Annotated in this window: 422 protein-coding genes, 5 tRNA genes, 3 rRNA genes and 1 pseudogene (1 of these 431 cut by a window edge); 238 read left to right on the top strand and 193 right to left on the bottom strand. The window is 74.2% G+C overall.

What is annotated here, in order from left to right; genetic code table 11:
* Positions 1-32: 32 nt before the first annotated feature.
* Together AMPC_RS06860 and AMPC_RS06855 are read right to left on the bottom strand one after the other, a co-directional pair.
* Positions 33-905 carry a GIY-YIG nuclease family protein gene (locus AMPC_RS06860; RefSeq protein WP_248345406.1) on the bottom strand — a complete coding sequence of 291 codons (873 nt, stop codon included), beginning with the start codon at positions 903-905 and terminating at the stop codon, positions 33-35.
* A gap of 29 nt (positions 906-934) precedes the next feature.
* Positions 935-1,072, bottom strand: coding sequence for a hypothetical protein (locus AMPC_RS06855; protein WP_248345405.1), 138 nt, complete (start codon positions 1,070-1,072; stop codon positions 935-937).
* Between the two features lie 599 nt (positions 1,073-1,671).
* On the opposite strand from AMPC_RS06855, the gene AMPC_RS06850 reads away from it, so the two are divergent.
* The 3 genes from AMPC_RS06850 to AMPC_RS06840 are packed head-to-tail and all read left to right on the top strand — an operon-like array spanning position 1,672 to position 2,770.
* Positions 1,672-2,166, top strand: coding sequence for a hypothetical protein (locus tag AMPC_RS06850; protein WP_248345404.1), 495 nt, complete (start codon positions 1,672-1,674; stop codon positions 2,164-2,166).
* Positions 2,167-2,168: 2 nt separating this feature from the next.
* Positions 2,169-2,435, top strand: a complete 267-nt coding sequence (locus AMPC_RS06845; RefSeq protein WP_248345403.1) for a hypothetical protein — start codon at positions 2,169-2,171, stop codon at positions 2,433-2,435.
* On the top strand, positions 2,432-2,770 hold the full coding sequence (locus AMPC_RS06840) for a hypothetical protein (RefSeq protein ID WP_248345402.1): 339 nt from the start codon (positions 2,432-2,434) through the stop codon (positions 2,768-2,770). The genes AMPC_RS06845 and AMPC_RS06840 overlap by 4 nt, the downstream gene beginning before the upstream one ends.
* A gap of 5 nt (positions 2,771-2,775) precedes the next feature.
* Here the strand turns inward: AMPC_RS06840 and AMPC_RS06835 are convergent, their stop codons facing one another.
* Positions 2,776-3,057 carry a helix-turn-helix domain-containing protein gene (locus AMPC_RS06835; protein WP_248345401.1) on the bottom strand — a complete coding sequence of 94 codons (282 nt, stop codon included), beginning with the start codon at positions 3,055-3,057 and terminating at the stop codon, positions 2,776-2,778.
* 127 nt (positions 3,058-3,184) lie between these two features.
* On the opposite strand from AMPC_RS06835, the gene AMPC_RS06830 reads away from it, so the two are divergent.
* From AMPC_RS06830 to AMPC_RS06805, 6 genes are all read left to right on the top strand, one after another.
* Positions 3,185-3,574, top strand: a complete 390-nt coding sequence (locus AMPC_RS06830; protein WP_248345400.1) for a zinc ribbon domain-containing protein — start codon at positions 3,185-3,187, stop codon at positions 3,572-3,574.
* A 13-nt stretch (positions 3,575-3,587) separates the two neighbouring features.
* A complete protein-coding gene (locus AMPC_RS06825) occupies positions 3,588-3,734 on the top strand; it encodes a hypothetical protein (protein WP_248345399.1) in 147 nt (48 codons plus the stop codon).
* Between the two features lie 158 nt (positions 3,735-3,892).
* Positions 3,893-4,840: a hypothetical protein gene (locus AMPC_RS06820; protein ID WP_248345398.1), complete on the top strand. Its 948-nt coding sequence runs from the start codon at positions 3,893-3,895 to the stop codon at positions 4,838-4,840.
* A 169-nt stretch (positions 4,841-5,009) separates the two neighbouring features.
* On the top strand, positions 5,010-5,480 hold the full coding sequence (locus tag AMPC_RS06815) for a hypothetical protein (RefSeq protein WP_248345397.1): 471 nt from the start codon (positions 5,010-5,012) through the stop codon (positions 5,478-5,480).
* A 159-nt stretch (positions 5,481-5,639) separates the two neighbouring features.
* Positions 5,640-6,365, top strand: coding sequence for a hypothetical protein (locus tag AMPC_RS06810; protein ID WP_248345396.1), 726 nt, complete (start codon positions 5,640-5,642; stop codon positions 6,363-6,365).
* Positions 6,366-6,517: 152 nt separating this feature from the next.
* Positions 6,518-6,871, top strand: coding sequence for a recombinase family protein (locus AMPC_RS06805; protein WP_248345395.1), 354 nt, complete (start codon positions 6,518-6,520; stop codon positions 6,869-6,871).
* Between the two features lie 45 nt (positions 6,872-6,916).
* Here the strand turns inward: AMPC_RS06805 and AMPC_RS06800 are convergent, their stop codons facing one another.
* Both AMPC_RS06800 and AMPC_RS06795 read right to left on the bottom strand, forming a co-directional pair.
* Positions 6,917-7,303 (bottom strand): hypothetical protein, encoded by a 387-nt coding sequence (locus tag AMPC_RS06800; RefSeq protein ID WP_248345394.1) that lies wholly within the window; start codon positions 7,301-7,303, stop codon positions 6,917-6,919.
* Between the two features lie 3 nt (positions 7,304-7,306).
* Entirely contained in the window at positions 7,307-7,483 is a 177-nt protein-coding gene (locus AMPC_RS06795) for a hypothetical protein (RefSeq protein WP_248345393.1), read from the bottom strand.
* Positions 7,484-7,866: 383 nt separating this feature from the next.
* Here AMPC_RS06795 and AMPC_RS06790 point away from each other — a divergent pair, with 383 nt between their 5' ends.
* On the top strand, positions 7,867-8,730 hold the full coding sequence (locus tag AMPC_RS06790; RefSeq protein WP_248345392.1) for a hypothetical protein: 864 nt from the start codon (positions 7,867-7,869) through the stop codon (positions 8,728-8,730).
* Between the two features lie 14 nt (positions 8,731-8,744).
* On the opposite strand, the gene AMPC_RS06785 is transcribed toward AMPC_RS06790, so the two are convergent.
* On the bottom strand, positions 8,745-9,728 hold the full coding sequence (locus tag AMPC_RS06785) for a hypothetical protein (RefSeq protein WP_248345391.1): 984 nt from the start codon (positions 9,726-9,728) through the stop codon (positions 8,745-8,747).
* A gap of 745 nt (positions 9,729-10,473) precedes the next feature.
* Between AMPC_RS06785 and AMPC_RS20420 the strand changes: the two genes are divergently transcribed.
* From AMPC_RS20420 to AMPC_RS06775, 3 genes are all read left to right on the top strand, one after another.
* Entirely contained in the window at positions 10,474-10,596 is a 123-nt protein-coding gene (locus AMPC_RS20420; RefSeq protein WP_256466120.1) for a hypothetical protein, read from the top strand.
* Positions 10,597-10,672: 76 nt separating this feature from the next.
* Positions 10,673-11,317, top strand: a complete 645-nt coding sequence (locus AMPC_RS06780) for a uracil-DNA glycosylase family protein (RefSeq protein WP_248345390.1) — start codon at positions 10,673-10,675, stop codon at positions 11,315-11,317.
* 11 nt (positions 11,318-11,328) lie between these two features.
* Positions 11,329-11,709 carry a hypothetical protein gene (locus AMPC_RS06775; RefSeq protein ID WP_248345389.1) on the top strand — a complete coding sequence of 127 codons (381 nt, stop codon included), beginning with the start codon at positions 11,329-11,331 and terminating at the stop codon, positions 11,707-11,709.
* A 24-nt stretch (positions 11,710-11,733) separates the two neighbouring features.
* On the opposite strand, the gene AMPC_RS06770 is transcribed toward AMPC_RS06775, so the two are convergent.
* Both AMPC_RS06770 and AMPC_RS06765 read right to left on the bottom strand, forming a co-directional pair.
* Complete coding sequence (locus tag AMPC_RS06770; protein ID WP_248345388.1) at positions 11,734-12,642, bottom strand: hypothetical protein; 909 nt, start codon at positions 12,640-12,642, stop codon at positions 11,734-11,736.
* Positions 12,643-13,070: 428 nt separating this feature from the next.
* Positions 13,071-15,671 (bottom strand): OmcA/MtrC family decaheme c-type cytochrome, encoded by a 2,601-nt coding sequence (locus AMPC_RS06765; RefSeq protein WP_248345387.1) that lies wholly within the window; start codon positions 15,669-15,671, stop codon positions 13,071-13,073.
* A gap of 447 nt (positions 15,672-16,118) precedes the next feature.
* Between AMPC_RS06765 and AMPC_RS06760 the strand changes: the two genes are divergently transcribed.
* Both AMPC_RS06760 and AMPC_RS06755 read left to right on the top strand, forming a co-directional pair.
* Positions 16,119-16,496, top strand: coding sequence for a hypothetical protein (locus tag AMPC_RS06760; protein WP_248345386.1), 378 nt, complete (start codon positions 16,119-16,121; stop codon positions 16,494-16,496).
* A gap of 96 nt (positions 16,497-16,592) precedes the next feature.
* Positions 16,593-16,898, top strand: a complete 306-nt coding sequence (locus tag AMPC_RS06755; protein ID WP_248345385.1) for an STAS domain-containing protein — start codon at positions 16,593-16,595, stop codon at positions 16,896-16,898.
* A gap of 36 nt (positions 16,899-16,934) precedes the next feature.
* Here the strand turns inward: AMPC_RS06755 and AMPC_RS06750 are convergent, their stop codons facing one another.
* Positions 16,935-17,222 carry a hypothetical protein gene (locus tag AMPC_RS06750; protein WP_404800634.1) on the bottom strand — a complete coding sequence of 96 codons (288 nt, stop codon included), beginning with the start codon at positions 17,220-17,222 and terminating at the stop codon, positions 16,935-16,937.
* Positions 17,223-17,311: 89 nt separating this feature from the next.
* Here AMPC_RS06750 and AMPC_RS06745 point away from each other — a divergent pair, with 89 nt between their 5' ends.
* Positions 17,312-18,220, top strand: a complete 909-nt coding sequence (locus AMPC_RS06745; protein ID WP_248345384.1) for an aminotransferase class IV — start codon at positions 17,312-17,314, stop codon at positions 18,218-18,220.
* A 111-nt stretch (positions 18,221-18,331) separates the two neighbouring features.
* Positions 18,332-20,092 (top strand): SpoIID/LytB domain-containing protein, encoded by a 1,761-nt coding sequence (locus AMPC_RS06740; RefSeq protein ID WP_248345383.1) that lies wholly within the window; start codon positions 18,332-18,334, stop codon positions 20,090-20,092.
* Here the strand turns inward: AMPC_RS06740 and AMPC_RS06735 are convergent.
* Complete coding sequence (locus tag AMPC_RS06735; RefSeq protein ID WP_248345382.1) at positions 20,086-20,367, bottom strand: hypothetical protein; 282 nt, start codon at positions 20,365-20,367, stop codon at positions 20,086-20,088. The two genes, AMPC_RS06740 and AMPC_RS06735, sit on opposite strands and share 7 nt — an antisense overlap.
* Positions 20,368-20,630: 263 nt before the next feature.
* On the opposite strand from AMPC_RS06735, the gene AMPC_RS06730 reads away from it, so the two are divergent.
* The gene (locus AMPC_RS06730) at positions 20,631-22,085 is read left to right on the top strand and encodes a sigma-54-dependent transcriptional regulator (RefSeq protein ID WP_248345381.1); all 1,455 of its coding nucleotides are present in this window, start codon (positions 20,631-20,633) and stop codon (positions 22,083-22,085) included.
* Positions 22,086-22,173: 88 nt separating this feature from the next.
* Here AMPC_RS06730 and AMPC_RS06725 read toward each other — a convergent pair whose 3' ends face one another.
* Positions 22,174-22,395: a hypothetical protein gene (locus tag AMPC_RS06725; RefSeq protein WP_248345380.1), complete on the bottom strand. Its 222-nt coding sequence runs from the start codon at positions 22,393-22,395 to the stop codon at positions 22,174-22,176.
* Positions 22,396-22,785: 390 nt separating this feature from the next.
* Between AMPC_RS06725 and AMPC_RS06720 the strand changes: the two genes are divergently transcribed.
* The 13 genes from AMPC_RS06720 to AMPC_RS06660 all read left to right on the top strand — a co-directional run bounded on the left by AMPC_RS06720 (position 22,786) and on the right by AMPC_RS06660 (position 37,574).
* Complete coding sequence (locus tag AMPC_RS06720; RefSeq protein WP_248345379.1) at positions 22,786-23,283, top strand: polysaccharide biosynthesis/export family protein; 498 nt, start codon at positions 22,786-22,788, stop codon at positions 23,281-23,283.
* A gap of 24 nt (positions 23,284-23,307) precedes the next feature.
* Positions 23,308-24,462 carry a hypothetical protein gene (locus AMPC_RS06715; protein WP_248345378.1) on the top strand — a complete coding sequence of 385 codons (1,155 nt, stop codon included), beginning with the start codon at positions 23,308-23,310 and terminating at the stop codon, positions 24,460-24,462.
* Between the two features lie 14 nt (positions 24,463-24,476).
* Positions 24,477-25,847: a Wzz/FepE/Etk N-terminal domain-containing protein gene (locus AMPC_RS06710; protein ID WP_248345377.1), complete on the top strand. Its 1,371-nt coding sequence runs from the start codon at positions 24,477-24,479 to the stop codon at positions 25,845-25,847.
* Between the two features lie 36 nt (positions 25,848-25,883).
* The gene (locus tag AMPC_RS06705; protein ID WP_248345376.1) at positions 25,884-26,594 is read left to right on the top strand and encodes a CpsD/CapB family tyrosine-protein kinase; all 711 of its coding nucleotides are present in this window, start codon (positions 25,884-25,886) and stop codon (positions 26,592-26,594) included.
* A gap of 167 nt (positions 26,595-26,761) precedes the next feature.
* Positions 26,762-28,150: an exopolysaccharide biosynthesis polyprenyl glycosylphosphotransferase gene (locus AMPC_RS06700; RefSeq protein ID WP_248345375.1), complete on the top strand. Its 1,389-nt coding sequence runs from the start codon at positions 26,762-26,764 to the stop codon at positions 28,148-28,150.
* Positions 28,147-29,274 carry a GNAT family N-acetyltransferase gene (locus tag AMPC_RS06695; RefSeq protein ID WP_248345374.1) on the top strand — a complete coding sequence of 376 codons (1,128 nt, stop codon included), beginning with the start codon at positions 28,147-28,149 and terminating at the stop codon, positions 29,272-29,274. Before AMPC_RS06700 ends, AMPC_RS06695 begins: the two co-directional genes overlap by 4 nt.
* Positions 29,265-30,467 (top strand): DegT/DnrJ/EryC1/StrS family aminotransferase, encoded by a 1,203-nt coding sequence (locus AMPC_RS06690; protein ID WP_404800643.1) that lies wholly within the window; start codon positions 29,265-29,267, stop codon positions 30,465-30,467. Before AMPC_RS06695 ends, AMPC_RS06690 begins: the two co-directional genes overlap by 10 nt.
* On the top strand, positions 30,464-31,645 hold the full coding sequence (locus tag AMPC_RS20480) for a GNAT family N-acetyltransferase (protein ID WP_263009637.1): 1,182 nt from the start codon (positions 30,464-30,466) through the stop codon (positions 31,643-31,645). The genes AMPC_RS06690 and AMPC_RS20480 overlap by 4 nt, the downstream gene beginning before the upstream one ends.
* 11 nt (positions 31,646-31,656) lie before the next feature.
* Complete coding sequence (locus tag AMPC_RS06680; RefSeq protein ID WP_248345373.1) at positions 31,657-32,814, top strand: polysaccharide deacetylase family protein; 1,158 nt, start codon at positions 31,657-31,659, stop codon at positions 32,812-32,814.
* Positions 32,811-33,887: a glycosyltransferase family 4 protein gene (locus AMPC_RS06675; RefSeq protein ID WP_248345372.1), complete on the top strand. Its 1,077-nt coding sequence runs from the start codon at positions 32,811-32,813 to the stop codon at positions 33,885-33,887. The genes AMPC_RS06680 and AMPC_RS06675 overlap by 4 nt, the downstream gene beginning before the upstream one ends.
* A 2-nt stretch (positions 33,888-33,889) precedes the next feature.
* Positions 33,890-35,047 (top strand): glycosyltransferase, encoded by a 1,158-nt coding sequence (locus AMPC_RS06670; RefSeq protein ID WP_248345371.1) that lies wholly within the window; start codon positions 33,890-33,892, stop codon positions 35,045-35,047.
* A 29-nt stretch (positions 35,048-35,076) separates the two neighbouring features.
* Positions 35,077-36,366: an O-antigen ligase family protein gene (locus AMPC_RS06665; RefSeq protein WP_248345370.1), complete on the top strand. Its 1,290-nt coding sequence runs from the start codon at positions 35,077-35,079 to the stop codon at positions 36,364-36,366.
* On the top strand, positions 36,363-37,574 hold the full coding sequence (locus AMPC_RS06660) for a glycosyltransferase (RefSeq protein WP_248345369.1): 1,212 nt from the start codon (positions 36,363-36,365) through the stop codon (positions 37,572-37,574). Before AMPC_RS06665 ends, AMPC_RS06660 begins: the two co-directional genes overlap by 4 nt.
* 58 nt (positions 37,575-37,632) lie before the next feature.
* Here AMPC_RS06660 and AMPC_RS06655 read toward each other — a convergent pair whose 3' ends face one another.
* The 3 genes from AMPC_RS06655 to AMPC_RS06645 are packed head-to-tail and all read right to left on the bottom strand — an operon-like array spanning position 37,633 to position 41,052.
* A complete protein-coding gene (locus AMPC_RS06655; RefSeq protein WP_248345368.1) occupies positions 37,633-38,424 on the bottom strand; it encodes a succinate dehydrogenase/fumarate reductase iron-sulfur subunit in 792 nt (263 codons plus the stop codon).
* Positions 38,421-40,337 (bottom strand): fumarate reductase/succinate dehydrogenase flavoprotein subunit, encoded by a 1,917-nt coding sequence (locus AMPC_RS06650; RefSeq protein WP_248345367.1) that lies wholly within the window; start codon positions 40,335-40,337, stop codon positions 38,421-38,423. Before AMPC_RS06650 ends, AMPC_RS06655 begins: the two co-directional genes overlap by 4 nt.
* A 7-nt stretch (positions 40,338-40,344) precedes the next feature.
* Positions 40,345-41,052 (bottom strand): succinate dehydrogenase cytochrome b subunit, encoded by a 708-nt coding sequence (locus AMPC_RS06645; protein ID WP_248345366.1) that lies wholly within the window; start codon positions 41,050-41,052, stop codon positions 40,345-40,347.
* 154 nt (positions 41,053-41,206) lie between these two features.
* Between AMPC_RS06645 and AMPC_RS06640 the strand changes: the two genes are divergently transcribed.
* From AMPC_RS06640 to AMPC_RS06585, 12 genes and pseudogenes are all read left to right on the top strand, one after another.
* The gene (locus AMPC_RS06640) at positions 41,207-41,797 is read left to right on the top strand and encodes an LOG family protein (RefSeq protein WP_248345365.1); all 591 of its coding nucleotides are present in this window, start codon (positions 41,207-41,209) and stop codon (positions 41,795-41,797) included.
* Between the two features lie 112 nt (positions 41,798-41,909).
* On the top strand, positions 41,910-42,251 hold the full coding sequence (locus tag AMPC_RS06635; protein WP_248345364.1) for a hypothetical protein: 342 nt from the start codon (positions 41,910-41,912) through the stop codon (positions 42,249-42,251).
* On the top strand, positions 42,248-44,161 hold the full coding sequence (locus AMPC_RS06630; RefSeq protein ID WP_248345363.1) for a V-type ATP synthase subunit I: 1,914 nt from the start codon (positions 42,248-42,250) through the stop codon (positions 44,159-44,161). Before AMPC_RS06635 ends, AMPC_RS06630 begins: the two co-directional genes overlap by 4 nt.
* Before the next feature lie 16 nt (positions 44,162-44,177).
* Positions 44,178-44,396 carry an ATPase gene (locus tag AMPC_RS06625; RefSeq protein ID WP_248345362.1) on the top strand — a complete coding sequence of 73 codons (219 nt, stop codon included), beginning with the start codon at positions 44,178-44,180 and terminating at the stop codon, positions 44,394-44,396.
* A gap of 4 nt (positions 44,397-44,400) precedes the next feature.
* Positions 44,401-44,994 (top strand): hypothetical protein, encoded by a 594-nt coding sequence (locus tag AMPC_RS06620; RefSeq protein ID WP_248345361.1) that lies wholly within the window; start codon positions 44,401-44,403, stop codon positions 44,992-44,994.
* Positions 44,981-46,042, top strand: coding sequence for a hypothetical protein (locus tag AMPC_RS06615; RefSeq protein ID WP_248345360.1), 1,062 nt, complete (start codon positions 44,981-44,983; stop codon positions 46,040-46,042). The genes AMPC_RS06620 and AMPC_RS06615 overlap by 14 nt, the downstream gene beginning before the upstream one ends.
* Positions 46,035-46,427: a V-type ATP synthase subunit F gene (locus AMPC_RS06610; protein ID WP_248345359.1), complete on the top strand. Its 393-nt coding sequence runs from the start codon at positions 46,035-46,037 to the stop codon at positions 46,425-46,427. The genes AMPC_RS06615 and AMPC_RS06610 overlap by 8 nt, the downstream gene beginning before the upstream one ends.
* Complete coding sequence (locus AMPC_RS06605; protein ID WP_248345358.1) at positions 46,424-48,163, top strand: V-type ATP synthase subunit A; 1,740 nt, start codon at positions 46,424-46,426, stop codon at positions 48,161-48,163. Before AMPC_RS06610 ends, AMPC_RS06605 begins: the two co-directional genes overlap by 4 nt.
* Before the next feature lie 2 nt (positions 48,164-48,165).
* Positions 48,166-49,504, top strand: a pseudogene (locus AMPC_RS06600) (V-type ATP synthase subunit B); the annotation flags it as partial.
* A gap of 45 nt (positions 49,505-49,549) precedes the next feature.
* The gene (locus tag AMPC_RS06595) at positions 49,550-50,161 is read left to right on the top strand and encodes a V-type ATP synthase subunit D (RefSeq protein ID WP_248345357.1); all 612 of its coding nucleotides are present in this window, start codon (positions 49,550-49,552) and stop codon (positions 50,159-50,161) included.
* Between the two features lie 171 nt (positions 50,162-50,332).
* Positions 50,333-50,629, top strand: a complete 297-nt coding sequence (locus AMPC_RS06590; protein ID WP_248345356.1) for a hypothetical protein — start codon at positions 50,333-50,335, stop codon at positions 50,627-50,629.
* A gap of 71 nt (positions 50,630-50,700) precedes the next feature.
* A complete protein-coding gene (locus AMPC_RS06585) occupies positions 50,701-51,795 on the top strand; it encodes an alpha/beta fold hydrolase (protein WP_248345355.1) in 1,095 nt (364 codons plus the stop codon).
* A gap of 30 nt (positions 51,796-51,825) precedes the next feature.
* Here the strand turns inward: AMPC_RS06585 and AMPC_RS06580 are convergent, their stop codons facing one another.
* The 4 genes from AMPC_RS06580 to AMPC_RS06565 form a co-directional block, all read right to left on the bottom strand.
* A complete protein-coding gene (locus AMPC_RS06580) occupies positions 51,826-54,348 on the bottom strand; it encodes a heavy metal translocating P-type ATPase (protein ID WP_318654319.1) in 2,523 nt (840 codons plus the stop codon).
* Between the two features lie 226 nt (positions 54,349-54,574).
* On the bottom strand, positions 54,575-54,967 hold the full coding sequence (locus AMPC_RS06575; RefSeq protein WP_248345354.1) for a response regulator: 393 nt from the start codon (positions 54,965-54,967) through the stop codon (positions 54,575-54,577).
* The gene (locus tag AMPC_RS06570; protein ID WP_248345353.1) at positions 54,964-56,220 is read right to left on the bottom strand and encodes a sensor histidine kinase; all 1,257 of its coding nucleotides are present in this window, start codon (positions 56,218-56,220) and stop codon (positions 54,964-54,966) included. Before AMPC_RS06570 ends, AMPC_RS06575 begins: the two co-directional genes overlap by 4 nt.
* Positions 56,221-56,426: 206 nt before the next feature.
* Entirely contained in the window at positions 56,427-57,038 is a 612-nt protein-coding gene (locus AMPC_RS06565; RefSeq protein ID WP_248345352.1) for a hypothetical protein, read from the bottom strand.
* Positions 57,039-57,183: 145 nt separating this feature from the next.
* On the opposite strand from AMPC_RS06565, the gene lpxB reads away from it, so the two are divergent.
* The 24 genes from lpxB to mtnP all read left to right on the top strand — a co-directional run bounded on the left by lpxB (position 57,184) and on the right by mtnP (position 82,502).
* Positions 57,184-58,320 (top strand): lipid-A-disaccharide synthase, encoded by a 1,137-nt coding sequence (lpxB, locus tag AMPC_RS06560; RefSeq protein WP_248345351.1) that lies wholly within the window; start codon positions 57,184-57,186, stop codon positions 58,318-58,320.
* The gene (locus tag AMPC_RS06555; protein WP_248345350.1) at positions 58,317-59,045 is read left to right on the top strand and encodes a polyprenol monophosphomannose synthase; all 729 of its coding nucleotides are present in this window, start codon (positions 58,317-58,319) and stop codon (positions 59,043-59,045) included. Before lpxB ends, AMPC_RS06555 begins: the two co-directional genes overlap by 4 nt.
* Before the next feature lie 24 nt (positions 59,046-59,069).
* The gene (locus AMPC_RS06550) at positions 59,070-59,711 is read left to right on the top strand and encodes a MarC family protein (RefSeq protein ID WP_318654326.1); all 642 of its coding nucleotides are present in this window, start codon (positions 59,070-59,072) and stop codon (positions 59,709-59,711) included.
* Positions 59,712-59,867: 156 nt separating this feature from the next.
* Positions 59,868-61,940, top strand: coding sequence for an elongation factor G (locus AMPC_RS06545; protein ID WP_248345348.1), 2,073 nt, complete (start codon positions 59,868-59,870; stop codon positions 61,938-61,940).
* A 50-nt stretch (positions 61,941-61,990) separates the two neighbouring features.
* A complete protein-coding gene (locus AMPC_RS06540) occupies positions 61,991-63,835 on the top strand; it encodes an ABC transporter ATP-binding protein (protein ID WP_248345347.1) in 1,845 nt (614 codons plus the stop codon).
* The gene (locus AMPC_RS06535; protein ID WP_248345346.1) at positions 63,832-64,899 is read left to right on the top strand and encodes a PHP domain-containing protein; all 1,068 of its coding nucleotides are present in this window, start codon (positions 63,832-63,834) and stop codon (positions 64,897-64,899) included. The genes AMPC_RS06540 and AMPC_RS06535 overlap by 4 nt, the downstream gene beginning before the upstream one ends.
* A gap of 12 nt (positions 64,900-64,911) precedes the next feature.
* Positions 64,912-66,204: a 3-deoxy-D-manno-octulosonic acid transferase gene (locus AMPC_RS06530; protein ID WP_248345345.1), complete on the top strand. Its 1,293-nt coding sequence runs from the start codon at positions 64,912-64,914 to the stop codon at positions 66,202-66,204.
* Positions 66,201-67,202 carry a lipopolysaccharide heptosyltransferase II gene (waaF, locus tag AMPC_RS06525; RefSeq protein ID WP_248345344.1) on the top strand — a complete coding sequence of 334 codons (1,002 nt, stop codon included), beginning with the start codon at positions 66,201-66,203 and terminating at the stop codon, positions 67,200-67,202. The genes AMPC_RS06530 and waaF overlap by 4 nt, the downstream gene beginning before the upstream one ends.
* Positions 67,199-68,302, top strand: a complete 1,104-nt coding sequence (gene lpxK / locus AMPC_RS06520; protein WP_248345343.1) for a tetraacyldisaccharide 4'-kinase — start codon at positions 67,199-67,201, stop codon at positions 68,300-68,302. The genes waaF and lpxK overlap by 4 nt, the downstream gene beginning before the upstream one ends.
* On the top strand, positions 68,299-69,192 hold the full coding sequence (locus AMPC_RS06515; protein WP_248345342.1) for a lysophospholipid acyltransferase family protein: 894 nt from the start codon (positions 68,299-68,301) through the stop codon (positions 69,190-69,192). The genes lpxK and AMPC_RS06515 overlap by 4 nt, the downstream gene beginning before the upstream one ends.
* A gap of 11 nt (positions 69,193-69,203) precedes the next feature.
* On the top strand, positions 69,204-70,208 hold the full coding sequence (locus AMPC_RS06510; protein ID WP_248345341.1) for a bifunctional heptose 7-phosphate kinase/heptose 1-phosphate adenyltransferase: 1,005 nt from the start codon (positions 69,204-69,206) through the stop codon (positions 70,206-70,208).
* Between the two features lie 20 nt (positions 70,209-70,228).
* Complete coding sequence (locus AMPC_RS06505) at positions 70,229-70,705, top strand: adenylyltransferase/cytidyltransferase family protein (RefSeq protein ID WP_248345340.1); 477 nt, start codon at positions 70,229-70,231, stop codon at positions 70,703-70,705.
* Positions 70,702-71,547 (top strand): glycosyltransferase family 2 protein, encoded by an 846-nt coding sequence (locus AMPC_RS06500; protein WP_318654318.1) that lies wholly within the window; start codon positions 70,702-70,704, stop codon positions 71,545-71,547. Before AMPC_RS06505 ends, AMPC_RS06500 begins: the two co-directional genes overlap by 4 nt.
* Entirely contained in the window at positions 71,544-72,473 is a 930-nt protein-coding gene (locus tag AMPC_RS06495) for a glycosyltransferase family protein (RefSeq protein WP_248345339.1), read from the top strand. The genes AMPC_RS06500 and AMPC_RS06495 overlap by 4 nt, the downstream gene beginning before the upstream one ends.
* Entirely contained in the window at positions 72,470-73,600 is a 1,131-nt protein-coding gene (locus AMPC_RS06490; protein ID WP_248345338.1) for a glycosyltransferase family 4 protein, read from the top strand. Before AMPC_RS06495 ends, AMPC_RS06490 begins: the two co-directional genes overlap by 4 nt.
* 21 nt (positions 73,601-73,621) lie before the next feature.
* Positions 73,622-73,792 carry a Trm112 family protein gene (locus AMPC_RS06485; protein WP_248345337.1) on the top strand — a complete coding sequence of 57 codons (171 nt, stop codon included), beginning with the start codon at positions 73,622-73,624 and terminating at the stop codon, positions 73,790-73,792.
* A 10-nt stretch (positions 73,793-73,802) separates the two neighbouring features.
* Positions 73,803-74,678, top strand: coding sequence for a YicC/YloC family endoribonuclease (locus AMPC_RS06480; RefSeq protein WP_248345336.1), 876 nt, complete (start codon positions 73,803-73,805; stop codon positions 74,676-74,678).
* Complete coding sequence (gene gmk / locus AMPC_RS06475; protein WP_248345335.1) at positions 74,668-75,324, top strand: guanylate kinase; 657 nt, start codon at positions 74,668-74,670, stop codon at positions 75,322-75,324. The genes AMPC_RS06480 and gmk overlap by 11 nt, the downstream gene beginning before the upstream one ends.
* A gap of 671 nt (positions 75,325-75,995) precedes the next feature.
* Positions 75,996-77,552, top strand: a 16S ribosomal RNA gene (locus tag AMPC_RS06470).
* Positions 77,553-77,785: 233 nt separating this feature from the next.
* A tRNA-Ile gene (locus tag AMPC_RS06465) sits at positions 77,786-77,860 on the top strand.
* 18 nt (positions 77,861-77,878) lie between these two features.
* Positions 77,879-77,954 (top strand) — tRNA-Ala (locus AMPC_RS06460).
* 198 nt (positions 77,955-78,152) lie between these two features.
* Positions 78,153-81,150 (top strand): 23S ribosomal RNA (locus AMPC_RS06455).
* Positions 81,151-81,295: 145 nt separating this feature from the next.
* A 5S ribosomal RNA gene (gene rrf / locus AMPC_RS06450) occupies positions 81,296-81,412 on the top strand.
* Together the 16S, 23S and 5S rRNA genes with 2 tRNA genes alongside form the textbook arrangement of a ribosomal RNA operon.
* 208 nt (positions 81,413-81,620) lie before the next feature.
* Entirely contained in the window at positions 81,621-82,502 is an 882-nt protein-coding gene (gene mtnP, locus AMPC_RS06445) for an S-methyl-5'-thioadenosine phosphorylase (protein ID WP_248345334.1), read from the top strand.
* A gap of 9 nt (positions 82,503-82,511) precedes the next feature.
* Here mtnP and AMPC_RS06440 read toward each other — a convergent pair whose 3' ends face one another.
* From AMPC_RS06440 to AMPC_RS06415, 6 genes are all read right to left on the bottom strand, one after another.
* Positions 82,512-83,174, bottom strand: coding sequence for a UdgX family uracil-DNA binding protein (locus tag AMPC_RS06440; RefSeq protein ID WP_248345333.1), 663 nt, complete (start codon positions 83,172-83,174; stop codon positions 82,512-82,514).
* Between the two features lie 277 nt (positions 83,175-83,451).
* Positions 83,452-83,868 (bottom strand): NUDIX domain-containing protein, encoded by a 417-nt coding sequence (locus tag AMPC_RS06435; protein WP_248345332.1) that lies wholly within the window; start codon positions 83,866-83,868, stop codon positions 83,452-83,454.
* Between the two features lie 25 nt (positions 83,869-83,893).
* Positions 83,894-85,174 carry an Nramp family divalent metal transporter gene (locus tag AMPC_RS06430; protein ID WP_248345331.1) on the bottom strand — a complete coding sequence of 427 codons (1,281 nt, stop codon included), beginning with the start codon at positions 85,172-85,174 and terminating at the stop codon, positions 83,894-83,896.
* A complete protein-coding gene (locus AMPC_RS06425) occupies positions 85,164-86,432 on the bottom strand; it encodes a magnesium transporter MgtE N-terminal domain-containing protein (RefSeq protein ID WP_248345330.1) in 1,269 nt (422 codons plus the stop codon). The genes AMPC_RS06430 and AMPC_RS06425 overlap by 11 nt, the downstream gene beginning before the upstream one ends.
* Positions 86,433-86,649: 217 nt before the next feature.
* The gene (locus AMPC_RS06420) at positions 86,650-87,063 is read right to left on the bottom strand and encodes a response regulator (protein WP_248345329.1); all 414 of its coding nucleotides are present in this window, start codon (positions 87,061-87,063) and stop codon (positions 86,650-86,652) included.
* A gap of 207 nt (positions 87,064-87,270) precedes the next feature.
* Positions 87,271-87,346, bottom strand: a tRNA-Asn gene (locus AMPC_RS06415).
* A 108-nt stretch (positions 87,347-87,454) separates the two neighbouring features.
* On the opposite strand from AMPC_RS06415, the gene AMPC_RS20475 reads away from it, so the two are divergent.
* Positions 87,455-88,291: a SirB1 family protein gene (locus AMPC_RS20475; protein ID WP_263009636.1), complete on the top strand. Its 837-nt coding sequence runs from the start codon at positions 87,455-87,457 to the stop codon at positions 88,289-88,291.
* A 26-nt stretch (positions 88,292-88,317) separates the two neighbouring features.
* Here AMPC_RS20475 and AMPC_RS06400 read toward each other — a convergent pair whose 3' ends face one another.
* A complete protein-coding gene (locus tag AMPC_RS06400; RefSeq protein WP_248345328.1) occupies positions 88,318-88,671 on the bottom strand; it encodes a (2Fe-2S) ferredoxin domain-containing protein in 354 nt (117 codons plus the stop codon).
* Positions 88,672-88,803: 132 nt separating this feature from the next.
* Here AMPC_RS06400 and AMPC_RS06395 point away from each other — a divergent pair, with 132 nt between their 5' ends.
* Both AMPC_RS06395 and AMPC_RS06390 read left to right on the top strand, forming a co-directional pair.
* Positions 88,804-89,619: a TlpA family protein disulfide reductase gene (locus AMPC_RS06395; protein ID WP_248346417.1), complete on the top strand. Its 816-nt coding sequence runs from the start codon at positions 88,804-88,806 to the stop codon at positions 89,617-89,619.
* 60 nt (positions 89,620-89,679) lie between these two features.
* Positions 89,680-90,585 (top strand): HAD family hydrolase, encoded by a 906-nt coding sequence (locus tag AMPC_RS06390; protein ID WP_248345327.1) that lies wholly within the window; start codon positions 89,680-89,682, stop codon positions 90,583-90,585.
* Positions 90,586-90,732: 147 nt separating this feature from the next.
* On the opposite strand, the gene AMPC_RS06385 is transcribed toward AMPC_RS06390, so the two are convergent.
* The 3 genes from AMPC_RS06385 to AMPC_RS06375 form a co-directional block, all read right to left on the bottom strand.
* Entirely contained in the window at positions 90,733-91,218 is a 486-nt protein-coding gene (locus tag AMPC_RS06385) for an FKBP-type peptidyl-prolyl cis-trans isomerase (protein WP_248345326.1), read from the bottom strand.
* A gap of 115 nt (positions 91,219-91,333) precedes the next feature.
* A complete protein-coding gene (locus AMPC_RS06380) occupies positions 91,334-93,661 on the bottom strand; it encodes a glutamine amidotransferase (RefSeq protein ID WP_248345325.1) in 2,328 nt (775 codons plus the stop codon).
* Positions 93,658-94,407, bottom strand: a complete 750-nt coding sequence (locus AMPC_RS06375) for a DUF4159 domain-containing protein (RefSeq protein ID WP_248345324.1) — start codon at positions 94,405-94,407, stop codon at positions 93,658-93,660. Before AMPC_RS06375 ends, AMPC_RS06380 begins: the two co-directional genes overlap by 4 nt.
* Before the next feature lie 106 nt (positions 94,408-94,513).
* Here AMPC_RS06375 and AMPC_RS06370 point away from each other — a divergent pair, with 106 nt between their 5' ends.
* Entirely contained in the window at positions 94,514-95,233 is a 720-nt protein-coding gene (locus AMPC_RS06370) for a hypothetical protein (protein ID WP_248345323.1), read from the top strand.
* 33 nt (positions 95,234-95,266) lie between these two features.
* Here the strand turns inward: AMPC_RS06370 and AMPC_RS06365 are convergent, their stop codons facing one another.
* The 3 genes from AMPC_RS06365 to AMPC_RS06355 all read right to left on the bottom strand — a co-directional run bounded on the left by AMPC_RS06365 (position 95,267) and on the right by AMPC_RS06355 (position 99,934).
* The gene (locus AMPC_RS06365; RefSeq protein ID WP_248345322.1) at positions 95,267-98,017 is read right to left on the bottom strand and encodes a methyl-accepting chemotaxis protein; all 2,751 of its coding nucleotides are present in this window, start codon (positions 98,015-98,017) and stop codon (positions 95,267-95,269) included.
* 262 nt (positions 98,018-98,279) lie between these two features.
* A complete protein-coding gene (locus tag AMPC_RS06360; RefSeq protein WP_248345321.1) occupies positions 98,280-98,987 on the bottom strand; it encodes a DUF6250 domain-containing protein in 708 nt (235 codons plus the stop codon).
* Positions 98,984-99,934, bottom strand: a complete 951-nt coding sequence (locus AMPC_RS06355) for a sigma-70 family RNA polymerase sigma factor (protein ID WP_248345320.1) — start codon at positions 99,932-99,934, stop codon at positions 98,984-98,986. The genes AMPC_RS06360 and AMPC_RS06355 overlap by 4 nt, the downstream gene beginning before the upstream one ends.
* Positions 99,935-100,119: 185 nt before the next feature.
* On the opposite strand from AMPC_RS06355, the gene AMPC_RS06350 reads away from it, so the two are divergent.
* Entirely contained in the window at positions 100,120-102,060 is a 1,941-nt protein-coding gene (locus tag AMPC_RS06350; RefSeq protein WP_248345319.1) for a DEAD/DEAH box helicase, read from the top strand.
* An 87-nt stretch (positions 102,061-102,147) separates the two neighbouring features.
* Here the strand turns inward: AMPC_RS06350 and AMPC_RS06345 are convergent, their stop codons facing one another.
* The 6 genes from AMPC_RS06345 to ruvX form a co-directional block, all read right to left on the bottom strand.
* Positions 102,148-103,539, bottom strand: coding sequence for a M23 family metallopeptidase (locus tag AMPC_RS06345; protein WP_248345318.1), 1,392 nt, complete (start codon positions 103,537-103,539; stop codon positions 102,148-102,150).
* 91 nt (positions 103,540-103,630) lie between these two features.
* Positions 103,631-105,091 carry a SpoVR family protein gene (locus AMPC_RS06340; RefSeq protein WP_404800668.1) on the bottom strand — a complete coding sequence of 487 codons (1,461 nt, stop codon included), beginning with the start codon at positions 105,089-105,091 and terminating at the stop codon, positions 103,631-103,633.
* A gap of 44 nt (positions 105,092-105,135) precedes the next feature.
* The gene (locus AMPC_RS06335) at positions 105,136-106,239 is read right to left on the bottom strand and encodes a DUF444 family protein (RefSeq protein ID WP_248345316.1); all 1,104 of its coding nucleotides are present in this window, start codon (positions 106,237-106,239) and stop codon (positions 105,136-105,138) included.
* Between the two features lie 23 nt (positions 106,240-106,262).
* A complete protein-coding gene (locus AMPC_RS06330) occupies positions 106,263-108,338 on the bottom strand; it encodes a PrkA family serine protein kinase (protein WP_248345315.1) in 2,076 nt (691 codons plus the stop codon).
* A 114-nt stretch (positions 108,339-108,452) separates the two neighbouring features.
* Positions 108,453-109,526 (bottom strand): endolytic transglycosylase MltG, encoded by a 1,074-nt coding sequence (gene mltG / locus AMPC_RS06325; protein ID WP_248345314.1) that lies wholly within the window; start codon positions 109,524-109,526, stop codon positions 108,453-108,455.
* Positions 109,523-109,936: a Holliday junction resolvase RuvX gene (ruvX, locus tag AMPC_RS06320; RefSeq protein ID WP_248345313.1), complete on the bottom strand. Its 414-nt coding sequence runs from the start codon at positions 109,934-109,936 to the stop codon at positions 109,523-109,525. Before ruvX ends, mltG begins: the two co-directional genes overlap by 4 nt.
* Positions 109,937-110,129: 193 nt before the next feature.
* Here ruvX and AMPC_RS06315 point away from each other — a divergent pair, with 193 nt between their 5' ends.
* The 6 genes from AMPC_RS06315 (at position 110,130) to AMPC_RS06290 (ending at position 114,040) form a co-directional block, all read left to right on the top strand.
* Positions 110,130-111,269 (top strand): hypothetical protein, encoded by a 1,140-nt coding sequence (locus AMPC_RS06315; RefSeq protein ID WP_248345312.1) that lies wholly within the window; start codon positions 110,130-110,132, stop codon positions 111,267-111,269.
* Positions 111,270-111,281: 12 nt separating this feature from the next.
* On the top strand, positions 111,282-111,731 hold the full coding sequence (locus tag AMPC_RS06310; RefSeq protein WP_248345311.1) for a hypothetical protein: 450 nt from the start codon (positions 111,282-111,284) through the stop codon (positions 111,729-111,731).
* 113 nt (positions 111,732-111,844) lie between these two features.
* On the top strand, positions 111,845-112,228 hold the full coding sequence (locus AMPC_RS06305) for a CrcB family protein (protein ID WP_248345310.1): 384 nt from the start codon (positions 111,845-111,847) through the stop codon (positions 112,226-112,228).
* Between the two features lie 181 nt (positions 112,229-112,409).
* Positions 112,410-112,610 (top strand): cold-shock protein, encoded by a 201-nt coding sequence (locus AMPC_RS06300; protein WP_248345309.1) that lies wholly within the window; start codon positions 112,410-112,412, stop codon positions 112,608-112,610.
* Between the two features lie 92 nt (positions 112,611-112,702).
* Positions 112,703-112,924 carry a translation initiation factor IF-1 gene (infA, locus tag AMPC_RS06295; RefSeq protein WP_011420293.1) on the top strand — a complete coding sequence of 74 codons (222 nt, stop codon included), beginning with the start codon at positions 112,703-112,705 and terminating at the stop codon, positions 112,922-112,924.
* Between the two features lie 51 nt (positions 112,925-112,975).
* Positions 112,976-114,040, top strand: coding sequence for a heparan-alpha-glucosaminide N-acetyltransferase domain-containing protein (locus tag AMPC_RS06290; RefSeq protein WP_248345308.1), 1,065 nt, complete (start codon positions 112,976-112,978; stop codon positions 114,038-114,040).
* Between the two features lie 63 nt (positions 114,041-114,103).
* Here the strand turns inward: AMPC_RS06290 and AMPC_RS06285 are convergent, their stop codons facing one another.
* Complete coding sequence (locus tag AMPC_RS06285) at positions 114,104-116,005, bottom strand: biosynthetic peptidoglycan transglycosylase (protein ID WP_248345307.1); 1,902 nt, start codon at positions 116,003-116,005, stop codon at positions 114,104-114,106.
* Between the two features lie 139 nt (positions 116,006-116,144).
* Here AMPC_RS06285 and AMPC_RS06280 point away from each other — a divergent pair, with 139 nt between their 5' ends.
* The gene (locus AMPC_RS06280; RefSeq protein WP_248345306.1) at positions 116,145-117,395 is read left to right on the top strand and encodes an energy transducer TonB family protein; all 1,251 of its coding nucleotides are present in this window, start codon (positions 116,145-116,147) and stop codon (positions 117,393-117,395) included.
* 2 nt (positions 117,396-117,397) lie between these two features.
* On the opposite strand, the gene AMPC_RS06275 is transcribed toward AMPC_RS06280, so the two are convergent.
* The 5 genes from AMPC_RS06275 to gcvT form a co-directional block, all read right to left on the bottom strand.
* Positions 117,398-118,045, bottom strand: coding sequence for a hypothetical protein (locus tag AMPC_RS06275; RefSeq protein ID WP_248345304.1), 648 nt, complete (start codon positions 118,043-118,045; stop codon positions 117,398-117,400).
* 70 nt (positions 118,046-118,115) lie between these two features.
* Positions 118,116-119,681: an aminomethyl-transferring glycine dehydrogenase subunit GcvPB gene (gcvPB, locus tag AMPC_RS06270; protein ID WP_248345302.1), complete on the bottom strand. Its 1,566-nt coding sequence runs from the start codon at positions 119,679-119,681 to the stop codon at positions 118,116-118,118.
* Positions 119,682-121,019 carry an aminomethyl-transferring glycine dehydrogenase subunit GcvPA gene (gene gcvPA / locus AMPC_RS06265; RefSeq protein WP_248345300.1) on the bottom strand — a complete coding sequence of 446 codons (1,338 nt, stop codon included), beginning with the start codon at positions 121,017-121,019 and terminating at the stop codon, positions 119,682-119,684. It lies immediately after the preceding gene.
* A 4-nt stretch (positions 121,020-121,023) separates the two neighbouring features.
* The gene (gene gcvH / locus AMPC_RS06260) at positions 121,024-121,413 is read right to left on the bottom strand and encodes a glycine cleavage system protein GcvH (protein WP_248345298.1); all 390 of its coding nucleotides are present in this window, start codon (positions 121,411-121,413) and stop codon (positions 121,024-121,026) included.
* Positions 121,410-122,501 carry a glycine cleavage system aminomethyltransferase GcvT gene (gcvT, locus tag AMPC_RS06255; protein ID WP_248345296.1) on the bottom strand — a complete coding sequence of 364 codons (1,092 nt, stop codon included), beginning with the start codon at positions 122,499-122,501 and terminating at the stop codon, positions 121,410-121,412. The genes gcvH and gcvT overlap by 4 nt, the downstream gene beginning before the upstream one ends.
* Positions 122,502-122,653: 152 nt before the next feature.
* On the opposite strand from gcvT, the gene AMPC_RS06250 reads away from it, so the two are divergent.
* Positions 122,654-123,667: an SDR family NAD(P)-dependent oxidoreductase gene (locus AMPC_RS06250; RefSeq protein ID WP_248345294.1), complete on the top strand. Its 1,014-nt coding sequence runs from the start codon at positions 122,654-122,656 to the stop codon at positions 123,665-123,667.
* Positions 123,668-123,678: 11 nt separating this feature from the next.
* Here AMPC_RS06250 and AMPC_RS06245 read toward each other — a convergent pair whose 3' ends face one another.
* Both AMPC_RS06245 and folD read right to left on the bottom strand, forming a co-directional pair.
* A complete protein-coding gene (locus AMPC_RS06245) occupies positions 123,679-124,821 on the bottom strand; it encodes a metallophosphoesterase (protein ID WP_248345292.1) in 1,143 nt (380 codons plus the stop codon).
* Positions 124,818-125,657, bottom strand: a complete 840-nt coding sequence (gene folD, locus AMPC_RS06240; RefSeq protein WP_248345290.1) for a bifunctional methylenetetrahydrofolate dehydrogenase/methenyltetrahydrofolate cyclohydrolase FolD — start codon at positions 125,655-125,657, stop codon at positions 124,818-124,820. The genes AMPC_RS06245 and folD overlap by 4 nt, the downstream gene beginning before the upstream one ends.
* Before the next feature lie 101 nt (positions 125,658-125,758).
* Here folD and AMPC_RS06235 point away from each other — a divergent pair, with 101 nt between their 5' ends.
* Positions 125,759-126,235: a hydrogenase maturation nickel metallochaperone HypA gene (locus AMPC_RS06235; RefSeq protein WP_248345288.1), complete on the top strand. Its 477-nt coding sequence runs from the start codon at positions 125,759-125,761 to the stop codon at positions 126,233-126,235.
* Here the strand turns inward: AMPC_RS06235 and AMPC_RS06230 are convergent.
* The 7 genes from AMPC_RS06230 to purM form a co-directional block, all read right to left on the bottom strand.
* Positions 126,232-127,851, bottom strand: coding sequence for a DUF6178 family protein (locus AMPC_RS06230; RefSeq protein ID WP_248345286.1), 1,620 nt, complete (start codon positions 127,849-127,851; stop codon positions 126,232-126,234). The genes AMPC_RS06235 and AMPC_RS06230 overlap by 4 nt on opposite strands.
* A complete protein-coding gene (locus tag AMPC_RS06225; protein WP_248346416.1) occupies positions 127,848-128,609 on the bottom strand; it encodes an N-acetylmuramic acid 6-phosphate etherase in 762 nt (253 codons plus the stop codon). Before AMPC_RS06225 ends, AMPC_RS06230 begins: the two co-directional genes overlap by 4 nt.
* Before the next feature lie 73 nt (positions 128,610-128,682).
* Complete coding sequence (gene rpmB / locus AMPC_RS06220) at positions 128,683-128,904, bottom strand: 50S ribosomal protein L28 (protein ID WP_248345284.1); 222 nt, start codon at positions 128,902-128,904, stop codon at positions 128,683-128,685.
* 57 nt (positions 128,905-128,961) lie between these two features.
* Positions 128,962-130,494 carry a phytoene desaturase family protein gene (locus tag AMPC_RS06215; RefSeq protein WP_248345282.1) on the bottom strand — a complete coding sequence of 511 codons (1,533 nt, stop codon included), beginning with the start codon at positions 130,492-130,494 and terminating at the stop codon, positions 128,962-128,964.
* 15 nt (positions 130,495-130,509) lie between these two features.
* On the bottom strand, positions 130,510-130,938 hold the full coding sequence (locus tag AMPC_RS06210) for a DUF523 domain-containing protein (protein ID WP_248345279.1): 429 nt from the start codon (positions 130,936-130,938) through the stop codon (positions 130,510-130,512).
* 40 nt (positions 130,939-130,978) lie between these two features.
* Positions 130,979-131,644: a phosphoribosylglycinamide formyltransferase gene (gene purN, locus AMPC_RS06205; RefSeq protein ID WP_248345277.1), complete on the bottom strand. Its 666-nt coding sequence runs from the start codon at positions 131,642-131,644 to the stop codon at positions 130,979-130,981.
* Positions 131,641-132,675 carry a phosphoribosylformylglycinamidine cyclo-ligase gene (gene purM, locus AMPC_RS06200; RefSeq protein WP_248345275.1) on the bottom strand — a complete coding sequence of 345 codons (1,035 nt, stop codon included), beginning with the start codon at positions 132,673-132,675 and terminating at the stop codon, positions 131,641-131,643. The genes purN and purM overlap by 4 nt, the downstream gene beginning before the upstream one ends.
* A 137-nt stretch (positions 132,676-132,812) precedes the next feature.
* On the opposite strand from purM, the gene AMPC_RS06195 reads away from it, so the two are divergent.
* From AMPC_RS06195 to AMPC_RS06135, 13 genes are all read left to right on the top strand, one after another.
* Positions 132,813-133,466, top strand: a complete 654-nt coding sequence (locus AMPC_RS06195; protein WP_248345273.1) for a Crp/Fnr family transcriptional regulator — start codon at positions 132,813-132,815, stop codon at positions 133,464-133,466.
* A complete protein-coding gene (locus AMPC_RS06190; protein WP_248345270.1) occupies positions 133,463-134,227 on the top strand; it encodes an MBL fold metallo-hydrolase in 765 nt (254 codons plus the stop codon). The genes AMPC_RS06195 and AMPC_RS06190 overlap by 4 nt, the downstream gene beginning before the upstream one ends.
* Before the next feature lie 6 nt (positions 134,228-134,233).
* A complete protein-coding gene (accD, locus tag AMPC_RS06185) occupies positions 134,234-135,076 on the top strand; it encodes an acetyl-CoA carboxylase, carboxyltransferase subunit beta (RefSeq protein ID WP_248345268.1) in 843 nt (280 codons plus the stop codon).
* Positions 135,077-135,095: 19 nt separating this feature from the next.
* On the top strand, positions 135,096-136,301 hold the full coding sequence (locus AMPC_RS06180; RefSeq protein ID WP_248345266.1) for a bifunctional folylpolyglutamate synthase/dihydrofolate synthase: 1,206 nt from the start codon (positions 135,096-135,098) through the stop codon (positions 136,299-136,301).
* Positions 136,302-136,389: 88 nt separating this feature from the next.
* Positions 136,390-137,643: an alpha/beta hydrolase gene (locus AMPC_RS06175; RefSeq protein ID WP_248345264.1), complete on the top strand. Its 1,254-nt coding sequence runs from the start codon at positions 136,390-136,392 to the stop codon at positions 137,641-137,643.
* 44 nt (positions 137,644-137,687) lie between these two features.
* Positions 137,688-139,643, top strand: a complete 1,956-nt coding sequence (locus AMPC_RS06170) for an AMIN domain-containing protein (protein ID WP_248345261.1) — start codon at positions 137,688-137,690, stop codon at positions 139,641-139,643.
* A 151-nt stretch (positions 139,644-139,794) separates the two neighbouring features.
* On the top strand, positions 139,795-142,422 hold the full coding sequence (locus AMPC_RS06165) for an LPS-assembly protein LptD (protein WP_248345258.1): 2,628 nt from the start codon (positions 139,795-139,797) through the stop codon (positions 142,420-142,422).
* Positions 142,423-142,519: 97 nt separating this feature from the next.
* On the top strand, positions 142,520-143,182 hold the full coding sequence (locus tag AMPC_RS06160; RefSeq protein WP_248345256.1) for a TetR/AcrR family transcriptional regulator: 663 nt from the start codon (positions 142,520-142,522) through the stop codon (positions 143,180-143,182).
* Positions 143,183-143,290: 108 nt separating this feature from the next.
* Positions 143,291-144,436, top strand: coding sequence for a pyridoxal-phosphate-dependent aminotransferase family protein (locus AMPC_RS06155; protein ID WP_248345253.1), 1,146 nt, complete (start codon positions 143,291-143,293; stop codon positions 144,434-144,436).
* Between the two features lie 13 nt (positions 144,437-144,449).
* Complete coding sequence (gene serA / locus AMPC_RS06150; protein ID WP_248345251.1) at positions 144,450-146,042, top strand: phosphoglycerate dehydrogenase; 1,593 nt, start codon at positions 144,450-144,452, stop codon at positions 146,040-146,042.
* Positions 146,043-146,194: 152 nt separating this feature from the next.
* Complete coding sequence (locus AMPC_RS06145; protein WP_248345249.1) at positions 146,195-146,923, top strand: hypothetical protein; 729 nt, start codon at positions 146,195-146,197, stop codon at positions 146,921-146,923.
* A gap of 50 nt (positions 146,924-146,973) precedes the next feature.
* Positions 146,974-148,014: an ATP phosphoribosyltransferase regulatory subunit gene (gene hisZ, locus AMPC_RS06140; RefSeq protein ID WP_248345247.1), complete on the top strand. Its 1,041-nt coding sequence runs from the start codon at positions 146,974-146,976 to the stop codon at positions 148,012-148,014.
* Between the two features lie 82 nt (positions 148,015-148,096).
* A complete protein-coding gene (locus tag AMPC_RS06135; protein WP_248345245.1) occupies positions 148,097-149,392 on the top strand; it encodes an adenylosuccinate synthase in 1,296 nt (431 codons plus the stop codon).
* Here AMPC_RS06135 and AMPC_RS06130 read toward each other — a convergent pair.
* The 3 genes from AMPC_RS06130 to AMPC_RS06120 form a co-directional block, all read right to left on the bottom strand.
* Complete coding sequence (locus AMPC_RS06130) at positions 149,389-149,889, bottom strand: FHA domain-containing protein (protein ID WP_248345243.1); 501 nt, start codon at positions 149,887-149,889, stop codon at positions 149,389-149,391. The genes AMPC_RS06135 and AMPC_RS06130 overlap by 4 nt on opposite strands.
* Before the next feature lie 70 nt (positions 149,890-149,959).
* Entirely contained in the window at positions 149,960-150,220 is a 261-nt protein-coding gene (locus tag AMPC_RS06125) for a hypothetical protein (protein WP_248345241.1), read from the bottom strand.
* Between the two features lie 9 nt (positions 150,221-150,229).
* The gene (locus AMPC_RS06120; RefSeq protein ID WP_248345239.1) at positions 150,230-152,542 is read right to left on the bottom strand and encodes a DNA internalization-related competence protein ComEC/Rec2; all 2,313 of its coding nucleotides are present in this window, start codon (positions 152,540-152,542) and stop codon (positions 150,230-150,232) included.
* Positions 152,543-152,676: 134 nt separating this feature from the next.
* On the opposite strand from AMPC_RS06120, the gene AMPC_RS06115 reads away from it, so the two are divergent.
* The 5 genes from AMPC_RS06115 (at position 152,677) to AMPC_RS06095 (ending at position 158,836) form a co-directional block, all read left to right on the top strand.
* Positions 152,677-153,186, top strand: a complete 510-nt coding sequence (locus AMPC_RS06115) for a CarD family transcriptional regulator (RefSeq protein WP_248345237.1) — start codon at positions 152,677-152,679, stop codon at positions 153,184-153,186.
* 163 nt (positions 153,187-153,349) lie between these two features.
* A complete protein-coding gene (gene ispF, locus AMPC_RS06110; protein ID WP_248345235.1) occupies positions 153,350-154,510 on the top strand; it encodes a 2-C-methyl-D-erythritol 2,4-cyclodiphosphate synthase in 1,161 nt (386 codons plus the stop codon).
* Between the two features lie 41 nt (positions 154,511-154,551).
* A complete protein-coding gene (cysS, locus tag AMPC_RS06105) occupies positions 154,552-155,997 on the top strand; it encodes a cysteine--tRNA ligase (protein ID WP_248345233.1) in 1,446 nt (481 codons plus the stop codon).
* A gap of 20 nt (positions 155,998-156,017) precedes the next feature.
* On the top strand, positions 156,018-158,108 hold the full coding sequence (gene uvrB, locus AMPC_RS06100) for an excinuclease ABC subunit UvrB (protein WP_248345231.1): 2,091 nt from the start codon (positions 156,018-156,020) through the stop codon (positions 158,106-158,108).
* A gap of 110 nt (positions 158,109-158,218) precedes the next feature.
* Positions 158,219-158,836 (top strand): hypothetical protein, encoded by a 618-nt coding sequence (locus tag AMPC_RS06095; protein WP_248345229.1) that lies wholly within the window; start codon positions 158,219-158,221, stop codon positions 158,834-158,836.
* A 6-nt stretch (positions 158,837-158,842) separates the two neighbouring features.
* Here AMPC_RS06095 and AMPC_RS06090 read toward each other — a convergent pair whose 3' ends face one another.
* The gene (locus AMPC_RS06090; RefSeq protein ID WP_248345227.1) at positions 158,843-160,585 is read right to left on the bottom strand and encodes a S8 family serine peptidase; all 1,743 of its coding nucleotides are present in this window, start codon (positions 160,583-160,585) and stop codon (positions 158,843-158,845) included.
* A 151-nt stretch (positions 160,586-160,736) separates the two neighbouring features.
* On the opposite strand from AMPC_RS06090, the gene uvrC reads away from it, so the two are divergent.
* Positions 160,737-162,884 carry an excinuclease ABC subunit UvrC gene (gene uvrC, locus AMPC_RS06085; protein ID WP_318654317.1) on the top strand — a complete coding sequence of 716 codons (2,148 nt, stop codon included), beginning with the start codon at positions 160,737-160,739 and terminating at the stop codon, positions 162,882-162,884.
* Here uvrC and AMPC_RS06080 read toward each other — a convergent pair.
* The 5 genes from AMPC_RS06080 to AMPC_RS06060 are packed head-to-tail and all read right to left on the bottom strand — an operon-like array spanning position 162,881 to position 167,209.
* A complete protein-coding gene (locus AMPC_RS06080; protein WP_248345225.1) occupies positions 162,881-163,561 on the bottom strand; it encodes an OmpA/MotB family protein in 681 nt (226 codons plus the stop codon). The genes uvrC and AMPC_RS06080 overlap by 4 nt on opposite strands.
* Entirely contained in the window at positions 163,562-164,194 is a 633-nt protein-coding gene (locus AMPC_RS06075) for an OmpA/MotB family protein (RefSeq protein ID WP_248345223.1), read from the bottom strand. It abuts the gene before it with no gap.
* Positions 164,191-164,943 (bottom strand): motility protein A, encoded by a 753-nt coding sequence (locus AMPC_RS06070; RefSeq protein ID WP_248345221.1) that lies wholly within the window; start codon positions 164,941-164,943, stop codon positions 164,191-164,193. The genes AMPC_RS06075 and AMPC_RS06070 overlap by 4 nt, the downstream gene beginning before the upstream one ends.
* A gap of 19 nt (positions 164,944-164,962) precedes the next feature.
* On the bottom strand, positions 164,963-165,721 hold the full coding sequence (locus AMPC_RS06065) for a hypothetical protein (protein WP_248345219.1): 759 nt from the start codon (positions 165,719-165,721) through the stop codon (positions 164,963-164,965).
* 12 nt (positions 165,722-165,733) lie between these two features.
* Positions 165,734-167,209: a FliG C-terminal domain-containing protein gene (locus AMPC_RS06060; protein ID WP_248345217.1), complete on the bottom strand. Its 1,476-nt coding sequence runs from the start codon at positions 167,207-167,209 to the stop codon at positions 165,734-165,736.
* Between the two features lie 165 nt (positions 167,210-167,374).
* Here AMPC_RS06060 and epsC point away from each other — a divergent pair, with 165 nt between their 5' ends.
* Positions 167,375-168,292 (top strand): serine O-acetyltransferase EpsC, encoded by a 918-nt coding sequence (gene epsC, locus AMPC_RS06055; protein ID WP_248345216.1) that lies wholly within the window; start codon positions 167,375-167,377, stop codon positions 168,290-168,292.
* Between the two features lie 10 nt (positions 168,293-168,302).
* Here the strand turns inward: epsC and AMPC_RS06050 are convergent, their stop codons facing one another.
* Together AMPC_RS06050 and AMPC_RS06045 are read right to left on the bottom strand one after the other, a co-directional pair.
* Complete coding sequence (locus AMPC_RS06050; RefSeq protein ID WP_248345214.1) at positions 168,303-168,635, bottom strand: SaoD/DsrE family protein; 333 nt, start codon at positions 168,633-168,635, stop codon at positions 168,303-168,305.
* Positions 168,632-168,997 carry a hypothetical protein gene (locus AMPC_RS06045; protein ID WP_248345212.1) on the bottom strand — a complete coding sequence of 122 codons (366 nt, stop codon included), beginning with the start codon at positions 168,995-168,997 and terminating at the stop codon, positions 168,632-168,634. The genes AMPC_RS06050 and AMPC_RS06045 overlap by 4 nt, the downstream gene beginning before the upstream one ends.
* A 113-nt stretch (positions 168,998-169,110) precedes the next feature.
* Between AMPC_RS06045 and AMPC_RS06040 the strand changes: the two genes are divergently transcribed.
* The 4 genes from AMPC_RS06040 to AMPC_RS06025 all read left to right on the top strand — a co-directional run bounded on the left by AMPC_RS06040 (position 169,111) and on the right by AMPC_RS06025 (position 173,731).
* Positions 169,111-169,752, top strand: a complete 642-nt coding sequence (locus AMPC_RS06040) for an inorganic diphosphatase (protein ID WP_248345210.1) — start codon at positions 169,111-169,113, stop codon at positions 169,750-169,752.
* Between the two features lie 88 nt (positions 169,753-169,840).
* A complete protein-coding gene (locus AMPC_RS06035) occupies positions 169,841-170,338 on the top strand; it encodes a DUF2721 domain-containing protein (RefSeq protein WP_248345208.1) in 498 nt (165 codons plus the stop codon).
* A 73-nt stretch (positions 170,339-170,411) separates the two neighbouring features.
* Positions 170,412-172,244: a GspE/PulE family protein gene (locus AMPC_RS06030; RefSeq protein ID WP_248345207.1), complete on the top strand. Its 1,833-nt coding sequence runs from the start codon at positions 170,412-170,414 to the stop codon at positions 172,242-172,244.
* Positions 172,241-173,731 (top strand): AAA family ATPase, encoded by a 1,491-nt coding sequence (locus tag AMPC_RS06025; RefSeq protein ID WP_248345204.1) that lies wholly within the window; start codon positions 172,241-172,243, stop codon positions 173,729-173,731. The genes AMPC_RS06030 and AMPC_RS06025 overlap by 4 nt, the downstream gene beginning before the upstream one ends.
* Before the next feature lie 12 nt (positions 173,732-173,743).
* Here AMPC_RS06025 and AMPC_RS06020 read toward each other — a convergent pair whose 3' ends face one another.
* The 6 genes from AMPC_RS06020 to AMPC_RS05995 all read right to left on the bottom strand — a co-directional run bounded on the left by AMPC_RS06020 (position 173,744) and on the right by AMPC_RS05995 (position 181,810).
* Positions 173,744-174,706 (bottom strand): EXORDIUM family protein, encoded by a 963-nt coding sequence (locus tag AMPC_RS06020; RefSeq protein WP_248345202.1) that lies wholly within the window; start codon positions 174,704-174,706, stop codon positions 173,744-173,746.
* A gap of 103 nt (positions 174,707-174,809) precedes the next feature.
* Positions 174,810-175,616 carry an inositol monophosphatase family protein gene (locus tag AMPC_RS06015; protein WP_248345200.1) on the bottom strand — a complete coding sequence of 269 codons (807 nt, stop codon included), beginning with the start codon at positions 175,614-175,616 and terminating at the stop codon, positions 174,810-174,812.
* Positions 175,617-175,718: 102 nt separating this feature from the next.
* A complete protein-coding gene (locus tag AMPC_RS06010; RefSeq protein ID WP_248345198.1) occupies positions 175,719-177,245 on the bottom strand; it encodes an acetyl-CoA hydrolase/transferase family protein in 1,527 nt (508 codons plus the stop codon).
* Between the two features lie 158 nt (positions 177,246-177,403).
* Positions 177,404-179,986: a 1-acyl-sn-glycerol-3-phosphate acyltransferase gene (locus AMPC_RS06005; protein ID WP_248345196.1), complete on the bottom strand. Its 2,583-nt coding sequence runs from the start codon at positions 179,984-179,986 to the stop codon at positions 177,404-177,406.
* A 69-nt stretch (positions 179,987-180,055) separates the two neighbouring features.
* Positions 180,056-180,814, bottom strand: coding sequence for a HEAT repeat domain-containing protein (locus tag AMPC_RS06000; RefSeq protein WP_248345194.1), 759 nt, complete (start codon positions 180,812-180,814; stop codon positions 180,056-180,058).
* Between the two features lie 39 nt (positions 180,815-180,853).
* Positions 180,854-181,810, bottom strand: coding sequence for a DnaJ C-terminal domain-containing protein (locus AMPC_RS05995; protein ID WP_248345193.1), 957 nt, complete (start codon positions 181,808-181,810; stop codon positions 180,854-180,856).
* A gap of 69 nt (positions 181,811-181,879) precedes the next feature.
* On the opposite strand from AMPC_RS05995, the gene AMPC_RS05990 reads away from it, so the two are divergent.
* The 24 genes from AMPC_RS05990 to AMPC_RS05875 all read left to right on the top strand — a co-directional run bounded on the left by AMPC_RS05990 (position 181,880) and on the right by AMPC_RS05875 (position 209,815).
* Complete coding sequence (locus AMPC_RS05990; protein WP_248345191.1) at positions 181,880-182,578, top strand: SurA N-terminal domain-containing protein; 699 nt, start codon at positions 181,880-181,882, stop codon at positions 182,576-182,578.
* Entirely contained in the window at positions 182,571-183,068 is a 498-nt protein-coding gene (rimI, locus tag AMPC_RS05985; protein WP_248345189.1) for a ribosomal protein S18-alanine N-acetyltransferase, read from the top strand. Before AMPC_RS05990 ends, rimI begins: the two co-directional genes overlap by 8 nt.
* Before the next feature lie 22 nt (positions 183,069-183,090).
* The gene (locus tag AMPC_RS05980) at positions 183,091-185,274 is read left to right on the top strand and encodes a S9 family peptidase (RefSeq protein WP_248345187.1); all 2,184 of its coding nucleotides are present in this window, start codon (positions 183,091-183,093) and stop codon (positions 185,272-185,274) included.
* Positions 185,275-185,356: 82 nt separating this feature from the next.
* Positions 185,357-186,433, top strand: a complete 1,077-nt coding sequence (locus AMPC_RS05975; protein ID WP_248345185.1) for a quinone-dependent dihydroorotate dehydrogenase — start codon at positions 185,357-185,359, stop codon at positions 186,431-186,433.
* A gap of 120 nt (positions 186,434-186,553) precedes the next feature.
* Complete coding sequence (locus tag AMPC_RS05970) at positions 186,554-187,006, top strand: hypothetical protein (RefSeq protein ID WP_248345183.1); 453 nt, start codon at positions 186,554-186,556, stop codon at positions 187,004-187,006.
* Positions 187,007-187,009: 3 nt separating this feature from the next.
* Positions 187,010-187,357 (top strand): phasin family protein, encoded by a 348-nt coding sequence (locus AMPC_RS05965; RefSeq protein WP_248345181.1) that lies wholly within the window; start codon positions 187,010-187,012, stop codon positions 187,355-187,357.
* A complete protein-coding gene (locus AMPC_RS05960) occupies positions 187,354-188,112 on the top strand; it encodes a lytic transglycosylase domain-containing protein (protein WP_248345178.1) in 759 nt (252 codons plus the stop codon). Before AMPC_RS05965 ends, AMPC_RS05960 begins: the two co-directional genes overlap by 4 nt.
* 9 nt (positions 188,113-188,121) lie before the next feature.
* Positions 188,122-188,754 (top strand): radical SAM protein, encoded by a 633-nt coding sequence (locus AMPC_RS05955; RefSeq protein WP_248345177.1) that lies wholly within the window; start codon positions 188,122-188,124, stop codon positions 188,752-188,754.
* Positions 188,755-188,807: 53 nt separating this feature from the next.
* A complete protein-coding gene (locus tag AMPC_RS05950; protein ID WP_248345175.1) occupies positions 188,808-189,257 on the top strand; it encodes a hypothetical protein in 450 nt (149 codons plus the stop codon).
* A 15-nt stretch (positions 189,258-189,272) separates the two neighbouring features.
* Positions 189,273-189,722 carry a hypothetical protein gene (locus tag AMPC_RS05945; RefSeq protein WP_248345173.1) on the top strand — a complete coding sequence of 150 codons (450 nt, stop codon included), beginning with the start codon at positions 189,273-189,275 and terminating at the stop codon, positions 189,720-189,722.
* A gap of 10 nt (positions 189,723-189,732) precedes the next feature.
* Positions 189,733-190,482 carry a tetratricopeptide repeat protein gene (locus tag AMPC_RS05940; protein WP_248345171.1) on the top strand — a complete coding sequence of 250 codons (750 nt, stop codon included), beginning with the start codon at positions 189,733-189,735 and terminating at the stop codon, positions 190,480-190,482.
* Positions 190,483-190,497: 15 nt separating this feature from the next.
* A complete protein-coding gene (locus AMPC_RS05935) occupies positions 190,498-191,016 on the top strand; it encodes a helix-turn-helix domain-containing protein (RefSeq protein ID WP_248345170.1) in 519 nt (172 codons plus the stop codon).
* The gene (gene recO, locus AMPC_RS05930) at positions 191,013-191,783 is read left to right on the top strand and encodes a DNA repair protein RecO (protein WP_248345168.1); all 771 of its coding nucleotides are present in this window, start codon (positions 191,013-191,015) and stop codon (positions 191,781-191,783) included. The genes AMPC_RS05935 and recO overlap by 4 nt, the downstream gene beginning before the upstream one ends.
* Positions 191,784-191,925: 142 nt before the next feature.
* Entirely contained in the window at positions 191,926-192,855 is a 930-nt protein-coding gene (gene glyQ, locus AMPC_RS05925) for a glycine--tRNA ligase subunit alpha (protein WP_248346414.1), read from the top strand.
* Between the two features lie 23 nt (positions 192,856-192,878).
* Positions 192,879-194,996, top strand: coding sequence for a glycine--tRNA ligase subunit beta (gene glyS, locus AMPC_RS05920; RefSeq protein WP_248345166.1), 2,118 nt, complete (start codon positions 192,879-192,881; stop codon positions 194,994-194,996).
* A 95-nt stretch (positions 194,997-195,091) separates the two neighbouring features.
* A complete protein-coding gene (locus AMPC_RS05915; RefSeq protein WP_248345164.1) occupies positions 195,092-196,444 on the top strand; it encodes a YncE family protein in 1,353 nt (450 codons plus the stop codon).
* Positions 196,441-198,837, top strand: coding sequence for a hypothetical protein (locus AMPC_RS05910; protein ID WP_248345162.1), 2,397 nt, complete (start codon positions 196,441-196,443; stop codon positions 198,835-198,837). The genes AMPC_RS05915 and AMPC_RS05910 overlap by 4 nt, the downstream gene beginning before the upstream one ends.
* 12 nt (positions 198,838-198,849) lie before the next feature.
* On the top strand, positions 198,850-201,546 hold the full coding sequence (gene polA / locus AMPC_RS05905) for a DNA polymerase I (RefSeq protein ID WP_248345160.1): 2,697 nt from the start codon (positions 198,850-198,852) through the stop codon (positions 201,544-201,546).
* Positions 201,547-201,596: 50 nt separating this feature from the next.
* Positions 201,597-201,776 (top strand): hypothetical protein, encoded by a 180-nt coding sequence (locus AMPC_RS05900; protein ID WP_248345157.1) that lies wholly within the window; start codon positions 201,597-201,599, stop codon positions 201,774-201,776.
* 194 nt (positions 201,777-201,970) lie between these two features.
* Positions 201,971-204,448 (top strand): hybrid sensor histidine kinase/response regulator, encoded by a 2,478-nt coding sequence (locus AMPC_RS05895; protein WP_248345155.1) that lies wholly within the window; start codon positions 201,971-201,973, stop codon positions 204,446-204,448.
* A 103-nt stretch (positions 204,449-204,551) separates the two neighbouring features.
* Positions 204,552-205,586, top strand: coding sequence for a DNA polymerase III subunit delta' (holB, locus tag AMPC_RS05890; RefSeq protein ID WP_248345153.1), 1,035 nt, complete (start codon positions 204,552-204,554; stop codon positions 205,584-205,586).
* On the top strand, positions 205,579-206,967 hold the full coding sequence (locus AMPC_RS05885) for a DNA polymerase III subunit delta (protein WP_248345151.1): 1,389 nt from the start codon (positions 205,579-205,581) through the stop codon (positions 206,965-206,967). Before holB ends, AMPC_RS05885 begins: the two co-directional genes overlap by 8 nt.
* Positions 206,964-209,033 (top strand): methionine--tRNA ligase, encoded by a 2,070-nt coding sequence (gene metG / locus AMPC_RS05880; RefSeq protein ID WP_248345149.1) that lies wholly within the window; start codon positions 206,964-206,966, stop codon positions 209,031-209,033. The genes AMPC_RS05885 and metG overlap by 4 nt, the downstream gene beginning before the upstream one ends.
* A complete protein-coding gene (locus tag AMPC_RS05875; protein WP_248345147.1) occupies positions 209,033-209,815 on the top strand; it encodes a TatD family hydrolase in 783 nt (260 codons plus the stop codon). Before metG ends, AMPC_RS05875 begins: the two co-directional genes overlap by 1 nt.
* Here AMPC_RS05875 and AMPC_RS05870 read toward each other — a convergent pair.
* Together AMPC_RS05870 and AMPC_RS05865 are read right to left on the bottom strand one after the other, a co-directional pair.
* Entirely contained in the window at positions 209,812-210,537 is a 726-nt protein-coding gene (locus tag AMPC_RS05870) for an HAD family hydrolase (protein WP_248345145.1), read from the bottom strand. The two genes, AMPC_RS05875 and AMPC_RS05870, sit on opposite strands and share 4 nt — an antisense overlap.
* Before the next feature lie 18 nt (positions 210,538-210,555).
* Positions 210,556-212,136 carry a 3'-5' exoribonuclease YhaM family protein gene (locus AMPC_RS05865; RefSeq protein WP_248345143.1) on the bottom strand — a complete coding sequence of 527 codons (1,581 nt, stop codon included), beginning with the start codon at positions 212,134-212,136 and terminating at the stop codon, positions 210,556-210,558.
* 140 nt (positions 212,137-212,276) lie between these two features.
* Between AMPC_RS05865 and AMPC_RS05860 the strand changes: the two genes are divergently transcribed.
* The 4 genes from AMPC_RS05860 (at position 212,277) to AMPC_RS05845 (ending at position 215,414) form a co-directional block, all read left to right on the top strand.
* The gene (locus AMPC_RS05860; protein WP_248345141.1) at positions 212,277-212,717 is read left to right on the top strand and encodes a CBS domain-containing protein; all 441 of its coding nucleotides are present in this window, start codon (positions 212,277-212,279) and stop codon (positions 212,715-212,717) included.
* Positions 212,718-212,875: 158 nt separating this feature from the next.
* Entirely contained in the window at positions 212,876-213,187 is a 312-nt protein-coding gene (locus AMPC_RS05855; RefSeq protein ID WP_248345140.1) for a TraR/DksA C4-type zinc finger protein, read from the top strand.
* Positions 213,162-213,848 carry a TatD family nuclease-associated radical SAM protein gene (locus AMPC_RS05850; RefSeq protein ID WP_248345138.1) on the top strand — a complete coding sequence of 229 codons (687 nt, stop codon included), beginning with the start codon at positions 213,162-213,164 and terminating at the stop codon, positions 213,846-213,848. The genes AMPC_RS05855 and AMPC_RS05850 overlap by 26 nt, the downstream gene beginning before the upstream one ends.
* Before the next feature lie 126 nt (positions 213,849-213,974).
* Complete coding sequence (locus AMPC_RS05845; RefSeq protein ID WP_248345136.1) at positions 213,975-215,414, top strand: sigma-54-dependent transcriptional regulator; 1,440 nt, start codon at positions 213,975-213,977, stop codon at positions 215,412-215,414.
* Positions 215,415-215,462: 48 nt separating this feature from the next.
* Here the strand turns inward: AMPC_RS05845 and AMPC_RS05840 are convergent, their stop codons facing one another.
* The 4 genes from AMPC_RS05840 to AMPC_RS05825 form a co-directional block, all read right to left on the bottom strand.
* Positions 215,463-216,575 (bottom strand): sensor histidine kinase, encoded by a 1,113-nt coding sequence (locus tag AMPC_RS05840; RefSeq protein ID WP_248345134.1) that lies wholly within the window; start codon positions 216,573-216,575, stop codon positions 215,463-215,465.
* Positions 216,572-217,279, bottom strand: a complete 708-nt coding sequence (locus tag AMPC_RS05835) for a response regulator (RefSeq protein WP_248345132.1) — start codon at positions 217,277-217,279, stop codon at positions 216,572-216,574. The genes AMPC_RS05840 and AMPC_RS05835 overlap by 4 nt, the downstream gene beginning before the upstream one ends.
* Positions 217,280-217,283: 4 nt before the next feature.
* On the bottom strand, positions 217,284-218,426 hold the full coding sequence (locus tag AMPC_RS05830; protein WP_248345130.1) for a sensor histidine kinase: 1,143 nt from the start codon (positions 218,424-218,426) through the stop codon (positions 217,284-217,286).
* 268 nt (positions 218,427-218,694) lie between these two features.
* Positions 218,695-219,117, bottom strand: coding sequence for a universal stress protein (locus tag AMPC_RS05825; RefSeq protein ID WP_248345128.1), 423 nt, complete (start codon positions 219,115-219,117; stop codon positions 218,695-218,697).
* A 207-nt stretch (positions 219,118-219,324) separates the two neighbouring features.
* On the opposite strand from AMPC_RS05825, the gene AMPC_RS05820 reads away from it, so the two are divergent.
* Positions 219,325-220,011, top strand: a complete 687-nt coding sequence (locus tag AMPC_RS05820) for a CBS domain-containing protein (protein ID WP_248345126.1) — start codon at positions 219,325-219,327, stop codon at positions 220,009-220,011.
* Positions 220,012-220,168: 157 nt separating this feature from the next.
* Here the strand turns inward: AMPC_RS05820 and AMPC_RS05815 are convergent, their stop codons facing one another.
* On the bottom strand, positions 220,169-220,357 hold the full coding sequence (locus AMPC_RS05815) for a Sec-independent protein translocase subunit TatA/TatB (RefSeq protein WP_248345125.1): 189 nt from the start codon (positions 220,355-220,357) through the stop codon (positions 220,169-220,171).
* 37 nt (positions 220,358-220,394) lie between these two features.
* A complete protein-coding gene (locus AMPC_RS05810; RefSeq protein WP_248345123.1) occupies positions 220,395-221,051 on the bottom strand; it encodes a Crp/Fnr family transcriptional regulator in 657 nt (218 codons plus the stop codon).
* A gap of 205 nt (positions 221,052-221,256) precedes the next feature.
* Here AMPC_RS05810 and AMPC_RS05805 point away from each other — a divergent pair, with 205 nt between their 5' ends.
* The 3 genes from AMPC_RS05805 to AMPC_RS05795 are packed head-to-tail and all read left to right on the top strand — an operon-like array spanning position 221,257 to position 224,725.
* Positions 221,257-222,423, top strand: coding sequence for a molybdopterin molybdotransferase MoeA (locus AMPC_RS05805; RefSeq protein WP_248345120.1), 1,167 nt, complete (start codon positions 221,257-221,259; stop codon positions 222,421-222,423).
* Positions 222,420-223,118 carry a molybdopterin-guanine dinucleotide biosynthesis protein B gene (gene mobB / locus AMPC_RS05800; RefSeq protein ID WP_248345118.1) on the top strand — a complete coding sequence of 233 codons (699 nt, stop codon included), beginning with the start codon at positions 222,420-222,422 and terminating at the stop codon, positions 223,116-223,118. Before AMPC_RS05805 ends, mobB begins: the two co-directional genes overlap by 4 nt.
* Positions 223,115-224,725, top strand: coding sequence for a glycosyltransferase family protein (locus tag AMPC_RS05795; protein WP_248345116.1), 1,611 nt, complete (start codon positions 223,115-223,117; stop codon positions 224,723-224,725). Before mobB ends, AMPC_RS05795 begins: the two co-directional genes overlap by 4 nt.
* On the opposite strand, the gene AMPC_RS05790 is transcribed toward AMPC_RS05795, so the two are convergent.
* From AMPC_RS05790 to AMPC_RS05715, 16 genes are all read right to left on the bottom strand, one after another.
* A complete protein-coding gene (locus tag AMPC_RS05790; RefSeq protein ID WP_248345114.1) occupies positions 224,722-226,467 on the bottom strand; it encodes an O-linked N-acetylglucosamine transferase, SPINDLY family protein in 1,746 nt (581 codons plus the stop codon). The two genes, AMPC_RS05795 and AMPC_RS05790, sit on opposite strands and share 4 nt — an antisense overlap.
* 9 nt (positions 226,468-226,476) lie before the next feature.
* Entirely contained in the window at positions 226,477-226,758 is a 282-nt protein-coding gene (locus AMPC_RS05785) for a hypothetical protein (protein WP_248345112.1), read from the bottom strand.
* Positions 226,755-227,144 (bottom strand): flagellar export chaperone FliS, encoded by a 390-nt coding sequence (locus AMPC_RS05780; RefSeq protein WP_248345110.1) that lies wholly within the window; start codon positions 227,142-227,144, stop codon positions 226,755-226,757. Before AMPC_RS05780 ends, AMPC_RS05785 begins: the two co-directional genes overlap by 4 nt.
* Positions 227,145-227,160: 16 nt before the next feature.
* On the bottom strand, positions 227,161-228,507 hold the full coding sequence (gene fliD, locus AMPC_RS05775; RefSeq protein ID WP_248345108.1) for a flagellar filament capping protein FliD: 1,347 nt from the start codon (positions 228,505-228,507) through the stop codon (positions 227,161-227,163).
* An 83-nt stretch (positions 228,508-228,590) separates the two neighbouring features.
* Positions 228,591-229,433 carry a flagellin N-terminal helical domain-containing protein gene (locus tag AMPC_RS05770; RefSeq protein ID WP_248345106.1) on the bottom strand — a complete coding sequence of 281 codons (843 nt, stop codon included), beginning with the start codon at positions 229,431-229,433 and terminating at the stop codon, positions 228,591-228,593.
* Between the two features lie 37 nt (positions 229,434-229,470).
* Positions 229,471-231,714, bottom strand: coding sequence for a hypothetical protein (locus tag AMPC_RS05765; RefSeq protein ID WP_248345104.1), 2,244 nt, complete (start codon positions 231,712-231,714; stop codon positions 229,471-229,473).
* Positions 231,715-232,599: a flagellin N-terminal helical domain-containing protein gene (locus tag AMPC_RS05760; protein ID WP_248345102.1), complete on the bottom strand. Its 885-nt coding sequence runs from the start codon at positions 232,597-232,599 to the stop codon at positions 231,715-231,717.
* Between the two features lie 9 nt (positions 232,600-232,608).
* A complete protein-coding gene (gene flgK / locus AMPC_RS05755; protein WP_248345100.1) occupies positions 232,609-234,021 on the bottom strand; it encodes a flagellar hook-associated protein FlgK in 1,413 nt (470 codons plus the stop codon).
* An 8-nt stretch (positions 234,022-234,029) separates the two neighbouring features.
* Positions 234,030-234,509, bottom strand: coding sequence for a flagellar export chaperone FlgN (flgN, locus tag AMPC_RS05750; RefSeq protein ID WP_248345098.1), 480 nt, complete (start codon positions 234,507-234,509; stop codon positions 234,030-234,032).
* A 13-nt stretch (positions 234,510-234,522) separates the two neighbouring features.
* Complete coding sequence (locus AMPC_RS05745; protein WP_248345097.1) at positions 234,523-234,834, bottom strand: flagellar biosynthesis anti-sigma factor FlgM; 312 nt, start codon at positions 234,832-234,834, stop codon at positions 234,523-234,525.
* Positions 234,831-235,793: a peptidoglycan DD-metalloendopeptidase family protein gene (locus AMPC_RS20470; RefSeq protein WP_263009635.1), complete on the bottom strand. Its 963-nt coding sequence runs from the start codon at positions 235,791-235,793 to the stop codon at positions 234,831-234,833. The genes AMPC_RS05745 and AMPC_RS20470 overlap by 4 nt, the downstream gene beginning before the upstream one ends.
* A gap of 34 nt (positions 235,794-235,827) precedes the next feature.
* Positions 235,828-236,916: a flagellar basal body P-ring protein FlgI gene (locus AMPC_RS05735; protein ID WP_248345095.1), complete on the bottom strand. Its 1,089-nt coding sequence runs from the start codon at positions 236,914-236,916 to the stop codon at positions 235,828-235,830.
* Positions 236,917-236,929: 13 nt separating this feature from the next.
* The gene (locus AMPC_RS05730) at positions 236,930-237,604 is read right to left on the bottom strand and encodes a flagellar basal body L-ring protein FlgH (protein ID WP_318654316.1); all 675 of its coding nucleotides are present in this window, start codon (positions 237,602-237,604) and stop codon (positions 236,930-236,932) included.
* Positions 237,601-238,236: a hypothetical protein gene (locus AMPC_RS05725; RefSeq protein WP_248345094.1), complete on the bottom strand. Its 636-nt coding sequence runs from the start codon at positions 238,234-238,236 to the stop codon at positions 237,601-237,603. The genes AMPC_RS05730 and AMPC_RS05725 overlap by 4 nt, the downstream gene beginning before the upstream one ends.
* On the bottom strand, positions 238,233-239,021 hold the full coding sequence (flgG, locus tag AMPC_RS05720; RefSeq protein WP_248345092.1) for a flagellar basal-body rod protein FlgG: 789 nt from the start codon (positions 239,019-239,021) through the stop codon (positions 238,233-238,235). Before flgG ends, AMPC_RS05725 begins: the two co-directional genes overlap by 4 nt.
* A 15-nt stretch (positions 239,022-239,036) precedes the next feature.
* Positions 239,037-239,744, bottom strand: a complete 708-nt coding sequence (locus AMPC_RS05715; protein ID WP_248345090.1) for a flagellar hook-basal body complex protein — start codon at positions 239,742-239,744, stop codon at positions 239,037-239,039.
* 185 nt (positions 239,745-239,929) lie between these two features.
* On the opposite strand from AMPC_RS05715, the gene AMPC_RS05710 reads away from it, so the two are divergent.
* Positions 239,930-240,364, top strand: coding sequence for a flagellar export protein FliJ (locus AMPC_RS05710; protein ID WP_248345088.1), 435 nt, complete (start codon positions 239,930-239,932; stop codon positions 240,362-240,364).
* Between the two features lie 77 nt (positions 240,365-240,441).
* Here the strand turns inward: AMPC_RS05710 and AMPC_RS05705 are convergent, their stop codons facing one another.
* From AMPC_RS05705 to AMPC_RS05630, 16 genes are all read right to left on the bottom strand, one after another.
* Positions 240,442-242,010 carry a glycosyltransferase family 2 protein gene (locus AMPC_RS05705; protein ID WP_248345086.1) on the bottom strand — a complete coding sequence of 523 codons (1,569 nt, stop codon included), beginning with the start codon at positions 242,008-242,010 and terminating at the stop codon, positions 240,442-240,444.
* Positions 242,007-242,711, bottom strand: coding sequence for a sigma-70 family RNA polymerase sigma factor (locus tag AMPC_RS05700; protein WP_248345084.1), 705 nt, complete (start codon positions 242,709-242,711; stop codon positions 242,007-242,009). Before AMPC_RS05700 ends, AMPC_RS05705 begins: the two co-directional genes overlap by 4 nt.
* 16 nt (positions 242,712-242,727) lie before the next feature.
* Positions 242,728-243,603: a MinD/ParA family protein gene (locus AMPC_RS05695; protein ID WP_248345082.1), complete on the bottom strand. Its 876-nt coding sequence runs from the start codon at positions 243,601-243,603 to the stop codon at positions 242,728-242,730.
* A 20-nt stretch (positions 243,604-243,623) separates the two neighbouring features.
* Positions 243,624-244,970: a flagellar biosynthesis protein FlhF gene (gene flhF / locus AMPC_RS05690; protein WP_263009634.1), complete on the bottom strand. Its 1,347-nt coding sequence runs from the start codon at positions 244,968-244,970 to the stop codon at positions 243,624-243,626.
* A 13-nt stretch (positions 244,971-244,983) separates the two neighbouring features.
* Positions 244,984-247,062 carry a flagellar biosynthesis protein FlhA gene (flhA, locus tag AMPC_RS05685; protein ID WP_248345080.1) on the bottom strand — a complete coding sequence of 693 codons (2,079 nt, stop codon included), beginning with the start codon at positions 247,060-247,062 and terminating at the stop codon, positions 244,984-244,986.
* The gene (locus AMPC_RS05680; protein WP_248345078.1) at positions 247,059-248,120 is read right to left on the bottom strand and encodes an EscU/YscU/HrcU family type III secretion system export apparatus switch protein; all 1,062 of its coding nucleotides are present in this window, start codon (positions 248,118-248,120) and stop codon (positions 247,059-247,061) included. Before AMPC_RS05680 ends, flhA begins: the two co-directional genes overlap by 4 nt.
* A 3-nt stretch (positions 248,121-248,123) precedes the next feature.
* Positions 248,124-248,867, bottom strand: a complete 744-nt coding sequence (locus tag AMPC_RS05675) for a flagellar biosynthetic protein FliR (RefSeq protein ID WP_248345076.1) — start codon at positions 248,865-248,867, stop codon at positions 248,124-248,126.
* A complete protein-coding gene (locus AMPC_RS05670) occupies positions 248,867-249,130 on the bottom strand; it encodes a flagellar biosynthetic protein FliQ (RefSeq protein WP_248345074.1) in 264 nt (87 codons plus the stop codon). Before AMPC_RS05670 ends, AMPC_RS05675 begins: the two co-directional genes overlap by 1 nt.
* A gap of 1 nt (position 249,131) precedes the next feature.
* A complete protein-coding gene (fliP, locus tag AMPC_RS05665; RefSeq protein ID WP_248345072.1) occupies positions 249,132-249,836 on the bottom strand; it encodes a flagellar type III secretion system pore protein FliP in 705 nt (234 codons plus the stop codon).
* Positions 249,833-250,516: a flagellar biosynthetic protein FliO gene (locus AMPC_RS05660; RefSeq protein ID WP_248345071.1), complete on the bottom strand. Its 684-nt coding sequence runs from the start codon at positions 250,514-250,516 to the stop codon at positions 249,833-249,835. The genes fliP and AMPC_RS05660 overlap by 4 nt, the downstream gene beginning before the upstream one ends.
* Positions 250,517-250,525: 9 nt before the next feature.
* Positions 250,526-250,813, bottom strand: coding sequence for a flagellar motor switch protein FliN (gene fliN / locus AMPC_RS05655; protein ID WP_248345069.1), 288 nt, complete (start codon positions 250,811-250,813; stop codon positions 250,526-250,528).
* Between the two features lie 12 nt (positions 250,814-250,825).
* Complete coding sequence (locus tag AMPC_RS05650; protein ID WP_248345067.1) at positions 250,826-251,875, bottom strand: flagellar motor switch protein FliM; 1,050 nt, start codon at positions 251,873-251,875, stop codon at positions 250,826-250,828.
* 16 nt (positions 251,876-251,891) lie between these two features.
* Positions 251,892-252,404: a flagellar basal body-associated FliL family protein gene (locus AMPC_RS05645; RefSeq protein ID WP_248345065.1), complete on the bottom strand. Its 513-nt coding sequence runs from the start codon at positions 252,402-252,404 to the stop codon at positions 251,892-251,894.
* A gap of 127 nt (positions 252,405-252,531) precedes the next feature.
* A complete protein-coding gene (locus AMPC_RS05640) occupies positions 252,532-253,386 on the bottom strand; it encodes an HDOD domain-containing protein (RefSeq protein ID WP_248345064.1) in 855 nt (284 codons plus the stop codon).
* Between the two features lie 15 nt (positions 253,387-253,401).
* Positions 253,402-254,592, bottom strand: coding sequence for a response regulator (locus AMPC_RS05635; protein WP_248345062.1), 1,191 nt, complete (start codon positions 254,590-254,592; stop codon positions 253,402-253,404).
* A gap of 18 nt (positions 254,593-254,610) precedes the next feature.
* Positions 254,611-255,018: a chemotaxis protein CheX gene (locus AMPC_RS05630; protein WP_248345060.1), complete on the bottom strand. Its 408-nt coding sequence runs from the start codon at positions 255,016-255,018 to the stop codon at positions 254,611-254,613.
* A gap of 371 nt (positions 255,019-255,389) precedes the next feature.
* Here AMPC_RS05630 and AMPC_RS05625 point away from each other — a divergent pair, with 371 nt between their 5' ends.
* Positions 255,390-256,196, top strand: a complete 807-nt coding sequence (locus AMPC_RS05625; RefSeq protein WP_248345058.1) for a CheR family methyltransferase — start codon at positions 255,390-255,392, stop codon at positions 256,194-256,196.
* Between the two features lie 31 nt (positions 256,197-256,227).
* Here the strand turns inward: AMPC_RS05625 and AMPC_RS05620 are convergent, their stop codons facing one another.
* The 24 genes from AMPC_RS05620 to AMPC_RS05505 form a co-directional block, all read right to left on the bottom strand.
* Positions 256,228-257,262: a protein-glutamate methylesterase/protein-glutamine glutaminase gene (locus AMPC_RS05620; RefSeq protein ID WP_248345056.1), complete on the bottom strand. Its 1,035-nt coding sequence runs from the start codon at positions 257,260-257,262 to the stop codon at positions 256,228-256,230.
* The gene (locus AMPC_RS05615; RefSeq protein WP_248345054.1) at positions 257,259-257,723 is read right to left on the bottom strand and encodes a chemotaxis protein CheX; all 465 of its coding nucleotides are present in this window, start codon (positions 257,721-257,723) and stop codon (positions 257,259-257,261) included. Before AMPC_RS05615 ends, AMPC_RS05620 begins: the two co-directional genes overlap by 4 nt.
* Positions 257,716-258,114 (bottom strand): response regulator, encoded by a 399-nt coding sequence (locus tag AMPC_RS05610; RefSeq protein ID WP_248345052.1) that lies wholly within the window; start codon positions 258,112-258,114, stop codon positions 257,716-257,718. The genes AMPC_RS05615 and AMPC_RS05610 overlap by 8 nt, the downstream gene beginning before the upstream one ends.
* Positions 258,111-258,974, bottom strand: coding sequence for an HDOD domain-containing protein (locus tag AMPC_RS05605; protein ID WP_248345050.1), 864 nt, complete (start codon positions 258,972-258,974; stop codon positions 258,111-258,113). The genes AMPC_RS05610 and AMPC_RS05605 overlap by 4 nt, the downstream gene beginning before the upstream one ends.
* Positions 258,971-259,450 (bottom strand): chemotaxis protein CheD, encoded by a 480-nt coding sequence (locus tag AMPC_RS05600; RefSeq protein WP_248345048.1) that lies wholly within the window; start codon positions 259,448-259,450, stop codon positions 258,971-258,973. The genes AMPC_RS05605 and AMPC_RS05600 overlap by 4 nt, the downstream gene beginning before the upstream one ends.
* 25 nt (positions 259,451-259,475) lie before the next feature.
* Positions 259,476-260,006, bottom strand: a complete 531-nt coding sequence (locus AMPC_RS05595; RefSeq protein ID WP_248345046.1) for a chemotaxis protein CheW — start codon at positions 260,004-260,006, stop codon at positions 259,476-259,478.
* A gap of 29 nt (positions 260,007-260,035) precedes the next feature.
* On the bottom strand, positions 260,036-262,291 hold the full coding sequence (locus AMPC_RS05590; protein WP_248345044.1) for a chemotaxis protein CheA: 2,256 nt from the start codon (positions 262,289-262,291) through the stop codon (positions 260,036-260,038).
* 154 nt (positions 262,292-262,445) lie between these two features.
* A complete protein-coding gene (locus AMPC_RS05585) occupies positions 262,446-263,417 on the bottom strand; it encodes an OmpA/MotB family protein (RefSeq protein WP_248345042.1) in 972 nt (323 codons plus the stop codon).
* 18 nt (positions 263,418-263,435) lie between these two features.
* Positions 263,436-264,212 (bottom strand): flagellar motor protein, encoded by a 777-nt coding sequence (locus tag AMPC_RS05580; protein WP_248345041.1) that lies wholly within the window; start codon positions 264,210-264,212, stop codon positions 263,436-263,438.
* A 3-nt stretch (positions 264,213-264,215) separates the two neighbouring features.
* A complete protein-coding gene (locus AMPC_RS05575; RefSeq protein WP_248345039.1) occupies positions 264,216-264,458 on the bottom strand; it encodes a flagellar FlbD family protein in 243 nt (80 codons plus the stop codon).
* 139 nt (positions 264,459-264,597) lie between these two features.
* Positions 264,598-265,878, bottom strand: a complete 1,281-nt coding sequence (locus tag AMPC_RS05570) for a flagellar hook protein FlgE (protein WP_248345037.1) — start codon at positions 265,876-265,878, stop codon at positions 264,598-264,600.
* Positions 265,879-265,912: 34 nt separating this feature from the next.
* Positions 265,913-266,605: a flagellar hook assembly protein FlgD gene (locus AMPC_RS05565; protein ID WP_248345035.1), complete on the bottom strand. Its 693-nt coding sequence runs from the start codon at positions 266,603-266,605 to the stop codon at positions 265,913-265,915.
* Between the two features lie 9 nt (positions 266,606-266,614).
* Positions 266,615-267,976: a flagellar hook-length control protein FliK gene (locus AMPC_RS05560; RefSeq protein WP_248345033.1), complete on the bottom strand. Its 1,362-nt coding sequence runs from the start codon at positions 267,974-267,976 to the stop codon at positions 266,615-266,617.
* Complete coding sequence (locus tag AMPC_RS05555; RefSeq protein ID WP_248345031.1) at positions 267,973-268,632, bottom strand: magnesium transporter MgtE N-terminal domain-containing protein; 660 nt, start codon at positions 268,630-268,632, stop codon at positions 267,973-267,975. Before AMPC_RS05555 ends, AMPC_RS05560 begins: the two co-directional genes overlap by 4 nt.
* On the bottom strand, positions 268,629-269,957 hold the full coding sequence (locus tag AMPC_RS05550; RefSeq protein ID WP_248345029.1) for a FliI/YscN family ATPase: 1,329 nt from the start codon (positions 269,955-269,957) through the stop codon (positions 268,629-268,631). Before AMPC_RS05550 ends, AMPC_RS05555 begins: the two co-directional genes overlap by 4 nt.
* Complete coding sequence (locus AMPC_RS05545; protein WP_248345027.1) at positions 269,954-270,598, bottom strand: FliH/SctL family protein; 645 nt, start codon at positions 270,596-270,598, stop codon at positions 269,954-269,956. The genes AMPC_RS05550 and AMPC_RS05545 overlap by 4 nt, the downstream gene beginning before the upstream one ends.
* 10 nt (positions 270,599-270,608) lie before the next feature.
* Complete coding sequence (locus AMPC_RS05540; protein WP_248345025.1) at positions 270,609-271,664, bottom strand: flagellar motor switch protein FliG; 1,056 nt, start codon at positions 271,662-271,664, stop codon at positions 270,609-270,611.
* Entirely contained in the window at positions 271,651-273,213 is a 1,563-nt protein-coding gene (fliF, locus tag AMPC_RS05535; RefSeq protein ID WP_248345023.1) for a flagellar basal-body MS-ring/collar protein FliF, read from the bottom strand. Before fliF ends, AMPC_RS05540 begins: the two co-directional genes overlap by 14 nt.
* A 13-nt stretch (positions 273,214-273,226) precedes the next feature.
* Positions 273,227-273,526, bottom strand: a complete 300-nt coding sequence (fliE, locus tag AMPC_RS05530; protein ID WP_248345021.1) for a flagellar hook-basal body complex protein FliE — start codon at positions 273,524-273,526, stop codon at positions 273,227-273,229.
* 5 nt (positions 273,527-273,531) lie between these two features.
* Positions 273,532-273,966 carry a flagellar basal body rod protein FlgC gene (flgC, locus tag AMPC_RS05525; RefSeq protein ID WP_248345019.1) on the bottom strand — a complete coding sequence of 145 codons (435 nt, stop codon included), beginning with the start codon at positions 273,964-273,966 and terminating at the stop codon, positions 273,532-273,534.
* An 8-nt stretch (positions 273,967-273,974) separates the two neighbouring features.
* A complete protein-coding gene (flgB, locus tag AMPC_RS05520; protein WP_248345018.1) occupies positions 273,975-274,373 on the bottom strand; it encodes a flagellar basal body rod protein FlgB in 399 nt (132 codons plus the stop codon).
* Positions 274,370-275,491: a sigma-54 interaction domain-containing protein gene (locus AMPC_RS05515; protein WP_248345016.1), complete on the bottom strand. Its 1,122-nt coding sequence runs from the start codon at positions 275,489-275,491 to the stop codon at positions 274,370-274,372. The genes flgB and AMPC_RS05515 overlap by 4 nt, the downstream gene beginning before the upstream one ends.
* Entirely contained in the window at positions 275,488-276,837 is a 1,350-nt protein-coding gene (locus AMPC_RS05510; protein ID WP_248345014.1) for a hypothetical protein, read from the bottom strand. Before AMPC_RS05510 ends, AMPC_RS05515 begins: the two co-directional genes overlap by 4 nt.
* A gap of 203 nt (positions 276,838-277,040) precedes the next feature.
* Positions 277,041-278,114 carry a sigma-54 interaction domain-containing protein gene (locus tag AMPC_RS05505; protein WP_248345012.1) on the bottom strand — a complete coding sequence of 358 codons (1,074 nt, stop codon included), beginning with the start codon at positions 278,112-278,114 and terminating at the stop codon, positions 277,041-277,043.
* A gap of 386 nt (positions 278,115-278,500) precedes the next feature.
* On the opposite strand from AMPC_RS05505, the gene AMPC_RS05500 reads away from it, so the two are divergent.
* From AMPC_RS05500 to bfr, 4 genes are all read left to right on the top strand, one after another.
* Positions 278,501-280,126, top strand: coding sequence for a sensor histidine kinase (locus AMPC_RS05500; protein WP_248345010.1), 1,626 nt, complete (start codon positions 278,501-278,503; stop codon positions 280,124-280,126).
* Positions 280,127-280,185: 59 nt separating this feature from the next.
* Positions 280,186-282,402 (top strand): homoserine O-acetyltransferase MetX, encoded by a 2,217-nt coding sequence (metX, locus tag AMPC_RS05495; RefSeq protein WP_248345008.1) that lies wholly within the window; start codon positions 280,186-280,188, stop codon positions 282,400-282,402.
* Positions 282,403-282,493: 91 nt separating this feature from the next.
* Entirely contained in the window at positions 282,494-282,709 is a 216-nt protein-coding gene (locus AMPC_RS05490) for a (2Fe-2S)-binding protein (protein WP_248345006.1), read from the top strand.
* 79 nt (positions 282,710-282,788) lie between these two features.
* The gene (bfr, locus tag AMPC_RS05485) at positions 282,789-283,268 is read left to right on the top strand and encodes a bacterioferritin (RefSeq protein ID WP_248345004.1); all 480 of its coding nucleotides are present in this window, start codon (positions 282,789-282,791) and stop codon (positions 283,266-283,268) included.
* Positions 283,269-283,287: 19 nt separating this feature from the next.
* On the opposite strand, the gene AMPC_RS05480 is transcribed toward bfr, so the two are convergent.
* Entirely contained in the window at positions 283,288-284,853 is a 1,566-nt protein-coding gene (locus AMPC_RS05480; RefSeq protein ID WP_248345002.1) for a sigma 54-interacting transcriptional regulator, read from the bottom strand.
* Between the two features lie 191 nt (positions 284,854-285,044).
* Here AMPC_RS05480 and AMPC_RS05475 point away from each other — a divergent pair, with 191 nt between their 5' ends.
* The 5 genes from AMPC_RS05475 to map all read left to right on the top strand — a co-directional run bounded on the left by AMPC_RS05475 (position 285,045) and on the right by map (position 291,395).
* On the top strand, positions 285,045-285,671 hold the full coding sequence (locus AMPC_RS05475; protein ID WP_248344999.1) for a hemerythrin domain-containing protein: 627 nt from the start codon (positions 285,045-285,047) through the stop codon (positions 285,669-285,671).
* Between the two features lie 146 nt (positions 285,672-285,817).
* Positions 285,818-288,106, top strand: a complete 2,289-nt coding sequence (locus AMPC_RS05470; protein ID WP_248344997.1) for a nitric-oxide reductase large subunit — start codon at positions 285,818-285,820, stop codon at positions 288,104-288,106.
* Between the two features lie 37 nt (positions 288,107-288,143).
* A complete protein-coding gene (locus AMPC_RS05465) occupies positions 288,144-289,799 on the top strand; it encodes a multiheme c-type cytochrome (RefSeq protein ID WP_248344996.1) in 1,656 nt (551 codons plus the stop codon).
* A 99-nt stretch (positions 289,800-289,898) separates the two neighbouring features.
* Positions 289,899-290,390, top strand: a complete 492-nt coding sequence (locus AMPC_RS05460) for a hemerythrin domain-containing protein (RefSeq protein WP_248344994.1) — start codon at positions 289,899-289,901, stop codon at positions 290,388-290,390.
* A gap of 15 nt (positions 290,391-290,405) precedes the next feature.
* Positions 290,406-291,395, top strand: coding sequence for a type I methionyl aminopeptidase (map, locus tag AMPC_RS05455; protein ID WP_248344992.1), 990 nt, complete (start codon positions 290,406-290,408; stop codon positions 291,393-291,395).
* Positions 291,396-291,422: 27 nt separating this feature from the next.
* Here map and AMPC_RS05450 read toward each other — a convergent pair whose 3' ends face one another.
* The 8 genes from AMPC_RS05450 to AMPC_RS05415 are packed head-to-tail and all read right to left on the bottom strand — an operon-like array spanning position 291,423 to position 297,730.
* Entirely contained in the window at positions 291,423-291,566 is a 144-nt protein-coding gene (locus AMPC_RS05450; RefSeq protein ID WP_248344990.1) for a hypothetical protein, read from the bottom strand.
* A complete protein-coding gene (locus AMPC_RS05445) occupies positions 291,563-292,054 on the bottom strand; it encodes a hydrogenase maturation protease (protein WP_248344988.1) in 492 nt (163 codons plus the stop codon). Before AMPC_RS05445 ends, AMPC_RS05450 begins: the two co-directional genes overlap by 4 nt.
* Positions 292,051-293,349, bottom strand: a complete 1,299-nt coding sequence (locus AMPC_RS05440) for a hypothetical protein (RefSeq protein WP_248344985.1) — start codon at positions 293,347-293,349, stop codon at positions 292,051-292,053. The genes AMPC_RS05445 and AMPC_RS05440 overlap by 4 nt, the downstream gene beginning before the upstream one ends.
* Positions 293,346-293,999 carry a DUF5947 family protein gene (locus AMPC_RS05435; protein WP_248344983.1) on the bottom strand — a complete coding sequence of 218 codons (654 nt, stop codon included), beginning with the start codon at positions 293,997-293,999 and terminating at the stop codon, positions 293,346-293,348. The genes AMPC_RS05440 and AMPC_RS05435 overlap by 4 nt, the downstream gene beginning before the upstream one ends.
* Positions 294,000-294,002: 3 nt before the next feature.
* Positions 294,003-294,566 carry a NifU family protein gene (locus AMPC_RS05430; protein WP_248344981.1) on the bottom strand — a complete coding sequence of 188 codons (564 nt, stop codon included), beginning with the start codon at positions 294,564-294,566 and terminating at the stop codon, positions 294,003-294,005.
* Positions 294,567-294,584: 18 nt separating this feature from the next.
* Complete coding sequence (locus AMPC_RS05425) at positions 294,585-294,830, bottom strand: hypothetical protein (protein ID WP_248344979.1); 246 nt, start codon at positions 294,828-294,830, stop codon at positions 294,585-294,587.
* Positions 294,831-294,833: 3 nt separating this feature from the next.
* Entirely contained in the window at positions 294,834-296,624 is a 1,791-nt protein-coding gene (locus tag AMPC_RS05420) for a nickel-dependent hydrogenase large subunit (RefSeq protein ID WP_248344977.1), read from the bottom strand.
* A gap of 35 nt (positions 296,625-296,659) precedes the next feature.
* On the bottom strand, positions 296,660-297,730 hold the full coding sequence (locus AMPC_RS05415; RefSeq protein ID WP_248344975.1) for an NADH-quinone oxidoreductase subunit B family protein: 1,071 nt from the start codon (positions 297,728-297,730) through the stop codon (positions 296,660-296,662).
* A gap of 125 nt (positions 297,731-297,855) precedes the next feature.
* Here AMPC_RS05415 and AMPC_RS05410 point away from each other — a divergent pair, with 125 nt between their 5' ends.
* From AMPC_RS05410 to AMPC_RS05390, 5 genes are all read left to right on the top strand, one after another.
* The gene (locus tag AMPC_RS05410) at positions 297,856-298,203 is read left to right on the top strand and encodes a HypC/HybG/HupF family hydrogenase formation chaperone (RefSeq protein ID WP_248344973.1); all 348 of its coding nucleotides are present in this window, start codon (positions 297,856-297,858) and stop codon (positions 298,201-298,203) included.
* The gene (hypD, locus tag AMPC_RS05405; RefSeq protein WP_248344971.1) at positions 298,200-299,330 is read left to right on the top strand and encodes a hydrogenase formation protein HypD; all 1,131 of its coding nucleotides are present in this window, start codon (positions 298,200-298,202) and stop codon (positions 299,328-299,330) included. Before AMPC_RS05410 ends, hypD begins: the two co-directional genes overlap by 4 nt.
* Entirely contained in the window at positions 299,327-299,908 is a 582-nt protein-coding gene (locus AMPC_RS05400) for a D-sedoheptulose-7-phosphate isomerase (protein ID WP_248344969.1), read from the top strand. Before hypD ends, AMPC_RS05400 begins: the two co-directional genes overlap by 4 nt.
* Complete coding sequence (hypE, locus tag AMPC_RS05395) at positions 299,898-300,959, top strand: hydrogenase expression/formation protein HypE (RefSeq protein ID WP_248344967.1); 1,062 nt, start codon at positions 299,898-299,900, stop codon at positions 300,957-300,959. The genes AMPC_RS05400 and hypE overlap by 11 nt, the downstream gene beginning before the upstream one ends.
* A 98-nt stretch (positions 300,960-301,057) precedes the next feature.
* Positions 301,058-301,363: a hypothetical protein gene (locus tag AMPC_RS05390; protein ID WP_248344965.1), complete on the top strand. Its 306-nt coding sequence runs from the start codon at positions 301,058-301,060 to the stop codon at positions 301,361-301,363.
* A 33-nt stretch (positions 301,364-301,396) separates the two neighbouring features.
* Here the strand turns inward: AMPC_RS05390 and AMPC_RS05385 are convergent, their stop codons facing one another.
* From AMPC_RS05385 to AMPC_RS05370, 4 genes are read right to left on the bottom strand one after another with little or no spacing between them, the layout of a single operon-like run.
* Positions 301,397-303,202 carry a MutS-related protein gene (locus AMPC_RS05385; RefSeq protein WP_248344963.1) on the bottom strand — a complete coding sequence of 602 codons (1,806 nt, stop codon included), beginning with the start codon at positions 303,200-303,202 and terminating at the stop codon, positions 301,397-301,399.
* 40 nt (positions 303,203-303,242) lie between these two features.
* Complete coding sequence (locus AMPC_RS05380; RefSeq protein ID WP_248344961.1) at positions 303,243-304,259, bottom strand: alpha/beta fold hydrolase; 1,017 nt, start codon at positions 304,257-304,259, stop codon at positions 303,243-303,245.
* 11 nt (positions 304,260-304,270) lie between these two features.
* On the bottom strand, positions 304,271-305,905 hold the full coding sequence (locus AMPC_RS05375) for a cryptochrome/DNA photolyase family protein (protein WP_248344959.1): 1,635 nt from the start codon (positions 305,903-305,905) through the stop codon (positions 304,271-304,273).
* Positions 305,902-307,371, bottom strand: coding sequence for a DUF2867 domain-containing protein (locus AMPC_RS05370; protein WP_248344957.1), 1,470 nt, complete (start codon positions 307,369-307,371; stop codon positions 305,902-305,904). The genes AMPC_RS05375 and AMPC_RS05370 overlap by 4 nt, the downstream gene beginning before the upstream one ends.
* Before the next feature lie 70 nt (positions 307,372-307,441).
* Between AMPC_RS05370 and egtB the strand changes: the two genes are divergently transcribed.
* Both egtB and egtD read left to right on the top strand, forming a co-directional pair.
* Entirely contained in the window at positions 307,442-308,782 is a 1,341-nt protein-coding gene (gene egtB, locus AMPC_RS05365; RefSeq protein ID WP_248344955.1) for an ergothioneine biosynthesis protein EgtB, read from the top strand.
* Entirely contained in the window at positions 308,779-309,738 is a 960-nt protein-coding gene (gene egtD / locus AMPC_RS05360; protein WP_248344953.1) for an L-histidine N(alpha)-methyltransferase, read from the top strand. The genes egtB and egtD overlap by 4 nt, the downstream gene beginning before the upstream one ends.
* A 69-nt stretch (positions 309,739-309,807) precedes the next feature.
* Here the strand turns inward: egtD and AMPC_RS05355 are convergent, their stop codons facing one another.
* The gene (locus AMPC_RS05355) at positions 309,808-312,018 is read right to left on the bottom strand and encodes a hypothetical protein (RefSeq protein ID WP_248344951.1); all 2,211 of its coding nucleotides are present in this window, start codon (positions 312,016-312,018) and stop codon (positions 309,808-309,810) included.
* A gap of 107 nt (positions 312,019-312,125) precedes the next feature.
* Here AMPC_RS05355 and AMPC_RS05350 point away from each other — a divergent pair, with 107 nt between their 5' ends.
* The 5 genes from AMPC_RS05350 (at position 312,126) to AMPC_RS05330 (ending at position 322,133) form a co-directional block, all read left to right on the top strand.
* Entirely contained in the window at positions 312,126-313,286 is a 1,161-nt protein-coding gene (locus AMPC_RS05350) for an exonuclease SbcCD subunit D (RefSeq protein WP_248344950.1), read from the top strand.
* Positions 313,283-316,297: an AAA family ATPase gene (locus AMPC_RS05345; RefSeq protein WP_248344948.1), complete on the top strand. Its 3,015-nt coding sequence runs from the start codon at positions 313,283-313,285 to the stop codon at positions 316,295-316,297. Before AMPC_RS05350 ends, AMPC_RS05345 begins: the two co-directional genes overlap by 4 nt.
* Positions 316,298-316,317: 20 nt before the next feature.
* Positions 316,318-318,873, top strand: a complete 2,556-nt coding sequence (locus AMPC_RS05340; protein ID WP_248344946.1) for a M1 family metallopeptidase — start codon at positions 316,318-316,320, stop codon at positions 318,871-318,873.
* 78 nt (positions 318,874-318,951) lie between these two features.
* On the top strand, positions 318,952-320,208 hold the full coding sequence (locus tag AMPC_RS05335; protein WP_248344944.1) for an MFS transporter: 1,257 nt from the start codon (positions 318,952-318,954) through the stop codon (positions 320,206-320,208).
* Between the two features lie 134 nt (positions 320,209-320,342).
* Complete coding sequence (locus AMPC_RS05330) at positions 320,343-322,133, top strand: chloride channel protein (protein WP_248344942.1); 1,791 nt, start codon at positions 320,343-320,345, stop codon at positions 322,131-322,133.
* Positions 322,134-322,166: 33 nt separating this feature from the next.
* Here the strand turns inward: AMPC_RS05330 and AMPC_RS05325 are convergent, their stop codons facing one another.
* Positions 322,167-322,829 carry a response regulator gene (locus tag AMPC_RS05325; RefSeq protein WP_248344941.1) on the bottom strand — a complete coding sequence of 221 codons (663 nt, stop codon included), beginning with the start codon at positions 322,827-322,829 and terminating at the stop codon, positions 322,167-322,169.
* 254 nt (positions 322,830-323,083) lie between these two features.
* Here AMPC_RS05325 and AMPC_RS05320 point away from each other — a divergent pair, with 254 nt between their 5' ends.
* Entirely contained in the window at positions 323,084-324,103 is a 1,020-nt protein-coding gene (locus AMPC_RS05320) for a synaptic vesicle VAT-1 family membrane protein (RefSeq protein ID WP_248344939.1), read from the top strand.
* Positions 324,104-324,168: 65 nt separating this feature from the next.
* Here the strand turns inward: AMPC_RS05320 and AMPC_RS05315 are convergent, their stop codons facing one another.
* The 3 genes from AMPC_RS05315 to AMPC_RS05305 are packed head-to-tail and all read right to left on the bottom strand — an operon-like array spanning position 324,169 to position 326,303.
* Entirely contained in the window at positions 324,169-324,690 is a 522-nt protein-coding gene (locus tag AMPC_RS05315) for a ribonuclease H family protein (protein WP_248344937.1), read from the bottom strand.
* Complete coding sequence (locus AMPC_RS05310; RefSeq protein ID WP_248344935.1) at positions 324,687-325,670, bottom strand: YheT family hydrolase; 984 nt, start codon at positions 325,668-325,670, stop codon at positions 324,687-324,689. Before AMPC_RS05310 ends, AMPC_RS05315 begins: the two co-directional genes overlap by 4 nt.
* A 30-nt stretch (positions 325,671-325,700) precedes the next feature.
* Complete coding sequence (locus tag AMPC_RS05305) at positions 325,701-326,303, bottom strand: DTW domain-containing protein (RefSeq protein ID WP_248344934.1); 603 nt, start codon at positions 326,301-326,303, stop codon at positions 325,701-325,703.
* Positions 326,304-326,360: 57 nt separating this feature from the next.
* Here AMPC_RS05305 and AMPC_RS05300 point away from each other — a divergent pair, with 57 nt between their 5' ends.
* The 4 genes from AMPC_RS05300 (at position 326,361) to trhA (ending at position 331,143) form a co-directional block, all read left to right on the top strand.
* Entirely contained in the window at positions 326,361-328,241 is a 1,881-nt protein-coding gene (locus tag AMPC_RS05300) for a DEAD/DEAH box helicase (protein ID WP_248344933.1), read from the top strand.
* Positions 328,242-328,253: 12 nt separating this feature from the next.
* Complete coding sequence (locus AMPC_RS05295; protein ID WP_248344932.1) at positions 328,254-329,456, top strand: aminotransferase class V-fold PLP-dependent enzyme; 1,203 nt, start codon at positions 328,254-328,256, stop codon at positions 329,454-329,456.
* A 99-nt stretch (positions 329,457-329,555) separates the two neighbouring features.
* Positions 329,556-330,413 carry a pirin family protein gene (locus tag AMPC_RS05290; RefSeq protein WP_248344929.1) on the top strand — a complete coding sequence of 286 codons (858 nt, stop codon included), beginning with the start codon at positions 329,556-329,558 and terminating at the stop codon, positions 330,411-330,413.
* A gap of 64 nt (positions 330,414-330,477) precedes the next feature.
* Positions 330,478-331,143: a PAQR family membrane homeostasis protein TrhA gene (gene trhA, locus AMPC_RS05285; protein ID WP_248344927.1), complete on the top strand. Its 666-nt coding sequence runs from the start codon at positions 330,478-330,480 to the stop codon at positions 331,141-331,143.
* Positions 331,144-331,177: 34 nt separating this feature from the next.
* On the opposite strand, the gene AMPC_RS05280 is transcribed toward trhA, so the two are convergent.
* The 4 genes from AMPC_RS05280 to tpx all read right to left on the bottom strand — a co-directional run bounded on the left by AMPC_RS05280 (position 331,178) and on the right by tpx (position 335,020).
* Entirely contained in the window at positions 331,178-331,768 is a 591-nt protein-coding gene (locus AMPC_RS05280) for a helix-turn-helix transcriptional regulator (protein WP_248344925.1), read from the bottom strand.
* A gap of 54 nt (positions 331,769-331,822) precedes the next feature.
* Positions 331,823-333,901 carry a cation:proton antiporter domain-containing protein gene (locus tag AMPC_RS05275; RefSeq protein WP_248344923.1) on the bottom strand — a complete coding sequence of 693 codons (2,079 nt, stop codon included), beginning with the start codon at positions 333,899-333,901 and terminating at the stop codon, positions 331,823-331,825.
* A 129-nt stretch (positions 333,902-334,030) separates the two neighbouring features.
* Entirely contained in the window at positions 334,031-334,330 is a 300-nt protein-coding gene (locus tag AMPC_RS05270; RefSeq protein WP_248344921.1) for a c-type cytochrome, read from the bottom strand.
* Between the two features lie 186 nt (positions 334,331-334,516).
* Positions 334,517-335,020: a thiol peroxidase gene (gene tpx / locus AMPC_RS05265; protein WP_248344919.1), complete on the bottom strand. Its 504-nt coding sequence runs from the start codon at positions 335,018-335,020 to the stop codon at positions 334,517-334,519.
* A gap of 238 nt (positions 335,021-335,258) precedes the next feature.
* On the opposite strand from tpx, the gene AMPC_RS05260 reads away from it, so the two are divergent.
* On the top strand, positions 335,259-335,675 hold the full coding sequence (locus AMPC_RS05260) for a cupredoxin domain-containing protein (protein ID WP_248344917.1): 417 nt from the start codon (positions 335,259-335,261) through the stop codon (positions 335,673-335,675).
* A gap of 256 nt (positions 335,676-335,931) precedes the next feature.
* On the opposite strand, the gene AMPC_RS05255 is transcribed toward AMPC_RS05260, so the two are convergent.
* The 4 genes from AMPC_RS05255 to AMPC_RS05240 form a co-directional block, all read right to left on the bottom strand.
* Complete coding sequence (locus tag AMPC_RS05255; protein ID WP_248344915.1) at positions 335,932-336,357, bottom strand: cupredoxin domain-containing protein; 426 nt, start codon at positions 336,355-336,357, stop codon at positions 335,932-335,934.
* Positions 336,358-336,438: 81 nt separating this feature from the next.
* Complete coding sequence (locus tag AMPC_RS05250) at positions 336,439-339,738, bottom strand: efflux RND transporter permease subunit (protein WP_248344913.1); 3,300 nt, start codon at positions 339,736-339,738, stop codon at positions 336,439-336,441.
* 4 nt (positions 339,739-339,742) lie between these two features.
* On the bottom strand, positions 339,743-341,194 hold the full coding sequence (locus AMPC_RS05245; protein WP_248344911.1) for an efflux RND transporter periplasmic adaptor subunit: 1,452 nt from the start codon (positions 341,192-341,194) through the stop codon (positions 339,743-339,745).
* A 20-nt stretch (positions 341,195-341,214) separates the two neighbouring features.
* Positions 341,215-342,636, bottom strand: a complete 1,422-nt coding sequence (locus AMPC_RS05240) for a TolC family protein (RefSeq protein ID WP_248344909.1) — start codon at positions 342,634-342,636, stop codon at positions 341,215-341,217.
* A 224-nt stretch (positions 342,637-342,860) separates the two neighbouring features.
* On the opposite strand from AMPC_RS05240, the gene AMPC_RS05235 reads away from it, so the two are divergent.
* Positions 342,861-343,847 (top strand): aldo/keto reductase, encoded by a 987-nt coding sequence (locus AMPC_RS05235; protein WP_248344907.1) that lies wholly within the window; start codon positions 342,861-342,863, stop codon positions 343,845-343,847.
* Between the two features lie 12 nt (positions 343,848-343,859).
* Here the strand turns inward: AMPC_RS05235 and dsrP are convergent, their stop codons facing one another.
* From dsrP to AMPC_RS05190, 9 genes are all read right to left on the bottom strand, one after another.
* A complete protein-coding gene (gene dsrP, locus AMPC_RS05230; RefSeq protein WP_248344905.1) occupies positions 343,860-345,113 on the bottom strand; it encodes a sulfate reduction electron transfer complex DsrMKJOP subunit DsrP in 1,254 nt (417 codons plus the stop codon).
* A 13-nt stretch (positions 345,114-345,126) separates the two neighbouring features.
* Positions 345,127-346,026, bottom strand: coding sequence for a 4Fe-4S dicluster domain-containing protein (locus AMPC_RS05225; protein WP_248344903.1), 900 nt, complete (start codon positions 346,024-346,026; stop codon positions 345,127-345,129).
* Positions 346,023-346,544, bottom strand: coding sequence for a hypothetical protein (locus AMPC_RS05220; protein ID WP_248344901.1), 522 nt, complete (start codon positions 346,542-346,544; stop codon positions 346,023-346,025). The genes AMPC_RS05225 and AMPC_RS05220 overlap by 4 nt, the downstream gene beginning before the upstream one ends.
* Before the next feature lie 77 nt (positions 346,545-346,621).
* Entirely contained in the window at positions 346,622-347,398 is a 777-nt protein-coding gene (locus AMPC_RS05215; protein ID WP_248344899.1) for a 3-hydroxybutyrate dehydrogenase, read from the bottom strand.
* 12 nt (positions 347,399-347,410) lie between these two features.
* Positions 347,411-348,340 (bottom strand): branched-chain amino acid ABC transporter permease, encoded by a 930-nt coding sequence (locus tag AMPC_RS05210; protein ID WP_248344897.1) that lies wholly within the window; start codon positions 348,338-348,340, stop codon positions 347,411-347,413.
* Positions 348,337-349,203, bottom strand: a complete 867-nt coding sequence (locus tag AMPC_RS05205) for a branched-chain amino acid ABC transporter permease (RefSeq protein WP_248344895.1) — start codon at positions 349,201-349,203, stop codon at positions 348,337-348,339. The genes AMPC_RS05210 and AMPC_RS05205 overlap by 4 nt, the downstream gene beginning before the upstream one ends.
* 6 nt (positions 349,204-349,209) lie before the next feature.
* On the bottom strand, positions 349,210-350,412 hold the full coding sequence (locus tag AMPC_RS05200) for an ABC transporter substrate-binding protein (RefSeq protein WP_248344893.1): 1,203 nt from the start codon (positions 350,410-350,412) through the stop codon (positions 349,210-349,212).
* Positions 350,413-350,435: 23 nt separating this feature from the next.
* Entirely contained in the window at positions 350,436-351,152 is a 717-nt protein-coding gene (locus AMPC_RS05195; protein WP_248344890.1) for an ABC transporter ATP-binding protein, read from the bottom strand.
* A complete protein-coding gene (locus tag AMPC_RS05190) occupies positions 351,149-351,901 on the bottom strand; it encodes an ABC transporter ATP-binding protein (RefSeq protein ID WP_248344888.1) in 753 nt (250 codons plus the stop codon). Before AMPC_RS05190 ends, AMPC_RS05195 begins: the two co-directional genes overlap by 4 nt.
* A 272-nt stretch (positions 351,902-352,173) precedes the next feature.
* Between AMPC_RS05190 and AMPC_RS05185 the strand changes: the two genes are divergently transcribed.
* Positions 352,174-353,541: a 2-isopropylmalate synthase gene (locus AMPC_RS05185; protein ID WP_248344886.1), complete on the top strand. Its 1,368-nt coding sequence runs from the start codon at positions 352,174-352,176 to the stop codon at positions 353,539-353,541.
* On the opposite strand, the gene AMPC_RS05180 is transcribed toward AMPC_RS05185, so the two are convergent.
* The 5 genes from AMPC_RS05180 to AMPC_RS05160 form a co-directional block, all read right to left on the bottom strand.
* Complete coding sequence (locus tag AMPC_RS05180; protein ID WP_248344884.1) at positions 353,538-354,593, bottom strand: pectinacetylesterase family protein; 1,056 nt, start codon at positions 354,591-354,593, stop codon at positions 353,538-353,540. The two genes, AMPC_RS05185 and AMPC_RS05180, sit on opposite strands and share 4 nt — an antisense overlap.
* Positions 354,594-354,671: 78 nt before the next feature.
* Positions 354,672-357,776 (bottom strand): multidrug efflux RND transporter permease subunit, encoded by a 3,105-nt coding sequence (locus AMPC_RS05175; RefSeq protein ID WP_248344882.1) that lies wholly within the window; start codon positions 357,774-357,776, stop codon positions 354,672-354,674.
* Positions 357,773-360,883, bottom strand: a complete 3,111-nt coding sequence (locus AMPC_RS05170) for a multidrug efflux RND transporter permease subunit (RefSeq protein ID WP_248344879.1) — start codon at positions 360,881-360,883, stop codon at positions 357,773-357,775. Before AMPC_RS05170 ends, AMPC_RS05175 begins: the two co-directional genes overlap by 4 nt.
* Positions 360,880-362,202 (bottom strand): efflux RND transporter periplasmic adaptor subunit, encoded by a 1,323-nt coding sequence (locus AMPC_RS05165; protein ID WP_248346410.1) that lies wholly within the window; start codon positions 362,200-362,202, stop codon positions 360,880-360,882. The genes AMPC_RS05170 and AMPC_RS05165 overlap by 4 nt, the downstream gene beginning before the upstream one ends.
* Before the next feature lie 2 nt (positions 362,203-362,204).
* A complete protein-coding gene (locus tag AMPC_RS05160; RefSeq protein ID WP_248344877.1) occupies positions 362,205-363,527 on the bottom strand; it encodes a TolC family protein in 1,323 nt (440 codons plus the stop codon).
* Between the two features lie 146 nt (positions 363,528-363,673).
* Between AMPC_RS05160 and AMPC_RS05155 the strand changes: the two genes are divergently transcribed.
* Positions 363,674-364,102 carry a CBS domain-containing protein gene (locus tag AMPC_RS05155; RefSeq protein ID WP_248344875.1) on the top strand — a complete coding sequence of 143 codons (429 nt, stop codon included), beginning with the start codon at positions 363,674-363,676 and terminating at the stop codon, positions 364,100-364,102.
* Between the two features lie 15 nt (positions 364,103-364,117).
* Here the strand turns inward: AMPC_RS05155 and AMPC_RS05150 are convergent, their stop codons facing one another.
* The 4 genes from AMPC_RS05150 to AMPC_RS05135 form a co-directional block, all read right to left on the bottom strand.
* Positions 364,118-365,269, bottom strand: coding sequence for an EAL domain-containing response regulator (locus tag AMPC_RS05150; protein WP_248344874.1), 1,152 nt, complete (start codon positions 365,267-365,269; stop codon positions 364,118-364,120).
* Between the two features lie 17 nt (positions 365,270-365,286).
* A complete protein-coding gene (locus AMPC_RS05145) occupies positions 365,287-365,832 on the bottom strand; it encodes a ferritin-like domain-containing protein (RefSeq protein ID WP_248344872.1) in 546 nt (181 codons plus the stop codon).
* An 81-nt stretch (positions 365,833-365,913) separates the two neighbouring features.
* Positions 365,914-367,704, bottom strand: coding sequence for an AMP-dependent synthetase/ligase (locus tag AMPC_RS05140; RefSeq protein ID WP_248344871.1), 1,791 nt, complete (start codon positions 367,702-367,704; stop codon positions 365,914-365,916).
* 113 nt (positions 367,705-367,817) lie between these two features.
* Complete coding sequence (locus tag AMPC_RS05135) at positions 367,818-368,102, bottom strand: hypothetical protein (protein ID WP_248344870.1); 285 nt, start codon at positions 368,100-368,102, stop codon at positions 367,818-367,820.
* A 220-nt stretch (positions 368,103-368,322) separates the two neighbouring features.
* On the opposite strand from AMPC_RS05135, the gene moeB reads away from it, so the two are divergent.
* The 4 genes from moeB to AMPC_RS05115 all read left to right on the top strand — a co-directional run bounded on the left by moeB (position 368,323) and on the right by AMPC_RS05115 (position 371,670).
* Positions 368,323-369,480 (top strand): molybdopterin-synthase adenylyltransferase MoeB, encoded by a 1,158-nt coding sequence (gene moeB, locus AMPC_RS05130; RefSeq protein WP_248344869.1) that lies wholly within the window; start codon positions 368,323-368,325, stop codon positions 369,478-369,480.
* Positions 369,481-369,483: 3 nt separating this feature from the next.
* Positions 369,484-369,936, top strand: a complete 453-nt coding sequence (locus AMPC_RS05125; protein WP_248344867.1) for a Mov34/MPN/PAD-1 family protein — start codon at positions 369,484-369,486, stop codon at positions 369,934-369,936.
* Positions 369,937-370,018: 82 nt separating this feature from the next.
* Positions 370,019-371,422: a YeiH family protein gene (locus AMPC_RS05120; protein WP_248344865.1), complete on the top strand. Its 1,404-nt coding sequence runs from the start codon at positions 370,019-370,021 to the stop codon at positions 371,420-371,422.
* Positions 371,422-371,670, top strand: coding sequence for a hypothetical protein (locus tag AMPC_RS05115; RefSeq protein ID WP_248344864.1), 249 nt, complete (start codon positions 371,422-371,424; stop codon positions 371,668-371,670). Before AMPC_RS05120 ends, AMPC_RS05115 begins: the two co-directional genes overlap by 1 nt.
* 8 nt (positions 371,671-371,678) lie before the next feature.
* Here AMPC_RS05115 and AMPC_RS05110 read toward each other — a convergent pair whose 3' ends face one another.
* A complete protein-coding gene (locus tag AMPC_RS05110; RefSeq protein WP_248344862.1) occupies positions 371,679-372,029 on the bottom strand; it encodes a hypothetical protein in 351 nt (116 codons plus the stop codon).
* Between the two features lie 153 nt (positions 372,030-372,182).
* On the opposite strand from AMPC_RS05110, the gene senB reads away from it, so the two are divergent.
* From senB to AMPC_RS05090, 4 genes are all read left to right on the top strand, one after another.
* On the top strand, positions 372,183-373,169 hold the full coding sequence (senB, locus tag AMPC_RS05105) for a selenoneine biosynthesis selenosugar synthase SenB (RefSeq protein WP_248344860.1): 987 nt from the start codon (positions 372,183-372,185) through the stop codon (positions 373,167-373,169).
* 2 nt (positions 373,170-373,171) lie between these two features.
* On the top strand, positions 373,172-374,155 hold the full coding sequence (locus AMPC_RS05100; protein WP_248344858.1) for an aldo/keto reductase: 984 nt from the start codon (positions 373,172-373,174) through the stop codon (positions 374,153-374,155).
* 86 nt (positions 374,156-374,241) lie between these two features.
* Positions 374,242-374,811 carry a hypothetical protein gene (locus tag AMPC_RS05095; protein WP_248344856.1) on the top strand — a complete coding sequence of 190 codons (570 nt, stop codon included), beginning with the start codon at positions 374,242-374,244 and terminating at the stop codon, positions 374,809-374,811.
* A gap of 98 nt (positions 374,812-374,909) precedes the next feature.
* Positions 374,910-374,983 (top strand) — tRNA-Arg (locus AMPC_RS05090).
* Between the two features lie 22 nt (positions 374,984-375,005).
* Here AMPC_RS05090 and AMPC_RS20560 read toward each other — a convergent pair.
* Positions 375,006-375,215, bottom strand: coding sequence for a site-specific integrase (locus AMPC_RS20560; RefSeq protein WP_404800665.1), 210 nt, complete (start codon positions 375,213-375,215; stop codon positions 375,006-375,008).
* A 26-nt stretch (positions 375,216-375,241) separates the two neighbouring features.
* On the opposite strand from AMPC_RS20560, the gene AMPC_RS05080 reads away from it, so the two are divergent.
* Positions 375,242-375,517, top strand: a complete 276-nt coding sequence (locus tag AMPC_RS05080) for a transposase (RefSeq protein WP_248344851.1) — start codon at positions 375,242-375,244, stop codon at positions 375,515-375,517.
* Between the two features lie 539 nt (positions 375,518-376,056).
* Here AMPC_RS05080 and AMPC_RS05075 read toward each other — a convergent pair.
* Entirely contained in the window at positions 376,057-376,473 is a 417-nt protein-coding gene (locus AMPC_RS05075; protein ID WP_248344849.1) for a VOC family protein, read from the bottom strand.
* A 164-nt stretch (positions 376,474-376,637) separates the two neighbouring features.
* On the opposite strand from AMPC_RS05075, the gene AMPC_RS05070 reads away from it, so the two are divergent.
* The 3 genes from AMPC_RS05070 to AMPC_RS05060 all read left to right on the top strand — a co-directional run bounded on the left by AMPC_RS05070 (position 376,638) and on the right by AMPC_RS05060 (position 388,035).
* Positions 376,638-376,994: a response regulator transcription factor gene (locus AMPC_RS05070; RefSeq protein WP_248344847.1), complete on the top strand. Its 357-nt coding sequence runs from the start codon at positions 376,638-376,640 to the stop codon at positions 376,992-376,994.
* 85 nt (positions 376,995-377,079) lie between these two features.
* On the top strand, positions 377,080-378,060 hold the full coding sequence (locus AMPC_RS05065; protein ID WP_248344845.1) for a glycoside hydrolase family 16 protein: 981 nt from the start codon (positions 377,080-377,082) through the stop codon (positions 378,058-378,060).
* A gap of 132 nt (positions 378,061-378,192) precedes the next feature.
* Positions 378,193-388,035: a cytochrome c3 family protein gene (locus AMPC_RS05060; protein WP_248344843.1), complete on the top strand. Its 9,843-nt coding sequence runs from the start codon at positions 378,193-378,195 to the stop codon at positions 388,033-388,035.
* A 60-nt stretch (positions 388,036-388,095) separates the two neighbouring features.
* Here the strand turns inward: AMPC_RS05060 and AMPC_RS05055 are convergent, their stop codons facing one another.
* Positions 388,096-388,749 (bottom strand): hypothetical protein, encoded by a 654-nt coding sequence (locus tag AMPC_RS05055; RefSeq protein ID WP_248344841.1) that lies wholly within the window; start codon positions 388,747-388,749, stop codon positions 388,096-388,098.
* Between the two features lie 261 nt (positions 388,750-389,010).
* On the opposite strand from AMPC_RS05055, the gene AMPC_RS05050 reads away from it, so the two are divergent.
* The 13 genes from AMPC_RS05050 (at position 389,011) to AMPC_RS04990 (ending at position 399,800) form a co-directional block, all read left to right on the top strand.
* A complete protein-coding gene (locus AMPC_RS05050; RefSeq protein WP_248344839.1) occupies positions 389,011-389,346 on the top strand; it encodes a hypothetical protein in 336 nt (111 codons plus the stop codon).
* Between the two features lie 101 nt (positions 389,347-389,447).
* Positions 389,448-389,753 carry a hypothetical protein gene (locus AMPC_RS05045; protein ID WP_248344837.1) on the top strand — a complete coding sequence of 102 codons (306 nt, stop codon included), beginning with the start codon at positions 389,448-389,450 and terminating at the stop codon, positions 389,751-389,753.
* Between the two features lie 6 nt (positions 389,754-389,759).
* Positions 389,760-391,166: a CCA tRNA nucleotidyltransferase gene (locus AMPC_RS05040; protein WP_248344835.1), complete on the top strand. Its 1,407-nt coding sequence runs from the start codon at positions 389,760-389,762 to the stop codon at positions 391,164-391,166.
* A 27-nt stretch (positions 391,167-391,193) separates the two neighbouring features.
* The gene (locus AMPC_RS05035) at positions 391,194-392,435 is read left to right on the top strand and encodes an ATP-binding response regulator (protein ID WP_248344834.1); all 1,242 of its coding nucleotides are present in this window, start codon (positions 391,194-391,196) and stop codon (positions 392,433-392,435) included.
* 56 nt (positions 392,436-392,491) lie between these two features.
* Positions 392,492-393,547 carry a tRNA 2-thiouridine(34) synthase MnmA gene (mnmA, locus tag AMPC_RS05030; RefSeq protein WP_248344832.1) on the top strand — a complete coding sequence of 352 codons (1,056 nt, stop codon included), beginning with the start codon at positions 392,492-392,494 and terminating at the stop codon, positions 393,545-393,547.
* Positions 393,525-394,805, top strand: coding sequence for a MiaB/RimO family radical SAM methylthiotransferase (locus tag AMPC_RS05025; protein WP_248344830.1), 1,281 nt, complete (start codon positions 393,525-393,527; stop codon positions 394,803-394,805). Before mnmA ends, AMPC_RS05025 begins: the two co-directional genes overlap by 23 nt.
* 40 nt (positions 394,806-394,845) lie before the next feature.
* The gene (gene kamD, locus AMPC_RS05020) at positions 394,846-396,420 is read left to right on the top strand and encodes a lysine 5,6-aminomutase subunit alpha (RefSeq protein WP_248344828.1); all 1,575 of its coding nucleotides are present in this window, start codon (positions 394,846-394,848) and stop codon (positions 396,418-396,420) included.
* Positions 396,417-396,926 (top strand): hypothetical protein, encoded by a 510-nt coding sequence (locus AMPC_RS05015; protein ID WP_248344826.1) that lies wholly within the window; start codon positions 396,417-396,419, stop codon positions 396,924-396,926. The genes kamD and AMPC_RS05015 overlap by 4 nt, the downstream gene beginning before the upstream one ends.
* Positions 396,923-397,681, top strand: a complete 759-nt coding sequence (gene kamE, locus AMPC_RS05010) for a lysine 5,6-aminomutase subunit beta (protein WP_248344824.1) — start codon at positions 396,923-396,925, stop codon at positions 397,679-397,681. Before AMPC_RS05015 ends, kamE begins: the two co-directional genes overlap by 4 nt.
* Entirely contained in the window at positions 397,678-398,106 is a 429-nt protein-coding gene (kal, locus tag AMPC_RS05005) for a 3-aminobutyryl-CoA ammonia lyase (protein ID WP_248344822.1), read from the top strand. The genes kamE and kal overlap by 4 nt, the downstream gene beginning before the upstream one ends.
* A complete protein-coding gene (locus AMPC_RS05000; protein WP_248344821.1) occupies positions 398,103-398,927 on the top strand; it encodes a BKACE family enzyme in 825 nt (274 codons plus the stop codon). Before kal ends, AMPC_RS05000 begins: the two co-directional genes overlap by 4 nt.
* 55 nt (positions 398,928-398,982) lie before the next feature.
* On the top strand, positions 398,983-399,255 hold the full coding sequence (locus AMPC_RS04995) for an HU family DNA-binding protein (protein WP_248344820.1): 273 nt from the start codon (positions 398,983-398,985) through the stop codon (positions 399,253-399,255).
* A gap of 56 nt (positions 399,256-399,311) precedes the next feature.
* On the top strand, positions 399,312-399,800 hold the full coding sequence (locus AMPC_RS04990; protein ID WP_248344818.1) for a PilZ domain-containing protein: 489 nt from the start codon (positions 399,312-399,314) through the stop codon (positions 399,798-399,800).
* A 270-nt stretch (positions 399,801-400,070) separates the two neighbouring features.
* On the opposite strand, the gene AMPC_RS04985 is transcribed toward AMPC_RS04990, so the two are convergent.
* Positions 400,071-400,874, bottom strand: a complete 804-nt coding sequence (locus AMPC_RS04985) for a hypothetical protein (RefSeq protein ID WP_248344816.1) — start codon at positions 400,872-400,874, stop codon at positions 400,071-400,073.
* 163 nt (positions 400,875-401,037) lie between these two features.
* Complete coding sequence (locus tag AMPC_RS04980) at positions 401,038-402,417, bottom strand: ammonium transporter (protein WP_248344814.1); 1,380 nt, start codon at positions 402,415-402,417, stop codon at positions 401,038-401,040.
* A 280-nt stretch (positions 402,418-402,697) separates the two neighbouring features.
* On the opposite strand from AMPC_RS04980, the gene AMPC_RS04975 reads away from it, so the two are divergent.
* Positions 402,698-402,901, top strand: coding sequence for a cold-shock protein (locus AMPC_RS04975; RefSeq protein ID WP_248344812.1), 204 nt, complete (start codon positions 402,698-402,700; stop codon positions 402,899-402,901).
* A gap of 160 nt (positions 402,902-403,061) precedes the next feature.
* On the opposite strand, the gene AMPC_RS04970 is transcribed toward AMPC_RS04975, so the two are convergent.
* Both AMPC_RS04970 and AMPC_RS04965 read right to left on the bottom strand, forming a co-directional pair.
* Positions 403,062-404,501: a hypothetical protein gene (locus AMPC_RS04970; protein WP_248344810.1), complete on the bottom strand. Its 1,440-nt coding sequence runs from the start codon at positions 404,499-404,501 to the stop codon at positions 403,062-403,064.
* Between the two features lie 84 nt (positions 404,502-404,585).
* Complete coding sequence (locus AMPC_RS04965) at positions 404,586-404,801, bottom strand: TIGR04563 family protein (RefSeq protein WP_248344808.1); 216 nt, start codon at positions 404,799-404,801, stop codon at positions 404,586-404,588.
* 365 nt (positions 404,802-405,166) lie between these two features.
* On the opposite strand from AMPC_RS04965, the gene tilS reads away from it, so the two are divergent.
* The 10 genes from tilS (at position 405,167) to tsaE (ending at position 415,038) form a co-directional block, all read left to right on the top strand.
* Positions 405,167-406,144, top strand: a complete 978-nt coding sequence (gene tilS / locus AMPC_RS04960) for a tRNA lysidine(34) synthetase TilS (RefSeq protein WP_248344806.1) — start codon at positions 405,167-405,169, stop codon at positions 406,142-406,144.
* 156 nt (positions 406,145-406,300) lie between these two features.
* The gene (gene ftsH, locus AMPC_RS04955) at positions 406,301-408,229 is read left to right on the top strand and encodes an ATP-dependent zinc metalloprotease FtsH (RefSeq protein WP_248344804.1); all 1,929 of its coding nucleotides are present in this window, start codon (positions 406,301-406,303) and stop codon (positions 408,227-408,229) included.
* Positions 408,229-409,083 (top strand): dihydropteroate synthase, encoded by an 855-nt coding sequence (gene folP, locus AMPC_RS04950; RefSeq protein ID WP_248344802.1) that lies wholly within the window; start codon positions 408,229-408,231, stop codon positions 409,081-409,083. Before ftsH ends, folP begins: the two co-directional genes overlap by 1 nt.
* 19 nt (positions 409,084-409,102) lie before the next feature.
* The gene (gene cdaA, locus AMPC_RS04945) at positions 409,103-409,963 is read left to right on the top strand and encodes a diadenylate cyclase CdaA (RefSeq protein ID WP_248344800.1); all 861 of its coding nucleotides are present in this window, start codon (positions 409,103-409,105) and stop codon (positions 409,961-409,963) included.
* Entirely contained in the window at positions 409,950-410,321 is a 372-nt protein-coding gene (locus tag AMPC_RS04940) for a hypothetical protein (RefSeq protein ID WP_248344798.1), read from the top strand. Before cdaA ends, AMPC_RS04940 begins: the two co-directional genes overlap by 14 nt.
* Before the next feature lie 181 nt (positions 410,322-410,502).
* On the top strand, positions 410,503-411,822 hold the full coding sequence (gene glmM / locus AMPC_RS04935; RefSeq protein ID WP_248346408.1) for a phosphoglucosamine mutase: 1,320 nt from the start codon (positions 410,503-410,505) through the stop codon (positions 411,820-411,822).
* A gap of 27 nt (positions 411,823-411,849) precedes the next feature.
* Positions 411,850-412,584 carry a pyridoxine 5'-phosphate synthase gene (locus AMPC_RS04930; protein ID WP_248344796.1) on the top strand — a complete coding sequence of 245 codons (735 nt, stop codon included), beginning with the start codon at positions 411,850-411,852 and terminating at the stop codon, positions 412,582-412,584.
* 26 nt (positions 412,585-412,610) lie between these two features.
* Positions 412,611-413,000 carry a holo-ACP synthase gene (locus tag AMPC_RS04925; RefSeq protein ID WP_248344794.1) on the top strand — a complete coding sequence of 130 codons (390 nt, stop codon included), beginning with the start codon at positions 412,611-412,613 and terminating at the stop codon, positions 412,998-413,000.
* The gene (locus AMPC_RS04920; protein ID WP_248344792.1) at positions 412,997-414,529 is read left to right on the top strand and encodes an NAD(P)H-hydrate dehydratase; all 1,533 of its coding nucleotides are present in this window, start codon (positions 412,997-412,999) and stop codon (positions 414,527-414,529) included. The genes AMPC_RS04925 and AMPC_RS04920 overlap by 4 nt, the downstream gene beginning before the upstream one ends.
* Positions 414,517-415,038 carry a tRNA (adenosine(37)-N6)-threonylcarbamoyltransferase complex ATPase subunit type 1 TsaE gene (tsaE, locus tag AMPC_RS04915; RefSeq protein WP_404800632.1) on the top strand — a complete coding sequence of 174 codons (522 nt, stop codon included), beginning with the start codon at positions 414,517-414,519 and terminating at the stop codon, positions 415,036-415,038. Before AMPC_RS04920 ends, tsaE begins: the two co-directional genes overlap by 13 nt.
* Here tsaE and AMPC_RS04910 read toward each other — a convergent pair.
* Both AMPC_RS04910 and AMPC_RS04905 read right to left on the bottom strand, forming a co-directional pair.
* Positions 415,035-415,829: a class II glutamine amidotransferase gene (locus AMPC_RS04910; protein WP_248344788.1), complete on the bottom strand. Its 795-nt coding sequence runs from the start codon at positions 415,827-415,829 to the stop codon at positions 415,035-415,037. The genes tsaE and AMPC_RS04910 overlap by 4 nt on opposite strands.
* 116 nt (positions 415,830-415,945) lie before the next feature.
* Positions 415,946-416,467, bottom strand: a complete 522-nt coding sequence (locus AMPC_RS04905) for a metallophosphoesterase family protein (protein WP_248344786.1) — start codon at positions 416,465-416,467, stop codon at positions 415,946-415,948.
* 88 nt (positions 416,468-416,555) lie between these two features.
* Here AMPC_RS04905 and asd point away from each other — a divergent pair, with 88 nt between their 5' ends.
* The 16 genes from asd (at position 416,556) to AMPC_RS04825 (ending at position 433,640) form a co-directional block, all read left to right on the top strand.
* A complete protein-coding gene (gene asd, locus AMPC_RS04900; protein ID WP_248344784.1) occupies positions 416,556-417,410 on the top strand; it encodes an archaetidylserine decarboxylase in 855 nt (284 codons plus the stop codon).
* A complete protein-coding gene (locus AMPC_RS04895; RefSeq protein ID WP_248344782.1) occupies positions 417,407-418,987 on the top strand; it encodes a hypothetical protein in 1,581 nt (526 codons plus the stop codon). Before asd ends, AMPC_RS04895 begins: the two co-directional genes overlap by 4 nt.
* Positions 418,988-419,014: 27 nt before the next feature.
* Positions 419,015-420,259, top strand: a complete 1,245-nt coding sequence (gene hisS, locus AMPC_RS04890) for a histidine--tRNA ligase (RefSeq protein WP_248344781.1) — start codon at positions 419,015-419,017, stop codon at positions 420,257-420,259.
* 121 nt (positions 420,260-420,380) lie between these two features.
* On the top strand, positions 420,381-421,313 hold the full coding sequence (gene miaA / locus AMPC_RS04885; RefSeq protein WP_248344779.1) for a tRNA (adenosine(37)-N6)-dimethylallyltransferase MiaA: 933 nt from the start codon (positions 420,381-420,383) through the stop codon (positions 421,311-421,313).
* A 78-nt stretch (positions 421,314-421,391) separates the two neighbouring features.
* Positions 421,392-422,360, top strand: coding sequence for an acetyl-CoA carboxylase carboxyltransferase subunit alpha (locus tag AMPC_RS04880; protein WP_248344777.1), 969 nt, complete (start codon positions 421,392-421,394; stop codon positions 422,358-422,360).
* 18 nt (positions 422,361-422,378) lie between these two features.
* Positions 422,379-423,470 carry a histidinol-phosphate transaminase gene (gene hisC, locus AMPC_RS04875; protein ID WP_248344775.1) on the top strand — a complete coding sequence of 364 codons (1,092 nt, stop codon included), beginning with the start codon at positions 422,379-422,381 and terminating at the stop codon, positions 423,468-423,470.
* On the top strand, positions 423,467-424,177 hold the full coding sequence (gene cmk, locus AMPC_RS04870; RefSeq protein ID WP_248344773.1) for a (d)CMP kinase: 711 nt from the start codon (positions 423,467-423,469) through the stop codon (positions 424,175-424,177). Before hisC ends, cmk begins: the two co-directional genes overlap by 4 nt.
* Before the next feature lie 14 nt (positions 424,178-424,191).
* Positions 424,192-424,854, top strand: a complete 663-nt coding sequence (locus tag AMPC_RS04865) for a hypothetical protein (protein ID WP_248344771.1) — start codon at positions 424,192-424,194, stop codon at positions 424,852-424,854.
* A gap of 45 nt (positions 424,855-424,899) precedes the next feature.
* Complete coding sequence (gene ispH / locus AMPC_RS04860) at positions 424,900-425,736, top strand: 4-hydroxy-3-methylbut-2-enyl diphosphate reductase (protein WP_248344769.1); 837 nt, start codon at positions 424,900-424,902, stop codon at positions 425,734-425,736.
* A 194-nt stretch (positions 425,737-425,930) separates the two neighbouring features.
* Positions 425,931-427,640, top strand: a complete 1,710-nt coding sequence (locus tag AMPC_RS04855) for a 30S ribosomal protein S1 (protein WP_248344767.1) — start codon at positions 425,931-425,933, stop codon at positions 427,638-427,640.
* A gap of 153 nt (positions 427,641-427,793) precedes the next feature.
* Positions 427,794-428,849, top strand: a complete 1,056-nt coding sequence (sppA, locus tag AMPC_RS04850; protein ID WP_248344766.1) for a signal peptide peptidase SppA — start codon at positions 427,794-427,796, stop codon at positions 428,847-428,849.
* Positions 428,850-428,869: 20 nt separating this feature from the next.
* Entirely contained in the window at positions 428,870-429,364 is a 495-nt protein-coding gene (locus tag AMPC_RS04845) for an HIT family protein (protein WP_248344765.1), read from the top strand.
* A gap of 2 nt (positions 429,365-429,366) precedes the next feature.
* Complete coding sequence (locus AMPC_RS04840) at positions 429,367-430,455, top strand: hypothetical protein (protein WP_248344764.1); 1,089 nt, start codon at positions 429,367-429,369, stop codon at positions 430,453-430,455.
* Between the two features lie 105 nt (positions 430,456-430,560).
* Complete coding sequence (locus tag AMPC_RS04835; protein ID WP_248344762.1) at positions 430,561-432,345, top strand: arginine--tRNA ligase; 1,785 nt, start codon at positions 430,561-430,563, stop codon at positions 432,343-432,345.
* 48 nt (positions 432,346-432,393) lie between these two features.
* Positions 432,394-433,269 (top strand): SPOR domain-containing protein, encoded by an 876-nt coding sequence (locus AMPC_RS20465; protein ID WP_263009633.1) that lies wholly within the window; start codon positions 432,394-432,396, stop codon positions 433,267-433,269.
* Positions 433,270-433,286: 17 nt separating this feature from the next.
* The gene (locus AMPC_RS04825) at positions 433,287-433,640 is read left to right on the top strand and encodes a cupin domain-containing protein (protein WP_248344760.1); all 354 of its coding nucleotides are present in this window, start codon (positions 433,287-433,289) and stop codon (positions 433,638-433,640) included.
* Positions 433,641-433,658: 18 nt separating this feature from the next.
* Here AMPC_RS04825 and AMPC_RS04820 read toward each other — a convergent pair whose 3' ends face one another.
* Entirely contained in the window at positions 433,659-435,251 is a 1,593-nt protein-coding gene (locus AMPC_RS04820; RefSeq protein ID WP_248344758.1) for an NAD(P)/FAD-dependent oxidoreductase, read from the bottom strand.
* 244 nt (positions 435,252-435,495) lie between these two features.
* On the opposite strand from AMPC_RS04820, the gene AMPC_RS04815 reads away from it, so the two are divergent.
* From AMPC_RS04815 to secG, 5 genes are all read left to right on the top strand, one after another.
* Positions 435,496-435,684 carry a hypothetical protein gene (locus AMPC_RS04815; RefSeq protein WP_248344757.1) on the top strand — a complete coding sequence of 63 codons (189 nt, stop codon included), beginning with the start codon at positions 435,496-435,498 and terminating at the stop codon, positions 435,682-435,684.
* A gap of 177 nt (positions 435,685-435,861) precedes the next feature.
* On the top strand, positions 435,862-436,863 hold the full coding sequence (gap, locus tag AMPC_RS04810) for a type I glyceraldehyde-3-phosphate dehydrogenase (RefSeq protein WP_248344756.1): 1,002 nt from the start codon (positions 435,862-435,864) through the stop codon (positions 436,861-436,863).
* 21 nt (positions 436,864-436,884) lie between these two features.
* Positions 436,885-438,078, top strand: a complete 1,194-nt coding sequence (locus AMPC_RS04805) for a phosphoglycerate kinase (RefSeq protein WP_248344755.1) — start codon at positions 436,885-436,887, stop codon at positions 438,076-438,078.
* A gap of 4 nt (positions 438,079-438,082) precedes the next feature.
* On the top strand, positions 438,083-438,847 hold the full coding sequence (tpiA, locus tag AMPC_RS04800) for a triose-phosphate isomerase (RefSeq protein WP_248344754.1): 765 nt from the start codon (positions 438,083-438,085) through the stop codon (positions 438,845-438,847).
* On the top strand, positions 438,844-439,260 hold the full coding sequence (secG, locus tag AMPC_RS04795) for a preprotein translocase subunit SecG (RefSeq protein ID WP_248344753.1): 417 nt from the start codon (positions 438,844-438,846) through the stop codon (positions 439,258-439,260). The genes tpiA and secG overlap by 4 nt, the downstream gene beginning before the upstream one ends.
* A 160-nt stretch (positions 439,261-439,420) precedes the next feature.
* On the opposite strand, the gene AMPC_RS04790 is transcribed toward secG, so the two are convergent.
* Positions 439,421-439,502: transfer RNA gene (locus AMPC_RS04790), tRNA-Leu, on the bottom strand.
* Between the two features lie 108 nt (positions 439,503-439,610).
* Between AMPC_RS04790 and AMPC_RS04785 the strand changes: the two genes are divergently transcribed.
* Positions 439,611-439,817, top strand: a complete 207-nt coding sequence (locus AMPC_RS04785) for a hypothetical protein (protein WP_248344752.1) — start codon at positions 439,611-439,613, stop codon at positions 439,815-439,817.
* A 99-nt stretch (positions 439,818-439,916) separates the two neighbouring features.
* On the opposite strand, the gene fdxA is transcribed toward AMPC_RS04785, so the two are convergent.
* Both fdxA and AMPC_RS04775 read right to left on the bottom strand, forming a co-directional pair.
* Positions 439,917-440,246, bottom strand: a complete 330-nt coding sequence (gene fdxA, locus AMPC_RS04780) for a ferredoxin FdxA (protein ID WP_248344751.1) — start codon at positions 440,244-440,246, stop codon at positions 439,917-439,919.
* Positions 440,247-440,261: 15 nt separating this feature from the next.
* Positions 440,262-441,593, bottom strand: a complete 1,332-nt coding sequence (locus tag AMPC_RS04775) for an inositol-3-phosphate synthase (protein ID WP_248344750.1) — start codon at positions 441,591-441,593, stop codon at positions 440,262-440,264.
* A 127-nt stretch (positions 441,594-441,720) separates the two neighbouring features.
* On the opposite strand from AMPC_RS04775, the gene AMPC_RS04770 reads away from it, so the two are divergent.
* Entirely contained in the window at positions 441,721-443,958 is a 2,238-nt protein-coding gene (locus AMPC_RS04770) for a TIGR02266 family protein (RefSeq protein WP_248344749.1), read from the top strand.
* Complete coding sequence (locus tag AMPC_RS04765; protein ID WP_248344748.1) at positions 443,958-444,332, top strand: hypothetical protein; 375 nt, start codon at positions 443,958-443,960, stop codon at positions 444,330-444,332. Before AMPC_RS04770 ends, AMPC_RS04765 begins: the two co-directional genes overlap by 1 nt.
* Before the next feature lie 21 nt (positions 444,333-444,353).
* Here AMPC_RS04765 and AMPC_RS04760 read toward each other — a convergent pair whose 3' ends face one another.
* Positions 444,354-445,220 (bottom strand): hypothetical protein, encoded by an 867-nt coding sequence (locus AMPC_RS04760; RefSeq protein WP_248344747.1) that lies wholly within the window; start codon positions 445,218-445,220, stop codon positions 444,354-444,356.
* A gap of 67 nt (positions 445,221-445,287) precedes the next feature.
* Here AMPC_RS04760 and AMPC_RS04755 point away from each other — a divergent pair, with 67 nt between their 5' ends.
* The 7 genes from AMPC_RS04755 (at position 445,288) to AMPC_RS04725 (ending at position 449,397) form a co-directional block, all read left to right on the top strand.
* Positions 445,288-446,016 (top strand): HesA/MoeB/ThiF family protein, encoded by a 729-nt coding sequence (locus AMPC_RS04755; RefSeq protein ID WP_248344746.1) that lies wholly within the window; start codon positions 445,288-445,290, stop codon positions 446,014-446,016.
* Positions 446,013-446,264 carry a sulfurtransferase TusA family protein gene (locus AMPC_RS04750; RefSeq protein WP_404800631.1) on the top strand — a complete coding sequence of 84 codons (252 nt, stop codon included), beginning with the start codon at positions 446,013-446,015 and terminating at the stop codon, positions 446,262-446,264. The genes AMPC_RS04755 and AMPC_RS04750 overlap by 4 nt, the downstream gene beginning before the upstream one ends.
* Positions 446,265-446,282: 18 nt before the next feature.
* Positions 446,283-446,972 (top strand): HesA/MoeB/ThiF family protein, encoded by a 690-nt coding sequence (locus AMPC_RS04745; RefSeq protein ID WP_248344745.1) that lies wholly within the window; start codon positions 446,283-446,285, stop codon positions 446,970-446,972.
* A 241-nt stretch (positions 446,973-447,213) separates the two neighbouring features.
* Complete coding sequence (gene cysC, locus AMPC_RS04740; RefSeq protein WP_248344744.1) at positions 447,214-447,912, top strand: adenylyl-sulfate kinase; 699 nt, start codon at positions 447,214-447,216, stop codon at positions 447,910-447,912.
* Between the two features lie 116 nt (positions 447,913-448,028).
* Complete coding sequence (gene larE, locus AMPC_RS04735) at positions 448,029-448,883, top strand: ATP-dependent sacrificial sulfur transferase LarE (RefSeq protein ID WP_248344743.1); 855 nt, start codon at positions 448,029-448,031, stop codon at positions 448,881-448,883.
* Positions 448,884-449,014: 131 nt separating this feature from the next.
* A complete protein-coding gene (locus tag AMPC_RS04730) occupies positions 449,015-449,218 on the top strand; it encodes a ribbon-helix-helix domain-containing protein (protein ID WP_404800630.1) in 204 nt (67 codons plus the stop codon).
* Entirely contained in the window at positions 449,215-449,397 is a 183-nt protein-coding gene (locus AMPC_RS04725) for a hypothetical protein (protein WP_248344742.1), read from the top strand. The genes AMPC_RS04730 and AMPC_RS04725 overlap by 4 nt, the downstream gene beginning before the upstream one ends.
* Here the strand turns inward: AMPC_RS04725 and truA are convergent.
* Positions 449,376-450,173, bottom strand: a complete 798-nt coding sequence (truA, locus tag AMPC_RS04720) for a tRNA pseudouridine(38-40) synthase TruA (RefSeq protein ID WP_248344741.1) — start codon at positions 450,171-450,173, stop codon at positions 449,376-449,378. The two genes, AMPC_RS04725 and truA, sit on opposite strands and share 22 nt — an antisense overlap.
* A gap of 64 nt (positions 450,174-450,237) precedes the next feature.
* Here truA and AMPC_RS04715 point away from each other — a divergent pair, with 64 nt between their 5' ends.
* Both AMPC_RS04715 and clpX read left to right on the top strand, forming a co-directional pair.
* Positions 450,238-450,852: a hypothetical protein gene (locus AMPC_RS04715; protein WP_248344739.1), complete on the top strand. Its 615-nt coding sequence runs from the start codon at positions 450,238-450,240 to the stop codon at positions 450,850-450,852.
* Between the two features lie 127 nt (positions 450,853-450,979).
* On the top strand, positions 450,980-451,291 hold the start of the coding sequence (clpX, locus tag AMPC_RS04710; RefSeq protein WP_248344738.1) for an ATP-dependent Clp protease ATP-binding subunit ClpX. 969 nt of this gene lie beyond the right edge of the window; the window shows 312 of its 1,281 coding nt (coding positions 1-312); its start codon is at positions 450,980-450,982; the stop codon falls past the right edge of the window.

Genomic DNA, 451,291 nt, shown 5'->3' with positions numbered 1-451,291 from the left:
CTTGTGCAGGTGCGGGCGCGCCTGTCCGAGCCTTACCTGCCCAACTGCCCGGGTTCAGCCGCAACGTCGACCTGCTGCTCCTGCCATTCCTTGTACGAGATGCCCTGGCCCTTCACCTTCCAGTGCGCTCGGCCGTTCAGCCCAGTCCCGGTGACCACAGCAGCCGCTGCCGAAGGGGAGTCGAAGGTGTAGTCACTGGTGAAGAGGAGGAGTCCGTCAACGCCGGCCTGGAGCACCCCGACATGCTTCAGCCTCTGCCGAAGTGCACGGTAGCTGTCTCCGAGCGAGCCCACTTCCTTCGTCCGCGCCGTCGAGCCTTTCTTCACGATGAACTGGCCGTCCCGGACGATGCACTCCGCTGCGGCGCCGTCCCACGCCAACTCCAACGTCAGCCCACTTGCGCCTGAGCCGTGGAGGTCGGGGGCCAGCACGTCGATGCCGAGGACCGGCAGGAGGAGGCGCACGTTGTCCAGGAAGCTCTCCATGTCAGCAGCATCGGCTTCCGGGAGGTGCCCGCCGCCGGGCTCGACCCCGTTCTCGACGTCGGCGCGCTTCGCTGCCTTCGCTTCCTGCACGAGCTTGGCTTCCAGCCACCGGACGTGAGCCTTGGTCAGGTTCAGGTCCTTTGAGACGAACAAGACCACCCAGTTCCAGAAGTCCTTCTTGCTGTCGTGAGACTGCAACCGGGCCCAGACATCGTCGGCCTCCCCCACGTACACCCTCCATCGCGAGCCGATGGCTTCTGACGGTCCGACCAGGATGTACACACCGGCACGACGCACCTCATCGCGCTTGCCGAGTGCGACCAAGTCGGTCCGGGGGCAGAAAAGCGCAAGACCGGTCCAGTTCCCCACCTCGGCGGTACGCATCCCCTGCGGCGTGCCATCAACGAGGAACAGCCTCACAGAACGACCCGGCATGCTTGGTCACCTCCTCAACCCGCCATCCGGGCGGCTCCGCACCAACGCCTGACTGCGTCGGCCTTGAACGACATCGCCATGTCGAGTGCGGCCAGCGTGGTCAGCACCTCCTCCACGTCGGCCCCCTTGGCCCCCTTGAACGTCTTGGCCACCTCGATGGTGGCGAAGGACGAAGTGCCCTGAACCAGCGCGGAGGGACCATGTCCATCGGTGGGTGATACTACCCGTATCGGACCTCCCGGAGCGACTTGGCCTTCGCCGGGATGAAGTCCAGGGCTGGTCCTCGGCCGCTGATGGCCGTCAACGACGCTGAGGCCAGAACTTGGTAGACGTTGCTCAACCATCGAGACGGGGCGAGCGGAGCGGCGCCATGACCCCCACCAACAGCCACGAGCACCGTGGCGATGTGGTTCAGCCGCTAGCGATGGAGACGCCGATGACCCCCAGCACCAGCAGCAGACCGTAGTCCCGGGCCACCAGGCTCGGTGCTCGTCAACGTCCAACGCTCGGGCCTTGGTCCGGGCACGGGGTGGTGCATGGCCGTGTGGAGAATCCAGACCGATTCGGAGCAGGACCTCGTCCGGTTGACGTACCTGGTGCAGGGTCAGCCGCCGCAAGAGTGCGGCCGTGGTGGCCTCGCGCTGCTCCGGGACCTGGAAGCCTGGGTCTGTGAGCAGGCGGCGACCTGGGACCAGGTCGAGACCGGGAGTGGTCTCTTCGTCCGGCAGTCCAACCCGACAAGGAGGTCAGGATGGAATGGCTGCTGCTGACCAGCGGGCCGCATCAGGGCAAGAGCTTGCCCGAGGTGTTCTTGCAGGACGCAGGCTACGTGGTGCAGGCTGTCGAGCGCGGCGAGCTTCAGGGCGCGCTGCTCGACCAGGCTCGCGAGGTCTGCCGCCTGGCGGCCCGGGTGCGCGCCCCGGTCCAGGACGGCGAGGACGTGGACGTGGTGGTCTTCTACCGGCTCCTTCCGGACGGTCAGTACGGCGGCCACTCGGTGGTCCGGAAGAGTGACCGCAAGCTGTCCAGCCACCGCCGCTTCTCCCAGGCTGAGACCGACTGCTGCTTCGACCTGCTCATGCCGATGCGCATCGCGCCGGCCGACCCGGATGCCCCGATGGCGATGGTCCGGGTGCTGAAGTGGCTGGTGCTGGGGAACCCGCACGCGGTCGTGAGTCGACGGGACTGCGAAGGCTTCTTCGACAACCCTGACAACTTCCTGGTCGAAGCCGAGAGGGGCGCCTGACCATGGACGGACCGAACGCCGAGGCAAGCCGGCTCAGGAAGCCGGCCGTGGTCTTCGACCTGGCTGCCTACCGGAACGCTCTGCTTGGTTGCGACTTCGTCACCAGCACGCTAGGTGGCGCGCCCTGGGTGCTGGGCGTGGTCGTGCGGTGGATGGCAGACGGCTCGCCGCGCCTGGTCATCCGCACCAAGCCGCTCAGCGTACTCCAGCGCAGGTGTTTGCCAACTTCCGTCTGCGAGGTGGAGACAGTCGTCGAGGAGTGTGGATGAAGCAGCCACGGGCCGTGTCGAGAGGTGACCAGAAGGCCATCTCGGTGGGCTACGAACTGCTGACTCTTCAGCACGCCGTCGAAGCCGCCGCCGCACTGGTCGAAGCCGGGTCGGCTGACCTGGATGGCAGGGCGGAGCATCAGGTCTTGGCCGTGCTGGCGCTGGTCGGCTGCCGGCTACGTGACCTGGGCCGTGCCGTGGGCGGCCACCTCGACCCTGCTGTTCTCTGGGCACCTCACAACGCGGCCCTGGACGGCATCAGGGGAGGGGAGGACCGAGACGTCGTGCTGCCACCATCCCCCGACCGCGCCAGGGGCTCGGCACGTCAGAAGTGAGGCCGCTACCTGGTCGTGGGGCGCGGCCGCCGAGGCCGCCCGGGCTTGGCGGGCGCAACCTTGACCCGCCGAAGCAGCACCCCAGGTTCAACGTCCAGAGCGACGGCCAGCCGGACGAAGGTGTCGAACCGCAGCATCACCGAGCCGCGCTCCACCCGCCGCAGGAAGCGAACGTCCAAGTCGGCCGCCTCGGCCATCTTTTCTTGAGTGAGACCCTTGCGCGCCCGGAGCCGCTGCACGTTGGAGCCGATGAACTGGAGGTAGGTGAGGACCGGGGCGCCGACCATCCTGACGCCGGTAGCTGACCGGGACGAACAATAACCGGGCTGTAAGTAGCCCGGTTGCTTGACTGACTACATTTCCAGCCGGTACACACTCAGGTACACGTACACTGCGTCGTGGGAGGGGACAGTCATGCTGGAGGTCGATGGGGGGTTGCTATGGGTCTGGTTCGGCCCGGTGCTTGTCGTCGGGCTCTACTGGTGGTTCGCTCGTGGTCGCCTACTCGGGTTCGTCTACTGCTGGGCGGCCACGCTGGGGACGGCGAGCCTCGTCGGACTGTTGTTTCCTGACAGCGAACGTTCGCTCAGGGCTGCGGTTTCGCTTTTGGCCACTTTGCCGGTCTCCATCGCCATGCTGTACTTGGGGACCCGCCTCTCGCCCAAGGGTAGCAAGGTCTGTCCAGCGTGCGCTGAACACGTGAAGAGGAAGGCCACGGCCTGCAAGCACTGCGGCCACACGTTCCAGCCTGGTGAAGGCATGGAACAGAAATCGGCAACGCACAGAATCTGGCCACAGTGGTGAGCACCACGCGACCTTGGTCGCCATGCTCCACGCCGCTCGCGACATGGTCGGCGCTGGGTTGCCGGTGGCCGAGACCAAAGCCAGCGCGATGCTGTCGCTGCGGCGCGTGACGCTGCCGTCCGGGGTGCGCCCAATCACGCCATCGCGCCGGCGGCTCTGAAGGTTGCCCGGGTAGCTCGGACGAAAGAGGCACCAGGCTGCGATGTAACCTACGTGGTTGACTTGGTTCAGGTGAAGGGGCGCCGATGGCGTTACCGGCGTTGAAACCGGACGGTACTTCCAGAAGAGCGCCTCGTGTCCAACGGAGGAGTAAGTCAGATGCGATTCGGTGTGCTGTCAATCGTAATGCTTGGCGTCATCATGGCGTGCAAGAAGCCACAGCAATCGGCGGGACAGGGCCCGGCACTCTGTTCCCTGGAGGGACTGACTCGCCTGAAGGAAGCCGGTGCAGGCCAGGATGTGCTCGCGAAGACCTGCCCGCAGTCGGGGTCCCCCGAGGCAAAGAGCGACCCCGGAGCACAGCCAACGCCCCCGCAGCCGACGACATGGAAGGTGCAGCCGACAGAGCTGTCAGTCATCAAGGCTGACCCCCCCAGCTACCTTGAGAAGCCAACGCTGGTGTTCGTGGCCGTGAAGCCAAGTGACTACTTCAATTATGGTTATCGTGATACCCGAAATTCACACTTCGCGTTTGAAATGCGGCCCGCCCTCGATGACGGACGAGTTGGTTCGGACCAACTGTATGGATATGCAGCGAGGTCGTGGGCGCGCCCGTTCTTTGAGGCTGTAAACAACCAACTCGAAGGAGGAAAGTACCGGTACGCGACGGCAACTTTAATCGTGGCCTACTCAAAAAGGCGTTACGACGGGCAATCTGCCGACCATGTCGAGATTCTCGCTGCCGAGGTGGGCCAGAAATTCGACATGGACCCCGGGCCGCTGATGGAGAAGTACGCTCAGGCGGCGGGCACAGAAGCAAAGGTCAAGGCCGCGAAGGACAAGGCGCGGCAGCAGGCTCGTGCGAAATGCCCGGATGAGAAGATGAGACGCATTTTCGCACAGAATTGCGCAGGGCTGTACGTCGGGAACCGGATATTTGGTGGGAAGGCGCCGGAGTTCGACGTTGACTACTTCTGTCGTTGCGCCGCGAACAGGGTAGACTTGGACTGGGCCCGGCAGATTCACGAGGGCTGTGCGATTCCAGACACTGCTGCGCTCGTCGACTTTTTGGATTCGGACAGCGTCGTGCTGGCTTGCCGGCGGTGAGCATCATCGCTTGCGTGGGAGGCGCATCGCCGCCGACATCGAAGCCAGGGTCGGGACCTGAAGGTCGGGGCGGGCAGGTGAGAAGGTCGCTTCGGGAGCATGCAGTCATCGGAGCCCTGTTGGGCGGACTCGACCAGTTACGAACGGCGCTAAGGGAGGGGAGGTCGCCATGAAGCGGAAGGGCTGGGCAGTCTTGCTGCTTTGCACCGGTGTAGTACTGCTGCCGAGAGCAGCGCGCGCGGCACTCAGCGAGAGGGAGCAGCAGTTCATCTCGCAGACTACAGAAGCCATGGATCGGATAAGCGCTGCTGCTGTAGACGTCACCAGTTGCATGCAGCAATCAAAAAGCCCCTGGCTCGACTGCATGTCGCAGGCCGCAGAATTCAAGTCGGTTGCTGAGGCAAATCTCGAAGTTTTCGGGAATGCGCGAGCGCCACGCGGGCTTGAGCCGTTTCGTTTGAAGGTGGTGGCGGCGTTTCGGTCGTCTTCGCGCGCTGGCCAACTCATGCTGGATGGCTTGCGCAAGCAATCGGCGAGCAACCTTGTTGCATTTCAGGAGGAGAACAAGGAGAGCGCGCGACTGTTCATGGATTCGCAGAAAGAGTTGCAGAGGGTGTTAAATAAAGATTCGCGCCGCTAGCGAAAGTCTTCGGTGAATAGTGTGAACACGAATATGTGGCGTGTCCTTCTTGCTCTGCTGCTGGTTGCATGTCGCTCGGGAGAAAGTGGCCCGAACAAGAGCGAGGCGGCAACGCCTGTCTCGCAACAACATGGTCCCTCGGCGGAGGAACAGGCCCGGTTGGAAGAGGAACGCCTGCTTCAACAGCATGCTGCGTACGTGGCGTCTCTTGCCGCAGTGGACTTCAGGAGCCTCCGAACCTTCGACCAAAAAACCGCGCCCTTGGGCCTTACGGTCGAGCAGTTGAAGGCCAGACGTTTCAAGTGCCGTGTCAGGCGAGAGGGCGGGGAGCATATGGCCATTGCTCTGACCGGGTATAGTCCGCCGTGGGAAGCGCTGTTCCCTGTTGAGGCGGGAGCCTATGTGGGTCTGCGCCGGAAGGACTTAGTCTTCCACTCGCTGGACCAGCGAGTTGCTACAGCGTACACGCTCGACTGCTCGCGGTCGTGGGATGACTTTGGGCACACCGCCTATGCGATGGCGCTCAAGTCGACGGGAGAAATATTCGCCGTTGCTAAGACAGTGGACGTGAATGCGGCTGACCGGGCCGCGGCGTTCGATATCGTGGCGGGTGCGCTGAAGGAACAGTGCACCGGAACGATGGGCTCAGTGCATGAAGCGACGAGCGCATCGCTTGAACGGAAGATGCCAGTGCGAGCGACCTACTGTGACCAGGGGTCGGTTCGTATCGTCATTTCAAACGGGTCTGCTCCAATCGCGCCTGAACTGAATTGCGAAGTGGCCTACGTGGACCGCCTGTTGTGGGACAAGTACTTGAAGGCCTCTCGGGAGGCCATCAAGGCGGAGAATGAAGCCCAGGCAAAGTCCTTAAAGAAGGCGCTGTAGCTGCCGGGGAAACCGCTCGATGGCCAGCGCCATCCAGACTGGGTCCTGGAACTCGGCCGGCTGGGGGAACTGGTGCTGTCGTTCCTGAGAGCTGTCTCGACACCAACCGCTCCGTCCGCCGCTGCTGGTGGCTCGACCGGCTTCACCGCTCCATGGTCAGCGCCATCCAGACCGTGCTGGAACTCGACCGCCTCGGCGTGCCGGTGCTGTCGGTCCGCGAGGGCTGGCTGGACACGAGCGGTCCGGCCCGGCCGCTTCTGGTGGCCATCTTCGGCTGGGTGGCCGAGCAGGAGCGGACCCGCCTCATCGAGCGGACCAAGGCTGGACTGGAACGGGCCCGCCGGCAAGGCAAGCGGCTTGGCCGCCCTCCAGCGTCGCAGGTCCTGCTGCACGCCGCCCGCGACCTCGTACTTGCCGGTGTCCCCGTCGCGGAGGCGGCACGGCGCAAGGGCGTGTCGCGCGCGACGTTGCAGCGGTTCCTGCACGCCGCTCGCGCATCGGCATGATGCTGCCAGGTGAGCGAGCTTGCGCGGTCTGGCAAGCCTTAGTCGCTACCTGGGCTTGACTACCCAGAGCAGCTCGATGGCCTGCCCGGGGACACCAGGGGTCGTGGTGAGCCGATAAGCGTTCTCGGCGCCGCAGTGCCGGCACACCAGGATGCGGTCACGGTCGCGGTATCGGTTGAGGTCGAAGTCCTCGCCCTTCGTCCGCATGTCCTTCCCGCAGGCCATGCAGTAGGCGGGCGTCTCGAAGTCCTTTGGCGGGCACTTCGTGCAGCGACCGTCCGGGCCAATGAGCGAGATGTCCGACTGCTTCTTGATGTGCTCGCAGGGCTTCACGCGCAGGCAGCCGGCGAACGTGTGGAACGTGACGGTGCCGTCTGAGTGGCGCTCGGAGTTCCCCTCGACCGACCGCTCACAATCGCACTTGGCGGGCATGGCCTACGCCCCGCCCGCGCGCACGTGTAGCTCTGCTTTGTGCCCCAAGGGAATCCACACCACCCGCACCACCTCGTAACGCTCCCCGTGACTGTCCGTTTCCACGATGTCTCCGACCCGAGGCACCGAGGCCATCGGCACGTCGAGGAGCAGCTCCTGGCGCTCATCCACGTCGTACACGGACACGCTCGTGAGGAGCGGGCCGCTGATGACTTGCCTACCAGTAGCTACTTGTGTCGCCATGATGTTCCTCCGTTCTCGCAGGCTCCGGGGCGTCGGGGCATCATGCCCGAGGGGTCCGACACTGAGCGCAAGTCGCGCAGCCGCCCGGCGGGTGGCGCAGGGGACCCCTGCTCAAAAACCCCCACCCGCCGCCCTCCGCAAGAGCACCGAGTTAAAGCCCGTGTTCGCCGGCCGGTTCTCGATGCTCAGAATCGGTCGATTCTGGGCTAGGCGTACCTGGGTGAGCATGGTGTACATGGGGAAGTCCGCCCGGAGCCTCCATGCCTGAGTGGTCTTCCTACAAAGCAAGCACCTACAGACCGGCGGAGCCGCTGAATTGGGTGTCCCACGTCACCCACCTAGACACTGCGGCGCTGCTGCTGAGGGACTGGCAGCTTCGGGCAGGCCCGGTCTACGACCACAGCAAGCTGAACACCAGGCGAATTCATGTCGTCTGGGTGTCTCCGAACGACTGGGCGGGCGCCGGGGGGTTCCGGTACGGAAACGTCCGCTTCCGCTTCGACTGGGCAACGCTTGTCGCCGGGGCGAAGTACTACTGGGTTGAGGCCGTCACAAGTTACAAGCCGACCGCGACACGCATCCTTGTCACCACTCACGACCGGGACGGGGACCCGACGCTCATCCCGTACAACCCGGCGGCGGGCGACGGTCCGTGGGTGACGGACGCGGCGGGGAAGCACTTCTGGAACCCAGAAGTCTGTCTAGAAGTGATGGTGGAGCGGAGCATCCCCCTCACGTCCGCGACGCGCATCGACTTCGTGCGCCACCACGAGAACCGGTGCTGCATCGCTCCGAAGGTCTGCCCGGACTCCGGGGTGGAGGCTGACCGAGCGAGTGCGCGGTTCTTGGCGGCGGCGACCCTGGCGAGCACGAAGCCATTCGAGCCGCATCCCCTCGTCGGCGACTTCGGAGGCGAGCCGACGAGAACGGTGCGGGACGCCTGGGACAACCTGCTGCGCTACCTCTCTTCTCGGAGGCTCGTCGCGGCCGGGACCATCACGGCCGAGGCACCGGCAGCAGGAGCCCTCGCACGCGGCGTTCTGGCTGCCTTCGCTCGCGGCGACGATGAGTGGCGCGTGCTCGGGGCCTTGTTCGCTTCCAAGCCAGACCTTGTCAGCGCGGTGCGAGCGGCTGTCGCTCGAGGACTCAGCATCTCGTCTGAGTCCGCGCTGCCGCTCGACTGACATCCGGTCACGCCTCAAGCCATGGGAGGCAGGAAGCAAGTGTTGAATCCCTCCATCGCGGCGGCAAGGTCGAGGCGCTCACCCCACTTCGCGATGCGCTCGTCCTCAGGCTTATTCCAGAACGCGGTGACCTGGTCGTCTGCAAGCGTCCCCCAGAGGTCTGGGCGGTCCAGGACGCGAGTGACCGCGTAGCGCGCCAGCGCCTCCGATTCGTGGGCTCGACGGAACAGGCGGTGCAGGTCCTCGCGAGGTGGTAGCTGCGGCTCAAGGTCGGCAGACCAGTGGCGGAAGTGCTCAGTGGCGTTCCGAATCAGGTAAAGCTCGCGGCAGACATCCGTGTCCCCTGTCATGAGAGTGCGGCAGCGATCCCGGAACTCCCGGTTGCCTGACGACCGGATGATGCCATCTACAGCCCGCACGAACTGATGGATGCGCTCGTCCAAGACCCGCTCTGTGAGCGCCTTGAAGAACGTCGCGAGGGTGCGCGAGAGAAGGAAGCGGTTGGTTGGTGGCTGGGTGTGGAACGCTTCGATGCGGAGGGCCAGTTCAGCAGCCCGCCGCAGTTCCCCCTCGTGGATGTGCGCCCACCCGAACCCGTCCGGGCGCACGACTCTGACGGTCTCGCCGAGGCTACGCACATCGATGGTTCCATCGACGTTCGCTCCGGAGATGCGCGAACCCGTTCCCTCGAAGCTCGGCCGAGCAGCGATGAGCAGGCCGGAGAAGAGGGCGTCCACGCGACTTGTAAGCGTCTCGTTCTCGCGGTCCAGTACCTTAGGGCGCTCGCTCGCCCCGACCGCAACGAGCAACAGACTCGCCTCTTGGATTTCGTCCGTGCGGAGGGTTCCCAACCACTTCCGCCAGTAGTCAGGCAGGTCCAACGCATTGCCCGGGACTGCTAAGAACCCGTTTCCGAGGTCGAGTGGAGCCTTGACGTTCGTTGTTGCGTTGAGCCCGATGAGTCCGTACTTGGCACCGCGTTCTAGAGGGAGCTTCATGCTCCTAGCGTACCCTCAACCTTTGCCGTGGTCCTGCCGCTGGCCACCCACGGGCGGCATCGTGGCTTCCGCCTCCACGCCGCCTCCACGGGTCGTCGCTCATCGGCTGCGGTGACGAGCGAGGCACGGCCGAGGTCAAGGTCCAGCGGATGCCAGCCGTCGAGCGGGCTCCTGTTGTGGCCGCTCACGCTCGTTGATGGAGAGGCGGACTGCCTGGCCGCTATCCATCTGCGGGGTGAGCGGTGCGCTCTCCGGGGCTGTCGGATGTCGGAGAGAAGATGGTCGGATGTCTGATTCGACATCGTGTGAGGTAGCTCCGATGCCCACGGCCAAGTGCCCCACCTGCGGATGGGCCCTGAGGGCCGGGAGGTGCCGGAACAAGCACTCAACGACCAAGCCATGGCAGCTTGTCGCCTGGCGCCGGCGTCGAGCCGAAATCATCTCCCGGACACCAGTCTGCGAGTGGTGCGGCATCTCCTTCGACCCGCCACGCCGACCTGCCGCCGTGCACCATGAAAAAGAACGCTACGCGCTACCAGAAGGCTTCCCCGACTGGACCTCGTACATGGCGATGCACGCTGATGAGGTGGTCGTCATTTGCAAGCCTTGTCATCTGAGGTGGCACAGGAGCCACCGGAGACCCGGCGACGCAAGAGATGTTGGCGAGCCCTGCCGAGTCTGCGGCGGGCCCAAGAATGCTCGGTATGCCATCTGCTACCGGTGCCACCTCCGCAGGGAGGAGTTGATGGACAAGGACTGCATGGCCATGGAGGGTGGACTGCCGCTGGCGCCGGCCGAGGAGGCGGAACTGGCCTTGTTGAGGGGGGACGCGGCGCCAGAAAGGCAGGTCGCCTGGAACGAAGACTGAGAGGTAGAACCTGGCGTAGTAGCGGGGTCTGTCACCACGCTGGCCAGAGTCCGAGCCAGAGGAGGATGATGCGCCCATGCCGAACCCCATCGAACTCCTCCAGGACGAGGCGCTTGCTGCCTGCAAGGCGGCCACCGGACCTTGCGCGACCTGCCAGGCAGAGCGGCTGCTCCACGGTGAGGGCCAGGACCGCGCCTACCCCGTGGTCCAGCGGGCACCGCCCTGGCCGGTCAAGGTGATGGCCGTCATGGAGGCGCCGAATCGGTCCGATACGTTCGACGAGGGCAAGAGAAGACTGACTGTCGAGGCTGACACCGACCCTACGGGCTCGTTCATGTGGGAACTGCTCGACTCAGTCGGGCTCGGCACTGACCAGGTGCTGTTCACCAACTCAGTTCTGTGCCTGCCGGCCAAGAGGCAGGGAGGGAAGTACCCCGTCTCGGCGCGACAGCAGGACCTGTGCTCCAAGTGGCTCGGCCGGTTCATCGAGGTGGCTGACCCAGCCGTCATCATCACCTTCGGGGGTGTGGCGCTTCAGGCGATGGCTCGGCTGGAGCATCACCGGCTTGCCCTGCGGGACGCCGGCAAGCTCCACCCCTGGGGCGGCCGGCAACTGCTACCGCTGTATCATCCTGGTCTGCTGGGTCGCGTTTCGCGGCCGGCGGAGAAGCAGAAGCAGGACATCCTAGTGCTGCGGGAGTTCCTGGGGAGGGGCCAGTGATAGACGCCTCCTTGGTGCAGGAGGTCATGCGTCAGCATCCAGAGGGCGCACGGCTGGTGCTGCGAGCAGGCGGGGACGAGGGCTGGTCCGTTGTGGCCTGCTCCATCGGATTCCAGTGGGGCCGCACGCCCGTCTTCGCCTACTTGGTGCCGGTACCTGACGGGCCTCCGTTCTGGGAGGAGGGCCGGGTCTACGTCGAGCACCTGACCAGGCGCGGCACCTGCTGGCTCATCGGCTGCCGGGACGAGCGCGGCACGACTGAAGTCGAGGTCCAGGCGCTGCGCGGGGACGAAGCGGTTGCTGTGCGCTGCTGGCGTGATGCCCTGCCGGAGGAGGTCCTGGACGACATGGACACCGCCATGCGGTCGATGCTGGACCCGAGGGCGCTGTAGGGCCGTAGCAAGCGAGAGGGGCAGCTACAGCGAGACCCCAAGCGCCTTGACAAGGAGCGGCGCGACCCGAGCCATGAACCACGGCTCCGGGTTTAGCGGCTGCGGGGAGAAAAAGTCCCACTTCTCGCCGCGCGTCTTGGGCTCGAACCCGAGGTGTTCGGGGACCACAACGTGTGGCAGGTCTTCCAGCCACACGGCGCCTGCGCCGAAGGCCTGCTTCAGTCCAGCCTCGTACGTCTTGTCCACGCCCTCCGCCTCGTGTTGCCGGACGAGGTGCTGGAATCCAACCACCAAGACGCGGCCTGCGCCCGGCTCGCGAGGCATGTTGAGGACGGCGTTCCGGACCTCCGCGATGACCCTGGAGACCCGCTTCTCAGACGTGTCGGTCAAGCCCGCCTGGTACGACCGGTCCTTGCGTTCGACGAGCACCGTGTCTCCGAATTTGGTCACCCAGCGGATGTCGTGGCCGCGTACTCCCTTGCCGTTGATGGACACGATGCGACCGCCGCCCGCCTGTACGAGCCGGCCTGCGAAGACCAACGTGCCGATGCCTCCGGGGAGCTTCCGCTCGACGTTGGTCTCCTTGGTGTCCTCGCCCAGCACCTCGTCGTCGATGAAGCTCCCGTCCACCCAGTCGATGGCATGACTCCCGTGCAGTGCGCGGATGGCCCAGGCGAGGCGAAACAGCACCGCGCTAGCGTGGAGGTGATGCCGAGCGACTTCGCTGTCGAGGCTCTCGACGGACTTGGCGGGGCTATGCAGGTCGAGCTTCTCGGATGTGGCCAGTAGCTGGCCCAGCGTCGAGTTGGGCTTCGTGCGCCGGCCCCACCGGTCTTCGAGGAACCAGCGGACGATGCGGACGTCACGCTGGAGTAGTTCCTGGAGGTCCCCGGCCCCTGTCTGTGGGGTGACCTCGCCCTCCGGCTGAAGCATGCGCGGTGCTGGACGCGAGTGCGCTGCTGGGGCCGGCTGGCGGTGGGAGCGCCCGGGCGAGCGAGCGCTCGGCGTTACTAAAGTGTTACCAATGTTCCGCCAAAGGGGACGAAGGGCGGCTAAGGGGGTCGAAGCCGAGGTCCAGAACCCCCTCTATTTACTGGGTTCCGGGTCTCCGGGGTCGCCTGGGTTGGCCCCTTCCGGAGAATTAAAAGGCCGATGCTCTACCATTGAGCTAGCGCCCCGGGCTGCGCGCCACCTCCGCCGCAGGGTGGCCGGAGGCTAGATATCACGCCCCGGGGGGACTGTTGCAGCCGACGACGCGCCGGGTGGCCCTGGCGGGGAGCGCCGGAAATGGAAAGGGGCGGGCCCCGGAGGGCCCGCCCCGAACCTCGACCAGGAGCCGTCAGGCTCCGGGCCTCACGTCGCTAGAACCCGTGCACGTCGCCGATGGGGGCCATCGCGCCGGGGCCGTGGCAGAGCAGGCACTGCTCGACCGAGGTGGCGCCCGTCGTGGTGAACGAGGCGGCGCCGCTCGGGGTGAGCGAGGCGCGCGACGCGTAGAACGAGCCGCCGTTGGCCTTCATGTGCGCCTTGTCCTGGGTGCTGTCGTGGCAGGCCACGCAGGCGGCGGTGACGGGAGAGGTGACGAGCGAGGCGGCGGCGGCCTGGGTCGGGACGCCGGCCGCGCTCACGCTGTAGCCCGTGCCGTAGCTGGTGACGCCGTCGGTCGTGACGTACGGCGAGAACTCGAAGTTGATCGTCGTGTCGGCGCCGTTGAAGGTGCCCGTCGCGGCGGTGCTCCAGAGCAGGTTCGCCATGAGCGAGTCGGTGTAGACCTGCTTGTTGGACGCCACAGCGCTGAAGTCGTACGTGCCGGGGTAGTGGCAGGCCTGGCAGTTGTTCAGCGCGCTCGGGAAGCCGACGTCACCGTAGTTGTCGGTGGGCGAGCTGGCGTGCCAGTTGAACGCGACCGAGCGGACGCGCCCGCCGTGGATGGCGTGGATGAAGTCCTTGGAGTTGGCGGCCCAGCCGTAGCTCGTCTTGTTCGGCGTGTGGCAGAACGCGCAGGTGGGGCCGTCGTTGCGCTGGCCGGCGTGGAACGTCGGGGCGACGCCGAGGAACGAGTGGCAGTTGTTGCAGGCCGCGTTGTTGACGATGGAGCGGCGGCCGGTGAAGCCGGTGGCCACCTTCGTCACGTCCGGCGCCGGCACGAGCAGGCCGCCCACGCGGGTGGTGGAGTTGTACGGGTAGGCCGACAGGTCGATCTCGGTGAGCGGCTGGGTGTCCTTGGTGAGATCGGTCTTGTTGAGGCCGTAGGTGTAGCCGACGCCGCCGGTCAGGAGGGTGGTGCCGGCCGGGATGGTGGTGCCGGTCAGGGTCACGGTGTAGTAGCCGCTGCTGTCCGGGCCGGTCAGGGTGGCGGTGGTGGCGGCGTAGGTGCCGTTCCAGATCCGCTTGATGTAGGCGCTCGCGGCCGCGTTGAAGTCGGCCGGGGCGGTGACGCCGTCCTGCGGCTCGCCGTAGGCGAAGTAGACGCTCGGGGAGCCGACGAACCCGTTGATGAGCTCGGTGGTCACGCCCGCGGCGTAGGTGTTGAACACCACGTCCGTGGTGGTCCCGCCGACCGTCGACTTGAGCTTGAAGACGATGTAGGGGTTGAGCTTGCCGTCGGTGGTCACGCCCACGCTCTTGACGTCATAGGTGATCTGGGCGGCGCCGGTCGGGACCGCGTTGGCGGCCGCGACGAAGGCGGCGTTGGTGTTGGCGTTGGTGCCGCCGAGGAGCACGACGTTCGGGTCGGGGTTGACCACCGGGACGTGGTAGGCCTGCACCTTGTTCGGGAAGTGGCAGGCGGTGCAGCTGGTGTCGTCCGAGTAGGTGCCGCCCTGGTGGTTGCACTTGCTCGTGCCGCCCATGGTGTTGCCGGCGGTGGTGACGCCAGTGGTCACGTTGAACCCGCTCACCTGGCAGGTGGCGGTGCCGGCGCCGGTGAAGTCCACCGCGTCATGGCAGGAGCCGCAGGCCGCGCGGGACGGGCGGCTGTACGCCTGGCCGCCCTGGGCGGCGCCCTTGTGGCAGGCGTCGCAGTTGCGGAGATCCTGCGGGTAGGTGGCGGCGATGCCGTGGAACTGGTTCGCGGTCTGGATGTTCTTGCCGTTGTGGATCCGGTGCACGAAGACCGAGGCGTCGGCCGCGGGGTTCGAGGTGCGGCCCGGGTTGTGGCAGATGTCGCAGTACGCGGCCTGGTTGCGGCCGCCGCCGTGGAACGGCGCGTTCGCGGCGCCGGGGTAGAGGCCGCCGCCCTCGGGCTTGAAGCCGGCGTGGCAGGCGTTGCAGGCGGTGGTCGAGGCGACCTCGCGCTTCACGACCGTGCCGCTGCCGGCCGGGATGAAGTCGTACTCCTGGTTCACGGTGGTGAACGTCGCCGAGTCGTACGGGTTGTTGGTGTCGGTCTGGCGGGAGGCCTGGATCCAGACGACGTGGGTGTTGCTCGCCTTGGTCGAGTCGAGCGCGGCGGAGGCCGGGAAGGTGTAGGTGTAGTCGCCGGCGCTGGTGCCGTTCTCCACCAGGGTGCCGGAGCTGGCGGCGGTCGGGTCGAACGCCGTGGGCTGGGCCGGGGTGCCGCTCTTCGAGAGGACCGTGTACGGCAGGACGTTGCCGTTCGAGTCCTGGCTCACGTAGGCGATCGAGAAGCGCGGCTTGATCTGGGTGTTGACCGAGTAGGTGGTGCCGGAGAGATCGACCGGGTAGCCCCGGTCGTCCTTGGCGGTGAAGCGGACGGAGACGGTGCCGTCGGCGTTGACCGTCGCGCCGCTCACCGCGATCTTGAGACCGGTGGAGGCGCCGGCGACGCCGTTCTGGCCGTTCGTCCCGTTGGTGCCGTTGGTCCCGTTCGTGCCGGCGGCGCCCGGCGTACCAGCGGCGCCGTCGCTGCCCTTGGCGCCGTCCTTCCCCGCGCAGGCGGTCGTCGCGACGGCGACGAACGCAGCGAGGGCAAGCGCGCGATGCTTGTGCGTTTGCGTCATTACCTTGAACTCCGACTAGAGGTGTCTTCCCGTGCCTCGCCGGCCGGGGGTGACCGGCGAATGCGAGCCCCGCGTCTGCGACTTCCGCGCCACTGCGAGGGAGCCCTCGGCCTCCTCCGTCCGAGCGCTTTCGCGCTTCACTCCGTGCGTACTCGAGCGATCCGGTCGGTCGGTCCTTCGCCGGTCCGCGGCGAGGAATTCCCCCGAAGTGGTCACTCGATTTTGGAGTCGCTCCATCCCGAGATCGGTTTGCAGGATTTTGGCGGTCCGCGGGCCGGGGACACACACCGTGAACGACCGCTGAAGGAGGCGACATGGGTCGCCGCAAACCCTGAGCGTGCAGGACCTGCGGAATATCGTCAGGTCGCTCCACGGGTGCGCAAAAATTGCCTCGGCTGCGCGTTTCGGCCTCCGTGTGAGTTCAGGTGGGGGTAAGGTGTCATCTCCATGACTCAGAAATCCGCCCGCCTCGCCGCGCTCCTCGTGATCGCCTCCGGCTGCGCCCACCGGGTGCTGGAGCGCCCACCCCCGCTCGACCTCCGGGACCGGCAGCGGGCGGAGGCGGCGGCCTGCTGGAGCGGGAAGCTGCCCTACTGGCTCGACGACGCGGCGCTCGCCGACGCGGCGCAGCGGGACGGCCGCGAGGGCGACGCCAGCCGCGCCAACGAGAGCTTCGAGCCCGGCACGGCCATGCGGGCGGCCAGTCCGCCGCCGCTGGGGCGCGCCGGCACCGGCGGCCGGCACCAGTCCGCCTTGCTGTCGGAGCGCCGCGAGTTCCAGGACCGTTGCGCGCTGCTCCGCGCAGAGCAGCCCCGGTTGCGCTGATCTTCCCGGTCCCGGGGGTCGGCCACGCCGGGGGCCCTCGCGCGCGGCGCGCTTCTTCGGCGGAAGCGCCGTGCCTACCTTCGAATTCAGCAGAAGGTGGAAAAGCCCATGGCCGACACGATTCGTACCGAGCGGCGCGACGGCATCGTGCTGCTGCGCCTCCGCTGCCAGACGTTCGACGCCTCCGCCGCCGCCTCGCTCATCGAGGCGCTGCGCCGGAGCGAGCGCCTGCCGCTGCTCGTGGACTTCAGCGCGGTCCGCGACTTCGACGACCACAGCGTGGCGCGGTTCTGCGCCGCCGCGCGGGCGCACGCCGGGCCCATCCGGTTCCACGGGCTGCGGGAGCACCAGGTCCGGATGCTCCGCTACCTGGGGCTGGATCCGGCGCGCGCCCGGGCCTGAGCGGCGGTGACGGGAGCCCCGGTCGCAGCGGGCCGGTCAGCGGCCGCGGGCGGCGACGGCGGCGACCGCCTCGGCCGAGAGTCGCCGAGGCGCCGCGGGCGCGGTGCGCCCCTCGCGCTCGAGCCGCTCGAACCAGCGCGCCGCGCGGTCCTTGAGCTGCGGCCAGCGCACCTCCGCGGTGGCGGCCGGGGCGGGCGCGCGGGCGCTCGAGAAGGTCCTCCGGCAGTGGGGGCACTGCCAGCACCGGACGCTCCGCCCGGGGGCCGTGAAGGCCGTCATCGCGACGCCGCACCACGTGCACTCGACGGCGGGATCCATGTCCACGAGCGATATCTCCGCCGTGGTGGGCGGTCAAGAAAGCTGCTATCCAGGCGATTGGCGACGCAATCGGGGGCGCAATCATGCCGGCAGTCGTGAGCATCGACGGCGAGCGGGTCCCGCCGGAGCGGGCGGTGGTCTCGGTCTTCGACCGGGGGTTCCTCTACGGCGACAGCGTGTACGAGGTGCTCCGCACCTACGGCGGGCGCGCCTTCGAGGGGGAGGAGCACCTGTCGCGCCTGGCCCGCTCGGCGGAGCGCATCGGCCTCGCGCTGCCCTGGCCGCGGGAGCGGCTGTCGGCCGAGGTGGCCCGGGTGGTCGCGGCGTCGCGCCCCGCCGGGCCCGACGAGGAGCCGCCGGCGCCGGACGCGGCGCCCTGGAACGTGGGCGAGCGCACGGTGCGGCTGGTGGTGACGCGCGGCTCGGGCGAGCTCGGCCTCGATCCGGCGCTCGCGGCCGACCCCAAGGTGATCCTGCTCGCGCTGCCGCTGCAGGCGCCGCCGCTCGCCGCCTACCGCCAGGGCGTCGGCGCGGTGATCGTGGGCGAGACCGCCGTGGGCCGCCCCCGGGAGCCGAGCGCCAAGACCGGCGCGCACCTCGCGCACGTCCTCGCGCTCCGGCAGGCGCGCGCGGCGGGGGCGCACGAGGCGCTCACCGTCGATCGCGACGGCTTCGTCACCGAGGGCGCCTCCTCGAACGTCTTCCTGGTGCAGGGCGGCGCGGTGACCACCCCGCCGCTCGACGCGGGGCTCCTGCCCGGGGTGACGCGCGCGGTGGTGCTCGCGCTCGCCCGCGAGGCGGGGCTGACGGTGCGCGAGGCGCGGCCGCGCCCGGAGGCGCTCGCGGGCGCCGACGAGCTGTTCCTCACCTCGACCGCCCGCGAGATCCTCCCGGTGACGCGGCTCGGGGACCGGCCGGTGGGGAGCGGCGCGCCCGGCGAGGTGACCCGCCTCCTGCACCGGCGCTTCCGCGCGCGGGCCGACGCCTTCGCGCGCGGCGGCTGAGCGCCGTCGAAGAGCTCGCCGCCCGTCACCGGTCGCGGCCCGGAAATTCCCGACGGGCTCGGAGCCGCGGGCTCGCCCCGGATCCCCACGCGCGCTAAGCTGCGCCGGCCGATGAACGCCCGCCCGCGTCCGCTCCTCGTCGCCGCCCTGACCGCGGCCCTGCTGTCCGCGCCGGCGCCGCGCGAGGCCCGGGCCGCCGAGGCGGAGCCCGCCGCCGCGCCCGCGCCGCCGGTCGGGGGGCAGGACGCGCCGCCCGCGCCGATCCCTCCGCCCTTGCCGCCGCCCGGCTCGATCCTCCCGCCGCTCGGCCCGGGAGACGACCCGCTCGATCTCCTCTGGGCGCACCGGCTCAACTTCGCCGCCGGGGGGGCGCCGCTCGTCACCATCCGGCTCCTCGAGGGGCAGGACCGGGTGGAGTTCCGCCCGCGCGACCACGCCAGCCTGGCGGTGCGGGGCGGCTCCCCGCTCCACCTCGCCGCCGGCCACCGCTTCGAGGTCCGCGTGGTGGAGGCGCTGCCGGCCGCGGTGGTGCACCACCCGCTGCTCGGCGAGGTGGCGCTCGGGGACCGCGCCGGGCTCGAGCGCGCCCGGGCGCTCTGGGCGTCGCGCGGCGTGAAGCTCCGCGAGCGGCTGGTGGGCAGCGTCTTCGGCATCGCCGGGCGCGTCATCGACAACCGGCGCACGCTCCTGCTGGCCGAGGGGGACGGGAGCGAGCGCTGGGCCCGCGAGTTCGCCGAGCGGGCCTTCGCCGAGCAGGGCGTGAGGCCGGCCATCCTGGACGACGTCGTCACCCGCCCGAGCGGCACGCTCGAGGTCCTCGACGAGGCCGGGCAGCGGCTCGCGCTCGCCGACCAGCTCGTCGAGCTCGAGGTGGAGGGCGACCGCGGGTTCGTGCTCTCGCGGGTGGAGCAGGAGCGGGGCAAGGGGCCGGGCCGCGAGGACCGGGCCTACCGGGGCCGGCTCTTCGTCACCGTGGACGCGTCGGGGCGGCTCGCGGCGGTCCACGGGGTGGCGCTCGAGGAGCTGCTGCGCGGCCTCGTGCCGTCGGAGATGCCGGCCGGGTCGCCGCTCGAGGCGCTCAAGGCCCAGGCGGTGACGGCGCGCTCGAACGTGCTCGCGCAGATCGGCACCCGGCACCTCACCGATCCCTGGGTGCTCTGCAGCGAGGTGCACTGCCAGGCCTACCGCGGCGAGGCCGCCCAGACCGCCCGCACCGACGAGGCGGTGCGGGCCACCCACGGGGAGGCGCTCTTCGGGCGCGCCGACAGGGCGCTCGTGGACGCGGTCTACTCCGCCGTCTGCGGCGGGCACGGCGAGGACAACGACGCCGTCTGGGGCAACCTGCCGAGCGCCAGCCTGCGCGGCCGGCCCGACCTCCCGGCGGCCGAGGCCGATCGCTGGCGCGGCGGGCTCCGCGACGAGGCGCGGCTGCGCGCCTTCCTCGACGGCGCCCCGCGGGGCTGGTGCGCCCGGGCGCGCGGGATCTCGCAGAAGCGCTACCGCTGGGAGCGCCGCTTCACCCGCGCCGAGCTCGACCGGCTCGCGGCGCCGCTCGGGGTGGGGCCGGTCCGCGCCCTCGAGGTGGGCGCGCGCGGCGTCTCCGGCCGGGCCCTCTCGCTCCGGATCGAGGGGGAGCGCGGGGCCGCGACGGTCCAGGGGGAGCTCAAGATCCGGCGCCTCCTGGGCAACCTCATGAGCGCCATGTTCACCGTCGGCTGGAGCGGCGGGGAGTGGGTCTTCCGCGGCGGCGGCTGGGGGCACGGCGCCGGGATGTGCCAGTGGGGCGCGGTGGGGCGGGCCGAGGCCGGCCAGGGATACCGCGAGATCCTGCGGGCGTACTACTCCGGCGCCGAGGTCGCGCGGATCTACTGACGGGCGTGGCGGTCGGGGGCCGGCCCCTCGCCGCCGAGCCGCAGGAGCTTCCTCGGGCGCCGCCGCCGCAGGGACAGCGCCACCGCCGCGCCGGTGAGCAGCGCGAGCGCGCCGACCAGCGCCTCGACGAGCGCGATGCGCTGGAGCAGCGTCGCCTCGGCGCCGCCCAGCAGCCGCGCCGCCCGCCGCGCCTCGGCGGCGCGCCAGAGCATGAACGCGCCCCCCGCGCAGAGCAGGGCCACCCGGAGCAGCACGCGCTGGAGCGTCATCCGCATGCGGCGCCTTATCGCACGCCGGCCCCGGGCTCGCCAGCGCCGCGGCCGTGGACGGCGGCGCGGCCGCGATGGCGATGGCGATGGCCGCCGGAGGGCCGCGCCCCGGACCCGCCGCGCCCGCCCTCGGGCGTGTCCGGAGCGCCTGCCCGCTCGGACACCCGCTGCGGGAGCACTTGAACGGGCCGGTGCCAGGGAGTTCGAGAGAACCCACTTTCGCCCTGTCGGAAAGCCGCTGGGCGCGCGTGGGAACGGAGATGGGCGCGATGGATACGGATTGCACCGTCCTGGTCATCGACGACGACGAGGGCACCCGCGGCGCGCTCTGCGAGTACCTCGGCCTGGCCGGGTACCGGGCCCGGGCGGTGGGCTCCGGCCAGGAGGGCGTGGACGCCCTCCTCGCGAGCCGGGACGTCGGCGCGGTGCTCCTCGATCTCGTGATGCCCGGGCTCGACGGCTTCGAGGTGCTCCGGCGCTACCGGGCGCAGGACGGCCGCGCGCCGGTGGTGGTGCTCTCGGCGCTCTCCGACGCCGAGGACGTGGTGAAGGCGATGAAGTGCGGGGCCACCGACTACCTCCCCAAGCCCTTCGACGTGAACGAGCTCGACCTCGTGCTGCGACGGGCGCTGGAGGGGCGCGCCGGCGCCGGCCACGCGCCGACCGCGGCGCCACCGCGCCAGCCGGTCGAGGTGGACGGCGGCGCGCCGGGCCAGGTCTCGGTCTCGGCGGCCATGGACCGGGTGTGGGGGCTCGTGCAGCGCGTGGCCGACACCGACGTCCCGGTGCTGCTCGTCGGCGAGAGCGGGGTCGGCAAGGACGTGGTGGCGCGCCGGATCCACGCCGCGAGCCACCGCGCCGGGCGCGCCTTCGTGAAGATCAACTGCGCCGCGCTGCCGGGCGAGCTGCTCGAGAGCGAGCTCTTCGGCCACGAGAAGGGCGCCTTCACCGGCGCCCACGCCGAGAAGCCCGGCAAGTTCGAGCTGGCGCACCAGGGCACCATCTTCCTCGACGAGATCGGCGAGATGGACCCGCGGCTCCAGGCCAAGCTCCTTCAGGTCTTGCAGGACGAGGAGTACTACCGGGTCGGCGGCAAGCGCTCCATCCGGGTGGACGCGCGCGTGGTGGTCGCCACCAACCGCGACCTCGAGACCGCCATCGAGAGCGGCGCGTTCCGCGAGGACCTGTTCTACCGGCTCAACGTGGTGACCATCCGCGTGCCGCCGCTGCGGGAGCGCAAGGAGGACATCGCCCCGCTGGTGCGCCACTTCGTCGAGAAGTACCGGCGGCGCTACCAGGGCGGGCTGCAGGAGGTGCCGCCGGAGGTGATGGAGCGGTTCCTGGCCCACGACTGGCCCGGCAACGTCCGCGAGCTCGAGAACCTGGTCCGGCGGCTCGTCGTGCTGAAGGACCCGGCCATGGTGCTGGGCGAGCTCGGCCCGGCGCCGGCGGCCGAGCGGACCGCGCCGGGCGCCGCCCGCGAGCCGGGCCGGGCGCCGCCGGAGGAGGTGCCGCTCAAGGAGGTGGGCCGCCGCGCCGCGCGGCTGGCGGAGCGCGAGGCGATCCTGCGCGCCCTCATGCGCACCGGCTGGAACAAGCGGCGGGCGGCGCAGCGGCTGCAGATCAGCTACAAGGCGCTGCTCTACAAGATCAAGGACTGCGAGATCGTCGACCCGCGGGCCGCCGCCTCGCTCGCCGAGGATCGCGTCGACCAGCTGAGCTGAGAGGTGGCGCGCGCCGGACCGCGCGCGCGGCCTCCGCCGTCACGCCCGCCCCGGCCCCGTCACCTCGCGAGCGCGGCGCCGCGCCCCCTCACTGCGCCGCGCGGCTCCCCGCCGTCTCCAGCTCGCTCGCCGCGACCGCGCCCGGCGCCGGGGCGCGCCGCCGGCCGGCGGCACCGCGCCCGCTCACGACGAGCAAGGTGACGCCCAGTCCCAGCAGCACCATCGGCTCCACCCACGGAGCCGGGAAGAGGTGACAGATCGCGCTCCCCAGCGCGAAGAGGCCGCCCGTCCACGCCGTCGCTCTCATCATCGAGGTGATCCCCGCCCGCCGTCCCTGGGTGAACCGTCCGCTTCGCCGCCTCAAAAGCTGAGCTCCGGTCGATCCGCGCGCAACGGCCGCGCCGCTGGGCCGAGTGGGGAAAAAGAGTGACCTGCGATGGAAGCGCGCTTCCGCAGGAAACGCGCGGACGCCCCGGCTGCGGGGACTCGGGCGGGCGCTCACAGAGGCCGGGATCCTTGAAGCGCGCACTCCCCGACCGCGCGCCGGCGGCGTGGCATGCCGCGTGCTCCTGTCCGGCGCAGCCCGGGGCGACTCACGCCCCGGTCGCGGCTCGACGGAGGTTCACGGATGCGCGGAAAGGGGCTGTTCCTCTTGGCTCTCCTCGGGGGCGCGGGGTGCGCGACCAGCCGGAGCTCCGAAGTGCCCGCGCCTCGCCAGGAGGCGGAGTACCGGATCGGGCGTGAGGACGTGCTCGAGATCGTCGTCTACCACGAGCCGGAGCTCACCCGGGTCATGCCGGTCCGGCCGGACGGCAAGATCGCCATGCCGCTCGCGGGCGAGCTGGAGGCGGCCGGCAAGACCGCGCCGGAGCTGAAGGCGGAGCTCACCCGCGCCCTCGCGCCCTACGTGCGGGACGCGGCGGTCTCGGTCCTCGTCCGCGAGGTGAACGGGCCCAAGGTCTTCGTGATGGGCGAGGTCAACAAGCCGGGCGGGTTCCCGCTGCGCGGCTCGATGTCGGTGGTGCAGGCCATCGCGCTCGCCGGGGGCACGGGCGAGTTCGCCGGCAACGAGGTGGTGCTGCTCCGGCAGTCCGGCGCCGAGGGCGTGGAGCGGGTGAAGCTGTCGTACCGGGAGCTGGTGCGGGGGGAGGGGAAGCCGCTGTGGCTCTCGCCGGGGGACGTGGTCTACGTCCCGTAGTCCGGGCGAGCGAGGCGCGGCCGGATGCAGGGGATCCCCGAGAGCGTGAGGCGGGCGGCGGGCCTGGGTCGGGCCGGGGCGGCGATGGTCCTCGCCGCGTGGCTCGGCGTGCCGGCCGGTCCGGCGCGGGCGGCCACCGTGGTGGAGCCCGCCGCTCGCCTCGTGCTCGAGGGCGGCTACGACTCGAACGTCTACCTCGACGGGCGCGGCGGGGACCGGATGGGCCGGGTCTCGCCCGACGTCGGCGTGCTGGTGAAGGACCACCTCTACCGGCTCGGCCTCGGCTACGGGGCCGACCTGCTGCTCTACCCGACGCTCGTGAGCCACGCCGTCACCAACCACCGCGGGGAGCTGCGCCTCGACTGGCGCCCGGCCCGCCGATGGACGGCGGAGCTCGACGCCAAGGGGACCTACACCCTCGATCCGGTGGGGCTCGCGCAGGTCGGCGTGCTCGCCAAGGGCGGCCAGGCGCTGCTGCTCCGCGGCGGCGCGCGGGTCGCCTGGCGGGCCGAGAAGCCGCTCCGGCTCGCGCTCACGTTCCAGGAGCGCGCCGTCCGCTTCGACGACGGGACCGGCGCGGCCGCCCACGTGCCCGGCGTCGAGGCGGCCTGGATCCTCTCCGAGCGGGACGAGCTCGCGGCGGCCTACCGGCTCGACCTGTTCCGCCCCATCGGCGCGACCGCGTTCCAGGGGGCCGAGGCGCACGAGGCCAAGGCCATCTACCGGCGCAAGCTCGACCGCCGCTACGCGCTCGAGCTCGAGGGCGGGCCGGCGCTCTGGACGCGCGGCGGCCAGGTCTCGGTCGTGCCCGAGGGCGCGGCGACGCTGCTCTACAACCACCGCTGGGTGGACCTGCGCTTCACCGCCCAGCACGGGCTCGCCCTCGGGGCGCTCGCCCACCCCGGCCTCTACGACGCGGTGGAGGCGGGGGTGGCCTGGCGCGCCGGCCGCACCTGGCGGCTGGCGGCCGACTCGGGCGTCTGGCGCGGCGGGGACGTGCCCACCGGCGACAACGCCGTGACCGGGTACCTGCTGGGCGGCGAGCTCACCTACCTGTTCGGCAACGGCCTCTCGATGGGCGTCGCGGCGAGCCGGTTCGCGCGCTTCGACGATCCCTCGCCGGCCCACGCCCGCAACCTCGTGGGACTTCGCGTCGGGTGGGAACTGAAGCCGAGATGACGGGAGAGGAACGCATGGAACGCACCTACACGCTGCAAGAGCTCCTCGCCGCGCTGAAGCGGCGGCGCTGGCTGGCGCTGGCCGTCTTCGCCGGGGCCTTCGCGGCCGCGGCCGCGATCATCCTGCTCCTGCCGAGCGAGTACCGGGCCGAGTCGGTGGTCCAGGTCGAGCCGCACCGGCTCGCGCCGGAGTACTTCCCGGCGAACCCCGCGACCGGCTTCGACGACCGGATGCGCACCCTCAAGCACGGCATCCTGGCCCGGCCGGTGCTGGAGCGGGTCCTCCGCGGAACCGACCTCTACCCGAAGCTCGCGGGCGACATGGACGAGGCGGTCGCCCAGCTCCGCAAGCACGTCGAGGTCCGGCTCGAGGGCGAGGTCGCCGCCGGCCCGCCGGCCCTGCTCTTCGTGGTCGAGGTGCGGGGCCGCGACCGGGAGAAGGTGGCCAAGGCCGCCGGGCTCCTGCCGCGCTACTACGCCGAGATGACGTTCCAGGTGCTCGCCGATCAGTCGAAGGCGCTGCACCGGACGCTCTCCCAGCAGGCCGCCGACATGGGCCGGCAGCTCACGGCCGAGGAGGCGAAGCTCCTCGCCTTCAAGGCCGCCCACGCCGCCGAGCTGCCCGAGTCGGCCGAGGCGAACATGCGCGCCGCCGCCCGGACCGAGTCGGAGATCGAGCAGCGGCTCGCCAACCTCGCCGACGCCCAGCGGCGGAGGCTCGCCGTGCTGGCGTCGATCCCGGAGGCGGAGAGCGACACCGGCCGCGCCCAGATCGGCGCCGAGGACGTGCTGCGCCGGCTCCAGACCGCCCGCGCCAGCTACGGCGACGAGAACCCCGAGGTGAAGCGGCTCGCCCGCCAGTACCAGGAGGCGAGGCAGCGCGGTCAGGACGAGGTGACGCGCTACCAGAAGGAGCGGATCCAGGCGCAGCTCGGCCGCATCGACGGCGAGGTGGCCGAGCACCGCGCCGCCCTGGAGCGGCTGCGCGCCGACCAGGCCCGGTTCCAGCAGCGGCTCGACGTCGCCCCGCGCTGGGGCGCCGAGCTCGCGAACCTCTCGCGCGACTACGAGGTCCTGCGGGCCAAGTACGCCACCACCGTCGCCAAGGCGGCCGACGCGGCCGCCGCGCAGGACCTGCTCCAGGCCGACGGGCTCGCGAGCCTGTTCCGGTTCGTCCAGCCGGCCGTCGCGCCGGAGCGCCCCGCCGGCCCGGCGCGCCTCTCGCTCCTCCTCGTGGCGCTCCTGGGCTCGGCCGCGCTCGGGCTCGTGACCGCCGGCGCGGCGGAGCTCCTCGACAGCTCGCTGCGCGGCCCCGAGGACGCGGCCGACTTCGGCGTCCCCGTCCTCGCCGCCATCCCGCGCATCGGCCCGCGCAAGACCGCCTGACCTCACCCGGAGCACGCAGCCAGAAAGGAATCGACCATGTCCATTCCCGCCGAGACCCTGGGCATCCGCCCCGCCGTCCGCCCCGACGCCGTGGGCGGCGTGACCACCCTGGCGCCGTCCGACTCCGCGGCCGCCGAGCAGTACCGGGCGCTGCAGCACCGCCTGGAGCGGCTCGCGGCCCGCCGCCCGATGCGGGTGGTGGCGATCACCTCCTCCGCTCGCGGGGAGGGGCGCACCACCACCGCGCTCAACCTGGCCCTCACCGCGGCCGAGGACGGGCGCGAGGTGGCGCTCGTCGAGTGCGACCTGCGCAAGCCGTGCCTGGCGCAGCGGCTCGACCTCGCCCCGCGCGCCGGGCTCGCCGAGGTGGCGCTCGGCACGGCCGAGCTCTCGCAGGCGCTCTGCCGCGTCGGCGGCCTTTCGGTGCTCTGCGCCGGGGAGGTGAAGGACCCGGGGGCCGTGCTGCGCAGCCCGCGGCTGCGGGCGGTGATCGACGCGCTCCGGCAGAGCTGCGGGCTCGTGATCCTCGACGCGCCCCCCGCGCTCGCCTTCGCCGACGCCGAGCGGCTCGCCTCGGCCGCCGACGGCGCGGTGCTGGTGGTGCGCGCGCAGGAGACGCCGCGCGAGGTGGTCCGGCTCGCCCTCGACACGCTCGGCGACCGGGCGGTCGGCATCGTGCTCAACCGCGTCAACGCGGGGGCGCTCCCGCACGGCAAGTACCTCTACGCCGACCCGACGGCGGCGTGAGGCCGGCGGTACCGGACTCGGCGCAGGAGGATCCAAGAGGCGGCGGAGGGCGCCGCGCCAGTGCGAGGAAGACGAGCGGAGCGGCCAACGGGAGGGGTCCCGCCGCAGGCGGGGAGGGGAGGGGGCGCAGCCCCCTTGGGATCGAGCGAGGTCAGCAGCGGCTCATCATGGTGCGCGTCTTCAACCACTGGCTTTCTCCGCGCAAGGCGGCCTTCTTCGTCGCCGAGGAGACGGTCCTCGTGCTGGCGCTGCTCGCCGGGGCCGCGCTCGGCCCGGTGGCGGCGCCGCACCCGGTGGACGCGCGCCCGGACGTGGCGCCGGCGGTCCTGCGGGCCACGCTCGCGGCGATGGCCTTCGCCGGCTCGCTCTACTTCGGCGACCTCTACGACCTGCACGTGGCCGCGCGCGACCGCGCCGAGGGACGCCGGCTCCTGCGGGCGCTGGGCGCCGCGGTGGCGGCGCTCGCGGCCGCCTACATCGTGCTGCCCCACCTGGTCCCGATGGGCTGGCTGCCGCGCGGCTCGCTCACGCTCGCGGCGGCCGGCGGGGCGCTCGCGGTGATCGCGGTCCGCGCCGCCATGCCGGCGGTGCTCGGCGCGCCCATCCGGATCCTCCTCCTCGGCGCGGGGGACCGCGCCCGCCGGCTGGCGCGCGCCATCGAGGAGGAGGGCGATCAGCTCTTCGAGGTGGTCGGCTTCCTCGCCACCGGCGCAGGCGAGGGGGGCGCCTCGCCGCTCCTCTTCATCGGCCCGCTCGGCCCGGTGGTGGCGCGGACGCGGGCCCAGATCGTCGTCGTGGCGGTGGAGGATCGGCGCGCCGGGCTGCCGGTGGACGAGCTCCTCGCCTGCCGCACCCGGGGCGTGCAGGTCACCAACGACGTGAGCTTCGCCGAGGCCACCCTGAAGCGGCTCCCGCTCGAGCTGGTGCGCCCGTCGGCGCTGATCTTCGACGAGGGCTTCCGGGTCAGCCGCACCCGGCGGGCGGTGAAGCGGGCGCTCGACCTCGCCGCGGCGACGGCGCTGCTCGTGCTGGCCGGGCCGGCCATGGCGGCCACCGCCCTCGCCATCTGGGTCTGCGACGGGCGGCCCATCTTCTACTCCCAGGAGCGCACCGGCGCGCTCGGCCGCGGCTACCGGATCTGGAAGTTCCGCACCATGCGGCGCGACGCCGAGAAGATGGGGGCGGCCTGGGCGGCCGACCGGGACCCGCGCGTCCTCCCCATCGGGCGCTTCCTGCGCCGCAGCCGGCTCGACGAGCTGCCCCAGCTCTGGAACGTGCTCCGGGGCGAGATGAGCCTCGTCGGCCCCCGGCCGGAGCGGCCGATCTTCCTCGCCGAGCTGAAGCGGCACTACCCGCTGTTCGCCATGCGCGAGCTGGTGAAGCCCGGGCTCACCGGCTGGGCGCAGCTCCGGTACGGCTACGGCGCGAGCGTCGCCGAGATGGGGCGCAAGCTCGAGTACGACCTCTACTACATCAAGAACTGCTCGCTGTTCCTCGACCTCGTCTGCCTGTTCCACACCGCCAAGACCGTCCTCTCCGGCCGGGGGGCGCGGTGATCGGCACGGCCCCAGCCACCGCGCCGGCCGCCGGCGCCGCCCTCTACGCCACCGAGCTCCTGCGCGGGCGGGCCGCCTTCGACGCGCTCGCGCCGGAGTGGAACGCGCTCCTCGCGCGCGGCCCCTGCGATCTCCCCTTCGCCCGCCACGAGTGGCTCTCGGCGTGGCTCGACGCCTTCGCCCCGGAGGCGCAGCCGCTCGTGGTGACGGCGCGGGACGCGGCGGGGCGGCTCGCCGGCGCGGCGCCGTTCCTGCGGGAGCGGCGGCTCGGGGTGCGGCGGCTCGTGGCCCCGGCGAACGATCACTCCTGCCGCTTCGAGTGGGCCCTCGGCCCCGACGCGGTCGGCGCGGCCGCGGCCCTCTGGGCGCACCTGCGCGATCGGGTCGGCTGGGACCTGCTCCTGCTGCGCGACCTCCCGCGCGACGGCCCCACCGGGACCCTCGTACCGGCGCTGGCCGCCGCCGACGGCCACCTCACCGGCCGCTGGGAGTCGATGCGCTCGCCCTGGATCGCGCTCGGCGGCGCGGCGGTGGAGGAGCGGCTCTCGGCCAAGTTCCGGGCCAACCTGCGCCGGCGGCTCAAGAAGCTCTCCGAGCTGGGGGCGGTCTCGGTGCGGCGGGCAGGGGCCGGCGAGGAGGCCCGGGTGATGCTCGGCGAGTTCCTCGCCCTCGAGGCCGCCGGCTGGAAGGGCGAGCGCGGCACCGCCATCGCCCGCGATCCCCGCACGCGCCGCTTCTACGAGCGGCTCGCCGAGGTGGCCGCCGCGCGCGGCTGGCTGGCGCTCCGCGCGCTCGACCTCGACGGCCGGCCGGTGGCGATGCACTTCGGCCTCGTCTACGGCGGCGCCTACTACCTGCCGAAGCCGACCTACGACGAGGGGCTCGGGCCGTGCTCGCCCGGCCAGCTCCTCTTCCGGGAGGTGGTGGCCGAGTGCGCGGCGCGGGGCCTCGCGGCGCTCGACTTCCTCGGCCCCGACATGCCCTGGAAGCGCGACTGGGAGCCCGCGCACCGGCCGCACGACTGGGTCTACGTCTACCGGCCGGGCCTGGCCGGCCGCACCATCTACACGATGAAGCACTGCGTGAAGCCGCTCGCGAAGGAGGTGCTGCGGTGGTGGCGATGACGGTGGCGGAGCCCCTCGCCGGCCCGGCCGCGGCTCCCCCGCGCTCGGCCGCCTGGCGGGCCGGGCGGCGCTGGCTCCCCTGCCTGCCGACCCTCTGGCCCGAGATGCTGGTGCCCCGGCGCCGCCCCGAGGCGCCGCCGTTCCCGTTCTCCGCGGGCCGGGCGCGCCCGTACTACTTCGCGCGAAACGCCGTCTTCCACGGCGCGCGGCTGCTCGGCCTCGCCGGCGCCGAGGTGCTCGTGCCGGCCTACCACCACGGCGTCGAGGTGGAGGCGCTGGAGGCGGCGGGGTGCCAGCCCGCCTTCGTGCGGGTGAACGCGCGCATGGAGCTCGACCTCGAGGACCTCGAGGCCCGCGTCGGGCCGCGCACGCGCGCCCTCTACGTCATCCACTACGCCGGCTTCCCCCAGCCCATGCGCGAGATCCGGGAGATCGCCCGGCGCGCCGGGCTGCCGGTGGTCGAGGACTGCGCGCTCGCCCTCTACTCCTGCGACGGCCCGGTACCCCTCGGCCTGCTGGGCGACCTCGGCGTCTTCTGCCTCTACAAGACCATCCCGGTCCCGAACGGCGGGCTGCTGGTCGTGAACGGCGAGCTCGCGGGCGAGCCGCCCCCCGTCCTCCCCGCGCCGCTCGCGAGCACCGCCTCGCACGCGGGCGGCGCGATGCTGGCGAACGCCGCCTTCCGGCTCGGCGACGCCGGGCAGGCGCTCCGGCAGGGCGGCCGCCGCCTGGCCCGCGCCGTGCGCGGCGCCGCCCGGGTCGAGCACGTCTCGACCGGCACCATGCACTTCGATCCGGGCGCCGTGGACCTCGGGATGAGCCGCCTCTCCGCCGCCATCGCCGCCAACCTCGACCACCGGGAGATCGTGGCGGCGCGGCGGCGCAACTACCGCCTCGCGCAGGCCCGGCTCGAGACGCTCTCGCCGCCCGTGCACCCCGAGCTCCCTCCCGGCGTCTGCCCGCTCTTCTACCCCTTCCTCTGCGACGACAAGGACCGGCTGAAGCGGCGGCTCGCGGCGCGCGGCGTGGAGACGGTGGACTTCTGGCGGACCGGCCACCCGGCCTGCCCGGCCGAGCGCTTCCCCGAGGTGGCGATGCTCCGGCGCCGGGTGCTGGAGCTGCCCATCCACCAGGACCTCTCCCCGGAGGACGTGGCCTACCTGTGCGACGCCGTCGAGGAGAGCCTCGCGTGAGCCTCTACCTGCGCGTGTCGGAGAGCGCGGAGGCGGGGCGGCTCGCCTCGCTCCGGGCCGAGTGGACCGAGCTCTTCGACGCCGCCGGGCAGCCCACGCCGTTCCTCTCCTGGGAGTGGCTCTTCACCTTCTGGCGCGCCTTCGGGCAGCGGCGGGACGTGCGCATCCTCGAGGCCCGCGGCCGGACCGGGCGGCTCGAGGGGCTCCTCGTGCTGCAGGGGCGGCGGCCGGCGCTGGGGCCGCGCCGCTGGTCGCTCCTGGGCAACGGCCTCGCCGGCGCCGACGCGCTCGACGTCCTGGCGCGGCCGGGGGCGGAGCCGCAGGTCCGCTCGGCCATCGCCTCGCACCTCCTGCGCACCCTGCCGGAGTGGGACGCGCTCGACCTCGAGGATCTCCCGGCCGGCAGCCCGACGGTCGAGGCGCTGACGCGGGCGCTCGCGCCGCACGGGGTCGAGGTGGAGGTGGCGCCGCGCTTCACCTGCCCGGGGTTCGCGCTCCGCGGCGGCTTCGCCGAGCACCTCCGCCGCATCGCCCGGCGCGAGACCTACGGCCGGCGCTGCCGCTGGCTGGCGCGCCAGCCGGGCTTCCGGATCGAGGTGGCCACCTCGGTGGGCGAGATGGCCGAGGCGATGGAGGACTTCCTGCGCCTGCACCGGCTCCGCTGGGCGCCCGAGGGCGGGTCCTACGGGATCCCGCCGGGGAGGGTGGAGGAGTTCCACCGGGCCGTGGCGCCGCTCCTCGCCGCGCGCGGGTTCATGCGGCTCTACCGGCTCTTCGTCCAGGGCCGCTCGGTGGCCGCGGTCTACGGCCTCGAGCTGGGCGGCCGCTTCTACTACTACCAGTCCGGGATGGATCCGGCCTGGTCGCCGCGCAGCCCGGGCATGGTGCTGACCGGCCGGACCGTCGAGGACGCCTACGCCCGCGGCCTCGGCTACTACGACTTCCTGCGCGGCACCGAGGCCTACAAGCGGGACTGGGCGGACGGCGGGCAGGAGACGGTGGCGCTCCGGCTCCGCTCGCCGGGGCTCCGCGCCGAGGCGCTGCAGGCGGCCGAGGGGGCCTTCCGGGCGGCGCGCGACGTGGCGCGGCGGGTGGCGCCGGAGCGGATCTGGCTCGCGCTGCGGCGGGCGCGGCGGAACCTCGGCCTGGGCGCGATGGGCGCCTTCGAGGGGCGCTAGGAGGGGCGGGCATGGCGGAGCGGGCCGACGACAGTCCGAGGTGGATCCTGCAGCGGACCGCGAAGGCGGCGCTGGCGGGCGCGCTCTGCTCCGCCGGGGCGCGCTGGGCGGTGAACGCCTGGCGCCGGCGGCTCGCCGGGGGCGGCCGGGTGATCATCCTCTCCTACCACCGCGTCACGCTCGACTTCCGGGCCGACGCCCAGCAGTCGCTCCCGTCGCTGCTCATCTCGGCGCAGACGCTGAAGCGGCAGCTCGAGCAGCTCGCCCGCGAGCGGGACCTGGTCTCGCTCGGGGACGCGTGCCGGCTCCTGCGGGAGCGGGCGCCGCGCCGCGCGGCGCGGGACGCCGTGGCGATCACCTTCGACGACGGCTACCAGGGCTGTCACGACTTCGGCCTGCCGGTGCTGGAGGCGCTCCGGGTCCCGGCGACGATGTTCGTGCCGACGGGCTACCTCGGCACCGCGCGGCGGCTCCCGCACGACCGGCTGCTGGCGAGCCTCCGCGAGCTGCGGCGGCGGGGGCTCACGCCGGGCCAGGCGGGGCTCGCGCCGCCGCTCCAGGCCGCGCTCGACCGCTGCGCCGGCCCGGGGCCCACGACCACCATGGAGCGGCTCATCGCGGCCCTGCCGCACGACGCGCTCGAGGCGGTGGCGGCCGCGCTCGAGGCGCGGCTCGGGATGGCGGAGGAGGAGCTGGAGCCGGGCACCCGGATCATGGGCTGGCCGGAGGCCCGGGCGCTGGAGGCGGCCGGCGTGGAGCTCGGCGGCCACACCGTGAGCCACGCGGTCCTCGCCAACCTGCCGCCGGCCCGGGCCCGCGCCGAGATCGAGGGCTCGTTCCGCGACCTGGCGGAGCGGCTCGGCCACCGGCCGCGCCACTTCGCCTACCCGAACGGCTACCACACCCCGGCCGTGCGCCGGATGGTGGCCGAGGCGGGCTACGAGGCCGCGGTGACCACCGAGGACGTCGAGAACCGCCGCGGGGGCGATCCGCTCCGGCTGAAGCGCAAGGTGCTCTGGGAGAACAGCACGCTCGGCGCCGCCGGCTACAGCGAGGCCCTCGCGAGCTGCAACCTGGAGGGCGTCTTCGGGACCATCGGGCTGCAGCGGCCGGTGAGCGGCGAGCGGCCGGACGCGCCCGACGCGGCGGAGGGGAGGGTGGCCGGTTGAAGATCGCGCTGGTCGGCAACTGGCCGCCGCCGCACGGCGGGATCGCGGTCCACGTGGCCGGGCTGGCGCGCGCGCTCAGGCAGCGCGGCGCGCGGGTGCGCGTCCTCGACATCGGGGAGGGGGATCACGCCGGCCCGGAGCTGGTGCGGGCCCGCGGCCCGGCGGCCTTCGGCGCCGCGCTGGCGCAGGCCGCCGTGGAGGGCTGGCTCCTGCACGTCCACACCAACGGCGCCAACGTGAAGAGCTGGCTCGTCGCCCTCTCCGCCGGGCGGGCGCGGCGGCCGTTCGGCCCGCGCGGCGTCCTCACCATCCACTCCGGCCACTGCCCGCCCTGGCTCGCCGCCGCCGCGGACCGGCGGCTCCTCGCCCGGGCCGCCTGCGCCGGCTACGGGAAGGTGGTGGCGGTGAGCGAGGCCATCGCCGCCGGTCTGGCCGGCGCCGGGGTGCCGCGCCGGGTCCTGACGGTGCTCTCGCCCTTCTCGCCCTCCCTCGCCGAGCCGGGCGCGCCGCCGCCGGAGCTCGCCGCGATCCGGGCGCGCCACGCGCCGCTCTACTGCGCCGCGCTGGCGCCGGGGCCCACCTACGGCGAGGACCTGCTCGTGCCCGCGTTCGAGCAGGTCCGGGCCGGCGCGCCCCGCGCCGGGCTGGTGGTGTTCGGGCCGGGCACCCGCGCCGGGCTCGCCGCGCGCCGCGGCGCCTCGGCCGGGATCCACGCCCTCGGCGAGCTCGAGCACCCCGCCGCCGTGGCGACGGTGCGCGGCTGCGACGTCTTCGTCCGCCCGAGCCGCACCGACGGGGACTCGGTCAGCGTGCGCGAGGCGCTCGCGCTCGGGCGGGTGGTGGTGGCGAGCGACGTCGGCCACCGGCCCCCCGGGTGCCTCCTGTTCCCGTCCGGAGACGTGGCCGCCCTGGCGGCGCTGCTGGCCGAGGCCGGGCGGTCGCCGGCCCCGCGCGCCGGCGTCGCCCCGCTGCGCGACCCGGTGGACGACCTGTGGGCCATCTACGCGGCCCTGCAGGGCGGTCCCCCCCTTCCGAGCGGTGGCCGCGTCGGAGCGCGAGCGCCCACCTTGTAGCCGTGCGAGCACTCCGGGGCCGGGACATCGTCTGCTTCTCGAACGACTGGGACGGGGATCCGCTCTCCAAGACCCACATCATGCGGATCCTGGCGCGCGACAACCGGGTGCTCTGGGTGAACTCCCTAGGCAACCGGGCGCCGCGGGCCAGCGCCCACGACGTCCGGCGCGCCTGGGAGAAGCTGCGCGACGCGGCCCGCGGCGTGCGCGAGGTGGAGCCGAACCTGCACGTGCTGCCGCCGCTCTACGTCCCGGCCTACGGCTCGGAGGCGATCCAGGCCTTCAACAGGGTCGCGCTGCGGCTCCAGGTGCTCGGCGCGATGCGGCGCCTGCGCATGCGCCGCCCCATCAGCTGGTCCTACCTGCCGACGGCGGCGGCGGTGGCGGGCACGCTCGGCGAGGAGCTGGTCGTCTACCACGTGGTGGACCAGTTCTCGGCCTTCAGCGACGCCTCGCCGGCGGTGGCGGCGCTCGAGGAGCGGCTGCTCCGGCGCGCCGACCTCGTCATCGCGAGCGCCGAGCCCCTGCGCGAGGCCAAGGCCCGGGTGAACCCGCGCACCGTGCTCGTGCGCCACGGCGTGGACTTCGAGCACTTCCGCAAGGCGCTCCTGCCCGAGACCCGCGTCCCCGAGGACCTGGCGCGCCTGCCGGGGCCGGTGATCGGGTTCCACGGCCTCGTCGCCGACTGGATCGACCTCGAGCTCGTCCGGGCGGTGGCCGACGCCTTCCCGCGGGCGTCGGTGGCGCTGGTGGGCCGGTGCGTCACCTCCACCGACCCGCTCGCGGGCGCGCGCAACGTCCACCTCCTCGGCCGCCGTCCCTACGCCGACCTCCCCGGCTACTGCAAGGGGATGGCGGTGGCGATCACCCCCTTCCGGCAGAACGAGCTCGCGCTGCACGCCAACCCGCTCAAGGCGCGCGAGTACGTCGCCGCCGGCCTCCCGAACGTCTGCACCGACCTCCCCGAGCTCCGGGCCATCGCCGGCTGCACGGTGACGCGCACCCGCGCGGAGTTCCTGGAGGCGGTGGGGCGAGCCCTCGCCGAGGGCGGGCCGCGGGCGGCGCAGTCGGAGCGGATGCGCGCCGAGAGCTGGGAGGCGAGGGTGGACGAGCTGCGCGGCCACGTGGCGGCGCTCCTCGACGGCCGCAGGGCCGCGTGACGCGGCGGGAGAGCGAGGCGAGCATGGCGATGGCGCAGGTGGGAGCGGCCGGGCTCGGCTGGGCGGCGCCGCGGGACGGCGGGGCCGCCGCGCGGGCCGCGGCGCGCTGGGGCGCCCTGGCGCAGGCCGGCGCGCTGCTCTTCGTGGCGCAGCTCTACGCCAGCCCCGCTTACTGGTTCCCGACCGTCGAGGTGCTGCGGCTCGGGCTCGCGGCGACGCTCCTCGGCGGCGGCGCGGTCCTGGCCCGGCGGCTGGTCTCGGGCGAGCGGCTCCGGCTCGGCGGCCCGGCGGCGCTGCTCCTCTTCGGCTACGCCGCCATCGCGTGGCTCTCCGTGCTCTGGTCGATCGACCCCGCCGCCTCGCGCGCGGCGGGCCTCGAGATCGCGAAGCTCCTCGTGGTCTACGTGGCGGTGCTGAACGCGCTCGACACGCCGGCGCGGATCCGGACCTTCCTGGCCGTGGGCGCGGTGGCGTCGCTCGCCCCCGCGGTCGGCGGCGTGCGGACCTGGCTCGCCGGCGACCACCTCGTCGAGGGGACGCGCACCCACTGGGCCGGCATCTACGCCGACCCGAACCGGCTCGCCATGGGGCTCGTGGTCGCGCTCCCGTTCGCGATCGCCGCCTTCGGCGCGACCCGCCGCCGCTGGCTGCGGGCGCTGCTCGGCGCGGCCGTCGCGGCGCAGCTCGCCGCCATCGTCCTCACCGGCTCGCGCTCCGGCATCGTCGCCGCGGCGCTGGCGCTCGGGCTCACCCTCCTGCGCGGCCGGCTCTCCTCGGTGCTGAAGGGGATGGTGGTGACGGCGGGCCTGGTGGCGGCGGTGCTCGCCTTCGCGCCGCGGACCTTCTGGGAGCGCTCGAGCACCTTCTCCGACCTCTCCGCCGACGCCTCGGTGGAGGGGCGCGAGAACGCGTGGAAGGTGCTGGGCTCGATCGTCGATCAGCGCCCGCTCAACGGCGTGGGCGCCGGCGGCTTCATCCACGCCTGGGACCGGTACGCGCCGCTCTCGGCGGGCGGCCACCACCTCGTGGCCCACAACATCTTCATGGAGATCCTGGGCGAGCTGGGCGTCTTCGCCCTGCTCGCGTTCTTCGGCTGGGTCGGCGTGGTGCTCTGGCGGACCTGGCGCGCCGGCGCCGACCCGGTGCTCGGCCGCGAGGCGCGGGCCGTCTTCGCCGCGCTCGCGGGCTACCTCCTCTGCGAGCTCGTGAACGGCTACTCCTACTCCTACTCGCTCTACTTCCTGTTCGCGGTGGGGCTCGCCACCTCCCGGCTGGCGGCGCTGCACGGCCGGATGGCGGCGGCGGAGCGCGCCGCGTGACCGGCCCGCGCAAGGTCCTCGTCTTCCAGAACCGCTTCCTCTACGGCGGCCAGGAGCGGCAGACGCTGCTGCACCTCCGCACGCTCGACCGGCGCCGCTGGGAGCCGCTCGTGGCCTGCTTCAAGGCCGAGGGGGAGCACCTCGCCGAGCTGCGCGCGCTCGAGGTGCCGGTGGTGGAGATCCCCATCCGCTCGCTCGCCTCCGCCGGGACGGCGCTCGAGATCCGGCGGCTCGCGGCGCGCATCCGCCGGGAGCGGATCGCCCTCGTCCACGCGCAGGACTTCTTCACCAACGTGGTGGGCACCTTCGCGGCCCGGCTCGCGGGCGTCCCCTCCGTCGTGACGCGGGTGGACCTCGCGCACGCGCTCGACCCGGTCCGCTACCAGCTCCTCCGGGCCGCCTCGCACCTCGCGACGCGGGTGCTCGTGAACGCGCTCTGCATCCGCGACCTCTGCCTGCGCGACGGCGTGGATCCGTCGAAGCTGGTGGTGCTCCGGAACGGGCTCGACCTCGCCGCCTTCGACGCGGCCGCCGCCGCGCCGCCCGGGCCCGGCGCCCCGGAGCCCGGCGGGCCGCTCGTGGTCAACGTCGCCAACATGCACCACCCGGTGAAGGGGCAGCCCGACCTGCTCCAGGCCATGCGGCTCGTGCTCCGCGAGCTCCCCGAGGCGCGGCTCGCGCTCATCGGCGGGGGGGCGCGCCGGCCGGCCCTGGAGGCCCAGGCGGCCCGGCTCGGCATCGCCGGGCGGGTGAGCTTCCTCGGTCACCGCGCCGACGTGCCGGCGCTCGTGGCGCGGTCGGCGGTGGTGGTCTCGGCGAGCTACGCCGAGGGGATCTCGAACGCGGTCCTGGAGGGGATGGCGGCGCGCCGGGCGGTGGTGGCGACCGCGGTCGGCGGGACGCCGGAGCTGGTGCGCGACGGCGTCACCGGCTGGCTCGCCCCCCCCGGCGCCCCGGCCGCGCTGGCGGCCCGGATCCGAGGCGCCCTGCGCGATCCGATCGCCGCCCGCCGCGTAGGCCAGGCGGCGCGCCGCCTCGTGGCCGCCGAGTTCGGCGTGGAGGAGATGCGCGCCGCCTACGACGCGCTCTACGAGTCCCTCGCCGGCGCCGACGCCGCGCCCCCGTCGCGCTGGGTGGCGGCACCGCGGCGCCCGCCGGCCGCGCCGCGTCGGGCGGAGGCACTGCCTGCGGACGGCATCTCGCCCTAGAAAAACGCCCGGGCCGCTCGGCCCGGGCGCTCACTGGTGGCCTGGACGGCTCTCGGCCCTAGGCGTACGGCGACGTCGTCTTCGAGATGGTGAGCGGCGGGGCGTTCTCGCGCCGCTTCAGGCTCGCGCGGATGAAATCCTTGTTCATCTGCGCGATGGTCTCGAGCTTGATGCCGGCGGGGCAGACCGCCGCGCACTCGCCGATGCTGGTGCAGTGGCCGAAGCCCTCGGCCTCGATCTGGCCCGCCATGTTGATCACGCGGACGTAGCGCTCGGGCTGGCCCTGGGGCAGGAGCGCGAGCTGCGTGACCTTGGCGCCGGTGAAGAGGGCCGCCGAGGCGTTGGGGCAGGCCGCGACGCAGGCGCCGCAGCCGATGCAGGCCGCCGCCTCCATGGCCCGGTCGGAGTCGACCTTGTTCACCAGGATCGAGTTCGCCTCCGGCGCGGAGCCGGTGCGGACCGAGTTGTACCCGCCGGCCGCGATGATGCGGTCGAGGGCGCTGCGGTTCACGACCAGGTCCTTCACGATCGGGAAGGCCGCGGCGCGCCAGGGCTCGAGCCGGAGCTTCTGCCCGTCATGGAAGAACCGCATGTGCAGCTGGCAGACCGTGCCCGGGTGGTTCGGGCCGTGCGCCTGGCCGTCGATGAGGAAGCCGCACATGCCGCAGATGCCCTCGCGGCAGTCGTTGTCGAAGGCGACCGGCTCCTCGCCCCGGGTGATGAGGTCCTGGTTGAGGACGTCGAGCATCTCCAGGAACGACATGTGCTCGTTGGCCTCGACCTCGTAGTTCACGAAGCGGCCGGGGTCGGACCCGTTCTTCTGGCGCCAGATCTCGAGTGTCAGTCTCACTTGTAGCTCCGGGTGGCGAGCTGGATGTTCTCGTAGACGAGGGGTTCCTTGTGCAGCACCGGGGTCTCGTTGGGCCCCTTCCACTCCCAGGCGGACACGTAGGCGAACTCCGCGTCGTTGCGCTTCGCCTCGCCGTCCGGCGTCTGGTGCTCGACGCGGAAGTGGCCGCCGCACGACTCCTCGCGCTTGAGGGCGTCGTAGCACATGAGCTGCGCCAGCTCGAAGAAGTCGGCCACGCGGCCGGCCTTCTCCAGCTCCTGGTTCAGCTCGGAGCCGGTGCCGGTGACGCGCAGGTCGCTCCAGAACTGCTGCTCGAGCTTCGGGATCTCCTCGAGCGCCCGCTCCAGGCTCTCCTTGCTGCGGGCCATGCCGCAGTCCTCCCACAGGACGTTGCCGAGCGCCTTGTGGAAGTGATCGACGCTGTGCTTGCCGCCGATGGCGAGGAACTTGTCCATGCGGCCCTGGACCTCGCGCTCGGCGTCCTTCACCGCCGCGTGGTTGGTGTCCACCTTGGAGAGCCCGCCGGAGGCGATGTAGTCGCTCACCGTGTAGGGGAGGACGAAGTAGCCGTCGGCGAGCCCCTGCATGAGCGCGCTCGCCCCGAGCCGGTTGGCGCCGTGGTCGGAGAAGTTGGCCTCGCCGCCCACGAAGAGCCCCGGGATGGAGCTCATGAGGTTGTAGTCCACCCAGAGGCCGCCCATCGTGTAGTGGACCGCCGGGTAGATGCGCATCGGGACGACGTGCGGGTCCTCACCGGTGATCCGCTCGTACATCTCGAACAGGTTGCCGTAGCGCTCGTCGATGACGCGCTTGCCGAGCCGCTTGATGCCGTCCCCGAAGTCCAGGTAGACGCCGAGGCCGCCCGGGCCCACGCCGCGCCCCTCGTCGCAGGCGTACTTGGCCTGCCGGCTGGAGACGTCGCGCGGGGCGAGGTTGCCGAAGGACGGGTAGACGCGCTCGAGGTAGTAGTCGCGCTCGTCCTCGGGGATCTCGTTGGGCGGGCGGTGGTCGCCCTTCTTCTTCGGCACCCAGACGCGCCCGTCGTTGCGGAGCGACTCGCTCATCAGCGTGAGCTTCGACTGGTAGTCGCCCGACTTCGGGATGCAGGTGGGGTGGATCTGCGTGTAGCAGGGGTTCCCGAAGAAGGCGCCCTTGCGGTGGGCCCGCCAGATCGCCGTGCCGTTGCAGCCCTTGGCGTTGGTCGAGAGGTAGAAGACGTTGCCGTAGCCGCCGGTGCAGAGCACCACCGCGTCGGCGACGTGCGACTCGATCTTCCCGGTGACGAGGTTGCGGGTGACGATGCCGCGGGCGCGGCCGTCGATCACCACCAGCTCCAGCATCTCGCGCCGCGAGTGGTGCACCACCGTGCCCGCCTGCACCTGCTTCATGAGCGCCTGGTAGGCGCCGAGGAGCAGCTGCTGGCCGGTCTGGCCGCGGGCGTAGAAGGTGCGCGACACCTGCGCGCCGCCGAAGGAGCGGTTGCCGAGCGTGCCGCTGTACTCGCGGCCGAACGGCACGCCCTGCGCGACGCACTGGTCGATGATGTTCACCGACACCTGCGCGAGCCGGTAGACGTTCGCCTCGCGGGCGCGGAAGTCGCCGCCCTTGATGGTGTCGTAGAACAGCCGGTAGATGCTGTCGCCGTCGTTCTGGTAGTTCTTGGCGGCGTTGATGCCGCCCTGCGCGGCGATCGAGTGGGCGCGGCGCGGGCTGTCCTGGAAGCAGAAGGACAGGACCTTGTAGCCCATCTCGCCGAGCGAGGCGGCCGCGGAGGCCCCGGCGAGGCCGGTGCCGACCACGATGACGGTGTGCTTCCGCTTGTTGGCCGGGTTGACGAGCTTGAGGTGCGCCTTGTGCTCGTCCCACTTCTTCTCGAGGGGACCAGCCGGGATCTTCGAGTTGAGTTCGGTCATGTCGTCCTTACCTGAGCAGCCCGGTGAGCACCGCGATCGGGACGGAGATGTTGGCGAGGGCGATGAGCGTCGCGAGGATCGCGGCGCCCTTCTGGATCATCGGCGTGTAGCGCGGGTGCGACATGCCGAGCGACTGGAAGAGGCTGTAGAGCCCGTGCCAGAGGTGGAACCCGATGCCGACCATGGCGACGACGTAGGCGACCACCGCGAGGGGATAGGTGAAGCCGCTCGTGACGTTCTGGAAGGGCCGCACCTCCTCGTACTGGCCGAGGTGGGCCACGCCGACCGTGAGGTCGAGCACGTGGTAGATGACGAACGCGAAGATGAGGATGCCGCTCCAGATCATCGTCCGCGACGCGGTCGTGGAGACCACGTTCACCCGCTGCGCGTAGGCGATCGGCCGGGTGCTCGCCTTGCTGAGGTAGAGCTGGACGCCGGCGATGGCGTGCACCCCCACGGCGACGAGCAGGACCACCCGGGCCGTCCAGAGCAGGCCGGCGTTGGTGTGGAGCAGCTCGGCGTAGCGGTTGATGACGTCCGAGCCCATGTAGATTTGCATGTTGCCCAGCAGGTGGGCGAGGACGTACAGGGACAGGATGATCCCCGTCAGCGACATCAGCGCTTTCTTGCCGATGGGGTTGTTCCAGAAGGCGAGCAACGCGCCCGTCGGCTTCGGGGCCGACGTCTCGATGCTCTTGGTACCAGCCACGCTCATCGCCAACTCCACGTGAGAGGGAAGGAAAACGGCCTGCGTACCTCAGCAGGAACTGCCGTGACCGTCGAGTGCCTCAATCGGGGGCACCTGCCGGCCCTTTTCGTCCAAGGCTCGCCATCCTACACGCTTCGATCCGCACTGAGAGGAAAAACGAATGTCGCCGAAATCGATTTGCGTCTTCTGCGGTTCGGCGCCTGGGAAGCGGCCGGCGTACGTTGACGCGGCGCGCAACCTCGGCGCGCTCCTCGCCCGGCGCGGCATCACCCTCGTCTACGGCGGCTCGAGCGTGGGGCTCATGGGCGCCCTCGCCGATTCCGCGCTCGCGGCCGGCGGCCGCGTGATGGGCGTCATCCCGAACGCCCTCGAGGAGAAGGAGATCGGGCACAAGGGGCTGACGCAGCTCGAGGTCGTCCCCTCGATGCACGCGCGCAAGGCCCGCATGGCCGAGCTGGCGGAGGCGTTCGTGGCCCTGCCGGGCGGCTTCGGCACGCTCGAGGAGTTCGCCGAGATCCTCACCTGGGCCCAGCTCGGCCTGCACCAGAAGCCGTTCGGGCTCCTCGACGTCGAGGGCTACTACCGGCCGCTCACCTCGTTCTTCGACCACGCCGTGGAGGAGGGCTTCGTCGGCCGGGCGCAGCGCGATCGGGTCGCGGTGGCGGCCGACCCGGCGGCCCTGCTCGACCTGCTGGAGCGGGCCGCGCCGCCCCTGCCGGGTCCGGCGTGGATCCGGCCCGAGCAGACCTGAAATCCCGGACCGCGCCCCCCGAGAGCCGGAGCCTGCCGCGCCCGGGGGTGTAGACTGTCGGTCACGCGGGCCGGTCGTTTCCCGCGCTGCGTCGCTGCTTCGGGGGAGCGCGATGACCACCGTGGTCCCGGCGGACGAGCTGGAAGCCCTGACGCGGCTGCGCCAGCGCGAGGAGGCGCTCGACCAGGCGCTCGCCCAGGCGCGCGCCGAGGCCTCGGCGCGGGTGGAGCGCGGGCGGGCCGAGGCGGCGCAGCTGCGGGCGGCGGCGCGCGACGCCCTCGCCCGCGAGCTGGCCGAGCTCGAGGCCGAGCTCGTCCGGACCCTCGCGCGCGACGCCGAGACGGTGCGCGCCCGCGCCGCCGGCGAGGTGGTGGCGCTGCGGGACCGCGCGGCGCGCCGCCGCGACGAGGTCGCCGACTGGCTCGCCGGGCTGGTGGCCGGAGGCGCTCCGTGATCCTCCCGATGGTCAAGGTGCAGGTCATTGGGCCCAGGCGCCTCCTCTCCGAGGCGCTCCGGTTCCTCCACGGCCAGGGCGTGCTCCACCTGCGCCGCCCCGGGCCTGGCGCCGCCGCCTTCCTGCGCCCCGTGCCCCTCGGCGGGGAGGAGGCCGCGCGCGTCCGCTCGCTCGAGGCCTCGCTGCGCCGCATCGAGGCCGCCCTGGCGCTCCTGCCGGCCCGGGAGGCGAGGGCGGCGGCGCGCGCCGAGGGGGCGGCGCCGCGCGGCGCCGCGGGGGCGCCGGAGCCCGAGGCCGACTCGGCCGAGGTGACGCGGCGGATCGAGGCGGTGGAGGGGACGCTCGCCCAAGCGGCGTCCCGCAAGGCGGCGCTCGCCGAGGAGTCGCGGGCGATCGCCCAGGCGCGCCGGGCCCTGACCGCTTTGTCGCCGCTCTGGAAGCTCATGACCGACGCGCCGGGGACGCGGAGCTTCGGCCTGCTGCTGAAGCGCGGGGGCGAGGAGGCGCTGCCGCTCCTCGAGCGCGAGATCGCCCGGCTCACCGACGGGGCCTACGACCTGCACGCCCGCGCCATCGCGGGCGGCGAGACGGCGCTCCTCCTGGCGGTGCCGCGCTGGCGCGCCGCGCAGGTCTCGGGCCTCCTCTTCGAGCGCGGGGTGGAGGAGCTGAAGCTCCCGCCGGCCTTCGCGGGCCGGCCGCCGGCGGAGGTCCTGCTCGCGCTCGCCGACCGCGAGCACGTGGGGATCCCCCGCGAGCGCGCGGCGCTCGACGCCGGCCTCGCCACCCTGGCGCGCGCCGAGGCCGCGGCGCTGGAGGCGGCCGCGGGGCGCGCGCGGGAGCGGCTCGACGCGCTGCGCGCCATGGGCGACTGCGCCGAGACCGGCCACGCCTTCGTGGTCACCGGGTACCTCCCGCGCGAGCGGCTGGCGGCCCTGGCGGAGGGGATCCGGGGCGCCTGCGGCGGTCGGCTCACGCTCTTCGAGTATCCGGTCTCCCGGCGGGAGCTCGAGGAGGTGCCGGTGGTGCTGCGGAACCCGGCCTGGCTGCGCCCCTTCGAGCGGCTCCTCGCCCTCGTGCCGCCGCCGCGCTACGGCTCCATCGACCCGACGCCCTGGCTCGCCTTCACCTTCCCGTTCTTCCTCGGGCTGGTCCTCGGCGACGTCGCCATCGGGCTCTTCGTCGGGACCGCCTCGGCCTGGGCCTTCTGGCGCTTCCGCCGCGGCGGGGTGGGGCGCGACGTCGCCGTGGTGGGGCTCGCCTGCGCCCTCTCGACCGTGGCCTTCGGCTTCCTCTTCGGCGAGGTGCTGGGCGACGCCGGCGCCCGGGCCGGGCTCCACCCGATCTGGATCGAGCGGCGGGGCGCCATCCTCACCCTGCTCGCCGCCACCGTCGGGGTGGGGCTCGCCCACGTCGCGCTCGGCCTGGCGCTCGGGGTGGCCGAGGTGCTGCACGGCGGGGAGCGGCGCGAGATCCTGGGCCGGCTGGCGCGGCTCGGGCTGCTCGCCGGGGCGGTGCTCGCGCTCGGCGGCGGCACGGGCTTCCTGCCCTCCTGGGCCGCCCGCGCCGGCTACGCCGTGCTGGCGGTCTCGGCGGTGACCGGGATCGCGGCGGACGGGTTCCTCGCCCCGCTCGAGCTCGTCATGTTCCTCGGCAACGTCCTGAGCTACGCGCGGCTCATGGCGCTCGGGCTCGCCTCGGTGCTCCTGGCCGAGGCCGCCAACCTCATCGCCGCCACGCTCGATCCGGCGGTGCTCGGGATCTGCATCGCCGTGCTGCTCCACGCCGTGAACGCCACGCTCGGGCTGCTCTCGCCGGCCGTGGCCTCGCTGCGCCTCCACTACGTCGAGTTCTTCGAGAAGTTCTACGAGTCGGGCGGCACCCCGTACCGCCCCCTCGGCGGCACCGCCTGACGGGGAGGGGGTCCCCATGGACAAGATCTTCATCGTCTGCTCCGCCGCGGCCACGGTCGGCATCTGCGCGCTCGCCACCGCCTGGGTGCAGTCGCGCATCGGCTCGGCCGGCGCCGGCGCGCTCTCCGAGAAGCCCGAGCTGCGCGGCGCCATCCTGGTGATGCTCGCCATCCCGGAGACGCTCGTCATCCTCGGGTTCGTGGTGGCGGTCCTGATGCTCACCGCGAAGGCGTGACCCCATGGGCGCGCCGGAGCTGGTCCGCGCCCTCGAGGAGGAGGTGCGCCGGCAGTCCTCCGAGCTCGTCGCCGCGGCGGAGCGCGAGGCGGCGCGGCTCCAGGAGGAGGCGCGGCGCGCCGCCGCCGCGGAGCGCGCGCAGGCGCTCGCCCGGGCCCGCGCCCTCGCCGACCGGCGCCGGGCCGCGGAGCGGGCGCGGGCCGAGGCGGCCGCCCGCCGCGAGCGGCTGACGGAGCAGCGGCGGCTCCTCGACGAGGCCCGCCGGGCCTGCGCCGAGGCCCTGCCGCGGCGGGCCACCCGCGAGTCGGCCATCCGGGTCGCGGAGGAGCTCCTGGCGGCCGCGCCCGAGGGGCCGCTCACGCTCCACGTCGATCCGGGCGCCGTCCCGGCCGTCACCCTGTTCGTCTCCCGGGCCCACCCGGAGCTCGCCTCCCGCTGCGCCGTGCGGGCCTGGCCCGAGCCGCGCGGGGGCGCGGTGCTCGAGGCGGAGCGCGCCACCCTGGACGGCAGCTTCGCCGCCCGGCTGGAGCGGGCCTTCGCGCTGCGCGAGGTGGAGATCGCGGACCGGCTCCTGGGAGGGCGCGATGGCCCGGCTTGACTTCGCGAACGCGAAGCTGGGCGCGCTCCGGAGCCGCCTCTGGGGCCGCGGCGAGCTCCGCGAGCTCGCCGTGGAGCGCGGGCGCGAGCGCGTGGAGGCGGCGACGGCGCTCCTGGCGCGGGCGGCCGACGAGCCGCGGCGGATCCTCTCGTGGGTGGAGGGGCGGCGGCAGAAGGCGCTGCTCCTCGCCTGGCTCGCCCTCGACGACTCGCGCGCGCTCCGGGCCGCGCTGCGCGCCATCTCGCGCGGCCTGACCGAGGCGGAGGTGCGCGCCGCCGCCGGGGCGCCGCTCACCTGCGCGGCGCGCGAGCTCGAGCCGCTGCTGCGGGCGCACGACCTGCCGGCCGCGGCGGCCGCGCTGCGCGAGCTCTCCGGCTTCGCCGGCCGGGCGACGCGCCCGCTCAAGCTCCCCGGCAAGCGGGCCGAGCACCTCCTCCCGCTCGAGCGGGCCCTCTCGCAGCGCGCCTTCGCGGAGGCCGCCCTCGCGGCGCGGCGCGCCGGGGGCGAGGACGGGCGGGTGCTGGCGGCCGCCGTGGCCGACGAGGCGGACCTCGCCAACCTGGCGGTGCTCACGGAGGCCGTGGTGGCCCCGGCCGCGGCGGCCCCGTCGTCGATCGCCCTCGCGCCCCGGTTCTCGCGGCCGCTGCGGGTGGAGCGGCGCCACGCCCGGCGCGCCGGGGCGGGCGGGCCGGTGGCCGACCTCGTCCCCGGCGGCGACCTGCCCGTCGAGCGGCTCGACTCGCTGGCCGAGCTGCCGCTCGCGAAGCGGCTCCCGCTGCTCGCGGCCCTCGCCGAGCGGCGGTTCGGGGCGGGCGCCGGGGCGGTCGTGAGCGGCGAGCCGGGCGAGCGGGATCGGCTCCGCCAGGAGCTGCCCTTGCGCCGCCTGCACCGGGCGGCCCGCGCCGCGCCGTCCTCGCTGGCGGTGCCGCTCGCCTACCTCGCCGCCGCGCGCGCGGAGCGGGGGCGCGTGCGGCTGGCGCTGGCCGGACCGGGGCCGGGGCTCCCGGCGGCGCGGCTCGCCGACCTGCTCGAGGGGGCGCATGGCTGAGCTCGGACAGGGCGCCGCGGGCGCGACGGCCGCGCCGCGGCGGGCCGACCGGATCGTGGCGGTCGCGGTCAGGCCCGGCGAGGGGCTCGGCTTCCGGCTCGCGGGGGTCGAGGTGGTGGAGGTCGGTCCGGGCGAGGAGGCGGCGAAGCTGCGGGCCTTCCTGTCCCGGCCGGAGATGGGCGTGGTGGCGGTGGAGGAGCGGGTGGTGGCGGAGGTCCCCGAGCCGGTGCTGAAGCGGCTCTCGGAGCGGCCGGTCCCGGTGCTGCTCCCCTTCTCGCTGCCGCGCGGCGGCGCGGGGGAGGGGCCGGGCCAGGCCTACGCGGCGGCGCTGGTCCGCCGCGCCATCGGGTACCAGGTGAAGCTGTCGGGGAGGGCGAGGCCGTGACCGGAACCTTGGTGCGCATCGCCGGACCGGCCGCCGTGGCGCGCGGCCTCGGCGCGGTCGGGCTCAACGAGATCGTGCTCGTGGGGCGGGAGCGGCTGATCGGCGAGGTGATCCGGATCGAGGGCGAGGACGCGACGCTCCAGGTCTACGAGGACACCACCGGGCTCGAGCTGGGAGAGCCGGCCGAGCCGACCGGCGAGCCGCTCACGGTGGAGCTCGGGCCGGGGCTGCTCGGGCAGGTCTACGACGGCGTGCAGCGCCCGCTCGCGCAGCTCGCCGCCCGGGCCGGCGACCTCCTCGCGCGCGGCCTCACCGCCCCGGCCGTGGACCGCGCCCGCCGCTGGCGCTTCGAGCCCGCGGTGCGCCCCGGCGAGCGGATCGCGGGCGGCCAGGAGATCGGCACCGCGCGCGAGCCGGGCGGGGCGGCCGAGCCGGTGCTCGCCCCGCCCGACGCCGGCGGCGTGGTGCTCGAGGTGGGGCCGCGCGACGCCGGCCCGGACGACCCGGTGCTGCAGATCGAGGGGGGCCGCCTCCTCGCCCTCACGCACCGCTGGCCGGTGCGCCGCCCGCGCCCCGCGCGCCGGCGGCTCGACCCGGGCGTCCCGTTCCTCACCGGGCAGCGGGTCCTCGACTGCTTCTTCCCGCTCGCGCGCGGCAGCGCCGCCATCGTCCCGGGCGGCTTCGGGACCGGCAAGACGGTGCTCGAGCAGAGCCTCGCCAAGTTCGCCGCCGCCGACGTGGTGGTCTACGTCGGCTGCGGCGAGCGCGGCAACGAGATGGCCGAGGTGCTGGACGAGTTCCCGCGCCTCGAGGACCCGCGCACCGGCGGGCCGCTCATGAACCGGACGGTGCTGGTGGTCAACACGAGCAACATGCCGGTCGCGGCGCGCGAGGCCTCCATCTACACCGGCGTCACCATCGCCGAGTACTACCGCGACCAGGGCCGCTCGGTGGCGCTCATGATCGACAGCACCTCGCGCTGGGCCGAGGCCCTGCGCGAGATCTCGTCGCGGCTCGAGGAGATGCCGGGCGAGGAGGGCTACCCCACCTACCTCGCCTCGCGCCTCGCGCAGTTCTACGAGCGGGCCGGGCGCGTGGAGACCCTCGGCGGCGCGGAGGGGTCGGTCACGCTGGTGGGCGCCGTGTCGCCGCCGGGCGGCGACTTCTCCGAGCCGGTGACCCAGGCCTCGCTGCGGGTGGCGAGCGCGCTCTGGGCGCTCTCGGCCGACCTGGCGCACCGGCGCCACTTCCCGGCCATCGACTGGACCCGCAGCTTCACCCTCGACGCCCCGGCGCTGGCCGGCTGGTTCGAGCAGAAGGCGGGCGAGCGCTGGCGCGGGCTGCGCGACGAGGCGATGGCGCTCCTGCAGCGCGAGCGCGAGCTGCAGGAGGTGGCGCAGCTCGTCGGGCTCGAGTCGCTGCAGGACGAGGAGCGGCTCTGCATCGAGTCGGCGCGGCTCCTGCGGGAGGGCTTCCTGCGCCAGAACGCCTACCACGAGGTCGACCAGACCTGCTCCCCGCGCAAGGCGGCCTGGATGCTCGACCTCACGCTCTCGTTCCACCGCACCGCCGCGAAGGCGGTGAAGGACGGGGTGCCGCTGCGCTCGATCCTCGAGGCGCGGCTCGACGAGCGGTTCCTCCGGCTCGGGGAGACCCCCGACGACGACCTCGACGCGGTGGGGCCGGCGCTGCGGGGCGAGGTGGACGCGGCGCTGTCGCGCCTTTCGGCGGAGTGACCATGGATCTCGTGACCCGCAGGCTCCGCTCGGCATCCGGCATCGCCGGCCCGCTGCTCTTCCTCGAGGAGGCGCGGCGGGCGCGGCTCGGCGAGCTGGTCCGCATCCGCTTCCCGCAGGGGGAGCGGCGCGGGCAGGTCATCGAGCTCGACCGGGGCCGGGCGGTGATCCAGGTGCTCGAGGAGACCCGCGGCATCGCCCCCGCCTCCTCGGAGGTGGAGCTCGCCGGCGAGGTGGCCTCGCTCGGGGTGGGGCAGGACCTGCTCGGGCGCGCCTTCGACGGCGCCGGGCGGCCGGTGGACGGGCTGCCGCCGCCGGTCCCCGAGGCGCGGGTCGGCATCCAGGGCTCGGCCATCAACGTGGTGCGGCGCGCCAAGCCCGAGGAGTTCATCGAGACCGGGCTCTCCACCATCGACGGGCTCGAGACCCTGGTGCGCGGGCAGAAGCTCCCCATCTTCTCCGGCGCCGGGCTCCCGGCGGCCCGGCTCGCCTCGCAGATCGCGCGGCAGGCGCGGGTGCACGGGGGCGAGCCGTTCTCGGTGGTGTTCGCCGCCATCGGCGCGCCGCACCGCGACTGCGCCGCCTACCTCGAGTCGTTCACCGAGTCGGGGGCGCTCGACCGGACCGTGCTCTTCCTCAACCGGGCCGACGACCCGCCCATCGAGCGGCTCATGACGCCGCGCTGCGCGCTCACCGCGGCGGAGCACCTCGCCTTCGTCCACGGCATGCACGTGCTCGTGGTGCTCACCGACATGACGAGCTACTGCGAGGCGCTGCGGGAGGTGGCGCTCGCGCGCGAGGAGATCCCGGGCCGGCGCGGCTACCCGGGCTACATGTACACCGACCTCGCCACCCTCTACGAGCGGGCGGGGCGGGTGGCGGGCAAGCCGGGATCGGTGACGCAGCTCCCGGTGCTCACCATGCCCGACGACGACATCACCCACCCCATCCCCGACCTCACCGGCTACATCACCGAGGGGCAGCTCGTGCTCTCGCGCGACCTCGACCGGGCCGGCGTCTACCCGCCCATCGACCCCTTGCCCTCGCTCGCCCGGCTCATGAACGCCGGCATCGGCAAGGGGCGCACCCGCGAGGACCACCGCGGGCTCGCCGACCAGCTCTACGCGGCGTACGCGCGCGGCCGCGACGTGCGGCGCATGGCGGCCATCGTGGGCCGGGGCAACCTCGGCCAGGACGAGAAGCGCCACCTCGAGTTCGCCGACCGCTTCGAGCGCGAGTTCCTGAACCAGGGGGACACCTTCCGGACCATCGAGGAGACCCTCGATCTCGGGTGGCGGATGCTCGACGGCTTCCCCGACGACGCGCTCACCCGCGTGAAGCGGGAGCTGGTCGAGCGGTACCGGCGGCGCCTGGAGGGAGGGTCGCATGGAGCGGATCGCGACGACGCGCATGGGGCTCATGGAGGTGCGGGCGCGGCTCTCGATCGCCCGCCAGGGCGCGAAGCTGCTGCGCGGCAAGCGTGAGGTGCTCGCGGCCGAGTTCTTCCGGCTCATGAACGAGGTGGTGGAGGCCCGCACCCGGCTCGACGAGCGGCTCGCCGCCGCCGCGGGGGCGCTCACCCTGGCCCGCTGCGCCGACGGCCCCGCCTGGCTCGAGTCGCTCGCGCTCCCGGCGCGCCGCGACGTCGCGGTGGCGGTGGAGGAGGGGCAGGTCTGGGGCGTGGCGGTGCCCAAGGTGACCGCGCCGCCGGTGACCCGCGCGCCCGAGACGCGCGGCACCCCGCTCGGCGACTGGAGCGCCATGGCGATCGAGGCCGCCCGGCTGCACGAGGAGGCGCTCGAGGTGCTGCTCGGCTTCGCCACCCGCGAGCTGCACCTCAAGCGGCTCGGCGAGGAGATCCAGGAGACGAGCCGGCGCATCAACGCCCTCGAGCAGCTGGTGCTGCCGCGGCTCGGCTCGGAGGCCGCCCGCATCGCGCTCGCCCTCGAGGAGCAGGGGCGCGAGGACGTGGTGCGGCTCCGGAGGGGGAGGGGTTAGCGCCCCGGCGAGGGGCGGCCCGGCCCGGCCCGTCGCCGCCTCCCGCCACGCCGTCCGGAAATCCCGACACGGGCCGGCTCAAGCGCGCGGAACGACGGGCGTCTTCCCCTGGCAGGCCCGATGCACTCCCTCTCGCCAACCAGCCACCACGCAGCACCGAAGGAGAACGCCATGACCCGCAAGACCTCGACCCTCGTTGGCGCCGGCGCCGGCCTCGTCCTCTTCCTCTTCGCCGGCCTCCTTCCCGCGATGTACTACGGCGGCTTCGCGGGCGTGCTCCTGGCGGGCGGCATCTTCGGCACGCCGCTGCACCCCACCTTCCTGGTCCGCGCCCTCATCTACTTCAGCACCGCGATGGGCGTGGTCGGCGTCGGCTCGCTGTTCGCCATCGGCGGCGCGGCCGCCGGCGCGGCGGTCGGGGCGCTCGTGAACGCCCCCGCGAAGGCGGCCAAGGCCGAGGCGAAGTAGCCCCCCAAGCATGACGTGCCGCCGCCCCGCGCCCCGCCCATCCTCGCTTCTCCACCGGGAGGAGGCCGAGGATGGGCGAGCGACGTCGCGCGATCGGGGCGCTGGCCGCCCTGTCTCTCTGGGTCGCCGCCGGTCCGGCCGAGGCGGAAGGGACCGCGCCGAGCTACCCGGGCCAGAAGGAAGGCGACTGGGAAGCGCGCGACTTCCGCTTCCAGGGCGGCGAGACCCTGGCGACGGTCCGGCTCCACTACGTCACCCTCGGCACGCCTCGGCGAGACGCCGCCGGGCGGGTGACCAACGCGGTCCTGCTCCTGCATGGAACGAGCGGCACCAGCCGCAGCCTGCTCGTCCCGACCATCGCCGGCGAGCTCTTCGGGCCGGGCCAGCCGCTCGACGCCTCGCGCTGGTACGTGATCCTGCCGGACGGGCTGGGCCGGGGCGGCTCGACCAAGCCGAGCGACGGACTGCGGGCGCGCTTTCCGAGGTACGGCTACGGCGACGTGGTGGCGCTGCAGTACCTGCTCGTGACGCAGGGGCTGGGCGTGGACCGGCTGCGGCTCGTCGCCGGCACCTCGATGGGCGGGATGCAGACGTGGATGTGGGCGGAGCGCTACCCGGACAGGGTGGACGCCGCCATGCCGATCGCCTGCCAGCCCATCGCCATCTCGGGGCGCAACCTGCTCTTCCGGCACATCCTGACGCAGGCGATCCGCGCCGACCCGGAGTGGCGCGGGGGCGACTACTCCTCCCAGCCGAAGGGATGGCTCGCCACCGCGCCGCTCTGGCCCATGATGCTCGACAGCCCCGCGCGCCTGCAGTCCCGCGGCCCCACCCGCAAGGCGGCGCTGGCGCTCTACGACGAGCTCCGCGCCGGGATGGAGAGGCACGACACCAACGACTTCCTCTACTGGGTGGAGTCGTCGTGGGACTACGATCCGGAGCCGGGGCTCACCGCCATCCGCGCCCGCGTCCTGGCGCTGAACTTCGCCGACGACGCGATCAACCCGGCCGAGATCCCGGTGGAGCCCCTCGTGAAGCGGGTGCCGCGCGGCCGGTTCGTCCTCGTCCCCGCGAGCGAGCGGACGCGGGGGCACAACACGCTCGCGCTGGCCGCCGTCTGGAAGCCCTACCTCCTGGAGCTGCTGCGCGAGCTGGACGGCCGCTGACGCCGCTCGAGCCCGACGCCGGGTCTGGCGCTACCCCAGCCGCACCCGCCGCAGCCGCAGCGCGTTCCCGATGACCGTCACGCTCGAGAAGCTCATCGCGGCGCTGGCGATCATCGGGCTGAGGAGCACGCCGAACCAGGGGTAGAGCACCCCCGCCGCGAGCGGCACCCCGGCCACGTTGTAGGCGAAGGCCCAGAAGAGGTTCTGGCGGATGTTGCGCATCACCGCCCGCGAGAGCCGGCGGGCGCGCACGATGCCCCCGAGGTCCCCCTTCACGAGCGTGAGCCCGGCGCTCTCCATCGCCACGTCGGTCCCGGTGCCCATGGCCACCCCGACGTCGGCGGCGGCGAGCGCCGGGGCGTCGTTGATGCCGTCGCCGGCCATGGCCACCCGCTGCCCCGCGCCCTTGTGGCGCGCCACCACCGCCGCCTTCTCCTGCGGCAGCACCTCCGCCTCCACCTCGTCGATCCCGACCGCGGCGGCCACCGCGAGCGCGGTGGCGCGGCTGTCGCCGGTGACCATCACCACCCGCAGCCCCTCCTCGCGCAGCGCCTTCACCGCGCCGGCGGCCGACGGCTTCACCGGATCCTCCACCGCGAGCAGCCCCGCGAGCCGCCCGCCGACCGCCAGGAACACCACCGTGGCGCCCCGGGCGCGGAGCCCGTCGGCGCGGGAGTGGAGCGGGGAGGTGTCGGCGCCGAGCCCGGCGAGGAAGGTGGCGCTCCCGAGCGCGGCGGGCCGCCCGGCCACCTGGGCCTCGATCCCCTTCCCGGGCACGGCGCGGAAGTCCTGGACCTCGAGCGCGCCCGTCGCGCCGCCGAGCCGCTCCCGCTCCCCCGCGAGGATGGCCGCCGCGAGCGGGTGCTCGCTCCCGCGCTCGAGCGCCCCCGCCACCCGCAGCACCTCCTCTTCTTCGACCCCCTCGGCGGCCGCCACCTCCGTGAGGCGCGGCTTGCCCTCGGTGAGCGTGCCGGTCTTGTCCACGAGGAGCACGTCCACCTTCTCGAACCGCTCCAGCGCCTCGGCGTTCTTCACCAGCACGCCCGCGGCGGCGCCGCGGCCGGTCCCCACCATGATGGCCATCGGCGTCGCCAGCCCGAGCGCGCACGGGCAGGCGATGATGAGGACCGCCACGGCGGCCACCAGCGCGTGGGCGAGCCGCGGGTCCGGGCCGAGGAGCGCCCAGGCCGCGAAGGCGAGCACCGACGCCGTCACCACCGCCGGCACGAACCAGCCGGCCACCTCGTCCGCGAGCCGCTGGATGGGGGCCCGGCTCCGCTGGGCGTCGCCGACCATCCGGACGATCTGCGCGAGCAGGGTGTCCTTGCCCACCCGCTCGGCCTCCATCACGAAGCCGCCGTTTCCGTTCACCGTCGCGCCGGTCACCGGATCGCCGGGCCGCTTCTCCACCGGGATCGGCTCGCCCGAGACCATCGACTCGTCCACCGACGAGCCGCCGGAGAGCACCCGCCCGTCCACCGGGACCTTCTCGCCGGGGCGGACGCGCAGCCGGTCTCCCGGCCGCACCTCCTCGACCGGCAGGTCCACCTCCTCGCCGGAGGGGCGCACCAGGCGCGCCGTCTTGGGGGCGAGCCCGAGCAGCGCCCGGAGCGCGCCCGACACGCGGCTGCGGGCCTTGAGCTCGAGCACCTGCCCGAGCAGGACCAGCTCCACGATGACCGCCGCCGACTCGAAGTAGACCGGCACCGCGCCGCCGTGGCCGCGGAACGCCTCCGGGAACGCCTCGGCCGGGAGCAGGGCCGCCGCCGCGCTGAAGGTGTAGGCGGCGCCGGTCCCGAGGCCGATGAGCGTGAACATGTTGAAGCGGCGGCTGCGGAGCGAGACCCAGGCCCGCTCGAAGAACGGCCAGCCCGCCCAGAGCACCACCGGAGAGGAGAGGGCGAGCTGGACGAGGGCGAACGGCCGCGCCCCGAGGCCGTGGGTGAGCGGCATCCCGAGCAGCATGTCGCCCATCGCGAGGAGCAGGACCAGGGCGGTCGGCCCGAGGCCCCACCAGAAGCGGCGGCTCATGTTCTCGAGCTCGGGGTTGCGCTCGTCGGCGAGCGGCATCCCGCCCACCACCATCGGCTCGAGCGCCATGCCGCAGATCGGGCACGGGACCGGCTCCTTCTCGCGGACCTCGGGATCCATCGGGCAGACCCAGACCACCTCGCCGCCGGGAGGCGCGGCCGGCGCCGGGCCGGCCATCGAGCCGGGCCCGCGGGCGAGGAAGCCCTCCGGATCGGCCGCGAACTTCGCGAGGCACTTGGGGCTGCAGAAGCCGTAGGCCCGGCCGGCGTGCTCCAGGCGGCCGCCCTTGGGCGCCTTCGGGTTCACCTCCATGCCGCAGACCGGGTCCTTCCAGAGGAAGTCCTCGGGCGCGGCCTCGAACCGCTCGCGGCAGCGCGCGCCGCAGAACGGCAGCACGAGCTTGCCGCGGGTGACGGTGCCGCCCGGGGCGGTGGCGGGATCGACCTCCATCCCGCAGACCGGGTCGTGGGGCGCGGGAGGCGTGGCGGCGGCGGCGAGGGAGGTGGGCGCGTTCTCGGTCATGGGGGTCCGGGATCCTAGTCGTTGCACGGCGCGGGCCGCACGCATTCCGCGCCGGGGCCGCCGAAGCGCGCCGGCGACGGTGACGCCGCCGGCCACGGCGTGACCGCCGGGGTGACGGTCCGGGCCGCCTGCGTGGGAGCCGGTCGCCGCCCGGGCGGTTCACGAAGGGGCGCGGGCTGCCCCGGGGCCGGGCCGCGCGACGGGACGGGGGTCCCGGCCGGCGCCCTCAGATCCCCGGCGCGGGGCGGGCCGGGGCCGGCGGGACGTAGCGGCTCACCGCCGCGATGACGTCGTCGAGGTCGAACGGCTTCTCGAGCCAGCCCTCGGCCCCGATCTCGGTGGCGCGCGCCTTGGCGTTCTCGGCCGCCGTGATGACGAGGATGGGCGCGCCGCGGTCCCAGCGCCGCCGGAACTCGCGGGCGAACTCCCAGCCGTTCATGCGCGGCATCCGCATGTCGAGCAGGATCACCCCCGGCATCGCCGCCTCGACCTGCTCGAGCGCCTCCAGCCCGTCGGCGGCGCGGCGCACCGTGAAGCCCGCGTCGAGGAGCACCATCTCCATGAGCGCCGACAGGTCGGCGTCGTCCTCGACCACCAGCACGTCGCGTCGGCCCGTCATGTGGTCTCCTCGGCGAGCGGGAGGCTGAAGGAGAAGGTGGACCCCTCGCCCGGCTCGCTCTCGAACCAGATCCGGCCGCCGTGGCGGGCGACGATCTCCCGGCTCATCTCGAGCCCGACGCCTAGCCCGCCGTAGTCCTCGGAGGTGCCCGCGTGGGCGCGGTAGAAGCGCTCGAAGACGTGCGGCTGCCGGTCCGCCGGGATGCCGAGGCCGCGGTCCCGGATCGAGACCACCGCCTGGCCCTCGGTGACGCGCACCGTCGCGTCCACGTCGCCGCCCTCCGGGGAGAAGCGGACCGCGTTGTCGATGAGGTTCACGAGCACCTGCTCCACGCGCTCCCGGTCGGCGTTCACCGGGGCGGCGGGGCAGGGGTGGAAGCGGAGCCGGTGCCCCGAGGCCACGGCCTGCATCCGCTGCACCACCTCGTCCGCCAGCGGCACGAGGTCGAAGGCGGTCCGGCGCAGCTCGGCGTTGCCGAGCCGGAAGCGCGAGACCTCGAGCAGGTGCTGCACCAGGCGGTTGAGCCGCTCCACCTGCCGGATGACGGTCTGCAGGGCGGGCCGCTCGCTCTCCTGCCGCTTGGAGATGAGCTGCGCGTAGGCCTTCACCACCGCGAGCGGCGTCTTGAACTCGTGCGCCGCGGTCGAGAAGAACTCCTCGCGCAGGTCCTCGAACCGCTTCTCCTCGGTCCGGTCGCGCAGCACCGCCACCGTGAGCCGGACCGGCCCCTGCTCCTCGCCCCGCACGGGCGCCGTCGAGACCCGCAGGAACACCTCGCGCCCGTCCGGCCGCAGGTAGCGCGCCTCGTAGTGGACCGACTCGCCGGCGAGGGCGCGGCGGGTCGAGAGGCGCTCGAGCGGGATGGGCTTCCCGTCCTCGTCGCGGAGCCGGCCGCCGCCGGCGAGCTCCGACAGGTTCCGGAGCAGGTCCTGCGGAGGATGGCCGAGCAGCTCGGCCGCCGCGGGGTTGGCCGCCACGACGCGCAGGTCCCGGTCCACCACCAGCACGCCGTCGCTCATGCTGTCCACCACCGCCCGCATCTGCCGCTCGATGCGGCGCAGGCCGGCCGAGCCGTGGCGGATGAGGGCGTAGAGCAGGACCGCGGTGACGAAGACGTACCCCCAGCCCTTGGCGGTGGCGTAGTAGCCCCGCTGGACCGGATCCTCCACCAGCGCCTCCATCAGCCGGTCGGAGAAGAGGATCCAGATGGCGCCGATGAGGGCGTACAGCGTGGCGATGCGCAGCGGGGTCACTCCGGGAACCGGGAGCGGCGACGTCGGCGGGTGGGCTCCCGACGGCTCCGGCGGCGGCAGGCCGTGGATGGGGCCCGGCGGCCCGGGTGGCTGTGGCGTGGCAGGCACGGATCGCGCAGACGGCTCCCGGCCCATCATCGCAGCGTGCGCGGTTCTTCGCGCCTGCCCAATACGGGGCAGGTGGCGATTTCACCCCGGGGCGGAGGTCAGGTGCCCTGGGGCAGCGCTCGCCGGGCCGGGAAGGCAGGCAGGGACGCGGCGGCCGCCGGGGCGCGGCTCGCCGGGACCCGCATGATCGGGGTGGCCTGGTACCGGACGTCGATGACCACCACCTCGTCGCCGTCGCTCCGGGCCTCTCGCCGGGAGAGGCCCGCCTCGTCGAGCTGGACGCCCCCGCCGTACCGCGCCAGCAGGGGGGCGAGGTAGCGGCGCATCACCTCCCGCCCGCCGGCGCGGTCGAAGGCGACGTAGTGCCAGCCGCACTCCGGGTGGTCGTGCCAGCGCCCCGGGGAGAGCGGGCGCGAAACGTGGTCGTACAGGAGCTCGATGACGTCGAAGAGCTCGGGCTCGCCGTAGCCGCGCCAGCGCGCCTCGACCGGGAAGAGCCCGGCGCGCCCGGCGAGCAGCTCGAGCTGCTGCCGCGGCTCGGGGCCGAGCCGGCCGGGCGTGAAGCCCGACGGGCACTCCACCCCCATCCACTCCTGGAAGAAGCCCTCGCGCCGGAGGTGGCGCAGGACGGCGACCACCTGGGGCTTCAGCTCCTCGAACGACAGCGGCGCCGCGCCGGTCCGGGCCGAGTAGTACAGGTGTGGGGTCATCGGCGCGCCTCCCCCGAGCGCGGGATCATCTTACACATCGGGCGCGGAACGCGTCAGGAATCTGACGGGGGCGCGGCGGCGCCGTGGCGACGCGGCCCGCCGGGCACGCCCCGATGGCCGGAACGGGCGTGCTATAAGCCGCGCCGTGTCCGGCCCGGAGATCCTCGTCGTCGCTGGGGAAGCGAGCGCAGACCTGCACGCGGCGCGCGTGCTGGAGGAGCTGCGCCAGCTCCGCCCGGACGTGCGGGCCTTCGGCGTCGGCGGGCCGCGGCTCCGGGCGGCCGGGCTGGAGGCCCTCCACCCGGCCGAGGCCATCTCGGTGATGGGGTTCGCCGAGGTGCTCCCCGCCATCCCGCGCATCCTCGGCATCCTGCGCGACGTCGCCCGGGCGGCCGAGGCGCGCCGGCCCCGCGTGGCGCTCCTCGTGGACCTGCCCGACTTCAACCTGCGGCTCGCGAAGCGGCTCAAGCGGCTCGGGGTGACGGTCGTCTACTACGTCTCCCCCATGATCTGGGCCTGGCGCCGCGGCCGGGCCCGCCAGATCGCCCGGGTGGTGGATCGGATGCTCTGCATCCTCCCCTTCGAGGAGCGCTTCTACGAGGGGACCGGCGTCTCGGCCCGCTTCGTCGGCCACCCGCTCGCGGAGCGGCCCGCCCCGGCGGCCCCGGCCGCGTACCGGGCCGCCCTCGGCCTCGAGGCCTCCCGGACCACGGTGGCCCTCGTCCCCGGCAGCCGGCCGAGCGAGCTGGCGCGCATCTTCCCGCCCATGCTCGAGGCCGCCGAGCGGATCCGCGCCGGCCACCCCGACGCGCAGTTCGTCGTGCCGGTCGCCCCGACGCTGGCCGCGGCCGCCCTCGCGCCCTACCTCACGCGCCACCCGGCGCTCCCGGTGAAGCTCGTGGACGGCCGGGCCGACGAGGCGGTCGGCGCGAGCGACGCGGCGCTGGTGAAGAGCGGCACCTCCACCCTCGAGACCGCCCTGATGCTGCGGCCGATGGTGGTGGTCTACCGGCTCTCCTGGCTCTCCTATTTCATCGGGCGCGCGTTCGTCCGGCTCGCCCACTTCGCCCTGGTGAACATCCTCGCCGGGCGCCGCCTCGTGCCGGAGCTGCTCCAGCGCGAGGCGAGCCCGGAGCGGATGGCGCGAGAGATCACCCACCTGCTCGACGACCCGGCCGCCCGGGCGGCGCAGCTCGCCGGCCTCGCCGAGGTGCGCAGCTCCCTCGGCGGCCCGGGGGCGGCGCGCCGCGTGGCCGAGGAGATCGCGGGAGCACTCCGATGACCCACCCCGACAACGACCGCCGGCCGGCGCTGGTCTGCCTGCCCACCTACAACGAGCGCGACAACCTCGCCCCCATCGTGGAGGCCATCCTGGCGGCGACGCCGGAGGTGGACGTCCTCGTCATCGACGACAACTCGCCCGACGGCACCGGGGCGCTGGCCGACGGGCTGGCCGCGCGGACCGGCCGCGTCCACGTGCTGCACCGGGCCGGCAAGGAGGGGCTGGGCAAGGCCTACCTCGCCGGCTTCGCCTGGGCGCTCGCGCGCGGGTACGAGCGCGTGCTCGAGATGGACGCCGACTTCTCCCACGACCCGAAGTACCTGCCGGCCATGCTCGCGCTCTCGAAGGACGCCGACCTCGTGCTCGGCTCGCGCAACGTGCCGGGCGGCGGGACGGTGAACTGGGGCCTCGGCCGGCGGCTGCTCTCGAAGGGCGGGAGCCTGTACGCCCGCACCATCCTCGGGCTCGAGGTGCGCGACCTCACCGGCGGCTTCAAGTGCTTCCGGCGCGAGGTGCTCGAGGCCATCGACCTGCCGACGGTGCAGTGCTCGGGCTACGCCTTCCAGATCGAGCTCACCTTCCGCGCGGCGCGCAAGGGCTTCCGCATCCGCGAGCTCCCCATCACCTTCGTGGACCGGCGGGTTGGCCAGTCCAAGATGTCGCGGCGGATCGTGCTGGAAGCGATCGCGAAGGTGTGGTCCATTCGCCTGAGCGGGTTCCACTAGGCGGAAGGGTCGGCGTTGCGGCAGGTGCTCTACAACGGGTTCGTCGCGCTCTCGGCCGTCTTCGTGGTGGTCGATCCGGTCGCGGCCGTGCCCTTCTTCCTCGCCATGACGAGCGAGGTGGACCCGGTGCGCCGGCGCGGGGTGGCGCGCCGCGCCGCCTTCGTCACCTGGCTCGTGCTCACCGGCTTCGCCGTCGCCGGCGCCGCGCTCTTCCGGGCGCTCGGCATCAGCCTGCCGGCCTTCAAGATCGCGGGCGGCGTGCTGCTGCTCATCATGGCGGTGGACATGCTGCAGACCCGCGCCTCGGAGGCCCGCATCACCGAGGGCGAGGTCCAGGCCGGCGCGCGCAAGGAGGACATCGCCATCGTCCCCCTGGCGATGCCGCTCCTCGCCGGTCCGGGCTCCATCGCCACGGTCGTGGTGCTCATGACCCGCGCCCGCTCCGGGCCGTGGTGGGGGACCCTCCCGGTGCTCTTCGCGGTGCTGGTCACCTCGGTGGCCGCCTACCTCGTGCTCGCGGGCGCCTCGCAGGTGGATCGGGTGCTCGGCCACACCGGGATGAACATCCTCCAGCGCGTGGCCGGCCTGCTGCTCGCCGCCATCGCCATCCAGTTCATGCTGGACGGGCTCGGCGACGTCCTCCCGCAGCTCATCCGGCGCGCCTGACGGCCCGTGGAGCAGGCCCTGGGCGCCCGGCCCGCCGGCCGCCGCGCAGGTTCCCGAATTTCCTGGGAGTGCATGCCGGGCGGTCCCGAAAAGGGGCAGCCCGCTCCTCCCTTTCGGTGGTAAATGGAGGTGAGGCACAACGGACAAGGGGCATACATGCCGAACGACCGTGTGATCCGAACCTTCGCCATCGTGGGTGCCGACGGGTCTGGAAAGACCGCCCTCGTGGAGAACCTGCTGCGCTTCGCCGATCCAAAGCGCGCCTCCGCCGAGGGCTCGACCTCCCGCCTCGACGCCGAGCCGGAGGAGAAGAAGCGGAACTTCACCCTCAGCATCCACCCGGAGAGCTTCGAGCACGAGGGGCGGACCTTCCACGCCCTCGACTGCCCCGGCTTCGCCGCCTTCCTCACCGAGGTCGAGTGGGCGCTCCAGGTCACCGACGGGGCCGTGCTCGCTCTCTCCGCCGCCGAGGGGGCCCACAACCACGCCGAGCGCGCCTTCGACGTGCTCTCCGAGTCGGGGCGCCCCACCATCGGCCTCATCGGCCGGCTCGACCACGAGCAGGCCGACTTCCTCAAGACCCTCACCGACATCGAGAGCTCGCTCAAGGTGAAGGCGGTCCCGCTCGTGCTCCCCATCGGGCAGGGGACCCGGCTGAAGGGGCTCGTGGACCTCGTCACCATGCGGGCCGAGCTGGTGGACAAGACCTTCGGCAAGGAGACCGAGGTCGAGATCCCGCCGGAGCTGAAGGCGGAGGCGGAGGCCTACCGGACCACGCTGCTCGAGGCCGCCGCCGAGGCCGACGACGCGCTGCTCGGCAAGTACCTCGACGGCGAGCCGCTCACGCCCGAGGAGATCTACCGCGGCGTCGCGGCCGGGGCGGCGGCGCAGCGGTTCCTGCCGGTCACCTGCTCGGCGGCCAAGCTGGGCGTCGGCCTGCGCGAGCTGCTCGACATCGTGGTGAAGGTGCTGCCCGGCCCCGAGTCCCGGATCGTGAAGGGGAAGGACCTCGGCGGCCACGAGGTCACCGTGCCGGCCACGCCCGAGGCGCCCTTCGCGGCCCAGGTCTTCCGCACCTCCATCGACCACTTCGCGGGCCGGGTGGACTACGCCCGCATCCTCTCGGGCACGCTGCGCCACGACGCCCTCCTCATGAACCCGCGGACGCGGGTCGAGGAGCGCGTCGGCCACTTCTACCGGACCGACGGCGCGCAGACCTCCGAGGTCGCCGAGGCCGGACCGGGCGACATCGTGGTGCTCCTCAAGCTCAAGGACGCGCGCACCGGCGACACGCTCTGCGACCGCGACCACCCGCTGGCGCTCCCCGAGTTCCGCCCGCCCAACCGGCCGGTCGCCTACGCCATGCACTCGAAGGGCGGCGACGACAAGGCGGCGGCCGCGCTCCACAAGCTCGTGGAGGAGGACCCGTCGCTCGAGCTGGTGCGCTCGCCCGAGACCGGCGAGATGCTGCTCAAGGGGATGGGCCAGGCGCACATCGAGGTGACCGTCGAGCGGCTCAAGCGGAAGCACCAGGTCGAGGTCACGCTGGCCACGCCCACGCCGGCCTACCTCGAGACCATCACCGCGCCCGCCAAGGCGCAGGGCAAGTTCAAGCGGCAGACCGGCGGGCACGGCCAGTACGGCGACGCCCACGTCGAGCTCTCGCCCAAGCCGCGCGGCGAGGGCTTCGAGTTCGAGGACGCCATCGTCGGCGGCGTCATCCCCCGCCAGTTCATCCCCTCGGTCGAGAAGGGCATCCGCAACTCGATCGGCTCGGGCCCGCTCGCGGGGTACCCGGTGGTGGACTTCAAGGCCAAGCTCACCTTCGGCAGCTACCACGACGTGGACAGCTCGGACATGGCGTTCCAGGTGGCGGGCTCGATGGCCTTCAAGAAGGCCGTCCACGAGGCCCGCCCCATCCTGCTCGAGCCGATCATGCGGCTCGAGATCCGGGTGCCGGAGGAGTACGTCGGCGCGGTGATGGGCGACCTCAACAGCCGCCGCGCCCGCGTCCAGGGCATGGAGCCCGTCGCCCGCGGCGTGCTGGTCCGGGCGCTCTGCCCGCACGCGGAGGCGATGAGCTACGACGCCGACCTGCGCTCGCTGACGCAGGGGGCGGGCTACTTCACGATGGAGCCCTCCCACTACGACCCGGTGCCGCCGCACATCGCGCAGAAGATCATCGAGAAGCGGCGCGCCGAGGGGAAGGTCAAAGGGGTCGAGGAGTAGGGCAGGGCGAGGGTGCCAACGGGGCCGGTCTGCTCTAGGATGGCGCCGCCTTGAGCGCCTACCTCCGCCTGCTCGGCTTCACCCGCCCGTACCGCTGGCGCTTCGCCGGCGCGCTCGGCTGCATGCTCGTGCTGGCCGCGGCCACCGCGGCCTACGTGAACCTGCTCGGGCCGGTGCTCGAGTTCCTCTTCACGGGGCGCACCGGCGCGGTGGCGAGCCTGGGCCGCTTCCTGCCGTCGTCGCTCGACTTCCCGGGGTGGCTGGCGCGCGCCGATCGCGAGCAGCTCCTCGGCTGGCTCCCGCCCATCATCGTGGGCGTCGCCCTGGTGAAGGGGGCCGCCTACTTCGGCCAGTTCTACCTCATGGGCATGGTGTCGCAGCGGGTGGTGGCCGACCTGCGCACGGCCCTCTTCGACCACCTGCTCCGGCTCTCGCCCGCCTTCTTCTCGCGCCGCCACTCGGGCGACCTCATGAGCCGCTTCTCCGCCGACGTGCAGGCGGTGGACACGGCGGTCTCCTACGCGCTCGCGAGCTACATCCGCGACGGGCTCACCATCCTGGTGATGCTCGTGAACTGCTTCGTGCTCGACTGGCGGCTCTCCCTCATGGCCTTCGTGGCCGTGCCGGCCACGCTCCTGCCCATCGCCCGCTTCGCGCGCCGCCTCAAGAAGGTGACCGCGCAGTCGCAGGGCGCGCTCGGCCACATCGCCGAGATGGTGCAGGAGGCGATCTCCGGCATCCGGGTGGTGCAGGCCTTCGGCATGGAGGGGTGGGAGTCGCGCCGCTTCAAGGAGGAGAACCAGCGCTGGATCCGGATCATGCGCCGCAGCTTCTTCGTGCGGGCGCTCTCCTCGCCGCTCATGGAGGCCATCGCCGCGGTGGGGCTCTCGCTCGCCATCTGGTGGGTGGGCGGCCGGATCCTCCACGGCGAGCTCGACGCGGGGAAGTTCTTCTCCTTCGTCGCCGCGGTGCTGCTCCTCTACACGCCGGTGAAGCAGCTCGGGAAGGTGGGCCAGATCGCGCTGCAGGGCGCCGCCGCCGCCGAGCGGATCTTCGAGGTGCTCGACGCCCGGAGCGGCGTGCCCGACGCCGGCACCCGCGCGCTGCCGCCGTTCCAGGGCGCCATCCGCTACGAGGAGGTCGGCTTCTCCTACGGCGACCGGCCGGTGCTGCGCGGCGTGAGCTTCGAGGTGCGCCGCGGCGAGGTGGTGGCGCTCGTCGGCGCCTCCGGCGGCGGCAAGACCACCGTCGCGAACCTCTTGCCGCGCTTCTGGGACGTGCAGCAGGGGCGGGTGACGGTGGACGGGCTCGACGTCCGCGAGGTCCCGCTCGCCGCCCTGCGCGCGCAGGTGGCCCTGGTCACGCAGGACACCGTGCTCTTCAACGACAGCGTCCGGGCCAACATCGCCTACGGCCGGCCGGACATCTCGGCGGACGAGGTGGAGCGGGCGGCGCGGATGGCGCACGCGCACGACTTCATCGCCGCGCTGCCGGCCGGCTACGACACCGTGATCGGAGAGAAGGGGGTGCTCCTCTCCGGCGGGCAGCGCCAGCGCATCGCCATCGCCCGCGCCTTCCTCAAGGACGCGCCCATCCTGGTGCTCGACGAAGCCACGAGCGCCCTCGACGCCGAGAGCGAGCGCGAGGTGCAGCGGGCGCTCGAGGGGCTCATGGGGCTGTCGGGCGAGGGCGGGCAGCGGACCACCCTCGTCATCGCCCACCGGCTCTCCACCATCCGCGGCGCCGACCGGATCGTGGTCCTCGCGGGCGGGCGGGTCGTCGAGACCGGCCGCCACGACGAGCTGGTCGCGCGCGGCGGCGAGTACGCCCGGCTCTACCGGATCTACGAGGGCGGGCACGGGGAGGCCGCGCCGGTGGTGCGGGCCGCGCCGTGAGCGGGCGCCGCGCCCTCGGCGCGCTCGCGCTGCTCCTGCTCGCCTGGGCCGGGTTCGGGCTCTGGATCCGCTCGCGCCGGGCGCCCGAGCTGCCGCGGCCGGCGGGCGAGGTCCGGGGCGCGTACCACGTCCACACCCGCAAGAGCGACGGGCGCGGGACGCTCGACGAGGTGGTGGCGGCCGCGCGCCAGGCCGGGCTCCAGTTCGTGGTGATCTCGGATCACAACGTGCTCGCGCCCGAGGACGCGGGCTGGCGCGGCGGGGTGCTGGTCATCGAGGCGAGCGAGGTCTCCTCGCCCTACGGGCACATCGTGGGGCTCGGGCTCCCGCGCGCGCTCACGAAGGAGGAGCGGCTCCGGGACACCCTCGGCAGCATCTCCGCGCTGGGCGGGGCGGCCGCGCTGGCCCACCCGCTCCACCCGAAGCGCCCCTTCGCCCGCTGGAGCCGGCACGACTGGGTCGGCTTCGAGGTGATCTCGAACGACAGCTTCTGGGGCAACACGCTCCACGGCCGCCACCTCCTGCGCGCGCTCGCGGCGGTGCTGGCGTTCCCCTGGGACGACGCGCAGTCGCCCCTCGCGCTCTACCGACGGCCCGACGCCGAGCTCGCCCGCTACGACGCCCTCGACCCGGCCGAGCGCCACCCGCTCCTCTGCTCCGCCGACGCGCACGGCTGGCCGAGCTACCGCGCCGCCTTCCGCGCGTTCTCGATGCACGTCCCGGTCCGGCTCACCGGCGACGCCCCCGAGGACTCCGCCCGGGTGATCTCGGCCCTGCTCGAGGGGAACGCCGCCTGCGTCTTCGACGGCGTGGCGCCGGCCTGGGGCGCCGACCTCCGGCTCGACCCGGCGCGCGACGCCTTCACCTTCACGGCCGAGCAGGCCGCGCCCTCGCGGGCGAGCTACGTTCTCCTCCGCGACGGCCAGCCCTTCGGGGCGGCCCGTCCGGTGCCCGGCGGCGCCCGCTTCGAGTGCGGCGGCCCGTGCCCGCGCGGCGCCTACCGGGTCGAGGCGCGCTGGGGCGGCCGGCCCTGGATCTTCACCAACCCGGCGTACATCGAGTAGAAGCGGGGGGCCGTGCACTTCGTCTACGCCGTCGCGAGCTACGTGCTCTTCCTGGCGCTCCTGCCGGCGCTGCTCTTCCACCCGAAGCTGCGCCACGGCATCCCCTTCCGGCTCGGGCTGTACCGGCGCTCCATCCGCCGCACCCTGCGCCGCGCGCGGGGCGGCCCCCGCATCTGGCTCCACGGCGCCTCGGCGGGCGACCTGCTCTCGCTGCAGCCCATGATGGAGGAGCTCAAGGCCCGCGAGCCCTCCTGCCGCATCCTGGTCACCACCATGACCAACAGCGGCCTCGCCATGGCGCGCAAGAAGCTCTCCTCGGCCGACATCGTGCTCTACGCGCCCTACGACCTCCCCGGCGCCACGCGGCGCGCCGTGGCGCGGCTCCAGCCCGACCTGCTCGTGCTCGAGTACACCGAGATCTGGCCCAACCTCATCCGGGCGGCGCGCCGGGGCGGCGCCCGGATCGCCCTCACCAACGGCCGCTTCAACCCGCGCAAGCTGCCCCGTTACCGCGCGCTCTTCCGGGCCATCGGCAACCCGCTCGCGTCGATCGACCTCTTCCTCATGCGCTCCGACGAGGAGGCGAAGCGGGTCCTCGGGCTGGGCGCGGCCCCCGACCGCGTCTGGGTGACCGGGAACACCAAGTTCGACGCCCTGGTGCTCGACCCGGGCGCGGGGCGCGACGAGGCGCTGCGCGGCGAGATGGGGCTCCCCGAGGGCAGCCTGGTCTTCATGGCCGGCTCCACGCACGAGGGGGAGGAGGAGCGGGTGCTCGAGGTCTACCGCGGGCTGCGCCAGCGCCACCCGGCGCTCCGGCTGGTGGTGGCGCCCCGCTACGTCGAGCGGGCCGGGCGGATCGTGGCGCTCGCCCACGAGCGGGGGCTCAGCGCCCGGCTCCGCAGCGCCGGCGCGGCCGGGGGCAGCGCCGACGTGACCGTGCTCGACACCATCGGCGAGCTCGCCACCGCCTACGGCCTCGCCACCCTGGTCTTCGTCGGCGGGAGCTTCGTCTCCCGCGGCGGGCAGAACGTGCTCGAGCCGGCGGCGCGCGGCAAGCCGGTGCTCTTCGGGCCGCACATGGAGAACTTCCAGGACAGCGTCACCGTGCTCGTCGGCCGCGGCGGCATCCAGGTGGCGTCGCCGGCGCACCTGCAGCAGGTCGCCGCCGAGCTCCTCGACCGGCCCGACACCGTGGCCGAGCTCGGCCGGCTGGCGCGGGCCGCCGTCACCAGCACGCGCGGGGCGAGCGCGCGCAACGTGGATCACATGCTGAAGCTCCTGCGGCGGGGGAGGGCGGCGGCGTGAGCGCCCCGAGCCCCCGCGCCATCCTCCTCGTGCGCTACAGCGCGCTCGGCGACGTGGTCCTCGCCACGAGCCTGCTCGCGCCGCTCAAGGAGCGCTTCCCCGAGGCGCGCCTGGAGTGGGTCACCGATCCGGCCTTCGTCCCGCTGCTGCACGGGCTCCCGGAGCTCGCGGCCGTCCACGCGCTCCACCGCGACGTCCCGGAGCGGGCGCTGCAGCTCCGCGACCAGCTCAAGGGCCGGTTCGACGTGGTGGTGGACCTGCAGAACAAGGTCCGCAGCGCCGTGGTGGCCCGCGCCGCCGCCCCGGTGCGGCTCGTGTTCCGCCGCCGGTCGCCCGGGCAGGCGGTGCTCTCGCTCGTGGGCAAGGATCAGATCCTGCAGCGGGCGCACGCCACGCGGCTCTACGCCGAGGTGCTGGCGCCGCTCGGGGTCACCGGCCCCGGGCCGCTCCGGATCCACCTCTCCCCGCGCGCCCGGGCGCTCGCCGCCGACGCCCTCGGGAAGGCGCGCGCGCCGCTCGTCGCCATCGCGCCCGGCGCCCGCTGGGCCACCAAGCGCTGGCCGGCGCAGGCCTTCGCCCGCGTGGCGGACGCCCTCGCCGCGGAGGGCGCCGCGATCGTCCTCGCCGGCGGGCCGGGCGACCGCGAGGCGCTCGAGGCGGTGCGCGCCGCGATGCGGGCGCCGGTGGCGGCCGACCTCTCGCCCTTGCCGCTCGACGCCCTGGCGGCGGCGCTCGCGCGGGTGGACCTGCTCGTCGCCAACGACTCCGGCCCGGTGCACCTCGCCGCCGCCGTGGGCACGCCCTCGGTGGCGGTCTTCGGGCCGACCTCGCCGGTGCGGTGGGGCCCGCCCGCGCCGAGCCGCGTGGTGGCCCTCGGCATCTCCTGCGCGCCCTGCTCCAACCACGGCGGGCACGTCTGCCCGCGCGGCCACCACCGCTGCCTCGCCGACCTGGAGCCGCGGGCCGTCCTCGAGGCCGCGCGCGAGCTCCTCGCGTGAGCCGGCTCGAGCGGTACTGGTGGCGCGACGGCCCGCCCCCGGGAGGGCGCGCCGCGGCCCTGCCGCTCGCGGCCGGAGAGGCGCTCTTCCGCGCCGGCGGCGCCCTCCGGCGCGCCCTCTACGACCGGGCGCTGCTCCCGTCCTTCCGCGCGGCCGTCCCGGTGGTCTCGGTGGGCAACCTGGTCGTGGGCGGCGCCGGGAAGACCCCGGTGGCGCTCGCCATCGGCGCCCGGCTCCTCGCGCGCGGGGAGCGGCTCGCGGTGCTCTCGCGGGGCTACGGCGCCGAGCGCTCCGGCCCGCGCGTGGTCTCCGACGGCGAGCGGCTGCTGCTCGACGTGCGCGGCGCGGGGGACGAGCCGACCCTCATCGCCCGCCGGCTCCCCGCGGCGCGGGTGCTCTGCGGCCCCCGGCGCGCCGAGCTGGCCCGGCGGGCGGTCGCGGACCTGGGCGCGAGCGCGCTCCTGCTCGACGACGGCTTCCAGCACCGGGCGCTGGCGCGGGACCTCGACGTGGTGGTGCTCGACGCCGCCGATCCCTTCGGCAACGGCCGGCTCCTGCCGCGGGGCCCGAACCGCGAGCCGCCCTCGGCGCTCGGGCGCGCCGGCCTGCTCTGGCTCACGCGCGTGGACGCCGGCCACCCGGAGGTGCTCGAGGGGCTGCGCGAGCTCGCCCGGCGCCTCACCGGGCGCGGGCCGGTCGAGTCGGTCCACGCCCCCGTGGCGATCCTCGACGGGGCGCTCGAGCACGCCGCCGACCTGGGTGCGCTCCGCGGCTGCCGGGTGCTGCTCCTCACGGCCATGGCCCGCCCGGAGCGCTTCCGCGCCACCGTGGAGCAGCTCGGCGCCGAGGTGACCGCCGAGCGCTCCTACCGCGACCACCACTTCTTCTCGGACGCCGAGGTGGAGGCGGCGCTCGACGACGCCGCCAGGGAGCGCTGCCACTTCACGCTCGTGACCGAGAAGGACGCGGTGCGCCTCTCGCCCGCCGCGGCCCGCCACCCCCGCCTGCGCGCCCTCCGCATCCAGGCGCAGGTGGCGGCCGGGGAGGGGGAGCTCTCGGCGGCGCTCGACGCGGCGCTCGCCGCCGGGAGGGGCGCGTGACCCCGCTCCTCTCGCGGCTGCCGCGACGGCTCCTCCTGGCCGTCTTCGGCGCGCTCGCGTGGCTCGCCTGGGCGCTCCGGATCCGGCGCCGGGTGGTGCTCGAGAACCTGCGGCTCGCCTTCCCGGAGAAGGGGGAGGCGGAGCGGCGCGCCATCGCCCGGGCCACCTACCTCCACCTCGGCGAGGTCGCGGCCGACTTCCTGCGGGTCCCGGCGCTCTCCCGGGACGAGCTGGCGGGCATCTTCGAGTACCAGGGCTGGGAGGCCTTCGAGGCCGCCCGGGCGCGCGGGAAGGGGGTCATCGCCTGCACCGCCCACTTCGGCAACTTCGAGGTGCTCGCCGCCGCCCACACCCTGCGCGGCGTGCCCATCACCATGATCAGCCGGAAGATGGGCCGCTCCGGCGCCAACGACCTGTGGCGGGGCGTGCGCGCCCGCGCCGGCGTGGAGGATCTCGTGGCGAGGCGCGGCGAGACGCTCCGGGCCGCGCGCGCGGCCCTCGCCCGGGGGCGGACCCTCGGCTACGTCATCGACCAGAACCAGCCGGCGCGGCGGGCCGTCTTCCCCACCTTCTTCGGCGTGCCGGCCGCCACCGCGCCGACGCCGGCGCTCCTCGCCCTCCGGACCGGCGCCGCGGTGATCTTCATCCTGAGCGTGCCGCTCGGAGGCGGCCGTCACCGGGTGGTGATCGAGGGTCCGCTGGAGGTCCGGCGCACCGGAGCGCTCGACCGGGACGTGCTCGCGTTCATGCAGGATCTGAACGACCGGCTGGAGCGGCACGTCCGCGCCCACCCCGACCGGTGGTACTGGCTGCACCGTCGCTGGAAGACGCGCCCGCCGGTCGAGGCGGCCGCCCCCGCGTCGATTGACCCCTCCGAAGGGGCGCGGTAGAGACTCGCCCCATGCGCCGCCCTGCCGAGGTCACCCTGGCCGCCCTCGCCCCCGTCGTCCGGCGGCTGGGCGAGGCCGAGGCGGTGGTGGCGGGCGACCTCGTCGCCGACGAGTACGTCTACGGCGAGACCGAGCGGATCAGCCGCGAGGCCCCGGTGCTCATCGTCCGCTACGAGCGGAGCGAGCTGCGGGCCGGCGCCGCCGCCAACGCCGCCGCCAACCTGGCCGCGCTCGGGGTCCGGGTGCGGCTGGTGGGCGTGGTCGGCGAGGACGCGGTCGGCGCCGCCCTCCTCGAGGTGCTCGAGGGGGCCGGCGTGGACGTCTCCGGGGTGCTGCGGCTCGCGGGCCGGCCCACCGAGGTGAAGACCCGCATCCTCGCCGGCGGGCGGTCCACGCGCCGCCAGCAGATGCTGCGGGTGGACCGGGCGCCGCCGCCCTTGCCGGCCGCCGCCGAGCGGGCGCTGGCGCGCGAGGTCGCCCGGGCCGGCCGCGGCGCCCGGGCCGCGCTCGCGAGCGACTACGGCTCGGGGACGCTCGCGCCGCCGGTGGTCGAGGCGCTGCGCAAGCTGCGCGCGCGCGGCGCGTCGGTCTGCGTGGACTCGCGCTACCAGCTCGCCAGCTTCGCCGGCCTCACCACCGCCAAGCCGAACGAGCCGGAGCTCGAGGCGGTGAGCGGCGTGCGGCTCGACGGGCCGGCCTCCTTCGACCGCGCCGCGCGCGCCCTCCTGCGCAAGCTCGGCTGCGAGGAGGTGCTCGTCACCCGCGGCCGGCTCGGCATGTCCCTCTACGCCAAGGGCGAGCCGCCGGTGCACCTGCGGGCCCACGGCGAGCGCGAGGCGGTGGACGTCACCGGCGCCGGCGACACCGTGGGCGCCGCGTTCACCGCCGCGCGCGCCGCCGGGGCGAGCGCCCTGGACGCCGCCCGGCTCGCCAACGTGGCGGGGGCCCTGGTGGTCGCGAAGCCCGGCACCGCCACCGTCTCGGGCGCGGAGCTCCTGCGGGAGCTGGAGGGTTGAGTGCCGGGGGCGAGGCACTGATGTCCAAGCGGCTCCGGCTCGACGAGCTCCCCGCGCTGCGCGCCGAGGCGACCCGCGCCGGCCGCCGCGTCGCGCTCGCCAACGGGATCTTCGACCTCTTCCACGTGGGCCACCTGCGCTACCTCGAGGGCGCGCGGGCCCTCGCCGACCTCCTCGTGGTCGCGGTCAACTCCGACGCCTCCGCCCGCGCCAACAAGGGCCCCGGCCGCCCGGTGGTCCCGGAGGACGAGCGGGCCGAGATCGTCGCCGCGCTCGGCTGCGTGGATCACGTGGTGGTCTTCGACGCGAAGGACGTCGTGCCGGTGATCCGGGCGCTGCGCCCCGACGTGCAGGTGAAGGGGACCGACTACACGCCCGAGACCATCCCCGAGGCGGCCGAGGTGCGGGCCTACGGCGGGACGGTGGCGGTGGCCGGCGATCCCAAGGACCACTCGACCACCGCGCTCCTCGCCCGCCTGGGGGAGCTCGGCCGGTGAGCGCCGCGCCGGTGCGCCTCGGCGGCTTCGTCATCCACGGCGACGCCGCGTCCACGCTCGGGGACTGCCTCGACGCCCTCCGCGCGACCTGCGACGAGGTGGTGGCGGTGGACTCCGGCTCGACCGACGGCTCCGCGGCGCTGGTGGAATCCCGCGGCGCCCGCCGGGTGGCGCTCCCCTGGCGCGGCTACGGCGCCGCCCGCGCCGCCGCGGCCGCGGCGCTGCCCGGCTGCGACTACCTCTTCTTCCTCGACTCCGACGAGTACCTCGAGCCGGCGGCGGTCGAGGCGATCCGGGCCTGGAAGCGGGAGGGGGCGCGCACGCCGCACGTGCGGCTCGTCCGGCGCGACTGGGCGGAGCTGCCCGGCCACCGCTTCCTCTTCCGCGAGGAGCGGCACGTCCGGCTGGTCCAGGCGGGCGCGGCGCGCTGGGAGCCGCGCATGGTGGTGCACGAGGCGCTCGCCCGCGCCGAGGCGGCCGACCTCCCGGCCCACGTCGAGCACCGGTTCGTCTCCGCGCCCGAGCTCCGGCAGGAGAAGGAGGACCGCTACGCGCTCCTCTGGGCGCTCCGGGCGCGGCTCGAGGGGCGCCGCCGCAAGCCGGCCTTCCCGCAGCGGCTCGCGCACGCGCTCCGGAACGCCGTCCTCAAGGGGGCCGCCCTGCGCGGCGGCCTCGACGGGCTCGCGCTCTCCTGGCGCGTGGCCCGCTACCACGCCGAGAAGTACCGGCGCCTCGCCGAGATCGAGCGCGGCGAGTGGGCGGAGGAGCTCGCCGCCCTGCGCGAGGGCCGGCTCGAGGAGCTCTTCGCCCGGGTCGCCCGCCTGGAGTCCCGCCACCCATGACCGTCTCCGGCTTCACCTTCGTCCGCAACGCCGTCCGGCTCCGCTACCCGGTGGAGGCCGCCATCCGCTCCATCCTCCCGCTCTGCGACGAGCTGGTGGTGAACGTGGGCGTCTCCGACGACGGCACGCTCGAGCTCGTCCGCGGCATCGACGACCCGCGGCTCGTGATCTTCGAGACCCGCTGGGACGAGACCCAGCTCGCGCACGGCCGGGTCCTGGCCGAGCAGACCGACCTCGCGCTCGAGCGCTGCCGCGGCGACGTCTGCCTCTACGTGCAGGGCGACGAGGCGGTCCACGAGGACGACCATCCGGCCCTCCGCGCCGCGCTCGAGCGGCTCGCCCGCGAGCCGGGGCTGGAGGGGCTCCTCTTCGACTACGTCCACTTCTACGGCTCGCTCCACAGCACCGGCATCTCGCGCAAGTGGTACCGGCGCGAGGTGCGGGCGGTGAGGAACGGCATCGGCGTCCGCTCCTGGCGCGACGCCCAGGGCTTCCGGGTCTGGGACCCGCCGGCCGGCTTCCAGGGCGAGCGGCCGCGCACCCTCAAGCCGGGCGACCCGGCCCGCAAGCTGCGCGTCGCCTCCTCCGGCGCGCGCATCTTCCACTACGGCTGGGCGCGGCCCCCCGCGGCGCAGGCCCAGAAGCTGGCCGAGCTGGAGCGGCTCTACCACGGCGAGGAGGCGCGCCGGCGCCGGCTCGAGACCGGCTTCGCCTACGACCCCGGCGAGAAGGTGCGCCCGTTCACCGGCACCCACCCCGGGCCCATGCGCGCGTTCGTCGCCGAGAACGACTGGCCCTTCGAGCCGCGGCCGCGGGTGCTCCGCTTCAACAAGCTCGACAACCTCCGGGAGGACCTGCTGGACCTCTTCGAGGCCGCCACCGGCGTCCGGATCGGCGAGTACCGCAACTACCGGCTCGTGAAGTGAGGATCCTCGAGCTCCTCTCCTCGCCGTACTGGACCGGCCCCGCCGAGCCGATGGCCTCGGTGGCGCGCGAGCTCGTCCGGCGCGGGCACGAGGTGCAGCTCGCCGTGGAGGGGCGGCGGCAGGGCGACCTGCGCGACCGGCTGCGCGGGCTCGGGCTCGACGTGCGGGAGGGGCTCACCCTGAGCACCCGCTCCGGCCCCCTCGCCACGTGGCGCGACGTCCGCGCGCTCCGGCGGGCCGCCCGCGAGTACGACGTCCTCCACGCGCACTTCTCGCACGACCACGCCCTGGCGCTCCTCGCCGGCGCGGGGACCGGCCGCCACCGCGTGGTGCGCACCGTGCACTCGAGCCGCTCCCTCTCCCGGCGGCCCCTGCAGCGGCTGGCCCACCGGCGCTCCGATGGGCTCGTGGCGGTCTGCCCGGCGCACGGTCGCGAGCTGGTCGAGGGGTTCGGCCTCCCGCCGGAGCGGGTCCTCGTCACTCGCGGCGCCGTGGACGGGGCGCGGTTCGCGCCGGACGGGCCGGATCTCCGCGCCGAGCTCGGCCTCGCCCCCGGGCAGCCGGTGGCCGGCATCGTGGCGCGCGTGAAGCCGGATCGCCGCCACGGCGAGCTGGTCGAGGCGTTCCGCGGGGTGGTCGAGCGGCTCCCGGAGGCGCGGCTCCTGGTCGTCGGGCGGGGGGAGGGGCTGGCGGCGGTCCGGGCCCGGGTGGCGGCCCTCGGCCTCGAGCGGGCCGTGATCTTCGCCGGCTACCGCACCGGCGCCGAGCTGCCGGCCGCCTACCGGACCTTCGACGTGAACGTGCTGCTCGCCGAGGGGAACGACGGCACCTGCCGCGCGCTCCTCGAGGGGATGGCCTGCGGCCGGCCCGGGATCGCCTACCGCTTCGGCGCCCCCGAGGACGCGATCCTCGACGGCGGCACCGGCCTGCTCGCGCCGGACGGCGACCTCCCGGCCCTCACGGCCGCCCTGACCGCGCTCCTGTCGGACCCGGCCCGGGCCCGCGCCCTGGGGCGGGCAGCGCGGGCGCGCATGACCACCCTGTTCACGGAAGAGGCGCGAGGGGCGGCCGTCGAGGCGTTCCTGCGCCGGATCCTCTCCTTGCCGCCCGCCCGTGCTCGGGGGTAGTTTCGCCCACCGGAGGAACGCATGGCGCTCGCGCCGGAGCTGAAGGAAATCCTGGCCTGCCCCCGCTGCAAGGGGGAGCTCGCCTTCCACGAGGAGCAGGGAGAGATCCACTGCGAGCGCTGCCGCCTCGTCTACCCCATCCGCGACGACATCCCGGTGATGCTGATCGAGGAGGCGCGGCCCCTGCCGTAGGGAGACTCCGATGATTCGCAGCATGACCGGCTTCGGGGCGGGACACGGCGCCAGCGGAGGCGAGGAGATCGACCTCGAGATCCGCTCCGTGAACCACAAGTTCTGCGAGGTGAAGGCGCGGCTGCCGCGCGAGCTGGCGGTGCTCGAGCTCGAGGTGATCCGCGCCGTCAAGGACCGGCTGGCCCGCGGCGGGGTCGAGGTCTCGATCCGGCGCGGCGCCGGGCGGGCCGCGCTGACGCCGCGCGTGGACGCCGGGCTCGCCGCCGAGTACCTGCGGGCCTTCCGCGACGTCGGGGCCCGGCTCGGGCTCCCCGGCGAGGTCCGGCTCGAGGACGTGCTCCGCGCCGACGGCGTGGTGAGCCTCGAGGAGCGGACGCTCGACGTCGAGGCGGCCCGCGCCGCCGTCGCCGCGGCGCTCGGCGGGGCCATCGACTCGCTCACCCGGATGCGCGAGCGGGAGGGGGAGGCGCTCGAGAAGGACATCTCCAGCCGGCTCGCGCTCGTGGAGTCCTTCGCGGCGCGGGTGGAGCAGCTCGCCCCGCGCAGCGTCGAGTACCACCGCGACCGGATCGCCGAGCGCGTCTCCGAGCTCACCCGCGGCTTCAACCTCGATCCGGCCCGCCTGGCGCAGGAGATCGCGCTCTTCGCCGACCGGATCGACGTCGCCGAGGAGGTCACGCGGCTGCGCAGCCACGTGGCCCAGATGCGCGGGCTCATGGCGGGCGGCGACCCGGCCGGCCGCAAGATGGAGTTCCTCGTCCAGGAGATGCACCGCGAGGTGAACACCATCGGCTCCAAGTCCCAGAGCGCCGAGATCGCCGCCGCCGTGGTGGTGGTGAAGGCGGAGATCGAGCGGATGCGGGAGCAGGTCGCCAATGTCGAGTGAGCCCGGGCTGCTGCTCGTGCTCTCGGCGCCCTCGGGCGCCGGCAAGACCACGCTGGCCCGCCGCTTCGTGGCCGAGCACCCGGAGGCGGCCTTCTCCGTCTCCGCCACCACGCGCGCGCCCCGCGGGGCGGAGCGGGACGGGGTGGACTACCACTTCGTCACCCCGGAGCGCTTCTCCGGGCTGGTGGAGGAGGGCGCCTTCGCCGAGTGGGCGGAGGTGCACGGCCAGCGCTACGGGACCCTCCGTCGCACCGTGGACGAGACGCTGTCGCTCGGGCGTATCGCCGTGTTCGACATCGACGTGCAGGGCGGCGCGCAGCTCAAGGCCCTCTGGCCGGCGCAGGCGCTCACCGTCTTCGTGCTGCCCCCGAGCCCGGCCGAGCTGGAGCGGCGGCTGCGCGGGCGCTCCACCGACGCCGACGAGGTGATCGCGCGCCGGCTGAGGGCGGCGCGCGCGGAGGTGGAGCGCGGGCTGGCCTGGTACCAGTACGTGGTCGTGAACGACGCGCTCGACGACGCCTACCGGGCGCTCGAGGCCATCGTCCGGGCGGCGCGGGCGGAGCTCGGCGGCGCGCCCGATCCGGCCGCCACCGCCGAGGCGGAGCGTCACCGGCTGGCCCGGCTCGACCTGGCCGCCTGGCGCTGAGCGCCGGATCCAGAGGGGCCGAGGGGGCCGAAGCACCGGGCGAGAGCTGGCGCGCGGGCTGGCGCAAGGGGCGGGCGCAAGGGGCGGGCGGCCGTTTCGTAGAAAGGCGCGGCTCGTCGCGAGGAGCCCTTGACGGCGGCGGGCGACCCCGCTAAAAGCTGCCTCCCCACGACGGAACCGGGCGCGGAAGCGCTCCGGGGAAGCCGCCGGGCAGGCCGCCGATAGGAGGCCTGGGAGTCAGCCGGGAAGGTTCTCGGAAGTTCGAGAAAAAGTCGGTTGACGGAGCGAGGCGGAAGGATGTACAAGCCGCCTCCACTTCACGGAAGGGGCTGCGGTCCAGGGCGCTTGACGGGAAGCAAGGGCCGCGTAAGATGAGCGGCTCGCCGGTGAAGAAAAGAAGTCGGGCAGGTGACGACTTCGGCTTGACCGGGAAAACGGAGCGGCGTATAAGCCCGGCTCCGCTGACGAACGGAGCGATGTCTTCGTGACACCGTGAAGGTCGTTGACCCGGCGAGGGAGGATCTCGGCGGGTGAAGAAGCTCGGTCTTTGAAAACTAAATAGTATGCCTACGACGGAATGCGGACCCGCATTCCCTTTGAGTTGCAACTATAAGAAGTACACCAACGTCAGCCTGCTCCTACGGGAGCGGGGGCGATGGATCAAAAACTCTTAATTGGAGAGTTTGATCCTGGCTCAGAACGAACGCTGGCGGCGTGCCTAACACATGCAAGTCGAGCGAGAAAGCCCGCAAGGGTGAGTAAAGCGGCGCACGGGTGCGTAACACGTGGGTAATCTGCCCAGAAGCCCGGGATAACTCCCCGAAAGGGGTGCTAATACCGGATGAGACCACGGGGACTTTGGTTCCTGAGGGAAAAGGCGGCCTCTGTACACAAGCTGTCACTTCTGGATGAGCCCGCGGCCCATCAGCTCGTTGGCGGGGTAATGGCCCACCAAGGCTACGACGGGTAGCTGGTCTGAGAGGACGATCAGCCACACTGGAACTGAGACACGGTCCAGACTCCTACGGGAGGCAGCAGTGGGGAATCTTGCGCAATGGGCGAAAGCCTGACGCAGCAACGCCGCGTGTGTGATGAAGGTCTTCGGATCGTAAAGCACTGTCGGGAGGGACGAATAAGGTTACGGCTAACATCCGTAGCTGATGACGGTACCTCCAAAGGAAGCACCGGCTAACTCTGTGCCAGCAGCCGCGGTAATACAGAGGGTGCAAGCGTTGTTCGGAATTATTGGGCGTAAAGCGCGTGTAGGCGGCCTAGTAAGTTGGGTGTGAAAGCCCTCGGCTTAACCGAGGAAGTGCGCCCAAAACTGCCTGGCTTGAGTACCGGAGAGGATGGTGGAATTCCCGGTGTAGAGGTGAAATTCGTAGATATCGGGAGGAACACCAGTGGCGAAGGCGACCATCTGGACGGATACTGACGCTGAGACGCGAAAGCGTGGGTAGCAAACAGGATTAGATACCCTGGTAGTCCACGCTGTAAACGATGAGCGCTAGGTGTTGCGGGTGTTGACCCCTGCAGTGCCGCAGCTAACGCATTAAGCGCTCCGCCTGGGAAGTACGGCCGCAAGGCTAAAACTCAAAGGAATTGACGGGGGCCCGCACAAGCGGTGGAGCATGTGGTTTAATTCGACGCAACGCGCAGAACCTTACCTGGTCTTGACATCCTAGGAAGCTGCCAGAGATGGTGGTGTGCCCGCAAGGGAGCCTAGAGACAGGTGCTGCATGGCTGTCGTCAGCTCGTGTCGTGAGATGTTGGGTTAAGTCCCGCAACGAGCGCAACCCCCGCCGTTAGTTGCCATCATTCAGTTGGGCACTCTAACGGGACTGCCGGCGTCAAGCCGGAGGAAGGTGGGGATGACGTCAAGTCCTCATGGCCTTTATGACCAGGGCTACACACGTGCTACAATGGCCGGTACAAAGGGTTGCCAAGTCGCGAGACGGAGCTAATCCCAAAAAACCGGTCTCAGTTCGGATTGGAGTCTGCAACTCGACTCCATGAAGTCGGAATCGCTAGTAATCGCGGATCAGCACGCCGCGGTGAATACGTTCCCGGGCCTTGTACACACCGCCCGTCACACCATGGGAGTCAGTTGCTCCAGAAGTGGCTGAGCCAACCCGCAAGGGAGGCAGGCCCCTAAGGAGTGGCTGGTAACTGGGGTGAAGTCGTAACAAGGTAGCCGTAGGGGAACCTGCGGCTGGATCACCTCCTTTCTAAGGAGCAATGGAAGGCGCTTTCGGGCGTCGAGCCATTCAATCCTAGGTCAGCCCCGAGCTTCGGCTCAGGGAGGCTGCTCGAGGGGAGCGAAGTCTGCAGACCGCGTAGGGCATACTATTTAGTTTCCAGGGACCGAGGTGTCGGCGAGGCCGGCGCAGCAGGTTCTTTGAAAAGCTCTGTGGAGAGTCGGAAACGAGGAAGTGAGGGCGGTGCGCCCGAGAGCGAACTGGGGCCTATAGCTCAGTTGGTTTAGAGCGCACGCCTGATAAGCGTGAGGTCGGTGGTTCAAATCCACCTAGGCCCACTCCGACATCCCAAGCTTGGGGCTGTAGCTCAGATGGTAGAGCGCCAGCTTTGCAAGCTGGATGTCGCCGGTTCGATTCCGACCAGCTCCACCAGTGATTCAGCCGGGACTTTGGGTCCCGGGGGTCCGCCGAGGCAGGCGGGCCGTCGAAGCACTCTGACAACCGAATACGAAGGGTAGCAATGCATCGACCAGCTGGTCTTTGCGGAGTCCGGACGCCGGTAGGGGTTTGGACCTCGACCTTGACGCACAGGTCGCTCGAGCGAGAGCTCGAGAGGCATGAGTTGAGGGTGACCAAGCTACTAAGGGCATGCGGTGGATGCCTTGGCTCTAGGAAGCGACGAAGGACGTGGGTAGCTGCGATAAGCTACGGGGAGCCGCTAACCAGGCTTTGATCCGTAGATTTCCGAATGGGGCAACCCGGCACGGGTAATGCCGTGTCAGCCTGCGATGAATTCATAGTTGCAGGCAGCGAACCCGGGGAAGTGAAACATCTCAGTACCCGGAGGAAAAGAAAGTAAACAACGATTCCGTGAGTAGTGGCGAGCGAAAGCGGAACAGCCCAAACCGGTCGGACGCGAGTCCGGCTGGGGTTGCGGGGCGCAGTGGGGATGACCCGGAGAAGGCGGCGTAATGAGTCGTCTACGCGATAGGTGAACCGTCTGGAAAGGCGGGCCACAGAAGGTGACAGTCCTGTAACCGAAATTGCGTGTAATTCTCTGACTGCGTACCCAAGTAAGGCGGGACACGTGAAATCCTGCCTGAATCTGCGAGGACCATCTCGTAAGGCTAAATATTCCCTAGAGACCGATAGTGAACTAGTACCGCGAGGGAAAGGTGAAAAGAACCCCTGTTAGGGGAGTCAAAAGAACCTGAAACCGCCTGCCTACAAGCAGTTCGAGGGCTATGCCGCGCAAGCGGAATGCCTGAGAGCGTACCTTTTGCATCATGAATCGGCGACTTAATGGTTGTGGCGAGCTTAAGGCGATAGCCGGAGGCGCAGCGAAAGCGAGTCCGAAATGGGCGCTGAGTCGCAATCATTATAACCCGAAGCCAGGTGATCTACTCATGGCCAGGTTGAAGCGCGGGTAAAACCGCGTGGAGGACCGAACTCATGGAGGTTGAAAACTTCTGGGATGAGCTGTGAGTAGGGGTGAAAGGCCAATCAAACTTGGTGATAGCTGGTTCTCCCCGAAAGATATTTAGGTATCGGCTCGAGGAATTCAGTTCAGGAGGTAGAGCACTGGAACGGCTAGGGGTCCTACCAGATTACCAAACCGTACCAAACTCCGAATGCCTGAAACTGTTACCTCGGGACGCAGTCAGTGGGTGATAACATTCATTGGCAAGAGGGGAATAACCCAGATCGTCGGCTAAGGTCCCAAAGTTCATGCTAAGTGATCACAAAAAGGATGTGACAGCGCTTTGACAATCAGGAGGTTGGCTTAGAAGCAGCCATCCTTTAAAGATAGCGTAATAGCTCACTGATCAAGCGAGGTTGCGCCGAAAATGTATCGGGTCTCAAGCATGGCACCGAAGCCACGGGATCGCGCGCAAGCGTGATCGGTAGGGGAGCGTAGAACCGACAGCGAAGCTGGATCGCAAGAACCGGTGGAGTCTGTTCTAGAGCTGATGCCGATATGAGTAGCGACAAAACGAGTGAGAAACTCGTTCGCCGTAAGCCCAAGGTTTCCTGGGGAAGGTTAATCCGCCCAGGGTTAGTCGGAACCTAAGTCGAGGCCGAAAGGCGTAGATGATGGATGACAGGTTAATATTCCTGTACCACCCCGTAGGCGATGAAGCGAGGGGGGACGGAGAAGGGTAGCGCAGCCACCTGCCGGTCGTGGTGGTTCAAGCCCGTAGGCGGGGTTCCTAGGATGACAACGGGGGCCCGATAACGCCGAGAGGTGACGACGTGGCCGCAAGGCCTGAAGTGCGTGATCCCATGCTTCCAAGAAAATCCCCGCGTGGAGCCTGCGAGGTGTCCGTACCGCAAACCGACTCAGGTGGGCGAGGAGAAAATCCTAAGGCGCTTGAGAGAACTCTGGTCAAGGAACTCTGCAATTTACCACCGTAACTTCGGAAGAAGGTGGGCCTGGTTTGGTGAAGGGACTTGCTCCTGGAGCTGAGCTGGGTCGCAGCGAAATGGCGGTAGCGACTGTTTAACAAAAACACAGGACTCTGCAAACACGTCAAGTGGATGTATAGGGTCTGACTCCTGCCCGGTGCCGGAAGGTTAAGGTGATTCGTCAGGCCGCAAGGCCAAAGCGATGAACCGAAGCCCCGGTAAACGGCGGCCGTAACTATAACGGTCCTAAGGTAGCGAAATTCCTTGTCGGGTAAGTTCCGACCTGCACGAATGGAGTAACGACTTCCGCGCTGTCTCGACCAGGGACTCAGCGAAATTGAAATAGCTGTGCCGATGCAGTTTACCCGCGGCAAGACGGAAAGACCCCATGAACCTTTACTACAACTTGCCACTGACACTAGGAATTGCTTGTGTAGGATAGGTGGGAGCCTATGAACCCCGGGCGCTAGCTTGGGGGGAGGCAACGGTGAAATACCACCCTGGCGATTTCTGGTGTCTAACCTGGACCCCTCAACGGGGTTGGGGACAATGGCTGGTGGGTAGTTTGACTGGGGCGGTCGCCTCCCAAAGAGTAACGGAGGCGCGCTATGGTCCCCTCAGCCTGATTGGAAACCAGGCGACGAGTGCAATGGCATAAGGGGGCTTGACTGCGAGACCGACAGGTCGAGCAGGTGGGAAACCAGGTCATAGTGATCCGGTGGTTCTGTATGGAAGGGCCATCGCTCAACGGATAAAAGGTACTCTGGGGATAACAGGCTTATCGCGTCCAAGAGTTCACATCGACGACGCGGTTTGGCACCTCGATGTCGGCTCATCGCATCCTGGGGCTGGAGCAGGTCCCAAGGGTTTGGCTGTTCGCCAATTAAAGCGGTACGCGAGCTGGGTTCAAAACGTCGTGAGACAGTTTGGTCCCTATCTGCCGTGGGCGTAGGAGAAGTGAGAGGATCTGTCCTTAGTACGAGAGGACCGGGATGGACGCACCGCTGGTGTACCAGTTGTCTCGCCAGAGGCATCGCTGGGTAGCTATGTGCGGAACGGATAACCGCTGAAAGCATCTAAGCGGGAAGCCAACCTCGAGACGACTTCTCCCGGGCGAAAGCCCCTGAAGCCCCCTCGAAGACGACGAGGTTGATAGGCCGGAGGTGTAAGCGCTGTGAGGCGCTCAGCTGACCGGTACTAATCGGGCGTGAGGCTTGGTCTCTCTTTTTTCAGGCCGAAGACGCTGAGGCGTCGAGGTCGAGGTCGAAGCTCCTCTTAGGAGTGAGCCGGCCAGCAGGACCCGCTGGAAGAGCATTACTACCCTTCGTATGGTTGTCAGACGGCTTCGGCCGACAATTTAATAGCTTTGCGGTGGCTATATCGGTGGGGTCACACCCGTTCCCATCCCGAACACGGAAGTTAAGCCCACCAGAGCCGATGGTACTGCACGGGAAGCCGTGTGGGAGAGTAGGTCGCTGCCGCATCTTTTCTCGAAGGGCCCGCCTCAACCGGCGGGCCCTTTTTTTATGCCCGCGCGCGGGGGAACGGGGCGGGGTAGACTGCCGCGCTCCGCGGCACGGCCCGGGTAGACTGCCGGGCGACGGGGCTGGGCGGGCTGCGCGCGACGCGCAGCGGGGCTGGGCAGACTGCTGCGCGCTGCGGCACGGTGCGGGAACTGGAAGGAGCTGGCGTATGGCGAACATGACCCTCGGCATCATCGGCGGGACCGGCCTGGGCGAGGCGCTCGGCGCCCTCGGCGCGGGGCAGGAGCACCGGCTCGAGACCCCCTTCGGGCCGACCTCCGGGCCCATCGTCACCACCGAGGTGGGCGGGGTGCCGGTGGCGCTCCTCTCGCGCCACGGCCCGGGCCACGCGCTCAACCCCTCGCGCGTGCCGTACCGCGCCAACATCTGGGCGCTCAAGTCGCTCGGGGTCACCCACATCCTCGCGAGCGGCGCGGTCGGCAGCCTGCGCGAGGAGCTGCAGCCCCGGCAGCTGGTGATCCCGGACCAGGTCATCGACAAGACCTTCCGGCGCGCCGGGACCTTCTTCGACGACCTCGCGGTCCACGTGGAGTTCGCCGCGCCGTTCTGCAACGGCCTGCGGAGCGCGCTCGTGAAGGCCTCGACCGGGCTCCCGACCCGCGTGCACCAGGGCGGCACCTACGTCTGCATGGAGGGGCCGCAGTTCTCGACGCGCGCCGAGAGCGAGCTCCACCGCTCCTGGGGCGCCTCGCTCATCGGCATGACGGTGATGCCGGAGGCGCGCCTCGCCCGCGAGGCGGAGATCTGCTACGCGCTGGTGGCGCTGCCCACCGACTACGACTGCTGGCGGCCGCACCCGGCCCACGTGGACCAGGCGAAGCTCATCGAGGAGATCCTGGGCAACGTGAAGGTCGCCACCCAGAACGCCATCGAGCTCATCCGTCGCGCCATCCCGCACGTCGTCGCCGCGGCGGAGAAGCCCTGCCCGTGCCAGTCGGCTCTGGCGCTCGGCATCTGGACCGACCGGAGCCTCGTCTCGACCGAGACCCGCCGGCAGCTCGAGCCGATCCTGGGCAAGTACCTGCGGTAGGACCGCGCGCTAGGGCGGGGAGGCGCCGGCGCCCTCGTCCCGCAGCGCCCGCGTCACCACGCCCAGGTCCGCGACGAAGCGAGCCCGCTCCCGGCGGCGCGCCTCCGGGTCGGGCGCCCGCAGGATGGCGCTCGGGTGGAGGGTGGCCAGCACGATGGGCGCGAGCGGGGAGGGGAGGAGCTCTCCGCGGTGCTGCGTGACCCGGAAGGCGCGGCCGAGGACCGACTGCGCCGCGGTGGCGCCGAGGAGCACGAGCGCCCGCGGTCGCACGGCCGCGAGCTCCGCCTCGAACCAGGGCCGGCAGGCGCGGATCTCCCCCGCGTCGGGCTTCTGGTGGATGCGCTTCTTGCCGCGCGCCTCCCACTTGAAGTGCTTCACCGCGTTGGTCACGTAGACCCGGCGCCGGTCGAGCCCGGCCTCCGCGAGCGCCTCGTCCAGCAGCCGCCCGGCCGGGCCCACGAAGGGGCGACCGGAGAGATCCTCGGCGTCTCCGGGCTGCTCGCCCACCAGCATCACCGCCGCGTCCCGGGGGCCCTCGCCGAAGACCGTCTGGGTCGCGCGCGCGCCGAGGTCACAGGCCCGGCAGCCGGCCGCCGCCGCGCGGAGCGCCGGCAGCGTGCGCTGCGCCGGGACGAGCGGCGCGGCCGTCTTCTCGTCGGGAGCCCGGGCCACGCCCGAATGCTAGTGACCGCGGCGACCCACCGCCGCTCCGGGCAAGGTGAGCGGCCGAATGGCAACGCGCCAGGTCGCGGCCGCCGCCGAGCCGAGCGACGACGAAGCCACGCCGCCGACGCCGAGGCCGGAGCCAATTCGCCGAGGCCGGAGCCAATTCGCCGAGGCCGGAGCCGATCCGCCGAAGCCAGCGCCAAGCCGCCGGCCGCCGGCCGCCGAAGCCCGCGGCCCCAGGAGCCGGCGCCGGGCATCCGCCGGCGCGCGCAGGGCCAGCCCGCTACGAGGCCGCCGGCGCGCGCAGCGCGAGCGCGGCCAGCTGCTTCACGTTCTCCGGGCAGTCCACCCCGGCCGCGTCCGCCACCCACTGGACCTCCCCGTACTCGTCGCACGCGGCGAGCGAGCGCGAGGCGACGTCGGCCACGAAGGCGAAGTTGAGGTGGAGCCCCTTCGCGCCGGCGGGGTGCTCCTCGTAGCCGATGAGCCCCGGCGGCGTCCCCGCCACCCCGAGCCCCTCGGGGAACCGGCCCTCGAGCCCGGTCTCCTCGCGGAGCTCGCGCACCGCCGCCTCGAGCGGCGTCTCGCCCGGCTCCACCTCGCCGCCCACCGGCAGCCAGGTGCCGAGCCGGCGGTGGCGCACCAGCAGCACGGCGCCGGCGTTCCGGCAGAAGATCGAGACCGAGAAGGCCTTGCGCACGGCGGCTCCGGGGAGAGGGGGCGCGTCAGGCGCCGGTGACGAGGTCCCGCAGCCCGGTGACCACCAGCCAGGCGGTGAGGACGATCATGACGACGGTGGTGAGCCACGCGACGCCATTGAACCAGGGGCCGTTGCGGTGCGGCCCCATCAGCTTCTCCTTGTTGATGAGGAGGAGCATGAAGATGAGGATGAACGGCAGGAGCATGCCGTTCACGACCTGCGACAGCAGCATGATCCGGAGGAGCGGCAGGTGGGGGATGAGCACCACCGCCGCGCCCAGCGCCACGATGAGCGTGTAGAGCGAGTAGAACTGCTTCGCCTCGCCCCACTTCCGGTCGATCCCCGACTCCCAGCCGAACGCCTCGCAGATGTAGTAGCTCGTCGCCAGCGGCAGGATGGTCGCGGCGAAGAAGGAGGCGTTGAAGAGGCCGAAGGCGAAGAGCCAGCTCGCGTACTTCCCGGCCAGCGGCCCGAGCGCCATGGCGGCCTGGTCCGCCGTCTCCACCCGCACCCCGGCCTTGAAGACGGTCGCGGCGCAGGCCGCGATGATGAAGAAGGCCACCACGTCGGTGATGATGCAGCCGACGATCACGTCGAGGCGGGAGTGGCCGTAGTGCTCGGGCTTGATGCCCTTCTCCACCACGGCGGACTGCAGGTAGAACTGCATCCAGGGCGCGATGGTGGTCCCGACCACGCCCACCAGCATGGCGACGTACCCGCCGCTGGCCTGGAAGGAGGGGGTGACGGTCGCCCGGAGCACCGTGCCCCAGTCCGGGTGGGCCAGGATCGCGCTCACCGGGTAGGCGACGTAGAACAGGCAGGCGACGAGGAACACCTTCTCGACCTGCCGGTAGGTCCCCTTGAGCACCAGGATCCAGACCGCGACGGCCGTGATGGGCACCGAGATCCAGGGCGGAACGCCGAAGATCTGGATGCTGGCGGCGACGCCGGAGAACTCGGCGATGGTGTTGCCGACGTCGGCGACGAGCAGGGCCACCATGATCCAGAAGGTGACCTTGACGCCGTAGTTCTCGCGGATGAGGTCGGCGAGCCCCTTGCCCGTCATGACCCCCATGCGCGCGCTCATCTCCTGCACGACCACGAGCGCGATGGTGATGGGGACGAGCGTCCAGAGCAGGGCGTGGCCGTACTGCGCGCCGGCGAGCGAGTAGGTGGTGATCCCGCCCGCGTCGTTGTCCACGTTGGCGGTGATGATCCCCGGCCCGACCACCGCCAGGAAGACCATCAGGTTGCGCCAGGGCTGACGCCTGGGGCGGGCGGCGCCGCCGGCCAGCTCAGCGCTCACCCAGGACCTCGGACAGGATGTCGTCCACGGTGACGATCCCCTTCAGTTCGCCGGCCTCGTCCACCACCGGGACCGAGACCATGTTGTACTTGGACGCGGCCTCGGCGAGATCGCGCAGCTCGGCCTCGGGCACCACGGTGGCCGGGACCTCGCGCATGAGCTTCCCGACCAGGTCCGCCGGCTCGGCCGAGACCAGGTCCTTGAGCGTGCAGATCCCCTCCAGCCGCCCGGCGCCGGTGGTGACGAAGATCTCGTGCAGGATGGGGAGCTCGTCGGCGCGCCGCCGCACCTCGGCCAGCGCCTCGGCGGCGGTGGTGTCGCGCCGCAGCTCCACCAGGTCGGTGGTCATGAGGCCGCCCGCCGAGCGCGGGTGGTACTCGAGCAGCTGCCGGACCTCGTGCGCCTCGGGCCGCTCCATGGCCTCGAGCAGCTCGCGCCGGGTCTCGCCTGGCAGCTCGGCCAGGACGTCGGCCGCCTCGTCGGGCGCCATCTCCTCGAGGATGTCGGCCGCCTTCTCCGGGGAGACCCCCTCGAGCAGCTGGGTCGTCACCTCCGGCGACGCCTCCTCCAGGGCCTCGGCGGCGGTCTCGACGTCCAGGCGGTCGAACAGCACCGTGCGCTGCTGGCGGTCGAGGTCCTCCATGATCTCGGCGAGGTCGGAGGGGTGCAGGTCGGCGAGCATCCGCTGCGCCACGTCGATCCGCACCTTGCCCGGCGCGCTCGAGAGCGGCTGCACCAGCTTCCAGGAGAGCAGCTGATCGGCCTCGAGGTAGCGGGCCTGGGGGCGCACCAGCCGGACGGCGCCGTCCACGGCGCGCTCCCAGCCCATGCGGCGGACGAGGCCGCGGAAGCCGACGTCCACGTGGACCAGCCGGAGGGCGCCCTTGACCGACAGGAAGTGCAGGTCGTTCACCCGCACCACCTTCGCGCCCTCGACGTCCACGATCTGCTGGTCGAGGATCTCCTCGACGAGCCGGATGCGATCGGCGGCCGACGCGGGCTGGAACGCCTGGGCGGCCGTGGCGTCCACCTCGAGCTGCCCGGCGCGCCGGGCGCGGATGGCGGTCCAGGGGAGCTGCACCCGCTCGCCGCCGCGCCGGACCACGATCGCCTCGACGGGCGGGTAGGTCTCGCTGGTGGCGACCACGGCGTCGCTCACGCGCCCGAGCGGCCGGCCCGCGGCGTCCCGGACCTTCGCGCCCAGCAGCTCGGAGAGGTAGAGGAAGCGGGGCTCCTGGCTGGCTTGCTTCTGGGGCACGGGGCACCTCGCTGCGTGGAGCGGAGCCGGGGATCGGCGCGGTCGGCGGAGGCGCTGCTCGAAGCTCCTCGGCGCGGCCGCCCTGCGAGCGGGGCTCGAGCGGAACGGGGCTCATTAAGCCATGCCGGAGCAAGCTGTCAACGCCGGGCGACGGCGCCGCGGCGGAAGTTCGCGCGCGAGGCGGGAGGGCCGCCGGAGGGCGCGAATCCGCGCGCCCTCAGGCGTGGGCGGGCGCGGCGCCGAGCGGCTCCGCGATCGGGCGGGGCCGGGTGCGCGCCTCGACGACCTCGAGCAGCAGCCGCAGCTCGATCGGCTTCTCGAAGTAGCCGTCCAGCGCGAGCGCGCGGACCCGCTCGCGCGCGTGCGGGTCGGCCGTCAGCATGACCACGGGGATGCGGCGCAGGGCCGGGTCGCTCAGCATGGCGGCGCGGGTCTGCGCGCCGTCCATGTACGGCATCATGCAGTCCATCAGCACCAGCGAGGGGGCGCGGTGCGTGTGGAGCCAGGCGAGCGCCTCGATGCCGTTGGAGACCGTGGCGACGTCGTAGCCGGCCTCGCGCAGGCAGTCGCGGAGCGCCTCCTGGATGTCGCGGTCGTCGTCCACGACCAGGATCGTGACCTTGGCGGCCATGACGCCGTACCCCTCGGACCCCGGCGACCGCGCGGCGGCGCGGCCCTGACCGGGTCATCCGGTCGTGGTCCACGCGCGTACGGTAGGCACCGCCTGGTTGGCTGGCAAGCTCACGTCCAGACTTCCAGCGGCGTGTTGGGTCCGCCTGCACGGGGGGGCCCGAAAAGGGAGAGGGGCGCGGGATCGACTCCCGCGCCCCTCTCAAGATGGCTCCCCAGGCATGACTCGAACATGCGACCCGGTGATTAACAGTCACCTGCTCTGCCGACTGAGCTACTGGGGAACGGCAGGTGCGCGAATCTAGAGTGCACCCGGCTGGTTGTCAACGCCCGAGCGACATCCGGCGCGCGGTTGCCATCGGGCCCGCCACCGCTGCTATGCTCGGCTCCGGATGCTGCCGGATTTCTCCGAGAGCCCCTCGCGCGCCCACTTCGCCGCCCTCATCGGCCGGAGCGACATCCCCCTCGCCGAGGCGGCGCTGGCGGTCGCCGAGGAGGAGTACCCGCGGCTCCAGCCGGAGCGGTACCTGGCCCGCATCGACGAGCTGGCTGGGAAGCTGGCCGACCGGCTCCCGGCGCGCCGGTCCGCCGCGGGCACGCTCCGGGCGCTGCGCCAGATCCTGTTCGAGGAGGGCGGCTTCCGCGGCAACGAGGGCGCCTACTACGACCCGCGCAACTCCTTCCTGAACGAGGTCCTCGACCGGAAGCTCGGGATCCCGATCACCCTCTCCATCCTCACCATCGAGGTGGCGGGGCGGGTCGGCCTCGAGCTGCAGGGCGTCGGGCTCCCCGGCCACTTCCTCGTGAAGTACGTCTCGAGCCGGCGCGAGGTCTACGTGGACGCCTACCGCGGGGGCGAGATCCTCTCCGCCGACGAGTGCGAGGCCCGCTTCCGCGCCCACCACCGCGAGGACTGGGAGCCGAGCTACCTCGACGCCGTCTCGCCGCGCCAGATCCTGGGGCGGATGCTCCACAACCTGAAGCGGATCTACGTGGAGGCGGGCGACGACGTCCGCGCGCTCTGGGTCATCGACCGGCTCCTCCTGCTCGCGCCCAACGACCTCTCGGAGCGCCGGGACCGGGGCCTGCTCGCGGCCCGCCTCGGCGTCGTCGGCGCGGCCCGCCAGGACCTCTCCGCCTACCTCGACCGCGCGCCGGGCGCGGCCGACGCCTCCGACATCCAGGCGCTGCTCACGCAGCTGGAGCACCGGAAGAGCTTCCTCAACTAGCGGCGCCCCGCCGGGCGGCTTCTCGGTCAGCGCCCGCCCGGCTCCTCGTGCCGGGGCGGCTGCAGGTAGGCCCGGATGAGGAGCCGCTCGACCGGCTCGCCGCCGACGAGGTGCCGCTCCACGATCTCGGGCACGTCGGCCGGCGTGACGCCGCCGTACCACACGCCCTCCGGGTAGACCACCATCGCCGGCCCGTGCGCGCACGCGTCGAGGCAGCCGGAGGCGTTGGCGCGGACGCCGCCCTTGAGCCCGCGGCGCTTCAGCTCCGCCTTGAGCGCCGCCCGCACCTCGAGGCTGCCGCGGCAGGCGCAGCAGCCGCGGGGGTCGTCGTCGGGGCGCCGGTTCTCGCAGACGAAGACGTGGTGGCGGAACCGGCCCATGCCCATCCTCATACCTCCGGGCGGCGCCGGGCGCCACGCTCGCTCCGACGTCCGCTGGCGGGGCGCGCGCCGGGGCGGCCGCCCGGGCCGCGCGCGGGCACGGGCCTTAACCTGAGGCGAGGAGGGGAAGCCATGGGCGTCGCGAAGGGAGGGTTCATGGGCTACCGCAACGCCCACTTCACCCGCGAGCAGTTGATCGAGGACCTCTCCTTCGGCGCCGGGCGCGACCCGGGGTGGGAGCTGCCCGACTTCGACCTGCCGGCGACCGACGGCGCGCGGGTCGCGAAGCGCGACCTGGCGGGCCGGCCGGCCCTCCTCACGTTCGCCTCGATCACCGACCCGATGTCGGCCTCCGCGGCGCCGGTGCTGAAGAAGCTCCACCGCCGCTTCGGCCGCGACGTCCGCTTCCTCACCGTCTACGTGCGCGAGGCGCACCCCGGCGACCGGATCCGCCAGCCGGCCACGGCGGAGTGGAAGCTGCGCCACGCCCGCATGCTCCGGGACCGCGACGGCCTGCCCTGGCAGGTGCTGGTGGACGACCTCGAGGGCGGGTTCCACCGCGCGCTCGGCGGGAACAGCAACGCTGCCTTCCTCGTGGACCCGAACGGGCGGGTGGCGTTCCGCTCGCTCTGGTCGAACGACGAGCGGGTCCTCGGGGGCGCCCTGCGGGCCATGGTGGAGGGGCGCTCGGGGGCGCCGTTCGAGCGCGAGCGCCGGGTCGTGCCGATGGCGCGCGGGCTCGCGCGGGTGGACGAGGTGGTCCGGGCGGCCGGGCCGGCGGCCGTCGAGGACCTCCGCCGGGAGACCCCGCTGGTGTTCGCCGCGGCGGAGCTGGCCTGGTTCTTCCGCGCGCTGACGCCGCTCGGGCGGGCGGTGGTGCTCGGAGGCGCGGCGCTGCTGGCGGGCGCGGCGCTGGGCGGGGTCCGGCTGGCCCGGCGGGGCGCCTAGCGGCGCGGACCTCGGCAAAGGCTCGTTGGCGCGGAGCGCGCCAGCCGCTACCATGCCGCCGTGCCCGGCTTTCGCGCGGTGGTCACCGACCTCGACAACACCCTCTACCCGTGGGTGGACTACATCGTCCCGAGCCTCGAGGCGATGGTCGCGTCGCTCGAGGCCACCACCGGCCTGCCGCGCATCCGGATCGTCCAGTCGCTCAAGGCGGTCTACACGAAGTACGAGTCGAACGAGTACCCGTTCGCCATCCAGGAGTCGGACATCTTCCAGCCGTACGAGTCCGACTTCGACTCCTTCAACCAGCTCGTGGTCGATCCGGCCCGGCGCGCCTTCAAGGCGGCGCGCGAGCGCTACCTGCGCCCGTACCCGGGCGTGCCGGAGGCGCTCGCCGCCATCCGCGCCCGGGGGCTCCTGCTCGTGGCGCTCACCGACGCGCCGCGGAACGCCGCGGAGCTCCGGCTCAAGTGGCTCGGCATGGACCGCCTCTTCGACGCGGTCTACACGCTCCCCGGCTACTCGCTGCCGGAGAACGTGGACCCCGCCATCCGCCGGCGGCAGGCGCTCGGGCACTACCGCTCGGCGACCCGCGTCTGCGAGCTGCCGCGCGAGGCCGAGAAGCCCTCGCCGGAGGGGCTGCGCCGGATCCTGGACGACTTCGACCTCCCGGCGCGGGAGGTGCTCTACGTCGGGGACAACGTGCTCAAGGACATGCCGATCGCGCGGGACCTCGGCGCGACCGGCGTCTGGGCCGAGTACGGCACCTACGTCTCGAACGAGTACCGGGAGCGGCTCGCCATCATCTCGGCCAAGGCGGTCACCCGCCGGCACGTCGCCGAGGAGGGGCCGGCCCGCTGGCCGCTCGCCATCTCGAGCTTCAGCCAGGTGGTGGAGGTGCTCGACGGCGCGCGCTGGTCCACGCCGGCGGCGCGCCCCTCGCCGGCCGCGAAGCGGCGCCGGCGCTGAGCGGCAGGCCGGGAACGAGCGCGGGAGCCGGCGTCGCCGCCGGCCCCCGCCGAAGCTCCGATCTGCCCGAGCCCCTGCTCGGCCGCCGGGCCTGAGCCCGAGCCTGCCGCGCTCAGCGCCCGGGGGCGCGAAGCGGCCCGCCTTCGATCAGTGCTCGTGCCCGCCGGCGCCGTGGACGTGGCCGTGCTGCAGCTCGTCCGGCGTGGCGGCGCGGACGCCGCGGACGGTGATGTCGAAGTGGAGCGTCTTGCCCGCGAGCGGGTGGTTCATGTCGATCGTCACCGTGTCGGCGGTGACGCCGGTGATGACGAAGTTGATCTGCTCGCCGTCGGGCCCCTGCGCCTGGGCCTCCATGCCGACCTCGGGCGTGAAGTCGGGCGGGAAGGCGTTGCGCGGGACCTGCTGCACGCCGCGGGCGTCGTGCTCGCCGTAACCCTCGCCGGGGGCCACCACCACCTGCTTCGAGTCGCCCACGCCCATGCCGGACAGGGCGTTCTCGAGGCCGGGGACGATGTTCCCCTCGCCGTGGATGTAGGCGAGCGGCTCGCCGGGCTCCGACTGGTCGACGACCTTTCCGTCCCCGAGGTGCAGCCGGTAATCGATCTCCACCACGCTGCCCTTGCCGATCTGCATGAAGCCTCCAGAAGAGTGAAGGCCGAGTCATACCGGAGGCGCTGGGCGGGTGCACGCACGTTCCGCCCCGGGGAGGCCGTTTGGGAGCCGGCTGACGGGGGGACGGGCGGACCGCCTACCACCAGCCGAAGCGCCGGCGCAGGATCCACTCCGCCCCGAGGGTCAGGCAGAGGGCGGCCAGGAACCACCCGCGATCCCAGATCGGCACGTCCTTGCGCCGCCCCACCTCGACCACCTCGGGATCCGCGAGCGGGAGGTCGGGGAGCGAGCGGGAGGGCAGGGCGAGGAAGGCCCCGCCGGTCGCGTCCGACACCGCGCGGAGCAGCTCGGGCCGGGGCGCCGCGTCGGCGTCCTCCGGCCCGGAGGTGCGCACCGCGGCGGCGCCCGACGCGCTCTCGGCCGGAGCGTCGGCCGGGCAGGGCGTGCCCTCGCGGCAGCGGGTGCGCGCCCGCGCGACCACCCGGTAGGCGCCGGGGCCCGGCGGCGCGAGCTCGAGGTGGGCCGCGCCGTCGGCGCCGGCCTTCCCCTCGGCCCGGGCGACCACCTTGCCGTCCTCCGAGACGAGCTCGGCCGAGACCGGGGCCCCGGCGGCGGGCCCGTAGTCGGCGCCCCGTGCGGTCACGGTGACGCCGAGCGGCTCGCCCGGCTCGACCTGCGGCCGGTCGGGCTCCACCTTCACCGGCGTGAGCTCCGGGTCCCGCACCAGCCAGCGGAGGGCGTTCGACCAGAACCGCTGGTAGGCGCGGGACGAGCCGGTCGCCTCGGCGGCGAGGAAGCCCCAGTACCAGCTGCTGTCGGTGGTGACGGCGAGCGCGCGCCCCTGCCCCGCCTCTCGCACCGCCACCACCGGCGCCGGGCGGCCGAGGACCTGGGCCGCCGGCGCCTCGAGCAGCACCTGCGCGCCGGACTCCGGGGGCAGGGCGCGGGTCAGGTTGAGCCCCGGCAGCGGCGGGAGCGCCGCCCAGGCGGCCTCGTTCGGGCCCTCGCCGGGGACGAGGCTCGTGAGCGGGTGGCGGCGGCCTTCGGGGGTGAGGCGCGGCCGGACCGCCTCCGCGGTCACGCCCAGCCCGGCGGCGGCGTCCACCGGCAGCACCTCGGCGAGCGGGGTCTCGCCGTAGCGCCCCTCCCCGAAGCTCTGCTCGCCGCCCAGCATGGCGAACCCGCCGCCGCCGAGCACGTAGTCGCGCAGGCCGGGCAGGAGCCGCTCGATGTCGAGCGCGCGGTAGGGCTGGTAGGCGAAGTCCACGAAGAGGACGGCGTCGAACGTCTTGAGCTGCGTCCCGAAGATCTCGTTGACCGGGAACGGGATGAGGGAGAGGTCCTCCTGCGGGCCGGCGTTGTCGCCGGCGGTCCGGAGGATGAAGAAGCTCACCAGATCGACGTTGGGATCCTGCTTCAGGAGCCCGCGAAGGAACCGCTCGTCCCAGCTCGGGCGGCCGGCCACCAGCAGCACCCGCACCCGATCCCGGATGACGCGCAGCACGAAGGAGCGGGCGTTGTTCTCGGCCACCGCCTCGCCCGGGAAGACCGGGGCCGCGACGGTGAAGACGAAGGTCCCGGTGGTGTCGGGCGCGAAGGAGAGGGGGAGGGTGTAGCGCTCCTTGCCCGGCTCGAGCCGGACGGTCCCGGCGGCCACCACCGCCCCCTCCCGCCGCAGCACCACCCGCACCTCCTCGCGCGAGAAGCCGCGGGCGGTGAGGGTCACCTCGGCGGTCACGGTGTTCCGCACGAAGGCGAAGTCGTCCACCGCGACCCGCTCGATGGCGAGGTCCTTGGGAGCGCCAGACCCGGCCGCGGCGGCGGTGACCGGGAACCCGAGCGCGCGCAGCTCGGCGCGCGCCGCCGGGGAGAGCCCCTGGGCGAGCGCGGCGTTGTCGGCGCCGTCCGAGACGACGAGCGCGCCGGCGAGCCGGCGGCCGGAGCCGGCCGCGCCCTGCGAGAGCGACTTGAGCGCGCCGAGGAGGTCGGTGCGCCCGCCCTGCGGCGGCCGCGGCGCGCCCAGCGACGCCGGGTCGGACGCGGCGAGCTCCCGGTCGAAGGCGTACCACTCGAGGTTCACGCGGTCGGAGAGCCGCTCGAGGTCCGCCCGGTGGGCCCGGACGAAGGCGGCGGCCGCGGCGGCCCGGCTCTCGCCCCCGGGCTCGACGGGGAAGGCCATCGAGCGCGAGGTGTCCACCAGGATCGCGAGCCGGTTCTTCACGCGGGCGGTCTGGAGGAGCTGCACCGCGGGCTCGGCGAGCAGGAAGAGCGCCAGGAGCGCCGAAGCGGCCCGGAGCGCGACCAGCAGGGCGCGCCGCCCCGGCCGCGCCTCGGACCGCAGCCCGCGCCAGGCGAGCGCGACGGCGAGCACCGCGGCCGCGGCGAAGAGCGCGAGCGCCCAGCGGGGGAACGGAGAGAGCAGCGTCAGCCGCCAGGCGTTGTAGGCGGTGGTCGCGCCGCTCAACTGCGCCTCCGGAGGATGAAGGGCAGGTGGACGGCGTCGTCCTTGTAGTCGGTGCAGAGGGCGTACATCGCGAGGTTGACGCCGAGGCGGAAGGCGGTCTCGCGCTGGGGCTCGCCGCCCGGGGTGCACTCGTACTCCCAGTCGCCGAAGGCGCCGCGGGCCCAGGCGCCCGCGAGGTCGTTCTGGGAGTAGACGACCGCGAGCCGGCCGTTCAGCACCTGCGCCTCCAGCCACGGCTTCGCGAGCACCCGGCCGCCCTGGTGGTCGAGCAGGTAGAAGGACTTGTAGAGCACGTGCTCCCGGGCGACCCGGGTGAGCGGCGAGGCCGGGAGCAGCCGCGCGAGCTCGCGCCGGACGGAGGCGTCGAACCCGGCCCCGTCGGAGCCGTCGGCCGCGTCCACCAGCAGGAACCCGCCCTGCTGCAGGTGCCGCCGCAGGGCGGCCAGCTCGGGCTCGGGGAAGGGCGGCAGGGCCCCGTCGCCCGAGAGGTAGAGCATCGGGGTGCGGTGGAGGCCGGGCTGCCCGAGCCGGACCGGCGCGGCGTCCTCGCCGGCCTCGATGCTGGTGCGCTGCACGAGCTCCCAGCAGAGCCGGCGCAGCCCGGTGGGGCGCGGGTTCCAGCGCCCGCCGTGCTGGATCTGGCCGATCACCAGGCGGGCGGTGTCCCCGAAGGCGCGCGCCCGGCGCGGCAGGGCGAGGGCGGCGGCGCCGCCGAGGGCGGCTCCCAGGAAGGTTCGTCGGCGCATCGCGAGGGGTAGATACTACGTCGCCGGGGGCGGCGGCGCTCGCTGCGAGAGGGCCCGCCGGCCCGAAAGGTGAGGGGCCCGGGACCCTCTGCTAGGATCGCCGGGCATGGTCGATCTACCCGGAATCGGCGCCTCCCTCCTCGACGGCGTGACCACCCTGTCGCAGCACGCCGCCGCCCTGCGGGAGCTCCCCTGGCCCGCCGCGGCGGCGCTGGTCGCGATCGGCGCCGGCGCCCTCGCCGCGGGCGCCCGGCACAGACGCGCGGTGGCGGCGCTGGGCGGGGCCGTGTGCGGCTTCGCGGCCGCCCACTTCCTCGCCCGCTTCGTGGTGCCGCTCGACCTCGCGCCGGAGGTGGCCGGCTACGGCGGCGCCCTCCTGCTCCTCGCCGGTTGCGCCGCCTTCCCGCCCGCGTTCGTCGCGCTCGCGGGGGCGCTCCCGGGCGCGCTCGTGGGCGAGCACTTCCGCCTCGCCGGCCACGCCTGGTGGGGCATGGCCGCCGGCGCCGCCCTGGGGGCCGCGCTCGCCTTCCTCGTGCCCCGGCTCCTCGCCGCCTGCACCGCCGCGGCGGTGGGGGCCGCGCTCGCCTGCACCGGGCTCGTGGCGCTCTCTGGCGCGCTCGAGCCGCTCGAGATCCTCTCCCGGCGGCCGTTCCTCACCGCCGGCCTCTGGGGCGCGCTCGCGGTGGCGGGCGCCGCCTTCCAGCTGCAGACGGCCTGGGGCGGGGGCGAGGGGACGGCCGCGCCCGGCGGCCGCAAGCCGGGCAAGGCGGGCAGGCGGCCCAAGGGGAAGGCGCCGCGGGCCCGCGCCGCGGAGGGCGCGGGGTAGGGCCGCCCGGGAGTCCCGGACGGCCCTCCCGGGCTAGAACGACCCGAGATCCTCCCGCTCGAGCGGGATCAGCTCCGCCGGCGTGAGCGGGATGCCGGCCGCCGGCCGCCGCGCGGCGGGAGCCGCGGGCGCGCGGAGGGGGAGCCGGGGGGCGGGCGCGCGCCGCGGCGCGCGGGGCGCGGCGGCCGCGCGGACGGCGCCGCTGAGCTCGAACGCGCCGACCATCGCCGCGAGCTCCTCGGCCTGGCTCGAGAGCTCGCCCGCCGCGGAGGAGGACTCCTCCGAGCTGGCGGCGTTCTGCTGCGTCACCTTGTCCATCTGCGAGATGGCCTCGTTGAGCTGCTGGAGCCCGTTCGACTGCTCGCGCGCGGCCGCGGTGATCTCGGCGACGATGTCGGTCACCTTCCCGATCGAGCCCACGATCTGGGAGAGCTTGTCCGAGACCTGCCGCGAGGTCTGCGCGCCCTCGCCGGCCTGCTTCACGGAGTCGCGGATGAGCTCCTCGGTCTTCTGGGCCGCCTCCTTGGACCGCATGGCGAGCGAGCGCACCTCCTCGGCCACCACCGCGAAGCCGCGCCCCGCCTCGCCGGCGCGGGCCGCCTCGACGGCCGCGTTGAGGGCGAGGAGGTTGGTCTGGAAGGCGATCTCGTTGATGTCCTTGATGATCTGCGAGGTGCCCTCGGCGGAGGCGCGGATCTTGGCCATGGCGCCCTGCATCTGCTCCATCGACGCGGCGCCCTCGAGCGCCGCGCCCTTCGCGCCCTGCGCCAGGGCGTTCGCCTGCCCCGCGTTCTCGGCGCTCGACTTCGCCATGCCCGCGACCGACTCGAGGCTGGCCGTCGTCTGCTGCAGCGAGGCGGCCTGCTCGGAGGCGCCGCTCGCGACCGCCTGGCTGGACGAGGCGATCTGGCCGGCCGCCGAGGAGACCTGGCCGACCGCCGCGCTCACCTGCGACAGCGCGCCGTCGAGCGCCTCGGCGGTGGCGTTGACCGCGTCCTTGAGCCGGGCGTGCTCCCCCTGGTAAGCGCCCTCGACCCGGGCGCGCAGGTCGCGTCGGGCGAGCCGCTCCAGGGTCGCCGTGGTCTCGTTCATCGGCGCCACGACGGCGTCGAGCGTCCGGTTCATGCCGTCCACGATCTTCCGGAACTCGCCCTGGTGCCGCGCCGCCTCGGCGCGCCGCTGCAGCTCGCCCTCGACGGCCGCGTCGGCGAGGAGGTTCACGTCGCCGAAGACCGCGTCGAGCGCCTGCTTCACCCCGGCGAGGTCCTTCCCGATGCGGGCGAAGTTCCCGCGCATCTCGGTGGTGTGCGCGTCGCCCTCGCTCACCGCGAGGTCGAAGGCGAGGTCGCCCGAGGCGAGCCGCGCCAGGTTCCCGGTGAGCCGCTGCACCTCCTGCTTCGTGTAGTCCCGCACCCGGATGAGCGGGGTGAGATCGGTCACCACCTCGACGAAGCCGACGCGCTCCCCCTTGCGGTTCACGAGGAACGAGGTGTCCTGCTTGCAGCCCATGCCGCACCAGTCGAAGAAGCTCTCGGCCTTGCCCTTCTTGAGCTGCACGATGCCGCAGGCGTCGGTGTTGCAGATGTTGGCGGAGGCGTTGCTGCAGGCCTTGCCGACCGCGTCCTTGCGGTCCTTCACCTTGCCGGCCTCCACCATCAGCTTCTCGAACGGCTTGTTCATGAAGGTCCACTTCATGTCGGCGTCGGTGACGTGCACCGGGAACGGCACCGCGTCGATGATCGCCTCGTACCAGGCCGCCCGGTCCGCCATGCTGTCGAGGGTGGCGTTGATCCCCTCCACGATCTTGCGGAAGTCGCCCTGGTGGCCGGCCGCGTCGGCCCGCCGCTCGAGGTCGCCCGCCACCGCCGCCCGCGAGAGCGTCCCGACGTCGGCGAAGACCTTCTCCATCGCCTGCCTCACCTGGCCGAGGTTGCCGTCGATCCGGCTGAAGTAGGCGTGGGCCTCGGCGGTGTGCGGGTCGGCCTTCTGCGACTGGAGGTCGAAGCGGAGATCGCCCTGGGCCAGGCGGGCGAGGTTCCCGGCGAGCCGCTCCACCCCGACGCGCGTGAAGTCGCGCTGCCGGATCATGGGGGTGAGATCCTGCACCACCTCGACGTAGCCGATGGTCCGGCCCTTCCGGTCGAGCAGGCGGGAGGTGTCCTGCTTGCAGCCCATGCCGCACCAGTCGAAGAAGCTCTCGGCCTTGCCCTTCTTGAGCTGCACGATGCCGCAGGCGTCGGTGTTGCAGATGTTGGCGGAGGCGTTGCTGCAGGCCTTGCCGACCGCGTCCTTGCGGTCCTTCACCTTGCCGGCCTCCACCATCAGCTTCTCGAACGGCTTGTTCATGAAGGTCCACTTCATGTCGGCGTCGGTGACGTGGATCGGGAAGGGGACCGCGTCCACGATCGCCTCGTACCAGGCGGCCTTGTCGGCGAGGACCTCGACGGCCGCGTTGAGCGCCTCGACCACCCGCCCGAGCTCGCCGGGGTGCCGCGAGGGCTCGGCGCGCGCCTCGAGCCGCCCGGCGGCGAGGGCCTCCCGCAGCCCCTCGATCTCCGCCAGCAGCGCCGCGCCCGCGCGGGCGCTGGCCCGGGCGTGCGCGACCCCGGCCCCGAGCGCCGCGACGAGGCTGGCGGCGAGCAGCGTCCAGAGCGCCACCTCGAGGGCGGCGGGGCCGCCGCCGAAGCGCAGCGCCGCGACCGCCAGCGTGAGGACCAGGGCAGCGCCGAGCGCGCCCAGGGACGCGCGCGCGAGGCGCGGGGGGAAGCGGGTGGGGCCGGGCATGCGGGAGCTCCTGTGAGCGGGCCGCGGAGGACGGCCCGTGGCGCTGTGCCTGTGCAGCCCGCGTGCCGGGTTCCCCCGGACTCGACCCCGCGGGCGCGTGACCCGAGAATCGGCCCGTCCCCGCGCGCGATTTCCCGCGAGCCGGGGCCGCTCGCGCCCGCGCCTCGGCCCGGCGGCGCCGGGTCCGGCCTGACCCGAGCGGCGACCCGGCGACCCCCGCGCCGGACCGGCCCGGCCGGACGTCGGCGCCTCGCGACGGCCGCTACAGCGGCGCGATCCGCAGGTCGTCGAAGTAGACGTCGGCCTCCCAGCCGGAGAAGCCGAAGCGGTCGTGCCCCGGGCCTTCGAGCGGCGCCGCGTCGTCGAACGAGAGGAACGGCGCGCCGTCCACGAGCCAGCGCAGGGTCCGGCCACGGCGCTCCAGCCGCATGTGGTAGGTCCGGCCGATCTGGACCTTGCGATCGCTCCGCTCCACGCGGTCGCGGCCGTGCTCGTCGAGCCTCGCGATGGCGGAGATCTGGTTCCCCCAGCCCCCGAAGATGCAGACGTAGCCGGAGGCGTGGTTCCGCCCGTCGCCGAAGACCTCGAACTTGATGTCGCCGGCGCGATCGCCGGTGCCGGTCTCGCTCCGGGCGTCGAACTCGATCGCCACGTCGCGCGGCAGCCGCAGCTCGAGCCAGAGCGGGTTGTTCTTCGGCCCGGGGGAGAGGAGCTCGCCCTTCACGATGCGCCAGTGCCCGCCGGTGGTGAACCAGCCGGGCCCGAGGCGGGCGCGATCGAAGCGGTCCTGGTAACGCGGCCCCGGGACGGTCGCGGCGGCGGGGCCGCGCAGGGCGAGGTGGAGGAGGGCGGCGTTGGCGGCGAGCACGCAGGCGGCGACGGCGACCCAGCCCCGCCAGCCGAGGCGGCGGTCCGGGCTCGCCGCGGGGAGCGGCGGGGGGAGGCCGGCGCTGGCCGAGGGCTCCATCATTCCGGCGGCCCGAGCAGCTCGAAGTCGGGGATCTCGGCCTTCAGGTACTCGCGCAGCCTGCGGGTCAGCTTCGACTCGATCTGGCGCGCCCGCTCGCGGGTGAGGCGGTACCGGTCGCCCACCTCCTGCAGCGTGAGCGGCTCCTTGCCGTCGGGCGGGAGGAGCCGGTGCTCGAAGATGTAGCGCTCCTTCTCGTCCTCGATGGTCCCGGCGAAGGCCTGCAGCTTCTCCCGGAAGAGCCGCTTCAGCTGCTCGCCGGCGAGCTGCTCGTCGGGCGATCCGGACTCGCCGGGGAGCCGGTCGAGCCGCGTCCCGCGCTGCTCGTCCTCGTCCCCCACCGGCGCGTCGAGCGAGAGGTCCTCGCTGCCCATGCGGGCGCTCATCTCCTCGACGTCCTTCTCCTCGACCTGGAGGTTGCGGGCGAGCAGGCGCGGCGTGGGCTCGACCCCGCGCGCGATGAGCTTCTGCCGCTCCTTTGCGAGGTTGAAGAAGAGCTTGCGCTGGGCCTGGGTGGTCCCGAGCTTCACCATCCGCCAGTTGTCCATGAGGTAGCGGATGATGTAGGCGCGGATCCACCAGGCGGCGTAGGAGGAGAGCTTCACCCCCTTGAACGGATCGTACTTCTTCACCGCCTGCATGAGCCCCATGTTCCCTTCCTGGACCAGGTCCAGGAGGTTGAAGGCGGTGCGGTGGTACTCGTGGGCGATCTTCACCACCAGGCGCAGGTTGGCGGCCACCAGCCGGTAGGCGGCGTCCACGTCGCCGGTCCGGGAGTAGCGGACCGCGAGCTCGTGCTCCTCCTCGCGCGAGAGCACGGGGTGGCGGGCGACCTCGGCCATGTACGCCCGGAGGGGATCGTAGCGGGCGAGCCCCGCGTCGCCGCGCGGGACGGGTGCCGGGAGCGCCGGGCGGGAAGGCTCGGCAGGCTTCTCTGGACGATCGGTCATGGTGCGCGGCGCGCCCCCGCGGGAACTTTCGGCCGCCTGGAATCGTTGTGATATAGAGGTGACGCCTTGCTTGCAAGGCCACACTGGCGCATGGCGTTTCGCAGGGTGGCGCGGGCCCCGGTCCCCTCGACCGGGGCCGACGCAGTCCAGCGAGCCGCCATGCGCCCCTGACTCAGAGAGTGCGCATGGAAGACCAGAATATCCCCGCGGGCGCCGAGGCGCCCGCGTCCGAGTACGTTTCGCAGGCCTCCTTCGACGACCTCGGGCTGTCCGAGGAGCTCCGCCGCGCCATCGCGGAGAAGGGCTACGTCCAGCCCACGCCGGTGCAGGCCCGCACCGCCCGCCCCATCCTCGACGGCAAGGACGTCATCGTCCGGTCCAAGACCGGCACGGGCAAGACCGCCGCGTTCGGCATCCCCATCCTGGAGAAGGTGCCGGGCGGCCGGCGGCAGCCCTCCGCGCTCGTGATGTGCCCCACGCGCGAGCTGGCGCTCCAGGTCGCCGAGGAGCTGGCCGGCCTCGCGAAGCACAAGGACCTCACCGTCCTCGCGGTCTACGGTGGCACCGGCATGGGCGAGCAGCTCGACAAGCTCCGGGCCGGCGCCGAGATCATCGTCGGCACCCCGGGCCGGATCCAGGACCACATCCAGCGCGGCACGCTCAAGCTCGACCACGTGCTCGTCTCCTGCCTCGACGAGGCCGACGAGATGCTCGACATGGGCTTCTACGAGGACGTGACGCGCATCCTCGATCGGCTGCCCGACGACTGCCAGCAGCTGCTCTTCTCGGCCACCGTCCCGGCCGACATCGAGCAGATCATCCAGAAGTACCTGACGAGCCCGGAGACCATCCTCCTCTCGGGCGACGAGTACCGGGTGGACAACATCCGGAACGTCATCTACCCCACCGTGGACGCCTACCCGAAGCCGCGCAACCTCCTCTACATGATCGAGGCGGAGGAGCCGGAGTCGGCCATCGTGTTCTGCAACACCCGCAGCGACACCTCGCTGGTCACGGCGGTGCTGAACCGGAACGGCTACGACGCCGAGCTCCTGAACGGGGACCTGCCGCAGAAGGAGCGCGAGCGGGTGATGGCCAAGGTGAAGAAGGGCGAGCTGCGCTTCATGGTGGCGACCGACATCGCCGCCCGCGGCATCGACATCTCCGACCTCACCCACGTCATCAACTACTCGCTCCCGGAGGACCCGGCCGTCTACCTGCACCGGGTCGGCCGGACCGGGCGCATCGGCAAGAAGGGCACCGCCGTGTCGCTGGTCTCGGGCGGGGAGATGATGACCCTCAAGGCGCTCAAGTCGAAGTACGCCATCGACTTCGAGGAGAAGGCGCTGCCCACCCCCGAGGAGGCGCGGCGCACCTGGCTCGACCGCCACGTGGCCCAGCTCAAGGACGGCATGAGCGCCTCGATCTTCGAGGCCTTCATCCCCCTCGCGCAGGAGCTCAAGTCGCGGCAGGACGGCGAGTGGCTCATGGCCTACGCCCTCAAGTCCTTCTTCTCGCACCTGCACATGGAGAAGGTGCAGGCGCTCCAGAAGGCGGAGCACAAGAAGGAGGAGCACGAGCGCAAGGCGTCGGGCGAGGAGCCGCCGCACGAGGCGCGCGAGCGCGGCCCGCGCCGGGAGCGCAGGGACGGCGAGCGCGGCGGGCGCGAGCGGCGCGAGGGCCGCGGGCGGGGTGAGCGCGGCGAGCGGAAGGGGCGCGAGCACCGCGAGGATCGCGAGCGGCGCGAGCGGGCGCCGAGCGTGCCGGGCACCGCGGCGGCCGCGACTCCCGACCGGGACGCGGCGGCGCCGGAGCCCGGCGTGCGCGAGGTGTCCATCGCGGCGGGGGAGGGCGCCCCGGTCGCGGCGGAGCCGCGCCAGCCCGCCCGCGGGAAGGTCTTCCTGAAGCTCGGCGAGAAGGACGGCGCCGACGAGGCCAAGGTCCGCGCGGCGGTGGGCGCGCTGGCGCCGGACCTCCAGCTCCTCGGAGTCGAGGTCCGCGGCAGCCACAGCTACCTCCTCGTGCAGCCCGAGGCGGTCGAGGGAGCCGTGGCGGCGCTCGACGGCAAGGAGTTCGAGGGCGTCAAGCTCGGCGCCGAGAAGGCGCGGCGGCGGCGGAGCAGGTAGGCCCCCGCGGCAGGGCCGGCGCGGCGCGCCGCGCCTCTCCCCCTCTCCCGCGCAGCGGGGAGGGGCAGGGAGGCGGCGCCCGCGACCTCAGACGACCGGCTGCGCCTCGAGCTTCTGCACGAGCGGCGCGACCTTCTTCTTGAAGTCGGCCCGGTACTCGTTGGGCAGCGGCGCCTCGCGCGGCAGCTTGATGCCGAGCGGGTTCAGGAAGGCGCCGTCGCGCTTCACCGCGAAGTGGAGGTGCGGGCCCGAGGCGAGGCCGGTCTGGCCGACCGCGCCGATGACCTGCTTCTGCGAGACGTGCGTGCCCGCCCGCACCGCGATGGCGGAGAGGTGGCAGTAGACGGTGTCGAGCCCGTTCCGGTGGTGCAGGGTGACGGCCTTGCCGCACCCGCCCTGCCAGCCGGCGGTCTTCACCGTGCCGTCCGACACCGCCCAGACCGGCGTGCCGGTCGGCGCGCCGTAGTCCACGCCCTGGTGCGCCCGCATGTACTGGAGCACCGGGTGGAAGCGCATCCCGAAGCCGCTCGTGACGTGGGCGTACTTGAGCGGCGACTTGAGGAAGCCGCGGCGCGCGCTGTTGCCCTGGTCGTCGTAGTAGGCGACCTGCCCGGAGGGATCGACGTAGCGGAAGAGCCGCTTGCGGCCCACCGTGGAGCCGACGTACTCGGCGGCCTGGATCTCGCCGTAGCGGAGCAGCTTGCCGTCGGCGTAGACCTTCTCGACCAGCATCTTCATCCGGTCGCCGCGCTGGATGTCCCGGTAGAAGTCGACGTCGAACGCGAGGACGTCGGCGGCGGCCACCGCGAGCGACGGGTCCTCCCCGGCCTTCACCAGCGACTCGTAGAGGGAGGACTCGAGGGTGACGTCCACCCGCGCGAGCTCGGTCTTGAGCTCCACCGGCCGCTTCTCGGCGGCGAGCTGCCCGTCGGCGGCCCGCTGCACCATCCACTCCTGCGCCGGGCCCTGGCGGTAGGTGATGCGCTGGATCCCGCTCTGCCCCTCGACCCGCTCGAGCCGGATCTGATCGCCCGGCCTGGCGCGCCGGAAGGGGAAGACGCCCCCGAGCACCTTCACCACCGACCGGACCTCGGCGGCGTCGAGCGCGAGCCCGTACAGCGCCTGGGCCAGGGTCTGGTTGCGGCCGAGCCGCACGATCTCGACGGTGAGCCGCTTCACCGGCCCGGCGTGGGCCGCCACCGCCTGGGCCACCGCCCGGGCGCCGGGGGGCGCGGCGGGGAGGGGGAGCGGGAGCGACCCGACCTCGACCGGCGTCGCCGCGCCGAAGGGCGCCACGGCGGCCGCGATCTCCGGCGGCAGCGGGGCCTGGGGCGCGGCGGTCGTCGCGGCGGACGGGCCGGAGGGGGCGGCGGGGCGGTGGAGCCACCGGGGCGCGGCGCAGAGGAGCGCGACGAGCGCGCCGAGGGCGGCGGCCGCCAGGGCGAGGCGGCGGAGGGGGTCGGAGGGGAGCCGGGTCACGCGGCCGCCATGGTAGCCGATCGCCTCACCGGATCCAGGCACAAACGGACGGCGATGTGCGTCCCGGGGCGAGCGGCGCCCACAGGCGCGCTCACAGCTCGATCTTGCGGTCGGAGTGCTCGCGGCCGTCGAAGCGCATCAGCGTCCCGCGCCCGTCCACCCGGGTCACCAGGTTGACCGGGCGGCGCCAGATCCGCTCCACGTGGGCGAGGGTGTCGCGCGCGTAGTCGAGCTTCAGGTCCACGCCGTCGTGCTTGTGGATGAGGAGGAGCTCGCCCCGATTCTCGAAGTTGCCGTCCTCGACCGCGATGGTGGGCTGGCCGAAGTTGGTGAGCATGTGGAGGAGCTTCTCCTTCACCTTCTTGAAGTCGCGCTCCAGCACCTCCCAGCGCTGGTGCTTCTCGCTGTAGCCGTAGGTGAAGAGCCGCTGCGCCAGGCAGAACTCGAGGGTGAGGAACTCGTCGATGAAGGTGACGTCGTTGTAGTGCTTGCGGACCTCGAAGATCTTCTCGCGCCCGAGCCCGAGCTTGCGGTCCCAGCCGCGCCGCTCCTCGTACGAGTCGCAGTCCTCGTAGTCCTTGCCGAAGCGCCCCTTGTTCCAGCGGTCCTCGATGTCGCGCCAGAGCTCCACCCCGAGCTTGTAGGGGTTGAGCTGGCCCGGGCTGGTGGCGAGCGTGCCCGAGTGGTGGTCGGCGTAGTCGATGAGCTCGGCGGCGGTGAGCGCCTTCTGGGTCATGATCGTGGAGTGCCAGTAGGTGGCCCAGCCCTCGTTCATGATCTTGGTCTGGCCCTGCGGCGCGAAGTAGTAGGCCTCGTCGCGCAGGATGGCGAGCACGTCGCGCTCCCAGTCCTCGAGCGGCGCGTGCTCGAGCAGGAAGAGCAGCACGTCGCGCTCGGGCCGCTCCGGCACCTTGCGCGCCCGCTGCGCCGCCTCGTCGAGCCGGCGCTGCTGCTCCTCCAGGAACTCGGGCGGGTTGATGTAGTCCTGCATGTACTCGCGGTCGGTCTTGAGCCCGCGCGCGAGCTGCGGCTCGTCGGCCCGGTCCCCGCGCTCGGCGCGCCGCTTCACGTAGGGCGACTGGTAGTCGATGAGGTTCTCGAGCGACAGCCCCCGGTCGATGAACTCCTCGACCTTCTCCACCCCGAGCCGGTCCTGGTAGCGGCGCACGCGGGTGGCGTGGTTCGCCATCTGGTCCATCATCTTCCGGTTGGTGTGCCGGAACATGAAGTTGTTCTTGAAGAAGTCCACGTGGCCGTAGACGTGGGCCATGACGAGCTTCTGGTCCACGTCCATGTTCGACTCGAGCAGGTAGGCGTACGAGGGGTCGTTGTTGATGACCATCTCGTAGATCTTGGAGAGCCCGTACTCGTAGCCCTTGGAGAGCCGGTCGTACTCCATGCCGAACCGCCAGTGCGGGTAGCGGTTCGGGAAGCCGCCGTAGGCGGCCACCATGTTGATCTCGTCGAAGCCGAGCACCTCGAAGACGGTCTCGAAGAAGTCGAGCCCGTACTCGCGGGCGTACCGCTCCACCTGCACGCGGATGTCGTGCAGGTGCGCGGGGAGGTGGGTCTGCTTCTGGCTCACGCGGCGCTCCTCTACTTGCCCTTCCCGAGGAACTGCTTGATGGAGCCGTAGATGGCCTCCTTGTCGGCGATCTCGGACAGGGCGACGTTCTCCTGCGGCCCCACCGTCTCCCGCAGGTCCTTGATGAACTGGCCCGAGCCGTACGGGCTCTCCACCTGGCCGTAGCAGAAGAGGTTCACGTTCGGCAGGATGCCGGTGCGCAGGAGGTCCACGCAGAGCCGCGTGTCGTCGGCGCTCCAGTTGTCGCCGTCGGAGAAGTGGAACGGGTAGACGTTCCAGGCCGCGGCGCCGTAGTCGGTGTCGATGATCTCCCGGCAGAGCTTGTAGGCGGAGGAGATCATCGTCCCGCCCGACTCGCGGGTGTGGAAGAAGGTCTCCCGGTCCACCTCGCGCGCCACCGCGTCGTGGATCACGTAGCGGGTCTCGAGCCCCTTGTAGTGCCTCCTGAGCCAGGTATCGATCCAGAAGGACTCGATGCGGACGACCTCCTTCTGCTCGTCGCCCATCGAGCCCGACACGTCCATCATGTAGATGACGACGGCGTTGGTCTCGGGGAGCGGGACCTGCTTCCAGGTGCGGTAGCGCCGGTCCTCGCGCATCGGCACGATGACCGGCTTCTTCCAGCTGTAGGCGCCGCTCGCGATCTGCCGCCGCAGGGCCTGCTTGTAGGTCCGCTTGAAGTGGCGCAGCGACTCCGGCCCGGACGGCGAGATCCCGGTGTACTTGAGCTTGGTGGTGACGATCCGGTCCCGGCCGCGCGGCTCGATCCGGGGGAGCTGCAGCTCCTCGCCCAGGATCTCGGCCAGCTCGTCGAGCGAGACGTCCACCTCGAGCAGGTGGTGCCCCTCGCCCTGGCCGGCCTGGCCGGTGCCGTCCCCCTGGCCCGCCGAGAGCGGGTCGCCGGGCTGTCCGTCGCCCTGCGCGACCCCGCCCTGCTGCTTCTCGCCGAAGCGGAAGTGCGGGATGTCGATGGTCGGCACGGGGATGGTGATGAAGTCCTTCCCCTTGCGGCCGATCATCTCCCCCTTCTGCACGTACTTGCGCAGGTTGTTCTTGATGCGGCCGCGGACGATGTCGCGGAAGCGGGCGTGGTCCTGCTTGATCTTCAAAGACATGCGGGCCCCGGGAATGCCCCGCGCTAGTCCTTCGCGTCGCCGCGCGCGAAGATCGAGGCGACGAAGTTGAGGACGTCGGTGGAGCAGATCTCGCAGTAGCCGTAGTTCTTGATGAGCCGCTGCTTCACCACGTCGATCTTCTCCTGGGTGTCGCGGTCCACCACCGAGGCCACCAGGTTCTTGAGCTTGATCGAGTCCTTCTGGTCCTCGAAGAGCTTGAGCTCCAGCGCCTTGTGGAGCCGCTCGTTGGTCCGGTAGTTGAAGGTCTTCCCCTCGATGGCCAGCGCGCCGATGTAGTTCATGATCTCGCGCCGGAAGTCGTCCTTGCGGCTCTCGGCGATGTCGATCTTCTCCTCGATCGAGCGCATGAGCCGCTCGTCCGGCTCCTCGTACTGGCCGGTGTACTTGTTCCGGACCTTCTCCTTCTGCGTGTACGCCTTGATGTTGTCGATGTAGTTGGCGCACAGCTTGGTGATGGCGTCCTCGTCGGCGCTGATGGCGCGCTGGACCTCGTTCTTCACGAGATCCTCGTACTCGCGCTTCACGTCGGTGAGGAGGTCGCGGAACTTCTTCCGCTGCTCCTCCGAGCTGATGAGCGAGTGCTGCCGCAGGCCGGCCTCGAGCTCGTTCAGGACCATGAACGGGTTGACGCAGCCCTCGCCCTTGTCGGAGACGAGCGCGTTCGAGATCTTGTCCTGCACGTAGCGCGGGCTGATGCCCTCCATGCCCTCGCGCGCCGCCTCCTTGCGCAGCTCCTTGATGTTGTCCTCGGTGAAGCTGGGCAGGCTCTTGCCGTTGTAGAGCTTGAGCTTCTGCAGCAGCGTGAGGTTGTGCTTCTTCGGCTCCTCGAGCCGCGTCAGCACCGCCCACATCGCGCCCATCTCGAGCGTGTGCGGCGCGATGTGCTTGCCGCGGATCCGGCGCGAGTTGTAGTCGCGCTCGTAGATCTTCACCTCCTCGGCGAGGCGGGTGATGTACGGGATGTCGATCTTGACGGTGCGATCCCGCAGCGCCTCCATGAACTCGTTGTTCTGGAGCTTGCGGTACTCGGGCTCGTTGGTGTGGCCGAGGATCACCTCGTCGATGTCGGTCTGGGGGAACTTCTTCGGCTTGACCTTGTGCTCCTGCGTCGCGCCGAGCAGGTCGTAGAGGAACGCCACGTCGAGCTTCAGGATCTCGACGAACTCGATGATGCCGCGGTTGGCGATGTTGAACTCGCCGTCGAAGTTGAAGGCCCGCGGGTCGGAGTCGGAGCCGTACTCGGCGATCTTGCGGTAGTTGATGTCGCCGGTGAGCTCCGTGGAGTCCTGGTTCTTCTCGTCCTTGGGCTGGAAGGTGCCGATGCCCACCCGGTCCTTCTCGGAGAGCACGAGCCGGCGGACCTTGATGTGGCCCATCACCTTGGACCAGTCGCCCTTGTACTCCGTCATCAGCTCCTTGTAGACGAAGCGGCAGGCGGGGCAGAGGTCGCCCGTGTCCGGGATGGTGAAGCCGCTCTCCGGGGGCGCGATCTCCCCGTACACCTGCGCGCGCCACTCCTGCGGCACGAGGTGGAGCGGCTCCTCGTTCATCGGGCAGGGCATGACCTCGCGCCGCTTCTGGCCGTCGAGGTTCACCCGCTCGATGTCCCAGGCGAAGCTGTACAGCGCGCCCTCGGCGGTCTTGGAGTAGGCCTCGAGCCCCTTCTTGAGCAGGCGGGCGATGGTGGACTTGGAGGAGCCGACCGGCCCGTGGAGGAGGATGACGCGCTTCTCGGTGCCGTACCCCTGCGCGGCGCTCTTGAACACGTTCACCAGCTTCATCAGCGGGACGTCGAGCCCGTAGATGGCGTCCCGGCCGCCGAAGTCCGGGTCGGTGAAGAAGTTGTACCGGATGAGCTTCTTCTTGTTGTCGAGGTACTCCGTCTTCCCGTGCGAGAGGATCATCTCGTAGACGCGCTGGAAGGCGGTGCGCGTCACCTTGGGATTCCGCCGCACCAGGTCGAGGTACTCCTCGAACGAGCCCTCCCAGTGCTGCTCGGAGTAGCTCTGCCGGTCCTGCATCGAGGCGATGCGGGACACCCAGCTGCCGGTCGTCGTCAGATCTCGCGCTTCGCGCATCCAATCTCCCGAATCGGCGGGCTGCCAGCCGATGAAGGGGAGGATAAGAAGCGCTCGCCACGGATGCGAGCGGACGCGCCCCTGCGGCCTGCATGGGGCGATCCGGCGCGCTGCCTACTCGGCGCCACCCCCGGCGGGACGGTGCGCGGCCCGTCGCCGGAAGAACTCCACCTGCCACTTGCGCACCGCCGCGTTGTGGCAGGCGAGGTCCGGGCAGAAGACGTGCGTGCCGTCGTTGCGCGAGACGAAGTAGAGGTCGTCGCACGCCGACGGGTGGAGCGCCGCCACCAGCGCCGCCTCGCCGGGGCTCGCGATGGGCCCGGGCGGCAGGCCGTCGCTCGTGTAGGTGTTGTACGGGTGCGCCGCCAGCAGGTCGGCGCGCGTGATGTTCTGCGACCAGCGGCCGCCGCGGCGGAGCATGGTCGCGTACATTACGGTGGGGTCCGTCTGCAGCCGCATGCCGCGCCGGAGCCGGTTGTGGAACACGCAGGAGATGTGCGGCCGCTCCTCCGGCCGCCCGGTCTCCTTCTCGACGATCGAGGCGAGCGTGACCGCCTCCTTCTCCGAGAGCCGGACGCCCGGCAGGCGCTGCGCCTCGGCCTCGCGCAGGGCCGCGCGGAACCGCGCCACCATCGCGTCCACCACGGCGCGCGGCTTCGGGTTCCTCGTGAACGCGTAGGTGTCGGGGAAGAGGTAGCCCTCGAGGTTGGGGAAGGGGACGCCGAGCTCGCGCGCCACCGCGGGGTCGCGCATGGTCGCGAGGAGGTCGCGGGCCTTGCCGAGCCCGGCGTCCTCGACGATGGCCGCGATCTCGTCCATCCGGAGCCCCTCGGGCACGGTGAACTTGTAGGTCTTCACCTCGCCCCGGTAGACGCGCTCCAGCACCTGGTCCGGCGTGAGCGGCCCGGCGAACGCGTACTCGCCGGCCCGCAGCGCGCGCTTGTCCCGCTTCAGCCAGCGGACGTAGCGCCAGGCGATCCGCTCGTCCGACAGGACGCCGCTCCGGGCCAGGATGCGGACCACCGCGTGCGCCGAGGAGCCCGCCGGGACGTCGACCAGCTTCTCCTCGGCCGAGCCGAAGGGAGTCGCGGCGAAGGAGAGGAGCGCGGCGCGCTCGTACAGGAGCCAGCCGGCCAGGAGGGCCGCGCCGGCGAGGCCGGCGAGGAGGAGCGCGCGGAGCGGCCTCACGCGGACCTCCCGTCGAGCCAGCCCTGGAGGATCACCGCGGCCGCCTCGGCGTCGATCACCGCCCGCTGGTCGCGCGCGGAGAGGCCGCGCTCGCGCAGCCGCGTCTCCGCCTCGAAGGTGGAGAGCCGCTCGTCGAACAGCGCGACCGGCACCCCGAGGGCCGCCTCGAGCCGCGGCGCGAAGCGGCGCGCCAGCTTCGCCGAGGGCCCCTCGGTGCCGTCCATGTTGAGCGGCAGGCCGAGGACGGCCTGGGTGACCTCGTAGTCGTCGGCCACCTGCTTCACGGCGGCCAGGTCGGCCTCCTCCCGCGTGCGACGGACGGTGTGCAGGGCGCGGGCCGTGCGCAGCACGTCGTCGGCGAGGGCGAGGCCGATGGTGGCGCGGCCGAGATCGAGGCCGAGGTAGCGCATTCGGCGCGCAATGTAGGCGGCGCTCCGGGGCCAGTCAAACGTCCGCGTCGCGGCCGGGAAGCCGCCGCGCGGCCGGCGCCGGGCGCGGCGGCCTCTCGAAAACCCGCGCAGCTGGCTCCTTCCCGCGCGGCCGGCGCTTGGCACGCCGCGCGCTAGGTGCCCTCCACGTCACGCACTTCCGCCAGGAGGCCACATGAACGTCAGCCCGGGTTCGCCGCCGTCCGTCGCACCGCCCTCCACTTCACCGGCGGAGGCGGGCGGCCTCCTCGCGCCGGGCAGCCTCTCCCGCGGCGCCGCCGCGGCGGCCGCGGCCGGCGTCGCCGCGGCGGCGGAGGCCTTCCGGGCCGTGCTCGTCGCCGACCCGCCCCGGGCAGGGACCGCCGGCGCGTCGCGCCCGGCCGGCAGCGGCTGGACCGTGGCGCCGGACGCAGCGGCCGGCGCGGAGCTTCCGGGATACGCGAGCGCCGGGGCGGGAGCGGAGGAGGGCGCCACGCCGCGGGCGACGACCGGCGCCGCGCCAGGGACGGCGGCAGGGGCGCCCCCGACGCTCTCGGCGAAGTCCGGTGCCACTGCGAAGGCCTCTACCGCGAGCCGGTCGAGCACGGCGGCGAAGACGGGCAGCGCGAGCAAGAGCGCCGCCGCGAAGACGACCACGACCAAGAAGACGAGCACGACGACCAGCAGCCGCGGCGAGTACGCCTTCCTCGACGACAAGAAGCTCAGCATCGAGGAGAAGCTCTTCCGCTTCATGAAGCTCACCCAGCAGAAGGGGGACGCCGAGCTCGTGGCGCTCATGAAGAACTACCGCGAGCTGCACGGCACGAGCGCGCGGACCAGCGGCGCGAGCTCGAGCGGCGCCGGCGGCGGGGGGACGGCCGCGCCGAAGCAGGACGGCGGCGGCGGGCTGTTCGGCTTCCTCGGCGACGTCGCCGGGTTCGTCGGGGACGCCGTCGGCGCGGTGGGGGGAGCCGCGGCCAAGCTGGCCGGCCAGGCCGGCGGGCCGCTCCTGGCCGCGGCCGCGACCGCGCTCGGTCAGCCGGAGCTCGCGCCGCTCGCGCTCGCGGTGGGGGGCGACGTCGGCGAGGCCGTCGGAGGGGTCCTCACCGGTGTGCTCGGGTCCGGAAGGAAGTCGAGCGGCGGCTCCAGCTCGGCCTCGACCTCGAGCGCGTCGAGCAGCTCCGGCGCGAGCGACGCCGGCTCGCCCGACGAGAAGCTCGACATGCTCGAGATCCAGCGCGCGGTCGAGAAGCAGAACCAGATGTTCACCCTCATCTCGAACATCCTCCGGAGCATGCACGAGACCGGGATGGCCGAGATCAACAACATCCGCTAGCGGAGGAAGCTCATGGACGACGCGAAGGTGGTGGCGAGGCCCACGCTGGCCGAGCTGCAGGGGATGACCGCGGAGCTGGGGCGAGGGATCGCCGGGCTGGCCCGGACCGAGCTCGAGGAGGGGCGCCTGGAGGCGGCCCACGACCTCCTCGAAGGGCTCGCGATCACCAACCCGAAGGACCCGATCCCGTGGGCCATGCTCTCGCAGGTGGAGCGGCGCCGCGGGCGGCTCGTCGCGGCCCGGCTCTGCGCCGAGGTGGCCGTCCGGCTCGCGCCGGACGACGAGCAGGTCCGGCTGGTCCGGGCGGAGGCGCTGCTCGCCGATCCGCGCGAGGCGGGCCGGGGGCGGGGAGAGCTCCGGGCGCTGGCGGAGGCGCCGGGGGCGCCGGGCGAGCGGGCGCGGGCGCTGCTCCGGGCGATGGGGGAGCTGCCGCTCGAGGGCGCGGCGCTCGCGGCAGGGTAGCGCGCCCGCGGCGCGGAGGTGTGGCCGGTGGGCGGGCGTCCCGGCCGGCCACCGGCCGCTTGCCCCCGCCCCGGGCGGACCGTATGCTCCGGCGCCTTGAGGGTGCCCCGGAGATGATCCGCTTCTTACTGGTCTGCGCCGCGGGCGCCGCGGGGACCGGCGCGCGCTACCTCGTGTCGCTGGGCGCCGCCCGCTGGCTCGGCACCCGGTTCCCGTTCGGAACCCTCACCGTCAACGTGGCCGGCTCCTTCCTCCTGGCCGTCATCACGGTCCTGGGGCTCGAGGCCGGCGCGCTCTCGCCCGACGTCCGGGTGGTGCTCGCGGTGGGGGTGATGGGGGGCTTCACGACCTACTCCTCCTTCAATCAGGAGACCCTCGGGTTCCTGCAGCGGGGCGCGCTCCTCCAGGCCCTCGCGTACCTGGGGCTCACGGCCACGAGCTGCCTGGTCGCGGGCGTGCTCGGGACGGCGCTCGCGAGGTGGGCGACCGGGGCGTGACCACGATCAAATTCCCTGGTGCCTTCGGGCACTTTGGGCGGTCGGAGGGACGCACACAGAGTGCGCGAATGCTTGACGCTCCGTGCCCATATCAGGGATAGTCCGCCACCGGGCTGGGGCGCGATCCCTCGGCTGTCGGGCCGCTCTGGTCCGACCACACCACGACCAAGGAAGCGGAAGCATGGCGAACGGCACCGTGAAGTGGTTCAATGACGCGAAGGGGTACGGTTTCATCTCGCAGGAGGGGGGCGAGGATGTGTTCGTCCACCACACCGCGATCAACATGGACGGTTTCCGTACCCTGAAGGAGGGGGAGCGGGTCGAGTTCGAGGTCGTGCAGGGCCCCAAGGGACTGCAGGCCGCCAACGTGCGCCGTTCCTAGGTATCCGCACCGCAGCCACACGCGAGCGGCCCTCCGGAATCCGCGAGGGCCGCTCGCCCGTTATGAGACGTGAGTTCGAGAGAAGGGGTTAGATGAGCGAGAAGGAAGCGGGCATCGAAGTCCAGGGTACGGTCGAGGAGGCCCTCGCCGGTGGCATGTACCGAGTGAAGGTGGATCAGGGCCCGGTCGTCCTGGCCTACGCGTCGGGGAAGATGAAGAAGTTCCACATCCGCATCATCCCCGGCGACCGCGTGAAGCTGGAGCTCTCCCCGTACGACCTCTCCCGCGGGCGGATCACCTACCGCGACAAGTAGCGCCGCCGAAGTGCGCCGCGGGTCCGCCGCACGCTTCGGGGCGGAGCCCGGATGGCCTCACCACGCAGAAACTGGCTCGACTGGGAGCGCGGCCTCGCCGTGCTGTTCATGGTCGAGGTGCACACGCTCGACGCGTGGCTCGCGCCCGGGGTGGGGCAGGGGCTGCTGCGCGACGTGCTGCTCATGATGGGCGGGTTCGCGGCGCCGTCCTTCCTCTTCATGTCCGGCCTCTCGCAGCAGCTCGCCGACGCCTCGGCGGCGCGGCGCGGGGTCGCGCCCGGCCCCAGGCTCCGGGGCGCCCTCTCGCGGGCGCTCTGGCTGCTGGGCGTGGCGTACGCCTTCCGGTTCGCCGAGTTCGTGCTGGGCGGGGCCTTCCGCGTCTCGGGCGGCTGGCGCGACATCCTGCGGGTCGACATCCTCAACGTCATCGCGCTCTCGCTCGCGCTCGCCGCGCTGCTCGGGTGGGCCGCGCGGGGCCGGGCCGCCTTCCCGGCGTTCGCGCTCGCCACCGCCGCGATCGCCGCCGCCGCGCCGCTGGCGGCCGCGTGGCAGCACCCGGAGAGCCGGCTCCTCGACTACGTCTACGCCACCTTCCCGCGGGCCAACTTCTCGCTCGTGAACTGGTCGGCCTTCCTGCTCGCCGGGAGCGCCGTCGGGCGGCTCCTGCGGGATCGCGACCGGCCCGCGCTCCTGCTCGCGCTCGGCGCGGCCCTCTTCGCGGGGGGCTGGCTCGGCGACCTCCTCCCCGCCGTCTACCGCCACCAGGACTTCTGGCACACCTCCCCGGCCTGGTTCGCCATGCGGCTCGGCGGCGTCCTCGCGCTCACCGCGCTCTGCCAGCTCGTCCCGGCCACCGCCGCCCCGGCGCTCTCCGCCCTGCGCACGCTGGGGCGCCACTCGCTGCTCGGGTACATCGCCTCGATCGAGCTCACGTACGGGTTCTGGTCGCACCCCGTCCACCGCGCGCTCTCCCTGACCGGCACGCTCCTCGGCATCGCCGCCATGGTCGCGGTCACCTGGGCGGCCTCCGCGGTCGCGGAGCGCTGGGCCGCGTGGCGCGAGGGCCGGCGCCCCGCCGCGCCGCCCCCGCCGCCGACCCCCGCCGTCGCGGCCTGAGCCCGCCTCCGCGGCGCGGCTCCCGCCGTCGCGGCGCAACCCTCGCCGCCCCGCCGGCCGACCTCACCCGCGCGCGAAGGCGAGCGGCGCGTCCAGCGCCTCCTGGAGCTGCGCGTCGTCGATGGCGTCCACCGCGCGCAGCTTGAGGAGCAGCTCGCGCACGCGGGCCTCCCAGGCGTCGGTGAGGGCGCCGCGCGCGTAGTACATGTGGTAGCGCACCGGGTTGGGGATGATGCTCGCGAGGAAGGCCGCCTCCTTGGGCGTGAGCTCCCGCGGGTCCTTGTCGAAGTAGTGCCGGGCCGCCTCGCCGATGCCGAAGACGCCGGGGCCCCACTCGACCACGTTGAAGTAGATCTCGAGCAGCCGCGCCTTCGGCACCGAGGCCTCGAGCGCCACCGTGAGCAGGGCCTCGCGGGCCTTGCGCGAGAGCGTGCGCTCCGGCGTGAGGAAGAGGTTCTTCGCGAGCTGCTGGCTGATGGTCGAGGCGCCGCGGACGAGCCGCCCGGCGTCCACCCCCTCCGCGAAGGCGTTCCGCAGCTCGTCGAAGTCGAAGCCGTGGTGGCCCCAGAACGCGGCGTCCTCGGAGGTGGTGACGGCGCGGACGAGGTGCGGCGGCAGCGCCGCGAGCGGCACGAAGCGCGGGTTCTCGGGGCCGATGACGAGCTCGCGCGGAGGCCCGTCCTGGACGTTGGGCCGGTAGCGGAAGCTGCGCGACAGGAACGACCGCGGGTCGCCCGAGAGGCGCGAGAGGTCGAGGGCGGCGTCGAGCTTCCAGGCCTCGGCGCGCCGCAGCGGACCGGCGAGCGCGAGGTGCCCGGAGAGCGCGCCCGTGACCCGGGGCGCCTCGTCGCCGGGGCGGAGCGCGGGCGGGAGCGCCGCCAGCAGCGCGTCCCAGGGGAGCCGGTCCGCCGAGAGGTCCACCGCGAACCGCGGCTCGGTCCCGAGCGCGAGGTCGGCGTCCACCGCGATCCGCGCCCGGCCCGCGTCGCCGAGCGTGAGCTCGCCCTCGCGCAGCAGCACGGCGCGGTCGCGGGACGCCCAGGCCACGACGCCCTGGAGCCCGGCGGTGAGCGGGCCGAGCGGCTCCGGCCCGAGCGCCGCCCCCGCCAGCAGCGCCTGCCTCACGTGGACCGAGAGCCGCGCCTGCCCGTGCTCGGCCTGCAGGCCATCGGCCCGAAGCTCGAGCGAGAGGAAGCCGCCGCGCGGCTCGACGGGGAGGCGCCGCGCCAGCGGGGCGGGGAGCTGCGAGAGCGCCACGCCCGCCACGTGCAGCCGGAGCGTCCGGGGGGACGCCAGCCCGACCTCGGCGTCGGCGAGCCCGCCGCCGCTCCAGCTGGCGCGCGCGACGGCGGTCCGCGCCGCGCCGGCGCCTTGCACGCGCACCGTGGCGTCGAGGGGGCCGAGCTCGAGCTGCTCGAGGCCCGTGCCCTCCCCGGGGAGCAGCAGCCGGACCCGCGCCTGCCGCACCCGGAGCAGGGGGAGCCGTCCCTCCGAGCGCTCGGCGGGGGCACGGGCGCGGGACCGGAGCCGCTCGGGCAGGCGCGCCAGCTCCTCTCCGCGCGGGCCGCCCTCGAGCGCCACGCCGTCGAGCAGGATCGAGGCGGGCTCCGGGTGGCCGGCGAGGAGCCGGGCCCAGGCGGGGCGGATGGCCACCCGATCCACGACGAGCACGGGCGGCCGGCCGGGCGCGCTCGCCGGGAGGGAGAGGCCGCGGATCACGAGCCGCAGCCGCCAGTCGATCCCGACCTGGCCGAGCCGCGCGTCCGGCAACCGCGCCCGGAGGCGCGCGACCACCTCGCGCTCCAGCCGGTCCTCGCCCGCGCGCACCGCGCCCGCCAGCGCCAGCGCGGCGAGCGCGGCGAGGGCGACGGCGGCGCGGAGGTGTCGGCGCCCCGGCGCGCGGCGCGGCGCGTCGGGAGCCGGCCCGGGTGAGGGCTGGGGCGACGCCGGGTCCGTGGCGGGCATGCGCCGGAGCTTATGCCGCCGTCCGCCCGGTGGGTCAATGGCGCGGAGGGAGGCCGAAATTTCCGATCGCGAGGCGGGAAGCGACGGTCCCCCGTGCGTTAGAATCTGGTAAGCCGTCCCTCGCTCGGGCGATCTCTTCGTGGCCTTCCTCGGTCCCATGCTCCGCCGCCGGCGGCTCCCGTCCCGCCCCTGGCGGCGACTGCTCCTCGCGCTCGCGGTGTCGCTGCTCGCGAACGCCCTCGTGCTGTCCGAGGTGCACCTCGACTGGCTGGGGAAGGACGCCGGGGCCGCGGCCCCGCGCCCGGTGGCGCTCGCGCCGCTCTCGGCCGCGCAGTGGCAGGCGAACCGGAGCGTGGGCGCGAGGCCGCCGAGCTCCTCCGCCCGCCCGCCGCTGGCGCCGCTCGTCCCCGCCCCGCCGGTCCCGCCCCGGGTGACGCCCGAGGCGCCGGGGCAGGTGGTGGACGTGGAGCCGTCGAAGAACGACGCCGCGCCCAAGGACAACCGGTTCGTCTCCGAGCGGAACAACACCGTCGAGAAGGAGACCCGGTCGCGCGACGCCCGCGCCGGCTACAAGAACACGCTCGCGAAGCCCTCGGCCCCCGACGCGCCCCAGGTCGCGCGCCCCCTGGAGCGGCTGCGCGAGCAGCTCGAGAAGTCGCCGCCGCGGGTGGCCGGCCAGCAGGGCAACCCGAAGGCGGGCGGGCGCGCGGGCGGCGGCGGCCCGGCGGGCGCGGCCGCGGAGCCCCCGCAGCGGAAGCTCGCGCTCGGCGAGGATCCCAACGGCATGTTCCGGCTCCGCCCGCCGAAGCCCGGCCTCGAGGGCCGCCCCGGCGGTCAGGGCGGGGCAACCGGCGCCGCGGGCGCGGCCGGCGAGGCGGGCGCGCAGAAGGAGGGCGAGCCCGGCCGGCCCGGGAAGCTCGACCTGCACCCCAGCGCCTCGACCTACGACAAGCTCGCCGGCGGCCCGGCGCCGGATCGGCTCGACGGGGTGGAGGAGGGGGAGGGCACCTACCTCAACACCCGCGAGTGGAAGTACGCCGGGTACCTGAACCGCATCAAGCAGGCGGTCGCGAACGAGTGGCACCCCGGCGACGCGCTCTCGGTGCGGGACCCGACCGGCCGGATGTACGCCTACAAGGACCGCATCACGCTCGTGGACGTCACGCTCGATCGCTCCGGCGCGCTCAAGGACGTGCAGGTGCACAAGTCGAGCGGGGTGGACTTCCTCGATCGCGTGGCGCTGGACGCCTTCCGCAAGGCCTCGCCCTTCGTGAACCCGCCGCCGGGCATGGTGGACCAGCACGGCGAGATCCGCTTCGGGTTCGGCTTCTACCTGGAGGTGGGGTCGGCCGGGCTGCGGGTCTTCCGCCAGCCGCTCCCGGGGGAGTAGGCCTAGAGGTTGAAGGTGCCCTTCAGCCCGAGCTGGAGCCAGTCGTGGATCGCCTTGTCGGCGATGTCGGTCCCGCTCCGGCTCGAGAACTGGCCCACGGTGAAGGCGGCGTACGGCCCGTAGGACAGGCTCTTCCCCCACTGGTAGTCGAGGCCGAGCTGCACATTCGCGAACTCGAAGCCTCGGGCCGTGACGTCGCCGGCGCCGCCGCCGAGCGTCGCCGTGGCCCACTCGTACCCCGCGCCGAGCCCGGCCCAGGGGACCCACTTCGCGTCGGGCAGGATCCGGTAGAGCACCTCGGCGCCGAGCCGGAGGTCGCGCGCCGAGCAGTCGGCGCCGGCCGGGCAGTTCGAGCCCATCCAGGCGAAGCCGTACTGGAAGAACGCCGCCACCGTCCAGCGCGGGTCGAAGCGCCAGCCGACGTCGAGCTGGACCGGGACGGCGCCCTTGTAGACGTCGGAGAGCCCGGCGCCGCTGGCGTAGTCGCCGAGCGGGATGGCGTAGGCCACCCGCAGGGCCAGCGTGAGGCCGCTGTCGTGCGAGGAGATGAGGAGCGGCAGATCCTCGATGTCGTCCGCCGCGCGGGCGGCCGGGCTGGCGAGGAGGGCGGAGGCGGCGAGGCAGGCGAGGAGGCGGCTGGGCGCGCGCATGGCCGAAGCCTAGCGCCGCCCCGCCGCCTCGCGGGCCCCTCGCGCGGGGTCGCCCCGTCCGGGAGGCCGGCTACTCGACCTTCATGCCGGGGGTCCAGCGGAGGACCGGCTTGCGCGCGGCGCGCGTCTCGTCGAGGCGCGCCCGCACCGGCTTCGTCGGGGCGGCCTTCACCGCCTCCGGCGAGGTCGCGGCCTCCTCGGCGATGGCGCGCATCGCGGCGCAGAACCGCTCCAGCGTCTCCTTCGACTCGGTCTCGGTCGGCTCGATCATGAGCGCGCCGTGCACGACCAGCGGGAAGTAGACGGTGGGCGGGTGGAAGCCGTGGTCGATGAGCCGCTTGGCGACGTCCATGGTGGTGACGCCGGTCGGCTTGAGGTTCTTGTCGGTGAAGACCACCTCGTGCAGCGAGTCGGTCCCGTACGGCAGGTCGTAGGCGTCCGCGAGGAGCGCCCGGACGTAGTTGGCGTTCAGCACCGCGAGGTGCGCGGTGCTCCGCAGGCCGTCGGGGCCGAGCTCCCGGATGAGCGCCCAGGCGCGCACGAACATCCCGAAGTTGCCCCAGAACTCGCGCAGCTTGCCGATGGTCTGCGGCCGCTCGGCGGGGTCGGTCACGAGCCGGTAGCGCTCGCCCTCCCGCGCCACCACGGGGAGCGGCAGGAAGGGGACCAGCGCCGCCTTCACCGCCACCGGGCCCGAGCCCGGACCGCCGCCGCCGTGCGGCGTGGCGAAGGTCTTGTGCAGGTTGAACTGCATCACGTCGAAGCCCATGTCGCCCGGGCGCGCCACGCCGAGCAGGGCGTTCATGTTGGCGCCGTCCCCGTACACGAGCCCGCCCTTGGCGTGGACGATCTCGGCGATCTCCGCGATGTGGGTCTCGAAGATGCCGAGCGTGTTGGGGTTGGTGATCATGATGGCGGCGACGTCCTCGTCCATCACCGCCCGCACCGCGTCGGGGTGGAGCCGCCCGTCCTCGCCGCTCTTCACCGGGACCACCTCGTAGCCGTTCAGGGCGGACGAGGCGGGGTTGGTGCCGTGCGCGGTGTCGGGGATCAGCACCTTCTTGCGCGGGTTGCCGCGCGCCGTGTGCCAGGCGCGGATGACCATCATCCCGCAGAGCTCGCCCTGCGCCCCGGCCGCGGGGGAGAGCGAGGTGGCGTCGAAGCCCGAGATCTCGGAGAGCGCCCGCTCGAGCCGGTACATGAGCTCGAGCGCGCCCTGGGCCATCGACGGGTGGGCGAGCGGGTGCGCGCCGGCGAAGCCGGGCAGGCGCGCCAGCGCCTCGCTCGACTTGGGGTTGTACTTCATGGTGCAGGAGCCGAGCGGGTAGAACCCGGTGTCGATGCCCCAGTTCCAGGTCGAGAGGCGGGTGAAGTGGCGGACCACCTCGAGCTCGCCCACCTCGGGGAGCCCGTCCACCTCGGGGCGGAGCAGCTCCGCCGGGAGCTCGCGCGCCGGGTCGGCCTCGCTGCCGCGCTTCGGCAGCGAGACGCCGGTGCGCCCGCGCGAGCCGCGCTCGAACAGGAGCCCCTCCTCGAAGGCGAGGCCGCGGGTGGCGTGCCCGAGCCCCACCTCGTCGCGGGCCGCGGAGGCGGCGCCCTTCTCCATGTCGGGCTTCCAGCCGGTCGGGTTGGCCATCTAGCTCCTCACCGCCTTCGCGAACAGGTCGATGAGCTCCGGGTCGTGGAGCTCGGTGGCGACGCAGAGGAGCGCGCCCTTCAGCCGGGGGTCGTCGGGGTAGAAGCGGGCCAGCGGGGCGCCGGCGGCGATGCCGCGCGCCGCGAGCCGCTCCACCACCGCCTCGGCGTCGCCCACCTCGAAGGCCCGCTCGTTGAACGCCGGCCCGGAGAACACGGACGGGCAGCCCTGCCGCTCCATCGCCTCGGCGAGGAGCCGGCCGCGGGCGTAGTTCACGCGCGCGAGCTCGGCCAGCCCCTTCTTCCCGAGCAGGGCGAGGTGGATGGTCGAGGCGAGCGCGCAGAGCCCGGCGTTGGTGCAGATGTTGGACGTGGCGCGCTCGCGCCGGATGTGCTGCTCGCGGGTGGACAGCGTGAGCACGAAGCCGCGCCGCCCCTGCTTGTCCACCGTGGCGCCGCAGATCCGGCCCGGCATCTGGCGCAGGTGCTCCTCGCGGAGCGCGAAGAAGCCCGGCGCCGGCCCGCCGAAGGAGACCGGGTTGCCGAAGCTCTGGAACGTGCCCACCGCCACGTCGGCGCCGAGCGCCCCGGGGCCCTGGAGGAGCCCCAGCGCCACCGCCTCGCAGGTGACCGAGACGCAGAGCGCGCCCTGGGCGTGCGCCACGGCGGCCGCCTCCGGGAGCGCGTCCACCACCCCGAAGAAGTTCGGGTAGCCCACGAGGACCGCCGCGGTCTCCTGGTCCACCGCCGCCTTCAGCGCGGCGAGGTCGGTGCGGCCGTCCGCGCCGTAGGGCACGGTGACGATCCGGTCGCCCGAGGAGCGCAGGTAGGTCGCGAGCACCTTGCGGTACTCGGGGTGCACCGCCGCGCTCACCACCACCTTGCTCCGGCCGGTCACGCGCGTCGCCATCAGCGCCGCCTCGGCCATGGCCGTGGCGCCGTCGTACATCGAGGCGTTGGCCACCTCGAGCCCGGTGAGGAGGCAGACGAAGGTCTGCCACTCGAAGAGCGCCTGCAGCGTGCCCTGCGAGATCTCCGGCTGGTACGGCGTGTAGGCGGTGAAGAACTCGCCCCGGAGCAGGAGCTGATCCACCGCCGGCGGGACGTGGTGCGGGTAGGCGCCGGCCCCCACGAAGGGCGGGTGCTCCACGTCGTTCCGCGCGGCCAGCCGGCGCAGCTCGGCGAGGAGCGTCACCTCGTCGGCGGCCGGGGGGAGCTCGAGCGGCCGCGAGAGCCGCAGGGGAGCGGGGATGGAGCGGAAGAGGTCGTCGAGGCTCTTCGCCCCGGCGGCCTCCAGCATCTCCCGGACGTCGCCCTCGGTGTGGGGATGGTAGCGCACGCGCCTAGGCCTGCTCTTCCTCGACGAACTTGCCGTAGCTGGCGGCGTCGAGGAGCTCGGCGAGCTCCTTCTCGTCGGAGATCTCGACCTGGATCATCCAGCCTTCCTCGTAGGGATCCTCGTTGATGGTCTCGGGCGCGTCGGCGAGGGGGTCGTTCACCTCGACCACCTTGCCGGAGACCGGCGCGAAGAGCTCCGAGACGGCCTTGGTGGACTCGACCACGCCGAACGATTCGCCCTTCTTCACGGCGTCGCCGACGTCGGGGAGCTCCACGTACACGATGTCGCCCAGCGAGCTCTGGGCGTGGTCGGTGATGCCGATGATGGCGCGGTTGCCCTTCACGCGGCACCACTCGTGCTCCTTCGTGTACTTCAGGTCATCGGGGAGGGTCACGGCTTGCTCCTCTCGTAGAACGGGGTTTTCACGACCTTGGCCGCGGCCGGGCGGCCGCGGATCTCGACGGCGAAGCTGGAGCCCTCGGCGGCGAGGGCGGGGGGCACGTAGGCGAGGCCGATCGAGGTGCCCAGGCTGGGGGAGCGGGTGCCGCTCGTCACGGTCCCGACCGGCCGGCCGTCCTGCAGCACCGGGTAGCCGTGGCGGGCGATGCCGGCGTCGGTGAGGACGAAGCCGACCAGCTTGCGCGAGAGCCCCTGCTCCTTCTGCCGCCGGAGCGCGTCGCGCCCGATGAACTCGCCCTTGTCGAGCTTCACGACCCAGGCGAGCCCCGCCTCGAGGGGAGTGGTCTCGTCGTCCATGTCGCTGCCGTACAGCCGGTACGCCATCTCGAGCCGGAGCGAGTCGCGCGCGCCGAGCCCGCAGGGCGCGATGCCGGCCGGGGTCCCGGCCTGGAGGAGCGCCTCCCAGAGCCGCGGGGCCTGGTCGGGCCGGCAGAAGAGCTCGAACCCGTCCTCGCCCGTGTAGCCGGTGCGGGCGACGGTGCAGGGCACGCCCGCCACCTCGGCGTCGGCGAAGCGGAAGGTGCCGATGGCCGAGAGGCGCGCGCCGGTGAGCGGCTGCAGCACCTCGGCCGCCTTGGGCCCCTGGAGCGCGAGCTGCGCCCAGGCGTCGGACTCGTTCTCGACCGCGGCCCCCTCGCCGGCGTGGTCGCGCAGCCACTCGAAGTCCTTCTGGCGGTTGCCGGCGTTCACGCAGACGAGCAGGTCCACGGCGGAGCGGCGGTAGACGACCACGTCGTCCACGATCCCGCCGCTCTCGCGGCAGAGGCAGCCGTACTGCGCCTGGCCGTCGGCGATGCGGGAGAGGTCGTTCGTGAAGAGCCGCTGGAGCGCCGCGAGCGCGCCCGGGCCGCGGAAGACGACCTCGCCCATGTGGGAGACGTCGAAGAGCCCGACCCGCGCGCGGACCGCCTCGTGCTCGGCCAGGATCCCTGCGTACTGGACCGGCATCTCCCAGCCGGCGAACTCGACCATGCGCCCGCCCTGCTGGACGTGCTGGTCGTAGAGCGGTGTGCGGAGCGGCATGGATGGCCTTGGAAAGGGGGCGGCGCGGATTCTAGCGGCGGAGGCGGGGGGGTCAAGCGAAGCCGGGCGGGGGGCGCCTTTTCTCGGGGTGCGGGCCGCCTTGCGAGGGACGAGGCCGGCCGCATCTTCCCCGGAGGGGGTCGAACGTGCGCGTGGCGAGGACGATGGGATGGCTGGCGGGCGCCGCCGGAGCGGTCGCCCTGGCGAGGGTGCGCCGGCACCGGGTGGCGGGGAAGGCGGTGCTGGTCTCGGGCGGCTCGCGCGGGCTCGGGCTCTGCATCGCCCGCGAGCTCGCCCGGCGCGGCGCGCGGCTGGCGATCGCGGCGCGCGACGTGAGGGAGCTCGAGGCGGCGCGCGTCGAGCTCGCGGCGCTGGGCGCGGAGGTGGTCCCGATCGCCTGCGACGTCGCCAGCGAGGAGGACGCGGCCCGCATGGTGCGCGAGGCCGAGGCGCGCCTCGGCCGGGTGGACGCGCTCGTGAACGTCGCCGGGATCATCCAGGTCGCCCCCGCGGAGGGGCTGCGGCTGCAGGACTACCGGGACGCCGTGGGCGTGAACTTCTGGGGCACCGTGCACGCCACCCTGGCGGCGCTGCCGGCGATGCGGGCGCGCGGCGACGGCGCCGTGCTGAACGTCACCTCGATCGGCGGCGCGGTGGCGGTGCCGCATCTCCTCCCGTACACCGCCGGCAAGTTCGCGCAGGTCGGCTTCTCGGAGGGGATCGCCGCCGAGGCGGCCAAGGACGGCGTCCGGGTGACGACGGTGGTCCCCGGCCTGATGCGGACCGGCTCCTTCCTGCGGGCCCTCTTCAAGGGGCGGCGCGAGGCGGAGGTGGGCTGGTTCGCGGTGGCCTCCTCGCTCCCCTTGCTCACGGTGGGCGCCGGCCGCGCCGCGCGCCGCATGGTGGACGCGCTCGAGCGCGGGGAGCGCTACGTCGTGGTGGGCTGGCCGGCGCGGGCGCTCCGGCTCCTCCACGCGCTCCTCCCGGGCGCCACCATCCGCGCCATGGCGCTCGCCAACCGGCTCCTGCCCTCGCAGGGCGGCGTCTCGGCCGACGAGCCGGCGCGCGAGGGGCACGCGCACCGGCCGCGGGTGGCGCGCTCCTTCCTCACCGCGCTGGGCGACGCCGCGGCGGCGCGCAACCGGGAGCGGCCCCGCGAGGCGTAGCGCTCACCGTCTCAACGCCAGCAGCCGACCGGCTCGCAGCGGCCGGCGCCGCGGGCGCGGCAGCAGTGGAGGCTCACGCCGCCCGCGTCCTCGAAGCGCACGCCCCAGCCGTCCTCGAAGAGCTCGAGCGCGGCGAAGCCCCAGCTCGTGGAGGCGAAGAGGAGGCGGGCCTCCGGCGGCCGCACCGCCTCGAAGCGCTCGCGGGGGCGCTGGCGGGAGCCGTTGCCGGAGACGAAGACGTCGTAGCCTCCCGGCGCCCGGAGCTGCTGCAGGTCGTGGTCGTGGCCGGACAGCCAGGCGGCCACCGGACCCTCGAAGGCCTCCTGCAGCCGACGGACCCGCTCCCGGTAGCTGCCGTCCTTCCAGTCCGAGACGTGCTCGCCGGCGGTCGCGGCCGGCTGGTGCGAGACCACGAAGCAGCGCCGCGCGCCGCAGCCGCGCGTCGCCTCGCGCACGAAGGCCACCTCGCCGTCGAGCGTGAAGCCGCCGTAGTCGCGCACCAGCAGGTTGCCGTCGATGGCGACGAAGCGGGCCGGCCCCCGGTCGAGGACGTAGTGCCGCCCGGGCATCCGCCAGAGCGGCCCCTCGTGCGCCACCTCCAGGCAGGCCTTGGTCCGGCTCGCCGCGGCCGGGTCGCCGGACAGGACGCGGCAGGCGCCGGTGGCGGCGACGTCATGGTTGCCGAGCACGGCGTAGAAGGGGAGGGGCTTCGCGCCCTCGGCGAGCGGCGCGAGCGGCGCCTCGAGGAGCCTGCGGAACCGGTCGTCCGCCGGTGGCCGGAAGCCCGGCGCGACGGTGTTCCCGTCGGGCGCGAAGGCGCAGCGGTCGGCCCCCGGGAGCGCGGCGTCGGGGCCGCACTCGTACAGGTTGTCGCCGAGGTGGAAGGCGAGGTCGAACGGCTCGCGACGGTGCGCCGCGACCACCGCCGCGGCCAGCGACCGCTGCTGGCAGGTCGCGTCCCCGAAGTCGCCGAGGAGCAGCACGCGCAGGAGCGGCCGCGGGATCGACCGCGCCACCTCGTCCTCCGAGAGGGCGGAGGGAGGCGCCGGCGGCAGCGGGGCGCGGACGGTGTAGCCGCCGCCCCCGGCGCAGCCGCAGCAGCCCGACTGGAGCAGGCCGACCGCGAGGAGGAGGCGCGCCGCGCCCCGGATCACGTCCGGGTCCGGGCCAGCTCCACCGTGTTCACGAGCAGCATGGCGATGGTCATGGGACCCACGCCGCCGGGCACCGGGGTGATGGCGGCGGCCCGCTCGGCGGCGGCGGCGTACTCCACGTCGCCACAGAGCTTGCCGTCCGGCTTGCGGTTCATGCCGACGTCGATCACCACGGCGCCGGGCTTCACCCACTCGCCGCGGATCATCTCGGCCTTGCCGATGGCGGCGACGACGATGTCGGCCCGCGCGACCTCGGCCGCGAGGTCGGCCGTGCGCGAGTGGGCGATGGTCACGGTGGCGTGCTTCTCGAGGAGCATGAGCGCCATCGGCTTCCCGACGATGTGGGAGCGGCCGATGACGAGGGCGCGCTTGCCCTTGGGGTCGCAGCCGGCCTCCGCGAGGAGGCGCATGACGCCGTGCGGGGTGCAGGGGCGGGGGGCCGGCTTCCCGAGGCAGAGGGCGCCGACGTTGAGGGGGTGGAAGCCGTCCACGTCCTTGCCGGGGTCGATGGCGTCCAGGATCTCCGACTCGTCGAGCCCCTTCGGGAGCGGGAGCTGGACCAGGATGCCGTCCACGGACGGGTCGGCGTTGAGCTGGCGGACGAGGGCGAGCAGCTCCGCCTGGGACGTGGTGGCCGGGAGGTGGTGCTCGACCGACCGGATCCCCACCTCCTCGCAAGCCTTCCGCTTCCCGCGCACGTAGACCGCCGAGGCCGGGTCGTCCCCGACGCGGACCACGGTCAGGCCCGGCGTCCTGCCGCGCGCCTCGAGCTCCTTCACCGCCGCCGCCACCTCGGCCCGGACCTGGGCCGCCACCTGCTTGCCGTCGATGATCATGGGACGCGCAGTATAGCTTCGGGGGTCCTCAAAGAGGAATGCGCTCGCTCCCGCCCTGCGCCTAGAATGGCCCGGAAGGCCAGTGACCCGACGGAGGCACCATGGACGTCCAGGTGTGCAAGGTCTGCAACACCCCGCTCGACGCGCAGGGCGCCTGCGTGACCTGCGACGCGACCGCCGAGGGGCTCGCGCTCCTGCTCCGGTCCGGCTACGCCTCGGTCAAGGAGATGATGGAGCTGCTCGAGGAGCAGGGGTTCGCGCCCGAGGTGGAGCAGGTGCCGGCCCGCCGCCCGGAGGAGCGGCTGCATCCCCTCTGGAACCTCTACGTGCCGAAGGATCAGTCGGAGGGGGCGCTGGGGTTCCTGCGCCGGGACTGGGCCGATCTGCTCAAGGATCCCGAGGCGGCCGCGGCGGCCGAGCGCGGGCTGCGGGGAGTGGATCTCGACCAGGGGGGCGAGGTGGAGTGCCCCGCCTGCGGCCACCGGTTCGTCCTCGACCCCGCCCAGCCGGAGTGCCCGGACTGCGGGCTCTCGCTCGGCGCGCCGGCGGAGGCCGCGCCGGACGAGGCCGAGGGCTAGCCGACCAGCACCGCCGCCTGGTGCGCCGCGGGGACCTCGCCGCCCTCGCGCAGAGGCGCGAGCTCCTCCGCGCGGTGGCGGGCGAGGTCGAGGAGGAGCTGGCCGGCCTCTCCGCGATCGGCGAGCCGCGGGTCCTCGACGGTCGCGAGCAGGGCGGCGGCGCGGGGCAGCTCGGCGGCGGCGAGCGGCGTCGGGGCGAAGGCGCGTCCCAGCCGCTCGTTGGCGAGCGCCGTCAGGTAGAGCGCGGAGAGCCGGGGCGGCTCGCGGTCGGAGCGCTCCGGCGGCGCGAGCGCGAGCTCGCGGGCGATGGCCGCGAGCCCCTCGCAGAGGTCGAGGGCGGCGGCGGTCCGGGCCAGCTCCTCGGCCGAGAGGAAGTGGCGCGGCACGAAGGCGCGCGCGGCGAGATCGCCCCACTCCTCGCGCGGGAGGTCCAGGCCGGGGAAGAACGCCGGCCGGCGGCGCGTCAGGGCGGCCATCGCCTCGCCGAGCGGGGCGTCGAGGAGCGGGAGCGCCGGGGTCCCGGCGCCGCCCGCCTGGAACAGCCGCTCGGCGCGCCAGCGCAGCTCGAGCGTGCGCAGGAACCCGTGCTGGAAGACCCGCTTCAGCGGCGTCTCCTCGAGCACGGCCGCCGCCCGCGCCTCGTCCCCGCCGCTCAGCGCCTCGAGGCCGAGCTCGAGCTTGGCGCGGGCCGCCTCCACCGCGGCGCGGACCGCGTCGGGATCGCCGGGGTCCACCGCGTCGGCCACCAGCACCGCGTTGGCGGCGGCCACGAGCTCCACCTCGAAGGCGTCGCGCGCCTGCGGGCCGAGCCGGTCGGCGGCCCGGTCGAGGAGCGCGCCGCGCCGGAACGTCGCCAGCCAGAAGCCGGGCGGGCGGGCCGGGGACCCGGCCGGCGCCGCCGGCTCGCGCGGCGGGCGCGCGAACCACGAGAGCGCCTCCTCCGGGCTCGGGTAGCCGAGATCCGCGAGCCGCCCGTCGCGCCAGCGCCGCTCGGTCTCCTCGAGCTCGGAGGGGAGATCCCAGGCGAGCGCCGAGAAGAGGCGGGTGGCGGTGAACGGGTCGTCGGCGATGAGGTCGTCCACGATGCCGCGGACGGCGAGGTACTCCGTGCCCTCCACCAGGAACTCGAGCACGTACTTGCCCTCGGCGGTCCGCATGAAGCGGCTCGAGGTGAGCACCGGGTCGGGCTCGGCCTCGAGGTCGTGGACCCGGAGCGCGCCGCGCAGCACGAGGTGGAGGAGCTCGCGGTCGAGCAGGCGGAGCTTGGCGGCCCAGCGGCGGGCCGCCTGGGGCGACTGGTTCGAGCCGGCGCGCGCGGCGCGGAGCCAGGGCAGGGCGCGGCCGGGGACGAGCGCGCCCCCCTTCCAGGCGTCGAGGTCGAGGAAGGTGCGGAACTGCTCCGCCGAGGCGAGCTGGACGAGCGAGGCCGCGTCGCCGAGCCCCAGCTCGCGGACGGTCAGGTAGAGCTCGTCGGCGGGGAGGGCGCGCACCAGGGCCTGCGGGTCGGGCGCGTCGAGGATGAGATCGAGGCGCCGCTTCCCGGTGACCTGGGAGAGGCCGGCGCGGGCCGTCGCGAGGGCGGCCGGGTCGATGGGCTTCCGTTCCTTGTGGCTCACGTTCTGCCTCCGAGGTCCGCGATGGCGGCCCGCACGACGTAGCCGTGCCGGCCGAGCGCGCGCGACGCCCGCGCCGGGGTGACGCCGGTGGCCTCCACCACGAGGCGGACGGCCCGCGCCCGGAGCTTGGCGCTCGTCGGGACGAGGTCGAGCATGCGCCCGCCCGGCGCCCGCCCGGCCCGGATCATCGCGGCCGAGGAGAGCAGGGTGAGCGCCATCCGGGCGGCGGCGCCGGCCTTCATGCGGGTCGAGCCCGCGATCCGCTCCGGGCCGGTGTCGAGGAGGACGAGGTGGTCCACCCGCGCCCGCGCGCCGCGCCCGCTGGTGAGGAGCGCGGTCGCGGCGCCGCGGCGGCGCGCCTCGGCCAGCCCGGCGAGGACGAACGGCGTGCGGCCCGAGGCGGACACCCCGACCACGACGTCCCGCTCCCCGGCGCGCGCGGCGCGGATCGCGGCGGCGCCGGCGGCCCGGTCGTCCTCGGCCCCCTCGACGGCGCGCGAGAGCGCCCTCGCGCCGCCGGCCACGAGCGCCACCGCGCGCGAGGGCGCGGTGCCGAAGGTCGGCGGCCACTCGGCCGCGTCGGCGGCGGCGAGCCGTCCGGAGGTGCCTGCCCCGAGGTAGAGGAGGCGCCCGCCCGCGGCGATCGCGCGAGCGACCGCGTCCACGAGCGGGGCCAGCGCCGGGAGCGCCTCGCCCACCGCGCGGACCGCCTCCTCGTCCCCGGCGTGGAGCCGGGTGAGGAGCGACCGCGCCGGCAGGCCGTCGAGGCGGCGTCCGGCGGGGTGCAGCGCTTCGGTGACCGGGAGACGAGCCGTACCGCGCTCGCGGCGCCTACGCGCCGGCGACGGACTGGGTGCGACCGCGCCCAGCCTTCACCACGCGCCCCGCCTTGAGGCAGCGGGTGCAGACGCGGATGTGCGACACGGTCCCGTCCTTGACGGCGCGGACCGAGCGCAGGTTCGGGAGGGAGCGGGTCTTGGTCTTGTTGTTCGCGTGGGAGACGTTGTTGCCGACGAGCGGCCCCTTCCCACAGATTTCGCAGCGGCGTGCCATGGCGTGTTACCCCTGAAAGAGCGCGGACTTCTAAGCTACTTCGGCGGGAAGATCAAGCTACTTCCGGCCGAGGACCTTGCCGAGGAGACCGGTGACCGCCTGGGCGGCCTGCACGCCGGCGTGGAACTCGCCCTCGAGGCCGAGCCCCGGGACCACCTCGCGGCCCGCGAAGAAGAGGTTCTTGTAGGGCGTGCGGGGCTGCAGCCCGGTCACCCCGAAGGCCTGCTCGCCCTCCACCCGGTAGAGCGGGTGGGGGAGCAGGCGCGAGCCCCGCCGGTCGTGCGCGGCCAGCGCCGGGACCGACTGGCGCACCAGGTGGCGCTCGAAGAAGGGGACGGCGTCGGAGATGGCCGCGAGGACCTGCTCGCCCACCTCGCGGAGGAACGGCTCGCCGCGCTCCCGCGCGTCGGCCGGGACGAACCCGGCCGCGCAGACCACCCGCTCGTCCGGGACCACCTCGCCCTGGCCTCGCCGGGTGTCCTTGCGGGCGGGGAGGACCTGGAGGAGCACGGCGTTGCCGAGGTCGTCGGGGCCGCGCGCGTCCCGGAGCGCCAGCACGGTCGAGCCGAGCGCCGGGGGCAGGGCGGCCTTCTTCACCACCAGGTTGACCGTGAGGAGCTGCCGCTCCGGGCGCACCGGCTCGAGGAGCGGCGCGAGGCGCGACTCTCCCTGCGGCAGGAGCCGCCGGACGGCGGGCGCGTCGGTCGCGAGCACGAAGGCCTTGGCGACGAAGTGGTCCTTGTGATCGACGAGCCGCAGCGAGGCCACCTTCTGGCCGTCGAGCTCGAGCGCCTCGGCCACCGCGGCCGGCCCCTCGCCGCCCCCGAGCAGCTCCCCCCGGTGCTCGCCGATGCGCTTGCGGATGAGCTCGCGCAGCCCCTCGTAGCCCCCCGGCATGCGGAAGGTGCCGTGCAGGGCGCACCCGAGGAGCCGGTTCAGCGAGAAGGGGGAGGGCGCGCCGTCGAGGTAGGTGAGGAAGCGCTGGGCGGTGAGGAGCGCGGCGGCGAACGGGTGGTTCTCGAGGCCGGCGAAGGGGCGGGCCTCGTCCACGTGCCCCTCGGGGCCCGCGGCCACGGCGCGCAGCGCCTTCGAGAGGGCGCGCCGCTCGCCGAACCCCTCGGGCGGCAGCGGCGGGAGCTCCTTCAGGAAGGGGGTGGCGGCGGCGAAGAGCTTCTCCACCGCGCCGAGCGCCTCGGTCAGCCGGGCGGCGTCGGCCGGCCACTCCCGGGCGAGCTCGCGGGCGCGGAGCGCCGGGTCGCGCGGGACGTCCACCCGGTGTCGGGGCAGGAGGAGCTGCAGGTCGGGGGCGGACGGCTCGAGCAGCCGGGCCACGTCGGTGTGGAGCCCGAGCTCGACCAGCGCCGCCTCGGAGGCGGGCGTCTGGCGCGGACCGAACAGCACCGCCGGCGCGTAGGGGAGGAGGTAGCCGCCGTCGAGGTAGGTCGCGCCGACGCCGTCGTGATCCACGTGCAGCACCCGGTAGCCGCGCTTCGCGAGCAGGGCGCCCGCGACCGCGCCGCCGAGCTGCGAGCCGACGACGCACACGTCGTAGACGCGCTGGGTGGAGGGGGGCTTCAGGATCTGGGCCATGGCGGTCCTTCGAGTCTAGGCGAGGTCGCCCTCGTGCAGGACGCGCAGCCCCAGCCGGGCGAGCCGGGCGGCGCAGACCCCCTCTCGCCCGCAGGAGGGGGAGCCCTCCTTGAGGATGGCGAGGCGGGCCCCCGCGCGGAGCGCGGCCTCGGCCGCGATCCCGGCGCCGCGCACGAACGCGGCGGTGGCGTCGTCGCCGGAGCGCGTGACCACGCGCGCCCGCCCGTCGAGCACCGCGGCGCCGTCGCCGCCCGCGAGGTCGCACGGGGGCCGTGGCGTGCCGAGGCCGCCCGCCTCCTCGGGGCAGACCGGCACCACCTCGCGGCCTGCGACCGCCGCGAGCACGCGCGGATCTCGCCGGTCGCCGCCGTCGTAGCGGCAGCGGGCGCCGAGGAGGCAGGCGCTCACGAGGACCGGGCCGGGGAGGTCGAGCGGGGTCGCCACGGTCCGCTCAGGGGCTGTGAGGGGAGCTCGTCACGGGCGCTCAGTCGTGCGGGCTCGAGAGGCCGCGCGCCGGCACGGCGGCGCCCGCCACCCGGACGCGCCGCCCCTCCACCGAGAGCCGGCCCGCGGCGAACCAGCCCACCGCCTGCGGGTAGATCCGGTGCTCCTCGGCCAGGATCCGGGCGGTGAGGGCCGCCTCGTCGTCCTCCGGGAGCACCGGCACCACCGCCTGCGCGATGATGGGGCCGGTGTCCACGCCCTGGTCCACGAAGTGGACGGTGCACCCCGCGAAGCGGGCGCCGTAGGCGAGGCACTGCGCCTGGGCCTTGAGCCCGGGGAAGGAGGGGAGGAGCCCGGGGTGCACGTTCATCACCCGGGGACAGCCGCGGCTCTGCGCGGTGGGCCCGAAGGCCTCGATGAAGCCGGGCGAGAGCAGCCGCATGAACCCGGCGAGGCAGACGAGGTCCACCCCGGCCCCGGCGAGCCGCTCCGCGAGCCGCGCGTCGTACTCGGCCCGCTCCACGCCCTTCGACGGCAGGAGGAGCGAGGGGACGCCGGCGGCCTCGGCGCGGGCCAGCGCCCCGGCGCCGGGCACGTTCGCCACCACCAGCGCCACCTCGGCGTCGACGCGGCGGGCGGCGCAGGCGTCGAGCAGGGCCTGGAGGTTGGTGCCGCCGCCGGAGGCGAGCACCCCGAGCCGGATCACCGCACGACCTCGCAGGTGGCCTCGCCCTCGCCCTTCTCGATGCCGCCCACCACCCAGGCCTCCAGCCCCTCGGCCCGGAGCGCCGCGATGGCCGCGTCCGCGTCGGCGGGCGCGGTCACGATCGTGAGCCCGAGCCCCATGTTGAAGGTCCGGAGCATCTCGTCGTGCGGCACGCCGCCCACGCGCTCGATGAGGTCGAAGATGGGCGCCCGGGTCCAGCGCCGCTCGTCGAGCACCGCCCGGGTGCCGTCGGGCAGGTTGCGCGGCACGTTGCCGGGGAGCCCGCCGCCGGTGATGTGGCCCACCGACTTCACCGCCACCCGGTCGAGCACGGCCAGGAGCTGCTTCGCGTAGATCCGGGTCGGCTCGAGGAGGACGTCGGCCACCGAGCGGCCGGCCAGCTCCGCCGGGCAGGCGTCGAGCGGGTAGGCCTCGAGCAGCGCCCGGCGCGCCAGCGAGTAGCCGTTCGAGTGGAGGCCGGAGGAGGCCACGCCGAGGACCGCGTCGCCGGGGGCGACCGAGCGGCCGTCGAGGATCCGCGACCGCTCCACGCAGCCGACGGCGAAGCCGGCGAGGTCGTACTCGCCGCGCTCGTAGAAGCCGGGGAGCTCGGCGGTCTCGCCGCCGATGAGGGCGCAGCCGGCCTGCCGGCAGCCCTCGGCGATGCCCTTCACCACCAGGGCGCCCTGCTCGGCGGAGAGCTTGCCGGTCGCGAAGTAGTCGAGGAAGAAGAGCGGCTCGGCGCCCACCACGGCGATGTCGTTCACGCACATGGCGACGAGGTCGATGCCGATGGTGTCGTGGCGCGCCGCGGCGAAGGCCACCTTGAGCTTGGTGCCGACGCCGTCGGTGCCGGAGACCAGCACCGGCTCCTTGTACTTCTTCACGTCGAGGGCGAAGAGCCCGCCGAACCCCCCGATGCCGGCCAGCACCTCGGGGCGCAGGGTGGGGCGGGCGTGCGGCTTGATGAGCTCGACCAGCCGGTCGCCCTCGTCGATGTCCACGCCTGCGTCGCGATAGGTGAGCGCCATGCGCCCCGCTTACCAAGCGCGAGCGTTCCGGCGCAAGGGATTCCGGGGGCTTCCGCCGCCTTTCCGCGCCGCATCGCGCGTTGACAGTCGGAAGAGAGGTCGGCTAACACCGCCCCCACGGCCAGGAGGGGCCGCCCATGAGCGCCGTCGAAGAGCAGCTCTTCCAGAGGTTCGGCAGGGAGTTCCCCAAGGGCTCGATCCTCTTCCGCGAGGGCGAGCCCGGCCGCGACATGTTCGTCATCCAGTCCGGCAAGGTCCACATCGCGAAGACGGTCGGGGACGTGGAGAAGATCCTGACCACCCTCGGGGGCGGCGAGTTCTTCGGGGAGATGTCGATCCTGAACAACCGGCCCCGCTCGGCCACCGCCGTCTGCGCGGAGGACTGCCGGCTCATCGTCATCGATCCGCGCACCTTCGAGACCATGATCCGGTCCTCGGCCGAGATCGCGCTGCGGATGATCAAGAAGCTCGCCACCCGGCTGCAGGCGGCGGACGACCAGATCGAGAACCTGCTCCTGCGGGACGGCTCGGCCCGCGTGGTCCACTTCCTCCTCAAGGAGGCGGAGCGGGGCGAGAGCGCGGCGGGGGGCCGCCGGGTCGAGGTGCCGCCGGCCGACCTGCCGGCGCGGGTGGGGGTGGAGCCGGCCACGGTGGACGAGGTGGTCGGCAAGCTCGTGAAGGCGCAGCTCGCCGTGGCCGGACCGAGCGGCTTCACCGTCCCCGACCTCGGGCGCCTCGCCCACTTCCTCGAGTTCCTGCGGATGAAGGCGCAGTTCGGGGACATCGCGTGATCGTGGACGTCCTCGGCGCGTCGGGCGGGGAGCTGCCCGGCCACCGGACCACCTCGTTCCTCCTGGACGGGGTGCTGGCCGTGGACGCGGGCGCGCTCACCGCGAGCCTGCCGCTCGAGGCGCTGCTCCGGGTCGAGGACGTGGTCCTCACCCACTCCCACCTCGACCACGTGAAGGACGTGCCGCTGCTCGCCGACCTGCTCACGGGGCGGCGCGATCGGCCGCTGCGGGTCCACGCCTCCACGGCCTGCGCGGCGACGCTGCGCGACAGCGTCTTCAACGACCGGCTCTGGCCCGACTTCACCCGCATCCCCAGCCCCGACCGGCCCACCGTCGAGCTCCGCCCGTTCGAGCCCTCCCGGCCGTTCCAGGTCGGGCGCTACCGGGTGGAGCCGGTGCCGGTCACGCACAGCGTGGACTGCGTCGGGCTCATCGTCTCGGACGGGGCGGCGGCGCTGGCGGTCTCCGGGGACACCGGCCCGACCGAGCGCTTCTGGGAGCGGGTGAGCGCGGCGGAGCGGCTCTCGGCGCTCTTCGTGGAGCTGAGCTTCCCGAGCGCGCTGCAGTGGCTGGCCGACCTCTCGGGCCACCTCACGCCGCGCACCCTGCAGGCGGAGCTGCGCAAGATCTCGCGCCCCGCCGTCCCGGTCTACCTCTACCACCTCAAGCCGGCCCATCAGGCCGAGCTCGAGCGCGAGCTCCAAACCCTCGGCCTCGACGGCGTGACGATCCTGCGCGCCGGCGACCGGCTCAACCTCTAGGTGAACATGGCCTGGTTCCAGAAGACTGCCAACAAGGTGAAGGCGAAGACCCCCCCGGTGCCCACCAAGGGCGAGGGGCTCTTCCACAAGTGCGACGCCTGCAGCGAGGTGGTCTACAAGCAGGAGTTCGAGGCGCACTTCAACGTGTGCCGCAGCTGCGGCCACCACGAGGCGCTGCCGGTGCGGCGCCGGCTCGAGATGGTGCTCGACCCGGGCAGCTTCGAGGAGCTCGACACCGAGCTCGCGCCGGCCGACCCGCTCGGCTTCAGCGACGCCAAGAAGTACAAGGACCGGGTCAGGAGCACCTTCAAGAACACCGGCCTGCGCGACGCCTTCCTCTCCGGGGTGGGCGCCATCGACGGGACGCCGGTCTCGATCGGCACCTTCGCCTTCGAGTTCATGGGCGGCTCGATGGGCTCGGTGGTCGGCGAGAAGGTGACGCGGGTGTTCGACCGGGCCTACGAGATGAAGGCCCCGGCCATCGTGTTCAGCTCCACCGGCGGCGCCCGCATGCAGGAGGGCATCTTCTCCCTCATGCAGATGGCCAAGACCTCGGCGGCGCTCCACCGCTTCCGCTCGGTGCGCAAGCCGTACGTCTCGGTCATGCTCCACCCGACCACCGGCGGCGTGGCGGCCAGCTTCGCCTGGCTCGGCGACGTGGTGATCGCGGAGCCCAAGGCGCTCATCGGCTTCGCCGGCCCGCGCGTCATCGAGCAGACCATCCGCGAGAAGCTGCCCGAGGGGTTCCAGCGCAGCGAGTTCCTCCTCGAGCACGGCATGATCGACGCCATCGTCCCGCGCCCGGAGCTGCGCCAGAAGCTGTCCCAGCTCCTCTCCCTGCTCGGCTAGGCCGCGGTCCGGCACCACCTTGGATCCCCGCACCTACCTCTCCTCGCTGAAGCCGCTCGCCATCCGGCTGGGGCTCGGCAGGATGGAGCGCGCCGTCGCGGCGCTCGGCCACCCCGAGCGCGCCTTCCCGGTCCTGCACGTGGCCGGCACCAACGGCAAGGGCAGCACCTGCGCCATGTCGGCCGAGGCGCTGCGCCGGGCCGGGCACCTCGTCGGCCTCTACACCTCGCCCCACCTCGTCCGCTTCGGCGAGCGGATCCAGGTGGACGGGCAGCTCATCTCGGACGAGGAGCTCGGGCGCGCCGTGGCGGCGGTCCGCGCCGCCTGCCCGTGGCACGACGCCGGGAGCGAGGACGACCGGCTCACCTTCTTCGAGTTCGCGACGCTGCTCGCCTTCGTGCACTTCGCCGAGCGGCGGGTGGACGTGGCGGTGGTCGAGGTCGGCCTCGGCGGCCGCTTCGACGCGACCAACGTGGTGCGGCCGGCGGTCACCGCCGTCTCGCGGATCGGCCTCGACCACGAGGAGCTCCTCGGGGGCACGCTCTCGGCGATCGCGGGGGAGAAGGCCGGCATCTTCAAGCCGGGGGTGCCGGCGGTGGTCGCGGCGGCCCAGCCCCCGGAGGCGATGGCGCGGCTCCGCTCCGAGGCCGCCTCGCGCGGCGCGCCGTTCCACGTCGCCGCCGAGGGCTGGGACGGGCTCGTCGCGCTGCGCGGCCCGCACCAGTCCGGGAACGCCGCGCTCGCCGCGGCGGCGCTCCGGCTCCTCGCGGCGGGCGGCGTGGCCGTGCCCGAGGAGGCGATCACGGCCGGCATCGCCACCGCCCGCTGGCCGGGGCGGCTGGAGGAGGTCGGCGGGGTCCTGCTCGACGGGGCCCACAACCCCGACGGCGCGGCCGCCCTCGCCGCCGCCCTGCGCGCGCTCCACCCCGGCCGTGCGGTCGAGCTCGTGTTCGGCGTGCTCGCCGACAAGGACCACCGCCGCATCCTGGCCGCGCTCGCGCCGCTGGCGCGGGGGCTCCACCTGGTCGCGCCGGCCTCGCCCCGCGCCCGCCCGCCGGAGGACTACGCGACGCTGGCGCGCGCCTTCGGCCCCCGCGTGGACGTGCACGCGAGCTGCCGCGAGGCGCTCGACTGCGCCCGGGCGGCGGCGGCCGACGGCGCCCTGGTGTGCGCGGCGGGCTCGCTCTACCTCGTGGGTGAGGCGCGCCAGCTGCTCGGCGGGTAGCCGGGCCAGCGCGGGCAGGGCAGGGGACGAGGCGGGCGCCGGGCGCGCCCCCTTGTCGGATTTTGGGGCTCTGCCCAGCTTTGCACCGGTGCGACAGCCCTTCTTCCACCCCGACGCCTTCGGCCCGCCGACCCCCCGCATCGACGAGGTGGACCTGCGGACGCTCCACCGCCGGAGCCGCTACGAGGTCCGGACGGAGGACGGCTGGAACCTCGCGGTGACCCGCTACCAGCCGATCCGCCAGCTCTTCCCGCAGCCGATCTTCGGCGAGCCGATGCTGCTCGTGCACGGCTTCTCGCAGAACCGGCACGCCTGGACCTGCGGCGAGTTCGTGAAGCACATGCTGTTCTACGGGGCGGACATCCACATCCTCGAGCTCCGCGGACACGGCCTCTCGTCGGTGGAGCGGCAGCGCGAGAGGGCGCGCGAGGAGGGGACGGCCCTGCCGGCGGACCTCGACTACGGCTGGGACGTGGACAGCTACTTCCTCCACGACGTGCCGGCCGCGGTGCGGGCGGTGAAGCGGGTCACGCGGCGCGAGAAGATCTTCTACTGCGGCCACTCGCTGGGGGGGATGCTCGGGTACGGGTACGCCGGGATGTCCGATGACCTCGCCGGGCTGGTCACGGTCGGCGCGCCGTGCGACCCCGGCAAGGGGTTCCTGCCGGTGCGGCTGCTCTCGTTCCTCGGCCCGCCGTTCGAGCAGCTCGTGGACGCCGCGCTGGCGGCCGCGTGGGGGCAGGCGGCGCTCGCCTTCGCCTTGCGCCGGAGCTTGCGCCGCGCCGCGGCCGGGCTCCCGATGCTGGGCGAGCGGCTCGCGCTCCTGCTCGGCGAGCAGGGGGAGGCGCCGGCCCGGCGGCGCTTCCGCTACTACCCGACCGACGCCGCGCTCCACCTCCTCGAGCGGGCCCTCACCTCTCCCGCCGCGTGGGAGGCCTGGGCCCGCGTGGCGCGCCACTACGCCTTCATCGCCAACCCGGGCCGCTTCACGCCGCGCGAGATCCGCTCGATCCTGCGCGAGGGGGCGGAGCGCGAGCCCCGCGGCGTGGTGGCGCAGATGGCGCGCTGGTTCCGGCGCGGCGAGCTCGTCTGCTACCGGACCCGGTACGACTTCAAGGCCCACTACGACCGGATCACCATCCCCATGGCGATCATCTTCGGCGACCTCGACCCGCTCGCCGGCATCCGCTCCACCCGCGCCATCTTCGCGGCGGCGCGCAGCGAGTACCTGCTCTGGCGGCCGGTGAAGGGGAACAGCCACCTGGAACTGACGATGGGGCGGGACATCCGGCAGATCTGCTTCGACGTGAAGAACCTCGTCGAGTACGCGCGCAAGGCTTGAGATGGTATCCTCCCGGGGCGCCCCCACACCCCAGGAGCATCCCGATGCGCCTTCACCCGCTCGCCCTCGCCGCCGCCCTGTCCGCTGCCGGAGTGGCGCGCGCCGAGAGCCAGGGACTCAACGCCATCCGCCGCATCGAGGTGCGCGAGTCCGAGGGCGCGGTGGCCATCCGGGTCGAGGGGTCCCGGCCGCCCAGCTTCACCACCTTCGCGCTGCAGTCGCCCGCCCGGTTCGTGGTGGACTTCGCCGAGTCCCGGCTCGACGGCGCACCGCGCGCGCTCGGCGTGGAGGACGGCGTGGTGGCCGCCGTGAGCAGCGCCGCCTACCCGGAGCGCTCCAGCGCCCGCGTGATGATCTCGTTCGCGCGCGACACCGAGCCGCCGCGGGTCCGGACGGAGGGGAACGCCCTCCTCGTCGAGGTGACGAAGCCGCCGGCGCCGAAGCCGCTGCGGGTCGCCTCGGCGGCGACGCCGAAGGAGACCGCCGTCTCCGCGCCGGCCGGTGCTCCCCCGGCCGCCCCGGCGCCGGCCCCCGCCGCGAAGCCGGCCCTCCTCGCGTCGGCGGCTCCCGTGAAGGAAGCCCCGCCGGCTCCGGCCGCGGCCCCTGCCCGGGTCGCGCCGGCTGCCGTGGCCGCCGCCGCCACTCCGGCGGTCGACCCGGCTCCGGTCGTCGCCGCGGCTCCGGTCGCTGCCCCGCCTGCGGTGATTGCAGCGGCTCCGGCCGCTCCGCCCACGCCGGTCGCCCCCCCGGTTCCGGTCGCTGCCCCGGCTGCGGTGGCTGCCGCGACTCCGGCGGCTCCGGTGGCTGCCCCTGCTCCAGCGGCTCCCGCCCCGGTCCTCCTCGCGCAGGCCGCGCCCGCGGCGACCGAGGCGGCTCCGGCCGCCATCGTCGCCCCCCGCCTCGTCAGCGACGAGGATCTGAAGAAGGAGGCGGAGTCCCGCGCCGAGCGGATCCGGGCCCGGGTCCGCGCCGAGGAGGAGGCCCGCGAGCACGCCCTCGCGGAGGAGCGCGCGCGCAAGCAGGCCGACGTCGAGGCGGCGCGCATGGCCGAGCTGGCGCGCGCGGAGGCCGCGCGAGCCGAGCTCGAGGAGAAGGAGCGGGCGCGCCTCGCCGAGGAGTCCGCCGCCCGCGCGCGGGCGGAGTCGGATCGCCGGGTCAAGGCCGAGCAGGCGGCCCGGGCGGAGGCGCTCGCCAGGGCGGACGCCGCTGCGAAGGCCGAGGCGGCCGCGAAGGTCGAAGCCGCCGCGAAGGCGCAGGCGGCCGCCAGGGCCCAGGCGGCTGCGGACGCCGAGGCCACCGCGAGGGCGAAGGCCGCTGCCGACGCGGCCGCGAGGTCGGAGGCCCTCGCCAGGGCGGAGGCCGTCGCCAAGGTCGACGCCGCGGCGAAGGCGCAGGCGGCCGCCCAGGTCGAGGCGGCCAGGGCCCAGGCCCAGGCCAAGGCCCAGGCCGAGCTCGCCGCGAGGGCGTCGGCCGAGCAGGCCGCGCGCGCCGAGGCGAAGGCCCACGCCGACGCCGCCGCGGCGCCGGTCGCGCCGGCCCCCGTCCGCCTCGCCGCCGCGGCGGCGGGGCCGGCGCCGAAGGCTCGCCGGGAACCCCCCGCGCGGCCCCAGCTGGTGGAGGAGGTCGGGTTCCGCCAGCTCCCGGAAGGCTCGCGCGTCTACGTCCGGACCCGCGGCGCGCCCCGCTTCACCGTGGTGGACGGCGGGGAGAAGGTGGTGCAGCTCCGCTTCGAGAACGCGCAGCTGAAGAGTCGCAGCGACGTGCGGCTCCTCGACACCTCCTTCTTCCGCTCGGCGGTGGTGGCGGTCGCCCCGAAGCGCCAGGGCGCGAGCTACGTGGTCGAGATCCGGCTTCGCGAGAAGGTGGCGTACCAGCAGAAGATCGAGGGCGATCTCCTCGCCGTCGACTTCGCGCCGCCGTCCGCGGCCCCCGCCGCGCCCGTCCAGAAGGTCTCCGCGCCGGAGCCGGCGCCGGAGCTGCCGATCCCGCTCGGGAACTAGCGGGTCGAGCCGGATGCGCATCCTGCCGCTCCGGCGAGCGGATCGCGGGGGCTCGCGCCGGTGTGCCCCCGGCCGGGCCCCACGCGCGGCGCGCCCCGACTTCAACGCGGTCCGCGCGCCGGGTCCGGCTCCGGGTATCCTGGGCGGCGCCGTGAGCCCGAGCACCCGCCCTCCACGAAGGCGCTCCGCCGCCCCGATCCTGCTGGCCGTCGCCCTCCAGGCGCTCGGCGGTCCGGCGCTCGCCGCCCCGCCGGCCGACGCGCCCGGGCCCGTGGACGTCGAGGCCCCCGAGGCGAGCTTCGATCAGCAGACCGGCCGGTACTCCCTCACCGGCGGCGCCGTGGTCCGGCGCGGGGCGCTGACCCTCCGGTGCGAGCGCGCCGGCTACGACCCCGAGACCGGCGAGGTGGACGCCTCCGGGAACGTCCTCCTGCTCGAGCCGGGCCGGGCGCTCGGCGCGAGCACCGCCCACCTCGTGCTCGACGGCCCCTTCTCCGCGACCGACGTCACCGGCTTCCTCAAGCCCGGCACGCTCGACCTCTCCTCCGCCCGCACCCTCGCCGAGGCGCGGGATCGCGGCCTCAACCGCTTCACCCTCCGCGGGGAGCGCGCGAGCGGGGAGGGGGATCGCTTCGACGTGGAGCGCGGCCGCTTCACGCTCTGTGACTGCGGCGGCGACGCCCCGCCGTCCTGGGAGATCCGCTCCAGCCACGCCGACGTCATCCCGGGCCAGCGCGCCATCCTCTCCTGGCCGGTCTTCTACCTCACGCCCCGCTTCCTCTTCGTCGAGCGGCCCGTCCCGTTCTTCGCGCTCCCCTGGTTCTACCTGCCGCTCGGCGACCGGCAGAGCGGGCTCCTCTTCCCGGAGTTCGCCATGGGGGGCACCGTGGGCTACTCGCTCGCGGAGCCGATCTTCGTGACCCTGGGGGAGAGCGCCGACGTGACCTTCACGCCCCAGTGGATCTGGGGGATCGGGGACGCCGCCGCCCGCGCCGGCACGCGCGGCGTGAAGGGCGGCGGCGGCGCGATCGAGCTGCGCGCCGTGCCCGCCGCCGGCACCGACGCGCGGCTCCGGCTCTTCTACCTGGACGACACCCAGCGCGACTACTACGGCGGGACCCCCTCGCCGGCGCATGGGGGGCGCCTCGACCTGGCCGCGCAGCTCGACAGCCGGCTCGGGCCGCGCGAGCGGCTCCGGCTCGACGCCGAGCTCTTCGCCGACCCGCTCCACCCGGCCGACTTCACCAACGACGTCTTCCTCCGCCAGAACCCGTACCGCCGCTCGGCGCTCGCCTTCACCGAGCGCGGCGACGATCTCCTGCTCTCGGCCGAGGCGGCCTACTACCAGCCCTTCGCCGGGGTCGGTAACAACTGGTTCTTCCCGGTGGACCCGGCGAGCGGGATCGCCCGCCCGGCCTACGGCGGCTTCGGGAGCCGCATCCCGGTGTTCCACCGGCTGCCCTCCCTCACCGCCACCCTCCTGCCGGTCGAGCTGCGCGGTCCCTGGACCTTCTCGGGCACCGCCAGCCTGACGCGCTTCGCGCCCATCCACGGCGCGACGGGCGACGAGGGCGCGAGCGGCGTCGGGCCCGGCGATCGCGAGTGGCCGGCCCGGACCAGCCTCGACGCGTCGCAGGGCGACGGCCGCTGGGAGACCGGAGAGCGGCTCGCCGCGACCCGGCTCGCGGCCCGCGGGGAGCTGCGCGCCGACTACCTGCTCGGGCGCTGGCTGCGCCTCGAGCCCTACCTGCGCGCCACCGGGCTCGGCTACGCCTTCTCCGAGGCCAAGGCGGCGCAGGCCAACGGCTGGCTCGCGGCGGGGCTCGTGGCCGAGACCGAGCTCTCGCGCCGCTACGGGGAGGGTGCCTCGGCGCGCCGCCACTCCATCGTGCCGAGGCTCGAGTGGCGCGCCGGGACCGCGCCGCTCGGCCCGGCGCTCCCGGCCTACGCCTACGACGAGCTCGACGACGCGCCGCCCCGGCCGGGCGAGCCGCTCGTCACCTACGCCGCGACGCCGACCCAGGCCGCCCTCGTCCTGCCGGTCCGCACGCTCACCGCCATGCCCTACGGCGGCTTCAACCAGCTGCGCGCCTCGGTGCGGTCGCGGCTCGTCGGGCCGCCCGGCGCGTTCCCGTTCAACGCCGAGGTCGAGGCGGGGCAGGACGTGGACCTCTCGCGCCTGGCGCGCTCGGAGACCTACGGGCGCCTCGGGCTCACCATCGGCCCCGCCACCGCGAGCCTGCTCGCGAAGGGGTACGCCTTCGGCGCGCCGAAGCCCGACCTCGCGCCCGGGCTCACGGCGACCAGCGCGCCGCCCTCCACCTGGCTCGACCCGTTCACCGCCTTCGCGGCCGGCCTCACCGTGGCGGACGGGCGGGGCGAGGACGTCCACGTCGGGCTGAGCTCCGTCGGGGCCGGCGGGTCGCCGCAGTCGGCGGCCGGAATCGAGCCCCTCTTCGACCAGCGGCCCTACACGCAGTCCACCAACACCGCCAGCGCCGGCGCGCGGGCCAGGTACTCGGGGCTCTCGGCGGCCTACGAGGCCTGGTTCAACCCGACCACCATCCCCGAGACCGCCATCTGCGGCGCCGGCAAGAAGACCAGCACCTCGCCCCACGTCTGGCAGCACCAGGCGAGCCTGACCTGGGACTCGCCCTGCCACTGCTGGAAGGCGGCGGTGGTCTTCGCCGCCAACGAGTGCGTCGGGCTCGACAAGCCGACCTACACCTTCCTGTTCGACTTCTCGCAGTTCTTCGCCCAGGCGAGCGCGCTGCGCTGAGCCGGCGAGCGGCAGCCGCCCTTTGCGGGACGGGCCGTGACCTTCCGTTGACATCGGGCGCGCTCCGCCGCTATCGACCGACGGTAAGGAGCGGACCTTGCCCGGCGCCCGCAACGGAAAGCGCAGCCCTCCACGCCCCGAGCCGGCTCCGTCCGCGGAGGAGCCGGAGAAGCGGCGCGCCATCCTGCACGCGGCGGTGCGGGTCTTCGCGGAGAAGGGTTACCACGGCTGCCGGATCGCCGACGTCGCCAAGCAGGCCGGGGTGGCCTACGGCCTCGTCTACCACTACTTCCGGAACAAGGACGAGCTGCTCGAGAGCGTCTTCGCGGAGCAGTGGACCATCTTCATCAACGCCATCCGGGCGATCGCCGAGGGGCCGGGCTCGGCCTCCGAGCACCTGGCCTCGATCTGCCGCTTCGCCGTGGACGTCTACAAGACCTCCCCCTCGGCGGTCCGGGTGCTGCTGCTCGAGGTGGCGCGCACCCCCAACGTGCTGCGCGCCGGCTCCACGGCCCAGACCTTCCAGACCGCGGTGGCCCTCGTGGCCGGCATCGTCCGCCGCGGCCAGCGCGAGGGCGACCTCCGCGGGGACGCCGACCCGACCGTCGCCGCCGCCTCGCTCCTCGGCGCGCTCGAGCTCACCCTCACCGCCGCCGTGGTCGGCCTCGTCGAGGGCGCGCGCGAGGAGGACGCCGAGCGGCTCAAGGCGGAGGTGGTCGGCTTCGCCCTCCACGGGCTCTCGGTGCGGCCGCGCGGGTAGCCTCCGGCCCCGCCCCCCGCCCGTGGCAGCCTGCCGGTTCCGTTGACCCGGGTCAGGTCGGCTGCTACCTCTAGCACCCCCCTTCCCACATCCCTGCTGGAGGCCCCCATGGCGCTCAAGAGCTACCTGTTGACTCCCGGTCCGACCCCCGTCCCGGAGCGCATCGCGCTCGCCATGGCGCAGCCCATCCTGCACCACCGCGCGCCGGCCTTCGAGAAGCTCTTCGCCCAGGTCCGCGAGGACCTGAAGTGGCTCTTCCAGACCAAGCAGGACGTGCTCGTGTTCCTGTCGTCCGGCACCGGCGCCATGGAGGGCGCCGTCACCAACTTCCTCCGCCGCGGCGACAAGGCCATCGTGGTGAACGGCGGCAAGTTCGGCGAGCGCTGGGGCAAGATCCTGAAGGCGTACGGGGTCGAGCCGATCGAGCTCAAGGTGGAGTGGGGCAGGGCGGTGGAGCCGGCCCAGGTGGCGAAGGCGCTCGAGCAGCACCCCGACGCCAAGGCGGTCTACGTCCAGGCGAGCGAGTCGTCCACCGGCGTGGCCCACCCGGTGAAGGAGATCTGCGCCCTCACCCGCGACCGCCCCAACACCCTCACCGTGGTGGACGCCATCAGCGCGCTCGGGGCCTTCGACCTGCCGATGGACGCCTGGGGCATGGACGTCCTCCTCTCCGGCTCGCAGAAGGCGCTCATGCTCCCGCCGGGCCTGGCGTTCGCCGCCGCCAGCGAGAAGGCCTGGAAGATGGCCGAGACCTCCGACCTGCCGCGCTTCTACTTCAACTGGAAGAAGGAGCGGGAGATGCAGGCGAAGAACCAGACCAACTACACGCCGGCGGTCTCGCTCATCGTCGGGCTCGCCGAGGTGCTGCGCTGGCTCAAGGAGGACGGCCTCGAGAAGACCTTCCGCCGGCACGAGCGCATGAGCCTCGCCGCCCGCGCCGCGGTGACCGCGCTCGGGATGAAGCTCTACACCGACAGCCCCTCGATGGCCCTCACCACGGTGATCGCGCCCGAGGGCATCGACACCGACAAGCTCGTGAAGGTGCTGCGCGACCGGTACGGGGTGACCCTCGTCGGCGGGCAGGACCAGGCCAAGGGGAAGATCTTCCGCATCGCCCACCTCGGCTACTTCGACGAGTTCGACATCTGCACCGCCATCACCGCCATCGAGCGCGCCCTCGCCGACATGGGCGCCAAGGTGGAGCTGGGCAAGGGCGTGGGCGCGGCGATGCGGAGCTTCGCCGAAACGGCCTAGCGAGAGGAGCCACATGCCGAACCGGGTGCTGGTCGCCGACGACCTGTCCGCGGAGGGGATCCGCATCCTCCGCGAGGCCGGCCTCGAGGTGGACGTGAAGGTCGGGCTCCCGCCCGACGCGCTCGCCGATCTCATCGGCGACTACGACGCGCTCGCGGTGCGGAGCGCCACCAAGGTCACGGCGAAGCTCCTCGAGCGCGCCGCCCGGCTCAAGGTGGTGGGACGGGCCGGGGTCGGCGTGGACAACGTGGACCTCGACGCCGCCACCCGGCGCGGCGTGGTGGTGATGAACACCCCCGGCGGCTCCTCGGTCACGGTGGCCGAGCTGACGGTCGCGCACATCCTGGCGCTGGCCCGCCACGTGGCCCAGGCCACCGCCAGCGTCAAGGGCGGCAAGTGGGAGAAGAAGCGGTTCCAGGGGCGCGAGCTCGCCGGCAAGACGCTCGGCGTGGTCGGCATCGGCAACATCGGCTCCATCGTGGTGAACCGCTGCCGCGCCTTCGGCATGCGCGCCGTCGCCTACGACCCGTTCATCTCGGCGGACGCCGCCGCGCGCCTCGGCGTCACCCCCGTCACGCTCGACGAGCTCTGGGCGCAGGCCGACGTCGTCTCGCTCCACGTGCCGCTCACCGAGCAGACCCGCAACCTCGTGTCGGCCGACGTGCTCCGCCGGCTCAGGCCGGGCGCGCTGCTCGTGAACTGCGCGCGGGGAGGGCTCGTGGACGAGGCGGCGCTGGCCGAGGCGCTCGCCGAGGGGCGGCTCGGCGGGGCGGCCTTCGACGTGTTCGAGAAGGAGCCGCCCGCCCCGGACCACCCGCTCCTCCGGAGCGAGCGGTTCATCTGCACGCCGCACATCGGGGCCTCCACCGAGGAGGCCCAGGCGGCGGTCGCGGTCGGCATCGCCGAGCAGCTCGCGGCCTACCTCGCCCGCGGCGAGGTGAAGAACGCGGTGAACCTCCCGGCCGTCTCCCCCGAGGCGCTGGAGCGGGTCGGGCCGTACCTCGAGCTCGCGCTCCGGCTCGGGTCGCTCGCCGCCCAGCTCGGGCTCGGCCTCGGGGGCGTGGAGGAGGTGAAGGTGGAGTTCGCGGGCGAGCTCGCCTCGGCGCCGCAGCGGCCCCTCACCGCGCGCGTCCTGCGCGGCCTCTTCCAGCACTTCCTCGAGGAGCCGGTGAACGAGGTGAGCGCGCCGGCGGTCGCCAGGGACCGCGGGATCGCCGTGCGCGAGGAGCGGAGCGCCGACGCAGAGGACTACGTGAGCCTCCTCACCGTCCGCCTGCGCGGCCAGGCGCGCGAGGTGGTGGTCTCGGGCACCGTCTTCGGACGCAAGGAGCCGCGGGTGGTGCGGGTGAACCAGTTCCGGCTCGCCGCCGAGCCCGAGGGCGACCTCGTCATCTGCGAGAACGACGACGCGCCGGGCGTGGTGGGGAACCTGGGCGTCGCCCTCGGCGAGGCGGGGGTGAACATCGCCCGCATCGCCCTCGCCCGGGCCGACGACCGGTCGGCGGCCTTCTGCCTGCTCAACGTGGACTCGCCGCCCGGCCCCGAGCTCCTCGAGCGGCTGCGGCGCCTGCCTCACGTGCGCTCGGTCCGGGTCGCGCGCATCTAGCGGGCGCACGCGGCTCCCGCGCCCGGACGCCCGCCGCCCGCGCCGCCCGTCTCCCCGCCCGGCGTCCGCCGATCCTCTCGCCGGCGCTCCCCGGGAGGCTTGTGCCCCCGATCCAGGCTGCGCACCATGGGTGTACTCAGGAGGTCACTCCCATGGCAGCGGAAACTCTCTCTCGCGGCGGGTTGCCGCGCGTGAACTGGGCGCCGGTGATCGCGGGCGTGCTCTGCGCGCTCGCGGCGCACGTGGTGCTCGGGCTGTTCGGCGCCGCCTTCGGCTTCGCGGCGCGCCCGGCCGACTCCTCGGCGCTCGGCGTCCTCGCCGGGATCTGGGGGATCCTGGTCCCCCTGGTCGCCAGCTTCATCGGCGCCTGGGTGGCGGTCCGGATCGCGCACGACGCCCAGCCGGCCAGCGCCTACCTCGACGGCGCGATGGTCTGGTGCATCGGCATCATCGCCGGCGCGGTCTTCCTCGCCTCGGCGCTGGGCACGGGCGCGCTCACCGCCGGCAGCGCGGCGAGCGGGAACGCCCCCCTCCAGGCGCTGTCGCGGCGCGACACCCCGGCCAACCGGGCCCGCGCGAGCGAGACCGCGGACGACGCCGCCAGGGGCGCGGCGGCGGGCGCGGGCGCGGCGGGCATCGCGGCGCTCTTCGGGCTGGGCGGCGCCATCGCCGGCGCCGCGGTGGGCCGGCGGATGCTGACGGGGGAGGGGCTGCGGCGCGGGCACGCCCGGGGCGACCGGACGCGCGAGGCGACCGCGGCGGACGAGCGGGCCTACCGCGAGCAGCTGCTCGGCTCCGACGTGCCGCGCGAGGGGAGCGTCTTCACCACCACCTCGCGCCACACCGAGGTCCGGCCCGACGACCCGACCGTCCACCACTGACGTCGCGCGGAGTTCCCTGGCGGGCGCCGAGAGGCTAGAGTCGCGCCGCGATGCTCGACCTCTCCCTGCCCGCAGGCCTCCGGGACCTGCTCCCCGACCACTCGGCGCACCTCGCGGAGCTCTCCGGCAGGCTGCACGACGTCTTCTCCTCGTTCGGCTATCGCCGGGTCTTCCTGCCGACCCTCGAGCGGCTCGAGGTGGTGGAGCGGGGGCTCTCGCCGGCCGCCCTCGCCGGCGTGCTCAAGTTCGTCGAGCCCGGCTCCGGCGAGGTGGTCGCCATCCGGCCCGACATCACCCCGCAGATCGCCCGGCTCTACGCGACCCGCGCCGACGCGCTCCCGTCGCCCGCCCGGCTCTGCTACGACGGGCCCGTGCTGCGCGCCCGCGAGGCGCGCGCCGGCCGGCCGCGCGAGGTCTACCAGGCCGGCGTCGAGCTCCTCGGGGCCGGCGGCCCCAGGGCGGACGCCGAGGCGCTGCTGCTCCTGGCGCGCTCGCTCGAGACGGTCGGCCTCTCCGGCACGGTGATCGAGGTGGGCCACGCCCGCTTCGCGGCCGAGGTGCTCGCCGCGGCCCGGCTCGGGCCGGCGGCGCTGGCGGTGGCGCACGAGGCGCTCGCCCGCAAGGACGCGGACGGGCTCGCGGCCGCGGCGCGGCGCGCGCGGGGCCCGGCCGGGGCCCGCGAGGCGATGCCGCTCCTGGTCTCGCTCTACGGGGAGGGGGCGCTCACCCGCGCCCGCGCCCTGGCGAAGGGGCTCCCCGGCGCGGCCTCCGCGCTGCGGGAGGTGGAGTCGGCGCTCCGGCTGGCGCGCCGGCGCGGCCTGCCCGAGGTCACGGTGGATCTCGGCGAGGTGCGCGGGCTCGGTTACTACACCGGGATCGTCTTCGCCGGGTACGCGCCCGGGGCGGGCAGCGCCGTGGCCGCCGGGGGCCGCTACGACGGGCTCCTGGCCCGCTTCGGGCGACCCGACCCGGCCATCGGCTTCGCCGTGGACCTGGAGTTCGCCACGCAGGCGCTGGAGCGCCAGGCGGGCCGCGGTCGCCGGCCGCCTCGACGCGCCGCGTCCAGGGCGGGGCGCCGCGCGTCCCCCTAGGTGGCGGGACCCGCGGCCCCCTGGTATGGTCCGCCCGCGCTCGCCGGGCGGGCGCCACCTTTCATCTCTCTCGAGGAACGACATGCCGAACGTGGTGGTCATCGGAGCGCAGTGGGGTGACGAGGGCAAGGGCAAGTTCGTGGACCTGCTCACCCTCAGGGCCGACGTCGTCGTCCGCTTCCAGGGCGGCAACAACGCCGGGCACACGCTCGTGGTCGGCGGGCAGAAGACCGTCCTCCACCTCATCCCGGCCGGCATCCTCCACCCGGGCAAGTCCTGCGTCATCGGCAACGGCGTGGTGGTCGATCCCGAGGTCTTCGTCGAGGAGATCGACGCGCTCAAGCAGCGCGGCTTCCTGAAGGACGAGGGGCAGCTCGTCCTCTCCCTCGACGCCCACGTGATCATGCCGTGGCACAAGGCGATCGACGTGGCCCGGGAGCAGCGCGCGGGCGCCGGCAAGATCGGCACCACCGGCCGCGGCATCGGCCCGACCTACGAGGACAAGGTGGCCCGGCGCGGCATCCGGGTCCGCGACCTCCTCGACGAGGCGCGGCTCGCGCGCAAGGTGAAGGACCGGCTCGCCTCCGCGAACGAGGAGCTCTCGCGCCTCGGCGCCCAGGTCGCGCTCGACGAGGCGGCCATCGTGAAGAGCCACGCCGCGCTCGGCCGGCGCCTCGCCACCTACGCCCGCGACGCCTCGCTCTGGCTGCACCGCGCCATCCAGCAGGGGCGCTCGGTGCTGTTCGAGGGCGCGCAGGGGACGCTCCTCGACGTGGATCACGGCACCTACCCGTTCGTCACGAGCTCGAACACCGTCGCCGGCAACGCGGTGGTCGGCTCGGGCGTCGGCCCCACGGCCATCGACCGCGTCATCGGCATCACCAAGGCCTACTCGACCCGCGTCGGCAGCGGCCCGTACCCGTCGGAGCTGCTCGACGCGACCGGCGAGAAGCTGCGGCAGCTGGGCGGCGAGTTCGGCGCCACCACCGGCCGCCCCCGGCGCACCGGCTGGGTGGACGCCCTCGCGCTCCGCTACGCCGCCCGCGTGAACGGGCTCGACGGGCTCGCGCTCATGAAGCTCGACGTGCTCACCGGCTTCGAGCAGCTCCAGATCGCGGTCGCCTACGAGCTCGACGGCAAGCGCGTGGACGAGATGCCGAGCGACCTCGAGGACCTCGAGCGCGCGAAGCCGATCTACGAGGCGCTCCCGGGCTGGACCGAGGACCTCAAGGGCGCCCGCCGCTGGAGCGACCTGCCGGTCAACGCGCAGCGGTACGTGGAGCGCGTGGCGGAGCTCGTGGGCGTCAAGGTCATCGCGGTCTCGGTGGGGCCGGACCGGGACGAGACCATCGTCCTCGAGAACCCGTTCGACGCCTAGCGCGGGACGGCGAGCCAGCCCGCGGCGAGCGCGAGGAGCCCGGCCGCGGCGAGGAGCCGCAGCCGGAGGCGCCGGGGGTGGCTCGCGCCGGCGGAGGCGGGCGCGGGGCCGGCGCGGGGAGGCGCGGGGCGCACCACCTGGAGCTCCGTGCGGCCGATCCGGATCCGGTCGCCGTGGCGCAGCGGCCGCGGGCGGCGGAGCCTGCGGCCGTTCACGCGGACGCCGTTCTTGCTCCCGAGGTCCACCAGGACTTCCCCGGCGGCGCGCGCCTCGACGCGCGCGTGGCGGCGCGAGGCGGCCGGATCGGCGAGGCGGCAGTCGGCGTCCAGGGCCCGCCCCAGCGTCACCCCGTCCGCGAGGGGCACCGTCTCGCCGGCGCCGGGGCCCGCGACGACGCGCAGGTGCGGGAGCTCGGCGGGGAGGGGCTCGCCTCGCAGGATGCGTCCGGCCAGGGTGCGGGTGCCCTCGGGTCGCCCGCCGGGTTCGTTCGCGCGCATGGCCGGGGACGATTCACGTCCCGTGCCGCGGTGGACGCTCGCCCGGCCGGCGCTCCGGGGGCTCACCCGCTCAAGGCACGTGCGGCAGGATCGACCAGCGGCTCTCGGCCTCCGAGCGCATCGAGGGGTCGCCCAGGAAGCGCAGGTAGCCGTTCGCCTCGAGCGTGTCCACGAGCTGCTCGGCCTCCATCTCGGAGCAGCGGAGCTCGTGCGAGATGACGTCGCGGAAGTAGCTGCGGCCCCGCAGGTAGCCGACGGGGGGCTCGTTGGGCGGGATGTGGCGCTGGATGGACGCCGCGAGCTCGGCGAGGTCGATGTCGTCGATGTCCATCCCTGGAACCTAAAGGCGGGGAGGGGACCAGGCCAGCGCATCCAGCCAGCGCGACACCTCCATTCGGGTGACGCTCCGTCCGTCGGAGGCGAACGCCACGGCCCCCTCGTCGGTCCGCAGGAACCGCGCGCCGGCGCCGGTCCAGGTGGAGACCGCCTCCGGGTGGGGGAAGCCGAACCGGTTGGAGAGCCCGACCGAGGCGACCGCCCAGCCGGGCCGCACGGCCGCGGCGAGCGCCGGGCTGACGGCGGTGCGGCTCCCGTGGTGCGGGACCTTCACCACCTCGGCCCGGAGGTCCTGCCCCGACGCCGCCAGCGCCGCCTCCCCCTCCTGCTCGACGTCGCCGGGGAACAGGAACGCGGTCGCGCCGTAGCGGACCCGGAGCACGAGCGAGGCGTCGTTCTCGGTCCAGGCGCCGGCGTCCGGGGGCGGTCCGAGCACCTCGAAGCGGACGCCGGCCCGCTCCCAGGCGTCGCCGCGCCGGAGGACCGTCGCCGCCGGGAGCCGGGCCAGGTAGGGCGCCGCGGCGTCGTCGCCCGGCCGGCCGTTCGAGAAGAGCCGCTCCACCGGCATCCCCCCGGCCACCCCGGCGAGGCCGAAGAGGTGATCGGGGTGGGGGTGGGAGAGGAACGCGGCGGTCACCCGCCGGGCGCCGGCGTCGCGGAGGAAGGGGAGCACCTCGCGCGCGCCGGGGTCGTAGCGGCCGCGCGCCTCCCCGCCCGCGTCCACCAGCACCACGGCGCCGTCGGGGAGCCGCAGCGCGGCCCCGTCCCCCTGGCCCACCGAGAGGAAGATCACCTCGAGGCCGCCGCGCTGGCGCGCCGCGAGGGCGCGCAGCGGGCCCGGGGCGAGGAGGGCCGCGACGAACAGCGCGGCGCACGCGGCGCGCGCCCGCCCCCGGAGCGCGAGCGCGCCGAGCCCGCCGGCGGCGCAGAGCGCGAGCCCCAGGCGCCCGGGGGAGGCGATCCCTACCACCGCCCAGTCCGGCCGCGCGAAGGCGTCGTCGACGGCGAGGAGGGCGGTCGCGAGCGGCCGGGAGAGCCAGAGGAACGGGGCCGCGAGCGGCGCGGCGCAGGCGCTCGCCAGCGCGGCGAGCGCGGCGGTCACGGTGAGCGCCGAGCCGAGGGGGATGCCGGCGAGGTTGGCGGCGGGGGCGAGCAGGGACAGCCGCCGGAAGTGGAAGGCGACGAGCGGCGCGGTGGCGAGGGTCGCGGCGACGCTGGCGCAGGTGCCGGCGACGAGCGCCTCGGCGGCCCGGCCTCGCCAGCCGGGCGGCGGCGAGAAGGGCAGGGCGCGGCGGAGCGGGCCGGAGAGCAGGGCGAGCCCGGCCACCGAGGCGAAGGAGAGCTGGAAGGAGACGTCGCGCAGCGCGCCCGGGTCGCTCGCCAGGACGGCGAGGCCGGCGAGGGAGAGGGTGTTGAGCGCGTCCGGCTCCCGGTCGAGGACCACCGCGACGAGCGCGGCGCCGGCCGCCACCGCCGAGCGGACCACCGGGACGTCGCCCCCGGTCGCCGCCGCGTACAGGGCCGCGCCGGGGAGCGCCAGCGCCGCGGCCAGCCGGCGCGGGTCGAGCCGCGCGGCGAGGGCGTCCCAGCGCGCGAGGAGCCTCCGGAGGAGGGCGTACAGGCCCGAGACGACCACCGCGAGGTGGAGCCCCGACACGGAGAGGAGGTGCGCGAGCCCGCTCCGCGCGAAGGCCTCGTTGGTCGCCGGATCGACGGCGGAGCGGTCCCCCGCGCCGATGGCGCGCACCAGGGCCGCCTCGCGCGGCGGGAGCCGCGCGGCCGCCGCGGCGCCGAAGCGGAGGCGGGCCGCGTCCACCGCCGCGAGCGGGGAGGGCGGCGCGAACCGGACCGGCGGCTCCCAGGCCAGGGCGAGCAGGGAGACGCCCCGGGCCCAGGCGCGGGCCGCGTCGTCCCGGCCGCCCGGGTTGAGGGGCGGCGGGAAAGGGCGGAGGCGCGCGAAGAGGGCCACCTGGTCCCCCGGGGCGAGCGGCCAGTCCGGCTCCGGGGAGAGCACCTCGAGGAGGCGGCCGGAGCGCTCGCGCAGCCGGTAGCGGGCCCGGTCCTCGGAGCGGTCCGGCAGGGACGCGACGGTCCCCTCGAGGCGGACCTCGCCCTCGGCCGGGGGAGCGCCGGGGCGCGGCCGGGCGGCCGCGGCCACCTCGGCGCCGAGGACCGCGTAGCCGACAGGCGCGAGCGGCGGGAACAGGAGGGCGAGCCCGCCGGTTGCCATGCCAGCAGCGAGCGGGATCGGCCCGGGGAAGGAGAGCCCGGCGGCGAAACCGATCGCGAGCGGGACCAGCGGGCGCGCTCGCCTCATGCCCGCAACCACTTGAAAAAACTGCACCGATTGACGGGTCGGACACTTTGTGCTAGCGTGCCCCGACTCAGCGCTCTGTCCGGTTCCCCCAAAAGTTGGTAGAGCCCGGCCCGCGCAGCGGTACGGAGGAATGAATGGCGCCCATCCAGCCTAACCACAACTTCAAGGTCGGTGACAAGGCAGTCTATCCCGGCCAGGGAGTGGGTGAGGTCATGGGGATCGAGCACAAGGAGGTCGCCGGCCAGCGGCAGTCCTTCTACGTCCTCAAGATCCTCGACAACGGCATGAAGATCATGATCCCCATGAACAAGGTCGGCTCGGTCGGCCTGCGGGAGATCATCGGGGAGAAGGACGTTCGCAAGGTCTACAGCATCCTCAAGGAGAAGGAGGTCTCGGTCGACTCCACGACCTGGAACCGCCGCTACCGCGAGTACATGGACAAGATCAAGACCGGCTCGGTCTTCGAGATCGCCGAGGTGCTGCGCGACCTGTACCTGCTCCGCTCCGACAAGGACCTCTCCTTCGGCGAGCGCAAGATGCTCGACACCGCCCGCTCCCTGCTCATCAAGGAGCTCGCGATCGCCAAGGATTGCGACGAGCAGGACGTCGAGAGCGACCTCAAGAAGATCTTCAACATCAACTGACCCCACCCGCCCCGCGCCCGGGGCGAGGCCGGAAGCTCCGCCGCGCGGCCTCAGGTCCGCGCGGCGGTCGTTTTTGGGGTAGGACTGGGCCGGTGCGGCGCTCACGCGGGCCGGTGGAGCACGGGGAGTGCCAGCCGGCCTCCGCGCCGGAGAGGAGACACCGATGATCGGCGGCGAGCGGGTGGGGGCGATCCTGGCGGCGGGCGGCTCCGGGCAGCGGGCCGGCGTGGCGAAGCAGTGGCTCGTGCTCGGCGGCGAGACGGTCCTCCGCCGCAGCGCGCGCGCCCTCGCCGCCTGCGAGCTGGTGGACGAGCTGGTGGCGGTGGTGCCGCCGGGCGACGAGCCGCGCGCCCTCGCCGACCTCGCCGGGCTCGGCAAGCCGGTGAAGGCGGTGGCGGGCGGGCCGGCCCGGGCCGACTCGGTCCGCAACGGCCTCGCCGCGCTGCCGGAGTGCGCCCTCGTGCTGATCCACGACGCGGCCCGCCCGTTCGCGACGCCGGCGCTGGCGCGCGAGGTCGCGCAGGCGGCCGCCGAGGCCGGCGCCGCGCTCGCCGCGCTCGCCGCCACCGACACGGTGAAGCGGGCCGGGCCGGGCGAGCGGCGCGTGGCCGGGACCATCGACCGGCGCGAGGTCTGGCTCGCCCAGACGCCGCAGGGCTTCCGGGCCGACGTGCTCCGGCGCGCCTTCGAGGCCGCCGGACCCGACGCCGCGCTCGCCACCGACGAGTGCGCCCTGGTGGAGCGGGCGGGCGGCGAGGTGCGGCTCGTCCCCGGGGAGCCCGGCAACTTCAAGATCACGAGCCCGGCCGACGTGGAGCGGGCGCGGGCGCGGCTCGAGGCCCCGGTGGCGATGGGGATCGGCTACGACGTCCACCCCTTCGCGCCGGGGCGCAAGCTCATCCTCGGCGGCGTGGAGTTCGAGGGAGAGGGCGACGGCCTCCTCGGTCACTCCGACGCGGACATCTGCGCCCACGCCATCGGCGACGCCATCCTCGGCGCCGCCGGCCTCGGCGACCTGGGCCGCCACTTCCCCGACACCGATCCGCGCTGGAAGGGCGTCTCCTCGCTGCTCCTGCTGCGCCACATCGCCGGCCTGGCGGCAGAGCGGGGCTGGCGGGTGGGGAACTGCGACGTGACGCTCGCCGCCCGCCGGCCCAAGGTGGCCCCGCGGGCCGACGAGATGCGCGCGCGGCTCGCCGAGGCGCTCGGCGTCTCGCCCGCCCAGGTGAACGTCAAGGCCACCACCGGGGAGAAGCTCGGGTTCGTGGGGCGCGCCGAGGGGATCGCGGCGCACGCCGTGGCCCTCCTGGTGCGCGCCGTTTGAGCCCGCTGGCGCCCGGGCGTCGGCTACACTGACCGCTGATCATGGCCATCCAGCTCTACGACACGCTCGCCGGCAAGAAGCGCACCTTCGTCCCGCTCGAGGACGGGAAGGTCCGGCTCTACGTCTGCGGCCCCACGGTCTACGACTTCGCCCACCTGGGGCACGCGCGCTGCTACGTGGTCTGGGACGTGGTGCTGCGCCACCTGCGCGCCCGCGGCTACGAGGTGAAGTACGTCCGCAACTTCACCGACGTGGACGACAAGATCATCCGCCGGGGCGCCGAGCGCGGCGAGGATCCGACGGCGCTGGCCGCCCGCTTCGCCGACGCCTTCGACGAGGACATGGACGCGCTCGCCTGCCTGCGGCCGGACGCGGCGCCCCGCGTCACCGGCCACATGCCGGAGATCGTCGCCCTCATCGAGCAGCTGGTGGCGAGCGGCTTCGCCTACGCGCCCGGCAACGGCGACGTCTACTTCTCGGTCCGCAAGTTCCCGGAGTACACCCGGCTCTCGAAGCGGAACCTCGACGACCTGGTGGCCGGGGCGCGGGTGGAGCCGGGCGAGGCGAAGCGGGACCCGCTCGACTTCGCGCTCTGGAAGGGGGCGAAGCCGGGCGAGCCGCGCTGGCCGTCGCCGTGGGGCGAGGGGCGCCCGGGCTGGCACATCGAGTGCTCGGCGATGACGCTCGCCCACCTCGGCGCGCCCATCGACATCCACGCCGGCGGCAAGGACCTCGTCTTCCCGCACCACACCAACGAGATCGCGCAGTCGGTGGCGGCGCAGGGCGACGGGCTCGAGGCCGAGCGCTACAGCCGGTACTGGATGCACAACGGCTTCGTGCAGATCGACGACGAGAAGATGTCGAAGTCGCTCGGCAACTTCTTCACGGTCCGCCAGGTGCTCGAGAAGGCCGACGGCGAGGCGCTGCGCTTCTTCCTGCTCGGCACCCATTACCGGAACGACTTCAACTTCTCCGACACGGTGCTCGGCGAGGCCGAGCGGCGGCTCGTCTACCTCTACGAGACGGTGGAGAAGGCCGAGCGGGTGGCGGCCGGCGCCGCGCCCGGGCCGGCCACCCCGCTCCTCGCGCGGGTGCGCGAGGCGCTCGACGACGACTTCAACACCGCCGCGGTGCTCGGGATCCTGGCCGAGGCCTTCACGGCGGCCAACGCCCTCGCCGACAGGAAGGGCAAGAAGTCGCCCGAGGAGAAGGCCGCGCTCGCCCGCTTCGCCGAGGAGGCCCGCGAGGTGGGGCGCGCGCTCGGGATCCTGGAGCGGGCGCCGGCCGCGGCGCTCGTCGCCATCCGCGACCGAGCGGCGGCGCGCCGGGGGATCGATCCCGCCGCGGTGGAGGCCCGGCTCGCGGCCCGGGCCGAGGCGCGCCGGGCGAAGGACTTCGCCCGCTCGGACGCCCTGCGCGACGAGCTCGCCGCGATGGGCGTCGCCATCATGGACGGGCCCTCCGGCACCACGTGGAAGGTGGAGTGACCCGGCGTTAGGACCACGTCGTGTCCTTCCACATCCAGAGCCCGCACGAGCCGACCGGCGACCAGCCGCGCGCCATCCGCGAGCTGGTCGAGGGGCTCGCGCGCGGCGACCGCCACCAGGTGCTCCTGGGCGTCACCGGCTCGGGCAAGACCTTCACCGTCGCCAACGTGGTGTCGCGCGTCGAGCGCCCCACGCTGGTCATCGCCCACAACAAGACCCTCGCGGCCCAGCTCTACGCCGAGTTCAAGGAGCTCTTCCCCGAGGCGGCGGTCCACTACTTCGTCAGCTACTACGACTACTACCAGCCCGAGGCCTACGTCCCCTCGAGCGACACGTACATCGAGAAGGACTCGTCCATCAACGACGAGATCGACCGGATGCGCCACGCGGCGACGCACGCGCTGCTCACGCGCAACGACGTGCTCATCGTGGCCTCGGTCTCCTGCATCTACGGCCTCGGCACCGCGGAGGCCTACTACGGGCTCCTGCAGCACGTCGAGAAGGGGCAGGAGTTCCTGCGCGACCGCTTCATCCGCTCGCTCATCGACATCCAGTACGAGCGGAACGACGCCGACTTCCACCGCGGCACCTTCCGGGTGCGCGGCGACACCATCGAGGTGTTCCCGCCCTACGAGGAGGAGCGGGCCATCCGCATCGAGTTCTTCGGCGACGTGGTGGAGCGGATCCAGGAGTTCGACCCGCTGCGCGGGGTGGCGCTCGCCGAGCTCGACAAGGCCGCCATCTTCCCCAACAGCCACTACGTGTCGGCGCCCGAGACCCGCGCCCGCGCCATCTCCGGCATCCGCGGCGAGCTCCTGGAGCGGCTGCAGGAGCTGCGCGGGCAGGACAAGCTCGTCGAGGCGCAGCGGCTCGAGCAGCGGACGATGTTCGACCTCGAGATGCTGGAGCAGATGGGCTTCTGCAACGGCATCGAGAACTACTCGCGCTGGCTCTCGGGCCGGAAGGCCGGGGATCCGCCGCCGTGCCTCCTCGACTACTTCCCCGACGACTTCCTCCTCGTCATCGACGAGTCGCACCAGACCGTCTCGCAGATCGGGGCCATGTACAAGGGCGACCGGTCGCGCAAGGAGACGCTCGTCGAGTACGGCTTCCGGCTCCCCTCGGCGCTCGACAACCGGCCGCTCAAGTTCGAGGAGTTCGAGGGGATGGTGCGGCAGGCCATCTACGTTTCGGCCACCCCCGCCGCCTACGAGCTGGAGAAGGCGGGCGGGGTGGTGGTGGAGCAGATCATCCGCCCCACCGGCCTCGTGGATCCCGAGGTCGAGGTCCGGCCGGTGGGCTCGCAGGTGGACGACCTGCTCGGGGAGGTCCGCGCCCGGGCCGCCGCCGGCGAGCGGATCCTGGTCACCACGCTCACCAAGCGCATGGCCGAGGATCTCACCGAGTACTACACCGACGTGGGCGTGAAGTGCCGCTACCTGCACTCGGACATCGACACCCTCGAGCGCAGCGCGCTCATCCGCGACCTGCGCCGGGGCGAGTTCGACGTGCTCATCGGGATCAACCTCCTCCGCGAGGGGCTCGACATCCCCGAGGTGTCGCTGGTCGCCGTGCTCGACGCAGACAAGGAGGGCTTCCTCCGCTCCGAGGTGTCGCTCATCCAGACCATCGGGCGCGCCGCCCGCAACCTGAACGGCAAGGTGCTGCTCTACGCCGATCACGTGACCGAGTCGATGAAGCGGGCGATGGACGAGACCGACCGCCGCCGCGAGATCCAGCGCGCCTACAACCGGGAGCACGGCATCACGCCCCAGAGCGTGAAGCGGAACATCAGCGACCTCGGCATGGCGGTCTACGAGGCGGACTACCTCACCGTCCCGGTGGCGGCCGACGGCGCCGAGTACCTGCCGGAGCAGATCCCGGCCATCGTCGCGGAGCTGGAGAAGGAGATGCGGCGCGCCTCGGAGGAGCTGGAGTTCGAGAAGGCGGCGTCGCTGCGCGACCGCATCCTGGCCCTCAAGGACCTGCAGCTCGGGGTGAAGCGGGCGGGCGCCGGGGCCGGCATGAAGGGGCTCCTCGGGAGCGGGGCCATGGCGGGGGCGGGCGCGAAGGTGGGCCGGCGGCGCCCCCAGGCGCGCCGGCGGCGCTAGCCAGGGCTCGCGCGGAGCGGGACCCTTCGCGGGAGCGGCCCCGGGCGCCGCCGCTGCGCACCGTGCTCGGCGCGCCCACGCGCGCCCGACCCGAAGCCTGGAGCCCACCCATGAACAGATCCGCGGCCCTCGCCTGCACCGCCCTCCTGGCGGCCTGCGGCGGCAGCAGCTCGAGCAGCAGCAGCGCCGTCCCCTCCGGGAAGGTGGCGAACGCCAACTTCACTCCCACGAGCGCCAACGCCGCGGTGCTCTCGTCCGCCGCCTGCAACGCCGGCGGCTTCACCGTGAACCTCTCCGCCGTCGCCCTCGGGTTCTCGAGCACCGCGAACCTGTGCGGGCGGCTCGGCCAGACCTGCACCGACAAGGCGAACGAGGTGCTCGTCACCGTCGCCATCGTCAACGCCGGCGTGACGGCGCAGCCGCCGGTGGCCGCCGGCAGCTACCAGGTGACCTCGGCGGTCCCCTCGACCCTCTCCGGGCCGTTCGCGCTCGCGTTCGTGAAGAAGAACGACGCGCAGTGCAACGACAGCCAGAGCGCCACCAGCGTCACCGGCAGCGTCAACCTCGCCACGGTGAGCGCGACGCACGTCACCGGGAGCGTCAACCTGACCCTCTCGGACGGCGGCAACCTCACCGGCAACTTCGACGTGCCGGTCTGCTCGACCCAGGGCCTGGACGTCTGCCAGGCGCTCTCGAGCTGCAGCGGCCAGGTGACCTGCCAGCCCTGACCGGACCTACCGGAGCACCTCGACCGACGCGTCGTCGAGGACGAAGCTGGTCCGCCGGCTCTCGTCCTCGTCGCCGGTGAAGCGCAGGGTGATGGTCTGCCCGCGGAACGCGGCCAGGCTCACCACCTGCTCCACCCAGCCCTGGCCGCGGTCGAGGTTCGACCAGGCGCCGAGCGGGGTGGCCCCGCCGGCCGAGACGGCCTGGAGCGCGAGCCGGTCGTAGGCGGTGCTGCCCCCCGTCTCCTCCGACTCGACGCGGAGCCAGAACCGGAGGACCGCGGCGCAGGCGTCGGCCGGCACCGAGACCTCCTGCGCGAGCGAGTCGGAGTGGTCCCGGCCGTACCCGTCGAGCCAGGCCTTGCCCGCGCCGGTCCGCGCCGGGGTCCCGGGGCTGCGGTCGAGCACGCCCGGCGTGGCCAGCCAGCCGGCGCCGTCCTCGAACCCGCCGTCCTGGAGCAGCTCCTGCGACCGGCTGCAGGCCGACACGCTCGCGCCGCCCCCCGACAGGAACCCGGCGTAGAGCAGCCGGTCGGGCGAGCCCGCCGGGAGCGCCCGCAGCGCCCCGCGCGTCGCCTCGTCGTCCAGCGCCTGCGCCACCTGCGCCGGGCTCGCCAGGGGAGCCGTCTGGAGGTACAGGGCGGCCGCGCCGGCGGCGTGGGGGGCCGCCATCGAGGTCCCGGAGAGGATCGCCGTGCCGCCGCCGAGCCAGTCGGAGGTGACGCTGGAGCCGGGCGCGAAGAGGCGCACGCAGGGCCCGCGCGCCGAGTAGCCGGCGACGGCGTCGTCCGGGTCGGTCGCCCCGATCGCGAGCGCCTCCGGGACCCGCGCCGGCGACTGCTGGCAGGCGTCGATGCCGCCGTTCCCGGCGGAGACCACCACCGTGACCCCGCTCGCGACCGCGGCGCGCACCGCGGCGTCGAGGACCGCCGAGGGCTCGCCGCCGAGCGAGAGGTTGGCCACCGCCGGGCTCTCGTGGCTCCGGGCCACGTAGTCGAGGCCGGCGACGGCGGCCGAGATCGAGCCGTTCCCCTCGCAGTCGAGCACGCGGACGGAGTGGATCCACGCGCCGGGCGCGACGCCGTAGCGCGCGCCGGCGACGATCCCGGCCACGTGGGTGCCGTGCCCGCTGCAGTCGAGGGCGCCGCGGCCGTCGTCCACGGCGGAGAAGTCGGCGCTGGCGCGGCCGGCGAGGTCGGGGTGGCTCACGTCCACGCCGCCGTCCACGACGTACACGTGCACCCCGCCGCCGTTCGGGCCGACCGCGTAGACGCCGTCGAGGGGGAGGGCGCGCTGATCGAGCCGGTCGAGCCCCCAGTCCGCGGCGGGCGCGGCGGCCAGGCCGGCGGCCGCGATCGCGGTGGCGCCGGCCGGGGAGGGCGCCGCGGCGGCGGGCGGCGCCGGGAGCGCGCCGTCCTCCTCCACCGACGCGACCTCCGGCTCGGCGGAGAGCGCCGTGGCGCCCTGCTCCGAGAAGGAGCCGGTGAAGCCGGGCAGAGAGGGCAAGGGCGCCAGGACCGACCCGCCGTGGCGCGCGGCCAGCGCCGCCGCGCCGTCGAGCGAGGCCGCGGCGCGCAGGGTCACGAGGTAGCGGCCGCCGATGGGACGGCTCGCCCGCAGGAGGCCGCGCGCCTCGCCGAGCGGCGCGCGCGCGACCGCGGTGGCCGAGGGCGGGCCGCCGGCACCGCCGCAGCCGAGCAGGCCGGCGAGGGCGAGGGCGAGCAGGCCGGGCGGGAGGAGGCGGGTGCGCATGCGGCTCCACGGCCGGAGCCGGGGCGGGGGTCCGCCAGCACCTGTACCCTCCGGCCCCGGGTGCGAGTCCATGCGCCGGGGTGGGCGGCGCCGGGCGCCCGGCGCAGGCCGGGAGGGCTTTCGGGGGAGAGGGCGTTTACACTAGGCCGCGATGGACGCCGCCCTGCGCAAGAAGCTCGACCAGCTGCCGCCCGACCCCGGCTGCTACCTCATGAAGGACCGGCAGGGCGAGGTGGTCTACGTCGGGAAGGCGTCGAGCCTCCGCTCGCGCGTCCGCTCGTACTTCGACGCCGGGCGAGGCGACGACCGGGCGTTCGTCTCGCTGCTCGACGACCTGCTGGGCGACCTCGACGTGATCGTCACCCGCTCCGAGAAGGAGGCGGTGCTCCTCGAGAACGAGCTCATCAAGCGGCACCAGCCCCGCTTCAACGTGCGGCTGCGCGACGACAAGGACTTCATCGTCCTCAAGCTCGACGAGCGGCACGCCTACCCGCGCCTCGAGGTCCGCCGCGCCCGCGAGGCCCGCGACGCCGGGGCGCGCTACTTCGGGCCCTACTCGAGCGCGAGCTCCATCCGCGAGACGCTGCGGGTGGTGAACCGGCACTTCCAGCTGCGCACCTGCTCGGACCACGTCTTCCAGCACCGCAAGCGGCCGTGCATCCTGTACCAGATCCACCGCTGCCCGGCGCCGTGCGTGTACGAGGTGCCGGCGGACGAGTACCGGCAGTCGGTGGAGGACGCGGTGGAGCTGCTCGAGGGGCGCGAGTCCGAGCTCGTGCCGAGGCTGCGCGCGCGCATGGCCGACCTCGCCGGCGAGCTGCGCTTCGAGGACGCCGCCCGGCTGCGGGACCAGCTGCAGGCGGTGGAGCGCAGCCTGGAGAAGCAGCGCGTGCTCATGGGCGACGCCGCCGATCGGGACGCCTTCGGCCTCTACCGCGAGGGGCCGGACCTCGTCATCCAGGTGCTCTCGATGCGCCAGGGGAAGCTGCAGGACAGCCGCGCCTACCCGTTCCAGGGACAGGAGTTCCCGGCCGAGGAGCTGCTCTCGTCCTTCGTGTCGCTCTACTACGACCAGAACCCGCCGCCGGAGGAGGTGCTCCTCCCGGTCGAGATCGAGGACGTGGTCGCGCTCGACGAGGTGCTGACCGACCGGCGCGGCCGGCGGGTGCGGGTGCTCTCGCCGCAGCGGGGCGCCAAGGCCGACCTGCTCGAGGTCGCCTCGCGCAACGCCGCCCAGAGCTTCCGGAGCTGGCACGAGAAGGACGAGCGGCGGGAGCAGGCGCTCGACGCGCTGACGCGCCACCTGCACCTCACCCGGCCGCCCCGCTGGATGGAGTGCTACGACATCTCCACCTTCCAGGGCGCGCTCGCCGTGGGCTCCGGCGTGTCGATGAAGGACGGCGAGCCCGACAAGGCCAACTACCGCCGGTACAAGGTGAAGGGGGTGGCCGGGCAGGACGACTTCGCCATGCTGCACGAGGTCATCACCCGCCGCCTGCGGCGCTGCCTGGCGGAGGGGTCGTTCCCCGATCTCCTCGTCATCGACGGCGGCAAGGGGCAGCTCAACGCGGCGCTGGCCGCCGCCCGCGACCTCGGGGTGCCGGTGAAGCCGACCGGGGTGCCCGGGGCGCCGTACGTCGAGATGGTCGGCCTCGCGAAGAGCCGCCTCATCGACGCCGCCACCATGGGCACGAGCCGCGTCATCGGGCGGCGGCGGGAGCGGCGCGCCGCCGTCCCCGAGGCGGCCGCCCTGGCCGACGCCGCGGAGGCCGCCGAGCGCGGCTTCGTGCCCGAGGCGCCGCGCAGCCCGGAGCGGGTCTTCCTGCCGAACCGGAAGGACCCGCTCGTGCTGCGGCAGAACTCGGCCGAGCTCTTCCTCCTCACCCGGCTGCGCGACGAGGCCCACCGGTTCGCCATCACCTTCCACCGCAAGCTGCGGCGCTCCCGCAACTTCCAGAGCGTGCTCGAGGAGATCCCGGGGGTGGGCGCCGGGCGCAAGAAGGCGCTCCTGCGCCACTTCGGCTCGCTCCGGAAGGTGAAGGAGGCGCGCGAGGAGGAGCTCGCGCGGGTGGAGGGCTTCGGGGCGAAGGCGGCGCGCGCGGTCCACGAGTTCTTCCACCCGCCGGGCGGCGCGCCGGAGCCGGAGGTGCCGGGCGACGTGGCCTCCGAGGAGGAGATCGACGCCGCCCTGGCCGCGGAGGCGGCGGGAGCGGACGGCGACGCCGGCGCGCCCGAGCCCGAGCCCGAGCCCGGCGACGCCGGCGCCGGCGCCGGCGCGGCGCCGCGCGGGACGGCCTAGCGGGGCGCCGCCGGCTTCCCGCGCGACTCGGACCGGACCAGCTTGAGCTCGATGCGGCGGTTGGCGGCCCGACCCTCCGGCGTGGCGTTCGGCTGCCGGGGCCGGGTCTCGCCGTAGCCGACCACCTCGAGGCGCCGCGCGTCCACGCCGGCCTCGACGAGGAGCTGCACCACGCTCTGGGCCCGGCCGGCCGAGAGGTGCCAGTTGCTCGGGAACTCGGCCGACTTCATGGGGACGTCGTCGGTGTGCCCCTCGACGCGGACGGCGTTGGGCAGCCGCGCCAGGATGGCGCCGGCCTTGAGGAGCGCCGCGCGGCCGGCGTCGGTGAGCGCCGCCTCGCCGCTCGCGAAGGTCACGTTGGACGAGAGGCCTACCGTGACCTCGGTCTCGGTCGCGTCCACGAAGGTGTGCTCGTCCTTGAACTGGGCCGCGATCTCGCGGGCGGCCCGCTCCAGGTCCTCGCGCGGCGGCTCCTGGCGCACCACCTTGCCGTTCGCCGAGACGACGTTCAGCGCCTGCACGAGCTCCTCCTGGTGGCTGCCGGTGAGCAGCGTGAAGGAGAACATGAGCAGGAAGAACGCCAGCAGCAGCGTCGTCATGTCGGAGTAGGTGATGAGCCAGAACGAGGTGATGTCCTCGTCCTCCTCCCGCTCCGGCCTCGACAGCTTGATCGCCACTCAGCCTCCGATGACGACGATCTCGACGCGCCGGTTGAGGGCCCGGTGCTCGGCGCTGTCGTTCGCGATGATGGGGTGGAACTCGCCGAAGCCGGAGGCGGAGAGCCGCTCCTTGGCGACGCCCTGGTCCTCCAGGTACTCGACCACCGAGATGGCGCGGGCGGTGGAGAGCTCCCAGTTGGAGGGGAAGCGGGCGGACTGGATGGGCACGTCGTCGGTGTGCCCCTCGACCCGGAGCGGGGAGGGGACCTTCGAGAGGACGGCCACGAGCCCGCCCAGCACCTCCTCCGCCGCCGGGGTGAGCTTCGCCTGGCCGGGGTCGAAGAGGATGGCGCTCTTCATCCGGATGACGAGCCGGTCGGCGGCCCGGTCCACCGCGAGCGCGTCGCGGAACTTGCTCTCGGCCACGTACTTCTCGACGTCGCGCACGGTGCGCTCGAGCTGCGCCTGGCGCGGGTCGGCGCGGGCCTCCGCCGGCGACTCCTTGAGCCCCACCACCGTCACCATGAGGATGGAGAAGATGAGGAGCTGCGTCATGAGGTCGGCGTAGCTGTAGAGCCAGGTGGCGTCGTGGAGGGGGTTGTCCGCGTCCCCCTCCTCGACGTCGCGCCGCCGCGGCGGGCGCAGGCTCACGCGCGCGCCTCTTGCGAGAAGACCTCCAGGGTCTCCCGCACGTTCTCCGGGTTCTCACCGAGCCGGATGGCGATGAGGCCGGCGACGATCTGGTCGCGCACGAGCCGCTCGTCGAGGTCCATGGTCCGGACCTTGCCGGCGAGGGGCAGGAAGAACAGGCCGGCGAGCAGCACGCCGTAGAAGGTGGCCATGAGGGCCACCGACATGCCCTGGCCGATGGCCCGCGGGTCGGTGAGCCCCTTCAGCATCTGGATGAGGCCGATGAGCGTGCCGACGAGGCCGAACATCGGGGAGTAGGTGCCCATGAGGCGGAACATGCGCTCGGCGGCGCGCCGCTTCTCCGAGAGGATGTCGGACTCGAGCCGCATGAGCTCCTCGATCCGCTGCGGCTCGACGCCGTCCACCACCAGCTGCAGCCCCTTCACGAGGAAGGGGTCGCGCAGCCGGAGCTGGGTGAGGTCGATGGAGGAGGCGCCGTGCGCCTTGGCCTGGCGGGCGAGCTGCACCATCTCCTCGGCCACCCGGCGCGGCGGCACCGAGCCGGCGACGAACATCTTGCTCACCGCCGACATGCCGTGGCCGATGGTGGTCCGCGACGAGGAGAGCGTGGTGGCGGCGAAGGTGCCGCCGACCGCGATCATCAGGGCCACGTAGTTCGTGAAGATGGTGTAGTTGCCGCCCTTGAAGACCACGGCCAGGTAGACGACGGCGATGCCGAGCACGAGCCCGAGGTAGGTGGTGGTGCGCACGCTGGGGGGTCCCTTCCGTTTACTTGAACTCCGCGGCGTGGTCCTTGAGGGCCGCCGCCACGGCGGTGTTCCTGGGGTCGAGCTCGAGGGCCTTGCGCCACTCCGCGGCGGCGTAGGCGGGCTGCTGGAACAGGTAGTACAGGGAGCCGAGGTAGGCGTGGGCCAGCGAGACCTCGGGGGTGTCGCGGGTGGCCGCCTTCATCTTCTCGAGCGCGGAGAGGGCGTCGCCGTCGATGTAGGCGACGAGCCCGGAGGCGAGGCTGCGGTAGCCGCGCACCCGCTGCTCCACCAGCTCGGCCCCCTTGCCGGCCTGGAGCGCGGCGGCGCGCCGGCCCACGAGGTCGCGATCGACGCCCTGCAGCGGCTGCTCGGTGTCGGCGAGGTCGAGCGCGCGCTGCACCCAGGTGATCCGCTTCTGCTCGAGCTGCACCGCCGTGAGGAGGCTCTCGCGCACCTCGTCGAGCGACGGCCCCGCGAGCCGGACGAGCCGCTGGCGCACCTGGGCCTTCTCGCCGCCGCCCTCGAAGAAGGCGCGCACCGTCTGCATGAGCGCCTGCGTGAGCATCTCCGCGTTGGAGATGGCCTCGTTCCGCTCCTTGAGGAGCCCGAGGGAGAGGCGCAGCTGGGCCTGCCCGGCCCCCTCGGCCTGCCACTCCAGCGGGGCGCTGCCGTCGCGCGGGCTGGTGGCGTGGCCCGGGGAGAGGAACTCGAAGACGTCGGCCTGCGGCGCCGGGCCGGCGCCGAGGGCGAGGGTGAGGGCGAGGGCGAGCGGGCTCATGTCGCTCCCGGGCTACGCGGCGGCGCGGGGGCGGATCTCCCCCGCGGCCTGGAGCTTGCGGATGGCGCTCTCGACGGCCTTGCGGGCGGCCTGGACGTCGGTCGCGGGCTTGCCCTCGACCGCCTGCGCCTCGGCCTCGAGGATGGCGGCGAAGCGCTTCGAGACGGAGCGCATCACTGCGTCGCGGACCGGCTCCGGGGCCCCGACGAGCGCGGTGGCCACGGTGGCCGGCGCGACCGCCGTCACCACCCGGCGCACGACGGCGTCCTCGAGCCGGGCCAGATCCTCGAAGAGGATCATGTGCTGCCGCACCGCCCGGGCGAGGTCCGGCGCGCTCCGGCCCAGCGCGTCGAGCAGATCGCGCTGCGCCTCCTCGGGCGCCTGCGCGAGGAGGTCGGCGAGCCGGAGGTCGCCGCCGAGCGCCACCCGGCTGCGGACCCGCTCCAGCTCCGCCTGCACCCGGATCTCCATCTCCTGGAGCGCCGTCCGGGGGATCACGCGGGCCCGGCCCAGCGCCAGCGCGAGCTGTACCTGCCGCTCGGCGGGGAGCCGCTGGAAGAGGCGCGACACCGCTTCCTGATCGAGGCCGACCTGGTCGAGGACCGCCGCGGCCACGTCCGGCTCGAGGGCGCCCACCAGCTCCGCGATCTCCTCGGCCCGGGCGCCGCGCAGGAACGCGAAGGCGCGCGTGCCGTCCTCGTCGAGCACCGCCGCCTGCGCGAGCGACACCGCCCCGGGCTCCTCGCCCGCGGCCGCGTCGGCGGGGGAGGGCTCGTCCGCGCCCCGCTTGTCCTCCATGGTGATCCGGTTCTGGCCGGCCTGGGCGGCCCGGCCCGCGACGAGGCCGAACGAGAGGATGATCGTGGCGAGCACCACGGTCCCGCAGATGAGGAGCAGGCTGCCCGGCAGGCTCGAGCCGCCGCCCTGCGCGGGGCGCGAGGCGGCGGCCTTGGGCGGGAGCTCGCTGATGGTGAGGGCGTCGCCGCGCGAGGCGTCGAGCCCGGCGAGCTCGGTGGCCACCTCCTTCAGCTTCTCCCGCTGCCCGGCCGGCATGTCCTTGTCCACGAACAGCGTCACGCCGATCCGCTCGACCTGCGTCTCGAGCTGCCGGCGCACGTCCACGCTCTTGCGCCCGGGGAGCTTCACCGAGATGTCCGGGGCGGCCACGCCGGTGAGCGGCTTGTCGATGGTGCCGAGCCCCGGAAGGGTCATCGCCTTGTGCGAGCCGATCTTCATCTCGCCGTCCGGCTCGCCGTCCTTCTGGACGATCTGCCGGACCTCGCCGCGCAGCTCGACCTGCACCGCCGCATACACCTCATGCGGGACGGCCATGGGCTGGAGCCGCTCCTCCATCCAGTTGGAGAGCTGCTTCTGGAGCTGCACGCGGGCGGCGTACACCTCGGCGATGCGATCGCCTTGACCGGCGGCGGCCGGTAAAGCAAGAAGCGCCGCAACGGCGAGGGCAACGGTTCGAGCGAGTCGGTGCATGTGATCGTCTGGGCGGCGAGGCCCACCCCTCCAATGGCTGACGGTCTCCTCTCGTACCACAGCCGGGGACGAGAACTACAGAGCATCGACCGCCAATAACTCCTGGAATTGCTCGGGATCTGGTAAAAGCTGGACTCCGTCACTCCACGAAAGGCAGGACCACCGATGCGATCGACCCGGAGCGCCATCGAGCCCATCGTCGAGGAGCTCTGCGCTCCGCTCCCCGGGCTGCCGCTGCAGCCGGGCAACGGCGGCCGGCGGGTGCTGCCGTCCCGCGACGCCGTGGTGCAGTCGGTGGAGGCGCTGCGCGCCGTCTTCTTCCCCGGCTACTTCGGTCGGCCCGACCTGCACGACGAGAGCCTGCACTTCTACGTCGGCGCCACGCTCGACCGCGCGCTCCGCGAGCTGCAGGAGCAGGTGCGGCGAGGCATCGCCTTCGCCGAGCGGCACGACTTCGAGACCTGCGAGCACTGCACCCACCGCGCCGACGCGGTGACGCGCGCCTTCATGAGCCGGCTGCCCGAGGTGCGCCGGCGGGTGGCCTCCGACGTCGAGGCCGCCTACGAGGGCGACCCGGCGCTCAAGAGCCGCGACGAGGCGATCTTCAGCTACCCGGGCATCTTCGCGGTGACGAACCAGCGCATCGCGCACGAGCTCCACGTGCTCGGCGTGCCGCTCATCCCGCGCATGATCACCGAGCACGCCCACAGCCTCACCGGGATCGACATCCACCCCGGCGCCAGCATCGGCGAGCGGTTCTTCATCGACCACGGGACGGGCGTGGTGATCGGCGAGACCAGCCGGATCGGGGCCCGGGTGCGGCTCTACCAGGGGGTGACGCTCGGCGCGAAGAGCTTCCCGCTCGACGAGCACGGCAACCCGATCAAGGGGATCGACCGGCACCCCATCGTCGAGGACGACGTGGTGATCTACTCGGGCGCGACCATCCTCGGGCGCATCACCATCGGCAAGGGCTCCTCGATCGGCGGCAACGTCTGGGTGACCCAGAGCGTGCCGCCGGGGAGCCGGGTGACGCAGGCGGAGAACCGGGAGTCGCGCTTCGAGTACGGCGCCGGGATCTGAGCCGCCGCCGCTACAGCGTGATGACCTGGTCCACCTGGGCGCCGGCGAGCGCCTGGTAGAGATCGGGGAAGCAGCCGATGGGGATCCCCTCGAAGAGCCGGTCGGCGATCTCGCGCTGGTAGCAGCACTGGTCGCAGCCCATGAGCAGCATCCCCCGCTGCTTCGCGAGCGCGTGGAGCCGCTCGCCGGTGGGGTTGCCGCGCACCAGCAGGTAGTTGTTGTCGAAGAAGAAGAACATCCCGACCACGTTCGCGCCGTGCCGCCCCTCCTCGAGCTGCGGGACGATCATCTTCTCGAGGATGAAGGAGGCGCCAGGGGTGGTGAAGACGTAGGCGACGTTCATGGCTCTGCTCCGGGCTGGGGTGGGGCGGCGAGGTCGGCGAGGGCGCGGGCGACGAGCTCGGCGCGGGCGCGGTGGGCCGGGTGGACGCCGCGCACCGCGTCGCGGAGCGCCTCCGCCGGCAGCTCGCGGGGGTGGCGCCCGCGCTCGAGGAGCTGGCAGGCCCGCTCCGCGTAGGCGATGAGGGCGGCGCACGAAGTGGACTGGAACCCGGCCCGGGAGACTCCCCCGCGACCGTCGAGCCAGACCCCGAGGCGGACCTGGCGGCCGTCGCCGGCCGCGGCGGCCACCCGGGAGGCCCCTTCGAGGCGGGCGCCATGGGTCGCGCCCTCGACGAGCTCGGAGACGGTGGGGGCGGCGGTCACGGCCCGTCTTCTGCGCCGTGGCCGCGTCCGGCGCAAGCGGAAGCGCCCCGGCGCGGAGCTCCCCGGGCGAAAGCTCGACCCGGCCCGCGGGGTTGGAGTAGAAGGGGCCGCTTATGGCAACCCATCCCTGGCACGACGTCGAGCTGCCCCGCTACATCGAGGACCCCATCCCCGCGGTCATCGAGATCGCGCGCGGGTCCAAGGTGAAGTTCGAGCTCGACAAGACGTCCGGCCTGCTCAAGGTCGATCGCATTCTCTTCTCGGCCGTGCACTACCCGGCCAACTACGGCTTCGTCCCGCGCACCTACTGCGACGACGGCGACCCGCTCGACATCCTGGTGTTCTGCCAGGAGCCCATCGCCGGCCTCGCCATCATGCGCGCCAAGGTCATCGGCGTGATGCGGATGCGCGACGACAAGGGCGAGGACGACAAGCTCGTCGCGGTGCACGCCGACGACCCCGAGTACGCCGACTACTCCGACGTCTCCGAGCTGCCGGCCCACCGCATGCGCGAGCTCAAGCGCTTCTTCGAGGACTACAAGGCCCTCGAGAACAAGCGCGTGCTGGTGCGCGAGCCGCAGGGCCGCAAGGAGGCGCTCAAGGTGCTCCGCGACGCCATCCGGCTCTACGACACGGAGCGCGACCGGCTGCTCGGCCTGGGCGGCAGCCCGGACCCGCGCGCCGGCCGGCTCGCCTCCGAGCCGAAGAAGGCGACGCGCGCCCGCGCCGCCCGGCCGTCGAGGAAGGCGAAGTAGCGGGCGGGCGCGCGAGCGCCCGTCCCGAGCCCGTCCCACCCCCGCCGCCCGGCTTCTCGAAGAGGCCGGGCGGCCCTAGTTTCGGGCCATGACGGGCGACGCCCTGCAGCGCATCGCGGCGGCCGTGACGCCGGCGGTGATGGTCTCGGCCTGCGGGCTCATCGCCCTCGGCCTCGACAACCAGGCCTCCCGCATGGCGATGCGGCTGCGCGAGCTCGCCGGCGAGCACCGGCGCGAGGAGGGGGCCGATCGCCGGCCGCACCTGCGGGAGCAGGTGGCGATCCTGGGGCGCCGCCACCGGCTCATCGCCCGGGCGCTGCTCCTCGACTACGCGGCGCTGCTCGCCTTCGTCGCCACCTCGCTCCTCTCGCTGGCGCAGGGGCTCGTCCCCATCCCGGCCGAGGTGCCGTTCCTCACCTTCCTCGCCGGCGTGCTCGGGCTGGGGGCGATGGCGGTGTTCGCCATCCTGGCGGTGAACCTCGCCGGCGCGGCGCTGCGGCTCGAGCAGCGGGAGGTGCTGCGGGACGGGGAGGGCGAGGCTCCCCTCGCCGCCGGGCTGCGCCGCCCGGCGCCGACGCGGACCTGAGCCGCGGCCTCGCCCCGGCCGCGAGCTCCCTTGTTGGGTGTTCGGGGCGGGTCGCGCTAGACTCGCGGTCGCCGTGAGAAAACCCCAGCGCGCCTCCGACTACACCTTCGCCTACGTCGCCGAGCTCCTCGCGCGGCAGGGGCTCCTCACCGAGGACGCCCGCCGCACCGCGGTCGCCCGCGAGAACGTCCAGCGCGCGCGCCTCCTGCGCGACCAGGCGAGCCGCACCGGCGGGCGGGCCCTCCGGCGGGCCGAGCTCTCGCCGGTGGAGATCATCGCCTCGTTCGGGTTCGACGACGCCCACCGCGAGTCGGAGAAGGTGGACGAGGACAAGGCGACGCGGGCGGTGGCCGACGCGGCGGGGCTCCCCTACCGCAAGATCGACCCCATCAAGCTCGACGCCCAGCTCATCACCCGGACGCTCTCGCGCCCCTTCGCCCGCAAGCACGGCGTCATCCCGATGGAGCGCCACGACGGCCGGCTGGTGGTGGCCACCGCCAACCCCTTCGACCAGGAGCTCTTCGAGAACCTGCGCGGCCTGACGGGGGCGGAGATCGAGCCGGTGCTGTCGGCGCCCTCCGACATCCACCGGGCCATCGCCGAGGTCTACGGCTTCCGGCAGCAGATCAAGGAGGCCCAGACCCAGCTCGAGGGGCCGACCGGCCCCGACGTGGGGAACCTCGAGCAGTTCGTGGATCTCTCCGGCCTCGAGGCGCTCGAGGCCTCGAGCGAGCCGGTGGTGGCCGCGGTGGAGTACCTCCTCCACTACGCCTTCGAGCAGCGCGCGAGCGACATCCACCTCGAGCCGCGCCGGGACGAGTCGGTGATCCGGATGCGGATCGACGGCGTGCTCCACCCGGTCTACCGCATCCCCAAGGGCGTGCACGGCGCCATCGCCAACCGGTTCAAGATCATGAGCCGGCTCGACATCTCGCTGCGCAAGCCGCAGGACGGGCGCATCCGCACCGCCCGCGGCGAGGCCGAGATGGAGCTGCGCGTCAGCACCATCCCCACCGCCTTCGGCGACAAGATCGTCATCCGCGTGCTCGACCCGACGGTGCTGGTGCGCGACCTCTCCGAGCTCGGGTTCCTGCCGGACGAGCGCGGGTCGTTCGAGCGCTGGCTGATGCGGCCGCACGGCCTCGTCGTCGTCACCGGCCCCACCGGCTCGGGCAAGACCACCACGCTCTACTCGGCGCTCCAGGCCCTCGCCTCGCCGGAGGTGAACGTCGTCACCATCGAGGATCCCATCGAGATGGTGCACGACCAGTTCAACCAGATCGCCGCCAACGCCAAGACCGGCACCGGCTTCGCCGAGGCGCTCCGGCACGTGCTCCGGCAGGACCCCGACGTGATCATGGTCGGCGAGGTCCGCGACGCCGAGACGGCCAGCCAGGCGGTCCAGGCGGCGCTCACCGGTCACCTCGTGCTCACCACGCTCCACACCAGCGACTCGGTCGGCGCGGTGGCGCGCCTGCGCGACCTCGGCGTCCCCTCCTTCCTCATCGGCGCCACGCTCACCGGGGTGGTGGCGCAGCGGCTCGTCCGGCAGGTCTGCCCCTCCTGCGCCCAGGACGTCCCGCTCACCGCCGACGAGGTGGCCGACCTGGGCGTGACCCACCCGGAGGACTACGCCGGGAAGCTCATCGCCCGCCGCGGCGAGGGCTGCGCCCGCTGCCGCTTCACCGGCTACTACGGCCGCACCGGGCTCTTCGAGGTCCTCCCCATGAACGCCCGCCTGCGCCACCTCGTGGCCTCCGGCGCCACCCCCGAGGTGCTGCTCCGCACCGCGCGCCAGGACGGCCTGCGCGGCCTGCGCCAGCACGCGGTGCGCAAGGTGGCGGCCGGCGTCACCTCCTTCGAGGAGGCGATGCACAACACCGCCGACGCGGAGGGCGACCGGTGAGCCTGGCGCGCGAGATCGCCGAGATCTGGTCGGCGGGTACCCCCATCGTCTACCTCGTCACCGCGGAGGAGGAGCGGGCGGTCGCCGCCTGCCGCGCCGCGGCCCGGGCCTTCGAGGCCGGCTTCGCGGTCTGGTCGAGCGCCCGCGGCCTCGACCCGCTCGACCCGGAGGCGCGCGATCCGGCCCGCCTGCTCGAGGCGGTGGCGCGCGCGCCGGCGCCGCTCGTGGCGGTGCTGCTCGACTTCCACGAGGCGCTCTCGGACCACCTCGTCAGCCGGCGCCTGCGCGACCTCGTCCCCAAGCTCGCCGCCGAGGGGCGCTGCCTCGCGGTGGTGGCCCCGCGGCTGGTCCTCGACGAGGGGCTGGCGCAGCACGCCGCCGTGCTCCGCGTGCCCATCCCCGACGAGGGCGAGCTCGCCGCCGTCCTCGACGACGTCCTCGCCCGTCACGCCGGCGGGCGGAAGCTCGACGAGGAGCCGCGGCACCGCGCCCTCACCGCGGCGCGCGGGATGTTCGCGACCCAGGCCCGCCGGGCCTTCCGCCGCGCGCTCCGCGCCGATCCCGCGCTCGGCGACAAGGGGGCGGAGGTGCTGCTGGCCGAGAAGAAGCGGTCGCTGGCGCGCGACCTCGGCCTCGAGCTCGTGGACACCGCCGGCGGCGCCGAGCAGATCGGCGGCCTCGACAGCTTCAAGGCCTGGCTGGCCGAGCGGACCCTGGCGTTCAGCCCCGGCGCGGCCCGCTTCGGCCTCGAGGCCCCGCGCGGCGTGCTCCTCGTCGGCGTCCAGGGGTGCGGGAAGTCGCTCGCGGCGAAGTCGGTGGCGGCGCAGCTCCGCGTCCCCTTGCTCCGGCTCGACCTCCCGCGGGTGCTCGGCGCCGGCGCCGGGGCCGAGGAGAGCCTGGCGAGGGCGCTCGAGGCGGCCGAGTCGATCGCGCCGGTGGCGCTCTGGGTGGACGAGATCGAGAAGGGGTTCGCCGGCAGCGCGCCGGGCGAGGGCGGCGACCCGCGCGCGGCGCGGGTCCTGGGCAGCTTCTCCACCTGGCTGCAGGAGCGGCGGGGCTCGGTCTTCGTGGTGGCCACCGCCAACGACGTGACCCGGCTCCCGCCGGAGCTCCTGCGCCGCGGCCGCTTCGACGAGCTCTTCTTCGTGGACCTGCCCGACCTCGAGGCGCGCCGCGAGATCCTCTCGCTGCACCTCGCGCGGCGGGGGCGCGATCCCGCCGCCTACGAGCTCCCCCGCATCGCCGAGCTCTGCGCCGACTTCTCCGGGGCCGAGCTCGAGCAGGTGGTGGTGGGCGCGCTCCACCGGGCCTTCTCGTTCCAGCGCGAGCTCGAGACCTCCGACCTGCGGCGCCTCGCCCAGGAGCTGGTCCCGCTCTTCGTGACCTACGAGGAGCAGATCAAGGCGCTGCGGGAGTGGGCCCGCGGCCGGGCCCGCACCGCCGGGCGCGAGGGGGCCGTGGTGGACCTGTTCCGCCGGGCCGAGTGAGCCTCCGCTGCCTCAGGGATACTGCAGGGCGCAGTAGCCGCCGGCGGCGTTCACCCAGTTCCGCTGGATGAGGTACTCCCGCCCGCCCAGCGTCAGGTTGTAGAGCGCGCCGTTGGGCGCGGTCGAGGTCGTCCCGAAGGTCCAGGCGCACTTGTCCGCGTTCTCCCGCCCGCGCCGGTCGTACCAGGCGTTCAGGTCGGGGTCGGTCACCGCCTCCTCGAGCTCGTGGGCCACGACGCTCGCCATCCCGTCGGCGCCGGCGTCCCCGTTCGGCCCGATCGTCTGCTCCATGCAGGCGCTCGGGCACTGCGTCGCGGCGTCCCCGACGAAGGCGTACTTCACGTCGAGGCCCTGCAGCGTGGCGTGCGTGTGCCAGCCGCAGTAGCTCGTGCAGAAGCCGCTCTTGGTGACCTCCGGCGAGGTGAGGACGAAGTAGACGCCGTTCGGGTCGGGGGTCTTGAGCGCGCCCGACGCGAGGGCGCCCGCGACGACGGCCTGGATGGCCGAGTCGGAGAGGTTGCTCGCTCCCTGCCAGCAGGCGCCGCTCGCCGCGGAGGTGCAGAAGCTCTCGCCCGCGAGCGCCACCGCGTTCGAGACGGGGTGCGAGGCGCCGCTCGCGTCGAGGGAGTAGTAGGTGCCGTTGATGCCGAAGTAGGGGCTGCCGCCGATCCCCTGCGCGAAGGCGTCGAGGATGGTGCGCGCGGCGGTGTCGGTCCAGGCGCCGTACCAGATGTAGTAGACGTTGGTCTGGCCCAGGATCACCGGCCCGCCGTGGTAGCCGATCCCGTTCGCGCTCGTGCCCGAGACCGAGGCCGGGCCCGGGACCTGGCCCTGGTGCGACTGCCCTCGCGGCACGGCGCCCTTCCCGTCGGGGCGCAGCTCGGGCGCGGGGTCGGGGTCGGGCTGGCCCGCCGACGCCCCCACCGGAGAGAGCAGGAGGGAGAGCAGCAGCGAGGCGCGTCCGAGCGGGGGCATGGGGTCACTCCTGGCGAGCGGTGCCGCCAAAAGCTGCGGCCGCCCGGCCCGCCGCGCGCCTGCCTGCCCCAACTGGACGCGCCGCCTCGCCCGGGAGCGCGCGCTACGTCAGCTTGTCGTAGCCCTGCCGCAGCGCGGCGAGGACGTGGTCGTGCACCTTGCCGTTCGAGGCGACGCAGTGGCCGCTCGCGACCGTCGCCTTCCCGGAGAAGTCGGTGAACCGGCCCCCGGCCTCCTCCACCAGGATCTGCAGGGGCGCGAGGTCCCAGATCTTCACCCCGGCCTCGATCCAGGCCTCGGCGCGGCCGGTGAGCACCATGGCGCAGCCGGCGAGGTCGCCGTAGCAGCGGGCCTGGGCGGCGCTGGTGGTGAGCCGGACGATGGGCGGGGAGAGGTTGGCCCCGAGCAGGAAGTGCAGCTCGCCCAGGCTCACGGTGGCGTCGCCCCAGGCCGGGATGCCGGAGACCTGGAGCCGCACCGGCGGCTCGGCGCCGCGCTGGAGGAAGCAGCCCATCCCCTTCGCCGCCCAGTAGACCTCGCCGAGCGCCGGCATCGCCATCGCGCCGGCCACGATCCGCCCCCGGTGCTCGCAGGCGACGAGCGGGCCCCAGAAGCTGCCGCCGCGCGTGAAGCCGCGCGTGCCGTCGATGGGGTCCACGATCCAGCGGGTCTCGCCGTCGCCGGGGTGCTCGCCGGTCTCCTCGCCGAGGACGCCGTGCTCCGGGAAGGCCGGGCGGATCACCTTGAGGATGGCCGCCTCCGAGTCGCGGTCGGCGGCGGTGACCGGGGTCCGGTCGGGCTTCACCTCCACCTTCACGCCGGCGCGGAAGTGCGCCAGCGCGGCGGCCGAGGCGGCCTCCACGGCGCGGCGAGCGGTGTCGAGGGCCCGGGCGAGATCGAGGTCGGACATGGCGGGGAGCTTAACCCGGCGTGCGGCGGAGCCAAGCAACGAAGCGGCGGCCCCCCGGGAGGGAGGCCGCCGCGGCACGTCGGGGAGGCGCTCGCCGCCCGGCTACTTCTTCGGGCGCATGTCGCCGGTCTTGAGCAGGCGGCTGTGCCAGGAGAACGCCTCCTCGAAGAGGTGCGGGCTCTGGCGGCCGGCGCTGGGGCTCGCGAAGGCGCGCTTCATGTAGTCGTTGAGCAGCGGCTTGTACTCGGGGGCCGCGCACTTCTCGACGATCTCCTTGGCGCGCTGCTTGGGGCTCTTGCCGCGGAGGTCGGCGAGGCCGTGCTCGGTCACGATCACCGAGACGTCGTGCTCGGTGTGGTCGATGTGCGTCGCGAACGGCACGATGCAGGAGATCTTGCCGTCCTTGGCGGTGGCCGGCGTCATGAAGATCGAGATGGCCGCGTTGCGGGCGAAGTCGCCCGAGCCGCCGATGCCGTTCTCGATGCCCTTGCCGGCGATGTGCGTCGAGTTCACGTGGCCGTAGATGTCGGCCTCGACGAGCCCGTTCATCGCGATGCAGCCGAGGCGGCGGATGACCTCGGGGTGGTTCGAGATCTCCTGCGGGCGCAGGATGATCTGCTTGCGGTAGCGCTCGATGTTGTTGTTGAAGCGCACCTGCCCCTCGGGGGAGACCGAGAAGGCGGTGGCGCTCGCCACCGTGAGCTTGCCCGAGTCGAGCATGTCGAGCATGCCGTCCTGGATGACCTCGGTGTAGCTCGTCATCTTCTCGAACGGGCCCTCGTTGAGGCCGACGAGCACGGCGTTCGCGATGTTGCCCACGCCCGACTGCAGCGGGGTGAGGTTCTTCGGCAGGCGGCCCTGCTTCACCTCGTTGGCGAGGAAGTCGAGGATGTGGCCGGCGATGGCCTTGTGCACCGCCTCGGGCGCCTTGAAGGGCGCGTTCCGGTCGGCGCAGTCGGTCTCGACGATCGCCACCACCTTGGAGACGTCGATGGTCTGGTAGGGGGAGCCGTTGCGCGAGTCGGCGGCCCAGACGTCGATGGGCTTCCGGTCGCCGTAGGGCTGGTTGATGGAGATGATGTCGTGCATCCCCTCCAGCCGCTCGTCCTGCCAGGAGTTGACCTCGAGGATGATCTTCTCGGCCTGCTCCAGGTAGATGTTGTTGGCGCCGACCGACGACGAGTACACGAGCGACCCGTCCTCGCGGATCTTGGTCACCTCGATGACGGCGAAGTTCACCTTGCCGTAGAAGCCGTTCCGCACGTGGGTGCCCGCGTGCGAGAGGTGCATGTCCTGGTACTCGACGATGCCGGCGTTGATCTTCTCGCGCATCACCGCGTCGCCCTGGTAGGGGAAGCGGAAGGCGACGGCCTCGGTGAGGCCCATGGCCTGGTCGAGCTCCGGGCCGGTGGAGGCGCCCGACAGCACGTTGATCTTGAACTTGGCCCCCTTGAGCCGCTCGTCCACGGCCCGCTTCGCGAGCGCGACCGGCACCGCCTTCGGGTAGCCCGCGCCGGTGAAGCCGCTCATGCCCACGACGGCGCCGTTCGGGATGAGGCTGGCGGCTTCCTCCGCCGACATGACCTTGCTCTGGAGAGATTTGTTCAGGATCCGGGACTTATCCGCCATTCGAGTAGGACCTCCGCTCGAGTTCACTGCGAAGAGGGGCGAGGACTGCCTTCGGAACTGGGACGCTCGGGCGTGCTGTGGGGGGTGCTGACAGGTACCGAGACGTGGGCGGCACAGTACCCCGAAAAACACCGCGGGTGGAAGTGGCGCGCCCCGGATTACCCGCCGAGGTGACGTCCGATCTCGTGAAGAAGACTGGGCAACTCCACTTCGCGCCACTGCGGATCGAGCGCCAGGCGGCCGTTCTCGGCCTCCGCCAGCGCGCCGCGCTGCGTCAGCCACTCCACCGCGTTCTCGAGCGTCGCCTTCGAGAGCGCCTCGCGCAGCGCGACGTGCCCGGAGAGGAAGCCGGCGCGCCCGCGCTCCATGGCCTCGCGCACGAGCGCCCTGCGGTCGAGCGCGACCGGCGCGCCCTCGCCCGGCGCGCTCCGGCCCGGGCCGCTGAACGCCGCCAGCACCGCCTCGCCCGCCACGCGGTAGGCCTCGAGGTACGGGCGGATCATCTCGGAGAGGAACTCCAGGACCGCGGCGTCCCTTCCCGGCGCGATCCGGCCGCCCTCCGCGGCGACCGCGCCGAGCCGGGACAGGCGGTCCACGCTCGCCTCGAAGGCCTCGTCGAAGGAGAGGCCCGACTGGTACATGAACTCGAGCTTGAGGAGCCGCGAGAGGAAGCGGGCCCGCTCCCGGACCTGGCCGGCCTCGTCCCCGCCGAGCGCGCGCACCGCGGCGGCCGCCAGGGCGAGCGACACGTACCGGTGGATGACGTTGTTCCGGTAGAAGTCGAGGACCGGCCGCTTCTCCTCCACCACCCGGTAGATGACCTCGCCCGCCGCCTCGTGCACCTCGACCAGCCGCTCGCGGGAGAGCCGGACGAGCGCGTCGGCCATCGGCCCCGGGCGGCAGGGGTCGCTCGGCGCGCCCTGCAGGTCGGGCGCGAACGGGGCGCCGTCCTGGGCGGCGACGGCGCGCAGGAGGTCCACCCGCGCCGCCAGCTCGCGCGCGGAGAGCCCGCGGCGCCGGTGCGAGAGCAGGGCGGTGGCGGCGAGCCCGACCGGCGTGAGCGTGATGGCCTGCGCGATCCCGAACGCCACCCGGTTGGCGAGGGCCTGCACCAGCTCGCGCTTGTCGCCGGTGGTGGAGGGGAGGGCGGACCGGGCCGCGGCGCTCGCCGGGGCGGCCCCCTCCTCGTCGGGCGCGAGCGCGCCGGCCCTGGCCCCGAGCCGCTCCTGCGCCAGCGCCCGCAGCGACACCGGCGCCGAGAAGCGGACGTAGACGCGCCCGTAGCGCCGGCGCAGCACCTTCCAGGTCCCGAGCAGCCCCCGGAGGCTCTCCTTCTGCTTCTCGCCCCCGGCGAGCTCGCGGGCGTAGCTGCCGCCCTCCATGAGCCGCTCGTAGTCCACCGCGACCGGCACGAAGAGCACGTCCTGGGCGGCCCCCTCGACCCAGGCGTCCACCTCCATGGAGAAGAGGCCGGTCTTGGGGAAGAGGAGCTTGCCGGTCCGGCTGCGCCCGCCCTCCAGGTAGAACTCCTGCGGGAAGCCGTCGCGCAGGAGCTGCTTCACGTAGGCGCGCAGGGTGGCGGTGTAGATCCGGTCGCCCTTCATGCTGCGGCGGATGAAGAAGGCGCCGCCGCGCCGGGCGATGGCGCCGAAGGGCCAGAAGGAGAGGTTGATCCCGGCGGCGATGTGCGGCGGCGTGATGCCGTTCACGTAGAAGAGCCAGGAGAGCATCAGGTAGTCGACGTGGCTCTTGTGGCTCGGGCAGAGCACGATGGGCGACTCGGCCGCCGCGCGCTTGACCCGCGCCAGCCCCGCCGCGTCCACCTCCACCCGGTCGTACAGCCGCGCGAAGATCCGCGACAGGATCGGCCGCAGGAGCTCGATGAACGCCGGACTGTAGCGGCTCGCGATCTCGGCGAGGTCCTTCTCGGCCTCGGCCTCCACGCTCGCGGCCGGCCGGCCCGCCTCCTGCGCGACCCGCGCCATGGTGGCCCGCAGCGAGCGGTCGCGCAGGATCTTGTCCCGCATCCGGCGGGGGCTCTTGAGCGCCGGGCCGACCACGGCCCGGGTCTGCCGCGCGAGGTGGTGGTGGAGGGCGCCGCGGACCTTGCGGCCGAGCAGCGCGTCCGGCTCGCCGCCCCGCTCGGCGATCAGCGCCGAGAGGTCGAGCGGCGCCCCGAGCCGGAGCAGCGCGCGCTTGTAGTTGAGGACGAAGGCGGCGAGCGTGGCGAAGCGCGAGGGGCGCTCGGCGGAGCCGTAGAGGATGTCCCAGAAGCTCCCCTCGAGCCGCTTCGCGCGCCGGCTCCAGAGGAGGAGGGCGGGGACGAGGAAGACCGCGCCGGCGTGCCGCCGCTGGACGTCGAGGAGCCAGGGGAAGGGATCGGCCCCGTTCTCGAGGAAGACCAGGGTGGACTGCCGGCCGCGGAGCGCCGCCTCGACGGAGGCGCGGCTGGAGCGGATGCGCAGGAGCCAGGGGAGGGGGCCGCGCAGGCCGAGCGCCGCCCGGAGCGGCGGGAGGTTCCACCGCCGCAGCAGCCAGGCCAGGTAGAGGAAGTTGAGGAGGCCCGCCGCCCGCGTCACGAAGACCAGGCTGCCCCGCGCGGCGAGGTCGGCGAGCGTGCCCGCCGCCTCCTCGGGCACCTGCACCGGCCGGAACCAGCGGTCGAGGAGCCCCCCGCGTCCGCGCGAGGTCTCGGCCCCCGCGGCGCGCGCGGTGGAGGGTGAACCGGAGGCGTCGTCCACGCGCGGCAGTCTAGCGCCGAACGGCCGCAGGGGGTCGGTTCCCGTCCGGTCTTCGCCCGACGCGACGCGTCAAGGGCGCTTCTTCACCTGGCCCTCGCGGTCGAGGTACCAGGGCTCGACGAGCAGCGGCTCGACCGCGGGGCGGTGCCCCTTCACGTCGGCCCCGAGGTCGGTCAGGGCCGAGAGCACCTCGCCGCGCACGCGGGCGTTGTCCTTGTCCCGCAGCAGGAGCGCGATGAGCGCCTCCCGCACCTTCTCGGTGAGCGGCTGGCGGGAGAGGACCCGGGTGGCGCTGATGCGCACGTCGTCGGAGAAGTCCTCGAGGAGCGGCACCAGCGCGTCCTCGATGGCCGAGGGCCGGCCGGAGCCGCCCTGGGCGGGGTGCTCGGAGAGCCAGGAGAGGAGGACCAGCTTCTTCTCGGGATCCCGGGTGTACTCGCGCCCGAGCTTGACGAGCAGGGCGAGCACGGTGGTCTCGACCTCGGCGGGCCCGGAGAGCTCGGAGAGGACGCGCAGCCCCCAGGCCACCCCGGACTCCTGCTGCAGGAGGAACTCCTTCACCGGTCCCACCGCGCCGTCGCCGGCCTCGACCAGCGCCCGGCGGACCATCTCCTTCTCCTCGTCGTCGGTGACGCCGTTCTCGGCCCGGATGGTGAAGCGCAGGCAGAGCGTCGCGAGGGCGGCGGGCGTCCCCTGGCCGGCGAGCCGCTCGATTACCTGCTGCCGGTTCTCGGCAGGGCCGTACTTCTCGGTGAGCTTCTGGGCCGCCTTGCGGAGCGCGTTCTTCTCGCGCTCCTCCTTGGAGCCGAACAGGCCGAACAGTCCCACGTGACACTCCTCCTGGCGCGAGCGCCGCCGGGCGACCTTCTACAACGACAGGCCCGCCCGCGGGTCGCCTTTGTACAGCGGCTGGAGCGGCTGCACCGCCTGCTGGAGGCGGTCGCTCGCCTCCGGGAGCACGATGCGCACGACGGCGTAGAGGTCGCCGCGGGCGCCGCCCTTGAGGTCCGGCAGCCCCTTGCCCCGCAGCCTGAGCCGCGTGCCGCTCTGGGCGCCGGCGGGGACCCGGAGCTTCACGGGGCCCTCGAAGGTGGGCATGGTCACCTCGGCCCCGAGGGCCGCCTCGGGCACCGTGACCGGCAGGTCGAGGGTGAGGTCGCGGCCGTCCCGGCGGACGAGCGGGTGCTCGCGCAGCCGGATCCGGAGGTAGAGGTCGCCCGCCGCCCCGCCGTTCGCGCCCGGCCCACCCTGGCCCGCGAGCCGGATCTGCGCGCCGTCGGAGACGCCGGCCGGGATCTTCACGCGCAGGGTGCGCCCCTCGATCCGGACGTCCCGCTCCGCGCCGGTCACGGCGTCGCGCAGGTCGATGGCGAGCTCGGCCTCCGCGTTGGCCCCCTGCGTCGGGCCCCGGCGCGCCCGGGCCCGGCCGGCCCGGCCGCCGCCGAAGATCTGGCCGAAGAGGTCGCCGAAGTCGAAGTCGCCGAAGTCGCCGACGTGCACCCGCTCGTAGTCGCCGAAGTCGAAGGGCATCCCGCCCGCCGGCGCCCCCTGCCGCTTCCACTGCCGGTAGGCCTCGGCCTTCTTCTCGTCGAAGCCGCTCCGGAGGGAGTCCGGGCCGAACTCGTCGTAGAGGGCCCGCTTCTTCTGGTCCGAGAGCACCTCGAAGGCGGCGGTGACCTCCTTGAACTTCTCCTCCGCCGCCTTGTTCCCCGGGTTCACGTCGGGGTGGTACTTCTTCGCCAGCCGCCGGTAGGCCTTCTTGATCTCGTCGGCGGAAGCGGCGCGCGCCACCCCCAGGATGTCGTACAGGTCGTGCTCGGGCACGGCAGGAAGGTAACGCGGCGGGGGGCTGCGTCAACGAACGAACCTCGGCATGGATAGAATGGCTCCCGGATGAAGCGCCCCTTCGGTATCTCGACGGCCCTGTTCCTGGCCCTCGCCGCCGGGCCGGCCCCCGCCCGCCCCGCGGATCCGCCCGCCGCCCCGCTCCCGGCCGACGAGGTGGTGGCCGTGATCCGCACCTCGACCGGCGCCCCGCCCACCGTGGTGACGCTGTCGCGCCTCGGCGAGGAGGCCCGGATCGCGCTGGTCTCGCGAGGCGCGCTCGGGGCCGCCGCGGCCGCCCTCGACCGGCCGGCGCTCCGGGCCGCGCTCGACTGGCTCGTGGACCAGACGCTGCTCTCCGACGAGGCGGCCCGGCTCGACGTCTTCCGGGTGGAGCCGGCCGAGGCCGCCGCGGAGGTGCGCCGGTTCCAGGAGCGGTTCCCGAGCCTGGCGGAGTACCGGGCCTTCCTCGCCCGCAACGACCTCGCCGAGGAGGAGCTCGCGGCGGTGCTGCGGCGGACGCTGCGGGTGGAGCGGTACGTCCAGGGGCGCCTCTCGCGCGCCGCCCGGGTGACCGACGCCGAGGTCGAGGCCGCCTGGCGCGAGCGCCCGGAGCTGGCGCGCCGCCCCCTCGACCAGCAGCGGGCCGCCATCCGCGCCCGCCTCGCCGAGGACCGGACCCGCGCCGAGCTGCGCGCGCTGCTCGGCGAGCTGCGCGCCCGGGCCGAGGTGCGGCTCCTCGATCCGCTCGGAGGGCCCGATGCGTAGGCCCGCGCCGCCCGGCGTCCAGGAGTCGCCCTTCCTCTTCCGGCGCATGGTGGAGGACGACCTCGACCGGGTGATGGAGATCGAGCTGCAGGCCTTCAGCCACCCGTGGTCGGCCGAGCTGTTCCGGCGCGAGCTCACCCACCCCTGGTCCACCGTGCTCCTCGCCACCGAGCCGCGGCCGGCCCCCGAGGGCCGCCGGGAGCAGCTGCTCGGCTTCGTCATCTACTGGCTGGTGCACGACGAGCTGCACGTGCTCAACGTGGCGGTGGCGGGGGAGGAGCGGCGGCGGGGCGTGGCCCGCGCGCTCCTCGAGGAGATGTCGGCGCGGGGGCGGCTCGCCGGCGCGGTGCTGGCCACGCTCGAGGTCCGGCGCAGCAACCGGCCCGCGATCGCCCTCTACGAGAGCCTGGGCTACCGGCGCGTCGGCCTGCGCCCCAACTACTACGTGGACGAGGGCGAGGACGCGATCGTCATGAACGCCGACCTCTAGCCGGGCTATCCTCCCCGGCCCGATGGTCGCCACGATCTGCGCGCTGCTCCTCGCCACCTCGCCGGAGGCCCGCGTGGCCGAGTCCTTCCTCCACCAGTACGCCGAGACGCGCCGCTTCGCCGCGGGGCGCCCGGCCTCGGCCCGGCTCACGCCCGACGGCGCCGCGGCCCTCTTCCTCCGCTCCGGCCCGCGCTCGCCGGTCCAGTCGCTGTTCGAGACCGACCTCGCCACCGGCCAGACCCGCGAGCTCCTCTCGGCCGCGACCCTCCTCGCCGGGGCCGCCCAGGTGCTCTCGCCCGCGGAGAAGGCGCGGCTCGAGCGGGAGCGGATCAGCGCCCGCGGCCTGACCCACTTCGAGCTGTCGCGGGACGGCCGGCGCGTGGTGGTCGCCGTCGGCGGCCGGCTCTGGCTCTACGAGCGCGGCACGGGCGCCGTCCGGCCGCTCGGGACGGGGTCGGGCGCGGTGGACCCGAAGCTCTCGCCCGACGGCGCCCGGCTCGCCTTCGTGCGGGCACACGACCTCTGGGTGGTGGACGTCGAGACCGGCGCGGAGCGCCAGCTCACGACCGGCGGCACCGCCGAGGTGAGCCACGGGCTCGCCGAGTTCGTGGCGCAGGAGGAGCTCGACCGCCGCTCCGGGTTCTGGTGGTCGCCGGACGGGCAGGCCCTCGCCTACGCGGAGGCCGACACCCGCGGCGTCGAGAAGCTCGCGCTGGCCGACCCCGTCCACCCGGAGCGCGGGGCGGAGCCCGTCCCCTATCCGCGGGCCGGCCGCGCCAACGCCCGGGTCCGGGTCGGCGTCGTCCCGGCGCGCGGCGGCGAGACCACCTGGCTCGCCTGGGACGCGGAGCGCCACCCGTACCTCGCCGCCGTGGCCTGGGAGGAGGGCGCGCCGCTCTCGCTGGTGGTGCTCGACCGGGCCCAGCGCGAGGCCCTGCTGCTCGCCGCCGAGCCCGGCGGCCGGGTGCGGACCCTCCTCGCCGAGCGCGATCCGGCCTGGGTGAACGCCCGGCCCGGCTTCCCGCGCTGGCTCCCGGGCGGCGCCGGGTTCCTCTGGGTGACCGAGCGGCGCGGCGCGCCGGAGCTCGAGCTGCGGCGGCCCGACGGCGCCCTGGACCAGGTGCTCGTCCCCGCGAGCGGGCGCTTCGAGGCGCTCGCCGGCGTGGACCCCGCGACCAGGACCGTCTGGTTCACCGGCTCCCCCGACCCGACCGCCACCCGGCTCTACCGCGTCCGGCCCGGGAGCGCGGTCGAGCCGGTGGACTTCGCCGGCGAGGGCGCCGCCTGGCGCTCCGCGACCCTGGCGCGCGGCGGCGGCGCGCTCCTGGTCTCGACCGCGAGCTCGCGCCAGCAGCCGCGCCAGGTCGCCTTCCGCACCGACGGGACGCGCCTCGCCGAGCTGCCCTCGGTGGCCGAGGCGCCGCCGCTCCAGCCCACCACCGAGCTCCGGAGGGTGGGGGCCGGGCCGGGCTTCTACGCCGCCGTGACCCGGCCGCGCGACTTCCGTCCCGGCCAGAAGCTCCCGGTGGTGGTCCAGGTGTACGGCGGCCCGCACCACCGCGAGGTCCAGCAGGTCCCGAAGCTCCTCGACCAGTGGCTCGCCGACCAGGGGTTCCTGGTGGTGAGCTTCGACGGCCGGGGCACGCCCGGCCGCGGGCGGGACTTCGAGCGGGCCATCCAGGGGGACTTCGCCGGCCCGGCGCTCGACGATCAGGTCGCGGCCCTGAAGGCGCTCGCCGCCGAGCTGCCCGAGCTCGACCTGGCGCGGGTCGGCGCGACCGGCTGGAGCTTCGGCGGGTACCTGGCGGCGCTCGCCGTGCTGCGCCGCCCCGACGTCTTCCGGGCCGCGGTGGCCGGCGCGCCGGTGGCCGACTGGCGCGACTACGACACCTGCTACACCGAGCGGTACCTGGGGCTCCTGCCGGAGGCCGCCGCCGCCTACGACCGCAGCTCGCTCCTGACCTACGCCCCCGCCCTGGCGCGGCCGCTCCTGCTCGTGCACGGGACGGTGGACGACAACGTCTGGCTGTCGCACACCCTGAAGCTCTCCGACGCGCTCTTCCGGGCGGGGAAGCGCCACGAGGTGCTGCCGCTCTCGGGGCTCACGCACATGGTGCCCGACCCGGTGGTGACCGAGCGGCTGCAGGAGCGGATCGCCGGGTTCTTCCGGGAGCACCTCGAGGCGGGTGCGCGGCCGATCCACTGAATGGCGGGGTGTGGGTGAAGGTGGACGCTGCCCTCGCTTGACCCGCGACAGATGGCGCGGCGTGTTGTAGAACGCGCCCCCCATGCTCTGGCCCGCCGCCCGCAGCCTCCTCTTCCGCCTCGACCCGGAGCGCGTCCACGGACTCGCCATCCCGGTGCTGCGCGCGCTCGGGCGGCCGGCCGTGGCGGGCGTGGTCCGGCCGGCGGCGCGGCCCGCCCTCCGGACGCGCTGCCTCGGCCTCGACTTCCCGAACCCGCTCGGCATGGCCGCCGGCTTCGACAAGGGCGAGGTGATCGCCCCCGGGCTGTTCGCGCTCGGCTTCGGCGCGGTCGAGATCGGGACCATCACCCCGCGGCCGCAGCCCGGCAACCCCCGGCCGCGCCTGTTCCGGCTGCCCCAGCACCGGGCCATCCTCAACCGGATGGGCTTCAACAACGACGGCGCCGAGACCTGCGCCGCCCGGCTCGCCGCCTTGCGGCCCGAGGACCGGCCCGGGGTGCTCGGCGTCAACATCGGCAAGAACAAGGTGACGCCCAACGAGGAGGCCGAGAAGGACTACCTCGCCTGCATCGACCGGCTCCACCCGTTCGCCGACTACCTCGTCGTGAACCTCTCGTCCCCCAACACGCCGGGGCTGCGGGAGCTGCAGGGCCGGGCGCACCTCGAGCGGCTCCTCGGCGCCTGCATGAACCGGCTCGGCCAGCTTCCCCGGCCGCCGCCGCTCCTGGTGAAGCTCGCGCCCGACCTGACCCCCGAGGCGCTCGACGAGGCGGTGGACGTCGCCCTCGAGAGCGGGGTCCAGGGCATCGTCGCCACCAACACCACCATCCAGCGGCCCGGGCCGGTCGCCTCCCACCGGCGCGCCGGGGAGGCGGGGGGGCTGTCGGGGGCACCCCTGGAGGCCCTGGCGACCGCCGCCGTGAAGCGCATCTATGTCCGCGTGGGGACTCGTCTTCCGGTCATCGGGGTGGGGGGGGTGATGACGGCCGCCTCCGCCTATGCGAAGATCCGGGCCGGTTCGTCGCTGGTGCAGGCGTATACCGGGTTCATCTACGGAGGCCCGCGTTTCGTTCCCGAGGTGCTGTCCGGCCTCGAGGCGCTGCTGAAGCGGGACGGATTCGCTCGACTGGAGGACGCGGTCGGCGCCGATTGTCGTTGATCAACCAAGCGGGCGTTCCCCTTGGGTTTCAGCCTGAGAGGGAGGAACACGAGAATCTTTTTCCCTGTTAGCCTTGACGCGATGCGTCGCAAGCGCACATCAACTCACAGGAGGCCCACCATGGCTGAGGTCAAGGCGAACGTGAAGGTCCCGGAGTTCCTCCGGGAGCCCATCGAGGCGGCGCAGGCGCGCCTGGAGGTGTTCGAGGAGGAGGCGCAGAAGGTGCTCAAGGATCTCGTCCAGAAGGGCCGCGAGAGCCGCAAGGAGCTGAAGGGGCTCGTGACCCGCATCTCGGGCGACGGCCACCTGAAGACCCGGTTCGACCGGCTGCGGGCCCAGGGCATCGAGGAGCTGCGCGGGCGGGCCGAGAGCTTCCGCGTCGAGGCGCTGGAGCGGCTCGAGGAGCTGCAGGCGAAGGCCGTGGCCTTCCTGGGCGCCGCCACCCGCGAGCAGGTGGTCGAGCTCTCGAAGGAGCTCGACCGGCTCTCCCGCCGCCTGGAGAAGACCGAGCGGAAGCCGGCCAAGAAGGCCAAGGCCGTGAAGCGCGCCAGCCGCGCGGCGGCGGAGGGCTAGGGGATGGCCGACCTGCAGGAGATGTTCAAGGAAGCCTGGTCGCAGGCGCTCGTCGGCGTGAACCGCGCCGAGGCCGAGGCCGAGAAGGTCCTCCAGAAGCTCGTGGACGCCGCCGGCATCTCGCCCGAGGAGATGAAGAAGCACGCCCGCGAGTTCGGCGAGCGGCTCGGCGCGCAGCGCCAGGAGCTCGAGCGGACCATCGACGAGGCGGTGCGCCGCGCGGCCCAGCGCTTCAAGGTGCCCACGCGCGAGGACATCGAGCAGCTGAAGCAGCGGCTCGACGCCGTGAACCAGCGGCTCGACGCCATGGCCAGGGAGAAGGACGCCGCGGCCGGGGAGAAGCAGGCTTGAGGACCTCCTGGGCGAGGGGGGTCTTCTCGGCGCTCGTGGCCCTGGCCGCCTTCGCGGGCCTGCTGGTCGTGTCGCGCCCCCTCGCCGAGTCGGTCGATCTCTCCCGGCTGTCCCGGGAGCAGTCGGCGAGCGAGCAGCCGGCCGCCGCGCCGGCCGCCTCGCCGCCCGCGCCGGTCAACTGGCTCGGCCGGATCAAGGCCCAGCTCAAGCGCCGGCTGCCGCACCTGCCCGAGTCGGATCGGTCGCACCTCGCGCAGGTGATCGTCGACGAGGCGAAGCTCGCCGAGCTCGACCCGCTCATGGTCCTCGCGATCATCGCGGTGGAGTCGGGCTTCAACTCGGACGCCACCAGCGAGCGCGGCGCCCTCGGGCTCATGCAGCTCAAGCCCGAGACCTTCGCCCACGAGGCGGAGCGGTCCGGGCTCGACGAGGACCCGAACGACCCCGACTCCAACATCCGGGCGGGCGTCCGCTACTACCGCCGGCTCTTCCGGGCCTTCAACCGGAGCCACGAGCTCGCGCTCATGGCCTACAACGCCGGCCCGGCGCGCATCCGCGAGTACCTCGACTCCGGCGAGGTGCCGGAGCGGTTCTGGATCTACCCGCAGCGGGTCCGCTCCGAGCTCAAGCGCATGAAGGGCGACGGCACGCTGCAGTCGCACCCCACGCCCGTCCCCGTGCCGCCCGCGCAGGCGCCCACGGTCGCGGAGCCGCCGGCGCTCTCCGGCAAGGCCCCGCTCGCGGTTTCGCGCTAGAACGTCCTCGTGCGCGTCACCGAGATCTTCTTCAGCATCCAGGGGGAGGGGACGCGGGCCGGGAGGCCCTGCGTCTTCGTGCGGTTCACCGGCTGCGACCTGCGCTGCGTCTACTGCGACACCGCCTACGCCTTCCAGGGCGGGCGCGACCTGTCGCGCGCCGAGATCCTGGCCGAGGTGCGCCGTCACCCCTGCAAGCTCGTGCTCCTCACCGGCGGCGAGCCGCTGCTCCAGAAGGAGCTGCCGGAGCTCGCCCGCGAGCTGCTCGCGGAGGGCTACGAGGTCACCGTGGAGACCCACGGCCAGCGCCCCATGGACGCCCTCCCGCCCGAGGTGGTCCGCATCGCCGACGTGAAGACCCCCGGCTCGGGCGAGGTGGCGAAGGACTTCGGCTGGCTCGCGTCGCTGCGTCCCCACGACGAGGTGAAGTTCGTGGTCGCGAGCGAGGACGACTGGCGCTGGTCGCTCGAGGTGATGCGGCGCCACGCGCTGCCGGGGCGGGTGGCGGTGCTGGTCTCGCCGGTGCACGGCGCCGTGGACTCGAAGGACCTGGCGCGCTGGATCCTGGAGAGCGGCGTCGAGGCCCGGCTCAACCTCCAGATCCACAAGATCGTCTGGGGCGCCACGGCCCGCGGCGTCTGACGCGCCGCGCCGCTTGACCCTGCCGCCGCGGGGCGGCTACAAGCCCGGAGAGCATGCCGTCCCTCGCGCCACTGCTCGCCGCGACCCTCCTCGCCGCGGGCGCGCCCGCCGCGCCGGCGGCCCCCGCGAGCGGCGCCGACGCGCCCGCGCCGCCCACCCGCCGCTACTTCCTCGTCGCCGAGCAGAGCCGGCCCGAGGCGGCGCAGTACGACGTGAGCGTCTTCGTCAACTCCCAGTGGATCCGCGAGGTCCGCGCGGGGGACGCGCGGCTCGTCATGGAGGTCACGAAGTTCCTCCACGCCGGCGAGAACCGGGTCACCCTGGAGGCCCGCAAGCGCCCCGACGACGGCCCCGGCCCGGCCGACGCCACGCTGCGCGTGGTGCTGGGCGAGGGGACGCCGCACGGCACCGAGGTGGCCATCGACGCCCCCGCCGTGGAGATGCGCCGCACCGCCGCCGAGACGGCGTCCTTCACGGAGGAGTATCCTCTCGTCGCCCGCTAGCCCGCGAGGTCACCCGTGTTCCAGCCCGATCCGAGCCTGCGCTTCATCCCCGCCACCCGGGAGCGGGTGGTGGCGATCGTGGAGAGCATCAACCAGCCCCAGATCTCGGTGCCCGGCCGGCCGGCGCAGGCGGTTCAGGGCTACCTCGTCGGCCTCCGCAACCCGGGCGGCAGCTTCTCCGTCTTCGTGGTCCTGTCCCTGCCCGCGAGCGGCGAGAACGTGGTCTACTTGCACGACCGCCGCGAGGTGGGCATCGAGGACTACCGCGGCACCGAGGTGGAGGGGCTGCAGTTCCTCGAGTCCATGGGCTTCATGCTCGACAACCTCAACTTCCGGAACCTCGCGCCGGAGCTGCAGGAGCGGACCCTGAAGCGGATCACCGCCTTCGGCGTCCCTCCGCCGCCCGCCGCGGCGGCGCCCCGCGATCCCCGCCAGGCGCTCGGGCGCCTGCTCTCCAGCTTCTGACCGAACCCCCATGAATCGACTGCGCCGCCCGCTGCTCCTCGCCCTCCTCGCCGCCGCCTGCTCCCACGCCCCCAGCAAGCAGGAGCGGGACTCCTCCGAGATCCACAACGGGCTCGGCCTGGAGGCCCTCCGCAACCACCGCCCGCAGGACGCCATGCGCGAGTTCGACGCCGCGCTCGCCGCCAACGAGGCGCTCCCGGAGGCGCACCTCGGCCGCGGGGTGGCCTTCGAGCTCTTCGGGCGGACCGCCGAGGCCGAGAAGGAGTACCGCCGGGCCGCCGAGCTGCGGCCGGACTACTCGGAGGCGCACAACGACCTCGGGCAGCTGCTGGCGCGCACCGGCCGGCCCAAGGAGGCGCTGGCCGAGTTCGACGCCGCGCTCGGCAACATGTACTACGAGACTCCCATCTACGCCCGGAAGAACCGCGCGCTCGTGCTGTACTACCAGCTCGATCGCAAGGACGAGGGCTTCGCCGAGATCCGGGCCGCGGTGGCGCAGAACCCGCGCAGCTGCGAGGCGCTCGAGGCGCTCGGGGGCATGCAGCTCGACCAGGGCCGGACCGGCGACGCGCTCGAGACCTTCGAGCGCTGGGCCCGGACCTGCGAGCGCGACCCGGGGGCCTGGCGGGAGATGGGGCTCGTCCACCTCCGGCGCGGCGACGCCGAGAAGGCGCGGAACGCCTTCGAGCGCTGCGTGGAGCTGGGCGGCGAGGGCGAGATGGCGAACGACTGCCGCCACCGGCACGATCTCCTCCAGTGAGCGACGGGAGGGCACATGGCTGAGCGCGAGGGACCGGTCGCGCCGTCTCCGTTCGAGGAGGGCGCCGAGGCGCCGCCCGACGTGGCCTCCTTCGGCCGCTGGCTGGAGCGTGAGCGCGAGCTGCGCGGCCTCGATCGCGAGGAGGTGGGGCGCCGCGCCAAGCTCGGCACCGGCATCGTCGAGGCCCTCGAGTCGGGGGAGCTCGCCCGCATGCCGCCCCGCGCCTACCTGCTCGGCTACCTGCGCGCCTGGGCCGGCGCGGCGGGGCTCGATCCGGACGAGGTGGTGCTCCGCTGGCAGGAGGTGGAGGGCGGGCTCGGCGCGGCCGAGGCCGAGGCGCCCGCGCGGCCCCGGCCGCGGCGCTCCCTCGACCCGCGGTTGCTGGTCGCCGTCCTCCTCGCCGCCGCGGCGCTGGCGCTGGTGCTCTTCGCCTCGACCCGCCGCCCCGCCCCGCTCAAGCTCGACCCGACCCGGACCCCGGGCGAGCGCGGCTCCTACTACCAGCCGGAGGCGGCGCCCCCGGTGACCCGGTGACCCGGCTCGAGCTCCTCGCCGTGGTCCTGCGCACCACCGACTACGGCGAGTCGGACCGGGTGGTCTCGCTCTTCACCGAGGAGCGGGGCAAGCTCTCCGCCTTCGCGCGGGGCGCCCGCGCCTCCCGCAAGCGCTTCGGCGGCGCCCTCGAGCCGTTCACGGTCCTCGTCGCCTCGCTCAAGGAGCGCCCCTCCGGCGATCTCTACGGGCTCGAGACGGTCTCGGTCCGGGCGGCCTTCGGCGGCATCCGCGGCGACCTCACCCGCATCGCCTGCGCCGGCTACGCCTGCGACCTCGCGCGCGAGCTCACCCGCGACGCCGAGCCGCACCCCGAGCTCTTCCAGCTGCTCTGCGACTACCTCGCGCTGCTCGACCGCGCCCCCGCGCGCCCGGCCGCGCTGCGGGCCTTCGAGCTCGGCGCGCTGCGCGAGGCCGGGTTCGCCCCCCGCCTCGACGCCTGCGCCCGCTGCGGCGCGCCAGTGACGGCCGGCGACGCCCCGCGCCACGCCTTCGACCTCTCCCACGGGGGGGCGCTCTGCCCGCCCTGCGCCGGGAGCGGGGCGGGGGGCACGCCGGTCTCGGCCGAGGCGCTCGACGCCCTGCTGCGGCTCTCCCGCGCCGGCCTGGAGGAGGCCGCCCTGGCCCCGCTCACCCCGGCCGCGGGGGCCGAGGCGCAGCGGCTCCTGGCCCGCTTCGTGGAGCACCTCGTGGGCCACCGGCTGGCGAGCCGGAAGTTCCTCGACGAGCTCGGGCCCATGCTGGGCTGAGGGGGGCCGCGCGCACATTCCGGCACGCGCCCCGCGGCCCGGAACCCCCCGGTCCTCTTCTCGTTTGACAGGCGTGGCGGGGGGTCCTACCGTGCCCGGTCCGGCGCCGGTCCGGCCGGTCGAATCGACGATGGAGGCGGTCGTGAACTTCCAGGAACTGATCCTCACCCTGCAGGGCTACTGGGCGAGCCGCGGGTGCATCCTCGCCCAGGGCTACGACCTCGAGGTCGGCGCGGGCACCATGAACCCGTCCACCTTCCTGCGCGTCCTCGGCCCCGAGCCGTGGAACGTGGCCTACGTCGAGCCCTCGCGCCGCCCCTCCGACGGCCGCTTCGGCGAGAACCCGAACCGGCTCCACCAGCACCACCAGTTCCAGGTGATCCTGAAGCCCTCGCCCCCGGACGTGCAGGAGCTCTACCTCGGGTCGCTCAAGGCCATCGGCATCGACCCCAAGGAGCACGACATCCGCTTCGTCGAGGACGACTGGGAGAGCCCCACGCTGGGCGCCTGGGGCCTCGGCTGGGAGGTCTGGTGCGACGGGATGGAGATCACCCAGTTCACCTACTTCCAGCAGGCCGGCGGCTTCGAGGTGAAGCCGGTGGCCGCCGAGCTCACCTACGGGCTCGAGCGGATCGCGATGTACCTGCAGGACGTCGAGAACGTGTACGACGTCGAGTGGGTGAAGGGGATCAAGTACCGCGAGGTCTTCCACCGCTCCGAGGTGGAGTTCAGCGAGTACAGCTTCCGCGAGAGCGATCCGAAGATGCTGTTCGAGCTCTTCGGCGTGTACGAGGCGGAGTGCAAGCGGCTCCTGGAGCGGAAGCTCCCGCTGCCCGCCTACGACTACTGCCTCAAGTGCTCGCACGCGTTCAACCTGCTCGACGCCCGGGGCGCCATCAGCGTGACCGAGCGGGCCGCCTACATCGGCCGGGTGCGGGCGCTCGCCCGCGGCTGCGCCGAGGGGTACCTCCGGATGCGCGAGGAGCTCGGGTTCCCGCTGCTCCGGGCGGCGCAGGCGGCGGCGAAGGGCGCGGCGCGCAAGCCCGCGAAGAAGAAGGGCAAGGCGGCCTAGCGGCCCCCCACAGGACAACGGACATGGCAGACCTTCTCTTTGAAATCGGCACCGAGGAGCTCCCGGCGGGCATGGTCCCGTCGGCGCTGCGACAGCTCGAGGAGGACCTCGGCAAGGCGCTCGACGAGGCGCGGCTCGCGCACGGCGCGGTGAGGGCGGTCGGCACCCCGCGGCGGCTCGCGGTGGTGGCCGAGGGCGTCGCGGCGAAGCAGCCCGACGCGCGCACCGAGGCCCTCGGACCGTCGGTCCAGGCCGCCTTCGACGCGGCCGGCAAGCCCACCCCGGCGGCGCTCGGCTTCGCGAGGAGCCAGGGGGTGGAGGTCGCCGCGCTGAAGCGCGCGCAGACCCCCAAGGGCGAGCGGCTCGCCGTCGAGAAGCTCGAGAAGGGGCAGAAGGCGGAGAAGGTGCTGCCGGGCCTGCTCGAGGCGCTCCTCCCCCGCATCCGCTTCCGGAAGGCGATGCGCTGGGGCGACGAGACCGTCACCTTCGCGCGGCCGGTGCGCTGGCTCGTGGCCCTCTACGGCGGCAAGGTGCTGCCGGTGCGCTACGGCGACGTCGCCTCCGGCGCCGAGACCCGCGGCCACCGCTTCGTCGCGCCCCGGCCGGTGAAGCTCAAGGGCACCTACGCCGACTACGTCGCGAAGCTGCGGCAGGCCGGCGTGATCGTGGACCCGGTCGAGCGCAAGGCGCTCGTGGAGAAGCAGCTCGCCCAGGCCGCGAGGAAGGCGGGCGGCGCCGTCCGGCCCGACCCGGCCCTGGTGGACCAGGTCACCTTCCTCGTCGAGTCCCCCACCGCCATCGCCGGCACCTTCGAGGAGTCGAACCTCTCGCTCCCGGCCGAGGTGGTGGTCTCCGAGATGCGCAACCACCAGCGCTACTTCGCGGTGGTGGACGGGAAGGGGCGGCTGCAGAACCGGTTCATCGCCGTGTCCGGCACCCCGGTGAAGGACCCGAAGGTCGCCCGCCACGGCTACGAGCGCGTGCTCCGCGCCCGCCTCGCCGACGCCCGCTTCTTCTTCGAGGAGGACCGCAAGCGCTCGCTCGAGAGCCGCGTCGGCGACCTGGGCCGCCGCACCTACCAGGCGAAGCTCGGCAGCGAGCTCGAGCGGGTGGAGCGGATCGGCCAGATCGCGCTGGCGCTGGCGGGCCAGCTCGGGCTGGGCGGCCGCGCCCCCGAGCTCGACCGCGCCGCCCGGCTCTGCAAGGCCGACCTCGGCACCGGCATGGTGGGCGAGTTCCCCGAGCTGCAGGGGATCATGGGCGCCCACTACGCCCGGCTCGAGGGGATCGACCCCGAGGTGGCCGCGGCCATCGAGGACCACTACCGGCCCATCGGCGCCGCCGAGGAGATGCCGCGCGGCGATCTCGGCGCGCTCGTCGGGCTCGCCGACCGGCTCCACCAGCTGGCCGGCATCATCGGCGTCGGCGAGAAGGCGACCGGCGCCGCCGATCCCTTCGGCCTGCGCCGCGCCGCCATCGGCCTGGTGCGCATCCTCGTGGACCGGGGCTACCACCTCTCCCTCGCCGCCGCCGTGGACGGGGCCCTGGCGGCCGTGGGCCCGAAGCTCGTGCTCCCCCGCGAGCAGGTGAAGGCGCAGGTGCTCGACTTCGTGCGCGGCCGGCTCAAGGCCCTCTGGAGCGAGGGCGCCGACGGCGATCTCGTCGAGGCGGTGCTCTCGGCCGGCTTCGACGACGTGGTGGACGCCCGGGAGCGGCTCGCCGCCCTCGCCGAGGTGAAGCGCCGGCCGGACTTCGTGCCGCTGGCGGTCGCCTTCAAGCGCGTCGCCAACATCCAGGAGAAGGCGCAGGGGGAGGGGACGGGCCGCGTGGACCCCGGGCTGCTGCGGGACGACGCGGAGCGCGCGCTCGAGGCCGAGGTGGGTCGGGTGGAGGAGGAGGTGGTGCGGCTGCGCGAGCGCCGCGACTACCCGGCCGTCCTCCGGGCCGTGGCCGCCCTCAAGCCGGCGGTGGACCGCTTCTTCGACGAGGTGATGGTGATGGTGGACGACCCCGCGGTGCGCGGGAACCGGCTCGCCCTCATGAAGCGCGTGGCGGCGCTCTTCGCCGACGTCGCCGACTTCCGGCGGATCCAGGCGGAGCTGCCGCCGGCCGAGCCCGCCCAGGCCGCGGGGGGCCGGTGAACCCGCTCTCCGGGATGCGGCGAATCGCCTTGACCCGTTTCTCCTCCCGACTAAGGTGCGGCGCCCGCGTGCGCGAATTCTTTGGTGGATGTGCGGTGCTGGGGCTGTTGCTCGCCGCCGGCTGCGGCGAGTCGGTCCGGGCGGTGGCGCCCCCGACGAGCCAGTTCTACTTCCCGACCGGCCTCTCGCTCGCGAAGCTCTCGAACGGGAAGACCGCGCTCCTCGTCGTCTCGTCCAACTTCGACCTCAACTACGACCTGAACGAGGGCGGCACGCTCATCGCCGTCGATCCGGACGCCTCGGGCGACACCCGGGCCGATCCGAACGCCGCGCTCGCGATCCTGGGGAGCGCGCGGATCGGCAGCATGGGCGGCGAGGTGGTGGTGGCCGACGCCCAGTCCTGCCCCGGCTGGACGCCGCCGTCCGGCGTCCCCCCCGCGCAGGTGCTCGTCCCCTCGCGCAACCAGAACGCGCTCTACCGGGTGACGCTCGACGAGGACACGGGGGCGCTGGCCTGCGGCGAGGGCTGCAAGGTGGCGCTCGACGTCGCCCCCGACGCGAACCAGATCGCGCTCGCGGACCCGTACGGCGTGACGCTCGCCTGCCGCGTCGTGGACGGGGTGACGCAGCAGTCGGCCTTCGTCAGCTTCCTGCGGGCCTCCGCCTACGACGGCTACCTCACCGAGGTGGCGCTCGAGAGCCCGACCACGCAGACCCGGATCTCGCTCGGGACCTCGTTCACCTTCTCCTCCACCTACGACGCGGTGATGGGCCGGCTCTACGTCACCTCGGGCTTCGCCGCGGTGGGGGACGCCCCCATCCGCTGGGTGGATCTCTACTCCGACGACGCGGTGTCGGCGGTGAACCTCTACGATCTCGTGCGCGGCGCCGAGACGCGCGGCATCGCGCTCTCGAACCCCCGCGCCGGCGCGAGCCGCCTCGCCTACGTCGCGCTCCGCCTCTACGACGCCGACACCGCCTCCTCCACCGGCGCCCGGCCCACCGACGACGTGGCCGGCGCGCTCGCCGTGGTGGAGCTCACCGAGCAGCCCTACGGCGACCCGAGCGCCCGCGTCACGCGCGTCGTCCCCCTCGACCGCGGCTCGACGCAGGTGAAGGTCCTGCCGGCGCGCGCCGGGAAGGGCGACCTCGTGGCCGTGACCAGCCCCGACGACGACAGCATGACCCTCTACGACGACGACACCGGCACGGTGGTCCGCACCTTCGCCCTCTCCTCCACCGGCACGCCCGAGCTCGGCAAGCAGCCCTTCGGCATGGCCGTCGAGCAGCGCCCGAACGTGGCCTGCGCCGGCGGCAGCGCGCCCGTCGCCGCCTGCGACCGGATCTACGTCGGCTCCTTCGACCGCGGCTACGTGAGCGTGGTGGAGCTCGATCCCGATCACCCCGGCGCCGCGCGGGTGGTGAAGCGGATCGGGAGGGAGCGATGAGCCGCCTCGCCCGGCTCGCGGCGCTCGGCGCCGCGGGCCTCCTGGCCCTCTCCGGCTGCGGCAGCAGCTCCGTCACCGTGGGGGCCCGCTTCTCCGGCCCGGCCGCGGTGGTCGCCTTCCAGGGCGTCACCCGCGCGCACCCGGGGACGCTGCAGACCTACTTCGCGGTGGCCTCCTCCCGCGGGGACGAGCTGCAGATCATCGACCCGGTCACCGAGTCGGCGGTCGTCGGCCCCGGCGTGGTCTTCCCGCTGGTCATCGCCACCGCGCCCCGGCCCACCTTCCTCGCCTCCACCTCGCTGCAGGACGGCGGCTCGGACCTGCTCGTCGCGGCCGGCGCCGGCTCGACCCTGGTGCAGCTCGTCACCACCTGGGACGAGGAGAACCGGATCTCCGGCGACGCCTCGGTGGCCTACCCCGGCGTGGACCTCTCCGACGCGGTCGCCCCGGGCAGCGTGATCCTCTCCATGGTGGCCATCCCGGCGCTCGGCCCCGACGCCACCGGCATCACCTCCGCCCAGCCCGGCAAGGCCTGGGTGGTGGTGGCGCTCACCGGCGGCCAGCTCGCCGTCGTCGAGTACCAGCGCGACCCGGGGAAGGCGTCGCTCTCCCGCTCGGCGCGGCCGGTCTGGGTCCAGCACCTCGGCTTCGAGGTGAGCCAGATGTCGGCGCTCCTCGCCAACGACGCCACCTGGCGGATCTTCTGCGCCACCTCCGACGCGCTCACCACCGCGAGCGGGGCGACGGTGCAGGGGGTGGCCGAGGTGGTCGCCGGTCCGCCCGGCCTCGGCTGGCGCGTCATCCCGCTCGACGCCCGCGCCCCGACGCGCCTGGTCGCCGCCGCCTACGTCCGGGAGCGGCTCCCGTCGGCGCCCGACACCTTCGGCGCCGATCCGAAGCTGCGGGTCTACGCGGTCCTCGACGAGGGCGCCTGCGGGGCGGATCGCGAGATCGACTGCGGCCTCGTCACCCTGGACGAGGCCGCCCGCGCGCTCGCCTCCGACCCCGCCGCGAGCGCCGTGCCTTCGCGGAACCCGGTCCCGGCGCAGCCGTTCCGGGCCCCGGTGCACGTCCCCGGCTACCCGCTCGGCATCTCCATCGCCCTGCCGCCCGCCTCGGCCGGCAACGGCATCTACGCGATGCTCGACACGAACCAGGGCTTCCCGCTCCAGCGCATCGCGCCGGGGTCCGGCGAGCGTTACACCTCCGCCGTGGCCGCGGTCCCGAGCTCGGACGGCAAGGTCTACATGGTGGACCTCGGCCGCTGGGACATGCCGAGCGACGTCTCCCTCCTCGTGAACGACTCGACCCGGGTGCGCGCCTACACCGTCACCTCGGCCGTCCCCTCGAGCGCGATCACCGGAGAGGCGCTCGGCCTCGGCGATCCCGAGGACGAGACCGTGGCGCTCACCCTGGACTCGACCCTGCTGCCGAAGCGGGTGGAGGTCACCCCGGGCTTCACCCGGGCCGAGCAGTTCCAGGTGGTCTGGCAGGGCGTGCTGCCCTCCCTGGCGTACCGGCCGGGCGTGCTCTTCCAGCTCGCCGACGGCACGCCGGCCGTCGCGCTCCAGGAGCAGCTCGGGACCGCCTGGCGGGTCACCGCGGCGCTCTCGGATCCCTTCCTCGGCGTGGGCGACGACGCGGCGAACGGCCGGCAGGATCTGGCCGTGGTCACCCCGGCCAGCGGCCAGAACGTCTCGACCTGCCCGCTCGACTCGGCCGGGAACGCCGTGCTGCCGATCTCCGCCGTGCTCCCCCCCGACCCGGTCAACTACCCGGGCGGCGCGGTGGCGCTCTCCGACCTGAACGCGAGCGGCACCCACTGCCTCTCCGCGCTGCCCCGGTTCGACGCCACCGCGGGCGTCATCGGCAGCCAGGTGCACCTGACCGTGCGCAGCGGCGGGCTCGTGCTGATCGGCTCGGTCACCGGCTACGCCGGCCGGCCCCAGCTCGGGCAGCGGTACGCGCTCGCCTGGTCCACCGCCGACTACGACGCGACCCCCTCGAGCGCCCGCGCGCTGGCCCGGAAGGCCCGCCGGATCTACTACCCGGCCGAGGCGCGCTGCCCGGGCCAGTCGGCCTACTGCGCGGTCTACACGTGGTGGACCGACCCGCTCGCCCCGGGGCCGGCGATCGCGTTCCGCGCCGACTTCATGGGGACCGGCACGCGGCTGCAGGACACCGCGCTCATCATCACCACCCACTCCGGCCTGAGCCCGATGTACCGCAAGCCGACGACCTCCGGCGCGCTCCCGCACGCCGGCGTCGCCTTCGACCGGGGGCTGGTGAACCGGGCCGACCAGGGCGTGCGCTTCTACGTGCCGTTCGCGGACGACCAGGTCCTCGCGACCAGCCCGGGCGAGTCGCAGGGCGACATCGTGGACATCCGCTAGGAGGCGAGGCCGGTGCCGACGCTCACGCTCATCGACGGCTCCGGCTTCGTCTTCCGCGCCTACCACGCGCTCCCGCCCCTCACCACGACGAAGGGCGTCCCCACCCACGCCGTCTACGGCTTCACCACCATGCTGCTGAAGGCGCTCCGGGAGCACGCGCCGACGCACGTGGCGCTGGTGCTCGACAAGGGCCGGAGGAGCTTCCGGCACGACCTCGACCCGGGCTACAAGGCGAGCCGGCCCGAGGCGCCCGACGACCTGCAGCGCCAGTTCCCGCTGGTGCGCGAGGTGGCGAAGGCCCTCGCCGTCCCGGCGGTGGAGCTCGAGAACTTCGAGGCCGACGACGTCATCGGCACGCTCGCCTGCCGCGCCCGCGCCCAGGGCTTCGAGGTGGTGGTCGTCACCGGCGACAAGGACTTCGCGCAGCTGGTGGACGAGCGGCTCTCGCTCTACGACCCGATGGCCGAGGCGAGCGGGCGGGGCGGGTGGACCGGGCCGGCCGAGGTGGAGAAGAAGCTCGGGGTGACCCCGTCGCAGGTGATCGAGTACATGGCGATCCTGGGCGACAAGATCGACGACGTCCCGGGCATCCCCGGGGTCGGCGAGGTCACCGCCGCCGCGCTGGTGCGCCACTTCGGCACCGTCGAGGCGATGCTGGCCCGCCCGGAGGAGATCCCGCAGGCGGTGAGCCGCGGCGGCAAGAAGCTCCAGGAGAAGATCGTCGCCAGCGCCGATCGGATCCGGCTCAACCGCAAGCTCGTCGAGATCAAGTGCGACGTGGAGGTGCCGCAGGGGCCGGAGGCGTTCGCCCGGCGCGTCCCCGACGACGGCGAGGTGCGCGCCCTCTTCAGCGAGCTCGAGTTCTCGCGGCTCCTCAAGGACCTCCCGGCGCCGCCGCCGACCCGGCGCGACGAGGCGGTCGAGGTGCTCCTCGATCGGCCCGCGCTCGAGGCCGCGGTGGCCCACCTCCTCGACTCGAAGGAGATCGGCCTGCGCGCCCTGCGCGACGGGGAGGCGCCCCGCGCGGCGCCGGTGGCGGGGCTGGCCCTCGCCGGCGGGGGGCGCGGCTTCTACCTGCCGCTCGGCCACCGCTACCTGGGCGCCCCGGCGCAGCTCGCGCCGGCGGTGGCCGCCGAGGCGCTCGCGCCGCTCTTCGCGCCGGGCGGGCCGCGCCTCGTCGCCCACGACCTCAAGCCGGAGCTCCACGCCCTCCGCCGGCTCGGGCTCGCGCCCGCCGCGGCCGCCGCCTTCGACACCGAGCTCGCGAGCCGGCTGCTCCTGCCCACCCGGCGCGAGCACGCCCTCGCCGACGTGGCGCGGGAGCGGCTCTCCTGCGAGCTGCCGCCGCTCGAGGGGGCGGGGAGCGGGCGCCGCGGGGCGGCCCTCCCGGGCGAGCTCCCGGTGGACCGGGTCGCGGCCCACGCCGTCCCGTGCGCGGCGGCGCTGGTGGATCTCGCCGCGCGGCTCCGGCAGGCGCTCTCCGACGAGGGGCTCACCGCCCTGTACGAAGGGGTGGAGGGGCCGCTCGTGCCGGTCCTCGCCGCCATGGAGGAGGCCGGGGTGGCGGTGGACCGCGGCGCCATGGAGTCGATGAGCGCCGAGTTCGGCAAGGCGATCCGCGACCTCGAGGCCCGCATCCACGCCGCGGCCGGCCACGCCTTCAACATCGCCTCGACGCGCGAGCTCGCCCAGGTGCTGTTCGAGGAGCTGAAGCTCCCGGTGCTGAAGCGGCTCAAGACCGGCCCCTCCACCGATCAGGAGGTGCTGGAGAAGCTCTCCGAGCAGCACGGCCTCCCGGCGCTGGTGCTCGAGCACCGCTCGCTCGCCAAGCTCAAGGGCACCTACGTGGACGCCCTGCCGCAGCTGGTCGAGGCCGACGGGCGGATCCACACCACCTACCACCAGGGCGGGGCCGCCACCGGCCGGCTCAGCTCCTCGGACCCGAACCTCCAGAACATCCCGGTCCGCACCGAGCTCTCGCGCCGCATCCGGGCCGCCTTCGTGGCGCCCCCCGGGCACCTGCTGGTCTCGGCCGACTACTCGCAGATCGAGCTGCGCATCCTGGCCCACTACGCCGCCGACCCGGCGCTCCTGGAGAGCTTCCGCACCGGCGAGGACGTGCACGCCCGCACCGCGGCCGAGACCTTCGGCGTGGCGCCCGGCGACGTCACCGCGGATCAGCGCCGGGTGGCGAAGGTGCTCAACTTCGGCATCGCCTACGGGCTCTCCGCCTTCGGCCTCTCGCAGCGGCTGGACCTCCCGCCGGCGGAGGCGCAGGGGATCATCGACCGCTACTTCGCCCGCTACGCCGCGGTGAAGCGCTGGCTCGACGGGATCATCGCCGAGACGCGGCGGACCGGCGAGGTGCGGACCCTCTTCGGGCGCAAGCGGGCGCTCCCGGAGATCACCGCGCGCAACCCGGCGCTGCGCCAGTCGGCGGAGCGGATGGCGGTCAACACGCCGATCCAGGGGACCGCGGCGGACGTCATCAAGATCGCCATGCTGGGCGTGGACCGGGTGCTGCGCGAGCGCGGGCTCTCGGCGCGCCTGTTGCTGCAGGTCCACGACGAGCTGGTGGTCGAGGCGCCGGAGGCGGAGCAGGCCGAGGTGACCGCGATCCTGCGCGAGGAGATGGGCGGGGCCGCCGAGCTGGCGGTGCCGCTCGAGGTCGAGGTGGGCGCGGGCCACAGCTGGGCCGAGGCCCACTGACCCTCCCGGTCCGCCGAACCCTTCCGCGCGGCTCCGGCCTCCCACCTCCGATGGCTCTCCCGGACCCCTCCGCGCCGCCTCCGTCCCCCACCGCGGGTGGGAACCCTCCCGCGCGCCCGGCGCCAGCTCCGGCGGCGCGGCGGCTCGCCGCCGTGCTCAAGGGCGTGGCCGCCGGCGCCGCGCTCGGCCTCGGGTACAGCTTCCTCTCCCGGGCCCTCGGCTCGACCTGAAGCATCGCCTGCAACCCGGCGGTCGCCGGGGGGATGGGCGCGCTCCTCGGGGCGGTCACCTTCGGCCGGGAGGGGTGAGCCCGCGGCGTCGCCGCGGCCGGCCCGGTCCGCTCTCCGGCCTGCCCGGCAGGGGCCGGCCGCTTCCCTTTTCGGCCCGTTGAGGCGACACTTCCGCCACCCCCCGGTTCGAGCCAGTGGACAGCGACCAGGCGAGCTTCGGCGTCTCCTTCCGGCACTTCGGCCGCGCCCTCGGCGCCGCGGTGGCGCTCGCCGGCGCCCTCGTGCTCTGCGGCTGGCTGTTCCACCTCCAGGCGCTCAAGACCCTCGCGCCCGGCCACGCCAGCATGAAGGCCAACGCCGCCCTGGGCATGCTCCTGGGCGGGCTCGCGGTCTGGATCCTGGCGCCCGAGCCCCGGTCGCGCGGGGCGCGGCGGCTGGGGATGGCGCTCGGCCTCGCGGTGGCGCTGCTCGGGCTCGGCACCACCGCCGAGTACGTCGCGGTCGCCGACCTCCACCTCGACCAGTTCCTCTTCCAGGATCCGGTGGGGGACGTGCACCCCGGGCGCATGGCCCCGTCGAGCGCGCTCACGCTGCTCCTCGTCGGCTGCGCGCTGGTCCTGCTCGACTGGGAGACCCGGCGCGGGCACCGGCCGGCCCAGATGCTGGCGCTCACGGCGGCCCTGCTCCCGCTCCAGTCGATCGTGGGCTACACGTACGGGGTCGAGCCGCCCCTCGTCCGCGGCGAGACCGGCTCGCTCACCCTCCACTCGGGCATCGGGTTCGCGCTCCTCTGCACGGCGGTGCTGCTCTGCCGGCCCGAGTCGGGCTTCATGCGGGTGGTCTCCTCGGCCTCGCCGGTCGGGTTCGTGGCGCGCCGGCTGCTCCTCGCGGTGGTGCTCCTGCCGCTCGTGCTCGGCTGGCTCCTGCTCGTGGCAGGCGTCGGCTCCGGGCACGAGACGCTGCTCGGCGCCTCGTTCATGGTCGTCTCCGGCATCGTCGCCGGCGGCGTGGTGGTCTGGTGGAACGCGAGCACGCTGCTCCGGATGGAGGACGATCGCGGCCACGTCGAGGAGACCCTCCGCGAGCAGCGCGAGTGGTTCCGCACCACCATCGGCAGCATCGCCGACGCGGTGATCGCCTGCGACATGCGCGGGCGGGTCACCCTCATGAACGCCGTGGCGGAGGGGCTCACCGGCTGCTCCGAGGCGGGCGCCGCCGGCCGGCCGCTGGCGGAGGTCTTCCGGCTGCACGGCCCCGAGGGCGAGCGGCTGCCGCACCCCGCGGAGCGGGCGCTCGTGGACGGGGTGGTGAAGCTCCCGCCGCGCGCCGCCATCGACGGCGCCGCCGGGGAGATCCCGATCGAGGGGACCGCCGCGCCCATCCGCGACCGCCGCGGCCGCACCGCCGGCGTGGTGCTGGTCTTCCGCGACATGTCGGAGCGCCGGCGCGTGGAGGAGGCCCGCGCGGCGGTGCTCGCCCGCGAGAAGGCGGCGCGCTCCGAGCTCGAGCGGGCCAACCGGGCCAAGGACGAGTTCATCGCCACGCTCTCCCACGAGCTGCGCACCCCGCTCAACTCGGTGCTCGGCTGGGCCCGGCTCCTGCGGCTGGGGAAGCTGGACGCCCCCTCCACCGCCCGGGCGGTGGAGGCCATCGAGCGCGGGGCGACCACCCAGGCGCAGATCGTGGACGACCTGCTCGACGTCTCGCGCATCGTCCGCGGCGAGCTGCGGCTCGACGTCCGCCCGCTCGAGATCGTGCCCATCCTGGAGGCGGCCATCGACACCGTCCGCCCGGCGGCGGCGGCGCGCGACATCCTCATCACTGCCGTCTTCGCGGCGCAGGGCTGCGCGGTCTCCGGCGACGCCGGCCGGCTCCAGCAGGTGTTCTGGAACCTGCTCACCAACGCGGTGAAGTTCACGCCGGACGGGGGGCGGGTGGAGGTGCGGCTGCGCGGCGCCGACGGGCGCGTCCTCGTCGAGGTCCAGGACACCGGCAAGGGGATCGACGCGGAGTTCCTGCCGCACGTCTTCGAGCGGTTCCGCCAGGCCGACTCGAGCACCACCCGCGTCCACGGGGGCATGGGGCTCGGGCTCGCCATCGTCCGGCACCTGGTCGAGGCGCACGGGGGCACGGTGCAGGGCGAGAGCCCGGGGCAGGGGCTCGGGGCCACCTTCACGGTGAGCCTCCCGAACGTGCAGCTCCGCCCGCGGCCGCGCGCCGAGGCGGCCCGCCCGGCGCTGCGGGCGGCGCCGGAGCCGGGGGTCCCGGCGGCGCTCGGGGGGCTCCGGGTCCTCATCGTGGACGACGACCCGGACACGCTCGAGGTGGTGCGGCAGCTGCTCGAGCAGGCCGGCGCGGTGGTGTCGGCCGCCCGCGACGTCGAGGGGGCGCTCCGGCTGCTAGCGCAGGACCGGCCCGACGTGCTCGTGAGCGACATCGGCATGCCCGGCGAGGACGGCTACAGCCTCATCCGCCGCGTGCGCGCCCTGCCGCCCGAGCGCGGCGGCGCCATCCCCGCGGCGGCGCTCACCGCCTTCACCCAGACCGAGCACCGGCAGGAGGCGCTCGGCGCCGGGTACCAGCTCTACCTCGCGAAGCCCATCGGCCCCGCCGAGCTGGCGGACGCGGTGGCCCGCCTCGCCGGGCGCGAGGCGGCCGCGCGCAGCGCCTGACCCGGGCGCCGGCCGCCGCGAGAGGCGCTGCGCGCCCGCGCCCGCGCCCGCGCGTTCCGGCGGCGCGCCGTCCGGTCCCTTATGCTATTTTCGCGCTCCTCCCATGCCCTTCGCGGAGATCATCGGCCAGGACCGGGCCGTCGGTTCGCTGCGCGCCGCGCTCGCCCGGGGCGCGCTCCACCACGCCTACCTGTTCGGCGGGCCGGCCGGGGTGGGGAAGGGCGCCGCGGCGCGGCTGCTCGCCCAGGCGGCCAACTGCGAGGGGCCCGCGGCGGCCGGCGCCGACGCGTGCGGGGCGTGCGGCCCGTGCACCCGCATCGCCCGCGGCCTCCACCCCGACGTCCTCTTCCTCGCCGAGGAGCGCGAGATGGCGAAGGCCGGCCGCTGGGAGCCGAAGGGCGGGCGGACCCCCTCGAAGGAGATCGTCGTCGATCAGATCCGCGAGCTGGTGGACCGGCGGCTCGGGATGAAGCGCTTCGAGGGGCGCCGCCGGTTCGTGGTCGTCGACCCGGCCGACGCCATGAACGTGCAGGCGCAGAACGCGCTCCTGAAGACGCTGGAGGAGCCGCCCGACGACACCACCCTGGTGCTCGTCTCGTCCTCGCCCGACGGGCTCCTCGCCACCATCAAGTCGCGCTGCCTGCGCGTGCCGTTCGCGCCCCTGCCGGACGAGCTGGTCTCGGCGCGGCTCCTGGCGGAGGGCTGGGAGCCCGCGGCCGCCCGCGTGGCCGCCGCGCTCGCCGGCGGCTCGCTGGGGCGGGCGCTCGGGCTCGACGCCGAGGCCCTGGAGGAGCGGCGGCAGGCGGTCGAGGAGGCGGCCTCGCTCGACCCGGCCGACGCCGGCGCCTGGCTCGGCTACGCGGCCCGCGCCGGCAAGGATCGCGACCTGGCGCGCGAGACCTGCGAGCTGCTCCTGGTCTGGCTCCGCGACGTGCTCGCGGTGGGGGTGGCCGGCGACGGCGCGACGCTGGCGCTGCCGGATCTCGCGCCCCTGTCGCGCCGCGCGGCGGAGGCGCTCCCCCCGCCCGCGGTGCTGCGCCGCCGCGACCGGGTGCAGCAGGCCCTGCGGGCGCTCCGGCAGAATGGCGCCCCGGCCCTCGCGCTGGAGCGCATGCTCATCGGGTGGTTCCATGGCTAGCCCCGGTCCCCGCCGGCCGCGCGCCGCCGCCTCCCACACGCTCGAGGGCTGCCTCGCGGAGGCGCGCGCCGGTTCGCCCGCGCCGGTCTACCTCCTCGACGGCGACGCCTTCCTCGCCGCCCGGGCCGCCGCCGAGCTCTGCGGCGCGCTGGTGCCGGAGGCGCGGCGCGCGCTCGACCTCGTCGAGCTCGACCCGGCGGCCTCGCCGGCCGAGGTGGCGGCCGAGCTCGCCACCCGGGGCCTCTTCGGGAGCGGCAAGGTGGTGCTCCTGCGCGAGCCCGCCTTCCTCGCCTCGAAGGAGGACGCCCAGGGCGCCTTCGACCGCGCCCGCGAGATGTGGGAGAAGGGGCGGCAGCGCGAGGCGGCCCGGCGGCTGCTCGCCCTCGCCGCCAAGGCCGGCTGGAGCGCCGACGACCTCGCCGCCGCGCCCGGCGCGAAGAAGGGGAAGGGGGACCTCCCGGCGCTCGAGCGCGACCTCGGGCTCGACCTGGGGGAGGAGGGGCGCGCCTTCGTCGCCGCCGCGTCCGCCTTCGCCCGGGAGCGGGAGATGAAGGCCGCCCGCGACGACGCCTCCGCGCTCGACGCGCTCCTCGGGGACGGGCTGCCGAAGGGGCACGTGCTGGTGGTCGCCGCCGGCAAGGTGGACGGCCGGCTGCCGCTCGTGAAGAAGCTCGTCGCGGCGGGGCGCAGGGTCTCGCTGGCCATCGAGGTGGAGGGGCCGTTCGGGCAGGAGCGGCCGGTGCTCGGGCCGGTGCTCGAGGCGCTCCTCGCCGGGACCGGCAAGAGCGTGGACCGGGGCGCCGAGGCGCGCCTCGCCGAGCTCGTCGGCGACGACGCCCGGCAGCTCGCGAGCGAGGTGGCGAAGCTGGCGGCGTTCGTCGGCGACCGGAAGGTCATCCGGGCCGCCGACGTGGACGAGCTCGTCACGCGGGTCGCCGCCGATCCGTTCTTCGCCCTTGGCAACGCCGTCGAGGCCCGCGACCTGCCGCGCGCCCTGGGCGTGCTCTCGCGCAGCCTCGCCGACGGCGCGAGCCCGCACATGCTCCTCGGCTCGCTCGCGGCCACGGTGCGCCGGCTGGTGGTCGAGCGCGAGCGGGCGCGGGCGGCGGCGGGGGAGCGGCGGCTGCGCTCGGTCTCGGAGTGGGAGGCGCTGGTGCTGCCCTCCATCTCCCGGGAGGAGCTCGGCCAGAAGAAGCCCTACGGGTTCTGGATGAAGTACCAGGCCTCGCTCCGCTACGGGCGGGGCGAGCTGCTCGACTTCCTCTCGGCGCTGGCCGAGAGCGACGTCGCCATGAAGACCGGAGGCGAGGGGCGGGTGCTGCTCGAGCGCGCCCTGCTCCGCTTCCTTTCCAGCGAACCGACGACGAGAGGCGAAGCGTGAGCGAGAGACTCCTGGTGACCAGCGCCCTGCCGTACGCCAACGGCTCCATCCACCTCGGGCACCTAGTCGAGTACATCCAGACCGACGTGTACGTGCGCTGCCGGCGCATGCTCGGCGACGACGTGACCTACGTCTGCGCCGCCGACTCCCACGGCACGCCCATCGAGGTGAACGCGGCCAAGGCCGGCATGAGCCCCAAGGCCTTCGTGGAGAAGTACCGGGCCGAGCAGCACGCCGACTTCTCCCGCTTCGGCGTCGAGTTCTCGACCTACTACACCACCGACTCGCCGGAGAACGCCCGCTGGGCGCACCGCATCTACCGGGCGCTCAAGGCGAAGGGGCTCATCTACAAGAAGTCGGTCGAGCAGCTCTACTGCGAGCACGACCAGCGCTTCCTGCCCGACCGCTTCGTCAAGGGCACCTGCCCGAAGTGCGGCGCGCCCGACCAGTACGGCGACGGCTGCGAGCGGTGCAACGCCATCTACGATCCGCGCGAGCTCGTGGAACCGCGCTGCGTGCTCTGCGGCAACGCCCCGGTGGTCCGCTCCAGCGACCACGCCTACGTGAACCTGCGCAAGGTGGAGCCGGAGATCCGGGCCTGGGTGGAGGCGCCGGGCCACCTCGAGCCGGCGGTGCGCGAGCAGGTGAAGGGCTGGCTCGCCGACCTGCAGGACTGGTGCATCACCCGCGACGCGCCGTACTTCGGCTTCCCGCTCGACGACCCCGAGTTCCCGGGCAAGTACCTCTACGTCTGGCTCGACGCGCCCATCGGCTACATCGCCTCGGCCGAGCACCACTTCGCCGAGGAGGCCCGGGAGCGGCTCTCGCCCGAGGCGTTCGAGGCCCGCTACCTCGCCGCCGCCGCCCCGGCGCGGCTCGAGCACTTCATCGGCAAGGACATCCTCCGCTTCCACGCCGTCTTCTGGCCGGCCATGCTCCAGGCGGCGGGCTTGAAGACGCCCGACCGCGAGGCGGTCCACGGCCACCTCACCGTCAACGGCGAGAAGATGTCCAAGTCGCGCGGCACGTTCATCACCGCCCGCACCTACCTCGAGACCGGCCTCGACCCCGAGCTGCTCCGCTACTTCTACGCCGCGAACCTCGGGCCCGGCATCTCCGACCTCGACCTCTCGCTCGAGGAGTTCCGCAACCGGATCAACGCCGACCTCGCCAACAACGTGGCCAACCTCGCCTCGCGCGTGGCGGCGCTCGTGCCCCGCGCCGGCGAGCCGCTCTCCGAGACGCCGGAGCCGGCCATCGCCGAGGCCACCCGGGCGGCGCTCGATCAGGGGCGCAAGGCCTATCTGGCCCTCGAGCTGCGCGAGGTGGTGCGGCTCGCGAGCCAGGTGGCCGGGCTCTGCAACAAGCGGCTCCAGGAGCAGAAGCCCTGGGAGGATCCGGCCTCGCCGGCCTCGCGCGCGCTGCTCTTCTCGGCCGCCAAGGCGCTCGCCGGCGTCGCCGTGCTGCTCGGCCCGGTGATGCCCGGCTTCACCGCGAAGCTCCTCGCCGCCTTCGGCCAGGAGCGGCCGAGGACCTGGGACGAGGGCTTCGACCCGTTCGCCGGCGCGCCCGTCCGGATCGCCGAGAAGCCGCCGCAGATCGCGCGCGTGGACGCGAAGCTGGTCGAGAAGCTCATCGTCCCGGCGGAGCCTCCGAAGGTCGTGAAGGCGGCGAGCCCGGCGGAGGGGGCCGCCAAGGCCTCGGCCCGCGCCCCGGCCGCCCCGCCGCCGCCCCCCGGGGTCATCGGCTACGACGACTTCGCCCGGGTCGAGCTCAAGGTGGCGCAGGTGAAGGCGGCCGAGAAGGTGGAGAAGGCCGACAAGCTCCTCAAGCTCACCGTGGACGCGGGCGAGCCCGAGCCGCGCACCATCGTCGCCGGCATCGCGCTCGCCTACCCGGATCCGGCGGCGCTCGTCGGCAAGAAGATCGTGGTGGTGGCGAACCTGGCCCCGCGGGCGCTCCGCGGGATCACCTCGCAGGGGATGCTCCTCGCCGCCGGCGAGCCGCCGAACCTCACCGTGGTGCAGGTGGGCGACGCGATCGCCCCGGGCACGCGGGTGAAGTGATGCCGCGCCTGCTCGACTCGCACGCCCACCTCGACCGCGAGGACTACGCCGGCGACCGGGACGAGGTGATCGCGCGGGCGGTGGCGGCCGGCCTCTCGCGGATGGTGCTGGTCGGGCTCTGGCGCGCGCCGGGGTCGTTCGGCGACGCGCTCGAGCTCGCCACCGCGCGCCCCGACCTCTTCAGCGCCACCGTCGGCGTCCACCCCCACGAGTCGGTGGACGTGCCCGAGGCGGACTGGGCCGCCCTCGAGGCGCTCGCCGCCGATCGGCGCGTGGTCGGGGTGGGGGAGACCGGCCTCGACTTCCACTACGACCACTCCCCGCGCGCGGTGCAGGAGGCGGCCTTCCGCCGGAGCTTGCAGCTCGCGCGCGCCGTGGAGAAGCCGGTGGTCATCCACCTGCGCGAGGCCGACGACGTCTGCGCCCGGGTGCTGGCGGAGGAAGGGCTCCCGGCGGCGGGCGGGGTGATGCACTGCTTCACCGGCGGCTGGGAGCGGGCGAAGGCCTGGCTCGACGCCGGGCTCCACCTCTCGATCGCCGGCGTGGTCACCTTCAAGAGCGCCGACGACCTGCGCGAGGCGGTGCGCCGCGCGCCGCGCGATCGCGTGCTCGTCGAGACCGACTGCCCCTTCCTCTCGCCGGTCCCGTTCCGCGGGAAGCGCAACGAGCCGGCCTTCGTGGCGAAGACCGCCGAGAAGGTGGCGGAGCTCTGGGGCGTGAGCGTGGACGAGGTGGGGGAGCGCACCACCGAGAACGCGCGGCGGCTGTTCCGGCTGCCCTAGCCGCCCCAGCTGCCCCACTCGTCGGCGGTGTCGGGGGGCTCCGCCCCCTTGTTCCGCTCCTTCCACTCCACCACCGGCCAGCCGCGCCGCTCGGCGACGGCCCGGAACGGCGCCTTGGGGTTGACCACCACCGGGTGGCCGACCGACTCGAACAGCGGCTCGTCGGCGAGCGCGTCGGAGTAGAGGAAGCTCTTCGCGAGGTCGAGGTCGTAGCGCTCGGCGAGCCGCTCCACCGCGGCCCGCTTCCCGTCGCGGAACACGACCGGGGGGATGATCTGGTCGGTGGCCCGCCCGTCCACGATGCGGGTGCGGGTGCCGAGGGCGGCGTGCACGCGCAGGTGCCGCGCCACCTCCTCGATGATGTACTGCGGCGAGCCGGAGGCCACGACCACGAAGTGGCCCGAGAGCAGGTGCTTGCGCACCTGGCGCACGGCGCCGGCGGTGATGCGCTTCTTCAGGTGGCGCTGGAAGCAGGCGTGGGCGTGGGCCTTGAGGTCGTCGGCCCGGAGCCCGAGGTGGCACTTCGAGCCGACCTCGACCATGTCCTGCTCGGTGAGCCGGTGCCGCGCGTACTCGTAGATGACGCGCGGCACCCTGGCCCGCACCTCCGGCAGCATCAGCTTCTCGCTGTAGAGGTACCAGGTGAAGATGGTCCCGGCGTTCCCGTCGAGGAGCGAGTCGTCGACGTCGAAGATCGCCGCCACGCGGCCGAAGGGGACCACGCTCCACCTCCTCGAGGGCTACTGGCCGGTCGGCTCCCCGCCGCCCTGGGGCTGCTCGGGGGTGGCCGGCGCCTCGGCCTGGGCCGCGGGGGGCGGCTCGGGCGGCGGCGCCGCGGAGGTGGCCTCCGCCGGGGCGGCCGGCTCCTGCGGCTCGGCCTGGGCCGGCTCGCCGGACTCGACCTTCTGCGCCAGCGCGGCGAACGGGTTGTGCGTCAGGCCGGCCGCCTTGGCGGGCCGGGCCTGCGGGCCCTTGTCGCCCGGGAGCCGCGGACCGGTGTAGCCGCGCCGCCGGTCGCCCGGGCCGCCGGCCCCGCCCGGACCGCCGTGGCCGCCGGGGCCGTGGCCGCCCGGACCGGCGCGGTGCTCGCGGCGATCGGGTCGCTCGGGCCGGTGCGCGGGGGCGCCCTCGGGGCGCGCCTCGGCCGGCTGCGCGGCCTCGCCGGCGGGCGCCGCCGCGGCCTTCTCGCGGGCGGGCTGCTCGCGCCGCTCCTTCTGCGGCTGCTTCTTCTTCGGCGGCTGGGCGCCGCGCCGCGGCTCGTGGGCGCGCCCCTCGCGCGGCACGTAGATGACCGGGGTCATCACCTCCGCGGGCGGCCCCTTCTTCTCGGCCTGCACGGTGGGGAGGGTGCCCCGCCAGATGTGCTGCTCGTAGACGTTGTTGGAGTCGGTCCAGCGGCGCGTGCCGCCCTCGCCGCCCATGAGGTTGAGCCAGGAGTTCACCCGGCTGTCGAGCTCGTCGAGGTAGTGCGTGAGCAGCGCCTCGAGGGTCATGGGGAGCTTCGGCGAGCCGTACTCGTACCGGCCGTGGTGCCCGAGCACGAGGTGGACGAGGTGCTGCTCGAGGTCGCGGGGGATGCCGACCCGGCGCGCCTTGTCGTGGATCCACTGGGCCGTCATCACCAGGTGGCCGATGAGCCGCCCCTCGTCGCTGTACTCGATCTGCCGCTCGAAGGAGAGCTCGCGGATCTTGCCGAGGTCGTGGAGGAAGGCGCCGGCGACCAGCAGGTCGCGATCGACCTGCGGGTAGTGGTCGGCGAGCCGGTGCGCGAGCTTGAGGCAGGAGACGGTGTGCTCGAGCAGGCCGCCCGGGTAGGCGTGGTGGATGCTCTTCGCGGCCGGGGCTCGCCGCAGCCGCTGGGCCACGTCCTCGTCCTCGAGGAAGGCCGCGAGCAGCTTCTTCACGTTGGGATCGACCACCGCCTCGACGATGGCGGCGAGCTCCCTCCAGAGCGCGTCCTCGGCCTCGGTGAAGCCCGACTTCTCCGGCTTCTTGGGCTCGGGCGGCGGCGCCCAGGCGAACTCCGCGGGATCCACGCCGGCGGGGTCGGCCTTCTCGACGGCCTCGAGCCGGAGCTGCGGCTTCCCCTGGAACAGGCCGACGGTGCCCTCCACGTCCACGTAGTCCTTGTCCTCGAAGCGCGCGGCGAGCTCCTCGATCCCCTCGAACGCGCGGGCCTCGAGCTCCCCCGTCTTGTCGTGGAAGGTGACCGCCAGGTAGGTCTTGCCGCTCTTCGCGGTGGGGATGGCCTTGCGGGCGACCAGGAAGCGGCTCTTGATGCGCTCCCCTTCCTTGACGTCCTTGACCCAGATCTTGTCCATGGTCCGCGGAAGCTAACTGATGGCGCGGGCAGAGACAACCGGAATGGCTCCCCTGCGGGCCTGCGAGAGACCCCCTCGCCGGCGCCGCGCCGGCTCCTCCTGGCATCCACCTTGCGGCTGGGGGGGAGGGGGGATCCGCCGTGTCCAGACAGACCGTTCAGCGGTTCATGACCGTCAGCCCTTACGTGATCTCGAGCAGCGCGACGCTGGCGCACGCGCACCGCGTCATGCGGGAGCGGAACATCCGCCACCTGCCGGTGGTGGACGAGGACCGGCTGGTGGGGCTCGTCTCGCAGCGGGACATCTACATGCTCGAGACGCTCCGGGGCGTGGACCCGCTCACCGAGACGGTGGCGGAGGCCATGACCGCCGATCCCTTCGCGGTGCCGCCGGAGGCGCCCCTCGACGAGGTCGCGCTGGCCATGGCGCGCCGGAAGTTCGGGTCGGCGGTGGTGGTGGACGGCGGCGTGGTGGTCGGGCTCTTCACGACGGTGGACGCCCTGCGCGCGCTCGCCGCGGTGATGCGCCGCGGCCGCCGTCCCGCGCCGCCGGCCGAGGAGGAGCAGGCCGCTCGACCCTGACCTGGGGTGCGAGGAAGAGACGCAAGCTGTGCGCTGTTCGCGGGCTCCAGCGCAAGTTCCGCATCGCAATATGGCGTGAAGTCGCGCCCTTGTGCGCGGGCACGGCTCGTGAAAAGCGGTCCGCCCGGAGGGTGGGCCGCGGTCGCGGCTCCATTGTGATGAGCCGGATCGACATCGACGCCAGGACGCTGCTCCAGGAACGCCGCCAGGCGCTGCGCCACCCGCGCCGCGCCCTGGCGCGCGCGCAGGGCGGGGGGGCCTGGGAGGAGTGGGGCGGGGACGCCGAGCCGCTGGCCGCCGAGGCCCGGCGCGAGCTGCACGAGATCGAGGCGGCGCTCTCTCGCATCGAGGAGGGGCGCTACGGCATCTGCCAGGCGTGCGGCGGGCCGATGGGGCTCCAGCGCTTGCGCGCCATCCCGGAGGCGCGGTATTGCCTCGCCTGCAGTGGAAACCACCACGCCGACGACTGACCCGACCCCGGTTCACGCCTACGTCCTCGGCGACGCGCTCTACCTCAACCTGACGAGCGCCTGCACCCTGGCCTGCACCTTCTGCCCCAAGATCCGGGACGGCAGCTTCACCGTCGGCGGCTTCGACCTCCGCCTCTCCCGGGCCCCCGGCGTGGAGGAGGTCTGGGCGGCGGCCCTCGCGGCCGGGCTCGCGGGGCGGTCCGAGGTGGTCTTCACCGGCTTCGGCGAGCCGACCCGCCGCCTGCCCGTGCTGCTCGAGCTGGCGCGCCGGCTCAAGGCCGCCGGCGTGGCCCGCGTCCGGGTGGACACCGACGGGCTCGCCAGCCTGCGGGAAGGGCGGGACGTGGTGCCGGAGCTCCGCGCGGCGGGCGTGGACGCGCTCAGCGTGTCCCTCAACGCGCCGGATCCGGCGACCTACGTCCGGCTCTGCCCCAACGCCTTCGGCGAGCGGGCCTTCGGGGCCGCCTGCGACTTCATCCGGGAGGCCGCCCGCGCCTTCCCCGACGTGGCGGCGAGCTGCGTGGGGGTCCCGGGGCTCTCGCGGGAGGCCTGCGAGGCGCTGGTCCACTCGCTCGGAGCCCGCTTCCGCTGGCGCCCGTACGACCGGCTCGGCCGCCTCGAGACGACCCCCGCCGCCGGCTCGCCCCCGCGCGCCGGCTGAGGGGCAACCCCGCGGCCGCCCGACACGGGGCCGGGCGCCGGTATTGCTGGAATGCTGCCCGCTCTCCGTGCATTCTATGCGTAGCTTCCGCAGCCTTTGCGTGCGGAGGTGCGACAAGGGGAGCGCATGGCAGACCTGGTGGGAGGGACCTTCCCGGATCGGAGCTCCGGCAAGGAGCGGATCCTGATCGTGGACGACGAGCCCAACGCTCGGAAGGGGCTCGCCGACATCCTCCGCGAGGAGGGCTACGACATCCGGGAGGCGACCGACGGCGAGGAGGCGCTCGCGCAGCTCGTCGAGTTCGCGCCGGCGGCGGTGCTGACCGACGTCCGCATGCCGCGGATGGACGGCATCACCCTGCTCAAGCGCGCCCGCGAGCTCGGCTCGGAGGCGGTCTTCGTGATGATGACCGCCTTCGCGAGCATCGAGACCGCCGTGGAGGCGATGCGGGCCGGCGCCGAGAACTACCTGGTGAAGCCGCTCGACGACAAGGCGGTGCTGGTGGTCCTCGAGAAGGCGCTCGAGAAGCTGCGCCTGAAGCGCGACACCGCCAGCCTGCGCGAGCGGGTGCGCGAGCGCTACCGGTTCCACAACATCGTCGGGGACGCGCCGGAGCTGCAGGCGGTCTACGAGGTGGTGAAGCGGGCCGCGCCGACGCGGGCCACCGTCCTCATCCTCGGCGAGTCGGGCACCGGCAAGGAGCTCATCGCCCAGGCGCTCCACGAGGAGTCGGAGCGCAAGGACAAGCCGTTCATCAAGGTGAACTGCGCCGCGCTCTCCGAGACCCTGCTCGAGAGCGAGCTCTTCGGCCACGAGAAGGGCTCCTTCACCGGCGCCATCGGCCGCAAGGAGGGGCGGTTCGAGCTCGCCGACGGGGGCACGCTCTTCCTCGACGAGATCGGCGACATCTCGCCGGCCCTCCAGATCAAGCTCCTGCGCGTGCTGCAGCAGAAGGAGTTCGAGCGGGTCGGCGGCGTGCAGACCATCAAGGTGGACGTGCGCGTGGTGGCGGCGACCAACCGCGACCTCGCCGCCGAGGTGAAGACCGGCAAGTTCCGCGAGGACCTCTACTACCGGCTCAACGTGGTGGCGGTGACGCTGCCGCCGCTCCGGCAGCGCAAGGGCGACATCCCGGCCCTCGTCACCCACTTCGTGGAGAAGTACGCGAAGGCCTACGGCAAGGACATCCGCGACCTCGCCCCGGGCACGCTCAACGCGCTGCTCTCCCACGACTGGCCCGGGAACGTCCGCGAGCTCGAGAACGTGGTGGAGCGGGCCGTGGTCCTCTGCAAGAGCAGCCAGCTCACCGCCGACGACCTCCCGCCCACCCTGCGCGGGCCGCGGCCGAGCGACCGCAGCGCCGGGGCCCTCATCCCGGGCGCCACGCTCTACGACATCGAGCGCGAGGCCATCCTGCGCACGCTCGAGATCGTGGGCGGCAGCACCTCCCGCGCGGCCGAGATCCTCGGCATCAGCGTCCGCAAGATCCAGTACCGCCTGAAGGAGTACGGCTCGGGCGGGCGGCGCGGCGGCGGCGAGGACGAGGGCGAGGAGCAGGCCGGCTGACCGGGCGCGGGGAGGGCGGCGCCGGCCCTCCCGCGGGTCGCCCTGGCGTCAGTCGGCCCGCGGCAGCGCCAGCGTGAACCGCGCGCCGCCCTCGGGCGACTCGCCGGCGGAGATGGTCCCGCCGTGCTGGGTCACGATGGCGTGCACGATCGACAGGCCGAGGCCGGAGCCGGCCGCCTTGGTGGTGAAGAAGGGCTCGAAGATCCGCTCGCGCAGCTCGGCCGGGATGCCCGGGCCGTTGTCGTCCACGTGGATGAGGACGTCGGCGCCGTCGGGCGCCTCGAGCACGCTCGTGAGCCGGACGAAGCCGCCGGGCGGGAGGGCCTCGACCGCGTTGAGGGCGAGGTTCATCACCACCTGGCGCAGCCGCTCCTCGTCCCCGCGCACCGGGGGCACCGGCTGGAAGTCGCGGATCACCTGGACCCCGCGCCGCTCCGCCTGCCCCTCCACGAGGTCCAGCACCTTCTTCAGCACCGTCTCCACGTCCACGGTGTGCGCCACGAACTCCCGCGGCCGGGCGAACTGGAGGAAGTCCTCGAGGATGTGGTCGAGCCTGCGGATCTCGTCGCGCACCAGCGAGAGCGGCTCGAGGAGCGCCGGCTGCTGCCCCTCCGCGGGCAGCTTGTGGATGCGCCGCTCCAGCACCGTGAGCTGCAGGGCGGCGGCGTTGAGCGGGTTGCGGATCTCGTGCGAGAGGCCGGCGGTCATGGTGCCGATGGCGGCCAGCTTCTCGGCCGTCTGGGCGCGGCGGGCGAGCTCGTGCTTCTCGGCGTGCAGCCGCACCTGCCGCATCGCCTGCTCCACGGTGACGAGGAGCTCCTGGGTGGCGCAGGGCTTCACGAGGTAGGCGCAGGCGCCGGCGCGGACCGCGGCCATGGCCGACTCGAGCGTGGCGAAGCCGGTGAGGAGCACCACCTCGCCGTCCGGCGACGCCTCCTTGAGCTGCGGCGCCAGGGCGGTGCCGTCGCCGTCGGGCAGCCGCAGGTCCACGAGGGCGACGTCGAAGCCCTCGGTGCCGGCGACGTCGAGCGCGGCCGCGCAGCTGGCGGCGCCGGTGACGTGGTACCCGGCGTCCTCCAGGATCTCCCGGAGGTTGTCCACGAGGTCGCCGTTGTCGTCGACGATCAGCAGGCGGGGGCGGCGGGGCGTCTGGGGGGTCATGGCGCGGGCGGGCGGGCGGCGTGGAGCCGCTCCAGGGCGGCGAGCAGGGCGGCGGTGTCGAACGGCTTTTCGAAGCGCCCGGCGCAGGCGAGCGGGGGATCGGCGGGGACGCCGCTCACCACGATCACCGGGAGCCCGGGGAAGCGGGCCACGAGCCGGCGCATCGCCTCGCCGTCGGGTCCGCCGGGGAGCCGCAGGTCGCAGAGCGCGGCGAAGGGGCGCACCGGGCCGAGCCGCTCGGTCTCGGTCACCGACGCGGCGGTCACGGCGGCGAAGCCGCGGGTGCGCAGCGCCTCGGTCAGGTTGTCGGACTGGTGGGGGTCGTCCTCGACCACCGCCACCAGGCCGTCGCGGCGCGCGCCGGCGAGGAGCTCGAGGAGCCGCCCGACCGGCACCGGCTTCGGGAGCACCGCCAGCAGCCCCTCGCGGCGGGCGGCGGCGAGGTCGTCGTCGGCGGCGTGGGCGGTGACCACCATGGCCGGGAGCCCGGGATCGACGCGCCGCAGGTGGTGCACCACCTCGGCCCCGCCCATGAACGGCATGCGCATGTCGGTGAGCAGCGCGTCGAACCGGCGCGAGCGCGCGAGGACGAGCGCCTCGGCGCCGCCCTCGGCCACCGAGACCTCGTCCCCGGCGTCGCGGACGATCTCGGCGAGGTTCTCGGCGAAGTCCCGGTTGTCGTCGACGACGAGGTAGTGGCGCATGGCGTCAGCGGGTGGGGAGGGTGACGACGAAGCGGGCCCCCGCGCCGTCCCGGGGAGCGTACGCGATCGTGCCGGCGTGGCGCTCGACGATCCGCTTCACCAGCGCGAGGCCGAGCCCGTTGCCCTTCTCGCGGGTGGTGATGAGCGGCTCGAAGAGGCGGCGGCGGACGTTCGGGTCCACCCCCGGCCCGCTGTCCTCGACCGCCACCTCGACCGCGCCGTCCGCGGCGCGCGCCTCCACCCGCACGCTCCCCGCCGGCGCCGCCGCCTGGACCGCGTTGTCGAGCAGGTTCACGAACACCTGCCGGAGCTGGAGGGCGTCCCCGAGCGCGTCCGGAAGCCCCTCGAGCCCGTCGAGCCGCACCTCCACCCCGGGCGGCCGCTTCACCGACTCCTCGGCCGCGCGGAGCACCGGCTCGAGCGCGACGCGGGCCCGCGCCAGCGGCCGGTTGCGGATCATGTCGAGCAGGTTGCCGATGATGCCGTTCGCGACGCCGAGCTGGTCGCCGATCCGGTCGAGGTGCTTCTTCGCCCGCTCGTCCTCGCCCATCCGCCCGCGGAGGATGTAGAGCGAGGTCTCGATGACGCCGAGCGGGTTGCGCAGGTCGTGGCCGATCGAGCCGACGAGCTGGCCGAAGGTGCTGAGCCGCTCCGCCCGCGCCGCCTGGGCGAGGAGGTCCTCGCGGTAGGTGTGGAGCATGATCGCGAGCTCGAGATCGAGCACCTTGCCGGCGGCCTGCCGGGCCGCCGCGAGCGAGGGCGGGTCGTGCAGGTAGCGCCGGTCGATGACGTCGTTGAGCTCGCGCCGGATGACGTTCATGGCGCCGAACATGTAGTGCTGGGGCAGGGCGATGTGGACGTGGTAGCGCCCGATCCGGCAGCGGAGCTCGAAGTAGGCCTCGTCCCAGGGGCCGGCGAGCAGCCGATCGAGCCAGGCCTGCAAGGTGATCTTGAGGTGGCCGACCTGCGACTCGCCGCCGGTCAGCGACTGGCGCGCGCCCGCGTGCGAGAGGATGCGGTCGTAGAAGACCTCCGAGATCCGGCCGAACTCGGGCACGGCCACGGCGTGCAGCCGGCGCAGGGCCTCCTCGTCGTCCGGGCCCCACTCGACGTAGCGCTTGAGCTCCCCGAACAGGGTCTCGTCCATGCACTCCGGTTCTATCCGGGTGCTTGACTGGAATCAATCGGAGCAAGCGGGCGCCCGCCCGCGACGAACGATGCGGCAGGAGAGGAGCACGAGCGCAGGCGAACCTCGCTCTGCGACCGGGGAGGGGCCCCAGCGCAGCTGGGGAGGGGCAACGCCCCTCCAGCCGGGCGAGCCCGCGCGCCCAGGCGCGAGGGCGTAAGGGCCCCGGCGAGCAGGGGTGGGGCCCCGGCGAGCTTCGCTCGGCGGGGCGGGGGCGCAGCCCCCGTTACTAATGACTCACCAGCACCGGCTTCGGGCTGATGTGGACCATCCGATCGCAGACGCTGCCGAGGAACATGCGGGCGACCGCTCCGCGGCCCCGGCTGCCCACGACGACCAGGTCCACGTCCGGCGCCACCGCGGCCTCGGCGAGGGACTCGGCGGGCGCGCCGTACATGACGAGCGAGTCCACGTCGAGCCCGGGCTCGTCGAGCTTCACCACCGCGTCGCCGAGCAGCTTCTCCGCGTAGGCGCGGTGCTCCTTCTCCACCTCCGCGATGGTGAGCCCGTAGGCGTCGGGCGGCAGGAGCATCCGCGGGACCACGTAGACCAGCGTGAGCCGGGCTCCGAACCGGACCGCGATGTCGGCCGCCAGCCGGGCCGCCTTCGCCGAAGCCTCGGACCCGTCCACCCCCACCAGGATGCGCTTCATGGCGAACCTCCTTTCCTGATCCTTTCAAGGGGGATGCCCGCCGTAAAGCGCTCGCCGAGGGGCTACCCGGTGCAGAAGGTGCCGCGCCGCCGGGCGCGAGCGCAGAATTCGCGCCCCAAAACCGTTGAATATCCGGATCTTGCCCAGATTCGCCCCGGCCCGAACCGGCACGGCTCCTGAATGACGTTCCGCCCCGGAGGACACCCGATGACCGCCTCGTCCCAGCCGCACCTTCGCGCTCGCGCCCTCGAGATCCACGCGCTCCAGATCCTGTCGGCCGGAGGGCGCTGGACCACCGTGTCGAGCGTGCGCTGCCCCGACCGCCGGCAGTCGATGGCGCTCGACCTCTGCCTCTCCTGCGACCGGAGCGGCGGGATCACCGGCGCCCCGGCGGGCGCGGACCGCTTCGTGGACTGCCACGGCGCCGGCCCCGACCTCCGCCCGGCGGCGCGCGACGCGGCCGATCCGGAGCCCTCGGCCGCCGACCGGACCGCGGTCGGCGCGCTCTGCGCCCGGGGCGTGGTCGCCGTGCGGAGCGATCTGCCGCTCGCCGAGGTGGCGCCGCTGCTGCTGGAGCGCGACCTCGACGCGCTCCCGGTGGTGGACGCCGAGGGCCGGCCCCTCGGCATCGTCTCCAAGACCGACCTGCTCCGGCCGGGCGCCGGCGACGCCACCGTCTTCGACGGCATGACGCACGCCGCGCTCACCGTGCCCGAGGGCGCGCCCGTCTCCGAGGCCGCGTCGCTGATGGCGGCGAACGGCGTGCACCAGCTGCCGGTGGTGGACGGGGAGGGGAAGGTCGTCGGCCTCCTCGGTTCGCTCGAGGTGCTGCGCTGGCTGGTGCAGCAGGACGGCGCGCTCCTGCCGAGCGCGGGCAACCTGCAGGGACGCTAGCCGCGCCCGAGGCCGGGGAGCGCGCTCGCGAGCCGTCCTCGCGGGCGCCGCTGCCGTCGCGCGCGGCTCGCTCCCGGCCCCGGACGCAAGAACGCCCGCGAGCGCAGCGCGCCGCGGGCGTCCTCGTCTCCGGCGGTGGAGCGCCGCTCGGGCCGAGCTAGCTGGCCTTCTGCGACTTGGTGGCCGGCTCCTCGTCGTCGTCCGCGCGCGCTTCCTTCATCGCCTTCCGGAAGCTCTTCATCCCCTCGCCGAGCCCCTTCCCCAGCTCGGGCAGCTTGCTGCCGCCGAACAGCACGACGACGACGCCCAGGATGATGAGCAGCTCCGGCATTCTCAGACCGAACATGGATTCACCTCAAGTGGGTTCTCTAGACGGAACAGCGTCAGGCGGCCACATCTTCCATCGCGATGGCGGCGAGCCGCCGGGCGTCGAGCACCCGCACGCCTCGCGAGGCGTCTACCACGCCGTCCTTCTCGAGGCGAGTGAGGCAGCGCGACAGGGTCTCGGGGCGCATCCCCAGCAGGCGCGCCACCACCTGCTTGCGGACCGCGTTGGGCCGGTCGGCCAGGAAGCGGGCGTGGGCGAGCGCGAACCGGGCCACCCGGGAGAGGCAGTCCCCCTGGCGGAAGTTCACCTCGTCCCGCTGCTGGCGGGACTCGGACAGGAGCAGGTCGAGGACCACGCGCGCCGGGCTCCGCTCGGGGCCGACCCAGGTGCTCATCGCGTCCCCGGAGATGCCGCAGAGCTTCACCCGGGAGAGGGCGCGCACCTCGCACGGGGAGGGCTCGCCGTGGAGCGCCTCGGTGCAGAGGAGCGCCGTCGGGCCGCGCAGGGTGAGCTGGAGCTCGGCGCCCTTGGGGCTCACGGCGGAGAGGCTCACGAACCCCTCCTTGATGAAGTAGACGGTCCGGGGCCGCTCGCCCTGGGCGCAGAGCGTGGCGCCGGCTTCGCGGGTGGTGGGGGAGAGCTTGCAGCGGCCGGCCGAGGCGATGCCCAGCGAGCAGGCGTTGCAGTCGTTGACGGGTGAGATGGAAAGCAAGGGGTCCTCCCGGGCCGCGCTCGAACGAAATCTTGATCGCGGTCTGTTTGCACAACCCAGGCCCGGAATTTACGAGCATTTTGATGCAGAGCTTGCGCCTGGACCGGGATCAAGGTCCACCGTGCGCAAAGTTTTCAGCGCGGGTCCGGAGGACGGCGGAGTTCGGGCTGGATGGGTAGGGGCGCGACGGGAGAGTATCGGCGGGATGGACAAGCTCGGTCGGTATCAGGACGCGGTGGTGCAGGCCGTGGCGCCGCTCGCCCCAGAGCGCGTGCGGCTCTCGCTCGCGTCCGGCCGCCGGCTGGCCGAGCCGGTTCACGCCCTCCGGCCCGCGCCGCCCCTCACCTGCTCCGCCATGGACGGCTTCGCGGTCCGCGCCGCGGACGTCACCGGCCCGGCGCGGCTGCAGGTGGTCCGCGCCATCTTCGCGGGCGATCTCCCCGGCGCGCCCCTCGGGCCGGGGCAGGCGGCCCGCATCTACACCGGCGCGCCGCTGCCGCCGGGGGCCGACGCGGTGGTCCGCGAGGAGGCGGCGCGCGAGGAGGGCGCATGGGTGAGCTTCCGCGCGCCGGTCCGCGAGGGCGAGCACGTGCGTCCCCAGGGCGAGGACGTGCCGGCGGGCGGGCTCGCGCTCGAGGCCGGCGCGCGCCTCGGTCCGCGGCAGCTCGGGCTGTGCGTCGCGGTCGGGGTGCAGGAGGTGGTGGCGGTGCGCCGGCCGCGGGCGGTCGTGCTCGCCACCGGCGACGAGGTGGTGCGCGGCCGGACCCCCGACTCGAACGGCCCGGTGCTCGAGGCCGCCCTGGCGGCGCTCGGGGCCGAGGTGGAGCTCCGGCGCGTGCCCGACGACCTCGACGCGCTGACCGGCGAGCTGCGGGGCGCGCTCGCCGCGGCGGACGCGGTGCTCACCGTCGGCGGGGTCTCGGTGGGGGCCCGGGACCACGTGCGCGCGGCGCTCGAGCGGCTCGGGGCCGAGGTGCGCGTCCACGGGGTCCCGATGAAGCCCGGCAAGCCGTTCCTCTTCGCGCTGTCCGGCGGCAAGCCGGTGTTCGGTCTCCCGGGCAGCCCCTCCGCCTGCCTCGTCGCCTTCGAGGTCTTCGTCCGCCCGGCGCTCCTGCGGCTCGCGGGCGCGGCGCGCCCCTTCCGCCGCCGGCTGGAGCTCCGCCTCGCGGCGCCGCTCCGCGGCAAGCCCGGGCGCGCGCGCCTGATCTGGGCGCGGCTCGACGACGACGGGCGGGTCCGGCCCATCGGCCGCGACGCCGCGCAGATCCGCGGGCCCGCCCTGGCCGACGCGCTCGTGGTGGCGCCGTCCGAGGCCGGGGAGCTGGCCGAGGGGACGCCGGTCGAGACCTGGCTGCTCGAGGAGGGCCGGTGACCCCGCTCCTCGGCTTCAGCGGCCCGAGCGGCGCCGGCAAGACCCGGATCCTCTCGCTGCTCCTGCCGGAGCTCTCCCGGCGCGGCCTCACCGTGGCGGTGCTCAAGCACACCGGTCACCCGCACGAGTTCGACGCGCCCGGCAAGGACACGGAGGTGCTGCGCCGCGCCGGGGCGATCGCCGCGGCCATCTCCGGCCCGTCCGGCGTGGCCTACTTCGGGCCGCCCATCCAGGGCGCGCGCGCGCTCGGGGCCCTGCTCCCGCCGGCCGACCTCGTCCTGGCCGAGGGCTTCAAGTCCGAGCCCATGCCGCGGGTCGAGGTGCACCGGCGCGCCGTGAGCCGCGCCTTCCTCTGCGAGCGCGACCGCGGCGTGGTGGCCCTGGTCACCGACGAGCCGCCGCCGCGCGCGCTCCCCTGCTTCGGCCCGGACGACGTCGCCGGGCTGGCCGCCTTCGTCGAGCGCTGGCTGGCGGCGCAGCGGGGAGGCGACGACGCCGCGCTCACCGTCCGCGAGGCGGGGCGGCGGGGCGGCGAGCGGACCCGCGCGACGCGCGGCGAGGGGTACTACGCCGAGATCGGCCGGGAAGGCGGGAAGAAGGGCGGGCCGCGCGGCGGCAAGAAGGGCGGCGCGAAGGTGCGGCAGCTGGTCGCCGCCGGGAAGAAGCGCGCCGCCCGGGAGAAGGACCGGCGTTGACGCTCGAGAAGAACCTGCTCGCGCTGGCGGAGCGCGACCCGGAGCTGGTGGTCCGCCTCTCCTGGCCGGCCGGCAGCGACCACGTGGTCGAGGGGGCCGAGGGTCCGGAGTACGTCCTCGGCATGCAGCGCTTCCCGCTCCGCGTCGGGCCGGAGGCCGCCGCCGGGCTCGCGCGGCAGGCTGGCGACGAGGCCTTCCTCTTCGGGCTCGGGCTCGGGGAGCTCGCCGCCGCGCTCCTCGCCGGGGGGCGGCTCGTGGTCGCCTGGGAGCGCGACCCGTGGCTAATGCGGCTGGCGCTCTCGCGTCACGATCTCTCCGGGGCCCTGCGGGCGGGGACGCTCCGGCTCCTGCTCGGCTCGGATCTGGTCGAGGAGCGCCGGCGGGGGCTGCGCGGGGGGCTCGTGCTCCACCCGCTGCTCGGGCAGGTGTACGGGGTCGAGCGACGCCTGCTGGAGGGGCGCCACGACCGGCCGGTCGCGGCGCTCGCGAGCGGCGGGCTCTTCGTGCAGGACCTCGCCGCCGGCCTGGAGCGCGCCGGGCTCGCCCCCTTCACGCTCGACCTCGGGCGGCTCTCGCGCGAGGAGCTCTCCCGGTCGCTCGGACGGCTCCGCCCGGCGCTGCTCGCGGCCGTGAACTACGTGGACGGGCTGGCCGAGTTCTGCGCGGCCCACGGCGTGACGCTCGTCTGCTGGGAGATCGACCCGGCCACGAGCGACCTCCAACCCTGCGGCGAGCCGGGCCGGTCGTTCATCTTCACCTACCGCCGCGGCGCGGTCGCCGAGTACCGCGCCGCCGGCTTCCCGCACGTGGAGCACCTGCCGCTGGCGGCCGATCCGGCGCGGCGCCGCCCCGTGGACGTCTCGGGGCCGGAGTCGGCGCGCCACCGCGCCGCCGTCTCGGTGGTCGGCTCGAGCATGGTCCCCGACGTCGCCCGGCACGAGCGGGCCTTCCTCGAGGCCTGGGAGGCGGCGCACGGGCCCGGCGCGCGCGGGACGGGCCTCGCGGCGCTCTCGTGGGTGCTCGAGGCGCAGAGCCGGGACCTCTCGGCGCACCGGGTGCCGGCGCTCCTGGCGGGCCGCTGGCCGGCGCTCGCCGCCGCCCACCCCGAGGCCGTCCGCGCGGCGTCGGAGATCGCCGCCGCGCTGAAGCGGCTCGCGGCGGTGCGGCGGCTGGCGCGCTTCGCGCCGCGGGTCTGGGGCGACGAGGGCTGGCGGGAGGCGGAGGGGGGCGGCGTCGCTTACATGGGCCCGGCCGGCCACGGCGACGAGCTCGACCGGATCTACTGCGGGTCGGCCGTGAACGTGGACCTGGGCCGGCTCTACCAGATGGACATCGTGACCATGCGCGTCTTCGACGTGCTCGCCTGCGGCGGCTTCGTGCTCGCGGAGCGCTCCGACGACCTGGCGGCGCTCTTCGAGGTCGGCGTCGAGGTGGACTGCTACGGCAGCCTGGAGGAGCTCGAGCGGAAGGTGGCGCACTACCTCGCGCACCCGGACCGCGCGGCGGCCCTGGCGGCGCGGGGCCGCGAGGCGGTCCTCGGGCGGCACACCGTGCAGTCGCGGGTGGATCACATGCTCGCGGTCGCGGGCTGCGCGCCGCCCGGCTAGGCCACGCGGGCGCGCGGATCGCGGGCCCGCTCGGCCCAGAAGGCGCGGAGCCCGCGCTCGAGCTCGTCGAGGAGCCGGCCGCCGTCGAGGAGGGGCGAGGCCCGCAGGCGCGCGCGCAGCGAGCCGCGCAGCCCGGCGAGCCGCTCCGGCGAGGCCGCCAGCGCCGCGGCCGCGCGGACGTGGTCCTCCGGCCGCCGCACGGCGAGCTCCCCGAGCCCCACCGCCGCGAGCAGGCTCGCGCCGACGCGGGAGGCGTGGGTCTCGCCGCCGAGCGAGAGCACCGGGACGCCCATCCAGAGCGCCTCGCAGGTGGTCGTGGTGCCGTTGTAGGGGAAGGTGTCGAGCGCCACGTGCACCTGCCCGTAGGCGGCGAGGTGCGCCCGCGCCCCCGGCGCGTGGCCGGCCAGCCGCAGCCGCTCGGGCGGGAGGCCGGCCGCGGACGCCAGCCGCCGGAAGCCCTCGCGGGTGGCGTCGTCGGAGAGCGCCGGGCTCTTCACCAGGAGCTCGCTCCCGGGGACGGCGGCGAGCGCCGCGCGCCAGAGCGCGAGCGTGGCGGGGCTCACCTTCGCGAGCGAGTTGAAGCTCCCGAAGGTGAACGGCCCCGCGGGCGGCGGGACCACCGGCGGCGCGTCGGCGGGGGGCCGCCAGGCGAGGAACCCGCCCGCGAGCCGGAGCGGGCGCTCCGGCACCTCGGGCCAGGGCGCCGAGGGAGGGTCGCAGCGCGGATCGGTGATCCGCAGGTCCACCTCCGGGCAGCCGGTGACGTCGGGGTAGCCGATCCAGGTCCCCTGGAGCGGGGCGGCGCGGTGCGCCAGCACGCCGAGGCGGCTCCCGGCGGTGTGCCCGCCGAGCTCGAGCAGGACGTCCACGCCGTCGGCGCGCACCCGCGCCGCGGCCGCCTCGTCCGAGAGGCCCGCCACGTCGCACCAGCGCGGCGCGAGCTCCCGCAGCCGCGCGGTGACCTCGTCCGGCCGCGCCACCGAGGCATAGCAGCAGAGGTCCCACCCGCGCGCCCGGGCCGCCTCCAGCAGCGGCTCGACGAAGGAGGGGACCGGGTGCTGGCGCAGGTCGGCGGAGAGGAGCCCGAGCCGCAGCGGCCGGTCGGGCGGGGGCGGGAGCTCGCGGGCGCGGGGCGGCCCGCCCGCGGCCCGGTGCGCGGCGGCGAGCTCGCCGAACCCGACCTCGTCCGAGTAGTGCAGGGCGAGGAGCAGGCTCGAGCGGGTCGCCGCGTCCTCCGGGGCGAGCGCCACGGCGCGGCGGAGCGCGCCGAGCCCCTCCGCGACCCGGGCCGAGAGCACCAGCGTGAGGCCGAGGTGGGCGTGGGCCGGGCCGCTCTCCGGGGCCGCCTCGACCGCCAGCCGCAGCAGGGCCTCGGCGTCGCCCAGCCGGCCGAGCTCGCGCAGGAGCGCGCCGAGGTTCACGGCCAGCGCCGGATCCTGGAGCCCGCCCTGCGCGGCGCGGAGCAGGTGCTCGAGCGCGCGGCCGCGCTCCCCGAGCTGCAGCCAGAGCGCGCCGAGGTTGGCGTGGATCGCGGCGGGGTGCGGCACGTGGGGCAGGGCGCGCTCGTACAGCGCCACCGCCTCGGCGGGCCGGCCGGTCCGATCGGCGATCACCGCGAGCCGCTCCCAGGCGCCGCCGCAGCCGGGGTCGCGCGCGACCAGCTCCTCGCAGAGCGCCTGCGACTCGGCGAGGCGGCCCGCCCGGTAGAGCGCGAGGGCGGTGCCCAGGGACGGTGCGTCCACGAGCGGACCTCAGCGGCGGCGGTAGGCGGCCTGGGCGAGGCGGCCGGCGGCGGCGCCGTCCAGGGCCGCCTGCAGCTTCGCCTGGGCGGCTCGCGCCAGCCCCTCGCAGCGGCCCTGGAGCAAGCGGAAGGTGTCGAGGCTCTGGGCGTCGAGCAGCGTGCCCGCGGCCTGGAGCGCGCGGCAGGACTCGGCGGCGCGGCCGAGGGCGGCCGAGGCGCCGGGCGCGTCGCCGGCCTCGAGCCGCCGCGCCCCCTCGGCGAGGGCCTCGAGGAGCTGCCGGGTGGCGCTCACCGGGCGCCCTGGGCCTGCGTGGTGAGCGAGGCGACGGCGTTCTCGAAGCCGTCGACGATGGGGGCGAAGGCGCGCTCGGCCTCCCGGGCCAGGCGCGCGTCCTGCCGGAGGTTGGCGAGGGTGATGCGCCCGGTCACGAAGCGGTAGATCTCGCCGAGCTGCTGGCAGAGCTCCGGCGCCCGCCGGGTGTCGAGGGTGGCGTGGAGCTCGGACACGATCTCCCCGGCGCGGGTGAGGGCGCGGTTGGCCTCGGCGCGCTGGCGGGCCTCGATGGCGGCGGCGCCGGCGCGGATCTCGCGGAGGGCCCGCTGGAAGAGCAGGACCATGAGCCGCTCGGCGGACGCGGTCTCGCGCTGGGCCTGGAGGTATCGGCTGGCGTGGGTCACGGTCGTTCCCCTGGGATCACTTGCTGCTGGACTGGTTGGACTGCTGGGTGAGGAAGCTGCTGGTCGCCTTGAGGCCGCTGATGATCGACTCCATCGCGGTGAACTGGTCCTGGAGCGTCTGGCGGTAGGCGTCGATGCGGACCTGCATCTGCGTGGTCTGGCTGTCGATGCTCGAGACCTGGTCGGTCTTCGCCTGGGAGTCGAGGGTGAGGATGCCGCTCCCGGGCGCGACGTAGGAGTCCACCAGGTCGGAGAACTTCTTCGCCATCCCGTTCACGGGGTCGGCGAAGATCGCGTTGGCGGCCCCGGGGTTGATCGAGAGCGCGCTCTGCAGCGTCGTCGTGTCGATGGTGAGGCTGCCGTCCTTCTGGGTCTTGATCCCGAGGTCGGCCAGGGTGCGCACGCCGACGAGCCCCGCCACGGGCGTCGAGGTGAGCGACTGGAGCTGCATCTGGAGCATCCGGACCGAGCTGTCGCCGGTGAGGTTCCGCTCGCGGTCGGTGACGTCGCTGGCGTCGAGGTTCGACTGCAGCACGCCCATCACCGTGTTGTAGGCGGTGACGAACTTCTGGAGGTTCGCCTGGGTGGCGGTGGCGTCGTTGTTGAGGACGAGGTCGTCGGTGGTCCCGGGCGTCTGCGCGGTGAGGTTGAGCGTCACCCCGGGGAGCGCGTCGCTGATGGTGTTGCTCTGCCGGGTGAACTTGAGCTTGTCCACCGTCACGACCGCGTTCTGCGCGCCCTGGACGCTGGCGAGCCCGAGCGCCTGGCCCTGGCTGCCGGTGTAGCTCTCGGTCCACTTGAGCGCGTCGGCGGCGGCGCCCGTGAGCGGGTAGCCGGTGTCGCGGTTGTTGAGGGAGAGGTAGCTGTTCGTCCCGTCGTTCACCACCACCGCCGAGACCGGGGCCCCGAGCTGGTTGATGGAGTAGGCGACGTCGGCCAGGCTCTCGCCGTCGGTGAGGGTGATGGGATCGTAGGCCTTGCCCTGCACGCTGAGGGTGAGCGAGCCGCCGGTGACGCCGGCGCTGCCCGAGGCGAAGCCCTGCGAGCGCGCCTTGGCGGCCTGCGCGAGCTGGTTCACCTCCACCGAGTAGCGCCCGGCGGTGGCCCCGCTGCCGGCGGTCGCGCTGAAGCTGGTCGAGCTGGTGGTGGCGGTGAGGCCGAGGACGCCGCCGGTCTTCAGGGCGCCGGCCGCGCTCTCGAGGTCCGACAGCTTGGAGGAGAGGTCCCCGAGCTTGGAGATCTGCGCGTTGAGCGCCGACTTCTTGTTCGCGAGGAGCGTGAGCGGCTGGGACTCGATCTGGACCATCGAGTCGATGATCGAGCTCCAGTCCATACCCGAGGCGAGGCCGCTGGCGGAGAACACGGAAGCCACATCCACCTCCCGAACGAAATGGCCGCCCCGCAGCGGGTCTCACCGCGGGGCGGCCGGCTAGACGACTGCGAGGGTTACCCGAGCAGCTTGAGGGCGAGCTGCGGGGACTGGTTGGCCTGGGCGAGGACGGAGACGCCGGCCTGCGACAGGATGTTGAGGCGGCTCATCTTCGCCGACTCCTCGGCCACGTCCACGTCCTTGATGCGGCTGTTGGCGGCCGAGAAGTTCTCGACCGTGGACTGGATGTTGGAGATGACGCTCTGGAACCGGTTGGCGATCGCGCCGAGGGCGGAGCGGTTCGACGAGATGGTCTGGATGGCGGCGTCGATCTTGGCGAGCGCGGCCTGGGCGCCGGTCGCGGTCGAGAGGTCCACGCTCGAGCTGTTCACGGCGAGGCTGGTCGAGTCGATCGACATCTTCGACGTGTCCACCGAGATGCGGTCGTTGCTGGTGCCGTCGATGCCGACCTGGAAGTTCAGCACCGAGGAGGAGCCGGAGGCGCCGAACAGCTGCGAGCCGTTGTACTTCGCCGTCTGCTGCATGCGGTCGAGCTCGTTGGCGAGCTGCGTCTGCTCGGTGTTGATGTAGGCGCGCTGCGAGTTGCCGACGCCGTCCGAGGACGACTCCATGGCGAGCTCGCGCATGCGGGTGAGGATGTTGGTCACCGCGTTCATCGAGCCTTCCGCCGTCTGCACCAGCGACACGCCGTCGTTGGCGTTGCGGGAGGCCTGGTTGAAGCTGCTGATCTGCGCCTCGAGGCTCACGCTGACGCCCAGGCCGGCGGCGTCGTCCGACGCCTTGGTGATGCGGTAGCCGGAGGAGAGCTTCGAGAGGGTGGAGTCGAGCTGGCTCGTGGTGGCGGAGAGGTTCCGCTGGGCGTCGAGCGAGCTGACGTTGGTGCGAATCGAGAGTGACATGACTTCTCCTTGGGTTGGGCGACCGTTCGCGTTCGCCTCACCATGCTCTTCGGCCCGCGAGCGAATCCCGATAAGAGCGGAACGCGCGATCGACGCCGGCGCGCAGCCGGCGCAGCGCCACCGACCTGACGTGCAGCGCGAGGAGCCCGCGGACGGGCTCTCCGGCGAGGGTGGCCGTCACCGCCGTGACGGCGATGCGGCCGGGCTGCTCGATGGGCCAGGCGGACATGGCCGCCTGTGCGGCGTCCTCCCACCGGTGCGGGCCGGAGAACCGCTCCGCGCCGACCGTGAGCGCCAGCCCGAAGGGCGCCGCGCCGGAGACGTCGACCTCGACCGCGCGGGGGGCGGGCGGGAGCCGGCGCAGCACCGGCTCGAGGTCCTCCGACAGCCGCATCGCCAGCACCGCCCCGCGGTCGGCGGCGAGCAGCGTGAGGCGCGCCTCCCGCAGGTGCTCCTCCAGCTCCGGGAGCGGGACCTCCTCGCGCAGCTGGCGGCCGTCGCCGTCGCCGTAGAGCACCACCGCGCGGCCCGGGTCGAGCAGGGAGACGCGCGCCTCGACGACCCCCGGCACGCGCCAGCGCTGGGTGGCGCGGCTGCCGTAGGAGAGCGACAGGTCGGGCGCGTCCGGGTCCGGGGAGACGAAGCGGGGCCGGCGGAGGTAGCGCCGGAGCGCGTACCGCATCACCCGCCCGCCCACCGGGACCAGCACCTCGCCGGCCACCTCGGCGGCGACGGGCCGCCCCTGCTCCGGGTCCCGCAGCAGCGCGGCGATCCCGGCGAGCCGCGCCGCGGCCGCGCGCGCCTCGGTCCGCGCCGCCGTGACCTGGGCCTCGACGCCGGCGCTGGCGGTCGCGAGGAGCAGCCGGACCGCCTCGCCGGCCGGCAGCTCGCGGGCGGTGGGGCGGCGGCCCGGGGCCACGCGGACCGCCAGGGCGGCGTCGAAGCCGAGGCTCCGGTCCGGCCCGCGGTTCAGGGGGTCGAGGGGGGCGCCGGGCGCGGCGGGCGCGCCCGGGCCGTCGAGGGAGAGGAGCAGCGCCGGCCGGGGCGCGGGCCGGCACAGCGGGCCGGCCAGCGGGAGCCAGGCGCGGTCGAGCGCGCCGGCGACGCGCTCCGGACCGAGGGCCGCCGCCGCGAGGGAGAGCGCGCGCACGCGGGCCTGCGCCGCCGTGGCGCCGCGGGAGAGGGGGGCGCCGTCCGGCAGCCGCACCTCGAAGCAGGCGCCGCTCGGGGTGGCGCGGAGCGGCACCGGGCCCGGCCCGCCGCGCTCCAGCGCCGTCCGGAGCGCCGGCAGGAGCGCTACCGGGAAGCCGGCGGCGAAGGCGCCGCGCCAGGCGTCGCGGGCCGCCCGGGCGAGCGGCGGGTGGCGGCGGGCGCCGCGGGCGCAGGCGATGGCGAGGCGGCGCCCCGTCGAGAGGACCGGCCCGGCCGCGCCGCGGGCGGGCGGGGAGGACGCGAGCGCGCGGGCGGCGAGCGCCGGGTCGGCGTGGGCGAGCGCCTCCTCGAGGAGGGCGCCGTCGAGGCCCGCCAGCGCGGCCCAGCGGCAGAGGAAGATCGAGGGATCGGCGAGGTGGCGGGCCGGCCCGCGGCGGGCCAGCGCGGAGAGGGCGGTGAGCGGGGCGGGGGCCGCTCCGCCGCTCATCACCGAGAGCGCCAGCCGCACGAAGCCGGTGGGGGCCGCGGCCGCGAGGGCCCAGAGCGCGTCGCCGTCGAGCGGCGCCTCCGCGGCCGCCTCGAGCGCGCGCCAGGACTCGGGGGGGAGCGCCCCGGCGAGCAGCGCGCCGAAGGCGGAGAGCTCGTGACAGAGGCCGCGCTGCCGGGCCAGCCGGGCCGGGTCGAGGAGGCGGGCGGAGATGGGCCGGTCGGCGGCGGTCAGCGCGCGGCGCGCGGCCTCCATCCGCTCCTCGAGCTCGCCGTACTCGGCGGGGAGGAGGCCGCCGCGAGCGAGCACCACCAGCTCGAGCCGGTCGGTGGCCTGCCGCGCCAGCACGGCGTCCACCGCGCAGGCGCCGCGCTGCACGCGGTGCGGCGGGGGGAGGCCGAAGCGGCGCGCCAGCGCTCCCCAGCTCGGGCGGTAGCGCAGCCCCGCCACGCCCGGCGCGAGCTCGCGCAGCCCCGCCTGCTCGAAGCTGGCGTGGAGCAGCACCGGGAAGAGCCGGGCCGCGGCCGCGAGCGGGGGCGCCGCCCTCCGCGAGAGCCAGCGGGCCCGCCAGCGGAGCACCGCGGGGGCGCCCGGCGCGTCGGGCTCCGGCACGGCCCGCGAGAGCGGCAGCGCGGGCGGCATCTACCGGAGGTAGTCGAGCAGCGTCAGCTTGAAGCCCTGCGCGGTGGCGGTCAGGGAGGCCTCGAGCGCGTGCTGCGTGGAGGCGAGCTGGCTCGCGGCCTTGATCGGGTCGGCGTCGCCGAGCTGCGAGGTGCGCGCGGTGGCGTCGTCCCGGGCCTGCTTGGCCGCCGCCACCGCCGAGTCGAAGCTGTTCATCGACACCCCGGCCTGGCTGCGGGCGGCGCCGACCTGCGAGATCCCGGCGGAGAGCCCGGCGAGCGTGGCCGCGACCGCGTCGGGGTCGTTGGCCTTGAGCGCCGTGGAGAGCGCCTGGATCGTGGCGAGGACGTCGGTGCCGCCGCCGGCGCCCTTCACCGCCACGTCGGCCCGGACCGAGCTCTTCACCGTCACGCCGGGGGCGATCTCTACCTGCCGCTGCGCGGCGTCGCCGTGGTACGCGCCGCTGGCGTCGAAGGGGGGGGCGGAGTCCACGTTGCCGCCGAGGATGTAGCGGTCGCCCACCCGGACGTTGAGCGCGGCGACCGAGGACTGGAGCAGGCCGTCCACCTCGGTGGCGGCGGAGGCCCGATCCGAGGCGCTGTAGTTGCCGTTCGAGAACTGCACGGCCAGCTGCTGGGCGCGGGTGAGGAAGTTCTGGAGCGAGCCGAAGGCCGAGTCGGCGCTGGCGAGCTCGTCGCTGGCGAGCTGGGCGACCGACTGGATCGAGTCGTAGTGCTTCTGGTCCGCCTGGGTGGTGACCATCAGGGCGGCGGCCGCCGGGTCGTCGCCGGGCTGGCCGACGCGCAGGCCGGTGGTGGCGAGGCGCATCGCCTCCTCGTTGCGGGAGCGGGCCTCGAGGACCCCGGTGCGGGCGATGTCGTAGGTGAGGCTGTCGCTCACGCGCATGGCGGCTCCTTAGGACCCGAGCTTCATGAGGACGTCGAGCATGTCGCTCGAGGTCTGGAGCACCCGGGCGATGGCCTCGTAGGCGCGCTGGGTCTTCTGCATGTTCACGAGCTCCTCGTCCACCGACACGCCCGACGCGCTCTCGCGCAGCGCCTTGACGTTGTCGCGCAGGGCGGCGTCCTGCTTGGAGAGCGAGGTGGCCTGCGCGGAGGCGATCCCGAAGCTCGAGGTGATCGAGGAGAGGGTCCGGGTGGCGTCGAGCCCGCTGGTGGGGAGGGCCTGCTGCTCGGTCGCGAGCAGCGCCTGCACGTTGTCCGCGTCGCCGCTCGCCGCGGTGGCGGCGCCGGCCGCCGCGAGCGCGCCGGCGTTGGTGCCGACCGCGGCGGAGATGGCGATGGTGCTGGCGGCGCCGGCGCTGGTGGCGCCGACGGCGAAGAGCGGCCGGCCGGTGACCCCGTCGGCGCCGTAGCCCGCCTGGTGGACCGCGTTCACCTGGTTCGCGAGGTCGAACGCGAGCGTGTCGAGCTGGGTGGAGGCCTTCCCGAGGGCGCCGTCCCGGGCGGCGAGGGTGCCGCCGAGCTGCCCGCCCGCGACCGAGTTGGCGAGGGGGGCGGCCGGGGTGCCGAGCGGCGAGGCGTAGAGGAGCTGCAGGTGGCCGCGGTTGTTCGGGTCGGGCTGGCTGCTGAAGACGCCCGGCACGCCGCCCGAGACGAGCGCCACGCCGCCGCCCATCATCACGTTCACGTCGCCGCCGGTGCTGGTCACCGGCTGGCCGCCGACGAGCGAGGCGAGCTGGTCCAGCACCTGCTGGCGGGCGTCGAGCAGGTCGTTCGGCTCGCCGCCGCTGGCGCGCGCCTGCCGCACCTGCGTGTTGAGGTCCGCCATCTGCTTCGCGAGCGCGTTGATCTGGCCGGTGAGGTTCACCGCCTGGTCGTCGAGGCCGGTGCGCGCGGTCTCGACGTCGCGCGAGGCCTGGTTGAAGGCCGCGGCGAGGCTCTGCGAGGCGCCCAGCGCCGCCTCGCGCAGGCCGCTGTCGCCCGGGTTCTGCGACAGGGCGCGGAGCGCGGAGTAGAAGCCGGAGATGGCGTCGCCGACGCCGCCCGACTGGGCGGGGTCGAAGGTGTGGATGGCGGAGAGGGCGGTGGCCTCGGCGTCGGAGCTCGCCGCGTTGGCGATGCTGGCCGGGACCTGCGACTCGATGAACTGGTCGCGCACCTGGGTGACGGCGCCGAGCGTCACGCCGCGGCCCACCCACGCGCCGCCGGAGACGAGCTCCGCCGGCCGGGTCAGGAGCTCGGCGCGCTGGCGCGCGTAGCCGGGGGTGGCGGCGTTCTGGAGGTTGTTGCTCGTGACCGCCATCGCCGCCTGCTGGGCGGCGAGGCTCGAGCTGGCGTTGGAGAGGATCGAGAACAGGTCTGCCATGGTCGGTGCTAGCCCTTGCTGGAGATCATCGCCGCGGCGCCGCGCGACTCGGGCCGCGCGCCGCGCCGGTCGTAGGCGGCGGGGGCGGGGCGGACGGCGCGCACGTAGCCGCGGACGCAGGTGAGGGCGCGCTCGCAGAGCGTCCGGTTGAGCGCGTCGATCTCGCCCAGGGCCTCGGCCAGGGCGCGGATCTCGCCGAGGGTGGTGGAGAGCCGCTCGGTCTCCGCGGGGGCGCGCTCGCGCAGCCGCTCCAGGGTGACCTCCGGGGCGCCGAGGGCGCCGGCGGCGAGGGACAGGGACCGGGCCAGCTCGCCCTCGATCCGCCCCACCTCGCCGTTGAAGGCGCTCCGGGCCGCCGCGCGGGCGAACAGCCCGTCGGCGTCGAGGGACCGCATCAGCTCGCGCTCGCCCCGCGCCCGCTCGATCTCGGCCGCCAGGAGGGCCCGGAGGGCCTCGGCCTTGTGGGCTGCGTCGTCGAGCTTGCTCACGGCGGGGCTCCGTTCACTTGAGGCGCTTCAGCATCCCCTGCAGCGACGCGGTCAGCTCGGCGTCGTCGAGGATCTCTTGCGCGATCTGGTTCGGGTCGGGCTGGTAGGTGCCCTGCTTCACCGCCGCGGCGATGCTCTGCAGCTTGGCGGCCCGGGTCGCGCCGAGGTGCTGCCGGGCGGCGTCCACGGCCGCGGCGAACTTGGTGCTATCGGGGGTGCTGACGCGCTCGGGCGGGGCCGAGGGGTCGGCGCCGGACGCCTTCCTGGCCTCGGTCGTCCGGCTGCCGTCGATGGGGGTGGTCTCGCTGGTGTTCTTGACCTTCATGGCTCACTCCGCGGTGGAAGACCGCGCTTCGCCATTCCATCGTCACGAATTCCGTAGGCCTTAAGGAACCGCGACGGATCGACCGCCCGGCCCCCCTGCCTCGCCTCGAAGTGGAGGTGCGCCCCCGTGGCGCGGCCGGTGTGACCCACCCTGGCTATCGGCTGGCCGGCCTCGACCCGGGCGCCGGCCGAGACGAGCAGCTCCGAGGCGTGGGCGTAGAGGGTGGTGACCCCGTCGGGGCTCTCGATCTCCACGGTATTTCCGTAGCCATTGCGAGGGCCTGCACGCTTCACGGTGCCGGCCAGGGCGGCCTGGACCGTGCTCCCCTCCGCCGCCGCGAGATCGACCCCATGGTGCGGTCGGACGACGCCGGTGAAGGGGTCGGCGCGGAGGCCGTAGGGGCTCGTGACCCTGGTGGGTCCGACCAGGGTCGCGGCGAGCTCCCTCGGACCCGCCGCGGAAGGGGCGGGCGGGGTCGCGCCGGCGGGGCCGGTCGCACCCGTCACGTCGCTGGCGTCCCCGTCGTCCGGGACGTCGAGGTCGGGCGCGAGCAGGCTCACCGCCGCGTCGGAGGCGGCGGCGGCCGCCCCGACCGTCGCCGGGGAGCGGGCGGCCGGGAGCGCCCGCGCCGCCGCGGCCACGCCCCCCGCGCGCGCCGGGGCGGCGCTCGGGGCGGCCGGGGATCGGGCGGCGGAGGGGGAGGGGGAGGGCGAGCCGGCGCGGGCGCCCAGCGAGCGCTCCAGCTCGGCGGCGAGGCCGAGGCCTCCCGCCTTCGCCACCGCCTCGGCGAGCGCGTCCGAGAACAGGTCGGCCCGGATCGACGAGCCGGCCACGCCGTTGCCCTTGAACGCGCCGCTCGAGGAGATGATCTGCTTCAGCATCATCGCCTCGAGCGCCTGCGCGGCGTCGTGGAGGCGGGCGGCGTCGCTCGCGCCGGCGCTGGCGGCGGAGAGCTTCAACGATGCCTCGCCCCGGGCAGGGTGACGTGCGGCATCACAGGACCTCCAGCTCGGCGTCGAGCGCGCCCGCGGCCTTCATGGCCTCGAGGATGGCGACGAGGTCGCGCGGCGTGGCGCCGAGCAGGTTCATCGCCTTGACCAGGTCCTCGACGGTGCTGGTGGCCGGGAGCGCCACCGCGCCGCGGTGCTCCTCGGTGGCGGCCGCGGTCCCGGCGCGCTCGGTGACCGTCGTCCCCTGGCCGAAGGCGTTGGGCTGCGAGACCACCGGCCGCGAGGTGATCGACACCTGGAGGCCGCCGTGGGCCACCGCCACCGGGCGGATGCGGACCCGCTCGCCGGCGACGACGGTGCCGGTGCGCTCGCTCACCACCACCCGCGCCCGCTGGTCGGCGTCGATCTCGAGCGCCTCGAGCCTGGCGACGAGCCCCACCGGATCGGCCTTGAAGCTCTCCGGCACCGTCACCTCCACCGCGGCGGGGTCGAGCGCCCGGGCGGCGCCGGCGCCGAGCGCCCCGTTCACGGCGGCGGCGATCCGGCTCGCGGTGGTGAAGTCGGGCCGGCGGAGCCCGAGCGTGAGGGGGCCCGCCCCGAGCGCCGGGGCGACGGCCCGCTCCACGGTGGCGCCGCCGACCACGCGCCCCGAGGTCGGGGTGTTCTTCCGCTGGGTGTTGCCGAAGCCGCTCGCGTCGTAGCCGCCCACCTGCACCGCCCCCTGCGCGGCCGCGTAGACCTGGCCGTCCGCCGCGGTGAGGGGCGTGAGGAGGAGCACGCCGCCGGCGATGGAGCGGGCGTTGCCCATCGAGGCGACGGCGACGTCGAGGTGGACGCCGGGGCGCGTGAAGCCCGGCAGCCGGGCGGTCACCATCACCGCGGCGACGTTGCGCGCCCGGATGTCGTTGGGGTTGATGCGCACCCCGAGCCGGCCCAGCATGCCGGCGATCGACTGCTTGGTGTAGAGCACCTGCTCGGTGTCGCCGGTGCCGGCGAGGCCGACGACGAGGCCGTAGCCGTACAGCTCGTTGTCGCGGGCGCCCTGCACCTCGGTGAGCTCCTTCACCCGCACCGCGGCGCGGGCGGGCAGGGCGAGGAAGAGGGCGAGGGCGGCGAGGAGGAGGCGTCGCATGGCGTGTGAGGGCTCAGAAGGGCCAGATCCAGCCGAACCACCTCTGGAACCACCCCTGCTTCTGGTTGTCGGTGAGGATCCCGCGGCCGGTGAACTCGATCTCGGCGTCGGCCACCATCGAGCTCTTCACGCTGTTGTCGCCGTCGATGTCGATGGGGCGGACCACGCCCGAGATGTAGAAGTGGTGCTCCTCCGCGTTGACCAGGATGACCCGGTGCCCCTCGACGAAGAGGTTGCCGTTCGGGAGCACCTTGCGGACGATGGCGGGGACCGTGGCCACGAACCGCTCGGTGCGGCCGGTGCTGCCGTCGCCGGTGAAGCCGTTCTGGACGCTGCTCTCGATGGAGAGCTGCGGGGTGGTGGTGGCGACCCCCTGCGCCTTCATCAGCGCGGCGAAGGCGGCGATCTGGGAGTTGTGGGTGAGCTCGGTGTCGGCGCTCCGCTTGGCGTCGGCGATCTCCTCCACCTTGACCACCACGAGGTCGTTCTCGCGCAGCGCGCGGGCGTCGGTGAAGAGGAGCGAGGCGGAGCGGCCGTCGCGCCAGAGGCTGCCGGGCGAGGCCTCCTTGTCGCTGGCGGCGGCCGGCGGCGACTCGTACTCGCGCCGCTTGGGCTTGTACTCGCCGATGTGGGTCTGCGCGGCGCAGCCCGCCGCGAGGGCGAGGAGGAGGGGCGCGAGGCGCTTCACGGGACCTCCAGGAGGAGCTTGCCGCCGACGATGGGCCCCTCGACCCGCCGCCCCGAGGGGAGGAGGGCGCAGGCGCGCCCGGGGGCGCACGGGACGGCGCGCCCGGGCTGCTCGAGCGCCAGGGCGCCGAGCCGCACCACCACCGTGAGCGGCTCGCCCGGCGCCGGGCCGAGCCGGACCAGGGCGGCCTCGACCGGCGCGCCCGCGGCGGCGGGCCCGGCGGCGGTCGCGCCCTCCGGGAGGGCCGCCAGCGGCCGGCGGCCGGGCAGGACCTCCTGCTCGCGCAGCCGGGTCGCGCCGGCGAGCGGCTCGCCCGCCCGGACGTCGCGCGTGAGCTCCAGCGCCGGCGCGTAGACGCGCGCCTCGGCCCAGCTCCAGGCGTCGCAGCCCGGGCCCCGGAAGTGGAGCGCCACGCGGCCCGAGGCCGCCAGCGGGTGCGGGGGCTCGGGCGCGACCTCGGCGCAGGCGGCGGGCGGCGGCGGCGAGAGCCCGACCACCTCGGCCCGCGCGGAGGGCTGCACCAGGGCCGCCGACACCGCGGCCGCGACGGCGGGCGGGATCGGGTCCGGCGGCGGGGCGGCGCCGAGGAGCAGCAGCGCGAGCGCGGGGAGGGCGGCGGCCACGGCGATCACCGGACCTGGCTGAGGCGCTGCAGCATCTGGTCGGCGGTCTGGATCACCTTCGAGTTGAGCTCGTAGGCGCGCTGGGTGGAGATCATGTCGATCATCTCCTCCACCGCCTTTACGTTGGCGGACTCGAGGTAGCCCTGCGACAGCGTCCCGAGCCCCTGCTCGCCGGGGCGGGCGCCGGTGGCCTCGCCGGAGGCGGCGGTGGACTTGAGCAGGTTGCCGCCGAGCGCCTCGAGGCCGCCCGGGTTGGGGAAGCTGTAGAGCTCGAGCTGGCCGACCTCGGAGGGCGCGGTCTGGTTCGGGAGCGTCGCGAGCACCGTCCCGTCGGCCTTGATGGTGACGGCGGTGGTCTCCGGCGGCACGGTGATGCCCGGCTCGATCTGCTGGCCGTTGGGCGTGACCAGCTTGCCCGACGCGTCCACCCGGAAGTTGCCGGCGCGGGTGTAGGCCGGCTCGCCGCCCGCCTGCTGCACGCGGAAGAAGCCGTTGCCCTGGATCGCCACGTCGAGCGGGTTCCCGGTCTGGACCAGGTCGCCCTGCGAGAGCGAGCGGGAGGTGCTGCCGGCCCGGACGCCGAGGCCCACCTGCAGCGGCGACGGCGAGGAGGTGCCGCCGCGGGCGTCGGTGGGCGAGGCGACCCGCAGCGTCTCCGAGAGCAGGTCCTCGAACTGCGCCGACACCTTCTTGAAGCCGGTGGTGTTCGCGTTGGCGAGGTTGTGGGCGATGGTGTCCATCTTGAGCTGCTGGGCGTCCATGCCGGTGGCGGCGGTGTAGAGGGAGCGGAGCATCGGGATCCTTTCGGGCTAGCGGACGCGGCCCACGTCGGTGGAGCGCTGGTCGAGCTGGCGGTAGGTCTGGAGGGCCTGCATGGACGAGTCGAACTGCCGCTGCGCCGAGATGAGCTCGACCATCCCCTCGAGCGCGCTGCCGGTGCCGAGCTCGACCTCGCCGCCGCGGAGCGGGGCGCTCACGGGGCTCGCGGTTCCGCCGGGCGCGGGGACGACGACGGAGGGGCCGAGCCGGTCCGCCGGCCCCTGCAGCTGCACGCGGGCGACCTCGCCCAGCTCGAGGTCGCCGGCCCGCACCACCCCGTCCCGATCCACGGTGGCGGTGCGCTCGGGCGGCACGGTGATGGGCTCGCCGCGGGTGGAGAGCACGAGCCGGCCGCCGGCGGTGAGGCGCCGCTCGGCGTCGAGCGTCATCCGGCCGTCGCGGGTGTAGGCGGTGGCGCCGTCGGCGCCGCGGACCGCCAGGAAGGCGCCGTCCTCGGGGTAGACGTCGAGCGGGTTGCCGGTGCGCACCGCCGGGCCGGGCTTCAGGCTCACGCCCGTCCCGACCGCGGCCGCGTAGACCTTGTCGGGCGCGCCGCCGGCCGGCAGGAACGACTCGAACGCCGGGCGCGAGGGGCGGAACCCCGGCGTCTGGGCGTTGGCGAGGTTGTCGGCGATCGCGTCGAGCTGATCCGACCGCGCCGTCGCGCCGCACATGCTCACGTAGAGACCGTCAGACATCTGGCGTTGCTCCTCCGGAGCGCCTCTACAGCAAGGCCGGTGCCAAGGAGCGGCCGCGTCCCGCCGCCGCGGGGCGCCGTGCCCGCCGGCCGGGGCGGCCGGGCAGGAGCTGCCGCCGAGGTGGGCAATTTCCGCCTCTCGCGCGCCCCTTAAGGGAAGGTTATCGTCGTGCCGAGAGAAGAGGCATGGCGGCGCCCAAGACGCGACTCGACAAGCTGGTGAAGCTCCGCGATCGCTCGGAGGAGACCGCGCTCGCGCACCTCGCGCGCGCGCAGGCCAGCCTGAGCCGCGCCCGCGAGAACCTGGAGGGCGCGCTCACGCGGGCCCGCTCCGACGAGCGGAGCGCGGGCCAGGCGGCGCTCTGGATGCTCGTCGAGGCCGCGCACACGCGGGACCTCCACGGCGTGCGGATCGCCGAGCAGGCGGTGGCCTCGGCCGCCGACGGCGAGGCGCGCGCCCGGGCGAGCTACGGCGACGCGCGGCAGCAGGCCGAGGTGGTGCGGCGCATCGCCGACCGGAAGCGGGCCGAGCTCGTGAAGGAGGAGGAGCGGCGCGAGCGCAAGGTGCTCGACGAGCTCGCCACCATCCGCTTCGGGACCGCGCGCGCGGGGCGGAGCTAGGAGCCGCCGGAGCGGCCCCGGCTCCACGGATCGCCTCGGAGCCCCGCGCGGCGCGGCGCCGGCCGCGATGCCCTCGCTCAGCGGACCGCGGCGGCGAACCAGGGGAACGGCTCCGCCACCGCCTCGGCCCGGAGCGCGAGCGCGGCTCGCACCGGCGCCGGGGCGAGCCGGGAGACCGCGGCCCAGCCGCGCAGCGCCGCCTCCGCCTCCGCCGGCCCGAGCTCCACCTCGAGCGCGCTGTCGCGCCCGAGCGCGAGATCGCAGGTCAGGATCCCGAGCGCCGCCTCGGGCAGCTCGGCGAGCACCGCCGCGCAGGCCTCGCGGGCGCGCGCGACCTCGCCCGCCGCGAAGAGCGCCTGGGCCAGGCGGAGCGCGCCGCGGCCGCGAGGGGGATCCCCCGCCACCCGCGCCAGCGGCGCGCACGCGCCCGCCGCGTCCCCGGCGAGGAGGGCCGCCTCGCCGAGCGCCTGCAGGAGCTCCTCCGACTCGCCGTGCCGGGCGGCGTGCTCCTCCGCGAAGCGGGCGGCCGCCGGCGCGCCGCCGGCGATCCGGGCCAGGCTCGCCGCGGCGACGAGGGCCTCGGGGTCGTGCGGCGCGGCCGAGGCGGCGGCGTCCACCCGGCGGCGGGCCGCCGGGAGGTCGCCGCGCCCGAGCGCGAGGCGCGCCAGCCCGAGCGTCGGCCGCACCGTCGCGAGCTGCACCTGCTCGGTCTCGGGGGCGAGGGCGAGGCAGGCCTCGAAGCGCCGGGCGGCCTCGGCGGCGCGGCCGAGCCGCTCCTCGAGCTCGCCGAGCCGCAGCAGCAGCGGGGCGGCGCGCGGGACGGCGCGCTCGCGGAGGGCGAGGAAGCGGTGCTGCGCGGCCGGGTCGCCGGGGTGGAGCCCCTCGGAGAGGAGCACCAGCCACTCGCCGCCGAAGTGCGCCCGGGCGAGCGCGGCGGGGTCGCGCTCGGCGGCGGCGAGCCCCGGCGCGGCGCGGGCGTGCCAGAGCGCCCGATCGCCCCAGAAGCGCGCCTGCTCGAGCAGCTTGAACCAGGCGTACAGGTCGCCCGGGTCCCGCGCCACGCAGGCGTCGAGGATGGCGACGTCGCGCGCCTTCTTGTCCTTGGCGGCGGCGCGGGCGCGCACGTAGCCGAGGTGCTCGACCGCCCCCTCGAGGTCCACCCGGCGGCGCCCGGTGCGCGCCAGCATGGCGGCCACGTCGGGGCCCACGTCCTCGTGGATGGCGTGCCGGAAGCGGATGGCCGGGTCGGCGCGGAAGAGGCGCAGCAGCCGGGCCTCGCGCACGTGCCCGTGCGGGAGGTGGTTGCGCATGCGCAGGGAGGCGGCCCCGGCGGCGGGATCGGCGAGCGCGCGCCGCGCCTCCGCCACCAGCGCCGGCGAGACCAGCTCGTCGGGGTCGAGCCAGGCGATCCACTCTCCGCGCGCCACCTCGAGCCCGGCGTTGCGGCCGGCGGCGAAGTCGCCGGTCCAGGGCCGCCGCAGCACCCGCGCGCCGGCCGCGGCGAGGAGGGCGGGGGTGGCGTCGGAGGAGCCGGTGTCCACGGCCACGAGCTCGTCCCAGAGCCCGCGCGCCGCGGCGAGGAAGCGGGGCAGGAGCTCCGCCTCGTCCCGGACCAGCAGGCAGAGCGAGAGGCGCGGCCGGCTCACGGCCCCTCGTCGCCGTCCTCGCCCGCGAGGAGCCCGCGCACCTTGCGCACCGCCTCGGAGTGGAGCTGGCAGACCCGCGGCTCGCTCACCTCGAGCACCTGCGCGATCTCGCGGTAGGTGAGCCCCTCGACGTAGTGGAGCGAGAGCACGAGCTGGAGCCGCTCCGGGAGCTGCCCGACGGCGCACGCCAGCCGGCCGCGCAGCTGCGCCCGGTCCACGAGGTCGTCGGCCCGCTCCTCGCTCACGCCCTCGAGCTCGTAGGTCATGGGGAGCACCGGCTGCTCCAGCCCGGCGAGCCCGTCGGCCTCGTCCACCGCGAGCCCCAGCGCGGCGGCGACCTCGTCGGAGGTCGGCTCGCGCTGCAGGTCCTTCGTGAGCTGCGCCCGGGCCCGCCCGAGCTCCTCGGTCCGGGCGCGCAGGCGCCGGGGCAGGTGGTCCATGCGGCGCATCTCGTCGCGCATGGCGCCGCGGATCCGGTGCTCGGCGAAGCTCTCGAAGCGGACGTTCTGGGCCGGGTCGAAGCGCCGGGCCGCCTCGAGCAGGCCGAGCGCGCCCACGCTCCAGAGGTCGTCGGCGCTCACGGCCCCGCCGGTGCGGGCGGCGAGCCGCCGCGCTGCGCGGTCGATGAGCGCCGCGTGGCGCGCGATGAGCGCCCCCTCCTCGGCGCCGGCGGCGGCGTAGCGTGCGTGGGCGAGGTGCATGCGTCCCCCGCGGCCGTCAGCCGGCCGCCGGCCCCCCCGACTCGCGCAGCAGCCGCTGCCAGAGGAACTTGAGGCCGCCCTGGAGCTGCGCCTGGGGACGGGAGGCGAGGAGCCGGTCGCAGATCGCCTCGAGGGCGCGGCTGGCCGGGGAGCGGGGGTAGAGGTCCACCACCGGCCGCTGCGCCATGAGCGCCCGCTGGAGGTTCTCGTCCCGCGGGATGTGGCCGAGGAACGACAGCCGCGCCTGCAGGAAGCGGTCGGTGACGCGGGAGAGCTTGGAGAAGATCTCGCGGCCGTGCGCCTCGGTGGGCATGGGGTTGACGAGCACCTGGAAGTGGTCCACGCCCGCCCGCTGCGAGAGCACCTTCACCGTGGCGTACGCGTCGGTGAGCGAGGTCGGCTCCGGCGAGACCACCAGGATGGCCTCCTGGGCCGCGCCCGCGAAGAAGAGCACGTTGTCGCCGATGCCGGCGCCGCAGTCGATGAGCACGAGGTCGAACTTGCTGTCGAGCGGGTCGAGCGCCGAGAGCAGCCGGAGCTTCTGCGCGTCGTCGAGGACCGTCAGCTCCTGGACGCCGCTCGAGGCGCCGAGCACCCGGATCCCGTGCGGCCCCTCGGCCAGGACGTGCTCGGCGTCGATGGTGCCGTCGAGCAGGTGGCCGAGGTGGTACTGCGTGGTCATCCCGAGCACGATGTCCGAGTTGGCGAGGCCGAGGTCGCCGTCGAGCAGGAGCACCCGCCGCCCCATCCGCGCGGCCAGCACCGCCAGGTTCGCGACGATGTGCGTCTTGCCGACGCCGCCCTTGCCGCTCGTCACGGCGATGACGCGCAGCGGGTTGGCTCCCTGGGGGGAGCGCTCCACCAGCTCGCGCAGCGTATTGGCTTGATCCACGGACGTCTCTCCAGTCTCCGTCATCGGAGCGCTCCCTCGGGCGAGGTCAGCACCAGCTCCACCAGCTTCGCCGAGTCGAAGGCGTGCAGGTCCTCGGGGACCCGCTGACCGTCGGCGATGCACGCCACGGGCCGGTCCACCCGCGCGGCGAGCGCGAGGATACCGCCAGGGCCCGCCGCCTCGTCGAGTTTCGTGAACACCAGCCGGTCCGGCTGGATGGCGCGGTAGCGGTCGCCCACGGCGGCGAGCTGCCGGCCCCCGGCGGCGGCGCTCGCCACCAGGTGGAGCTCGATCCCGGGCACGCTCCGGACCAGGTCGGTCTGGCGCTCCACGTCCTCGATGGAGGAGCGGCCGGCCGTGTCCACCAGCACCATGTCGGCCTGGCCGACCCGCTCCATGGCGCGGGCGAGCTCGGTGCGGTCGCGGGCCACGAGCACCGGGACCCCCATGATCTCGCCGTACCGGGCGAGCTGGTCGCAGGCGCCGATGCGGTAGGTGTCCACGGTGAGGAGCGCGATCCGCTTGCGCGACTCGAGCAGCGCCCGGGCCGCCACCTTGGCGAGGGTGGTGGTCTTGCCGACGCCGGTCGGGCCGACGAAGGCGATGACCTGGCGCCCGGGGGCGAGCCAGGGGGCGGGCGCGACCGGCAGCCGGCCCTCGAGCGCCGTCCGCACGCGGGCGAGCACCGCCGCCTTGCGGCCGCCGCCGGCGGCCACCGCCGCGGTCACGAGCTCCTCGGCGAGCGCCGGGTCCACGCCGCAGTCCAGGAGGTGCTTCTCGACCGACTGGGCGCCGGGGGGGAGGCGCGGCTTGCCGGAGGCGCGGGCGCGCCGGGCCATGAGGGCGAGGGCGCGGCGGGCCTCCTCGAAGGAGCGGCGGAGCCCGTCGGCCATCTCGTCCTCGCCGAGCTCCTCGGCGCCGGCCGGCGGCTCCTCGGGGAAGGGCTCGTCGGCGCCGAACCCGCGCAGGGCGGGACGGGGCGGGCGGGCGGCGGGGACCGGCGCGGGCGCGGGCGGGAAGGCGGGGGCCGGCCGCACCTCGACGGGAGCGGGGAGCTCGGCGGCGGGGCGCGCGAGCGGCGCCGGCGCGTCGGCGGCCGGGGCGAGCACGGCCGGCGACGGGCGCTGCGGGAGGGCGGGGGCGGCCGGGACGGCGGAGAGGCCGGCCTCGGGCAGCTCGAGCCCGGCGGTCACCTCGACCTCGGGGCGGCGGAACAGCCCGCGGTCCACGCTGCGCGTGTCGAGGATCACCGCGTCCGGGCCGAGCGCGGCCTTGACGGCGGCGAGCGCCGAGGCGGTGTCGGCGGCGCGGAAGGTCCGCACGGTGGCGTTCGGGGGCGGGGCGGTGCGGCGGCTCGGCTGGTACACGGTGGGCGTCCTTTCAGGCGGCGCTCAGCTGCAGGGCGGACTGGATGGTCCCGGCGGGCTGCACGGTGGTGCCGGGGACGAGCTCGCGGGCGGTCACCACCCAGAGGTCGGGGACGAAGCGGGCGGCGAAGTCGAAGAGCGGACGGCGCAGGTCGGCGGGGGCGAGGACCACCACCGGCTGGCCGGCGGCGTTGAGCCGGGAGGCCTGCGCCTCGAGCGAGGCCACCAGGCGGCGCGCGGTCTCGAGGTCGGGCGCGAGCGCCGCCTCCCCGTCGGCGGCGCCGAGGCTCTGCCGCAGCACCTCCTCGGTGCCGCGGTCGAGGGTGAGGGCGTGCACCACGCCGTCCGGGCCGGCGAGCCGGCCGGTGATCTGGCGCGAGAGCCGGCGGCGCGCCTGCTCCACCAGGAAGGCGGTCTCCTTGCTGCGCGGGGCGGCGTCGCCCACCGCCTCGAGGATGGTGCGCAGGTCGCGGACCGACAGCCCCTCGCGCAGGAGCCCGCGGAGGACCCGCACCAGCTCGCCCAGGGTGACGACGCCGGGCACCGTGTCCTCCACCAGCTTCGGCGCCTCCTTGCCGCAGACCGCCAGGAGCTCCTGGACCTCCTGCCGGCCGACCAGCTCGTGGGCGTTGCGCCGGAGCAGCTCGGTGAGGTGGGTGGTGATGACCGAGGCGGCGTCCACCAGGGTGAGGCCCATCGACTCGGCGCGGGCGCGGTCGCTCGGGAGGATCCAGATGGCCGGGAGCCCGAAGGCCGGGTCCTGGCCGGGGAGGCCGTCGATGGGCGGCGTGCCGCCCTGCGGGTCGAGGGCCATGAGCCGGTCGGCGTGGGCCACGCCGCGCCCGATCTCGAGGCCGCGCAGCATCACGCGGTAGGCGCTGGCGTCGAGGCGCAGGTTGTCGCGCAGGTGCACCGAGGGCAGCACGATCCCGAGGTCGCTCGCCGTCTGGCGGCGCAGGGCGGTCACGCGCCCTGGCAGCTCACCGCCCTTGGCGAGGTCGATGAGCGAGAGCAGGCCGTATCCGACCTCGAGCTCGAGGGTCTCCATCGCGAGCAGGTCCTGGAGCCGGTCGGTGGCCTTGGCCGCCTCGGGGCGGGGCCGGGCGGCGCCGGCGGCGGCCTCGGCGGCGGCCCCCTGGGCGCGGCGGGAGAGGAGGTAGAGCACTCCGCCCACGGTGCCGAAGGCCGCGAGCGGCATGCCGGGGAGCAGGCCGATGAGGCCGAGCACGCCGGCGGCGATGGCGAGCACCCGGGGCTTCCCGAGGAGCTGCGACCCCATCTGCGAGGAGAGGTTGGCGCCGGCGGCGCGGGTGACGAGGATGCCGGCGCCGGTGGAGACGAGCAGCGCCGGGATCTGGGAGACGAGGCCGTCGCCCACGGTGAGGAGGGTGTAGGTCTCGGCGGCCTGCGCCAGCGGGATGTGGTCGCGCAGCAGGCCGGCCACGAGGCCGCCGACGATGTTGATGCCGGTGATGGCGAGGCCGGCCATGGCGTCGCCGCGGACGAACTTGCTCGCGCCGTCCATGGCGCCGAAGAACTCGGACTCGGCGGCGAGCTGCTCGCGGCGGGTGCGCGCCTCCCGGTCGTCGATGATGCCGGCGGCGAGGTCGGCGTCGATCGACATCTGCTTGCCGGGCATGGCGTCGAGGGTGAAGCGGGCCGCGACCTCCGAGACGCGCCCCGCGCCCTTGGTGATGACGGCGAAGTTCACCACCAGCAGGATGAGGAAGATGACGAGCCCGACCACCAGGCTGCCGCCGACCGCGAAGCGGCCGAAGGTCTCGATGAGGTGGCCCGCCGCGCTCGGCCCCTCGCCGCCGTGGAGCAGGATGAGCCGGGTGGTGGCGACGTTCAGCGCCAGCCGGAACAGCGTGACGATGAGGAGCAGCGACGGGAAGACCGAGAAGTCGAGCGCCCGGGTGAGGCCGAGGGCGATGAGCAGCATCAGCACGGCGAGGCCGATGCTGAGGGCGAGGAAGAGGTCGAGGAAGACCGGCGGGACCGGGACGATGAGGATCCCGACCACGGCCAGGACGGCGCCGGCGAGCAGGATCTCGCCGCGGGCGCTCGGGGCGGGGGCGGCGGCGCTCACGGGCGGGCCCCCGCGCCGGTCCTGCCGGTGAGCCGGTAGACGAAGGCCAGCACCGCCGCGACCGCCTTGTAGGTCTGGGCCGGGATCTCGGCGCCGACCTTCACCTTGCGGTAGAGGAGCCGGGCGAGCGGGATGTCCTGGACGATGGGGATGCCGTTCTCGCGGGCCAGCTCGCGCATGTACTCGGCGAGCTTCCCCTTGCCCTTGGCGGTCACGCGCGGCGCCCCGCCCTCGTCCCGGCGGTAGCGGAGGGCGATGGCGATGTGGGTCGGGTTCACGAGGAGCGCGTCGGCGCGGGGCACCTCGACGCGGGCCCGGCCGCGGGCGAGCTCGCGATGGCGCTTCTTGCGCTTCCCCTTGATGTGGGGATCGCCGTCCTCCTCGCGCGCCTCCTGCTTGACCTCTTCCTTGGTCATCTTGAGCCGATCCGTGAACCGGTAGCGAGTGACTGCAACATCCAGGCCGCCGATGACCACGAGCACGGCGAGGACCCGGATCGCGGCCGAGGACAGGAAACCGAACGCTTGGGCCAGCTGCTCCCCCGGGCCGAGCCCCAGAAGCCGGTCGATCGTCAGGAAGTGGGCGCGGAGCGCGCCGTACACCGAGCCGGCGAGCGCCACCACCTTGACGGCGGCGATCCCGAGCTCGATGAGGAAGTCCTTCCCGAACATCCGGGTGAGCTTCCCGGCCTGGAAGACCTTGGAGAGATCGGGCAGGGCGAGGTCGGGCCAGAAGCCGCCCCGGGTCTGCACCAGCAGGCCGGTGGCGGTGGCGAGGGCGCAGGCGGCGGAGACCGCGAGGGTGGCGAGGATGGGGCCCACCGCCATGCGGGGCAGGGCGGAGAACGGGGTGGTGGGGAGCGAGCGGAGCGCCTCGGCGAAGAGCGAGGTGAGGCCGTTCCGGAGCGGGGCCGCCATCGCCCCGAGCGCGGCCGTCCCGGCGGCGATGCCGGCCACCATGGCGGCGTCGCGGCTGATCGGGATCTGCCCCTCGCCCCAGGCCTGCTGGAGCTTCCTGCCCGTCGGTTTCTCTGTGCGGCCGTCCGATTCACCCGACACGGGTCACCTCTGGAAGGCCGCCAGGGCCGCGCGGGCCGCCAGCTCCGCCGCCGCGGGGGCGACGAGGTAGAGGGCGCCGCCGCCGGCCAGGATGGCCACCGAGAAGCCGATGGACGAGAGGCTGAGCTGCGGCGCGCTGCGCCCGAGGATGCCGATGGTGGCGTGGCCGACCAGCACCGCGCCCATCACCGGGAAGGCGAGCCGCACCGCCAGCGCCGCCGAGACCGAGGCGCTCCCGATGGCGCGCACGGCGAGGTCGCCGAGGGAGCGCGGGGCGCCCGGGGGCCAGGCGGCGGTCGATCGCGCCAGCCAGCCGATGGCCTCGCGGTGGATCCCGAAGGCGATGGCGACCGCCTGGGCGGTCTGGTAGACGGCCTCGCCGACCGCCCCCGAGGCGTCGCCGGTGGTCGGGTCCATGAGCTGCGACATGCCGATGCCGGCGGCGAGCCCCATCGCCTGACCGGCCGCGCGGGCCGCCTCCAGGATCCAGCGGGCGGAGAGCCCGCCCAGCAGCCCGAGCGCGGTCTCGCCGGCGGCGGCGACGGCGAGGCCGTCGATCCCGCCGGGCGGCTCGATCCGCGGCCCGCCGGCCCCCGACCAGACGGCGAAGGCGACGAGCAGGCCGAGCCCGAGCCGCGCCCGCATCGGGACCACGCGGGCGGAGAGCACCGGCGCGCTGACGAACATGCCCAGGGTGCGCAGCAGCACCAGGGCGTAGCCGTAGGCGGCGGCGAGTGGCAGGTCCATCAGTGGCCGGCCATGCGGGTCAGCGCCGTGGCGAGGAAGCCCGAGAGCCGCTCCATCATCCAGCCTCCCGCGAACCAGCAGAGGAGCAGGGCCCCGCCGACGCGCGGCAGGAAGCCGACGGCGGGGTCGTTGATCTGGGTGGCCGCCTGCAGCACGCCCATGAGCAGCCCCATCCCGAAGAGCACCCCGAACAGCGGGCCGCCGACGTTGACGAGCAGGAGGAAGCCCTCCTTGAGCAGCGCGGCCGGGAGCGCGGCGTCCATGCTAGGCGAAGCTCCGCGCCAGCGAGGCGACGACGAGCCGCCACCCGTCCGCCATGACGAAGATGCCGAGCTTGAGCGGCAGCGTGATCATCGTGGGGGGCACCATCATCATGCCCATCGACATGAGCATCGCCGAGACGAGCAGGTCCACGAGCAGCAGCGGGATGTAGACGAAGAGCCCCATGCGGAAGGCGGTGGTGAGCTCCGAGACCATGAAGGCGGGCATCACGATGGTCATCGGGATGGCCTCCCCGCGGGCGGGGCGGGGCTTGCCCGAGATCTCGTAGAAGAGCTGCAGGTCCTGGTCGCGCGTCTGCCGCAGCATGAACTCCCGCAAGGGGACGCTGGCGCGGTCGAGCGCGTCGCCGGGCGCCACCCGGTCCTCGAGGTAGGGGCCGAGCGCCTCCGACCAGACCCGGTTGCCGGTGGGGGCCATCACGAACGCCGAGAGCACCAGCGCGAGCCCCACCACCACCTGGTTCGGCGGGAGCTGCGGGGTCCCGAGCGCCTGGCGCAGGAAGGAGAGGACGATGACGATGCGGGTGAAGCAGGTGACCGAGACGAGCAGCCCGCTCGCGAAGGAGAGCGCGGTGAGCAGCAGGAACAGCTTGACCGGCGCCGAGCCGCCGCCCGCCACGGTGATCGACACGCCGGGGTCGGCGGCCGCCGCGGCGAGCGCGCCGAGGGCGCTGCCCGGGGGGATCATCGCACCTGGCCCCGCTGGCCGGTCGCGAGCTTGCGGCGCAGCTCCTCGTCCTCGGCGCTCTCGGCGAGCAGGGCGGCGAAGTCGGGGGGCGGCGGCGGGGGGGCGCCGGCGCGGTGGGCCGAGAGCTTCTCGAAGAGGCCGCGGACGCTGCCGGCCACCTCGGAGAGCTTCTCGCGGGGCGCCGCCGACCAGGCCGGGGCGGCGGCCGCGCCGGGGGCCGCGAGCGGCGGCGGCGCGGCGAGCGGCGCGAGCGCCGGATCGCAGGGGCGGGACGAGAGCAGCTGGATGCCGCGCTCGGAGCTGCCGAGCACGAGGAGCTCGTCGCCCACGCGGGCGACCACGATGGAGCGGCGCGGCCCGAGGCTGGCGGTCTCGAGCACCTGCACGAGCCCGCCGGCGCGGGCCTTCTTGCGGGCGAGCAGGAGCGCCGCGGCGGCGAGCGCGAGGAGCAGCAGCGCCGGCACCGCCACCGACCCGAGCCCGCCGGAGGAGGCCGGCAGCTCGAGGGGCCGGGCGAGCTCGCGGGCCGGCTCGGCGGCGGGCGCCGCGGCGGCGGGCAGCGGCGGGGCGAGGGCGGGCGCGGGGACGGCGGCCGGGGCCGGGGCGGGCCGCGGCGCCGGCTGGGCCGGCGAGGCGAGGAGCGCGAGCGGGAGGGCGGCGGCGGCGAGGGCGGAGAGCATGGGCGGCCCCTAGCGCAGGCGCTGGATTCGCTCCTGCGGGCTCACGATGTCGGTGATGCGGATGCCGAACTTGTCGTTCACCACCACCGCCTCGCCGCGGGCCACGAGCCGGTCGTTCACGAGGATGTCGAGCGCCTCGCCGGCGACCTTGTCGAGCTCGATCACCGAGCCCGGCCCGAGCGCGAGCAGATCCTGGATGGTCATGCGGGCGCGCCCGAGCTCCACGTCCACCTCGAGGGGGACGTCGAGGAGCATGTCGAGCCGGCGGGTGGAGCCTTCGTTCTGGGGGGTGTCCATGGGCGGGGGCCTCTAGGGCAGCGCGACGGCCGGGCGGGGCGCGGGGGCGGCGGAGGGGGCGGGGAGGGGGGGCGTGAGGGAGGGCGGGAGCGGCGGCCGCAGCTGGTCCTCCACCACCAGGGCCAGGCTGCCGCCCTGCACGGTGGGGCTGCCGCTGAGCTTCTCGCGCCCCTCCACCAGGATCGAGAGCGGGCTGCCCTCGTCGCTGTCGAGCAGGAGCACGTCGCCGACCTGCAGGTCGAGCAGCCGCGAGAACGGGATGGTGGTGCGGCCGAGCAGCCCCTTCACGTCCACCCGCACCTGCTCCATCTCGCGGGCGAGGGCGTCGGCGAAGCGGTCGTCGCCGCGCTGCGACAGGCGGCGCGGCGAGCAGAGCTTGCTCTTGGCCGGCTCGACCGAGGCGTAGGGGATGACGAGCTGCAGGCGCCCCTCGATGCCGCCCTTGATCTCGAAGGCGGTGATGATGCCCACGTCGGTGGGCGGGGCGATGGCCGCCATGCGCGGGTCGGCCTCGAAGCGGAGCACCTCGGGGTCGAACGGCAGCACGGGGTGCCAGGCGGTCCGCATCGCGTCGGTGAGGATCACGAGCAGCCGCCGGAGCACCATCTGCTCGATGGCGGTGAACTCGCGGCGCGCGTCGGCCTGCTCGCGCTTGCCGCGGCGATCGCCCAGGGCGGCCGAGAGGAGCGCCTCCCCGAGCCCCGGCTCGAGCACCGCCAGGGCGAAGCCGTAGGCCGACCCGAGCCCGAGCACGCACACCGACGCGGGCGGCGCGGTGACCGGGACGAGGTCGGAGAACTTGAGCAGGGTGGCCGGCGCCGAGGTTACGGCGAGGGTGAGGCGGGTGCGGCCGGCGAGCCCGATCCCGAGCATCGAGGCCACCTGCTCGTTGATGGCGTCGAGCGTCGGCATCTGGCCGCGGATGATCCGGTCCTGGCTCGTCAGATCGTACGGCACGACGGTGTTGTCGTGCTGATCCAGGGTGGCCTCGGGCTGGACCCGGCCGTCCTGGACGGCGCTCATGAGCGCCTTGATCTCCTCTGGTGTCAGCGTGGCGGGCATGGGCGCGGGCTCCTCGCTACTGCACGACGAAGTCGGTGATGTAGAGCGCGCGCACCGGCGCCCCGACCTGCTTCAGGATGTCCACCAGCGCCGTCTTGACGCGGTTCAGCCCCTCGCTGCCGCGGAGCTCCTCGAGCGAGCGGTCCGAGAGGTAGGCGATGAAGGCGTCGCGGATCTGCGGCAGCCGCGCGTTCACCTTCTCCTTGTCGAGCTCCATCCCCACCTCCACCTCGAACGAGATGCGGGCGTAGCGGTCGGCCTCGGGGTTGCGCAGGTGGATGGTGAAGTCGGGGAGCTTGACGCTCGGGCCCGGCCCGGCGCCCTCCTTGCCGTGCTCGCCCTCCTTGCCGGCCTGCTCGCCGGCGGGCTCCTTGCCGTGCTCGCCGTCGGCGGCCTTGGCCGGGTGGCCGCCGCGCAGCATCACGAAGGCGAGCACGCCCACGATGAGGAGCGTGTTCACGCCCGCGAGGATGAGCGGGAGCTTGGAGGTGCCTGGGGCGGGGGGTGAGCCAGTCTCGGGGTCGGCCATGGAATCTCCTGGCCGGCCTGAGAGCAAGGGGCGTGCCTCTCGGATGCGCCCGTGATTCCGGTGACTTGCGCCTTCGAGGGCGTCACCCCGCTGACGTCGGCGACCCGGCGTCAGCGGGGTGACGGGCTCAGTCGAAGAGGCCCGAGACCCGCTCGCGCAGGCCCATCGTGAGCGACTTCAGGACGTCGTCGCTCACGCCGATGAGGGAGCGCCCGATCATCACCAGCGCGTCCACGTCGTCGGCGTCCACCGGCCCGGAGTAGAGGGTCGCCTTCTTGGCGAGGGCGTTCCCGAAGCAGACGGCGTTCACCAGCGCCGAGCGATCCGAGTTGTCGTACTCCGAGGAGTCGCGGATGCACTTCGCGATGGCGTCGGGGAGCTGCCAGCGCTCCGCCAGGGCCATGCCGACGGCGCGGTGGGTGCGCCCGACCACGTCGATCCACTCCTCGAACTCGATCCAGGGCTGGTTGTAGAGCTCGGTCATCTGGCGCTCGAGCTCCAGCAGCACCGCCATGACCACGTACTTGCCGAGGTCGTGCAGCAGCCCGGCCACGTATGCGCCGGGGGAGTCCGGATAGCCGGAGAGCGCCGAGACGTCGCGGGCCATGTTGCCCACCGCCACCGAGTGCTCCCAGAGCTTCCGCGCCGCCCCGGCGATCTTGGCGTCGCGCGAGACGAACATCTTGAGCCCGGCGGCGTCCGCCAGCAGCGCCCGGACCGCGCGCGGCCCCATGCGCCCGAGGGCCTCGGGCACGGTGGCCTTCTTGCCGGGCCCGGTGCCGCCGGCGCGCAGCGCGCGCGCCGCCAGGACCGGGTCCTGCTCGATCACCTCGGCCGCGCGGCGCAGGTTCACCTCCGGCTCCTGGAGGATCTCGTTGATGCGCTTCACCACCGACGGCAGGGTGGGGAGCACCAGCGAGTCCTCCTGGATCCGCTTGCGGACGATCTGCTCCAGCTGGGCGGCGAGCTTCTCTGCGCTCATCCGGTTCGCGCTCCGCTAGCTGCCGCTGGCGGCGCGGGCCTCCTCCAGCGTCGGGTAGAACTTGAGGCTCTTCGTCTCGTCGAACCCGGAGAGCGTCTTGCGGGCCTCGTCGGAGCCGACCAGGGAGACCTCGATGCCCATGCTCGACGCCTGGGTCACGAGCCCCATGACGAGCCGGGGCAGCCGGTCTCCGTCGCTCGGGACCTGGCCCACCTGGAAGATCATGTCGGCGTAGCAGGCGTTGGCGAGCTGGTTCAGGGCCTCGGGGAGCATCGTGGTGAGGCGGCCGTAGAACTTCTCGAGCCGCTCCGGCTTGCCGCTGAACGAGGCCATCGAGACCACGTTGTCCTGGATCGAGAGCGCGTCGCTGCTGCTCTCGAAGTACTGCGCCACGAGGTCGTCGATGTTCTCCGGCTTGAACGGCTTGTAGAAGACGTCGTCGAAGCCCTGCTGCTTGACCTCCTTGACCACGTCGTTGGTGGTCCGGAGCGCGAGCGCCACGAAGGCGGCGTTCGGCTGCAGCACGCGCAGCTGGCCCATGAGGACCACGCTGTTGACGTCGGGGATCTCGGTGTCGAGCAGCACCACCTTGAAGGACGCCTCGCGGCAGGCCTGCAGGGCCTGCGCCGCGTTCACCGCGCCGTGCAGCGAGAGCTGCTGCGGCAGGAGCTGGCGGAGGCGCTTCGCCACGTTCTCCATGTCGTCGATGACGAGGAGGTCCATCGCCCCCTTCGCGCCGGCGGCCGGCTGGGCGGCGGACGGGGCGGCCGCGGCCGGGGCGGCGGGCGCGGCCCCCGCGGGCGCGCCGACGGCGGCGTTCATGGCGGCGAGGGCGTCGGCCGGGGCGGCGGCCTGGAGGACCGAGAGGATCTTGCTCCGCAGCTCCTCCGGCTTGAACGGCTTGAGGATGTAGTCGGTGATGCCCTGCTTCAGCGCGCTCGCCACCACGGAGCGCTTCGACTCCGAGGTCAGCATGATGACGGGGGTCTTGTCCCCGCGCTCGCGCAGGGTCTGGAGCATGGTCGGCCCGTCCATGTTGGGCATGGTGACGTCGAGCAGCACCAGGTCGAACCTGGCCTCCTGGAGCCGGGCGAGCCCCTGCACTCCGTCCTCCGCCTCGCCGACGTCGAAGCCGAGCTCGCGGACCTGCTTCGCCACGATGGTTCGAACCGCGCGGCTGTCGTCGACCGTCAGAATCGTTGCCATGGGTGCGTCTTCCTCCTGCTACGCGATGCCTTCGATGATCCAGAGAACGAGCCCCACCTGCTGCGCGCGGAGCACGACCGCGTGCTGGCCGTCGGTGGGGGGGACTGCCGGGACCCCGTCTCCGCCGTCCACGATCTTGGGGAGGCCGAGGGCCTGGTCGAGCGCCATCAGGCTCTTGAGCAGGCCGGCCGTCATGTTGACGAGCTCGCAGAGCGAGTCGTTCATCATCGACTGATCGACCGTCTCGGGCGCGCAGCCGAACATGGCGGCGCTGAGCGTGGTGCAGCCGTGGGTGTCCGAGGACAGGCCCACCGTGATGGGCCTGGAGCCCGGGATCGGCAGCACCGCCGTGCGCCAGACCAGGTTCGAGAGCTCGGAGGAGCCGCCGTCGGGGACGAACGACAGCCCGAGCATGGTCTGGGTCACGCCTGAAACGACTGCCGCCATCTTGTCGGAAGAAGGGAGAGCGTTCATAGGGTCGTTGGTGTCTGCGACGGGTGTTTGCAAGCGCCACGCCCCGCCTTCGAGGCGGGCGGCCGGCGGCGCCGGGAACCTCCGCCGCCGCGCGCGCCCGGGGCGGCCGGGCGAGGATTCCGCCCGTGAGGTCGGCAGGTTGCGCGGAGGCCGCCCCGCCCCGCCGGGCGGGCCCGGGCGCCGCGACCCCGGGGTCGGGCGGCCCCGCGGCCCCGCTCCGGCGGGTGGTTCCCCTGGACCCTGGGGGCGGAATGACCCGGCGCGCCGTCAAGGCGCGTCAGCGCCGCGGTCCGGGCACGGCGGGTGCACGGCGCAGAGGGCACATGGATCGAGAGAGCTTCCAGGGGTTCCAGGACGTCGCCTACAAGCACGCCGGCATCTTCCTGCGCGACGGGAAGGAGGCGCTCGTCCAGGCCCGCATCGCCAAGCGCATCCGCGAGCTCGGCCTGCCGGGCGAGCGGGACTACCTCGACCTCCTGCGCGGCGAGGGCGCGGAGGAGGAGATCGTCCGCTTCCTCGACGCCATCTCGACCAACTACACCACCTTCTTCCGCGAGCCCGACCACATCGAGGAGCTGGTGCGGGACGTCACCCGCCTGCGCGACGGCGGGCAGCGGAAGTTCCGCATCTGGAGCGCCGCGTCCTCCACCGGCGAGGAGCCGTACTCGATCGCCATGGCGCTGGCCGGGGCGCTCGAGGGCTGCGACTGGCTCATCCTCGCCACCGACATCTCGACCCGCGTGCTGGCCCGCGCCAAGGCCGGCGTGTACGGCGAGAACGAGGTCGCGGCCATCCCCGAGCCGCTCCGCCGCCGCTGGCTCGAGCCGGCCGGGGCCGCGGTGGCGGGCGAGCCGGCCTGGGCGGTGCGCGCCGAGCTGAAGGAGCGGGTGGTCTACCGCCGGCTCAACCTCGCCACCCCGCCGTTCCCGATGAAGGGGCCGCTCGACGGGATCCTCTGCCGGAACGTGATGATCTACTTCGACCAGCACGTGCGCCAGGGGCTGGTGTCGGAGGCCGCGCGGCTGCTGCGGCCCGGGTGCCTGTTCATGGTGGGCCACTCCGAGACGCTGAACGGGCTCAAGACGCCGCTGAAGGCGCTGCGCCCGAGCGTCTACCGGCTGCCGGGGTAGGCGCGCGCGGCCTTCGCCGGCGCGCCCGGCCTCAGGCCTGGTTCTGCTCCACCGCCCGCAGGATCTCGGCGGGGAGGGCGGTGAGCGGCAGCACCCGATCCACGCCGCCCAGCTCGATGGCCACCTTCGGCATGCCGAAGACCACGCAAGAGGCCTCGTCCTGCGCCAGGTTGAGCGCCCCGGCCTTGTGCATCTCGAGCATGCCCTCGGCGCCGTCGCCGCCCATGCCGGTGAGGATCACCCCCACCGCGTTCTTGCCGGCGCACCGCGCCACCGAGCGGAACATCACGTCCACGCTCGGCCGGTGGCGGTTGACGCGCGGGCCGTCCTTCACCTGCACGTAGTAGCGGGCGCCGGAGCGGGCGAGGAGCATGTGCTTGTTGCCGGGGGCGATGAGCACCACGCCCGGCACCACCGAGTCCCCCTCCGAGGCCTCGCGCACGTCGAGCTTGGTGAGCTGCTTCAGCCGGTCGGCGAAGTACTTGGTGAAGAGCTCCGGCATGTGCTGCGTGATCACCGTGCCGGGCGAGTTGGCCGGCATGCGGGTGAGGATCGACTCGATGGCCACCGTGCCGCCGGTGGAGGCGCCGATGGCGAGGACCTGGTTGGTGGTGCGCGAGAGGGCGGCGGCGGGCGTGGTGGGCGCGGGCGGCGCCGCCAGCGCGCGCCGCTTCACGTCCACGAACGCGGCCACCTTCACCTTCTCGGCGAGCTGCGTGGTCATGTCGCCGACCGTGAAGGAGGCGCCCGGCTTGCACATCACGTCCACGGCCCCGGCGGCGAGCGCCTCCATCGCCAGCTCGCCGCCGGCGGCGGTCAGGGACGAGACGACGATCACCGGGATCGGGTGGTAATGCATCAGCTTGCGCAGGAAGGTGAGCCCGTCCATGCGCGGCATCTCGAGATCGAGGGTGACGACGTCGGGCTGCCGCTCGACGATGAGGTCGCGGGCGACGAACGGGTCGGGCGCGGTCCCGACCACCTCGATCCCCTCCACCTTGGCGAGCTGCGCCGAGAAGATCTGCCGGACCACCGCCGAGTCGTCCACCACGAGGACCTTGATCACGGGCGGCCTCCCACCCGCGCGGCGGCGTCGAGCCGCCGGCGCTCCTCGGAGACGAGGCTCACGCGCACCGGCTCGCCCTCGAGCCGCGCCTGGCAGGCCGCGGCGGCGAGCCGCTCCACCCGGGGCAGGCCCAGCACCGCCGGGGTCCCGGCGCCGCAGAGCTCGCCCAGCAGGGCCCCCGCGAGCATGTTGAGCAGCTCGCCCACCGCCTCGTCGGCGCGGCCGGCGGCGGCCTCGGCGTCCTCCTCCCCGAGCAGGTTGGCGGCCAGCTCGGCCGCGAGCGCCGGCGCCGCCGCCAGGGTCAGCTCGCCGTCGCCGGCCCCGGTCCAGGAGAGCCGGGCCACGACCACCTCGTCGGTCCAGGCCGGGGGGCGGTCGTCGGGCTCGAGGAAGACGAAGGCGGCCTCCTCCAGCACGCGGGCGGTCTGGTCGGCCAGGAGGCCGGCGTCGAGCTCAGCCATGGGATCCCCCTTCGCCGGCGCCGAGCAGGGCGCCGAGCACCTCCCGGAACTGCTCCGGGCGGAACGGCTTCTTGATGTACGCGCGCGCCCCGCGCTGCTTCAGCTCGGCGATGCGGGCCTCGGCGTGCTCGGAGGAGACGATCACCACCGGCACGGTCTCGAGCAGCCGGTCCTCGGCCATGTGGCGCACCAGCTCGAGGCCGCCCATCACCGGCATGTTGAGGTCGGCGAAGACGATGTCCACCCACTCGCGGCGCAGGACGGCCAGCGCCTCCTCGCCGTTCCCGGCCTCGTGGATCACCTTCACGTCGAGCCCGGCCATGGCGAGGGACTTCTTGACCATGGCGCGGACGATGGACGAGTCGTCCACCACCAGCACGCTGTAGCTCATCGGGGACCTCCAGCCGGGGCGAACAGGGCGCCCATCTCCCGGATCGGTTCGAGGCAGTCGCCGGCGGCGCGCTCGAGCTGCTGCACCTTCAGGCCGAGCCGCTGGCGGGTGCCGCGGTCGATCTCGCGCGCGAGCTCGCCCACGTCGTTCCCGAAGCCGACCAGCTGCGCCAGGCCGTCGGCCACGTGCACGAGGTCCACCAGGGCGCGATCGACCGAGTCCGGGGCGCGGCCCGGGTCGTGGTGCCAGGCGGCGACGTCCGCCACCTGCGGGGGCAGGTTCCAGGCGCGGGCGACCGCGGCGCCGATCTCCGCGTGGTCGAGCCCGAGCACGCGCCGCTCGGCCGAGACGAAGGAGAGCCCCTCGCGCAGGCCGCTCAGGATCTCGTCCGACTGGTCGGCGACGAAGCTGCAGATGGCGAGCTTGCCGATGTCGTGCAGGAGCCCGGCCGTGAAGGTGAGGTCGGGCGGGCGCAGCCCGAGCTCGCCCGAGAGCCGCTCCGAGAGGACGGCCACGGCCACGCAGTGCTGCCAGAAGCCGAGGGCGTCCAAGCCGTAGCCCGGGAGCCGCGGCGGGACCACGCGCGCGGCCGCGGCGAGGGTCGCCACCTCGCACACCCGCTTCACCCCGAGGAGGACCACCGCCTGGCGCACCGACTCGGCGCGGGAGCGCGGCGCGAACCAGGCGGAGTTGGCGTAGCGGAGCAGGTTGGCGGTCAGGGCCGGGTCGGGCCGGATCACCGCCTCGAAGTCGGCCACGCTGGAGCGCTCGTCGCGGGTGAGCGACCAGAGCCGGGTGGCGACGGTGGAGAGGGTGGGCAGCTGGGCGATCGCGCCGGCGATGCGGTCGGGGGTGATCACAGCGCGAGCTCCTCGCCCTGGGACTGCACGGTGCAGCGTCCGGAGAGCACCTCGAGCCGGACGGTGCGCGACCGGGCGCCGCCCACGTCCTCGGCCGCGATGATGATGCCGTTCTTCCAGAACAGCTTCCGCAGCACGGTGTAGTTGCGCTTGCCGATCGAGAAGAGCCCCTGGTCGTCGTAGAGGGCGCCGCCCCCGGCCACCTTGACCACGAGGTCCTTCTTCTCGCAGCCGTAGCCGTACATGGTCTTGAACAGCAGGGGGATGCCGGTGTCGGCGAACATGGCCGGCCGCTCCGCGGCCTTCTGGGCCGAGGTCTCGGAGAGCGGCAGCATGTAGTGGATCATCCCGGCGACCTTGCGCAGCGGGTCGTGCACCATGACGGCGATGCACGACCCGAGCGCGTAGGTCACCAGGGTGGAGTCCTGGTCGGCGCTGACCCGCAGGTCGCTGATCTCGACGGTGATGAGCGCCATCCCGGACCCCGCGCCCGCGCCGTGCTCAGGCGACCTGCGCCTGGGCGACCGCCTTGGCCTCCTCGGTGGAGAGCACCTTGTCGATGTCCAGGAGGAAGATGACGCGCTTCTCGGCCTTGCCCACGCCGAGGATGAACTCGGTGTCCACGGCCGAGGTGCCGAAGGAGGGCGGCGGCTCGATCTGCGGCCCGTCGATGGAGAGCACCTCGAGGACCTGGTCCACCAGGATGCCCATGGTGAGCTGCTTGTCGCCGAGCTGGCACTGGACCACGATGATGACCGTCTGGTCGGTGGCCTCGGTGCGCGGCATGGCGAACTTGAGGCGCAGGTCGATCACCGGGATGACCTTGCCGCGCAGGTTGATCACGCCGCGGATGAACTCCGGCGTGCGCGGCACCCGCGTCACCTCCATGAAGCCGATGATCTCGCGGACCTTCAGGATCTCGAGGCCGTACTCCTCCTCGGCGAGCTTGAAGGTCATGTACTTCCCGCCGAGCTGCGCCATGCCGGCGTTGACGGGGCCCTGGTCGGGGGTGACTTCGGTGGCGGTGCTCATGCGTTCTCCTGAGGCGTCGGGGTGCTGCGCTACGCCGCGCTCTTCGAGCCGGCGGGTGAGGTCTGCTGCTGGCGCGCGTACAGCTCGCGGTGGCCCTTCTCGTGGATGCCGCCGGCGATCTCGTCCACGTTGAGGATGAGCCCCACGTGCCCGTCGGCGAGGATCGCGGCCCCGGAGACGAACGGCGTCTCGGAGAGCCCCGACCCCATGCTCTTGATGACCACCTGCTGCTGCGTGACCACCTCGTCCACGAGCAGCCCGAGCCGCCGCCCGACGCCCTCGAGGACCACCACCAGCGCCTCGGTGGGCTCGCTCTTGGCGTTGGAGATGCCGAACAGCCGGTCGAGCCGGACCAGCGGCAGGATCTCGCCGCGCAGGTTGATCATCTCGTTCGCGCCGGCCAGCGACACCAGCATCGAGGGCTCGGGCTGCACCGACTCCACGATGGAGAGGGTGGGGACGATGTAGCGCTCCTCGCCGCAGGCCACGAGCATGCCGTCGATGATGGCGAGCGTGAGCGGCAGGATGATCTTGAAGGTGGTCCCCTGGCCCTTCACGGTCGAGATGACGACGCGGCCGCGCATGGCCTCCACGTTCCGCTTCACCACGTCCATGCCCACCCCGCGGCCGGAGATCTCGGTGACCTTCTTGGCGGTGGAGAAGCCGGGGGCGAAGATGAGCGCGTGGATCCGCTCGTCGGGGAGCTCCTCGCCCTCCTTGACGAGCCCCTGCGCCCTGGCCTTGCGGAGGATGGCGTCCTTGTCCAGGCCTCGGCCGTCGTCGGCCACCTCGATGCAGATGTGGCCGCCCTCGTGGTAGGCGCTGAGGCGGATGACGCACTCGGCCGGCTTGCCGGCCTTCGCGCGGTCCTCCGGCGACTCGATGCCGTGGTCGATCCCGTTGCGGATCATGTGGACGAGCGGGTCGGCGATCTGCTCGACCATGCTCCGGTCCATCTCGGTCTGCTCGCCGGTGAGGACCATGCGCACCTGCTTGCCGGCCCGCTTGCCGAGGTCGCGGACCATGCGCGCCATCTTCTGGAAGACGCCGGAGACCGGGACCATGCGCATCCGCATGCCAACGTCCTGCAGGTCGCGCGTCACCTTGGCGAGCTGGGCCAGGCAGTTGCGCACCCGCACCGACTCCACGGCGGAGATCTCGGGGGCGTTCACCACCATCGACTCGACGACCACCAGCTCGCCGATCATCTCCACCAGGCTGTCCACGCGCTCGAGATCGACCTTGATGGTCTCCTTGATGCGCACCGGCTCGGAGGACCCGCCGGCCGAGACCGGCGTGAGCGTGGGGGCGGGGGGCGGCGGGGCGACGGCCGGGGCGGGCGCCGGCGCGGCGGCGACCGGCGTCGGGGCGACCGGCGTGGGCGCGGCGACGGGCGCCGGGGCCGCGATCGGGGTCGGCACGGGGGCCGGCGTGGGGGTCGGCGCGGGCGCGGGTGCCGCGACGGGCGCCGGGGAGGGGGCCGCGGCCGGCGGCCCGTCCTCGCCGGGCGCGGCGGTCGCGGTCACGGCCTCGATCTTGGCGAGCAGGCCGGTGAGCTCCCCCGGCCGGCCGAAGGGCAGCCCCTTCTCGATGGCGGTCTGGACGTCCTCGATCATCCGGCGCATGAGCGCCGTGGCGTCGAAGACCACGTCCACCACCGGGCCCGACAGCGCCAGCGTGTGCTGCCGGCAGCAGTTGAGCATCGTCTCGGTGGTGTGGGCGAGGGCCACCACCGCCTCGAGCTCGAGGAAGCCGGCGGTGCCCTTGATGGTGTGGAACACGCGGAAGAGGGCGTTCACCGACTCGGCGTCGGCCTGCGCCTGCTCCACCTTCATGAGGATGCCGTCCACCCGGGTGAGCCCGTCCCCGCTCTCCTGCAGGAACTCGCCGAAGAGCATGACGGTCTCCTCGTCGCGCTCCACCTTCTCCACCGGGCCCGCGGCCGCGGCCGCGGCGGGCTCGGCGGGCCATTCGCCGCCCGCGAGCGCCTGCTGCAAGAGGCTGGTGGCGTCGCCGACCACGCCGAGCGCGCTGGCCCGGTCCGCGTCCTCTGCGGCGGCGGCGGCCCGGGTGAGGAGCTCGGCGCACTCCCCGGCGCGGGCGGCGATCCGGGGCTCCGGCGCGGCCACCTCGAGCTCCTGGAAGCGCGCGGCGAGCTGGGTCAGGGACTCGGGATCCATCGAGTCGGCCAGCACCACCGCCGCGGCGATCTCCTCGAGGATGACGGCCGGCGAGCGCCCACGCTCCCCCCCCTGGTTCCCGTTCTCGCCTGCGCGCGCGCTCATCTCGGCCTCTCGTGAGGGGTTCGGACGTCCGCCGGGCTGGAGAGCACGCACCGTGCCACCCTCGCGTGGCGGGGCTTGCGCGGAGGGGTGGGGGGTTGCGGCGCGGGGAGGGCGAGGCGATGCGGACCCATGAGTCGGGACCGCGCCCCAGCGCTCACGGCGCGGCGGGCGCCGGGGCGGAGGCCGGGGCCGGCGCGGCGGCCTCGGGGGAGGCCGGCGGCGCGGCGGGGCTCGCCGCCGGGGGCGGCGCCGCGGCGGGGCTCGGCGCCGGGGCGGCCGCGGGGGCCGGCGCCGGCGCGGGCGCCTCGGGGCGGCCCGAGCCCGCGGGCGGCGCCGCCGGCCCGTGCGCCGCCGGCTGGAGCCGGGCGTCGGGCGGCAGCTCCACCACCAGCTCCACCCGCCGGTTCAGCTCGCGGGCCTCGGGCGAGCCGCTCGTGTCGATGGGGTGCGTCGAGCCGAGGCCGACCGCCGACAGGAGCTCGGGCGGGACGCGGTGCGCCTCCTCGAGGTAGCCGACCACCGTCGCCGCGCGCGCGGCGGAGAGCTCCCAGTTGGTGCGGAAGCGGCCGCCCTGGGTCGGCTGGTCGTCGGTGTGCCCCTCCACGCGCAGCGGCTGGCCGAGCGGCACCAGCTCGGCGGCGATGCCGTCGAGCACCGGCAGGATCTGCGGCCGCAGCGCGGCCATCCCCGAGTCGAAGAACTCCGAGGCGGCGAGCCGGACCATGAGCCGGCGCCCGTCCACCGCCACGGTGACGTAGAGCTTCTGCCCCGGGCGCTCCATCACGTAGGCCTTGACCCGGGACTCGATGCGCCGGCGCAGGGTCTCGATGGCGCGCATCTGGTCCTGCCCGACGGCCAGCGCGCCCGCGCCGATGTTGGCCGGGCCGCCCATCGACTCGCTGGTGGCGGGGCCCTCGAAGATGGGCAGCTGCCCGACGCCGCCGGTGCCGGAGAAGTGGAGGGCCCACTGGATCGCCTTGGCGGTCTGGGCCAGCTTCTTGTTGTCCACGCGGCTCACCGAGTACATGACCACGAAGAACGCCATCAGCAGCGTCATGAAGTCGGCGTAGGAGACGAGCCAGCGCTCGTGGTTCTCGTGCTCCTCCTCGTGGTGCTTCTTCGCCATCTGGGGCTCCCGGGCCGGCTAGGCGGCCTTCTTCTCCGCCTCGCCGCCCTCGGCCTCGCCGGTGAACGCGCGGAGCTTCTCTTCGAGGACGCGGGGGTTGATGCCCTCCTGGATGGCCAGCACGCCCTCGGCGATGAGCGTCTTGCGCTCCTTCTCGACGCCGAGCTTGCGCTTGATCTTGGTGGACATGGGCAGGAAGAAGATGTTCGCGAAGCCCACGCCGTAGACGGTCGCCACGAAGGCGGTGGCGATGCCGCCGCCCAGCTTCGACGGGTCGGAGAGGTTCTCCATCACGTGGATGAGGCCGAGCACCGCGCCCAGGATGCCGATGGTCGGCGCGAAGCCGCCGGCCGACTCCCAGACCTTGGCGCCGATCGCCTCCTCGGAGAAGGCGGCCTCGATCGCGGTCTCGAGCGAGGAGCGGGTGACGTTCGGGTCGACGCCGTCCACCACGAACTGGAGCCCCTTGCGCAGGAACGGGTCCTCGACCTTGGCGAGGCGGCCCTCGAGCGCGAGCACGCCCTCCTTGCGGGCCACGCCGGCGTACTCGAGGATCTCGCGGGTCACCGCGGTGAGGTCCACCTTCTTGTCCGTGAAGGCCGCCTTGGCGAGCTTCATCCCCTTGAGGAAGTCCTTCAGCGGGAACGCGATCATCACCGCGCCGACGGTGCCGCCCATGATGATGAGGAAGGCGGTGCCCTGGACGATGGAGCCGATGTGGCCGCCCTCCAGCGCCTGGCCGCCGAGGATGCCGCCGAAGGCGATGACGATGCCGAGGATGGTCGAGAGGTCCATGGCTCAGGGCTCCGCCGGCGCGCGGCGGCCGAAGGGGAGCACGGCGGCGTCGTGCACCAGCGGCCCCCGGGCGATGGTCCGGCGGTACTCCACCGTGCGCGACACCACGTCCTCCACGGTCTCGCGCACCATGAGCCGCAGGCCAGTGGTGAGCAGCATCATGGTGTCGGGGGTGCGCTCGACGGTGAGGATGTGGTCGGCGTTGACCACGAGCTCCTGCCCGTCCAGTCGCGTGAGACAGATCATCGCGGCTCCTCTCCGGGCTCTTCGGCACGCACGGGGGAAATGCTAAGGGCCAACCCGGGTCCCCCGCGACACGGCCGGAGCCGGATCGAGGGGGGCCGGATCGGCCCTCATGCAAGCCGCTCGCCGAGGCGGCGCGCGCCTAGCGCTTCGACTGGATGAGCTCGGAGAGGAGCTGGTCGGTGGTGGTGATGGTCTTCGAGTTGGCCTCGAAGGCGCGCTGCGCCGAGATCATCCGCACGAACTGGTCGGCGAGGTCCACGTTCGACTGCTCGAGCGCGCCGGAGGTGATGGTGGCGCGTCCGCCCTGACCCGGGGTGCCGATGACCGGGGTGCCGGCCGCGAGCGTGCCGGTGAAGAGGTTGCCGCCCACGCGCGCCAGCTGGTCCTGGGCGGTGAAGCTCGCCACCGCCACCTGGCCGAGCGGCCGCGACTGGCCGTTCGAGAAGACGCCGGTGACCGTGCCGGTCGCGTCCACCTGGATCGAGGCGAGCTGGCCCGAGGCGTAGCCGTCCTGGCCGAGGAAGGTGGTGGCCGAGGCGGCCGAGAACTGGGTGATGCCGGCGAGGCCGGTGCCGCCCGCGCCGGTGGGGTCGCCGAAGTTGAAGGAGAGCGCCTGCGGGCCCGACGCGCCGGCCGGGTTGAACGAGCTCGTCTGCGTCACCGCCGTGAGCTTGCCGCTCGTGTCGAAGGAGAGCGTGCCGCTCGCGATCTCGCTCGCCGTGCCGGCGGTGCCGCCGGCCACGCCGGAGCCGTCGGTGAGGGCGTGCCAGTCCCAGGCCCCGGTGCCGGTCTTGCGGAAGAAGGCCTGCACCTGGTGGGCGGTGCCGAGCGAGTCGTACACGGTGAGGCTGGTGGAGAAGTTGGAGGTGCTGCTCGGGTCGGTCGGGTCCCAGGCGGCGGCCGGGGTGGTCGCGTCGGCCTGGAGGTTGGCCTTCACGGTGATGGCCGAGGTGGCCTTGGGGGTGGCCGAGGCGTTGCCGACGAGCAGGTCGGAGGAGCTGGAGGTGATCTGCCCGCTCTGGTCGGCCAGGAAGCCCTGCACCTTCAGGCCCTGGAGGTTCACCATGTAGCCGTCCTTGTCCACGGTGAACTGGCCGGCGCGCGAGTAGAACGTGCCGGTCTGGCCGCCCTGCGAGCCCTTCAGCACGAACATGCCGTTGCCCTGGAGCGCGAGGTCGGTCGAGACCCCGGTGCTGGTGAGGGCGCCCTGCATGAACATCTTCTGGATGCCGGAGAGGCGCGAGCCGAGGCCGGTCTCGGTGCCGCCGACGCTGCTCGAGAGCACGTCCTCGAAGGCGGCCCGGCCGGCCTTGAAGCCGACGGTGTTGGAGTTGGCGATGTTGTCGCTCACCACCGAGAGCTCGGCGGAGGCCGACTGCATCCCGCTGGTCCCGGCGTTCATGGAGGAGAGGAGGCTCATGGGGTTGCCCTTTCTTTCGCGTCGGAGTTCCGGGCTAGGCGCCCGCGTTCGTGGAGGTTGCCTGGTGCTGATCGATCTCGAGGACGTCGGAGAGCGGCACCTTGCGGCCGCCCACGAGGAGCAGCGCCGCGCCGTTCTCGTAGCGGACGCCGGTGACCGTCCCGGTGGACCGCTCCGTCACGCCCACCTTGTCGCCGTTGGCCTTGTAGGCGCTCACCGCGATCTTGTAGTCGCCGGCCGGGAGGGCCTGGGCGTCGTCGTCCCGCCCGTCCCAGCTCACGGCGAGGTCGCCGGCCTGGCGCGCCCCGAGCTGGATGGTCCGCACCACCTTGCCGCTGGCGTTGGTGATGACCGCCGAGACCTTGTCGGCCGAGTCGGCGAGCGAGGCCTGGACCTGCGCCGCCTGGCCGGGGACGAGCGTCACGCCGTCGGTGTTGAAGAGGACGTCCTTGCCCACCATCGAGGCGAAGGACATCTGGTTCCCGGAGTTCTGGGCGAGCAGCAGGTTGCCGAGCTGGTCGTTCACGTTCTGCAGCTGCTCCACGCTCGAGAACTGCGCCATCTGCGCGACGAAGGCCTGGTTGTCCACCGGCTGCGTCGGGTCCTGGTTCTGGAGCTGCGCCAGCATGAGCTTCAGGAAGTCGTCCTTCCCGAGGGTGCTCTTGCCGGTGGTCGTCGCGGTGGTGCCCGCGATGTTGGCGGTCGAGTTGACGGCGGAGGTGTCCATCGGGGCTCCTTAAGCCTTCACGTGCAGCGTGCCGAGAGAGGAGGTGGAGGGCGCGGCGGCGGGACCGGCCGGGACGGAGGCGGGCTGCGGCGCCGGGCGGCGCGGCTCCGGGCGCTCCTCCGGATCCGGGGCCTGGCGGCCGCCCCGATCCGCGCTCGCGAAGGCGTCGGAGCCGCCCTGGGGCGCGGCGCGCGGCGCCTCGGAGACGGCGTGCGTCACGTCCACGCGGCCGAGGGAGAGCCCCTCGGCGGCGAGGGCGCGGGAGAGCTCGGGGGCGCGGTCGGCCATCGCGCGCGCGGCCTCGCCGTCGAGCCGGAGGTGGGCCACGCCGTCGCGCACCCGCAGGTGGAGCGAGACGTCGCCGAGGTCGGGCGACTCGATGCGGAGGTGGGCGGCGTTCTTCAGCACGGCGCCCTGCACCTGGTCCTCCGCCGGCGCCTCGACGGGGCGGGGCGGCGCCGCCGCGGCCGGCGCGGCGGCGCGGGTGGCGCGCTCGGGCTCCGGGACCGGCGCGGGGAGCGCGGCCGTCGCCGGCGCCGCGGCGGCGGCGGCGCTCGCCGGGGCCTCGCGCCGCTTCTCGCCGGGCTCCCGCTCCGCCGGCTTGTCCCCCGCGGCCTGGGGGTGGGCCGGCGGGGCCGCGAGCCGGGTCGGCTGCGGGACGGGCACGCCCGGGGCGGCCGCGGCCGGCGACGACGCCTCGGCGCTGGCGGCGGCCTTGCGGGCCGGGGCGGGCGCGCCCCTCCGGGCGTCCTCCGGGCGCGCCGCGTCGAAGGCGCGCGGTCCGGCCTCGGGATCGTCGGCGCGCTGGCCGCGCGCGGGCGCGGCGCGCGCCGCCCCGGCCGCCTTCGGCCCCTCGGCGGCTCCCGCCGCGGCCTCGCGCGCGCCGGCGGCGGCCGCGGCGACCTCGGTCGCGCTGCCGGTCCCAGGGGCCGCCGGGCGACGGGCCGCCGGGGCCGGGCCCGGGGCGGCGGGGCGGGGCGCGGCGGCGAGCGCGGCGGCCTGCGCCGCCGCCGTCGACGAGGCGAGCGGGTCCGGCGCGGCGGCGCCGGCGGTGTCGGGCGAACGGCGGCGCTCGGCGTCGGCGGCCCGGCGGGGGCCGGGGCCGCTCGCGGCGGGGGCGTCGGCGCGACGCTCGGCGAGCGCGCCGGGGCGGGCGGAGGGGAGGGCCCGCGTCGCCTGGCCGGCCTGGGCCGCGAGGGCGGCGGCCGCCCCGGTCGCGGTCGCGGCGGCGGCGGCCGGCTTCCCCGCTGCGGCGAGGAGGGCCGCGAAGCCGGTCGCGGCGGCGTGCCCGGCCTTGGCGCCGGGGGCGCGGCCGCGGGCGGCCTGGGCGGCGGCGCCGCCGGGCAGGAGCGGGGAAGGGGTGACGCTCATCTCGTGGCTCCGGGCTGGTTGGCGGCCATGGAGCGGATGAGCTCCGCGGCGCGCTCGGTGCTCATCCGATCGAGGACGGGGCCGGCCTCGGCCGGCTTCATGTGGCGCAGGAGCTCGACCGCGAGGGGGCGGTCGAGCTTGGCGATGACCCCGGCCGCCTGCTCCGGCTTCATCACCTTGAGGGTCTTCGCGAGCACCTCGGGCGGGACGGTCGGGGCGGCGGCGGCGCAGGTGGCGCCGTGGCCGACCAGGGTCTCGAGCCGCGCGGTCTCGTCGCGGAGGGCCGCGCGGGCCTGCGCGATCTCGGCGGCGGTCCGGTCGAGGCGGGCGCGCTCCGCGGCGAGCGCCTCGCGCTCGGCCCCGGCCCTGGCCTGCCCGGCGCGCGTCTGGCGGAGCTCGTCGAGCAGCGCCCGGGCGGTGAGGGAGTAGGGGATGTCCTGCTCGGCGGCGCGGGCGGCCGCCTCGCGCGCGATGGCCGCGTCGGTCCCGAACCGCTTCTGGGCGTCGCCGCCCTTGGCGGCGGCGGCCGCCGAGGGGGCCACGACGGGCGCGACGGGGGGCGGCGCCGCCGGGCCGTGCCCCTCCGCGAGGGCGAGCCGGGCGGGGGCCGCCGGGAGCAGCGCCAGGAGCGCGAAGGCGAGCGCGCGGCCGGTCACGCGGCCTCCGGGGCGATCCCGAGCGCGGCGCGGAGCTGCGCGCGGGCGTCGTCGATGGCGGTCCGCTCCGCCGGGGCCTGCTTCAGGAAGGCCTCGATGGCCGGCAGGCAGCGGAGCGCGCGGTCCACCCGCGGGTTCGAGCCCGCGACGTAGGCGCCCACCTCGACGAGGTCGGCCGACTCGCGCCAGGCCGAGAGCACCTCGCGGGCCTGCCGCGCCAGCTCGCGGTGGCGCTCGTCCACGACGTCGTTCATGACGCGCGAGATGCTCGCGAGGACGTCCACGGCCGGGAAGTGGCCCGCCTCGGCGAGCTTGCGCGAGAGGACCACGTGGCCGTCGAGCGTCGCCTTGGCGGCGTCCACGATCGGATCGGCCTGGTCGTCGCCCTCGGCGAGCACCGAGTAGAAGGCGGTGATGCTCCCCGCGCCGCCGTCGTTCCCGGCGCGCTCCACCAGCCGCGGCAGGAGCGCGAAGGCGGAGGGCGGGTAGCCCTTGGTGGTCGGCGGCTCCCCGGCCGCGAGCCCGATCTCGCGCTGCGCCTGGCAGATGCGCGAGAGCGAGTCCACGAGCAGGAGCACCTTCTGGCCCCGCGCCCGGAAGTGCTCGGCGACCGCGGTCGCGACCATGCCGGCCCGGAGCCGCCGGAGCGGCGACTCGTCGCTCGTCGCCACCACCACCACCGAGCGGGCGAGCCCGGTGCCGAGGTCTCGCTCGATGAAGTCCCGCACCTCGCGCCCGCGCTCGCCCACCAGCCCGACCACCACCACGTCGGCGGAGGCGGAGCGGGCCAGCATGCCCAGCAGCACGCTCTTGCCCACGCCCGGACCGGCGAGCACCGCGAGCCGCTGCCCCTCGCCGACGGTGAGGAAGGCGTCGATGGAGCGGATGCCGAGCGGCAGCGGGTCGAGGACCCGGCGCCGCTCCATGGAGGAGGGCGGGCTGCGGTGGAGCTTCACCCGGCCGCGCAGGATGGGGACCGGGCCGCCGTCGATGGGGTGCAGCGCGCTGTCCACCACCCGGCCGAGGAGCGCCTCGCCCACCGGGATCTCGCCGGCGCTGGCGCGCGGCGTCACCACGCAGCCCTCGCCGATGCCCTGGATGTCGCCGAGCGGCATGAGCCGCGCGGTCTGGCCGGCGAAGCCCACCACCTCGGCCTGCACCAGCGCGCCGTCGGCCGCCCGGATCTCGCAGCCGGTGCCGACCGGGACGCGCGGCAGCGAGGCCTCGATGACGAGGCCGGTGGCCCGCACCACCGTGCCGGTGAGCGGCAGCGGGTCGGCGTCGGCGAGGGCCCGGCGGAGGGCGTCGAGGTCGTGGAGGCTCACGCGGCGCCGCCTCCCTCGAGCGCGCCGTCCACCGCCCGCCGCACCTCGGCGAGCCGCGTGGCGAGCCGCCCGTCCACCCGGCCGTAGTCGGTCTCGACGACGCAGTCGCCGCGGGCGAGCTCCGGGTCGGGCACGATCTCGACCCGCGCCGTGGCGACGCCCATCGCCTCGCGCCCGGCCTCCGACTGGAGCAGGGCGGCGTCCTCGGGGCAGGCGCGCAGGGCGATCTGGCGGGAGTCGCCGGCGCGCCGGAGGGCCGAGCGGACCAGCGCGAACAGGGGCTCCGGGCTCTGGCGCACCTCGGCCTCGAGGATGCGGGCCGCCACCTGGAAGCCGATCTCCAGCGCGTCGGCGCGGGCCTGCTCGGCGAGCCGCTCCGACTGGAGCTTCAGGAGCTGGACGGCCTGCGCCACCCGCTCCATCGCCTCGCGCCGGATCTCGGCGAGGTCGGCGGCGGAGGGGCCTGGCGGCGGCGGGGGCGGGGGCGGCGGCTCCTGCGGCTCCTGCAGCCGGGCCTGGCGGAGCGGCAGCGGCGCGCGGGCGAGGTGGGCGACGAACGGCGCGGGCTCGACCGCGCGCTCCTCGGGGACCGAGGAGAGGAAGCCGGGACGGCGGAGCGCGCCTGGAGGGGGAGGGGCCATGGCGTGAGCCTCAGAGCATCTTCTCGCCGGCGCCGACGATGGTGATCCGGTTCTGGGCGGCGAGGTCCTGCGCCAGCTTGGCGATCTCCGACTGCGCCGCCTCCACCGTGGCCAGCTTGACCGGGCCCATCGCGGCGAGGTCGTCCTGGAACATCTCGGCCGCGCGCGAGGAGAGGTTGCCCATGAACTTCTGCTTGATCTCGGGGGTGGCCCCCTTGAGCGCCACGGCCAGCTTCTTCATGTCGATCTCCCGCAGCAGCGTCTGGAGATCCCGGTCGGCGAGGTTGCGCAGGTCCTCGAAGGTGAAGAGGCTGCCGCGCAGCTCGCCGGCGAGCCCGCCGTCGTCGCGCTCGATCTCGGCGAGCACCGCGCCCTGCTGCGAGACGGGGACGAAGCGCAGGATCTCGAGGGCGGTCTTCTTGCCGTCCACCTTGCGCATGCCGCCGGCCACCAGCGCCTTGAGCTCGGCCGAGAGGGCCTGGCCCACCTCGCGCAGCACCTCGGGCGCCACCGACTCGATGGTCGCCATGCGCCGGAGCACCTCGGGCCGCTTCTTCTCGGGCAGCCGCTCCAGCACGCCGGCGGCGCGCCAGGGCTCGAGCGAGGAGAGGACGAGCGCCATGGTCTGGGCGCCCTCGCGCTGCAGCACCATCGCGAGCGCCTCGGGGTCGGCCTGCGACACCGGGCCGAGCACCTCGTCGGGCGGGGGCGGCGGCATGATGCCGTCGAAGGCCCGCCGGGCGGCGTCCGCGCCCACCGCGCGCGTCGCCACCTCGCGCAGCACGTCGTCGCCGGCGGCCGCCTCGCCGCCCACCTTCTCCATGGACTGGCAGAAGCTGCCGAGCGCGTCGGGCACCGCCTCGTCGCCGCGCTTGCGCAGCTCCTTGGCGCCGAGCGCGATGCGGCGCAGCTCCGCCTCCGTGAACTGCCGGAAGAGGGTGATGGCGATGTCGGGCCCGAGCCCGAGGAGCACCGCGGCGGCCTTGACCCACTGCGGCGAGACCACCTCGACCGGCGCGGGGGGCGGGCCGGGGCGGCCGCGGGGCGCGCTCTCAGCTTCTGGCATTGTTGCTGCCCTCGTTCTGGATCCAGGCGCGCAGGATGAGCGCCGCCTTGGCCGGGTCCTGCGTCACGAGCGCCTTGGCCCGATCCCGCATGCCGCTCGCCGGGTCGGGGAGGCGCGGCATGCCGGCGGCGCCGGCGTCCATCAGCGCGGCGTCGGCGGCGAGCGCCGCCTCGAGCTGCGCCACGGTGGCGCCCGGCGGGAAGGCCGGGGCCGCCGGCCCCTTCTTGCGCAGCGCCAGGAGGAGGACCGCCGCGAGGACCACGGCCGCGGCCACGGCGCCCCCGGCGAGGAGCACGCCGCGCTTCGCCTCCGCCGGCGCGCCCGCCGCGGCGCCGGCCTGCTCGTCGGCGCGGGTGAACGGGGAGGAGGAGATGTCGAGCTCGTCGCCGCGGGCGGCGTCGAAGCCGACCGCCCGCTTGGCGAGCTCTCCGAGCCGCTGCACCTCGGCGTCCGGGCGGGGCTTGCCGCCGACCCCGTCGAGCAGCACCGCGACCGAGATGCGCTTCACGCGCGGAGCGCGGGTGACGGTGGTGGTGCTGGTGCGCGAGACGTCGTAGTTCTTCACGTCGTCCTGCATGGTCGAGCTGCCGTTCTGGCCGGTGGCGGTCGCCGCCGGGGCGCCGGGCTGGTTGCCGGCCGCGCCGGCCACCCCGCCGGGCGTGGCGCTCGACTGGCTCTGGCTCTGCAGCACGTGCCGCTCGTTGCGCAGCGCGGTGGCGTCGGGGTCCACCTTCTCGGCGCTGGTCTGGACCTCGGAGGCGTCCACCGAGGCGGTCACGCGGGCCACCACGGCGCCCGGGCCCACCGCCTGCTCGAGGAGCTCCGTCACCCGCTGCTGCAGGTCGTGCTCGACGCGGCGCTGGAAGCCGTCGGCCTCGCCCCAGGCGCCCTCGCTCGAGAGGACGTTGCCGCGGCCGTCGATGACCGAGACGCTCCCCGGCGCGAGCCCCGGCACCGCCGAGGCGGTGAGGTGGCGGATCCCGGCCACCTCGCGCTCCTCCAGCGCCCGGCCCGGCTGCAGCGTGAGCACCACCGCGGCGGAGGCCTTGCGGTCCTCGTCGCGGAAGAGCCCCTTCTCCGGCAGGGTGATGTGCACGCGGGCGGCGCGCACCGAGCCGAGCTTGCCGATGGTGCGGGCGAGCTCGCCCTCGATGGCGCGGCGCAGGTTCACCTTCTGGGTGAACTCGGAGACGCCGAGGTCGCCCTTGTCGAAGATCTCGAAGCCCACCCCGCCGCCGCGCGGCAGCCCCTGCGCGGCGAGCAGGAGGCGCGCGTCGTAGACCTTGGCGGCCGGGACCGCCAGCGCGCTGCCGCCGGCCTCGAGCCGGTAGGGGACGCCGGCGGTCTTGAGGAGCGCGGCGGCGTCGCCGGAGTCCTCGGCGGTGAGGTTGGTGAAGGCGTACTGCCAGGTCTCGCCCTGGGCCACGCTGTAGGCCACCGCGCCCAGGATGGCCGCGGCGAGCCCCACGATGACGAGCGCGCGGAACGCGCCCGGCAGGGCGGCGAACCGCTGGGGCAGCTGGCGGAGGGAGGAGAGGAGCTGGTCCATGGACGGAGGGCCCCTACACGCTCATCCGCATGACTTCCTGGTAGGCCTCGACCACCTTGGTGCGCACCTTGGTGAGGACGCGCATGCCGATGTCGGCCTTCTCCAGCGAGAGGGCGAGCTCGTGCAGGTTGCCCTCGCCCATGGCCGCCTTGCGGGCCTGCTCGTCGGCCTCGACCTGCAGGGCGTCCACCTTCCCGACCGCCTGGCCGAGGGCGTCGGCGAACGAGGCGCCCTTCGCGGCCGGGGCGGCGGAGGCGGCCCCGGGCTCGAGGATCTGGAGGTCGGCGGTGACGGGGCGGATGGGCGTGGACATGTCGCTCACCGGGTGATGTCGAGGGCGCGCTGCGCCATCGTCTTGAGGGTGTCGATGGCGGTGGCGTTGGCGTCGTAGGTGCGCGACGCCGACATGAGGTTCACCACCTCGTGGATCGGGTTCACGTTGGGCAGCGTCACGAAGCCCTGCGGGTCGGCGTCCGGGTGCGACGGACTGTAGACGCGCTTGCCGGGCGTCGGGTCGGCGGCGACGCGCGCCACGCGGACGCCGGCCGGGGCCGCGCCCGCCGCCTGGTCGGCCTGCCCGAGGGCGGCCTCGAACGGCACCGACTCCATCACCGGGTCGAGGCGGCGGTAGGGCTTGCCGTCGGGCCCGCGCGTCGTCTCGGCGTTGGCGAGGTTCGACGCCGCGAGGTTGACGCGGGTGCGCTCGGCCGCCAGGCCCGAGCCGCTGATCTTGAGCGCGGAGAGGAAGTCCATGGGTGTCCCTAGGCGGCGCCGTCGGAGGCGGCGTAGCGGAGGATGGCGAGCTTCTTCTGGGCGGCCTTGGCCGCCGCGCCGTACTGGATGGCGTTCTCGGCCACGGCGGCGAGCGTGCGGTCCACGTCCACCGAGTTGCCGTCGAGGCCGGCCCCGGCCTGGTCCGGCGCGGCCACGAGCGGCGCTGGGCCGCCGAGGCTCGAGGCGGTGAGGGGCAGGTCGCCCTCGCGCGTCGCGCCGGCCGGCTGCGCCAGGGCGCCCTCCATCATCTTGGCGAAGTCCACGTCCTTCGGCGCGAAGCCGGGCGTGTCGGCGTTGGCGAGGTTCGAGGCGAGGACGTTCTGACGCACGAGGCGCGCGTCGAGGGCGCGCTCCAGCGTCATCAAAGTGGCGTCGAACAGCTTCATGCCCGCTCTCCATGCGAGCCGCGTGCCCGCGCCGAAGCGAGCAGGTGCGCCGGCTGGAGCGCGGCGCGGCACGGCGCGCCCGGCACGATCGGCCGGGCGGCCGGGACGGCCTCGTCCGGGAGCGGCTCCCCGGCGAGCCGCCAGGCCCGCAGCTTGTTCCGCAGCGTGCGGAGCCCGATGCCGAGGAGGCGGGCGGCGTGGGTGCGGTTCCCACCGGTGCGGCGGAGCGCCTCGGTGATGGCGAGCCGCTCCAGGGCGGCGAGCTCGAGCGGCAGCCCCGCCGGCACGCCGGCCGCGGCGGGCTCGGCGGGCAGGGGGCGCGGCGCCGCCGGGCGCGCCGGGCCGAGGCCGAGGTGGGCGCGCTCGAGGAGCGGCCCGCGGCAGCGCACCAGGGCGCGCTCGAGCAGGTTCTTGAGCTCGCGGACGTTCCCGGGCAGCCCGGTCGCCGAGAGCGCCGCGAGGGCGTCGGGCGAGAGCAGCGGCGCGGGCCGGCCGAGCGCGGCCGCGCCCTCGGCGACGAGCGCCACGGCGAGCGGGGAGAGGTCCTCGGGCCGCTCGCGGAGCGGCGGGATGACCACCGGGAAGACGTTGAGCCGGTAGTAGAGGTCGGACCGGAACCGGCCCGCCGCGACCATCTCGGCGAGATCGCGGTTGCTGGTGGCGATGATCCGGACGTCCACCGGGACCGGCCGCGCGCCGCCCACCCGGTCGATCTCGCGCTCCTGGATGGCCCGCAGGAGCTTCGCCTGCAGCCCGAGCGGCAGCTCGGAGATCTCGTCGAGGAGCAGGGTGCCGCCGCTGGCCTGCTCGAAGCGGCCGGCGCGGCGCTGCTCGGCGCCGGTGAAGGCGCCGCGCTCGTGGCCGAAGAGCTCGCTCTCGAGCAGCTCGGCCGGGAGCGCCGCGCAGTTGACGGCAACCCAGGGGCCGGCGGCGCGCGACGAGAGCGCGTGGACGTGCCGCGCGAGCACCTCCTTGCCGGTGCCGCTCTCGCCCAGCAGGAGCACGGTGGTGGGCGTGGGGGCCACGTCGGCCAGGGCGGCCAGCACCTCGCGCATGGCGGGGCCGCGGGCGATGGGGGCCGCGGCGGCGGCGCGGGCCGGGAGGGGGGAGGGGGTCATCGGCGATCTCCGTTCAGCTTCAGCGCGCGGGCCTTCGAGGCGGTGGCGGCGGCGGTGGCGAGCTCCGGGGCGACGCCGGCGGCCGGGTCGCGGAGCTGCGTGGGCAGGACCCCGGGGCGCTGCTCGATCCCCTCGACCACCTTCGCCCAGCGCGGGTCGGGGTGGAGCTTGCCCTTGTTGTGGGCCCGCACGAACTCGACGACCACCGAGGCCCGGGCGCGGTCGTTGCCCTGCAGGTAGAGCTCGGCCTGCCGAAGCAGGTGGGCCGGGAGCTGCGCCGCGGGCACCTGCTCCGAGATCGAGCCGAGCACGCTCGCGCCGAAGACCGGGGCGCCGGAGTCGGCCGCGCGCTCGGCCGCGGCCCGGGCGAGGTCGAGGGCCAGCGGCCCGTGCCGCCGGTCGGGCAGCTCCATCCAGAGCGAGAGCGCCTCGGAGCCGGCCGGGAGCGGGAGCCGGAGGGCGCTGAGGAGCGTCTCCCGGCAGAAGGCCGGCGAGCGCCGGCAGGCGCCGTGCGCGTCCACGATCTCCGGGGAGAGCTGGCGCGCCGCGCCCAGGGGATCGCCCAGGATCGCGCGGAGCCGCGCGCCGCGCAGCAGCACGTCGGCGTGGGCCGAGGACGGCAGCCCGTCGGAGCGCTGGAAGTCCTGCATGATGGGGCTCCCGAAGCAGTCGGGGTCGAGCTCGCAGAGCCGCGAGCCGGCCAGCCGGCCCACCACCGGGTGGGCGCGCGCGGCCTGCCAGTGCCGCACCGCCTCGGCCGGGCGGTTCGCCTCGAGCTCGAGGTCCCCGAGCCGGAGCTCGGCCAGGCTGGCTTCCGGGGTGCCGAGCGCGGCGCGGAACGCGGCGAGCGCCTTGTCGTCGGCGCCGCGCGCGAAGGCGCACTCGCCGCGGCCGGCGGGGGTGGAGCCGGGGCAGGGAGCGCCCATCCCGAGCTCGGCGGGGTCGAGCGCGACGCGCGGCGGCCGGGCCCGGCCGTCCCACGGCAGGACCCGCAGCTCGCGCAGGTCGAGCGTCTCGGCCTGCCGCGGACCGGAGATCGCGGCGGAGACGAGGTGGGTGCGGCAGCGCAGGACCACGGCGGCCGGCTCCTCGGTCAGGGAGGGGCAGGCGATGCGCGACGTGGCCCGGAGCGCGGCGGCGACCCGCGCCACCTCGGCCGGCGCCACCTCGAGCCGCACCGTCGCGCTCGAGGCGTCCACGTCGAGGGTGGGGCGCCGCTTCAGCGCCGGCAGCCGCAGCCGCTCGATGGAGGAGACGCTGTCGAGCTGGAACGGCGGCTCGGCCGTGGACGGGAAGCGCCCCGGCGCCGCGGCGAGGAGCGTCAGGATTGCGACGAAGGGAGCCACGCCGCCCCACGACTGCAACCGCCGTGCTCACGCGCCGGAGCGGGGGCTTGTCCAGGCGCGACGCGGGGAATCCCGCGCCCGGCCGGAGCCGGGACGCGCGAGCGCACCCCCGCGGCAGGGAAGGGAGCGCTCCGGCGCGCCGGGGGCCGCTCCGGTTCCCCGGGGCGCCCCCGCGGCGAGCGGACGGCGTCGGGGCGGGCCCCTCAGACCGGGCGGTTGCGCCGGCGGAGCTTCTCGACGAGCGTGGTGCGCTGCAGGCCGAGCAGATCGGCGGCGGCCTTCTTGTTTCCGCCGGTTCGGGCGAGCGCGGCCTCGATGTAGCCGTCCTCGATCCGGCGCAGCATCGCCGGGAGATCGACCGGCCCGTCCTCGAGGTTCGGCGCGCCGCCCAGGGCCGCGGCCGCCGGCTCCTCCCGCTCGCAGAAGACCCGCCGGAGCTCCTCGTTGACCTCCGCGGGCTCGAGCGCCACCGGCTCCCGGCGCGCTGGGACCGCGACGGCGCCCGCGGGCCGGAGGTGGTGCGGAAGATCCGCGACCCGGATCGACGACCCCTCGGAGCAGACCGCGAGCCGCTCGACCAGGTTCTCGAGCTCGCGGACGTTCCCGGGCCAGTCGTGGCCCTGGAGGAGTTGCAGCACCGCCGGCTCGACCGGGCGGGTCTCGCCGCGCGCCGACCAGAAGTGGGCGAACAGGTGCGGGATGTCGCCGCGGCGCTCGCGGAGCGGCAGCACCTCCACCGGGCAGACCAGGAGCCGGTAGTAGAGGTCGCGGCGGAAGTGGCCCGCCTCCACCTCGGCGGCGAGGTCGCGGTTGGTCGCGGCGACGAGCCGGAAGTTGGCGGGCACCGACTCGGCGCTGCCGACCGGCTCGTAGCTGCGCTCCTGGAGGACCCGCAGGAGCTTGACCTGCAGCGAGAGCGGCAGCTCGCCGATCTCGTCGAGGAACAGGGTGCCGCCGTCGGCGGCGGCGACGCGGCCGCGCCGGTTGCCGATGGCGCCGGTGAAGGCGCCCTTCACGTGGCCGAAGAGCTCGCTCTCGAGGAGGGCCTCGGGGATGGCGCCGCAGTTCACCGGGATGAGCGGCTTGGCGGCGCGCGCGCTGCCCTCGTGGATGAGCCGCGCGATGACCTCCTTGCCGGTGCCGGTCTCGCCGGTGATGAGGACCGTGGCCTCGCTCGCGGCGATCCGGGCGCAGGCCCGGAACAGCTCGACCATCGGAGAATCGGGCGCGTGGACGAGCTGGGTGCGGGCGTGCTGGGCGAGCTGCGAAGCGGCCATGGTCTCCCTCCGGCGCGCGGGATGTCCCCGCGACGTCCCCCCCCTTTAGCAAAGAGGGAGCCAATCCGTCACAGGAGTGACGTTCAGGAACTCCGAGGGGTTGTTGACGCCGTTCGCGTGACGCGAGGCGAGTCCCATGCGACCCGGGGTCGCCAGATCCGGTCCGAAGGACGTCAGCCAAGTCCGCGATGTACCTGGAGTTTGGGACGCACGGATGTGCGGCGGAGTGGTCGCGCTGGCGCTCTGTCGGGGGCGCTGCCGGATTCCTGGCGACAGGGGCCGCGATCCTCGCCCGAAGGGAGCAGCTCCGGGGCGCAGGAAACTGGCGCGTGACTCGACTGGGGGGTAGTTCTGCTCGGCAGGAACCTTGCACCCTTTCGAGGATCGTGACCCGAGACCCGTCCATCCCCTGGCTCGAACCGTCCGGCTCCTCGAGCGCCCTGGTGGACGAGCTGCCGGTGGGGCTGTTCCGGCTCGACGCCGCCGGCGCCGTGAGCTGGTCGAACCTGGCGGCGCGCGACCTCCTGCGCGGCCCGGGGGGCGACGAGGTCGCGGCGTCGCTGCCGGCGGTGGCGCGCCGCGCGGCCGAGCTCGGGCGCACCGCGGAGCATCGCCTGGCCACCGCGGCGGGCGAGCTCAGGCTCCTCGTCGCTCCCGAGGAGGACGGCTTCACCGCCGTGCTCTCGCGCGACGCCATGGAGCGCGCGCGCGAGCAGGCCCGGGCGCTCCGCGCCATGCTCGCGGGCGTGGCCTCGGGGCCGGGGCCGCTCGAGGCGGCCACGCGCGGCCTCGAGGCGCTCGGCCACGCGCTGCCCGACACCCAGTTCGTCCTCTACGGCCGCGAGGGGGGCCGGCTCGTGGTCCTCGCCCGGGCCGCGCGCCCGGCGCCGCCCCAGCTCGCCGGCGAGGGCGTCTCCCCGGAGGAGCTGGCCGAGCGCGCCATCCAGGCGCGGCAGCCCATCCACGTGGCGCGGATCGTCCGCGCGCCGGGGCGGGGAGCGCCGGGCCGCCGCGGCCAGGTGGCCGGCTCCCTGGCGCTGCCGGTGCTGGCCGGGCGGGAGCTGGTCGGGGCCATCTACGCCCACGGGCCGATGCTGGCCGAGGGCGACCTGCGGCTCGTGCAGGGGTTCGCCGACGCGGCCGGCTCGCTCCTGGGGCGGGCTCGCGGCGAGCTCGCGCTCGAGGCCGAGCGGAGCGCCCGCGCCGCCTCGGAGGCGGCGGCCCGGCGCGCCCGCGAGGTGGCGGTCCAGCGCGAGGGGCTCGCCACCCTGGGCCAGCTCGTCGCCTGCATCGCCCACGAGATCAACAACCCGCTCGCCGCGCTCCGCTCCAACCTGCGCGGGCTGGCGTCCGGCTTCGAGATCCTCTGCGGCCTCGCGGCGGAGAAGGAGGCCCGGCTGGCGGGGGAGGGCGCGCGCCCGGGGCCCGACCTCACCGAGCTCGCGGGCGAGCTGCGCGAGATGATGGACGACAGCCTCGCCGGCCTGGACCGCATGTCGGGCATCATCCAGACGCTCAAGAGCATGGCCCGCCGCAGCCCGGGGCAGCCGACCGCTTTCGATCCCGGCGTGCCGGTGCAGGAGGCGGTCGCCGTCTTCCGTGGCGCGCGCGGCAGCGACGTCCTGCTCGAGCTCGAGCTCGAGCCCCGGCTCCCGGAGGTGCTCGGTCTGCCCGGCGCGCTCGCGCAGGTGACCATCAACCTGCTCGAGAACGCGGTGGACGCGATGCAGGGGCGCGGGCGCGTCGAGGTGCGGGCCCGGGTCGAGGGGCCCGCGGTGCGGGTCGAGGTCGCCGACGAGGGGCACGGGATCCCGGCCGACGCGGCGCCGCAGATCTTCGACCCCTGGTTCACCACCAAGCCGGTGGGGAAGGGGACCGGGCTCGGGCTCTACATCTGCAAGGAGATCGTGGAGCAGATGGGCGGCCGGATCGGCTTCGACACCGGCCCCGGCGGCACCACCTTCCGCGTGGACCTGCCGATCGCCCCCGGCGCGCGTCCGCGCCAACCTTGACAGTCGTTCCGGGCGGCGGCTATGCAGGTGCCTCCGCCATGGTCGATCGTTCGCTCAATATGACGGATGCCCGGGCCGCGGCGCGCGCGGCCTTCGTGGCGCCCGAGACGAAGGTCCTGACCCTGCCGGGGGAGCTCCCCCTGGAGATGGGCGGAACGCTCCCCGAGGTCCAGGTGGCCTACCGGACCTGGGGGACCCTCGACCGCGACGGCGCCAACGCGGTGGTCGTCTGCCACGCCCTCACCGGCTCGGCCGACGCCGACCGCTGGTGGACGAAGATGTTCGGTCCCGGCCGCGCCTTCGACCCCGAGCGCGACTTCGTGCTCTGCTCCAACATCCTCGGGAGCTGCTACGGCACCACCGGGCCGGCCTCGATCGACCCCCGGACCGGCGCGCCCTACCTCGGCGACTTCCCCCTCGTCAGCATCCGCGACATGGTGCGCGTCCAGCGCGAGCTCTGCCGCGCGCTCGGCGTCACCCGGGTGAGGCTGGTGGTGGGCGGCTCGCTCGGCGGCATGCAGACGCTGGAGTGGGCGCTCTCGTACCCCGAGCTCGTGGACGCCTTCGCCTTCATCGCCAGCTCGGCGCGCCACTCCGCCTGGTGCATCGGCCTCTCGGAGGCGCAGCGCCAGGCGATCTACGCCGACCCGCGCTGGCGCGGCGGGCGCTACGACCCGGCCGATCCGCCCCTCGCCGGCCTCGCGGCGGCGCGCATGATGGCGATGTGCACCTACCGGAGCCGCGACAGCTTCGAGCAGCGCTTCGCGCGCCGGCCGCAGACCGCCGGCACCTACGCGGTCGAGAGCTACCTGCGCTACCAGGGCCAGCAGCTCGTGGATCGCTTCGACGCCGCGAGCTACGTGGCGCTCACGCGGGCCATGGACACGCACGACGTGTCGCGCGGCCGGGGCGAGTACGAGGAGGTGCTGCGCGGGCTGCGCAAGCCGGCGCTCGTGGTCTCGATCGACACCGACGTGCTCTACCTGCCCGAGGAGCAGCGGGAGGTGGCGGAGCTGGTGCCGGGCGCGCGGTTCGAGCGGATCGAGTCGCCCCACGGCCACGACGCCTTCCTCATCGACGTGGAGCGGCTCGACCGGATGGTGGCCGACTTCCGGGGCCGCGCGCCGCGCGCCGAGGCCTCCGCGGCGCGCCGGGGCGGGGCCGACGGCGCGGCCGCCGCCGGGCGCGAGGAGGTGAGCCTCTTCGTCCTCGGGAAGGGCAAGGTGGGCTCGCAGCTCCTCGCGCAGCTGGCCGAGCAGCGCGCCGGCTTCGAGCGCGACTACGACGTGACGCTCCGGGTCGTCGGCCTGGCCGACAGCCGCCGCACCCTGTTCGAGCCCGAGGGAGTGGGGCTCGAGGGCTGGCGGGCGGCGCTCGCGGCCGAGCCCGAGGCGGGCCCGTTCGACCTCGCCCGCGGCGCCCCGCTGCTCGAGCGGCTCGGCCGGCTGCCGCACCCCGTGCTCGTGGACCTCACCGCCGCCGACGGCATGGAGGCGGTCTACGCCGAGGCCTTCCGGCGCGGCGTGGACGTGGTCTCGGCCAACAAGCGGCCGCTGGCCACCCGGCAGCCCGCGCGCGACGAGCTCCTCGCGGTGCAGCGGCGGCACCACCGGCGCTGGTCGCACGAGGCGACCGTGGGCGCGAGCCTGCCGCTCATCGGGACCCTCGCCGGGCTGCGCCACGCCGGCGATCGGCTCCTCTCGCTGGAGGGCGCGCTCTCCGGGACGCTCGGCCACGTCTGCGGCGAGCTCATGAAGGGGGCGCCGCTCTCGCTCGCGGTCCGCTGGGCCCGCGAGCTCGGGTACACCGAGGCCGACCCGCGGGACGACCTCTCCGGCCTCGATGCCGCCCGCAAGGCGGTGATCCTGGCCCGCGAGCTGGGGCTCGCCGCCGAGCTCGACGAGGTGGAGCGCGAGCCGCTCGTCCCCGCGGACCTCCTCTCCCGGCCCGGCGACCTCCTGCAGGCGCTGCGCTGGTACGACCCCTTCATGGAGGAGCGGGTCGCGGCGCTCCGGGGCGAGCGCCGGGCGCTGCGCTACCTCGCCCGCATCGACGTCGAGGGCGGGCGCGCGCGCATCCGGGTGGGGCCGGCGGCCGTCGGGCCGGAGCACCTCGCGAGCCGCCTGCGCGGCGTGGAGGCGTACGTGGCCTGCCACACCGAGCGCTACCAGGAGCATCCGCTCCTGGTGCAGGGGGCGGGCGTCGGCGCGGTAAGCACGGCGGGCGGCGTGCTGGCCGAGCTGTTCCGGCTGTCGCAGGGGCACGGGGCGCGGTGACGGGGGGCAGGTTGCGTCGAGCCGGGTAACGTGATAACGGTTCTCATTATCGCGTCCGCTCCGAGGCCGGGGCGCGCGGGGAAGAGAACCGATGATCGTCTGCGTCTGCCGCGCCGTCTCCGACCGCCTGATCCACGAGCTCGCCGCCCAGGGGCTGTCACCCGAGCAGGTGATGGCCCGGACCGGCGCCGGGAGCTGCTGCGGGGCCTGCCGCCCGACGGTGAGCCGGCTCGTGCAGCTGGCGCGTCCGGCGGCCCACGCCGAGCGGGCCCGGCCCGAGCAGGTCCGGCCCCTCGACGCCGCGTGAGGGTGCGGCGCGCCGCCGGTCGCCCGGCTAGGTGAGGACGGCCGGCCCGGCGCCGGCGCTCTCGCCACCCGGAGGCCGCATGAAGGGCGATCCCCGCGTCATCGACCTGCTGAACCAGGTCCTCACGAACGAGCTCACCGCCATCAACCAGTACTTCCTGCACGCGCGCATGTGCGAGAACTGGGGCTACGAGCGGCTCTGGAAGAAGATCCGCCACGAGTCGATCGACGAGATGAAGCACGCCGACGCGCTCATCGAGCGGCTCCTCTTCCTCGAGGGGCTGCCCAACCTGCAGCGGCTCGAGAAGATCAACGTCGGCGAGACGGTGCCGGAGCAGCTCAAGCTCGACCTCGAGCTCGAGCGGACCGCCATCCCGGTGCTGAACCACGGCATCGAGCTCTGCCGGCAGGTGGGGGACAACGGCACCGCCGACCTGCTCGAGGACCTGCTCGAGAGCGAGGAGGAGCACGCCAACTGGCTCGAGGCGCAGCTCACGCTCATCGACCAGGTGGGCGCGCAGAACTACCTCGCCCAGCAGGTGAAGGAGGACGAGGACTGAGGCCGGGCCGCGCCGCTCGCTACCCCGCCGCGACGCCGTACTTCTTGAGCTTGCCCTGCAGCGTGGTGGGCTTGAGGTCGAGCAGCGCGGCCGCCCCCCCGGGCCCGTAGACCCGCCCGCCGCAGGCGGCGAGGGCGCGGCCGAGCAGGACCCGCATCTCGTCCTCGAAGCGGCCGGGCGCGGACGGCTCCGGCGCGGCCGGGGCCGCGGGGGGCGCGCCGAGCCTTCGCCCGGTGAGCTCGGGCAGGGTGAGCGCGTTGCCGGGCGACAGGATGAGCGCCCGCTGCAGCGTGTTCTCGAGCTCGCGCACGTTGCCGGGCCAGTCGTGCGCCTCGAGCGCCCGCCAGACCGCCTCCGGCACCTCCGGCGCCCGCCGGTGCATGAGCGCCGCCTGCCGCTCGAGGAAGTAGCGCGAGAGCGCGCGCAGCTCCTCGCGCCGCGCCCGCAGGGGCGGCAGCTCCACCGGGAAGACCGCGAGCCGGTAGTAGAGGTCCTGGCGGAACGCGCCCTCGGCCACCATCCCCTCGAGGTCGCGGTTGGTGGCGGCGACCACCCGGACGTCCACCTTCACCGGGTCCCCGCCGCCGACGCGCTGCACCTCGCGCTCCTGGAGCACGCGCAGGAGCCGCACCTGCACCGACGGCGGGGCGTCGCCCACCTCGTCGAGGAAGATGGTGCCGCCCTCGGCCTGCTCGAACTTGCCCGCCTTCCGCCGCACCGCGCCGGTGAAGGCCCCCTTCTCGTGGCCGAAGAGCTCGCTCTCGATCAGGTTCTCCGGGACGGCGCCCAGGTTCACCACCACGAACGGCGCGTTGAACCGCGGCGAGAGGTCGTGGACCAGCCGCGCGAGCCCCTCCTTGCCGGTGCCGGTCTCGCCGCGCACGAGCACGGTGGTGTCGGAGGGCGCGGCGAGGCGGACGCGCTCCACCACGGCGCGCATGGGCGCGCTCTCGGCGATGTAGCGGGTGTCGCGCTTGATCTGCCGGATCTCCTCCTTGAGGAGGGCGTTCTCGCGCCCCAGCAGCCGGTTGAGCCGCTGCACCTCCTCCACCATCAGGCTGTTGTGCAGCGCGATGGCGACGAGGTGCGCCACCTGCCGCGCGACCTGGAAGCAGCAGGCGAGCAGCCCCTCCGCCGGCGGGTGCGCGATGTCGAGCGTGCCGAGGAGCTGGTCCTCGAACACCAGCGGGAACGAGACGAGCGAGCCGTAGCCGAGCCGGGCCAGCTCCGGCTCCTCGCGGTAGCGGGGGCGCGCGGCGTCGATGGGATCGACGACGAGCGGGCGGCGGTCGGCGAGGGCGCGCCCCGAGGCGGAGCCCGCGAGCTCGAACACGGTCCCGGGCTGCCCGGGGTGGCGCGGATCGCTCACCAGCGCCACCTGGGCGAGGTGCTCCTGCGGGCCGATCCGGTTGATCGAGACGCGGGTCTGGCCGAAGTGGCGGTTGAGGAGGGCGCCGGTCCGCTCGAGGACCGAGGCGAGGTCCACCGTCGAGAGCACCGCCTCGATCGCCTCCTCCACGATCTGCTGGTGGGGGTCGTGGGCGGGGGCGGCCGGGACGGGGGAGGGCAGGACGGGCAGGGGCATCGGATCGGGACTAACGAAATGCGGGTGGCCTTGTCAAAACATCGCGATCCGCACCGGAATTTCGGTGTCGCACCCGAATGTCGGTGCGCCTTCCACCGAAAAGGCGGTGGGGCGATCGCGCGCACGCAGGTCAACGACTGGAATTCCGGGAGGTTGGCTGCTTGGCAAGCGAGTTGCTCTAGGGCAAGGGCATGGACGCCATCGAGACCCTGATGCAGGAGCACCGACTCATCGAGAGCGCGATCGACGCCCTCGCCGCCTACGCCGACGAGCTCCGCCGGCGCCAGGCCGTGGGGACCGCCGAGGACCGGGCCGAGCTCGGCCGCTTCGTCGCGTTCGTCCGCGAGTTCGCCGACGCCCATCACCACGGCAAGGAGGAGGACATCCTCTTCGCCGCGATGGTCGAGGCCGGCTTCCCGCGCCACGCCGGCCCCATCGCCGTGATGCTGATGGAGCACGACGAGGGGCGCCGCCAGATCGCCGTCCTGAAGGGGCTCGTCGAGCAGCAGGCCCCCTGGACGGACCTCGACCGGGCCCGCCTCGTCGAGGCCGCCGGCGGGTACGCCCAGCTCCTGCACAACCACATCCACAAGGAGGACGCCATCCTCTACCCCATGGCCGAGCAGCGGCTCGCCCCGGCCGCCCTGGACGCCGTCTCCGCCGCCTGCGAGCGCTACGAGGTCGAGAAGGGCGCCTCCGGCCGCCCCGCCGAGCTCGCGAAGAGCGCCGAGGCGCTCGTGGCCCGCCACGCCCCGGCCCGCGCCGCCTGCGGCGCTGGCGCCGGTCCCCGGTTCCCCGTGTCCGGCGGCTGCTGCTAGCCCGCCGTCCCGCCCACCCCCTCCCTCCTCCCTCCCACGCGGCGCTGCCTCGCTCCTCCGACGGCGAGGTGGCGCCCCGACGGGAGGGATCCGTCCCCAGCCCGCCTCACCGTCGCCTCACCGCAGCCGTCTCGAGAGGAAGCACCATGCCCAGTCACCGCACCCGAGCCGTACTCCTCTTCGTCGTCGTGGCCGCCTTCAGCGTGCTCATCTTCGGCGGAGCCCAGATCAGCCGCTACAAGCCGCCCATCCCGGGCCGCGTGGTGGACGCCCAAGGCCAGGTGATCTTCACCGCCGAGGACGTCGTCGCCGGCCAGAAGTACTATCTGTCGCGCGGCGGGCAGCACGTGGGCTCCATCCTGGGCCACGGCGCGTACCTCGCGCCCGACTGGACGGCGGACAGCCTCCACCGCACCGCGCTCGTGACCGCCGGCCTGGCGCACGGGCTCGACGCCGGCGCGGCGCGCGCCTTCACGCAGGCCGACCTCGAGGCGCTCGACGCCGGCGAGCGGGGGCGCGTGCAGGCCCTCGTGAAGGACGAGCTGCACCGGAACCGCTACGACGCGGCGACCGACACGCTCACCCTCTCGCGCGGCCAGGCCACCGCCTTCCCGACCCTGGTCGCCTACTACGACCAGCTCTTCCAGAAGGGCTCGGACGCGATGTCGATCCCGCCCGGGTTCGTGGACTCGCCCGAGCGCGCCCGCCAGGTGACCGCGTTCTACTTCTGGACCGCCTGGAGCGGGATGACCGACCGCCCCGGCGAGACCTTCACCTACACCGCCAACTGGCCCTTCGACCCGCTCGCCGGCAACGGCCCGCTCCCGTCGGCCCTGATCTGGTCCATCGCCAGCGTGCTCCTGCTCATCGCCGGCACCGGCCTCGCCATCTACTTCTACATGCGCAACGGCGAGGACGAGCACCGGCCCGAGCTCGCGCCGCTCGCCGAGCCGAACCCGACCCCGAGCCAGCGCGCCACGCTGCCCTTCTTCCTCATCGCCCTCGTGCTCTTCGTGCTCCAGGCCGCGCTCGGCTCGCTCACCGGTCACTACGCGGTCGAGGGCAACAAGTTCTTCGGCATGGACCTCGGCGGCATCCTGCCGTACGCGGCCAGCCGCACCTGGCACCTGCAGCTCGCGGTGTTCTGGATCGCCACCTGCTGGCTCGCCACCGGCCTCTTCATCGGCCCGGCGGTGGGCGGCGTGGAGCCGAAGGCCCAGAAGGCGCTCGTGCTGACCCTCCTCGGCGCGCTGGTGGTGGTCGTCGTCGGCTCGCTGGTCGGCACCTGGGCCGGCATCCAGGGCAAGCTCTCCGGCGAGAACGGCTGGCTCATCGGCCACCAGGGCTACGAGTACATCGAGCTCGGCCGCGTCTGGCAGGTGGCGCTCATCGCCGGCATGCTGCTCTGGCTCGTCCTCGTCTACCGCGCCATCAAGCCGGCCCTGCAGAAGGAGCAGGACAAGGGCGGCCTCACCCACCTCCTCCTCTACGCCTCGGTCTCCATCCCGCTCTTCTACTCGGTGGGGCTCTTCTACACGCCGGGCACCCACATCGCGATGGCCGACTACTGGCGCTGGTGGGTGGTGCACCTCTGGGTGGAGAACTTCTTCGAGGTGTTCGCGACCGTCGCGCTCGCCTTCGTGCTCACCCAGATCGGCGCGGTGAAGTCCTCGAGCGCCCTCAAGGCCACCTACTTCAGCATCCTGCTCTACCTCGGCTCCGGCATCATCGGCACCTTCCACCACCTCTACTTCACCGGCTCGCCGCTCATGATCACGGCGCTCGGCGCGACCTTCTCGGCGCTCGAGGTGGTGCCGCTCACGCTGCTCGGCTTCGAGGTCTACCAGAACCTCAAGGTCGCGAAGCTCGCGGGCAACCAGTCGCCCTACCGCTGGCCGCTCTACTTCTTCACGGCGGTGGCCTTCTGGAACATGATCGGGGCCGGCGTCTTCGGGTTCCTCATCAACCCGCCGATCGTCCTCTACTACGCGCAGGGGCTCAACACGACGCCCATCCACTCGCACGGCGCGCTGTTCGGCGTGTACGGCTTCCTCGCCATCGCGCTCATGCTCTTCTCGATGCGCCACACCGTCCGCAAGGCCGCCTGGGACGATCGCCTGCTCGGGTTCGCCTTCTGGGCGCTCAACCTCGGCCTCGCCGGGATGATCGTCCTCTCGCTCCTCCCGGCCGGCTTCTACCAGTTCGCCATCGCCATCAAGCACGGCATCTGGTACGCGCGCAGCCCGGAGGTGACCGGCTCGTCCTTCATCCACACCGCCACCTGGCTGCGCGTCTTCCCCGACGTGGTGTTCGACGCGGGCGCGCTCGCCCTGGTCGCCTTCGTCGCGAAGGCCATCTTTGGGGACTTGGCGCTGCGGCGGAAGGAGCGCGACGATTCCAGCACCCGCAACGGCTCCCTGAAGCGCGCCGCCTGAGCGGGGCGCGGGAGCGCGGAGGCGGGCTGGAGGTCACGTGAGGCCCGCTTCCGCGCTCCGAGCAGCGTCCGTCGCCGTCGCCCTCGCCGTCCTCGCCCCGGCCGCCTCCCTGGCGGCGGGCGAGGGCGGAGCCAGGAAGACCCCCAAGGCCCCCAAGGCCGCGGGGGTCGTCGTCTCGAAGGGGTCGCAGGCCTGCCTCGACTGCCACGCCTCGACCAACCCCGGCATCGTGCAGCAGTGGCGGGAGAGCGGGCACGCGCGGAAGGGCGTGGGCTGCCTCGAGTGCCACCGCGCCGAGCGGGGCGACGCCGATGCCTTCGAGCACAACGGCGCGCTCGTCGCGACCGTGGTCACGCCCCGCGACTGCGCCCGCTGCCACCAGCGCGAGGACAGGGAGTTCGAGGCGAGCCACCACGCCAAGGCGGGGAACATCCTCGCCTCGCTCGACAACTTCATGGCCGAGACGGTGGAGGGGGCGCGCGAGCGCTTCAACCCGCACGCGCCGGCCGGCGCCCCGGCCCTCGAGAGCGTGAACGGGATGGCGAGCGCCGAGTCGGGCTGCCAGAACTGCCACGGCACCAAGGTGGCGCTCCAGTCCAAGGACGGCGGGCGGATCACCGTGGACGACCTCGCGCCCGGGCCGGACGGGAAGCCGACCCGCCCCGAGGCGCTCGCCCGGGTGGCGCGGGACGCCGACGGCCGGCCGCTCTTCGTCGCCGCCACCTGGCCCAACACCGGCATCGGCCGCATGAACCTCGACGGCTCGCTCGGCAGCTGCACCGCCTGCCACGCCCGCCACGACTTCTCGCCGCGCCGGGCGCGGCAGCCGGAGAACTGCGGCAAGTGCCACCTCGGGCCCGACCACCCGCAGAAGGAGATCTTCGAGGAGTCGAAGCACGGCATCGCCTACCGCGACCGGAAGGACGAGATGGCGCTCGGCGCGAAGAGCTGGGTGCTCGGCAAGGACTACACCGCCGCGCCCACCTGCGCCTCGTGCCACATGTCGGCCAACGTGAACGGCGGGAAGGTGACCCACGATCCGGGCGAGCGGATCAGCTGGACCAACCGGCCGCCCATCTCGCAGCGGATGGACACCGACGCGCAGCACAAGGTGGTCACGGAGACCGACCCGGCGAAGCGCAAGGCGGCGGTGGTGGACACCGCGGAGCAGAAGCGCGACCGCATGAAGCAGGCCTGCAACGTCTGTCACGCGCAGAGCTACGTGAACGACTTCTACGTCCAGTACGACGACTTCGAGCGGCTCTACAACGAGAAGTTCGCCAGGCCGGGCAAGGCGATCATGGACGAGCTCAAGAAGCAGGGGCTCATCACGCCGAAGGAGTTCGACGAGAAGATCGAGTGGGACTGGTTCTACCTGTGGCACCACGAGGGACGCCGGGCGCGGCACGGCGTCTCGATGAACGCGCCCGACTACGCCCACTGGCACGGCATGTTCGAGGTGGCGGAGCGCTTCTACCACGCGCTCGTCCCCGAGGCGCGCGAGCTCGCCCGGGCGGCGGCCGAGCACGGGAAGAGGGCGCAGGCCGACGCGGTGAACGGCGTCATCGACGGCATCCTGCGCCGCCCGGAGCACGCCTGGTACCTGCAGGAGACGAGCTCCACGCGGCAGGTGGCGCCGCCCAATGCGGCGGTGGCTCCCCAGCCGCCCACGCCCCAGACGCTCGGGAAATAGCGGCCGCCCCCCGCGCCCGGCGCCGTGGGCGCGGGCAGGCGTCCCCCCGGGCTGGACGCGGCGGGCGCCGTGCCTACCCTTCGCGGTAAGGGAGGCCGCATGAACGCCATCGCGCTGTTGAAGCAGCAGCACCGGGAGGTGGAGGCGCTGTTCGAGAGGTTCGAGAAGCTGGGGGCGGGGGCCAGGAAGACCCGGACCAGCCTCTGCCAGCAGATCTCGGACCAGCTCGCCATCCACGACGAGATCGAGGAGAAGATCTTCTACCCGGCCACCAAGGACGCCCGGACCGAGGAGCTGCTCCTGGAGGCGGTCGAGGAGCACCTGGCCGGCAAGCGGATCATCGCCGACATCGTCGAGCAGGAGCCCGACGGCGAGGAGCTCGACGCCAAGATGAAGGTCCTGAAGGAGCAGGTGCTGCACCACGTGGAGGAGGAGGAGTCGGAGCTCTTCCCCAAGGTGGAGAAGGCGCTCGACGACGACCTGCTCGATCGGCTCGGGTCGCAGATGGAGGACCTCATGAAGCAGCTCGAGGCCCAGGGCGACGCGCGCCTGGACGTGCCGAACCAGACCGACGCGCCGGCCCGCATTTGACGTTATAAGTGGCGGGTGACCACCGAGCTCCCGCAGATCTCCCCGCCGCGCGCCCCCGGGCGCAACGATCCCTGCTGGTGCGGCAGCGGCAAGAAGTACAAGCGCTGCCACCTCGACGCCGACCAGGCGCTCCAGCCAGCCGAGCCGCGCCGCGCGCCGGCCGGGCTGGAGCCCGGGCGCGTGTCGCCGGCCCTGCCGGTGCCGCCCGAGATCCCGCGCCCCGACTACGCGGCCTCCGGCCGGCCCAAGCGGACCGGCGGCGGGGACGTGAAGACGGCGGAGGAGCTCGCGCGGCTGCGGCGGGCCTGCAAGGACGCCGCGCGGGTGCTGCAGGTGGCGGGCGCCGCGGTGCGGCCCGGCGTCACCACCGACGCCCTCGACGCGGTGGCCCACGCCGAGATCGTCCGGCTGGGCTGCTACCCGAGCCCGCTCAACTACGGCGGGTTCCCGAAGTCGATCTGCACCTCGGTGAACGAGGTGATCTGCCACGGCATCCCCGACAGCCGCCCCCTCGCCGACGGCGACATCGTGAACCTCGACATCACCGTCTACAAGGACGGGATGCACGGCGACTGCTCGGCGACCTTCCTCGTGGGGCAGGTGGACGCCGAGTCGCAGCGGCTGGTGCGGGTCGCGAAGGAGTGCCTCGACGTCGGGATCGCCGCGGTGAAGCCCGGGCTGCCGGTCCGCGCCATCGGGAGGGCCGTCGAGGCGCACGCGAGCCGCCACGGCTTCGGCGTTGTGCGGGCCTACTGCGGCCACGGCATCGGCGCGAGCTTCCACACCCAGCTCCAGATCCCGCACCACGACTCGCCGGGCGCGCGGACCATCATGGTCCCCGGCATGACCTTCACCGTGGAGCCCATGATCACCGCCGGCTCCTGGGAGGCGCTGGTCTGGCGCGACGGGTGGACGGCGGTCACCGCGGACGGGAAGCGGTCGGCCCAGTTCGAGCACACCCTGGTCGTGACCGAGGACGGGGCCGAGATCCTGACCGTGGTCTGAGGTGAGCCGCGCCGGCGGCTGCGAGCGCTACATCCGCGTCATGCGCAGGTAGCGGCGCAGGCCGGGGACGACGCCGAAGGAGACCATCGCCGTCCCGACGGCGGCCCCGAGCGCGCCGAGGATCAGCAGGTTCCGCGTCCGGTGCGACCGCTCGATCTTCCGCTTCTTCATGGCCCGGCCTCCCGCACAGGTTCCGGCGCGGGCTCGCCCGCCCTCGCCGCCAGCTCCAGCACCAGCTCGGCCGCCGCGTCGAGCGCGCCGGCCACCGGCTCGCTCAGCCCGAGCCCCTCGCACGCGGACGGCTCGCAGCCGACGAGGAGCAGCCGCGGCGGCGTGCCCCCCATGGCCCGGAGCGCGGCGAAGACGGCGGGCAGGGCCATGGCGTGGCCGTCGGCGGCCCCCGGGAGCTCTTCCAGCTCCGGGGCGAGGAGGTAGAGCTCGCCGGGCGGGCCGCCGCGCCGTACGGCGTCGGCCACCACCAGCAGGTCGAGCGGCTCGAGCAGCTCGTAGGCGAGGTGGAGCCCGCGGATGCCGAAGTCGGCGGCGCGCACTCCCGGCGGCAGCGGCCGGGCGGCGAGCCGGCGCGCCAGCTCCGGCCCGAAGCCGTCGTCCCCGAAGAAGACGTTGCCGACCCCGGCCACCAGCACCCGCGGCGTCACGGCCGGTCCTCCGCCGGCAGGAGGTCCACCTCGTCGAGCCGGTAGTAGTGGAAGCGCCCCTTCCAGCGGTGCAGCTCGGCGGCCGGGTCGCCGTCGATGGTGACCGCGAGGAGCGGCTCGCCGGAGAGGTCGTGCACCACCTTCTCCACCGTCGCCGTGCGCCCGGCGTAGAGCAGGTCCTGCGCGTCGGTGCGCCGGTCCCCGGGCGCCTTGAGGCGGACCCGGCGGCCGGGGGTGAGCCCGGGCGCCCCGTCCCCGGCGGGCGGCGCGCGCGGGACCATCTCCGCCCCGGCCAGCCCGCGCGCGGCGCCGTGCAGCCGGCGCATCAGCTCCGGCGGGAGCCCCTCCACCCTCGCCAGCACCTCGGCGGCACGCGGGTCGGTGGCGCGGACCTGCCGCTTCTCGTCCTCGGTGAGGGTGGCGGTGCGCAGGGCGAGCAGCTCGTCGATCTCGGTGGCGTCGAAGAAGTCGCCACCGCTCTCGGGCGCGACCTGGGGGTGGTCGTAGAGGATGATGGGCGCCGCCAGCGCGAGGTCGCGCCGCCCGGGCTCGCCGGCCAGCACCGGCCAGAGCCGCGTGCTGCGGCAGGCCGCCGCGGCGGCCCGGGCCCAGGGGGGCGGGTCGAGGAGCGAGACCAGCGCGCCGCCCTCGACGGCGAGGAGGAGGTGCGCCGAGAGGCAGGAGGCCCGCATGGCGCGCTCCCGCGGCGCACGGGGCTCCTCCCAGGCGGTGAGGTTCTCCACCCGGATCCGGACCCGGAGCAGCGGCCGCTCGGCCGGGACCCGCTCGCAGGAGAGGAGGACGCGCCCCTGCACCGGCCACCGCTCCTGCACGACCCGGCCGGCGAGCGCGCCGTCCTCGCCCCGGAGCGCCTCCTCGCGGCGGTCGCCCTCGAGCGCGAAGGGGACCTCAAGCCCGGCGCCGGGGACGAGCGCGACGCCGAGCGCCACCTCGCGCAGGTCCCCCTCCTCGAAGGGGACGAGGAGCCGTCCCGGCAGCTCGAGCCGGTCCACTGGCGCGAGCCCGCCGTCGCGTGCCGCCTCCACCCCGCGCCGCCGCAGCTGCAGGAAGCGGAGCCGGCCGTCGAGCGCCGGGGCCTCCCGTCCCGGCTCGACGAGCACCTGCGCCTCCATCCACCAGGCCTCGCAGCCGCCCGCCTCGCTCCACGCGCGCGGCGCGAGCACGCCGAAGGTCCAGCGGTAGCGGTTCTTGGGCGCCGAGGCGCGGTAGGGGTAGAGGACGTAGCCCTCCAGGAGGACGGCGTCGGCGACGGCGCGGAGCGACTCGAAGCTCATGGGCGCGGCTCCTTCCGCTCCGAGGGGCGGAGCGGGCGGGCCCGGGCGCGCAGCGCCGCGAGCGCGTCGGCCACCTCGCGCCAGACCTCGGGTCCGCCGTCGAGCCCGCGCCAGCGCCGCCGGACGAGGCCGGCGAGCGCGTAGCAGGCCGAGACCGGCACGAGCAGGAGCGCGATCCCGGGCTCGCCGCGCTCCCCCCAGGCGAGGAGCGCCTCGACGTCCGGCTCGGCCGCGGCCACGAGCGGGGTCCTCGTCGCGAGCGCCGCCCAGGCCGCCGGGTCGAGCGCCCCCTCGACGGCGCCGGCCGATCCGGGGAAGGTGGCGAACCAGCGGCCGTCGCGGCCGCCGCGCGCGAAGAAGACGAGCCGCACCGGGACGCCGAGCGCGGCCAGGTCGGCGTCGGTGAGCGCCAGCCCGGGATCGGAGCGGACGCGGTCGGGCACGGTCCGGAACCGGGCGCCGGCGCCCGGCTGCACGAAGAGCCGGGAGCAGGTGGGGCAAGCGCAGCACAGGGCGCGCCGCTCCAGATCGACCACGTGCGGGTGGGCCTCGCCGACCGGGGCCGCGCAGAGCTCGCAGGCCTCCCCGGCGGCGGGCCTTGGCCGGGCGGCGGGGCGGGCGAACCGCTCGAGGGCGCGCAGGGGGAGCAACGGTCACCTCCGCCCGCGCGGCCCGCCGAGCGTGACGAGCCGCGCCGGCTCGGCGGCGGCCGCGTCCTCGACGTCCACCTGCGAGACCTCGGGCGCGGCCTCCTGGATCGCCTCGCGGACGGCCTGCAGGAGCCGGGCGCGCGTGGAGGGGCAGCCGCCCGGCGCGGCGCCGAGCCGGAGCCGGACCCGCCCGTCGTCCGAGAGCCCGAGGAGCTCGAGCCGCGCGCCGCCGCCGAGCCGCGCGCCGGCGGCGGCCACGGCTCGCTCCACGCGCGCCCGGGTCGGGAGCGGGTGGAGCCCGTGCAGGAGCAGCAGGCTCGAGACCAGCTCGTCGTCCGAGAGGCGGCGGTCGAGCTCCGCCGCCGGCGCGCCGGCCTCGGCGGCGTGGCCGAGGAGCCGCTCCAGCCCGGCGCCGTACAGCTCGACCAGGAGGCGCACCAGCTCCTCCACCCGCGCGAACGCCGAGGGGCCGGCGAGGCCGCGCAGCTCCTCGAGGAGCCGCTCCACCCGCTCGCCGTGGCGCGAGAGGTCGCGCCCCGCGGTCTCCGCCGTCTCCGCCGAGGCCATGGCCGCCGCTCCCGGGGGCTACGACGGCGAGAGGTTCGGGCTCGCCGGGTCGATGGGGTTCCGCGCGCGGGCGTTGATGCCGGTGGAGCGCTCCGCCGTGCCGGTGGCGAAGCGCGCGTCGGTCGGGTGGGGGTGCAGCCCGCTCATCCGGTCGATCGCGCCGGGCTGGTTCCCCTCCCGCACGCCGCGCACGTGGGAGGGCGCCGAGGGGGACACGTCGGCCCGCCCCACCTTCAGGTTCCCGAGCAGCTTCTTCTTGCGCATGGCTCACCTCAGGGCGCCGAGCCCCAGCATCGGCGAGTGCCGCTGCTCGAGCAGCCGGCCCGGGCCCAGGTACATGTGGACGCCGCAGGGGAGGCAGGGGTCGAAGCTGCGCACGGTGCGCATGACGTCGATCCCCTTGAACGACGCGGGGCCGTTCTCCTCGAACAGGCGCAGCCCCTGCACCGCGTCCTCGTACGGCCCGGGGGTGCCGAAGCTGTCGCGCGGGCTCGCGTTCCAGGGGGTGGGCGGGTAGGGGTGGTAGTTGGCGATCTTGCCGTCGCGGATGACGAGGTGGTGCGAGAGCACCCCGCGGACCGCCTCGTGGAAGCCGCAGCCGATCCCGTCCTCCGGCACCTCGAAGTCCTGGAAGACCTTCACGTCCCCCTGCCGGATGAGCTTCATCGCCTCCTCGATGAAGAACACCGCCATCGCGCCGGCGTAGGCGATGAAGTAGGCGCGCGCCCGGTCCCGCTCGATGGTGTTCGACCACTGCGGGATCTTCCACTCGTAGTCCATCGCCGGGAACGAGGCGGTGCGCGGGAGCGAGATGCGGACGCTCGAGCCGGTGGACTTCACGTAGGGCGTGTCCACCAGGCCGGCGAGCGCCGTGGCCCAGAGCCGCGCCAGGGGGCCGCCGCCGGTGTCGAGCGCGAGGTGGTCGCCGGTCCGCTCGTCGTGCCAGCGCGGGCTCATGACCCAGCTGTACCGGCCACCCTCGAGGTCGCGCTTCTGCGGCCTCGGCAGCGTGGTCTGGTTCCAGGGGTGGCGCTTGTCCACGGCGTTGCCGAGCGGGTCCTCCTGGACGAAGGTCTCCTCCTGCTCCCAGTCGTCGTAGTACGAGCTGCCGAGGAGGATCCGGATCCCGAGGTTGATCTCGACGAGGTCGGTGGTGACGAGCTTGCCGTCCACCACGATGCCCGGGGTGACGTACATGGCCCGGCCCCACTTCGTCATGTTGGCGTAGCGGTAGTCGCAGACCCACGGGTTCTGGAAGGAGCCCCAGCAGCCGAGCAGGACGCGGCGGTTCCCCACCTGCTCGTAGCCGGGGAGCGCCTGGTAGAAGAAGTCGAGCAGGTCGTCGTTGAGCGGCACGAGCCGCTTCACGAAGTCGAGGAACTTCATCAGCCGCGAGAGGTAGTCGGTGAAGACCTGCGGCGTGGCCACCGTGCCCGTGCCCCCGGGGTAGAGCGTGGAGGGGTGCACGTGGCGCCCCTCCATGAGGCAGAACATCTCGCGGGTGAGGCGGCTCATGGCGAGCGCCTCCAGGTACATCTTCCCGGTGAAGGGGTCGTACGAGCGCATGATGTCGCCGATGGTCCGGTGGCCGTGGACGTCGGCGTGGGGCGCGTCGGTGCGGTCGGCGCGCTCGAGGAGGCCGGGGTTGGTCTCCTTCACCATCTGCGCGCAGAAGTCCACGAACACCAGGTTGTCCTGGAAGATGGCGTGGTCGAACATGTACTCGGCCGCCTCGCCGAGGTTGTAGATCCACTCCGCCAGCGGCGGCATCTTGATGCCGTACGCCATGTTCTGCGCGTAGACGGAGCAGGTGGTGTGGTTGTCGCCGCAGATCCCGCAGATGCGGCTGGTGATGAAGCCGGCGTCGCGCGGGTCCTTCCCCTTCATGAACACGCTGTAGCCGCGGAAGAGCGAGGAGGTGCTCCGGCACTCGGCCACCTCGCGGTTCTCGAAGTCGATCTTGGTGTAGATGCCGAGGTTGCCGATGATCCGGGTGACCGGGTCCCAGGCCATCTCGACGAGCTTGCGCTGCGGCTGTACCTCGGTTCCGCCGGGCATCCCCTGCCTCCCTCTCCTGCCTGCTGCGGGTGGTGCTAGTGGTGCGCCGGCGCGGGGGACCGCTCGGAGCGGTGCGGCCAGCGCGGCTCGTACCCGGTGGTGAGCTCGGGCCGGCGGTGGTGCCAGCGCGGCTCCTCGTTCACGGTGGCGTTGGTGAGCGCCCGCAGGCTGCGGATGAGCTTGCCGTAGGCGGTCACGAGGCCGGTGGAGGCGGTGGAGCCGGGCGGCTGGTCCATGAACGGCATGAACTTGTCGGGGAACCCCGGCATGGTGCAGCCGATGCAGATCCCGCCGACGTTGGGGCAGCCGCCGACGCCGGCCATCCAGCCGCGCTTCGGCACGTTGCAGTTCACCACCGGCCCCCAGCAGCCGATCTTCACCTGGCACTTGGGCGAGTTGTAGTCGAGGCCGAAGTCGGCCTGCTCGTAGTAGCCGGCCCGGTCGCAGCCCTCGTGCACCGTCTTCCCGAAGAGCCAGGTGGGGCGGAGCTGCTCGTCGAGCGGGATCATCGGGTTCTCGCCCGCGGCCTGGTAGAGGAGCCAGGTCAGGGTCTCCATGAAGTTGTCGGGCTGGACCGGGCACCCGGGCACGTTCACGATCGGGATCCCGGCGCGCGAGCGGAAGTTCCAGCCGAGGTAGTCGGCGAGCCCCATGCTGCCGGTGGGGTTCCCGGCCATGGCGTGGATCCCGCCGTAGGTGGCGCAGGTGCCGATGGCCACCACCGCCCAGGCCTTGGGGGCGAGCTGGTCGAGCCACGCGTTGATCGTGATCGGCTCGCCGGTCTCGAGGTCGTTGCCGAAGGAGGTCCAGTAGCCCTCGCCGTTGATCTGCTCGTTCGGGATCGAGCCCTCCACCACCAGCACGAAGGGGCCGAGCTCGCCGCGCGCCGCCTGGCGGAAGGCGGCCAGGTACGGCTCGCCGCCGAGCTCGAAGGCGAGGACCTTGTTGTGCAGGTGCACCTTGGGCAGCCCGGGGATGAGCCCGCGGACCACGTCCTCGATCGCGGGCTGCGTGGCGGCCGTGATGGACACGGTGTCCCCGTCGCAGCTCATCCCCTCCGAGATCCAGAGGATGTGGACCTCGTCCACGCCCGACTTGGTGGCCATGCGGGAAGCCCTCCGGGTGGAGAACGTGGACGCCCCGCCGCCGCGCCGCAACCGGGCGGGGCGCGCGCGGTGCGCTCCCGAGGCGGCGGCGCGGCGGGGCGCTCCCTCCCGACCGGCGCCGACCCGTGAAGAGAGCTTGTGACGCCGCCCCGGCCCGCCACGTTCTAAGGGCCATGTGCCTCGGCATCCCCGGCGAGATCCTGACGGTCCGGACGGACGGGCCGGTGCGGTTCGCCGACGTGCGCTTCGCCGGCATCGTCCGCGAGGTCTGCCTGGAGTGCCTGCCCGACGCCGTCCCCGGCGAGTTCGTGCTGGTGCACGTGGGCTTCGCCATCTCGCGCATCGACCGGGAGGAGGCGGAGCGGGCCTACCGGGCCCTCGACGTCATGGGGCACACCGCCGAGCTGACGGCCGACCGGGCGGACCGGGAGCGGAGCGGGGCGCCGGCGGACGCCGGGGGGAAGCCGCCGTGAGGTTCGTGGACGAGTACCGCGATCCCGAGCGCGCCGCGGGGCTCGCCCGGCGCATCGCCGCCGCGGTCACCCGGCCCTGGGTGATCATGGAGGTCTGCGGCGGGCAGACCCACTCCATCGTGCGCTACGGCATCGACCGGATGCTGCCGCCCGGGATCGAGCTCGTGCACGGGCCCGGCTGCCCGGTCTGCGTCACCTCCCTGGAGATGATCGACAAGGCGCACGCCATCGCGAGCCGCCCCGGCGTGATCTTCACCTCCTTCGGCGACATGCTGCGCGTCCCCGGCTCGCGCGGCGACCTGCTCACGCTCCGCAGCCGCGGCGCCGACGTCCGGGTGGTCTACGCGCCGCTCGACGCGGTCCGGATCGCGAAGGAGAACCCCTCGAAGCAGGTGGTCTTCTTCGCCATCGGCTTCGAGACCACCGCCCCGGCCAACGCGATGGCGGTCTGGCGCGCCCGGCAGGACCGGGTGGAGAACTTCTCGGTGCTGGTCTCGCACGTGCTCGTGCCGCCGATGATCGCAGCCATCCTGCAGTCGGCCGGGAACCGGGTGCAGGCCTTCCTCGGGCCGGGGCACGTCTGCGCGGTGATGGGCTGCCGCGAGTACGAGGCGCTCGCCGCGCGCTACCGGGTGCCCATCGTCGTCACCGGCTTCGAGCCGCTCGACCTCATCGAGGGGATCTGGATGACGGTGCGCCAGCTCGAGGCCGGGCGGGCCGAGGTGGAGAACCAGTACGCGCGCGCCGTCGCCTGGGACGGGAACCGGGCGGCGCGCGACCTGGTGAACGAGGTGTTCGAGGTGGGGGACCGCAAGTGGCGGGGGGTGGGGGCGATCCCGAAGAGCGGCTACCGGCTCGCCTGGGAGTACCGGGCTTACGACGCCGAGCGCCGCTTCGAGGTGGAGGCCATCGACACCCGCGAGTCGCCGCTCTGCATCAGCGGCCAGATCCTGCGCGGCCTGAAGAAGCCCTGCGACTGCCCCGCCTTCGGGCGGGAGTGCACGCCGCAGCGCCCGCTCGGCGCCACCATGGTCTCGGCCGAGGGGGCCTGCGCCGCCTATCACCAGTACGGCCGGTACCTCGAGGCCGCGCCGGAGGGGCGCGCCGCCGCGCCGGCCGGGCCGTGAGGGACGCCATCCTGCGCAAGGCGCGCGAGAGCGCCGAGGTGAAGCTCCGCTTCTTCGAGGAGCAGGCGGAGCCGCTCGCCGCCTGCGCCCGCGCGCTGGCCGGGCGCTTCCGCGCCGGCGGGCGGCTCCTCGCCTTCGGGAACGGCGGCTCGGCCTGCGACGCCGAGCACGCCGCGGTCGAGTTCGTCCACCCCATCGTGGAGAAGCGCCGACCCTTGCCGGCGCTGGCGCTCACCTCGTCCACCCCGGCCCTCACCGCCATCGGCAACGACGCCGACTTCTCGCAGATCTTCGTGGACCAGCTCGCCATCCAGGCGCGGCCCGGCGACGCCGCCCTCGGGATCTCGACCTCCGGCGCCTCGTCCAACGTCAACCGGGCGCTGCGGCGCGCCCGCGAGCTCGGGCTCCTCACCATCGGCTTCGCCGGGCGCGACGGCGGGCGGATGCCGGACCTCTGCGACCACCTCTTCGTGGTGAGGACCTGGTCCATCCACCGCGTGCAGGAGACGCACACGCTGCTCCTGCACCTGCTCTGGGACGAGGTCCACCTCGCCCTCGGGGAGGACGATGTCCTCTAGCGACGCCGCCGCGCCGTTCGGCGCCTGCCCGGTCCCGCTCACCGAGGTCCGGGAGATCCTGATGGGGCACGGGAGCGGGGGGAAGCTGACCGCCCGGCTGGTGGAGCAGCTCCTCCTGCCCGCCTTCCGCAACCCCATGCTCGAGCCGCTCGACGATCAGGCCTGGGTGGACGCCGGCGGGGCGCGGCTCGCCTTCACCACCGACTCCTACGTGGTCACGCCGCTCTTCTTCCCCGGCGGCGACATCGGCGAGCCGGCGGTGAACGGCACCGTCAACGACCTCGCCATGGGCGGCGCCCGGCCGCTCTTCCTCTCGCTGGCGCTCATCCTGGAGGAGGGGCTCGCCCTCTCCGAGCTGGAGCGGGTGATCGCGTCGATCCGGCGCGCCGCGGAGGCGGCCGGCGTGCAGGTGGTGACCGGGGACACGAAGGTGGTGGACCGGGGCAAGGGAGACAAGGTCTTCGTCAACACCGCCGGGATCGGGGTCGCGCTGCCGGGCGCCGAGCTCTCCTCGCGCCGGGTGGCGGCGGGGGACGCCATCCTGCTCTCCGGGGCCGTCGGCGATCACGGCGTGACCATCCTCTCGCAGCGCGAGGGGCTCGCCTTCGGGGGCGAGGTGCGGAGCGACACCGCGCCGCTGCACGGGCTGGTGGCGGCGCTGCTCGAGGCCTTCCCGGGCGTGCACGCCATGCGCGACCCGACCCGCGGCGGCCTCGCCTCGGCGCTCTGCGAGATCGCCGGCCGGCGGCGGCTGGGCGTCGAGGTGGACGAGCGGGCCGTGCCGGTCCACGACGGGGTGCGCGGCGCCTGCGAGCTCCTCGGGCTCGATCCGTTCGTGGTGGCGAACGAGGGGAAGCTCGTGGCCTTCGTGCCGGAGGCGGGCGCGGAGCGGGCCCTCGCCGCCTTGCGGTCGCACCCGCTGGGGCGGGAGGCGGCGCGGATCGGGCGGGTGGTTGCCGAGCACCCGGGCTTCGTGACCCTCCGTACCCCCATCGGCGGGCAGCGAATCCTCGACCTGCCCTACGGGGAGTCGCTGCCGCGGATCTGCTGAGGACCGCCGTGATCACCAGATGGGGCGGGCCTGGCGCTCCGCCTTGCGCGGCCCCGCGGCCCGGCCAGATCCCTCGCGCAGCCGGACGCGAGGCGGGCATGGAGATCACCGGGCGAGGATCGGACGCGGCGCACGCCGCCGGGTGGGGGCTGCTCACCGCCTTCCTGGTGGTGCTCGGCATCGTCGTCGGCAGCCGGGGGCTGAAGGACTTCGACACCGCCCTCGTGCCGTACGCCGGCGCGACCGTGTTCGCGGCCGGCGCGCTGACGCGGCCGGGGTACCTCGCGCTCATCGAGCTGGCGGTGGCCCTGCTGGTGCTCCAGGCCATCGCCATCAACCGGCTCGCCGGGCTCGACTACCCGCTCTGGGCGCGCGCCCGGGCGCCGTCGAGGGCCCCGCCCTGAGGGCGGCCGGCCGGCGGCGAGCGCCCGCGAGGCTCAGACCTCGAGGCCGACCGCCCGCATCAGCGCGAGGGCGTTCGAGCGCTCCACCACGCCCGGGCGCAGCCGGTAGTCGAACGCGATCCGGCCGTCCCGCAGCTGATCCTCGAAGTGGGCGTTCTCCGCCCCGGCGAGCGTCCGGCCGAGCTCGGTGAGGGTGAGGTCGTGCGTGGTGACGAGGCCGAGCGCGCCGCGATCGGCGAGGGCGCGGACCACCGCCTCGGCGCCGATGCGCCGGTCGTGCGAGTTGGTGCCGTTCAGGATCTCGTCGAGGAGGAACAGGAGCGGACGCTCGCCGCGGGCGAGGTCCATGAGCTCCTTCAGGCGCGTGATCTCCGCGTAGAAGCGGGACCGCCCGGCCTGGAGCGAGTCCTGGATCCGCAGCGTGGCCCCGACCGCGAGGGGCGTGAGCGCCAGCGACCGGGCGCGGACCGGGGCGCCGGCCTGCGCGAGCACCGCGCTCGCGCCGACGGTCCGGAGCAGCGTGCTCTTCCCCGACATGTTGGAGCCGGAGACGAGCAGGACGCGCCTGGGGGCCTCGCCCCCGCGCTCCGGCGCGGCGACCCCCAGGGCGACGTCGTTCGGCACCGCGCCGGGCAGGAGCGGGTGGGCGAGCCCCTCGGCCCGGAACGCGGCGGGCCCGGGCGCGAGCGACGGGAAGGTGAGCTCGGGGTGCTCGCGGGCGAAGCCCGCCAGGGAGCAGAGCGCCTCGAGGTCCGCGACGGCCTCCAGCCAGCCGCGCAGGTGGCGCCCGTCCCGCCGGCGCCAGCGCTCGACGCGCGCCGCGACGAGCGGCTTCCAGAGCACGAAGAACCCGAGCAGCGCGAAGAGCTCGTTGTGCGTCCACTCGAAGAGCTCGGCGGCGCGGGAGAGCCGGGCGATGCGCCGCGAGGCCGGGGCCGGGCGGAGGAGCCGCTCGCGCAGGCCGGCGAGGAGGGGGGCACGGAAGGGCTCCGCCTCGAGCCGCGCCAGCAGGAGCCCCAGCACCCGCAGCTCGGCGGCCGGGCGGTCCACCGCGTCGCGCACCGCGGCGACCCGGTCGCGGAGCCACCGCTGGAGCGCCCAGGTCGCGAGGAGCGAGAGCCCGCCCGCGAGCGGCAGGAACGGCACCCGCTCCCAGAGCGCTGCGAGCAGCGCGTTGACGGCGGCGAGCGCCGCGGCGGCCGGCGCCGCCCAGGCGGGCAGGGCGGGCGGGGCCTCGCCCCAGGCGGCGAGGCGGGCCGGGTCCACCTCGGCCCGCACGTCCTCGCCCAGCACCGAGAGCTCCTCGGCGAGGTCGAGGCCCGGCGTGAGCTCGCGGACCGCCTCCTGGCGGAGCGCCACCTCGTCCGGGCCGGCGGGCGCGAGCAGCCACCCCGCCAGGCGCTCCTCCCCGGCGCGCGTCCGCGCGGTGCAGAGCAGCTCGAAGAGCGAGCCCTGGCCGAAGAGGTCGAGGTCGAGCGCGTAGGGGTGCTCCGGGGAGGCGAACCGCTCGCCGGCGTTGCCGCGCCCCGCCCAGCGCCCCTCCACGCGCGCCAGCGCCGCCTCGTGGAAGGCGACGGCGCGCCCGAGCCGCGCCCGGGCCCGCAGCGCCCGATCGTGGAGCAGGGCGAGCCCGCCGTAGGCGAGCGCGGGGGCGAGGGACCAGGCGAAGGAGAGCCGGTGGCCGAAGGCGAGCCAGCCCGCCGCGACCAGGGCGGCGAAGGCGGCGAGCCGGGCAGCGGCCCAGCGCGCGTCGTGGGCGTCGAGCGCGGCCAGCCGGGCCCGGCGCGCGGCGAGCCGCTCGCGGAGTCGCGCGGCGATCTCGGCGGGCGCGGTCGTCACCCCACGGTCATACCGCGTCCGGGCCGGCGCCGGGGGCCCGTTACTCGGGGCGGGCGAGGAAGCCGAGCAGGGCCTTCTCGAAGGCCGGGAAGGCCTCCACCTGCGGCACGTGGCCGACGCCCGGGATCTCGACCAGCCGGGCGCCGGGGATCCGCTGCTGCGTCAGCTTCCCGAGGCTCGCGTAGTCGCCCATGGTCTTCTGCACCTCCGGCGGCGCGAAGGGCCTCCCGAGCGCGGTCCGGTCGCGCGTGCCGATGATGAGCAGCGTGGGGACCCGGATGCGCGGGAGCTTGGGGACGAGCGGCTGGGTGAAGATCATGTCGTAGGTGAGCGCGCTGTCCCAGGCGATCCGCGGCCAGTCGGGCGAGCGGGTCCAGCCGGCGAGGAGGCGCGTGTGGACCTCGTACTCGGGCTTCCACGCCCCGGCGTAGTAGGCGTTCCGCTGGTACTCCCGCACCGACTCGGGCGTGGCCGAGAGCTCGCCGCGGTACCAGTCGTCCACGGTGCGCGGGGGCACGAGCGCGGCGTAGTCCTCGAGGCCGATGGGGTTCACGAGCACGAGCCGGGCGGTGGCCGCCGGGTACTCGACGGCGTAGGTGCCGGCGAGCATCCCGCCCATCGAGTGGCCCACCACCACCGTGCGCTCGAGGCCGAGCGAGGCGAGGAGCGCGCGGGTGTTGGCGGCGAGCTGGGTGAAGCTGAACTGGTAGCTGGCCGGCTTGCTCGACTTCCCGAAGCCGAGCTGGTCGGTCGCGATCACCCGGAACCCGGCGCGGGTGAGCGAGGCGATGGTGGTCTGCCAGTCGCTCGCGTTGAAGTTCTTGCCGTGGAGGAGGAGCACCGCCTCGCCGTTCCCCCGGCCCTGCACGGGCGGGACGTCGAGGTAGGCCATGCGGAGCTTCTGCCGCTGGCTCTCGAACTCGTAGAAGTGGACCGGCCAGGGGTACTCGAAGGCGGCGGCGTCGGCGTCGTACGCCGGCGGCGCGGGGGTGGCCGGAGCCGGGGCGGCGCCGTTCACTCCCAGCCACAGCAGGGCGGTCAAGAGGGTCGTGCTCATGGCTGCAGTCCTTAGCGCCCGCGCCGGCGGCGGGCCACGCCCGATGCGCGGCGCCCGGCCGCGCCGGGCCCCCCGGCCTCCCCGGCGGGCGCCCCGTGAAGCTCGAGCTGCTCGGGCGCGCTCCGCCCCGGCGCCCCCCAGCGGCGCAGGTACCCGGCGAGCCCGCCCAGCTTCTTCAGCGTCCGCTCGCTGCTCATGTAGCGGATGCTCCCGTAGATGGGCCGCTCCGGCGCCCAGGGGCGGTCGTACCGGCCGAGCACCCAGAAGATGCCGGTGGCCGAGTTCGGGTCGCGCCCGTCGAGGGCGTACCTGTCGTTGAGGTGGAGCATCACCCGGAGCGCCTCCTCCGGTGACGGCGACCACTCCAGGATCTTCTTCCCCCAGAGCATCCGCAGGTAGGAGTGGATGCGGCCGGCGCCGAGGAGCTCGCGCTGCGCGGCGTTCCAGAGCGGGTCGTGGGTGGCGGCCGCCTCGAGCTCCGCCAGGCCGTAGCGGTGCGGGCGCGGGTCGGAGGCGTGCGCGGCGAGGGTGGCGCGCGCCCACTCCGGGAGCGAGCCGTAGGCGAGGTGGTCGGGCCGGAGGTGGCACATGTTGAAGCCGAGCTCGCGCCAGGTGACGAGCTCGTCGAGGAAGCTCTCCGCCCCCTCCGACAGCCCCCACCACCCGAGCCGCTGCCCCGTCACCTCCCACGAGAGGCGGGTCTCCGCCCAGCCCTCCCGCGCCGCCACCGCGAGGAAGGCCTGGTGCGCGCCGACGTGGCCGAAGTGCAGGTAGGGCGAGAGGCCGCTCCCCATCTCCTCGTCGGGCCGGCTCCGGTCGCCGCCGTAGCGGGCGAGGCCGTCCTCGACGAAGGACGCGAGCGCCGCCGCGCCGGCCTCGCAGCCGCCCTGGAGCGGCGCCGGCGGGACCGCGTGATCGATGGGGAGCCGCGCCAGGAGCGGGCCGCCGGGCGCGAGGTCCGCCCCGGAGGCGGGCGGCCAGCGGCGGAGCACGTCGTCCGGGAGCGCGAGCCGCCGCGGGAAGTCCTCCTCGAGCGGCGCCGGCGACGGGAGCGCGCGCAGGTGCGGCGCGAGGTGGCCCTGGAGGAAGCGCCGCAGCCCCTGCGCGTTCAGGAAGAGGCGCGGCGCGGCGCGCATCGGCAGGAGCCCGTTCCCGTCCACCGCCTCGAGCCGGACCGGCAGGCGCGCCGCCGCCGCCGCCACCATCCGCGGCAGGAAGAAGGCCGGCCAGTCGTCGGTCACGACCGCCGCCGCCCGCGCGGCGAGCGCCTCGAGGAGCCCCTTCCCGGCGCCGGGCTCGGGCTCGAGGTAGGGGAGGTAGCTCGCCCCGGCGCGCGCGAAGGCCCGGGCGTTCGCCGCCATCCCGTCCATGACGAAGCGGTGGAGCCGGTCGCTCGCCCACGGATACCCGGCGCGCAGGGGCTCGAGCACCAGCAGCGGCTTGCGCAGCTCGCGCGCGAGCGCCACCGCCCGGTCGAGCGCGTGGCTGAAGGCGGGGCGCCGGGCCGCGATCATCCAGTAGAGGACGTAGGCGCCGCCGGGCGCGACCGGGCGATCGTTGGCGGCGCGGACGCGCAGGTCGGGCGCGGGCTCGCCCCGGGAGCGGACCTCCGGCGCCGCCGCGCCCCTGGACCGCCCCGCCTTCACCGGCCCTCCGCCGCGGCGAGCGCGCGCGCCCGCTCCGCGACGCGCCGGACCAGGTTCGAGAAGATGAGCCCGTGGATGGGGTAGAGCAGGTACCAGTAGAGGAGGCCGCCGAGCCCCCGCGGCGCGAAGAAGGCGGTCTGGGTGAGGAGCACCTCGCCGCCGGCGATCGGGTTCGCCTCGAACTGGAGCCAGGCCCGCCCCGGCACCTTCATCTCCGCGCGCAGTCGCAGGAGCCGGTCCGGCTCGACCGCCTCGACGCGCCAGAAGTCGAGCGCGTCGCCCGGCCGGAGCTCGTCGGGGTGGCGCCGACCCCGGCGGAAGCCGACGCCGCCGAGGAGCCGGTCCGCCGCGCCGCGCAGCTTCCAGGCCCAGTCGGCGTACAGCCAGCCGCGCGCGCCGCCCAGGCCGGTGAAGGCGCGGAACACCGTCTCCCGGGGCGCGGCCACCTTGAGCTGTCGCCGCTCCACCACCAGGCCGCGCTCGGTGGTGAGCTGCACCGGCGGGACGTCGCCCTGGGAGGAGACGAGCGGGTCGGTCCAGCTGGTCTCGGTCTCGCCCCGGTCGAGCTTCTCGAGCGCGAGCCGCAGGGCCGGCTCGTAGCCCATCGGCCGGATCTCCGGGAAGAGCCGCCGGGCCGAGTCGTCGCGGACGACGACGTCGGCGCGCAGCCCCTCCACGAGCGGGCGCGCCAGCCGCGCGGGCACGGGCGTCACGAGGTGGACCCACCGGGCCGAGAGCCCGGGCGTGAGCGCCGGGACCGGGACCAGGAGCCGCTTGAGCCCGCGCAGCCGGGCGTAGCCGAGCATGAGGTCCCGGTAGGTGAGGACGTCGGCGCCGCCGATCTCGACGGTGAGCCCCTCGCCGGCGGGGAGGGCGAGGGCCGCGGCGAGGTAGGCGAGCACGTCGCGGATGGCGATGGGCTGGATCCGGCGGTAGACCCAGCGCGGGCAGATCATCACCGGGAGCCGCTCGGTGAGGTAGCGGATCATCTCGAACGAGACGGAGCCCGAGCCGACCACGATGCCGGCCCGGAGCTCGACGACCGGCACGCCGGCGGCCCGCAGCGCGTCGCCCGTCTCCTGCCGCGAGCGGAGGTGCGGCGAGAGCTCCGGCCCGGCGCCGAGCCCGCCCAGGTAGACGATCCGCTCCACGCCGGCCTCGCGCGCCGCGGCGGCGAAGGTGGCCGCCGCGCGGAGGTCGCGCTCGTGGAACCCCCGGCTCCCCGCCATGCTGTGCACGAGGTAGCAGGCGGCGCGCGCGTCGCGCAGGGCCGCGCCCAGGGTCTCCGGCCGGAGCACGTCCCCCGCGACCACCTCCACCTTGCCGAGCCAGGGGCGGCCGGCGAGCCGCCCCGGCTCCCGCGCCAGCACGCGCACCCGCTCGCCCAGCTCCACGAGCCGCGGCGCCAGCCGGCCGCCGACGTAGCCGGTCGCGCCGGTCACCAGGATGGGGCGCCTCGCGTCCATGACCTTCCGGGTCTAGCGGGAATCACTGGGGTTCGCCCGGGACACAGGCGGGGAGGGCGCGCTCTGGAGCTTGCTCGGGGCGGTCCGGCACCTCACGTTCCCGGAGGTGGACTCGACCGCGGCCCAGATCGGTGCGGGGAAGCGTCGCGGCGAGCCCGACCGGGCCAGGGCCGCGACGCTGCGCGAGCGCTTCGACGCGGTGCGCCGGGCCACCCTCGCGCTCGCGGCGCCGCTCAGCCCCGAGGACCAGCAGGTGCAGTCGATGCCGGACGCGAGCCCGGTGAAGTGGCACCTCGCGCACACGACCTGGTTCTTCGAGGAGTTCGTCCTCTCGCGCGCCCTGCCGCGGCGCCCCCGCTTCCACCCGCGCTTCGCCTACCTGTTCAACTCCTACTACGAGGCGGTGGGCCCGAGGCACGAGCGGCCGCGGCGCGGGCTCCTCACGCGGCCGTCGCTCGCCGAGGTCCACGCCTACCGGGCGCACGTGGACGCCGGGGTGGGGGAGTGGCTCGACGCCGGGCGCTGCGGCGGCGGGGAGCTCGACGTGCTCGAGCTCGGGCTGCACCACGAGCAGCAGCACCAGGAGCTCGTCCTCACCGACGTGAAGCACGCGCTCTTCCAGAACCCGCTCCGGCCCGCCTGGCGCGCCGACCTGCCCGGTCCGTCCGGCGCCGCCGCCGGGCCGCTCCGCTTCGAGGCGCTGCCGGGCGGCCTCGTGGAGGTGGGCGATGGCGGCGCGGGCTTCGCCTTCGACAACGAGCGGCCCCGGCACCGGGCGTTCCTCGAGCCCTTCGCGCTCGCGGCGCGCCCGGTCTCCAACGGCGAGGTGGCGGAGTTCGTGGCGGAGGGCGGCTACCGGCGACCGGAGCTCTGGCTCTCCGACGGCTTCGCCGCGGTGAAGGCGCGCGGCTGGGAGGCGCCGCTCTACTGGGAGCCCGACGGCGGAGGGTTCGCGGAGTTCACGCTCGCGGGGACGCGGCCGCTCGACCTCGACGCGCCGGCGGCGCACCTCTCCTTCTTCGAGGCCGACGCGGTGGCCCGCTTCCTCGGGGCGCGGCTCCCGACCGAGGAGGAGTGGGAGGCCGCGGCCTCGGGGGCCGAGGTGGCGGGCAACCTCGCCGAGGCGGGCCGCTACCACCCGTGCGCGGCGGCCTCGGCGGACGGGCCGGGTCAGCTCTTCGGCGACGTCTGGGAGTGGACCCGCAGCGCCTACGCGCCGTACCCCGGCTTCGCCCCGGCCCCCGGCGCCCTCGGCGAGTACAACGGCAAGTTCATGGTGAGCCAGCTCGTCCTGCGCGGCGGCTCCGCCTTCACCCCCGCGTCCCACCTGCGCCCCACCTACCGCAACTTCTTCTACCCCGACGCCCGCTGGCAGCTCGCCGGCCTGCGGGTCGCGAAGGATCTCCGATGATCGCGAACGACCTCGCCACCCCGCTCGTCGGTACCGCGACCGGCTTCGCCGCCGACCTCGTGGAGGGGCTGTCGCGCCCGGCGAAGGAGCTCCCGGCCAAGTACTTCTACGACGAGCGCGGCTCGCGGCTCTTCGACCTCATCTGCGAGCTGCCGGAGTACTACCCGACCCGGACCGAGCTCGACATCATGGAGACCTGGGGCGGCGAGATGGCCGCGCTGCTCGGGCCGCGCTGCGTCGTCGTCGAGTACGGCTCCGGCTCGTCGCTCAAGACCCGCGTGCTCCTGCGCGAGCTCGACCGGCCGGCCGGCTACGTGCCGGTGGACATCTCGCGCGAGCCGCTCCTCGCGGCGGCGGCGGCGCTGCGGGAGCGCTTCCCGGCGATCCCGATCCGGCCGGTCTGCGGCGACTTCACCGCCCACCTCGCGCTCCCGCTCGAGGGGCTGCAGCCGGCGCGCCGGGCCGTGTACTTTCCCGGGTCGACCATCGGGAACTTCCACCCGCCGGAGGCGGTCGGGCTCCTGCGCCACATCGCCTCGCAGGCCGGACCGGGCGGCGCGCTCCTCATCGGCGTGGATCTGCGCAAGGATCCGGCGGTGCTGGAGGCGGCCTACAACGACCGGCTGGGCGTCACCGCCGCCTTCAACCTGAACCTCCTCGCGCGGGCCAACCGGGAGCTCGGCGCCGACTTCGACCTCGACCGCTTCCGCCACCGGGCCTTCTTCGACCGGGTGCGCAGCCGGATCGAGATGCACCTCGTGAGCGTGGGGCGCCAGGAGGTGCACGCGCTCGGCCGCGCCTTCCGCTTCGAGGACGGCGAGAGCATCCACACCGAGAGCTCCTACAAGTACGGCCCCGGCGAGTTCGTGGCGCTGGCGGCGCGCGCCGGGTTCCGCCAGGGCGGCCTCTGGGTGGACGACGAGCGGCTCTTCAGCGTCCACTTCCTCGCGCTGTAGCGGGCGCTCGCCGCTCCGGAGGTGGAGCCGGTCGCGCGCCCGAGCCGCCGTGCGCTCCGGGCGCCCCGCTCAGAACGGCCAGCGGTGGGCGAGGCGGGCCGCGAGGAGCGCCGCGCCCAGCAGCGCCGCCACGGCCCAGGCCTGCCGCCGCCGCCGCCGGGCGGCCCGGTCCTCGTAGGGGTCCTCGAGCGACCGGCTCGCGCCGGGCGGGAGGACGGCGCGGGCGGTGAGCGCCGTGCCGAGCGGGATGTTGACCCGGACCCGCCCGTTGACCGCCCAGCCGTTGGCGTCGAGCACCGGCCCGAGCGTCCGCTGGCGGAGCTTGAGCCAGGCGATGAGCATCGAGGGGCCGGAGATGAGCAGCACCACCCCGCCGATCGCGGCGAGCTTGGCCCACCAGGGCTGGAGGGAGAGGAAGCCCGAGGCGAACCCGCCGAAGAGCGTGCCGAGGGCGCCGATGCCGACGCCGAGGGCGGCGACGATGCCGACCATCTTCCCCACGTCCACCGGCTCCGGCGCGGGCGGCTTCCCGTGCAGCACCGCGTCCGACGCGTGGCCGATCCCGTTCGCGAGCCGGTCGTCGGCCGCCTTGGACTTGCTGGCGGCGAACCGGTGCACCTGCTCCTCGACCAGCTTGAGCGCCTTCTTGTAGGGCGCGAAGAACGCCTGCCGGATGGAGATGGGGTTGTCCACGATCTTGACGATGGTCGCGTCCCAGTCCCGGCCCTTGCGATCGAAGAAGACGCCGTTGCGGCCGACCATCAGGAAGTCGGAGTCGCCCTGCGTGAAGCAGGCGGCGATGCGCAGCTTCTCGCCGCCCGGCCGCCGGCACTCGCAGTAGGCGATGTACATGCGCGAGAGCGCGGCGAGCCCGGCGTGGGCCGCCGGGTCGTCCACCTGCACGCAGAGGTCGCAGCTCCGCCCGTCGAGGTAGAGCGTCCCCGCCTGGAACACCGCCTGGGCGCCGGCGTCGTAGAAGTCGGCGAAGGAGACGAAGTTGCGCAGGAGCCGGTAGAGGTCGCGGTGGTAGTGGACCATCCGCGCCACGTCGCCGACCGCCGCCGCCTCGGCCTCGAGGGCGCGGTCGCGGCCGAGCAACGCCTCGGCCTGCGCCTTGGCGTCGCCGGCGAGCAGCGCCTGCGCGCGCAGGAGCCCGAGCGGCTCGACCGCGGCGCCCGCCTTGCGCCCCTGCCACGCCTCGTGGGCGGCGAGCGCGGCCTTCAGGCTCCGCCAGGCCTCGGCGCCGAGCTCGCGCCCGTGCGCCTCGCCCAGGAAGGGCAGCACGGCGTCGCGCCGGAACGCGGCGATCCGCTCGGCCCAGGCCGGGTTGAGCCCCTCGAGGAGCGGCAGCGACCGGCCCGGCTCGACGCGCGCGAGCGGGAAGGCGGCCGCGGCCGAGAGCCCGGCGGCGGACAGCTCGCCCGCCGCGAGCGCGGCCCACTCGGCCTCGCTCCGGTTGAGCGCGGCGGCGCCGCGGGGGTCGAGCCCGGCGAGCGCGCAGCGGGCGAAGTAGTCGTCCACCCGCTCCCGGACGGCGCGCACCGCCTCGAACGCGGCGGGCGTGGCCGCGCCGAGCGGCATGGCGCCCTCGGCGGCGTCCCCGTCCCGCCACCAGGCGACGAACCGCTCCAGCTCCTCGAAGAACCGGTCGAGGTGGGCCTGGTCCACGCCGGGGCGGCCGCTCCGGTCCGGGACCGCGCCGGCGCAGGCGACGACCTCCTCGAGGAGCTGCCGCAGCTCCGGCTCCTCGGCCGCCTCGGGCGGCACGACGCCGTCGCCGTTGAAGAGGGTCCCCTCGAACACCTTGCTGGTGTCGGCCACGTCCGCGGGCACGAGCTCCGTGGCGCCGGGCTTGCCGAGGCTCTCGAGGATGCGCCGCGCGCCGCCGAGCAGGGCGCGCCCCTCGGCGGTGCCGTCCGACAGGGCCGCGAGCGGGAGCGCCTCGTCCCCCGGGATGAGCGCCCCGAGATCGGCGAGCCGCGCCGCGCACCAGCGGAGCGCCGCCAGCACCTCGGGGACGCGCACCCGCCCGTCCTTGTCGGTGTCGAGCAGCTCCAGGGTGCGCGGGTCGAGCTCGAGCCCCTTCGTCGGGCAGGAGAGGGCGGTCCAGAGCTTCGGGTCGAGGGCCTCGAGGCGGGCCAGGTCCTCGCCGGTCTCGAGGGCGACCTGGTCGAGGCCGCCGACGCGGTGGAAGCGCCAGCGGTGGGACGCTGCGCGGGGCTCGTTGGCCGCGCCGGGCAGCGAGCCTTCGGTGAGGGCGGGTGCGGTGGAGTCGGACATGGCGGTTCCCGGGAGGTCGGCGTGGACCCGGGAGATGTACCACGCCTCCCCGTCGCCGGGGATCGGGGGTGGGGGGACCGTGTCGGACCTCCGTGTAGAGTGCCCGCATGGCCTTCCGGCTCCTCCACACCTCCGACTGGCACCTGGGCCGTGCCCTCCATGGCGAGTCGCTGCTCGAGGACCAGGTTCACGCGCTCGAGCAGCTCCGGCTCCTGCTCCGGGAGGAGCGGCCGCACGCGGTGGTGATCTCGGGGGACGTCTACGACCGGGCGGTGCCGCCGGCCGAGGCGGTGGCGCTCCTCGACGACTTCCTCACCCGGACCCGCGCCGAGCTCGGCATCCCGCTCGTGCTCCTCGCCGGCAACCACGACTCGGGCGAGCGGCTGGCCTTCGGCGCCCGGCTGCTCGAGGCGCAGGGCGTCCACGTGCGGGGGACCTGCCGTCGCGCCGGGGAGCCGGTGGCGCTGTCGGGCGGCGGGGTGGACTGCTTCCTCTACCCCGTGCCCTACGTGGAGCCGGAGGTGGTCCGGGCCGAGACCGGCGACGAGGCGCTGCGGGGGCACGCCGCCGCCACCGCGGCGGTGCTCGAGCGCGCCCGGGCCGACGCCGCGGGCCGGGGCGGCGTCCGGGTCCTCGCCGCCCACGCCTTCGTGGACGGCGCGGCCTCGTCCGAGAGCGAGCGGTCCCTCACGGTCGGCGGCAGCGGCGCCGTCCCGCCCGAGACCTTCGCCGGCTTCGACTACGTCGCGCTCGGCCACCTGCACGCGCCGCAGAGCGCCGGGAGCGAATGGCTCCGCTACAGCGGGTCGCTCCTCAAGTACTCCTTCGGCGAGGCCGCGCAGGAGAAGGGGGTGGAGCTGGTCGAGCTCGCGCCCGGGGAGGTGCGCACCCGCCGCCTCTCGCTGACGCCGCGGCGCGACGTGGTCCAGCTTCGGGGGACCCTGGCCGAGCTCCTCGGCGACCCGGCTCACGAGCGGCACCGGACCGATCTCGTGCAGGCGACGCTCACCGACCCGGGCTACGTCGTCGACGCGGTCGGGAAGCTCCGGCAGCGGTTCTCCCACGTGCTGGAGGTGCAGCGGGAGGGGCTCACCCCCGCGGCGGTGGAGGGCTCCTTCGCCGCGCGCCTCGCGGCGGCGGGGGGCGACCACCTGCGGCTCTTCGAGGGGTTCTTCGCCGAGATGGCCGGGGCGCCCCCCGGGGAGGAGGAGCGGCGGCTCTTCCAGGAGGCCTGCGACGAGGTCCTCAAGGCCGGGAGGGGCGCGTGAGGCCGCTCGAGCTGGAGGTGACCGCGTTCGGCCCCTACCGCGGCCGGCAGGTGGTGGACTTCGCGCTCCTCGGCGGCAGCGATCTGTTCCTCATCCACGGCCCGACCGGCGCCGGCAAGACCTCGCTCTTCGACGCCATCGTCTTCGCCCTGTACGGGGAAGTGCCGGGGTCGCGCGGCGCGCAGCCGAGGCTCAAGAGCGACCTCGCCCCGCCGGAGGAGGCGCCCCGGGCCCGGTTCCGGTTCGCGCTGGGGGACGAGGTCTACACGGTGGAGCGGACGGCCGCCTTCACCCGGCCGGCCCGGCGCGGCCACGGCGAGGTGGATCAGGCGCCCACCGCCTCCTTGCGGCGCGAGCGGGACGGGGCCGTGCTGGCCACCAGGGCCGGCGCGGTGACGGAGCAGATCGAGGAGCTGCTGGGCTTCGACGCGGCGCAGTTCACCCAGGTGGTGCTGCTGCCGCAGGGAGAGTTCAAGCGGCTCCTGCTGGCCGACTCGCGGGAGCGCGAGGACCTGCTCAAGAAGCTCTTCGGCACCGAGGACTACGAGCAGGTCGCGAACCTGCTCGAGCGGCGCGCCCAGGCGCTCGGGCAGGAGCGGGCGGTGCTCGACACCCGCTGGCGCGAGCAGCTCGGCGACGAGGAGCCGGCGGCGCTCGCGGCGCGGGCCGAGGAGGGCGAGGGGGCGCTCGCGGCGGCGCGCGCCGAGGCCGCGCGGCGCGAGGCGGAAGACGCGCTCTCCGAGCGGGCCCTCCGGGAGGCGGAGGCGCTGGCGGAGCGCTTCGGGCGGCTCGACGCCGCGCGGGGGGCGCTGGCGCGGCTGGAGGCCGCGCGGGACGGGCTCCTGGCCGACGAGGCGCGCCTCGAGGCGGCGCGGCGGGCCGAGGGGGTCCGGGCGGAGCTCGAGCGCGGGGCCGAGGCGGCCCGGGCCGAGCGGGAGCGGCTCGAGGGGCTGGGCGCGGCCGGTCGGGCCGAGGAGGCCGCCGCGGCCGCGCTGGCGGCGGCCCGGAAGGAGCTGGCGGGCGCGGAGGCCGCGGGGCCGGAGCGCGAGGCCCTGCGCGCCCGGGCGGCGCGGCTCGAGCTCGCGGTCGAGCCGTTCCAGCGGCGGGCGGCGGCCATCGCGGCGCGGGACGGGACGGAGGCCGAGGTGGCGCGGCGGGCCGCCGAGCGGGACGAGCGGGCCCGGCAGGTGACCGAGGCGGAGCGGCGCCTCGGCGAGGCCGACCGGCGGCTCGAGGAGCTCCGCCCGATCGCCGCGGCGGGCGGCGAGGCGGCGCAGGCGCTCGCCGCGGCGGAGCGCGCGCTCGACGTGGCCCGGGAGCGCGCCGAGGCCGCCGAGCGGGCCCGCGAACGGGCCGCGGCGCTGGAACGCGCGCAGGCGGCGGCCTCGGCCGCGAGCGCGGCGTCGTCGTCGGCCGAGGAGGCGGCCCGGGCGCTCTCCCGGGCGCGGGAGGCCGGCATGGCGGCCTGGTTCGCGGGGAAGCTCGCGCCCGGCCACGCCTGCCCCGTGTGCGGGGCGACGGAGCACCCGGCCAAGGCCACCGGCGCGCTGGTGGCGCGCGAGCGGGTGGACGAGGCCGAGCGGGCCGCGGCGGCCCTCCGCGCCCGCGCCACCGAGCAGGGCGCGGCGGCCGCGCGCGCGGCGGCGGAGCGGGACGAGGCGCAGGCCCGGCTCGCGGCGCTCGCCGACTGCGGCGCCGCCGACGCGCTGCGGAAGGCGAAGGAGGAGGCCGGCCGCCGGGTCCTGCTCGCGCGCTCCGCGGCGGCGGAGATGGAGAGCGCCTCGGCGGCGCGGCAGAAGCTCGCCGCCCGGCTCCAGGGCGCGCGGCCGCAGCTGGCCGCGGCCGAGGCCGCGCTGGGAGCGGCGCGCGAGGCGCTCGCCGCGGCCGCGGCGGCCCTCGAGGCCCTGGCGCGCCAGGCCGGAGAGGCCGGCGTGGCGGGCGACCCGCGCCCCGAGCTGGCGGAGGCGCGGGAGCGGCTCGCCGCGCTCGAGTCGGCGGCCAGGAGGGCGGTCCGGACGGAGGGCGAGGCGGCCGCGGCGCTCGCGGCGGCGAGCAGCCGGCGCGGCGCGGCCGAAGGAGAGCTCGAGGCGGCGCGCGCGCGGCGCGCCCGCGCGGCGGCGGCGCTGGAGGAGGCCTGCCGCGGGGCCGGGTTCGGCTCGGGCGAGGCGGTCCGGGCCGCGCTGCTCGACGCCGCCGCCCTCGCGGCGCTGGAGGGGTCGGTCCGCTCCCGGCGCGAGCAGCAGGCCGCGGCGGCGAGCGCGGCCGGGGAGCTCGAGGCGGCGCTCGAGGGGCTCCTCCGGCCCGACCTCGCGGCGGCGCGGGCCCGGCGGGACGAGGCCAGGGCGGCGCTGGCGGGGGCCCGCGAGCGCTGCGGCGCGCTGGAGCGGGAGCGAGAGGCGGTCGCCGCCCGCCGGGCGCGGCTGGACGAGCTCGCGCGGGAGCGGGCGGCGGTCGAGGAGCGGCTCGCGGTGGCGCGCCGGCTGGCCGACGTCTGCTCCGGCCGGCTGCGCGGCTCGCTCAACCTGAGCCTGCAGCGGTACGTGCTCGCGGCGCGCATGGAGGAGGTGGCGGAGGCCGCGAGCCGCCGCCTCCTCGTCATGTCCCGGGGCCGCTACCGCTTCCGGCACGACGCGGCCAAGGCGCGGGCCAACGCGGCGGCGGGGCTCTCGCTGCTCGTGGAGGACGGCTGGACGGGGCACGATCGCGCGGTGGGGGCGCTCTCGGGCGGGGAGAGCTTCCTCGCCAGCCTGTCGCTCGCGCTCGGCCTGTCCGACGTCGTCCTGGCGCGCAGCGGCGGGAGGCGGCTCGACGCCCTGTTCGTGGACGAGGGCTTCGGCTCGCTCGACGAGGAGACGCTGGACCAGGCGCTCCAGGCGCTCGACGAGCTGCGCGCCGCGCGGCGCATGGTCGGGATCATCTCCCACGTGGAGGAGCTCAAGCGGCGGATCCCGGCCCGGGTGGAGGTCCTCAAGGGGCAGCAGGGCTCCACGGTGGTGGTACGGGCAGGCTGAACCCGGTAAACACAGGGTGCATGGCCCACCCCACCACGGACCGAAACTTCCGGCTCCCGCAGACCGTCCGTCCCGCGCGGTACCAGGCGCACCTCTCCATCGACCTCGACGCGAAGCGCTTCACGGGCGAGGCCACGATCGAGCTGTCGCTCGGCGAGCCGGCGCAGGAGGTCGTCCTCCACGGGGTGGACCTCGAGGTGGACCGCGCCGTCTGCCGCTCCGCCGGCCGGGCCCTCGCGGCGACCCGGGTGGAGGTGGCGAAGGCGAGCGAGACGCTCCTGCTCCGCTTCCCCGAGCCGGTGCCCGCCGGGCCGGCGTCGCTCGAGCTGGCGTGGCGCGGCAAGATGTGCGACGGCCTGCGCGGCCTGTACCACGCCGGCCCGGTGGCGGTGACGCAGTTCGAGGCCGCCGACGCGCGCCGGGTCTTCCCGTGCTTCGACGAGCCGGCCTTCAAGGCGGTCTGGTCGGTCTCGGTGGACGTGCCGGAGGGCGCCGTCGCGCTCGGGAACGGTCCCGCGGTCCGGGAGGAGGTCTCGGGCGGGCGCAAGCGGGTGGAGTTCGCCGAGACGCCGCCGCTCTCCTCCTACCTCGTGGCGCTCTGCGCGGGCGCCCTGGCCCCGAGCCCGGCCATCGCGGTGCGGAACGTGCCGGTGCGGACCTGGGCCGTCGCCGAGAAGGCGCGGCTCGCCGCCTTCGGCCAGGAGGTCGCGGTGGAGGTGCTGCCGCGGCTCGAGGACTACTTCGGCCTGCCGTACGCCTTCGGCAAGCTCGACCAGGTCGCGGTCCCCGACTTCGAGGCCGGCGCGATGGAGAACGCGGGGCTCGTCACCTTCCGCGAGGTGGCCCTGCTGCTCGATCCCGCGACCGCCTCGCTGGCGCAGAAGAAGCGGGTGGCGGAGGTGGTCACCCACGAGCTCGCGCACATGTGGTTCGGGAACTGGGTCACCATGCAGTGGTGGGACGACCTCTGGCTCAACGAGGCGTTCGCCACCTGGATGGCCTTCAAGGTGGTGGACGGCTGGATGCCGGGCTGGCGCGTCTGGCTGGAGTTCGACACCGGCAAGGCGGCGGCGCTGCACCTCGACGCGCTCCGCTCCACGCACCCCATCCACGCCTACGTGAAGAACGCGGCCGAGGCGACCGAGAGCTTCGACGTCATCACCTACGAGAAGGGCGGAGCGGTGCTCCGCATGATCGAGAGCTACCTGGGCGAGGTCCCGTTCCGCGAGGGGATCCGCGCCTACATGCGCAAGCACGGGCGCGCCAACGCGGTCGCCGACGACCTCTGGAGCGCCCTCGCCGAGGCCTCGGGCCAGCCCATCCTCGAGCTCGCGAACGACTGGATCCGGCAGCCGGGCTTCCCGCTCGTCTCGGTGGGCCGCGACGGGGCGCGGCTGCGGCTCGAGCAGCGCCGCTTCTTCTCCGCGCCCGGCGAGTCGGGCCCGGGCCGCTGGCCGGTCCCGCTCGTGCTCCGGTACGAGGACGACGCCGGCGTGAAGACCCACCGCGCGCTCCTGCGCGACCGGTCCGCCGTGGTCGAGCTCCCGGCGCAGGGCAGGGTGCGCTGGGTCTGCGCCAACGGCGGCGCGACCGGGTTCTACCGGGTGGCCTACGAGGGCGCCGCCCTCGCCGACCTGCGCCACCACCTCGCGAAGCTCGAGCCATCCGAGCGGATCCAGCTGGTGGCGGACGAGTGGGCGCTGGTGCGGGCGGCGGAGCGCGAGGTGGGCGTCTTCCTCGACCTCTGCGCCGCGTTCGGCGCCGAGCAGGACCACGCCGTCCTCGACGAGCTGGTCGGCCGGCTCGCCGCCATCGAGCACCGGCTGGTGGCCGACTCCGATCGCCCGCGCTTCCAGGCCTGGGTGGCGGCGCTGTTCGGCCCCCGCTTCGAGGAGATCGGCTGGAACGCCCAGCCGGGCGAGCCGGACGCGATCCGGCTCCGGCGCTCGGCGCTGGTGCGGGCCCTCGGGCTCGTGGCGCGGCTGCCGGCGCTGGTGGAGGAGGGGGCGGCGCGCCTCGACCGCTTCCTCGCCGGCGACCCCCACGCCCTCGAGGCCAACCTCCACGAGGCGGCGGTGGCGATGGCGGCGCGGATGGGCGGCGCGGCCCGCTTCGAGCAGCTCCGCGAGCTCTACCGGAACGAGCGCGATCCGGCCTTCCGGCGCCGGTACCTGCTTGCCCTGGCCCAGTTCGAGGAGCCGTCGCTCGCCCGCCGCGGCGAGGCGCTCGCCTTCGACGGCTCGGTGCCGCTGCAGGACCTCGCGTCCTACATGGCGACGCTGCTCGGGAACCGGTCGGCGCGCGAGGCCTTCTGGGTGGAGCTGCAGGCCCGCTTCGAGGAGGTGCGGCTCACCACCGCCGGCGCGCCGATGCTGCTCCGGCGCGTGATCGAGGCGCTCGGCGCGCTGCCGGAGCGGCGTCACCTCGACGAGGCCACCACGCTGCTCCAGATCCACCCGGTGGAGGCGGCCCGCCAGGCCGCGGCGCAGACCCTGGAGCGGATGCGCCAGGACGTGGAGCTCCGCGAGCGGACCCAGGCCGCCATCGGGCGCTGGCTCGCGGCGCGGCGCGGCTGAGCGCCGGGGAGGGATCCCTCCGGACGTCTCCTCGGCTCGGAGGCGCGGGGACGCGCGCCCCGTGGTAGACACGAGGCCGTGAACCACGACTCCGTCCGGCCGACGCCGCCCGCCGTCTTCGCCGTCACCATCGTCCCGTTCGCGGCGGCCATCGGCTACGTGTCGATCGCGGCCCCCTTCTGGCTCAAGAGCCAGGGGGTGTCGCTCGCGGTCATCGGCGCCATCTCGGCCACCACGATGACGCCGCACGCCATCAAGTTCCTCTGGGCGCCGCTGGTGGACATCGGCTCCTACCGGAAGGTCTGGTTCGTGGGGATGACGCTCGCCTGCGCGGCGCTGCTCGGCGCCCTCGCGCTGGTGCCGGACCTGGCCCGCCACCTCGGCCTCTTCACCGCGGTGGCCACCGCGGCCCAGGTGGCGGGCACCACCGCCTGCGTCGCCGCCGACGGGCTCATGGCCGCCACCACCCGGCTCGAGGACAAGGGCAAGGCGGGCGGGTGGCGCATGGCGGGGAACGTGGGCGGGACGGGCGTGCTCGGCGCGCTCGCGCTCTGGGTGGCCTCGCGCGCCTCGGTGCCGGCGGCCGGCGCGGTCATGGCCGCGGTCACCGCGGCGAGCGCGTTCGCCGCCCTCCTCATCGTCGAGCCCCACTTCCGCGACCCGGCGGTGGAGCGGGCCGGCAGCTTCGGGCGGGCGCTCTGGGTCCGCGTCCGGGGGATCCTCGACGACCTCTGGGGGACGGTGCGCAGCCGCGACGGCTGGACCGGGCTCGTCATCTGCGCGCTGCCGGTCGGCGCGGGCGCGCTCACGAACCTCTTCTCCGCCATGGCGGTGGACTACGGCGCCTCGGAGCACGTGGTGGCGGTGGTGAGCGGGCTCGGCGGCGGGCTCGTCGGCGCGGTCGGGTCGCTCGTGGGCGGCTACCTCGCCGACCACATGAACCGGCGGCTCGCCTACGCGCTCTCCGCCGGCATCACCGCCCTCTCCGCGGTGGCGATGCTGGCGGCCCCGCTCACGCCGCTCACCTACGCCTGGGGCACGCTCGCCTACAACTTCGCGAACGGGATCGCGTTCGCCACCCTCGCCGCCTTCATCCTCGAGATGGTCGGCCACAGCGCCGCGGCCGCGACCAAGTACACGCTCTTCATCGCCATCGCCAACGTGGCGAGCAACTACGTGACCGCCCTCGACGGCTGGGGCTCGGAGCTGCGCGGCCTCGGGGCGCGCGGCGCCCTCATCGCCGACGCCGTGCTCACCTTCGCCGGCATCGGCGTCCTGCTCGGGATGGTGGCGCTCACGCGCCGGAGCGGCAGCGGCGCGGCCGCGAGCGGGTAGGGTAGGGGCGGTCGAGGCTCCGGGGCTCCCCTCCGGGATGGCCCGGGCGGGTGACCCGTGGCCCGCCCGCGGACGCCGGGGGCGGCGGCCCGAAGGCGAGCGTCCGCGCGCGTCCCTACCTTGCTGTCGGACCCTTGCCCCGGCGCGCACATCGGCCGTCCCAGCCCCCGGACGACGCGGACCTGCGCGGCACGGTCCTGCGCCGGCCGGTCTTCTATCACTCGGTCGGCGAGTTCCTTCGGCAGCTGCCGCGCGTCGCGCAGCGGTTCTGGCTCCTCGTGGTGCTCACGGGCGCCGTCGGCGGGCTCGGCTCGGTGCTGCTGCTGCGCCTGCTGGAGCTCGTGAAGCTGCTCGCCTGGCCGGGGGGCGAGACTTACCTCGGCTCGGTCGAGGGCGCGCCGCCGCTCCAGCGGGTGCTGGTGCCGGGCCTGGCGGGGCTCCTCATCACCGGGGTCTCCTTCTTCACCCACCGCCCGCTCGGCGGGCACGGCACGGCGGGGATCATCGAGGCCATCTGGGTGCAGCGCGGCCGGCTGCCGCTCGGCCGCGCGCTCCTGCGGGGCGCGATCTCGATCGTGGCGGTCGGCATGGGCGCGTCCCTCGGGCGCGAGGGCGCGCTCGTCTCCACCGGGGCCGCGAGCGGCTCGTGGCTCGCCGACCGGCTCCAGGTGACCCGCCGCCAGGCCCGGCTCCTCGTCGCCTGCGGCGCCGCCTCCGGGATCGCGGCCGCCTACAACGTGCCCATCGGCGGCGCGCTCTTCGGGCTCGAGGTGCTGCTCGGCAGCTTCGCGCTCGAGCTGCTCGGGCCCATCGTGGTGAGCTGCGTCGTCGCCACCATCCTCTCGCGCATCCTCGCCGGCGGCCACCCTGGCTACGTCATCCCCGAGTACGCGCTCATGCGGCCGTCCGAGGTGTTCCTCGGCCTCGCCTGCGCGCCCATCCTCGCCCTCGCCTCGGTGCTCTACGTGCGGGTGATGGGCTGGGTCGAGGTGAAGCTCTACCGCCTCCCGAAGCAGGTCGTGCGCTGGCTGCCGCCGCTCGGGCTCTCCCTGCTCGGCGCGGCCTCGATCCCGTTCCCGCAGCTCCTCGGCAACGGCTACGACACCGTCAACGCGGCGCTGCTCGGGAACCTGGCGCTGCCGGCGCTGCTCCTGCTCCCGGCGCTGAAGCTGGCCGCGACCGCGCTCTGCGCCGGCGCCGGCGTCCCGGGCGGCCTCTTCACGCCCTCGCTCTACTACGGCGCCCTCCTCGGCGGCGGGCTCGGCGAGCTCATCCAGCGGGCCTTCCACAGCGGCCCGCCGGTCGGCGCCATGGCGCTCATCGGGATGGCCGGCGTGCTCGCCGGGACCACCCACGCGGCGGTCTCCTCGGTGCTCATCATCTTCGAGCTCACCGGCGACTACGGCGTGATCCTGCCGCTCATGCTCACCGCGACGCTCGCCGCGGCCATCAGCCGGGCCATCGAGCCCGACTCGCTCTACACCGCGCCGCTGCGCCGCCGGGGCGTGAAGCTCCCCGAGCTGCCGCGCCCGGACTGGCTGCAGGTCACGCCCGTGGCCGGGCTGGTCACCGACGCCGCCGAGCGGGTGGAGCCGAGCGTGCCCTTCCAGCAGGTGCTCTTGAAGCTGCTGGCGCTGCCGCCCGGGCACGACCTCTACGTCACCGCCCCGGGCGGCGAGTTCCTGGGCGTCATCGAGCTCGAGGCGCTCAAGGGCACCATCAACGAGGAGGCCAACCTGTCGATGATCGTCGCGGCCGACGTGATGGATCGCACCGTGCGCCCGCTCACCCCCGACATGCGGCTCGCCGCGGTGGCGGAGCGGTTCGCGGAGAGCGACCTCGAGCGGCTACCGGTGGTGGACTCACACCATCGGCTGGTGGGCACCGTCTCGAAGCGCGACCTCCTCAAGCACGGCCGCTTCTAGCGGCTGCTGCCGCGATAGCCAGCACGGCCGCTTCTAGCGGCTGCCGCTGGCGAGGAGCGGCTCGGGGACGGGGAGCTCGACCGCCAGCCCCGCCTCCGTCCCGCCGCCCTCGGCGGCGACGGTGATGTCGTGCGGCTCGAGCAGGCTCCCGAGGGCCTGGAGCGACTCCTCGTCGAGCTCGCGCGCGAAGGCGGCCAGGATCCGGAGCGCCTGCTGCGGCGGGATGGGCGTGCCGGCGCGGAAGGCCCGGAGCACCAGCTTGCGATCCTTCTGCACCAGCTCGGCCTGGATGCCCGGCGCGCACGCGAGCCCCTTGCGCAGGGCGCGGAGCAGGTCGCGGGCGGGGAGGGCGCTGCGGAACAGGCCGAGGACCTCCGACTCGTCCCACGGCTTCGGCAGGTAGCTGCAGATGCCGCCCGCCTGCTCGCTCGCCGGCTGGTCCGGATCGTCGCTGACGCCGGAGACGATGACGCGCAGGGCGAGCGGCATCCGGCGCTTCACCTCGGCGAGCAGGTCCGGGCCGGAGAGGCCGGGCATGCGCCGGTCGGTCAGCACCGCGTCGGGCTGGAAGGTCTCGAGCTTCTCGAGCGCCTCCGCGCCGCCGTACGCCACCTCCACCTCGAACTCCTTCGAGAGGAGGCGGCGGAGCGCCTTCGCGACCTGCGGCTCGTCGTCCACGACCAGGATCCGATACATGCTGCTCCTCCGCGAGCCGCTCCGAAGTAGCAATCGCCGGGCCACCGCCGACCTTCCCTTGGGTGAACCGGAGCAGCGTGATCCTGCGAGGTTGAGAGGGGTCGTCCCGACCCAGGGGTGCCAAAGATAGGCGACATCCCCCACCCGGGGTGAGGTGACGCAGGAAAATCCGGGCTTGCGGCCCGGCGCTCGCCCAACTGGACGTTCACGCAGGAGGCGGGCGAGGAGTATGGAGAGGTCCGGGAGGAGACCACATGCGAGCCGTCTTCATCACCCGCCCCGGCGGGCCCGAGGTGCTCGAGGTCCGCGAGTCGGCCGACCCGAAGCCGAGGAGCGGCGAGGTGCGGGTGCGGGTCCGGGCGGCGGGGCTCAACTTCGCCGAGGTGATGGCGCGGCAGGGGCTCTACCCCGACGCGCCCCGATTCCCCTGCGTCGTGGGCTACGAGGCGTCCGGCGTGGTGGACGCGCTCGGCCCCGGCGTGAGCGGTCCGGCCCCGGGCACGCGGGTGATGGCGATGACCCGGTTCGGCGCGCACGCCGACGTCCTCTGCGTCCCGGCAGCGCAGGCGATCCCCATGCCGGAGGGGATGGGGTTCGAGGAGGCCGCCGCGATCCCGGTGAACTACCTGACGGCGTGGCACATGCTGTTCCGCGTCGCGGCGCTGCGGCCCGGCGATCGGGTGCTGGTGCACATGGCGGCGGGCGGCGTCGGGATCGCCGTGCTGCAGCTCTGCCGGACCGTCGAGGGGGTTCTCACATTCGGCACCGCGTCGGCGTCGAAGCACCCGGTGCTGCGCGAGGAGGGGTGCGCCTATCCCATCGACTACCGCGCCCGCGACTGGGCCGACGAGGTGCGCCGGCTCACGGGCGGGGAGGGCGTGGACCTGGTGCTCGATCCGCTCGGCGGCGGCGACACGCGCAAGGGCTACGCGCTCCTGCGCGAGGCCGGGCGGCTCGTCTGCTACGGGTTCGCGAACCTCTCGGGGGAAGGGGGGCGCAGCTACCTGCGCCTCGCGACGCAGATGGTGCGGGTGCCGCTCTTCAACCCCATCTCGCTCATGAACCAGAACCGGGCGGTGGCGGGGGTCAACATGGGCCACCTCTGGCACCGGCAGGAGCTGCTCTCCGCCGAGTTCGCGGAGCTGATGGCGCTGTACGCCCGAGGCGCCATCCGGCCGCGCATCGCGGCCACCTTCCCCCTCGAGCGGGCCGCCGACGCGCACCGCTGCATCCAGGAGCGGCAGAACGTGGGGAAGGTGCTGCTCGTGCCCTGAACGGCCGGCCGCGACCCCTCATCGCTCCGAGGCCCGCCGGGAGCCGCGCTGCCGCTCCCTGCCGCTCAGCCGAGGAGCCCCTCGGCCCGGAGCGCCGCGATCACGCGCGCCCGGTCGGGCCCCGCGGCGCCGCGGGCGCAGCACTGGGCGAGCTCGTCCACCACCTCGTTGACCGGGTGGCCGGCGTGGCCGCGGACCCAGTGGAAGCGGACCTCGAGCGAGGCGATCCGGGCGTCGAGCGCCTCGATGAGGTCGCGGTTCAGCACCGGCTGGCCGGTCGCGGTGCGCCACCCCTTGCGCCGCCAGCCGTGGATCCACTTCGAGAGGGCGTCGATGGTGTAGCGCGAGTCGGAGCAGACCTGCACGCCGGCGCCGTCGGGGAGCCCCTCGAGCCCCTCCAGCACCGCCCGCAGCTCCATCCGGTTGTTGGTGACCGCGTACTGCCCGTCCACCGTGTAGCGGGTCGCGCCGAAGCGGAGCGCGCGGCAGGCGCGGTCGAGCACCACGTAGCCGGTCGCGCCCGGGCCGCCCGGGTTCACGAGGGCGCTGCCGTCGGCGTAGAGGAAGAAGCGGAGGTCGTCGGTCAATGGGACTCCGGGGTTCCGGCCTGCGCGGCGAGCCAGCGGGCGGCCTCGGCCTCGGCCCAGAAGGCCGGCCGCCACGGGCTCCCGCCCACGAAGCCGACGTGGCCGCCGGCGGGCAGCACGCGCAGCGAGACGGCCGGGTTGGCTCGCGCCGCGGCGAGCGGGAGGCAGGCGCCGGGGGCGATGGGGTCGTCGATGGAGGAGAGCGCGAGGAGCGGCCGGCGGACGCCGGCGAGCAGCGGCCCGGAGCTGGAGCGGGCCCAGTAGTCGGCCGCGGAGGCGAAGCCGTGCAGCGGGGCGGTGAGCCGGCCGTCGAACTCGGAGAAGGTGCGGGCGCGCCGGACCGCGTCCCAGTCGGCGGCCCCGGGGAAGCGCCGGGCCTTCTCGGCCGCCTTGGCCCGCAGCATCCGCAGGAACCGCTCCCGGTAGATCCGCTGCATGGCGCCGGGGGCGTCGATGGCCGCGGCGCAGCGAGCGAGGTCGAACGGCACCGAGATCACCGCGCCGGCCCGCACCTCCGGCGGGAGGGCGTCGCCCCCCTCGGCGAGGTACTTCGCGACCACGTTGCCGCCGAGCGAGAAGCCCGCCAGCAGGATGGCGCGCCCGGGCCGCTCGGCCCGGAGCCGCGCCACCAGCGCGGCGAGGTCGCCCGTGTCGCCCGAGTGGTAGAAGCGCGGGAGCCGGTTCGGCTCGCCGGAGCAGCCGCGGAAGTTGAGCGCCGCCGCCGCGAGCCCGCGCGAGAGCGCCTCGCGCACGAGGCCGCGCACGTAGACGGCGCGCGAGCTCCCCTCGAGCCCGTGGCAGGCGACCAGCACCGGCGCGTCCGGCGAGGGCCCGGCGAACCGCTCCACGTCCACGAAGTCGCCGTCGGCCAGCTCGAGCCGCTCCATGACCGAGTCGAGCCGGACCGGGCGCCGGCCGAGGCTCGACCAGATGGTCTGGAAATGGGGGCCGGGGAGCCAGCGGGCGGGGGAGAAGGTCATGGCGCGGGAGGGGACTTCTTCACGGGCTCGTCAGCCGGCGCGGGCGAGCCGGGCGTAGTCCGGCCCCATCCGCAGCCGGAGCCCCCGCTCGACCGACAGGGCGTGGATCCGGTCGAGCCGGGCGGCCGCGTCGGGCTCGCCGAGGAGGTCGAGCGCCCGGGCGATGGCCTCGATGGTGGACATGCCGCCGGCCACGGGCGGCTCCCGCAGCCGCAGCGAGCCGGGCGGCGGCCCGGGCAGGGAGAGGCGCGGCAGGGACTGAAGCGCCGGGATGCGCTGGAGCATGCGGCGGGCCTGCGACCAGCTCGCGTCCACCACCACCACCTGGCGGGGCGGCTCGGCGAGCGGCGCGCCGCCGGGCCAGAGCACGCAGGTGCCCGGCTCCGCGAGCGGCGCCTCGTCGAGCAGGGCGTCCCGGGCGCCGTAGTCGAGGAGCCGGGCCCCGGCGAGCGCCAGCGCCGCCCAGCGCGCGGTGTTGGTGGGGCGCAGCCGCTCGCTCACGTGCCGGAGCACCAGGAGCCGCGTCCGGGTCTCGACCGGCGGCAGGCAGGCCGGGCAGAGGCAGTCCTCCGGGCGGAAGAAGCACGCCGGGCAGCGCTGGGACAGGTCGGGGATGCGGGTGCGGCGGGGCATACGCGGAGGGGGGCATCATCGCCCGGCGGCGCGCTTTCTGCTAGAAGCCTCGGCGAAATGCAAGAGACCTCGACCACCTTCGACGCCCTCGACCTCCACCCGGCGCTGCGGCAGGCGCTCTCCGCCAAGGGGTACGCCGCCCCGACGCCGGTGCAGGCCGCGGTGCTCGCTGCCGACCACGCCGGCCGCGACCTGCTCGTCTCCGCCCAGACCGGGTCGGGGAAGACCGTCGCCTTCGGCCTGGCGGTCGCGCCGGACCTGCTCGGCACGGGCGCGCTGCCGCCCGCCGGCCAGCCGCTCGTGCTCGTCATCGAGCCCACCCGCGAGCTCGCCATGCAGGTGCAGGCCGAGCTCTCCTGGCTCTACGCGCCGCTCGGCGCGCGGGTCACCGCCTGCGTGGGCGGGATGGACCCCCGCCGCGAGCAGCGGGCCCTCGCCGCCGGCTGCCACGTGGTGGTCGGCACGCCGGGGCGGCTCTGCGACCACCTCGACCGGAAGAACCTCACCCTCGGCGCGCTGCGGGCGCTGGTGCTCGACGAGGCCGACGAGATGCTCGACATGGGCTTCCGCGACGAGCTCGAGCTCATCCTCGCCGCCGCCCCCTCGAAGCGCCGGACCATCTTCTTCTCGGCCACGCTGCCGAAGCCCATCGTCGAGCTGGCGCGCAAGTACCAGCAGGACGCGCTCCGGATCGCCGCCACCCCGGCCGGCGAGGCCCACCAGGACATCGAGTACCGGGCCCACTTCGTCTCCACGCGCGAGCGGGAGCGGGCGGTGGTGAACGTGCTCCGGCTGCAGGACGCCCGCAGCGCGCTCGTCTTCTGCAACACCCGCGAGGCGGTGAACCACCTCTCGGCCAGCCTCGACGAGCGCGGCTTCGCCACCGTCGCCATCTCCGGCGAGCTCACGCAGGCCGAGCGCACCCGGGCCCTGAAGCAGCTGCGCGACGGGCGCGCCCGGGTGCTGGTCGCGACCGACGTCGCCGCGCGCGGGCTCGACCTCCCCGACGTGTCGCTCGTGATCCACGCCGACCTCCCGCGCGACGCGCCGGGGCTCCTCCACCGGAGCGGCCGCACCGGCCGGGCCGGCCGCAAGGGGGTCTCGGTGCTGCTCGTGCCGCCGGCGCGCCGCGCGCTCGGCGAGCGGATGCTGCGGACCGCCCGCGTCGAGGTGCCCTGGACGCCGGCGCCCGACGCCGACGCGGTCCGCGCCCGCGATCAGGAGCGGCTCCTCGAGGCGGTCGAGGCGCTCGCCGCCGAGCCGGCCGAGGAGGACCTCGCCGTCGCCGAGCGGCTCCTCGCCGCCAAGACCCCGCTCGCGCTCGCCGCGGCGCTGGTCCGCTCCGAGCGGCAGAAGCTGCCTTCGCCGGAGGAGCTGCCCGAGACCGGGGCGCTGCGGCTCCGCGAGCCCGCGCGGATGCGCGCGCCGGCCGCCGACGGCGAGGGGCCCCGGCCCAAGGGCAAGGTGGTCAACGTGACCCCCGGCGACAGCACCTGGTTCAAGCTCACCCTGGGCCGGCGCGAGGGGGCCGACCCGCGCTTCATCGTGCCGCTCCTCTGCCACCGCGGCGGCGTCACCAACCGCGAGATCGGCCGGATCGTGATCCTCGCCGAGGAGACCCGCTTCGAGATCGCGCGCAGCGTGGCCGAGCGGTTCGCCGAGGCCGCCGGGGAGCCCGACCCGCGCCACCCCCGCCAGCACATCCTCCCCTCGCAGCCCCCGCCCGGCTACGCGCCCGGCGCCCCCGGAGCGGGGGGGAAGGGCGCGCACCCGCGCGCCGCTGCCGGCGGCGCGGCCCGGCCGGCGGCGAAGGGCTACGGCAAGCCCGCCCCCCGGGCCGGGGCGAAGCCCTACGGGAAGCCGCGGCCGGGCGTCCAGACGCGCTCCGGCGAGGGGCACCGGACCGACGGCGTGCCGCGGTACGGCAAGAAGCGTTAGGAGAGAGGGTCGATGGCCGACCCGCTCCCGGACCTCCCGCCGCCGCGCCTCGGCGATCGCGCGCTCTTCCCCGACCTCGCGCCGGCCGCCTACCTGAACCACGCCGGCCTCTCGCCGCTCTCGCTCCCGGTCCGCCGCGCCGTCGCCGGCTTCACCGACGACTACGGCCGGCACGGGGGCGGCGCCTTCGCCCGCTGGTTCCCCCGGCGCGCGGCGCTCCGCGAGAAGCTGGCGCGGCTCCTCGGGGCCTCGCCGGAGGACCTCGCGCTCACGAGCAGCACCTCGAGCGGCCTCATCGACGTGGCGCTCTCCTTCCCGTGGCGCGCCGGCGACCGCGTGGTCTGCTTCGAGGGCGAGTTCCCGGCCAACGTCGTCCCCTGGCAGCGCGCGGCGGCCCTCTTCGGGCTCGAGGTGCGCTTCGTCCCGCTCGCGCCCTTCCACCGCGGCGACGAGGAGGGGCTCGCGGCCGTGGAGGCGGAGCTCCGGGCGGGGGCGCGGCTGGTCGCGGTCTCGGCGGTGCAGTTCCAGACCGGGCTCGCCATGCCGCTCGGCCCGCTCGCGCGCCTCTGTCACGCCCACGGCGCCGAGCTGGCGGTGGACGCGGTCCAGGCCCTCGGGGCGACGCCCCTCGACGTGCGCGCCCTCGAGGTGGACTACCTGGCCGGCGGGAGCCACAAGTGGCTCATGGGGCTCGAGGGGGCCGGCGTGCTCTACGTCCGGCCGGAGCGGGTGGAGGCGCTCCGCTTCGGCGTGGGCGGCTGGCTCTCCACCGAGGACCCGGTGAGCTTCCTCTCGAAGGGCCCGGGGCTCCTCCGCTACGACCGGCCGCTCCGGCGGCGCGCCGACGCCTTCGAGTACGGCTCGTCCTCGCTGGTCTCCCTCGTGGCGCTCGACGCCGCCGTCGGGCTCCTGCTCGAGGTCGGGGTCGGGGAGATCCGCGCCTGGCTGGACCGCTACCTCGACCTGCTCGAGCCCGGGCTGGCCGAGCGCGGCTTCGCGAGCGTCCGCGCGAGGGAGCCCGGCCGCCGCTCCGGCATGCTCTGCGCCCGTCCACCGCCCGGGGTCGAGCTCGAGCGCCTGCGCGACCGGCTCGCCGCGAGCGGGGTGGCGGTGGCGATCCCCGACGGGCACGTCCGGTTCGCGCCGCAGTGGCCGAACCGGCCGGAGGAGGTGCCGCTCGTGCTCTCGGCGATCGACCGGGCGCTTCGGGGCTGATCCCCCAGCGCGCCCCGGCGACGCCGTCGTTTCCGATCGCGAACGGTCCTTCCCCGCCCCGGCGGTTGTCCGCGCCGCGGCGGTGGCTATCTAGAGGCCATGACCGAGCGCAACGTGAAGGACGTCATCACCCCCACCCCGGCGAGCGACGGCGCGGGCGTGCTCCTGAAGCGGAGCATCGCCACCCCCACGCTCGACCACCTCGATCCGTTCTTCCTCTTCGATCACTTCGGCTCGGAGCGTCCGGACGACTACCTGGCCGGGTTCCCGCTCCACCCGCACCGCGGGATCGAGACCGTGACCTACATGCTCGACGGCAGCGTGGCCCACCGCGACAGCCTGGGCAACGCCGGCGTGATCGGCACCGGTGACGTGCAGTGGATGACCGCCGGGAGCGGCATCCTGCACGAGGAGATGCCCAAGGCCGGCCCGCGCCGGCTCGACGGGTTCCAGATCTGGGTGAACCTGCCGGCGAAGCTCAAGATGACGCGCCCGCGCTACCAGGACGTGCCGGCGGCGCGCATCCCCGAGGTGGCGCGCCCCGACGGCGCGGCGATCCGGGTGGTGGCCGGGCAGGTGGACGGCGTCGAGGGCGCGGTCCGGGAGATCTTCGCCGGGCCCACGTACCTCGACGTGCGGCTCCCGGCCGGCCGCAGCTTCGAGCAGCCCATCCCGCGCGGCCACACCGGCCTCCTCTACGTGTACCGGGGCGAGGTCGCGGTGGGCGGCCCGGCCGCGGGCGCGAGCCAGGCCATCCCGTCGCCGCGGCTGGTGGTGCTCGGGGACGGCGACGTGGTGCGGGTCCACGCCATCGGGGAGGAGGCCCGGTTCCTGCTCCTCTCGGCGCAGCCGCTCCACGAGCCGTACGCCCGCTACGGGCCGTTCGTGATGAACACGCCGGACGAGATCCGCGAGACCCTGCGCGAGCTCCGCGAGGGCACCTTCATCCGGCCCTGAAGGGCCACCTGGTCGAGGGCGCCTTCGTTACCTGACCGTGACGTGGGGGGCGCACGATCCCGGCATGGCCAGCCATCGCGCCGAGTCCGTCGCGCCCCGCGTCAAGCCGCTCCTGCGCGGGGTGTCCCACGAGGTGGCCGCCGCCGTCGCGGTGGTCGCCTGGATCGTGCTGCTCGCCCGCGCCGAGGTCCCGCGCGCCAGCGCCGCGGCCACGGTGTACGGCGTGAGCCTGTTCACGCTCTTCGGGACGAGCGCCCTCTACCACCGGCCGAACTGGGCGCCCGGGCCGCGGCTCTGGCTGCGCCGGCTCGACCACTCCGCCATCTTCGTCCTCATCGCCGGCACCTACACGCCGTTCTGCCTGCTGCTGGGCGGCCGGCGGGGGCTCGCCCTGCTGGCGATCGCCTGGGGCGGGGCGCTGGTCGGCATCCTGCGCGCCATGATCTGGCCGCGCGCGCCGCGGGGCATCGCGGTGGCGCTCTACCTGCTCCTGGGCTGGGTGATCGTCCCGTTGCTGCCGCAGCTCCACGCCTCGCTCGGGACCGCCGGCGTGGTGCTCCTGGCCGCCGGCGGCCTGCTCTACACCGGCGGCGCCCTCATCTACGCGACGCGGCGCCCCGATCCGTTCCCGCGCATCTTCGGCTACCACGAGGTGTTCCACGCGCTCGTGATCGCCGCCGCCGCCTGCCACTACGCGGTGGTGGTCGGGGCGGTGCGAGCCATCAGCTAGCGAGGGGCGCCCGGCGCCCGCGGCCAAAGGACGGTCACGGCTCGGGGCGGCGGGCGCGCTGCCGCTCCAGGGCCGCCCGGAGCCCGGCGAAGAGCGCCCCGGCCTCGGGCGGCGAGACCACCCGGGCGCCCTGGCCGAGCGAGAGGCAGAGCCCGGCGACCCCGTCGATGGCGCTGGCGCGAAGGTGCGCCACGCAGCCCCGCCCCCGCCGCTCGAGGAGCGCCGAGGGGAAGAGGGCGGGCGCCAGGCGCGCCAGGGGCGCGTCGAGGGCGACCGCGACCCGGCCGGCCGGCGCGGGGCCGGAGAGGTCCTCGGTGGCGAAGCGGCGGCCGTCGAACGCGGCGGGGGCCGACGGGGCGCGGCGGCGGGTGACCCGGATCGCGAGCACCCGCTCGGCCCGGAAGAGCCGCCACGCCTGCCGGAGCTCGCAGAAGGCGGCGAAGAGCCACCCCTCGCGGCGCCACCCCAGCCCGAGCACCGCCACCTCCCGCTCGGTCTCGTGCCCGCCCGCGTCGCGGTAGCGGATGCGGGCGAGCCGCCCGGCCTGGCAGGCCCGCGCGAGGGGCAGGAGGGCCGGCACCTCGCTCCAGCCCGGGGGCGGATAGCGCGCCGTGTCTCGTCCCATGTCCGGGAGCGTACGGCGGGGGTCCGACACGGCGGTGGCTCCCCGGGAGCCCGCTCAGGGCGGGGCAGCCGCCGAGGCGCCCGCGCCGGCGGCCAGCACCTCCTTCGCCGCCGCGATCGCCTCATGGGTCCCCGCGAGCGCGAGCAGGTCGCCCGCGCGGAGCACCTCCGCCGCGCTCGGGACGATGGCGCCCTCCGACTCGCGGACGATGGCGAGCACGGTCGCGCCGGTGAGGCCGCGCAGGTCGAGCGCGGCGAGGGAGCGGCCGACGGCGGCGCTCGTGGCCGGCAGCCGGAACGGCTCCGGCTCGCCGAGCCCCGGCAGCATCCGCCGCATGTCGTCGAGCGCGTGCGCCTCCCCGCCGCCCGCCGCGTCCCGGGCCTGCTTCGCGAGCGCCTCCACGATGAGCTGCGCCCCGGCCTGCACGTGCCCCTGCAGGTTGGTGGCGCTGCGCCAGAGCCCCACGCCCAGGACCGCCAGGAGCAGGATCAGGAGCGCCGCGCCGGGCACGCCGGGGAGGAAGGGCTGCGTGACCGCGAGGAGCGGGACGCCGACGAGGGCGAGCGCGCCGAGCTGCAGCGCGACCACCAGGGCGCGCCGCGGCGCCGCCGCGAGGTCGAGCCCGGCGCCGTGGGGCAGGGCGGCCGAGCCGAGCACCACCCCGAGCCGGCGGGCGGTGCGCACGAGGCCGAGGCAGAAGGGGGCGGAGAGGGCGCCAGCCGCGGCGAGCACCGCCACCCGCGCCAGCCCGGCCTCGAGCCCGGCCCGGGCCCGCAGGAGCGCCGCGGCGCGTCCCAGCGCCACCGAGGTGCCGATCACGATCCCGGCCAGGAGGGCGGCGTCGAGGAGCAGGAGGCGGACCATCCGCCGCACCCGCGCCGCGACCGACGGGCGGCGCGAGGTCCCGCCGAGCTGCTCCACCCAGCTGCCGTAGAGCGCGGCGAAGGTCTGGATGGGCCGGGGGAGCTTGCGGTCGATGAAGGCCGCGACGTGCGGCGAGGCGCGCACGAGCCAGGGGGTCGAGAGGGTGGTGAGGGCCGAGACCGCCACCGCGACCGGGAGGAGGAAGGGGCGGGTGGCCCCGGTGGCGGCGCCGAGCCCGGCGATGATGAAGGAGAACTCCCCGATCTGCGCCAGGCTGAGCCCGGCCTGGACCGAGATCCGGTTTCCGTTGCCGGTGAGGAAGGCGCCGGCCGTGACCGCCAGCACCTTCCCGCCGAGCACGATGGCGGTGAGGGCCACCACCGCGCGCCAGTGCGCCGCCACCAGGTGGGGGTCGATGAGCAGGCCCACCGACACGAAGAAGATGGCGCCGAAGAGATCGCGCACCGGCTGGACCAGCGGCTCCACCGGCCGCTCCTCCCCGGCCTCCGAGACCAGCGACCCGGCGATGAAGGCCCCGAGCGCGACCGAGTAGCCGAAGCGGGCGGCGAGCAGGGAGACGCCGAAGCAGATGCCCAGGCTCGCGACCAGGGTGGTCTCCGACTGGCCGAGCCGGTTCACGGTCCGCATGGCGCGCGGCACGACCAGCATCCCCACCACGAGCAGGCCGACCAGGAAGGCGGCGAGCCGCCCCACCGCGAAGGCCACCTGCCCGGCCGAGAGCCCGCGCCCGCCGGCCACGGCGGTGAGGAGCGCCAGGAGCAGGATGGCGACGAGGTCCTCCACCACCAGCACCCCGACCACCAGGTTCCGCAGGTGGCCCGTGACCTTCAGCTCGCCGAAGGTCTTCGCGATGATGGTGGTGCTCGAGATGGCGACGAGGGCGCCCGCGAAGAGGCTCTCGCGCGCGGACCAGCCGAAGGCCCGGCCGGCCAGGAAGCCGAGCCAGAGCATGAGGCTCGTCTCGATGGCCGCGGTGACCGCCGCGACCGGCCCGACCTTGAGCAGCCCGCGCAGGCTGAACTCGAGGCCGAGCGCGTACATGATGAGGATGATGCCGAGCTCGGAGAGCCCCTCCACCACCGCGCGGTTGGCGACGAGCGGCACCGGGACGTGCGGTCCCACGACCAGCCCGGCGAGGAGGTAGCCGAGCACCACCGGCTGCTTCAGCCGATGGAACAGCACCGTGGTCACCGCCGCGACGGCCAGGACCAGCGTGAGCGCCGTCAGGAACTCGTGGGGGTCGTGCATCGCCCCCGCGATGCTACACGGCCGGTGCGCCGCGGCGAAGGGGGCTGCCCGGCGCCGGGGCGGATCCGGGCCGCTCCAGTGTCGTCCCCGGCGCGGCCCGGGGTCGCGCTGCGCGGGGCGACCTCCGCGTCACTGGAGCCGGGCCACCCAAGCGGCGACGGCGCCGACCTGCTCCGGGGAAAGCTTCATGCCGATGGGGGCCATGCGGCCCTTGCCGTGCAGGATCACCTGCTCCACCTCGATCGCGGAGCGCTCGCCGCCGGCGAGGTTCGGGGCGCCCGCGGCGCGGCCCTTGGCGGTCGGCGTGCGAGCGTCCTTGCCGTGGCACTCGGCGCAGCGGTTCTGGAAGAGCAGGGCGGGGGGCACGTTCCCGGCGAGAGTGGGGAGCGCGAGCGAGGCGGCGACGACGAAGGCGAAGAGCTTGAGCACGGTGGCGTCCTCCGGGCGCGCGCTCGAGGCGCGCGCGGTCGAGGCGCGGAGGACGCCGCCGGCAGAACGTGTACTGTCCGTGAATGAAACGACGCCCCCCGCGCCGTTGCACGCACGTTCGCACACTCCGGCGCCCGACGGCCAGCACCTCGGCCGTCCTGCGCGGGGATCCTGCCTTGGAGGGACTCAGCCCTGCACGGCCTTCAGGGCCGCGTCGTAGTCCGGCTCCTGGCCGATCTCGGGGACGAGCTGCCGGTAGATCACCTTGTCCCGCTCGTCCAGCACCACCACCGCGCGCGCCGAGAGGCCGGCGAGCGGGCCGTCCTCGATCATCACGCCGTAGTCCTTGGCGAAGTGCTTCGAGCGCATCATCGAGAGCGGGACCACGTTGGCGAGCCCCTCGGTCGTGCAGAAGCGCTTGGAGGCGAAGGGGAGGTCGGCCGAGACCACCAGCACCACCGCGCCGCCGAGCGAGCCCGCCTTCTCGTTGAAGCGGCGGGTCGAGGTGGCGCAGACGGCGGTGTCGAGGCTGGGGACGATGTTGAGGACCTTGCGCTTGCCGGCGAAGTCCTTCAGCGAGACGTCCTTGAGGTCGCCGCCGGTGAGGACGAAGTCGGGCGCGGCGGCGCCGACGGCGGGCAGCTCGCCGTTGGTGCGGATGGGGTTCCCCTTGAGCGTGACGGTGGCCATGATGACTCCCAGTGTCAGGTGGGTGGAGCCCTCATCCTAACCGGCGGGGCGCCGCCCGGCTCGCCGTTCGACGAGCGGCGTGAACTGCGGACGGCGTGACCCGCCCGGTCACACTGTGTCCGGCCCGGGGCCGGTCCGCCGGCGGCGGGCGCCATTTCGCGCAGCTTGCAGGGTGCCCGCGGGATGGCATGATCCGTGCTCTGCCCATTGGTCGTCGTCAACCACCCCCGGAGAAGAGATGAACCTCAAGAAGCTCGCCACCCTGTTCGCTGCCACCGCGCTCTTCGCCACCCCGGCGCTCGCCGGCGAGCACGCCCACGGCGCGGCCGCCGGCGAACACGCCCACGGCGATGCCGCCGGCGCGAAGCTCAGCAAGTCCGACCAGGCCAAGGCCCGCACCGTCGAGATCACCGTCACCAAGGCCGGCTTCGAGCCGGCGGAGGTGAGGGCCAAGGCCGGCGAGCCGCTGAAGCTCGTCGTGACGCGCAAGACCGAGAAGACCTGCGCCACCGAGATCGTGATGAAGTCGGAGGGCGTGAACGTGCCGCTCCCGCTCGACAAGCCGCAGACCGTCTTCGTGAAGCCGGCGAAGCCCGGGACCATCCGCTACGCCTGCGGCATGGACATGATCGCCGGGAAGATCGTCGTCGAGTAGGAGCGGTCGGCCAGGGTTCCCGCGCTGGCGGGAAGTCCCGGAGGGGGCGGCGGGGGTGACCCCGCCGCCCCTTCCATTTGAACGGGGCATGCTGCCCCGCCCCGCCGGCGGAGCCGTCGGGGCCCCACCCCTGCTCGCCGGGTCCCTTGCGCCTCCGCGCCCGCTTTCGCGGGTCGCGGAGGCTCGCCTGCGCCCTCCCCAGCTGCGCTGGGGCCCCTCCCGCGCGGCAGCCTGCTCGCCGGGGAGGCGGCTCCGCTCACTCCTCGACGCGGAGGATGCCGACCACCTTCTCGGTCTTGTCGGTGAAGCGCAGGTCCCCCACGCGATCCGGCACGAAGGCGACCGACACCGGCTTCCCGACGGGCAGCGGCTTCACGAACAGCGCCGCGTCCACCACGAGATCCTTCGCCGGCGCCGCGTCGCTCACCCGCGTGACCTCCAGCCGGATCCGCTCGCCCTTCCTCACCACGATCAGGGCCGGCTCGAAGCCCTTCTCGGTGGCCTTCACCTCGAGCCGCCGCTCGGCCGGCGGCGGGGGCGGCGTGCGCGGCGGCTCTTCGGGCCCCGGCGCCCGGTTCGGCCGCGGCGGAGGGGCGCCGCGGTGCTGGGCGTGCGCGGCGGCGAACGGGGTGAGCGCCAGGAGCAGGGGGAGGAGCAGCCGTCGCGCGTGGATCGAGGTCATCTCCTGCATCCTACCCGCACCGGAGCCCGGCGCGTCCCGGCTTCGGCCGCCGCGGGCCGCCGGGGCGCCGGGCCAGGCGCCTCACGCCTCCTGGGCGTGGGCCTCCACCAGCTCGAGCGGCGTCGCCGGCCCCTCCACCACCTCCTTGCGCTTCCAGAGGAGGTAGACCGCCGGGTAGACGAGGAGCTCCATGAGGAAGGAGGTGACGAGCCCGCCCACCATCGGCGCGGCGATGCGCTTCATGAGGTCCGCGCCGGTGCCGGTGGACCACATGATGGGGAGCAGGCCGATCATGGCGGCGAAGACGGTCATCGCCTTGGGGCGGACGCGCTTCACCGCGCCGTGGACGATGGCCTCCACGAGATCGCCGGTGGTCCGGAGCTGGCCGCGCTGCTTCGCCTCGTCGTGCGAGAGGTCGAGGAAGAGGAGCATGAACACGCCGGTCTCGGCGTCGAGCCCCATGAGCGCGATCATGCCCACCCAGACCGCGATGGAGACGTTGTAGCCGAGGGCCCAGAGGAGCCAGACCGCCCCCACCGCCGAGAAGGGCACCGCCAGCATCACCAGCAGCGCCTTGAAGCTCGACTTCGTGTTCATGTACAGCAGCGCGAAGATGAGCAGCAGGGTGATGGGCAGCACGAGCTTCATCCGCTCCTTCACGCGGAGCATGTTCTCGTACTGGCCGCTCCAGGTGAGGCCGTAGCCCGTGGGCGTCTTCACCGACGCGGCGACCGCATGCTTGGCGCGCGCGACGTAGCCGCCGACGTCGATGGCGGAGGTGTCGAAGTCCACGTAGACGTAGCCGGCGAGGAGCCCGTTCTCGTCGCGGATCATCGACGGCCCGGAGGCGAGCTTCACCTCGGCGATCTCCTCCATCGGGATCTGGCCCTGGCCGTTCGGCAGCGGCAGCAGGACGCGCCGCAGGGCGGAGAGATCCTCGCGGTAGTCGCGGGCGTAGCGCACGTTGATCCCGTACCGCTCGCGCCCCTCGATGGTGGTGCTCTGGTTGTCGCCGCCGACCGCGGTCATGACCATGTCGTTGGCGTCGTCCACCGAGAGGCCGTAGCGGGCGAGCCGGTCGCGCTTGAGCACGAAGTCGAGGAAGTAGCCGCCCGCGACGCGCTCGGCGTAGACGCTGCGCGTGCCCGGCACCTTCTGGATGGCCGCCTCGACGTCGAGCGCGACCTTCTCGATCTCCTCCAGCCTGGCGCCGGAGATCTTGATGCCGACCGGCGTGCGGATGCCGGTGGAGAGCATGTCGAGGCGACCCTTGATCGGCATGGTCCAGGCGTTGGAGATGCCAGGGAGGTCGAGCGCCGCGTTCATCTCGTTCTTGAGCTCGTCCTCGGTGATCCGGTCGCGCCAGAACGGGCGCAGCCCTCGCTTGAGCCACTCCGGCGCCCACGACGAGTACCAGCGCGGCTTCTCGCGCCACTCCCGCTCCGGCTTGAGCACGATGGTGGTCTCCATCATCGTGAACGGCGCCGGGTCGGTGGAGGTGGAGGCGCGGCCGGCCTTCCCGAAGACCCGCTCGATCTCGGGGAAGGTGCGCAGGATCTTGTCCTGGAGCTGCAGCGCCTTCTGCGCCTCCGCCACGCTCATGCCCGGCTCGACCGCCGAGGGCATGTAGAGGAGGGTGCCCTCGTCGAGCGGCGGCATGAACTCCGAGCCGAGCTTCAGGAACACCGGGACCGCGCTCGCGACGAGCAGCAGGGCGGCGGCGATGGTCGCCCTGGGGTGGCGCAGCACGAACCGGCAGGGCCCCTCGTAGACGCGGTGGAGCGCGCGGCTGATGGGGTGCCGCTCCTCGGAGTAGTACTTCCCGACGAGCAGCTGCGTGGCGCTCCAGGCGAGGAACCGCGGCTTGAAGGTGAAGGGCTCGATGCGCGCGAAGAGCATGCGCATGGCCGGGTCGAGGGTGATGGCGAGCAGCGCCGCGATCGCCATCGCCAGGTTCTTGGAGAAGGCGAGCGGGCGGAAGAGCCGGCCCTCCTGGTCCACCAGCGTGAAGACCGGCATGAAGGCCACGGCGATGACGAGCAGGGAGAAGAACACCCCCGGCCCGACCTCCATGAGCGCCTCGAGGCGGACCTTGTGGAAGTCGCCCTTCTTCCCGCCCTGGATCCAGTGGAAGATCTTGTTGTAGGCGTTCTCCACCTCGACGATGGCGCCGTCCACCAGCACGCCGATGGAGATGGCGATGCCGGCGAGCGACATCAGGTTGGCGTTGAGCCCCATGGCGTACATGGGGATGAACGCCAGCGCCACGCTCACCGGGATGGTGATGATCGGCACGAGCGCCGAGGGGACGTGCCAGAGGAAGAGCAGGATGATGAGGGAGACCACCACGATCTCCTCGATGAGCTTCCCCTTCACCGTCTCGATGGCGTGGCCGATGAGCTCCGACCGGTCGTAGGTGGTGATCACCTCGACGCCCTGCGGCAGCGACGGCTTCAGCTCCTCCAGCTTGGCCTTCACCCGGTCGATGAGGTTGAGGGCGTTCTCGCCCTGGCGCATCACCACGATGCCGCCCACCACGTCGCCCTTGCCGTCGAGGTCGGCGATGCCGCGCCGGATCTCCGGGCCGAGCTGGACGCTCGCCACGTCCTTCACGGTGATGGGCGTCCCGCGGTCGGTCTTGAGGACGATCTGCTCGATGTCCTGGATCGACTTCACGTACCCGCGCCCGCGGACCATGTACTCGCGGCCGGAGTACTCGACGAGCCGGCCGCCCACGTCGTTGTTGCCCTTGCGGATGGCGTCGATGACGGCGGAGAGGGGCAGCTTGTAGGCGGCGAGCTGGGTCGGGTTCACCGAGACCTGGTACTGCTTCACCTGCCCGCCGACGGTGGCGACCTCCGACACGCCGGGGACGCTCTGGATGGCGTAGCGCAGGAACCAGTCCTGGTAGCTGCGCAGCTCGTCGGAGGAGTGCTTCCCGGAGTGGTCCACGAGCGCGTACTGGAAGGTCCAGCCCACGCTGGTGGCGTCCGGGCCGAGCTCCGTCGAGACCCCCTTCGGCAGCTGCGGCAGGATCTTCGAGAGGTACTCGAGCACGCGGGTGCGGGCCCAGTACATGTCGGTGCCGTCCTCGAAGATGACGTAGACGTAGCTGTAGCCGAAGTCGGAGAAGCCGCGCACCGCCTTCACCTTGGGCGCGCCGAGGAGCGCCGCGGTGATGGGGTAGGTGACCTGGTCCTCCACGATGTCCGGGCTGCGGTCCCACTTCGAGTAGACGATCACCTGCGTGTCCGACAGGTCGGGCAGGGCGTCGAGCGGGATGTGGCGCATCGTCCAGAAGGAGATGGCGAGCAGCGCGGCCACCGCGCCGATGACGAGGTACCGGTTCTCGGCGGAGAACTTGATGATGGCCTTGATCATGGGGCTACTTGCCTCCCATGGCGGCGAGCGACGCGCGCAGGCGTGACTCCGAGTCGACGAGGAAGTTGGCGCGGATCACCACCTTCTCGCCCTCGGAGAGCCCCTTCGCCACCTCCACCTGATCGCCGCTCGCGGCCCCGAGCTCCACCGGCCTGGGCTGGAACTTGCCGTCGCCGAGCGCCACGAAGACCACCTTCTGCGCGCCCGAGTCGATCACGGCGTCGGAGGGGACGCGGAGCCCCTCGCGCGGCGCCGACTCGAGGGTCACCTCGCCGAACATCTCGGGGCGCAGCTCGCCCTTGGGGTTCGCGAAGGCGAGCCTCACCTTGGCGGTGCGCGTCTTCGGGTCGAGCACCGGGTCGATGAAGGCCACCTTGCCCTTGAACTGCCGGTCGGGGAAGGCGGTGAGCCTGAAGGAGGCCGGCATCCCGACGTGCAGCCGGGCGAGGTCGCCCTCGTAGGCGTCGGCGAGCACCCAGACCTCCGAGAGGTCGGTGATCTCGTAGGGCATGTCGCCGGCGTTGACGCGCATCCCGTGCACCACGCTCTTCGCCGTGACCACGCCCGCCATCGGCGAGACGAGGAGCAGGTCCTTCTGCGGCTTGCCGGTCCGCTCCAGCTCCCGGATCTCGGAGTCGGGCACGTCCCAGAGCCGGAGCCGGGCGCGGGCCGCGGCCACGAGCTCGTCGCCGCCGGCGGGGCTGGCGCCGCCCTCGGCCAGCGCGGCGCGGGTGCCGCGGGCGAGCAGGTACTCGCTCTGCGCGCTCATGAGCTCGGGGCTGTAGATGGAGAAGAGGGGATCGCCGCGCTTCACCGGCTTGCCGATGAAGTCCACGTAGATCCGCTCCACGTAGCCGTTCACCTTCACGTTCACGTGGTGGACGTGGGTCTCGTCGATCGCGACCCGCCCCACCGTGCGCCAGCTCGAGCCCACCTGGCCGCGGGTGACCTCGGCCGTGGCGAGCCCGATGAGCTGCTGCCGCGACGGATCGATGGTGACGGTGGCGAGGCCGTCGGCCTTGGGGCCGCCCTCGCCCGCGAGCTCGTCCTCGTAGACGGGGAGGTAGTCCATCCCCATCTCGTCCTTCCGCGGCGTGGGCGAGGTCTGCTTCGGGTCCATGGGCGAGCGGTAGAGCTTCACCTTCCGCCCGGCGGCGCCGCCGGCCGGCGCCGGGGCGCCGCCGTCCATGGCCACGAGCTGCATGCCGCAGATCGGGCACTCGCCCGGGTGGTCCTGCACGATGGTCGGGTGCATCGGGCACTGGTACTTGACCTTCTTCGCCTCTGCGGCCGGAGCGGGGGCGCCGGTGCCCTCCCTGGCGTCGTGGCGGTGACCGCCGCGGCCGAGCAGCGTCGCGCCGCCGGCGCCGAGGGCGAGCCCGGCGGCGAGGGTGAGGGCGAGGGCCGCCTTGCCGGAGCCGCGCTTCGAGGAGGGGGAGGGGGTGCCGTCGTTCATGTTCGTCTCGTCTCCGTGGATCACATGCCACCCGAGGTCGCGGCGCCGCCGCTCTCTTCCGCCGGCGCCGGGGCGCCCTGGCTCACGCTCGCGCCGCCGCCCATCGCCTTCTGCCCGCCCATGCCGCCGCCCGCGCCCGGCACCGGCCCGGTCGCCATGCCGCCCCCCGCGCCGCCCGGCGCCTCCAGCGAGAGCTCACGCTGGGCGATCCCGAGCCGCTGCAGCTGCGCCACGGCGTCGAGGAAGCCGCCCTGGGTGGCGAGCCAGGTGTTGAGCCCGTCGAGGACCGAAGCGAACGGGATCCGCCCGGTCTGGTACTGGCCGAGGGTGCTCGTCGCCATCGCCTCCGATTGCACCAGCAGCTCCTGCCGGTAGAGCTTCACCGTCTCGCGCGCGCTCGCCAGCAGGGCGAGCCGCTCCTCGGTCCGCAGCCGGACGAGGTCGCGGACCGCCATCTCGCCGTGCGCCGAGCCGCGCGCCCGGGCGGCGCTCTCGGCGACCGCCCGGTTCTGCTTCTGCCCCGACCAGACCGGCAGCGTCACGCCGAGGGAGAGCTGCCACATCGGGTCGAGCTCGCCGCGCGCCATCACCCCGGCGCTCACGGTGAAGTCGGGGAGCTTCTCGCGCCGGGCGAGCGCCACCCGCTTCTCGGCCTGGGCCTGCGCGAGCTGGGCCTGGGCGAGCTCCGGGGTGCGCGCCTCGGCGTCGGCGAGCGCCTCGGCGACCGGGGGCAGCGCCGGATCGGCGAGATCGCGGATCCGGCGGACGGTCGGGATGGGCTCGGCGAGCGGCCGGTGCCGGAGCCGGTTCAGCTCCTGGACCCGGGTCCGCTCCTGCGCCTCGAGCGCGAGCCGCTGCTGCCGCAGCCGCATCCGCTCGAGCTGGGCCCGGAGCAGGTCGGACTGGGCGCCCTCGCCCACCGCGTAGCGGGCCCGCGCCGCCTTCTCCGACTGGAGCCAGAGGGCCTCCGTCCGGGCGAGGAGCGCGAGCTGATCGCGGGCGAGGAGCAGGTCGAGGTAGGCGCGCCGCACCTCCGCCTCCACCGAGAGCCGCATCCGCGCGACGGCCGCCTCGGCCTGGTCGGCGCCGAGCCGGGCCACCTCGCCGCGCAGCCCGCGCTTGCCCGGGAAGAAGAAGGGCTGCGTGAGCATGAAGGACAGGTAGCTCGTCTCCATCTTGCCGATCTGGATCTCCTTGAAGCCGTCGTTCTGGATGCCGACCTGGAACATCGGGTCCGGCATCGCGCCGGCCTGCGGCACGCGCTCCCGCTCGGCCTCCACGGCGGTGGACGACTGGGCGAGCTCCGGGCGGTGCGTCAGCGCGTCCTGGACGAGGCCCTCGAGGATCGGGTCGGGCGCGTCGGGCGGGGCGCCGCGCGCCGGCTCCTGGGCGGATGCGGCGGAGGCGGAGAGGAGGGCCAGCAGGGCGAGCGAGCACTTCATGGCGGCGAGCCTGTGCAGTTCCCGGGCCAAAGGCAAGGCCCGAGAACGCGCCGAGTTTCGCCCATTCCGGCGAGCGCGGCCGCGCCGCCCGGGCGGCGGGGCGCCGGCCCCCGCCACAGGGTAACCGCGGCGGTTACGTGAGCCGTCTTCCGCGTGCGTCCCGGCCGCCCGGCGCTAGATCCACCCGCCGGCCGCGGCGGCCGACAGCGAAGGAGGGGAACGTCATGGAGCAGAGGAAGCTCGGCGCGCAGGGGCTCACGGTGTCGGCCATCGGGCTCGGCTGCATGGGGATGAGCGAGTTCTACGCGGGGGCCGACGAGGCCGAGTCGATCGCCACCCTCCAGCGGGCCATCGAGCTCGGGGTGACCTTCCTCGACACCGCCGACATGTACGGTCCGTTCAAGAACGAGGAGCTGGTCGGCCGGGCCCTCCGCGGCCGGCGCGACCGCGTGCAGCTCGCGACCAAGTTCGGCAACGAGCGGGGGGCCGACGGCAGCTTCGTGGGCATCAACGGCCGCCCCGAGTACGTGCGCCAGGCCTGCGACGCCTCCCTGCGCCGGCTCGGCGTCGACCACGTGGACCTCTACTACCAGCACCGGGTGGACACCACCGTCCCCATCGAGGAGACGGTGGGGGCGATGGCGGAGCTGGTGCGGGCGGGGAAGGTCCGGTACCTCGGGCTCTCCGAGGCGGCCCCGCGCACCATCCGGCGGGCGCACGCGGTCCACCCCATCACCGCGCTGCAGACCGAGTACTCGCTCTGGAGCCGCGACCCGGACGACGAGCTCCTCCCCACCGTCCGCGAGCTCGGCATCGGCTTCGTGGCCTACAGCCCGCTCGGCCGCGGGTTCCTGACCGGCCGCTTCCAGAAGCCGGAGGACATCCCGGAGGGCGACTACCGCCGCAACAGCCCCCGCTTCCAGGGCGAGAACTTCGCGAGGAACCTCGACCTCGTGGCCCGGATCCGCGAGCTCGCCGAGGGGCGCGGCGTGAAGCCTGCGCAGCTCGCCCTGGCCTGGGTGCTCGCGCGCGGCGACGACGTGGTCCCGATCCCGGGGACCACCACCCGCAAGCACCTCGAGGAGAACGTCGCCGCCGCCGCCCTCCGGCTCACGCCGGACGAGCTCCGGCGCATCGACGAGGTGGCGCCCCGGGGCGCCGCGGCGGGCCCGCGCTACCCGGAGCAGATGATGTCGCGCGTCAACGTGTGACGCGCGGCGCGGTCACGGCGCCGCCCCCGGCGCGAGCGCGGGCGGGGCGCCGGCGGCGGTCCCGGACGCCCGGAGGCGGCCCGAGAGGATGGGCACGGCCAGCTTCACGAGCGCCGTGAAGACCAGGAAGCCCACGCCGAAGATCCCCGTCGCCACCAGCCACTCGGTGAGGGTGGGCCGGTACTCGTAGATCTCACCGAGCGTGTCCGGCGTCATCCCGGGGATCACGAGCCCCATCCCCTTCTCGATGTAGACCCCGGCGAAGATGAGGGCGCAGCCGAGGTTGAGGGTCACCGGGTGGTGGCGGGTGCGCGGCACGAGGAACAGCAGGAACGCGGCCAGGCTGCAGGCGAGCCCGGTCCAGGCGAAGGGGACGAGGGCGCGGTGCCGCCCGATCCCGCTCCAGAAGTACTGGGTGTAGAGGAGGTGCTCGGTGCCGGAGTAGTACTCCTTGAAGACCTCCGCGCCGAGCAGGAACAGGTTCACGAACATGGCGTAGGCCATGAGCTCGGCCACCTTGGAGATGGCCTCGTCCTTGATCTCGAGGCCGGTCGTCCGCCGCAGCACCTGGAACAGCACCAGCAGCACCGCCGGCCCGGAGCAGAAGGCCGAGGCGAGGAAGCGCGGCGCCAGGATCGAGGCGTTCCAGTAGGGCCGCGCCGCCATCCCGCTGTACAGGAAGGCGGTGACGGTGTGGGTCGAGACCGCCATCGGGATGGAGAAGAGCACGAGCGGCACCACCACCCGGCGGTCGTAGGGGCGGCCGCGCCAGGCGCGGTAGAGGATGTGCGCCGCCACCGCCACGTTCACCGCGAGGTAGAGGTTCAGCACCAGCGCGTCCCAGGTGAGCAGCGACGCCGGCCAGTGCGGCGTCCCCAGCAGCGGGGCGAGGTGCAGGAAGCGCTCCGGCCGGCCCATGTCCACGAGGATGAAGAGCAGGCACATCACGATGGCGGAGATGGCGAGCAGCTCGCCCAGGATCACCACCTCCTTGAGCGGCTTCCAGTCGTAGACGTAGGCCGGGATGACGAGCAGCACCGCGGCCGCCGCCACGCCCACGAGGAAGGTGAAGTTGCCCACGTAGAAGGCCCAGGAGACCTGGTCGCGCATGTGGGTGGCGATGAGGCCGAGCCGCGCCTGGTGGGCGTAGGCGAGCGCCCCGGTCCCGATCATGGCGAGGAGCAGCGCCACCCAGGCGCGGTAGGCGCGGTTGCCGCGCGCGAGGACCCGGACGCAGCCGCCGGCGAAGTCGAGCAGTCGTCCCAAGCGCCCCTCCCGCTCACGTCGCGTAGAAGTAGTAGAACTGCGGCTGGGTCCCGAGGTCCTCCTTGAGCACGAAGACCCGCTTCCGCTCCATCACCTGGCGGATCTCGCTCTCCGGGTCGAGGAGGTTCCCGAACTTGCGGGCGCCCACCGGGCAGGCCTCGACGCAGGCCGGGTAGCGGCCGTGGCGCACCCGCTGGATGCAGAAGGTGCACTTCTCCACCACGCCCTTGGGGCGCGGGCGGTTCCCGAGGTAGTGGGTGGAGGGGTTGAGCTCGTCGGCCGGCAGGTCCGGCTCGGCCCAGTTGAAGTGGCGGGCGCCGTACGGGCAGGCCGACATGCAGCAGCGGCAGCCGATGCACCAGTCGTAGTCCACCACCACGATGCCGTCGGGCTCCTTCCAGGTGGCGCCCACCGGGCAGACCTTCACGCACGGCGGCTTGCGGCACTGCTGGCACTGCACCGGCATGTAGAAGTGGCCGGGGCGGGGCACCGCGTCCGCCTCGTAGTAGGCGTCGGCGTGCGCCAGGTCCACGCCGCGGGCCTTGTCGAGCTCGAGCACCTTGATCCACTGGATCTGGGGGCGCCGCCGGGACGGGTTGTTCTCCTTCACGCAGGCGGTGACGCAGCGGCGGCAGCCGATGCAGCGCGAGAGGTCGAGGCCGTAGCCGAAGTCCACGCCCGGGAGCGGCCCCGCCCCGTCCACCGTGACCGGCCGCCCGAACCGCGCCGACTGCCGGCGCGCGGCCCGCGCCAGCACCCGCGCCACGTCGTCCCGGGAGAGCTCGCGGAAGCTCCGCCCGATGAGCTCCTCGACGCGGCAGCCGGAGGCCGCGGCGGCGGCCACCACCGCGAGCCCGCGCCCGAGGAACTGGCGGCGCGAGAGCCCGCCTCCGCCCGGCCCGCCCGCGCTCACGGCCCCATCTCCTCGGGCCGCTGCGGCCGGGGATCGGGGCGGAGCGGCTTGAAGCGCGGCGAGTGCGGGTCGTGGCAGTTGACGCAGAGGTAGTAGGTCTTGGCGCCGTTCCACTGCCCGGTGCGCTTGCCGTGGACGCCCACCCGCCAGTCGCGGAACTTGTCCCCGTGGCACTGGCCGCAGAGCCGGTAGGAGGCGGTGAAGGGCACGCGCTCGCCCGAGGAGAGGTGGAGCACGTCCCGGTCGGCGTTGTCGTGGCAGTCGAGGCACCAGCGGTGCTCGGCGTCGTGGTCGAAGCGGTCCTGGACGTCGTCGTGGAAGCCGAGCCGGCGCCGCGTGGGATCGCCCGGGCCCTGGTGGCACTGGGTGCAGGGGAAGATGCCGGGCGTGAAGGGCGGGGGCTCCGCCTGGTAGAGCGGCGCCGGGCCGCCGTCCGCGCCGCGCGCCGCGCCGGGCTCGAGGAGGAGCGCGCCGCCGAGGGCGACTCCGAGGAGGATCCGCGGCCAGGCCCAGGCCAAGCTCCACCTCCCTGCTCGAGCGCGACGAGCATCCCACCTCGCACGCGCCGGCGCGAGCCCCCCGGGCGGGTGGCCGGCTACTGCGCGGTGTACCCGCCGTCGATCACCACCGGCTGCCCGGTGATCCCGCCGGAGCCGTCCGCGGCCAGGAACAGGGCGTAGCGCGCGACCTCCTCCACGTCGAGCAGCCGGCGCTGCGGCACGAGCGGGTAGATGACCTCCTCGAGCACCTTCTCGAGCGGGACGCCCCGGGTGCGCGCCAGGTCCGCGAGCTGGTTGCGCACGAGCGGCGTGTCCACGTACCCCGGGCAGAGGGCGTTGGCGGTGATCCCGTGCGGCGCCCCCTCGAGCGCGGTCACCCGGGTCAGCCCGACGAGCCCGTGCTTGGCGCTGTTGTAGGCGGCCTTGCCGGCGAAGCCGATGAGCCCGTTCACCGAGGCCATGTTGAGGACGCGCCCGTGCCGCTGCCGCTTCATCTGCGGGAAGGCGCGCTTGGTGGCGAGGAAGGGCCCCACCACCATGACGCGGAGGAGGAGCTCGAACTTGTCGGCCGGGAACTCCTCGAGCGGGGAGACGAACTGCAGCCCGGCGTTGTTCACGAGGACGTCGAGCCGCCCGAAGGTGGCGACGGCCTGGTCCACCGCGGCGTTCACCTCGTCCTCGCGGGTCACGTCGCAGCGCAGCCCGAGCGCGCCGCCGCCCAGCCCCGCCGCGGCCGCCTCGGCCGCCGTGCCCTGTAGATCGGCGATCGCCACCCGGGCCCCCTCCCGGGCGAAGGCCCGGGCGATCGAGAGCCCGATGCCGCTCGCCCCGCCGGTCACGAACGCCGTCCGACCGTCGAGCTGTCCCGCCATGCGCCGCCTCCTTCAGAACGATCGCTTCACGAGCGCCCGCACCTCGCCGACGATGCCGCGCCGGAACGAGAGGACGCAGAGGACGAAGACCGCGCCGGTGATCACCGTGACCCACGACCCCAGGCTCGCAAGGTAGTTCTCGAGCGCCCCGACGAGGAGCGCCCCCACCGACGGCCCGGTCACGGTCCCCATGCCCCCGAGCAGCGTCATGAGCACCACCGCGCCGGAGGTGTGCCAGTAGAGGTCGGGGAGGGCGGCGAACTGGTTCACGAGGGCGCGCAGCGCGCCGGCGAGGCCGGAGAGGGCGGCCGAGAGCACGAAGGCGGTGAGCTTGTACCGGTCCACCTCGTAGCCGAGGGAGAGCGCCCGGGGCTCGTTCTCGCGGATGGCGCGGAGCACGTGGCCGAACGGCGAGGCGATGGTGCGCTGGATGAGCCAGAACGCCAGCAGGAACACCGCCCAGACGAAGTAGTACATGGCGAGCGGGCGGTCGAGGTCGAGGACCCCGAGCAGCTTGCCGCGCGGGATGCCCTGGAAGCCGTCCTCGCCGCCGGTCCAGGGGAGCTGCACCGCCAGGAAGTAGACGAGCTGCGCGAAGCCGAGCGTGATCATCGCGAAGTAGATGCCGGAGCGCCGGATGGCGAGCGCCCCGAAGACCAGCCCCAGCGCCGCCGCCACCGCCACGCCGGCGAGCAGCCCCGCCTCGGTGGGCAGCCCCCACTCCCGGGTGACGTAGCCGGCGGCGTAGGCGGCCGCGCCGAGGAAGGCGGCGTGGCCGAACGAGAGCAGCCCGGCGTAGCCGAGGAGCAGGTTGAACGCGCTCGCGAAGAGGGCGAGGCAGAGCACGTTCATGGCGAAGACCGGGTAGACCACGAAGGGCGCGGCGAGGCCGACGGCCACGAGGAGCCCGTAGCCGAGCCAGACCCTGGCGCGGCCGCTCACCGCTGCCTCCCGAAGAGCCCGGCCGGGCGGAGGAGGAGCACCAGCGCCATCGCCACGAAGACCACCGTGCCGGAGACCTCTGGCCAGAGGAACTTGGCGAGGCCCTCCAGCAGCCCCAGGCCGAGGCCGGTCACGATGGCGCCGAGGATCGAGCCCATGCCGCCGATGACCACCACCGCGAAGACCACGATGATGACCTGCGAGCCCATGAGCGGGGTGACCTGGTAGACCGGCGCGGCCATCACCCCGGCGAAGGCGGCGAGCGCGGCGCCGAAGCCGTAGGTCACCGTGAACATGAGCGGCACGTTCACCCCGAAGGCCTGGAGCAGGGCCGGGTTCTCGGTGCCGGCGCGCAGGTAGGCGCCGAGCCGGGTCTTCTCGATGACGAGCCAGCTCCCCAGGCAGACCGCGAGCGAGGCCACCACCACCCAGGCGCGGTAGACGGGCAGCACCATGAAGCCGAGGTTCCGCGCCCCGGCGAGCTGCGGCGGCACCGGGTAGGCGTTGCCGGAGATGCCGAAGGCCTGGCGGAAGAGCCCCTCCACCACCAGGGCGAGGCCGAAGGTGAGGAGCAGGCCGTAGAGGTTGTCGAGGCCGCGCAGGCGGCGGAGCAGGAGCCGCTCCACCGCCATCCCGAGGAGCCCCACCGCCGCCGGCGCGGCGAGGAGCGCGACCCAGTACCCGACCCCGAGCCAGGTGAGCCCCATCCACGCGAGGTAGGCGCCCAGCATGTACTGCGCGCCGTGGGCGAAGTTCACCACGTCGAGCAGCCCGAAGATGATCGCCAGCCCGAGCGACAGGAGCGCGTAGAAGGAGCCGTTGATGAGGCCGACGAGGAGCTGGCCGAAGAGGGCCTGGGTCACGGCGGGCTACTTCTTGGCGAGCGGGCACTTCGAGGCGGAGAGCGGCGGGAAGGCCTTGTCCGCGGGGATGGTCTCGAGGATCTGGTAGTAGTCCCAGGGCTTCTTCGAGTCCTTGGGCGCCTTCACGCGGGCCAGGTACATGTCGTGCCGGTGGAGCCCGTCCGGCCCGATGCGGCCGTTCCTCGCGAAGAAGTCGTTCACCGGCGCGTCCTTCATCTTCCTCATCACCGCGTCGGCGTCGTCGGTGCCGGCCGCCTGGATCGCCTTCAGGTAATGGGTCACCTCGGAGTAGACGCCGGCGTGGACCATGGTCGGCATCCTCTTGGTGCGCTGGAAGAAGCGCTGCGCCCACTTGCGGCTCTCGTCGTCGCGGTCCCAGTAGAAGGCGGTGGTGAGGTAGAGCCCCTGCGCCGCCTCGAGCCCGAGGCTGTGGATGTCGGAGAGGAACACCAGCAGCCCGGCCAGGCTCTGCTTGGGCGTGAGGCCGAACTCGTGGGCCTGCTTGATCGAGTTGACGGTGTCGGCGCCGGCGTTCGCGAGCCCCACGATCTGCGCCCCCGACGACTGCGCCTGCAGGAGGTAGGAGGAGAAGTCGGCGGTGGGGAAGGGGGCGCGCACCGCGCCGAGCACCTTGCCCCCGGCCGCCTTCACCACGCTCGCGGTGTCCTCCTCGAGGGTGCGGCCGAAGACGTAGTCGGCGGTGATGAAGAACCAGCTCTTGCCGCCCTCGGCCACCACCGCGCTGCCGGTCCCGTGGGCGAGGGCGTAGGTGTCGTAGGTGTAGTGGACGTTGTAGGGCGTGCACTTGTCGCCGGTGATGGGGTCGGAGCCCGGCCCGGAGAGGAGGGTGATGCGCTTCTTGGAGGCGGCGACCGGCATGACCGCGAGGGCGGTGGAGGAGGAGACGAGATCGGCCACCGCGTCCACCTGCTCCTGGTCGAACCAGCGCCGGGCCACGTTGGAGGCCACGTCGGCCTTGTTCTGGTGGTCGGCGGAGACGATCACGATCGGCTTGCCGGCCACCTTGCCGCCGAAGTCCTCGGCGGCCATCTGGGCGGCGGCGACCGAGCCCGGGCCGGCGAGATCGGAGTAGGCGCCGGTCATGTCGGTGAGGACGCCGATCTTCACCACGCCGTCGGAGATCCCGGCGGCGGCGGCGGCGAGGGGGAGGAGGGCCAGCGAGAGGGCTGCGGCGAGCGTTCGGACCATGCGGTTCTCCTTGGGGGGCGGCGTCAGACGCCGAGGAAGCCTTGCAGCTCGGGCTCGCGCGCGGCGAGCTCGGCGGCCGGGACCTGGCCGACCACGCGGCCGCGCTCGAGCAGGTAGTGGCGGTCGGCGAGGGGGGCGGCGAAGCGGAAGTTCTGCTCCACCAGCACCACCGTGAAGCCGCGGGCCTTGAGGCTCGCCACCGCCTTGCCGAGCACCTGGACGATGACCGGCGCGAGCCCCTCGGTGATCTCGTCGAGGAGCAGGAGGCGGGCGCCGGTGCGCAGGATCCGGGCGAGCGCCAGCATCTGCTGCTCGCCGCCCGAGAGCCGCCCGCCGGGGCTCCGGCGCCGCTCCAGCAGGTTCGGGAACATCTCGTAGATCTCGGCGACGGTCATGCCGCCGCTCCCCACCGCCGGGGGGAGCAGCAGGTTCTCCTCGGCGCTGAGCGACCCGAAGATGCCGCGCTCCTCCGGGCACCAGCCGACGCCCAGGTGGGCGATCCGGTGCGGCGGCAGCCCCACCGTCTCGCGCCCGCGCACCACCACCGAGCCGGTCCGCCGCCCGGTGAGGCCCAGGATCGCCTTGAGCGTGGTGGTGCGGCCGGAGCCGTTCCGGCCGAGGAGCGTCACGAGCTCCCCCTCGCCGACCACCAGGTCCACGCCATGCAGGATGTGCGACTCCCCGTAGAAGGCGTGCAGCCCGGTGACCCGGAGCATCTCCCGCGGCGCGGCCCCGCTCACGCCGGCGCTCCGATGTAGGCCTCGAGCACGCGGGGGTCCCGCGACACCTCGGCGTAGCTGCCCTCGGCCAGCACCGCGCCCCGCTGCAGCACCGTGATGACGTCGCAGAGTCCGGCCACCACCGGGAGGTTGTGCTCGACCATGAGCACGGTGCGCCGCTGCGCCGCCCGGCGGATGAGCTCCGCCACCCGCCCCACGTCCTCGTGCCCCATCCCCTGCGTCGGCTCGTCGAGGAGCAGCAGCGCCGGCTCGAGGGCCAGCGTGGTGGCGAGCTCGAGGGCCCGCTTCTGCCCGTACGGGAGCTCCACCGCGGGCACCGCCGCCTTCTGCTCCAGCCCCACCTCGGCGAGGAGCGCCCGCGCCCGGTCGTCGAGCTCCGCGAGCGCCCGCTCCGAGCGCCAGAACCGGAAGGTGCCGCCGCGGGCCCGCTGCAGCGCCACCCGCACGTTCTCGAGCGCGGAGAGGCTCGGGAAGACGGCCGAGATCTGGAAGGAGCGGACCAGGCCCTGGCGCGCCACCTGCGCCGGCCGCTCGCGGGTGATGTCGCGCCCCTCGAAGTGGATGGTCCCGGAGGTCGGGCTCACGAACCGCGTGAGGAGGTTGAACACGGTGGTCTTGCCGGCGCCGTTCGGGCCGATGAGGGCGTGGATCGCCCCGCGCCGGACGGTGAGCGAGACGCCCTTCACCGCCAGGAAGCCGCCGAAGTCCTTCGTCAGCTCGCGGGTCTCGAGGATGGCGTCGCCGGGCACCACCGACAGTTAATCGGCTCGCTCGCCCGGTCGCGCCCCAAGGTGAGGCCACCCCCCTGCGGGCCCAGGCTTGACCGGCAGGCGAGCGGGCGGCTAAGGTCGTCGTCGATGTCAGCGCGCAGCGGTCACGGTCGACTTCTTAGCCAGGCGGGAGAGCTCGCCCTGGCCTGACCGCCGCGCGACCTCTTCCGCCGAACCCGGCCGGAAGAGGACCCGCGACCTGCTCGACGGAACGCCTCCCCGGCCCCCCACGGAGCCCGAAGGAGCCGTTCATGTCGAGGATGCCCGTCCGCAAGTACCGTCCGTTTCCCCCCGTCCACCTGCCCGACCGGCGCTGGCCGTCCGAGGTGCTCGCCCGCGCGCCGCGCTGGTGCTCGGTGGACCTTCGCGACGGGAACCAGGCGCTCGTCGATCCGATGGGGCCGGACCGGAAGCGGGCCCTCTTCGAGACGCTGGTCGCAGCCGGCTTCCAGGAGATCGAGGTGGGCTTCCCGGCGGCGTCGCGGCCGGAGCTCGACTTCGTCCGGGAGCTGATCGAGGAGCGGCGCATCCCGGAGCACGTCACCATCCAGGTGCTCACGCAGGCCCGCGAGCCGCTCGTCCGGCGCACCTTCGAGGCGATCCGGGGCGCGCGACGGGCGGTGGTCCACCTGTACAACTCCACCTCCGAGCTCCAGCGCCGGGTGGTCTTCGGCAAGGACCGCGCCGGGGTGCTGGCCATCGCGGTGGAGGCCACCCGGCTGGCGCGCGAGCTCGCCGCCGGGATGCCCGAGACCGAGGTGACGCTCGAGTACACGCCGGAGAGCTTCACCGGCACCGAGCTCGACTTCGCCGTCGAGATCTGTGCCGCGGTGATGGACGCCTGGGGCGCGACGCCGGAGCGGAAGGTGATCCTGAACCTCCCCGCCACCGTGGAGATGTCCACCCCGAACGTCCACGCCGACCAGGTGGAGTGGTTCCTGCGCCACTGCCCCGGGCGCGAGCGGTACGCGCTCTCGATCCACCCCCACAACGACCGGGGCACCGCCGTGGCGGCGGCGGAGCTGGCGCTGCTCGCCGGGGCCGACCGGGTCGAGGGGACGCTCTTCGGGAACGGGGAGCGCACCGGCAACGTGGACCTCGTCACCCTGGCGATGAACCTCTTCAGCCAGGGGATCGATCCCGGGCTCGACCTGCGCGACCTCGACGCGCTGGTGGCGGCCGCCGAGCGCGCCACCCGGATCCCGGTCCACCCCCGCCACCCCTACGCCGGGCGGCTCGTCTACACGGCCTTCTCCGGCTCGCACCAGGACGCGATCAAGAAGGGCTTCGCGGCGCTGCGGCGGGCGGGCGGCGCGCGCTGGGAGGTGCCGTACCTGCCCATCGACCCGGCCGACGTGGGGCGGAGCTACGAGGCGGTGATCCGGGTGAACAGCCAGTCCGGGAAGGGCGGCGTGGGCTGGGTGCTCGAGGAGCACGGCGGGCTGCGGCTCGGGCGCGAGGAGCTGCAGGCCTTCGCCGCGGTGGTGCAGCGCCGGACCGAGGAGCGCGGCAGCGCCCTCGCGCCGGAGGAGATCCTGGCGCTCTACCAGGGGACGCGGCCCGGCGCGGCCTCCGACGAGGGGCGGGCGCCCGGCGCGCCCCCGACCCGGGCCGCCTAGGGGCCGCGCGAGATCCAGGCGGAGCCGCCGGCGTCGAACGCCGAAAGCCAGCTCCAGAGGTCCTGGCCGCCGGCGGTGAAGCTGGCCGGGTCGCCGACCATGGTGTGGGTCGCCCCGGGCACGAGGAAGTGCCGCGCGCCCGGGAGCTCGTCGAAGACGTCCGCGGTGTAGCGGAGCAGCGCCGCCTGGAAGTCGGCCGGCGTCTTCCGCAGGTAGGCCGAGATGACGGCGTCCTGCTCCGACGAGAGCAGCGCCAGCCGGTCGAGCGGGTACTTCTGGGCGAGGACGTTCACCATCGCCGAGGGGTCGGCGCGGCAGGCGGGGCAGAGCGGGTCGGTGAGGGCGTCGAGCCCCCAGGCGGCGCGCCAGGCGTCGCGGAGGGCCGGGTCGAGATCCTGGGCCTCCACCGGCGGGCCGGAGTCGTCGAGGAGGTTCACCTCGGCGCCCGGCCAGGCCGCGTGGACCGCGTCGAGGTTGAACCAGGTCCCGAAGCCGCCGGCCGAGGCCCCGGCGAGCGTCACCTTGGCCGGGGCGGGGAGCTCCCGCCCCAGCGCGGCGAGGTCGGCGAGGACGTTGGCGTGCCCGGCGTGGTGGAAGGTGGTGGTGGCGCCCGCGAGGGTGTAGGCCGCCACCCGGTCCCCGGCGTGGACGTCGCCCGTGCAGTAGGGCACGAACACCAGCGTGGCCTGCCGGAAGGGGCTCTCCGGCTGGCTCCGGTCGAGGATCGACCGGGCCGCCTGTCCCACCTGCGCCTCGAACTGCGCCCGGCCGTACGGACCGAGCGAGGCGGTCTTGAGCACGAGGCAGGTGAGCGCGTCCCAGCAGGCGCCGCCCCCGTTCAGGAACAGGAGGACGTCCGGGCCGTCGCCGGGGTTCACGGCCATCCCGGTCGGCGAGCCGTCGTGGCAGGCGGTGCCGGGCACGTCCACCCAGGTCCACACGTTCCGGGGCAGCGCGGTGGCGTGCTCCGCCGGGGGCGAGGAGGAGCCGCCGCAGGCCGCGGCGAGGAGGGCCAGGGCGGCCGAGAGGGCGCGCGGGTGGAGCCGAGGCATCCGGGCGACGTAACCGGCCGGCCCGCGCGGCGCACCGCCCCGCCGGTCCGCGCGTGGCCGAGCCGGGCCGCGGGTCCGCTACGCCGGCCGGGGCTCCGCCGGCCGCGGCTCGGCGAGCGCGTCGGCCCGCCGGCGGCGCCGGGTGAAGCGATCGAGCGCCACGTAGATGACCGGCGTGGTGAACAGGGTGAGGAGCTGCGAGAAGAGGAGCCCGCCCACGATGGTGATGCCGAGCGGCCGCCGCAGCTCCGCCCCCACGCCGGTCCCGAGCGCCAGCGGCAGCCCGCCGAGGAGCGCCGCCAGGGTGGTCATCATGATGGGCCGGAAGCGGAGCAGGCAGGCCTTGTGGATCGCCTCGCGCGTCGAGAGCCCCTCGTCGCGCTCCGCCTCGATGGCGAAGTCGATCATCATGATGGCGTTCTTCTTCACGATGCCCATGAGCAGGATGATGCCGATGAGCCCGATGATGCTGAACTCGGTGCGGACCGCCATGAGCGCGAGCAGCGCGCCCACGCCGGCCGAGGGCAGGGTGGAGATGATCGTGAGCGGGTGGACGAGGCTCTCGTAGAGCACGCCGAGCACGATGTAGATGGCGATCAGGGCGGCCAGGATGAGCCACGGCTCGCTCGCGAGCGACTGCACGAAGGCCTGCGCGGTGCCCTGGAACGAGGCGTTCACGCTCGCCGGCAGGCCGATCTGCGACTCCGCCTTCCGGACCGCCTCGAGCGCCTGCGAGAGCGAGACGTCGGGGGCGAGGTTGAAGGAGAGGGTCACCGCCGGGAACTGCCCCTGGTGGTTCACGGAGAGCGAGGTGGGCGCCTCGCGCCAGCGCGCGATCGCCGAGAGCGGCACCTGCGCGCCGGTGGTGGAGCGGACCCAGACGCGCGCCAGGTCGGCCGGCGCCTGCTGGAACCGAGGCTTCACCTCGAGGATGACGCGGTACTGGTTCCGCTGGGTGAAGCGGGTCGCGACCTGCCGCTGCCCGAAGCCGTCGTACAGGGCGTCGTCCACCTGCTGCGGCGCGATCCCGAGCCGGGCGGCGGTGTCGCGGTCGATCTCGATGACGATCTGGCGCGCCTGGGTCTGCTGGTCGGTGGCGACGTCCCGGAGCTGCGGCAGGGTCTTGAGCTTCTCGAGGACGCGCGGCGCCCACTCGTTCAGCTCGTCGAGGTTCGCGTCCTGCAGCGTGTACTGGTACTGGGTGCGCGAGCCGCGGCCGCCGACCCGCACGTCCTGGACCGACTGGAGGAAGAGGGTGATGCCGGGCACCCGCGCCAGCTTCGGCCGGAGCTCGTTGATGACCTCGTCGGCCGTCTGCTTGCGCCGATCGAGCGGCTTGAGCGCGATGAAGATGTTGCCGGTGTTCACGCCGCCGCCGCCGCCGATGAACGAGGTGGTGTGGTCCACCGCCGGGTGCGCCTTCACCACCTCGTTCACCGCCTCCTGCCGCGCCTTCATGGCCGGGAAGGAGATGTCCTGGGGCGCCTCGGTCACGCCCATGAGCTGCCCCGTGTCCTGCTGCGGGAAGAGCCCCTTCGGCACCACCACGTAGAGGAAGACGGTGAGCGCCACGGCCCCGGCGGTGGCGAGGAGCATGAGCGGCTCGTGGTCGAGGACCCAGCCGAGGCCGCGGTCGTAGCCGCGCAGCAGCGCCGAGAAGAAGGACTCCGAGGCCTGCCAGAGGCGGCCGTGGGCCCGCCCCGACTCCGGCCGCAGCAGGCGGGACGCCATCATCGGGGTGAGGGTGAGCGAGACCAGCGCCGAGAAGCCGATGGCCATGCTGAGCGTCACCGCGAACTCGCGGAAGAGCCGCCCGACGATGCCGCCCATGAGCAGGATGGGGATGAAGACCGCCAGGAGCGAGAGGGTGATCGAGACGATGGTGAACCCGATCTGGCGGGCCCCCTCGAGCGCCGCCTCCATGGGCGGGCGCCCCTGCTCCACGAAGCGTGCCACGTTCTCGGTGACCACGATGGCGTCGTCCACCACGAACCCGGTGGAGATGGTGAGCGCCATGAGCGAGAGGTTGTCGAGGCTGTAGCCGCAGAGGTACATGCCGGCGAAGGTGCCGACCAGCGAGAGGGGCACGGCGACGCTGGGGATGAGCGTGGCCCAGCCGCTCCGGAGGAACGCGAAGACCACCAGCACCACCAGCACCACCGAGAGCGCGAGCGAGAACTCCACGTCCTTGAGGGAGGCGCGGATGGTCTGGCTCCGGTCCATCGCCACGCTCACGTGGATGGCCGGCGAGATCGAGCGGGTGAGCTGCGGCAGGAGCCGCTTCACGCTCTCGATGACCTCGACGATGTTGGCGCCGGGCTGCCGCCGGACGATCATCACCACCGAGCGGCGCGAGTCGATCCAGCCGGCGACCCGCTCGTTCTCGACCGAGTCCACCACGTCCGCCACGTCGCCGAGCCGGAGCGCGGCGCCGTTCTGGTACCCGAGCACCAGCGGGCGGAAGGTCGCGGCGTCGCCGAGCTGGTCGTTCGCGGCGATGGGCTGATCCTGCGTCGGGCCGGAGAGGGAGCCCTTCGGCTGGTCGATGGTGCCGGTGGCGAGCGCCTGGCGCACGTCCTCGAGCCCCAGGCCGGCGCCGGCGAGCGCGCCGGGATCGACCTGCACCCGGACCGCGGGCTGCTGGCCGCCGCCCACGAACACCTGGCCGACGCCGGGGACCTGCGAGATCTTCTGCGCCAGCACGGTGTTGGCGGCGTCGTAGACCCGGCTCAGCGGCAGCGTCTCGGAGCTGACCGAGAGGATGAGGATGGGCGCGTCGGCCGGGTTCACCTTGCGGTAGTTGGGCCGGGTCGGCAGGCCCGCCGGGAGGTCGCCGGCGGCGGCGTTGATGGCCGCCTGCACGTCGCGGGCGGCCGCGTCCACGTCGCGGTCGAGGTCGAACTGCAGGGTGAGGCTGGTCTGGCCGAGGGACGAGACGCTGGTGATCTCGGTGAGCCCGGCGATGCGGCCGAAGCGGCGCTCCAGCGGGGTGGCCACCGCCGAGGCCATGGTCTCGGGGCTCGCGCCCGGCAGGCCGGCGGAGACGTTGATGGTGGGGAAGTCCACCCGCGGCAGCGGGGCGACCGGGAGCTGCGTGTAGGCGGCGGCGCCGACGAGGAGGAGCGCCGCCGCGAGCAGCGAGGTGCCGATGGGCCGGCGGATGAACGGCTCGGAGATGCTCATGGAGCGTCGCCGGCGGCGGGCGTGGGCGGGGCCTCCGGGGCCCGGCCGCGACGGAGGGCGCGCCCGAGCCGCTCCATGTACAGGTAGATGACCGGCGTGGTGTAGAGGGTGAGGAGCTGGGAGATGAGCAGCCCGCCGACGATGGTGATGCCGAGCGGCCGGCGCAGCTCCGAGCCGGTGCCGCTCCCGAGCGCGAGGGGCAGGCCGCCGAGGAGCGCCGCCATGGTGGTCATCATGATGGGCCGGAAGCGCAGCAGGCAGGCCTGGTAGATCGACTCGCGCGGCGAGAGGTGCTGGTCGCGCTCCGCCTCGAGGGCGAAGTCGATCATCATGATGGCGTTCTTCTTCACGATGCCGATGAGGAGGATGATCCCGATGAGGGCGATGATGCTGAACTCGGTCCGGCAGAGCAGCAGCGCCAGCAGGGCGCCGACGCCGGCCGAGGGCAGGGTGGAGAGGATCGTCACCGGGTGGATGTAGCTCTCGTAGAGCACGCCGAGGACGATGTAGACCGCCAGCACCGCCGCCAGGATGAGGAGCGGCTCGCTCGCGAGGGACTCCTTGAAGGCCTGCGCCGAGCCGACGAACTCGGCCCGGAGGGCCGGCGGGTAGCCGAGCTCCGCCTCGGCGGCGTGGACGGCGTTCACCGCGTCGCCGAGGGCGACGCCGGGGGCGAGGTTGAAGGAGATGGTGACCGAGGGGAACTGCCCCTGGTGGCTGATGGCGAGCGGCGCCGTGCCCACGTCGAAGTGCGCGAAGGTGGAGAGCGGGATGGCGTCCCCGGCGCTGGAGCGGACGTAGAGCTGGCGCAGCGCCGCCGGGCTCTCCTGGAACGGCTGCTTCACCTCCAGGATCACCCGGTACTGGTTGAGCTGGGTGAAGATGGTCGAGACCTGCCGCTGCCCGAAGGCGTCGTAGAGCGCGTCGTCCACGGCCTGCGGGGTGACGCCCAGCCGGGCGGCGCTGTCGCGATCGATGACCAGCCGCACCTGCTTGCCGCCCGACGCCTGGTCGCTGGCGACGTCGCGGAGCTCGGGGAGGGCCTGGAGCCGGGCGAGCACCTTGGGCGCGAGCGCCTCGAGCTCGCCGAAGTCCGGGTCCTCGAGGGTGTACTGGTACTGGGTGCGCGAGACCCGCGTCTCGATCTGGAGGTCCTGCACCGGCTGGAGGAAGAGCTGGACCCCCGAGACCTCGGCGGCCTTGGGCCGGAGCCGGGCGATGATCTCCTCGGCGCTGGCCGTGCGCTGGCCGCGCGGCTTGAGGGTGATGGAGAGCCGCCCGGTGTTGACGGTCGGGTTGGTCCCGTCGGCCCCGATGAAGGAGGCCACGGCGGCGACGTCCGGGTCCTGGCGAACCACGTCCGCGAGCGCCTGCTGCAGGTCCATCATGGACGCGAAGGAGGTGCCGGGGGCCGCCTCGGACACGCCCATGACGAGGCCGGTGTCCTGCTGCGGGAAGAAGCCCTTCGGCACCACCACCGCGAGCAGGGCGGTGAGCGCGAGGGTCCCGATGGTCGCGGCGAGGGTGAGCCGCTGGTGGTCGAGGACCCACCCCAGGGTGCGCTGGTAGAAGTCGAGGGTGCGCTGGAAGCCGCGCTCGAAGGCGCGCGCCAGCGCCCCCTGCTCCTCGTGCGGGCGCAGCAGGAAGGCGCACATCATGGCGGTGAGCGTGAGCGACAGGACCGCCGACACGCCGATGGCGATGCTGAGGGTCACCGCGAACTCGCGGAAGAGCCGCCCGATGATGCCGCCCATGAAGAGCAGCGGGATGAGCACCGCCACGAGCGAGATGGTGAGGGAGACGATGGTGAAGCCGATCTGCTTGGCCCCCTTGAGCGCCGCCTCGAACGGCGGCTCGCCCTCCTCGACGTAGCGCGCGATGTTCTCGATCATCACGATCGCGTCGTCCACGACGAAGCCGGTCGAGATGGTGAGCGCCATGAGCGACAGGTTGTTGAGGCTGTAGCCGCACAGGTACATCACCCCGAAGGTGCCGATGAGCGAGAGCGGCACCGCCACGCCGGGGATGAGGGTGGCGCGCCAGCTGCGCAGGAAGACGTAGATGACGGCCACCACGAGCAGCACGCTCAGCATCAGCGTGAACTGCACGTCCTCCACCGAGGCCCGCACCGTCTCGGTCCGGTCGGCGACCACCTTCACGTCGAGCCCGGAGGGGAGGGCGGAGGAGAGGCGCGGCAGGAGCGCCTTCACCCGCTCCGCCACCTCGATCACGTTGGCGCCCGGCTGCCGCTGGACGTTCAGGATCACCGCGCGCTTGCCGTCGTGCCACCCGGCGAGCTGGTCGTTCTCGACGCCGTTCACCGCGTCGGCGATCTCGTCGAGGCGGATGGGGGCGCCGTTGCGGTAGGCGATGACGAGCGGGCGGAAGCCCTCGGCCTTGTAGAGCTGGTCGTTGGTGGAGAGGGCGAAGTCCTGCCGCGGGCCGTCGAGGTTGCCCTTGGCCTGGTTCACGTTCGAGGCGACCAGGGCCGAGCGCACGTCCTCGAGCGTGAGCCCGGCGCCGGCGAGGGCGGCCGGGTCCACCTGCACGCGGACGGCGGGCTTCTGGCCGCCGTTGATGGTGACGAGCCCCACCCCCGAGACCTGCGAGATCTTCTGCGCCAGGATCGAGTCGGCGTAGTCGTCCACCTGATCGAGCGGGAGCGCGTCGGAGCTCACGCTCAGCGTCAGCACCGGGGTGTCGGCCGGGTTGCTCTTGGAGTAGGTGGGCGGGTTCGGGAGGTTGCGCGGGAGCAGGCTCGAGGCCGCGTTGATGGCCGCCTGTACGTCCTGCTCGGCGGCGTCGATGTTCCGCTCCAGGGTGAACTGGAGCGTGATGCTGGAGTTGCCGAAGCTCGAGACCGAGGTCATCTGCGCCAGCCCCGGCATCTGGCCGAACTGGCGCTCGAGCGGGGTGGTCACCGCCGAGGCCATGGTGTCGGCGCTCGCGCCCGGCAGGGCCGTGGAGACCACGATGGTCGGGTAGTCCACCTGCGGCAGCGCCGAGACCGGGAGCTGCCGGTAGCCGATGAGGCCGGCCAGGAGCAGGCCCACCGTGAGCAGCGCCGTCGCGACCGGGCGGCGGATGAACGGCTCGGAGACGCTCATCTCACGCCCGCGCCCCCGCGCGCCTCGGCGGCCCCGCCGGCCCCCGCCGCGCCGGCAGCGCCGGCAGCGCCGGCCGCCCCGCTGCCGCCATCGGCCCCGCTGGCCCCGTTGCCGCCGTTGGCTCCCCTGGCGCCGCCGGGCCGGCCCTGGCCCGCGCGCGCCTGACCCGCCCCGCCGCCCGCCCCGCCGGGCTCGCGGACGGCGACCTTGGCCCCGGGCCGCAGCTGGTTCTGGCCCTCCGTCACCACGCGCTCGCCCGGGGCGAGCCCCTTCGCGATGATCGCCTGGTCGCCCTGCACCGAGGAGACCTCGACGGCGCGCGGGGTCACGGTGTCGCCCTCGCCGACCACGTAGACGAAGGCGCCCGACGGCCCGCGCTGGACGGCCGGCGTGGGCGCGGTGAGGACCCGCTCGAGGGTGGTGAGGAGGAGCCTCGCCTTGACGAACTGGTTGGGCCAGAGCTGCCGCCCGGGGTTGGGCAGCACCGCCTTGAGCCGGAGCGTCCCGGTGGTCTGGTTGATCTGGTTGTCGATGAGCGCGAGCTCCCCCCGGCCGAGCAGCGTGGCCCCGTCCCGGCTCCAGGCCTCCACCGGCAGCGGGCCGCGCGCCAGCTCCCGCGAGACCCGGGAGAAGTCGTCCTGGGGGAGGGTGAAGATCACGGCGATGGGGTCGAGCTGGGTGACGAGGACCAGGCCGGTCTGGTCGGAGGCGTGCACCAGGTTCCCCGGATCCACCAGCCGCACGCCGGTGACGCCGTCGATGGGCGAGGTGATCCGGGCGTACTCGAGGTTGAGCCGGGCGCTGTCGATCGCGGCGCGGTCCATCACCACCGCGCCCTCGAGCTGCCGCGCCAGGGCGTCCTGGTCGGTGAACTGCTGCGGCGCGATGAGCTTCTGGTCGGCCAGGGTCCGGTAGCGATCGGCGTTGACGCGGGCGTTCTTGAGCTGGGCCTCGTCGCGGGCGAGCGCGCCCTCGGCCTGGGCGAGCTGGATGCGGAACGGGCGGGGGTCGATCTGCGCCAGCACCTGCCCGCGGCGCACCGGCTGCCCCTCCTGGAACAGCACCTGCTCGAGCCGCCCGTCCACCTGGGCGCGCACGCTCACCGTCTTGGTGGCGACCACCGAGCCGAGCCCCTCGAGCCAGACCGGCACGTCGTGCTGCGCGGCGGTCGCGACCGTCACCGGCACAGGGCGCGAGCGCGGATCGCCGCCCGGGGGCGCCGCCGACTTCCCGCCGCCGCTCCGCCCGCGGACGGCGAGCAGCACCGCCCCGAGCGCCACCACCGCCACCACCAGCCAGATCCCGCTCCGCTTTCGCATCCTCACTCCAGGGCCTTCTCGCGGCCGAGCGCCCGGAGGAGCTGGCTGCGCGAGGTGGCGAGGTTGTAGTCGGCCTGCACGCGCTGGAACCCGGCCTGCGTGAGCGCCAGCTGGGCGTCGGAGAGCTCGATGGCGTTCCCCACGCCGGTCCGGTACCGCCCCTCGGCGAGGCGGAGCCGCTCGCGGGCGTTGGCGACCGCCTCGCTCGCGGCGCCCACGGAGGCGCGCGCCGCCCGCACCGCGAGCCGCGCCTGGTCCACCTCCACCCGCACCTGCTGGCGCTCCGTCGCGGACTGCGCCTCGAGGGCGACCAGCGTCGCGCTCGCCTCCCGCTCCTGCGCCCGCGTCAGCCCGCCCTGGAAGAAGTTCCAGGTGAGCGTGGCGGTGGCGCTCCAGTTCCAGACCAGGGCGTCGAGCGACGAGCCGGCGTCGGTGACGCCGGTCGCGACGCCGAGGGACGGGAAGTAGCCGCCCTTCACCGCGCCGAGCGTGAGCTGCTGCGCCTTGAGCTGCTGGTCGAGCGCCGCCATCTCCGGCCGGTTGCGCAGCGCCTCGTCGAGCAGCGGGTCGAGCGGCTGGTCCTCGCCCTCCACCACCGGGGCCGGCTCGTCCGCCACGTCGAAGTCCGCCGGGCCCTCGAGCCCCATGGCCTGGTTGAGCTGGACCCGGGCGGTGGCGTACCCGTTCTCCGCGCCGATGAGCTGCACCTCCGCGTTGGCCCGGTCGGTGCGCGCCTGCGCGAGGTCGATGGCGGGGCGGGTGCCGGCGGCGACGAAGCCCTCGATCTGCTTGAGGTGCACGTCCTGGTTCGCGACCGTCTCGCGCGCCACGCCGAGCTGGTCCTTGGCCGCGCGGGCCGCGAAGAAGGCGCTCCGGGCCGTGAGCAGGGTGGAGAGATAGGTGGCGCGCTCCGTCTCGCGCTGCGCCGCGGCGGTCGCCTGCGAGGCGCGCCACCTGCCGGAGGTCTGGTCGAAGTCCCAGATCAGCTGCGAGGCCGTGGCGGAGAGCCGCCAGTAGTTGACGGTGTTCCAGCTCGAGCTCGGGCGCGCGGTGACCGCCGGCGTCGAGCCGGGGGTGGCCGCGAAGTTCTCGGTGGTGCGCTGGTACGAGCCGCTGCCGCTCACCTGCGGGAGGAGCGGGGCGCGGGCCTCGTCGGCGCGCGCGGCGGCGGCGGCGGACTGGGCCCGGGCCTGCTGGAGCTGCGGCTGGTGCTCGCGGGCGCTCTTGAGCGCGTCCTCGAGGGTCAGGACGTGCGGGGCGGGCAGCGGCGCGGCGGGTCCGGTCGCCGGCGCCGCGAGGAGCAGGGCGACGAGGATGGGGTTCATCTGGGGGGCTCTCCCGGAGCGGTCAGGCAGGCGTTCTGGGGCGTGGCGAACTAAGCCCGGCCGGGCCGGGGTGTCAACGACTCCCGGATCGACACTCCAAGGGAGCGAACGTTAAGTATGATGCGCCCCGGAGGAACCCCACGCACATGCCCACCATCGAAAAGCTCGTGGTCCGCGACGTGGTCGCGCTCGACGAGCACACCAGCTGCAATGAGGCCGCCCGGCTGATGGAGCAGAAGCACATCGGCTCCGTCGGCGTGAAGCGCAACGGCAAGCTCGTCGGCATCGTCACCGAGCGCGACCTCGTCTACGCGATCATGGCGAAGGACGTCACCGCCGAGCGGAAGCTCGCGGACATCATGCGCCCCGAGATCCCGACCGTGCCGCCCACGGCGACCGAGCGCGACTGCGCCCACCTCATGCGCACGCACTTCACGCGCCACCTGCTGGTGAAGCAGGGCAGCGAGGTCGTCGGCGTCATCTCGATGCTCGACGTGGTGAACCTCATGCTCGAGGACAACCGCTGGCTCATCGAGCAGCTCAACACCTACATCCGCGGCGGGCGGGGCGGGTAGCCGGGCGGCCGGGGATCAGAGGCTGTCCGCCCGCGCGTCCGAGAAGCCGTCCGCGGGCCGGGCGAAGAAGTAGCCCTGGAGGAGATCGCAGCCCTGGGCCACCAGGGCGTCCCGCTCGGCCTGCGTCTCCACCCCCTCGGCCACCACCAGCGCGTCGAGGTTCCGGCCCAGGTTGGCGATGGCGCGGATGAGCAGGCGCTGCTTCTCGGCCGAGTCGGCCCCCCGCGTGAGCGACATGTCGATCTTGATGACCTCCGGCTCGAGCATGCCGAAGCTGGCGAGGCCGGCGTAGCCGGCGCCGAGGTCGTCCACGGCGATGCGGAAGCCGAGCCGGCGCAGGTCGGCCATGTGCCGCTGCACGTCGGCGATGCCCTCGAGCGAGTGGCGCTCGGTGACCTCGAGGACCACCCGGTCCGCCACGCGCGAGAGCGGCGCGGCCGGGTCGTACAGCGCCGGGTCGTCGAGGTCGAAGGCGTGGAGGTTCACGAACAGCAGCGCGTCCGGCGGGCAGTGCGGCGCGGCGCGCGCCACGAGGCCCCGCACCAGCCGCCCGAGGTCGTGCAGCCGCCCGAGCCGCTCCGCCGCCGCGATGATCTCGGGCGGGAGCTCGAGCGGGCCCCGCAGGCTCCGCACCAGCGCCTCGTAGGCGAAGATGCGCCGGTCGCTCCAGCGGACGATGGGCTGGAAGGCGATCCAGGCGGTCGCGAGGGCCGCCTCGAAGGCCCGCTCGAGCGCGTCGCGGTCGAGCTTCCAGGCCGGGTCGTCCGACAGCGCGCCGAGCGCCTCGCGCTTGAGCCGCGCCACCCGGTGCAGCCCGATGGCCTTGTCCACGCTCTCGAGGAGCAGCCGCCGGTCCACCGGCTTCTGGAGGTAGCGCTGCGCGCCGTAGTCCACCGCCTGGATGGCGCTCTCGAGCTTCGGCGTGGCGGTGACGAGCAGCACCGGCAGGTCGGGCTGCAGGGCCCGCAGCCGCCGCAGGAGCTCGACCCCGTCCATGTGGGGCATGGCGATGTCGGTGAGGGCGACGTCGAACGGCCGGCGCGCGGCGAGGGCGAGCGCCTGCGCGCCGTCGAGGCTCGTCTCGACGGTGTGGCCCGCCTGCTCGAGGATGCGCCGGTAGCCTCGCAGCACCAGCGGGTCGTCGTCCACCAGCAGCACTCTTCCCACTCGTCACCTCTGGCGCGTCAGTTGCCCGGGTCGGTGCCCGGCTCGTCGGCGTCCTCGTCCTCGAGGTCGGGGCCACGCGGCAGCCGCTCGATCCAGCTCTCCACGAGCACCTGGTGCCGCTTCTCCTCGGCCGCGAGCTCGAGGAAGAGCTCCCGCACGCCGGGGTCCCGGACGTGCGGGAGCGCCGACCGGAAGAACGCCTCCGCCTTGCGCTCGGAGTCGAGCGCCACCCGCATGAGCTGGCGGGCCGACATGAAGACCCGCGGCCGGCCCAGGTCGGGCGCCTCCACGTCGTCGAGCTGATCGGGCGAGAGCCGGGCCGGCGCGGCGCCGAACAGCGCCTGCCGCCGCTCGGCCAGCTGGGCGCCGTGCTTGGCCTCGTTGCCGGCCATCATGCGGCACATCTCGGAGGCGTCGCCGGCGTACCGCCCGCCCACCGTGCGGGCGAACAGCTCGTACCGGCCGCGCGCCTCCTCCTCCATCAGAATGGCGAGATCGAGCGCATCCTGCAGGGACAGGGCGCCGAAATCGACCCGCTCCACCGACTCCAGGCCGGTCTCCATGGGAGCTCCTCCTCTGGGCGCCCGCGGGCGCCTCGTGGAAGGAGGTGTGCTAACCGCGTCGGGCGGGCGCCGCGACCCCCGCTACGTCGGCCCGTAGAGGGCTGCCACCTCGGATCCCAGGAGGGATAGGAGCGCCTCGCGCCGGACCTTCAGGGTAGGGGTCACGAGGGACGGGTGATCGGCCGGCGCGCCCGGGATGACGAGCAGCCGCTTCGGCTTCTCGTACTCGGAGAAGGCCTCGAGCGCCTCGCGGGCGCGCGGGAGCAGCTCCTCCGCGGCGTTCTTGCCGAGCTCCGCCAGCCGGGCGAGCTCCTCCTTCGCCACGAAGACCGCCGCCGCGACGAAGGGGCGACCCTCGCCGAGCAGCACGGCCCCCTGGAACGGCTGGGCGGAGGCGATGGCGGTCTCCACCGGCTCGGGCGCGATCTTCTTGCCGGTGGAGAGCACGAGGAGGTGCTTCTTGCGCCCCTCCACGCGGAGCAGCCCGTCGTCGCCGAGCCGCGCGCGGTCGCCGGTCCGGAAGAACCCGTCGTCGGTGTAGCAGCCCTCGCCGTCGGCCGGATCGAGGTAACCCGAGAAGAGGAGCGGCCCGCGGACCAGCATCTCGCCGTCCTCGGAGAAGCGGATCTCGTGGTCGGGCGTGACGAGCCCCGCCTCCTTGGGCGCGCGCCGGCCGTGGAACAGGTTCGAGGAGATGAGGCCGGCCGTCTCGCTCATCCCGTAGAGCTCGACGAAGGGGAGCCCGAGCCCCTCGTAGAACCGGAACAGCGCCTCGGAGGCGGGCGCGCCGCCGGAGAAGAGGCCCCGCACCCGGCCGCCGAGCGCGGCCCGGAGCTTGCGGCCGACGAGGCGGCGGGCCAGGCCGGCGAGGGCGCGATCGCGGAGGGTCCGCGTGCCGTCCACCGCCCGCCGGGCCGCGGCCTCGATCGCGGCCGTGAGCAGGCGACGCAGCGGCGCCGGCTGCCGGGCGAGGTTCTCGAGCACCTGCTGGCGGACGCGCTCGTACACGAGCGGGACCGAGAAGAGGTAGGTCGGGCCGAAGGTCAGCGCGCGCGGCAGGTCCTCGCGGCGGGCGATCATGACGAGCCCGTGCCCCTGGCCGAGGGCGAGCATCCACTGGTCGTGCCCGGCGACGTGGCCGAAGGGGAGGAGGTGCAGGCCGAGGTCGTCCTCGCCCACGCCGACCGCGGCCGCGCCGCCGTCGATGGCGTGGCAGATGGTGCGCTGCGGGAGCCGCACGCCCTTCTGCCGCCCGGTGGTGCCGCTCGTGAAGAGGAGGAGGAACGGGTCCTCCTGGCCGACGGCCGCGGCCCGCGCCTCGAACTCGGCGAGGGAGAGGGCCGGGGCCCCCGGCGCGAGCGCCTCCGGCACCGCCGCGAGCGCCACGCCGGCGGGGACGGAGGCCGGGGGGAGCGGCGCCTGCGCGAGCACCGCGGTGAGCCCGGCCGCCGCGAGGTCGGCCGCCGCCGGGGCGAGCTTCGACCACTGCGCCTCGCCCGAGACGTAGACGATCCGCGGCCGGACCCGGCGGGCGATCTCCTCGGCCTGGGGCGCGCCCAGGCTGGCGAAGAGCGCGGCCGGCTCGGCGCGGAGGAGCTGCGTGGCCACGGCGACCGCCTGCCACTCGGGCGCGTTCTCGGCGAGGAGCAGGACCCGGTCGCCCGCGCGGACGCCCCGCGCCCCGAGCCAGGCGGCGGCGCGGCAGACCTGCGCGCGGAAGCCCTCGAAGGTCAGCTCCCGCGGCGGCGCGCCCGGGGTGGCGGGATCGAGGAAGCGCATGAACGTCCGCCCAGGGACCCGGGCGGATGTGTGGGCGAGCAGGGCGGGGACGGTGCGAGCGGCGAAGCGGGAGATGGGCAGGCGAGGGATCATGGTGTGTGCGCGGCGCGGCGGAGTCTCGCACGCGTCGTGTCACGGGTTTGTCACGGTACCGCGCGATCGCCTGCCCGGCGGCGGCGCGATGGGGCGCCCGGGCGCTCGAAACCTCAGTCGCGCAGCTCGCGGATGCGCAGGCGGGAGGCGCGCCACCCTTCGAGGGTCCGGGCGTAGGTGACGTGCAAGCGCGCGAGATCGTGGACCCCGGGCCCCTCGAGCTTGAGCCGGGCGTAGGCGACCGCGTCGTCCGCGGGGTCCGCCCGGATCCACTCGAGGCTCATGCCGGTGATGCCGACGCGCCCCCCCCACTCGGCGCGCGCGTCCGAGAGGACCTGCGCCTCGCTCGGGAGCTGAGACGACGTCTCGCCGCAGGCCGTCGCGGCCAGGAGCGCCAACCACGGAACCATCCAACGCAGTGTCCGCATGCGTTCCCCTTGTCGCGTGTCGTTGTTGCATGGCACAGGCCAGCACGAGAGCGCGTGATCTCGCGTGGTTGCCGGGGTAAGAGATCGGTCCACGCCGCGCCAGGAGCCTCGCCGACCCACCCGCCGCGCACCCCACCGGGGCGAGATGGGCTGGCCCGGCAGGCGGCGCTCCGCTTACAAGACGAACCTCATGCCGATCGGCCTCGACCCCTCCCAGCTGCCGCCGCTCACGCCGGAGGAGCGCCTCCGCTACAGCCGCCACCTCACGCTCCCCGAGGTGGGGCTCGAGGGGCAGCGCCGGCTCAAGGCGGCGCGGGTGCTGATGGTCGGCGCGGGCGGGCTCGGGTCGCCCATCGGCCTCTACCTCGCCGCCGCCGGCGTGGGCACGCTCGGCCTCGTCGAGTTCGACGCGGTGGACGTCACCAACCTCCAGCGCCAGGTGCTCCACGGCACCCGCGACATCGGCCGCCCCAAGGCCCAGTCCGCGCGCGACCGGCTCTCCGACGTGAACCCGCACGTCCGCCTGGAGCTGCACGAGGCCCGCCTCACCTCCGAGAACGCGCTCGACCTCCTCGGCCGGTACGACCTCGTGGTGGACGGCACCGACAACTTCGCCACCCGCTATCTCGTCAACGACGCCTGCGTCCTCCTCGGCAAGCCGAACGTCTACGGCTCGGTCTACCGCTTCGAGGGGCAGGCCACCGTCCTCTGCGCCGCGGGCGGGCCGTGCTACCGCTGCCTCTACCCCGAGCCGCCGCCGCCCGGGGCCGTGCCGTCCTGCGCCGAGGGCGGGGTGCTCGGGGTGCTGCCGGGGCTGGTCGGGGTGATCCAGGCGACCGAGGCGGTGAAGCTCGTGCTCGGCCTGCCGGGGCTGGTCGGGCGGCTCCTGCTGGTGGACGCGCTCGGGATGCAGTTCCGCGCCGTGAAGCTGCGGCCCGACCCGCGCTGCCCGGCCTGCGGCACCCGCGAGCTCCGGGCGCTCGTGGACTACGAGCAGTTCTGCGGGACCCGGGGCGAGCCGGCGGGGCCGGTGCCGGAGATCGCGCCGCGCGAGCTCGACGCGCGCCGCCGCCGGGGCGACGCGCCCGTGCTGCTCGACGTCCGGGAGGCGCGCGAGTGGGAGCTCTGCCGGATCGAGGGGGCGAGGCTCGCGCCGCTGTCGCGGCTGGCGGAGGAGCTCGCCGGGCTGGATCCGGAGCGGGAGACGGTCGTGTACTGCCGCAGCGGCGTGCGGAGCGCGCGGGCGGTGCGCCAGCTCCAGGCCGCCGGCTTCGCGCGGGTGGCGAGCCTCGCGGGCGGCATCCTGCGCTGGGCGGACGAGGTCGATCCCTCGCTGCCCCGGTACTAGCGCGTGGCGCCCCGGCGCGAGCTCCCCCCGGCGGCGGGCGCGTACCCGGCGCCGCTCCTCGCCGAGCTGGCGCGGCTCTGCGAGGAGACCCCGGACCGGGAGCGGTGCGGCTTCGTGGTTCGAGAGGGGGAGGGTGGCCCGCTCGCCGCCGTGCCGCTGCCGAACGTCTCACCCGAGCCCGACGCCTTCACGATCGATCCGCTGGCGCACCTCCGGCTCGCGAAGCGGTTGCGCGCTGGCGGCGGGCAGGTGGTGGCGGTCTGGCACTCCCACGTGGACGCGCCGGCGGTCCTCTCGGCCCGGGATCGCGAGGGGGCGGCCCCGGACGGCGTCGAGGCCATCCCCGGCGCGGAGCAGCTCGTCCTCGGCCTGCGCGCCGGCCGGGTGGTCGAGATCCGGCGCTTCGTCCCGGTGGAGGGGGGCTTCGCGGAGGGCTCCATCCGGTATAGCGGATAAAAATCTGTTGTCCGCTTGACCGGACGGTCGTCCAGTATCTAGGATTCCGGGCGTCAGCACCTCGCCGCTCCGGAGTCCGCCCATGTCGATCGAAGCCGCCCTCCCCGCCACGACCGCCCCGCGCGAAGCCCCCCAGGCGCGCCGCCGCGCGGTGCCCCCCAACGGCCTCCCCTTGCTCGCCCGCGAGGACACCTGGGCCATGGCCATCGCGCTCGGCCTGGTCCTCGCGGCCACGCTCACCTTCTTCGCCGGCTCCCGCTTCTTCGGCCTCGCGGCGGTCTCGGTCCCCGGCTGGTCGGGCGCGCCGGGCAAGGTGCTCGCCGGGCTCCTCGCGGATCCGCGCGGGCTCGTCTCGCTCTTCGCGCTCTTCCTCGCCACCTTCGCCGTCGCCGGGCGGGTGATGGGCTGGCCGGTCCGCGCCTTCGCCGCCGGCTTCGCGGTGCTCTTCCTGCTCGCGCTCGTGGTGACGGTGCTCGGCTCGAACGCCACCCTCAAGGGCCTGCAGCTCGAGACGCCGCTCCTGGCGCTGCTGGTGGGGCTCCTCATCGGGAACCTGGCGCCGCTGCCGCGCTTCCTCCACGCCGCGCTGCGGACCGAGTTCTACGTGAAGACCGGCATCGTGCTCATGGGCGCGACCCTGCCGTTCACGGTGATCCTGCAGGCCGGGCCGCTCGCCATCGCGCAGGCCTCCATCGTCTCCCTCGTCACCTTCGTCACCATCCACCTCGCCGCCACGCGCCTCTTCGGCCTCGATCCCCGCCTCGGCGCCTGCCTCGGGGCGGGCGGCTCGATCTGCGGGGTGTCGGGCGCCATCGCCATCGGCGGCGCCTGCCGCGCCGAGAAGGAGCACGTCTCGGTGGCCATCTCGATGGTGATCGTGTGGGCGGTGGCGATGATCTTCGCCCTGCCGGCCTGGGCGCGCCACCTCGGCATGGCCGCGGGGCCGACCGGCGCCTGGATCGGCACCTCGGAGTTCGCCGACGCCGCCGGGTTCGCCGCCGCCTCGGCCGTGGGCGACGAGCGGGCCATCAAGACCTTCACGCTCATGAAGGTGGTGGGCCGCGACATGTTCGTGGGCGTCTGGGCGGTGGTGGTGGCGTTCCTCTCCATCACCCGCTGGGAGCGCCGCGCCACCCCGGGCGGCGAGCGCGAGCGGGTGGCGGTGGGCGAGGTCTGGCGCCGCTTCCCCAAGTTCGTGCTCGGGTTCCTGGCCGCCTCCCTCGCGGTCACGGTGACCCTCGCGCTGCTCGCGCCGAAGGTGGGCGCGCAGTACGCCAAGGAGGCGATCGGGCCGCTCAAGTCGCTCCGCGGCTGGGCCTTCACCTTCACCTTCCTCAGCATCGGCCTCACCACCCGGTTCCGGGAGCTGAAGTCGTTCGGGTGGCGGCCGCTCGCCGCGTTCGCCGTGGGCGTCGCCGTGAACGTGCCCCTCGGCTACTGGCTCTCGAACTCGGTCTTCGCGAGCTACTGGCTCGGGGTGAAGTGATGGTGGACCACCTCGTCCGGATCACCGCGGCGCTCGACGGGAGCCCCGGCCGCGCGGCGCGGGTGGAGGGGCTCGCGGCGGCGCTCGGGTCGGCCGGCTTCCGCCTCCGGCGGGAGCGCCGGCGCCTGGTCGCCGAGTCGGCCGACCTCGGCGCGGCCGACGCGAAGGACCTCCTCCGGGCGCGCGGCTACGCCGACGGCGAGTACCAGGTCTTCCTGGAGTTCGTCCGGCAGTGGGGCGTGATGTAGCGGGGCCGTCAGATGTCGCGGAGCGCCGGCTCCTCGAAGAGCGCGCGGCCGCGATCGCCGCCGGCGGGCGGCAGCGCGTGCGGCGTCGAGCCGCGGGGGCCGATCGGCGGGTGGCCCGGCGGAAGGGCGGTCGGCTCGTCCTCCGGGGCGCCGCCGATCGGCGGGTGACCGGGCGGCAGGAGGCTGCCGATGGGCGGGTGACCCGGCGGCAGCGAGGGGCACGCGCCCGGCTCGCCCGTGCCGCCGGGCGAGAGCGCCAGCACCGCCGCCGGCGCCACCTGCACCGCCTGCGCGCGCGCCGCCGCCAGGGTGGACCACGCGGTGGCCGCGAGCGTCCCCGCCGCCAACGTCGAGAGCACCGCCAGACGACCTCTGCCCGAACCGTCGCGTGGATTGATACGCATCAATAACGCTTAAGGGCCTCTCCAGCCCACGGCACCCGAGCCACATGGGGCGTTGCGCGCGAGCGCGCCCTTGCCCCCGCCCGGGGGCGAAGGTAGACCCTCTCCCCCTTGGACATCCTCATCGTCACTCCCGCCGGGAAGGGCACGCGCAAGGGGAACCGGGTCACGGCCCTGCGCTGGGCCGGCCACCTGCGCGCGCTCGGCCACCGCGTCCGGCTCGGCACGGCTTACGCGGGCGAGCCCTGCGACCTGCTCGTGGCCCTCCACGCCCGGCGCAGCCACGGTGCCGCGGCCGCCTTCCGCGCGGCCCGGTCCGGCGCGCCGCTGGTGGTCGCGCTCACCGGGACCGACCTCTACCAGGACCTGCCCGCCTCCGCGGAGGCGCGGAGCTCGCTCGCGCTGGCGTCTCGCCTGGTGGTGCTCCAGCCCCGCGCCGAGCGCGCGCTGCCGGAGGAGGTGCGCGGCAAGGTCCGGGTCATCTACCAGTCGGCGCGCCCGGTGGCGCCGCTCGCCCCGCCCGAGGGAGCGTTCCGGGTCTGCCTGCTGGCGCACCTCCGGGAGGTGAAGGACCCGCTCCTCGCCGCGCGGGCGGTGTCCCGCCTGCCGGCGTCGTCGCGCGTCTCGCTCGTGCACCTCGGCGCCGCGCTCGACCCCGCCGACGCCGCGCGCGCGGCCGAGGCCGCCGCGGCCGAGCCGCGCTACCGGTGGCTCGGAGACCGCCCGCGGCGGGAGGCGCTCCGGACGCTCGCCGGGAGCCGGCTCCTCCTCGTGACCTCGCGCCTGGAGGGCGGCGCCAACGTGGTGACCGAGGCGATCGCGAACCGCGTGCCGGTGCTCTCCACCCGGATCGAAGGCTCGCTGGGACTGCTCGGCGAGGACTACCCGGGCTACTTCCCGGTGGGCGATGCCGCGGCGCTGGCCGCGCTCCTCGACCGCGCCGAGCGCGAGCCGGCCTTCCTCGAGGAGCTGAGGGCGCGGGTCGAGGCGCTGGCCCCGCTGGTCGCGCCGGCGGACGAGCGCGCCCGCTGGCGAGCGCTGCTCGAGGAGCTCGGCGGGCCCGAACGCGCGCGCCCCTCGGCGGGCGAGGAGGAGTGAGGATGGAGGCGAGGCGGCTCGGGGCCGGTGGCCCTTCGATCACGCGGCTCGGCATGGGGATGGCGGCCATCGGCCGCCCCGCGTACCAGACCCTCGGCCACGGCGAGGACTTCCCGGAGGGGCGCTCGCCGGAGGCGATGGAGCGGCACGCGCACCAGGTCCTCGACGAGGCCTTCGAGGCGGGGGTCCGCTACTTCGACACCGCCCGCTCCTACGGGCGCGGCGAGGCGTTCCTCCGCGCGTGGCTGGAGGGGAGGGGGCTCGGGCCGGGCGACCTCGCCGTCGGCTCGAAGTGGGGCTACCGGTACGTGGGCGCGTGGCGGCTCGAGGCCGAGCGGCACGAGGTGAAGGACCACTCGCGGGCGGCCTTCGCCGAGCAGCTCGAGGAGAGCGAGGCGCTCCTCGGCCCCTGGCTGTCGCTCTACCAGGTGCACTCGGTCACGCCGGAGAGCCCGGCGCTCGGCGACGGCGCGCTGCTCGACGATCTCGCCCGCTTGCGCGACCGGGGGGTGCGGGTGGGGCTCACCGTGAGCGGGGCGCGCCAGGCCGAGGTGGTGCTGCGCGCGCTCGAGGTGGTCCGGGGCGGCGCCCCGCTCTTCGCGGCGGTGCAGGCCACCTGGAACCTGCTCGACCGCTCCTGCGGCGACGCGCTCGCCCGGGCGCACGCGGCCGGCCGGACGGTGATCGTGAAGGAGCCGCTCGCGAACGGCCGGCTCACGCCGCGCGGGGCGGCCGGGCAGGGTGGCCCGCTGGCCGAGGTGGCGGCGCGGACGGGCGCCGGCGCCGACGCCGTGGCGCTCGCGGCCGTCCTGGCGCAACCCTGGGCCGACGTGGTGCTCCTCGGCGCGGCGACGGTGGGGCAGCTCCGCTCCAACCTGGCGGCGCTCCGGCTCTCGCTCGATGAGGCGGCGACCGAGCGCCTGGGGGCTCTCCGGGAAGGCCCGGAGGCCTACTGGGCGGAGCGCTCCCGGCAGCCCTGGACCTGAGGCCGCTCGGGACGCGGGGCGAGGGGGCCCCTCCCTGGAGTCGCGACCGCGGCTCGTAGTAGGCTGCGCCGCCCTTCGCGCCCCCCATGAGCCAGCCCACTCCGCAGGTCCGCGCCGCCCACCTCCAGCTCCTGCTCGCGGAGCTGCTCGAGTCGGCGGCGGCGTCGGGCCCCGGCGCCCCGTTCGTGCCCGATCCGGTGCGCTGGCGCGTGCAGCGCTCCCACCGGCTCGCCTGGCTCCCCGCGGAGGACCTCGTCGCGATCTGCGTGGCGGCCGAGGCCGCGCTCGGCCGCGACGGACTCGAGCGCTGGGGGGCGGGGGTGCTGCGCCGGCTCCTGCGCGCGCCCCTGTTCCGGGCCTTCTACGAGGCGGCGCTCTGGTTCGAGCGGCGCGAGCCCGGCGTGCTCCTCTCGTACGCCGTCCAGTCCTGGCCGCTGCTCTACCAGGACTGCGGCGGGCTCGTGGTGGAGGCGCGGGGAGACGACTTCGTGCGGCTGGTGCACCAGCCCGTCCCGGCGCTGCTCCGCTGCGAGACCACGCTGCTGCCGCTCCTCGGCGCCATGGCGGCGCTGCCGCGCCAGTGCGGCGTCGAGGCCCGCACCGAGGCCGACTGGCGGCCGGACCGGGAGCGGTTCGTCTACACCATCTCCTGGTGAGGCCCCCGGGCGCGCCGGGAGGGGCCGCCGCTTCTCGGGCTGCCGGCGGCGAGGCGCTGTGGTATACGGCCCTGCCGCGCGCGTCAGCGCAGGTGGCCGGCCCCGTAGCTCAGCTGGACAGAGCGGCGGTTTCCTAAACCGTAGGCCGTGGGTTCGAGTCCCGCCGGGGCCACTAGTTTACCTGCTGACTTCCCTCACGTTTCCGGTCGCCTCCCCCTCCGTCTCCCCCAGGTCTCCCCGCGAGCGCGCGTCGAGGCGCCGGATGGCGTCCAGCGGCGCCGCTTGCGAGAGGTGCATGTAGCGCTGGGTCGTCTCGTCTCGATGGACTCGTGCCCGGCGAGGGCCTGGATGGTCAGCATCGGGACGTCCGCCATCGCGAGTCGCGAGCAGAACGTGTGCCGCAGCTTGTGGCAAACAGTTGCCCGAAGCGATGAAGTGCCTGGACGACGGCTTCGTCGCCGCGACGCAGTTCTACGCCTTCCCGCAGGAGCACTGGCACCGCATCCGCTCGACGAACGGCTCGAGCGGCTCCACGGCGAGATCAGGCGCGGGACGCGGGCGGTGGGGGCCTTCCCCCGACTGGGCCAGCGCGCTCCGGCTCGTCACCGCCGTCGCCCTCCAGGTCACCGCGATCTGGACTGACCGTCGATACCTCGATATGGACTTGCTGACCTCGCACCACAGCGGGGATGCCATGGCGGCGTGAGTGACGCGAGTGCACCACTCAAGAAGGCAAGTAAGCGCAAGTGCTTTGTTCGTGGGCGACCAGACCAAGAGGTGAATCGTGCGCGGTCGAACCTTCCATGCTATCGGCTATATTGTATTGGGAGCATGTTGCGAAGTTCGGGGGTTGCTGCTCATTCTGCCCATGGCCGTCAATTGGCCAGAGTCCTGGATAGGCGGAGTGGACTTGCTGGGCTACTTGGTTGGCGGTGCAACCTTCGCCTTTGAGGGAGTCCGGATACTGCGTAGTAATCCGAATTGAATGCGGATTACGAGACGGGCGAACGTGACTGGGGTCGAGGCATAGATCGTCGAGAGCCGAGGGGCTTCACTGTGCGGCCGTGTCGCACAGCGATCGGGACTTGACCGGTCTAGAGCCGAGCCCCCCGAAGCCGCGGAAGGAACGGCGCGACGGGCCCAGGGGCGGGTGACTCCCAGGCGGAAAGCACGGCCCCTCAACTTGGCTACGGCCCAACGGCGAGGGGGCGGGGTGCCGCGGACCAGCAGCCTGCGCAGGTCCTGCTAGCCAACGCCCGTCGCGATCTCGTCGTAGCCGCGCCCCTCGAACTGCAACAGGCAGAACCCGTGGCCGAAGGGATCCGCCAGCACCGCCATCTTGCCGAACGTGCGCTGCTCGATGGGGAGCTCCACGCGCGCGCCGGCCGCCACGGCCCGCGCCACGGCAGCCTCGATGTCGCCCACCGCGAAATCGAGGTGCACCGGCGTCCAGTGCCGGCCGTAGTCGCGCGTGGCAGCGGCGCCAGGGAAGGGCATCGTGCCGGGCGCGGCGACGAGCAGGTAGATCGGCGCTTCCGCCCCGACGAGCTCGACCCCCGCGCCGCCGAACCGCCTTCCGACGGAGAGCCCCAGCGCGCTCGTGTAGAAGCGCACGGCATTGTCGAGATCGTCCACGTCCACGTTGACGAGGAGCTGCGGCATCTCGCGGACTCTAGCACTCCGTCATGACGGGGTCGGAGCGGCGGCCGGCGACGGTCGGCCCGACCCCGCTCCGCGATCCAGGTGCGGATGGAGCGGTCAGGAGCCCTCCGAGGGGTCCGCGGTTTTTCGGTGGCGCCCCGATCCTCCCCCGCTAGACAGCGCTCGTGGCCCGGGTGCTGGTCATCGACGACGACGAGGCGATCCGCGAGAGCCTGGCCGAGGTGCTCCAGTTCGAGGGGTACCAGGTCTCCACGGCGCGGGACGGCTGCGAGGGGCTGACGGCGGCCCTCGCGATGCATCCCGACCTCATCCTGCTCGACCTGATGATGCCCCGGATGAACGGCTGGGAGTTCCGCGAGGCGCAGGAGAGCGATCCGTCGCTCGCCGGCATCCCCGTCATCGTGGTCTCGGCGGCGCCGCCGCGGCAGGCGGACTGCCTCGGCGCCGTCACCCTGCTCGCGAAGCCCTTCGACCTGACCGCGCTCTTCGAGAGCGTGCACGGGGTGCTCCCGCCCGCCTGAGCCCGCCGGGCAGTCGTCCATTCGGCCGCGGCCGGGCGGCAAGGCGCGGGAATCCCGCCTCCCCCGGAGCCGTTCGTCCGGGTGCATGCACCCGCTCCGTCCGCTCCTTCGTCCGCTCTCTCCCGCCGCGCTCCTCCTCGCCCTGGCCTGCGGCGGGGCGGCTGCTCCGACGCCGACGACCACGGCCGATCCGGGCGCCGGCTCCGGCACCGGCGGCGGCGGCGGCGCGCCCGCGGCGCCGGGCGGGGGCGCCGGGGAGGGGAGCGCCGGCGGCGCCACCGGCACCGCGCAGGGCGGCAGCGCCACGCCGGCCGATCCGGCGCTCTCCTGGCCCTCGCCGGTCCCCGGCTACCACCTCGTCTGGCACGACGAGTTCGACGGCTCGGGGCTCGACCCCACGAAGTGGACCGCCCAGAGCTTCCCGCGGCGCGACGCGGCGGCGACCCCGGACGCGGTGAGCGTCGCGAACGGCCTCCTCACGCTGACCACGTACACGGAGAACGGCCAGAACTACACCGGCTTCCTCTCCACCGAGCACGCGTTCGAGTCCACCTACGGCTACTACGAGGCCCGCATCCGCTTCCAGGACGCGCCGGGCGAGTGGTGCGCCTTCTGGATGTTCGCGTCCACGGTGGGCAATCCGGTGGGCGACCCCGGGACCGCCGGGGCGGAGATCGACGTCGTCGAGCACCGGGTCACCGACACCAAGGGCTGGGACGCGCTGCGCGACATGGTCCAGCAGGCGCTGCACTGGGACGGCTACGGCGCCGACCGCAAGGACTTCTCGAACGTCACCACCCTCCCGGACGGCGCGCCGGTGCAGGGCGAGTGGCACACCTACGCCGTCCTCTGGACGCCGGCGGGCTACGCGTTCTACGTGGACGGCGCGCAGGTCTGGTCCTTCGCCCAGGGGATCTCGAACCGGAGCGAGTTCCTGCAGCTCACCTGCGAGGTCGAGGACGGGACCTGGGCCGGCTACGTCCCGGCGGGCGGCTACGGCACGCGCGCCGCCAGCACCACCCACATGGACGTGGACTGGGTGCGCGTCTGGCAGCCGGCGCCGTAGCGCGGCCGCCGCAGGGCCGGCCGGGTTCACGGGTGGTCAGCGCCGCCGTGACCAAGCGTCAACGAATCCCCCGCATGGGTGGCCCCGTTTGTGCAAATATCTGCCCGGACGGTACGAGTCGGGGGGGCGCGCATGGGAAGGGTGAAGGGGATCGCGGTCCTGCTGGCGGTGGCGCTGAGCTGGCCGATCGCGGCGCTCGCGAACAGCATCTGGGTCTCGGACGGCACCGGCTCGCCGCCGCCGGCGATGCCGCTCACCGCGCCGATGTGCGCCGGCTCGGCCACGGTGGACGCGGACTACTTCTCGCTGCTGTCCGACAGCGCGTCGGGCATCTCCGTCAGCTCCCTCGGCTTCAGCTTTCCCGCGAGCGCCTCGAGCTACATCGGCCAGGTGTCGGTCGCGGACGACAGCGGCACGGTGCTCGGCACCTCGACGTCCATCACCTCGATCTCCTTCTCCACGCCGATCCAGGTCACCAACGTCGCGCAGCGCTACCACCTCAAGATCACGCCGAAGTCGAGCTTCCCGATGTACTCCACGTCCCCCGCGAACTACCAGGTCGCCGGGCCGGGGGTGGGCGGGACGGTCTCCACGCTGGTCTCGTCCGCCAGCCCGACCAAGTCCTTCAGCAACGCCACCAGCGCCACCATCTACGCCCAGGCGATGCCGGCGGTGCCCGCGTGGAGCAGCCCGGGCTGCTACGTTCCGTCGCAGGTCTCGCTCAGTTGGTCCACCGGCTCGGACGCGGCCTCGGTGGTGGTCCTGCGCCGGGCGTCGTACAGCATCGGCGACTACCCCGCCGCGGGCACGACGTACGCCGCGGGGCAGACCATCGGCTCGAGCACCGTGGTGTACGCCGGCACGGCCAAGAGCTTCGTGGACGCCTCGGTCGTCGCGGGCCAGGGCTACTACTACAAGATCTTCACCCGGGACCTCTGCGGGAACTACTCGAACAGCGGCGCGCAGGCCGGGCCCATCGCCGTGGACGCGAAGCCGGCCGACCTCGCCTGGGGAAGGACGAACGTCACCAGCGCGCAGATCGGCCTCACCTGGTCCGGGACCATCGTCAGCTCGGCCCTGGTGCTGCGGAGCAGCGCCCCCGTCGCCGACGCGCCGGTGGACGGCCAGACCTACGCGGCGGGCGCGACCATCGGCCAGAGCGCGGTGGTGTACGCGGGCGCCGGCACCTCGCTCGCCGACACGACCGTCGGGAGCGGGCCCTACTACTACAAGCTCTTCAACAAGGGGCTCTGCAACGGCTACTCCCCGGGCGTCTCGGTCGGACCGCTCCAGACGAGCCCCATGACCGCGATGCCGGCCTCGAGCGGCCGGCTCTTCGTGAACAGCAACAACCTCGTGCCCACGCGCGCCTACGACGGCGCGGCGAACGCCTTCGGCGCCTCGGTCGAGCCCACCGGCTCCACCACCGACGGCGCCGGGTACCTGCTGCTGCGGTCCTCGCCGGTCTACTCCCAGTATCTGCTCGGCCGGGAGGGCGGCACCTCGGGCCTCACCTTCTACCAGGGGCTCGACACCAGCTGGCCAAGCGTGGTCGTGGCCGGCACCACCGCCACGAGCGCGGTGCGCAACTACGACGTGGGGTTCACGGCGTCGGGGACCGCCATGGTGGTGGCGCCGAACGGCGCCGGCTCGGTGAAGTACGAGTCCTGGGACCCGGTGGCCAAGAGCGGCTACTGGGCGACCTACACCTCGGGCGCCTTCACCGGCACGCCGGTGATGATGAAGCTCGTCCCGCGTCCGGGCACGAACGAGCTCGCGCTCATGGTGGTGGACGGCAACGGCAAGCTCGTCACGCGGTTCTGGGATGGGACCCAGTGGGACGCGGAGGTGGTGCAGAGCACCTCGGTCTACCGGGCCGCGGCGCTCGGCGACTCCGACGCCTTCGACGGCGCCTGGGAGGGCAAGACCGGCAACTTCATCGCCTTCTTCGCCGAGGGGTCGGGCACCTCGTCCACGCTCTACTCCCAGCGCCACCTGCGCCAGGCTCCCGGCTGCACCGCCTACGCCTGCGAGACCGCCGCCTGGGGCGCGAAGACGCTCTGGGGCGCCTTCGGCTCGGGGCCGCTCCAGGTCGTGGCCGCCGGGAACCCGCTCTCGAACCAGATCGTGGCCGCCACCAACGCCGGCCAGGCCATCCACCCCATCGTCTGGAGCGGCGCGGCCTTCGGGCCGAGCGCCGCCGTCTCCTCCGCCAACGCGTCGCCGGTGGCCGCGGGCACGAAGCCGCTCGCGGTGGGCTGGGTGTCCGCGGCCGGCTCGAGCGCCGCCATGGTCATGTGGGACACGGCGCAGACCGGCGGGATCACCTACGCCTGGTCGCTCGACGGCAGCTTCTCCGCGCCGCAGCTCGGCTCGTTCGGAGGGGCGGTCCCCGGCTCGAAGACCTGGATGCAGGCGGAGTCGGACCCGCTCGCCGCCACCAACCTGATGCTGACCTTCCAGGACAGCGCCGGCAAGGTCTGGGCGAAGCGGCTCGCCTACAAGGGGGGCACGAGCTTCGCCTGGAGCGACGCGGACGGCGGGAGCTCCCTCAACGCCGCCGCCAGCACCTCGACCCTCGGCTTCGGCTTCTCCTACGACCGCGCGGTCCCCACCGCCGCCTGGACCGTCTACGTCGGCGACGGGACGAACCCGCCCGGCGTGACCTCCGGCGCGCCGGCCTGCCTCGCCTCCGCCAGCCCCGCCGCCACGCCGCTCGACGCCTTCACCCTGCGCAGCGACATGGGCGACGTGCTCTCGACCGTCACCGTGACCTTCGTGGCGGGCTCGGCGCCGTACCTCGCCCTCGTCGAGGTCACGAGCGACGACGGCGGCACCGTCTACGGCTCGGTCGCGACCCCCGGCTCCGACGTGGTCACGGTGCCGCTCGCCACGGCCATCAACGTGACCGCCACCGCGACGCAGTACCGGATCCGGGTCACGCCCAGGGCCTCGCTGAACCTGCCCACCTTCGCCGTGAGCGGCGTCGTCACGGGGATCGTCAGCCTGAGCCCCTACGCGTCGATCCAGGACGGCGCGAGCGCCGCGCTGTACCTCGAGCAGACCACCCCGGACGCGAGCTGGACCAAGGTGACGCCGACGAGCTCCAGCGTCTCGCTCGCCTGGAGCCGGCCCGCCGACGCCACCTCGGTGCTGGTGCTGCGGAGCGCCGCGCCGGTGCTCGACGCCCCCGCGACCGGCCAGACCTACGCCGCGCCGGGCGCGCTCGGCGCGAGCACGATCGTCTACGCCGGCGCGGGCAGCACGTTCACCGACGCCTCCGTCAGCCCCGGCGTGGCCTACTACTACAAGCTGTTCGCCGGCAGCGCGTGCGGCGGCTGGTCGGCGGGCCTGCAGGCGGGCCCGTACCGCGCCGGCCAGGCGGTCACGGCCTACGCCCCGTCCTCCGGGCACCTCTCCTACGACGTGGGCGGCGCGGCGATCCAGGGCAAGGCGTACGACGGGATCGCGAACGCCTTCGGCGGCGCGGCCGCCACCCGGACGCTGGGGACCGGCCTCACCAAGCTCGTGGATCGGGCCGCCCCGACCCGCAACGAGCACCTGGTGGGCGCCATGCTCGGCTCGTCGCTGTACGTCCAGCGCTGGAACGGGACGAGCTGGGTGGACGACTGGACCTACTACCTGCAGACCACGAGGAAGTACGTCACCAACGTCGCCTACAACGCGTGCAACTACCCCTACAACTCGGGCACGCCGCTCGTCACCCGCCGCTACGACATCGCCTACCTGTCCTCGGGCAGCGCCGTGGTGGTGTACGCCAAGGGCGACGGCCAGGGGCCGGTGGTCGGCTACCGGATCTGGAACGGCACGAGCTGGACCGACGAGCGGCTGCTGCGGCTGTCGCGCCTCGTGAACGACGTGGCCCTGGTGAAGCTCACGCCCCGCCCCGGGACCGACGAGCTGGCGCTCACGGTCTCGGACACCACGCTGACGGGCTACAACAACTATCCGACCGGGAACCTGACCACGGTGTTCTGGAACGGGAGCACGTGGTCCGGCGAGCCGGCCGCGGCGCACACCGGCCTGCAGTACGGGGCCTGCCAGCCCGGCGACAGCGACGACGTCTCGGGGGCCTACGAGAGCCTGACGGGCAACTTCATCCTCTTCTGGACCGAGGTCGACGCCGGCCTGACCAGCATCTCCAACAAGTACCGCTACTACGACCGGAGCGCGGGCTGGCAGTCGCCGGTGGCCCTCGCCAGCGCCGGCTCGCAGACCGTCAACGGCGGCGCCCCGGGCGCCCACGTGGTGGCGGCCGCCGATCCGATCAGCAACCGGGTGGTGGCCGCGACCGACGTCTACCAGGGGAGCTACCCCTCCGGCTCCCAGATCAACGTGGTGCTCTGGGACGGCAGCGCCATCGCGCAGACGGCGGGGCGAGCCGCCCAGAAGTGGAACAACGGCAACATCGACCCGGCGCAGAAGATCCTGGGGGCGGGCTGGCTGACGCGCTCGGGCTCGAGCGCGGCGGTGGTGATCTGGGACGGCTGGGACGACTCCAGCGTCACCTACGCCTACTCCGTGGACGGCGGCGCCTTCTCGCGGTCGCAGTACTGGTCCGGGGGTGGGACGGCCCCGGCGAGCAAGAGCTGGCTCGAGGTGGCGCCCGACCCGGGCTCGCCCGACACCCTCATGCTCGCCTTCTCCGACGCCAACCGGAACCTGTGGGCGAAGCGGCTCAACTGGAGCGGGGGGACCTCGTTCAGCTGGACCGACGCCGACGGCGGGGCGTCCCTGAACGCCTCGCCGGCCTCGGACTACCGCGGCTTCAGCTTCTCCTACGACCGGGCGCCGGTCAGGACCAACCTCGGCGACGGCGCGAACCCGCCCGACTGGCCCGCGGGGGCGCCGCTCTGCGCGGCGCCGCTCGGCGGGGCCACGTCCCTCGACGCGTTCACGCTCCAGAACAGCGCCGGCTCGAACGGCGTCACCGGCGTCACCGTGACCTTCGCGCCCGGCGCCTGGCGGTACCTCGCCAGGGTGGAGGTCACGGACGACGCGGGGAACGCGCTCGGCTCGGTGGACTACCCGACCACCGACGTCCTCACCGTCCCGCTGGCCCAGCCGCTCACGGTCACGGGCAGCGCCGTCCAGTACCGGGTCCGCATCACGCCGAAGACCAAGGCGGCCATGCCGGCCGCGCCCGGCGCCGCCTTCGCGCTCACCGGGACGGTGACGGCCGTGAACGGCGGCTACACCAACCTCAGCGTGAGCGATCGCGGCGGGGCGACGGTGGTGATCGACGACCTCACGCCGGCCGCGCCGACCTGGGGCACCACCGTGAACGGGCAGGTGCAGGGGAGGGTGGTGCGGCAGGACGGCCAGGTGACGCTCAACTGGACCCCGGGCCCGAGCCACACCTCGGTGGTGATCGTCCGGGACACGGTGCCCATCGTCGGCGCGCCGGTGGACGGGCAGCTCTACCCGGCCGGCGCCTTCATCGACTCGAGCCTGGTGGTCTACAGCGGCCCGGGCACGACCTTCACCGACACCTCCCTGATCGACGGCACGCGCTACTACTACGCCGTCTTCGGGGCCGACTCGTGCTTCAACTACTCGGTCGCGAACCCCACCGGCCCGGTGATCCCCCAGCCGGCGCTGCTCGCGGTGGCGAGCGCCTCCGTGAGCGCGGACGTGACCAGCTGCAGCCAGGCCACGGTGACGGCCACCTTCGGCGGGGACACCAACGACAACAGCGCCACGCTGTTCCAGCGCGGCCTCTCGCCCACCGGGCCGTGGACGGCCATCGCGGGCTGCCCGTCGCCCGTCGGAGGCCTCGGCGCGCGCACCTGCCTGGACACGACCCTGTCGGCGTCGCAGGCCTACTACTACCAGGCCACCTTCACCGATCCCGACGGCACGGTCCCGCCGGTGGTGAGCAGCGCGGTCTTCGCGCCGGTCTGCGCGTCCCTGGCCCTCGCGCCGGCCCTCCCGGAGCCGACCGGCGGGACGGTGGCCGCCGGCACCGCCGGGGTCAAGGTGGCCCGCTTCAGCCTGACGGCGAGCAGCGGCGCGGTGACGCTGGAGTCGCTCGACCTGGCCAACCTCGGCTACGCCAGCCTGCTCGACGGCCTCCGCTTCCAGCTCGTCGAGGACGCGACGGGGAACGTGGTGGGGAACGCCGCGGCCTCCGGCAGCGGCTATCACTTCTCGAGCCTCGCCTACGCCGTCCGCGCCGGCAGCCCGGTGACCCTGGCGCTGCTCATGTCGGTCCCGCGGGGCGCCACCCCGGGCGACACCTTCCAGGCCTCCCTGCAGCCGTCCAGCCTCGCCCCGGACGCGCCGGCCTCGAGCGGCGGCACCGGCGTGGTCGGGAACGTGTTCACCATCGTCGCGGGTCCGAGCTCCGGGAACCCGGCCCTCGGCTCGCCCATGGTGGAGATCCTGAACCCGCGCAGCGGGACGCTGAGCCCGGCCCGGACCGGGATCCGCGTGCAGGTGCGGGTCTACCATCCCGCCGGGCTCGCGGCCCTGGCCCCGAGCAGCCCGGTGACCATCACCTCCGACGCCTGGGCCCACGCGACGGCGCTCACCCTGAGCTCCAAGTACCCGGCCACGCCGGCCGGGAGCCCCACCGCCGGCGTCTACGAGACGGTCCTGCCGCTCCAGTCGGGCGCGTACACCCTCGTGGCCAAGGCCAGCAACGGCACCCAGACCACGCTCTCCACCCCGGTCACCCTCACCATCCTGCGGCAGGGCGCGGGCGACGGCATGCTGCTCGGGCGCGAGAACTCGTCGCAGCTCTGCACCGACTGCCACAACGTCCCCACCCACTCGAGCGAGACGACCCAGAGCCAGTACGGGGCCTGGAGCACGCACTGCCGCGACTGCCACGCGCCCCACGGCACCACCAACGTCTACCTGGTGGCCGGGCAGATCACGCCACCGCCGGTGAACGGCTACCAGCCGACGCGGGCGGTCTCGTTCCAGGCCACCTGCGGCGACTCCGCCGACCCGGCGTGCGGCGGGAAGCCGTCGTACGTGAACGCGGATCGCACCGGCCCGTGCCAGGTGTGCCACACCCGGACCCAGGATCAGTCCACCGGCCTGCCGCGCTGGCGCGCCGACGGAAACCTCGACGCCCACTACTCGGCGAGCCCGGGGCCGACGCAGCGCTGCACCGACTGCCACAGGCACTCGACCGGGTTCTCGGCCGATCCCGCCGGCGGCCGCGACTGCGTCCTCTGCCACAACGCCGTCCTGTCGCCGATGCAGACGACCACGGCGCACCACCACCTCATGGCGTCCTCCTGGTCGGGCACGAGCGCGGGCAGCGGCGTGACCAGCTACCCGACCTCGCCGCCGAGCGGGTCGCAGGTCGACGTGAACCGGCGCTGCCTCATGTGCCACGTCGATCACGACCTCTTCCTGCCCTCGCTGAACGCGGCCGGCGGGCGCGGCATGAACCTCCGCACCGACATCGCGCTCGTGCCGGCGCTGCCGAACGTGAACTTCACCAACACCGACTTCATCGCCGCGACCGGCGGGCTGTGCGTCTCCTGCCACAAGGGCGCGCTCACGAAGTCGTACGTGGACTCGAGCGGCTCGACGCAGACGCTCGTCATCGACGCCTCCGCGTTCTCCTCCGCGGCCCACAACTACGCCGCCGCGGAGCCCTTCAAGGACGTCGGCCAGAACCAGTTCCAGGCCAACTGCGCCAAGTGCCACGTGGACCGGCTCGGCAAGCGGTACTCGACCGATCCCGAGGCCAGGTTCGGCCTGCACGGGGCCGACTGGATGGACTCGTCCACGCTCTGCTACTCGTGCCACCGGAACGCGGGCGAGGCGCTCGACGGCTGGCCGGCGAAGGCGATGTCGGCGAGCGACCTGTACGCCGCGACCGCGATGACGCCGCCGAGCACGAGCCTGTTCGCGCTCGGCTCGGCGCAGTACTGGCCGGACGACTTCCCGGCCGGCACCTTGACCACCTACTACACGCCGCCGACCGGGTACCGGACCAGGCACGAGATCGGCGCGAACCCGGCGGCGCACAAGCCCGGGGTCGAGGGGGCCGCCGCCGCCGACGGCTCGCTCTCGGGCGCCAACCGTCACGTGGAGTGCGCCGACTGCCACGATCCGCACCGCGCCGGGCGCACCGGCGGCGGCGCCGCGACGGTGACCGGCTTCGTGGCGGGCACCGCGCAGGCTTCGGGCGGCGTCGAGTCGGCCGCCCTCGACGTCCTCACCGACTCCTCCGCCGCCTGGCCGGTCAACGGGCGCGTCGGCTGGACGGTGAAGATCGTCTCCGGGACCGGGGCGGGCTCGACGAGCACCGTCTTCGCCAACACCGCCACCACCCTGACCGTCAAGTTCGGCGGCAGCGACCCCGCCCCGGCCGCCGGCAGCAAGTACGTGGTGATCTCGAACGGCGCCTTCGGGGCGACCGACCCCGGCGGCGCGCTCAAGGGGGCCTGGGGCGTGGAGCCGGCGTTCCCGGCGCAGCCCCCGCCCCCGGACTACTGGGACGGGTGGGGCACCGACGGGCAGCCGATCGTGAACGGCGACGCGACGTTCCGGGGCCAGGACGGCGCCCAGAGCCCCGCCTCGCAGCCCGTCTACAACCCGGTGACGCTCACGCGGACCGCGACCCCGAGCACCTCGGCCGGCGTGTGCCTGAAGTGCCACTCGAGCTATGCCTACGGCACCGACCCGAGCGCGGCGCCCTGGTCGAACAACCGGCGGGGGTCCATCGCGGCCTTCTCCGGCGCCAACTCCGGCCCGTTCTCGTCGATGGTCTTCAACGACTTCAGCCTCGCCAGCGCCGGCGGGTGCACCTCGCTCCTCGGCAACGGCGCCGCCATGTCGCCGCTGGTCCAGGCGTCCCCGGCCGGCTGCCTGCGCGAGAGCGACGTGGCGAACGAGTTCAACCCGAACAACCTGGCCCACCACGCCGTCTTCGCCCCCGGACGCAACCAGCCGCTCGTCTCGAGCGACGTCGCCGGCTCGGTCTACAACCCCAACTGGCCCCGCTTCGTCTCGAGCACCGGCGTGACCGTGAGCGTCGCCGACAACGCGTCCGGCAGGGGCGTGGTGACGCTCAGCGGCAGCATCTGGCCCGCGACCACGCTCCCGGGCTGGTTCCTCTTCGTCGGCAGCGCCGCGCCGGCCCAGGGCGCGGCCGGGTGGTACCAGGTGGCCGCGATCCAGGACGCGACGCACCTCGTGCTCGACCGGAGCGCGGCGGCCCGGGCCGGCTCCGGCCAGGCGTTCGCGCTCACCCCCGGGCTCGGGGCGACCTTCGTGCCGCCCTGGGGGCCCTGGAGCACGCTCAAGTGCACCGACTGCCACGCCAGCGACGACGTCGCCGCCCCGGCGGGCGCGACCGACGCCTACGGCCCGCACGGCTCCGGCCAGCGCTGGCTGCTCCGCAACTACAAGGGCAAGACCTACCCCGTCTACTCGACGTCGGGCGCGGTCACGAGCACCACCGCGGGGCAGTTCCAGACGGTGAGCAACGTCGCCGTCGACCCCCCGGGGAGCGGCAGCTCGCCCTACCGCACCAACTTCTGCCTGAACTGCCACCGCTTCGAGGTGTACGGCGACACCCTGTACCAGTCGCCGGCGAAGTACACCTGGTCGCGCGCCATGCATCCGCCGGCCACCGGTCTCCACTACGGCGGGCAGATCAACTACGTGGTCGCCCAGACCGAGCGCGGCATCGCCTGCATGATCTGCCACGGCGGCGGCCGCGTCGGCTCCATCCACGGCTCCAACCTGGGCCACGGGCACGGCACCAACTTCGCGGGCGGCTCGCAGCGGGCCGGCAGCTACTCGGGCAAGCGGCTCATGAACGGCGAGGGCCTGGTCGGCTTCCAGCGCGGCGGGACCTCGGCCTCCTACCTCTGCTACACGAAGCAGGGGAGCGACGGCGTCAGCGCCTGCGGCTACAACCACCAGCAGTACTACAGCGGCGGCAACGTCTTCTACGACTACGAGAGCGGCGTCGATCCCTGATCCCTCGCGCCTGCCGGAGCCGGTGACGCGCCGAGGGCAGGTGCTCCGGCGCGGCGCCCGCTACCGGTGCCCTCGCCCGTGCCACCCGCCGGCTCCGGCTCGCGGGCCCACGAAGGCCCGCGAGGGCGCCGGCCGCGAGAAGCCCCGGTACACGCCGCCGCGGTAAGGGCCCCAGGGGCGCGCGGCCGCGATGGCGTGCGGCGGGGCCGGCCGGTAGTGCCAGCGGCCCGGGTCCCGCCACCAGCCGCGGCCGTACCAGCCGTAGTGCACCGGGCCGTAGACGAAGTACGGCCAGGGGCCGATGCCCCAGACCCAGGGCGCCATCACCCAGGTCCAGCCGACCGAGGGGTAGTAGACGTACGAGTAGGGAGAGCCCTCGCCGTCGGGAGGGACCCAGGTGTACTCGTCGGCGTAGGGGAGCCACACCCAGCCGTACTGGCGCGTGTAGGTCCACTGGCCCGGCGGCGTGCCGTTCTCAGCGGCGCGGTCCTGGCGATCGGGCGGGGAGGCGGGCTGCTGGCGTGACGCCGGGGGGCGGACCTGCGGCGCCGGCGCGTCCTGCGGCGCCGGGGCCTGCTCCTGGGCCCGGGGCTCGGCGGGCGGAGGGGCGGGCTCGTCTCCGGGACCAGGGCTGGTCCCCTGGGCGCGCGCCGAGGGGGCGAGCGCGAGGGCGGCGAGCAGGGCAAACGCGTGTCGGACGGTGAAGGCGCTCATGGAAGACGCTCCGGCCGGCCTGGGTGCCGGCTCTCCTGAACCTATATGAACCCGCGGCGGCCCGCCGGGTTACGCCCATCTGCGTCCGCGCCCCGCCGGGCGAGCCGAGGCCCCGGCGGTCGCGGGCGTGGTCCGGCGGACGGGTGTCCCCAACGGCCCCGGCGCCACCTTCTCCCGGAGGCCTACCATCGTGGTCGCACGCTGTGGAGAGGCGCCCGGAGGGGCCCGTTCGGCGTCCCTCCGATCCTCGGGAGGTGAGCCGTGATCTCGGTCGTGTCCCTGGCGGTGTCGCTCTGGCTCTTCGCGTCGGCCTGGCTCTTGCCACACGTCCCGGCGAACGCCGCCAACGCGGTGATCGTCGCGCTCGTGACCGCCGCGTCGGCGGCGCTCTCGTTCCGCTGGCCTCGCGCCCACTACGCCATCCTCTACGCGGGCATCTGGCTCTACCTCTGCCCGATGATGCTCCCGCACGACGGCCTGCTCGTGCACCTGCACGACGCCGCCGTGGCGTTCACGCTCATCTTCCTGTCCCTGCTCTCGTGGAGCTGGAGCAGGGCGCCGCGCCTCCTGGACGACCTGCGCCAGCTGCGCGCCTGAGCGCGTCACTCGGCCCTTGGCGCGGCCTGCCGCTGTGGTAGGCTGCGCCGCCGCGTCGGGGCGGATCCGCGCCGGCGCCATCTCATCGCGACGGGGGGGCCGTGGAAGAAAAGCTCGCGCTGGCGCCGGGGAGGCTCTCGGCGCTGCTCAGGGGAGGGCTCTCGGGGCACCACCCGCTCTTCGAGGTGGACGCGATCCGGGAGGCCTTCTCCGTCGCCGACGAGGACCGCGCCGTCTCGGCCGACGAGGCCGACGAGGTGGGCAGCGCGCTGCTCGCCATCGCGAGCGACCCGCTCCCGCGCGCGCGGCTGGCCGTCGAGGGGCTGCGCCCCTCCGCGCGCGAGGCGCTCATCCGGCTCTACTTCCGCCTCCTCGGCCAGGCCGAGGAGAAGAAGGTCGTCCACTAGGGCCCCATGGAGAAGGGCCGCCCTCGCCCCGCCTCGCCTCCCGCCGCGACCGGGCGCGGCGAGCCGGGCGCTCGCCGCGGCGGCCCCTCCGCCCTCGAGGCCGGCCTCCCCCGCGAGCTCGCGCGGGCGCACCTGCCGCTCCCGGTGCTCGACGTGCTGCGCCGGCTCGACTCGGCGGGCCACCGCTCCTGGCTCGTGGGCGGCGCCGTCCGCGACCTGCTCCTCGGCCGCCGCCGCGCCACCGCGGACTTCGACGTGGCCACGCCGGCCCGGCCGGCGGAGGTGATGCGGCTCTTCCCCAAGGTGATCCCGACCGGCGTCGAGCACGGCACCGTGACCGTGGTGCTCGGGGGGGAGCACGTGGAGGTCACCACCTTCCGCGGCGAGGGCGAGTACCGCGACGGCCGGCGGCCGTCCTCGGTCACCTTCCACGAGGACCTGGAGGGCGACCTCGAGCGGCGCGACTTCACCATGAACGCCCTCGCCTTCGACCCGGTGGGGCGAGAGTTCCGCGACCCGTTCGGCGGCCGGGCCGACATGCGGGACCGGCTCATCCGCGCGGTGGGCGATCCGGGGACCCGCTTCGGAGAGGACGGGCTGCGGCCGCTGCGGGCGGCGCGCTTCGCGGCGCAGCTCGGCTACGCGCTCGACCCGGAGACCCGCGACGCCGTCCCGGGCGCCCTCGAGGTGGTCCGCAAGGTCTCGGCCGAGCGGGTCTGCCAGGAGCTCTCCCGGCTGGCGGTGGCGCCGCACGTCGCCGGCGGGCTCGAGGTGCTCGCCGGGACCGGGCTGCTCGAGGTGGTGCTGCCGGAGCTGGTGGAGCTCGAGCCGGACCTGCGCGCGCACGCCTTCGCGGCCGCGGCGGAGGCGCCGCCGGAGCTGGCCCTCCGGCTCGCCGCGCTCCTGCACGTGGTCGAGCCGGAGCGGGTGCGCGGCTGCCTCGCCCGGCTCCGCTTCGCGAAGCGGCTCGCGGAGGCGGTGGCGCAGCTCGTCGCGGAGCAGCGCTGCCTCGAGCTCGGCCCTCCCGGCGCGGCCGAGGCGGCCGGCTCGGACCCGGCGCTGCGACGCCTGCTCTCCCGGATCGGGGTCGAGCAGGCGGAGGCTCTCGCCGAGCTCTGGCGCGCCGACGCCCGCAGCTCCTCGCGCGCCCACGCCGCGGCCGGGCTCCTGTCGAGCTACCGCCGGCGGCTCGCCAGGGTGCTCGCGGCGAAGCCGCCGCTCAGCGCCGGAGAGCTCGCCCTGGACGGGGCGTCGATCATGAAGGAGCTCGGCATCCCGCCCGGGCGCGAGATCGGCCAGGCGGTCCGGCACCTGCTGGACCACGTGCTGGAGGACCCGAAGCGCAACACCCGGACCCGTCTTGCCGCAGAGCTCGCGGCCTGGTGGGAGGCGCGGCGAACCGGCGACGCCTGACGCATATACTTGCGTCGAGGCTCGACCATGTCTCCGCGGGTGCTCTGCATCGAAGGCGATCCCGGCCTGCGCGCCACCGTGCGGGAGCTGCTCGAGGAGAGCGGCTTCGCGGTGGACGAGAGCCCGACCGGGCTCGCCGGCATCGAGCGGGCCCTCACGCTGCCCCCCGACCTCGTGCTGGCGGACGTGCACCTGCCGGACATCGAGGGGCCGGAGCTCGCCTCGCGGCTCAAGCAGGAGCGCTCGCTGGCGCGGGTCCCCTTCGTGGCGGTGGGCACGGGGCCCGCCGAGCACGACGTGGCCATCGCCGCCGGCTGCGACGGGTTCATCGAGCAGCCGATCGCGCGGGACCGCTTCGTCTCCGAGGTCCGGGCCTTCCTCGCCGGCAAGCGGGAGCTCCTCGACGAGCGCGGGGAGCGCGAGAACCTCAGGACCTTCTCGGCCGGGCTCGCGGCCAAGCTGGAGCAGGCGGTGGCCGGGGCGAGCGACGCGGCGGCCCGGCTCGACCGCTCGGACCGGCTCCGCAGCGCCTTCATCCACAACCTCTCGCACGAGCTCTCGACGCCGCTGACGCCGCTCGCCGGGTACCTCCGGATCCTGCAGTCCGGCAAGCTCGGGCCGCTCTCCGACCAGCAGCGGAAGATCCTCGACAGCGTCCTCGCCGCGGTGGGGCGGCTCACCCGGATCGTGGACAACCTGTCCGACTTCGCGAGCCTGCAGGCGGGGCAGGCGGCCATCCTCCACGCCGTGGTGGACCCGGATCAGCTCGCCGAGGACGTGGTGGCGGAGCAGCGCGCCGCCATCAAGGAGGCCCGCCTCCACGTCACGGTCACCCGGGGCGGCGGCGGGCCGGTGCAGGCCGACGCCCGCAAGCTCCGCCAGGCGCTCGCCAACGTGGTCTCGAACGCGGTGAAGTTCTCGCCGCACGGGGGCGAGGTGCTGGTGGAGGTGGCGCGGGCCGGCGACCGGCTCCGCTTCTCGATCTACGACCAGGGGCCCGGGATCCGCGGCGCCGACGCGGTGAACGTCTTCGAGCCGTTCTTCCACGCCTCGCGCAAGGGCGACGCCCGCGCGCCCGGCTCGGGGCTGGGGCTGCCGGTGGCGCGGCGGATCGCCGAGGCGCACGGCGGCCAGATCGTGCTCGAGAGCCCGCCCCGCACGCAGCCGGCCGGTACGCCGCGCCACTTCACCGGCACCAAGATCGTGCTCGAGATCCCGGCTCGCCCCGTCGAGGCCCGGCCCCAGCCGCCGGCCCAGGTCTCCGGCTGAGGGCCCGGGCCCGGGTTCCACCGCGGCGCGTCCTTGGGCTAGATTCCGCACCTCCGATGCGCGTGCTCGTCGCCATGTCGGGCGGGGTGGACTCCGCCGCCGCCGCCGCGCTCCTCCAGGCCGAGGGGCACGAGGTGCTCGGCGTCACCATGCGGGTCTTCGACTACTCCGACCGGGCGCGGGGGCGCTCCTGCTGCGGCCCGGACGACCTCGAGGACGCGCGGCGGGCCGCGCGGCGCCTCGGGATCCCGTTCTACGTGGCCGACCTCGAGGAGCACTTCGGGCGGAGCGTCGTGGACCGCTTCGTCGAGGACTACCTCGACGGCCTCACGCCGAACCCCTGCATCCCCTGCAACAGCGAGGTGAAGTTCGACTGGCTCCTGAAGCGGGCCCGGGCCCTCGGCGGCAAGCTCGCCACCGGCCACTACGCCCGGGTGGAGCGGCGGGGCGGGCGCTACGCGCTCCTCACCGCCGCGGACGACGCCAAGGACCAGACCTACTTCCTCTACCGGCTCGGGCAGGACGAGCTCGCCCACGTGCTCTTCCCGGTGGGCGGGCTGCGCAAGCCGGAGGTGCGGGCCGCCGCCGCCGCCGCCGGGCTCGCGAACGCCGCCAAGGCCGAGTCGCAGGAGATCTGCTTCGTCACCGACGGGGACGCGGCCCGCTTCGTGGAGCTGCGCGCGCCGGGCCGGGTGCGCGAGGGCGAGCTCGTCTCCACCTCGGGCGAGGTGCTGGCGCGCCACGGCGGCGTGCACCGGTTCACCGTGGGCCAGCGCCGCGGCCTGGGGGTGACCGGGCCCGCGCCCCGGTACGTGGTGCGGCTCGAGCCGGAGCGGGGCAGGGTGGTGGTGGGGACGGCCGACGAGGCCTCCCGCGCCGAGCTCACCGCGACCGACGTCCGCTGGGTCGCGGGGGCGCCGCCGCCCGGGCCGGTCGAGGCGCGGGTGCGGGTGCGCCACCGGCACGAGGGGGTGGCGGGCACGGTCCGGCCGCTCTGCGGCGCGCGGGCCGAGGTGACGCTCTCGCGCCCGGTGCGCGGCGTCGCCCCGGGCCAGGCGGCGGTGTTCTACGCCGGCGACGAGGTGCTGGGTGGCGGCCGCATCGCCCGCTGAGCGGCCGCGCCTGGCGCTGGTGTCGCTCGGGTGCCGGGTGAGCCGCGGCGACCTCGACGCGGCCGCGGCGGCGCTCGACGGCGCCTGCGCGCTGGCGGCGCCCGGCGAGCCGGCGGACCTGGTGCTGATCCAGACCTGCACGGTCACGAACGGCGCCGACCAGGCGGCGCGCAAGGCGGTGCGGCTGGCGGCGCGGGTACACCCGGGCGCCCGCATCGTGGTGGCCGGGTGCTACGCCGAGGTCGCGCCGGAGGCCTGCCGCGCGCTGCCGGGGGTGGCCGCGGTGGTGGGCGCGCGCACCGGCGGCAGCGTCGCGGCCGCGGTGGCGCGGCTCCTCGGGCGGGACGCCGCGCCGGCCGAGGCGCCGCCGTTCCCGGCGCGGCACACGCGGGCGGTGCTCAAGGTCCAGGACGGCTGCGACGCCGCCTGCGCCTACTGCATCCTGCCCCGGGCGCGCGGCCCGTCGCGCTCGCTCGCGTTCGAGGAGGCCCTGGCGCGGCTCGCCGCGCTCGGCCGCGGGGCGCGCGAGGTGGTGCTGGCCGGGATCCACCTCGGCCACTACGGCCGCGACCTCTCGCCGCGCCGCACGCTCGAGGCGCTGGTCGCGCGCGCGGCGGCGGACGGGCTCGCGCACCGGCTCCGGCTCTCCTCGATCGAGCCGCTCGAGGCGCCGCTGGCGCTCTTCCGAGGGCCGGCCGCCGAGCGGCTCTGCCCGCAGCTCCACCTCCCGCTCCAGAGCGGCTCGGATCGGATCCTGGCCGCCATGCGGCGCCCCTACCGCGCCGCCGGCTACCTGCGCGTCCTCGAGGAGGCGGCGCGCGCGCTCCCTGGCGGGAACCTCGGCGCGGACGTGATGGCCGGGTTCCCGGGGGAGACCGAGGAGGATCACCGCGCCACGATCCGGCTCGTCGAGGCCTCCCCGCTCACCTACCTGCACGTCTTCACCTGGTCGCCGCGGGAGGGCACGCCGGCGGCGGACCTGCCCGGCGCGGTGCCGGGGCCGGTCGCCCGGGAGCGCGCGGCCGAGTTGCTCGACCTCTCGCGGCGGCGGCGCCAGGCCTACCTCGCGGCGCAGCGGGGCCGCCAGCTCGAGGTGGTGGTCGAGCGGGTCGAGGGGGGCTTCTGCGTGGGGACCGCGCGGAGCGGCGTGACGGTCCGCTGGCCCGCCGGCGGCGAGGCGCGCGGCGCGCTGGCGCAGGTGGTCGTCACCGGGAGCGACGGCCGGCGGTGCCTCGGACGGGCCAGGGATACCCCCTAGGCAAGTTGCCACCGGCGGGGCACGGGCCTAAGACTCGGCCATGCGCCTGGCCGATGGCAGGACGGTGCCGGACCTGCGGCTCGACGCCGCGGCGGTGGCGCGCTGCCGGGAGCTGGCCGACCGGATCACCGCGCCGGTGATCGGCTTCGTGGAGCGGCACACCACCGTCTCCATCGAGCGCGCGGTGCTGCGGCTGTTCGGGTTCCACGGCGCCGGCTCGCGCGGCGTCCCCTTCGTCAACCTGATCGTGGACGAGCTGCACGCGCGAGGGCTGGTGGGCCGGGGCGCGGCCTGGTGGCTCGGCTGGGCCATGCGCCAGGGCGCGCGCGACCCGCTGCAGGTGGCCGAGCGGATCGCGGCCCTGCCGCGCGACCCGCCGCCGCTCCCGGCGGAGGAGGACGAGGCGCTCCGGGCCGAGATGCGCCGGGAGGCGCGCGCCGCCGCCGCCGAGCTGCGCGCCCGGGTGGAGCGGCGCGACGCGCTCAAGGCGGAGCTGGGCGCGGGGCCGCTCCCGCACAAGTACCTCATCGTCGCCTCGGGCAACATCCACGACGACGTGGAGCAGGGGCGGGCGGCGGCGCAGGCCGGGGCGGACGTGATCGCGGTGATCCGCTCCACGGCGCAGTCGCTCCTCGACTACGTGCCGCACGGCGCCACCACCGAGGGCTACGGCGGCACCTACGCCACCCAGGAGAACTTCCGGATCATGCGCGAGGCGCTCGACGCCGAGTCGCGCAAGCTCGGCCGGTACGTGCACCTCACCAACTACTCGTCCGGCCTCTGCATGAGCGAGATCGCCATCGCGGCGGCGTGGGAGCGGCTCGACATGCTGCTCAACGACGCCATGTACGGGATCCTGTTCCGCGACATCAACATGAAGCGGACGCTCTGCGATCAGCACTTCTCGCGCCGCATCTGCGCCTTCGCCGGGATCCTCATCAACACCGGCGAGGACAACTACATCACCACCGCCGACGCCGACGAGGCCGCCCACACCGTGGTCGCGAGCCACTTCGTGAACGAGAGCTTCGCGCACCGCGCCGGGCTGCCCGACGCGCTCATCGGGCTCGGCCACAGCTTCGAGATCGACCCCGCCCGCGAGGACACCGTGGCGCGCGAGCTCGCCCAGGCCCTGCTCGTGCGCACCCTCTTCCCGGACGCGCCCATCAAGTACATGCCGCCCACCAAGCACAAGCAGGGCGACATCTTCTTCAGCCACGCCTACGACACCATGGCCGACGTGGTCTCCTGGCTCACCGGCCAGCACATCCAGCTCCTCGGGATGATGACCGAGGCGATGCACAACCCCTTCCTCATGGACCGCTACGTGGCGCTCAAGACCGCCGACTACGTCTACCGGGCCTGGCGCTCGCTCGGCGGCGAGCTGCAGCTCAGGCCGGGCGGCGCGGTGGAGCGGCGGGCGGCGGAGACGCTCGGCAAGGCGCTCGGGCTCCTCGAGGAGGTCGCGGACGAGGGGCTCTTCCAGGCCATCGGGAAGGCCCGCTTCGGCGACGTGGCCCGCGCCGAGGACGGCGGCAAGGGGCTCGAGGGCGTGGTGCCGCGCGACGACGACTACTTCAACCCGTTCCTCGAGATCCTGGAGGGCGCCGCATGAGGAGGCTCGCCGCCGTCACCGCCGCGGTCGTCCTGGCCTCCTGCGCCGGACGCCGGGGCCCGCCCTCGGGCGCCCCGAGCCGGGATCAGGGGATGCTCACCTACGGCGTGGGCGCGCTCAGCTTCGAGGCGCCCGCCGACTGGAGGGCGCAGGGCGAGGCGCGGCGCTTCACGCTGCTCCGGCCCGACGAGCGGGCCAAGCTCGACGTCCAGCAGGTGGAGCGCACGTTCGGCAGCGAGAAGGAGTGCCTCGCCGACGCCGAGGCGGCGCTCGCCCGGGGCAGCGGCGGGCTCCAGAACATGCGCCGGCACCCCACCACCTTCGCCGGACGGCGCGCGCTCCTGCAGGAGGCCGACGCGGGGCAGTGGCACGGCTGGGCCTGGGCCGTCTGCGCCGGCCCGCACCAGTACCGGCTCTTCCTCACCGGGCAGTCCCCGCTCGGCGCGGACGTGCTCCGGGCCCAGAAGCTGCTCCTCACCACCGCCCGGGTGGGAGGCGGCTCGTGAGCGCCGGGGGGCGCGCGCTCCGTCCCTACGGCGACCGCCGCGACGACGGCGTGGTGCAGCTCTCGTTCGTGCTGCCGGTGCCGGCGAGCGAGCGCGCCCGGGAGGCGGCGGTCCAGCTCGCCCGCCAGATGGGGCTCGAGGGCGTCCACGTGGCCGCCATGGAGCGCGCCGCCGAGGAGTACACCTTCTTCGTGGTCTACGGCCGCACCGCCGCCGCGGTGGACTGGGACGGGCTCCACGTGCCCGAGGTGGTGGTCCGCAAGCGCTCCTTCGACGAGCTGAACGCGGTCGTGGCCGCCGAGCTCGGCCGCCGGATCGTGGTGCTCGGCGCCTGCACCGGCTCCGACGCCCACGCCGTCGGCATCGACGCCATCATGAACATGAAGGGCTTCGCCGGGGACTACGGCCTCGAGCGCTACCCGGCGTTCGACGCCCGCAACCTGGGGGCCCAGGTGGAGAACGGGCGCCTGGCGCGGCTCTGCCAGGAGACCCGCGCCGACGCCGTGCTGGTCTCGCAGGTGGTCACCCAGCGCGACGTGCACAAGGACAACGCCCGCGCCTTCATCGAGGAGCTGGAGCGGCTCGGGGTCCGGCGCCGCGTCGTCGCGCTCCTGGGCGGCCCGCGGATCGATCACCGGCTGGCGCTCGAGCTCGGCTACGACGCCGGCTTCGGGCCGGGCACGAAGCCCTCGGACGTCGCCAACTTCCTCGCCGCCGCCGTGCTGCGGCGCGAGGGGAGGGAGCTGCGCGGATGACCCTGCCCAAGGCGAGCCTCCGGCTCCGGCTCTCGCAGGCCGACGCCCACTACGGCGGCGATCTCGTGGACGGGGCGCGGCTGCTGGCGCTCTTCGGCGACGTCGCCACCGAGCTCCTCGTCCGGCTCGACGGCGACGAGGGGCTGTTCCGGGCCTACGACGCGGTGGAGTTCCTCGCGCCGGTGCACGCCGGGGACTACCTCGAGGTCGAGGGCGAGGTGGTCGAGGTCGGGCGGACCTCCCGCCGCATGCGGTTCGTGGCGCGGAAGGTCCTCGCGCCCCGGCGCGACCTCTCCGACAGCGCCGCCGAGGTGCTCGCCGAGCCGGTGGTGGTCTGCCGGGCCTCGGGCACCTGCGTGACGCCGAAGGAGAGGCAGCGGCTCGGGCCCGGCGCGGCCGGCGCCCAGGGGAGGGGGCCGGCGTGACCACCCCCGCCATCCTCACCGCCGCGGTGGTCGGGGCGGAGGTCACCCGCGCCCAGAACCCGGCCGTGCCCTACCTGCCGGAGGAGATCGCCCGGGCCGCGGTGGACGCCTGGCGGGCCGGGGCGGCCTGCATCCACCTGCACGCGCGCTGGCCCGACGGCCGCCCCTCGCAGGAGGCCGCCCACTTCACCGAGATCGTGGAGCGGATCCGGGCCGCCGGCTGCGATGCGGTGCTCCAGTGCTCCACCGGCGGCGCGGTGGGGATGTCGATCGACGAGCGGCTCGGGTCGCTCGTCCTCGGCGCCGAGATGGGTACGCTCAACCTCGGCACCATGAACTTCGGCGACGAGGTCTTCGTGAACGCGCGCCCGGACATCGTCCGTGTGGCGAGCGCCCTGCGGGCCCGCGGGCTCGTCCCGGAGTGCGAGGTCTACGACGCGGGGATGCTCGATACGCTGCGGTGGCTGCTCGCGCAGGGGCACCTCGCGGCCCCGTACCACGTGCAGTTCGTGCTCGGCGTGCCGGGCGGCCTCTCCGCGAGCGAGCGGAACCTGCGGTTCCTGCTGGAGGGGCTGCCGGAGCAGGTCCACTGGTCGGCCGCCGGCGTGGGGCGCCACCAGCTGCCGCTCGCCGAGCTCGCGCTGCGACTCGGCGGGCACGCGCGGGTGGGGCTCGAGGACAACCTGTTCGTCGCGAAGGGAGTGCTGGCGCGTGGCTCCCACGAGCTGGTGGAGCTGGCCGTGGCGGCCGCCCGCCGCGCCGATCGCCACCCCGCGTCGCCCGCCGAGGCCCGCCGGATCCTCGGCATCGCCACCGCTTGACGGTCCCCTTCCGGGGAGCTACCGTCCCTTCACATCTCGTGACGGGGGACGCGGCGTGACCAAGGCAGAGCTCATCGAGAAGGTGCAGTCCGCCCGCGGCGAGCTGTCGAAGCGCCAGGTGGCGGACGTGGTGGACGCGGTCTTCGATCAGCTCTCGCGCGCCATCCGCAAGGACCGGCGCTTCGCCGTGCCGGGCTTCGGGACCTTCACGGTGAAGAAGCGCGCCGGGCGCGTCGGCCGCAACCCCAAGACCGGCGAGGCGATCCAGATCGCGCCCACGAAGACGGTGGGCTTCAAGCCGGCGCCGGAGCTGAAGAAGGTCCTCTAGGGCGGCGCGCCCCCGTTTCGCGCTATCATCGGCCCCGATCGGCAAGGAGGGCGGCGATGAGCAGCCTCGCGGAGTGGCTGGCGGCGTTCAGGCAGCTGCACGACAAGGCGCGCAAGCAGCATCTCACGGAGCGGGAGCGGGCGGTCTACCTGTCCGGCCGCGACGAGCTCGCGCGCGCGGTGATCGCGGCCCAGCGGCTCTCCACGGTCGTGGGACAGACCCCGCGGCAGGCGCTCCGCATCGCGCGGGCGCTGCAGGTGGACCTCGACTGGTCGGTGGGCTCGGAGCGCGCCATGACCCTCGACCTCTCCGTGGGCGGCTTCGGCGCGCTGCTCGCGAAGCCGCCGCCGTCCGACGAGGATCTCAAGTTCTCGCTCCGGATCCCGGGCGCCGACCCCGTCGCCGGCCGCGCCCGGGTGGTGGACGTCAAGGTCCAGCCCGGCAACGCGCGGGTCTGCTTCGCCTTCGTCGGCCTCGGGGCCGCGGAGCTGGAGCGGCTCGAGCTGTTCATGTTCGACGCGCTGCTGACCCAGCTCGCCGGCTGAGCCGCGCCTCGAGCGCTCCGCTCGAGCGGAAGGCCGGAGCCTGCCGCGCGTGGTGGGGGGCCCCCGCGCAGCGGGGGGAGGAGCGGAGCTCCTCCCGGGCGGGCGAGCTGCGCGAAGCGCAGCGCAAGGGACCCGCCGAGCGGAGGGGGAGGCTCCGACGGCTTCGCCGGCGGAGGGGGGCAGCATGCCCCCCATAAATAAAGGGCGGCTCCCGGAGGAGCCGCCCAGTCCGCGCCAGGTGCACCCGTACCCGGCGGCGGGTTCCGAAGCTCAGGCCTTGGGCGCGGCGGCCGCCGGCACGAGCTTGTGCCAGTCGAGGTCCACGTCGAGCTGCACCGTCCAGAGCCAGTCGGGGCGGCCGGTGCCGCGGATCCCGGGCCCCGGCAGCATCGTCGTGGCGTTCGAGTCGAAGAAGAAGACCGGGCCGGTGAGGATGTCGATGGCCGGCGTGAAGTAGAGGCCGATGCCGCCGCCGACCGCGCCGAAGGCGTTCTTGCCGGTCTGGACGTCGGCGGTGAAGTTGATCTTGTTGAGGCCGGTGAGGTTCAGGACCACGTCGGGGCTGGTCCAGCCGGCCATGAACCCGGCCCGCTGGACGTCGCCCGAGGAGCTCACGAGGAGCTTGTCGTTGAGCCCGTAGTAGCCGCCCACCGTGAGCGCGCCGATCATCGGGAAGGTCTTCCCGAGCTCGGCGTGCAGGATGTCGAAGTCGCTCACGTCCGACTTGAAGCCGACGCCGTAGATGCCGCCGGAGAGCCCCGGGCTCCACTCGCCGAAGGCGCCCTCGGGCACGCCGAGCTTGGCGTTCAGGTAGAGGTTGGTGGAGGCGAGACCCGGCATGAAGCTGTCGATGCCCACCTCCGCCTGCAGCTTCTCGAACGGCAGCACGCCGACCGTGAGCCCGTAGTCGTTCTGGAAGGCGCTCCGCTCGGACACGTAGGTGTCGTAGGTGAGGTGGGGCACGAGGTACGGCTGGACGTAGGTGGTCGCCGGCGTCCAGAACGTGGTGGAGGAGGTCGCGCGGGCCGCGGTCGCGGAGAGGAGGAGCGCGGCGGCGGCGAGAAGTCGGGACATCTTCATCGGGGGGGTCTCCAGTCGAGGGAATGAAGCGGGCTCGCCGGAGTGCCTTTGCAGCCTGCGTGCCTGCCGCCCGAAGTGCGTCTGGGCGGCGATTTTCCGCGTCGTCGCGGGGGCGCTGCCTGCCGGGGCGGCAACGGCTGCCGCCCCGGCGGGCAGGCTACTTCGCGGCCGCGTGGAGCTCGGCGCGGGCGGGGCTCGCCGCCGCGGCGTGGTGGTGGTGGTCCGAGGAGCCCGAGTCGAGGTCGCTCGAGATGTAGGCCCGCTCGCCCGACTCCGACATGTCCATGCCGCTCCACTCGTCCTGATCGTCCGCGCGGAGCGGGGTGACGGCGCCGACGAGCTTGAAGATCCCGTAGGAGAGCGCGCCGGACCAGATCATCGTGACCCCGACGCCGAGGGCCTGGAGCCCGAGGAGGCGCAGGCTGCCGTCCGCCGCGTCCGGGTTCACGCCCTTGGTGGCGAAGATCCCGGTGAGCAGCGCGCCGAGGGTGGCGGCCACGCCGTGCACCGCGAAGACGTCGAGGGAGTCGTCGAGGCCGAGCCGCGGGCGGTAGCGGACGGCGGTGAGCGAGGCCAGGGCCGCGATGGCGCCGATGAGGGTGGCCGCGAAGGGCGTGACGTAGCCCGCGGCCGGGGTGATCGCGACCATGCCGGCCACGGCGCCCGACGCGAGCCCGACGCCCGACATCTTGCCGTGGAACAGGAAGAGCTCGGCGAGGCCCCAGGCGGCCGCGGCGGCGGCGGGGGCGAAGAAGGTGTTGGAGAAGGCGTACGCGGCGAGGCCGTTCGCGCCGAGGGCGCTGCCGCCGTTGAACCCGAGCCAGCCGAACCAGAGCAGCCCGGCGCCGAGGATAGCGAAGGGGACGTTGTGCGGCAGCACCGTGGGCTGGCGCAGGCCGCGGCGGCGGCCGACGACCATGGCGCCGACCAGCGCCGCGACGGCGGCGTTGATGTGCACCACCGTCCCGCCGGCGAAGTCGAGCACGCCGAGCTGGCGCAGCCACCCGCCCGGCGCCCAGACCCAGTGCGCCACCGGCGTGTAGACCACCACCGACCAGATGGCGACGAAGAGGACGAACGCCTTCACCCGGACGCGCTCGACGAGCGCCCCGGAGATGAGGGCGGGGGTGATCACCGCGAACATCGCCTGGAAGAGCATGAAGGCGGCGTGGGGCACGGTGGGCGCGAGATCCTTCGCCACCTCGCCGCCGACGCCCCGCAGCCCGAGCCAGGAGAGGCCGCCCACGAAGCGGTCGAGCGGGCCGTAGCCGGGCGAGAACGAGAGGCTGTAGCTCAGCGCCATCCAGAGCACGCCCACCACCGCCATGCAGACGAGCGACAGGATCATGGTGTGGACCACGTTCTTGGCGCGGACGAGCCCGCCGTAGAAGAACGCGAGGCCGGGGGTCATGAGGAGCACGAGCCCGGCGCTGACCAGGACGAGGGCGGTGTCTCCCGAGTCGACCTGACCCGGCGGGGTGGCGAGCGCGAGGGCCGGCAGAGCGAGCCCGAGCGCGAAGGTGGCGATCTTGTTCACGTTGCCTCCATGGAGTGCGGCGGCTGCCTCTGCACCGAGCGTGCCCGCAACTCGGGCACCAGTTCTCGGGCACTTGCCCGTTCGCGGCGCGCGGCTGCCTCCGGCGCGAGCAATTCCGTGCCCGTCCTGCGGGCAGGGGCGGCGGCCCGCCTGGGACCGGGCGGGCGCCCGCCTGACCTCGACGCGCGCGAGAGCCGCCGATTATCGTTGGAGGGTCCGCCCTCTCGAGGCCGGGACCGGACGGCCTTTCTGCCGTCCGAAGTGGAAAGAAGAGAAGAGCATGGCGACTGGTGTTGTGAAGTGGTTCAACGACGCGAAGGGCTTCGGGTTCATCACCCAGGACGGCGGGGGCGAGGACGTCTTCTGCCATCACACCGCGATCGAGGCGGAGGGGTTCCGCAGCCTCGCGGAAGGCCAGAAGGTCGAGTTCGAGGTGAAGCGCGGCCCGAAGGGACTCCAGGCCGCGAACGTGCGCGCCATCTAGCCGACGGCGCCGCTCGATCGGTCGAGGCCCGGTTCCGATCAGGAGCCGGGCCTCGTCGCGTCCGGCGCCGCCCGGTTCCGATCGGGGAGCCGGGCCTCGTCACGTCCGGCGCCGCCCGGTTCCGAATAGGAGCCGGGCCTCGTCGCGTCCGGCGCCGTCGCTACTCCGACCGCGCCACCGTCACCGGCCGGGCGCGGTGCGCGTCGGCGCGCGCCGACTGACCCTTCTTCGCCACCTTGCGCGTCGCCGGCTTCTGCGCCTGGGCGTGGGTGAGCTTGCCCCGCTTCGCCTTCGCGTCCTTCTTCGGCCCCGCCTTGCCGGCCTTGGCGGGCAGGGCCTTCCTGTTGGCGGGCTTGGCCTTCACCTTCGCCTTGGCCGGGCGGTGCGCGACCGGAGCCGCCTTGGCGGGCGCCTTGCGCGGCTCGGCCTTGGGGGCCGGCGGCGGGGCGGGCGGGGGCGGCTCGTAGACGTCGTCGTCGCTCGCGCTCTGGAGCGACGGGGGCGCGCCCTCGACGACCCGGTACGCGGTGCGCTCGAGCTCCTCCTGGCCGGCGGCCTTCTCCGCCCACGTGCGGGCGGCCGGCTCGAGGTCGGCCGCGTCGAGCGTGTGGTACGCGGCGGTCCGGTCGCCGGCGCGGGACTGCAGCGCGGCGAGGTGGAGCGCGGCGCGCCCCCGCTCGCTCGCGCCGGTGCCGGCGCGATCGTCCACGAGCCGCTGCAGCGCGGCCATGGCCTCGCCCGGAGCGGCATGGCCGCCGAGCGCCAGCTTGGCCAGCCCGAAGGCGGCGCGCGGGTGGGTGGGGGAGCGCTCGAGCGCCGAGGCGTAGGCGGCGCGCGCGGCCTCCCAGCTCCGCTCGCGCCGGAGCTGGTCTCCCTGGAGCGCCAGGGCCGCCGGGTAGCGCGAGGGATCGGTCGCCGCGGGCTCGAGCGCCTCCTTGAGCGCGGCGGGCGCGCCGGCGAGCAGCGCCACGCGGGCCCGCAGCGTGCCGGCGAGCGGGCCGGCGGGGACCCGGCCGAGGTGGCTCGTGGCCGTGCCGGCCTCCCGGGCGCGCAGCGCCAGGGCGGCCTGGGCGAGGTGGGCGCTCTCGGGGACGGTGGCGGCGCGCTCGGGCTCGACGAGGAGGCGGCGCGCCGTCCCCTCGGCCGGCGCGTCGCGGTAGTCGAGCGCCAGCATCGAGAGCGCGAGGGCGCGGAGCGAGCCCGCCTCGACCGGATCCATCCGCGCCAGCGGGTCGAGCAGGTCGGCGGCGCCGCGGTACCCGCCGTAGGTGTCGAGGAGGACGAGGGCGCGCGCCTTCGCGAGCCCCTGCGCCAGGATCTGCGCGCGGTGGTGGGCGCGCCAGGCGAGGGCGCCGGCGGTGGCGACGAGCACGAGGGCGGCGAGGGCCGCGGCCCGGTACCAGCCCGGGCGCCTGCGCCGGGCGGAGGCGCCCTCCGCCGGAGAACCGTCACCGGGCTCGAGGTCGCCGTCGTCGGCGGGGAGGGGAGCGGCCTCGGACCTGCCCGGTCCGGGCTCGACCGACGCCCAACCCGGATCACCCTCCGTCACCGGCTCTGGAGCGACCGGCTCGAAGGATGATCCGGAGATAGGCGTGGCCATGGCGTCCCCTCTTCCTCTTCGTCCCGAGGCGGTCGGACGTTATCGCCCGATACCGCTCGAGTCAAAAAAGGGGAACGCTTGAAACTACTGACCCTTCTCCTCGCGCTCGTCCTCGCGGGCGACGCCGGAGAGCACGTCGTTCACCGAGGGGAAGCGGGTGATCTCGGTGCGGGCGATCTTCCAGGCCTGCTGCACGATCCAGGAGAGGGACCGGTCCTGCCGGTTGGCCTCGTTCTGGATCTCGGTGAGCATGTCCTCGGGGAAGTACAGTGACTGCTTGCGCTTGTCGGTGCCCGGCATCGCGTCTCCGTTGTAGTTCGGTAGCAGCCTTATGTATGCCGAACGGGTTTGGCGGGTCAAGGTTGCCGCGCGCCACCTACATCACGTTTCGTGAAGGCGGCCGGCGCGTTCGGGGCGGGTCGGATGGGGGCCGGCGCGGCTCGGCCCCCGCGCCTGGAAAAAGAGAGAGCCGGCATCGCTGCCGGCTCTCCGTGGGCCCAGAGGGGGAGGGGGGGGACCCCTAGGCCCAACGTCAAGATCGCGTGTCGTCCCCAGAACCCCGGCCCCCGGTTCATCATTCCCGCAGCGTCTCGGCGGCCGCGGCGGGTGATACGATGACCTCCGTGACTCCTGTAGCGACGACGGGGGGAAGTGTCCATCAATTCGTGATCGCGGTCAAGGAGACGGTCAAAAAGCGCCGTCTTTTCGGGCCCGACGACCACGTGCTGGTGGCGCTCTCCGGCGGGCCGGACTCGACCGCGCTCCTCGCCGCCCTGGCCGCGCTCGAGCGGGCGGGCGAGCTCGCCCGGCTGTCCGCGGTGCACGTGGATCACGGGCTGCGGCCCGGGAGCGCCGCCGAGGCCGACGCCTGCGCCGAGCTCTGCGCCCGCCTCGACGTCGCCTTCCACCGGCGCGCGGTCGAGGTGGCGCGGGGGAACGTGCAGTCGCGGGCGCGGCTCGCCCGTTACGCGGCGTTGCGGGCGGTGGCCCTGGAGGCCGGCGCGACGCGGATCGCGACCGGCCACACCCGCACCGATCAGGCGGAGACGGTGCTGCACCGGCTCCTGCGCGGCGCCGGGGCGCGGGGGCTCGGCGCGATCCCACCGAAGCGCGGGCTGCTGGTGCGGCCCCTCCTCGATCGCTCCCGCGCCGAGGTCCGCGCCTTCCTTCGCGACGAGGGGCTGCCGTGGCTGGAGGACCCGAGCAACGAGAGCCCCCGCTACACCCGCAACCGGATCCGGCGCGAGCTCCTGCCAGCGCTCGCCCGCTTCAACCCGGCCTTCGAGGAGGCGCTGGCCCGCACCGCCGATCTGCTGCGGGACGACGACCGGGCGCTCGAGCGGATCGCCCGGCGCGAGGCGGGCGCGCTCGCCTGGGCCGACGCCCGCCGGGTGCGAGTCCTGCCGCTCGCCGTTCGCCGCCGCGCCGTGCGCCGGCTCTGGAAGGCCGCCACCGGCTCGCGCCGGGGCCTCTCGGCCAGCCACGTCGAGGCGGTGCTCGGCCTCTTCGACCGGGCCGGCCCGGGCCGGATCTCGCTCCCGGGCGACCGCGAGGCCTGCCTCGGCGGGGACCGGCTCTGGATCGGGCGGCAGCCGGAGGAGGCGCTCGCGCGTCGCCGCCGGGGACGCCCCCAGAAGGGCTGATCGCGCTTTCGACCGCCCTGCGGCGCGGCGGCCAAGCTGTTATAAGGTCGGCCACAGGCGGGGCGTCCGGCTGCGGTTCCCGGGAGCCCTCGAAAATAACTTCGGGGGCTTGCCGGTTAGACCGGTCGATCGTCCTACCAGAAGGGGTGCTTAGCCTTGCGTCAGTCCTACAAGACCGTGCTGCTCTGGGTCGTCCTGATCCTGATGTTCGTGGCGTTCTACCAGTTCTTCGCCCAGCACGGCCGGGAGCAGAAGGAGTTCGCCTGGTCCGACTTCTCGGCGCAGATCGAGAAGGACAACGTCCGTGACGTCGTCGTGAAGGACAACATCACGTACTCGGGCCACCTGCGGGACGGCAGCGAGTTCAAGACCGTCGGCCCCATCGACCCGATGGCCACCATCAGCGACAAGCTGGTGAAGAAGGGCGTCAAGGTCATCTACGACAAGCCCGAGCAGAACTCGTTCTGGGTGACGGTGCTGGTGCAGTACCTGCCGCTCGTCTTCCTCTTCCTCCTCTTCTTCTTCTTCATGCGGCAGCTGCAGTCGGGCGGCGGCAAGGCGATGAGCTTCGGCAAGTCGAAGGCCAAGCTCATGACCGAGCACCACAACAAGGTGACCTTCGCCGACGTGGCCGGCATCGACGAGTCGAAGGACGAGCTCGAGGAGATCATCTCCTTCCTCAAGGACCCGAAGAAGTTCACCAAGCTCGGCGGCCGCATCCCCAAGGGCGTGCTGCTCATGGGCCCCCCGGGCACCGGCAAGACGCTCCTCGCCCGCGCCGTGGCCGGCGAGGCCGGCGTGCCGTTCTTCTCCATCTCCGGCTCGGACTTCGTCGAGATGTTCGTCGGCGTCGGCGCCTCGCGCGTCCGCGACCTCTTCGAGCAGGGCAAGAAGAACGCCCCCTGCATCATCTTCATCGACGAGATCGACGCGGTGGGCCGCCACCGCGGCGCCGGCCTGGGCGGCGGCCACGACGAGCGCGAGCAGACGCTGAACCAGCTCCTCGTCGAGATGGACGGCTTCGAGTCGAACGAGGGCGTGATCCTCATCGCCGCCACCAACCGCCCCGACGTGCTCGACCCGGCGCTGCTGCGCCCGGGCCGCTTCGACCGGCGCATCACCGTGCCGCGCCCCGACGTCAACGGCCGCCTCGGCGTGCTCAAGGTGCACACCAAGAAGACGCCGCTCGAGTCGGACGTGGACCTCAACCAGATCGCGCGCGGCACGCCGGGCTTCTCCGGCGCCGACATCGAGAACCTGGTGAACGAGGCCGCGCTCTACGCCGCCCGCCGCAACAAGGAGCGGCTCGACCTCTCCGACTTCGAGTACGCGAAGGACAAGGTGCTCATGGGCACCGAGCGGAAGTCGATGATCATCTCGGAGAAGGAGAAGCGCACCACGGCCATCCACGAGGCCGGCCACGCGCTCGTCGCCAAGATCATCCCCGGCACCGACCCGGTCCACAAGGTCACCATCATCCCGCGCGGCCGCGCCCTCGGGCTCACCCAGCAGCTCCCCACCGAGGACCGGCTCAACATCAGCCAGGAGTACGCGACCAACCAGATCGCGATCCTCATGGGCGGGCGCATCGCCGAGGAGATCACCTTCCACCAGAAGACCACCGGCGCCGGCAACGACATCGAGGTCGCCACCAACCTCGCCCACAGCATGGTCTGCGAGTGGGGCATGAGCGAGAAGATGGGGCCGCTCGCCCTCGGCAAGAAGGAGGGCGAGGTCTTCCTCGGCCGCGAGATGAACCAGGTGGCCACCTACTCGCAGCAGACGGCCCAGGACATCGACGCCGAGGTGCGGCGCATCGTGACCGAGCAGTACGAGCGGGCGAAGAAGATCCTGCTCGACAACGGCGAGGTGCTGAACAGGATCGCCGACGCGCTGCTCGAGTACGAGACCATCGACTCCGCCGACATCGACGTGCTCATGGCCGGCGGCTCCATCAACCGCCCGCCGCCGCCCAAGGCGCAGACCCCCACCGCCCCGGCCACCGTCGACAAGGCCGCCGCCCGCAAGCCCGGGATCCTCGAGGGCGTCGCCGCCCTCCCCAAGGCCGAGCCCGGGAAGGCGTAGTGCTCCCCGTCGCGATCGGGCCCCGGACCTTCGCCGGTCCGGGGCCCTTCGTCATGGGCGTCCTCAACGTGACGCCCGACTCCTTCTCGGACGGCGGGCGGCACGCCGGCGTCGAGCGGGCGCTCGCGTGGGCGGAGCGGCTCCGCGCCGACGGTGCCGACCTGCTCGACGTCGGCGGCGAGTCCACCCGGCCGGGCGCGCCGGCGGTCTCGGCGCAGGAGGAGATCGACCGCGTGGTCCCGGTGGTGGAGCGGCTCGCGCGCGGGGGCTACCCGCTCCCGATCTCGGTGGACACCTGGAAGGCGGAGGTGGCCCGGGCCGCCCTCGCGGCCGGCGCCCACCTCGTGAACGACATCCAGGGGCTCGCCGACCCGGCGATGGCGCGCGCCGTCGCCGAGGCGGGGGCGCCGGTGGTGGCCATGCACATGCGCGGCACGCCCGCCGACATGCAGTCTCGCGCCGTCTACGGCGACGTGGTGACCGAGGTCCGCGCCGAGCTCGAGGCGGTCCTCGCCCGCGCGCTCGCGGCCGGGATCCCGCGCGAGCGGGTGATCCTCGACCCCGGCCTCGGCTTCGCGAAGACGGCCGCGCACAACCTCCTGCTGCTGCGCGAGCTGCCCCGGCTCCGCATCGAGGGCTGCGCGCTCCTCGTCGGGCCGTCCCGCAAGAGCTTCATCGGGCACGTCACCGGCGCTCCGGTGGAGGCCCGCCTCCCGGGGACCCTGGCCGCGGTCGCGGCGGCCGTGCTCGCCGGCGCGGAGCTCGTGCGGGTCCACGACGTCGCCGAGGCGCGCCAGGCGGCCCAGGTGGCCGCCGCCATCCGCGACGCTTCCCAATCCCCGGACGCGCGATAGACTGCGGGCGCGCCTGCCGATGACCACCGAAGCCCTCGACTACCTCCTCGGCCCCGGCACCCGCTGGCGCGACCTCGGCCTCGCGGTCGTGGACACCGGCGTGGTGAGCTACCTGTTCTACCGGATGCTCCTGCTCATCCGCGGGACGAAGGCGCTCAACGTCCTCGTCGGGCTCTCGGTGCTGGGGGTCGCGTACCTCGCGTCGCAGCTCGCCGGGCTGGTGACGCTCAACTGGCTGCTCGGGCACTTCCTCACCTACTCCTTCATGTTCGGCGTGATCGTGCTCTTCCAGGCCGACATCCGGCGCGGCCTCGCCCACCTGGGCGGCCGCGGCATCCTCTCCTGGCTCCAGCCGGGCGACCGGGCCGCGCAGGTCGGCGCGGTGGAGGCGGTGGTCCGCGCGTCGGTGGACTTCTCGCGGCGCAAGGTGGGCGCGCTCATCGTGTTCGAGCGGCTCGCCGACCTCTACGACGTGATGGACACCGGCGTGCGGCTCGACTCGGCGCTCACCCCCGAGCTCCTCGGCAGCATCTTCCACAACGGGGGGCCGCTCCACGACGGCGCGGTGGTGATCCAGCGCGGCCGCATCGTCGCGGCCCGCTGCCTGCTGCCGCTCACGCAGCGCGAGGCCGCCCCCGAGCTCGGCACGCGCCACCGCGCGGCGCTGGGCCTCGCCGAGGAGGTGGACGCGGCGGTGGTGGTGGTCTCGGAGGAGCGGGGCGAGATCTCGCTGGCCGTGGACGGCCAGCTCACGCGCCGGCTCGACGAGCACGCCCTGCGCGAGCGGCTGCTGGCGCTGCTGGTGGAGGACGGCCCGTCCCGCCCCGCCGCCGCCCCGCGGAGCGGCCCCCGCCGGAAGGAGCCCCGTGCCGCGATCTGACCTGCGGCTCCGGCTGCTCTCGCTCGTCATGGCGGCCGCGCTGCTCCTCGTCGTGCGCGGCGAGCGGCGCGTCTCCTACGCCTTCTGGGTCCCGCTCGAGGCCCGGCTCCCGCGGGGCATGTCCACCGCCGACCCGCTCCCGGCGGAGCTCAAGGTCTCCCTCAACGGGCCGTGGGCCCGGCTCCGCTCGCTCGACGCGGCCGAGCTCGGCCCGGTCCTCATCGACCTCTCGCGCACCGGCCCCGGCCCCACCAGCTGGTACGTGCGCGCCGACTCGCTGCACCTCCCCGCCGGGGTCCACGTCGAGTCGATCCACCCGGCGCAGGGCTCGGTGGAGCTCCTCCGGGGGCACCCTTGAACGGCCGCTCCACAACCCCCATCTTCGAGAGACGATGATGCCCGCCTCCACGCGAGAGAACGTCCAGGCCCGCTCCCCCGACGGAGCGATCGCGGCCGCCGCGCCCGCGGCGCAGGCGGCCCAGGGCGCGCGGCGGCTCTTCGGCACCGACGGGGTCCGCGGGGTCGCCAACGTCCATCCCATGACCGCCGAGATGGCGCTGCAGCTCGGGCGGGCCCTCGCGTACCTGGTGCGGAGCGGGCCGCACCGGCACCGGATCGTCATCGGGAAGGACACCCGGCTCTCGGGCTACCTCCTCGAGCAGGCCATCGCCTCGGGCATCAGCTCGATGGGCGTGGACGTGGAGCTGTGCGGACCGCTGCCCACGCCCGGGATCGCCTTCATCACCCAGTCGATGCGCGCCGACGCCGGGGTGGTCATCAGCGCCAGCCACAACCCTTACCAGGACAACGGCATCAAGTTCTTCTCGCGCGACGGCTTCAAGCTGCCCGACGAGGTGGAGCTCCGCATCGAGCGGCTGGTGCTCGGGACGGCCGGGGACGACGGCGGCGCCGAGGACTTCCACGCGCTGCGCCCCACCGCCAACCGGATCGGCAAGGCGAAGCGGATCAACGACGCGGTGGGGCGCTACGTCGTCTTCCTCAAGTCGCTCTTCCCGAAGGAGCTGACGCTCGACGGGCTCACGGTGGTGGTGGACTGCGCCAACGGCGCCGCCTACAAGGTCGCGCCGGCGGTGTTCGAGGAGCTCGGCGCCAAGGTGGTCTGCCTCAACGTCAAGCCCGACGGGAAGAACATCAACGACGGCTGCGGGGCGGTCCACCCGGAGCAGATGGCCCGGTGCATCCAGAAGCACCGCGCCCACCTCGGCCTCGCCCTCGACGGCGACGCCGACCGCGTGATCCTGGCCGACGAGCAGGGGCGGGTGGTGGACGGCGACGCCATCATGGCCATCCTCGGCCGGGACCTCATCCGCCAGGAGGCGCTCGCCAGGAAGACCGTGGTCGCCACGGTGATGAGCAACATCGGGCTCGAGCGCGCCCTGCGCGAGGTGGGCGGCCGGGTGGTGCGGACGCAGGTGGGGGACCGCTACGTCGTCGAGGAGATGCGCCGGTCGGGCTACAACTTCGGCGGCGAGCAGTCGGGACACCTCATCTTCCTCGACCACGTGACCACCGGCGACGGCGTCTGCGCCGCGCTCAACATCCTGGCCGTCATGCGGCGCGAGGAGCGCCCGCTCTCGGAGCTGACCCGCTGCTTCCAGCCGGTGCCGCAGGTGCAGCTCAACCTGGCCGTCCGCGAGAAGCGGCCGCTCGACGAGCTGCCCGAGGTCCAGCGGGCGGTGGCCGCGGTGGAGCGGGCGCTCGACGGCGAGGGGCGGGTGGTCGTGCGCTTCTCCGGCACCGAGAACAAGGCCCGCGTCCTCGTGGAGGGGCCGGACGCGGCCGCCATCGCGGCCCATGCGGAGCGCATCGCCGAGGAGCTGAAGAAGGCTCTCGCCTGAGCGCGCCCTTGCGGTAGATTCCGCCGCATGCCCGCACGCCTCGGAGTCAACGTCGATCACGTGGCCACGCTGCGCCAGGCGCGCCGCGCCGCGTACCCGGATCCGGTCGCGGCGGCGCTCCTCGCCGAGCTGGCCGGGGCCGACCAGATCACGGTCCACCTCCGCGAGGATCGGCGCCACGTGCAGGACCGCGACGTGGAGGTGCTCCGGCGCACGGTGGCGAGCCGGCTCAACCTCGAGATGGCCGCGGTCGCCCCCATGGTCGAGCTCGCCCGGCGGCTGCGCCCCGACGTGGCGACCCTGGTCCCGGAGCGGCGGCAGGAGCTCACCACCGAGGGCGGGCTCGACGTCGCCGGCCGGCTCGACGAGGTGCGCGCGGCCGTGGGCGCGCTGCGGGAGGCCGGCATCGAGGTCTCGCTCTTCGTCGATCCGGACCTGGCCCAGGTGGACGCGGCCCGGGCGGCCGGCGCCGACGCGGTCGAGATCCACACCGGCCGGTACTGCGACGCGCCCGAGGGGCCCGCCCGCGATCAGGAGCTGCACCGGATCGTGACGGCCGCCCGCGCCGCCGCCGAGCGGAAGCTCCGGGTCGCCGCCGGGCACGGCCTCCACTATCGGAACGTGCTGCCGGTGGCCGCCATCCCCGAGATCACCGAGCTCAACATCGGCCACGCCATCGTGGCCCAGGCGGTGCTGGTCGGGCTCGAGCGGGCGGTGCGGGAGATGAAGGACCTGCTGGCGCTCGGGGCGGCCGGCCGGTAGCGCGAGGACTCGCGGAGGCGGACTCGGTGATCCTGGGGCTCGGCATCGACCTCGTGGAGATCTCCCGCGTCGAGCGGATCCTGGGCGGTCGCCCGGAGCTCGCGGCGCGCTTCCTCGCCCGCTGCTTCACCGAGGGGGAGCGGCGCTACTGCGAGGCGCGCGGCGCGGGGCGGGCGGCGAGCTACGCGGCCCGGTTCGCCGCCAAGGAGGCCGTGATGAAGGCGCTCTCCGCCCCGGCGGGCCTCCGCTTCACCGACGTGGAGGTGACGCGCCCCGGGGGCCGCCCGGAGGTGGCGCTGCGCGGCGCGGCGGAGCGCGCGGCGTCGGCGCTCGGGGTGCGCCGGGTGCACCTCGCGCTCACGCACGACGCCGGCACCGCCGCGGCCTCGGTGGTGCTCGAGGGGGAGGGGCGATGAGGCTCGCGACCGGCGAGGAGATGCGGGCCATCGACCGGACCGCCATCGACGAGCTCGGCGTGCCCGGGCTGGCGCTGATGGAGCGGGCCGGCCGGGCCGTGGCCGAGGCCGCGCTCGCGCTGGCCGGTCCGGGCGGCCGGTTCCTGGTGCTCTGCGGGGCGGGGAACAACGGGGGGGACGGGTACGTCGCCGCGCGGCTCCTGTCCGCCGCCGGTCGCGCCGTGGAGCTCTACGCGCTCGCCCCGGTCGAGAAGCTCGGCCCGGACGCGCGGGCCATGCGCGAGGAGGCGCTCGCGAAGGGGCTCGCGCCGCGCGACGCGCCGGCGCTCGGGCGCGCCGAGGCGGGCGCGGGCGACGTGGTGGTGGACGCCATCTTCGGGACCGGCCTCTCGCGGCCGCCGGAGGGGGCGCTGGCGGAGGGGATCGCGGCCGCCGGGAGGCTGCGCGAGGCGGGCGCGCGCGTGCTCGCCGTGGACGTCCCCTCCGGCCTCGCCGCCGACACCGGCGACGCGCCGGGGGCGTGCGTACGCGCCGATCGGACCGTCACCTTCGGCCTCATGAAGCGCGGCCTGGTCTTCTTCCCCGGCGCCGAGCTGGCGGGCGAGGTGACCGTCGCCGACATCGGCCTGCCGCCCGCGGCGCTGGCGCGCGTCCCCGCCCGGCTGGCGCTGCTCGGGGCCCGGGAGGCTCGCGCCCTCGTCCCCCGGCGCGAGCGCGACGCCCACAAGGGCGACGCCGGCCGGCTGCTCGCGGTGGCCGGCTCCGCGGGCAAGACCGGCGCGGCCCACCTCTGCCTGCTGGGCGCGCTGCGCGGAGGGGTCGGGCTCGCCTGGCTCGCCTCCCGTCCGGAGGTGCTGCCCCTCGCGCTCGGCGGGCTGCCGGAGGCGATGAGCCTCGCGCTGCCGGGCGAGGGCCCGCTCGGCGAGCGCGACCTCGCGCCGCTCCTCGAGGCGGCCATGGCGGTGGACGCGCTCGTCGCCGGGCCCGGGATCCCGCGCGGCCCCGCCACCGGCCCGCTCCTGCGCGAGCTCCTCGCCCGGAGCGGCAAGCCGGCGGTGCTCGACGCCGACGCCCTGAACGCCCTCGCCGACGCGCCTGGCGCCGTGGGGCCGCTGCCGCCGAGCGCGGTCCTGACGCCGCACCCGGGCGAGCTGGCGCGGCTCCTGCGCCAGAGCATCGCCGACGTGCAGCGAGACCGGGTCGCGACCGCGGTCGCCTCGGCCGAGGCGCTCGGCTGCACCGTGGTGCTCAAGGGGGCGCGCACGGTGGTGGCCGCGCCCGGCGAGGTGCCGTGGGTGATCCCCACCGGCAACCCCGGCATGGCGACCGGCGGCACCGGGGACGTGCTCGCCGGGCTCACGGGCGCGCTGCTCGCGGGCGGCATCGCCCCCTTCGACGCGGCCCGGGCCGCGGCCTGGGCGCACGGCCGCGCCGGCGACCTCGCGGCGCGGCGGCTCGGCGAGCGCGGCCTCCTCGCCTCGGACCTGGCGCACGCGCTCGGGGAGGTCTGGGTGGAGTGGGAGCGATGAGCGGGCCCGCGCAGGTCTTCGAGGCCCGAAGGACCACGCGGTCGGCCGGGGCGACCCGCAAGCTCGGCGTGCGGCTCGGCGAGCTGCTCGAGCCCGGCGACGTGGTGGCGCTCGTGGGCGAGCTCGGCGCCGGCAAGACGCAGCTCATCCGCGGCGCCTGCGAGGGGGCCCAGGTGCCGGCGCAGGAGGTGGCGAGCCCCACCTTCGCCATCGTGGCGCAGTACCGGGGGCGGCTGCCGGTCTTCCACGCCGACCTCTACCGCGTCGCCGACGAGGACGAGCTGCACGCCACCGGGTTCTTCGACCTCGTGGGCGGCCCCGGCGCCACCCTGGTGGAGTGGGCCGACCGCATCCCGGGGGCGCTCCCGGCGGAGCGGCTCGAGCTCCGGCTGGCGCACGACCCGGCGCGGCCGTCGGTGCGCCACCTCGAGGTGCGCGGCACGGGGGCGCGCCACGCCGCCCTGGCGCGGGCCCTGCTCGCGCCGGCGCCGCGCGGGGCGGTCCGCTAGGCCGCCGCCGTCCGGCCCGGCTTCGCATCGAGCGCGCCGGCCGAGACGCGCAGCCGCGCGTCCACCCCCACGAAGCCGCCCTCCGGGATCTCGGCCCAGGGCCCGGCCCCGACCCGCTCGCTCGCGACCCGGAAGAGCCCGCCGGCCCCGTCCGGCTGGTGCACCCAGAGCGGGCGACGCCAGCGGCAGGCGGCGAGCAGCCGGCCGTCGGTGACGACGAAGTTGAGCGAGCTCTCGGCCTCCGCGCCCCGGTCGGCGATGCGGCGGACGAGCGCGCTCGTCGCGAGCAGCGCCGCCCGGAGGTCCGCGAGGCCGTAGCCGCCCGCCGGGCGCCGGCGCGCCAGCAGCCGGGAGAGGAAGAGGTAGAAGCAGCGCTCGCTGTCGGTCTCGCCCCGCAGCTGCGGCCGCAGGTCGACGTCGATCTCCGCCTCGATGGCCCGGCGCACCGCCGCCGACCGGCGGTAACGGGCCACGGTGCCGTTGTGGCAGAAGGTCCAGCGCCCGTTGACGAACGGGTGCGTGTTCTCGGGCGCCACCTCGCCCACGCTCGCGTCGCGCACGTGCGCCAGGATCACCGGGGAGCGGGCCAGACGGGCGGCCGCCAGGAAGGCGTCGTCCTCGTGCGCCGGGAGCACGCCCTTGCGCAGCCGGATGCCCTGGGGGCCGTACCAGGCGATGCCCCAGCCGTGAGGGTGCTTGTGGGACTGGAACCGCAGCGCGTTCTCGGTGCGGCAGAGGGGCTCGACCGCGCGGGCGGGGAGCAGGGAGCGCTGGGCGAAGAGGCGGCACATCGCGGGGGTCAGTGTAGCAAGCGGGCGGCAAGGCGCCAAAGCGGGCGCCGCGCGCGTCCCCGGAGCAACGGCCCGGGGCGCGGTCTTCTTCCCGCGGCGCGGCCTGCGGGCGGGCCCTACAGCTCTGCCTCGAGCGGCCGGCCGAAGGGGACGGGCGCCTCCCCGGAGAGCTCGAAGAGCGAGATCCGGGCGCGGCGCCCCTCGACGTCGAGCAGGCCGGCGGTGCGCGGGAGGCTGAAGCGGCGCGGGCCGGCGCTGCCGGGGTTCACGAAGAGCACGCCGCCGGCGCGGGTCACCAGCGGCCGGTGGGAGTGGCCGAAGAGGACGAGGTCGGCGTGCTCCCGGGCGATGGCGCGCACGACCGCCGGATCCGGCCGGTCGGGGGAGGGGAGCTGGTGGACCAGGAGGGCCCGGAGCGCGCCCACCTCGACGACGCGGAGCTCGGGGAGCGCGTCGGCCCAGCGGCCGGCGTCGTTGTTCCCGCGCACCGCCACCACCGGCGCGAGGAGCGAGAGCTCCTGCAGCACGTCCTCGTCGGCGACGTCGCCGCCGTGCAGGATGCGCTCGCAGCCGGCGAACAGCCGGTGGAGGTGGCCGTCCACGAGATCGTGGGTGTCCGAGACCAGCCCGAGGCGCATCCTCTTCTCCTGCCTCGCCCGGGGGGCGACGGTCAACCGAATGTCGCGGGCGGAGCCCCCGCCTCCCCTGCTACACTCCGGCCGCCCCATGAACGACCGCGCCTTCGTCGCCGCGCTGCGGCTCCTCCCCAAGAACACGCTCTCCCGCCTCGTCGGCGCCGCCACCCGGCTGCGCGCGCCGCGCCCGGTCCGCGAGGCCGCCATGCGCGCCTTCGCCACCCGCTACGGCCTCGACCTGACCGAGTGCGCCGGGCTCGAGTGCTACGAGACCTTCGGCGAGTTCTTCGCGCGGCCGCTCAAGCCCGGGCTGCGCCCCATCGCCGCGGGCGAGACGGTGCTCGTCTCGCCGGTGGACGGGACCGTCTCGGAGTCGGGGCGCGCCGAGGCGGGGCGGATGGTGCAGGCGAAGGGGATCGACTACCGGCTCGGCGACCTCCTCGGCGACGCCGCCCTCGGCGAGCGGTTCGAGGGGGGCGCCTACGTGACCCTCTACCTCTCGCCTCGCGACTACCACCGGATCCACTTCCCGCTGGGCGGCGCCGTGAGCGGCTACCGCTACGTCCCGGGCCGGCTCTGGCCGGTGAACCCCGCCTCGGTCCGGACCGTGCCGGGGCTCTTCACCGTCAACGAGCGGCTCGTGACCGTCCTCGAGACGCCGCTCGGCGGCTGCGCCGTGGTGGCGGTCGGGGCCACGGTGGTGGGGCGCGTCCGCGCCTACTACGATCCGGCGGTGCCCGTCTCGAACCTGCGCGGCGCGCGGCCGATCTCCCGCGACTACGCCCCGCCGCTCCCGGCCGTGAAGGGGGCCGAGCTCGGGGCGTTCGAGATGGGCTCGACCGTCATCCTGGTGCTGGAGCAGGGGCGCGCCGCGCTCTCGCCGCAGCTCGTCGCCGGCGTGAAGGTCCGCGTCGGGCAGCCCATCGGCGGACCGCCGGCGCCATGACGTCGCGGCTGGAGCGGGCCGCCGCCGCGCTGCTCCTCTGCGCCGTCGCCGCCCCGTTCTTCGCCGGGCGCTTCCTCCCGCTGCTCGACCTCCCGCAGCACCTCGCCATCGCCCGCGTGGTGGCCCATCCGGGCGATCCGCTCTTCGCCCGCTACTACGCGGTCGAGCTCCGGGTGACGCCGTACTGGGGCTACTACGCCGCCATGGCCGCGCTGCAGCGGCTCCTCCCGGTGGAGCTCGCGAACCGGCTGCTGCTCGCCGCCTGCGCGGTCGCGGTGCCGCTCGCCCTGGCCGGCCTGCTCCAGGCCGTGGGCCGGGACCCCCGCTGGGCGGTGCTCGGCGTGCCGCTCGCCTTCCACACCAACCTGTTCTTCGGGTTCACCACCTTCGCCCTCTCGGTGCCGGCCTTCCTCTGGGCGCTCGGGGCCGCGGTGCGGCTGCTCCGCGACGCCCGGCCCGGGCGCGGCGCCGGGGCGGCGGCCGGGGCCGCGAGCGCGGTCGTCTTCCTCTGCCACGCCCAGACCTACCTCCTGCTCGGGCTCTGCGTCCTCGCGCTCTTCGCGGTCCACGGGCGGGGGCTCGGGTGGTCGGCGCGCCGCGCGCTCGCCTTCCTGCCCTCGCTCGCTCTCTTCGCGGTCTGGGCGTTCGACGCCTTCCTGCGCCCGCACGGCGCCGGCGTCGCCGGGCACACGCCCGAGTGGCGAAACTACGGTGGCGCCGGCGGGCTCGGCGCGGTCTGGGAGCCGCCCCTCGAGCTCCTCCGGCGCGCGCCGGAGCGGCTCCTCGGGGCGTTCGACGACGGGTCCGACCTCGCGCTCGGGGGAGCCCTGCTCGGCGTCTATCTGCTGGCGCTGCTGCTGGGCCTTTCGCTGCCCGCGGTCGCTTCGCGCGCAGGCGAGGGCCGGGCAGGGGAGGCCCGCCCGAACGGCTTCCGCGCCTTCCTCCGCGCCCACCCCGGCGAGCTCCTCTGCCTGCTCTGCCTCGCCGCCGCCCTCGGCACGCCCTTCCAGATCGCCGGCCAGTGGTACCTCGCGCCGCGCTACCTCGTCTTCGCGGCGCTCCTCGCCCCCGCCTTCCTGCGCGCGCCGCGGGGCCGGCTGGCGCGCCTCCCGCTCGCCCTGGCCGCCGTCGTCGGGCTCGCCGCCTGCGTCAACACGGCCCTGCACGTCCGCGCCTTCCAGCGCGAGGTGGGGCCGCTCGCCGAGGTCCTCGAGGCCGCCCCGCCGGGTGGCCGGCTCCTGTACCTCCCGTTCGACACCGGCGCGGGAGGCGGGTTCCGGCTCTGGCCGTTCCTGCACGCCGGCTGCTACTACCAGGTGCTCCGCGGCGGGGACGTCGGGTTCAGCTTCGCCGGGCTCCCCTCCCTCCCGGTGGTCTACCGGCCCGGCATGCAGGCGCCGCACCCCTACGAGTGGCGCCCCGGCGACTTCGACTGGGCGCGCATGGGGCCGAGCTACGACCTCTTCCTCGCCCGCGGGGCGCTCCAGGGCGGCGCGCGCGCCCTCCCGGCCCACGCCGAGGTCCTCGCCGCGGCCGGCCCCTGGACGCTCTGGCGGCGCCGCTCCCTTGCACCCTGAGCGGGGTTCATCTACATACGCCGGACGATGAAGATCACCGGCGTCAAGGGAATGAACGACATCCTGCCCGCGGCCGTGGGCCGCTGGCACGAGATGGAGCGGCTCGCGCGCGAGGTGTTCCACCTCTACGGGTACCGCGAGGTCCGCACGCCGGCGGTGGAGCACGCCGCCCTCTTCGCGCGCGGCGTGGGCGAGGCCACCGACATCGTCAACAAGGAGATGTACGTCTTCGAGGACAAGGGCGAGGAGCTGCTCGCCCTGCGGCCCGAGGGCACCGCCGGCACGGTGCGGGCCTTCATCGAGCACGGCTGCCACGTCGAGGGGCTGCAGAAGTGGTTCTACATCGGCCCCATGTTCCGCCGCGAGCGGCCGCAGAAGGGGCGCTACCGGCAGTTCCACCAGATCGGCTGCGAGGCGTTCGGCGCCGGGCAGCCGGCGGTGGACGTGGAGCAGATCGCGCTCCTCGCCGACCTCTTCTCCCGGCTCGGCGTCACCACCGACCTCAAGCTCAACAGCGTCGGCGACGCCGCCTGCCGCCCGGCCTACCTCGCCTCGCTGAAGGGCTACCTGCAGGGCCACGCCGGCGCGCTCTGCGCCGACTGCCGCGACCGGATCGAGCGCAACCCGCTGCGCGTGCTCGACTGCAAGGTGGAGAGCTGCCAGCCGGTGCTCCAGGGCGCGCCGCGCCTCCTCGACGCGCTCTGCCAGGGCTGCAAGGACCACCTCGGCGCGGTCACCTCCGGCCTCGATGCCCTGGGGGTGGCGTACCGGCTCGACCCTCGCCTCGTGCGCGGCCTCGACTACTACACGCGCACCGCCTACGAGTTCGCGAGCGACGCCCTCGGCAGCCAGTCGGCGGTGGCCGGCGGCGGCCGCTACGACGGGCTCGTGGAGACGCTCGGCGGGCAGCCCACGCCGGGCATCGGCTTCGCCCTCGGGCAGGAGCGGCTCGCCCTCATCCTCGAGGCCATCGGCCGCGCCCCGCCGGAGCAGGGGCCGGCGGTCTTCTTCCTCTCCGCCGACGAGGCGGGGGCGAAGGAGGCGCTCCGGCGCGCGAGCCAGCTGCGCAAGCTCGGGATCGCCTGCGATCTCGATCCCCGCGGCGGCAAGATGAAGACCCAGTTCAAGCAGGCGGAGCGGGTCGGCGCCCGCTACGCGGTCGTGCTCGGCGGCAACGAGGCGGCGAGCGGCGAGGCCAAGCTCAAGGACCTGGCCACGCGCGAGGAGCTCCCGGTGCGGCTCGACGACCTCGCCGAGCGGCTGCGGGAGTGAGGCGACGAGCCCCGAAGGCGCCCCCTCCCCGACCCTCCCCCGCTGCGCGGGAGAGGGAGGTCGGGGCACTCCCTCCCCACCGCGTGGGGAGGGCGGGGGAGGGGCGGTCCGCCGCGCCGTGATGCCGACGACTTCCGTGCCCCGCCCCTTCCTCCTCGTCGTCGCGGGCCCCACCGCGTCGGGCAAGACCGCGCTCGCGGTGGAGCTCGCGGTCCGGCTCGGCGGCGAGGTGGTGAACGCCGACTCGCAGCAGGTCTACCGCGGGCTCGACGTCGGCACCGCCAAGCCCACGCCGGCCGAGCGGGCGCGGGCGCGGCACCACCTGCTCGACGTGGCCGAGCCGGGGGAGGGGATGGACGCGGCCCGCTTCTGCCGGCTCGCCGACGAGGCCATCGCCGGCGTGGCCGCGCGCGGCCGGCTCCCCATCGTCTGCGGCGGCACCGGGCTCTACCTGCGCGCGCTGCTCCGCGGCGTGGCGGAGGCGCCCGGCCGCGACCCGGCGCTCCGGGCCGCGCTCGAGGCGGAGGCGGCGCGCGACGGGCGGGCCGCGCTGCACCGGCGGCTCGCGGCGGTGGATCCCGAGGCGGCGGCGCGGATCCGGCCGAACGATCTCGTGCGCGTGGTCCGGGCGCTGGAGATGGCCGCGAGCGGCCGCACCCAAACCGAGATCTTCGCGGCGCACCGCTTCGCCGAGCCGCGCTACCCCGCCCGCCTGCTCGCGCTCGACGTCCCGCGGCCGGAGCTGCACCGGCGCATCGACGCGCGGGTGGAGGCGATGTTCCGGGGCGGGATCCTCGACGAGGCGCGGGCGCTGCTCGAGCGCGCCGGCGGCGCGCTCCCGCCCAAGCTCCCCATCGGCTACGCCGAGGCGGCGGCCGCGGCGCGCGGGGAGCTCGCGGTGGACGAGGCGGTCCGCCGGGTCCAGGCCGCGACCCGGCGGTACGCGCGGCGGCAGGTCATCTGGCTCCGCAAGGAGCCGAGCCTCGAGTGGCTCGCGCCGCCGGCGGATCCGGCCCCGCTCGCGGAGGCGGTCGCGGCGGCGCTGCCCCGGTGAGCGGCTTGCCGCAGGGCGTCATCGATTTCGCCCCGCGTGGATGGATTGGCGCGCGGTGCGGCATGCTATAAGCCGCCCGTGGCCAGAACCGTCTACACCCTCGAATTCGAGCGTCCGCTCCTCGCCCTCGAGGCGAAGATCGCGGAGCTGAAGCAGCTCTCCACCGGCACCTCCGTCGACTTCTCCGACGAGATCGCCAAGCTCGAGAAGAAGTCGCGCAAGCTGCAGGCCGAGATCTTCCGGGACCTGTCGCGCTGGCAGATCGTGCAGCTCGCGCGCCACCCCAACCGGCCCTACACGCTTGACTACGTCTCCACGCTCTTCACCGACTTCGTGGAGCTCGAGGGCGACCGGCGCTTCGCCGCCGACCGCGCCATCGTGGCCGGCTTCGCGCGCTTCGAGGGCGAGCCGGTGCTCGTCATCGGCCATCAGAAGGGGCGCAGCACGAAGGAGAACATGCTGCGGAACTTCGGCATGCCGCGGCCGGAGGGCTACCGGAAGGCCCGGCGGCTCTTCGACCTCGCCGACCGCTTCCGCCGCCCCATCATCACCTTCATCGACACCCCGGGCGCCTACCCCGGCATCGGCGCCGAGGAGCGCGGGCAGGCCGAGGCGATCGCGGTGAACCTCGAGGTCATGGCCTCGCTCGGCGTGCCGGTGATCTCGGTGGTGATCGGGGAGGGCGGCTCCGGCGGCGCCCTCGGCCTCGGCGTCGCCAACCGGATCCTGATGCTGCAGTACGCCTGGTACAACGTCATCTCCCCCGAGAGCTGCAGCTCCATCCTCTACCGCGACGCCAGCAAGGCGGAGAAGTCGGCCGACGCCCTCAAGCTCACCGCCAAGGACCTCCAGTCCTTCGGGATCGTGGACCAGATCGTGGAGGAGTCGGCCGGCGGCGCCCACCGCGACGCCGGCGTCACCGCCGGGAACGTGGCCGCCGCCATCCGCCGCCACCTCGGCGAGCTGTCGAAGCTCTCGCCGGAGGAGCTGGTGCGGGACCGCTACGAGAAGTTCCGGGCGATGGGGGTCTACGCCGCCGAGGGGTAGCTGGTATAAGAACCGGCCATGCCGCTCGTCCCTCCGAACGTCGCCTCGCTGACCCCGTACGTCCCCGGCAAGCCCATCGAGGAGGTGGAGCGGGAGTACGGCATCTCGAACGTGGCCAAGCTCGCGTCCAACGAGAACGCGCTCGGCCCGAGCCCCCGCGCCGTGGCCGCCGCGCGGGAGGCCTGCGCGAAGGTCCACCTCTACCCCGACGGCAGCGCCTTCGCGCTCCGCGGCGCGCTCGCCGCCCGGCTCGGGGTGACGCCGGAGGAGGTGGTGCTCGGGCACGGCTCGAACGAGATCATCGAGCTGCTGGTCCGCACCTTCATCTGCCCGGGCGAGGAGGTCCTCACCTCGGCGCAGTCCTTCGTCTGCTACCGGCTGGCCGCGCAGGCGCACGGGTGCCCCTGCGTCGAGGCCCCGATGAAGGACCGGGCCTACGACCTCGACGCCATCGCGGCGCGCCTCTCGCCGCGCACGAAGCTCATCTTCCTCGCCAACCCGGACAACCCGACCGGCACCTGGTTCGGCGCCGAGGCGCTGGAGCGGTTCCTGGCGCGCGTCCCCGCGAGCGTGCTCGTGGTGCTCGACGAGGCGTACGTGGAGTTCGCGAGCGCGCCGGGGTTCCCGGACGCGCTGGCGCTGCGCCGCCGCCACCCGAACCTCGTCACCCTGCGCACCTTCTCCAAGGTCTACGGCCTCGCCGGCCTGCGCGTCGGCTACGGCGTGGCGAGCCCGGAGGTGGTGGGCTGGCTCGACCGGCTCCGCGCCCCCTTCAACACGAGCCTGGTGGCGCAGGAGGCGGCGATCGCCGCGCTGGCCGACGAGGAGCACCTCGCCCGGAGCCGGGCGCTCGTCGCCTCGGAGCGGCCCTTCCTCGAGGAGCGGCTCGCCGCGCTCGGCGGGCGGGTGCTGCCGAGCCAGGCCAACTTCCTCTTCGTGGACTTCCCGGGCCACGGGGCGCGCGAGGTCTTCGAGGGGCTGCTCCGCCGCGGCGTGGTGGCCCGCCCCATGGCCGGCTACGGGTTCCCCACCGCCCAGCGGATCACGGTCGGCCTGCACGCCGAGAACGAGAAGTGCCTCGCCGCCCTCCGCGAGGTCCTCGCCACGTGAGCCGCCCGTTCATCGTCGCCATCGACGGGCCGGCCGGCGCCGGCAAGAGCACCACCTCCCGGCGCCTCGCCGCCCGGCTCGGGTTCGCCATGGTGGACACCGGCGCCATCTACCGGACGGTGGCGCTCGCCGCCCGCCGGGCCGCGATCGCCTTCGACGACGACGCCGCGCTGGGGCCGCTCTTGCCGGCGCTCTGCATCCGGTTCGCGCCGCCGCCGGGCGGGGAGGGCGCCCAGCGGGTGCTGCTCGGCGAGGAGGACGTCTCCGCCGCCATCCGCACGCCCGAGATGTCGCTCGGGGCGAGCGCGGTCTCCGCCCGCCCGGTGGTGCGCGCGGCGCTGCTCGACCTGCAGCGCCGCCTCGCGACCGCCCCGGGCAACGCCGGGGCGGTGCTCGAGGGACGCGACATCGGCACCGTGGTCTTCCCCGACGCGGACGCCAAGTTCTTCCTCACCGCCTCGCCCGAGGTCCGGGCGCGCCGCCGCTTCGCCGAGCTCCAGGCCCGCGGCGACACGACCCCCTTCGAGCAGGTGCTCGCCGACCAGCTGAAGCGCGACGCCGACGACTCCTCGCGCGCCGTGGCGCCCCTCCGGCCGGCCGCCGACGCGCGGGTCTTCGACTCGACCGCCCTCTCGCTCGACGAGGTGGTGGAGGCGCTGGCGGGAGAGGTCCGGGCGCGCGTGGCGCAGGGTGTCGACCCGCGTTAGGATGCCCTCCCCCGATGGACCTGTCCGCCGAGCACCGCTACGGACCGCGTGAGTGTGGGAGCTGCCGGCTGTGGCGCCCCATCCTCGAGGACGCCCGCGGGCCCATCGGCCCGTGCCGCCTGCAGGTCCGCACCGGCGACTTCCCCGGCACCGCGCCCCGCTGCGAGCGCTACCTGGCGCGCGAGGCCCCGGTGCCGCACGCCCCGCCGCCACCGCCCCCCACGCGGCGCCACCCCTCGCCCGCCCGGCCGCTCGTCCGGCACGGCGCCGAGGTGACGCCGCTCGACCTCGCGCCCGTCCCCGCGGCGCTCGACCTGCCCGAGGAGATCCTCGCCATGACCCGCGAAGAGTTCGCCGCCGCCATCCGGGAGGTGCTCCGCGAGGAGACGCAGCCCATCCCGCTCGCCGCGAAGTGGGAGGGCGGGGCGCTCCTCATGAAGCCGCGCGACCCCGAGCTGCAGCCGAAGGAGGTGCCGATCGAGGCCTTCTTCCACAAGGTGGTCATGCTGCGCGACCGGCTGCGCGTGCTCGAGCAGAAGCTCAACGCCCACCCCAAGCTCACCGACGGCGAGAAGGTCGAGCTGCAGGGCTACATCACCAAGTGCTACGGCACCCTCACCACCTTCAACGTCCTCTTCAGGGACGAGCGCGACAAGTTCGTCGGCGAGAAGAGTTGAGGGGCGGGGCTCGAGGCCGCCGCGCACGAAGGAGGCGCCGATCGCATGGAAGTGAAGATCGCCCGGACCGCTGGCTTCTGCTGGGGCGTGCGCCGCACCATGGACAAGGTGGACGAGGTGGCGGCGAGCGCCGCCGGCCCGGTGGTCACGCTCGGCCCCATCATCCACAACCCCCAGGCGGTGGCGCGGATGCGCGAGAAGGGGGTCGGCACCGTCGCCGAGGTCCAGGAGGTCGCGCCGGGCGCCACGGTGGTCGTCCGCACCCACGGCGCCGTCCGGACCGAGCTCGAGCGGGCGAGGGCGCGCGGGCTCTCGGTCGTGGACGGGACCTGCCCCTACGTGAAGTTCCCGCAGGTCATGGCGCAGCGGCTCACGCGCGAGGGCTACCACCTCGTCGTGGTCGGCGACGCGAACCACGCCGAGGTGAAGGGCGTGGTCTCCTTCGCCGAGGGGCCCTGCACCGTGATGAAGCCCGGGGGCGCGGTCCCGGAGTTCAAGGCGAAGCGGGTGGCGGTCATCGCCCAGACCACCTGCATCGGGGCAGACTTCGAGCGCGCGGTCGGCGCCCTGGCCCTCCGGCACCAGGAGGTCCGCGCGGTCAACACCATCTGCAGCGACACCGACGAGCGGCAGGCGGACGCCCGCGCGCTCGCGAGCGAGGTGGACGCGGTGGTGGTGGTGGGTGGGAAGAACAGCGCCAACACGCGCCACCTCGCCGAGATCTGCCGGGAGATCCAGCCGCGCACCTGGCACGTCGAGACCGAGGACGAGCTCGACCCCTCCTGGTTCACCGGCTGTACGGTGGTCGGGCTCAGCGCCGGCGCCTCCACCCCCGACTGGGTCATCGAGGGGGTGGCCGCCAGGTTGAGGGACATGCGCTGACCCGGGCTCCGCTTGACGCAGGAAAATCGCCCGTGTAGCGTGCGCGCTCTCAGAAAAAGGCAATAGGCCGGGTCCGCCGGCCGCGGCCGCCGCCCTCGCTCCCCGGGGTGGTGGGTCGAATCAACAGGGGTACATCGCAGCTTCCGCCGGCCCTCTCGCGCCGGCGTCAGCCGACAAAGGTTGGTTCCATCAGAATGGAGAATCAGACTCCCGTTGCGCCCGAGGCCGAGGTCGAGGACTTCGCCACCCTGTTCGCCCAGAGCGAGGCTCAGAGCGGTCAGGTCGAGGAAGGCAAGGTCGTCCACGGCACCGTCATCCAGCTGACCAAGGACTTCGCCGTCATCGACATCGGCTACAAGTCCGAGGGCCAGGTGGCCATCTCGGAGTTCGTCGCCGCCCCCGGCGCCGAGCCCGCCGTCAAGGTGGGTGACAAGGTGGAGGTTCTCGTGGAGTCCCGCGAGAACGACACCGGCATGGTCGTCCTCTCCAAGGAGAAGGCCGACAAGATGCGCATCTGGGACGAGATCTCCGCCGCGTGCGAGCGCGACGAGCTCGTCGAGGGCGTCATCGTCGGCCGCGTGAAGGGCGGCCTCTCCGTCGACATCGGCGTGAAGGCCTTCCTCCCCGGCTCGCAGGTCGACATCCGCCCGGTGCGGAACCTCGACAAGCTCATCGGCGAGAAGTTCAAGTTCAAGGTCATCAAGTTCAACAAGAAGCGGGGCAACATCGTCCTCTCCCGCCGCGTGCTGCTCGAGAAGGAGCGCGAGGAGCTCAAGAAGGAGACCCTCAAGAACCTCAAGGAGGGCGCGGTCCTCAAGGGCGTGGTCAAGAACCTCACCGACTACGGCGCCTTCATCGACCTCGGCGGCATCGACGGCCTGCTCCACGTCACCGACATGAGCTGGGGCCGCATCGGCCACCCGAGCGAGATGTTCGAGGTGGGCCAGGAGGTCCGGGTCGTCGTCCTCAAGTTCGACCCCGCCAGCGAGCGCGTCAGCCTGGGCCTCAAGCAGATCCAGGAGGACCCGTGGCACCGCGCCGACGAGAAGTACCCGGTCGGCACGCGGGTCAAGGGCAAGGTGGTCAGCCTGACCGACTACGGCGCCTTCATCGAGCTCGAGCAGGGCGTCGAGGGCCTGGTCCACGTCAGCGAGATGAGCTGGACCAAGCGCGTGAAGCACCCCTCGAAGATCGTCAACATCGGCGATCAGGTCGAGGCGGTGGTGCTCGACATCGACCCCAAGGCCAAGCGCATCAGCCTCGGCATGAAGCAGATCGAGGCGAACCCCTGGACGCTCCTCGAGGACAAGTACCCGATCGGCACCACGATCCGCGGCGAGGTCCGCAACGTGACCGACTTCGGCATCTTCGTCGGCGTCGAGGAGGGCATCGACGGCCTCGTGCACGTGTCCGACATCAGCTGGACCGAGCGCATCAAGCACCCGGGCGAGAAGTTCAAGAAGGGTGACGTGGTCGAGGCGGTGGTCCTCAACATCGACGTCGAGAACGAGCGCTTCAGCCTCGGCATCAAGCAGGCCCAGCCGGATCCGTGGACCACGCTCGCCGAGCGCCACCCGGTCGGCGCCCGCGTCAAGGGCAAGGTCACGAAGGTCACCGACTTCGGCGCCTTCGTGGAGATCGAGCCCGGCATCGAGGGCCTGGTGCACGTGTCCGAGCTGCGCGAGGAGCGCACCGAGAACCCGCGCGACGTGGTCAGCGAGGGCCAGGAGCTCGAGGTGAAGGTCATCGACCTCGACCTCCAGGACCGCAAGATCGCCCTCTCCGTCAAGGCGCTCAGCCGCGACGGCGACGACGACTACCGCGAGTACCTGCGCCGCCAGAACGAGGGCGGCCGCGCTCGCCTCGGCGACCTCATGGAGAAGTTCAACCGGCGCAACCGGTAGCTCCTCCGCGACACCCTGATTCACCGGCGGGCGGCTCCTCACGGGGCCGCCCGCTGCATTTGTGACGCGCGCCGCCCCGCCGCGCCGGGACCCCTCCCATTCGCGCGCCCGTTGGCCATTGCGGCGCCCACGCCTCCGTGCTCTTCTCCGCGCATGGAACCGCACGACCCGAGCCAGCCGCTCCCCACCACGCCGGTCGGAGCGGCGCCGCAGTGGAGCGCGCCGCCTCCTCCGCCGCCGTCCTGGGGGCCGCCGCCGGGCTGGCCCTGGCCGCCGCCGCGCCAGCGCTCCGGGCTCGGCCTCGCGCTCGGCGTGCTCGCGTTCCTGCTCCTCGGCTTCGTCGCCTTCTCGCTCCTCGTCTACAGCGCGGTGCGCGGCGAGGGGCCGCGCCTCTCGACCGGCCCGCGCATCGGCATCGTCGAGGTGAAGGGGACCATCGGCGGCGGCCGCGGCGCGGTGGACTCCGACGAGGTGCTCAAGACCGTCAAGCGCTACGCCGACGACGACGAGATGCGGGCGGTGGTCGTGCGCATCGACTCGCCGGGCGGCTCGGTGGCGCCGTCGCAGGAGATCTACGACGAGCTGCGCAAGCTCGTCGCCCGGAAGAAGGCGGTGGTCTGCTCGATGGGCAACATGGCGGCCTCCGGCGGCTTCTACGTCGCGATGGCCTGCCCGGTGATCCTGGCCGAGCCCGGCACGCTCACCGGCTCCATCGGCGTCATCAGCCAGTTCCCGAACCTGAAGGGGCTCGCCGAGCGGTTCGACGTCCGGGTCGAGACCATCAAGAGCGGCAAGCTCAAGGACGCGGGCAACCCGTTCCGCGACATGAACCCGGACGACCGCGTCTACTGGCAGTCGCTCGTGGACCAGGTGTACCTGCAGTTCGTGGCGGCGGTCTCCGAGTCGCGCCACCTCCCGCCCGAGGAGGTGAAGAAGTTCGCCGACGGTCGGGTGCTCACCGGCGAGACCGCGCACCAGCTCAAGCTCGTGGACGCGCTCGGCAACTTCAACGACGCGGTGGACCTGGCGAAGCGCAAGGCGGGGCTCAAGGGCGAGCCGCACCTCGTCTACCCGCCGGAGGACCGGGCGAAGCTGCTCGACACGCTGCTCGGCAACGGGGTCCGCTCGGTCGCGGACGCGGTGCGCAGCGAGGTCGCGAAGGACGCCATGGGCGCCGCCGGCCCCGGGCTCTACTACCTGGCGCGCTAGCGCCGCGAGGTGAGGTGAAGATGGAAAAGCCGCTCTGGGCGCCCTGGCGCATGGCCTTCATCGACGCCCCCAAGCCGGAGGGCTGCATCTTCTGCCAGTTCCCGGCGGAGGAGGGCGCCGAGGCCGACCGGCGGAACCTCATCGTCCACCGGAGCGCGCGGGCCTTCTCGATCCTGAACCGCTTCCCCTACAACTCGGGGCACGTGATGGTCATCCCGCGCGCCCACGTGGCCCGGCTCGAGGACCTCGCCCCCGAGGACTTCCAGGAGCTCCACGAGGAGCTGCGCCGGGCGGTGGTGGCGGTGCGCGCCGCCTACCGGCCGGAGGGCATGAACGTGGGGATGAACCTGGGCCGCTCCGCGGGCGCCGGGATCGCCGATCACCTGCACTACCACGTGGTGCCGCGCTGGACCGGCGACAACAACTTCATGCCGGTGCTGGCGGACGTCCGCGTGATGGTGCAGCACCTCGACGAGTCCTGGGAGCGGATCTCCGCCGCGTTCCAGCAGCCCTGACCGTGTCCTGGCTCGTCCTCGCCCTGGCCTGCGCCGCCGCGGCCGCGGCCATCCTGGTGCGCGAGCAGCTGCGCCGCCGCCGGGAGCAGGCGAAGGCCTACCTCAAGGGCGTGCGCTCCATGCTCGAGGGGAACCCGGACGCCGCCATGGAGGCGCTGTCCGACGCCGCGCGCCTGGCGGCCCCCGAGGCCTACGACACCTACCTCGCCCTCGGCGCGCTCTTCCGGCGCGAGGGGGATCTCGCCCGCGCCATCCGGCTGCACCGGAACATCCTGCTGCGCGCCGACCTCGCGCCGGAGCGGCGGGACGAGGTGGAGCGCGAGCTCGCCGCCGACTACCGGCGGGGCGGGATGCTCGAGGAGGCGGAGGCCACCTTCCGTCCGCTCGTCGAGCGGGGCGACGGGGCCGCCGCGGCGGGGCTGCGCGACGTCCTCGTGGACCGGGGTGATCTCACCGGCGCGGCCGAGCTGCAGCGGCGCCTCGCCGAGGGCGGGGAGGACCGGCTCCTGGCGCACCTCGAGGCGGCGCTCGCGCGGCGCGCCCTCTCCCGCGGCGCGCCGGCGCGCGCGCACGCCGAGCAGGCCGTGGCGGCCGGACCGGGCTCGGCCGACGCCCTGCTCGCGCTCGCCGAGGTCGAGGCGGGGGAGGGGAGGGCGGAGCAGGCGCTCTCGCTCGCGGCCCGGGCGCTGGACGCCGCCCCCGAGGCCGCGCTCCTCGCCTGGCCGGCGCTCGCCGCCGCGGGCCCCGCCGCGCTCCCCTTCGTCGAGGCCCGGCTCGCGGCGCGCCCGGCGGACGCGGCGCTCTGGGTGCTCCGGGCGCGGCTGCTGCTCGCGGCCGGCCGGCAGGCGGAGGCGCTCCCGTGCCTCGCCGGGGCGCTCGAGCGCGACGGCACGGGCGAGGTGACCATCGCCATGCGGGAGCTCCTGCGGGAGGCGGCGGCGCCGGCCCCCGACGAGCTCGCCGCCCGTCACGACCTGATGCGGGCCGCGCTCCTGCGCCGGGCCCAGCCGCTGCGCTGCCGCTCCTGCGGGGCCGCCACGCCGCTCCGCGCCTGGCGCTGCGACCGCTGCGGGGCATTTGATGCGTTTTGAGCGCGAGGGCGCCCTCTCGTCCACGCGAGGGATGCTGCCCGCCCCCCGCCCCGCCTCGGCCGCCGCTTGCGGGATCCTCGGCGGCTCGGTATGAGGTCGGCCCCTATGGTCCGCGATCTCGTCATCCAGCTCTTCCGCGACGCCCTGGCGCGCGGCGCCGCCGAGGGCCGCTGGCCCGCGCCCCCTCCCTTCGCCGTGGACGCTCCGCGCGACCCGCGCCACGGGGACTTCGCCGTCAACGCCGCCATGGTGCTCGCGAAGGCGGCCGGCAAGCCGCCGCGCGAGCTCGCGCAGGCCATCGTGGACGCGGTCCGCGCCGGGGACGCGAACGGCGACCTGGCCGCCCTGGAGATCGCCGGGCCCGGCTTCATCAACGTGCGGCTCGCGCCCGACGTCTGGTTCCGCGCCCTCGGCGAGGTCGAGGAGCGGGGCGAGTCCTTCGGCCGGACCGAGGTCGGCAAGGGGCGCAAGGTCATCGTGGAGTACGTCTCGGCCAACCCCACCGGCCCCATGCACGTCGGCCACGGGCGCAACGCGGTGGTGGGCGACGGCGTGGCGCGGCTGCTCGCCTGGAGCGGCCACGAGGTGACCCGCGAGTACTACGTCAACGACTACGGCGCGCAGGTCCAGACGCTGGCGCGCTCGGTCCACCTCCGGTACCAGGAGCTGCACGGGCGCACGGTCACCATGCCGCCCAAGAGCTACCCCGGCGAGTACGTCGTGGACATCGCCCGGGAGCTGCAGGAGGAGTACGGGGACGCGTACCTGGATGCGCCGGAGTCGCGGTGGCTCGACCTCTTCCGCGACCGGGCGGTGGTCCACGTGCTCGGGCTCATCCGCGGGGACCTCGCCGCGGTGAACATCGCGTTCGATCGCTGGTCGTCCGAGAAGGCGCTCTACCAGTCGGGCACGGTGGACCGCTTCATCCGCCACCTGGAGGAGCGCGACCTCGTCTACGTCGGGAAGCTGCCGCCGCCCAAGTCGAAGAAGGGGCAGCCGCCCCCGCAGCCGCAGCCGGACGAGGAGGGCGTCTCGGTCGCCGACGACCTCACGCTCTTCCGCTCCTCGCAGTACGGCGACGAGGTGGACCGCCCGGTGAAGAAGTCGGACGGCACCCCCACCTACTTCTGCGCCGACATCGCGTACCACTGGGACAAGCGACAGCGGGCCGACGCCCTCGTGGACGTGCTCGGGGCCGACCACGCCGGCTACGTGCCGCGGCTCCACGCCGCGCTCGAGGCGCTCGGCGCCAAGCGCGACGACCTCCACGTCGTGCTCATCCAGATGGTCAACCTCACCCGCGGCGGCGAGGCGGTGAAGATGTCGAAGCGCGCCGGCACCGTGGTGAGCCTGCGCGAGGTGGTGGAGGAGGTGGGCCGGGACGCCACCCGGTTCTTCTTCCTCACCCGCCGCTCCGACGCGCAGCTCGACTTCGATCTCGAGCTCGCGAAGAGGCAGTCGCTCGACAACCCGGTCTTCTACGTGCAGTACGGCCACGCGCGCCTCGCGAGCATCCTCGCGAAGGCCAAGGAGGCGGGGCTGCCGGAGCCGTCCTTCGACCTCGCCGCCGTCCGCCGGCTCACGACGCCCGAGGAGCAGGAGCTCATGCGGCGGGTGGTGGCGTTCCCGGACCTCCTCTCCGGCGCCGCGCTCGCCTACGAGCCCCACCGGGTCGCCTTCTGGCTGCAGGAGACCATCGCCGCCTTCCACAGCTACTACACGCAGGGCAAGAAGACGGGCGAGCGGGTCATCGGCACCGACCCGACCACCACCGCGGGGCGCCTCTACCTCTGCAAGGCGCTCAAGCAGGTGCTCGCGAACGGGCTCGCCGCCCTGGGCGTCGCCGCGCCCGAGCGGATGGAAACTCGCGATATCGGCGAGGACGCCTAGAATGTCCGCTCACGGCACCTCGCGGCGAGGGGCCGCGGGCGGACGGACATGGCGAACACTCGGATCAGGAAACCTTCACCGCTGCTGACCTCGCAGGGCAAACGGCTCGCGGGGCTCGGGGCGGGCGCGCTCCTCGCGCTCTGCCTCGCCTTCGGCGCGGGCGTCGCGTGGGGCCGGCAGGCCGGCGCGCGCGCGGCCGGCGCGGCGATCCAGCCGGATCTCTCGTCGCTCGACGTGCCGGCGCGGGCCGAGGAGACCGGTCCGGGCGAGCCGGTGAAGGAGGCCTCGGCCTCGCCCACCGACTTCTCCTTCCACCAGCCGCTCGCCGCTCCCCCGGCCGCCCCGGCGGAGCCGCCGCGCGTCGCCACCCTCCCGCCGCCCGCCGCCAAGGGGCCGGTGCTCACCTCCAGCGTCGCCGGCGCCGATCGGGACGGCGGCAAGCCGGACGCGGCCCCAGCGCCGGCTCCGGCCCTCGCGCCGGCCCCCGCGGCCGTCCAGCCCCCGCCGGCCCTCGCCGCCGCCCCCTCCGAGAAGCCCGCGCCCCGTCCGGCGCGCCCGTCCGACGCGGCGGCGCAGGCGCCGAAGCCGAGCGCCCCGACCGCGAAGCCGGCCGCCCCCGGCGAGAAGCCGGCGCCGCGACTCGCCGTCGCCGACCGGGCCCGCGCGCCGAAGCCCGCGGCGCCCGCCGCCGAGACCATCCCCGCCGGCGCCTTCTCGGTGCAGGTGGGCGCCGCCTCCAGCCTCGCGGACGCGCAGCACATCGCCGCCCGCTTCAAGAAGCACCACCCCCATATCGTCGCGTCCGACGTGGAGGGGAAGGGGCGCTGGTACCGCGTCCGGCTCGGGGTGTTCCCCACGCGGGCCGAAGCCGCCCGGTTCCAGCGCTCGGCCGGGCTGCAGGGGTACGTCACCGCCTCGCGGTGAGCTAGGATGTCGGCGCGATGAAGACGTTCGAGCAGCCGCGCCGGGTCGACAAGCCCTGGGGATACGAGCTCTGGTGGGCGGCCACCGAGCGGTACGTGGGGAAGCTCCTGCACGTCCGCGCGGGCGAGAGCCTCTCGCTGCAGTACCACGAGCGGAAGGACGAGACGATCCACCTGCTCCGCGGCGAGCTCACGCTCGTGCTCGACGAGGGGCGGGGGCTCGAGGAGCACCGGCTCGCGCCCGGCGAGAGCTACCGCGTCCGGCCGCTCACGAAGCACCGCATGGTCGCGGTCACCGACTGCGACATCCTCGAGGCGTCCACCCCCGAGGTGGACGACGTGGTCCGGCTCGAGGATCGCTACGGCCGCTGACCCGCGCGGCCCCGCCGGTCACGCCGCGGGCAGCTCGGCGCAGATCGCCTCGGCCACGCGGAGGCCGTCCACCGCCGAGGAGACGATGCCGCCGGCGTAGCCGGCCCCCTCGCCGGCCGGGTAGAGCCCCGCGAGCCCCGGCGACTGGAAGCGCTCGTCGCGCACCAGCCGGCAGGGCGAGCTCGTCCGGGTCTCGACGCCGATGAGCACCGCCTCCTCCGTGACGTAGCCGCGCATCCGCTTGCCGAAGGCGCCCAGCCCGAGCTTGAGCGCCTCCTGGAGCTGCGCCGGATAGAGCCGCGACAGGTCGGCGTGCGCGAGGCCCGGCCGGTAGGAGGACCGGCCCGGGGGCGTCCCGAGGCGGCCCGCGAGGAAGTCGGTCACGCGCTGCGCCGGCGCGAGGTAGCCGCCGCCGCCGAGCGCGTAGGCGGCCGCCTCCCACTTCCGCTGCCAGGCGAGGCCGGCGAGCGGCCCCTCGAACCCCTCGGCCGCGAAGTCCTGCGGCGCGACCGCCACCACCAGCCCCGCGTTGGCGAGCGGCGACGAACGGTGGGAGTTGCTCATGCCGTTCGTGCACTGCAGCCCCGGCTCGGTCGGCGTGGGGACCACGACGCCGCCGGGGCACATGCAGAAGGAGAAGACGCCTCGGGGGGCGCCGGCGACGCGCGGGTTGTCGGCGAGCTTGTAGTCGGCCGGCGGCAGCCCTCCGCGCCCCGCCGCCGGGCCGTACTGGATCCGGTCGATCAGCGCCTGCGGGTGCTCCACCCGGTAGCCGACGGCGAAGGGCTTGGCCTCGATGGGCCAGCCGCGCGCGGCGAAGAGCTCGAACAGCTCGCGGGCGCTGTTCCCCGGCGCGAGCACCACCCGGTCGCCCTCGACGAGGGTCCCGTCCTGGAGCGCGAGGCCGGCGACGCGCCCCCCGCGCAGCGCCACGTCGGTGACCCGCGCGTTCCAGCGGAACTCGCAGCCGCCGCGCTCGAGCTCCTCGCGCATGGCGGAGACCGCCGCCGGCAGCACGTCGGAGCCGACGTGTGGCTTGCCCTCCTCGAGGATCCGCTCCACCTGCCCGAAGCGGGCGAAGAGCTCCACCACCTTGCGGACGGCCGGGTGGTGGATGCGGGTGCCGAGCTTGCCGTCGGTGTAGGCGCCGGCGCCGCCCTCGCCGAAGTTCATGTTGGACTCGGGGTCGAGCTCTCCGCCGCGCATGAGCTTCGCCACGTCGCGGCGGCGCGGCGAGACCGGCTTGCCGCGGTCGAGCACGATCGACCGGACGCCGCGCTCGAGGAGCGCCCAGGCGCAGAACAGGCCGGCGGGGCCCGCGCCGAGGATGAGCGGCGGGCGCTCCGGCGCGCGGACGGGCGGGGGCGGGGGCTCCGGGGCGGGCGCCGGGGTGACGTCGGGACGCGTCCCCGGGAGCGCGCTCTCGAGCGTCACCTCCACGTTCACCAGCCAGCGGGGGTGGCCCTTCTTACGGGCGTCGAGCGACCGCCGGAGCACGACGAGGTCGCGGAGGTGCTCGGAGCGGACGCCCAGCTTCTCGGCCGCCCGGCGGGGGAGCAGGCTGTCGGGCTCGTCGAGCCAGAGGACCAGGTTGACGACGCGGTAGCGCATGGCGAGCCGGCGGATACTAGTGGGCTGCGAACGCGATTACGCGCTTTTTCCCCGTCCGGGCCGGCCGACTGCGAACGCGGGTTCGCGCCCGGCCGGCTCGGCGCCGCGCCATCCTCGCCAAGTGGCCGATATCACGCCCTCGCGCGCGGGCGCGGGCGCTGGCGCGCGGGTTGCTACTCCCGAGGTCCGCCTGGCGCTCTCGTGGCGCGGGCTCCACTCGCGGGGGTAGCCGATGGTGCCGTCGATGCTCGACAACAAGGGAACGAAGATCCTCGCCAAGTCGCTCTTCAAGGAGCTCCGCGGCAACGGGTACACGCCGAACCAGATCCTGAACCTCTCGACCGAGCTCATCGACCTCGTGACGCAGGACCTCAAGCACGCGAGCGCGGCCCTGGCCGCCACCGCCGAGGTCGAGCAGGCCCGGGTGGCCTGAGCCCTTCGCCAGCGCCCTTTCACGTCGCGGCCGGTGCCCGAACAAGGCGCCGGCCGCGGCATTTTCGGCGCCCGCCGCGGCCCAGCGTTTCCGTTGACACCCCTGGGGGCCGAAAGTAGGTTAGCGCCGATTTTCGGCACCCACCTGAACCGACATACTCTTTCCCCGGAGGCAATCATGGCGCGGATCGCAATCAACGGCTTCGGTCGCATCGGACGCTGCATCGTGCGAGCCGCCATCGAGCGGGGAGAGAAGGACCTCGACTTCGTCTCCATCAACGACCTGACGGACACGAAGACCCTCGCCCACCTGCTCAAGTACGACTCGGTGCACGGCGTCCTCGAGGCCGAGGTGAAGGCCACCGAGCACGGCATCGTCGTGAACGGGAAGGAGATCCAGGTCACCGCCATCAAGAACCCGGCGGAGCTCCCCCACGAGAAGAACGGCGTCGACCTCGTCCTCGAGTGCACCGGCCTGTTCACGGAGCGGGCGAAGGCCGAGGGGCACCTCGCGGCGGGCGGCAAGCGCGTCCTCATCTCAGCGCCGGCCAAGGGCCCGGACATCACCGTCGCCTACGGCATCAACCACGACAAGATCGACAAGGCGAGCCACAGGATCATCTCGAACGCGTCCTGCACCACCAACTGCCTGACGCCGGTCGCGAAGGTGCTGCTCGAGAGCTTCGGCATCAAGCGCGGCCTCATGACCACGGTCCACAGCTACACCAACGACCAGAACCTGCTCGACCTGCCGCACAAGGACCTGCGCCGGGCCCGCGCCGCCGCGCTCTCCATGATCCCGTCCACCACCGGCGCCGCCAAGGCCGTGGCCGAGGTGATCCCGGCGCTCAAGGGCAAGCTCCACGGCACCGCCGTCCGCGTCCCGACGCCGAACGTGTCGCTGGTGGATCTCACCGTCGAGCTCGAGAAGCCGGCCACCGCCGAGCAGATCAACGCCGAGTTCAAGAAGGCCGCCGAGGGCAGCCTGAAGGGCATCCTGCAGTACTCCGAGGACCCGACCGTCAGCATCGACTACAACGGCAACCCGCACAGCTCGATCTTCGACGCCACCAACACCTTCGTCATCGACGGCAACTTCGCGAAGGTGTTCGCCTGGTACGACAACGAGTGGGGCTTCTCGAGCCGCATGGTCGACATGGCGAAGTTCCTGTCGAAGTGATCTCCTGACCCAGGAACGGCCATGGCCGACATCAAGACGCTCGACGCCCTCGACCTCGCGGGGAAGCGGGTCTTCATCCGCGTCGACTTCAACGTCCCGCTCGACGAGCAGGGGCGGGTGACCGACGACGCCCGCATCCGCGCCGCGGTCCCCACCATCGCCTACGCGCTCGATCACCGCGCCAAGGTGATCCTGGGCAGCCACCTCGGGCGCCCCAAGGGCAAGCCGGAGGACCGGCAGAAGTACACGCTCGAGCCGGCCGCCACGCGCCTCGCCGAGATCCTGAAGAAGGACGTCACCCTCGCCGACGACAGCATCGGCGACGGCGTGAAGAAGGCGGTGAAGGATCTCGGGGAGGGCGAGGTGCTCCTGCTCGAGAACCTCCGCTTCCACCCGGAGGAGGAGAAGAACGACGAGGGCTACGCCCGCGAGCTCGCGAGCCTCGCCGACGTCTGGGTGAACGACGCCTTCGGCACCGCCCACCGCGCCCACGCCTCCACGGCGGGCATGGCGAAGTTCGTGAAGGAGAAGGCGGCCGGCTTCCTCATCAAGAAGGAGGTCGACTTCCTGGGGCGCGTGCTCACCCGGCCCGCGCACCCGTTCGTCGCGCTCCTCGGAGGCGCCAAGGTCTCCGACAAGATCAAGGTCATCGAGAACCTGCTCGGCAAGGCCGACTGCATCTGCATCGGCGGCGCCATGGCCTACACGTTCCTCCGGGCGCAGGAGCTCGAGGTCGGGAAGAGCCGCGTCGAGGAGGACAAGCTCGAGCTGGCGCGGCAGATCCTCGACAAGGCGCGCGCCCGCGGGGTGGAGTTCCTCCTCCCGGTGGATCACGTCTGCGCCGAGGAGCCGAAGGAGACGGCGAAGCGCGTGGTCGTGAACGACCGGGCGATCCCGCCCGCGCTCATGGGGCTCGACATCGGGCCGAAGACGCTCGACGTCTACCGGCAGCGGATCCTGGCCGCGAAGACCGTCTTCTGGAACGGGCCCATGGGGCTCTTCGAGCAGAAGCCCTGGGCCGAGGGCACCTTCGGCGTGGCCCGGGCGATGGCCGACAGCGACGGCGTCACGGTGGTCGGCGGCGGCGACAGCGCGGCGGCGGTCGAGGAGGCCGGCCTGGTCGCGAAGATGAAGCACGTCTCCACCGGCGGCGGCGCCAGCCTCGAGTTCATCGAGGGGCGCGTGCTCCCCGGCATCCAGGTGCTGGAGGGCTGACCTCATGGCGCGCAAGAAGTTCGTCTGCGGCAACTGGAAGATGCACAAGACGGTGGCCGAGTCGGTCGCCCTCGTGAAGGAGCTCAAGGCCGCGCTGGTCGGGGTGGCGGGCGAGGTGCAGGTGGCGGTCGCGCCGCCCTTCACCGCGCTCAAGCCGGTGGCCGACGCGCTCGGCCACGGCGGCCCCATCGAGCTCGCGGCCCAGGACGTCCACTTCGAGAAGCAGGGCGCCTTCACCGGCGAGGTGTCGGCGCCGATGCTGGCGGACGTCTGCTGCGGCCACTGCCTCGTCGGCCACAGCGAGCGGCGCCAGCTCTTCGGGGAGACCGACGAGTCGGTCAACAAGAAGGTGAAGGCGCTCCTCGCGGCCGGGATCCTGCCCATCGTCTGCGTCGGCGAGACGCTCGCGCAGCGGGAGGCCGGGGAGACGCTCGCCATGGTCGGTCGCCAGGTCCGCGGCGGGCTCGCCGGGCTCTCGGCGGAGCAGATCGGGCGGCTCACGGTGGCCTACGAGCCGGTCTGGGCGATCGGGACGGGCAAGACCGCCACCACCGCCCAGGCGCAGGAGGTCCACGCCGCCATCCGCGGGCTGCTCCGGGAGCTGGCGGGAGGGGTGGCGGACTCCGTCCGGATACAGTACGGTGGCTCCGTCAAGCCGGAGAACGCGGCCGAGCTCATGTCGCAGCCCGACGTGGACGGCGCCCTGGTGGGTGGCGCCAGCCTCAAGGCCGACGACTTCTCCAAGATCGTGAAAGGTGCAATCCGTTGATCACGCTGGTCACCATCATCCACGTCCTCGTCTGCGTCGTCCTCATCCTCGTCATCCTGCTCCAGGCCGGTAAGGGCGGCGGGATGGGCGCGGCCTTCGGCGGCGGCGGCTCCCAGACCGTCTTCGGCGGCCGCGGCGCCCAGACGTTCCTCGGCAAGGTCACGAGCGCCTGCGCGGGCATCTTCATGCTCACGTCGCTGACGCTCGCCTACCACGCCTCGCACACCAGCTCGGTGGTCCGGCCGGACCGCTCGGTGGCCCCGGCGCCGCTGCCGGCCGCCCCCGCGCCGCCGTCGGGCGGGGCGGCCGCTCCGGCCGTGCCGTCGGTGCCCCAGTCGCCCGGCGCCGAGCAGCCGGCGGGCTCCGCGCCCGCTCCGGTGGTCCCTGGCGCGCCCGCGCCGGCTCGGAAGTAGCGCGCCCGCGGAAGAGCGCTTCGAACGCGCCCCGTCACCCTCGAGGTGGCGGGGCGTTTTTCGTCGTGACGGGGCGCGCGGCCCCGGGCCCAGGCGACGCCGGCCGGAGCCTCGGTTTCAAAAACAAAAAGGGACCCGGCCGAAGCCGGATCCCTCAGAGTGCCCAGGGCGAGATTCGAACTCGCACGCCTTACGGCGCCACCCCCTCAAGATGGTGTGTCTACCAGTTCCACCACCTGGGCGTTGCGAAGCGGGGGCTTATCTAGCAAAGGCCCGACGCTGTGGCAAGCGCGCAGCGCAGAGAAAAGTGACGCGCTTGCCAACGGCTCCCGCGGTCTTACGTAAGGGGCATGGAGCGCACCGTAGAGACGAGCAGCCAGGCCCGCGACTTCCGCCTTCCCGACGCCTGCGTCGCGTGCGGCGGAGATCTGTCGGTCCGGGTGGGCCCGGGCAGCGCCTGGTCGGCGTGCCTCGCCTGCCACCGCTTGGCGCCGGTGCGGGTCGGCGAGGTGAACGGCGAGTTCGCCATGCTGCATCCGCCCGGCGGCCTCGCCTAGCCCTTCGCCCGGCACGGGCGCGGGCGCTCACCGCGGCCCCGCCCCGGCGCCGGCCGCCCCCGCGGCCCTCCGCGCTGCGGGAGGGCCCGCGGCGGGTAGCTAGGGCTCCATCACGAGGTCGCCGCGCTTGCCCTCGACGTCCTTGAACTTGTCCGCGTCGGGCAGCGGGTCCTTCTTCTCGGTGATGTTCGGCCAGGTCTTGCAGAGATCGGCGTTGAGCCCCGTGTACTCCTTCCACTTCTCGGGGAGGCTCTCCTCCGGGAAGATGGCCTTGGTGGGGCAGGCCGGCTCACAGGCGCCGCAGTCGATGCACTCGTCCGGGTGGATGACGAGGAAGTTCTGCCCCTCGTAGAAGCAGTCGACCGGGCAGACCTCCACGCAGTCCGTGTACTTGCACTTGATGCAGGGCTCCGCGACGACGTAGGCCATGGGGGCTACCTGTCCCTAGTGCTCGTAGTAATCAAGCCCGAGGTGGGTGATGAGCTCCTCGCCGGCGAGGTGGCGCAGGGTGTTCTTGAGCTTCTGGAGCTGGATGAAGAGGTCGTGCTCCGGGTAGAGCCCCTCCGCGACCATCGGGCTCTTGAAGTAGAAGGACAGCCACTCCTGGATGCCGGAGAGGCCCGCGCGCGCCGCGAGGTCCATGAACAGCGCCAGGTCGAGCGCCACCGGAGCGGCCAGGATCGAGTCGCGGCAGAGGAAGTTCACCTTGATCTGCATCGGGTACCCGAGCCACCCGGCGATGTCGATGTTGTCCCAGCCCTCCTTGTTGTCGCCGCGCGGCCGGTAGTAGTGGATGCTCACCTTGTGGTCGAAGTGGCCGTAGAGGTCGGGGTAGAGGTGCGGCTGCAGGATGTGCTCCAGCACCGACAGCTTCGAGACCTCCTTCGTCTTGAAGCTCCCCGGATCGTCGAGCACCTCGCCGTCGCGGTTCCCGAGGATGTTGGTCGAGAACCAGCCGACGAGCCCGAGCATGCGCGCCTTGAGCATGGGCGCGATGACCGTCTTCATGAGCGTCTGGCCGGTCTTGAAGTCCTTCCCGGCGATGGGGAGCCGCTGCTTGCGCGCGAGCTCCACGATGGCCGGGACGTCCACGGTGAGGTTCGGGGCGCCGTTCGCGAACGGCACGCCCTCCTTCAGCGCGGCCCAGGCGTAGATCATCGAGGGGGCGATGGCCGGGTCGTTCTCGTCGAGCCCCTTCTCGAACGCGGCGAGGCTCGCGTGGACCGCGCTCCGCTCGATGTAGATCTCGGTGGAGGCGCACCAGACCATCACGGCGCGGGAGCAGCCGTTCTCCTTCAGGAAGCGGCGGATGTCCTCCCGCAGCGCCTCGCCCAGGGCCCGCTTGGTCGGGGCCTGCTTCACGTGCGTGCCGTGGAGCCGCTTCACGTACTCGGGGGAGAAGACCGCCGCCATGGGCCGGATGGCCTCGAGCGGCGCCCGGACCTGCTCGAGCAGCGCCGGCTCGATCACCTTGGCGTGGGCCGCCGAGTCGAAGGCGGAGTCGGGGAACACGTCCCAGCCCCCGAAGCAGAGGTCCTCCAGGCTCGCGAGCGGGACCAGCTCCCGGATGAGGGGCGAGCGGTGCTCGGTCCGCTTGCCGAGCCGGATCGTCCCCATCTGCGTCAGGGACCCGATCGGCTTCGCCAGGCCGCGCTTCACCGCCTCGACGCCGCCGATGAGGGTGGTCGCCACGGCCCCGAGGCCGGGCAGGAGCACCGCCAGCTTGCCGCTGGCGGGCGCGATCGACATCCGGGTGCTGCCGGCTTCCTGGCCCATGTTGGCTCCCCTCTGGTGCTGGTCCAAAAGTCTCCGACGGCGTCATGTGCGACAAGCCCCGCCGGAGCGGCGAAGGCAAGGGGGATTTTGGGCCGAGGCCCCAGAACGGGGGTAAGATGCACGCCCTATGGCGGACGAGAGGCGGCGCGAACCACGCGTCGCGGTAGGCCTCAGCATCAAGCTCTCCTACGGGACGCTCGACGACCTCGTCGAGCGGCAGGCCGTGAACCTGTCGCGGGGGGGGCTCTTCATCCGCACCCGCGACCCGAAGCCGGTCGGGACGCCGGTGACGCTGCTCGTCGAGGTGGACGCGGGCGCCCGGCAGATCCGGGCCAAGGGCGTCGTCACCCGCACCCAGTCCCCCGCCGCGCCGGGCGAGCCCCCCCGGGACCCCGGCATGGGCGTGCGGCTCGTCGAGATCGATCCGGCCGGCCAGGCGCTGCTCGAGGAGATCGTGGCCGCCCACCTCCCGGGCTCGCCGCCCGCCGGGAGCCCGGCGGCGTCCGCGCCGGCCGCCGCCTCCGCCCCGCCCCGGCCCCCGGCGCCCCCGACGACGGCCGCGCCGGTCGCCGCGCCCCGGGCACCTTCCGCGCACGCGCCGGTCGCCGCGCCTGGCCCGCGCACCGCGCCCGCTCCGGCCACGCCGCCCGCCAGCCCGTCCGGCGAGGAGGCGCGGGGAGCGGCCGCCGCGAGCGCGCGGAAGTCGCTCGTGGTGGGCATCGACCTCGGCACCACCAACTCCTGCGTCGCCGTCGTGCAGGGCGGCAAGGCGCGGGTCCTCTCCTCGCGCCAGGGCTACCGCACCATCCCCTCCATCGCCGCCTACGACGAGCACGGGCGCCTCCTCGTGGGGCACGCCGCGAAGGGGCAGATGCTGGTGAACCCGCGCAACACCGTCTACGGCTCGAAGCGGCTCGTCGGCCGCCGCTTCGCGAGCCCCACGGTGCAGGCCTGCCGCGACCGGTTCAGCTACGAGATCGTGGAGGGGCACGACGGCGCCGCCGCGGTCCGCTTCGCCGGGCGCGACTTCTCCCTCCAGCAGGTCTCGGCCCTGGTGCTGCAGGAGATCCGCACCGTCGCCACCGAGGCGCTCGGCTTCACCGTGGACCGGGCCATCGTCACCGTCCCGGCCTACTACAACGACCACCAGCGCCAGGCGGTCCGGGAGGCCGGCAAGCTCGCCGGGCTGGACATCGTCCGCATCGTGAACGAGCCCACCGCCGCGGCGCTCGCGTTCGGCCACGGCCGCGGGCTCGACGAGCGGGTCCTCATCTACGACCTCGGCGGCGGGACCTTCGACGCCTCGGTGCTCGAGATCCAGGGCGACATCTACGAGGTGGTCTCGACCGGCGGCGACACCTTCCTCGGCGGGGTGGACTTCGACAACCAGCTCGTGGACCACCTCGCCTACGCCTTCGTCGAGCGGACCGGGCTGCAGCTCCCCGACGACCGCGTGGTCTGGCAGCGGCTGCGGGACGCGGCCGAGGAGACCAAGATCGCGCTCTCCACGGCGGAGCGGGCGGTGGCCCGGGTGCCGTTCCTCCTGCGGGACGCGGCCGGGAAGCCGGCGGACCTCGAGGTGGAGGTGACGCGCGCCGAGCTGGAGGAGCTCACCGGGCGGCTCGTGGACCGGACCGTCCAGGTCTGCCGCGACGTCCTCTCGGCCCGGGGGCTCGGCCCAGACGACCTCGACGACGTGCTGCTCGTCGGCGGCCAGAGCCGGATGCCGCTCGTCTGGCGCAAGGTCCGCGAGGCCTTCGGGCGCGAGCCGAACAAGAGCATCCACCCCGACGAGGCGGTCGCGATCGGCGCGGCGCTGCTCGCCGACTCCGAGACCCGCATCGACTCGGTGGTGCTCATCGACGTGCTCGCGATGGGGATCGGCGTCGGGCTGCCCGGCGGGCGGATGGCGCCGGTGCTGCCGCGCAACAGCCGGCTGCCGGCGCGCAAGGGCTACGAGATCGCGACCACCCGCGACGGGCAGGAGGAGCTCGAGCTGGCGGTGTTCCAGGGCGACTCGCCCAAGGCCTCGGAGTGCGAGTACCTCGGGACGGTCCGCCTCGAGGGGCTCCCGCCCGCGCCGCGCGGCGAGGTGCGGCTCTCGGTCGAGTTCTCGCTCGGCCAGGAGGGCATCCTGTCGGTGGAGGCGCGGAACCTCGCGACGGGGCAGGTGACCGCGGCGCAGCTCGCCACGCTCGACACGCCCGAGTCGCTCCGGGAGAAGCTGCAGCTGCCCGAGGCCCAGAGCGCGCCCGAGGGGGCGCGGCCGCTCGAGCGGGCCGGCGAGGGCGGCGGCCCGCCGGCTCCGGCGCGCGACGCCGGCGAGAAGAAGGGGCTCTTCGGGCGCCTCTTCGGGAGGCGCTGATGGCCTCGCCGGCGCTGTTCCTGCTCCGGTCTACCGGCTGGGAGGCCCGCTACCAGGCCGCGACGCTCGCGGCCACGGCGGCGGCGCTCGGCGACGACGTCCGGCTGGCGCTCTTCTTCGACGCGCTGCGCGCCTGGGCGCTCGACCGCTTCGACGAGGGCGCGCCCCACGAGGCGGCCGCGGCCGGCGTGCCGTCGATCCGCGAGACGCTCGACGAGGCCCGCGCGCACCTCGGGCTGCGGGTGGTCGCCTGCGACACCGCGGTGCGGCTCGCCGGCCTCTCCGGCGACGCGGCGGCGCTCGGCCTCGACGCCATCGAGAGCCTGCCGGCCCTCTGGCGCTTCGGGCGCGGCGGGGCGGTCGTCTCGATCTGACGCCCGCCGGCCGGACCTCGTTCAGCGCGCCGGGCTCGCCGGGCACGCCGCGGCGATCGACGGCTGCCGGGAGAGGACGTGCTCGTGGCGGTCCGCGGTGCGGCCGGTCCGCTCGTCGAAGAGCGGCGTGCCGCCGGCGTACACCGTCCCGGGACGGTCGCCGAAGGCGTTGAGCCCGCGGCGGGCCAGCTCGCGATCGACGCAGGCGTTCCGCGCGGCGACGCCGTCCGGCCCCGGCGCGGGCGCCGCGGCCCCGGGCGGCGATGCCGGGGGCGCCGGCGTCGCCGGAGCGGCGTCGGCCCGCGGCGCGGGGGCGGCCGGCGTGGCCGGAGCAGCGGGCGCCGCCGGGGAGGGGACCGCCTCGGCGGGACCGCCGGCGGCCGGAGCGGGCGCGGGCGACGGCGCGGGCGGCGCCGAGGCCGGCGCGACGGTGAGCTTCACCTCGACCGGGGCCACCTCGTAGGGCTCCTGCCCCTCGGCGGCGGGGGCGCGGTACGAGAAGAGGAGCGTGTAGCTCCCCGGCGTCGCCACCGCGCAGCGATCCTCGAGGTGGACGACCAGCGTGCGGCTCGCGCCCGGCCGCAGCTCGAGCGGGGCCCGGGCGCGGGCCCGCTTCGGCGCGCGGCAGAGGAGGGGATGGCCGGCCTCGTCGCGCCCCTCGACGGCGAGCAGGTGCGGATCGACCTCCAGCAGCGCCCAGCGGTTCCCCTCGTTGCGGAGGCGGACGGCGAGCCGGGTGGGGCCGAGCGGGGCCGTGATCCGCTCCGGCGCCCGGAGCGCGAGGCGGGCCTGCGGCAGCGGCGGATCCGAGAGCGGCGGCGGCGGCGCGTGGGCGCAGGCGGCCGCGAGCAGGGCGGCGGGACAGAGGGCGCGTCGGAGCGAGGTCACGCGGCTCCCATACACCCTTTGCGTCCTCCTTGCCCGCGGGGGCGCACTTCCCATACAACTGGCACCCATGAGCGACCTCTCGCGCCGCAGCGTCCTCGTCGTCGGAGCCGGCGGCCTCGGTGGGCCGGTGGCGCTCACGCTCGCGGCGGCGGGCGTGGGCCGGCTCGTGCTGGTGGACGACGACGCCGTCGAGACCTCGAACCTGAACCGGCAGCCGCTCTTCGGCGAGCGGGACCTGGGGGAGCGCAAGGTCGTGGCGGCGGCGCGAAGGCTGGCGCGCGTCCACCCGGGCGTGAAGGTGGAGGCGGTGGATCGCCGCTTCGACGACGCCTCCGCCCTGGAGCTCGCGCGCGCCGCCGATCTCATCGTGGACGGCTCGGACAACTTCTCGACCAAGTTCCTCGCGAGCGACGTGGCGGTCGCGACCGGGCGGCTCCTCGTCCACGGCGGCGTGCTCCGCTACACCGCGCAGCTCTTCACCATCGCGCCCGGGGTGGCGGGGTGCCTGCGCTGCCTGTTCGAGGCGGCGCCCCCGCCCGGCTCGGTCCCGAGCTGCGCGGAGGCGGGCGTGCTGGGGCCGCTCGCCGGCATCGCCGGCACGCTCATGGCCCAGGAGGCGCTGCGGCTCCTCTCCGGCGAGCGCGGCGCCTACGCGGGGCGGCTGCTCGTCTACGACGCCCGGTCGGCGCGGGCCCGGTTCGTGCCGGTCCGAAAGCGGATGGACTGCATCGGCTGCGAGGGCGGTCGGCGCGTCGGGGTGGCGGCCGAGCCGGCGCCGAGCGGGGGCGCGGCGTGAGCCGGCTCGACATCCGCGCCTACGCCTGCCCGATGACCTGGGTGAAGACGCGGATCGCCCTCGACCGGCTCGCGCCGGGGGAGCGGCTGGAGGTGCTGCTCCAGGAGGGGGAGCCGCTCGACAGCGTGCCCCGCACCGCCGAGGAGGAGGGCCACCGGGTGCTGTCGCGCGCCCCGGCCAGCGGCGAGGGGGCGGGCGCGTGGGCGGTGGTGCTGGAGAAGGGCTTGCCGCGAGAGGCGGCGTTCTAGTCGTCCACGGAGCGAGAGATGGCGCTTTCGGAAGCGGAGATCGCGCGGTACGCACGGCAGCTCATCCTCCCCGGGGTGGGCGAGATGGGGCAGGAGCGGCTCCGCGCGGCCCGGGTGAAGGTGTACGGCGCCGGCCCGCTCGCCGGACCGGCGCTGATCTACCTGGCGGAGTCGGGCGTGGGCGCGGTCATCGTGGACGACGCCGCGCCGGTGTCTCCGGCGGACCGGTCCGGCTGGCTCTACGGGCCGGCCGACGAGGGCAAGCCGCGGCTCGAGCTGGCGCTCGAGGCGGTGGACGCCGCCAACCGCTTCGTCTACGCCGAGCCCGAGGGCCGGGGTCCCGGGCCGACCGCCGCGCTCGTCTGCCTCGAGTCCCCGGACGCGACCCGCGCCGCCGCGAAGGCCTGCTTCGAGGCGCGCCTGCCGCACGTGGTGGCCGAGGTGGACGGGGAGGGGGGCACCGTGACGGTGGTCCCGGTGGGCGGCCCCTGCTTCGAGTGCTCCTTCCGGGCCGGTAGCGAGCGGACGGGGCTCCCCGCCGGCTACGCCGCCACCTCCGCCCTGGCCGCCCTCGAGCTCACGCTGCTGCTCGCGTTCCTCACGCCGGAGCCGCGCGCGCGGCGCATCGAGCTCGTCCGCGGCCATCCGGCGGCTCGGGTGACCGTCCGGCAGCCCGGCTGCGCCTGCGGAACGGCGCGGCCGCTCTAGCGCTCGACGTCGCCACGCGCGCCGTCCAAGGGACGCCCCCGTCCGGGGCGTGTTTGCACGGACAGTCAAGCCAAAGCGCGAACCGGCCGGAATTGCAGGGCTTTGCTGGATAGTGCCCGGCAATCGTTCTCTTTCTTTCGGGCGATCTGCCGGGTATACTGCAAATCATTCAGGTTTTTTCCCGAGGCTGCCGGGGCCGCATTCCGCCGCCCCGCGCGCCCGACCCGTCCGGGGAGGCAAGATGGAATCGCAGCCGCAGAGCAGCGGGTTCGTCATCTGGATCACCGGCATGAACGGCGCCGGCAAGACCACCCTCGCGAGCTACCTCACGAAGCGGCTCGCCGCGGTGGGCCGTCCCGCCGAGCTGCTCGACGGCGAGGACCCGGCCCAGGTCCTCACGAGCGGGCTCGGCAACACCAAGGACGACCGGGACGTGGCGGTCCGCCGGCTCGGCTACGTCGCCAAGCTGCTCGCCCGCAACGGCGCGGTGGCGGTCTGCGCCTCCCTCTCGCCGCACCGCGAGCCTCGCGAGCAGCTCAAGCGCGAGATCCGGCGCTTCGTCGAGATCTTCGTCGAGTGCGACTTCACGACGCTCCAGGAGCGCTCCGGACGGCTGCGCAAGGCGATGGCGGGCGAGATCAAGAACGTGCCGGGCTACGACGATCCCTACGAGCCGCCGGTCCACCCGGACCTCGTGGTGCGCTCCGACCAGGAGCGGGTCGAGGTCGAGGCCAACCGGATCTTCCAGGCCCTCGTGGACGTGAAGTACATCGGGCCGGCCGAGTTCGGGCGGCTCACCGGCGGCCTCAAGCCGAAGCGGGCGCAGAAGGCGGCCCGCAACGGCGCGCGCAAGAAGCTCGCGGCGAAGGCCGCCGCCCGCAAGGCGCCGCGGAAGGTGGCGGCGCGAAACGCCAAGCCGGCGCGCAAGTCGAAGCGCTAGCCCACGAGCTCCGCGCAGGTTTCCCTCGCGCCGCGTTCCCGACCCGGGGGCGCGGCGCGCGCCGCTTTCGCGTGCTATGAAGTGCGCCCCAGTCGCGGGGGCGAAGGCGGAGAGACATGGAACGGCAGCAGCTCATGGAAGGGATCCGGCGCGGCTCGGCCGCGAAGATGGCGGCGCTCGAGCAGTCGATCCGCGACTGCGGGAGCGCCCTCGTGGCCTTCTCGGCGGGCGTGGACTCGTCGTTCGTGCTGGCGGTCGCGCGCCGGGTGCTCGGCGAGCGGGCGGTCGCGCTCACCGCGCACTCCCCGAGCGTCCCCCAGGTCGAGCGCGAGGAGGCGAGGGCGCTCGCCCGGACCCTCGGGGTGCGCCACCTCGAGGTCGAGAGCCACGAGGCCGAGGACCCCCGCTACGCCGCCAACCCCGTGGACCGCTGCTACTACTGCAAGAGCGAGCTCTACCGGCTCTGCGACGCCGCGGCGCGCGAGCACGGTCTCGCGGCCGTGCTCGACGGCTTCAACGCCGACGACAAGCGGGACCACCGGCCGGGGCACGTCGCGGCCTCCGAGCACCGCGTCCGCTCGCCCCTCGCCGAGGCCGGCTTCACGAAGGACGAGGTGCGCGCCTGGAGCGAGGCGCTCGGCCTGCCCACCTGGGACAAGCCGCAGATGGCCTGCCTCGCCTCGCGGCTGCCGTACGGCCTGGCGGTGACGCCCGAGCGGCTCGCGCAGGTGGAGCGGGCGGAGGCCGGCGTGAGGGCCCTCGGGCTCAAGAACTTCCGGGTCCGCTACCACGAGGGGATCGGCCGGGTCGAGGTGGCCGCCGACGAGCTCGCCCGGGCCTTCGAGCTCCGAGCGGAGCTCGCCGGTGCGGTGAAGGGCGCCGGCTTCAAGCGGGCCGTGCTCGACCTCGAGCCCTTCCGCTCCGGAAGTCTCAACGAATTCGCGGGCGTGTCCCTGCCCGTGGTCGCGTAGCCCGCCGGCTTCCCGCGCCGCCCGGAGCGGCGCGTCCGGCCCCCGACATCGACCGCTTGCACTTTTTTTGACCCCTGCCGGGCAGGTGGTAGCGTGTAGGTGCAAGTGAACAACGGGAGCAGGGAGCCTACATGAACGCCCAGGAAATCCACGACCCCCAGCAGCTTCGCCTCGAGCCCATGCTGGTCCGCCTTCCCCCGCCGCTCGCCGCCCAGCTTCGCCAGCTGGCGCGCGCCACCCGCATCCGCCAGTCCGACTACCTCCGCGAGGCGGTCGCCGACCTGCTCGTGAAGTACGGCGCCGCCATCGAGGTCGACCCGGAGGAGCGCAATTGAGCCCCCTGCCCGAGCGGCCCGAGGAGGGCTCGGGCACGTCGTTCTGGGTGCGCCCGGCGCGCTTCACCGCCGGCCACTCCGAGCCGGCCCGCGTCCCGGTCTTCTCCTTCTTCGAGGAGCTGTTCCGGGCGCGGCAGCTCGACGCCGTCTCCGAGCGTCAGAAGATCTCGGCGGGGTAGGTGACCCGGGCGAGGGTGAGCCCCCAGCCCGGGGCCCGCACTCCCCGGTACCGCTCGCGCGCCCGGAGCAGCTCGCCCACCACGTCCGGCCGGGCCGCGCCCACCCCGACCGCGACCGCGGTGCCGACGAGGTGGCGCACCATGGCGCGCAGGAAGCCCTGTCCCTCTAGGACGATGGCGTAGAGCGGGCCGAAGCCCGCCTCGTGCACCTCGGCCCGGAGCAGGGTCCTCACCGTGGCCTCGGGATCCACGGCGAGCTTCGCGGTCTGCTCCCCCGGCCGCGCGAAGCCGGCGAAGTCGTGCTCCCCCACCGCCTGCGAGAGCGCCGCGCGCATCGCCGCGACGTCGAGCGGTCCGCGCGCCTCCGGGAAGCTGCGCGGATCCGGGAGGCTCCAGGCGTAGGGCCGGAGCGGCTCGGGCGGCGGCAGCCCCACCAGGTAGACGTAGGTGCGCGACACCGCCGAGGCGCGCGCGTGGAACGACGGCGCCACCTCGACCGCGTCGAGGCAGAGGAGGCCGGGCGGCGTGCGCGCGTTGAGGGCGGCGCGCAGCTCGGCCGGCGCGAGCCGCGAGCGGGCGGTGAAGGTGACCACCTGCGCGAGGGCGTGGACCCCGGCGTCGGTCCGGGCGGCCATGTCGAGCCGCGCGCGCAGGCCGGTCTGCGCCAGCGCGTCCTCGAGCGCTCCCTGCACCGTGGGGAGCCCCGGCTGGCGCTGGAAGCCCCGGAACGCGGCGCCGTCGTAGGCGATCCGGAGCGCATAGCGGCGGTTCTGCATGGCGTGCTAGCTTCGCCTCCCTTCCGGAGTCGGGGAAGCGAGAAAAGCGAGAAGAGATCCGAAGATGGCATCGACGGCAGAGAAGCTGGGCGCGCGGGCGGAGGAGCTCCCGGAGGACTCGCTCCGGCGCAAGGTGCTGGAGGGCGCGCAGCGCTTCAAGAGCGCCTGGGTGGAGTTCGGTCGGCTGCTCACGCAGGTGAAGCGGGACGCCCTCTGGCGCGAGTGGGGCTATCCGAGCTTCGACGCCTACTGCGCCAAGGAGCTCTTCATCCGCAAGCAGACGGCGGAGAAGCTGACCCTGAGCTACGGCTTCCTCGAGCGGCACGAGCCGCAGGTGGCGACCGAGCGGAACCCGCCCAAGCCCCCGCCGTCCTTCGAGGTGATCGAGGTGCTGTCGCGCGCCGAGGCGGCCGGCCGCCTGCCGGCCGAGAGCTACCAGGAGCTCCGGGATCAGGTCTGGGAGGCGCCGAGCGCCGCGGCCGTGAACCGGCAGCTGACCGAGCGCTTCGGGCCGGCCCCGAAGCCGCCGCCGCCCGAGGAGGGGGAGCGGCTGGCCCGGCTGCTCGCCCAGGCTCGACGGCTGGCGCAGGCGCTGCGAGGCGAGGAGGCGGTCCCGAAGGTGGTCGCCGAACGGGCGGAGGCCCTGGCGGAGGACATCGAGGAGCTGGTGGACGGTTGACCCACCCGGAATCGGGGCGGGCTTCGCGTCTGTTGGCTCACTATATTCGGACCCGAGCCGAACGCGCCGCGGCCGTGGACTGGGTGGCCGGGGACAGTTGATGTAACATTTGCCTCGAGAGGGACGCGTGAGCCGCAAAGAGCACCACCACGGAAACCTGAGCTGCTCTTTCTGCGGGAAGGGCCAGCGCGAGGTGCGCAAGCTCATCGCCGGGCCGACCGTCTACATCTGCGACGAGTGCATCCGGCTCTGCAACGACATCATCGCCGAGGAGGCCGATCGCGACGAGGGCCGCCCGGCGGTCTCGCTGCCGACCCCCGCCGAGATCAAGTCGTTCCTCGACGACTACGTGGTGGGCCAGGACCGGGCGAAGAAGGTGCTCTCGGTCGCGGTCTACAACCACTACAAGCGCGTCTACGCGAAGAAGCCGGGGAGGGTG

The sequence above is a fragment of the Anaeromyxobacter paludicola genome (assembly GCF_023169965.1).
GTDB classification, from domain to species: Bacteria; Myxococcota; Myxococcia; order Myxococcales; family Anaeromyxobacteraceae; genus Anaeromyxobacter_B; species Anaeromyxobacter_B paludicola.
Note: the sequence above shows the minus strand (reverse complement) of the source record. Positions and strands in the feature narration are given on the sequence as shown.

Coding starts and splice junctions, on each gene's coding strand:
- AMPC_RS06215 (WP_248345282.1), bottom strand. CDS start 130,494: ATGGCCCAGATCCTGAAGCCCCCCTCCACCCAGCGCGTCTACGACGTG.
- AMPC_RS05370 (WP_248344957.1), bottom strand. CDS start 307,371: ATGGACGCGAGGCGCCCCATCCTGGTGACCGGCGCGACCGGCTACGTC.
- AMPC_RS05735 (WP_248345095.1), bottom strand. CDS start 236,916: ATGCGACGCCTCCTCCTCGCCGCCCTCGCCCTCTTCCTCGCCCTGCCC.
- AMPC_RS05355 (WP_248344951.1), bottom strand. CDS start 312,018: ATGTCCGACTCCACCGCACCCGCCCTCACCGAAGGCTCGCTGCCCGGC.
- AMPC_RS04775 (WP_248344750.1), bottom strand. CDS start 441,593: ATGGGCCAGGAAGCCGGCAGCACCCGGATGTCGATCGCGCCCGCCAGC.
- AMPC_RS05950 (WP_248345175.1), top strand. CDS start 188,808: ATGCCGTCCCTCGCGCCACTGCTCGCCGCGACCCTCCTCGCCGCGGGC.
- AMPC_RS04820 (WP_248344758.1), bottom strand. CDS start 435,251: ATGCGCTACCGCGTCGTCAACCTGGTCCTCTGGCTCGACGAGCCCGAC.
- AMPC_RS06760 (WP_248345386.1), top strand. CDS start 16,119: ATGACTCAGAAATCCGCCCGCCTCGCCGCGCTCCTCGTGATCGCCTCC.
- AMPC_RS04835 (WP_248344762.1), top strand. CDS start 430,561: ATGGTCCGCGATCTCGTCATCCAGCTCTTCCGCGACGCCCTGGCGCGC.
- AMPC_RS05670 (WP_248345074.1), bottom strand. CDS start 249,130: ATGGACGCCGCGCTCCCGGCCGCGCTGCTCAAGGAGGGCTTCCTCCTG.
- AMPC_RS05460 (WP_248344994.1), top strand. CDS start 289,899: ATGAACGCCATCGCGCTGTTGAAGCAGCAGCACCGGGAGGTGGAGGCG.
- AMPC_RS05340 (WP_248344946.1), top strand. CDS start 316,318: ATGGCCCACCCCACCACGGACCGAAACTTCCGGCTCCCGCAGACCGTC.
- AMPC_RS06815 (WP_248345397.1), top strand. CDS start 5,010: ATGAAGCGGAAGGGCTGGGCAGTCTTGCTGCTTTGCACCGGTGTAGTA.
- AMPC_RS04910 (WP_248344788.1), bottom strand. CDS start 415,829: ATGTGCCGCCTCTTCGCCCAGCGCTCCCTGCTCCCCGCCCGCGCGGTC.
- infA (WP_011420293.1), top strand. CDS start 112,703: ATGAGCGAGAAGGAAGCGGGCATCGAAGTCCAGGGTACGGTCGAGGAG.
- AMPC_RS05185 (WP_248344886.1), top strand. CDS start 352,174: ATGTCGAGGATGCCCGTCCGCAAGTACCGTCCGTTTCCCCCCGTCCAC.
- AMPC_RS05970 (WP_248345183.1), top strand. CDS start 186,554: ATGGCTGAGGTCAAGGCGAACGTGAAGGTCCCGGAGTTCCTCCGGGAG.
- hisC (WP_248344775.1), top strand. CDS start 422,379: ATGCCGCTCGTCCCTCCGAACGTCGCCTCGCTGACCCCGTACGTCCCC.
- AMPC_RS06615 (WP_248345360.1), top strand. CDS start 44,981: ATGGCCCGGCTTGACTTCGCGAACGCGAAGCTGGGCGCGCTCCGGAGC.
- fliE (WP_248345021.1), bottom strand. CDS start 273,526: ATGTCCACGCCCATCCGCCCCGTCACCGCCGACCTCCAGATCCTCGAG.
- AMPC_RS05515 (WP_248345016.1), bottom strand. CDS start 275,491: ATGACCCCCTCCCCCCTCCCGGCCCGCGCCGCCGCCGCGGCCCCCATC.
- AMPC_RS06235 (WP_248345288.1), top strand. CDS start 125,759: ATGGACGTCCAGGTGTGCAAGGTCTGCAACACCCCGCTCGACGCGCAG.
- AMPC_RS05440 (WP_248344985.1), bottom strand. CDS start 293,349: ATGAGCTTCGAGTCGCTCCGCGCCGTCGCCGACGCCGTCCTCCTGGAG.
- AMPC_RS06715 (WP_248345378.1), top strand. CDS start 23,308: ATGCAGGGGATCCCCGAGAGCGTGAGGCGGGCGGCGGGCCTGGGTCGG.
- asd (WP_248344784.1), top strand. CDS start 416,556: ATGAACGACCGCGCCTTCGTCGCCGCGCTGCGGCTCCTCCCCAAGAAC.
- AMPC_RS06635 (WP_248345364.1), top strand. CDS start 41,910: ATGACCACCGTGGTCCCGGCGGACGAGCTGGAAGCCCTGACGCGGCTG.
- AMPC_RS05635 (WP_248345062.1), bottom strand. CDS start 254,592: ATGGCAACGATTCTGACGGTCGACGACAGCCGCGCGGTTCGAACCATC.
- AMPC_RS06155 (WP_248345253.1), top strand. CDS start 143,291: ATGGCGCTCAAGAGCTACCTGTTGACTCCCGGTCCGACCCCCGTCCCG.
- AMPC_RS05430 (WP_248344981.1), bottom strand. CDS start 294,566: ATGGCCTCGGCGGAGACGGCGGAGACCGCGGGGCGCGACCTCTCGCGC.
- AMPC_RS05170 (WP_248344879.1), bottom strand. CDS start 360,883: ATGAGCGTCTCCGAGCCGTTCATCCGCCGCCCGGTCGCGACGGCGCTG.
- AMPC_RS06835 (WP_248345401.1), bottom strand. CDS start 3,057: ATGGTCGGCGCCCCGGTCCTCACCTACCTCCAGTTCATCGGCTCCAAC.
- rpmB (WP_248345284.1), bottom strand. CDS start 128,904: ATGGCACGCCGCTGCGAAATCTGTGGGAAGGGGCCGCTCGTCGGCAAC.
- AMPC_RS06015 (WP_248345200.1), bottom strand. CDS start 175,616: ATGTCCGACCTCGATCTCGCCCGGGCCCTCGACACCGCTCGCCGCGCC.
- miaA (WP_248344779.1), top strand. CDS start 420,381: ATGCCGACGACTTCCGTGCCCCGCCCCTTCCTCCTCGTCGTCGCGGGC.
- AMPC_RS05580 (WP_248345041.1), bottom strand. CDS start 264,212: ATGGACCTCTCGACCATCCTCGGCATCGTCATCGCCTTCGGCGGCATC.
- AMPC_RS06370 (WP_248345323.1), top strand. CDS start 94,514: ATGGTCGATCTACCCGGAATCGGCGCCTCCCTCCTCGACGGCGTGACC.
- AMPC_RS05255 (WP_248344915.1), bottom strand. CDS start 336,357: ATGACCTCGATCCACGCGCGACGGCTGCTCCTCCCCCTGCTCCTGGCG.
- AMPC_RS06590 (WP_248345356.1), top strand. CDS start 50,333: ATGACCCGCAAGACCTCGACCCTCGTTGGCGCCGGCGCCGGCCTCGTC.
- purM (WP_248345275.1), bottom strand. CDS start 132,675: ATGGCGCTCACCTATCGCGACGCAGGCGTGGACATCGACGAGGGCGAC.
- tpx (WP_248344919.1), bottom strand. CDS start 335,020: ATGGCCACCGTCACGCTCAAGGGGAACCCCATCCGCACCAACGGCGAG.
- AMPC_RS05625 (WP_248345058.1), top strand. CDS start 255,390: ATGGATCGAGAGAGCTTCCAGGGGTTCCAGGACGTCGCCTACAAGCAC.
- AMPC_RS06780 (WP_248345390.1), top strand. CDS start 10,673: ATGCCGAACCCCATCGAACTCCTCCAGGACGAGGCGCTTGCTGCCTGC.
- AMPC_RS05815 (WP_248345125.1), bottom strand. CDS start 220,357: ATGTTCGGTCTGAGAATGCCGGAGCTGCTCATCATCCTGGGCGTCGTC.
- gmk (WP_248345335.1), top strand. CDS start 74,668: ATGTCGAGTGAGCCCGGGCTGCTGCTCGTGCTCTCGGCGCCCTCGGGC.
- AMPC_RS05080 (WP_248344851.1), top strand. CDS start 375,242: ATGAAGTGCCTGGACGACGGCTTCGTCGCCGCGACGCAGTTCTACGCC.
- AMPC_RS04715 (WP_248344739.1), top strand. CDS start 450,238: ATGGCATCGACGGCAGAGAAGCTGGGCGCGCGGGCGGAGGAGCTCCCG.
- metX (WP_248345008.1), top strand. CDS start 280,186: ATGACGGATGCCCGGGCCGCGGCGCGCGCGGCCTTCGTGGCGCCCGAG.
- AMPC_RS05835 (WP_248345132.1), bottom strand. CDS start 217,279: ATGCGCCACTACCTCGTCGTCGACGACAACCGGGACTTCGCCGAGAAC.
- AMPC_RS06125 (WP_248345241.1), bottom strand. CDS start 150,220: ATGGACATCGACGACATCGACCTCGCCGAGCTCGCGGCGTCCATCCAG.
- AMPC_RS06095 (WP_248345229.1), top strand. CDS start 158,219: ATGAACAGATCCGCGGCCCTCGCCTGCACCGCCCTCCTGGCGGCCTGC.
- AMPC_RS05480 (WP_248345002.1), bottom strand. CDS start 284,853: ATGCCCCTGCCCGTCCTGCCCTCCCCCGTCCCGGCCGCCCCCGCCCAC.
- flgC (WP_248345019.1), bottom strand. CDS start 273,966: ATGGACTTCCTCTCCGCGCTCAAGATCAGCGGCTCGGGCCTGGCGGCC.
- rimI (WP_248345189.1), top strand. CDS start 182,571: ATGCGTAGGCCCGCGCCGCCCGGCGTCCAGGAGTCGCCCTTCCTCTTC.
- AMPC_RS06130 (WP_248345243.1), bottom strand. CDS start 149,889: ATGCGCGCGAACGAACCCGGCGGGCGACCCGAGGGCACCCGCACCCTG.
- flgB (WP_248345018.1), bottom strand. CDS start 274,373: ATGAAGCTGTTCGACGCCACTTTGATGACGCTGGAGCGCGCCCTCGAC.
- AMPC_RS06135 (WP_248345245.1), top strand. CDS start 148,097: ATGCCGAACGTGGTGGTCATCGGAGCGCAGTGGGGTGACGAGGGCAAG.
- AMPC_RS05965 (WP_248345181.1), top strand. CDS start 187,010: ATGGCCGACCTGCAGGAGATGTTCAAGGAAGCCTGGTCGCAGGCGCTC.
- AMPC_RS06335 (WP_248345316.1), bottom strand. CDS start 106,239: ATGTCTTTGAAGATCAAGCAGGACCACGCCCGCTTCCGCGACATCGTC.
- AMPC_RS05415 (WP_248344975.1), bottom strand. CDS start 297,730: ATGGCCACCAAGTCGGGCGTGGACGAGGTCCACATCCTCTGGATCTCG.
- AMPC_RS06285 (WP_248345307.1), bottom strand. CDS start 116,005: ATGCCCGCCACGGACCCGGCGTCGCCCCAGCCCTCACCCGGGCCGGCT.
- AMPC_RS06010 (WP_248345198.1), bottom strand. CDS start 177,245: ATGGCGGATAAGTCCCGGATCCTGAACAAATCTCTCCAGAGCAAGGTC.
- AMPC_RS06610 (WP_248345359.1), top strand. CDS start 46,035: ATGGCTGAGCTCGGACAGGGCGCCGCGGGCGCGACGGCCGCGCCGCGG.
- AMPC_RS05060 (WP_248344843.1), top strand. CDS start 378,193: ATGGGAAGGGTGAAGGGGATCGCGGTCCTGCTGGCGGTGGCGCTGAGC.
- AMPC_RS05585 (WP_248345042.1), bottom strand. CDS start 263,417: ATGGCGAAGAAGCACCACGAGGAGGAGCACGAGAACCACGAGCGCTGG.
- AMPC_RS04785 (WP_248344752.1), top strand. CDS start 439,611: ATGGAGCGCACCGTAGAGACGAGCAGCCAGGCCCGCGACTTCCGCCTT.
- ruvX (WP_248345313.1), bottom strand. CDS start 109,936: ATGCGCTACCTCGGCCTCGATCTCGGCCGCGCCACCATCGGCCTCGCC.
- AMPC_RS05250 (WP_248344913.1), bottom strand. CDS start 339,738: ATGATCAAGGCCATCATCAAGTTCTCCGCCGAGAACCGGTACCTCGTC.
- AMPC_RS06350 (WP_248345319.1), top strand. CDS start 100,120: ATGGAAGACCAGAATATCCCCGCGGGCGCCGAGGCGCCCGCGTCCGAG.
- AMPC_RS05420 (WP_248344977.1), bottom strand. CDS start 296,624: ATGCCCGGCGGAACCGAGGTACAGCCGCAGCGCAAGCTCGTCGAGATG.
- AMPC_RS06740 (WP_248345383.1), top strand. CDS start 18,332: ATGAACGCCCGCCCGCGTCCGCTCCTCGTCGCCGCCCTGACCGCGGCC.
- cysC (WP_248344744.1), top strand. CDS start 447,214: ATGGAATCGCAGCCGCAGAGCAGCGGGTTCGTCATCTGGATCACCGGC.
- AMPC_RS06120 (WP_248345239.1), bottom strand. CDS start 152,542: ATGAGGCGAGCGCGCCCGCTGGTCCCGCTCGCGATCGGTTTCGCCGCC.
- accD (WP_248345268.1), top strand. CDS start 134,234: ATGGCCTGGTTCCAGAAGACTGCCAACAAGGTGAAGGCGAAGACCCCC.
- AMPC_RS05180 (WP_248344884.1), bottom strand. CDS start 354,593: ATGCCTCGGCTCCACCCGCGCGCCCTCTCGGCCGCCCTGGCCCTCCTC.
- AMPC_RS05120 (WP_248344865.1), top strand. CDS start 370,019: ATGTCGATCGAAGCCGCCCTCCCCGCCACGACCGCCCCGCGCGAAGCC.
- AMPC_RS05885 (WP_248345151.1), top strand. CDS start 205,579: ATGGCTAGCCCCGGTCCCCGCCGGCCGCGCGCCGCCGCCTCCCACACG.
- glyS (WP_248345166.1), top strand. CDS start 192,879: ATGGCAGACCTTCTCTTTGAAATCGGCACCGAGGAGCTCCCGGCGGGC.
- AMPC_RS06575 (WP_248345354.1), bottom strand. CDS start 54,967: ATGACGGGCCGACGCGACGTGCTGGTGGTCGAGGACGACGCCGACCTG.
- moeB (WP_248344869.1), top strand. CDS start 368,323: ATGCCGATCGGCCTCGACCCCTCCCAGCTGCCGCCGCTCACGCCGGAG.
- AMPC_RS05830 (WP_248345130.1), bottom strand. CDS start 218,426: ATGGACGAGACCCTGTTCGGGGAGCTCAAGCGCTACGTCGAGTGGGGC.
- AMPC_RS06665 (WP_248345370.1), top strand. CDS start 35,077: ATGGCGCAGGTGGGAGCGGCCGGGCTCGGCTGGGCGGCGCCGCGGGAC.
- kamD (WP_248344828.1), top strand. CDS start 394,846: ATGCGCCTGGCCGATGGCAGGACGGTGCCGGACCTGCGGCTCGACGCC.
- tpiA (WP_248344754.1), top strand. CDS start 438,083: ATGGCGCGCAAGAAGTTCGTCTGCGGCAACTGGAAGATGCACAAGACG.
- AMPC_RS04930 (WP_248344796.1), top strand. CDS start 411,850: ATGCCCGCACGCCTCGGAGTCAACGTCGATCACGTGGCCACGCTGCGC.
- AMPC_RS05260 (WP_248344917.1), top strand. CDS start 335,259: ATGAACCTCAAGAAGCTCGCCACCCTGTTCGCTGCCACCGCGCTCTTC.
- AMPC_RS05900 (WP_248345157.1), top strand. CDS start 201,597: ATGGCTCTCCCGGACCCCTCCGCGCCGCCTCCGTCCCCCACCGCGGGT.
- AMPC_RS06360 (WP_248345321.1), bottom strand. CDS start 98,987: ATGATGGAGCCCTCGGCCAGCGCCGGCCTCCCCCCGCCGCTCCCCGCG.
- AMPC_RS06300 (WP_248345309.1), top strand. CDS start 112,410: ATGGCGAACGGCACCGTGAAGTGGTTCAATGACGCGAAGGGGTACGGT.
- hisZ (WP_248345247.1), top strand. CDS start 146,974: ATGCTCGACCTCTCCCTGCCCGCAGGCCTCCGGGACCTGCTCCCCGAC.
- AMPC_RS06620 (WP_248345361.1), top strand. CDS start 44,401: ATGGGCGCGCCGGAGCTGGTCCGCGCCCTCGAGGAGGAGGTGCGCCGG.
- AMPC_RS05590 (WP_248345044.1), bottom strand. CDS start 262,291: ATGAGCGCGCGCGCAGGCGAGAACGGGAACCAGGGGGGGGAGCGTGGG.
- AMPC_RS06115 (WP_248345237.1), top strand. CDS start 152,677: ATGGCGCCCATCCAGCCTAACCACAACTTCAAGGTCGGTGACAAGGCA.
- AMPC_RS05200 (WP_248344893.1), bottom strand. CDS start 350,412: ATGGTCCGAACGCTCGCCGCAGCCCTCTCGCTGGCCCTCCTCCCCCTC.
- AMPC_RS04755 (WP_248344746.1), top strand. CDS start 445,288: ATGAGCGACCTCTCGCGCCGCAGCGTCCTCGTCGTCGGAGCCGGCGGC.
- AMPC_RS06510 (WP_248345341.1), top strand. CDS start 69,204: ATGCGCCGCCCTGCCGAGGTCACCCTGGCCGCCCTCGCCCCCGTCGTC.
- AMPC_RS05770 (WP_248345106.1), bottom strand. CDS start 229,433: ATGTCACTCTCGATTCGCACCAACGTCAGCTCGCTCGACGCCCAGCGG.
- AMPC_RS05490 (WP_248345006.1), top strand. CDS start 282,494: ATGATCGTCTGCGTCTGCCGCGCCGTCTCCGACCGCCTGATCCACGAG.
- AMPC_RS05215 (WP_248344899.1), bottom strand. CDS start 347,398: ATGGCGGGACAGCTCGACGGTCGGACGGCGTTCGTGACCGGCGGGGCG.
- AMPC_RS05825 (WP_248345128.1), bottom strand. CDS start 219,117: ATGAAGCGCATCCTGGTGGGGGTGGACGGGTCCGAGGCTTCGGCGAAG.
- AMPC_RS06480 (WP_248345336.1), top strand. CDS start 73,803: ATGATTCGCAGCATGACCGGCTTCGGGGCGGGACACGGCGCCAGCGGA.
- AMPC_RS05305 (WP_248344934.1), bottom strand. CDS start 326,303: ATGCCCCGCCGCACCCGCATCCCCGACCTGTCCCAGCGCTGCCCGGCG.
- AMPC_RS05065 (WP_248344845.1), top strand. CDS start 377,080: ATGCACCCGCTCCGTCCGCTCCTTCGTCCGCTCTCTCCCGCCGCGCTC.
- AMPC_RS04905 (WP_248344786.1), bottom strand. CDS start 416,467: ATGCGCCTCGGGCTGGTCTCGGACACCCACGATCTCGTGGACGGCCAC.
- mtnP (WP_248345334.1), top strand. CDS start 81,621: ATGGCGAACATGACCCTCGGCATCATCGGCGGGACCGGCCTGGGCGAG.
- AMPC_RS05650 (WP_248345067.1), bottom strand. CDS start 251,875: ATGCCCGCCACGCTGACACCAGAGGAGATCAAGGCGCTCATGAGCGCC.
- AMPC_RS06040 (WP_248345210.1), top strand. CDS start 169,111: ATGGCAACCCATCCCTGGCACGACGTCGAGCTGCCCCGCTACATCGAG.
- AMPC_RS06495 (WP_248345339.1), top strand. CDS start 71,544: ATGACCGTCTCCGGCTTCACCTTCGTCCGCAACGCCGTCCGGCTCCGC.
- AMPC_RS05540 (WP_248345025.1), bottom strand. CDS start 271,664: ATGCCAGAAGCTGAGAGCGCGCCCCGCGGCCGCCCCGGCCCGCCCCCC.
- hisS (WP_248344781.1), top strand. CDS start 419,015: ATGAAGATCACCGGCGTCAAGGGAATGAACGACATCCTGCCCGCGGCC.
- AMPC_RS06645 (WP_248345366.1), bottom strand. CDS start 41,052: ATGAGCGTGGCTGGTACCAAGAGCATCGAGACGTCGGCCCCGAAGCCG.
- AMPC_RS06060 (WP_248345217.1), bottom strand. CDS start 167,209: ATGCACCGACTCGCTCGAACCGTTGCCCTCGCCGTTGCGGCGCTTCTT.
- AMPC_RS05245 (WP_248344911.1), bottom strand. CDS start 341,194: ATGAACGACGGCACCCCCTCCCCCTCCTCGAAGCGCGGCTCCGGCAAG.
- gap (WP_248344756.1), top strand. CDS start 435,862: ATGGCGCGGATCGCAATCAACGGCTTCGGTCGCATCGGACGCTGCATC.
- AMPC_RS05940 (WP_248345171.1), top strand. CDS start 189,733: ATGAATCGACTGCGCCGCCCGCTGCTCCTCGCCCTCCTCGCCGCCGCC.
- AMPC_RS06820 (WP_248345398.1), top strand. CDS start 3,893: ATGCGATTCGGTGTGCTGTCAATCGTAATGCTTGGCGTCATCATGGCG.
- mnmA (WP_248344832.1), top strand. CDS start 392,492: ATGCGCGTGCTCGTCGCCATGTCGGGCGGGGTGGACTCCGCCGCCGCC.
- AMPC_RS05660 (WP_248345071.1), bottom strand. CDS start 250,516: ATGCTCTCCGCCCTCGCCGCCGCCGCCCTCCCGCTCGCGCTCCTCGCC.
- AMPC_RS04745 (WP_248344745.1), top strand. CDS start 446,283: ATGGCGCTTTCGGAAGCGGAGATCGCGCGGTACGCACGGCAGCTCATC.
- AMPC_RS06800 (WP_248345394.1), bottom strand. CDS start 7,303: ATGCCCGCCAAGTGCGATTGTGAGCGGTCGGTCGAGGGGAACTCCGAG.
- AMPC_RS04825 (WP_248344760.1), top strand. CDS start 433,287: ATGAAGACGTTCGAGCAGCCGCGCCGGGTCGACAAGCCCTGGGGATAC.
- AMPC_RS05710 (WP_248345088.1), top strand. CDS start 239,930: ATGGCGGCGCCCAAGACGCGACTCGACAAGCTGGTGAAGCTCCGCGAT.
- AMPC_RS04805 (WP_248344755.1), top strand. CDS start 436,885: ATGGCCGACATCAAGACGCTCGACGCCCTCGACCTCGCGGGGAAGCGG.
- AMPC_RS05565 (WP_248345035.1), bottom strand. CDS start 266,605: ATGGACACCTCCGCCGTCAACTCGACCGCCAACATCGCGGGCACCACC.
- AMPC_RS06395 (WP_248346417.1), top strand. CDS start 88,804: ATGGGCGTCGCGAAGGGAGGGTTCATGGGCTACCGCAACGCCCACTTC.
- AMPC_RS05380 (WP_248344961.1), bottom strand. CDS start 304,259: ATGAGCACGACCCTCTTGACCGCCCTGCTGTGGCTGGGAGTGAACGGC.
- flgG (WP_248345092.1), bottom strand. CDS start 239,021: ATGCTCCGCTCCCTCTACACCGCCGCCACCGGCATGGACGCCCAGCAG.
- AMPC_RS04815 (WP_248344757.1), top strand. CDS start 435,496: ATGCTCGACAACAAGGGAACGAAGATCCTCGCCAAGTCGCTCTTCAAG.
- AMPC_RS05175 (WP_248344882.1), bottom strand. CDS start 357,776: ATGAGCATCTCCGAGCCGTTCATCCGCCGGCCCATCGGCACCTCGCTG.
- AMPC_RS05275 (WP_248344923.1), bottom strand. CDS start 333,901: ATGCACGACCCCCACGAGTTCCTGACGGCGCTCACGCTGGTCCTGGCC.
- AMPC_RS05470 (WP_248344997.1), top strand. CDS start 285,818: ATGCCCAGTCACCGCACCCGAGCCGTACTCCTCTTCGTCGTCGTGGCC.
- fliF (WP_248345023.1), bottom strand. CDS start 273,213: ATGGACCAGCTCCTCTCCTCCCTCCGCCAGCTGCCCCAGCGGTTCGCC.
- AMPC_RS06700 (WP_248345375.1), top strand. CDS start 26,762: ATGGTGCGCGTCTTCAACCACTGGCTTTCTCCGCGCAAGGCGGCCTTC.
- AMPC_RS05155 (WP_248344875.1), top strand. CDS start 363,674: ATGCCCACCATCGAAAAGCTCGTGGTCCGCGACGTGGTCGCGCTCGAC.
- AMPC_RS05600 (WP_248345048.1), bottom strand. CDS start 259,450: ATGGCGCTCATCACCGTCGAGATCAGCGACCTGCGGGTCAGCGCCGAC.
- AMPC_RS05840 (WP_248345134.1), bottom strand. CDS start 216,575: ATGACCCCCCAGACGCCCCGCCGCCCCCGCCTGCTGATCGTCGACGAC.
- AMPC_RS06705 (WP_248345376.1), top strand. CDS start 25,884: ATGTCCATTCCCGCCGAGACCCTGGGCATCCGCCCCGCCGTCCGCCCC.
- AMPC_RS06840 (WP_248345402.1), top strand. CDS start 2,432: ATGAAGCAGCCACGGGCCGTGTCGAGAGGTGACCAGAAGGCCATCTCG.
- egtD (WP_248344953.1), top strand. CDS start 308,779: ATGATCGCGAACGACCTCGCCACCCCGCTCGTCGGTACCGCGACCGGC.
- AMPC_RS05745 (WP_248345097.1), bottom strand. CDS start 234,834: ATGAAGGTCAAGAACACCAGCGAGACCACCCCCATCGACGGCAGCCGG.
- AMPC_RS05610 (WP_248345052.1), bottom strand. CDS start 258,114: ATGAGCTACAGCGTGCTGGTGGTGGACGACTCGTCCATCGTCCGCGCC.
- AMPC_RS05295 (WP_248344932.1), top strand. CDS start 328,254: ATGGCCGACCCGCTCCCGGACCTCCCGCCGCCGCGCCTCGGCGATCGC.
- AMPC_RS05425 (WP_248344979.1), bottom strand. CDS start 294,830: ATGCGCAAGAAGAAGCTGCTCGGGAACCTGAAGGTGGGGCGGGCCGAC.
- AMPC_RS04920 (WP_248344792.1), top strand. CDS start 412,997: ATGAGGCTCGCGACCGGCGAGGAGATGCGGGCCATCGACCGGACCGCC.
- AMPC_RS05595 (WP_248345046.1), bottom strand. CDS start 260,006: ATGAGCACCGCCACCGAAGTCACCCCCGACCAGGGCCCCGTCAACGCC.
- AMPC_RS04730 (WP_404800630.1), top strand. CDS start 449,015: ATGAACGCCCAGGAAATCCACGACCCCCAGCAGCTTCGCCTCGAGCCC.
- AMPC_RS05575 (WP_248345039.1), bottom strand. CDS start 264,458: ATGATCTGTCTCACGCGACTGGACGGGCAGGAGCTCGTGGTCAACGCC.
- AMPC_RS06565 (WP_248345352.1), bottom strand. CDS start 57,038: ATGACCCCACACCTGTACTACTCGGCCCGGACCGGCGCGGCGCCGCTG.
- AMPC_RS06385 (WP_248345326.1), bottom strand. CDS start 91,218: ATGCAGATCGGCAAGGGCAGCGTGGTGGAGATCGATTACCGGCTGCAC.
- AMPC_RS20420 (WP_256466120.1), top strand. CDS start 10,474: ATGGACAAGGACTGCATGGCCATGGAGGGTGGACTGCCGCTGGCGCCG.
- AMPC_RS06305 (WP_248345310.1), top strand. CDS start 111,845: ATGATCCGCTTCTTACTGGTCTGCGCCGCGGGCGCCGCGGGGACCGGC.
- ispF (WP_248345235.1), top strand. CDS start 153,350: ATGATCGGCGGCGAGCGGGTGGGGGCGATCCTGGCGGCGGGCGGCTCC.
- AMPC_RS06375 (WP_248345324.1), bottom strand. CDS start 94,407: ATGCGCCGACGAACCTTCCTGGGAGCCGCCCTCGGCGGCGCCGCCGCC.
- fliN (WP_248345069.1), bottom strand. CDS start 250,813: ATGGACACCCCCCAGAACGAAGGCTCCACCCGCCGGCTCGACATGCTC.
- AMPC_RS06545 (WP_248345348.1), top strand. CDS start 59,868: ATGCCGAACGACCGTGTGATCCGAACCTTCGCCATCGTGGGTGCCGAC.
- AMPC_RS06310 (WP_248345311.1), top strand. CDS start 111,282: ATGGACGACGCGAAGGTGGTGGCGAGGCCCACGCTGGCCGAGCTGCAG.
- AMPC_RS05165 (WP_248346410.1), bottom strand. CDS start 362,202: ATGCGAAAGCGGAGCGGGATCTGGCTGGTGGTGGCGGTGGTGGCGCTC.
- AMPC_RS05450 (WP_248344990.1), bottom strand. CDS start 291,566: ATGAAGAAGCGGAAGATCGAGCGGTCGCACCGGACGCGGAACCTGCTG.
- AMPC_RS05805 (WP_248345120.1), top strand. CDS start 221,257: ATGGACAAGCTCGGTCGGTATCAGGACGCGGTGGTGCAGGCCGTGGCG.
- AMPC_RS20465 (WP_263009633.1), top strand. CDS start 432,394: ATGGCGAACACTCGGATCAGGAAACCTTCACCGCTGCTGACCTCGCAG.
- AMPC_RS05910 (WP_248345162.1), top strand. CDS start 196,441: ATGAGCCGCCTCGCCCGGCTCGCGGCGCTCGGCGCCGCGGGCCTCCTG.
- AMPC_RS06650 (WP_248345367.1), bottom strand. CDS start 40,337: ATGACCGAACTCAACTCGAAGATCCCGGCTGGTCCCCTCGAGAAGAAG.
- AMPC_RS05290 (WP_248344929.1), top strand. CDS start 329,556: ATGACCGAGCGCAACGTGAAGGACGTCATCACCCCCACCCCGGCGAGC.
- AMPC_RS06765 (WP_248345387.1), bottom strand. CDS start 15,671: ATGACGCAAACGCACAAGCATCGCGCGCTTGCCCTCGCTGCGTTCGTC.
- AMPC_RS06400 (WP_248345328.1), bottom strand. CDS start 88,671: ATGGGCCGGTTCCGCCACCACGTCTTCGTCTGCGAGAACCGGCGCCCC.
- sppA (WP_248344766.1), top strand. CDS start 427,794: ATGGAACCGCACGACCCGAGCCAGCCGCTCCCCACCACGCCGGTCGGA.
- hypE (WP_248344967.1), top strand. CDS start 299,898: ATGTCCTCTAGCGACGCCGCCGCGCCGTTCGGCGCCTGCCCGGTCCCG.
- AMPC_RS05095 (WP_248344856.1), top strand. CDS start 374,242: ATGAGCCAGCCCACTCCGCAGGTCCGCGCCGCCCACCTCCAGCTCCTG.
- AMPC_RS04985 (WP_248344816.1), bottom strand. CDS start 400,874: ATGTCCCGACTTCTCGCCGCCGCCGCGCTCCTCCTCTCCGCGACCGCG.
- AMPC_RS06485 (WP_248345337.1), top strand. CDS start 73,622: ATGGCGCTCGCGCCGGAGCTGAAGGAAATCCTGGCCTGCCCCCGCTGC.
- AMPC_RS20475 (WP_263009636.1), top strand. CDS start 87,455: ATGCTGCCGGATTTCTCCGAGAGCCCCTCGCGCGCCCACTTCGCCGCC.
- AMPC_RS05640 (WP_248345064.1), bottom strand. CDS start 253,386: ATGAGCGCAGAGAAGCTCGCCGCCCAGCTGGAGCAGATCGTCCGCAAG.
- AMPC_RS06595 (WP_248345357.1), top strand. CDS start 49,550: ATGGAGCGGATCGCGACGACGCGCATGGGGCTCATGGAGGTGCGGGCG.
- AMPC_RS06275 (WP_248345304.1), bottom strand. CDS start 118,045: ATGCGCGCGCCCAGCCGCCTCCTCGCCTGCCTCGCCGCCTCCGCCCTC.
- AMPC_RS04970 (WP_248344810.1), bottom strand. CDS start 404,501: ATGGCCACGCCTATCTCCGGATCATCCTTCGAGCCGGTCGCTCCAGAG.
- AMPC_RS06315 (WP_248345312.1), top strand. CDS start 110,130: ATGAACGTCAGCCCGGGTTCGCCGCCGTCCGTCGCACCGCCCTCCACT.
- glmM (WP_248346408.1), top strand. CDS start 410,503: ATGACCGCCGAGATGGCGCTGCAGCTCGGGCGGGCCCTCGCGTACCTG.
- AMPC_RS06770 (WP_248345388.1), bottom strand. CDS start 12,642: ATGCTTCAGCCGGAGGGCGAGGTCACCCCACAGACAGGGGCCGGGGAC.
- serA (WP_248345251.1), top strand. CDS start 144,450: ATGCCGAACCGGGTGCTGGTCGCCGACGACCTGTCCGCGGAGGGGATC.
- bfr (WP_248345004.1), top strand. CDS start 282,789: ATGAAGGGCGATCCCCGCGTCATCGACCTGCTGAACCAGGTCCTCACG.
- epsC (WP_248345216.1), top strand. CDS start 167,375: ATGCGATCGACCCGGAGCGCCATCGAGCCCATCGTCGAGGAGCTCTGC.
- AMPC_RS06420 (WP_248345329.1), bottom strand. CDS start 87,063: ATGGCCGCCAAGGTCACGATCCTGGTCGTGGACGACGACCGCGACATC.
- AMPC_RS05675 (WP_248345076.1), bottom strand. CDS start 248,867: ATGGACCTGCCACTCGCCGCCGCCTACGGCTACGCCCTGGTGCTGCTG.
- AMPC_RS06035 (WP_248345208.1), top strand. CDS start 169,841: ATGACGGGCGACGCCCTGCAGCGCATCGCGGCGGCCGTGACGCCGGCG.
- AMPC_RS04845 (WP_248344765.1), top strand. CDS start 428,870: ATGGAAAAGCCGCTCTGGGCGCCCTGGCGCATGGCCTTCATCGACGCC.
- AMPC_RS05350 (WP_248344950.1), top strand. CDS start 312,126: ATGGCCTTCCGGCTCCTCCACACCTCCGACTGGCACCTGGGCCGTGCC.
- larE (WP_248344743.1), top strand. CDS start 448,029: ATGGAACGGCAGCAGCTCATGGAAGGGATCCGGCGCGGCTCGGCCGCG.
- AMPC_RS04855 (WP_248344767.1), top strand. CDS start 425,931: ATGGAGAATCAGACTCCCGTTGCGCCCGAGGCCGAGGTCGAGGACTTC.
- AMPC_RS05075 (WP_248344849.1), bottom strand. CDS start 376,473: ATGCCGCAGCTCCTCGTCAACGTGGACGTGGACGATCTCGACAATGCC.
- AMPC_RS05820 (WP_248345126.1), top strand. CDS start 219,325: ATGACCGCCTCGTCCCAGCCGCACCTTCGCGCTCGCGCCCTCGAGATC.
- fdxA (WP_248344751.1), bottom strand. CDS start 440,246: ATGGCCTACGTCGTCGCGGAGCCCTGCATCAAGTGCAAGTACACGGAC.
- AMPC_RS05035 (WP_248344834.1), top strand. CDS start 391,194: ATGTCTCCGCGGGTGCTCTGCATCGAAGGCGATCCCGGCCTGCGCGCC.
- AMPC_RS06090 (WP_248345227.1), bottom strand. CDS start 160,585: ATGCGCACCCGCCTCCTCCCGCCCGGCCTGCTCGCCCTCGCCCTCGCC.
- AMPC_RS06365 (WP_248345322.1), bottom strand. CDS start 98,017: ATGCCCGGCCCCACCCGCTTCCCCCCGCGCCTCGCGCGCGCGTCCCTG.
- AMPC_RS05310 (WP_248344935.1), bottom strand. CDS start 325,670: ATGACCTTCTCCCCCGCCCGCTGGCTCCCCGGCCCCCATTTCCAGACC.
- truA (WP_248344741.1), bottom strand. CDS start 450,173: ATGCAGAACCGCCGCTATGCGCTCCGGATCGCCTACGACGGCGCCGCG.
- AMPC_RS06805 (WP_248345395.1), top strand. CDS start 6,518: ATGGTCAGCGCCATCCAGACCGTGCTGGAACTCGACCGCCTCGGCGTG.
- AMPC_RS06555 (WP_248345350.1), top strand. CDS start 58,317: ATGACCCACCCCGACAACGACCGCCGGCCGGCGCTGGTCTGCCTGCCC.
- AMPC_RS05390 (WP_248344965.1), top strand. CDS start 301,058: ATGGAGATCACCGGGCGAGGATCGGACGCGGCGCACGCCGCCGGGTGG.
- AMPC_RS06020 (WP_248345202.1), bottom strand. CDS start 174,706: ATGCCCCCGCTCGGACGCGCCTCGCTGCTGCTCTCCCTCCTGCTCTCT.
- AMPC_RS06640 (WP_248345365.1), top strand. CDS start 41,207: ATGTCGCCGAAATCGATTTGCGTCTTCTGCGGTTCGGCGCCTGGGAAG.
- AMPC_RS05760 (WP_248345102.1), bottom strand. CDS start 232,599: ATGCGCGTGAGCGACAGCCTCACCTACGACATCGCCCGCACCGGGGTC.
- AMPC_RS06830 (WP_248345400.1), top strand. CDS start 3,185: ATGCTGGAGGTCGATGGGGGGTTGCTATGGGTCTGGTTCGGCCCGGTG.
- AMPC_RS05935 (WP_248345170.1), top strand. CDS start 190,498: ATGGCTGAGCGCGAGGGACCGGTCGCGCCGTCTCCGTTCGAGGAGGGC.
- AMPC_RS06330 (WP_248345315.1), bottom strand. CDS start 108,338: ATGCGCGAAGCGCGAGATCTGACGACGACCGGCAGCTGGGTGTCCCGC.
- AMPC_RS05505 (WP_248345012.1), bottom strand. CDS start 278,114: ATGGCCGCTTCGCAGCTCGCCCAGCACGCCCGCACCCAGCTCGTCCAC.
- AMPC_RS06195 (WP_248345273.1), top strand. CDS start 132,813: ATGAGCGCCGTCGAAGAGCAGCTCTTCCAGAGGTTCGGCAGGGAGTTC.
- fliP (WP_248345072.1), bottom strand. CDS start 249,836: ATGATCCCCCCGGGCAGCGCCCTCGGCGCGCTCGCCGCGGCGGCCGCC.
- flgK (WP_248345100.1), bottom strand. CDS start 234,021: ATGGCAGACCTGTTCTCGATCCTCTCCAACGCCAGCTCGAGCCTCGCC.
- AMPC_RS06145 (WP_248345249.1), top strand. CDS start 146,195: ATGGCAGCGGAAACTCTCTCTCGCGGCGGGTTGCCGCGCGTGAACTGG.
- AMPC_RS06845 (WP_248345403.1), top strand. CDS start 2,169: ATGGACGGACCGAACGCCGAGGCAAGCCGGCTCAGGAAGCCGGCCGTG.
- AMPC_RS06170 (WP_248345261.1), top strand. CDS start 137,688: ATGCGCCTTCACCCGCTCGCCCTCGCCGCCGCCCTGTCCGCTGCCGGA.
- AMPC_RS04865 (WP_248344771.1), top strand. CDS start 424,192: ATGGACCTGTCCGCCGAGCACCGCTACGGACCGCGTGAGTGTGGGAGC.
- AMPC_RS05570 (WP_248345037.1), bottom strand. CDS start 265,878: ATGAGCCTCCTCTCCTCCATGAACGCCGGGACCAGCGGGATGCAGTCG.
- AMPC_RS06290 (WP_248345308.1), top strand. CDS start 112,976: ATGGCCTCACCACGCAGAAACTGGCTCGACTGGGAGCGCGGCCTCGCC.
- AMPC_RS05545 (WP_248345027.1), bottom strand. CDS start 270,598: ATGGCCCCTCCCCCTCCAGGCGCGCTCCGCCGTCCCGGCTTCCTCTCC.
- AMPC_RS05855 (WP_248345140.1), top strand. CDS start 212,876: ATGAGCCGGATCGACATCGACGCCAGGACGCTGCTCCAGGAACGCCGC.
- AMPC_RS06710 (WP_248345377.1), top strand. CDS start 24,477: ATGGAACGCACCTACACGCTGCAAGAGCTCCTCGCCGCGCTGAAGCGG.
- kal (WP_248344822.1), top strand. CDS start 397,678: ATGACCCTGCCCAAGGCGAGCCTCCGGCTCCGGCTCTCGCAGGCCGAC.
- AMPC_RS05975 (WP_248345185.1), top strand. CDS start 185,357: ATGCTCTGGCCCGCCGCCCGCAGCCTCCTCTTCCGCCTCGACCCGGAG.
- AMPC_RS06580 (WP_318654319.1), bottom strand. CDS start 54,348: ATGACCGAGAACGCGCCCACCTCCCTCGCCGCCGCCGCCACGCCTCCC.
- AMPC_RS05475 (WP_248344999.1), top strand. CDS start 285,045: ATGGACGCCATCGAGACCCTGATGCAGGAGCACCGACTCATCGAGAGC.
- folD (WP_248345290.1), bottom strand. CDS start 125,657: ATGATCATCGACGGCAAGCAGGTGGCGGCCCAGGTCCGGGCCGAGGTG.
- AMPC_RS04765 (WP_248344748.1), top strand. CDS start 443,958: ATGGCCTCGCCGGCGCTGTTCCTGCTCCGGTCTACCGGCTGGGAGGCC.
- AMPC_RS05145 (WP_248344872.1), bottom strand. CDS start 365,832: ATGGAGACCGGCCTGGAGTCGGTGGAGCGGGTCGATTTCGGCGCCCTG.
- AMPC_RS05100 (WP_248344858.1), top strand. CDS start 373,172: ATGGAGGCGAGGCGGCTCGGGGCCGGTGGCCCTTCGATCACGCGGCTC.
- AMPC_RS05015 (WP_248344826.1), top strand. CDS start 396,417: ATGAGGAGGCTCGCCGCCGTCACCGCCGCGGTCGTCCTGGCCTCCTGC.
- cdaA (WP_248344800.1), top strand. CDS start 409,103: ATGACCACCGAAGCCCTCGACTACCTCCTCGGCCCCGGCACCCGCTGG.
- AMPC_RS05235 (WP_248344907.1), top strand. CDS start 342,861: ATGGAGCAGAGGAAGCTCGGCGCGCAGGGGCTCACGGTGTCGGCCATC.
- AMPC_RS05055 (WP_248344841.1), bottom strand. CDS start 388,749: ATGAGCGCCTTCACCGTCCGACACGCGTTTGCCCTGCTCGCCGCCCTC.
- AMPC_RS05300 (WP_248344933.1), top strand. CDS start 326,361: ATGCAAGAGACCTCGACCACCTTCGACGCCCTCGACCTCCACCCGGCG.
- AMPC_RS05140 (WP_248344871.1), bottom strand. CDS start 367,704: ATGATCCCTCGCCTGCCCATCTCCCGCTTCGCCGCTCGCACCGTCCCC.
- AMPC_RS06680 (WP_248345373.1), top strand. CDS start 31,657: ATGGCGGAGCGGGCCGACGACAGTCCGAGGTGGATCCTGCAGCGGACC.
- AMPC_RS05325 (WP_248344941.1), bottom strand. CDS start 322,829: ATGTATCGGATCCTGGTCGTGGACGACGAGCCGCAGGTCGCGAAGGCG.
- AMPC_RS05765 (WP_248345104.1), bottom strand. CDS start 231,714: ATGCCGCCCGCGCTGCCGCTCTCGCGGGCCGTGCCGGAGCCCGACGCG.
- AMPC_RS05715 (WP_248345090.1), bottom strand. CDS start 239,744: ATGTCTGACGGTCTCTACGTGAGCATGTGCGGCGCGACGGCGCGGTCG.
- AMPC_RS06065 (WP_248345219.1), bottom strand. CDS start 165,721: ATGAGCCCGCTCGCCCTCGCCCTCACCCTCGCCCTCGGCGCCGGCCCG.
- ispH (WP_248344769.1), top strand. CDS start 424,900: ATGGAAGTGAAGATCGCCCGGACCGCTGGCTTCTGCTGGGGCGTGCGC.
- AMPC_RS05845 (WP_248345136.1), top strand. CDS start 213,975: ATGGCAGACCTGGTGGGAGGGACCTTCCCGGATCGGAGCTCCGGCAAG.
- AMPC_RS06735 (WP_248345382.1), bottom strand. CDS start 20,367: ATGCGGATGACGCTCCAGCGCGTGCTGCTCCGGGTGGCCCTGCTCTGC.
- AMPC_RS04990 (WP_248344818.1), top strand. CDS start 399,312: ATGAGCAGCCTCGCGGAGTGGCTGGCGGCGTTCAGGCAGCTGCACGAC.
- AMPC_RS04975 (WP_248344812.1), top strand. CDS start 402,698: ATGGCGACTGGTGTTGTGAAGTGGTTCAACGACGCGAAGGGCTTCGGG.
- gcvPB (WP_248345302.1), bottom strand. CDS start 119,681: ATGGCCAACCCGACCGGCTGGAAGCCCGACATGGAGAAGGGCGCCGCC.
- AMPC_RS06585 (WP_248345355.1), top strand. CDS start 50,701: ATGGGCGAGCGACGTCGCGCGATCGGGGCGCTGGCCGCCCTGTCTCTC.
- AMPC_RS05990 (WP_248345191.1), top strand. CDS start 181,880: ATGAAGCGCCCCTTCGGTATCTCGACGGCCCTGTTCCTGGCCCTCGCC.
- AMPC_RS04770 (WP_248344749.1), top strand. CDS start 441,721: ATGGCGGACGAGAGGCGGCGCGAACCACGCGTCGCGGTAGGCCTCAGC.
- AMPC_RS05645 (WP_248345065.1), bottom strand. CDS start 252,404: ATGGCCGACCCCGAGACTGGCTCACCCCCCGCCCCAGGCACCTCCAAG.
- AMPC_RS05560 (WP_248345033.1), bottom strand. CDS start 267,976: ATGAGCGTCACCCCTTCCCCGCTCCTGCCCGGCGGCGCCGCCGCCCAG.
- AMPC_RS05615 (WP_248345054.1), bottom strand. CDS start 257,723: ATGGCTGAGCTCGACGCCGGCCTCCTGGCCGACCAGACCGCCCGCGTG.
- holB (WP_248345153.1), top strand. CDS start 204,552: ATGCCCTTCGCGGAGATCATCGGCCAGGACCGGGCCGTCGGTTCGCTG.
- AMPC_RS05280 (WP_248344925.1), bottom strand. CDS start 331,768: ATGGGACGAGACACGGCGCGCTATCCGCCCCCGGGCTGGAGCGAGGTG.
- AMPC_RS06505 (WP_248345340.1), top strand. CDS start 70,229: ATGTCCAAGCGGCTCCGGCTCGACGAGCTCCCCGCGCTGCGCGCCGAG.
- AMPC_RS04895 (WP_248344782.1), top strand. CDS start 417,407: ATGACGTCGCGGCTGGAGCGGGCCGCCGCCGCGCTGCTCCTCTGCGCC.
- AMPC_RS06725 (WP_248345380.1), bottom strand. CDS start 22,395: ATGATGAGAGCGACGGCGTGGACGGGCGGCCTCTTCGCGCTGGGGAGC.
- gcvT (WP_248345296.1), bottom strand. CDS start 122,501: ATGCCGCTCCGCACACCGCTCTACGACCAGCACGTCCAGCAGGGCGGG.
- AMPC_RS05040 (WP_248344835.1), top strand. CDS start 389,760: ATGGAGAAGGGCCGCCCTCGCCCCGCCTCGCCTCCCGCCGCGACCGGG.
- AMPC_RS05865 (WP_248345143.1), bottom strand. CDS start 212,136: ATGGACAAGATCTGGGTCAAGGACGTCAAGGAAGGGGAGCGCATCAAG.
- AMPC_RS06785 (WP_248345391.1), bottom strand. CDS start 9,728: ATGAAGCTCCCTCTAGAACGCGGTGCCAAGTACGGACTCATCGGGCTC.
- AMPC_RS05160 (WP_248344877.1), bottom strand. CDS start 363,527: ATGAACCCCATCCTCGTCGCCCTGCTCCTCGCGGCGCCGGCGACCGGA.
- AMPC_RS04965 (WP_248344808.1), bottom strand. CDS start 404,801: ATGCCGGGCACCGACAAGCGCAAGCAGTCACTGTACTTCCCCGAGGAC.
- AMPC_RS05320 (WP_248344939.1), top strand. CDS start 323,084: ATGCGAGCCGTCTTCATCACCCGCCCCGGCGGGCCCGAGGTGCTCGAG.
- AMPC_RS06850 (WP_248345404.1), top strand. CDS start 1,672: ATGGAATGGCTGCTGCTGACCAGCGGGCCGCATCAGGGCAAGAGCTTG.
- AMPC_RS05700 (WP_248345084.1), bottom strand. CDS start 242,711: ATGCACCTCGCCCACGCACGCTACGCCGCCGCCGGCGCCGAGGAGGGG.
- AMPC_RS05115 (WP_248344864.1), top strand. CDS start 371,422: ATGGTGGACCACCTCGTCCGGATCACCGCGGCGCTCGACGGGAGCCCC.
- uvrC (WP_318654317.1), top strand. CDS start 160,737: ATGGACGCCGCCCTGCGCAAGAAGCTCGACCAGCTGCCGCCCGACCCC.
- AMPC_RS06355 (WP_248345320.1), bottom strand. CDS start 99,934: ATGACCGATCGTCCAGAGAAGCCTGCCGAGCCTTCCCGCCCGGCGCTC.
- AMPC_RS06730 (WP_248345381.1), top strand. CDS start 20,631: ATGGATACGGATTGCACCGTCCTGGTCATCGACGACGACGAGGGCACC.
- AMPC_RS05980 (WP_248345187.1), top strand. CDS start 183,091: ATGGTCGCCACGATCTGCGCGCTGCTCCTCGCCACCTCGCCGGAGGCC.
- cysS (WP_248345233.1), top strand. CDS start 154,552: ATGGCCATCCAGCTCTACGACACGCTCGCCGGCAAGAAGCGCACCTTC.
- AMPC_RS05240 (WP_248344909.1), bottom strand. CDS start 342,636: ATGAAGTGCTCGCTCGCCCTGCTGGCCCTCCTCTCCGCCTCCGCCGCA.
- AMPC_RS06050 (WP_248345214.1), bottom strand. CDS start 168,635: ATGAACGTCGCCTACGTCTTCACCACCCCTGGCGCCTCCTTCATCCTC.
- trhA (WP_248344927.1), top strand. CDS start 330,478: ATGGCCAGCCATCGCGCCGAGTCCGTCGCGCCCCGCGTCAAGCCGCTC.
- AMPC_RS06625 (WP_248345362.1), top strand. CDS start 44,178: ATGGACAAGATCTTCATCGTCTGCTCCGCCGCGGCCACGGTCGGCATC.
- AMPC_RS05875 (WP_248345147.1), top strand. CDS start 209,033: ATGCCGCGCCTGCTCGACTCGCACGCCCACCTCGACCGCGAGGACTAC.